General features: G+C 72.4%; 436 protein-coding genes, 10 tRNA genes, 3 rRNA genes, 1 other RNA gene, 4 pseudogenes and 1 riboswitch (2 of these 455 cut by a window edge). Of the genes and pseudogenes, 215 read left to right on the top strand and 239 right to left on the bottom strand.

The features are described from left to right. Both EV378_RS36755 and EV378_RS13885 read left to right on the top strand, forming a co-directional pair. Positions 1-2,282: the 3' portion of a family 16 glycosylhydrolase gene (locus EV378_RS36755; protein ID WP_207908662.1), read on the top strand. 295 nt of this gene lie to the left of the window's left edge; the window shows 2,282 of its 2,577 coding nt (coding positions 296-2,577); its start codon lies off the left edge, out of view; its stop codon occupies positions 2,280-2,282. Between the two features lie 154 nt (positions 2,283-2,436). Continuing rightward, positions 2,437-3,282 (top strand): glycoside hydrolase family 16 protein, encoded by an 846-nt coding sequence (locus tag EV378_RS13885; protein ID WP_132424946.1) that lies wholly within the window; start codon positions 2,437-2,439, stop codon positions 3,280-3,282. A gap of 318 nt (positions 3,283-3,600) precedes the next feature. Here the strand turns inward: EV378_RS13885 and EV378_RS13890 are convergent, their stop codons facing one another. Beyond that, positions 3,601-5,034: an NCS2 family permease gene (locus EV378_RS13890; protein ID WP_132424949.1), complete on the bottom strand. Its 1,434-nt coding sequence runs from the start codon at positions 5,032-5,034 to the stop codon at positions 3,601-3,603. Positions 5,035-5,064: 30 nt separating this feature from the next. On the opposite strand from EV378_RS13890, the gene EV378_RS13895 reads away from it, so the two are divergent. Further along, a complete protein-coding gene (locus tag EV378_RS13895; protein ID WP_243653447.1) occupies positions 5,065-5,310 on the top strand; it encodes a DUF2530 domain-containing protein in 246 nt (81 codons plus the stop codon). A 16-nt stretch (positions 5,311-5,326) separates the two neighbouring features. Then, the gene (locus tag EV378_RS13900) at positions 5,327-6,073 is read left to right on the top strand and encodes an SDR family NAD(P)-dependent oxidoreductase (protein ID WP_132424952.1); all 747 of its coding nucleotides are present in this window, start codon (positions 5,327-5,329) and stop codon (positions 6,071-6,073) included. Here EV378_RS13900 and EV378_RS13905 read toward each other — a convergent pair whose 3' ends face one another. From EV378_RS13905 to EV378_RS13915, 3 genes are all read right to left on the bottom strand, one after another. Next, a complete protein-coding gene (locus EV378_RS13905; RefSeq protein ID WP_132424955.1) occupies positions 6,074-6,289 on the bottom strand; it encodes a hypothetical protein in 216 nt (71 codons plus the stop codon). Positions 6,290-6,324: 35 nt separating this feature from the next. Continuing rightward, a complete protein-coding gene (locus EV378_RS13910) occupies positions 6,325-7,494 on the bottom strand; it encodes a L,D-transpeptidase (protein ID WP_132424958.1) in 1,170 nt (389 codons plus the stop codon). 140 nt (positions 7,495-7,634) lie between these two features. Then, entirely contained in the window at positions 7,635-8,690 is a 1,056-nt protein-coding gene (locus EV378_RS13915) for a UDP-N-acetylmuramate dehydrogenase (RefSeq protein ID WP_132424961.1), read from the bottom strand. 23 nt (positions 8,691-8,713) lie between these two features. Between EV378_RS13915 and EV378_RS13920 the strand changes: the two genes are divergently transcribed. Both EV378_RS13920 and purU read left to right on the top strand, forming a co-directional pair. Next, positions 8,714-9,211, top strand: a complete 498-nt coding sequence (locus tag EV378_RS13920) for a DUF2505 domain-containing protein (protein WP_132424964.1) — start codon at positions 8,714-8,716, stop codon at positions 9,209-9,211. 1 nt (position 9,212) lies between these two features. After that, positions 9,213-10,091 carry a formyltetrahydrofolate deformylase gene (purU, locus tag EV378_RS13925; protein ID WP_132424967.1) on the top strand — a complete coding sequence of 293 codons (879 nt, stop codon included), beginning with the start codon at positions 9,213-9,215 and terminating at the stop codon, positions 10,089-10,091. Here the strand turns inward: purU and EV378_RS13930 are convergent. Genes EV378_RS13930 through EV378_RS13945 form a run of 4 tightly spaced genes read right to left on the bottom strand, consistent with a single transcriptional unit; the run spans position 10,088 to position 13,856 of the window. Next, positions 10,088-10,750, bottom strand: coding sequence for a hypothetical protein (locus tag EV378_RS13930; RefSeq protein ID WP_132424970.1), 663 nt, complete (start codon positions 10,748-10,750; stop codon positions 10,088-10,090). The genes purU and EV378_RS13930 overlap by 4 nt on opposite strands. Positions 10,751-10,799: 49 nt before the next feature. Then, positions 10,800-11,960, bottom strand: a complete 1,161-nt coding sequence (locus tag EV378_RS36300) for a helix-turn-helix transcriptional regulator (protein ID WP_165922280.1) — start codon at positions 11,958-11,960, stop codon at positions 10,800-10,802. Between the two features lie 52 nt (positions 11,961-12,012). After that, positions 12,013-12,657 (bottom strand): response regulator, encoded by a 645-nt coding sequence (locus EV378_RS13940; RefSeq protein ID WP_132424976.1) that lies wholly within the window; start codon positions 12,655-12,657, stop codon positions 12,013-12,015. Further along, on the bottom strand, positions 12,654-13,856 hold the full coding sequence (locus EV378_RS13945) for a sensor histidine kinase (protein WP_165922281.1): 1,203 nt from the start codon (positions 13,854-13,856) through the stop codon (positions 12,654-12,656). The genes EV378_RS13940 and EV378_RS13945 overlap by 4 nt, the downstream gene beginning before the upstream one ends. A 191-nt stretch (positions 13,857-14,047) precedes the next feature. On the opposite strand from EV378_RS13945, the gene EV378_RS13950 reads away from it, so the two are divergent. Together EV378_RS13950 and EV378_RS13955 are read left to right on the top strand one after the other, a co-directional pair. Next, positions 14,048-14,878, top strand: a complete 831-nt coding sequence (locus EV378_RS13950) for a CPBP family intramembrane glutamic endopeptidase (protein WP_132424979.1) — start codon at positions 14,048-14,050, stop codon at positions 14,876-14,878. A gap of 185 nt (positions 14,879-15,063) precedes the next feature. Beyond that, positions 15,064-15,954, top strand: a complete 891-nt coding sequence (locus EV378_RS13955; protein ID WP_132424982.1) for an endonuclease domain-containing protein — start codon at positions 15,064-15,066, stop codon at positions 15,952-15,954. A 110-nt stretch (positions 15,955-16,064) separates the two neighbouring features. Here EV378_RS13955 and lon read toward each other — a convergent pair whose 3' ends face one another. The 5 genes from lon to EV378_RS13980 all read right to left on the bottom strand — a co-directional run bounded on the left by lon (position 16,065) and on the right by EV378_RS13980 (position 22,760). Further along, a complete protein-coding gene (gene lon / locus EV378_RS13960) occupies positions 16,065-18,419 on the bottom strand; it encodes an endopeptidase La (protein WP_207908663.1) in 2,355 nt (784 codons plus the stop codon). 97 nt (positions 18,420-18,516) lie between these two features. Continuing rightward, the gene (locus EV378_RS13965) at positions 18,517-19,950 is read right to left on the bottom strand and encodes a phenylacetate--CoA ligase family protein (RefSeq protein ID WP_132424986.1); all 1,434 of its coding nucleotides are present in this window, start codon (positions 19,948-19,950) and stop codon (positions 18,517-18,519) included. 43 nt (positions 19,951-19,993) lie between these two features. Further along, positions 19,994-20,803 (bottom strand): SDR family NAD(P)-dependent oxidoreductase, encoded by an 810-nt coding sequence (locus EV378_RS13970; RefSeq protein ID WP_132424989.1) that lies wholly within the window; start codon positions 20,801-20,803, stop codon positions 19,994-19,996. A 74-nt stretch (positions 20,804-20,877) separates the two neighbouring features. Beyond that, entirely contained in the window at positions 20,878-21,651 is a 774-nt protein-coding gene (locus EV378_RS13975; RefSeq protein ID WP_132424992.1) for an SDR family NAD(P)-dependent oxidoreductase, read from the bottom strand. Beyond that, positions 21,651-22,760, bottom strand: coding sequence for an LLM class flavin-dependent oxidoreductase (locus EV378_RS13980; RefSeq protein WP_132424994.1), 1,110 nt, complete (start codon positions 22,758-22,760; stop codon positions 21,651-21,653). Before EV378_RS13980 ends, EV378_RS13975 begins: the two co-directional genes overlap by 1 nt. 235 nt (positions 22,761-22,995) lie before the next feature. On the opposite strand from EV378_RS13980, the gene EV378_RS13985 reads away from it, so the two are divergent. From EV378_RS13985 to EV378_RS14005, 5 genes are read left to right on the top strand one after another with little or no spacing between them, the layout of a single operon-like run. After that, complete coding sequence (locus EV378_RS13985) at positions 22,996-23,376, top strand: Zn-ribbon domain-containing OB-fold protein (protein ID WP_132424997.1); 381 nt, start codon at positions 22,996-22,998, stop codon at positions 23,374-23,376. Further along, positions 23,373-24,512 carry a thiolase family protein gene (locus EV378_RS13990; RefSeq protein ID WP_132425000.1) on the top strand — a complete coding sequence of 380 codons (1,140 nt, stop codon included), beginning with the start codon at positions 23,373-23,375 and terminating at the stop codon, positions 24,510-24,512. Before EV378_RS13985 ends, EV378_RS13990 begins: the two co-directional genes overlap by 4 nt. Beyond that, a complete protein-coding gene (locus EV378_RS13995) occupies positions 24,509-25,759 on the top strand; it encodes a cytochrome P450 (protein ID WP_132425003.1) in 1,251 nt (416 codons plus the stop codon). Before EV378_RS13990 ends, EV378_RS13995 begins: the two co-directional genes overlap by 4 nt. Positions 25,760-25,777: 18 nt before the next feature. Beyond that, a complete protein-coding gene (locus tag EV378_RS14000) occupies positions 25,778-26,422 on the top strand; it encodes a TetR/AcrR family transcriptional regulator (protein WP_132425006.1) in 645 nt (214 codons plus the stop codon). Beyond that, positions 26,419-27,201 carry an SDR family NAD(P)-dependent oxidoreductase gene (locus EV378_RS14005; RefSeq protein ID WP_132425009.1) on the top strand — a complete coding sequence of 261 codons (783 nt, stop codon included), beginning with the start codon at positions 26,419-26,421 and terminating at the stop codon, positions 27,199-27,201. Before EV378_RS14000 ends, EV378_RS14005 begins: the two co-directional genes overlap by 4 nt. A gap of 158 nt (positions 27,202-27,359) precedes the next feature. Here the strand turns inward: EV378_RS14005 and EV378_RS14010 are convergent, their stop codons facing one another. The 7 genes from EV378_RS14010 to EV378_RS14040 all read right to left on the bottom strand — a co-directional run bounded on the left by EV378_RS14010 (position 27,360) and on the right by EV378_RS14040 (position 32,571). Beyond that, a complete protein-coding gene (locus EV378_RS14010; protein WP_165922373.1) occupies positions 27,360-27,908 on the bottom strand; it encodes a YbaK/EbsC family protein in 549 nt (182 codons plus the stop codon). Further along, complete coding sequence (locus EV378_RS14015; protein ID WP_132427881.1) at positions 27,902-28,201, bottom strand: DUF2516 family protein; 300 nt, start codon at positions 28,199-28,201, stop codon at positions 27,902-27,904. The genes EV378_RS14010 and EV378_RS14015 overlap by 7 nt, the downstream gene beginning before the upstream one ends. 134 nt (positions 28,202-28,335) lie before the next feature. Continuing rightward, positions 28,336-29,097 (bottom strand): hypothetical protein, encoded by a 762-nt coding sequence (locus tag EV378_RS14020; protein ID WP_132425015.1) that lies wholly within the window; start codon positions 29,095-29,097, stop codon positions 28,336-28,338. Between the two features lie 5 nt (positions 29,098-29,102). Then, the gene (locus EV378_RS14025; protein ID WP_132425018.1) at positions 29,103-29,549 is read right to left on the bottom strand and encodes a helix-turn-helix domain-containing protein; all 447 of its coding nucleotides are present in this window, start codon (positions 29,547-29,549) and stop codon (positions 29,103-29,105) included. Positions 29,550-29,684: 135 nt separating this feature from the next. After that, entirely contained in the window at positions 29,685-31,034 is a 1,350-nt protein-coding gene (locus EV378_RS14030) for a DUF445 domain-containing protein (protein ID WP_424511220.1), read from the bottom strand. A 285-nt stretch (positions 31,035-31,319) separates the two neighbouring features. Beyond that, the gene (locus EV378_RS14035) at positions 31,320-31,838 is read right to left on the bottom strand and encodes a hypothetical protein (RefSeq protein ID WP_132425021.1); all 519 of its coding nucleotides are present in this window, start codon (positions 31,836-31,838) and stop codon (positions 31,320-31,322) included. 529 nt (positions 31,839-32,367) lie between these two features. After that, entirely contained in the window at positions 32,368-32,571 is a 204-nt protein-coding gene (locus tag EV378_RS14040; RefSeq protein WP_132425024.1) for a cold-shock protein, read from the bottom strand. A 604-nt stretch (positions 32,572-33,175) separates the two neighbouring features. Between EV378_RS14040 and EV378_RS35340 the strand changes: the two genes are divergently transcribed. Further along, a complete protein-coding gene (locus EV378_RS35340; protein ID WP_165922282.1) occupies positions 33,176-33,982 on the top strand; it encodes a hypothetical protein in 807 nt (268 codons plus the stop codon). A gap of 111 nt (positions 33,983-34,093) precedes the next feature. Here the strand turns inward: EV378_RS35340 and mftR are convergent, their stop codons facing one another. Continuing rightward, complete coding sequence (mftR, locus tag EV378_RS14050; protein WP_132425027.1) at positions 34,094-34,717, bottom strand: mycofactocin system transcriptional regulator; 624 nt, start codon at positions 34,715-34,717, stop codon at positions 34,094-34,096. Positions 34,718-34,964: 247 nt separating this feature from the next. Between mftR and EV378_RS14055 the strand changes: the two genes are divergently transcribed. The 3 genes from EV378_RS14055 (at position 34,965) to EV378_RS14065 (ending at position 37,323) form a co-directional block, all read left to right on the top strand. Beyond that, positions 34,965-36,005 (top strand): sigma-70 family RNA polymerase sigma factor, encoded by a 1,041-nt coding sequence (locus EV378_RS14055; protein WP_132425030.1) that lies wholly within the window; start codon positions 34,965-34,967, stop codon positions 36,003-36,005. 88 nt (positions 36,006-36,093) lie between these two features. Then, positions 36,094-36,672, top strand: a complete 579-nt coding sequence (locus EV378_RS14060) for an ATP-dependent Clp protease proteolytic subunit (RefSeq protein ID WP_132425033.1) — start codon at positions 36,094-36,096, stop codon at positions 36,670-36,672. Positions 36,673-36,681: 9 nt separating this feature from the next. After that, entirely contained in the window at positions 36,682-37,323 is a 642-nt protein-coding gene (locus EV378_RS14065; protein ID WP_132425036.1) for a MerR family transcriptional regulator, read from the top strand. Between the two features lie 28 nt (positions 37,324-37,351). Here EV378_RS14065 and EV378_RS14070 read toward each other — a convergent pair whose 3' ends face one another. The 4 genes from EV378_RS14070 to EV378_RS14085 form a co-directional block, all read right to left on the bottom strand. Further along, positions 37,352-38,329: an endonuclease/exonuclease/phosphatase family protein gene (locus EV378_RS14070; RefSeq protein ID WP_132425039.1), complete on the bottom strand. Its 978-nt coding sequence runs from the start codon at positions 38,327-38,329 to the stop codon at positions 37,352-37,354. Between the two features lie 80 nt (positions 38,330-38,409). Continuing rightward, positions 38,410-38,916 (bottom strand): DinB family protein, encoded by a 507-nt coding sequence (locus EV378_RS14075; RefSeq protein ID WP_132425042.1) that lies wholly within the window; start codon positions 38,914-38,916, stop codon positions 38,410-38,412. Positions 38,917-38,921: 5 nt separating this feature from the next. Then, positions 38,922-39,143: a hypothetical protein gene (locus EV378_RS14080; RefSeq protein WP_132425045.1), complete on the bottom strand. Its 222-nt coding sequence runs from the start codon at positions 39,141-39,143 to the stop codon at positions 38,922-38,924. Next, positions 39,136-39,735, bottom strand: coding sequence for a winged helix-turn-helix domain-containing protein (locus tag EV378_RS14085; RefSeq protein WP_132425049.1), 600 nt, complete (start codon positions 39,733-39,735; stop codon positions 39,136-39,138). Before EV378_RS14085 ends, EV378_RS14080 begins: the two co-directional genes overlap by 8 nt. Before the next feature lie 422 nt (positions 39,736-40,157). Between EV378_RS14085 and EV378_RS36305 the strand changes: the two genes are divergently transcribed. Next, positions 40,158-40,406, top strand: coding sequence for a hypothetical protein (locus EV378_RS36305; RefSeq protein ID WP_132425052.1), 249 nt, complete (start codon positions 40,158-40,160; stop codon positions 40,404-40,406). A gap of 5 nt (positions 40,407-40,411) precedes the next feature. After that, entirely contained in the window at positions 40,412-40,822 is a 411-nt protein-coding gene (locus tag EV378_RS36310) for a type II toxin-antitoxin system VapC family toxin (protein ID WP_279389647.1), read from the top strand. Between the two features lie 80 nt (positions 40,823-40,902). Here the strand turns inward: EV378_RS36310 and EV378_RS14100 are convergent. From EV378_RS14100 to EV378_RS14120, 5 genes are all read right to left on the bottom strand, one after another. Then, positions 40,903-40,976: transfer RNA gene (locus EV378_RS14100), tRNA-Phe, on the bottom strand. A gap of 31 nt (positions 40,977-41,007) precedes the next feature. Beyond that, positions 41,008-41,081 (bottom strand) — tRNA-Asp (locus tag EV378_RS14105). A 23-nt stretch (positions 41,082-41,104) separates the two neighbouring features. Further along, positions 41,105-41,177: transfer RNA gene (locus EV378_RS14110), tRNA-Glu, on the bottom strand. A gap of 116 nt (positions 41,178-41,293) precedes the next feature. Next, positions 41,294-41,518 (bottom strand): hypothetical protein, encoded by a 225-nt coding sequence (locus EV378_RS14115; protein ID WP_132425058.1) that lies wholly within the window; start codon positions 41,516-41,518, stop codon positions 41,294-41,296. Between the two features lie 275 nt (positions 41,519-41,793). Further along, positions 41,794-43,035, bottom strand: coding sequence for a GDSL-type esterase/lipase family protein (locus EV378_RS14120; RefSeq protein WP_132425061.1), 1,242 nt, complete (start codon positions 43,033-43,035; stop codon positions 41,794-41,796). 218 nt (positions 43,036-43,253) lie between these two features. Between EV378_RS14120 and EV378_RS14125 the strand changes: the two genes are divergently transcribed. The 3 genes from EV378_RS14125 to EV378_RS14135 all read left to right on the top strand — a co-directional run bounded on the left by EV378_RS14125 (position 43,254) and on the right by EV378_RS14135 (position 45,804). Further along, positions 43,254-45,143: a propionyl-CoA synthetase gene (locus EV378_RS14125; protein ID WP_132425064.1), complete on the top strand. Its 1,890-nt coding sequence runs from the start codon at positions 43,254-43,256 to the stop codon at positions 45,141-45,143. Between the two features lie 105 nt (positions 45,144-45,248). Next, positions 45,249-45,527: a hypothetical protein gene (locus EV378_RS14130; protein WP_132425067.1), complete on the top strand. Its 279-nt coding sequence runs from the start codon at positions 45,249-45,251 to the stop codon at positions 45,525-45,527. 85 nt (positions 45,528-45,612) lie between these two features. Next, positions 45,613-45,804, top strand: a complete 192-nt coding sequence (locus EV378_RS14135; RefSeq protein ID WP_132425070.1) for a ferredoxin — start codon at positions 45,613-45,615, stop codon at positions 45,802-45,804. Between the two features lie 10 nt (positions 45,805-45,814). Here EV378_RS14135 and EV378_RS14140 read toward each other — a convergent pair whose 3' ends face one another. Next, a complete protein-coding gene (locus tag EV378_RS14140) occupies positions 45,815-46,252 on the bottom strand; it encodes a VOC family protein (protein WP_132425073.1) in 438 nt (145 codons plus the stop codon). Positions 46,253-46,395: 143 nt separating this feature from the next. Between EV378_RS14140 and EV378_RS14145 the strand changes: the two genes are divergently transcribed. The 4 genes from EV378_RS14145 to EV378_RS14160 all read left to right on the top strand — a co-directional run bounded on the left by EV378_RS14145 (position 46,396) and on the right by EV378_RS14160 (position 50,068). Continuing rightward, the gene (locus EV378_RS14145; RefSeq protein ID WP_243653448.1) at positions 46,396-47,622 is read left to right on the top strand and encodes an MFS transporter; all 1,227 of its coding nucleotides are present in this window, start codon (positions 46,396-46,398) and stop codon (positions 47,620-47,622) included. Positions 47,623-47,703: 81 nt separating this feature from the next. After that, on the top strand, positions 47,704-48,711 hold the full coding sequence (locus EV378_RS14150) for an ATP-binding cassette domain-containing protein (RefSeq protein ID WP_132425079.1): 1,008 nt from the start codon (positions 47,704-47,706) through the stop codon (positions 48,709-48,711). Next, complete coding sequence (locus EV378_RS14155; protein ID WP_132425082.1) at positions 48,708-49,523, top strand: ABC transporter permease; 816 nt, start codon at positions 48,708-48,710, stop codon at positions 49,521-49,523. The genes EV378_RS14150 and EV378_RS14155 overlap by 4 nt, the downstream gene beginning before the upstream one ends. A 5-nt stretch (positions 49,524-49,528) precedes the next feature. Beyond that, positions 49,529-50,068, top strand: a complete 540-nt coding sequence (locus EV378_RS14160) for a GNAT family N-acetyltransferase (RefSeq protein ID WP_243653449.1) — start codon at positions 49,529-49,531, stop codon at positions 50,066-50,068. A gap of 240 nt (positions 50,069-50,308) precedes the next feature. Here EV378_RS14160 and EV378_RS14165 read toward each other — a convergent pair whose 3' ends face one another. The 3 genes from EV378_RS14165 to EV378_RS14175 all read right to left on the bottom strand — a co-directional run bounded on the left by EV378_RS14165 (position 50,309) and on the right by EV378_RS14175 (position 53,294). After that, entirely contained in the window at positions 50,309-50,899 is a 591-nt protein-coding gene (locus EV378_RS14165) for a hypothetical protein (protein WP_132425085.1), read from the bottom strand. Positions 50,900-51,228: 329 nt separating this feature from the next. Continuing rightward, complete coding sequence (locus EV378_RS14170) at positions 51,229-52,338, bottom strand: DUF4190 domain-containing protein (RefSeq protein WP_132425088.1); 1,110 nt, start codon at positions 52,336-52,338, stop codon at positions 51,229-51,231. 143 nt (positions 52,339-52,481) lie between these two features. After that, positions 52,482-53,294: a DUF72 domain-containing protein gene (locus EV378_RS14175; protein ID WP_132425091.1), complete on the bottom strand. Its 813-nt coding sequence runs from the start codon at positions 53,292-53,294 to the stop codon at positions 52,482-52,484. A gap of 33 nt (positions 53,295-53,327) precedes the next feature. On the opposite strand from EV378_RS14175, the gene EV378_RS14180 reads away from it, so the two are divergent. The 7 genes from EV378_RS14180 to EV378_RS14210 all read left to right on the top strand — a co-directional run bounded on the left by EV378_RS14180 (position 53,328) and on the right by EV378_RS14210 (position 63,349). Continuing rightward, positions 53,328-54,017 carry an SDR family oxidoreductase gene (locus EV378_RS14180; protein WP_132425094.1) on the top strand — a complete coding sequence of 230 codons (690 nt, stop codon included), beginning with the start codon at positions 53,328-53,330 and terminating at the stop codon, positions 54,015-54,017. After that, entirely contained in the window at positions 54,010-54,831 is an 822-nt protein-coding gene (locus EV378_RS14185; protein WP_132425097.1) for a serine hydrolase domain-containing protein, read from the top strand. The genes EV378_RS14180 and EV378_RS14185 overlap by 8 nt, the downstream gene beginning before the upstream one ends. A 41-nt stretch (positions 54,832-54,872) precedes the next feature. After that, positions 54,873-55,655, top strand: coding sequence for an SAM-dependent methyltransferase (locus EV378_RS14190; RefSeq protein WP_165922283.1), 783 nt, complete (start codon positions 54,873-54,875; stop codon positions 55,653-55,655). A gap of 125 nt (positions 55,656-55,780) precedes the next feature. After that, positions 55,781-56,473 (top strand): response regulator, encoded by a 693-nt coding sequence (locus EV378_RS14195; protein WP_132425103.1) that lies wholly within the window; start codon positions 55,781-55,783, stop codon positions 56,471-56,473. Further along, positions 56,473-58,104, top strand: a complete 1,632-nt coding sequence (locus EV378_RS14200; RefSeq protein ID WP_132425106.1) for a sensor histidine kinase — start codon at positions 56,473-56,475, stop codon at positions 58,102-58,104. Before EV378_RS14195 ends, EV378_RS14200 begins: the two co-directional genes overlap by 1 nt. A 927-nt stretch (positions 58,105-59,031) precedes the next feature. After that, entirely contained in the window at positions 59,032-62,943 is a 3,912-nt protein-coding gene (hrpA, locus tag EV378_RS14205; RefSeq protein ID WP_279389648.1) for an ATP-dependent RNA helicase HrpA, read from the top strand. Positions 62,944-62,974: 31 nt separating this feature from the next. Beyond that, positions 62,975-63,349 carry a VOC family protein gene (locus tag EV378_RS14210; RefSeq protein WP_132425109.1) on the top strand — a complete coding sequence of 125 codons (375 nt, stop codon included), beginning with the start codon at positions 62,975-62,977 and terminating at the stop codon, positions 63,347-63,349. 140 nt (positions 63,350-63,489) lie between these two features. On the opposite strand, the gene EV378_RS14215 is transcribed toward EV378_RS14210, so the two are convergent. Beyond that, on the bottom strand, positions 63,490-64,395 hold the full coding sequence (locus EV378_RS14215; RefSeq protein ID WP_132425112.1) for a LysR family transcriptional regulator: 906 nt from the start codon (positions 64,393-64,395) through the stop codon (positions 63,490-63,492). Between the two features lie 74 nt (positions 64,396-64,469). Here EV378_RS14215 and EV378_RS14220 point away from each other — a divergent pair, with 74 nt between their 5' ends. The 4 genes from EV378_RS14220 (at position 64,470) to EV378_RS14235 (ending at position 68,051) form a co-directional block, all read left to right on the top strand. Next, the gene (locus EV378_RS14220) at positions 64,470-65,294 is read left to right on the top strand and encodes an SDR family NAD(P)-dependent oxidoreductase (RefSeq protein WP_132425115.1); all 825 of its coding nucleotides are present in this window, start codon (positions 64,470-64,472) and stop codon (positions 65,292-65,294) included. 26 nt (positions 65,295-65,320) lie between these two features. Then, complete coding sequence (locus EV378_RS14225) at positions 65,321-65,923, top strand: TetR/AcrR family transcriptional regulator (protein WP_243653451.1); 603 nt, start codon at positions 65,321-65,323, stop codon at positions 65,921-65,923. A gap of 39 nt (positions 65,924-65,962) precedes the next feature. Beyond that, positions 65,963-66,730 (top strand): alpha/beta fold hydrolase, encoded by a 768-nt coding sequence (locus EV378_RS14230; RefSeq protein ID WP_132425118.1) that lies wholly within the window; start codon positions 65,963-65,965, stop codon positions 66,728-66,730. A 127-nt stretch (positions 66,731-66,857) separates the two neighbouring features. After that, entirely contained in the window at positions 66,858-68,051 is a 1,194-nt protein-coding gene (locus EV378_RS14235) for an acyl-CoA dehydrogenase family protein (RefSeq protein ID WP_132425121.1), read from the top strand. Here EV378_RS14235 and EV378_RS14240 read toward each other — a convergent pair. Continuing rightward, on the bottom strand, positions 68,048-69,253 hold the full coding sequence (locus tag EV378_RS14240) for an oxygenase MpaB family protein (RefSeq protein WP_132425124.1): 1,206 nt from the start codon (positions 69,251-69,253) through the stop codon (positions 68,048-68,050). The two genes, EV378_RS14235 and EV378_RS14240, sit on opposite strands and share 4 nt — an antisense overlap. A gap of 57 nt (positions 69,254-69,310) precedes the next feature. Here EV378_RS14240 and EV378_RS14245 point away from each other — a divergent pair, with 57 nt between their 5' ends. Next, complete coding sequence (locus EV378_RS14245) at positions 69,311-69,919, top strand: TetR/AcrR family transcriptional regulator (RefSeq protein WP_207908666.1); 609 nt, start codon at positions 69,311-69,313, stop codon at positions 69,917-69,919. 169 nt (positions 69,920-70,088) lie between these two features. Here EV378_RS14245 and EV378_RS14250 read toward each other — a convergent pair whose 3' ends face one another. From EV378_RS14250 to EV378_RS35345, 5 genes are all read right to left on the bottom strand, one after another. Then, on the bottom strand, positions 70,089-70,547 hold the full coding sequence (locus EV378_RS14250) for a rhodanese-like domain-containing protein (RefSeq protein WP_243653452.1): 459 nt from the start codon (positions 70,545-70,547) through the stop codon (positions 70,089-70,091). A gap of 26 nt (positions 70,548-70,573) precedes the next feature. Further along, the gene (locus tag EV378_RS14255; protein ID WP_132425130.1) at positions 70,574-71,140 is read right to left on the bottom strand and encodes a cysteine dioxygenase; all 567 of its coding nucleotides are present in this window, start codon (positions 71,138-71,140) and stop codon (positions 70,574-70,576) included. A gap of 222 nt (positions 71,141-71,362) precedes the next feature. Next, on the bottom strand, positions 71,363-76,948 hold the full coding sequence (locus EV378_RS14260; RefSeq protein ID WP_132425133.1) for a SpoIIE family protein phosphatase: 5,586 nt from the start codon (positions 76,946-76,948) through the stop codon (positions 71,363-71,365). Positions 76,949-77,047: 99 nt separating this feature from the next. After that, positions 77,048-77,902: an alpha/beta hydrolase gene (locus tag EV378_RS14265; protein ID WP_132425136.1), complete on the bottom strand. Its 855-nt coding sequence runs from the start codon at positions 77,900-77,902 to the stop codon at positions 77,048-77,050. Continuing rightward, positions 77,899-78,930, bottom strand: a complete 1,032-nt coding sequence (locus EV378_RS35345; RefSeq protein ID WP_165922284.1) for a carboxypeptidase-like regulatory domain-containing protein — start codon at positions 78,928-78,930, stop codon at positions 77,899-77,901. Before EV378_RS35345 ends, EV378_RS14265 begins: the two co-directional genes overlap by 4 nt. A 7-nt stretch (positions 78,931-78,937) precedes the next feature. On the opposite strand from EV378_RS35345, the gene EV378_RS35350 reads away from it, so the two are divergent. The 3 genes from EV378_RS35350 to EV378_RS14285 all read left to right on the top strand — a co-directional run bounded on the left by EV378_RS35350 (position 78,938) and on the right by EV378_RS14285 (position 83,834). Further along, positions 78,938-80,914 (top strand): hypothetical protein, encoded by a 1,977-nt coding sequence (locus tag EV378_RS35350; protein WP_165922285.1) that lies wholly within the window; start codon positions 78,938-78,940, stop codon positions 80,912-80,914. Positions 80,915-81,012: 98 nt separating this feature from the next. After that, positions 81,013-83,013 (top strand): 4-alpha-glucanotransferase, encoded by a 2,001-nt coding sequence (gene malQ, locus EV378_RS14280; RefSeq protein ID WP_132425142.1) that lies wholly within the window; start codon positions 81,013-81,015, stop codon positions 83,011-83,013. Beyond that, complete coding sequence (locus EV378_RS14285; RefSeq protein WP_132425145.1) at positions 83,010-83,834, top strand: 2-keto-4-pentenoate hydratase; 825 nt, start codon at positions 83,010-83,012, stop codon at positions 83,832-83,834. The genes malQ and EV378_RS14285 overlap by 4 nt, the downstream gene beginning before the upstream one ends. Before the next feature lie 6 nt (positions 83,835-83,840). Here the strand turns inward: EV378_RS14285 and EV378_RS14290 are convergent, their stop codons facing one another. Then, positions 83,841-84,716 carry a diacylglycerol/lipid kinase family protein gene (locus tag EV378_RS14290; protein ID WP_132425148.1) on the bottom strand — a complete coding sequence of 292 codons (876 nt, stop codon included), beginning with the start codon at positions 84,714-84,716 and terminating at the stop codon, positions 83,841-83,843. Between the two features lie 162 nt (positions 84,717-84,878). On the opposite strand from EV378_RS14290, the gene EV378_RS14295 reads away from it, so the two are divergent. The 3 genes from EV378_RS14295 to EV378_RS14305 are packed head-to-tail and all read left to right on the top strand — an operon-like array spanning position 84,879 to position 87,209. Next, positions 84,879-85,679 carry an SDR family NAD(P)-dependent oxidoreductase gene (locus EV378_RS14295; RefSeq protein WP_132425151.1) on the top strand — a complete coding sequence of 267 codons (801 nt, stop codon included), beginning with the start codon at positions 84,879-84,881 and terminating at the stop codon, positions 85,677-85,679. 31 nt (positions 85,680-85,710) lie between these two features. Further along, positions 85,711-86,082, top strand: a complete 372-nt coding sequence (locus EV378_RS14300) for an RNA-binding S4 domain-containing protein (RefSeq protein ID WP_132425154.1) — start codon at positions 85,711-85,713, stop codon at positions 86,080-86,082. Positions 86,083-86,096: 14 nt separating this feature from the next. Further along, positions 86,097-87,209, top strand: coding sequence for a quinone-dependent dihydroorotate dehydrogenase (locus EV378_RS14305; RefSeq protein WP_132425157.1), 1,113 nt, complete (start codon positions 86,097-86,099; stop codon positions 87,207-87,209). A gap of 58 nt (positions 87,210-87,267) precedes the next feature. Here the strand turns inward: EV378_RS14305 and rrf are convergent. The 4 genes from rrf to EV378_RS14325 all read right to left on the bottom strand — a co-directional run bounded on the left by rrf (position 87,268) and on the right by EV378_RS14325 (position 94,216). Beyond that, a 5S ribosomal RNA gene (gene rrf, locus EV378_RS14310) occupies positions 87,268-87,384 on the bottom strand. Between the two features lie 89 nt (positions 87,385-87,473). Beyond that, a 23S ribosomal RNA gene (locus EV378_RS14315) occupies positions 87,474-90,579 on the bottom strand. A 297-nt stretch (positions 90,580-90,876) separates the two neighbouring features. Beyond that, a 16S ribosomal RNA gene (locus EV378_RS14320) occupies positions 90,877-92,395 on the bottom strand. Together the 16S, 23S and 5S rRNA genes form the textbook arrangement of a ribosomal RNA operon. 624 nt (positions 92,396-93,019) lie before the next feature. Next, on the bottom strand, positions 93,020-94,216 hold the full coding sequence (locus EV378_RS14325; RefSeq protein ID WP_132425160.1) for a TetR/AcrR family transcriptional regulator: 1,197 nt from the start codon (positions 94,214-94,216) through the stop codon (positions 93,020-93,022). 135 nt (positions 94,217-94,351) lie between these two features. Between EV378_RS14325 and EV378_RS14330 the strand changes: the two genes are divergently transcribed. The 5 genes from EV378_RS14330 to EV378_RS14350 all read left to right on the top strand — a co-directional run bounded on the left by EV378_RS14330 (position 94,352) and on the right by EV378_RS14350 (position 99,206). Continuing rightward, positions 94,352-94,558 (top strand): dodecin, encoded by a 207-nt coding sequence (locus EV378_RS14330; RefSeq protein WP_132425163.1) that lies wholly within the window; start codon positions 94,352-94,354, stop codon positions 94,556-94,558. 132 nt (positions 94,559-94,690) lie between these two features. Continuing rightward, on the top strand, positions 94,691-95,932 hold the full coding sequence (locus EV378_RS14335; RefSeq protein WP_132425166.1) for an AI-2E family transporter: 1,242 nt from the start codon (positions 94,691-94,693) through the stop codon (positions 95,930-95,932). 105 nt (positions 95,933-96,037) lie between these two features. After that, positions 96,038-97,744: a PP2C family protein-serine/threonine phosphatase gene (locus EV378_RS14340; RefSeq protein ID WP_341540426.1), complete on the top strand. Its 1,707-nt coding sequence runs from the start codon at positions 96,038-96,040 to the stop codon at positions 97,742-97,744. Beyond that, positions 97,741-98,847: a cobalamin B12-binding domain-containing protein gene (locus tag EV378_RS14345; RefSeq protein WP_132425169.1), complete on the top strand. Its 1,107-nt coding sequence runs from the start codon at positions 97,741-97,743 to the stop codon at positions 98,845-98,847. Before EV378_RS14340 ends, EV378_RS14345 begins: the two co-directional genes overlap by 4 nt. Then, positions 98,844-99,206: an STAS domain-containing protein gene (locus EV378_RS14350; protein WP_132425172.1), complete on the top strand. Its 363-nt coding sequence runs from the start codon at positions 98,844-98,846 to the stop codon at positions 99,204-99,206. The genes EV378_RS14345 and EV378_RS14350 overlap by 4 nt, the downstream gene beginning before the upstream one ends. Before the next feature lie 7 nt (positions 99,207-99,213). On the opposite strand, the gene EV378_RS14355 is transcribed toward EV378_RS14350, so the two are convergent. Both EV378_RS14355 and EV378_RS14360 read right to left on the bottom strand, forming a co-directional pair. Then, positions 99,214-100,719 (bottom strand): FGGY-family carbohydrate kinase, encoded by a 1,506-nt coding sequence (locus EV378_RS14355; RefSeq protein WP_132425175.1) that lies wholly within the window; start codon positions 100,717-100,719, stop codon positions 99,214-99,216. A gap of 41 nt (positions 100,720-100,760) precedes the next feature. Continuing rightward, on the bottom strand, positions 100,761-101,168 hold the full coding sequence (locus EV378_RS14360; protein ID WP_132427895.1) for a MarR family winged helix-turn-helix transcriptional regulator: 408 nt from the start codon (positions 101,166-101,168) through the stop codon (positions 100,761-100,763). A gap of 143 nt (positions 101,169-101,311) precedes the next feature. Here EV378_RS14360 and EV378_RS14365 point away from each other — a divergent pair, with 143 nt between their 5' ends. The 3 genes from EV378_RS14365 to EV378_RS14375 are packed head-to-tail and all read left to right on the top strand — an operon-like array spanning position 101,312 to position 103,217. Continuing rightward, a complete protein-coding gene (locus EV378_RS14365; RefSeq protein WP_132425178.1) occupies positions 101,312-102,418 on the top strand; it encodes an LLM class flavin-dependent oxidoreductase in 1,107 nt (368 codons plus the stop codon). Continuing rightward, positions 102,418-102,729 (top strand): GNAT family N-acetyltransferase, encoded by a 312-nt coding sequence (locus EV378_RS14370; RefSeq protein WP_132425181.1) that lies wholly within the window; start codon positions 102,418-102,420, stop codon positions 102,727-102,729. Before EV378_RS14365 ends, EV378_RS14370 begins: the two co-directional genes overlap by 1 nt. Beyond that, positions 102,726-103,217, top strand: coding sequence for a VOC family protein (locus EV378_RS14375; RefSeq protein WP_132425184.1), 492 nt, complete (start codon positions 102,726-102,728; stop codon positions 103,215-103,217). The genes EV378_RS14370 and EV378_RS14375 overlap by 4 nt, the downstream gene beginning before the upstream one ends. On the opposite strand, the gene EV378_RS14380 is transcribed toward EV378_RS14375, so the two are convergent. The 4 genes from EV378_RS14380 to EV378_RS14395 form a co-directional block, all read right to left on the bottom strand. Then, complete coding sequence (locus EV378_RS14380) at positions 103,214-104,179, bottom strand: beta-ketoacyl-ACP synthase III (protein WP_132425187.1); 966 nt, start codon at positions 104,177-104,179, stop codon at positions 103,214-103,216. The two genes, EV378_RS14375 and EV378_RS14380, sit on opposite strands and share 4 nt — an antisense overlap. A 46-nt stretch (positions 104,180-104,225) precedes the next feature. Continuing rightward, complete coding sequence (gene tatC, locus EV378_RS14385) at positions 104,226-105,110, bottom strand: twin-arginine translocase subunit TatC (protein ID WP_132425190.1); 885 nt, start codon at positions 105,108-105,110, stop codon at positions 104,226-104,228. Between the two features lies 1 nt (position 105,111). Then, entirely contained in the window at positions 105,112-105,375 is a 264-nt protein-coding gene (gene tatA, locus EV378_RS14390; RefSeq protein WP_132425193.1) for a Sec-independent protein translocase subunit TatA, read from the bottom strand. A gap of 153 nt (positions 105,376-105,528) precedes the next feature. Then, entirely contained in the window at positions 105,529-106,797 is a 1,269-nt protein-coding gene (locus tag EV378_RS14395; protein ID WP_132425196.1) for an aspartate aminotransferase family protein, read from the bottom strand. Between the two features lie 84 nt (positions 106,798-106,881). Here EV378_RS14395 and EV378_RS14400 point away from each other — a divergent pair, with 84 nt between their 5' ends. Then, a complete protein-coding gene (locus EV378_RS14400; RefSeq protein WP_132425199.1) occupies positions 106,882-107,793 on the top strand; it encodes a LysR family transcriptional regulator in 912 nt (303 codons plus the stop codon). On the opposite strand, the gene EV378_RS14405 is transcribed toward EV378_RS14400, so the two are convergent. Next, positions 107,786-109,027: an MFS transporter gene (locus EV378_RS14405; RefSeq protein ID WP_132425202.1), complete on the bottom strand. Its 1,242-nt coding sequence runs from the start codon at positions 109,025-109,027 to the stop codon at positions 107,786-107,788. The two genes, EV378_RS14400 and EV378_RS14405, sit on opposite strands and share 8 nt — an antisense overlap. 88 nt (positions 109,028-109,115) lie before the next feature. On the opposite strand from EV378_RS14405, the gene EV378_RS14410 reads away from it, so the two are divergent. From EV378_RS14410 to EV378_RS14425, 3 genes are all read left to right on the top strand, one after another. Then, positions 109,116-109,433: a putative quinol monooxygenase gene (locus EV378_RS14410; RefSeq protein WP_243653454.1), complete on the top strand. Its 318-nt coding sequence runs from the start codon at positions 109,116-109,118 to the stop codon at positions 109,431-109,433. 446 nt (positions 109,434-109,879) lie between these two features. After that, positions 109,880-110,449, top strand: a complete 570-nt coding sequence (locus tag EV378_RS14420; RefSeq protein WP_132425208.1) for a TetR/AcrR family transcriptional regulator — start codon at positions 109,880-109,882, stop codon at positions 110,447-110,449. A gap of 614 nt (positions 110,450-111,063) precedes the next feature. Further along, positions 111,064-111,585, top strand: coding sequence for a DinB family protein (locus EV378_RS14425; RefSeq protein ID WP_132425211.1), 522 nt, complete (start codon positions 111,064-111,066; stop codon positions 111,583-111,585). Positions 111,586-111,841: 256 nt separating this feature from the next. On the opposite strand, the gene EV378_RS14430 is transcribed toward EV378_RS14425, so the two are convergent. Beyond that, a tRNA-Lys gene (locus EV378_RS14430) sits at positions 111,842-111,917 on the bottom strand. Positions 111,918-112,264: 347 nt separating this feature from the next. Here EV378_RS14430 and EV378_RS14435 point away from each other — a divergent pair. The 7 genes from EV378_RS14435 to phoU (EV378_RS14465) all read left to right on the top strand — a co-directional run bounded on the left by EV378_RS14435 (position 112,265) and on the right by phoU (EV378_RS14465) (position 119,571). Beyond that, positions 112,265-112,843 carry a superoxide dismutase family protein gene (locus tag EV378_RS14435; protein WP_132425214.1) on the top strand — a complete coding sequence of 193 codons (579 nt, stop codon included), beginning with the start codon at positions 112,265-112,267 and terminating at the stop codon, positions 112,841-112,843. A gap of 25 nt (positions 112,844-112,868) precedes the next feature. Then, a complete protein-coding gene (gene dusB, locus EV378_RS14440) occupies positions 112,869-114,035 on the top strand; it encodes a tRNA dihydrouridine synthase DusB (protein WP_279389649.1) in 1,167 nt (388 codons plus the stop codon). 175 nt (positions 114,036-114,210) lie between these two features. Next, positions 114,211-115,056, top strand: a complete 846-nt coding sequence (locus tag EV378_RS14445; protein WP_243653455.1) for a GGDEF domain-containing protein — start codon at positions 114,211-114,213, stop codon at positions 115,054-115,056. 1,061 nt (positions 115,057-116,117) lie between these two features. Next, positions 116,118-117,764, top strand: coding sequence for an LCP family protein (locus EV378_RS14450; RefSeq protein WP_132425222.1), 1,647 nt, complete (start codon positions 116,118-116,120; stop codon positions 117,762-117,764). Between the two features lie 88 nt (positions 117,765-117,852). Beyond that, positions 117,853-118,509 (top strand): phosphate signaling complex protein PhoU, encoded by a 657-nt coding sequence (gene phoU, locus EV378_RS14455; RefSeq protein WP_132425225.1) that lies wholly within the window; start codon positions 117,853-117,855, stop codon positions 118,507-118,509. 68 nt (positions 118,510-118,577) lie between these two features. After that, complete coding sequence (locus EV378_RS14460; protein ID WP_132425228.1) at positions 118,578-118,826, top strand: dodecin family protein; 249 nt, start codon at positions 118,578-118,580, stop codon at positions 118,824-118,826. Between the two features lie 85 nt (positions 118,827-118,911). Then, positions 118,912-119,571: a phosphate signaling complex protein PhoU gene (gene phoU / locus EV378_RS14465; RefSeq protein ID WP_132425231.1), complete on the top strand. Its 660-nt coding sequence runs from the start codon at positions 118,912-118,914 to the stop codon at positions 119,569-119,571. Between the two features lie 39 nt (positions 119,572-119,610). Here the strand turns inward: phoU (EV378_RS14465) and pstB are convergent, their stop codons facing one another. From pstB to EV378_RS14495, 6 genes are all read right to left on the bottom strand, one after another. Further along, entirely contained in the window at positions 119,611-120,390 is a 780-nt protein-coding gene (pstB, locus tag EV378_RS14470; protein ID WP_132425234.1) for a phosphate ABC transporter ATP-binding protein PstB, read from the bottom strand. Between the two features lie 9 nt (positions 120,391-120,399). Next, positions 120,400-121,506, bottom strand: coding sequence for a phosphate ABC transporter permease PstA (gene pstA, locus EV378_RS14475; RefSeq protein WP_132425237.1), 1,107 nt, complete (start codon positions 121,504-121,506; stop codon positions 120,400-120,402). Position 121,507: 1 nt separating this feature from the next. Further along, positions 121,508-122,449, bottom strand: coding sequence for a phosphate ABC transporter permease subunit PstC (gene pstC / locus EV378_RS14480; protein ID WP_132425240.1), 942 nt, complete (start codon positions 122,447-122,449; stop codon positions 121,508-121,510). A gap of 131 nt (positions 122,450-122,580) precedes the next feature. After that, complete coding sequence (pstS, locus tag EV378_RS14485) at positions 122,581-123,681, bottom strand: phosphate ABC transporter substrate-binding protein PstS (RefSeq protein ID WP_132425243.1); 1,101 nt, start codon at positions 123,679-123,681, stop codon at positions 122,581-122,583. A 187-nt stretch (positions 123,682-123,868) separates the two neighbouring features. After that, positions 123,869-124,771: a mycothiol synthase gene (gene mshD / locus EV378_RS14490; RefSeq protein ID WP_132425246.1), complete on the bottom strand. Its 903-nt coding sequence runs from the start codon at positions 124,769-124,771 to the stop codon at positions 123,869-123,871. Between the two features lie 21 nt (positions 124,772-124,792). Then, positions 124,793-125,551 carry a winged helix-turn-helix transcriptional regulator gene (locus EV378_RS14495; protein ID WP_132425249.1) on the bottom strand — a complete coding sequence of 253 codons (759 nt, stop codon included), beginning with the start codon at positions 125,549-125,551 and terminating at the stop codon, positions 124,793-124,795. A 180-nt stretch (positions 125,552-125,731) separates the two neighbouring features. On the opposite strand from EV378_RS14495, the gene EV378_RS14500 reads away from it, so the two are divergent. From EV378_RS14500 to EV378_RS14535, 10 genes are all read left to right on the top strand, one after another. Beyond that, on the top strand, positions 125,732-126,538 hold the full coding sequence (locus tag EV378_RS14500; protein WP_165922287.1) for an LmeA family phospholipid-binding protein: 807 nt from the start codon (positions 125,732-125,734) through the stop codon (positions 126,536-126,538). Positions 126,539-126,543: 5 nt separating this feature from the next. After that, a complete protein-coding gene (locus EV378_RS14505; protein ID WP_132425255.1) occupies positions 126,544-126,957 on the top strand; it encodes a thioredoxin family protein in 414 nt (137 codons plus the stop codon). Between the two features lie 58 nt (positions 126,958-127,015). Continuing rightward, the gene (locus tag EV378_RS37055) at positions 127,016-127,090 is read left to right on the top strand and encodes a putative leader peptide (protein WP_424511240.1); all 75 of its coding nucleotides are present in this window, start codon (positions 127,016-127,018) and stop codon (positions 127,088-127,090) included. 51 nt (positions 127,091-127,141) lie between these two features. Further along, positions 127,142-127,603, top strand: a complete 462-nt coding sequence (locus EV378_RS14510; protein ID WP_132425258.1) for a DUF4395 domain-containing protein — start codon at positions 127,142-127,144, stop codon at positions 127,601-127,603. A 48-nt stretch (positions 127,604-127,651) separates the two neighbouring features. Further along, positions 127,652-128,488 carry a sulfurtransferase gene (locus tag EV378_RS14515; RefSeq protein WP_132425260.1) on the top strand — a complete coding sequence of 279 codons (837 nt, stop codon included), beginning with the start codon at positions 127,652-127,654 and terminating at the stop codon, positions 128,486-128,488. A 1-nt stretch (position 128,489) separates the two neighbouring features. Continuing rightward, positions 128,490-128,789: a DUF1416 domain-containing protein gene (locus tag EV378_RS14520; RefSeq protein ID WP_132425264.1), complete on the top strand. Its 300-nt coding sequence runs from the start codon at positions 128,490-128,492 to the stop codon at positions 128,787-128,789. Between the two features lie 98 nt (positions 128,790-128,887). Further along, on the top strand, positions 128,888-129,052 hold the full coding sequence (locus EV378_RS36315; RefSeq protein WP_243653456.1) for a hypothetical protein: 165 nt from the start codon (positions 128,888-128,890) through the stop codon (positions 129,050-129,052). 32 nt (positions 129,053-129,084) lie between these two features. After that, positions 129,085-129,690 (top strand): heme-binding beta-barrel domain-containing protein, encoded by a 606-nt coding sequence (locus tag EV378_RS14525; protein ID WP_424511241.1) that lies wholly within the window; start codon positions 129,085-129,087, stop codon positions 129,688-129,690. 2 nt (positions 129,691-129,692) lie between these two features. Further along, entirely contained in the window at positions 129,693-130,313 is a 621-nt protein-coding gene (locus EV378_RS14530) for a 5-oxoprolinase subunit B family protein (protein ID WP_424511221.1), read from the top strand. Next, the gene (locus EV378_RS14535) at positions 130,310-131,173 is read left to right on the top strand and encodes a 5-oxoprolinase subunit C family protein (protein WP_165922288.1); all 864 of its coding nucleotides are present in this window, start codon (positions 130,310-130,312) and stop codon (positions 131,171-131,173) included. Before EV378_RS14530 ends, EV378_RS14535 begins: the two co-directional genes overlap by 4 nt. Positions 131,174-131,356: 183 nt before the next feature. Here the strand turns inward: EV378_RS14535 and EV378_RS14540 are convergent, their stop codons facing one another. Further along, complete coding sequence (locus EV378_RS14540; RefSeq protein WP_132425270.1) at positions 131,357-133,012, bottom strand: hypothetical protein; 1,656 nt, start codon at positions 133,010-133,012, stop codon at positions 131,357-131,359. Positions 133,013-133,057: 45 nt separating this feature from the next. After that, positions 133,058-134,971 carry a hypothetical protein gene (locus tag EV378_RS14545; protein WP_132425273.1) on the bottom strand — a complete coding sequence of 638 codons (1,914 nt, stop codon included), beginning with the start codon at positions 134,969-134,971 and terminating at the stop codon, positions 133,058-133,060. A gap of 205 nt (positions 134,972-135,176) precedes the next feature. On the opposite strand from EV378_RS14545, the gene EV378_RS14550 reads away from it, so the two are divergent. The 4 genes from EV378_RS14550 (at position 135,177) to EV378_RS14565 (ending at position 138,012) form a co-directional block, all read left to right on the top strand. Continuing rightward, positions 135,177-135,635, top strand: coding sequence for a Fur family transcriptional regulator (locus EV378_RS14550; protein WP_132425276.1), 459 nt, complete (start codon positions 135,177-135,179; stop codon positions 135,633-135,635). Continuing rightward, positions 135,632-136,729 (top strand): CAF17-like 4Fe-4S cluster assembly/insertion protein YgfZ, encoded by a 1,098-nt coding sequence (ygfZ, locus tag EV378_RS14555; RefSeq protein ID WP_132425279.1) that lies wholly within the window; start codon positions 135,632-135,634, stop codon positions 136,727-136,729. The genes EV378_RS14550 and ygfZ overlap by 4 nt, the downstream gene beginning before the upstream one ends. Before the next feature lie 181 nt (positions 136,730-136,910). Then, positions 136,911-137,117, top strand: a complete 207-nt coding sequence (locus EV378_RS14560) for a DUF3073 domain-containing protein (RefSeq protein WP_132425282.1) — start codon at positions 136,911-136,913, stop codon at positions 137,115-137,117. Between the two features lie 175 nt (positions 137,118-137,292). Beyond that, complete coding sequence (locus EV378_RS14565; protein WP_132425285.1) at positions 137,293-138,012, top strand: NUDIX hydrolase; 720 nt, start codon at positions 137,293-137,295, stop codon at positions 138,010-138,012. Between the two features lie 15 nt (positions 138,013-138,027). Here EV378_RS14565 and purM read toward each other — a convergent pair whose 3' ends face one another. From purM to purS, 5 genes are all read right to left on the bottom strand, one after another. Next, positions 138,028-139,131: a phosphoribosylformylglycinamidine cyclo-ligase gene (purM, locus tag EV378_RS14570; protein ID WP_132425288.1), complete on the bottom strand. Its 1,104-nt coding sequence runs from the start codon at positions 139,129-139,131 to the stop codon at positions 138,028-138,030. Between the two features lie 67 nt (positions 139,132-139,198). Next, on the bottom strand, positions 139,199-140,791 hold the full coding sequence (gene purF / locus EV378_RS14575) for an amidophosphoribosyltransferase (RefSeq protein WP_132427903.1): 1,593 nt from the start codon (positions 140,789-140,791) through the stop codon (positions 139,199-139,201). Between the two features lie 225 nt (positions 140,792-141,016). Further along, positions 141,017-141,346 carry a sterol carrier family protein gene (locus tag EV378_RS14580; protein ID WP_132425291.1) on the bottom strand — a complete coding sequence of 110 codons (330 nt, stop codon included), beginning with the start codon at positions 141,344-141,346 and terminating at the stop codon, positions 141,017-141,019. Between the two features lie 164 nt (positions 141,347-141,510). Further along, entirely contained in the window at positions 141,511-143,802 is a 2,292-nt protein-coding gene (gene purL / locus EV378_RS14585) for a phosphoribosylformylglycinamidine synthase subunit PurL (RefSeq protein ID WP_132425293.1), read from the bottom strand. Next, positions 143,799-144,032 carry a phosphoribosylformylglycinamidine synthase subunit PurS gene (purS, locus tag EV378_RS14590; RefSeq protein WP_132425295.1) on the bottom strand — a complete coding sequence of 78 codons (234 nt, stop codon included), beginning with the start codon at positions 144,030-144,032 and terminating at the stop codon, positions 143,799-143,801. The genes purL and purS overlap by 4 nt, the downstream gene beginning before the upstream one ends. Before the next feature lie 67 nt (positions 144,033-144,099). Here purS and EV378_RS14595 point away from each other — a divergent pair, with 67 nt between their 5' ends. Both EV378_RS14595 and EV378_RS14600 read left to right on the top strand, forming a co-directional pair. Further along, positions 144,100-144,603 (top strand): pyridoxamine 5'-phosphate oxidase family protein, encoded by a 504-nt coding sequence (locus EV378_RS14595; protein WP_207908668.1) that lies wholly within the window; start codon positions 144,100-144,102, stop codon positions 144,601-144,603. Positions 144,604-144,607: 4 nt separating this feature from the next. Then, positions 144,608-145,243, top strand: coding sequence for an MBL fold metallo-hydrolase (locus EV378_RS14600; RefSeq protein ID WP_132425298.1), 636 nt, complete (start codon positions 144,608-144,610; stop codon positions 145,241-145,243). A gap of 4 nt (positions 145,244-145,247) precedes the next feature. On the opposite strand, the gene EV378_RS14605 is transcribed toward EV378_RS14600, so the two are convergent. The 6 genes from EV378_RS14605 to EV378_RS14630 form a co-directional block, all read right to left on the bottom strand. Beyond that, positions 145,248-146,018: a DUF2334 domain-containing protein gene (locus EV378_RS14605; RefSeq protein WP_165922289.1), complete on the bottom strand. Its 771-nt coding sequence runs from the start codon at positions 146,016-146,018 to the stop codon at positions 145,248-145,250. 88 nt (positions 146,019-146,106) lie between these two features. Next, entirely contained in the window at positions 146,107-146,355 is a 249-nt protein-coding gene (locus EV378_RS36320; protein WP_243653457.1) for an SDR family oxidoreductase, read from the bottom strand. A 237-nt stretch (positions 146,356-146,592) separates the two neighbouring features. Beyond that, complete coding sequence (locus EV378_RS14615) at positions 146,593-147,093, bottom strand: ribose-5-phosphate isomerase (RefSeq protein WP_132425304.1); 501 nt, start codon at positions 147,091-147,093, stop codon at positions 146,593-146,595. After that, positions 147,090-148,814 carry a dihydroxyacetone kinase family protein gene (locus EV378_RS14620; protein WP_132425307.1) on the bottom strand — a complete coding sequence of 575 codons (1,725 nt, stop codon included), beginning with the start codon at positions 148,812-148,814 and terminating at the stop codon, positions 147,090-147,092. Before EV378_RS14620 ends, EV378_RS14615 begins: the two co-directional genes overlap by 4 nt. 54 nt (positions 148,815-148,868) lie before the next feature. Further along, a complete protein-coding gene (locus tag EV378_RS14625; RefSeq protein ID WP_132425310.1) occupies positions 148,869-150,167 on the bottom strand; it encodes an MFS transporter in 1,299 nt (432 codons plus the stop codon). A gap of 11 nt (positions 150,168-150,178) precedes the next feature. Next, a complete protein-coding gene (locus EV378_RS14630) occupies positions 150,179-151,276 on the bottom strand; it encodes an alcohol dehydrogenase catalytic domain-containing protein (protein WP_279389629.1) in 1,098 nt (365 codons plus the stop codon). Positions 151,277-151,433: 157 nt separating this feature from the next. Here EV378_RS14630 and EV378_RS14635 point away from each other — a divergent pair, with 157 nt between their 5' ends. Further along, positions 151,434-152,408, top strand: coding sequence for a sugar-binding transcriptional regulator (locus tag EV378_RS14635; RefSeq protein WP_132425313.1), 975 nt, complete (start codon positions 151,434-151,436; stop codon positions 152,406-152,408). A gap of 102 nt (positions 152,409-152,510) precedes the next feature. Here the strand turns inward: EV378_RS14635 and EV378_RS14640 are convergent, their stop codons facing one another. From EV378_RS14640 to EV378_RS14650, 3 genes are read right to left on the bottom strand one after another with little or no spacing between them, the layout of a single operon-like run. Beyond that, complete coding sequence (locus EV378_RS14640) at positions 152,511-153,368, bottom strand: phosphoribosylaminoimidazolesuccinocarboxamide synthase (RefSeq protein ID WP_132425315.1); 858 nt, start codon at positions 153,366-153,368, stop codon at positions 152,511-152,513. Further along, entirely contained in the window at positions 153,365-154,783 is a 1,419-nt protein-coding gene (gene purB, locus EV378_RS14645; RefSeq protein WP_132425319.1) for an adenylosuccinate lyase, read from the bottom strand. The genes EV378_RS14640 and purB overlap by 4 nt, the downstream gene beginning before the upstream one ends. Positions 154,784-154,794: 11 nt before the next feature. After that, positions 154,795-155,367 (bottom strand): TetR/AcrR family transcriptional regulator, encoded by a 573-nt coding sequence (locus EV378_RS14650; protein ID WP_132425322.1) that lies wholly within the window; start codon positions 155,365-155,367, stop codon positions 154,795-154,797. Positions 155,368-155,482: 115 nt separating this feature from the next. Between EV378_RS14650 and EV378_RS14655 the strand changes: the two genes are divergently transcribed. Beyond that, positions 155,483-156,607: a threonine aldolase family protein gene (locus EV378_RS14655; protein WP_243653458.1), complete on the top strand. Its 1,125-nt coding sequence runs from the start codon at positions 155,483-155,485 to the stop codon at positions 156,605-156,607. On the opposite strand, the gene EV378_RS14660 is transcribed toward EV378_RS14655, so the two are convergent. The 3 genes from EV378_RS14660 to purD form a co-directional block, all read right to left on the bottom strand. Next, positions 156,608-157,738 carry a pyridoxal phosphate-dependent aminotransferase gene (locus tag EV378_RS14660; protein WP_132427909.1) on the bottom strand — a complete coding sequence of 377 codons (1,131 nt, stop codon included), beginning with the start codon at positions 157,736-157,738 and terminating at the stop codon, positions 156,608-156,610. A 186-nt stretch (positions 157,739-157,924) separates the two neighbouring features. Continuing rightward, entirely contained in the window at positions 157,925-158,137 is a 213-nt protein-coding gene (locus tag EV378_RS14665) for a hypothetical protein (protein WP_132425328.1), read from the bottom strand. A gap of 258 nt (positions 158,138-158,395) precedes the next feature. Further along, a complete protein-coding gene (gene purD / locus EV378_RS14670; RefSeq protein WP_132425331.1) occupies positions 158,396-159,658 on the bottom strand; it encodes a phosphoribosylamine--glycine ligase in 1,263 nt (420 codons plus the stop codon). A gap of 122 nt (positions 159,659-159,780) precedes the next feature. On the opposite strand from purD, the gene EV378_RS14675 reads away from it, so the two are divergent. Continuing rightward, entirely contained in the window at positions 159,781-160,887 is a 1,107-nt protein-coding gene (locus EV378_RS14675; protein ID WP_132427911.1) for a glycerophosphodiester phosphodiesterase, read from the top strand. Here the strand turns inward: EV378_RS14675 and EV378_RS14680 are convergent. The 3 genes from EV378_RS14680 to arfB all read right to left on the bottom strand — a co-directional run bounded on the left by EV378_RS14680 (position 160,874) and on the right by arfB (position 162,895). Beyond that, the gene (locus EV378_RS14680; protein WP_132425334.1) at positions 160,874-161,806 is read right to left on the bottom strand and encodes an alpha/beta fold hydrolase; all 933 of its coding nucleotides are present in this window, start codon (positions 161,804-161,806) and stop codon (positions 160,874-160,876) included. The two genes, EV378_RS14675 and EV378_RS14680, sit on opposite strands and share 14 nt — an antisense overlap. A 7-nt stretch (positions 161,807-161,813) precedes the next feature. After that, positions 161,814-162,341, bottom strand: a complete 528-nt coding sequence (locus EV378_RS14685) for a phage holin family protein (RefSeq protein ID WP_132425337.1) — start codon at positions 162,339-162,341, stop codon at positions 161,814-161,816. Between the two features lie 122 nt (positions 162,342-162,463). Continuing rightward, positions 162,464-162,895, bottom strand: a complete 432-nt coding sequence (gene arfB / locus EV378_RS14690) for an alternative ribosome rescue aminoacyl-tRNA hydrolase ArfB (protein ID WP_243653459.1) — start codon at positions 162,893-162,895, stop codon at positions 162,464-162,466. Positions 162,896-163,398: 503 nt separating this feature from the next. Between arfB and EV378_RS14695 the strand changes: the two genes are divergently transcribed. Beyond that, positions 163,399-164,154 (top strand): Fic family protein, encoded by a 756-nt coding sequence (locus EV378_RS14695; RefSeq protein WP_132425342.1) that lies wholly within the window; start codon positions 163,399-163,401, stop codon positions 164,152-164,154. Between the two features lie 342 nt (positions 164,155-164,496). On the opposite strand, the gene EV378_RS14700 is transcribed toward EV378_RS14695, so the two are convergent. After that, the gene (locus EV378_RS14700; RefSeq protein WP_132425345.1) at positions 164,497-165,324 is read right to left on the bottom strand and encodes an HAD family hydrolase; all 828 of its coding nucleotides are present in this window, start codon (positions 165,322-165,324) and stop codon (positions 164,497-164,499) included. Positions 165,325-165,736: 412 nt separating this feature from the next. Here EV378_RS14700 and ssd point away from each other — a divergent pair, with 412 nt between their 5' ends. From ssd to EV378_RS14735, 7 genes are all read left to right on the top strand, one after another. Further along, complete coding sequence (gene ssd / locus EV378_RS35860; RefSeq protein WP_243653460.1) at positions 165,737-166,888, top strand: septum site-determining protein Ssd; 1,152 nt, start codon at positions 165,737-165,739, stop codon at positions 166,886-166,888. Next, a complete protein-coding gene (locus EV378_RS35865; protein ID WP_132425347.1) occupies positions 166,885-168,045 on the top strand; it encodes a TadA family conjugal transfer-associated ATPase in 1,161 nt (386 codons plus the stop codon). The genes ssd and EV378_RS35865 overlap by 4 nt, the downstream gene beginning before the upstream one ends. Continuing rightward, positions 168,039-168,854 (top strand): type II secretion system F family protein, encoded by an 816-nt coding sequence (locus tag EV378_RS14715; RefSeq protein ID WP_132425350.1) that lies wholly within the window; start codon positions 168,039-168,041, stop codon positions 168,852-168,854. Before EV378_RS35865 ends, EV378_RS14715 begins: the two co-directional genes overlap by 7 nt. A gap of 409 nt (positions 168,855-169,263) precedes the next feature. Beyond that, positions 169,264-169,983 carry a type II secretion system F family protein gene (locus EV378_RS14720; RefSeq protein ID WP_132425353.1) on the top strand — a complete coding sequence of 240 codons (720 nt, stop codon included), beginning with the start codon at positions 169,264-169,266 and terminating at the stop codon, positions 169,981-169,983. 52 nt (positions 169,984-170,035) lie between these two features. Next, positions 170,036-170,755, top strand: coding sequence for a DUF4244 domain-containing protein (locus EV378_RS36900; RefSeq protein ID WP_132425356.1), 720 nt, complete (start codon positions 170,036-170,038; stop codon positions 170,753-170,755). Between the two features lie 16 nt (positions 170,756-170,771). Then, positions 170,772-171,233: a TadE family type IV pilus minor pilin gene (locus EV378_RS14730; protein ID WP_207908669.1), complete on the top strand. Its 462-nt coding sequence runs from the start codon at positions 170,772-170,774 to the stop codon at positions 171,231-171,233. Continuing rightward, the gene (locus tag EV378_RS14735) at positions 171,230-171,709 is read left to right on the top strand and encodes an Rv3654c family TadE-like protein (RefSeq protein ID WP_132425359.1); all 480 of its coding nucleotides are present in this window, start codon (positions 171,230-171,232) and stop codon (positions 171,707-171,709) included. The genes EV378_RS14730 and EV378_RS14735 overlap by 4 nt, the downstream gene beginning before the upstream one ends. Before the next feature lie 338 nt (positions 171,710-172,047). Here the strand turns inward: EV378_RS14735 and EV378_RS14740 are convergent, their stop codons facing one another. Beyond that, complete coding sequence (locus EV378_RS14740; protein WP_424511223.1) at positions 172,048-174,450, bottom strand: DEAD/DEAH box helicase; 2,403 nt, start codon at positions 174,448-174,450, stop codon at positions 172,048-172,050. 323 nt (positions 174,451-174,773) lie between these two features. Between EV378_RS14740 and EV378_RS14745 the strand changes: the two genes are divergently transcribed. The 5 genes from EV378_RS14745 (at position 174,774) to topA (ending at position 182,338) form a co-directional block, all read left to right on the top strand. Next, positions 174,774-177,107: a sodium-translocating pyrophosphatase gene (locus EV378_RS14745; RefSeq protein WP_132425362.1), complete on the top strand. Its 2,334-nt coding sequence runs from the start codon at positions 174,774-174,776 to the stop codon at positions 177,105-177,107. A 122-nt stretch (positions 177,108-177,229) separates the two neighbouring features. Next, complete coding sequence (locus EV378_RS14750; protein ID WP_132425365.1) at positions 177,230-177,850, top strand: hypothetical protein; 621 nt, start codon at positions 177,230-177,232, stop codon at positions 177,848-177,850. A gap of 56 nt (positions 177,851-177,906) precedes the next feature. After that, positions 177,907-178,515 carry a hypothetical protein gene (locus EV378_RS14755; protein WP_132425368.1) on the top strand — a complete coding sequence of 203 codons (609 nt, stop codon included), beginning with the start codon at positions 177,907-177,909 and terminating at the stop codon, positions 178,513-178,515. A gap of 69 nt (positions 178,516-178,584) precedes the next feature. Continuing rightward, positions 178,585-179,196, top strand: coding sequence for a hypothetical protein (locus EV378_RS14760; protein ID WP_243653622.1), 612 nt, complete (start codon positions 178,585-178,587; stop codon positions 179,194-179,196). Between the two features lie 337 nt (positions 179,197-179,533). Further along, positions 179,534-182,338 carry a type I DNA topoisomerase gene (gene topA / locus EV378_RS14765; protein ID WP_207908670.1) on the top strand — a complete coding sequence of 935 codons (2,805 nt, stop codon included), beginning with the start codon at positions 179,534-179,536 and terminating at the stop codon, positions 182,336-182,338. A 77-nt stretch (positions 182,339-182,415) separates the two neighbouring features. Here topA and EV378_RS14770 read toward each other — a convergent pair whose 3' ends face one another. Continuing rightward, positions 182,416-182,889, bottom strand: coding sequence for a GatB/YqeY domain-containing protein (locus EV378_RS14770; RefSeq protein WP_132425374.1), 474 nt, complete (start codon positions 182,887-182,889; stop codon positions 182,416-182,418). Between the two features lie 45 nt (positions 182,890-182,934). Here EV378_RS14770 and EV378_RS14775 point away from each other — a divergent pair, with 45 nt between their 5' ends. Together EV378_RS14775 and EV378_RS14780 are read left to right on the top strand one after the other, a co-directional pair. After that, the gene (locus EV378_RS14775) at positions 182,935-183,876 is read left to right on the top strand and encodes a metallophosphoesterase (RefSeq protein ID WP_132425376.1); all 942 of its coding nucleotides are present in this window, start codon (positions 182,935-182,937) and stop codon (positions 183,874-183,876) included. A gap of 33 nt (positions 183,877-183,909) precedes the next feature. Then, a tRNA-Pro gene (locus EV378_RS14780) sits at positions 183,910-183,983 on the top strand. Between the two features lie 91 nt (positions 183,984-184,074). Here EV378_RS14780 and EV378_RS14785 read toward each other — a convergent pair. From EV378_RS14785 to EV378_RS14835, 11 genes are all read right to left on the bottom strand, one after another. Then, positions 184,075-185,238 (bottom strand): site-specific integrase, encoded by a 1,164-nt coding sequence (locus EV378_RS14785; RefSeq protein WP_132425378.1) that lies wholly within the window; start codon positions 185,236-185,238, stop codon positions 184,075-184,077. Then, entirely contained in the window at positions 185,235-185,453 is a 219-nt protein-coding gene (locus EV378_RS14790; protein WP_132425381.1) for a helix-turn-helix domain-containing protein, read from the bottom strand. The genes EV378_RS14785 and EV378_RS14790 overlap by 4 nt, the downstream gene beginning before the upstream one ends. Beyond that, on the bottom strand, positions 185,450-186,835 hold the full coding sequence (locus EV378_RS14795) for a replication initiator (protein ID WP_132425384.1): 1,386 nt from the start codon (positions 186,833-186,835) through the stop codon (positions 185,450-185,452). Before EV378_RS14795 ends, EV378_RS14790 begins: the two co-directional genes overlap by 4 nt. A 14-nt stretch (positions 186,836-186,849) precedes the next feature. Then, positions 186,850-187,566, bottom strand: coding sequence for a hypothetical protein (locus EV378_RS14800; protein WP_207908671.1), 717 nt, complete (start codon positions 187,564-187,566; stop codon positions 186,850-186,852). After that, entirely contained in the window at positions 187,563-187,778 is a 216-nt protein-coding gene (locus EV378_RS14805) for a hypothetical protein (RefSeq protein ID WP_132425387.1), read from the bottom strand. Before EV378_RS14805 ends, EV378_RS14800 begins: the two co-directional genes overlap by 4 nt. Continuing rightward, positions 187,775-189,229 carry an FtsK/SpoIIIE domain-containing protein gene (locus EV378_RS14810; protein WP_243653461.1) on the bottom strand — a complete coding sequence of 485 codons (1,455 nt, stop codon included), beginning with the start codon at positions 189,227-189,229 and terminating at the stop codon, positions 187,775-187,777. The genes EV378_RS14805 and EV378_RS14810 overlap by 4 nt, the downstream gene beginning before the upstream one ends. 87 nt (positions 189,230-189,316) lie before the next feature. Next, positions 189,317-189,442: a hypothetical protein gene (locus EV378_RS14815; RefSeq protein WP_341540427.1), complete on the bottom strand. Its 126-nt coding sequence runs from the start codon at positions 189,440-189,442 to the stop codon at positions 189,317-189,319. Positions 189,443-189,505: 63 nt separating this feature from the next. After that, positions 189,506-189,832 (bottom strand): hypothetical protein, encoded by a 327-nt coding sequence (locus tag EV378_RS14820; protein ID WP_132425393.1) that lies wholly within the window; start codon positions 189,830-189,832, stop codon positions 189,506-189,508. Positions 189,833-189,835: 3 nt separating this feature from the next. Next, entirely contained in the window at positions 189,836-190,030 is a 195-nt protein-coding gene (locus EV378_RS14825) for a hypothetical protein (RefSeq protein WP_132425396.1), read from the bottom strand. Continuing rightward, positions 190,027-190,218 carry a hypothetical protein gene (locus tag EV378_RS14830; RefSeq protein WP_132425399.1) on the bottom strand — a complete coding sequence of 64 codons (192 nt, stop codon included), beginning with the start codon at positions 190,216-190,218 and terminating at the stop codon, positions 190,027-190,029. Before EV378_RS14830 ends, EV378_RS14825 begins: the two co-directional genes overlap by 4 nt. A gap of 91 nt (positions 190,219-190,309) precedes the next feature. Further along, on the bottom strand, positions 190,310-190,714 hold the full coding sequence (locus EV378_RS14835; protein WP_165922290.1) for a hypothetical protein: 405 nt from the start codon (positions 190,712-190,714) through the stop codon (positions 190,310-190,312). 146 nt (positions 190,715-190,860) lie between these two features. Here EV378_RS14835 and EV378_RS14840 point away from each other — a divergent pair, with 146 nt between their 5' ends. From EV378_RS14840 to EV378_RS14850, 3 genes are all read left to right on the top strand, one after another. Then, positions 190,861-191,643 carry a GntR family transcriptional regulator gene (locus EV378_RS14840; RefSeq protein ID WP_165922291.1) on the top strand — a complete coding sequence of 261 codons (783 nt, stop codon included), beginning with the start codon at positions 190,861-190,863 and terminating at the stop codon, positions 191,641-191,643. A gap of 2 nt (positions 191,644-191,645) precedes the next feature. Further along, positions 191,646-192,293: a 2'-5' RNA ligase family protein gene (locus tag EV378_RS14845; RefSeq protein WP_165922292.1), complete on the top strand. Its 648-nt coding sequence runs from the start codon at positions 191,646-191,648 to the stop codon at positions 192,291-192,293. Positions 192,294-192,549: 256 nt separating this feature from the next. Beyond that, a complete protein-coding gene (locus EV378_RS14850; protein ID WP_132425408.1) occupies positions 192,550-193,296 on the top strand; it encodes a DUF5131 family protein in 747 nt (248 codons plus the stop codon). On the opposite strand, the gene EV378_RS14855 is transcribed toward EV378_RS14850, so the two are convergent. Further along, positions 193,293-194,393 (bottom strand): three-Cys-motif partner protein TcmP, encoded by a 1,101-nt coding sequence (locus tag EV378_RS14855; protein ID WP_132425411.1) that lies wholly within the window; start codon positions 194,391-194,393, stop codon positions 193,293-193,295. The genes EV378_RS14850 and EV378_RS14855 overlap by 4 nt on opposite strands. 521 nt (positions 194,394-194,914) lie before the next feature. Next, positions 194,915-195,871 carry a cyclase family protein gene (locus EV378_RS14860; protein WP_243653462.1) on the bottom strand — a complete coding sequence of 319 codons (957 nt, stop codon included), beginning with the start codon at positions 195,869-195,871 and terminating at the stop codon, positions 194,915-194,917. Positions 195,872-196,007: 136 nt separating this feature from the next. Here EV378_RS14860 and EV378_RS14865 point away from each other — a divergent pair, with 136 nt between their 5' ends. After that, positions 196,008-196,295, top strand: coding sequence for a putative quinol monooxygenase (locus EV378_RS14865; RefSeq protein ID WP_132425414.1), 288 nt, complete (start codon positions 196,008-196,010; stop codon positions 196,293-196,295). Here EV378_RS14865 and EV378_RS14870 read toward each other — a convergent pair. Next, positions 196,292-196,924, bottom strand: coding sequence for a class I SAM-dependent methyltransferase (locus tag EV378_RS14870; RefSeq protein ID WP_132425417.1), 633 nt, complete (start codon positions 196,922-196,924; stop codon positions 196,292-196,294). The two genes, EV378_RS14865 and EV378_RS14870, sit on opposite strands and share 4 nt — an antisense overlap. A 208-nt stretch (positions 196,925-197,132) precedes the next feature. Here EV378_RS14870 and EV378_RS14875 point away from each other — a divergent pair, with 208 nt between their 5' ends. The 3 genes from EV378_RS14875 (at position 197,133) to EV378_RS14885 (ending at position 200,359) form a co-directional block, all read left to right on the top strand. Next, on the top strand, positions 197,133-197,981 hold the full coding sequence (locus tag EV378_RS14875; RefSeq protein WP_243653463.1) for a phosphotransferase: 849 nt from the start codon (positions 197,133-197,135) through the stop codon (positions 197,979-197,981). 9 nt (positions 197,982-197,990) lie between these two features. Further along, a complete protein-coding gene (locus EV378_RS14880; RefSeq protein ID WP_132425420.1) occupies positions 197,991-198,962 on the top strand; it encodes an NADPH:quinone oxidoreductase family protein in 972 nt (323 codons plus the stop codon). Positions 198,963-199,522: 560 nt separating this feature from the next. Beyond that, positions 199,523-200,359: an excalibur calcium-binding domain-containing protein gene (locus EV378_RS14885; RefSeq protein WP_132425423.1), complete on the top strand. Its 837-nt coding sequence runs from the start codon at positions 199,523-199,525 to the stop codon at positions 200,357-200,359. 117 nt (positions 200,360-200,476) lie between these two features. Here the strand turns inward: EV378_RS14885 and EV378_RS14890 are convergent, their stop codons facing one another. After that, positions 200,477-201,031: a class I SAM-dependent methyltransferase gene (locus tag EV378_RS14890; RefSeq protein ID WP_132425426.1), complete on the bottom strand. Its 555-nt coding sequence runs from the start codon at positions 201,029-201,031 to the stop codon at positions 200,477-200,479. Between the two features lie 54 nt (positions 201,032-201,085). Here EV378_RS14890 and EV378_RS14895 point away from each other — a divergent pair, with 54 nt between their 5' ends. Then, on the top strand, positions 201,086-201,511 hold the full coding sequence (locus EV378_RS14895) for a DUF1707 SHOCT-like domain-containing protein (protein ID WP_132425429.1): 426 nt from the start codon (positions 201,086-201,088) through the stop codon (positions 201,509-201,511). A gap of 1 nt (position 201,512) precedes the next feature. Here EV378_RS14895 and EV378_RS14900 read toward each other — a convergent pair whose 3' ends face one another. Then, positions 201,513-202,679 carry an LLM class flavin-dependent oxidoreductase gene (locus tag EV378_RS14900; protein ID WP_132425432.1) on the bottom strand — a complete coding sequence of 389 codons (1,167 nt, stop codon included), beginning with the start codon at positions 202,677-202,679 and terminating at the stop codon, positions 201,513-201,515. 157 nt (positions 202,680-202,836) lie between these two features. On the opposite strand from EV378_RS14900, the gene EV378_RS14905 reads away from it, so the two are divergent. Continuing rightward, positions 202,837-203,424 (top strand): TetR/AcrR family transcriptional regulator, encoded by a 588-nt coding sequence (locus EV378_RS14905; RefSeq protein ID WP_132425435.1) that lies wholly within the window; start codon positions 202,837-202,839, stop codon positions 203,422-203,424. Here EV378_RS14905 and EV378_RS14910 read toward each other — a convergent pair. Further along, positions 203,421-203,801 carry a hypothetical protein gene (locus tag EV378_RS14910; RefSeq protein WP_132425438.1) on the bottom strand — a complete coding sequence of 127 codons (381 nt, stop codon included), beginning with the start codon at positions 203,799-203,801 and terminating at the stop codon, positions 203,421-203,423. The genes EV378_RS14905 and EV378_RS14910 overlap by 4 nt on opposite strands. Before the next feature lie 77 nt (positions 203,802-203,878). Here EV378_RS14910 and EV378_RS14915 point away from each other — a divergent pair, with 77 nt between their 5' ends. Beyond that, positions 203,879-205,765, top strand: coding sequence for a prolyl oligopeptidase family serine peptidase (locus tag EV378_RS14915; RefSeq protein WP_132425441.1), 1,887 nt, complete (start codon positions 203,879-203,881; stop codon positions 205,763-205,765). A 21-nt stretch (positions 205,766-205,786) separates the two neighbouring features. On the opposite strand, the gene EV378_RS14920 is transcribed toward EV378_RS14915, so the two are convergent. After that, entirely contained in the window at positions 205,787-206,533 is a 747-nt protein-coding gene (locus EV378_RS14920; protein ID WP_132425445.1) for a CPBP family intramembrane glutamic endopeptidase, read from the bottom strand. Positions 206,534-206,675: 142 nt separating this feature from the next. Here EV378_RS14920 and EV378_RS14925 point away from each other — a divergent pair, with 142 nt between their 5' ends. From EV378_RS14925 to EV378_RS14935, 3 genes are read left to right on the top strand one after another with little or no spacing between them, the layout of a single operon-like run. After that, a complete protein-coding gene (locus tag EV378_RS14925; protein ID WP_132425448.1) occupies positions 206,676-207,152 on the top strand; it encodes a hypothetical protein in 477 nt (158 codons plus the stop codon). A gap of 26 nt (positions 207,153-207,178) precedes the next feature. After that, positions 207,179-208,390 (top strand): sensor histidine kinase, encoded by a 1,212-nt coding sequence (locus tag EV378_RS14930; RefSeq protein ID WP_243653464.1) that lies wholly within the window; start codon positions 207,179-207,181, stop codon positions 208,388-208,390. Further along, a complete protein-coding gene (locus EV378_RS14935; protein ID WP_132425451.1) occupies positions 208,387-208,992 on the top strand; it encodes a response regulator transcription factor in 606 nt (201 codons plus the stop codon). The genes EV378_RS14930 and EV378_RS14935 overlap by 4 nt, the downstream gene beginning before the upstream one ends. A gap of 46 nt (positions 208,993-209,038) precedes the next feature. Here the strand turns inward: EV378_RS14935 and EV378_RS14940 are convergent, their stop codons facing one another. Continuing rightward, positions 209,039-209,857, bottom strand: a complete 819-nt coding sequence (locus tag EV378_RS14940) for a TetR/AcrR family transcriptional regulator (protein ID WP_165922294.1) — start codon at positions 209,855-209,857, stop codon at positions 209,039-209,041. Positions 209,858-210,040: 183 nt separating this feature from the next. On the opposite strand from EV378_RS14940, the gene EV378_RS14945 reads away from it, so the two are divergent. Next, on the top strand, positions 210,041-210,484 hold the full coding sequence (locus tag EV378_RS14945) for a hypothetical protein (RefSeq protein ID WP_132425457.1): 444 nt from the start codon (positions 210,041-210,043) through the stop codon (positions 210,482-210,484). Here the strand turns inward: EV378_RS14945 and arsC are convergent. From arsC to EV378_RS14960, 3 genes are all read right to left on the bottom strand, one after another. Continuing rightward, on the bottom strand, positions 210,481-210,822 hold the full coding sequence (gene arsC, locus EV378_RS14950) for an arsenate reductase (glutaredoxin) (RefSeq protein WP_132425460.1): 342 nt from the start codon (positions 210,820-210,822) through the stop codon (positions 210,481-210,483). The two genes, EV378_RS14945 and arsC, sit on opposite strands and share 4 nt — an antisense overlap. 9 nt (positions 210,823-210,831) lie before the next feature. Continuing rightward, positions 210,832-212,172 (bottom strand): L-fucose:H+ symporter permease, encoded by a 1,341-nt coding sequence (fucP, locus tag EV378_RS14955; RefSeq protein ID WP_132425463.1) that lies wholly within the window; start codon positions 212,170-212,172, stop codon positions 210,832-210,834. Between the two features lie 139 nt (positions 212,173-212,311). Continuing rightward, positions 212,312-213,769 carry a catalase gene (locus tag EV378_RS14960; protein ID WP_132425466.1) on the bottom strand — a complete coding sequence of 486 codons (1,458 nt, stop codon included), beginning with the start codon at positions 213,767-213,769 and terminating at the stop codon, positions 212,312-212,314. A gap of 124 nt (positions 213,770-213,893) precedes the next feature. Between EV378_RS14960 and EV378_RS14965 the strand changes: the two genes are divergently transcribed. Both EV378_RS14965 and EV378_RS14970 read left to right on the top strand, forming a co-directional pair. Further along, the gene (locus EV378_RS14965; protein WP_165922295.1) at positions 213,894-215,096 is read left to right on the top strand and encodes an MFS transporter; all 1,203 of its coding nucleotides are present in this window, start codon (positions 213,894-213,896) and stop codon (positions 215,094-215,096) included. Positions 215,097-215,162: 66 nt separating this feature from the next. Next, entirely contained in the window at positions 215,163-216,179 is a 1,017-nt protein-coding gene (locus tag EV378_RS14970) for an endonuclease/exonuclease/phosphatase family protein (RefSeq protein WP_132425472.1), read from the top strand. Positions 216,180-216,181: 2 nt separating this feature from the next. Here EV378_RS14970 and EV378_RS37060 read toward each other — a convergent pair whose 3' ends face one another. Continuing rightward, positions 216,182-216,463, bottom strand: a complete 282-nt coding sequence (locus EV378_RS37060) for a DUF397 domain-containing protein (protein WP_424511224.1) — start codon at positions 216,461-216,463, stop codon at positions 216,182-216,184. A 15-nt stretch (positions 216,464-216,478) separates the two neighbouring features. Further along, entirely contained in the window at positions 216,479-217,402 is a 924-nt protein-coding gene (locus tag EV378_RS14980; RefSeq protein WP_279389631.1) for a helix-turn-helix domain-containing protein, read from the bottom strand. A 424-nt stretch (positions 217,403-217,826) separates the two neighbouring features. On the opposite strand from EV378_RS14980, the gene EV378_RS14985 reads away from it, so the two are divergent. Continuing rightward, the gene (locus tag EV378_RS14985) at positions 217,827-218,141 is read left to right on the top strand and encodes a hypothetical protein (RefSeq protein ID WP_132425481.1); all 315 of its coding nucleotides are present in this window, start codon (positions 217,827-217,829) and stop codon (positions 218,139-218,141) included. A gap of 29 nt (positions 218,142-218,170) precedes the next feature. On the opposite strand, the gene EV378_RS14990 is transcribed toward EV378_RS14985, so the two are convergent. The 3 genes from EV378_RS14990 to EV378_RS15000 form a co-directional block, all read right to left on the bottom strand. Continuing rightward, positions 218,171-219,253 carry an aspartate-semialdehyde dehydrogenase gene (locus EV378_RS14990; RefSeq protein WP_132425484.1) on the bottom strand — a complete coding sequence of 361 codons (1,083 nt, stop codon included), beginning with the start codon at positions 219,251-219,253 and terminating at the stop codon, positions 218,171-218,173. A gap of 1 nt (position 219,254) precedes the next feature. Further along, positions 219,255-220,520, bottom strand: a complete 1,266-nt coding sequence (locus EV378_RS14995; protein WP_132425487.1) for an aspartate kinase — start codon at positions 220,518-220,520, stop codon at positions 219,255-219,257. 164 nt (positions 220,521-220,684) lie between these two features. Continuing rightward, entirely contained in the window at positions 220,685-221,197 is a 513-nt protein-coding gene (locus EV378_RS15000) for a CGNR zinc finger domain-containing protein (RefSeq protein ID WP_132425490.1), read from the bottom strand. A gap of 26 nt (positions 221,198-221,223) precedes the next feature. Here EV378_RS15000 and EV378_RS15005 point away from each other — a divergent pair, with 26 nt between their 5' ends. Continuing rightward, positions 221,224-221,427 carry a hypothetical protein gene (locus EV378_RS15005; protein WP_132425493.1) on the top strand — a complete coding sequence of 68 codons (204 nt, stop codon included), beginning with the start codon at positions 221,224-221,226 and terminating at the stop codon, positions 221,425-221,427. A 27-nt stretch (positions 221,428-221,454) separates the two neighbouring features. Here the strand turns inward: EV378_RS15005 and EV378_RS15010 are convergent, their stop codons facing one another. Continuing rightward, complete coding sequence (locus EV378_RS15010) at positions 221,455-221,760, bottom strand: hypothetical protein (protein ID WP_243653465.1); 306 nt, start codon at positions 221,758-221,760, stop codon at positions 221,455-221,457. Between the two features lie 259 nt (positions 221,761-222,019). Between EV378_RS15010 and leuA the strand changes: the two genes are divergently transcribed. Next, the gene (gene leuA, locus EV378_RS15015; RefSeq protein WP_132425495.1) at positions 222,020-223,816 is read left to right on the top strand and encodes a 2-isopropylmalate synthase; all 1,797 of its coding nucleotides are present in this window, start codon (positions 222,020-222,022) and stop codon (positions 223,814-223,816) included. Between the two features lie 131 nt (positions 223,817-223,947). Here leuA and EV378_RS15020 read toward each other — a convergent pair whose 3' ends face one another. The 6 genes from EV378_RS15020 to EV378_RS15045 form a co-directional block, all read right to left on the bottom strand. Then, entirely contained in the window at positions 223,948-225,063 is a 1,116-nt protein-coding gene (locus tag EV378_RS15020; protein ID WP_132425498.1) for an ABC transporter ATP-binding protein, read from the bottom strand. Then, on the bottom strand, positions 225,060-226,076 hold the full coding sequence (locus tag EV378_RS15025; RefSeq protein WP_132425501.1) for an ABC transporter ATP-binding protein: 1,017 nt from the start codon (positions 226,074-226,076) through the stop codon (positions 225,060-225,062). Before EV378_RS15025 ends, EV378_RS15020 begins: the two co-directional genes overlap by 4 nt. Further along, positions 226,073-226,978, bottom strand: coding sequence for an ABC transporter permease (locus EV378_RS15030; RefSeq protein WP_132427929.1), 906 nt, complete (start codon positions 226,976-226,978; stop codon positions 226,073-226,075). Before EV378_RS15030 ends, EV378_RS15025 begins: the two co-directional genes overlap by 4 nt. 14 nt (positions 226,979-226,992) lie before the next feature. Beyond that, on the bottom strand, positions 226,993-227,997 hold the full coding sequence (locus EV378_RS15035; RefSeq protein WP_132425505.1) for an ABC transporter permease: 1,005 nt from the start codon (positions 227,995-227,997) through the stop codon (positions 226,993-226,995). Positions 227,998-228,039: 42 nt separating this feature from the next. Continuing rightward, positions 228,040-229,695, bottom strand: a complete 1,656-nt coding sequence (locus EV378_RS15040) for an ABC transporter substrate-binding protein (RefSeq protein WP_132425508.1) — start codon at positions 229,693-229,695, stop codon at positions 228,040-228,042. A gap of 79 nt (positions 229,696-229,774) precedes the next feature. Beyond that, complete coding sequence (locus EV378_RS15045) at positions 229,775-230,668, bottom strand: helix-turn-helix domain-containing protein (RefSeq protein ID WP_165922296.1); 894 nt, start codon at positions 230,666-230,668, stop codon at positions 229,775-229,777. Between the two features lie 261 nt (positions 230,669-230,929). Between EV378_RS15045 and EV378_RS15050 the strand changes: the two genes are divergently transcribed. After that, a complete protein-coding gene (locus EV378_RS15050; protein ID WP_132425514.1) occupies positions 230,930-231,130 on the top strand; it encodes a hypothetical protein in 201 nt (66 codons plus the stop codon). Positions 231,131-231,362: 232 nt separating this feature from the next. Here EV378_RS15050 and recR read toward each other — a convergent pair whose 3' ends face one another. Together recR and EV378_RS15060 are read right to left on the bottom strand one after the other, a co-directional pair. Beyond that, positions 231,363-231,980 carry a recombination mediator RecR gene (gene recR / locus EV378_RS15055; RefSeq protein ID WP_132425517.1) on the bottom strand — a complete coding sequence of 206 codons (618 nt, stop codon included), beginning with the start codon at positions 231,978-231,980 and terminating at the stop codon, positions 231,363-231,365. Position 231,981: 1 nt separating this feature from the next. Further along, the gene (locus tag EV378_RS15060) at positions 231,982-232,335 is read right to left on the bottom strand and encodes a YbaB/EbfC family nucleoid-associated protein (protein ID WP_132427931.1); all 354 of its coding nucleotides are present in this window, start codon (positions 232,333-232,335) and stop codon (positions 231,982-231,984) included. Between the two features lie 114 nt (positions 232,336-232,449). Between EV378_RS15060 and EV378_RS15065 the strand changes: the two genes are divergently transcribed. After that, positions 232,450-233,313 carry an N-acetylmuramoyl-L-alanine amidase gene (locus EV378_RS15065; protein ID WP_243653466.1) on the top strand — a complete coding sequence of 288 codons (864 nt, stop codon included), beginning with the start codon at positions 232,450-232,452 and terminating at the stop codon, positions 233,311-233,313. Between the two features lie 1,941 nt (positions 233,314-235,254). On the opposite strand, the pseudogene EV378_RS37065 reads toward EV378_RS15065, so the two are convergent. Next, positions 235,255-236,811: pseudogene (locus EV378_RS37065) on the bottom strand (DNA polymerase III subunit gamma and tau); the annotation flags it as partial. A 205-nt stretch (positions 236,812-237,016) separates the two neighbouring features. Continuing rightward, an RNA gene (ffs, locus tag EV378_RS15075) (signal recognition particle sRNA small type) lies at positions 237,017-237,111 on the bottom strand. A gap of 84 nt (positions 237,112-237,195) precedes the next feature. Here ffs and EV378_RS15080 point away from each other — a divergent pair. Continuing rightward, positions 237,196-237,280, top strand: a tRNA-Ser gene (locus EV378_RS15080). A 77-nt stretch (positions 237,281-237,357) separates the two neighbouring features. Here EV378_RS15080 and EV378_RS36335 read toward each other — a convergent pair. The 3 genes and pseudogenes from EV378_RS36335 to EV378_RS15095 all read right to left on the bottom strand — a co-directional run bounded on the left by EV378_RS36335 (position 237,358) and on the right by EV378_RS15095 (position 238,934). Then, positions 237,358-237,801, bottom strand: a complete 444-nt coding sequence (locus EV378_RS36335) for a tyrosine-type recombinase/integrase (protein WP_279389650.1) — start codon at positions 237,799-237,801, stop codon at positions 237,358-237,360. Between the two features lie 148 nt (positions 237,802-237,949). Further along, a pseudogene (locus tag EV378_RS15090) lies at positions 237,950-238,108 on the bottom strand (IS110 family transposase); the annotation flags it as partial. Positions 238,109-238,199: 91 nt separating this feature from the next. Continuing rightward, positions 238,200-238,934 (bottom strand): O-methyltransferase, encoded by a 735-nt coding sequence (locus EV378_RS15095; protein ID WP_207908672.1) that lies wholly within the window; start codon positions 238,932-238,934, stop codon positions 238,200-238,202. Positions 238,935-239,469: 535 nt separating this feature from the next. Between EV378_RS15095 and EV378_RS15100 the strand changes: the two genes are divergently transcribed. Beyond that, positions 239,470-240,066: a hypothetical protein gene (locus EV378_RS15100; RefSeq protein WP_132425523.1), complete on the top strand. Its 597-nt coding sequence runs from the start codon at positions 239,470-239,472 to the stop codon at positions 240,064-240,066. Between the two features lie 139 nt (positions 240,067-240,205). On the opposite strand, the gene EV378_RS15105 is transcribed toward EV378_RS15100, so the two are convergent. Continuing rightward, positions 240,206-241,195: an esterase/lipase family protein gene (locus EV378_RS15105; RefSeq protein ID WP_132425526.1), complete on the bottom strand. Its 990-nt coding sequence runs from the start codon at positions 241,193-241,195 to the stop codon at positions 240,206-240,208. Positions 241,196-241,462: 267 nt separating this feature from the next. Then, positions 241,463-241,528: riboswitch (guanidine-III (ykkC-III) riboswitch) on the top strand. Between the two features lie 11 nt (positions 241,529-241,539). On the opposite strand from EV378_RS15105, the gene EV378_RS15110 reads away from it, so the two are divergent. Continuing rightward, entirely contained in the window at positions 241,540-241,854 is a 315-nt protein-coding gene (locus EV378_RS15110) for an SMR family transporter (RefSeq protein WP_132425529.1), read from the top strand. A gap of 52 nt (positions 241,855-241,906) precedes the next feature. Here the strand turns inward: EV378_RS15110 and EV378_RS15115 are convergent, their stop codons facing one another. Genes EV378_RS15115 through EV378_RS15125 form a run of 3 tightly spaced genes read right to left on the bottom strand, consistent with a single transcriptional unit; the run spans position 241,907 to position 245,159 of the window. Continuing rightward, a complete protein-coding gene (locus EV378_RS15115; protein ID WP_132425532.1) occupies positions 241,907-242,284 on the bottom strand; it encodes a hypothetical protein in 378 nt (125 codons plus the stop codon). An 11-nt stretch (positions 242,285-242,295) separates the two neighbouring features. Continuing rightward, entirely contained in the window at positions 242,296-242,772 is a 477-nt protein-coding gene (locus EV378_RS15120) for a (2Fe-2S)-binding protein (protein ID WP_132425535.1), read from the bottom strand. An 11-nt stretch (positions 242,773-242,783) separates the two neighbouring features. Then, positions 242,784-245,159 carry a molybdopterin cofactor-binding domain-containing protein gene (locus EV378_RS15125; protein ID WP_132425538.1) on the bottom strand — a complete coding sequence of 792 codons (2,376 nt, stop codon included), beginning with the start codon at positions 245,157-245,159 and terminating at the stop codon, positions 242,784-242,786. A 1,051-nt stretch (positions 245,160-246,210) separates the two neighbouring features. On the opposite strand from EV378_RS15125, the gene EV378_RS15130 reads away from it, so the two are divergent. The 5 genes from EV378_RS15130 (at position 246,211) to EV378_RS15145 (ending at position 251,128) form a co-directional block, all read left to right on the top strand. Continuing rightward, entirely contained in the window at positions 246,211-246,612 is a 402-nt protein-coding gene (locus tag EV378_RS15130; protein ID WP_132425541.1) for a hypothetical protein, read from the top strand. A gap of 69 nt (positions 246,613-246,681) precedes the next feature. Then, a complete protein-coding gene (locus EV378_RS35870) occupies positions 246,682-246,978 on the top strand; it encodes a rolling circle replication-associated protein (protein ID WP_207908673.1) in 297 nt (98 codons plus the stop codon). 33 nt (positions 246,979-247,011) lie between these two features. After that, the gene (locus tag EV378_RS35875; RefSeq protein ID WP_207908674.1) at positions 247,012-247,524 is read left to right on the top strand and encodes a hypothetical protein; all 513 of its coding nucleotides are present in this window, start codon (positions 247,012-247,014) and stop codon (positions 247,522-247,524) included. 204 nt (positions 247,525-247,728) lie between these two features. Continuing rightward, positions 247,729-248,859 (top strand): type I restriction endonuclease, encoded by a 1,131-nt coding sequence (locus EV378_RS15140; protein ID WP_132425544.1) that lies wholly within the window; start codon positions 247,729-247,731, stop codon positions 248,857-248,859. 286 nt (positions 248,860-249,145) lie between these two features. Continuing rightward, positions 249,146-251,128, top strand: coding sequence for an AAA family ATPase (locus tag EV378_RS15145; RefSeq protein ID WP_165922297.1), 1,983 nt, complete (start codon positions 249,146-249,148; stop codon positions 251,126-251,128). Between the two features lie 240 nt (positions 251,129-251,368). Here the strand turns inward: EV378_RS15145 and EV378_RS37070 are convergent, their stop codons facing one another. The 5 genes from EV378_RS37070 to EV378_RS15175 form a co-directional block, all read right to left on the bottom strand. Continuing rightward, positions 251,369-251,719, bottom strand: coding sequence for an rRNA adenine N-6-methyltransferase family protein (locus EV378_RS37070; protein WP_132427937.1), 351 nt, complete (start codon positions 251,717-251,719; stop codon positions 251,369-251,371). Positions 251,720-252,130: 411 nt separating this feature from the next. Further along, positions 252,131-252,751 carry a hypothetical protein gene (locus tag EV378_RS15160; protein WP_132425550.1) on the bottom strand — a complete coding sequence of 207 codons (621 nt, stop codon included), beginning with the start codon at positions 252,749-252,751 and terminating at the stop codon, positions 252,131-252,133. A 118-nt stretch (positions 252,752-252,869) separates the two neighbouring features. After that, positions 252,870-252,959: transfer RNA gene (locus tag EV378_RS15165), tRNA-Ser, on the bottom strand. A gap of 31 nt (positions 252,960-252,990) precedes the next feature. Next, a complete protein-coding gene (locus tag EV378_RS15170; protein ID WP_132425553.1) occupies positions 252,991-253,503 on the bottom strand; it encodes a nucleoside deaminase in 513 nt (170 codons plus the stop codon). A gap of 5 nt (positions 253,504-253,508) precedes the next feature. Then, complete coding sequence (locus tag EV378_RS15175; RefSeq protein WP_243653468.1) at positions 253,509-254,024, bottom strand: tRNA adenosine deaminase-associated protein; 516 nt, start codon at positions 254,022-254,024, stop codon at positions 253,509-253,511. A gap of 79 nt (positions 254,025-254,103) precedes the next feature. Between EV378_RS15175 and EV378_RS15180 the strand changes: the two genes are divergently transcribed. The 4 genes from EV378_RS15180 (at position 254,104) to EV378_RS15195 (ending at position 258,298) form a co-directional block, all read left to right on the top strand. Then, positions 254,104-255,327, top strand: a complete 1,224-nt coding sequence (locus tag EV378_RS15180) for a M20 metallopeptidase family protein (RefSeq protein WP_132425556.1) — start codon at positions 254,104-254,106, stop codon at positions 255,325-255,327. Then, complete coding sequence (locus EV378_RS15185; protein WP_132425559.1) at positions 255,324-256,625, top strand: amidase; 1,302 nt, start codon at positions 255,324-255,326, stop codon at positions 256,623-256,625. Before EV378_RS15180 ends, EV378_RS15185 begins: the two co-directional genes overlap by 4 nt. Then, the gene (locus EV378_RS15190; RefSeq protein WP_132425562.1) at positions 256,622-257,197 is read left to right on the top strand and encodes a hypothetical protein; all 576 of its coding nucleotides are present in this window, start codon (positions 256,622-256,624) and stop codon (positions 257,195-257,197) included. Before EV378_RS15185 ends, EV378_RS15190 begins: the two co-directional genes overlap by 4 nt. A gap of 150 nt (positions 257,198-257,347) precedes the next feature. Further along, positions 257,348-258,298, top strand: coding sequence for a prephenate dehydrogenase (locus tag EV378_RS15195; protein WP_132425565.1), 951 nt, complete (start codon positions 257,348-257,350; stop codon positions 258,296-258,298). Positions 258,299-258,462: 164 nt separating this feature from the next. Here the strand turns inward: EV378_RS15195 and EV378_RS15200 are convergent, their stop codons facing one another. Together EV378_RS15200 and ligD are read right to left on the bottom strand one after the other, a co-directional pair. After that, positions 258,463-259,032, bottom strand: a complete 570-nt coding sequence (locus EV378_RS15200; RefSeq protein ID WP_132425568.1) for a putative glycolipid-binding domain-containing protein — start codon at positions 259,030-259,032, stop codon at positions 258,463-258,465. A 28-nt stretch (positions 259,033-259,060) separates the two neighbouring features. Continuing rightward, entirely contained in the window at positions 259,061-259,978 is a 918-nt protein-coding gene (ligD, locus tag EV378_RS15205; protein WP_132427941.1) for a non-homologous end-joining DNA ligase, read from the bottom strand. A 26-nt stretch (positions 259,979-260,004) separates the two neighbouring features. Here ligD and ku point away from each other — a divergent pair, with 26 nt between their 5' ends. After that, a complete protein-coding gene (gene ku, locus EV378_RS15210) occupies positions 260,005-261,039 on the top strand; it encodes a non-homologous end joining protein Ku (RefSeq protein WP_132425571.1) in 1,035 nt (344 codons plus the stop codon). A gap of 6 nt (positions 261,040-261,045) precedes the next feature. Here ku and EV378_RS15215 read toward each other — a convergent pair whose 3' ends face one another. Continuing rightward, a complete protein-coding gene (locus EV378_RS15215) occupies positions 261,046-262,113 on the bottom strand; it encodes an LCP family protein (protein WP_243653469.1) in 1,068 nt (355 codons plus the stop codon). Positions 262,114-262,485: 372 nt separating this feature from the next. Here EV378_RS15215 and EV378_RS15225 point away from each other — a divergent pair, with 372 nt between their 5' ends. The 6 genes from EV378_RS15225 to EV378_RS15250 all read left to right on the top strand — a co-directional run bounded on the left by EV378_RS15225 (position 262,486) and on the right by EV378_RS15250 (position 267,784). Further along, on the top strand, positions 262,486-263,268 hold the full coding sequence (locus EV378_RS15225; RefSeq protein WP_132425574.1) for a nucleoside phosphorylase: 783 nt from the start codon (positions 262,486-262,488) through the stop codon (positions 263,266-263,268). 30 nt (positions 263,269-263,298) lie between these two features. Beyond that, positions 263,299-264,366, top strand: coding sequence for an NAD-dependent epimerase/dehydratase family protein (locus tag EV378_RS15230; RefSeq protein WP_132425577.1), 1,068 nt, complete (start codon positions 263,299-263,301; stop codon positions 264,364-264,366). Positions 264,367-264,442: 76 nt separating this feature from the next. Continuing rightward, a complete protein-coding gene (locus EV378_RS15235; protein WP_132425580.1) occupies positions 264,443-265,090 on the top strand; it encodes a glycosyltransferase family 2 protein in 648 nt (215 codons plus the stop codon). Further along, positions 265,087-265,854, top strand: coding sequence for a TIGR04282 family arsenosugar biosynthesis glycosyltransferase (locus tag EV378_RS15240; RefSeq protein ID WP_132425583.1), 768 nt, complete (start codon positions 265,087-265,089; stop codon positions 265,852-265,854). The genes EV378_RS15235 and EV378_RS15240 overlap by 4 nt, the downstream gene beginning before the upstream one ends. Beyond that, complete coding sequence (locus EV378_RS15245; RefSeq protein ID WP_132425586.1) at positions 265,851-266,483, top strand: class I SAM-dependent methyltransferase; 633 nt, start codon at positions 265,851-265,853, stop codon at positions 266,481-266,483. The genes EV378_RS15240 and EV378_RS15245 overlap by 4 nt, the downstream gene beginning before the upstream one ends. Further along, entirely contained in the window at positions 266,480-267,784 is a 1,305-nt protein-coding gene (locus EV378_RS15250) for a molybdopterin-dependent oxidoreductase (protein ID WP_132425589.1), read from the top strand. Before EV378_RS15245 ends, EV378_RS15250 begins: the two co-directional genes overlap by 4 nt. Positions 267,785-268,211: 427 nt before the next feature. Here EV378_RS15250 and EV378_RS15260 read toward each other — a convergent pair whose 3' ends face one another. Beyond that, positions 268,212-269,645 carry a hypothetical protein gene (locus EV378_RS15260; protein WP_243653470.1) on the bottom strand — a complete coding sequence of 478 codons (1,434 nt, stop codon included), beginning with the start codon at positions 269,643-269,645 and terminating at the stop codon, positions 268,212-268,214. 103 nt (positions 269,646-269,748) lie between these two features. Between EV378_RS15260 and EV378_RS15265 the strand changes: the two genes are divergently transcribed. From EV378_RS15265 to EV378_RS15275, 3 genes are all read left to right on the top strand, one after another. Continuing rightward, on the top strand, positions 269,749-271,011 hold the full coding sequence (locus tag EV378_RS15265; RefSeq protein ID WP_132425592.1) for a geranylgeranyl reductase family protein: 1,263 nt from the start codon (positions 269,749-269,751) through the stop codon (positions 271,009-271,011). A gap of 317 nt (positions 271,012-271,328) precedes the next feature. Then, positions 271,329-272,930, top strand: coding sequence for a serine/threonine-protein kinase (locus EV378_RS15270; protein ID WP_132425595.1), 1,602 nt, complete (start codon positions 271,329-271,331; stop codon positions 272,928-272,930). Positions 272,931-272,991: 61 nt separating this feature from the next. Next, positions 272,992-274,986, top strand: a complete 1,995-nt coding sequence (locus tag EV378_RS15275; protein ID WP_165922298.1) for a cytochrome c oxidase assembly protein — start codon at positions 272,992-272,994, stop codon at positions 274,984-274,986. Here EV378_RS15275 and EV378_RS15280 read toward each other — a convergent pair whose 3' ends face one another. Continuing rightward, a complete protein-coding gene (locus EV378_RS15280) occupies positions 274,987-275,379 on the bottom strand; it encodes a DUF3052 family protein (protein WP_243653471.1) in 393 nt (130 codons plus the stop codon). Positions 275,380-275,879: 500 nt separating this feature from the next. On the opposite strand from EV378_RS15280, the gene EV378_RS15285 reads away from it, so the two are divergent. Continuing rightward, positions 275,880-276,227 (top strand): VOC family protein, encoded by a 348-nt coding sequence (locus EV378_RS15285; protein ID WP_132425604.1) that lies wholly within the window; start codon positions 275,880-275,882, stop codon positions 276,225-276,227. A gap of 197 nt (positions 276,228-276,424) precedes the next feature. Here EV378_RS15285 and EV378_RS15290 read toward each other — a convergent pair whose 3' ends face one another. Beyond that, positions 276,425-278,710 carry a heavy metal translocating P-type ATPase gene (locus EV378_RS15290; RefSeq protein ID WP_243653472.1) on the bottom strand — a complete coding sequence of 762 codons (2,286 nt, stop codon included), beginning with the start codon at positions 278,708-278,710 and terminating at the stop codon, positions 276,425-276,427. Positions 278,711-278,816: 106 nt separating this feature from the next. Here EV378_RS15290 and EV378_RS15295 point away from each other — a divergent pair, with 106 nt between their 5' ends. Both EV378_RS15295 and EV378_RS15300 read left to right on the top strand, forming a co-directional pair. Continuing rightward, positions 278,817-279,323 (top strand): MauE/DoxX family redox-associated membrane protein, encoded by a 507-nt coding sequence (locus EV378_RS15295; RefSeq protein WP_207908676.1) that lies wholly within the window; start codon positions 278,817-278,819, stop codon positions 279,321-279,323. After that, positions 279,323-279,997, top strand: coding sequence for a DsbA family protein (locus EV378_RS15300; RefSeq protein ID WP_132425610.1), 675 nt, complete (start codon positions 279,323-279,325; stop codon positions 279,995-279,997). The genes EV378_RS15295 and EV378_RS15300 overlap by 1 nt, the downstream gene beginning before the upstream one ends. An 8-nt stretch (positions 279,998-280,005) precedes the next feature. Here EV378_RS15300 and EV378_RS15305 read toward each other — a convergent pair whose 3' ends face one another. Next, a complete protein-coding gene (locus EV378_RS15305; protein WP_165922299.1) occupies positions 280,006-280,947 on the bottom strand; it encodes an EamA family transporter in 942 nt (313 codons plus the stop codon). A gap of 40 nt (positions 280,948-280,987) precedes the next feature. Here EV378_RS15305 and EV378_RS15310 point away from each other — a divergent pair, with 40 nt between their 5' ends. Next, the gene (locus EV378_RS15310) at positions 280,988-281,536 is read left to right on the top strand and encodes a CGNR zinc finger domain-containing protein (protein ID WP_132425616.1); all 549 of its coding nucleotides are present in this window, start codon (positions 280,988-280,990) and stop codon (positions 281,534-281,536) included. Between the two features lie 25 nt (positions 281,537-281,561). Here the strand turns inward: EV378_RS15310 and EV378_RS15315 are convergent, their stop codons facing one another. Further along, a complete protein-coding gene (locus EV378_RS15315) occupies positions 281,562-282,314 on the bottom strand; it encodes an alpha/beta fold hydrolase (RefSeq protein WP_132425619.1) in 753 nt (250 codons plus the stop codon). Positions 282,315-282,406: 92 nt separating this feature from the next. On the opposite strand from EV378_RS15315, the gene EV378_RS15320 reads away from it, so the two are divergent. Further along, on the top strand, positions 282,407-283,882 hold the full coding sequence (locus tag EV378_RS15320) for an aldehyde dehydrogenase (RefSeq protein ID WP_132425622.1): 1,476 nt from the start codon (positions 282,407-282,409) through the stop codon (positions 283,880-283,882). A gap of 34 nt (positions 283,883-283,916) precedes the next feature. Here the strand turns inward: EV378_RS15320 and EV378_RS15325 are convergent, their stop codons facing one another. From EV378_RS15325 to EV378_RS15335, 3 genes are read right to left on the bottom strand one after another with little or no spacing between them, the layout of a single operon-like run. Beyond that, complete coding sequence (locus EV378_RS15325; protein WP_132425625.1) at positions 283,917-284,864, bottom strand: LysR family transcriptional regulator; 948 nt, start codon at positions 284,862-284,864, stop codon at positions 283,917-283,919. A gap of 54 nt (positions 284,865-284,918) precedes the next feature. Further along, entirely contained in the window at positions 284,919-285,842 is a 924-nt protein-coding gene (locus EV378_RS15330; RefSeq protein ID WP_132425628.1) for a phosphoribulokinase, read from the bottom strand. A 12-nt stretch (positions 285,843-285,854) separates the two neighbouring features. Further along, positions 285,855-286,913 (bottom strand): class 1 fructose-bisphosphatase, encoded by a 1,059-nt coding sequence (locus EV378_RS15335; protein WP_132425631.1) that lies wholly within the window; start codon positions 286,911-286,913, stop codon positions 285,855-285,857. A 202-nt stretch (positions 286,914-287,115) separates the two neighbouring features. Between EV378_RS15335 and EV378_RS15340 the strand changes: the two genes are divergently transcribed. Continuing rightward, positions 287,116-288,114 (top strand): class I fructose-bisphosphate aldolase, encoded by a 999-nt coding sequence (locus EV378_RS15340; RefSeq protein WP_132425634.1) that lies wholly within the window; start codon positions 287,116-287,118, stop codon positions 288,112-288,114. Positions 288,115-288,159: 45 nt separating this feature from the next. On the opposite strand, the gene EV378_RS15345 is transcribed toward EV378_RS15340, so the two are convergent. Beyond that, a complete protein-coding gene (locus EV378_RS15345) occupies positions 288,160-289,365 on the bottom strand; it encodes a GAF domain-containing sensor histidine kinase (RefSeq protein ID WP_207908677.1) in 1,206 nt (401 codons plus the stop codon). Next, entirely contained in the window at positions 289,362-290,030 is a 669-nt protein-coding gene (locus EV378_RS15350; RefSeq protein WP_132425637.1) for a response regulator, read from the bottom strand. The genes EV378_RS15345 and EV378_RS15350 overlap by 4 nt, the downstream gene beginning before the upstream one ends. Positions 290,031-290,147: 117 nt before the next feature. Between EV378_RS15350 and rpe the strand changes: the two genes are divergently transcribed. Both rpe and tkt read left to right on the top strand, forming a co-directional pair. After that, on the top strand, positions 290,148-290,834 hold the full coding sequence (gene rpe, locus EV378_RS15355) for a ribulose-phosphate 3-epimerase (protein WP_132425640.1): 687 nt from the start codon (positions 290,148-290,150) through the stop codon (positions 290,832-290,834). Then, positions 290,831-292,882 carry a transketolase gene (gene tkt / locus EV378_RS15360; RefSeq protein WP_132425643.1) on the top strand — a complete coding sequence of 684 codons (2,052 nt, stop codon included), beginning with the start codon at positions 290,831-290,833 and terminating at the stop codon, positions 292,880-292,882. The genes rpe and tkt overlap by 4 nt, the downstream gene beginning before the upstream one ends. A gap of 36 nt (positions 292,883-292,918) precedes the next feature. Here tkt and EV378_RS15365 read toward each other — a convergent pair whose 3' ends face one another. Continuing rightward, a complete protein-coding gene (locus EV378_RS15365; protein WP_132425646.1) occupies positions 292,919-293,671 on the bottom strand; it encodes a hypothetical protein in 753 nt (250 codons plus the stop codon). Between the two features lie 61 nt (positions 293,672-293,732). Then, complete coding sequence (locus EV378_RS15370; RefSeq protein WP_132425649.1) at positions 293,733-293,948, bottom strand: hypothetical protein; 216 nt, start codon at positions 293,946-293,948, stop codon at positions 293,733-293,735. Between the two features lie 265 nt (positions 293,949-294,213). On the opposite strand from EV378_RS15370, the gene EV378_RS15375 reads away from it, so the two are divergent. Then, positions 294,214-295,197: a class I fructose-bisphosphate aldolase gene (locus tag EV378_RS15375; RefSeq protein WP_132425652.1), complete on the top strand. Its 984-nt coding sequence runs from the start codon at positions 294,214-294,216 to the stop codon at positions 295,195-295,197. Positions 295,198-295,220: 23 nt separating this feature from the next. On the opposite strand, the gene EV378_RS15380 is transcribed toward EV378_RS15375, so the two are convergent. The 4 genes from EV378_RS15380 to EV378_RS15395 are packed head-to-tail and all read right to left on the bottom strand — an operon-like array spanning position 295,221 to position 300,202. Next, positions 295,221-296,342 carry an XdhC family protein gene (locus EV378_RS15380; protein WP_132425655.1) on the bottom strand — a complete coding sequence of 374 codons (1,122 nt, stop codon included), beginning with the start codon at positions 296,340-296,342 and terminating at the stop codon, positions 295,221-295,223. Beyond that, entirely contained in the window at positions 296,335-297,357 is a 1,023-nt protein-coding gene (locus EV378_RS15385; protein WP_243653473.1) for an XdhC family protein, read from the bottom strand. Before EV378_RS15385 ends, EV378_RS15380 begins: the two co-directional genes overlap by 8 nt. Further along, positions 297,354-299,696, bottom strand: coding sequence for an aerobic carbon-monoxide dehydrogenase large subunit (locus EV378_RS15390; RefSeq protein WP_132427953.1), 2,343 nt, complete (start codon positions 299,694-299,696; stop codon positions 297,354-297,356). The genes EV378_RS15385 and EV378_RS15390 overlap by 4 nt, the downstream gene beginning before the upstream one ends. 35 nt (positions 299,697-299,731) lie before the next feature. Continuing rightward, positions 299,732-300,202 (bottom strand): (2Fe-2S)-binding protein, encoded by a 471-nt coding sequence (locus tag EV378_RS15395; protein WP_132427955.1) that lies wholly within the window; start codon positions 300,200-300,202, stop codon positions 299,732-299,734. A 295-nt stretch (positions 300,203-300,497) separates the two neighbouring features. On the opposite strand from EV378_RS15395, the gene EV378_RS15400 reads away from it, so the two are divergent. The 10 genes from EV378_RS15400 to EV378_RS15445 are packed head-to-tail and all read left to right on the top strand — an operon-like array spanning position 300,498 to position 306,612. Beyond that, complete coding sequence (locus EV378_RS15400) at positions 300,498-300,737, top strand: hypothetical protein (RefSeq protein ID WP_132425658.1); 240 nt, start codon at positions 300,498-300,500, stop codon at positions 300,735-300,737. Between the two features lie 5 nt (positions 300,738-300,742). Continuing rightward, a complete protein-coding gene (locus EV378_RS15405) occupies positions 300,743-301,612 on the top strand; it encodes an FAD binding domain-containing protein (protein ID WP_132425661.1) in 870 nt (289 codons plus the stop codon). Further along, positions 301,612-302,175 carry a (2Fe-2S)-binding protein gene (locus EV378_RS15410; protein ID WP_132425664.1) on the top strand — a complete coding sequence of 188 codons (564 nt, stop codon included), beginning with the start codon at positions 301,612-301,614 and terminating at the stop codon, positions 302,173-302,175. The genes EV378_RS15405 and EV378_RS15410 overlap by 1 nt, the downstream gene beginning before the upstream one ends. A 13-nt stretch (positions 302,176-302,188) precedes the next feature. After that, the gene (locus EV378_RS15415) at positions 302,189-304,573 is read left to right on the top strand and encodes an aerobic carbon-monoxide dehydrogenase large subunit (RefSeq protein ID WP_207908678.1); all 2,385 of its coding nucleotides are present in this window, start codon (positions 302,189-302,191) and stop codon (positions 304,571-304,573) included. Between the two features lie 3 nt (positions 304,574-304,576). Further along, positions 304,577-305,152 carry an SRPBCC family protein gene (locus EV378_RS15420; protein WP_132425667.1) on the top strand — a complete coding sequence of 192 codons (576 nt, stop codon included), beginning with the start codon at positions 304,577-304,579 and terminating at the stop codon, positions 305,150-305,152. 22 nt (positions 305,153-305,174) lie between these two features. Then, positions 305,175-305,426, top strand: a complete 252-nt coding sequence (locus tag EV378_RS15425) for a hypothetical protein (RefSeq protein ID WP_132425670.1) — start codon at positions 305,175-305,177, stop codon at positions 305,424-305,426. Positions 305,427-305,454: 28 nt separating this feature from the next. After that, complete coding sequence (locus EV378_RS15430) at positions 305,455-305,682, top strand: hypothetical protein (protein WP_132425673.1); 228 nt, start codon at positions 305,455-305,457, stop codon at positions 305,680-305,682. Beyond that, positions 305,679-305,957: a hypothetical protein gene (locus EV378_RS15435; RefSeq protein ID WP_243653474.1), complete on the top strand. Its 279-nt coding sequence runs from the start codon at positions 305,679-305,681 to the stop codon at positions 305,955-305,957. Before EV378_RS15430 ends, EV378_RS15435 begins: the two co-directional genes overlap by 4 nt. Before the next feature lie 2 nt (positions 305,958-305,959). Next, positions 305,960-306,259, top strand: coding sequence for a hypothetical protein (locus tag EV378_RS15440; RefSeq protein WP_132425676.1), 300 nt, complete (start codon positions 305,960-305,962; stop codon positions 306,257-306,259). Beyond that, positions 306,259-306,612, top strand: coding sequence for a hypothetical protein (locus tag EV378_RS15445; RefSeq protein ID WP_132425679.1), 354 nt, complete (start codon positions 306,259-306,261; stop codon positions 306,610-306,612). Before EV378_RS15440 ends, EV378_RS15445 begins: the two co-directional genes overlap by 1 nt. A gap of 98 nt (positions 306,613-306,710) precedes the next feature. On the opposite strand, the gene EV378_RS15450 is transcribed toward EV378_RS15445, so the two are convergent. The 5 genes from EV378_RS15450 to EV378_RS15470 are packed head-to-tail and all read right to left on the bottom strand — an operon-like array spanning position 306,711 to position 309,857. After that, positions 306,711-307,133 (bottom strand): hypothetical protein, encoded by a 423-nt coding sequence (locus EV378_RS15450; protein ID WP_132425682.1) that lies wholly within the window; start codon positions 307,131-307,133, stop codon positions 306,711-306,713. Next, positions 307,130-307,426, bottom strand: a complete 297-nt coding sequence (locus tag EV378_RS15455) for a hypothetical protein (protein WP_132425685.1) — start codon at positions 307,424-307,426, stop codon at positions 307,130-307,132. Before EV378_RS15455 ends, EV378_RS15450 begins: the two co-directional genes overlap by 4 nt. A 26-nt stretch (positions 307,427-307,452) precedes the next feature. After that, positions 307,453-308,598 carry a vWA domain-containing protein gene (locus EV378_RS15460; protein WP_243653475.1) on the bottom strand — a complete coding sequence of 382 codons (1,146 nt, stop codon included), beginning with the start codon at positions 308,596-308,598 and terminating at the stop codon, positions 307,453-307,455. Further along, positions 308,595-309,482 carry an AAA family ATPase gene (locus tag EV378_RS15465; protein WP_132425688.1) on the bottom strand — a complete coding sequence of 296 codons (888 nt, stop codon included), beginning with the start codon at positions 309,480-309,482 and terminating at the stop codon, positions 308,595-308,597. The genes EV378_RS15460 and EV378_RS15465 overlap by 4 nt, the downstream gene beginning before the upstream one ends. A 42-nt stretch (positions 309,483-309,524) precedes the next feature. Then, positions 309,525-309,857, bottom strand: a complete 333-nt coding sequence (locus EV378_RS15470) for a hypothetical protein (protein ID WP_132425691.1) — start codon at positions 309,855-309,857, stop codon at positions 309,525-309,527. 133 nt (positions 309,858-309,990) lie between these two features. On the opposite strand from EV378_RS15470, the gene EV378_RS15475 reads away from it, so the two are divergent. Beyond that, positions 309,991-310,938: a LysR family transcriptional regulator gene (locus EV378_RS15475; protein ID WP_132425696.1), complete on the top strand. Its 948-nt coding sequence runs from the start codon at positions 309,991-309,993 to the stop codon at positions 310,936-310,938. Positions 310,939-311,020: 82 nt separating this feature from the next. Beyond that, complete coding sequence (locus tag EV378_RS15480) at positions 311,021-311,890, top strand: FAD binding domain-containing protein (RefSeq protein WP_132425699.1); 870 nt, start codon at positions 311,021-311,023, stop codon at positions 311,888-311,890. 94 nt (positions 311,891-311,984) lie between these two features. On the opposite strand, the gene EV378_RS15485 is transcribed toward EV378_RS15480, so the two are convergent. The 11 genes from EV378_RS15485 to EV378_RS15535 all read right to left on the bottom strand — a co-directional run bounded on the left by EV378_RS15485 (position 311,985) and on the right by EV378_RS15535 (position 322,558). Beyond that, positions 311,985-312,335, bottom strand: coding sequence for an ankyrin repeat domain-containing protein (locus tag EV378_RS15485; RefSeq protein ID WP_132427963.1), 351 nt, complete (start codon positions 312,333-312,335; stop codon positions 311,985-311,987). A 64-nt stretch (positions 312,336-312,399) separates the two neighbouring features. Then, positions 312,400-312,966 carry a COG4315 family predicted lipoprotein gene (locus EV378_RS15490; protein ID WP_132425702.1) on the bottom strand — a complete coding sequence of 189 codons (567 nt, stop codon included), beginning with the start codon at positions 312,964-312,966 and terminating at the stop codon, positions 312,400-312,402. A gap of 11 nt (positions 312,967-312,977) precedes the next feature. Beyond that, positions 312,978-313,442 (bottom strand): Rieske (2Fe-2S) protein, encoded by a 465-nt coding sequence (locus EV378_RS15495; RefSeq protein ID WP_132425705.1) that lies wholly within the window; start codon positions 313,440-313,442, stop codon positions 312,978-312,980. Positions 313,443-313,494: 52 nt separating this feature from the next. Next, positions 313,495-314,430 (bottom strand): DUF6529 family protein, encoded by a 936-nt coding sequence (locus EV378_RS36340; protein WP_243653476.1) that lies wholly within the window; start codon positions 314,428-314,430, stop codon positions 313,495-313,497. Positions 314,431-314,458: 28 nt separating this feature from the next. Next, complete coding sequence (locus tag EV378_RS15505; RefSeq protein WP_132425709.1) at positions 314,459-315,049, bottom strand: hypothetical protein; 591 nt, start codon at positions 315,047-315,049, stop codon at positions 314,459-314,461. 41 nt (positions 315,050-315,090) lie between these two features. Further along, positions 315,091-315,987, bottom strand: a complete 897-nt coding sequence (locus EV378_RS15510; protein WP_132425712.1) for a Pecanex-like protein 1 — start codon at positions 315,985-315,987, stop codon at positions 315,091-315,093. Continuing rightward, positions 315,984-316,961: a DUF4142 domain-containing protein gene (locus tag EV378_RS15515; RefSeq protein ID WP_132425715.1), complete on the bottom strand. Its 978-nt coding sequence runs from the start codon at positions 316,959-316,961 to the stop codon at positions 315,984-315,986. Before EV378_RS15515 ends, EV378_RS15510 begins: the two co-directional genes overlap by 4 nt. A 19-nt stretch (positions 316,962-316,980) precedes the next feature. Beyond that, on the bottom strand, positions 316,981-318,348 hold the full coding sequence (locus tag EV378_RS15520; RefSeq protein WP_132425718.1) for a ferredoxin reductase family protein: 1,368 nt from the start codon (positions 318,346-318,348) through the stop codon (positions 316,981-316,983). Positions 318,349-319,154: 806 nt separating this feature from the next. Further along, the gene (trpA, locus tag EV378_RS15525) at positions 319,155-319,931 is read right to left on the bottom strand and encodes a tryptophan synthase subunit alpha (RefSeq protein WP_132425721.1); all 777 of its coding nucleotides are present in this window, start codon (positions 319,929-319,931) and stop codon (positions 319,155-319,157) included. Between the two features lie 34 nt (positions 319,932-319,965). Then, on the bottom strand, positions 319,966-321,189 hold the full coding sequence (trpB, locus tag EV378_RS15530) for a tryptophan synthase subunit beta (protein ID WP_132427967.1): 1,224 nt from the start codon (positions 321,187-321,189) through the stop codon (positions 319,966-319,968). 130 nt (positions 321,190-321,319) lie between these two features. Next, on the bottom strand, positions 321,320-322,558 hold the full coding sequence (locus tag EV378_RS15535; RefSeq protein ID WP_424511242.1) for a CynX/NimT family MFS transporter: 1,239 nt from the start codon (positions 322,556-322,558) through the stop codon (positions 321,320-321,322). 55 nt (positions 322,559-322,613) lie between these two features. Between EV378_RS15535 and EV378_RS15540 the strand changes: the two genes are divergently transcribed. Together EV378_RS15540 and mscL are read left to right on the top strand one after the other, a co-directional pair. Next, positions 322,614-323,300 (top strand): FadR/GntR family transcriptional regulator, encoded by a 687-nt coding sequence (locus EV378_RS15540; RefSeq protein ID WP_132425724.1) that lies wholly within the window; start codon positions 322,614-322,616, stop codon positions 323,298-323,300. A gap of 133 nt (positions 323,301-323,433) precedes the next feature. Further along, positions 323,434-323,829, top strand: a pseudogene (gene mscL / locus EV378_RS37075) (large conductance mechanosensitive channel protein MscL); the annotation flags it as partial. Positions 323,830-324,111: 282 nt separating this feature from the next. Here the strand turns inward: mscL and EV378_RS15550 are convergent. Both EV378_RS15550 and EV378_RS15555 read right to left on the bottom strand, forming a co-directional pair. Further along, positions 324,112-325,638, bottom strand: coding sequence for a multicopper oxidase family protein (locus tag EV378_RS15550; protein WP_243653478.1), 1,527 nt, complete (start codon positions 325,636-325,638; stop codon positions 324,112-324,114). Then, positions 325,622-326,089, bottom strand: a complete 468-nt coding sequence (locus EV378_RS15555; protein ID WP_207908680.1) for a hypothetical protein — start codon at positions 326,087-326,089, stop codon at positions 325,622-325,624. Before EV378_RS15555 ends, EV378_RS15550 begins: the two co-directional genes overlap by 17 nt. Before the next feature lie 366 nt (positions 326,090-326,455). Here EV378_RS15555 and EV378_RS15560 point away from each other — a divergent pair, with 366 nt between their 5' ends. Further along, positions 326,456-327,658, top strand: coding sequence for a macrolide family glycosyltransferase (locus EV378_RS15560; RefSeq protein ID WP_132425729.1), 1,203 nt, complete (start codon positions 326,456-326,458; stop codon positions 327,656-327,658). Positions 327,659-327,739: 81 nt separating this feature from the next. Then, the gene (locus tag EV378_RS15565; protein ID WP_132425732.1) at positions 327,740-329,158 is read left to right on the top strand and encodes an APC family permease; all 1,419 of its coding nucleotides are present in this window, start codon (positions 327,740-327,742) and stop codon (positions 329,156-329,158) included. Between the two features lie 63 nt (positions 329,159-329,221). Here EV378_RS15565 and EV378_RS15570 read toward each other — a convergent pair whose 3' ends face one another. Both EV378_RS15570 and EV378_RS15575 read right to left on the bottom strand, forming a co-directional pair. Next, positions 329,222-330,388 (bottom strand): serine hydrolase domain-containing protein, encoded by a 1,167-nt coding sequence (locus tag EV378_RS15570; protein WP_132425735.1) that lies wholly within the window; start codon positions 330,386-330,388, stop codon positions 329,222-329,224. A 178-nt stretch (positions 330,389-330,566) separates the two neighbouring features. Then, entirely contained in the window at positions 330,567-331,262 is a 696-nt protein-coding gene (locus EV378_RS15575; protein WP_132425738.1) for an alpha/beta fold hydrolase, read from the bottom strand. A 114-nt stretch (positions 331,263-331,376) separates the two neighbouring features. On the opposite strand from EV378_RS15575, the gene EV378_RS15580 reads away from it, so the two are divergent. Beyond that, positions 331,377-333,461: an alpha/beta fold hydrolase gene (locus EV378_RS15580; RefSeq protein WP_132425741.1), complete on the top strand. Its 2,085-nt coding sequence runs from the start codon at positions 331,377-331,379 to the stop codon at positions 333,459-333,461. Here the strand turns inward: EV378_RS15580 and EV378_RS15585 are convergent. The 7 genes from EV378_RS15585 to EV378_RS15615 form a co-directional block, all read right to left on the bottom strand. Further along, positions 333,439-336,681 carry an ATP-binding protein gene (locus EV378_RS15585; RefSeq protein WP_132425743.1) on the bottom strand — a complete coding sequence of 1,081 codons (3,243 nt, stop codon included), beginning with the start codon at positions 336,679-336,681 and terminating at the stop codon, positions 333,439-333,441. The two genes, EV378_RS15580 and EV378_RS15585, sit on opposite strands and share 23 nt — an antisense overlap. A gap of 98 nt (positions 336,682-336,779) precedes the next feature. Then, a complete protein-coding gene (locus EV378_RS15590; RefSeq protein ID WP_132425746.1) occupies positions 336,780-337,610 on the bottom strand; it encodes an HpcH/HpaI aldolase/citrate lyase family protein in 831 nt (276 codons plus the stop codon). Between the two features lie 25 nt (positions 337,611-337,635). Further along, a complete protein-coding gene (locus tag EV378_RS15595) occupies positions 337,636-338,199 on the bottom strand; it encodes a Uma2 family endonuclease (protein WP_132425748.1) in 564 nt (187 codons plus the stop codon). A 59-nt stretch (positions 338,200-338,258) separates the two neighbouring features. Further along, the gene (locus EV378_RS15600) at positions 338,259-338,711 is read right to left on the bottom strand and encodes a MaoC family dehydratase (RefSeq protein ID WP_132425751.1); all 453 of its coding nucleotides are present in this window, start codon (positions 338,709-338,711) and stop codon (positions 338,259-338,261) included. Then, positions 338,711-340,645, bottom strand: coding sequence for an AMP-binding protein (locus EV378_RS15605; protein ID WP_132425754.1), 1,935 nt, complete (start codon positions 340,643-340,645; stop codon positions 338,711-338,713). The genes EV378_RS15600 and EV378_RS15605 overlap by 1 nt, the downstream gene beginning before the upstream one ends. A gap of 19 nt (positions 340,646-340,664) precedes the next feature. Then, the gene (locus tag EV378_RS15610) at positions 340,665-342,206 is read right to left on the bottom strand and encodes an acyl-CoA carboxylase subunit beta (RefSeq protein ID WP_207908681.1); all 1,542 of its coding nucleotides are present in this window, start codon (positions 342,204-342,206) and stop codon (positions 340,665-340,667) included. Next, the gene (locus tag EV378_RS15615) at positions 342,203-343,354 is read right to left on the bottom strand and encodes an acyl-CoA dehydrogenase family protein (protein ID WP_132425757.1); all 1,152 of its coding nucleotides are present in this window, start codon (positions 343,352-343,354) and stop codon (positions 342,203-342,205) included. Before EV378_RS15615 ends, EV378_RS15610 begins: the two co-directional genes overlap by 4 nt. A 131-nt stretch (positions 343,355-343,485) precedes the next feature. On the opposite strand from EV378_RS15615, the gene EV378_RS15620 reads away from it, so the two are divergent. Further along, positions 343,486-344,094, top strand: a complete 609-nt coding sequence (locus EV378_RS15620) for a TetR/AcrR family transcriptional regulator (protein ID WP_132425760.1) — start codon at positions 343,486-343,488, stop codon at positions 344,092-344,094. Between the two features lie 49 nt (positions 344,095-344,143). Here the strand turns inward: EV378_RS15620 and EV378_RS15625 are convergent, their stop codons facing one another. Next, positions 344,144-345,175: a hypothetical protein gene (locus tag EV378_RS15625; RefSeq protein ID WP_132425763.1), complete on the bottom strand. Its 1,032-nt coding sequence runs from the start codon at positions 345,173-345,175 to the stop codon at positions 344,144-344,146. Positions 345,176-345,257: 82 nt separating this feature from the next. Here EV378_RS15625 and EV378_RS15630 point away from each other — a divergent pair, with 82 nt between their 5' ends. Continuing rightward, positions 345,258-346,682 carry a lipopolysaccharide biosynthesis protein gene (locus EV378_RS15630; RefSeq protein WP_132425766.1) on the top strand — a complete coding sequence of 475 codons (1,425 nt, stop codon included), beginning with the start codon at positions 345,258-345,260 and terminating at the stop codon, positions 346,680-346,682. A 1-nt stretch (position 346,683) separates the two neighbouring features. Here the strand turns inward: EV378_RS15630 and rutA are convergent, their stop codons facing one another. From rutA to EV378_RS15670, 8 genes are all read right to left on the bottom strand, one after another. Then, the gene (rutA, locus tag EV378_RS15635; protein WP_132425769.1) at positions 346,684-347,736 is read right to left on the bottom strand and encodes a pyrimidine utilization protein A; all 1,053 of its coding nucleotides are present in this window, start codon (positions 347,734-347,736) and stop codon (positions 346,684-346,686) included. A gap of 11 nt (positions 347,737-347,747) precedes the next feature. Continuing rightward, entirely contained in the window at positions 347,748-348,764 is a 1,017-nt protein-coding gene (locus EV378_RS15640) for an LLM class flavin-dependent oxidoreductase (protein ID WP_132425772.1), read from the bottom strand. Continuing rightward, positions 348,754-350,148, bottom strand: coding sequence for an MmgE/PrpD family protein (locus EV378_RS15645; protein ID WP_132425775.1), 1,395 nt, complete (start codon positions 350,146-350,148; stop codon positions 348,754-348,756). Before EV378_RS15645 ends, EV378_RS15640 begins: the two co-directional genes overlap by 11 nt. A 40-nt stretch (positions 350,149-350,188) precedes the next feature. Further along, positions 350,189-351,946 carry an amidase gene (locus tag EV378_RS15650; RefSeq protein ID WP_243653479.1) on the bottom strand — a complete coding sequence of 586 codons (1,758 nt, stop codon included), beginning with the start codon at positions 351,944-351,946 and terminating at the stop codon, positions 350,189-350,191. Further along, a complete protein-coding gene (locus EV378_RS15655) occupies positions 351,943-353,106 on the bottom strand; it encodes an acyl-CoA dehydrogenase family protein (RefSeq protein WP_132425778.1) in 1,164 nt (387 codons plus the stop codon). Before EV378_RS15655 ends, EV378_RS15650 begins: the two co-directional genes overlap by 4 nt. Then, positions 353,106-354,308, bottom strand: coding sequence for a CaiB/BaiF CoA transferase family protein (locus EV378_RS15660; protein WP_132425781.1), 1,203 nt, complete (start codon positions 354,306-354,308; stop codon positions 353,106-353,108). The genes EV378_RS15655 and EV378_RS15660 overlap by 1 nt, the downstream gene beginning before the upstream one ends. Then, a complete protein-coding gene (locus EV378_RS15665) occupies positions 354,308-354,820 on the bottom strand; it encodes a MaoC family dehydratase (protein ID WP_132425784.1) in 513 nt (170 codons plus the stop codon). Before EV378_RS15665 ends, EV378_RS15660 begins: the two co-directional genes overlap by 1 nt. A gap of 69 nt (positions 354,821-354,889) precedes the next feature. After that, on the bottom strand, positions 354,890-356,269 hold the full coding sequence (locus EV378_RS15670; protein ID WP_132425787.1) for an MFS transporter: 1,380 nt from the start codon (positions 356,267-356,269) through the stop codon (positions 354,890-354,892). Positions 356,270-356,466: 197 nt separating this feature from the next. On the opposite strand from EV378_RS15670, the gene EV378_RS15675 reads away from it, so the two are divergent. Continuing rightward, on the top strand, positions 356,467-357,288 hold the full coding sequence (locus EV378_RS15675) for a FadR/GntR family transcriptional regulator (protein WP_132425790.1): 822 nt from the start codon (positions 356,467-356,469) through the stop codon (positions 357,286-357,288). A 17-nt stretch (positions 357,289-357,305) separates the two neighbouring features. Here EV378_RS15675 and EV378_RS15680 read toward each other — a convergent pair whose 3' ends face one another. From EV378_RS15680 to EV378_RS15700, 5 genes and pseudogenes are all read right to left on the bottom strand, one after another. Continuing rightward, positions 357,306-357,938 (bottom strand): isochorismatase family protein, encoded by a 633-nt coding sequence (locus tag EV378_RS15680; protein ID WP_243653480.1) that lies wholly within the window; start codon positions 357,936-357,938, stop codon positions 357,306-357,308. A 39-nt stretch (positions 357,939-357,977) separates the two neighbouring features. After that, positions 357,978-358,334: an AMP-binding enzyme gene (locus tag EV378_RS15685; RefSeq protein WP_341540442.1), complete on the bottom strand. Its 357-nt coding sequence runs from the start codon at positions 358,332-358,334 to the stop codon at positions 357,978-357,980. Next, positions 358,276-358,692: an LLM class flavin-dependent oxidoreductase gene (locus EV378_RS36760; protein WP_279389652.1), complete on the bottom strand. Its 417-nt coding sequence runs from the start codon at positions 358,690-358,692 to the stop codon at positions 358,276-358,278. Before EV378_RS36760 ends, EV378_RS15685 begins: the two co-directional genes overlap by 59 nt. A 56-nt stretch (positions 358,693-358,748) precedes the next feature. Beyond that, a pseudogene (locus EV378_RS36765) lies at positions 358,749-358,859 on the bottom strand (LLM class F420-dependent oxidoreductase); the annotation flags it as partial. 76 nt (positions 358,860-358,935) lie between these two features. Continuing rightward, on the bottom strand, positions 358,936-359,124 hold the full coding sequence (locus EV378_RS15700) for a hypothetical protein (RefSeq protein WP_132425795.1): 189 nt from the start codon (positions 359,122-359,124) through the stop codon (positions 358,936-358,938). Positions 359,125-359,199: 75 nt separating this feature from the next. On the opposite strand from EV378_RS15700, the gene EV378_RS15705 reads away from it, so the two are divergent. After that, positions 359,200-360,255, top strand: a complete 1,056-nt coding sequence (locus EV378_RS15705) for an MBL fold metallo-hydrolase (RefSeq protein ID WP_132425798.1) — start codon at positions 359,200-359,202, stop codon at positions 360,253-360,255. Between the two features lie 5 nt (positions 360,256-360,260). On the opposite strand, the gene EV378_RS15710 is transcribed toward EV378_RS15705, so the two are convergent. Beyond that, positions 360,261-361,214: an NADP-dependent oxidoreductase gene (locus EV378_RS15710; protein ID WP_243653481.1), complete on the bottom strand. Its 954-nt coding sequence runs from the start codon at positions 361,212-361,214 to the stop codon at positions 360,261-360,263. 225 nt (positions 361,215-361,439) lie between these two features. Between EV378_RS15710 and EV378_RS15715 the strand changes: the two genes are divergently transcribed. Then, on the top strand, positions 361,440-361,886 hold the full coding sequence (locus tag EV378_RS15715) for an STAS domain-containing protein (protein ID WP_132425804.1): 447 nt from the start codon (positions 361,440-361,442) through the stop codon (positions 361,884-361,886). Between the two features lie 3 nt (positions 361,887-361,889). Here the strand turns inward: EV378_RS15715 and EV378_RS15720 are convergent, their stop codons facing one another. From EV378_RS15720 to EV378_RS15750, 7 genes are all read right to left on the bottom strand, one after another. Next, positions 361,890-363,848: a serine/threonine-protein kinase gene (locus EV378_RS15720; protein WP_132425807.1), complete on the bottom strand. Its 1,959-nt coding sequence runs from the start codon at positions 363,846-363,848 to the stop codon at positions 361,890-361,892. Positions 363,849-363,928: 80 nt separating this feature from the next. Further along, positions 363,929-364,414 carry a (2Fe-2S)-binding protein gene (locus EV378_RS15725; protein WP_132425810.1) on the bottom strand — a complete coding sequence of 162 codons (486 nt, stop codon included), beginning with the start codon at positions 364,412-364,414 and terminating at the stop codon, positions 363,929-363,931. After that, entirely contained in the window at positions 364,411-365,223 is an 813-nt protein-coding gene (locus tag EV378_RS15730) for an FAD binding domain-containing protein (RefSeq protein ID WP_132425813.1), read from the bottom strand. The genes EV378_RS15725 and EV378_RS15730 overlap by 4 nt, the downstream gene beginning before the upstream one ends. After that, positions 365,220-367,523, bottom strand: coding sequence for a xanthine dehydrogenase family protein molybdopterin-binding subunit (locus EV378_RS15735; RefSeq protein ID WP_132425816.1), 2,304 nt, complete (start codon positions 367,521-367,523; stop codon positions 365,220-365,222). Before EV378_RS15735 ends, EV378_RS15730 begins: the two co-directional genes overlap by 4 nt. Then, positions 367,520-368,290, bottom strand: a complete 771-nt coding sequence (locus EV378_RS15740; protein ID WP_132425819.1) for an SDR family NAD(P)-dependent oxidoreductase — start codon at positions 368,288-368,290, stop codon at positions 367,520-367,522. Before EV378_RS15740 ends, EV378_RS15735 begins: the two co-directional genes overlap by 4 nt. Before the next feature lie 25 nt (positions 368,291-368,315). Next, a complete protein-coding gene (locus EV378_RS15745) occupies positions 368,316-369,116 on the bottom strand; it encodes an MBL fold metallo-hydrolase (protein WP_132425822.1) in 801 nt (266 codons plus the stop codon). Between the two features lie 31 nt (positions 369,117-369,147). Continuing rightward, on the bottom strand, positions 369,148-370,707 hold the full coding sequence (locus EV378_RS15750) for a class I adenylate-forming enzyme family protein (protein WP_243653482.1): 1,560 nt from the start codon (positions 370,705-370,707) through the stop codon (positions 369,148-369,150). Positions 370,708-370,805: 98 nt separating this feature from the next. Between EV378_RS15750 and EV378_RS15755 the strand changes: the two genes are divergently transcribed. From EV378_RS15755 to EV378_RS15765, 3 genes are all read left to right on the top strand, one after another. Next, positions 370,806-371,390, top strand: coding sequence for a TetR/AcrR family transcriptional regulator (locus tag EV378_RS15755; RefSeq protein WP_243653483.1), 585 nt, complete (start codon positions 370,806-370,808; stop codon positions 371,388-371,390). Continuing rightward, positions 371,387-371,980: a TetR/AcrR family transcriptional regulator gene (locus EV378_RS15760; RefSeq protein WP_132425829.1), complete on the top strand. Its 594-nt coding sequence runs from the start codon at positions 371,387-371,389 to the stop codon at positions 371,978-371,980. Before EV378_RS15755 ends, EV378_RS15760 begins: the two co-directional genes overlap by 4 nt. A gap of 116 nt (positions 371,981-372,096) precedes the next feature. Then, complete coding sequence (locus EV378_RS15765; protein WP_132425832.1) at positions 372,097-372,300, top strand: hypothetical protein; 204 nt, start codon at positions 372,097-372,099, stop codon at positions 372,298-372,300. A gap of 4 nt (positions 372,301-372,304) precedes the next feature. Here EV378_RS15765 and deoC read toward each other — a convergent pair whose 3' ends face one another. After that, positions 372,305-373,018: a deoxyribose-phosphate aldolase gene (deoC, locus tag EV378_RS15770; RefSeq protein WP_132425835.1), complete on the bottom strand. Its 714-nt coding sequence runs from the start codon at positions 373,016-373,018 to the stop codon at positions 372,305-372,307. Positions 373,019-373,111: 93 nt separating this feature from the next. On the opposite strand from deoC, the gene EV378_RS15775 reads away from it, so the two are divergent. Beyond that, on the top strand, positions 373,112-374,041 hold the full coding sequence (locus EV378_RS15775) for a ring-cleaving dioxygenase (RefSeq protein ID WP_132425838.1): 930 nt from the start codon (positions 373,112-373,114) through the stop codon (positions 374,039-374,041). Here EV378_RS15775 and EV378_RS15780 read toward each other — a convergent pair. Then, complete coding sequence (locus tag EV378_RS15780; protein ID WP_165922300.1) at positions 373,968-374,636, bottom strand: PaaI family thioesterase; 669 nt, start codon at positions 374,634-374,636, stop codon at positions 373,968-373,970. The two genes, EV378_RS15775 and EV378_RS15780, sit on opposite strands and share 74 nt — an antisense overlap. 4 nt (positions 374,637-374,640) lie before the next feature. Then, on the bottom strand, positions 374,641-375,531 hold the full coding sequence (locus EV378_RS15785; protein WP_132425844.1) for a bile acid:sodium symporter family protein: 891 nt from the start codon (positions 375,529-375,531) through the stop codon (positions 374,641-374,643). Positions 375,532-375,820: 289 nt separating this feature from the next. Here EV378_RS15785 and EV378_RS15790 point away from each other — a divergent pair, with 289 nt between their 5' ends. After that, the gene (locus EV378_RS15790; protein WP_132425847.1) at positions 375,821-376,498 is read left to right on the top strand and encodes a hypothetical protein; all 678 of its coding nucleotides are present in this window, start codon (positions 375,821-375,823) and stop codon (positions 376,496-376,498) included. A 113-nt stretch (positions 376,499-376,611) separates the two neighbouring features. Here EV378_RS15790 and EV378_RS15795 read toward each other — a convergent pair whose 3' ends face one another. The 3 genes from EV378_RS15795 to EV378_RS15805 all read right to left on the bottom strand — a co-directional run bounded on the left by EV378_RS15795 (position 376,612) and on the right by EV378_RS15805 (position 379,799). Next, on the bottom strand, positions 376,612-377,067 hold the full coding sequence (locus tag EV378_RS15795; protein ID WP_132425850.1) for a group II truncated hemoglobin: 456 nt from the start codon (positions 377,065-377,067) through the stop codon (positions 376,612-376,614). Positions 377,068-377,137: 70 nt separating this feature from the next. Further along, a complete protein-coding gene (locus EV378_RS15800; protein ID WP_165922301.1) occupies positions 377,138-377,500 on the bottom strand; it encodes a DUF3159 domain-containing protein in 363 nt (120 codons plus the stop codon). 52 nt (positions 377,501-377,552) lie between these two features. Then, positions 377,553-379,799, bottom strand: a complete 2,247-nt coding sequence (locus EV378_RS15805; RefSeq protein ID WP_132425856.1) for a S9 family peptidase — start codon at positions 379,797-379,799, stop codon at positions 377,553-377,555. A 187-nt stretch (positions 379,800-379,986) separates the two neighbouring features. Here EV378_RS15805 and EV378_RS15810 point away from each other — a divergent pair, with 187 nt between their 5' ends. The 3 genes from EV378_RS15810 to EV378_RS15820 all read left to right on the top strand — a co-directional run bounded on the left by EV378_RS15810 (position 379,987) and on the right by EV378_RS15820 (position 383,327). Continuing rightward, a complete protein-coding gene (locus EV378_RS15810; protein ID WP_132425859.1) occupies positions 379,987-380,709 on the top strand; it encodes a MerR family transcriptional regulator in 723 nt (240 codons plus the stop codon). A 94-nt stretch (positions 380,710-380,803) separates the two neighbouring features. Then, positions 380,804-382,696, top strand: coding sequence for an alpha/beta hydrolase family protein (locus tag EV378_RS15815; RefSeq protein WP_132425862.1), 1,893 nt, complete (start codon positions 380,804-380,806; stop codon positions 382,694-382,696). A gap of 160 nt (positions 382,697-382,856) precedes the next feature. Further along, positions 382,857-383,327, top strand: coding sequence for a hypothetical protein (locus tag EV378_RS15820; protein ID WP_132425864.1), 471 nt, complete (start codon positions 382,857-382,859; stop codon positions 383,325-383,327). A gap of 147 nt (positions 383,328-383,474) precedes the next feature. On the opposite strand, the gene EV378_RS15825 is transcribed toward EV378_RS15820, so the two are convergent. After that, a complete protein-coding gene (locus tag EV378_RS15825) occupies positions 383,475-383,837 on the bottom strand; it encodes a cupin domain-containing protein (RefSeq protein WP_132425867.1) in 363 nt (120 codons plus the stop codon). A 107-nt stretch (positions 383,838-383,944) separates the two neighbouring features. Between EV378_RS15825 and EV378_RS15830 the strand changes: the two genes are divergently transcribed. Continuing rightward, a complete protein-coding gene (locus EV378_RS15830; RefSeq protein WP_207908682.1) occupies positions 383,945-385,351 on the top strand; it encodes a CoA transferase in 1,407 nt (468 codons plus the stop codon). A 62-nt stretch (positions 385,352-385,413) separates the two neighbouring features. Here EV378_RS15830 and EV378_RS15835 read toward each other — a convergent pair whose 3' ends face one another. From EV378_RS15835 to EV378_RS15870, 8 genes are all read right to left on the bottom strand, one after another. Further along, entirely contained in the window at positions 385,414-386,235 is an 822-nt protein-coding gene (locus EV378_RS15835; protein WP_132425870.1) for an ABC transporter ATP-binding protein, read from the bottom strand. Continuing rightward, positions 386,232-387,269, bottom strand: coding sequence for a FecCD family ABC transporter permease (locus EV378_RS15840; RefSeq protein WP_132425873.1), 1,038 nt, complete (start codon positions 387,267-387,269; stop codon positions 386,232-386,234). Before EV378_RS15840 ends, EV378_RS15835 begins: the two co-directional genes overlap by 4 nt. After that, positions 387,266-388,255: a FecCD family ABC transporter permease gene (locus EV378_RS15845; RefSeq protein WP_132425876.1), complete on the bottom strand. Its 990-nt coding sequence runs from the start codon at positions 388,253-388,255 to the stop codon at positions 387,266-387,268. Before EV378_RS15845 ends, EV378_RS15840 begins: the two co-directional genes overlap by 4 nt. A gap of 26 nt (positions 388,256-388,281) precedes the next feature. Beyond that, on the bottom strand, positions 388,282-389,166 hold the full coding sequence (locus EV378_RS15850) for an ABC transporter substrate-binding protein (RefSeq protein ID WP_243653484.1): 885 nt from the start codon (positions 389,164-389,166) through the stop codon (positions 388,282-388,284). Positions 389,167-389,683: 517 nt separating this feature from the next. Next, positions 389,684-389,756: transfer RNA gene (locus tag EV378_RS15855), tRNA-Arg, on the bottom strand. Between the two features lie 69 nt (positions 389,757-389,825). Then, positions 389,826-389,915: transfer RNA gene (locus EV378_RS15860), tRNA-Ser, on the bottom strand. Positions 389,916-390,066: 151 nt separating this feature from the next. After that, positions 390,067-392,049 carry an acetoacetate--CoA ligase gene (locus tag EV378_RS15865; protein WP_132425882.1) on the bottom strand — a complete coding sequence of 661 codons (1,983 nt, stop codon included), beginning with the start codon at positions 392,047-392,049 and terminating at the stop codon, positions 390,067-390,069. Positions 392,050-392,093: 44 nt separating this feature from the next. Continuing rightward, entirely contained in the window at positions 392,094-392,789 is a 696-nt protein-coding gene (locus EV378_RS15870) for a dienelactone hydrolase family protein (protein ID WP_132425885.1), read from the bottom strand. Positions 392,790-392,849: 60 nt separating this feature from the next. Here EV378_RS15870 and hisC point away from each other — a divergent pair, with 60 nt between their 5' ends. Continuing rightward, complete coding sequence (gene hisC / locus EV378_RS15875; RefSeq protein ID WP_132425888.1) at positions 392,850-393,911, top strand: histidinol-phosphate transaminase; 1,062 nt, start codon at positions 392,850-392,852, stop codon at positions 393,909-393,911. On the opposite strand, the gene EV378_RS15880 is transcribed toward hisC, so the two are convergent. Further along, on the bottom strand, positions 393,893-394,603 hold the full coding sequence (locus EV378_RS15880) for a response regulator transcription factor (protein ID WP_243653485.1): 711 nt from the start codon (positions 394,601-394,603) through the stop codon (positions 393,893-393,895). The genes hisC and EV378_RS15880 overlap by 19 nt on opposite strands. A gap of 460 nt (positions 394,604-395,063) precedes the next feature. Here EV378_RS15880 and EV378_RS15885 point away from each other — a divergent pair, with 460 nt between their 5' ends. After that, a complete protein-coding gene (locus EV378_RS15885) occupies positions 395,064-396,209 on the top strand; it encodes a glycoside hydrolase family 16 protein (RefSeq protein ID WP_165922302.1) in 1,146 nt (381 codons plus the stop codon). A 73-nt stretch (positions 396,210-396,282) separates the two neighbouring features. On the opposite strand, the gene EV378_RS15890 is transcribed toward EV378_RS15885, so the two are convergent. The 3 genes from EV378_RS15890 to mftG all read right to left on the bottom strand — a co-directional run bounded on the left by EV378_RS15890 (position 396,283) and on the right by mftG (position 400,548). Further along, entirely contained in the window at positions 396,283-398,334 is a 2,052-nt protein-coding gene (locus EV378_RS15890) for a M3 family metallopeptidase (protein ID WP_132425897.1), read from the bottom strand. Continuing rightward, positions 398,331-398,846: a GNAT family N-acetyltransferase gene (locus tag EV378_RS15895; RefSeq protein ID WP_424511225.1), complete on the bottom strand. Its 516-nt coding sequence runs from the start codon at positions 398,844-398,846 to the stop codon at positions 398,331-398,333. Before EV378_RS15895 ends, EV378_RS15890 begins: the two co-directional genes overlap by 4 nt. 232 nt (positions 398,847-399,078) lie before the next feature. Next, positions 399,079-400,548: a mycofactocin dehydrogenase MftG gene (gene mftG, locus EV378_RS15900; RefSeq protein WP_165922303.1), complete on the bottom strand. Its 1,470-nt coding sequence runs from the start codon at positions 400,546-400,548 to the stop codon at positions 399,079-399,081. An 18-nt stretch (positions 400,549-400,566) separates the two neighbouring features. Between mftG and EV378_RS15905 the strand changes: the two genes are divergently transcribed. The 3 genes from EV378_RS15905 (at position 400,567) to EV378_RS15915 (ending at position 403,666) form a co-directional block, all read left to right on the top strand. After that, complete coding sequence (locus EV378_RS15905; RefSeq protein WP_132425903.1) at positions 400,567-401,826, top strand: M18 family aminopeptidase; 1,260 nt, start codon at positions 400,567-400,569, stop codon at positions 401,824-401,826. After that, positions 401,823-402,266, top strand: coding sequence for a YdeI/OmpD-associated family protein (locus EV378_RS15910; protein ID WP_132425906.1), 444 nt, complete (start codon positions 401,823-401,825; stop codon positions 402,264-402,266). The genes EV378_RS15905 and EV378_RS15910 overlap by 4 nt, the downstream gene beginning before the upstream one ends. 77 nt (positions 402,267-402,343) lie before the next feature. Further along, positions 402,344-403,666: an MFS transporter gene (locus EV378_RS15915; protein WP_132425909.1), complete on the top strand. Its 1,323-nt coding sequence runs from the start codon at positions 402,344-402,346 to the stop codon at positions 403,664-403,666. A 1-nt stretch (position 403,667) separates the two neighbouring features. Here EV378_RS15915 and EV378_RS15920 read toward each other — a convergent pair whose 3' ends face one another. Further along, positions 403,668-404,063, bottom strand: a complete 396-nt coding sequence (locus EV378_RS15920) for a YccF domain-containing protein (protein ID WP_132425912.1) — start codon at positions 404,061-404,063, stop codon at positions 403,668-403,670. Positions 404,064-404,219: 156 nt separating this feature from the next. On the opposite strand from EV378_RS15920, the gene EV378_RS15925 reads away from it, so the two are divergent. The 4 genes from EV378_RS15925 to EV378_RS15940 all read left to right on the top strand — a co-directional run bounded on the left by EV378_RS15925 (position 404,220) and on the right by EV378_RS15940 (position 407,120). Next, the gene (locus EV378_RS15925; protein WP_132425915.1) at positions 404,220-404,795 is read left to right on the top strand and encodes a hypothetical protein; all 576 of its coding nucleotides are present in this window, start codon (positions 404,220-404,222) and stop codon (positions 404,793-404,795) included. A 42-nt stretch (positions 404,796-404,837) separates the two neighbouring features. Then, positions 404,838-405,434, top strand: coding sequence for a TetR/AcrR family transcriptional regulator (locus tag EV378_RS15930; RefSeq protein ID WP_132425918.1), 597 nt, complete (start codon positions 404,838-404,840; stop codon positions 405,432-405,434). Continuing rightward, positions 405,431-406,102: a YqeB family protein gene (locus tag EV378_RS15935; protein WP_132425921.1), complete on the top strand. Its 672-nt coding sequence runs from the start codon at positions 405,431-405,433 to the stop codon at positions 406,100-406,102. The genes EV378_RS15930 and EV378_RS15935 overlap by 4 nt, the downstream gene beginning before the upstream one ends. Before the next feature lie 100 nt (positions 406,103-406,202). Continuing rightward, on the top strand, positions 406,203-407,120 hold the full coding sequence (locus EV378_RS15940; RefSeq protein ID WP_243653486.1) for a CPBP family intramembrane glutamic endopeptidase: 918 nt from the start codon (positions 406,203-406,205) through the stop codon (positions 407,118-407,120). A 219-nt stretch (positions 407,121-407,339) separates the two neighbouring features. Here EV378_RS15940 and EV378_RS15945 read toward each other — a convergent pair whose 3' ends face one another. Beyond that, complete coding sequence (locus EV378_RS15945; protein WP_132425924.1) at positions 407,340-408,272, bottom strand: alpha/beta hydrolase; 933 nt, start codon at positions 408,270-408,272, stop codon at positions 407,340-407,342. 130 nt (positions 408,273-408,402) lie between these two features. Between EV378_RS15945 and EV378_RS15950 the strand changes: the two genes are divergently transcribed. Next, on the top strand, positions 408,403-409,914 hold the full coding sequence (locus EV378_RS15950; protein ID WP_132425927.1) for a type I restriction-modification system subunit M: 1,512 nt from the start codon (positions 408,403-408,405) through the stop codon (positions 409,912-409,914). Further along, the gene (locus EV378_RS15955; protein ID WP_132425930.1) at positions 409,877-410,305 is read left to right on the top strand and encodes a nuclear transport factor 2 family protein; all 429 of its coding nucleotides are present in this window, start codon (positions 409,877-409,879) and stop codon (positions 410,303-410,305) included. The genes EV378_RS15950 and EV378_RS15955 overlap by 38 nt, the downstream gene beginning before the upstream one ends. Before the next feature lie 869 nt (positions 410,306-411,174). Here the strand turns inward: EV378_RS15955 and EV378_RS15960 are convergent. After that, positions 411,175-411,259 (bottom strand) — tRNA-Ser (locus EV378_RS15960). Positions 411,260-411,346: 87 nt separating this feature from the next. Here EV378_RS15960 and ypfJ point away from each other — a divergent pair. Continuing rightward, a complete protein-coding gene (gene ypfJ / locus EV378_RS15965; RefSeq protein ID WP_132425933.1) occupies positions 411,347-412,294 on the top strand; it encodes a KPN_02809 family neutral zinc metallopeptidase in 948 nt (315 codons plus the stop codon). A 1-nt stretch (position 412,295) separates the two neighbouring features. On the opposite strand, the gene EV378_RS15970 is transcribed toward ypfJ, so the two are convergent. Beyond that, on the bottom strand, positions 412,296-412,889 hold the full coding sequence (locus EV378_RS15970; protein WP_132425936.1) for a TetR/AcrR family transcriptional regulator: 594 nt from the start codon (positions 412,887-412,889) through the stop codon (positions 412,296-412,298). 65 nt (positions 412,890-412,954) lie between these two features. On the opposite strand from EV378_RS15970, the gene EV378_RS15975 reads away from it, so the two are divergent. Next, a complete protein-coding gene (locus EV378_RS15975; RefSeq protein ID WP_132425939.1) occupies positions 412,955-413,851 on the top strand; it encodes an alpha/beta fold hydrolase in 897 nt (298 codons plus the stop codon). 124 nt (positions 413,852-413,975) lie between these two features. Here EV378_RS15975 and EV378_RS15980 read toward each other — a convergent pair whose 3' ends face one another. Continuing rightward, positions 413,976-414,656, bottom strand: a complete 681-nt coding sequence (locus tag EV378_RS15980; protein WP_132425942.1) for a GNAT family N-acetyltransferase — start codon at positions 414,654-414,656, stop codon at positions 413,976-413,978. Between the two features lie 56 nt (positions 414,657-414,712). On the opposite strand from EV378_RS15980, the gene EV378_RS15985 reads away from it, so the two are divergent. The 6 genes from EV378_RS15985 to EV378_RS16010 all read left to right on the top strand — a co-directional run bounded on the left by EV378_RS15985 (position 414,713) and on the right by EV378_RS16010 (position 420,514). Continuing rightward, positions 414,713-415,738 carry an NAD(P)H-quinone oxidoreductase gene (locus EV378_RS15985; RefSeq protein WP_132425945.1) on the top strand — a complete coding sequence of 342 codons (1,026 nt, stop codon included), beginning with the start codon at positions 414,713-414,715 and terminating at the stop codon, positions 415,736-415,738. A 14-nt stretch (positions 415,739-415,752) separates the two neighbouring features. Then, a complete protein-coding gene (locus EV378_RS15990) occupies positions 415,753-416,292 on the top strand; it encodes a bacterial proteasome activator family protein (RefSeq protein WP_132425948.1) in 540 nt (179 codons plus the stop codon). A 60-nt stretch (positions 416,293-416,352) separates the two neighbouring features. Then, positions 416,353-417,216, top strand: coding sequence for a galactan export ABC transporter permease subunit Wzm/RfbD (gene wzm / locus EV378_RS15995; protein WP_132425951.1), 864 nt, complete (start codon positions 416,353-416,355; stop codon positions 417,214-417,216). 4 nt (positions 417,217-417,220) lie between these two features. Beyond that, positions 417,221-417,985 carry a galactan export ABC transporter ATP-binding subunit Wzt/RfbE gene (gene wzt, locus EV378_RS16000; RefSeq protein ID WP_132425954.1) on the top strand — a complete coding sequence of 255 codons (765 nt, stop codon included), beginning with the start codon at positions 417,221-417,223 and terminating at the stop codon, positions 417,983-417,985. Continuing rightward, positions 417,982-418,896 (top strand): galactofuranosyltransferase GlfT1, encoded by a 915-nt coding sequence (glfT1, locus tag EV378_RS16005; RefSeq protein ID WP_132425957.1) that lies wholly within the window; start codon positions 417,982-417,984, stop codon positions 418,894-418,896. Before wzt ends, glfT1 begins: the two co-directional genes overlap by 4 nt. 664 nt (positions 418,897-419,560) lie before the next feature. Further along, positions 419,561-420,514 (top strand): type IV toxin-antitoxin system AbiEi family antitoxin domain-containing protein, encoded by a 954-nt coding sequence (locus EV378_RS16010; protein WP_207908684.1) that lies wholly within the window; start codon positions 419,561-419,563, stop codon positions 420,512-420,514. A 515-nt stretch (positions 420,515-421,029) separates the two neighbouring features. On the opposite strand, the gene EV378_RS16015 is transcribed toward EV378_RS16010, so the two are convergent. Continuing rightward, positions 421,030-421,482 (bottom strand): GtrA family protein, encoded by a 453-nt coding sequence (locus EV378_RS16015; RefSeq protein WP_132425960.1) that lies wholly within the window; start codon positions 421,480-421,482, stop codon positions 421,030-421,032. Between the two features lie 113 nt (positions 421,483-421,595). Here EV378_RS16015 and EV378_RS16020 point away from each other — a divergent pair, with 113 nt between their 5' ends. The 4 genes from EV378_RS16020 to EV378_RS16035 are packed head-to-tail and all read left to right on the top strand — an operon-like array spanning position 421,596 to position 424,160. Continuing rightward, positions 421,596-422,210 (top strand): hypothetical protein, encoded by a 615-nt coding sequence (locus EV378_RS16020; protein WP_132425963.1) that lies wholly within the window; start codon positions 421,596-421,598, stop codon positions 422,208-422,210. Beyond that, on the top strand, positions 422,207-422,521 hold the full coding sequence (locus tag EV378_RS16025) for a transcriptional regulator (protein ID WP_132425966.1): 315 nt from the start codon (positions 422,207-422,209) through the stop codon (positions 422,519-422,521). The genes EV378_RS16020 and EV378_RS16025 overlap by 4 nt, the downstream gene beginning before the upstream one ends. After that, positions 422,518-423,393, top strand: coding sequence for an ABC transporter ATP-binding protein (locus tag EV378_RS16030; RefSeq protein ID WP_132425969.1), 876 nt, complete (start codon positions 422,518-422,520; stop codon positions 423,391-423,393). Before EV378_RS16025 ends, EV378_RS16030 begins: the two co-directional genes overlap by 4 nt. Continuing rightward, positions 423,390-424,160 carry an ABC transporter permease gene (locus tag EV378_RS16035; RefSeq protein WP_132425972.1) on the top strand — a complete coding sequence of 257 codons (771 nt, stop codon included), beginning with the start codon at positions 423,390-423,392 and terminating at the stop codon, positions 424,158-424,160. Before EV378_RS16030 ends, EV378_RS16035 begins: the two co-directional genes overlap by 4 nt. A gap of 27 nt (positions 424,161-424,187) precedes the next feature. Here EV378_RS16035 and EV378_RS16040 read toward each other — a convergent pair whose 3' ends face one another. From EV378_RS16040 to EV378_RS16050, 3 genes are all read right to left on the bottom strand, one after another. Beyond that, positions 424,188-424,829 carry a maleylpyruvate isomerase family mycothiol-dependent enzyme gene (locus EV378_RS16040; protein WP_132425975.1) on the bottom strand — a complete coding sequence of 214 codons (642 nt, stop codon included), beginning with the start codon at positions 424,827-424,829 and terminating at the stop codon, positions 424,188-424,190. Positions 424,830-425,004: 175 nt separating this feature from the next. Further along, positions 425,005-425,607 (bottom strand): DUF1707 SHOCT-like domain-containing protein, encoded by a 603-nt coding sequence (locus EV378_RS16045; protein ID WP_243653487.1) that lies wholly within the window; start codon positions 425,605-425,607, stop codon positions 425,005-425,007. Between the two features lie 18 nt (positions 425,608-425,625). Continuing rightward, positions 425,626-427,488, bottom strand: coding sequence for a hypothetical protein (locus EV378_RS16050; protein ID WP_132425982.1), 1,863 nt, complete (start codon positions 427,486-427,488; stop codon positions 425,626-425,628). A 59-nt stretch (positions 427,489-427,547) separates the two neighbouring features. On the opposite strand from EV378_RS16050, the gene dprE1 reads away from it, so the two are divergent. Then, positions 427,548-428,924, top strand: coding sequence for a decaprenylphosphoryl-beta-D-ribose oxidase (gene dprE1 / locus EV378_RS16055; protein WP_132425984.1), 1,377 nt, complete (start codon positions 427,548-427,550; stop codon positions 428,922-428,924). 13 nt (positions 428,925-428,937) lie between these two features. After that, positions 428,938-429,693, top strand: a complete 756-nt coding sequence (gene dprE2, locus EV378_RS16060; protein ID WP_132425987.1) for a decaprenylphospho-beta-D-erythro-pentofuranosid-2-ulose 2-reductase — start codon at positions 428,938-428,940, stop codon at positions 429,691-429,693. A 4-nt stretch (positions 429,694-429,697) separates the two neighbouring features. Here dprE2 and EV378_RS16065 read toward each other — a convergent pair whose 3' ends face one another. The 3 genes from EV378_RS16065 to EV378_RS16075 all read right to left on the bottom strand — a co-directional run bounded on the left by EV378_RS16065 (position 429,698) and on the right by EV378_RS16075 (position 433,142). Then, the gene (locus tag EV378_RS16065) at positions 429,698-430,348 is read right to left on the bottom strand and encodes a nitroreductase family protein (protein ID WP_132425990.1); all 651 of its coding nucleotides are present in this window, start codon (positions 430,346-430,348) and stop codon (positions 429,698-429,700) included. An 18-nt stretch (positions 430,349-430,366) separates the two neighbouring features. Next, complete coding sequence (locus EV378_RS16070) at positions 430,367-431,029, bottom strand: hypothetical protein (RefSeq protein ID WP_132425993.1); 663 nt, start codon at positions 431,027-431,029, stop codon at positions 430,367-430,369. Between the two features lie 112 nt (positions 431,030-431,141). Then, entirely contained in the window at positions 431,142-433,142 is a 2,001-nt protein-coding gene (locus EV378_RS16075) for an acyltransferase family protein (RefSeq protein WP_132425996.1), read from the bottom strand. A gap of 194 nt (positions 433,143-433,336) precedes the next feature. Between EV378_RS16075 and EV378_RS16080 the strand changes: the two genes are divergently transcribed. Both EV378_RS16080 and EV378_RS16085 read left to right on the top strand, forming a co-directional pair. Next, complete coding sequence (locus tag EV378_RS16080) at positions 433,337-436,591, top strand: arabinosyltransferase domain-containing protein (protein WP_165922304.1); 3,255 nt, start codon at positions 433,337-433,339, stop codon at positions 436,589-436,591. A gap of 49 nt (positions 436,592-436,640) precedes the next feature. Continuing rightward, positions 436,641-438,548: a glycosyltransferase gene (locus tag EV378_RS16085; protein WP_132426002.1), complete on the top strand. Its 1,908-nt coding sequence runs from the start codon at positions 436,641-436,643 to the stop codon at positions 438,546-438,548. A gap of 12 nt (positions 438,549-438,560) precedes the next feature. Here EV378_RS16085 and EV378_RS16090 read toward each other — a convergent pair whose 3' ends face one another. Then, on the bottom strand, positions 438,561-441,632 hold the full coding sequence (locus tag EV378_RS16090; protein ID WP_132426005.1) for an arabinosyltransferase domain-containing protein: 3,072 nt from the start codon (positions 441,630-441,632) through the stop codon (positions 438,561-438,563). After that, on the bottom strand, positions 441,629-443,605 hold the full coding sequence (locus EV378_RS16095) for a glycosyltransferase (RefSeq protein WP_279389633.1): 1,977 nt from the start codon (positions 443,603-443,605) through the stop codon (positions 441,629-441,631). Before EV378_RS16095 ends, EV378_RS16090 begins: the two co-directional genes overlap by 4 nt. A gap of 193 nt (positions 443,606-443,798) precedes the next feature. Here EV378_RS16095 and EV378_RS16100 point away from each other — a divergent pair, with 193 nt between their 5' ends. The 3 genes from EV378_RS16100 to EV378_RS16105 are packed head-to-tail and all read left to right on the top strand — an operon-like array spanning position 443,799 to position 444,604. Next, positions 443,799-444,176 carry a nucleotidyltransferase domain-containing protein gene (locus EV378_RS16100; protein ID WP_132426011.1) on the top strand — a complete coding sequence of 126 codons (378 nt, stop codon included), beginning with the start codon at positions 443,799-443,801 and terminating at the stop codon, positions 444,174-444,176. Next, a complete protein-coding gene (locus tag EV378_RS35370; RefSeq protein WP_165922305.1) occupies positions 444,169-444,345 on the top strand; it encodes a hypothetical protein in 177 nt (58 codons plus the stop codon). Before EV378_RS16100 ends, EV378_RS35370 begins: the two co-directional genes overlap by 8 nt. A gap of 58 nt (positions 444,346-444,403) precedes the next feature. Further along, complete coding sequence (locus tag EV378_RS16105; protein ID WP_132426014.1) at positions 444,404-444,604, top strand: hypothetical protein; 201 nt, start codon at positions 444,404-444,406, stop codon at positions 444,602-444,604. Positions 444,605-444,610: 6 nt separating this feature from the next. Here the strand turns inward: EV378_RS16105 and EV378_RS16110 are convergent, their stop codons facing one another. After that, a complete protein-coding gene (locus EV378_RS16110; protein WP_132426016.1) occupies positions 444,611-445,447 on the bottom strand; it encodes a hypothetical protein in 837 nt (278 codons plus the stop codon). 273 nt (positions 445,448-445,720) lie between these two features. Next, the gene (locus EV378_RS16115) at positions 445,721-446,782 is read right to left on the bottom strand and encodes a LacI family DNA-binding transcriptional regulator (protein WP_207908685.1); all 1,062 of its coding nucleotides are present in this window, start codon (positions 446,780-446,782) and stop codon (positions 445,721-445,723) included. A gap of 149 nt (positions 446,783-446,931) precedes the next feature. On the opposite strand from EV378_RS16115, the gene EV378_RS16120 reads away from it, so the two are divergent. Continuing rightward, on the top strand, positions 446,932-447,171 hold the full coding sequence (locus EV378_RS16120) for a hypothetical protein (protein ID WP_132426022.1): 240 nt from the start codon (positions 446,932-446,934) through the stop codon (positions 447,169-447,171). Here EV378_RS16120 and glf read toward each other — a convergent pair. After that, a complete protein-coding gene (gene glf, locus EV378_RS16125; RefSeq protein WP_243653489.1) occupies positions 447,128-448,333 on the bottom strand; it encodes a UDP-galactopyranose mutase in 1,206 nt (401 codons plus the stop codon). The two genes, EV378_RS16120 and glf, sit on opposite strands and share 44 nt — an antisense overlap. Positions 448,334-448,475: 142 nt before the next feature. On the opposite strand from glf, the gene EV378_RS16130 reads away from it, so the two are divergent. From EV378_RS16130 to EV378_RS16145, 4 genes are all read left to right on the top strand, one after another. Next, complete coding sequence (locus EV378_RS16130; RefSeq protein ID WP_132426028.1) at positions 448,476-450,437, top strand: DUF6541 family protein; 1,962 nt, start codon at positions 448,476-448,478, stop codon at positions 450,435-450,437. A 132-nt stretch (positions 450,438-450,569) separates the two neighbouring features. Then, a complete protein-coding gene (locus EV378_RS16135; protein WP_132426031.1) occupies positions 450,570-452,720 on the top strand; it encodes a DUF6541 family protein in 2,151 nt (716 codons plus the stop codon). Between the two features lie 11 nt (positions 452,721-452,731). Then, positions 452,732-453,508, top strand: a complete 777-nt coding sequence (locus EV378_RS16140) for a class I SAM-dependent methyltransferase (protein WP_132426034.1) — start codon at positions 452,732-452,734, stop codon at positions 453,506-453,508. Further along, positions 453,505-454,590, top strand: partial view of an arabinofuranosyltransferase gene (locus EV378_RS16145; protein WP_132426037.1) — the 5' portion only. 846 nt of this gene lie beyond the right edge of the window; only the first 1,086 of its 1,932 coding nucleotides appear in the window; the start codon lies at positions 453,505-453,507; its stop codon lies beyond the right edge, outside the window. Before EV378_RS16140 ends, EV378_RS16145 begins: the two co-directional genes overlap by 4 nt.

Raw genomic sequence — 454,590 nt, forward strand, 5'->3', positions numbered from 1 at the left:
CGACTGCGACGCCCGCGCCCACCGCGGCACCCGGTGCGACGCAGGCCCCGACCGCGACGCGACCGCCGGCCGCGACACCCGCTCCGGCGGCGACACGGCCGGGCACGGACCCGGCCGCCGCGCCGCTGCCCGGAACGGCGCCGCGCAGCCGGACGGCGACCCCGCAGGTGACTCCCGACCCGACTGCCGGTGATCCGCCGGACACGGTGGCGCCACCGGCGACCGCCACGCCGCCGAGCACGGGAACGGCCGCGCCACCCGTCGTCGAACCTCCGGCCGGGCAGGCGACCGAACCACCGGCCGCCACGCCGGCGCCCAGCACCGGTACGACTCCCGCCCCGGCCACACCACGGAGCGGCACGGCACCAGCCCCGGCCGCCGGCAGCGGCGGTGTCCGGGTCCCGACCGTGCTTCCCGAGGGGACCTGGCTGGAGGGCAGCGTCGGTTCCGCGCCGGGAGTGGGGAACGGGACCGCGTCGAGCTCGGGTGGGACGGGCTCCGGCGGCACCGGGACGGGCGGCGGCAGCGGCTCCGGCGGAACGGGGTCGGGCGGCGGAACCGGCTCCGGCGGAACGGGGTCGGGCGGCGCTGGCACGAACGGAACCGGTACCGGCGGCACGGGCACCGGTCAGAACGGAACCGGAAGCGGCGGGGTCGGCCAGAACGGCTCGGGGAACCGCACCGGCGAGCCCGGCGGCGCCGGTCAGAACGGCTCGGGCGCCGCCGGTCAGAACGGCTCGGCGGGCACCGGCACAGGCGGCACCGGCTCGGGTGGCACCGGCTCGGGCGGCACCGGCTCGGGTGGCACCGGTTCCGGCGGGACAGGGCAGAACGGTGGCACGCAGAACGGAGCCCTGCCGAACGGCGCCGGCACGAACGGATCGGGCACCATTGACTTCGGCGGAACCGGCGCGGGCGGGAACGGCGGCGGCACCGCGAACCAGAACGGAGCGGGCAACGGCACCGGCGGGTCCGGCACGAACGGGACCGGCGAGAACGGTAGCCGGAACCGCGCAGGCCAGAACGGCGGCGCGGGTACCGGCGGCACCGGAACGAACTCCGGCGGCAACGGCGCAGGCGGGTCGGGCAACGACGGCGCCGGATCGGGTGGAGCGGGTTCCGGCGGCACCGGACAAAGCGGCACCGGACAAGGCGGCACCGGCACCGGGCAGAACGGCACCGGCACGGGTCAGAACGCCGGCGACGCCGACGGCACGAGCGGTACCGGCGACGGATCGGGAGGGAACCCCGACGGATCCTCGGGCACCGGTGACGGCACGTCGGGCACCGGTGACGGCAACGGCGACGGTTCGACGGGGAGCGGCACGGGATCCGGGGCAGGCTCGGGCGACGGAAGCACCAACGACGCCGGAACCGGAGACGGGATGCAGACAGCAGGCCAGGGCGTGACCGCCGCCGAGAAGCTCGGATGGGGCAACCCCGTCCGCAGCGACGACTTCACCGACGGCACGGAGGGCTGGAACATCTACGACGGCCCCGGCCACGCCGGGAACGGGCGCCGCACGCCCGATGCCGTCAGCATCCGGAACGGGATGTTGACGATCACCGGTGACTCCGACGGCAGCACGGCGGGCATGGCCTGGATGCCCGGCCAGAAGTACGGGCGGTGGGAGGGCCGGGTGAAGGCGCCCGCGTCGGACCCGTCCTACAACGCGCTGCTCCTGCTCTGGCCGGATGCCGAGAACTTCCCGGAGGGCGGGGAGGTGGACTTCATGGAGATGATGGACCACACCCGTCAGAAGACGAACCTGTTCCTGCACTACGGCGCGGACAACTCGCAGGTCAGCGGCGATGTGAACATCGACGCGACGCAGTGGCACAACTGGGCCGTGGAGTGGACGCCGCAGGGCATCACGGCCTACGTCGACGGCGAGCAGTGGTGGCACACCGACGACACGTCGATCCTCCCGCCCGGCCCCATGCACCTGTGCATCCAGCTCGACTGGTTCCCGAAGGGTGGCGACGTCCAGGAGTCGAGCATGCAGGTCGACTGGGTGAAGCAGTACGCCCTGGACGGCGACGGCGGTGCGCAGGCGTCGACGGGCGACCAGCAGTCCGGCGGCCAGCAGTCCAGCGGCCAACAGTCCAGCGGCCAGCAGTCCGGCGACGGCCAGTCCGGCCAGCAGTCCAGCGGCGGCCAGTCCAGCGGCGGCCAGTCCAGCGGCAGCCAGTCCAACGGCCGGCAACAGAACGGCGGCGGGTCCGGCGGCACCGGCGACGGAGGAGGGAACGGCGACGGAGGCGGTCAGGGATCGAGCTGATCAACCCTCTCAGCGTCGCCACAGCCGCGGATCCCTACGGTGACGCCACCGTTCGCCGCGAGCCCGAGGAGACACGTTGTCGCAGGCACCCGAAACGACGCGTTCGCCGTCGGGGCCCGATCCGGACGACGACCGTCCCCGCAGGCGGCCGATCATGACGCTGCTGACGATCCTGTGCGTCGGCGCGCTGATCGCGATCCTCGGCGTCGTCGTGACCCGCGATCCGTCGGGCGGCCAGTCCCCGCCGCCGTCGCAAGCACCCGCACCCTCGGGTGTCGGCGGCGGGACCGACGCCCCGTGGCGCCCGGACGACCGGTCGACGCTCGGCCCGGTCCGCTCGGACACCGAGGCCGCCGTGCAGAACAACTGGCCGATGATCGCCAACGACGAGTTCGACGGCACGTCGCTCGACCGCTCGAAGTGGAACCCGTACACCGGCGAGACGACCGGTGGCGTCGGTCGGCACCGCGAGGACAACATCGCGGTCCGCGACGGCCTGCTGACGATCACCAGCAAGGGCAAGACGTCCGGCGGGATGGCGTGGGCGAACGGCCAGAAGTACGGGCGCTGGGAGGTCCGCGCCAAGACGAACGTCGGCAGCGGCTACGGCGACGTCGTGCTGCTGTGGCCGGACGCCGAGGACTGGCCGGAGGGCGGCGAGATCAACTTCATGGAGATCCCCAACGGGGAGCGCAAGGAGTCGCACTTCATCGTTCACTACGGCGAGGACAACAGCCAGGTCGGCCACACGACCCAGGGCGACTTCACGCAGTGGCACAACTACGCCGTCGAGTGGGCTCCGGACCACATCGCGGGCTTCATCGACGGCCAGGAGATCTTCCGGACGACGGACACGAACGTGATCCCGCCGCGCCCGATGCACCTGGCCCTCCAGCAGGACATCGGCCCGTACGGCAACGACTGGATCCCGGCGCTCGACGAGCGCTCGCCGAAGACGCTCGACTTCCAGGTCGACTGGGTGCGCATCTACGGCATGTGAGCCTCCAGGGGAGACCGACTCGGCGGCCGGCCTCCCCTGGACACGGAGAAGGCCCCGGCCTGTGGGCCGGGGCCTTCTCTGTCCCGAACTGACGCGCCGCTCCCACCACGAAGCGACGAAACTGAGGCTAGCCTATGTTCGGCGCCCTGCCAAGGGCAGCCTTACCCAACTTCGATCGCGTACCCTCCGGGAACGACTGAGGGGCCCCGGCCGGAATCCGACCGAGGCCCCTCATCACCCGAACTGACGCGCCGCTCCCACCACGAAGCGACGAGACTGAGGTTAGCCTAACCTCAGATCATCGCGCAAGAGGAAAGATCAGGCGAACAGCGACCGGAGCGGGCCGACGGCGAAGTAGCCCACGAACGCCACCGCGACGACCCACATCAGCGGGTGCACCTGGCGCGCACGGCCGGTCGCCGCGGACAGCGCGACGTAGCTGACGAATCCCGCTCCGATGCCGTTGGCGATCGAGTACGTGAACGGCATGACCACGACGGTCAGGAACGCCGGGATCGCCGTCCGCAGCTCGGACAGGTCGATCGAGGTGATCTGCCGGAACATCAGCGCCCCGACGATCACCAGCGCGGGCGCCGCGGCCTCGACCGGGACGATCGCGTAGAGCGGCGTGAGGAACATGGCGGCCAGGAACAGCAGGCCGGTGAGCAGGTTCGCCAGGCCCGTCCTGGCGCCCTCCGCGATGCCGGCCGCGGACTCCACGAACAGCGTGTTCGACGACGCGGAGCCGACACCGCCGGCCACCGCGCCGGTGCCCTCGACGATCAGCGCCTTGCCCACGTTGGGGAGCTTGCCGTCCTTGTCGGCCAGCCCGGCCTGCTGGCCGAGACCGGTCAGCGTGCCCATCGCGTCGAAGAAGTTCGCGAGCACCAGCGTGAAGATCAGCAGGACGACGGTCAGGATGTCCAGGCGGGAGAACGCGCCGAACGACACGTCGCCGACCAGAGACAGGTCCGGCAGCCCGACGATCTGGTCCGGCAGCGTCGGGACCGACAGCGACCAGCCCTTCGGGTTCGTCCCCATCGAGGGTCCGACGTGGACGATCGCCTCGATGACGATCGCGATGACCGTGTTCACGACGACGCCGATCAGGATCGCGGCGCGCACGCCCCGGGCCACGAGCACGCCCATGATCAGCAGGCCGAGCACGAACACGAACGTCGGCCAGGACGCGATCGACCCGTCGATGCCCAGCGAGACCGGGACGGTCGTGTTGGCCGCGTCCGGCAGCCGTCGCACGAACCCGGCGTCGACGAGCCCGATCAGCGCGATGAACGCCCCGATGCCGACGGCGATCGCGACCTTGAGCTCGGGCGGCACGGCGTTGAACACGGCCGTCCGGAACCCGGTCGCGGCCAGCAGGACGATGATCACGCCGTCGATGACGACCAGGCCCATCGCCTCGGGCCAGCTCATCATCGGCGCGATCGTCACCGCGAGCAGCGTGTTGATCCCGAGGCCGGTGGCGATCGCGAACGGGTAGTTCGCGATCACTCCGAAGAGGATGGTCATCACGCCGGCGACCAGCGCCGTGACGGCCGCGACCTGTGGGATCGGCAGGATCCCGCCGACCGCGTCCACCTTGGCCGCCGGGTCGGTCGGGCTGACGCTCCCGAGGATCAGCGGGTTGAGGACGATGATGTAGGCCATCGCCATGAACGTGACCAGTCCCCCGCGCAGCTCCCGGGAGATCGTGGACCCACGCTCGGCGACCCCGAACAAGCGCTCGATCACGCGGACACACTAGGTCGTAGTCTGGCTCCCGTGACCGATCCGCCCAAGCTGTCACACAAGTTCAACGATTCCGTGCCCGTCATCACGGCGGGCACCGTGCTGTGGGTGGTCGCCGCCGTCGTCGCGGTACTCGTCACGGGGGCCTTCGGCGAGGCGTTCTGGACCTGCGTGGCCGGGATCGGCGTGGGCCTGTTCGGCGCGAGCGTGTTCACCTGGCAGCGCGCCGCCGCCCGCCGCGGCTCCCGGCTCGCTCAGTCCGGCGTGGACGACGGCTGACTCCTAGGGTGGTCGCATGACCGCCGGAGGAGACCGCCCGACCGCCGTCGTCACCGGAGCCAGCTCCGGGATCGGCGCCGCGACCGCCCGCGCGCTCGGCGCCGCAGGCTTCCACGTCGTGCTCGGCGCCCGGCGCGTGGAGCGCTGCGAGGAGATCGCCGAGGAGATCGACGGGACCGCGCTCCCGCTGGACGTGACGGACGCGGAGTCCGTGCGCGCGTTCGTCGACGCCGTGCCGTCGGCCACGACGCTCGTGAACAACGCGGGCGGCGCCAAGGGCCTCGAGAAGGTCGAGGAGGCCGACGAGGACAACTGGCGCTGGATGTGGGAGACCAACGTGATGGGCACGCTGCGCCTCACCAAGGGGTTCCTGCCGAAGCTCCGCGACTCCGGCGACGGGCACGTCATCACCGTCACCTCGATCGCGGCGCTCGAGCCCTACGACAACGGCGCCGGCTACACCGGAGCCAAGCACGCCCAGGCGATGCTGCACCGCACGCTGCGCGGCGAGCTGCTCGGACAGCCGATCCGGGTCACCGAGATCCTGCCGGGCATGGTCGAGACGGACTTCTCCCGCGTGCGTTTCGACGGCGACGAGGAGCGGGCCGCGAAGGTCTACCAGGGCATCACACCACTGACCGCCGACGACGTTGCGGACGTGATCTCGTTCGCGGCCACGCGCCCGTCGCACGTCAACCTGGACTCGATCGTGCTCAAGCCGCGCGCCCAGGCGTCCGGCAGCCGGGCGTACCGCGAGGAATAGTTACAACGTCTCCTCAGAGCGGCGCCGCTGCTCGGCGTCGTCGGCCGGCTCGTCGCCCTCCTCGGCGCCGCTGATCCGCTCCTCGGACTCGCGCAGGATCTCCTCGGCGCCCGCGCGGGCGTCGCCGTCGGTCGGGGCACCTGCCGCCTCCTCGGGCAGCGGGGTCGCCCTCGACGGGGCGCGGTCGCGGGCGACGGACTCGGGGGTCTCGGTCATGCCGGGGCCTACCCCGCGAGCCCGTCGCGCAACCACTACAGCGCCGACATGCCCTTCCACTGCTCCCACGGGATCGTCCAGTCCGAGATGTCCCCGTCGGCGGGCGAGAGCTGGACCGGTGTGCCCGTGACCTCGACCGGGTCCCCGTAGAGCGCCGTGTCGTAGTAGGCCTTCGCGTCGGCCAGCGAGAGGTTCACGCAGCCGTGCGTGACGTTCGACGAGCCCTGCGCGCTCGCCGACGCCGGGTTGGCATGGATGAACTCGCCGTTGTTGCTCATCCGCACGGCCCACTTCTCCTGCACGTCGTAGCCGTACTGTGCGCTCGTCATCCGCTTGTCGGTGAACTTCTCCGAGACGACGTGGATACCCGAGCGCGTGTTCCGGTTCGGGTCCGACGCCAGCCCGTAGCTCGCCGGGTACGACGCGGCCTGCTTGCCGTCGCGCATCACGACCATCTGGAAGGACTTCGTGTCCGCCTTGACGACCTGCGCGCGCCCGATCGTGAACGACGTGCTCAGGTTCTCCCTGCCGTAGTCCCCGCCGCCGAACGGGACGCCGAGCAGCGGCGCGTCCACGTCGACCTTCGTGCCGGACGGCCAGTACTGCTTCGGCCGCCAGTGGATCCGCGAGCCGCCGTTCTCGTCCGGCAGCCAGGCCCACGCGCCCTCGACCGGCCGCGACGTGGTCACCTTCAACGCCTTCTCCACGGCGGCCTTGTCCTGCACCGTCGTGTCGAACTGGATCTCGATCGGCGCCGCGACGCCGACCGTCCGGTCGTCCCCGATGTTCAGCGTGCCTCGGACCGTGTCCCGCGGCGCCACCGTGGACACGGTGCCCTCCACCGGGACCGGCACGTTGTCCGCGCCGGTCGCACGGCCGGACCAGGTGTAGACGGTGTCGTAGTCCAGCGGCTCGGAGGCGGTCCACGCCGTCCGGTCCGCGTTCAGCTGTCCCTCGACCGGATCACCCTGCGGGTCGCGCAGCGCGATCTGGTCCAGCGTGCCGCCGTCGGCGCGGACCGTGACCGGTGTGGCCGGACTCACGTTCGTCGCACCCGCGGTGGGTTCGTAGGTGACCGTCGCGTCGGTGGACGCCGGCGCGGACACCGCACCGTCGAGCCCCGGCCGTCCGGCCGCCACGGCCACGGCCGTGGCCACCCCCAGAACGCCGATCAGCGCGATCGCAATGATCAGCAGGCGTCGCATCCGTCTCCCCGTCGCATCGTTCGTGCTCCCCCATCCCCGGACGGTTGAGCGGGCACGAGGTTGCCCGGCAACTCGGGGGAGCGGCCCCGACCGTACGCGTCACCCCCGACAGCCGCCCGGCCTTTGCGGGAGCTGCTCCCTCAGATGGAGCAACCGACGAGGACGGGCTCCGGACGCAGGTCGACGCCGGTCCGCGCGGCGACACCGTCCCGCACCTCGCGGGCAAGGGCCAGCAGGTCCTCCGTGCGGCCGCTGCCGCGATTCGTGAGGGCGAGGACGTGCCGTGACGAGAGTCCCACCCGTCCGCCCGGCCCCGGGTGGCCTCGGTCGAAGCCGGAGGCCTGGATCAGTCCGGCCGCGGACAGCTTGAGCATGCCGTCCCCGGCGGGCCATGTCGCCAGGCCCTCGAGATCGGGCGCGTCCGCGACGGCGACGATCGGGTTCGTGAAGAACGAGCCCGCGCTCCACGTGTCGTGGTCGCCCGCGTCGAGCACCATGCCCTTGCCCCGGCGCAGCTCCAGCACGGTCTCCCGCGCGGCGCGGGCCGGGACGCGCTCCCCCGCCGCGACGTCGAGCCGCCGCGCCAGCTCGGCGTAGCGGATCGGCGCGGAGAGCCCGTCGCCGCTCAGCGCGAACCGCACCCGCAGCACGATGGCCCCGTCGACGGAGTCACGGCCCTTCAGCACGGACGTCCGGTAGCCGAGGCCGAGCTCCGCGGCCGGGACGTGCTCGCGCACCCGTCCGGCCCGGCGGTCGTAGAGGTCGACGTCCACGAGCAGGTCGGCCACCTCGACGCCGTAGGCGCCGACGTTCTGGACCGGCGTCGCACCGCTGCGCCCGGGGATGCCGGACAGGCACTCGATCCCGCCGAGCCCCTCGTCGACACAGGCCGCGACGACGTCGTCCCAATCCTCGCCGGCCTCGACGGTCACCAGCACCGACCCGTCGTCGCGCCGCCCGGTGCGCACGCCGCGGGAGGCGAGCAGCACGGCCGTGCCGGCGAACCCCTCGTCGGCGACGACGAGGTTCGAGCCGCCACCGAGCACCAGGACCGGATCACCGGCCCGGTCGGCGTCCCCGACGGCGGCCACGATCTCGTCGGCCGACGAGGCCGGGACGAGCCGGGTCGCCGGTCCGCCGAGGCGGAGCGTCGTGTGCGCGGCGAGCCGGACATCGGTGGAGGTGGGTGCGCTCACGGCCACAACGGTAGCCTCCGCTCATGCCTCGCTCGCTGGACTACCGCGCGACCTCGGAGCACCCCGCCGAACGCGTCTACACGACGATGGTGGACCGGGACGTGATCGCCAAGCGACTCGTCCAGATGGGCGGGCCGGGCGCCGAGATCCAGGAGTACGAGACCACCGGCGACGGCGGCGTCACGTACACGCTCCAGCACGGGATCGACGCGACCGACCTGCCGGACATGGTCACGAAGCTGCTGCCCGGCGGCCGCGTCGTGATCAAACGCACCGAGAACTGGGCGCCCGCGGACGGCGGGTACTCCGGGACCGGCAAGGTCTCGATCGCCGGCACCCCGGCCACCGCGAAGGCCACCATGCGTCTCGACGACGGCGGCGCGGGCAGCGAGCTCGTGATCGACGTCCAGGTGACCGTCAAGGTGCCGATCGTCGGGGCGAAGGTCGAGGAGGCGGTCGCGGAGCAGATCCGCAGCCTGCTCGCCGCGGAGACCGAGTTCACGCTCGAGCAGATCTCCTGACGTGGAGGACCGCCGCTACGTCATCACGCTGAGCTGCCCGGACCGCACCGGCGTCGTCGCACGGATCTCCGGGTTCCTGGCCGACGCCGGTGCGTGGATCACCGAGGCCGGCTACCACTCGGACGCCGACGCGAAGGTGTTCTGCACACGTCAGGTCATCGACGCGGCGTCCGTGCCGTACGGCGTCGAGGAGCTGCGGGAGCGGTTCGGCGAGGTCGCCGTCGAGCTCGGCGGGACGTACCGGATCAGCGACACCGGTCGTCGCAAGCGGGTGGTGCTGCTGGTCACCCGCGAGTCGCACTGCCTGCACGACCTGCTCGGACGTGTGTGGGCCGACGAGCTGCCGGTGGAGGTCACGAAGGTCATCGGCAACCACGACGTGCTGGAGCCGCTGGTGACGGCGCACGGTCTGCCGTTCCATCACGTCCCGTTCCCCGGCCCGCGCGACGAGGCCCGCGAGCAGGGCAAGGTGGCCGCGTTCCAGCAGGTCCGCGAGCTCGTCGACGCCGACGACCCGGACGCGATCGTGCTGGCCCGCTTCATGCAGGTCCTGCCGGCCCACCTGTGCGAGGCGTGGGCCGGCCGCGCGATCAACATCCACCACAGCTTCCTGCCGTCGTTCGCCGGCGCGCGCCCGTACCACCAGGCGCACACCCGCGGTGTGAAGCTGATCGGCGCGACCTGCCACTACGCGACGGCCGACCTGGACGCCGGGCCGATCATCGAGCAGGACGTGATCCGGGTGGACCACGGCGACACGGCCGCCGACATGGTCCGGCGCGGACGGGACATCGAGCGACTCGTGCTCGCCCGCGGCCTGCGCTGGCACCTCGAGGACCGGATCCTCGTCCAGGGCAACCGGACGGTCGTGTTCCGCTAGGAGCGCGGAGCCCTCAGCCCGAACCACCCGATGGCGCCGAGCAGTACCAGCTGCACGACGTAGTCCGGGATCACGAGCACGTCGGGCAGCGGGACCAGCTGCGTGACGAGCGCGTACGCGATCACGACGACCGGGAACCACCGTGGCGTCGTGCGCGCCAGGAACACGGCGACCAGGCCGATCACGACGCCCAGCGCTATCGCGATCTGCCCGCCCACGATCGGCGCGACGAGTCCGGCCGGGTCGGCGTTCCAGGCGTCGACGAGCGCGCGGCCCTCGGCATCGCCGAAGCGGGCCGGGTCGATCGCGTAGGCGTACGGCAGCGCCTCCGCCGTGATCGCGAGGCTGAACACGGTCCCGCCGAGCGACGTCACCACCCCGCCGACGATGCCGAGCACGCTCGCCCTGGACAGCACCACGAGGAAGATCGCGGTCGCGACGAAGGAGACCAGGTAGCCCGGCCCGCCGAGGTAGAGGTTGAGCGTCCAGTAGGCGGGGCCGAGCGCACGCAGCACGTCGTAGGACAGGCCGCCGTCGAACGGTGGCTCGGTGAGCGTGAACACGAGCCGGGCCACGAGGGCCACGACGAGGAGCCCGAAGAGGGCGACGAGTGCGGCCCGCGGTCGGGTGCTGACCGGGGCGTCGGTGGAGGCGATCATGTCCCGGACGGTGCTCCGCCAGGCGTCACGGGCACATCGGCCTCAGCGCCTATCCCGGTGTTCGCGCAGGTCCGGCGTGGTCCATCCAGATTCGGGCGGCCTGGACCCTGCGGTTCGCGTCCGGCGCGGGATGCAGCTCGAGCTTCGTGAACACCGACCGCAGATGGGCGTCGACGGTCCGTTCGGAGACCACGAGCCGCGCCGCGATGCCCGCGTTGCTCGCCCCGTCCGCGAGCAGACCGAGCACCTCGGCCTCCCGCTTCGTGAGACCGGGCACGCCGGTCGGCTCCGCCGGGCCGGGATCCGGCTCCGCAGGCGTCAGCACGACCGCGATCCGCTCCGCACCGAACCACGCCCCTCCGGCCACGACGACGGTCAGCGCGGCCACCGCGAGCGCCGCGGCCGTCGGAGCCAGCACGGCGGTCACCAGCGTCCCGACGCCTGCGACGACGAGCCCGGCCACGGCCAGCGCCACCACGCGCAGGACGGTCCGCAGCCAGCGCGCGCTCACCGCCCCGGAGGCGAGCACGGCGGCGGCCACGGAGAAGCACGCACAGGCCGACAGGGCGACGAGGAACGCCACCGACCCCTGCTCCGGGTCGACCGCCCCGGGGTTGCGGGCGACCGCGAGCAGGACGCAGAACACGACGGTCAGCGGCGCGGCCGTCGTCCCGGCCGCCGCGACGCCGAGCGCGGCGCGGGCCGGACCGGTCGACGTCCATGCCGCCCGACCGAGCCGGACCGGCAGCACGAGCAGCGCGACGAGCCCGAGCGCCGTCAGCACGTCGCCGACCGGAGCGAGCGGCAGACGCCACGCCTCGGGCGCGATCGCAGGTACCTCGGTGAACGGGTCGGCGGGCGCGGTGAGCAGGAGCGTGGACAGGGTGACGAGCCCCAGCACGCCGACCACCAGCCGGTGCTCCCACACCGCGGCACCCGGTCGTCGAACCGCCGACGAGGCCGCGACCTGCGCGAACGCCAGCGGCGGGATCCACACCGCACCCCACAGCGCGACCGCGACCGGTGCCTGGGTCGCCGCCGCCACGACGGCCGCGACCAGGTAGACGAGCAGCGCGACGGCCAGCGCCGTCCGCTGCCGACTCACCACTGCGGCGGCGGCCAGCGCGAGTGCACCGGCGGGTGCGGTGGCGAACCCACCGGCCCCTCCGGCGTGCAGGACCGCGAGCGCGGCGACGGCGAGCACAGCCACGACGGGAACGGCGAACCTCACACCGGGGACGTCGTTCCCCGCGCCCGATTCGTCACGTCAGGCCCTGTTCGTGCGCCAGGACCACGGCCTGCACGCGGTCGCGCAGCCCCAGCTTGGACAGCACCGACGAGACGTGGGTCTTCACGGTCGCCTCGCTGACGGCGATCTCCGCGGCGATCTCGGCGTTCGCCAGCCCGCGGCCGAGCAGCCGCAGCACCTCGGTCTCCCGCCCGGTCAGCCGCTGGAGCCCCGGCTCCGACGGCGGCCGATTCCGCCGCGCGATCTCGCCGACCACCCGCCGGGTCACCGACGGCGAGAGCAGCGCGTCCCCGCGGGCGGCGGCGTGCACGGCCGCGATCAGCTCGTCCGGTGGGGACGTCTTCAGCACGAACCCGCTGGCGCCCGCACCGAGCGCGCGGAACACGTAGTCGTCGCGCTCGAACGTCGTGAGGATGACGACCCGGGTGTCCGTCCCGTCGAGGGCGAGGATCCGCTCGGTGGCGGTGAGCCCGTCGGTGCCGGGCATCTGGATGTCGACCAGCGCGACGTCCGGCCGGTGCGCCCGGACCGCCTCGACGGCCTCCGCGCCGTCGGCGGCCTCGGCGACCACCTCGAGTCCCGGCTCGCTCTCCAGGATCATGCGGAAGCCGCGTCGGACCATCTCCTGGTCGTCGGCGAGCAGCAGGCGCACGGTCATCCGCGCCCCAGCACGGCGTGCACCCGGTAGCCGCCGCCGTCGCGCGGACCCACGTCGAGCCGTCCGCCGTGCATCGCCACCCGTTCCCGGATCCCGACGAGCCCGCGCCCGCCGCCGTCCGCCGCGGGCGTCCCCGCGCCGTCGTCGACGATCTCCACCTCGACCCCGTCGGGTCCGCTCCGGACGTCCACCGTGGCGCGGGCCGGACCGGCGTGCTTGAGCGTGTTCGTCAGCGCCTCCTGCACGATCCGGTAGGTGGACACGCCGAGACCGTCGTCCACGCGCGCGTCGGTGACGGTCAGCTCGACCGGTAGCCCTGCCCTGCGGACCTGCTCGACCAGCGCCGGGAGCCGGTCCAGGCCGGGCGACGGGGCGTCGGGGCCCTCGGTCGGTGCGTTCTCGCGCAGGACGCCGATCGTGCGCTGCAGCTCCGCGACGGCCCGCCGCCCGCCGTCCTGCACCTCGGCGACGGCGGTGCGCGCCTCGGCCGGGCGGTCGTCGAACAGCCGGTGCGCGACGCCCGCCTGCACGCTCATCAGCACGACGTGGTGCGCGACGACGTCGTGCAGCTCCCGCGCGATCCGCACTCTCTCCTCCAGCACCGCGCGCTGCTCGTTCGCCTCCCGCTGCACGGCGAGCTCGGCGTTGCGGTCTTCGAGCTCGGCGCGGTACTCGCGCAGCCGCCGCACGGTCACCCCGAGGGCGCCGCCGACGACGTAGGGCTGCGCGTTCAGCAGGGTCTTCACCACCGCGGCGACCGGCGTGATCAGGTCCGCGGCGACGCCGGTCGCGACCAGCAGCAGGAGCAGGACGAGCACGACCACTCCGCTCCACACGGCACGTCGCCGCCGGGCGTACGCGCCGACGCTGTACGCGGCGACGCCGAGCACGAGCAGCATCATGAACTCGTCCGGCTGGGCGGCCGCCCAGAAGAACCACACGTGCACGGCGCAGACCAGCAGCACCGTGCAGGGGAACCGGCGCCGCGCGAGGAGTGGAAGGCAGAACCCGACCGCCCACAGGACGATGAACGGCGGCGACGGCGCCCACGGCGCCGCGGACGCGACCAGGACGATCTCCGAGACGGCTCCGAGCGCCGCGAGACCGACGACGAGCAGCGCGTCGGCGGCGAGCGGCGAACGGCCCAGCGCCGTCCGCACGGATCGCGTCCGGCTCGCGACATCGGTGGTGGCGGCCATGGTCGGGCGATCGTATCCAGCCCCGGCGGGTGCCGTCGTCGGTCGCGGGACGGGGGTCCCCTCCGCCACGGGACGGAGACCGACCCCGCAGGCGCCGTCCGGCGGGTCGATGCGGATCACGACGCGCGGCCGACGACTCCGGCCCCCCGGATCGGCACCGTTGCCGTCGTCGGAGAAACCGGGAGGAACCGATGACGACACTACGGGCGCCCGAGACGACGGGTCGGGCACGACGGCTGGTCGAGGGCACGGCGTTCGTCGGCGTGTGGATCGCGCTCGGCTACCTGCTGCCGGTCGACGCGAACGTCTACCTGCTGCTGGGCATCCCGTTGACGCTGGTGTTCCAGCTCGTGGTCCGCCGCCGCCCGCTGCGCGAGCTGTGGTTGCGCGACGCGTCCCGGTTCCGGCTGGACCGGGTCGGGGTGGCGCTCGCCGTCGCGCTGGCGGTGACGCCCGCGGTGGTCCTGGTCCAGGTCGCGCGGGCCGGTGAATGGTCCTCGACGGTGTGGATGGTCGCCGCGATCGTCGGCGCCGTGCCCGCGGCATGGGCGCTGCGCGGCACCCGCTTCCTGGTGACGCTGCGCGAGGCGGTGCCGACGATCCTGGTCGGGGCCGTCGTGCTGGGGCTGGTCGCCGTCGTCCCGCTGCTGCTGATCGGGCGCCCGTTCGACCCGGTCGCGATGGCCGGGCACGCCCTGCTGTGGGCGGCGCTGTACCTGCCGGTGGTGTTCGTGCTGGAGGAGGTCGCGTTCCGCGGGGCCCTGGACGCCCACGTGCAGCACCCCGGGGAACGACGGGGCATCGCGAGCGCCGTGTACCTGTCGCTGCTGTGGGGCGCCTGGCACCTGCCGATCACCCCGGCCGGCCCGATCCCGGGCTATCTCGAGATCCAGGCACTGGTGGTCAGCCTCGTCCTGGGGATCCCGCTCACCTACGCCTGGCGACGCACCGGATCACTGGCACCGGCCGGCGTCGCACACGCGGTGTACGACGGCATCCGCAACGGCCTGACCCAGACCTGATCCCCGACTCGGCCCGCTCCGCGGAGGGGTGCGGAGCGGGCCTCCTCCCCCGTGAGATGACCGTGGTTGCTGTCCGACCGCCTGGGAAGAGCAACCACCGTCATCTCACGGGGATCGACTTTGCTGCTGCATCCAGTTCCGCCGGATCGGCCGCGGGGGCGGGTCCGTTCTCCGATGCTCACCGGGTGACCGTGCCCGGGTTCCCCACCGCGTTCCGTGGCTCCGCCGCCGTCGACGCGGGCCTGGTGACGTGGAGCGTGTTGCGCGGCCCCCGGTTCGACCGGCTGCTGCCCGACATCTACGGCGTCCACCAGGACGAGCCCCGCGACCTGGCGCTGCGCTCGCGGGCGGCGTTCCGATGGGGCGGTGATCGGGGCGTGCTGGTCGGGCACTCCGCCGCGGAGCTGCTGGGCGCGGACTGCTCGCCGTGGCGCGCCCCGGCCGAGCTCGCGGTGCCGGGCGGGGGACTTCGCTCGCGGGACGGCGTGATCGTGCGCCGCGACCGTCTGCACCCCGGAGAGATCGCCGTCGTCGGTGACGTCCGCACGACGACGCCGATGCGCACCGCGTTCGACCTCGGCTGCCGGTCCGGACTCGTCGAGGGCGTCGTGGCCGTCGACGCGCTGGCGCGGGTCCACCGGTTCCCGCCGGACCTGCTGGTCAACTTCGCGGTCCGCTACGCGCGTGCCCGCGGCGTGTACCGGTTCACGGACGTCCTGGCGTTCTGTGATCGGAAGGCCGGCTCGCCACCCGAGAGCAGGCTCCGCATGTTGCTCGTCCTCTCCGGGCTCCCGCGGCCCGTCGTACAACACCCGGTGCTCGACGACGACCGCCGCCGCGCCGTCTGGCTGGATCTCGCCTACCCGGAGCACCGCGTCGGCGTCGAGTACGACGGCGGTGAGCACCTGAAGCCCGAGCAGGTCCGGAAGGACATCGCCCGGCACACCCGGCTCGTCGCGGCCGGATGGAGGGTGTTCCGGTACACCTCGCAGGAGATCCGCAACGAGCGGGACCGGATCGTCGCGGACGTCGCCGAGGCACTGGCTCTCGACGTCGCTGCCCTCCGGTTGAGATGACGCTGGTTGCTGTCTGTCCCGTCCCGGAGAGCGATGAAGCGCATCTCACCCGGGACATACGAACGGCCCGCCCGTTCCGGGTGGAACGGGCGGGCCGTGTCGTGCGCGGGTCAGGCGGCCTGGTCGACCGCGGTGGTCACCGGCTCCAGGGCGATCTCCAGCACGTCCGCGACGTCGGCGACCGGGTGCACGGTCAGCTCGCCGCGGACGGACTCCGGCAGATCGTCGAGGTCCGGCTCGTTGCGCTTCGGGATGATCACGTCGGTCAGCCCGGCCCGGTGCGCGGCGAGCAGCTTCTGCTTCACCCCGCCGATCGGGAGGACCTTGCCCTGCAACGTGACCTCACCGGTCATGCCCACACTGGACTTGACGGGACGTCCCGACGCGAGCGACGCCAGCGCCGTCGTCATCGTGACACCCGCCGACGGGCCGTCCTTCGGGACCGCACCGGCCGGCACGTGCACGTGCAGCTTGCGCGACGCCAGGTCACCGGCCAGACCGCGGGACCGCAGGTAGGAGAGCGCGATCGAGACGGACTCGGTCATCACCTCGCCCAGCTGCCCGGTGATCTGCAGGCCAGGGTCGCCCTCCATCGAGGTGGCCTCGATGAACAGCACGTCGCCACCGGCTCCGGTGACGGCCAGACCGGTCGCCACACCGGGAACGGACGTCCGCTCCGCCGACTCCGGCGTGAACTTCGGCCGGCCCAGGTAGGTCACCAGCGCGTCCGCGTCGACGTGCACCGGACGCTCCGCGGCGCCGTCAGCGCCGTCTTCGGATGCGTCCAGCTGCACGGCCACCTTCCGCAGGACCTTCGCCAGGCCCCGCTCCAGCTGCCGCACACCGGCCTCGCGGGTGTACTCGGCCGCGATCATCGACAGCGCGACGTCGGTGAACTCGACGTCCGCGGTCTCCAGCCCGGCCTTCGCGATCTGCCGCGGCAGCAGGTGGTCACGAGCGATCGCGACCTTCTCCGCCTCGGTGTACCCGTCCAGCGACACCATCTCCATGCGGTCCGCGAGCGGGCCGGGGATCCCCGACGCGTCGTTCGCGGTGGCCAGGAACAGCACGTTGGACAGGTCCAGGTCGACCTCGAGGTAGTGGTCGCGGAACGTGTGGTTCTGCGCCGGGTCCAGGACCTCCAGCAGCGCGGCCGTGGGGTCGCCACGGAAGTCGCTGCCGACCTTGTCGATCTCGTCGAGCAGCACGACCGGGTTCATCGAGCCGGCCTCGCGGATCGCGCGGACGATCCGGCCGGGCAGCGCGCCGACGTAGGTGCGCCGGTGGCCGCGGATCTCCGCCTCGTCCCGGACACCGCCGAGCGCGACCCGGACGAACTTGCGTCCCAGCGCCCGCGCGACGGACTCACCCAGCGACGTCTTGCCGACACCGGGCGGGCCGACGAGCGACAGCACCGCACCGGAGCCACGGCCGCCGATCGACTCCAGGCCCTTCTTGCCGCGACGGGAACGGACGGCCAGGAACTCGATCAACCGCTCCTTCACGTCGTCCAGACCGGCGTGGTCGGCGTCCAGGATCCGCCGGGCCTCGACCAGGTCGTCGGTGTCGACGGTGGTCTCGGTCCACGGGATGTCCAGGATCGTGTCCAGCCAGGTCCGGATCCAGCCGCCCTCCGGGCTCTGGTCGGACGTGCGCTCGAGCTTGCCGACCTCGGCGAGGGCGGCCTTGCGGACGTGCTCCGGCAGGTCGGCGTTCTCGACCTTCGTCCGGTAGTCGTCGTCCTCGCCGTCGCCGTCGCCCTCACCGAGCTCCTTGCGGATCGCGGCGAGCTGCTGGCGCAGCAGGAACTCCCGCTGCTGCTTCTCCATACCCTCGCGGACGTCGTGGGAGATCTTCTCCGAGACCTCCTGCTCGGCGACGTGCCCCTTCGTCCACTCGATCAGCAGCTCGAGGCGGGCGGTCACGTCCGTCTCGGCCAGCAGCTGGGCCTTCTGCTCGTTCGTCAGGTACGACGCCCACCCGGCCAGGTCGGACAGCTGCGACGGGTCCGTCGTCTGCTGCACCGAGTCGATGACCTGCCAGGCGCCGCGCTGCTGCAGGATCGAGACGACGAGCGCCTTGTACTCCTTGGCCAGCTCGTGGGTGCGCCCGGTCGGCGAGGTCTCCTCGACCGGCTCGGCCTCGACCCACAGCGCCGCACCGGGCCCGGTCACGCCGGACCCGATCCGCGCCCGCCGCTCGCCGCGCACGACGGCGGCCTTCTCACCGTTGGGCATCCGCCCGACCTGCTCGAGCACGGCGACCGTGCCGATGGCGGCGTACTTGCCGTCCAGGCGCGGGACGACGAGCACGCGCCGCGAGCTCTCGGAACCCTCTGCGTCAGCGCCGGCCGCATCGACCGCCGCCTGGGTCTCCGGCGCATCGAGCCGGACCGGAACCACCATGCCGGGCAGCACCACCGAGTCGGTCAGCGGAAGCACCGGCAGCTTCAGCATCTCTGTCATGTCCGAGCCAACGCTTACACCGTTGAAGACATTCCAGTGTTCAAGTATGTCCGCTCGGAGCGAACGCACGCCCGATCGGCGCGGATCCGGCATGCCGTCACGCCCGCGGCCTCTCGTCGAGGACGCGCCGAGCCTTGAACGTGGTCTCGGGAAGCGTCCCCGGATCGACGAGGGTCACGGGGACCCGGATCTGGACGATGTGCCGCAGCGCGGCCTCGACGCGCCGGGTGAGCGCCGTCCGCCGGTCCTGCCGGTCGGGCTCGCCGAGGGCGGACAGCGCCGCGACGGTGGCGGGCGCGAGTTCGGCCTCGACCCGGAGCTCGTCCAGGGCGCCGACCTTGCTGACCCGGATCCGGAACTCGGGGCCGAGCTCGGGAACCGTGCGCAGCCCGGTCTCGATGGCGCTGGGGAAGACGTTGGCCCCGCGCACGACGAGCATGTCGTCGAGGCGCCCGAGTACCCCCTCGGGGAGACGGGGGTAGGTGCGGCCGCACGGGCAGGGGTCGGTCGCCATGTAGGTCTCGTCCCCCGGGGCGAAGCGGATCATGGGCTGGGAGTCACGCCAGAGGTGCGTGTACACCACCGCGCCGCGATCCCCGACGGGTAGGGGCACGTTCGGGTCGTCGGCGGCGACAACTTCGGTGAAGACCTCGTCGGTGATGAGATGGGTTCCGGTGCCCGCCTCGCACCCGACGCTGGTCTGGAACGGGTACATCTCGGAGGTCGAGCCGGCGTCGCTGACGATCGCCCCCCACCCCTCGGAGATGATCCTGCGGGTCCCGGCCAGGCTGCCTCCGGGCTCGCCTCCGACGAGAACCCGTCGGACGCTGCCGCCGGCCAGGTCGATCCCGAGCCGGTCGGCGACCGAGAGCAGGTGGATGCAGTACGAGGGTGTCGCGCTGAAGACGGTCGCGCCGAGACGCTCGATCAGCTCGAGGTGTCGCTCGGAGTCGGTGACGCCGAGGGGGAAGACGGTCGCGCCGAGGCGCTCGGCCCCCTGCACGACACCCCACCCGCCGAAGAACAGCCCGAACGGGAACCCGACCTGCACCAGGTCGTCGGGCCGGATGCCCGCGCACCACTGCGCCATGGCGTGCACGTCGGCGGCACGCTGCCAGTCCCTGCGGGAGACCGCGTACATCGTGGGCGTCCCCGAGGTGCCGGACGAACCGTGGATGCGGGCGAGCTGTTCGGGCGTCATCGCCGGCGTGTAGCTGCCGAACGGTGGGTGCTCGGCCTGGTCGGCGACCAGCATCTTCTTCGTGATGACCGGCACCCGGGCGGTGAAGTCCTCGAGAGACCGGACCTGGTCGGGGTGGAAGCCGTGGGCGTCGTAGTGGCGCCGGTAGAACGGGAGCTCCGCATAGGCGTACTGGAGCTGGTGCCGTACCCGTTCGAGGATGATCCGGTCCCGGTCGGCGGGGGCACGTGTCTCACGCTCCTGGTCCCAGAACCGAGGGAAGCCCCGGTCGTCGGGGGACGAGGCGCCGGCTCCCGCGGTCGTCGCCCGCGGCTCGGCATCGAGGGTCATGGTGCTGCTCACTGTCCTTCTCGCGGGCGTGTCGGGAACGGTCTCAGCCGGGTCGGGCGACGAGGCCCTGCCGCTCGGCGACGTCCCAGTAGGAGTGCAGGCCGCGCACGTGCTGCCCTCCGTCGACCGGGACGAAGTGGCCGGTGATCCGGGCCGCGGCCGGGGAGAGCAGGAACAGGGCGACGTCGGCGACGTCCTCCGGTTCCTGGTGGCGCGGCGGTGCGACGAGGGTGCGGTCGAGGAACTCCTGACCGATCTGGCCGACGGTGAAACCGGCGCCAAGGGGCGTGTTGACCGTGCCGGGGCCGATCGCGTTGACCCGGATGCCGTGGCGGCCGAGCTCGCCTGCGCTCACCTTCGTGAACTGCATGATCCCCGCCTTGGCCGCACAGTAGTGGCCCAGGCCGTCGGTGGCGGCGATGGCGTTGAGCGAGGAGATGTTGACGACCGCCCCGCCCCGTCCTGCGGCGAGGGCCCTGCGGGCGAAGGCCCTCGTGCACAGGAACGTGCCCTTGAGGCAGGTGTCGACGATGAGGTCCCAGTCCTCCTCGGTGGTGTCGACCACCAGCGACAGCGACGCCGTGCCGGCGTTGTTGACCAGGTGGTCGACCGCGCCGTAGCGGTTCTCGGCGAGGTCGAACGCGGCCTCGACGTCCGCCGCGACGGCGACCGAGCCCTCCGACCACGCCAGCCGCTCACCGCCGGCGAGCTCGTTGCCTGCCGCTTCGATGTTCGTCGGCTCGATCTCGAGCCCGACGACGTTCGCGCCGCGCTCGAGCAGGGCGGCGGAGATCGCCTTGCCGATGCCGCTGCCGGCGCCGGTGACCACTGCGGTCTGCCCGGACAGGTCCACGTTGACTCCTTCGGGTCGTACGGTGGCGGGACCGGCGCCCCGGCGGCGCCGGTCCCCCGTCGGGTCTCGGCAGGTCAGCCTGCGCTGCCCTTGGTGTTCCAGCCACCGTCGACCGGGAGGATCTCGCCGGTGCAGAAGGCGGCGTCGTCGGAGAACAGGAACGCCGCCGCGGCGGCGATGTCCTCCGGCGTGCCGAGGCGCGGGATGATGTGCGCGGCGGCGAAGTTCTCCCGCATGCTCTCCGTGATCCCGGCGAGGATCGGGGTGTCGATGGTGCCCGGGCAGATGCAGTTGACCCGGATGCCCTGCGGCCCATACTCCATCGCCGCCTGCTGGGTCAGGCTCACGACGCCGCCCTTGGCCGCGGAGTAGGCCGCGAGGTTCTCCAGTCCCTTGAGAGCCGCCATCGAACCGATGTTGACGATGCTCCCGCCGCCCGTCTCCAGCATGCGCGGGATGGCGGCCTGCATCCCCAGCCAGACCCCGCGCAGGTCGGTGTTCACGACGTGGTCCCAGCCCGTGTCGTCGAGGTCGACGACGGTGTCGGGGCCGAGCGTGTTCGTGACCCCGGCGATGTTGCCGAGCACGTCGAGCCGCCCGTGGCCGCCGATCGCCTCGTCCATCAGGCGTTTCCAGTCGCCGCGCTGGCGGGTGTCCATGACGATGTGCGACGCCTGCCCTCCCTCGGCGACGATCTGCTTCGCGGTGGAGTCGTCGTCCTGCAGGTCGCCGATGACCACGGCGGCGCCCTCGGCGGCGCACCGCAGCGCGACCGCCCGGCCGATCCCCTGCACCCCGCCGGTGACGACCGCGACCCGTCCCGTGAGCCGGGTGATGCCTCCGGTCATCAGGCGATCCCGAGCGCGACGTTCGCCATCTTCTGCCGCCGTGCCATGCGCTGGTTCGGCGTGAACTGCGGCATCACGTACCGGGCGAACAGCTCCAGCGAGCGGTTCCACCTGTCGGTCGTGACCCAGTCCCGGCAGTTGATCAGCAGCGTGCCGAAGCCGCCGGTCTCCTCCTCCAGCTCGCGCAGCTGGCGGGTGCACTCCTCGGGGCTACCGATGATCCACGGGATGTTCTCGGCCATCCACTCGAAGGTGAGCTGGTCGTCGCTCATGCTCTCGTCCTTCTTCATGAGCGCGCCGAGCCCGAGGCCCTTGAGGTAGTCGTAGGAGCGCTTGACGCCCTCGCGAATGTCACGCATCGCCTGGTCCTTGTCGTCGGCGACGTAGACCTCGCGCACGATCCGCCAGTTCTCCCGCGTCGTCGCCTCCTCGATCCCCGACCGTGCGCCGGCCTCGAGCATGGCCGCGCCCATCGCCTTGAGATCCGGGGCCAGCGTGTAGGTGCCGTTGTCGGTCGGTGCGAAGTGGACGGACAGCGGCTTCCACCCACGCTCGCCGCACCGGGCGTAGTTGTGCACACCGGTCAGACCGGCGATCGCGAACGGCGGCACGTCCTGATACGGCCCGACCTGCAGCTGCCGGTTCTCGTACTTCCAGTACACCCCCTCGTAGCTGACCGGGTCCTCGGACGTCAGCAACTGCCAGATGATCTCCAGAGCCTCGTTCGTACGCGGCGAGGCCTCGGACGGCTCGAGCCCGAACAGCGCCTTGTCGGTCGGCAGCCCACCACCACCGAAGCCGTACTCGAGACGACCGTGCGTCAGATGGTCGAGAAACGCGAGCCGCTCGGCGACCATGAACGGATCCTGGTACGGCAGGTTGACCACGCCGGTACCCAGCCGGATCCGGTGCGTCAGCGCGGACGCCTTGGCGATCATGAACTCCGGGACCGGGACGTTCTCGTAACCACCGGTGTGGTGCTCGCCGATCCAGAACTCCGCGAAGCCCAGCCGCTCGGCCTCGACGATCGCCGCGATGTCGCGGTCGTAGGACAGCGTCCAGTTCTCGATCGGCGGGTGCTCGGGCATGGTGAAAAAGCCGAACTTCATCGATCGGTCCTCCTGCGCGAATGTTCGATTGCGGCGTGGTGTCCGGGGGTGCTGTTAGCAAACTATCGTTTGCCAACGATGACGGCATCACGTTGACCTACATCACAGACGAAGTCAAGTTCCCTGACAGAAGGGCTCTGGTTGACAGGCGGTCCATCTGCATCCACATCCGCTGCGGGTTGTTACCCTACTTTGTGTTTGGTTACATGACGGCAGTCGAGACGCAGGAGCGCCCATGTCATCCCCGATCGGTGTCGATCCGCGCCCGGAGGTCCGTCGCACCGCTGATGGCGACTGGGTCGTCGTCGGACGCCGGTGCCGTGCCTGCGGCGTGACCGTGGCCTACTCCTGGCCTCGGTGCCCGGCCTGCGGCTCCGAGGTCGAGTCTGCGTTCTTCGGGCCGCCGGGGACGGTGTGGAGCAGCACCGTGGTGCGGATCGCCGTTCCCGGCCACGTCCCGCCGTACTCCTTGGCCTACGTCGACCTCGACGACGGGCCGCGCGTGCTCGCCCACGTGGCCGGCGGGAGCCGGGACGAACCGGTGTCGATCGGCGGTCGGGTGCGGCTCACCGAACCGTCCCGTGACGGTGACCTCCAGGTGGTGGTGGGCTGGTGAGCGCGCGGTCGAGCGTCGCCGTCGCCGGCGTCGGCACCTCACGTTTCGGGCGACAGCCCGAGCGCGATCTGCTGGGCCTGGCATGGGAAGCGGTGCACGAGGCGTTCGTCGACGCCGACGTGGACGGCGTCGACGCCGTCTGGGTCGGGACCGTGTTCGCGCCGGCCGGCGTCGCCCAGCGCGTACTGCGCGCCATGGGGATCACCGGCGTCCCGGTGGTGACCGTGGAGAACGCCTGCGCAAGCGGCACGACGGCCTTCGCCGAGGCGCACGAGGCCGTCCGCACCGGCCGGTACGGCCGGGTCCTCGCGCTCGGGGTGGAACAGATGAGCACGGCGTTCGCCGGCGCCATCACCCCGGAGGCCACCGACCCCGAGGGGCGCGCGGGGCTGGCGCTGCCCGCGCTGTACGCCATGAGCGCCGCCCGCTACCTGCATGTCGGCGCCGCCACGTCCGAACAGCTCGCCGCGGTCTCGGTGAAGAACCACGCGCACGCCGTGCACAACCCGCGTGCCCAGTACTCCGGGCGCTACAGCGTCGAGGAGGTCCTCGCCTCACGCATGATCGCCGACCCGCTGACGGTCCTGCAGTGCTGCCCGACCTCGGACGGCGCCGCCGCGGCGATCCTGACCCCGGCGAGCGGCAGCGCGGGAGAGGTCGTGGTGCGGGGGGTGGCGCTGCGCAGCGGAACGCCGTGGAACCAGGACTCGCCGCACGTCTGGGGTTACGACATCGTCCGCGACACCGCAGAGCTCGCCGTGACCGAAGCCGGCCTCGACGCCGTGACCGACGTCGACGTCGTCGAGGTGCACGACGCGTTCACCATCGGCGAGATCGTCACCACCGAGGCACTCGGCCTGGTGCCGCCGGGGGACGGTGGCAGGGCCGCGGCGACCGGTACCACCGCGCTCGGCGGTTCCCACCCGGTCAACCCGTCCGGTGGCCTGCTCTCCCGCGGGCACCCGCTCGGCGCGACCGGTCTCGCCCAGATCGCCGAGATCACCTGGCAGCTGCGCCGAGGGTGCGGGTCGCGACAGGTCGAGGGAGCACGCCTGGGGTTGGTGGAGACGATGGGTGGCGGCGTCTCGGTGCTCGACGGCAACGCCTGTGTCGTCACCGTCCTGGAGAGCCGATGACCGTCCCGCAGATCGACCTCGAGACCGCGGACCTGCTCAGCGACGCCGCTGTGGCCGACCCGTACCCGCTGCTCGCCGCGCTGCGCGAGCAGGACCCCGTCCACTGGAGCGCCAAGTACCGCTCCTGGTTCATCACGCGCTACGACGACGTCGCCGGCGCGCTGCGCGACGAGCGGTTCTCCTCGGACCGGATCTCCCCCTACCGCCGGGCCAAACTCGAGAACCCCGAAACCGACCCGGGTCTGCGGGCCGCCTTCGGCGTGCTCGAGGACTGGATGGTCTTCAAGGACCAACCCGACCACAAGCGGCTGCGCCGCCTGCTCAGCCGCGCCTTCACCCCCCGCGCGGTAGCCGAGATGACCCCGCGGGTCGACGAGATCGCCGAGGAGCTCCTCCGGGATGTCCGCGAGCACCACGACGGCTCCGGCACGCTCGACCTCATCGGCGACTACGCCTACCCGCTGACCGCATCGGTCATCGCGGACATGCTCGGCGTGCCCCGGGAGGACCGCGGTCGGTTCAAGGACTGGTCCGACCAGATCACCGGCCTGGTCTTCGGCGGGATGGGCGACTCCTCCCGACACGCCGTCGGCGCTCAGGGCATGGCCGAGCTCACCGCGTATCTCTCGGAGCTCATTCGCGCCCACGAACAGCATCCCGCGGACGACCTGATCTCCGCCATGATCAGCGCCAGGGACGCCGACGACGCGCTGAGCCACGACGAGGTCATCGCGACCGGCGTGCTGTTGCTGTTCGCGGGACACGAGACCACGACCAACCTGATCGGCAGCGCCCTCCTGGCGCTGATGCAGCACCCCGATCAGCGCCACGCACTCGAGGCGCGCCCGGAGCTGCTCCCCGGCGCCGTCGAGGAAGCCCTCAGGTTCGACGGTCCGGCCAAGACGGTGGCCAGGGTGATGGGCGACGACGTCGAGCTGCGCGGCCGTCGCCTGCGCCGCGGGGAACGCGTGTTCCTCAGCCCGTCGGCGGCCAACCGCGATCCCGAGGTGTTCGACGACCCGGACACCTTCGACATCGGCCGCGAGAAGTCCGCCCAGCTGGGCTTCGGCGTCGGGATGCACTACTGCCTCGGCGCCCCACTGGCCCGGCTCGAGGCGTCCGTGGCGATCCCCCGTGCCTTCCAGCGGCTCCCGGGGCTCCGAGAGACCGGCGAAAGACTGGAATGGCACCCGGTGCTGCTCTCGCGCGGCATGCGACGCTTCCCTGCCCGATTCGACGCCAGATGACCCCGATCCGGAGGCGTGATGCCCCGCCCCAGCCGCTGGCCAGAGATCCTGCACGCCGCCGGTCAGGAGTTCCGTGAACACGGCTACGAGACCGCGACCCTCGAGGGCATCGCGACACGCGTCGGGATCCTCAAGGGCAGCGTCTACAACTACGTGGGCAGCAAGGAGGACCTCCTCCTGGCCGTCGTCGAACAACCCGCCCGGGCACTGCTCGACGAGCTGGCACGCCTGCGCGCCGACTCGGACAGCAGCGTCTCGATACGGCTCCGCGAGCTGGTCCGGATGCAGGTCCGCATCTTCAGCGAGTACTACCCCGCCGCGTTCGTCTATCTCGAGCACCTGGGCCGCCTCGACCAGTCCGCCCAGTTCGCCGAGTTCCGGCAGATGGACGCCCGCTACATGGAGGCCGTCGAGGCGCTCGTGGCCGAAGGCGCAGCGTCCGGCGAGTTCTCCCTCGCCGCCGAGCCGCGCATCGTCGCCCGTGCTCTCGTGGGCATGATCGACTGGATGCAGCACTGGTTCACCCCGCACGACGAGGAGAGCGACCTGCGCCTCGCCGACCAGCTCGTCGCGCTCGCCCTCGGCGGTCTCGCCGCGGGCGGAAGCATGCGCGCGATGCTCGGGGCGCTGCCTGACCCCGCTCGTGCGGAGCCGTCCCGGTGACTGCCGCCGACGATCCGGGCGCCGCGTTGCGTCTCGACGGACGCGTCGCGGTGGTCACCGGGGCCTCGTCCGGGCTCGGGGCGCACTTCGCCAGGACACTGGCCCGCGCCGGCGCCGACGTCGCCGTGGCCGCTCGCAGGCAGGAGATGCTGGAGTCGGTCGCCGCCGGCGTTCTCGCGGAGGGGCGGCGGTGTCTCGCCGTGCCCACCGACGTCACCGACGCCGCCCAGTGCACGCGCCTGGTGGACACCGTGGTGAGCGAGCTCGGCGGCGTGGACGTGCTGGTCAACAACGCGGGCACCGGCTACGCCGCCCGCAGCGAACGCGACGAGCCCGCACGGGCGGCGCGACTCATCGAGGTCAACCTGACCGGCGCCTACCAGATGGCCGTCGCGGCCGGACGGGCCATGATCGCCGGCGGAGGCGGGGCCATCGTGAACATCTCGTCCGCGCTCGCCCTCACCGCCGCCGACATCCCGCAGGCGGCGTACTCCGCGTCCAAGGCAGGCCTGCTGGGGATGACCCGCGACCTCGCGCGCCAGTGGGCACGCCACGGCATCCGGGTCAACGCCCTCGCACCGGGCTTCTTCGACTCCGAGATGACCGCACCGCTGCTGTCCGACGAGGCGGGCCTCGCGACCGTGAACGCGCGCACGCCGCTCGGCCGCACAGGGCGCCTCGACGAGCTCGTCGGTCCGCTCCTGCTGCTCGCCTCCGACGCCGGCTCCTACATCACCGGCACCACGATGAGCGTGGACGGCGGGCTGGCCATGCACTGACCGGAGCGGGCGCGACCCGGTTGCCTCCTCGGTCAAGGCCGGTGAGGGCCTGCGGGCCGCCTACCGCGGTAGGGCGGACGGTGCGTCGCGGACAGTGCGACGTGGTGCTCGACCCGCCGGTCGGCAGCGTCCGCGCCGCCCTGACGGCGGCGTGGCGGTCAGCGCGCCAGGTCGGGAACGGTCTCGGCGTTCGGAAGTGCGGCCAGCACCGCGCCCGGGACGGCGAGCTTGCTCCCGCGGATCCCGCTGCCGACGACGAGGGCGTCCGCGGCGACGACCTCCGGCGCGAGCCAGAGCGGCCAACCCTCCGGCAGGCCGAGCGGCGTGATGCCGCCGTACTCCATGCCGGTCAGTTCGACGGCCGTGTCCATCGGCGCGAACGACGCCTTGCGCACGTCGAGCTTGCGCTTCACGACGCCGTTGACGTCGGCCCTCGTGGTGGCGAGCACGAGGCACGCGGCGTAGCGGGTCTCTCCGCTGCGCTTTCCGGCCACGACGACACAGTTCGCCGACACGTCCGGCGGCGAGCCGTACGCGTCGCAGAACGCGGCCGTGTCGGCCAGGTCCGGGTCGATCTCGGCGACCCCGATCCGCGACGCGTCGTCCCCGAGCGCGGCGATCGCCGCGGCCACCGGGGCGGCCAGCAGGTCGGGTCGGTCGGGAGCGGGAACGGCGTCGAGCGTGCCGAGGACCTTCCAGCTCACCAGCGCTGGTCACCCCGCTGGACACCGACGACGGCCGGCTTCACGTCCACGATGTAGACCAGCACGGCGACGACCGCGGCCAGCCAGAAGATGGCCCCGGACCGCATCGGGCCGCTGGTGATCAGGATCAGCAGGAGCAGCGCGACGCCGGTGATGCCGAGCCAGGCGTTCTTGGTGAGCTTGCCGGCCGCGGTGAACGCGTCGGAGCGCTGACGCAGGGCATGGATGAAGGCGTACCCGCCGACCGGGATGCCCAGGATCCAGAGCCCGGTGACGACCCAGACGTCGAGGCTCATCAGCACGTCCACCCGGCCAGACTACGACTCCGCCGGAGCACGGTCACGTCCGCCCGGCAAACCGGACACGCCCCCGGCACGACGACGGCCCCCTGAGCTGGTGCTCAGGGGGCCGTGCCGACGTGCGAGTCACCTCACTTGGAGCTGCTCCCACCGTTCGTGCTGCGACGCGCGGCCGGCTTGCGGGCCGCGGTCGTCTTGGCGGCACCGGTCTTCGGGGCCGTGCGGTTCGCGGCCTTGCGGGCGGTGCTGCGGGTCGAGCTGGCGACCTCGTCACCGGCCTCGTCGATCGCGGCGGCGGTCTCGACACCGGCATCGGCGACGGCCTCGGACGCGTCCTTGGTCACCTCGGTGACCTGCTCGGCGGCCTGGCCGGCGACCTGCTGCGCGGTGCGCGCGGCGCGCTCACCCAACGAGCGGGTCTCGCGGGTCACCGTGCCGAGCGCCTTCTCCGCGACGTCGTGCGTGGTGTCCACGAACTCGTCGACGCGGGCGTCGAACTGCTCGGTCACGGACTCGACGGTGGAGATGGCCTGCTTGACCTGCGGCTGCTTGCGGATGCGGCCCCAGGCCTTCTCGCCGCGCTTGGCGAAACCGGAGTAGACGGTCTCGGCCTGCTCGCGGATCTCGTCGACCTGCTTGCGCAGGTGCTCGGAGCTCAGGCGGGTGCGCAGCTCGCTGATCTCGTTCGGCAGCTCGGAGACGCGGGTCTGCACCTCCTCCGCGCGCTTCTCGGCGCGGGTGCGGGCGTCGGTGACGGCCTTGTTCACGCCTCCGTAGGCGTAGTCGCCGAGACCGAGCAGCGCGAGCAGCGGGGTGCGGACGACGGTCGCCTGCTCGGCGGCCTGCTCACGGGCCTTCTGGACATCAGTGCTGGTCGGAAGGTTGACGGCCATGGTGATCACTCCTCGTGGGAAACGGTGTTCTCGTCGCCCGGGAGGCCGTTCTCCCGGCGGAAGGACTCGTAGACGTCGAGCAGCACGCGTTTCTGCCGCTCGTTCAGCGTGGGGTCGGCGAGCACGGCGTCGGTGACGACGCTCGCCGGTCGCTCGTCGAGGATCCCGGCCTTGACGTACAAGGCCTCGGCGGAGATCCGCAAACCCTTCGCGATCTGCTGCAGGATCTCGGCGGACGGCTTGCGCAGTCCACGCTCGACCTGGCTGAGATAGGGATTGCTGACGCCTGCGGCCCGGGCGAGCTGGCGCATCGAGACCTGGGCGGACTCGCGCTGCGACCGGATGTAGGAGCCGATGTCGTCGACCGCCTGTCCGACGGCCTGACCGGCCTGCTCCACGACCTGCTCGACCGCGTGTGTGACGCCGTCGTCGCGCTTGTCCGTGGAACCCATCCGTGCTCACCTCCTCTTCGCTGACACCACCGAACGTACGCGGGAGTGCTAGCTCCTGCAAGCGCTCTGCTAGCGCAGCTCACGTGGGCTGTGCCACGTTTCCTACGCGGTGGTGGCGGGGAGGTTTCCGGCGCGTCAGATGATCAGTTCGGAGATCGTGTAGATGACCAGGCCGGCCAGCGCGCCGACGACGGTGCCGTTGATCCGGATCCACTGCAGGTCACGCCCGACCTGGAGCTCGATCTTCTTCGACGTTTCCTGCGCGTCCCAGCGCGCGACCGTCTCGGTGATCAGGGTGGTGATCTCGTGGCGGTAGTGCCGGACGACGTAGCCGGCCACGTCGGCGACCCACCCGTCGATCTTCCCGCGCAGCTCCGCATCGGTCTCCAGCCGCCGCCCGAGCCCGACGAGCGCGTCGCGCACCCGCAGGCGCAGCTCGTTCGACGGGTCCTCGGCCGCGTCGAGCACCATGCCCTTGACCACGGTCCACGCCCGGCCGATGAAGTGCTGCACCTCGGGGTGCTCGACGAACTGCCGCTTGACCTGCTCGGCCCGCTCGATCGTCGTCTCGTCGTGCTGCAGGTCCTGGGCGAACTCGGCGAGGTAGCGGTCGATGGCGTGGCGCAGCTGATGGTCCGGGTCGTTCTTCACGTTCCAGGCGTAGCCGCGGATCTCGGCGAACACCTTGTCCGCGACCATCTCGTCGACGAACCGCGGCGTCCACGACGGCGCCCGCTCGTGCACGACGCGCAGCACCATCTCCTGGTTGTCCGCGACCCAGTCGTACGCGCGGTCGCACACGAGGTCCACGAGGCGCTTGTGCGCGCCGTCGGCGAGCACACCCTCGAGCGCCTTGCCGAGCGGCGGCCCGATCGGGATCTCCAGCAGCTTCCGCACGGCGACCGACTCGACGAGGTTCTGCACGTCCTCGTCGCGCAGCACGGTGACGATCCCGCGCGCGGCCGCCGTGAGCTCGGCGGTGATCCGGTCGGCGTTCTCCTGCTTCGCGATCCAGCCGCCCACCGTGCGGGAGATGCCGACCCGGTCCAGCTTGTCCCGAATGACGCTCTCGGACAGGAAGTTCTCGCCGACGAAGTCGCCCAGGCTGTCGCCGATCACGTCCTTCTTGCGGGGGATGATCGCGGTGTGCGGGATCGGGATCCGCAGCGGATGCCGGAACAGCGCCGTCACGGCGAACCAGTCGGCCAGCGCGCCGACCATGCCGGCCTCCGCCGACGCACGTACGTACCCCGCCCACACCAGCCCCTGGTTGACCTCCAGGTACTTCGTGATCAGGAAGATCACCGTCGCGCCGACGAAGAAGCCGAGCGCCAGCATCTTCATCCTGCGCAGGTCACGCCGCTTGACCTCGTCGTTCGGCCCGAAGCCGCCGAGCGGGACCAGCGGCTCGGCCCTGGTGGTGGGTGCAGGAGGGCTGGACGGCCCGGACGGGGCCGGACGTTCCGGAGCGCGCGACGTGTGCACGTGTCCATAGTGCCGCGCCTCACCGACAGTTCGGCGAAGCCGGGTCCGGAGATGGTTCTGGCCGGGCCCGACGGTGGTCCGTCGGGCCCGGCCATGCCGGTGGTGCGGCCGCGCGGGGCGGATGCTCGCTGCGCGAGTTCCGCTCGACGGGGGAGAAGTGCTCCCCCGGGCGCCGCAACCGGTGCGCGGGAACCGTTCCGACCGGCCGACGGCCGGGATGCGCCGGGAGGACCCGGCGGCATGCGGGACGGGCGAACGGTCCCTCGCGCTACTGCGCCGCGGCGTCTAGCGCCGCAGGCCCGCGACGGCGTCGCCGGACCGCTGGGTACCCGGCAGTACGTCGGGGCCGGCCGCGCGCAGCCGCACGGCCTGGTTCACGGCATCGGTCACGACGGCCGCGTCCGGCACGCGGTAACCCGTGCGGGCCGGGCTGACCCGCCACTGCACCCAGCCGTCGGGCCGCTCGGTTGGCGGTGCGGGCACACCGATGCCGTCGCTGTGCAGCACGACGTCCGTGTGCAGGCTCAGCTCGGCGGGCAGCGTGTGCCCCGGCGTCATCGGGAACCACCAGGTGCCCTGCGGGGTGGCCGCGACCGGTACGACCTCCCCGTTCTCGCGCAGGATCGAACACATCCGGCGGCCCACCTCGGCCGGGACCTCGATGACGTCCAGGGTCTCGCCGGTGGCGAGCAGGATGTCGGCGCCCGGCCCGGGAACCAGTGACCAACCGTGGTCGGCGTACTCCCGTGCTGCCGCGCGCAGCTCCGCGCCGTAGACGGCTCGGTAGCTGTCCCACCAGGACATGTCGTGCCACTTCCTCTCACGTGCGCGGAGCGTTCCCGTATCCGGTCTGGTCGCTCCCTGTGAACTTCAACACCAAGGATGCGGACCTCGTGACGTTTGCGCGAGCGCCCAGCGGTGATCGAGCGACATCGCGAGACGAGCGGAGTCACCCAGATGAACGGCGAGGCGAGCGCCGGTAACCGGCGGGCGACCGGTTGCGGAGCGTGGGCGGGCGGCGACGCGGGGAGACCGCCTCGCCATGTCGCCGGTCACCGTCCGCACGGCGGGACGAGCGGTGGACAACGATCGAGATATCGACGACCGGAGGCGAGATGACGACGGCGCCGGCCACGGTCGCCGTCGTCGCGGTATTCGGCGATGTCGTCGTCCCGGCGGCCGCGGTGCGGCGTTCCCGCCACGGGATCCGCGCCGCGTTCGGCTGAGACACCGGGCCGCACCGACCCCGGACACACCGATGCCGGCGCCCTCGGGGAGGGACGCCGGCATCAGATGTCAGCTACACGAGCGGGGCGCAGGCCCCGCACGGAAGTCAGATCACGCGGACCGAGTCGGCCTGCGGTCCCTTCTGACCCTCGCTGGCGTCGAACTCGACGCGCTGGTTCTCCTCGAGGGTGCGGAAACCGTTGGCCTGGATGGCCGAGTAGTGGACGAAAACGTCCGGACCCTGGTCGTCCGTGGCGATGAAGCCGAAGCCCTTCTCGGCGTTGAACCACTTGACGGTGCCCTGCGGCATAACTTGTCTCTCCCACACATGGAACGGAATCCGGCCCACATCGCGAGGACCGGAGGCTGCGCGGACCCCCGGTGCGCGAACGTGACCGTCCGACGTCAGAAGCCCACCGTCACACTTTCCACGGACGCTTCTCGGCGATCGAGGGAAGACACGACTGCAACCGGCGCGGACGCTACCACGGTGATCGGAGTCCCCGGTCACGCCGCCGCGCGGAGTGAGCGCGCGTCCGTTCGGCGATCCCTGGAACCTCTCGAGTCACCTCCGTCCCGGCCGTCACGGCGCCGCTCACGCACCGTAGGAATTCCGGCCCTCGTCGCTCACGTCCGGTCACATCGTCCACGAACGGGTGAGCTGAGCGCCGAGTCCATGCCGATGGGTGACGACGACCCGCTCGGGGACCTCCGAGCGGGTCGCCGGCCGTCCGCCACACCGCCGCCACACCGGTCGGCCACCTGTACGGGGTCGCCCGTCCGGGACCTCCAGGCCCGTCCGCGACCGCACAGCGTCAACGTACGGAGGACCTCCCCGAAAGGGGTTCTGGTGCGAACTCCCAGGTCAGAAGCAAGCTTCCGCCGTCATCGACCCCCTCGACCTGGGAGAGACCGTGCGATCCCGAATCACCACGTCCGTCGCCCTGACCCTCATGATCGGCACGCTGGGTGTGTGCGGTGCCGGCGTGGCCGGCGCCTCCGAGCCGGCACGGATCACGCCGACCGCGGCATCCGTGCCCGCCGCGCCGACGGGCGGCCCGCTCGGCGGCATCATCGACGCACTCTTCGGCACCGACGACACCGTGCCGGCCAGCACCGTCCCGGCCGCCACCGTCCCGGCCGCGACCTACCCGGCGCCGGTCGACCCGGCGACCGGCTACCCGACCACCCCGCTCCAGCCGCAGACCGTGCCGGGACAGGCGCAGGCTCCCGCCGGCCCGGCCGCGCTCCCGGCGGCACAGGAGTCCCCCGGCGCTCCGGCACCCGCGCAGGCCGTGCCGCAGGCCGGTACGCCGGCGGCTCCCGGACAGCCGGCCACACCCGGCCAGCCCGTCGCTCCGGGACAGCCGGCCACACCCGGCCAGCCCGTCGCTCCGGGACAGCAGGCCGTGCCCGGCCAGCCGGCCGTACCCGGTCAGGCCACCGCACCGGGCCAGGCCGTTGCACCCGGCCAGCCGGCCGTCCCGGGGCAGCCCGCCGCACCGGGCCAGCCGCTCGCGCCCGGCCAGCAGGCGGTCCCCGGTCAGCCCGCCGTTCCGGGCCAGCCTGTCGTGCCCGGACAGCCTGCCGTGCCCGGACAGCCTGCCGTGCCCGGGCAGCCGGTCACCGCGGCGCAGCCGGCGGCGCCGGCTCAGCCCGTCGCGCAGGCCCGGTTCGCGACACCGGCGGCACCGGTCGCGCCGGCGGCAGCGCCGCGCTGACCCACGGCTCCGGACCACGCGCCGACCGGGGCGCGAGGCCGCCGAACGGATCCGGACCACGAGGGGCGTCGCGCCGCGGCGCCCCTCGTCCGCGTCGCGGAGGCTCCCGGATCAGCCCAGGTCCGCGCGTCCCCAGCCCCGCTCCAGCGAGGCGAACACCTCGTCGAGCAGGTCCTCGAGCACGGCCCCGTCGTCGAGCAGCCACCGCTCGTAGGCCGCGATGCAGACACCCAGGCAGGCGTGCCCGACGCTCTGCGGCACGAGAGCCGACGGCTGCTCTCCCAGCCGGAGCGCGACGTAGTCCGCGACGACCTGGCGCCACGATGCGTAGCGCAGCGTCGAATGTGCCTGCAGCGCAGGCGTGTTCAGGATCAACTGCAGCCGTCGCCGGTGCCAGGGCTGTTCCTGCCGGTCGACCCGGTTGAACTCGAGCACGGCGGCACGGATCCCGCGCAGGATCGCGATGTCCGGCGGGAGGGCCGCGAACGTCGCCCGCATACCGAGGAGCTGGTCGTCGAACGCGCCCCACGGGACGTCGTTCTTCGAGGCGTAGTAGCGGAAGAAGGTTCGACGACCGATGCCCGCCGCGTGCGCGATGTCGTCCACCGTCGTGTGGTCGAACCCCTGCTCGCTGAACAGCTCGAACGCGATGTGCTCGATCTCGAACCGGGTCGTCACCGGACGTCGACCCGACCGGCGGGCACCACCCGCCGGCCCCTGGACCGTTGTCGACATCGCCGCCGCCCGCCGTTCCGGATCCGCGATCGCCTCTGCGGCGCCGTGAACCGATGCGCCGCGTGGCGCATCCGCTACGAGCATCCCACGTCCGGGTGGCCGAAGGTCAGCAGCGCCCCGGCGACCGGTGAGCGCGTCCGAGGCGTCGATTCGACGGAAAGTCCTCCCGTTTTGTCGGTGGGTCACGGCACACTCGGCGCCAACGCCGTCGGAGGGGTCCGCGGCGAGGAGTCGCGAGGGGGAAGCCATGAGCGCGCCGACCACGAGCCCGGCCGCGTCCGGTCCGGCGGACGACCGTCCGCTCGACGCGCAGATCGAGGACTACCGCCGGGAGCTCACCGGCTACTGCTACCGGATGGTGGGCTCCGCGTTCGAGGCGGAGGACGCCGTCCAGGAGACCATGATCCGGGCGTGGAGAGGCCTGGCGAAGTTCGACGGGCGGTCGTCGCTCCGGTCCTGGCTCTACCGGATCGCCACGAACGTCTGCATCGACTCGCTGAACGGCCGCAAGCGTCGAGCCGTGCCGATGGACATCGGCGGACCGGGCGCACCGGTGGCCGAGTCGCTGCGCGAGCCGCTCCCGGACGCCGAATGGCTGGAGCCGATGCCCGACGCGCGGGTGTCCACGCCGGCGGGGGACCCGGCGGACAAGGCCGTGGCCAAGGAGTCGATCCGGCTGGCGTTCATCGCCGCGCTCCAGCACCTGCCCGCCCGCCAGCGGGCCGTTCTGATCCTGCGCGAGGTGCTGTGCTGGAAGGCCAGCGAGGTCGCCGAGCTGCTCGACACGTCGGTCGCGTCCGTGAACAGCGCCCTGCAGCGCGCCCGGGCGACGCTGTCGGACATCGGGATCGACGAGGCCACGCCGGGTGACACGCAGATGGACGCGGCACACACCGAGCTGCTGATGAAGTACATGGCGGCGTTCGAGGCGTTCGACATGGAGGCGCTCACGGCGCTGCTGCACGAGGACGTCGAGCAGAACATGCCCCCGCTGGAGCTGTGGTTCCGCGGCCGGGACGACGTGTTGGCCTGGATGCAGGGGCCCGGCAAGGAGTGCAAGGACTCGAAGGTCGTGCCGGTCGAGGTCAACGGGACGGTCGGGTTCGCGCAGTACCGCCCGTCCGGCCCGAACGGCGAGCACGAGGCGTGGGGGATCAGCGCGCTGCGGATCGAGGACGGCCGGATCACCGGTCTGAGCATCTTCCTGAACACCGAACTGTTCGCGCTGTTCGGCCTGCCGCTGAGGCTGGCCGAGGCGCCGGAGCTGTGGGAGCCGAAGCTCGCCTGAGCCGACGTGGGGTTCACCGGGGGCGAACCGGCTACGCCCCCGGTGAAACGGGCCCCGCACCGTCGCGTGCGCTCCTAGCGTCGTCCGTATGGAACTCGGACCACGTGGCGAGCGGGTCGCCGACGCGCTCGCCGACCGCCTGCTCGACCAGCGGATCGTCGTGCTCGGACAGGAGATCGACGACGACGTCGCGGACGCCGTCTGCGGGCGGCTGCTCCTGCTGGCGGCGGAGAACCGCCGGCACGACATCACGCTCTACGTCAGCTCGTCCGGCGGCTCCCCGGCTGCGGCGACGGCGATCCACGACACGATGCGGTGGGTGGAGCCCGACGTCGTGACGATCGTGCACGGTTCTGTGACCGGCGCCGGGCTGCTGGTGGCGGCCGCCGGTGCGCGGGGACGTCGCACGGCCCTGCCGCACGCCCGCTTCCATCTCACCCCGCCCCCGGGCGGCGTCGGCGTGACGTCGGACGTGCGTGGGCGGTCCGAGGAGCTCACCCGGAGTCGTCGCGAGCTGACCGAGCTGATCGCCGCGTACAGCGGGCACACCGCGGAGGAGGTCGCCGCGGACACCGAGCGGGGTCGCTGGTTCGGCGCGACGGAGGCGCTCGGGTACGGGCTTGTCGATCGCGTGGCCGGAATCGACACAACAGATTCGGATACTTAAACTATCCGAATGCGCGTCTCCGAACTGTCCCGCGCCAGCGGCATCCCGCTCCCCACCATCAAGTATTACCTGCGGGAGGGTCTGCTGCATCGCGGGGAGACGACGTCACCGAACCAGGCCCGCTACGACGAGTCGCATCTGCAGCGCCTGCGCCTGGTCCGGGCCTTGCTGGAGATCGGAGCCATGCCGGTCGCGACCGTCCGGCACGTCCTCGAGGCCGTGGACGATCCGGACCTCCCGGTGCACTGGATGCTGGGCCGGGCGACCCACCCGCTGACCGTCCCGCCCGCCGAGAAGGACGACGACCCCGCCGTCGCCGCGGCGCTCGACGAGATCGACGCGCTGGTGCAGCGCTCCGGATGGCACGTCAGCCGCGGAGCGCCCGCGCGCCGAGCCGCTGCGAGCGTGCTGGTCCGGCTGCGGGCACTGGGCCAGGACGGGTTCGCGAACAAGCTCGACGACTACGCCAGGGCCGCCGAGCAACTCGCCGAGGCCGACCTGCGCCAGCTCGCGACGCTGTCCGGCCGGGACGAGGTCGCCGAGGCCGCTCTGGTCGGCACCGTGCTGGGCGACGCACTGGTCTCCGCCCTGCGCCGGATGGCCCAGGAGAGCTTCTCCTCCACGCAGTTCCCCCAGGCGGCGGCCGAGTAGCCGCCGTCGGGGACCGGGCGAGACGCGTTCAGGCCGGTGGGAGGTGCACCGTCGTGAGCACCGCCCGGTGATCGGTCCCCGGCAGGTCGACGATCTCGAACCGGCTGGTCACCGTCCCGTCCGGCACCAGCACGTGGTCGATCTGGATACCGCACGCCCGCGGCGCCGACGACGGGTAGGTCCCGACCAGTCCCCGCCCGGTCCCGGACGCCGCGCTGCGGCAGCCGCCGAGTGCCGCGCGCAACCGGGAGTGGTCGAGCGTCGCGTTCAGGTCCCCGACGACGATCGGTGCGATCGGCGCGGAGGTCCAGCTCCGGATCAGGTCGAGCTCGCGGCACCAGGCGCGGGCGAACCGGCGCCGCATCGGCGCGGACGTGTGCACGGCGTAGAGCGGCCGCAACCCGAGCACGCCGCCGCTCGCTTCCACGTGCCGCATACGCATCCCGGTCCCGGGGCGTACGTGCAGGTCGCCGGCGGCCGGCGCGGCCAGCAGGGTCACGCCGCGGGCGTCGCGCCGGTCGATCAGGCTCGACGTCCACGACCGGTACCCGCTCTCGCCGAGCAGCGGCATCAGCTTGTCCCGGTAGTCCGCCCCGGCCTCCGGCAGGACGACCAGGTCGGGCCGCTCGCGCATCACGACGGCGGCCAGCGCCCCGGCGTCGGCGCTCCCCTTCAGCACGTTCGCCGTCATGATCGTGAGCGCCACCGTCTCCGGGTCACGCCGCGGCCTGCGAACCGCCCGCGGGGCGACCGACGCGAGCCCAGCGACGGCGACGGCTCCGACCGCGATCCCGGTCGGCCGGGTCGCGGGCCTGCCGGCGAGCAGACCCGCAGCACCCAGCGCGGCCAGCGACGTGTGCGGCCGCCATGGGACGGCGTCGACGAGCGGGACGTCGTGGTCGATCCGCAGCCGGTCCGGGAGCACGACGACCGCCGCACCGGCACCGAGCACGGCCGCGAACGCGGCCCGTGCCCAGCGGCGTCCGCTCCTGCGGTCACGGCGCATGGGTCGTCCTCCCGTCTCCCGATCCGATCTTCCAACGGCCGGGCGCGGGCGGCGGTTCCGCCGTCACCCGGCCGGGCGGTTCAGACGCCGGTGACCCCGTCGATCCGCTCCCGCACGAGGTCCGCGTGCCCGATGTGGCGGGCGTACTCGCCGATCATGTGCGCGTAGATCCACCGCAGCGTCACGTCCCCGCCGGGGAACGGGCTCGTCCGGTCCAGGTCGCGCCCGGCGCAGTTCGCCCTGGCGACGGCGACCTCCTTCTCCCAGGCGACGAGCGCGTCCGCGAACGTGACGTCGTCGCGGAGCTCGAACCCGCCGTCGTGACCCTCCGGGCTCGTCGGCTCGCCGGAGATCGACGGCACGTCCTGTCCGGTCAGCACGCGCCGGAACCAGTTGCGCTCCACCTCGGCCGCATGCTGCACGAGGCCGATCAGCGTCAGCGACGACGGCGGCACCGACGCCGTCCGGACCTGCGTCTCGTCGAGCCCGTCGCACTTGCCGATCAGCGTGGCGCGGTAGAAGTCGAGCCAGCCCGCCAGCGTGGTGTGCTCGTCGGCGTTCATCGGCGGTACGGCGCGGTCGGACATGCCGGTCAGCGTGCCACCGGACGTCCTCCCCGGATCCGGCCACCCAGGACGGCGGCGCCGTCCGGCGTCGTGACCAGACACGCGAGCTCGCGCCTCGGCCGCACGGCCCACCAGACGCGCAGGTGGAACGTGCGCAGCGGATCGCGACGGGCCCGGTGCCGGACCGCCGACCGGGCCAGTTCGGATCGCCGGGCGACGGCGACGGCGCGGAGGAAGTCGTCATGCACCGGACCCGTCCTCCTCCGCCGACCGGCGCAGCGAGGTCGACGTGATGATCCGGGCGGGCCGCGCGCCCGGCGGACGCTTCGACGCGTCCCGGGCCCGCTCGTCGAAGCGGTTGGCGAGCTCACGCAGCTCGCGCGTCAGATCGGCGAGCTCCTCGGGCGTCACGTAGGCGACGGCCTCGCTCAGCCCGGTGGCGTCGGCCCACTCCGGCGCCTCCCGGCTCCGGCGCCGGAACCAGGCCTTCAGCTGGCCGGCCAGGTCGTCCATCGCGACGTCGCTGAGCGCGACCGCCGCCATCGCGCCCTCGTCGTCGAGCCCCTCGCCACCCGCCCGCCAGCTGATGTCGTGGCTCGCCGACCGCCACGGCTTCTCCCGGCCGTTGCTCGCCGACGCCGGCTCGATGAAGCCGTACCGGGCCAGCGTGTTCAGGTGGTACGAGCAGGTCCCGACGCTCTCGCCGGTCAGCTCCGCGCAGCGCGTCGCGGTCATCGTCGGCTCGAGGTCGAACAGCTGGACGAGCTGCCACCGCAGCGGATGAGCCAACGCCCGCAACGCCGTGCTGTCGGTGATCCACGTCGGATCGGACCTCGCCATGCGACCGACGGTAAACGCACAAGAAGTCTTGAGCAAGAGTTCTTGTGCGTTTGGCCCGGCCGTGAAACGTTCTCGGTGCCGAACGGCAGCCTTCTGCTGCACCTGCCCTGCGGCGCGAACGACGTCACGCACCGCTCGCCCGACGCCGACCGGATCCGTCGGGACGTGACCGAGCTGCACGGCCGCCGCACGGACCGGCGCTCCGTGGTCCGCCGCGGTACGCCCGTCCCACGTCGAGGCGTTCACTCTGCTGCCGTGACCGTCCGCAGCATCACGGTTGCCGTCGGCCCGGTCGACCAGGACCGGACCCGCTGCGACCGGCTGCGTCCGAGTGCGTTGACGTCAGGGTTGCCGTCAAGGGTCGTCGTTCGGGACGTTCGGGGCCACAGATGCGACACTGGAGAACCAAGGAGGTGGACGCGATGAGCACGCCTTCCGCTGGCGAGCAGCACGAGTTCGTGGTCGCACCGGAGCTGGCGGAGGTTGCCGAGCGCCTGGGCCTGCCCCTGCACACCGGAGACCGAGTCCGTTTCGAGGTGATCGAAGGCGGAGCCGCGCCGTCCACACCTCGCCGTCGTCTCGGCTGGCTTGGCAGCGTCGCCACTGGCGACGGCGATCTCAGCGAGCGAGCGAAGGACGAGATCCGCGACGGCATGGGGCGCGAGTCCTGAACGAGATCGTCGTCGACGCGGGCCCGCTGATCGCCGGCTTCGACCGCAGCGACAAGTGGCACGACCGCTGCTCGGAACTGCTGACCACCCTGCCGGGTCCGCTGCTCGTCCCGAGCACCATCGTGGCCGAGGTCTGCTACATGATCGCCCGACACAGGTTCGGCGCGGACGCGGAAGCGGCGTTCCTCCGCTCCTTCACGGACGGAAGCCTCGTCATCGCCGATCTCGTCGTGTCCGACTTCGCTCGGATGGCCGACCTGGTGGAGCGCTACGCCGACTTCCCCCTCGGCGGCTCGGATGCCAGTGTGATCGCCATCGCCGAGAGGCTCTCGATCACCACGATCCTGACAACGGACCGGCGCCACTTCGCCGCCGTACGTCCGTCCCACATCGAGGCGTTCACTCTGCTGCCGTGACCGGTCCGCAGCATCACGGCTGCCGTCAACCCGGGGAGAGCGAGGCGGCGCCGAGCCGGGAATCCGCTGGTCAGAAGGTGTGGCCAGGGGCGGGGTCGAACCGCCGACCTTCCGCTTTTCAGGCGGACGCTCGTACCAACTGAGCTACCTGGCCCCGGCCCTCGGACGGAACCGAGGAGGTGGAGCGACCCAGACGGGACTCGAACCCGCGACCTTCGCCGTGACAGGGCGACGCGCTAACCAACTGCGCCACTGGGCCTTGCTGTGGAGATGTGTGGAGCGTACCCCCAACGGGATTCGAACCCGCGCTGCCGCCTTGAAAGGGCGGAGTCCTAGGCCGCTAGACGATGGGGGCTTGGACCACCCGGAGGCGATCCTTGCCCTCCAACGGCTGTCCGTTGGGAGCCAGCCAAGCATACGACAGCCGCCGGAGGCGACCGCAATGGCCCCCCGCCGCCACGTCGGTGCAGGTCAGCGCGTGACCGGCGGCGGCTGGTCCGGGTTCGACGAGATCAGCCCGAGCATGTCGAGCAGATCGCGCAGGTCCTCGGAGTCCTCCGAGTTCTTCGCCACGACGAGACGGGCGCGCTGCACCTGCTCGTCGGAGACCCGGAACGCGTCCGCCGCGCTCCGTGGAGCCGGTATGGACCCCGTCTCCTCGTCCGTGTTCCGTCTGGTGCTTCCGATGCCGCTCATGACGCCTCCCCGCCAGGTCGCCTGACGTCACATGCCCGGCACCGGAGCCCGACCGGGTCGGGCGTCGCGCTTCCGGAGCCGCACTCGTCGGTACCGCCACGTGCCGTGGCCGAGACCGAGACGTTACCTATCGGCGATGATCGTCGCACGCCCCTTCCCGGGTGACGGGCGCCGCGAATTCGATCACATTGCGCACAGGTCGCAGGTCGCCGTGGCGCGATACCCGCCTGGGGTATTCGGCGACGTTTCCGGACGGGAACGGTTGAGAGCGGTCATCAGGGTGCGAGACACGGGCTCCCGCTCAACGTCGCCGGGTCGATCGCCGCCGCCAGCGCCCGATATCCGGCGGGCGACGGGTGCAGGCCGTCGCCAGAGTCCATGTCCGGTCGCAGCCGTCCGGGATCGGCCGGATCGGCCACCGCGGCAGCGAGATCGACGACGCCGTCCGCGTGCGCGGGTCCCTGCTCGCGGATCCACGCGTTGACGGTGTCGCGCACCTGCCTGCCGGACGGCGTCCCCCGCTCCCCGACCGTCGACGGCGGGATCGTCGCCAGCAGGACGCGCAGCCCGGCGCCCCGCGCCCGGTCGGCGTACTCCTGCAGACCGGAGACGATCCGGTCGGAACCCGCGCCGTCGTCGATGTCGTTCGTGCCGGCCTCCAGCAGCACGTCCCGCGCTCCGACGGCGGTGGCCACGTCGCCCTCGAAACGCTGCTCCGGCGACGGGCCCGCGTCGTCGGTGAGCAGCCGGTTGCGGGACAGCCCGGCGTTGAGCACCGTCATCGCCCGGTCTCCGCCCGCATCGCGCAGCCGCGCGGCGAGGACGTCGGTCACCCGGTCCGCGCCGTTCGGCGTGCTGCCGACCCCGTCCACGAGCGAGTCCCCGACGACCACGACGGCCGCGACCGACCGACCCGCGTGCACCTCGACCCCGCTCAGCACCGGCCAGGACTGCAGCGTCGTCCCGAAGCCCGCACCGTCCGTGGCACCGGTGGCGTCACCGGGACCGGACAGGTACGCGGTCCGCATGGCCACCGGATGGGAGCTGATCTCCGACGGGACGTCGGTCAGGAACAGGCTCACGGCCAGATCCGTGCCGGGCATCGGGACCGGGTCGGTGAGCACGTCGGAGCCCGGCGGGATCGTGACGCCCGGCCGGCCCGCGAACCCCAGTGCGACGGGCCCTGTCACAGCGGCGCCGGCACCCACCTTCGCGACCGACGCCCGCCCGATCGTCAGCGGCCCGTCGCCGAATCGGTTGGACAGCCGCAGCCGGACCTGGTCGCCCGCGACCTCGGACCGGACGGTCATCCGCAACGTCCGGCCGGCGAGCTGGTCCCCCGGCACCGGCTGCTGGGCGGCCATCCACCCGGTCAGCCACGTCGGCCCGCAGTCCGTCGCCGCGGCAGCGGGTGCGGCACCACGGCTCCAGCCGACGGCCGCGGAGGCCAGGACGAGCGTCATCCCCACAGCGACGGCGGCCGCGACGCGCCACCGGCCGCCGGACGTCCCCTGCACGCGCACTCCGATCGCCCGGAGCCCACCCGGCCGGGGCTCACGCTCGTGTGTCGACGACCACTGTGGTCACGTTACGTCGCCGATCGACCACTCTGCGGCTACCGGTCGCTCCGGCGGGGCGGGCGGGTGGGGGTACCCGACCGTGCGGCGAGCTGCGAACTGTCGGTGGTGGGCAATAGTGTCGGAGCTCACCAGCCGAGCGCGACGAAGGAGGCGGCGTGACCACCTACGAGGAGATCTTCCGGTCGAGCGTCGAGGACCGCGAGGGGTTCTGGCTGCGGGCCGCGGGGGTCCTGGACTGGCAGGTGGCGCCCACCCGCGCGTTGGACGACGCGAACCCGCCGTTCTACCGCTGGTTCCCGGACGGCGAGCTGAACGTCGCGCACAACGCGCTGGACCGGCACGTCGACGCCGGCAACGGGGAGCGCACGGCGCTGGTCTACGACTCGCCGGTCACCGGCACGAAGCGCTCGTACACCTACGCCGAGCTGCGCGACGAGGTCGCGACGTTCGCCGGCGTGCTGCGCGACCTCGGGGTGGAGAAGGGCGACCGGGTCGTCCTCTACATGCCGATGGTCCCGGAGGCCGCGGTCGCGATGCTGGCCTGCGCGCGGCTCGGCGCGATCCACTCCGTGGTGTTCGGCGGGTTCGCCGCCAAGGAGCTCGCGGTCCGGATCGACGACGCCGCCCCCAAGGTCATGGTGTCCGCGTCCTGCGGGATCGAGGGTCAGCGGGTCATCGAGTACAAGCCGCTGCTGGACAAGGCGATCGAGCTGGCCACGCACAAGCCGGACCGCAACGTCGTGCTCCAGCGCCCGCAGGCCGAGGCGTCCATGGGAGAGAAGGACGTGGACTGGGCCGACGCCGTCGCGAACGCGACCCCGGCCGACCCGGTCACGGTCACGAGCACCGACCCGCTCTACATCCTCTACACGTCCGGCACGACCGGGAAGCCCAAGGGCGTCGTGCGTGACTCCGGCGGCTACGCGACGGCGCTGGCCTGGTCCATGCCCAACATCTACGACGTCGGCGCGGGCGAGGCCATGTTCACCGCCTCCGACGTCGGGTGGGTCGTCGGGCACTCCTACATCGTCTACGCGCCGCTGCTGGCCGGGGCGACGACCGTGCTCTACGAGGGCAAGCCGGTCGGCACGCCGGACGCGGGCCAGTTCTGGCGGGTGATCGCCGAGAACAACGTGAAGTCGATGTTCACCGCACCGACCGCGTTCCGGGCGATCAAGAAGGAGGACCCCGACGGCGAGTTCACCAGGCAGTACGACCTCTCGAACTGGCGCTACCTGTTCCTGGCCGGCGAGCGGCTGGACCCGGAGACCTACCGGTGGGCGTCCGACCTGCTGAAGATCCCGGTGATCGACCACTGGTGGCAGACCGAGACCGGATGGTCGATCGCCGCCAACCCGGCCGGCATCGAACTGCTGCCGATCAAGCCGGGATCGCCCACCCGTCCGATGCCGGGGTGGGACGTGCAGATCCTGGACGCCGACGGCAACCACTGCGGCCCGGACTCCGACGGCGCGATCGTCTGCAAGCTGCCGATGCCTCCCGGCGCGCTGCCGACACTGTGGAACGACGACGAGCGCTTCCTGTCGTCGTACATGCAGGCCTTCGACGGGTACTACCTCACCGGGGACGGCGGGCACCTCGACGCCGACGGCTACGTCTTCGTCATGGGGCGCACCGACGACGTGATCAACGTGGCCGGCCACCGCCTGTCCACCGGCGGGATGGAGGAGGTCCTTGCCTCGCACGCCGACGTCGCGGAGTGCGCCGTGATCGGCGTGGCGGACTCGATGAAGGGGCAGGTCCCGCGCGGGTTCGTGGTGCTCAAGGCCGGTATCGACGGTGCCGCCGATGGCTACGAGGAGAAGCTGCGCGGGGAGCTCGTGCAGATGGTGCGCGACCAGATCGGTGCCGTCGCGTCGTTGAAGGACGTCGCGATCGTGCAGGGCCTGCCGAAGACCCGCTCCGGCAAGATCCTCCGCAAGACCATGCGCGGGATCGCCGACGGCGACGACGAGCCGGTGCCGTCGACCATCGAGAGCGTCGACGTGCTCGACGCGCTCCGCCCGGTGCTCCGCAAGGAGTAGTACCCCGCGCGTAACACGATCGGGGGCGGCCGTCGATAGGGGTTCGACGGCTGCACCCGCTCCCCGGGCTCCCCTGCGGTCGTCGTCGGACACCGGAGGCATCCCATGGACGGGACCCGAACCGCACGGATCGTGGCACTCACGGCCGGCGTCGCACTGGTGGTGGCCCTCACGGCCGCCACGCTGCTGACGTCGGGAACGCGCGGCCTGGACGCGGGCCGGCAGGCGACCGCGTCGCTGACGGAGCGGACGCCGGTCCTGCTCCGTTCGGCCGAGCACGGGACGAGCGCGGCCGTACCGCGCACGACCCCGCCGCCGACGTTGCCCGAGCCGGCTCCCGCACCGGCCAGGACGGCTGCGGCGGCGACCGCGGAGCACCCCTGATCCTGCACCGGGTTAGGTAGACATAACCGCAGGTCAGGGCACGCTCAGTCCAGCGCGGACGCCCGCGCGGGTGCACCATGTCACCATGAAGGTGAACGTCGATTTCGACCTGTGCGAGAGCAACGCCATGTGCATGGCCGCCGCGCCCGAGGTGTTCGAGGTCCGCGACGACGACTACCTCTACATCCTCGACGAGACGCCCGCCGAGGCGCTGCGCCCCAAGGTCGAGGAGGCCGCGCGCAGCTGCCCCAAGGCCGCGATCACGATCGAGGACTGAGGTCCGGAGCTCACGTGATCTCGTAGGCCGTGCCGATCTGCTCCTGCAGCTCGGCGCGGTTCAGTTCGCGCCCGCTGGTCACGATGCTCCATCGGTGACCGGCGGGATCGAACAGCCACCCGCCGCGGTCGCCGTGCGCGTCGGTGACCGGGCGTTCGACCCGTGCCCCGAGCTCGACGGCGCGGGTGAAGACGGCGTCCACGTCGTCGACGTCGAGCACCAGGGACACCGGCGTGCCCGCACCGTCCTGCGGGGCGAGCACACCGCCCTCGGGCCACTCGTCGGCCAGGAACATCCGGCGACCGCCGATCTCCAGTTCCGCGTGCCCGATCTTCCCCGTCCCGGGTTCGGTCCACCGGGCAACCTCGGTCGCGCCGAACGCATCGACGTAGAACGCGATGGCCGCGGCGGCGTCGCGCGCCGCCAGGTACGGGATCAGATCCGTCATGGACGCACCGTAGGGCCGCCGAGCGCCCGACCGATTGAACGGATGGGAACGAACGGCGCCTCGGCGACCTCGGGGGGAGCCGCGCATCCGGGGTGACCGGATCGACGTCCGCCCGGCCCGCAAATCGGTTAGCGTTGCTCATCGTGAGCATTGCGACGGAACCGGACACGGCGACGCCGGGGGCGTTCCGGGTCGCCGCGGGAGCGGTCGCGGTGACGACCGTGTCCGTGCTGCCGGTGTTCCTCACCGGCGCGCTGTCCGTGCAGCTCACGGCCGACCTGGGGTTCGACCCGTCCGGTCTCGGGCTGGTCGTCGCGCTCTACTTCGGCGTGAGTGCGTTCTTCTCGCTGCCGGTCGGCATGGTCGTCGAGCGGTTCGGGTCGCGCGTGACCAGCCGGATCGCCGTCGTCGGTGCGGCCGTGCTGATGGCCGTGCTCGCGGTCGGTGCGCGGTCGTACGGCTCGCTCGTCGCGATCCTGCTGTGCGGCGCGTGGTGCAACGTCATGGGGCAGCTGTCGTCGAACCTCACGCTGGCGCGGTCGGTGCCGGAACGACGGATGGGGCTCTCGTTCGGCGTGAAGCAGGCCGCCATCCCGACGGCGACGTTGCTGGCCGGCGCCGCCGTCCCGGCCGTCGCGCTGACCGTCGGGTGGCGCTGGGCCTACGCGATCGGCGCGGTGCTCGCGCTGGCCGCCCTGACCGCGACGCCGCGCGGCAACGCGGCCCCCGACGGTGGACGACCGGCGCCGGGACAGCGTGCGACGGCGGCGCTCGGCGTGATCGGCGGCGCGTCCGGCCTCGCGGCGGGGACGGCGACGGCGCTGGGCATCTTCCTCGTCGCGTCCGCCGTGGACCGCGGCGTCGACCCGGGCCTGGCCGGTCTCGTGCTGACGATGGGCAGCGTGATCGGCCTCGCCATGCGGATGTTCCACGGCTGGTGGGCCGACCGCCGCGAGGAGGCGCGGCGGACGTCGCAGCGGCGCGGCGGCGGGCACATCGGTGTCGTCGCGATCAGCCTGGCGCTCGGCGCGATCGGCTTCGGGCTGCTGGCCGTACCCGGATCGTCCGCCCTGGTCGTCGGGACCGTGCTCGCGTTCGGACTCGGATGGGCCTGGCCCGGGTTGCTGCAGTTCGCCGTGGTGCGGCTCAACCCGTCGGCTCCGGCGGCTGCGACGTCGATCGTGCAGGTCGGCGTGTACGCGGGCGGCTTCGGCGGGCCGATCGTGTTCGGCTGGCTGGCCGCGCACGCGTCGTTCCCGGTCGCCTGGTCGGTCGCGGCCGTGAGCATGATCGTCTCGGCGGCTCTCATGGTCGTGGGCAGGCGGATGCTGCTGGCGCACGCGGCCCGCCACCCCGCTCCGGCGAGCTGAACCCGCTCGAAACTGTCGGTGCCCTCGGGCAGAGTGATCCTTGCCGGGTCCGCACGGGATCCGACAGCGAGGGGAGCCGGGATGGCGGACGCGATCCGCGCCACGGGGCTGGTGAAGCACTACGGGAAGGTCCGGGCGCTGGACGGGGTGGATCTGGCCGTCCCGGAGGGCACGGTGCTCGGCCTGCTCGGGCCGAACGGGGCCGGGAAGACCACCGCGGTACGGGTACTGACGACGCTCCTGGTGCCGGACGCCGGGACGGCCGAGGTCGCCGGGGTGGACGTGCTGGCCGAGCCTGCGAAGGCGCGCAGCAGGTTCGGGCTGTCCGGGCAGTACGCCGCCGTGGACGAGTACCTGTCCGGCTACGAGAACCTGGAGATGATCGGCCGCCTCTACCGGCTGGGCAGGCGGCACTCCCGGGAGCGGGCGCGCGAGCTGCTGGCCGACTTCGACCTGAGCGACGCGGCGGACCGTCCGACGAAGACGTACTCCGGCGGGATGCGACGGCGACTGGACCTGGCGGGCGCGCTGGTCGCCGATCCCCCGGTCCTGTTCCTGGACGAGCCGACCACCGGGCTGGACCCGCGCAGCCGGACCGACCTGTGGGACGTGATCAAGAAGCTGGTCTCGCGCGGGACGACGCTGCTGCTCACCACGCAGTACCTCGAGGAGGCCGACGTGCTGGCCGACGACATCATCGTCATCGACCACGGAAAGGTCATCGCGCAGGGCACGGCCGATCAGCTCAAGTCGCAGGTCGGTGGCGAGCGCCTCGAGATCACCGTCGCCGACGGCGCGGAGCTGCGGTCGGTCGCGGCCGCGCTCGGGTCGCTCGGGGTCGGCGAGCCGGTGCTCGACGATCATCGCCGCTCGCTGTCCATCCCCGTCTCGGGCGGGGTCGACGTGCTGCGGGACGCGCTGGACCGGCTGCGGGACAGCGGCACGAAGGTCGACGACGCGGGCCTGCGCCGCCCGACCCTGGACGACGTGTTCCTCACCCTCACCGGCCACCCGCCGTCCTCGGACGACGGCGCCGAGAGCACGGACGACGCAGCGGCCGAACCGGTCGGGAAGCAGGTGGCCGGATGAACGCGGCCGCGGCGGCGATCTCGGACGCGACGGTCGTCGCGAAGCGCAACCTCATCAAGATCAAGCGGGTGCCGGACCTGCTGGTCTTCACGACGCTGTCGCCGATCATGTTCGTGCTGCTGTTCGCGTTCGTGTTCGGCGGCGCGATCGACCCGAGCGGCGGCGGTGCGGGGTACCGCGAGTTCCTGATCGCCGGGATCTTCGCGCAGACCGTGGTGTTCGGGGCGACCTTCACCGGCGTCGGGCTCGCCGAGGACGTCAAGAAGGGGATCATCGACCGGTTCCGCTCGCTGCCCATGGCGCCGAGTGCGGTGCTCGTCGGGCGGACGCTGTCCGACGTCCTCTACAACGTGATCACGCTCGTGGTGATGTCGCTGACCGGCCTGATCGTCGGGTGGAGCATCAACACGTCGGTCCTCGAGGCGCTGTGGGGCTTCGTGCTCCTGCTGATCTTCGCCTACGCGATCTCCTGGTTGATGGCGCTGATCGGCATGATCGTGCCCAGCCCCGAGGTGGTGAACAACGCGTCGTTCATCGTGATCTTCCCGCTGACGTTCGTGGCGAACACGTTCGTCCCGCTGGACACGCTGCCCGGCCCGTTGCGGACGTTCGCCGAGTGGAACCCGGTCTCCGCGGTGACCCAGGCCGCGCGGGAGCTGTTCGGCAACCCCGACCCGAACCCGCTCGCCGTGCCGTCGACGGCGTGGCCGTTGCAGCACCCGCAGCTGTACACGCTGATCTGGGCCGCGGCTGTGGTGCTGGTGTTCGCGCCACTGGCGACCGCCCGGTACCGACGGGCGGCGAGCCGCTGACCGGCGTGTCCGCGCCGGCCCGGGTCGCGTTCCTGCCGGCGGACGCGGCCCGCGACGGCGCGGCGATGGCGTCGCTGGCCGAGATGGTCAACGCCGTCTACACGGTCGCCGACACCGGACTGTGGACCGAGCCGTTCCACCGGACGAACCCCGACGAGCTGGTTCGCCACACCCGCGACGGCGAGCTCGCCGTGGCCCGTGTGGACTCGCGGGTCGTCGGGTGCGTCCGCGTCCGCATGGTCGACGACGCGACCGCCGAGTTCGGTCTGCTCGCCGCGGACTCCTCGCAGCGGGGCACCGGCATCGGCCGCGAGCTCGTCCGGTTCGCCGAGCAGACCGCCCGCGCGACCGGCCGCACCGTCATGGAGCTCGAGCTGATGGCCCCGCGCGACGGCCCGCACCCGGCGAAGGACTTCCTCGCCGCCTGGTACGGGCGCCTGGGCTACCGCTTCGTGGGCCAGAACGACCTGGCGACCGTCCACCCCGGACTCGGCCCGCGCCTGGCCCGACCGTGCGACTTCCGGCGCTACCGCAAGGACCTCTGAGCAGCCGAACCCCCGGCGGCCGCCGTTCGCTCACCCGTCGCCCCCCGCACCCGGGTCAGCCGCCACCTCGCAGGGCATCACCGGACGTCGCAGGCGCTACACGGCCTGCGAGGTCGGACGAAGCCCTGCGAGGTCGGTTGATCGCCCGTGCGGAGGCCCTCCCCGGTACTCCGGGAAGGGCCTCATGGAGCTGGACCGCGTCGTGCGTGACCACCGCGGTCCGGGAGCGGTGGGGCGAGCTCAGCCGACCTGGTCGGTCCAGACCGCGCGCTCTGCGGAGAAGCCCATCGGGGCGAACTGCAGCAGGTACCGGCCGGACTCGGCCGCCGTGCGGTCGAAGCAGACCTCGCCGGTGGTCGTGCGGCCCCCGGCGAGCTGTCCGGCCGCGAGCGAGGTGTCGGTACCGAGCAGTCCGGTCGACACGGTGCGGGCGGACGGGTTCCGGAGCTTCCAGTCGTACATCGCGTCGATGCTCTCCGGCGACGAGCCGACGTTCCGGTAGGTGACCGTCGAGCACAGGGTGGGGCCGAACATCGACTCACGGGCCGTCAACGGGCTCGCGGTCATCCGGAGCTGGCCGACGGTCAGGGTGTCCCCGGCGTTGCCGTTCGTCGTGACCGGCGCCGGGGAGAGGGCCGGGCCGATCAGCAGGACCGCCACCACCAGGCCGGCGGCGGCCACGACGGAGAGGACGACCGAGCCGACACGGTTGCGCCGGGTACGCGGGGTGGGGGATGCGCTGGTGTCGTCGCCCTGCCTCTGGGCGGGGATGACCGGCATGCCGGCCGGCGCCGTCGAGGTGTTGTGAGAGGTGTTCTGCGAGGTGGTCACGACAGGTGAGTCGCGCGAGCCCGGTCCGGCGTTGTCCTCACGAGACCCGGTTCATCACAACTGACGACCGAACGGAGTAGCGCCGCCGTTCTGTCCGGCCTAGAAGCGTCACGACCTCGCACGGCGTTGCCGGTTCTCGCAGGTCGTGCACGATCTGCGGCGTCGGGTATGCCCCTGCGAGGTCGGGCGTCAGGTCGGGACGTCGGGGCCGCACAGGGTCCCGACACGCCTGAGGCCCTCCCCGGGCGTCCCCGGGAAGGGCCTCATGGAACCGGACCGCTGTTGTGCGTGACCACCGGCGCGGTCCGGAAGCGCGCGGTGAGGAGGGGTCAGCCGACCTGGTTCAGCCAGGCGCCGCGGTCGGAGGAGAAGGTCATCGCGTCGTACAGCAGCACGTACTGGCCGGAGGCTGCGTTGTTCTGGTCGAAGCACACATCACCGGATGTCGTGCCACCGGGGGCGAGCTGCCCGGCTGACAGGGCCTTGTCGCTGCCCGTGAACCCGGTCATCAGCGCGGCACCGTTCGGGTCCTGCAGCTTCCAGTCGAAGCCGCCGTTGAAGGAACCGGTGGTGGAGCCGTTGTACTTGTAGGTGACGGTCGTGCAGAGCGTCTTGCCGAGCGTCGAGTCGCCCGGCTTCAGCGCACTGGCGGTGACCTGCATGTCGCCGACGGTCAGGGTCTCACCCGGCTTGCCGATCACATCGCTCGTCGTCGCACCCGGGAACGCGCCGCCGGACTGTGTGCTGCCGGACGACGCCGGGACCGAGCCCGTGGACGGCGCCGGGGTGGTGGCGACCGCGTTGCTGAACGCCGCGACCCACACGACGCAGAGGATCAGGCCGATCGCCGAGAGCACCGTGCCGGAGATCGCCACGCCCTTGTTGTCCGCCTTGCCGGACCGGAGCCGGACGACACCGACGATGCCGAAGATCAGGCCGAGGATCGAGAGCGGCCATGCGATCATGCCGATGATCGGGATCATCGCGAACAGCACGGCGAGGATGCCGAGCACCAGCGCCGTCGTGCCCAGACCGTTGCGGGGCGGACGCGGCGGCTGCCCGCCGCCGGACGGATACTGCGGCAGCGGCGGCTCACCGGAGCGCTGGGCCGGGATGCCGGCCGCAGGCTGCTGCGGGAGACCGGCCGGGGCGCTGAAGTCCTGGCGCGCGTGCGGGCCGGACGCCGGACCGGCGTAGCCGCCGTAGCCCTGTGCCGGGCCCTGCGGGGCGTAGCTCTGCCGGTCGTGGCTCTGCGGGTGGTTGCCCTGCGGGGCGTAGCCGCCCTGCTGCGGGTACCCGGTCGACATCGACGCCTGGAACGGCTGCTGCGGACCGGCGTTCCACTGCGTCGCGGGGGCGGCGTGGCGCGGGTAGGAGTTCGGGGCGTACGGCTGGGCGGGCTGGGCCTGCGGGCCGTAGGGGTTCTGCGGAGTGGTCACGTCCGGCTTGTCGAGCGCCCGGCACGGCCCGTATCAGCGCCGGCCGCCCGCTCAACAACCTTGAGGATGAGATAACGATTTCTTCACCCGTTCGGGTAGCTGTACAGCACCGAACAGTCCCCGCTCCGCAGGGCCGTGCGGAGTCATCCCAGCCGGGCGGCGAGGGCCATCGCGTCGTTCGGGGCGTGCACCTTCACGTCGTTGTCGAAGTACGCGACGACGTCGCGGCCCTCCCCGCTCCAGCCGCGGATCTTCTCCGCCCACCGGTCCAGCGCCTCCGACGTGTAGCCCCCGGCGTACAGCTCGTCCTGCCCGTGCAGGCGGACGTAGACGAGGTCGGCCGTCGGCTCGTCGAACACCGGCCACTCCCCGGCCGAGTCGGACAGCACGAGCGCGACGCCGTGCTCACGCAGCAGCGCGGCGAACGCAGGGTCCCGGAACGACTCGTGCCGCGGCTCGATCGCGTGCCGCAGCGGCCGATCGGTGTCGGTGTCGGTCACGGCCCGGTCGTCCAGCCGTTCGTCGTGCTTCCGCGCCAGCGACGCGGCGGCGGACGTGCTGCGCGGCAGCAGGTGCAGGAACGACGAGACCCTGGCGGCGTCGAACCGCATCCGCGGCGGCAGCTGCCACAGGACCGGACCGAGCTTGGGCCCGAGCGTCAGCACGCCGGAGGCGAGGAAGTTCGCGACCGGTGTCTCGACATCGCGCAGCTGCTTCATGTGCGTGACGAAGCGCGGCCCCTTCACCGAGAACAGGAAGTCGTCCGGTGTCTCGGCGAACCAGGACCGGTAGCTGTCCGGGCGCTGCAGCGCGTAGAACGAGCCGTTGATCTCGATGCTGGACACCGACCGGGACAGGTACTCCAGCTCGCGCCGCTGCACGAGGCCCTCCGGGTAGAACGTCCCGCGCCACGGCGGGTACCGCCAGCCCGAGGTGCCGATCCGGATGTCGCCCACCGGCCCAGGATCCCCGGTGCGACGATGGCGCGCATGAGCCCTCAGAACGCCACCGTCGTCACCGGGGCCGCCGGGGCGCTCGGCCGCGCCGTCGTCGACGAGTTCCGCTCCCGTGGCGCGTACGTCGTCGCGCTCGACCGGCCCGGCGACACCCTCGACTCGCTCGCGGTCACCGGCGAGGTACAGCCGATCGCGGTCGACCTCGCCGACCGCACGGACGTCGCCACGGCGTTCGAGGCCGTCGACGCGCTGGGCATGCCGGTCGGGGCGCTCGTCGCGCTGGCAGGCGGCTACGCGGGCGGCGCACTGTCCGAGGTGGACGAGGAGGCGCTGACCGGCCTGTTCGACACGAACGTCGGGTCGCTGCTCTGGGCCGCCCAGGCCGCGGCCCCGCGGATCGCCTCGGCCGGCGGCGGCTCGATCGTCACGGTCGGTTCGCGGACCGCGGTCACCGGCGCGGCGCCGCTCGTGCACGGCACGACGAAGGCGGCCGTCGTCCGGCTCACCGAACTGCTCGCCGAGGACCTGCGCACGCAGGGGATCCGGGTCAACTCGGTGCTGCCGTCGGTGATCGACACCCCGGCCAACCGGTCCTGGATGGACGACGACATGGTCGCGCGTGCCGTCGCGCCCGCGGCGATCGCGAAGGTGATCGCGTTCCTGTGCAGCGACGACGCGGCACCGGTCAGCGGCGCCCTGGTCCCGGTGTACGGCGATGCCTGAGCTCGCCACGGCCGTCCGCCGCGTCCTGGACTGGCCGGTCGACCACGTCGCGGCCGCTGTCGTCGACGCGCACGGGACCGTCGTCGCCGACGCCGGTGACACCGACCGCGAGTTCGGGCTGGCGTCGGTCACGAAGCTGTTGTCCGCCTACGCCGTGCTGGTCGCGGTCGAGGAGGGCGCCGTCGAGTGGGACCACCCGGCGGGCCCGCCCGGCTCGACCGTGCGCCACCTCGCCGCGCACGTCTCCGGCCTCGCGTTCGACGACGACACTGTGCAGGCCGATCCGGGCACCCGGCGGATCTACTCCAACACCGGCTTCGCCGTGCTCGGCGACACCGTCGCGGAGGCCACCGGCATCGCGTTCGCCGACTACCTGCACGAGGCCGTCTGCGAGCCGCTCGGCCTGTCGTCCACCCGGCTGAAGGGCTCACCGGGCGCGGGCGCCGTGTCCACGGTCGACGACCTCGCCCGCTTCGCCGCCGAGCTGCAGTCCCCGACGCTGCTCGACCCACGCACCGTCGCCGAGGCCACCTCGGTCGCGTTCGGGGGCCTCGACGGGATCCTGCCGGGCTACGGCCGCCAGCGCCCCAACGACTGGGGACTCGGGTTCGAGATCCGCGACGGCAAGTCTCCACACTGGACCGGCGCGCAGAGCTCGGCCCGCACGTTCGGCCACTTCGGACAGTCAGGCACGTTCCTCTGGGTCGATCCGGACGCCCGCGCCGCCGCCGTCGTGCTGACCGACCGCGACTTCGGGCCGTGGGCCCATGAGGCGTGGCCGGTGTGGACGGACGGGGTCCTGGAGGCGCTCTGACCGCCACCGGGCCCGATCCGGACACGTGGGACGATCGCATGATGACCGACGACGCCGCCCCCGGCGTGGACGCGACCGTCCCCTCCCCGGCTCGCATGTACGACTACTACCTGGGCGGCAAGGACAACTTCGCGGTCGATCGCGAGGCCGCCGAGCAGGTGATCGAGGCCCATCCGCAGCAGCGGCTGCTGGCCCGCAACAACCGCGCGTTCCTCACCCGCGCCGTGCGCCACCTCGCGGACGCGGGCATCGACCAGTTCGTCGATCTCGGTGCGGGTGTCCCCACGGAGCCGGCCACACACCAGACGGCGCGGGCCATGACGCCGGGGGCGCGCGTCGTGTACGTCGACGAGGACCCGGTCGTGCTGGCGCACGCCCGCGCGTTGCTCGGCACCGACGACGGCATCGGCGTCATCGGGGCGGACGCACTGGACCCGGAGCAGGTGCTCACCGACCCCGAGCTCGCCCGCTTGATCGACTTCTCACGGCCGGTCGGGTTGCTGGCCGTCGCGCTGTTCCACTTCAACCCCGATCCCGGCCCGGAGCGGGTGATCACCGCGTTCCGCGAGCGGATGGTGCCCGGCTCGTGGCTCGTACTGTCCACCGGTAGCACCGAGGGGCTCGGCGAGTCCGAGCTGGCGGAGCTGCATCGCGGTTACTCGGGCACGCCGCGCGGCATGCACCTGCGCAGCCGGGAACAGATCGAGTCCCTGTTCGACGGGTTCGCGCTCGTCGAACCGGGCGTGGTGGACGTGTCGCAGTGGCGCGGCAACGCGGAGCAGACCCCGGTGCAGATCCTGGCGGGCGTGGGCCGGCTGCACTGAGCGCGGAGCCCGCGGAGCGCGCATCGGCACCGAGCGCGGAGCCGCTGATACACGGGCCGGCCAGCCGTTGCGCTGGTCATCCCCCGCGCGGCACGATCGTCCGGACTCGGCGAGGAGGCGATGGCATGCCGCACCGGGTGCTGGTCGTCGACGACGACGAGCGTGTCCGCACCATGGTCAGCTGGCAGCTCGAGGCCGAGGGGTTCACGGTCGCCCAGGCACCGGACGGCCGGGGCGCACTCGCCGCGATCCGTGAGGAGCGTCCCGACCTGGTGGTGCTGGACCTGTCGCTGCCGGGCGTCGGCGGCCTGGACGTGCTGCGACGGGTGCGCAACGAGGAGAAGGCGTCCGGCGGTCCGCAGCTGCCGGTCATCGTGCTCTCCGGCCGGAGCGGGGAGACCGACCGCATCGTCGGGCTGGACCTGGGCGCCGACGACTACCTGGTCAAGCCGTTCTCGCCGGGTGAGCTGGCCGCCAGGGCACGGTCGGTCCTGCGCCGCTCCGCCCCGCCTCCGGCCGCGGAACCGACGACCGTCGGCGGACTCGTCGTCGACGAACCGTCCCGCGAGGTGTCCGTGGACGGTCGCTCCGTCGACCTGACCGCCCGCGAGTTCGACCTGCTCGCCTTCCTCACCCGCCACCCCCGTCAGGTGTTCACCCGCTCCCAGCTGCTCGAACACGTCTGGGACGCGACGCCGGAGTGGTGCAGCGAGGCGACCGTGACCGAACACGTGCACCGGCTGCGAGGCAAGCTCGACCCGGCGGGCGACCGGTTCGTGCGCACGGTCCGCGGTGTCGGCTACCGCCTGGAGGCCTGATGTCCGTCGCGGGTACCGCGTTCGATCTGGACCACGCGGACAGCGTCGCCCTGCTCGACCGGCAGACCGAGATGCTCGAGCGGATCGCGGCGGGTGCCGCACTGTCGGAGATCCTCACCGGGATCGCGACGTCGCTCGAGGAGCTGGTGCCGGGGTCGCGCTGCTCGGTCCTGCTGCTGGACGCCGTGTTCGGGACCCTGCACCACGGCGCGGCGCCGTCGTTGCCGACGGCGTACTCCGCGTGCATCGACGGGATGTCGATCGGGGACAACGCGGGCTCCTGCGGCACCGCGGCCTACCTGGAGCGACCGGTCGTCGCCGAGGACATCACGACCGACCCGCGCTGGGAGGCCTATCGCGAGCTCGCGACCCCGCACGGGCTGCGGTCGTGCTGGTCGAGCCCGATCCTCAGCCGCACCGGCGTGCTCGGCACGTTCGCCGTCTACCACGACCGCACCCACCGTCCGACGCCCCGCGAGGAGCGGCTGGTGGAGCGGCTGACCCATCTGGCGTCGGTCGCGATCGACCACTCCGGGCTCTACGGCGCGCTGTCCGAGAGCGAGGAACGCTTCCGGCGCGCGTTCGAGGACAGCGCCACCGGTATGGCTCTGACCACCACTGACGGCGTCACGACCCGCGTCAACCGCGCCCTGCGCGAGCTGTTCGACCTCTCCGACGAGGAACTCATCGGACGACCGCTGGACGAGCTCCTGACCCGTGTCGCCGACACCGGCCCGGTCGGCGACGGAACCTCCTACGAGGCGAGGGCGTGGCGGCCCGACGGCGCGGAGCTGGAGCTCGCGGTCGCCGTGTCCGAGGTGCGGGGCGCCGACGGCGAGGCGGTCTACCTCAGCGTCAACGTCCTGGACCTGACCCAGCGCCGCGCCGCGCAACGCGAGCGCCTGGCCCGGCACGAGGCCGAGGTGGCCCGGTCGGCCGCCGAGGCGGCCAGCCGCGCGAAGTCCGACTTCGTCTCCGCACTCGGTCACGAACTGCGCACGCCCTTGCAGGCGATCACCGGGTTCACCGAGCTGCTCGGCACGCTGAACCTGCCCGCCGAGCGGGCCGTCGCCGCGCGCGAGCACATCGCCGGAGCGGCGCAGCACATCCTCTCGCTCGTCGACGACGTGCTGGACGTCGCCCGGATCGAGGAGGGTGCGCTGCCGCTGAGCGTCGTCGACGTCGGCACGGACGCCGCCGTCGGCGAGGTCCTCGACCTGCTGTCGCCGCTGGCGCACGGCCGGTCCGTCGAGCTCGCCCGTGGTGGTCCGCCGCTCGCCGTCCTCGCCGACGAGCGCAGGCTGCGCCAGGTTCTGATCAACCTGGTGGGCAACGGCGTCCGCTACAACCGGCCCGGCGGACGGGTGGACGTGACCTGCGCCGAAGCGGGCGACTCGGTCACCGTCACCGTCGCGGACACCGGTCGCGGGATCCACGCCGACCGTCTGAGCAGGTTGTTCGTCCCGTTCGACCGTCTCGAGGCCGACGACGAGGCCGACCCCGGCGTCGGTCTCGGGCTCCCGCTGGCCAGGGGGCTGGTCGGGGCGATGGACGGGACGCTCGAGGTGACCAGCGAGATCGGTGTGGGAACGACCGTCGTCGTGACCCTGCCTCGCTCACCTGGGGATTGACCGGTCGTTGTGATCGTCGTGGCGACGGGGTGACCCGCGCCCTGCACACTGGTCCGTCCCGGCCAGGACCGGCACGGGGCGGCGACCCCTCGGCCGCCCCGTGCCCCCTCACTCCTGCGACCGCGGATTCCTGTCGGTGCCTTTCCCTACTCTCCTTCGTGGCCGCCGATCTCCGAGTTCGTGCGATCCACCATCGCGGCTGGTCGGCGCGGTCTTCGAGTGGGCGCGGGCCGATAGTCGACGCCGGCCCGGAAGATCTCCCGGCACGTCGGGAATGATCCGCCGACCTCGCCCGTTGGAAGGACTGTCCGAGCCGGGCGATGCCGAGTCCCCGGGCCGCAATTGAAATAGCCGCCGCGGACTACCGTCCGGCTGGAGCCGCGGTGTGCCCCTCGCCGCGAGGCGACCGGCGCCCGGTTCGGACACCTAATCCGATTGCACGACAGGTGCGAACCCGGTCACGATGATCGCGGCCGGTTCGAGCAGGACCGGCGCACCAGGCACACTGAAACGACGATGTCCACATCTCCCGCCTCGACGTCCGGCGGCCGCCGGGACCACGGCGGGCGGCCCGGTTCCTCCGACTCACGTCGACCCACCGAAGACTCCCGTCGACCCACCGAAGACTCCCGTCGACCCACCGAAGACTCCCGTCGACCCACCGACGAGTCCGGTCGATCCTCCGGATCCACCCGCGGAGGACGACGCAGCACTTCTCGTCAGAACGACATCACCGAACCCGCAGGCCACGACGCCGCAGCGCAGGCCGCCCCCGACCCGGAGGGCGCCGCGCGCGGCCGCCCTGGCGGGCGGCGGCGACCGCGCCGTCGCCCGCCGCGGGGCCGCGGCGCGCAGACCGCGCCCGGCCCCGCCCCCGACGCACCGTCCGACTCCGCGGACGCCGTCCCGTCACTCGACCGCGAGGCCCTGGACGCGCTCCGACAGCGGATCGAGGAACTCGGACCCGCCGAGGGCGACCGGTTGCGCCACCGTCTGGACCGTTCCCGCGACGGGCGCGCGCAGGAGCGCGTGGCCGGTGCCGTCGCGTCCGCGGAGAACCGCATCGCCCGCCGCCGGGCCGCCCTCCCGCACATCACCTATCCCGCGACGCTGCCGGTCACCGCGCGTCGCGAGGAGATCGCCGAGGCGATCCGCGACAACCAGGTCGTGATCGTCGCCGGCGAGACCGGGTCCGGGAAGACCACCCAGCTCCCGAAGATCTGCCTGGAGCTGGGCCGCGGCGTGCACGGCATGATCGGCCACACCCAGCCGCGGCGCCTCGCCGCGCGCACGGTCGCCGCCCGGATCGCCGACGAGCTCGGCGTCGAGATCGGTGGCGCGGTCGGCTGGAAGGTGCGGTTCACCGACCAGGTGGGCGACTCCACCATGGTCAAGCTGATGACCGACGGGATCCTGCTGGCCGAGCTGGCCGGTGACAAGGACCTCGCCCAGTACGACACGCTGATCATCGACGAGGCGCACGAGCGCAGCCTCAACATCGACTTCATTCTCGGCTATCTGACGCGATTGCTGCCGCGACGTCCGGACCTCAAGGTCGTCATCACGTCGGCGACGATCGACCCGGAGCGCTTCGCTCGGCATTTCGGCTCGGAGACCGACCCGGCACCGATCGTCGAGGTCTCCGGGCGGACGTACCCGGTCGAGGTGCGCTACCGCCCGGTCGTCGACCCCGACGACCCGGACGCCGACCCGGACCGCGAGCAGACCACCGCGATCGGCGACGCCGTCGCGGAGCTGCAACGCGAGGGACCCGGCGACGTGCTCGTGTTCCTGCCCGGCGAGCGGGAGATCCGGGACACCGCGGACGAGTTGGAGCGCAGGCAGTTCCGCAACACGGAGATCCTGCCGCTGTACGCACGTCTGTCCACGGCGGAACAGCAGCGGGTCTGGCAGCCGCACGCCGGCAACCGCGTCGTGCTGGCCACGAACGTCGCCGAGACGTCGCTGACCGTGCCGGGGATCAGGTACGTCGTGGACACCGGAACGGCCCGGATCTCACGCTACTCGCGCCGGCTCAAGGTACAGCGGCTGCCGATCGAGAAGATCTCGCAGGCGTCGGCCAACCAGCGCGCAGGCCGATGTGGACGGACGAGTGACGGCATCGCCGTCCGGCTCTACGCCGAGGACGACTTCGACGCCCGCCCGGAGTTCACCGACCCCGAGATCCTGCGGACGAACCTCGCGTCGGTCGTGCTGCAGATGATCGCGCTGGACCTGGGCGAGATCGCCGAGTTCCCGTTCGTCGAGCCGCCGGACAAACGGGCCGTCGCGGACGGGCTGGACCTGCTGCACGAGCTCGGCGCGCTCCGGCCGGACCGGCGGTCGCTGACCGCCGTCGGCGAGTCGCTGTCCCGGCTGCCGGTCGACCCGCGGCTGGGGCGGATGCTCGTCGAGGCGCATCGCAACGGCTGCCTGCGCGAGGTCCTCGTGATCACCGCAGCGCTGTCCGTCCAGGACCCCCGCGAGCGCCCGGCAGAGGCGCGCGAGGCCGCGGACGCCCAGCACCGCCGGTTCTCGACGGACGGCTCGGACTTCCTCGCCTACCTGCGGCTGTGGGACCATCTCGACGAGCGCCGGGAGGCACTGTCCGGCAGCAAGTTCCGCCGCGAGCTGCGCGACCAGTACCTGCACTACCTGCGCGTGCGCGAGTGGTGGGACCTGCACGGCCAGCTCCGCCAGGCGGCGCGCTCGTCGGGCATGGACCTGAACGAGCGCAACCCCGACTGGGCCGCGCACGCCGACCGGATCCACCAGTCCGTGCTCGCCGGGCTGCTGTCCCAGGTCGGCATGGTCGATCCGCTCGCGGAGAAGAAGAAGGGCGAGAAGCAGCGCGGGCCGCGCGAGTACCTCGGCGCACGCGGCGCGAAGTTCGCGATCTGGCCCGGCTCCTCGCTGGCCAGGAAGCCGCCGCACTGGGTGATGGCCGCCGAACTCGTCGAAACGACGAGATTGTGGGCGCGCACGGTCGCGCCGGTGCAGCCGAACTGGATCGAGCCGCTCGCCGCACATCTCGTCAAGAAGACATATTCGGAACCGCACTGGTCACGCAAGCGCGCGTCCGCCGTGGCGACCGAACGCGTCACGCTGCACGGCATCCCGCTCGTCGCGGACCGGACGGTCGCGTTCGGCACGATCGACGCCGAGGTGAGCCGCGACCTGTTCCTGCGACACGCGCTCGTCGAGGGCGACTGGGACACCCGGCACCGGTTCTTCCACGCCAACCGCGAGCTGCTCGACGACGCCGAGGAGCTGGAGCACCGCGCGCGGCGGCGCGACCTCGTGGTGGACGAGGACACGCTGTTCGCGTTCTACGACGAGCGCATCCCGGCCCACGTGGTGTCCGGCAAGCACTTCGACACGTGGTGGCGCACGGAGTCCAAGCGGAACCCGGGGCTGCTGGACTACACCGAGGAGATGCTCGCGACCGAGGCCGCGCGCGGCGTGGACCGGTCCGCGTACCCGGACCACGTGTCCGCAGGCGGTCTCACGCTGCCGCTGTCCTACGCGTTCGAGCCCGGCCACCACACCGACGGGGTGACCGTCGACGTCCCGCTGGCCGCACTGCACCAGGTGGATGCAACGCCGTTCTCCTGGCAGGTGCCGGGGCTGCGCGAGGAGCTCGTCACCGCGCTGATCAAGACGCTGCCGCGGACGCTGCGCCGCAACTTCTCCCCCGCTCCGGACCACGCGCGCGCCGTGCTCGCTCGCCTGCGCTCGCGGGACGAGCCGCTTCTCGACGGGCTGGAGCGCGAGCTGGGGCGGATGCGGAACGTCGAGATCCGGCGCGAGGACTGGGAGCTGGAGCGGCTGCCCGAGCACCTGACGGTGACGTTCCGGGTGCTCGACGCGGGCGGCGCCGAGATCGCCCGCGGTACCGACCTGGAGGAGCTGCGACGCGAGCTGGCCCCGAAGGTGCGCGAGGAGCTCGCCTCGGCGGGCAGCGAGGTCGAGGCCACCGGGCTGACCGCCTGGACGATCGGCGAGCTGCCCCGCGAGCTGCCGATCCGGCGCGGGACGCACACCGTGACCGGCTTCCCCGGCCTGCTCGACCGTGGCTCCACGGTGGACGTCCGGGTGTTCGCGACGGCCGCGGAGCGGGACCCGTCGCACCACCGCGGCGCCCGGCGGCTGCTGATGCGGAACACGGCGTCGCCGGTGAAGCAGGTCCGACGTGGACTGGACAATGCCGCCCGGCTCGCCCTGTCCCGCAACCCGCACGGAACGCTGGACGACCTGCTGTCCGACTGCACGACGGCCGCGGCCGATCTCCTGATGGCCCGCGGCGGCGGGGACCCGTTCGACCGGAAGCAGTTCGACCGGCTCGCCGAGCTCCTGCGCATGCGTCTGCCGGCGACGACGCTGCAGGTGCTCGACGCGGTGCGCGGGGTACTCGAGGTCTGGCACCGCGTTCAGGCTCGGCTCGGCGAGATGCGCGGACCGGCGACCCGCGACGGCGTCGACGACGTCCGCGCGCAGCTGGACCGGCTCGTCCGACCGGGGTTCGTGACCGACGCGGGGGCGACCCGTCTCGGCGACGTCCGCCGCTACCTGCAGGCGATGGAGCTGCGCCTGGACAAGCTGCACGCCGACCCGGGCCGCGACGCGCGGTGGCGTGCGGAGGTCGCACCGGTCGAGCGGGAGTACCGGCAGCTGCTGGCCGCGCTGCCGGACGGCGTCGAACCGTCGGCGGAGCTGCACGAGATCGGCTGGATGGTCGAGGAGCTGCGGGTGTCGCTGTTCGCGCACCCGATGAAGACCCGCATGCCGGTGTCCGTGCAGCGCGTCGAGCGGGCGATCGACGAGCTCCCGGCGGCCTGAGACTGTCGGTGCCCGCCGTTACCGTCGGGGCATGCCGATCGCCAAGCTCAGCCTGACCGCGCTCGACTGCCCGGACACGCTCGCGCTCGCCCTGTTCTACAGCCGGATCACCGGCTGGCCGGTCGCCGACGACAGCCACCCCGGCTGGGCGGAGCTGGAGTCCGGCGGCGCAGGCGCGACGCTCGCGTTCCAGCTCGTCGAGGACGGCGAGTTCCGCCCGCCGGAGTGGCCGGGGCAGGAGCACCCGCAGCGCATGCACGTCGACTTCGACGTCCCGGACCTCGACGAGGGCGAACGCGCCGTGCTGGAGATCGGCGCCCGCAAGCACGACGTGCAACCGAAGCCGGACTCGTTCCGGGTGTTCCTGGACCCGATCGGCCATCCGTTCTGTCTGGTGAAGGCCTGAACCCTCACCGCAGGTCGCGGAAGAACGCGCGGACGTCGTCGACCAGGAGCTGCGGTTCCTCCTTCGCGGCGAGGTGGCCGCCGCGGTCGACCTCGGTCCAGCGGGCGATCGTGTGATGCGGACGACGACGGTCCGCGATCTCACGCCATCCGCGCCGCGTCCTCCCGGATCGCGCGGACCAGCGCGGCCGCCGCGTTCGACGGGTGCGCCGCGGTCACCGCGAGCAGGCTGCGGTCCGGTGGGCCGGCCGGGTCGCGGACCGGGAGCCAGCGCACGTCGCGCGGGACGGAGTCGGCGGCCAGACCCGGCACCAGCGTGATCCCGAGCCCGGCCGCCACCAGGCCGAACCGCGTCGCCCAGTGCCGCACCTCGTGTCCGACGTGCGGGTCGGCGAGTCCCGGCCACGGTCCGAACTGCGGCTCGCCCGCCGCACCCGTCCCGACGATCCACGTCTCGCCGGCCAGCTCGGCCACGTCGACGACGTCGGAGTCGGCCAACCGGTGGTCCCGCCCGACCGCGACACCGGACCCGCGCGGGATCCGGAGCGGTTCGGCTCGTAGCCCGTCGAGGTCCTGGTCCGGGAGCCCCTCCCCGACGGCGACGACCGCGACCTCGACCCGGCCGGCCCTCAGCCGTCGTAGCTGCAGGGGGGTCGCCGCCTCCTGCAGGTCCACGCGCAGGTCCGGGTGACGGGCACGGACGCGGGCGATCGCCCGGGGCAGCAGCACGGCGGCCGCCGTCGGGAACGCGGAGACGACGAGCCGCCCGGCGAACCGGTCCCGCACGCCCGCGACCTCCTCCAACGTGCCGTCGATCTCCCCCAGCACCCGGCCGGCCCGGCGCACGACCACCTCCCCCGCGGCCGTCGGCCGCACACCCCGCGGGAGCCGCTCGAACAGCTCCGTCCCCACCGCGGCCTCGGTGGCCGCCACCTGCCGGGACACGGCCGACTGCGTGTAGCCGAGCACCGTCGCGGCCCCGCTGAACGAGCCCTGCCTGGCGACCTCGTGCACGACCCGCAGCCCCGCGACCGTCAGCTCCGCCACGTATGCGATTCAAGCATGTCCATCGTGCGAAAGCATCGCTTGTCGCATGCGTCCGGCGCGCGCACGGTGGAGCCATGACGAACACGACCTGGTTCCTGACCGGCGCGTCCCGCGGCTTCGGTCGCCTGTGGACCGAGGCGGCGCTGCAGCGCGGCGACCGCGTCGCCGCCACCGCCCGGGATGCGAGCACGCTCGACGACCTGGTCGCGCGGTACGGCGACGCGATCCTCCCGCTGACGCTCGACGTCACGGACCGGGACGCGGTGTTCGGCGCCGTCCGCAGGGCGACCGACCACTTCGGACGCCTCGACGTCGTCGTGAACAACGCGGGCTACGGCCACTTCGGCACCGTCGAGGAGCTGACCGAGCACGAGATCCGCGACCAGATGGAGACGAACTTCTTCGGCGCGCTCTGGGTCCTGCAGGCCGCGCTGCCGGTGATGCGCGCGCAGCACAGCGGGCACCTGATCACCGTGACCAGCGAGGGCGGCGTCCGGGCGTACCCCGGGATCGCGGCGTACCACGCGTCGAAGTGGGCGGTGGAGGGTCTGACCCAGTCGCTCGCCCATGAGGTGCGCGCCCTCGGGATCCGGGTGACGAACGTGGAGCCCGGCCCGTACGAGACCGGCTGGCTGGAGGCCGGCCGGTCCAGCGAGCGGATGCCGGCCTACGACCACCTGCGCGAGCAGGGCGTCACGTTCGAGCCGGGCGATCCGGCCGCGACGGCACGGGCCCTACTCATGGTCGTCGACGCCGACGAACCGCCGCTGCGGGTGTTCTTCGGCCGCTCCTACGAGCCGGTCCGCGAGCAGTACCTCGCGCAGCTCGACGAGTGGGAGCGCTGGAACGACGTCGCCCTCGCCGCGTTCGGCGAGCAGCGCGGCACCGTCACGACCTGAGCCGGGGTCTCGGTAGCGTCGCGCTCGTGGTGACCGACCCGCCCGCCCGTCGCACCCAGGAGCAGCGACGCGCCGAGACCGAGCGCAGCGTCGTCGACGCCGCGACCGAGCTCATCGCCCGCTCCGGCTCCCGCCCGATCACCCTGGCCCAGGTGGGCGAGGCCGCCGGCTACAGCCGCGGCATCGTCCGCCACCAGTTCGGCAGCCGGGAGCGCCTGATCGAGGCGGTGCTCGACCGGGCACAGCGCATGGACCTGCCCGACTACGCCGGTGACGGCCTCGCGCAGCTCGTCGGCATCGTCGAGACCTACCTGCGGGCGGTGTCCCGCCCGACGCCGTCCACGGCCGCGTTCCTCCGGCTGTGGATGGAGGCGCTCGCCGCGGACCCGGTCGTGTCACCGCTGTTCGCCGAGCGCGACGAAGGGTTCCGCAGCCTCCTGGGCGATGCCGTCCGGCGGGGCGTGGACGACGGCACGGTCCGGGCCGAGGTCGACGCGGACGCGGCCGGAGCCGTCCTGATGGCGATCGTGCGCGGGTCGGCCCTCCAGCTGATCGCCGACCCACCCGTCGACCCGGCCGGCCTGACCTCCGAGGCCGTCCGGACCGTACGGGTCGCGTTCGGTCGATAGTTACTTGCGTGCGTGCACGCAAATATAGATAGTGGGTGTGTGCCGAACACACCCCTGGTCCTCGTCCACGGCAATCCCGAGAACGCCTCCGTGTGGAGCCCGCTGCTCGCCGAGCTCGGACGCGTCGACGCCGTCACCCTCTCCCCGCCCGGCTTCGGGGCTCCGCTGCCGGACGGTTTCGACGCGACCGTCGCCGGCTACCGCGACTGGCTGGTCGCCCGGCTCGAGCGGTTCGACGGCCCGGTCGATCTCGTCGGCCACGACTGGGGCGGCGCGCACGTCGTCGCGGTCGCGATGGCCCGGCCCGACCTGGTCCGCAGCTGGGCATCGGACGCGCTCGGCATCTTCGCCCCGGACTACGTCTGGCACGCGCGGGCGCAGGTGTGGCAGCAGGAGGGGGCCGGGGAGGAGTCCGTCGCGGCGATCTTCGGCGGCTCCCTGGAGGAACGTCTCGCCGTCGTGGACGGGCTCGGGATGACCGGTCCGGCGGCCGAACGCGTCGCCACGGGACTCGATCCGACGATGGGCCGGGCCGTCCTGTCCCTGCTGCGCTCCGCGGTGCAGCCGGTGATGGCCGACGCCGGACGCCGCCTCGCGGACGCCCGGAAACAACCGGGACTGGCGCTCGTCGCGATGCAGGACACCGGCGCGGCCAGCGGCACCGTCGAACAGCACCTGTTCGCGGCGCGCGAGGCGGGAGCCGAGATCGCCGAACTCGCCGGCGTCGGCCACTGGTGGCCGGTGACCGATCCGCGCCCGGTCGCCGCTGCGCTCGACGCGTTCTGGAGCCGTCTCGAACGGCCGTGACGCCGAGCGGACCTCAGACGAACGCGGCGATCGACCGTCTCGCGGACACGTTGATGACGCTCGTGGGGCGCGAACCCTGACGGGAATGCCAGGATCGGCTTCTTCGACGACGAGGAGCCGCTCCGCGATGACCACCCCGTACACCGAGCTCGGCGAGGCACTGGGCACCGACTTCTTCTCGGTCCGCGACCAGTTCACCGAGGAGCAGTGGCAGCGCTTCGCCGACGTGCGCAAGTTCGTCGACCACGAGGTGCTCCCGGACATCAACGGGTACTGGGAGCGCGCGGAGCTGCCGTGGCACCTGTTCCGCAGGTTGCCCGAGCTCGGCGTCGTCGGCGAGGACATCGTCGGGTACGGAGCGGCCGGGATGAGCCCGCTCGCGGTCGGGCTGGTGCACATGGAGCTGCACCGCGGCGACGGGTCGCTGGGCACGTTCCTGGGTGTCCATGCAGGACTGGCCATGCAGTCGATCGCGATGTGCGGCAGCGAGGAGCAGAAGCAGCGCTGGTTGCCGTCGATGTCCACGATGGACAAGCTGGGCGCGTTCGCGCTGACCGAGCCGGAGCACGGGTCGGACTCGATCGCGCTGGAGACGACCGCGACGCCCGACGGCGACCACTGGGTGCTGAACGGGACGAAGCGGTGGATCGGCAACGGGACCACGGCCGACCTGGTCACCGTCTGGGCGCGGAACACCGAGTCCGGCGAGGTGAACGGGTTCGTCGTGGAGACCCCGACCGAGGGCTACTCGGCGAAGGAGATCCCGGGCAAGGTCGCACTGCGGGCGCTCTGGCAGGCCGACATCACGCTCGAGAACGTCCGCGTCCCGGACGAGAACCGCCTGGTGAACGCCACGTCGTTCAAGGACTGCGCGCGCGTGCTGGCGAACACCCGCGGGATCTGCGCGTGGATGGCCCTCGGGCACGCGACCGCCGGCTACGACGCGGCCCTGCGCTACGCGAAGGAGCGGACGCAGTTCGGCAAGCCGCTGGCGTCGTTCCAGGTGGTGCAGCAGCGACTGGTGTCGATGCTGGCGGACCTGACCGGGATGCAGCTCTACTGCATGCAGATCGGACGGCTCGCGGACGCCGGGAAGCTGTCCCCGACCGTCGCGGGCCTGGCCAAGATGAACAACACCCGGACCGCGCGCAAGATCCTCTCTGAGGCGCGGGACATGCTGGGCGGCAACGGGATCCTGCTGGAGCACCACGTCGTCCGGCACTGGGCGGACATCGAGGCGATCCACACGTTCGAGGGCACCGAGACGATGCAGACGTTGATCGTCGGGCGGGACATCACCGGCGAGAGCGCGTTCACCTAGGCGAGGTCGCGCGGGCCCGGACGGGCGGCTCCGAACCGGCGGGCGAGCGCTCCACGGACCCACGCGTCGGACCGCTCCTCCAGCCACCGGCGCCCCCGTTCGCTCCGGGCGACGACGAGCGACTCCACGAGGTTGCGCGCCACCTGGGCCGGGACGACCCACGGCCACGTCACCGGCAGGCCCAGGTCGCGCATGCCGTCGGCGCGCAGGAACAGCCGCAGCAGGCTGAGCAGGCGTCGTCGTTCCCAGTCGCCTCGCAGCCGGTCCAGCCGGCCACCGGTCCGTTCCGACCGCAGGCCGTCCACCAGCGCCGTCGCCAGCCGTGCACCGGACGGCGTGACGTCGCCCTGGGCCAGCAGCACGTGGTGGTTGAACGCGTTCTGCTCGCGCTCGGTGCGGAACAGCCAGTCCTCGTCGACGCCCATCAGCCACCCGACGTACCGCCAGAGGTGCATGATCGCGCGCGACTCCGCCCGGGTGACGTGCCGGCCGAGCAGGCGGCAGCCGAGGATCGCGGTGCTGTTGAACAGCCCGAGCGTCGCGGCCAGGTCGGCCTGGTTGATCGGCAGGCCGAGTGCGGCCGTGTCCCAGTCCCGCTCGTACCGGTTCGCGACGAGCGCGTGCATCGCGCGCACGTGCAGCGTCGCCTTCCAGCCCTCGCCGCCGCGCTCCATCCCGCCCGGCCTGCTGACGGCGAACCCCCACGCCTGGGTCTCGGCGAGCCGGCGCATGGCGCCGGACCCGGTGAGCCCGCCGGTGCGCACGAGCAGCTCGGTGGGGCCGCCGTAGCGGTAGCCGCCGATCAGCGACAGCCCCAGCAGCACGTCCTCGCGGCTGCGACCCAGGCGGCGGTAGGCCCGCGCTCCGCGTTCGACGAGCTCGCGGTCGAGCCAGTCCGGCTCCGGGGTGACGGCGTCGAAGAACGCGTGCAGCGCCGCCGGGGCGTCGGCGGGCGCCACACCCGCCGCGAGCGCGTCGTTCAACGCGCGCATCGTGACCCGCTCCGGGTCGCCGGCGGACCGGCCCATCGCCTCGACCAGCCGGGCGCCCACCTCGTCGCGGCTCGTCATCCGGCGCCCGATCTCGTCGATCAACGACTCGTCGGGTGCCGTCACGCCCGCGGCCATCGCGAGCGGACGGGCGATCCGCGCGTTGCGCTCGGGTGCGGAGCGGAAGCGGGAGGGCACGATCTCTGCCACCATGTCCTCGATGCTGACACGAGCGATCACTCGCGTTCAATTCGCGTTTCCGGACGACCGGTGACCGGCCGCCGGGTTCCGCAGCAGGAGCGGTCCCGCGCGATGGTGGAACGGATCGTCGCCGCGGCCGAGGACGTCGTCGCCGAGCGCGGCTACGACGGCACCTCGACGAACCGCGTCGCCACCCGTGCCGGCGTCAGCCCCGGCTCGCTCTACCAGTACTTCCCGGACAAGGACGCGCTGATCACCGAGGTGCTGGACCGGTACGTGACGGCGCTCGAGGCTCGCATCTCGGCCGCATTCCCCGGGCGGCTCGGACCGGACCTGTCGCCCGCGTCGATCCGCGGGGTGGTGTCCGAGCTGGTGGACGCGCTGGCCGAGCGGCCCGCCCTGCTGCGGGTGCTGTCCGAGCGGCTCCCGCGCACGGCGGGCCACCGGCGGGTCGCGTTCGCGCAGCGGATCGACAACGTCACGACGACGGCGCTGCGGTTCCGTAACGGCCCTGACCCGCTGGTCCCTGTGGAAGCCGTTGCCTGGGTCGTCGTGCGCACGGTCGAGCACGTCGCGATCAGCTACGTGCTCGAGGAACCCGACCTGGAGCGGTCCATGGTCGTCGACGAGCTGTGCACGCTCGTGTCCGCCTACCTACGACTGCGGGCCGCTCCGTGACACCGGCGTGTCGGCGGGACCGGGTCGGCGTCCACGGGCCGTCGGCGCGCTCCCGCCGGAACGTCACGCTCGACCACCCCCGTGCGATCGAGTGGTGGGTTCGGACGGCGATCACCGCCGAAACGTCACAGTCGATCGCGGCACGGCCGTCGAGTGGCGGGGTCGGGCGTCAGCGCGGGTCGGCTCCACCCGGCTGCGCGGGGACGGCGTCAGGGTCGGCCGGGACCGTCGGCAGGCCGGCCGCCTGCCAGGCGAGGAACCCGCCGTCGATGTCGGTGGCCCGGTGCAGCCCGATGTCCTGCAGCGACGCGGCCGCGAGGCTGGAGGCGTAACCCTCGGTGCAGAACAGCACCCACCGCACGTCGTGGTCGATCGCCTCCGGGATCCGGGCGCCGGACGTGGGGTCGAGGCGCCACTCGATGTGGTTGCGCTCCACCCACAGTGCACCGGGGATCGTGCCGAACTTCTCCCGCTGCCACGCCGGACGGGTGTCCACCAGGTACGCGCCGTCCTCGACGAGCCCGGCCGCCTTCGTCGGGTCCGGACGGTTCAGCCGGGCGCGCGCGTCGGCCAGGACGTCGGCGATCGTGCGGCGCTGAGCTGATGATTCGCTCGCACGCTCGCTCACTGCCGACGATCCGCCCGCAGGCTCGCTCATCCGACGCCCTGTCCGGGCTCGACGAGCTCGGTGCGCAGCCTGCGCAGCCGGGTGCCGGAACCGCCGGGGGCGTTCTCGACGTCGTAGTAGGACATCGCCGACAGCGGCGGCGAGTAGGCGTGCACGCTGACCGCGGGCTCGGCCGTCGTGTTCGCGACGTCGTGCACGTGGCCGAGCGGGAACCCGGCACCCCGGCCGAGACGCAGCGTGCGGGTGCGCAGTCCGGCGTCGCCCGTCCAGCGCCGTTCGGTCAGCGCACCGGAGACGACGGTGAGCGCCCCGAGCGAGCCGGCGTGGTCGTGCAGCTCCGCGATCTGCTCGGTCGCCCAGCTGATCAGCCAGATGTCGCAGAAGCCGTCGCTGCGCAGCAGCTTGTACCAGCGCCGCTCCGGATCGACGATCACCTCGTGTTCGCCCCTGCGGACCTCGGCGGCGATCCGCCGGGTCAGATCGCGCAGGTCCTCGATGCCGTACGGCGTCGGGGCCGGTGACGCGGAACGGACGTTCCGGACGGAACGGACAGCAGAGAGCGACGAGCGCGCGGCAGCCGACGGGGCGTCCACAGTGAATTCTCCAGGTGCGTGTCGAACGAGTGAGCGGGGAGGCGGAGGAGCTGGCTCAACTCGGACAGCACTGGTCGAAACAGTAAGCGCGGCGGGCACCCCAGATCTCTCCGAGATGCGCTGCCGGTGCTTCTGCCACGAACGCCTTTCTACTACCTGCGGACCTCGCCTTCAACGGCCGTTCCGGCGAACGAGAAGTCCGCCAGGGGTGTCCGGACAGGCTCAGCTGTCGTCGGAGAGCCCGATCACGGAGTCCAACCCGGACAGCACGAGCGCACGGCGGGCCTGGCTCCCGGCCGGGGCCACCAGCGAGAGCGACGTGCCCTCGGCCCGCATCCGGCGCGCGACCTCGGACAACAGCGCGATCCCTGCGCTGCTGACGAACGCGTCCCTGCCCAGGCTCAGCGTCACCACCGGACGGCTCTGGGCCAGCTGCTCGAACAACGACGTCCGGATCGACGCCACGCCACCGAGATCCAGATCACCGACGACGGTCAGCCGCAGACCGTGCCGGTCCGGCGTCGCGCGCAGCCGGGTGCGGTCCGGCGGCGTGGACGCCTCACCGGGCTCCGCCTCCACCGGGCGCCCCGGGTCCGCCTCGCCCGCGACGAACTCGACCGGCGGTCCGGCCCCCGGCGTTCCGATCTCGACCGGGATCGACGGGAGCCGGAAGCGGACCAGCGTGCCCCCGTCCGACGGCGCGACGACGACCTCCTCGGCGAGCTCGCGGATCAGCGCGATCCCGCGTCCCCGGTAGCCGGGGTCGGCAGGCGGTGGCCGCCACGTCCCGTGGTCGGCGATCTCGACGGCGACGGCGCCGTCCGGGCGCAGCGCCAGTCCGATGTCGACGGTCGCGGTGGCGCCCGGCACCGGGCCACCCAGGTAGGCGTGCTCGATCGCGTTCGTGGTCGCCTCGCCGACCGTCAGCTGGAGGTCGCTGCGCGCGTCGGCACCCATGCCGCACGCGTCGCACCAGGCGTCGACGGTCCGCCGCAGCGGCGCCAGCCGGGTCGGGTCGGCCGCGACCTCGAGCCGCAGCGGGGCCGGCATGTAGCGCGCCACCAGGACGACCGTGTCGTCCGGGATCGCCGACCCCTCCGACATGCGGCTCAGCAGCGCGTCGGCCATGTCCCGCGGCTGGGCGGCGGACAGCTCGCCGAACGCGGTGGCCAGGCGGGCCAGGCCGTCGTCCACGACCTCGCCGCGGCGCTCGAACAGGCCGTCCGAGCAGAGCAGGACCGTCTCCCCCGGCTCCATCCGGTCCGAGTCCTCGACGAACGGCGGCCGACCGGAGATCCCGAGCGGCACCCCGCGGCCCTTGTCCAGCATCCGCACACCGCCGGGCCCGGCCAGCAGCGGCGGCGGGTGCCCCGCGCTGGCGTAGCAGATCTCGCCGGTCGCGGTGTCGATCACCGCGCACGCGACCGTGCTGGCCATGGCGCCGCTGACCCGCAGCGCGAACTGGTCGAGCTGCTCGAGCGCGCCCGCCGGGCTCTGCCCGTTCACCAGGTTCGCCGCGACGGCGCTGCGCAGCTGCCCCATCACGGCGGCCGCGGACGGACCGCGCCCGACGACGTCGCCGACGACGAGCGCGACCTTCGCGTCGTCGAGCGCCAGCACGTCGAACCAGTCGCCGCCCGCCTCGGTGCCCTGCGTGCCGGGGCGGTAGCGGGTGGCCAGGGACATCCGGTCCAGCTCGGGGAGCTTCTGCGGGAGGAGGCTGCGCTGCAACGTCTCCGCGACCTCGTGCTCGGCCGCGTGCAGCTGCGCGCGCACGATCGACTGGGCGCACTGGTTCACGAGTGTCAGCACGAAGCTGCGCTGCTCGGCGGTGAACGCGGGCTCGGACTCGAAGCGGAAGCCGAGCACGCCGATCGGGCGGGCGGCCACCATCAGCGGCACCGCGGTCTGGACCGGGTAGGGCTCGTCCTCGGGCGCCGCGGCGCTCCACAGCGGCTCCCCGGTCGCGACGGCGCGGCTCAGCGGGTGGGTGCGACCGAGCGGCCCGGTGGTGGCGGCCGGGTCGGACGGCCAGCCGTCCTCGGCGATCGGTCCGAGCACGCCGTTGTCGCCGATCGCGAGCAGCACGACGGCCTCGGCCTCCACCGACGACCGTCCGTGCTCGACGATCACCTCGGCCACCGACTCCAGGTCGGTGGCCCGCGACAGCGCCGTCGCGATCGAGCCGAGCCGCTCGGCGAGCCGCCGCGCCTCCGTCTCCACCTCGAGCATCGACGCGCGGTCGAGCGCCTGCGCGGCCAGCTCGGCGACGGCGACGGCCGCCTCGCGCTCCGGCCCGGACAGCACGCGCTCGTGCAGGAACCCGACGGCCAGCACACCGAGTGTCCGTCCACCGGCGATCAACGGCAGGTATCCGACGGTCTCCGCGCCGTCCGGCACGAGCCCGACCTGCGCGGGGAACCGCTGCGCCCAGTCCTGCGACGACGGCAGCCACAGCGGGACCCGTTCGCGCAGCACCTCCCCGAACGCGAGCGGGGCGTCCGCCCGGAGCTGCCCGGCGCGCGACCACAGCGCGTCGTCCCATCCGTGCCCGGTCAGCGCACGCAGCCACTGCCCGCGCAGCTCCCACACACCGGAGTAGTCGGCGTCCAGCAGGTCGACGATGTGGTCGGCGGCGATGGCGGCGACGTCGCCCGCCGTCGCCGCGGCCGACATCCGCGCGGTCGCCCTGTGCAGCAGCCCGAGCCGCTGCGCGGTGGCCCGCTCCTGCTCCAGCAGGCGCGCGTTGTCCACCGCGAGGCCCGCCCTGCGGCCGACCTCGGAGACCAGGTCGAGGTCGTCGGCGGTGTAGTCGTCCCCCGGCTCGCAGCGGGCGACGGTCAGCCGCGCGCCGGTCCGCCCGCGCGCGGGGAGCGGGACGACCATGGCCGACCGGATCGGGACCCGTTCCCACGCCGCCCGCTGCGCTGCGGGCAGTGCGGCGAGCGCGGCGTCGAGACGGTCGGTGCCGATCGGCTGGTGCTCGATCGGCCCGGTGTCCGGGGAGAGCGGGCCGAGCTCCCACAGCGGCGGCTCCAGCGCCGCGCGGGACGCCGCCGCGGCCAGCGGTGCCGTGCCGCCCTCGGTGCCCGCCTCGTGCACGAGCGCGATGTCCGCGAGCCCTTCGTCGACGACGGCGCGGGCCAGCTGGTCGGTCCGCCCGGTCCGGGTGATCGCGCGCTCCAGCGACTCGCCGACCTCGGAGTAGATCCGGTGCCTGCGCTGCTCGCGGTGCTGCGCGTCGATGTCCAGGCAGCCGCCGACGTAGCCGACGGCGCGGTCCGCCCCGCCGACCGGCGCGCCGCGGTCGAGCACCCAGCGGTGCCTGCCGCTGCCGTCGAGCAGCCGGTACTCGACCTCGAACGGCGCGGTCGCTCGCGTCGCCGCCGTCGTGACCGAGCGGTAGCGCTCCCGGTCGTCCGGGTGGATCCGGCGCCGCCAGTCCAGCCCCAGCTCCCCGGAGGGCTCTGTGACGCCGGTGAAGTCCAGCCAACCGCGGTTCACGAACACCCGGTGCCCGCCAGGGTCGTCGACCCAGATGAGCGCCGGTGTCGAGTCGGCCATCGCGCGGAACTGGAGCTCCGCGGCCCGTCGCACCCGGCCCAGCTGCAGGTGGTTCGCGACGCGCGCCAGCAGCTCGCGCGAGGAGAACGGCTTGACGAGATAGTCGTCGGCGCCGGCGGCAAGGCCCTCGACAGCGGCCTCCTCCCCCGCCCGCGAGGACAGCAGCACGACCGGGACGCCCGCGGTGCGGGTGTCGGTGCGCAGCGCGCGCAACAGGCCGATGCCGTCCAGACCGGGCAGGGACACGTCGGCGACGACGAGGTCCGGCGGCGCCGAGCGTGCGGCGTCCAGCGCCTCGGTCCCGCTCGTCACGACCTGCGGCGTCCACCGCTCGGACAGCAGGTGCTGCAGGTAGGAGCGCATGTCCGCGTCGTCGTCGACGACGAGCACCCGGTCCTTGTGGTCCAGGCTCAGCCCGCCGACGTCGAGCGTCCCTTCGGTGGTCGGCTCACCGCCGTTCGCGGGGCCGATGTCGAGCGACGGGGCGCCGGTGTCACGACGGGCCGGATCCGGCATCCAGCGCAGCGCCTCGGCGACGTACGGGTTCGCCAGCGACGGCACGGTGCGGGCACCGACGCCGGTGCGCACCAGGCGGTCCGACGGCAGGTGCGCGAACCCGAGCGGGACGCGGACGGTGAACGTGCTGCCGGTCCCCGGCGTGCTGGTGACGTCGACCGATCCGCCGTGGATCCGGACGAGCTGCTGCACCAGCGACAGTCCCAGCCCGCTGCCGTCCTGGGAGCGGGCCGCGGTGTCCCGGACCCGGTGGAAGCGCTGGAAGACCTGCTCGAGGCGCTCCGGCGCGATCCCGACACCGGTGTCGCTCACCTGGAGCACGGCCTGCTCTCCGGACACCGTCAGCGAGACCGACACCCCGCCGTCGTGGGTGAACTTGACGGCGTTGCTGAGCAGGTTGAGGACGATCTTCTCCCACATGTCCCGGTCGATCCAGACCGGGCGGTCGGTGGGCGGGCAGTCCACGGTCAGGGTCAGGCCGGCCCGGTCGGTGACCGGCTCGAACGCCGCGGCGAGCTCCGCCGTCGTCGTGCCCAGCTCGGTCGGCGCGAACATGCCGTCCGGGCGTCCGGAGTTCAGGCTGGACACGTCGAGCAGGCCGTTGACGAGCTTGAGCATCCGCTGCGCGTTGCGCTGGGCCAGCGCGATCTCGTGGCGCACGGCCGGGTCGGCGTGCTCGCGCAGCCGCTCGAGCGGCCCAAGCACGAGCGTCAGCGGCGTGCGGAACTCGTCGCCGAGCGACGCGTAGTAGCCGGTGCGGACCTGCTCGGTGCGGGCCTGGCCGTCCCGGACCGTCCGGTCGACCTCCTGCGCCGCGGCGACCGTCAGCGCCGTGCCGATGTGGCCGATCACCATGCGCAGGAACGCCTGCTGGTCGTCGTCCATCTGCTGCTGCGGCGCTCCGCCCAGCACGATGCCGCGGGTGACCGTGCCGTCCGGGGTGCGCAGCAGGCCGCGCACGATGTGGCGGACCGGGGCGTGGTGGCCGTCGACCGGTGTCGGGGCGGTCTCGCGGAAGATCAGCGGCTCGGCCGCCAGCTCCGGCTCGCCCGGCGTCCAGTCCGGCGGCGGGTCGGCGACCCCGACGGTGACCCGCTCGGCGTCGCCCGCCGGGTCGTAGATCACCGCGCACGGGATGTCGTCACCGGCGGGCGCCAGGACCGCGGCCAGGCGCTGGACCACGACGCCGACCGACGGCGCGTCCCTGGCGATCTCGCCCAGCGACGCGAGGAGCCGCATCCGGCGGGCCCCGACGACCTTGGCGGTCGTCTCGTTGCACATGGTGATCATCCCGAGCACCTGGCCCTCGGAGCCGCGGACCGGGGTGGCCGAGTACTGCCAGTACGTCGCCTCCTGGCGCCCGACCCGGTCCAGGACGATCGCGTCGTCCTCGCGGTAGATGCCGTGCAGCGTGCCGCGCCGGATGGCGTCCAGGTCGTCGGCGAGGTGGCTCGCGATCTCCGGCCAGCCCTCCGCCAGCGGCCGCGCGAACGACGACGGGTGCCGGTGACCGGCCGACGCGACGAACGCGTCGTTGTAGAGCAGGGTGTCCTGCGCTCCCCACCAGACGACCATCGGCTGGCGGATCTCGAGCAGGAACCGGAGCGAGTCCTCCAGCTCCCGGTCCCAGCCCTCGCGTGGCCCGAGCGGCGTGGCCGCCCAGTCGGTCCGCTCGACCAGCTCGTGCACCGACACCGTCGTCGCGTTCCCGGTCGTCTCGACCGCCACCGCCACCTCCTGGCACACCCCGCGGCCCGCAGGATATCCGCCATCCGGCCGTCGCGTCGCTCGGCGGGTGTCGATCACCGCCGGGGCGTGACCGTCGAGTCAGGCCGGCCCGGTGGCGGCCTTCCGGTGCTCGGCGAGCCACTCGCGCAGGTCCGCGAGCGGCTCGGCGCGGCCGGGCTCGTGGTAGATCTCGTGCCAGAGGCCGTCGTACCAGCGCACGGTCGTGTCCGGGGATCCGCTGGCGTCCTCGAGCGCGCGGGTCCCGGCCGGGTCGGTCAGCGCGTCGGCCGTACCGTGCTGGACCAGCAGCGGCAGGCGCAGGTCGCCGACCTTGCCGGGCAGCTCGTCCATCTGCTCGTAGATCGCGGCACCGAGCGCGAGCGTCGGCTTGCCGTGGTGCACCAGCGGGTCGGCCCGGTAGTCCGCGACGACGGCCGGGTCGCTGCTGATCTTCGAGTCGTCGATCCCGACCGGCCGGATCGTCGGCAGGACCTTCGCGACGACCGACAGCACCGGCACGACGGCCTGCGGCACGGCGTCGCTGGCCAGCGCGGGCGCGGACAGGACGAGCCCGGTCAGCGCCTTCTCGTGCACGACCGTGTAGGCCAGCGCGATCTGCCCGCCGAGGCTGTGCCCGAGCAGGAACACGGGCAGCCCGGGATGGCGTGCGACGACGGCGCTGCGGAACGTCTCGAAGTCGTCGACCAGGTCCCGGTAGCGCTTGGCGTGCACGCGGGTGCCGCCGGACCGTCCGTGCCCGCGGTGGTCGAGGCCGTACACGGCCCAGCCGTCGGGCACGAGCTCGTCGACGACGCTCTGGTAGCGCCCGGAGTGCTCCCCGATCCCGTGGCTGACCAGCAGCACCCCGGTCGGCCCGCCGTCCGGGAGCCATCCCTGCCAGAACAGGTCGACGCCGTCGACACCCGCCAGCCGGCCCTCCACGTGCCGCGTCACCCCGGGCTCCCGGCCGCGACGAGGTCCTGTTCGACGTCGGCCTCCGGTGGGACGAGCACGGTCACGTCCGTCCCGTCCCCGGCGACCAGCCGGTAGTGGCCCGCGTCCAGATCGGCGAACCGGAACGTGCCGTCGCTGCCGCTGTCCGCGCTGTCCAGCGTCTCGCCGTCCTGCTCGAGTGCGACCGTCACGCCGGGTCGGGGCGCACCGGCCGGGGAAAGGACCGCGCCGTGCACGGCGGACGACCGCGCGAGCGTGACGCCGACCCGGACCGGCTCGTCGGCGACGGAGCACGGCGTCACCCGCGTCTGGAAGCCGGACGCCGACGCGACGACGACATACTGCCCGGCCCCTGGCGCGCGCAGCCTCGCGTCGCCCGCGGCGCCGGTGCTCGCCGACCCGGCGGGGGCGCCCGATCCGTCCACCATGGACAGCGCGACGCCGGTGAGGGGGCGCGAGTCCCGGTCGGACACCTGGACGTCGACGTCCTGGGCCGGCGTGGACGGCACCGGTGCACGACGGGCGGAGGACGCGGCGCTGAACGCCACGACCTGCTCCGGCGCGGCCCCGGCGGAGGATGTGGCGGGCGGGGGTGCGACGACGGCCGCTCCGGAATCCGACGACGCGGAGGGCATCGCGTCCTCGGTCGAGGTGCTGGACGGGGTTGCCTCCACGGTCGCTGAGTCCGCGACCGGGCGATCCGTCGACGGCCGCTCCGTCGACGACGTGCCGACGGACGAACCGAACGGGGCCGACGGCGCGGGGGCCGTTTCCTCGGCGTCGACCTTCCCGGCGTCGGCCTCCCCCGCGTCGGCCTTGTCCGCGTCGGCCTTGTCCGCGTCGGCCTTGTCCGCGTCGGCCTTGTCCGCGTCGGCCTTGTCCGCGTCGGCCTTGTCCGCGTCGGCCTTGCCCGCGTCGGCCCTCCCCGCTCCCGTCGACGGCTCGTCCGAGTGCGAACGGGACGTGGCGGCACCGACCGCCGCCGCTCCGGCAGTCAGCCCGGCGACCGCCGCGACGCCGGTGACCACGGAGCCCGTGGAGCTCGACCCTCCTGCGTCCTCGCCACCGGACGAGCCGGACGAGGCCGGCTGTGACCCGGACGTCGCCGTCCGAGCCGACGCCGGCGCGGTCGGCACCGAGTCGGGCGTGGAGCCGGACGCCGGGGAGCCGGACGCGGGGCCGTCGGACGTGAACCCGCCGGGTGTCGAGGTGCCGGACGCCGAGGAGCCGGGCTCGCCAGAACCGGACCCGACCGAGGTGGACGCGGTGGACGTCGAGCCGCCGGGCGGCGCGGTCGTGTCGTCCTGTTCGGCCGACGTGCTGGTGGCGGAGGTCGACGGGGAGGGCTCCTCGGAGGGCCGAGTGTCGGAGAGCGAACTGGACGTACTCGTCGCGACCGGGCCGGTGACGGCGGCGCCGGCCGGCTCGTCCGACGCCGCCCGCTCGTCGTCCGGGGCGGGGCCGGTCGGGGCCGCGGACCGCATCACCCGTGGCGCCGGGCGGGGCGGGGGCTCGTCGTCGGTCTCGGTCGTGGTGCTCCCGGTGCGCGGGGCGGGCGACGGGCGGGGGGAGGCGGTGGTGGGCGGCTCGTCCGGATCGGTCGCGGACAGCGCAGTGGACGTGCCCTCGCCGTCCTCGGAGTCCTGCCCGGAGCGGGATCCCGCTACGGACGCCGTCGCCGCGGCGCCTGCCACGCCGGCGGCCGCCGCAGCAATTCCACTCCCCGCGGCGCGCGCGGGGCGGGGAGACGGCGAGGGCCGCGGCGCGGCCGGTGACGACGCGGGCTCGGGCTCCTCCGTCGACTCCGGCGACCGGCTGGACTGCTCGGGCACGCGGCCGACACGTCCCGCCATCCGGTCGCGCGCCTCCCGGAACTCGCGCTCGGTGTCCCCTCCGGAGCGCTTCCCGCCGGTGGACGGGACAGCGGTGACGCGTTTGACCAGGTCCGGGTCGACCGGCGACTGGGACTGCTGCCGGGGCGGGGCCGACGGGCGAGCCGTCTCGCCGGTCGCCCCGGACCGCGTGGAGCCCGGCTGCGCGGAACCGGGCGAGCCGCCTGCCGTCTCCGCTCCGGTGCTCCCCGCCGCCGTCGTCCCGGCGGCGTCGGACGTCTCTGCGTCACGCCCGGTCTGCGGCGTCGCCGATCCCGAGCCCGGACGGGGAGCCGTCGCGGGCGCAGGAGGTGTGACCTGCCGGCCGCCGACGAAACCGCGCGCCCACGGAGCGCTCACCGGTCCGGTGTCCGCGTCCGAACCGGGCCGGGACTTCGACGAGGTCGTGGCCGCAGCATCCTCGTCCGACTCACCGGACCCGGAGGACACGGAGGATCCGGAGACCGCAGTCCCCGAGGCCCCCGCCGACGACGCCGTCGCCGCGGCCGTCGCATCCGGCGTCGTATCCGGCGTCGCGTCGGTCAACGCGTCCGACGACGTGCTCGCCGCCGGGGTGCCCGCGCCCGGCCCGGTCGCGGTGACCGTGGCGTCCGTCGTGGCGTCGGTCGTCGTCGCGGAGGTGGAGTGGCGGCCCGCAGCCCCGATCCGGTCGTGCTCCGCGCGACCCGGCTCGTCCGGCGCGCCGCCGGACGGGTCCGCACCGGACGACGACTCGGCCGGGTCACTATCCCCCGAGTCCGACGGATCCACGGGACCGGCACCGGAGGTCGCGACCGGACCGGTGGCGTCGTCGTCGGAGTCAGCGGGCTCCTCGCCTGCGGCGGGCTGCGGTTCGTCGACTCCCGACCGGCGGCGGTCGACCAGCTCACCGACCGTCCGCGGCGGGCTCGCCGGGTCTCCGCCCCGCCCCCCGCGTCGTCCGCGCAGCAGGAAACCCGCGATACCGATCGCCACCAGCACCACCACCAAGAGCCCGAGCAGGGCCATCGTCGACATCCGCCAGATCCTCCCGCCGGGGCAGAGCGGACCGGTCGGGCCACGGTCGTCGCGGGGCCGTCGGCCCCGGCGCGGCACGCGGCTCCGGTCCCTGCGTCCGGCGACGAACGGTAGCACCGGGTGACCGCCCGACACGGTGACCGAACGAGGTCCGCGTGTCGACATCAGGGCTGCTCAGCACGTGTGCGCGCGGGGTGAGCACCGATCGACGAGGATCGTGCGATGACACGTGACACGGACGGAGCAACCGTCGACGACGATCTCGCGGAGATCGCCCGCGCGCACGGGGTCGCCGTGTCGTACCTCGACGGCGCGCGGCGCGAGCACCACGTGGACGCGGACGTCGTCGTCGAGGTGCTCGCCCTGCTCGGAGTGGACGCCTCGACCCCGGACTCCCGGCGGGACGCGCTGGCGGCCGCACGGCAACGGGACGCGCTGCCCGCGACGATCGGCATGCGCGCCGACCGGGCCAGGCCGATCCCCGCGGACGGCGTCCTGACCGCTGAGGACGGGACCCGGCGCGACGTGGACGGCGAGCTCCCGGCAGGTCTCGAACCCGGCCGCTACACGCTGGAGACGCCGGAGCGGACGGCGACCGTCGTCGTCGCACCGCCCGCTCTTCCGGACCCGCCGCGGACCTGGGGATGGATGCTGCAGCTCTACGCGCTGCACTCGGCGCGCTCGTGGGGGATCGGCGACCTCGGCGACCTGGCCGACCTCGTCCGCACCACGGGGCGTGAGCACGGAGCCGGAGCGGTCCTGCTCAACCCGCTGCACGCGATCACGCCGGTGCCCCCCGTACAGCCCTCGCCGTACACGCCGTCGAGCAGGCGGTTCACGACGCCGCTGGCGATCCGCGTGACCGACCTCCCCGCCTACGCGGCGGCCGACCCGTCGACGCGCGCGGAGGTGGACGCCCTTCGCCCCGAGCAGGCGGGCGATCGGATCGAGCACGACCGGGTGTGGGCCGCCAAACGCTCGGCGCTGGAGCTGTTGTGGCGCAACGAAGGCCGCCCGGAACCGCGTGATCCCGAGCCCGGACTGGAGAGATTCGCGACGTACTGCGCGCTCGCCGAGCGGTACGGCGGACGCTGGGGCCGGTGGCCGGAGGAGCTGCGCGACCCCGGATCGGACGCCGTCGCCGCCGCCCGCGCCGAGTTGGCCCCGCGCGTCGCGTTCCACGGGTGGGTCCAGGAACAGGCGGCCGCGCAGCTCGCCGACGTCCGCCGGGCCACGCGCGAGGCCGGCATGCCGGTCGGCGTCATCCACGACCTCGCCGTCGGCTGCGACCCAGAGGGCGCCGACGCCTGGGCATGGGCGGACGTGCTGGCCCTGAACGCGTCGATCGGCGCCCCGCCGGACGCCTTCAACCAGCGCGGTCAGACGTGGGGCCTGCCGCCGTGGCGCCCCGACCGGCTCGCCGAGACCGGCTACGCGGCGTTCCGGGACATGGTCCGCGCGCTGCTCGGGCACGCCGACGGGCTGCGGATCGACCACGTGATGGGTCTGTGGCGGCTGTGGTGGGTTCCCGAGGGCCGGTCGGCGGATCGCGGGACGTACGTGTCCTACGACGCCGACGCGATGCTCGCGACGCTGCTGCTGGAGGCGCACCGGGCCGGCGCGCTGATCGTCGGCGAGGACCTCGGCACGGTGCTGCCCGAGGTGCGCGAGGAGATGGACCGCTCCCACGTGTACGGCTCGACCGTGCTCTGGTTCTCCCGCGACCCCGACCCGGAGACCGGGGGCGACGACGGGCCGTTGCAGCCGCCGTCGCGCTGGCCGGAACGGTCCGTCGCGACGATCTCGACGCACGACCTGCCGACCGCGCCCGGGTTCCTGCGCGGCGAGCACGTCCGGGTCCGCGCCGAGCTCGGGCTCCTCGACGACCCGGCCGCGGAACGGGCGAAGGCCGCCGCCGAGCGGGCCGAGCTGGTGGCGCTGCTCGTCGACGAGGGCCATCTGGAATCGGTGGACGCCGACGAGGACGCGATCGTCGTCGCGATGCACGCGCTGCTGGCGTCGGCACCGTGCCGGCTGGTGCTGGCGTCGCTCTACGACGTGCTCGGCGAGACCCGGCAGCCGAACCTGCCCGGCACCGTCGACGAGTACCCGAACTGGCGGCTGCCGCTCCCCGTCGGGCTGGAGCGGGCGATGTCCGACCCGCGGGTGTCCCGGGTCGCCTCTGTGATGGCCACACGTCGACTGGCAGGATCGGCTGGATGACCGCGGCGCACCCCGTATCCGGCGATCCGGACCCCGACGCCGTCGACCTGGTCCGCGCCGACGGCACCGCGGGCACGCTGTGGCAGGCGTGGACGACGCACGAGCGTCTCGCGTCGCTGCCGGAGCTGCTGCGCCCGCGCACGCCGGCAGAGGGCTTCGCCGCCCAGCAGCGGCTGGCCGAGCGGGCCGGGCCGGCCTACGGCTGGAAGCTCGCCGCCACCGCGGCCGCCGGGCAGGCCCACATCGGCGTCGACGCACCGTTGCCGGGCCCGCTGTTCGAGCGCTTCCGCTACGCGCCCGGCGCCGTGCTGCCGTCCGACGGGCTGTACATGGCCGTCGCCGAGGCGGAGTTCGCGTTCGTGATGGGCGACGACGTCGCCGCCGGCGCGTCGGCCGGCGAGCTGCGGTCCGCCGTGGCGGCCGTGCACTGCGCGATCGAGTTCCCGGAGTCGCGCTTCGCCGACTTCGCGACGGCCGGTGGTCCCCAGCTGCTCGCCGACGCGGCCTGCGCCGGGCTGTTCGTGCTCGGTCCGGAGATCACCGGCGGGCTCGATCTGGACCTGTCCACGACGGGCACCGCATTGTGGATCAACGACGCCGAGCCCGCCACCGGCAGTGGCGGGGCCGTGCTCGGGAATCCGTGGACGGCGCTCGCGTGGCTCGCCGACACGCTTCCGGCGTTCGGGGCCGATCTCGCCGCGGGCAGCGTGGTCACGACCGGGACGACGACCGTGCCGGCGCCCATCGCGGCGGGCGACCGCGTGCGCGCGACGTTCGGTCCGGACGCCGCACTCGGTGAGATCGCGGTCTCGTTCGCCTGAGCGCCGTCAGCGGACGACGGACAGCGCTCCCGGGGCGATCCGGACGCACACGGCGGCGCCGGCCGGCACGTCGTCGATCTCGCCGTCGATCTGCACCGGCATCGGGCCGACCGAGGTGAACCGGAACTCCGCCGTCGCGGGCTGGCGCCCCAGTCCGCTGATCGCCGCCTTGACGGCCGTGAACAGCACCCGCCACTTCGGACGGTGCTCCATCAGGATCACCTCGAACCGGCCGTCGTCCGGGCGACCGTCGGACAGCTCGGCGACCTTCGCCATCTCCGGGATGTTCGCGAGCACCAGGTTGTCGATCCTCCGGCGGTTGCCGTCGGCGAACTCCAGCTCGAACGGCGTGAACCGCCAGAACGAGCGGACCGTCGTCCAGACCTCGCCCAGCGTCCCCTTGCCACCCTTCTCGATCTGCAGCGCGACGACCGGGGTCAGCCCGAACCCGATGTAGGAGTGCGCGTGGTGGACCGGGCGGTCGTCGACGTGCAGCGCGAGCAGGTCCATCGGCTCGGGACGTCCGTCCACGATGGCGTCGCGCAACGGTCGACGGGAGGTGACGCGGTCGTGGTCGTTGGCGTTGCCCGCGGGCAGGACAGCGGCCGCCGCCCCGGTCCCGGGCACGTCCATGATCCCGTTGACGACCTCGTTGTAGCCGCCGTCGCCGCTGGCGGACACGACGAGCGGGTGTCCCGGACCGGCCGCCGTCTTCCGTGCCATGTCCCGTGCGTGGCCGGCGTACTCGGTGGGGCACAGCTCGACCGGAAGATCGGGCCGCGCGGCCCGCAGCTGGTCGCGCAGCTCGTCCGCGAGGGTCGCCGCGTCACCGGTGCTGCCGGGGTTGAACACGACGATCACGGAGTCGATCGGCTCGGCCACGTGGTGAGCCTAGGCGGAATCCGCTCGATCCGGTCGAACCGGGCCGGACCGGATCGTGTCGTCCTGTCGACGATCGGCGGATCCGGCGTTCTCCGGCCACCGGTGGCCGGAGAACGCCTCGGTCCCCGATCACGCCGGGCGTGGATGCGGCACCGTGGGAGCATGGATCTCCGACTGGGTGGCAAGCGGGCCGTCGTGACCGGCGGCAGCCGCGGCATCGGGTACGCGGTGGCGGCGGTGCTCGCCGCCGAGGGTGCGGACGTGGCGATCGTCGCCCGGGACGCCTCGGCGCTCGACGAGGCCGCGGCCCGGCTGCGGGAGGGTGCCCGCGGGCGGGTCGAGACGGTCGTCGCGGACACGTCCGACGACGGGTCGGTGCGGGCCATGGCGGCCACCGTCACCGAGCGGTTCGGCGGGGTCGACGTGCTGGTCAACGCGGCCGCCCGCCCGGCGGGGTCCGGACCGCTGCCGACGCTCTCCGAGATCACCGACGACGCCGTGCGCGTCGAGCTGGAGACGAAGCTGCTCGGCTACCTGCGCTGCGCCCGCGCGCTGGCGCCGCTGATGACGCAGCAGGGATGGGGACGGATCGTCAACGTCAGCGGCCTGAACGCACGGAAGTCGTCGTCGCTGGTCGGGTCCGTGCGCAACGTCGCGGTCGCGTCGATGACGGCGGCGCTGGCCGAGGAACTGGGGCCGCAGGGCGTCAACGTCACCGTCGTGCACCCGGGCCTGACCTGGACCGAGCGGATGCCGGGCCTGATCGCCGACCGCGCCCGCGCGCAGGGCGTCTCCGAGGACCAGGCGCGTGCGGCGCTCGACGCGACGACGACGATCGGGCGGATGACGACGGCCGAGGAGGTCGCCGACGTCGTCGCGTTCCTGTGCTCGCCGCGCGGCGTCGCCGTGAACGGGGACGCGGTCGCCGCCGGTGGCGGGTCGCCGGGCGTCACGTACTACTGAGCACGACGATCCGGTGGCAGGATGGACGGCGATGGAGTCGACCCGCCTGGACCGCTGGCTGTGGTCCGTGCGCTTGGCGAAGACCCGCTCGGACGCGGCGACCGCGTGCCGCGGCGGGCACGTGCGCGTGAACGACCGGCCGGCCAAGCCCGCCACCCCTGTCCGCCCGGGCGACCGGGTCCGGGCCCGGGTCTACGACCGCACGCGCACGGTCGAGGTCACGAAGGTCATCGAGAAGCGTGTCGGGGCGCCGATCGCGCAGGAGTGCTACGTCGACCACACACCTGCCGAGCCGGCCGTCCCGGCGCCGGTGTTCGCCCGCCGGGATCGCGGCGCGGGCCGCCCGACCAAGCGCGACCGGCGTGTCCTCGACCAGCTCCGGTTGTCCCGAAACACCACCTGAACGGCACTGCGACGATGTCACCCGTGTACGACACGCTGTTCCGCCACGCCCTGCGCCGCATCCCGTCCGAGACCGCGCACCACCTCGGCGCCGGAGTGCTCCGCGGCCTCGGCGCCGCACCGCTGGCCGGACCACGGCTCGGCGCCGCGCTGGGGCCGTCCGACCCGGTGCTCCGGGTCCGGACGCTCGGGCTCGAGTTCGCCGGCCCGCTCGGCCTCGCCGCGGGGTTCGACAAGGAGGCCCGCGGCATGACGGCCGCCGGCCGGATCGGCTTCGGTGCCGTGGAGATCGGCACGGTCACCGGGCAGGCGCAGCCGGGCAACCCGAAGCCACGCCTGTTCCGGTTCCCGGACGACCGCGCGCTGGTGAACCGCATGGGGTTCAACAACGCGGGCGCCCCGGCCGTCGCGGCACGGCTGGAGCACTGGCGGGCCGACCGTCCGGCCGGGGCGCCCGTGCTCGGGGTGAACATCGGCAAGAGCAAGGTCGTGGCGGCCGACCGCGCCGTCGACGACTACCGCACGAGCGCACGGCTGCTCGGCCCGTTCGCCGACTACATGGTCGTGAACGTCAGCTCGCCGAACACGCCCGGTCTGCGCGACCTGCAGCAGGCCGACGCCCTGGAGCCGCTCCTGGTGGCCGTGCGCGAGGAGCTCGACAACCTGCCGGTCGGCAGGCGGGTCCCGCTGCTCGTCAAGATCACGGTCGATCTCGCCGACGACGACGTGGACGCCGTCGCCGATCTCGCTGCGCGCCTGGGGCTCGACGGGATCGTCGCGACGAACACGACGGTCTCCCGCGACGGGCTCGTCACGGACGCCGCCACGGTCGCCGACGCCGGCGCGGGCGGGCTGTCCGGGCGACCGCTGGCCGACCGCGCGCTCGCCGTCCTGACGCGGCTGCGAGCGCGTCTCGGCGCCGGCCCGGTCCTGATCTCCGTGGGTGGGATCGAGGACGCCCACGAGGCGTACCGCCGGATCCGTGCGGGCGCCTCCCTCGTGCAGGCGTACACGGCGTTCGTCTACGGCGGGCTGCTCTGGCCGTCACGGTTGCACCGCGAGCTCGCCGTTCTGCTCCGCGCCGACGGGCACCGCAGCGTCGACGATGCCGTCGGCACCGGAATCTGAGGGTTCGAAACGAGAAATAGCCCGTGGAACGAATCCACGGGCTATTCCCCAGGTTGAATGTCGGCGGCGACCTACTCTCCCACACCCTGTCGAGTGCAGTACCATCGGCGCAGGAAGGCTTAGCTACCGGGTTCGGAATGGGACCGGGCGTTCCCCTACCGCCATAACCACCGACAACACTATCCAATTCTTACTTTCACCCAGAACAAACCACCACACAGTGGTGGTGTGCTCAGGGTCACACAGTGGATGCGAACAACACGTTGTGGCAAGCCCTCGGCCTATTAGTACCGGTCAACTCCACCCCTCACAGGGCTTCCATCTCCGGCCTATCAACCCAGTCATCTACTGGGAGCCTTAACCACTCAAGGTGGTGGGAGACCTCATCTTGGAACGAGCTTCCCGCTTAGATGCCTTCAGCGGTTATCCCTTCCGAACATAGCCAACCAGCCGTGCCCCTGGCGGGACAACTGGCACACCAGAGGTTCGTCCGTCCCGGTCCTCTCGTACTAGGGACAGCCTTCCTCAAGTCTCCAACGCGCGCGGCGGATAGGGACCGAACTGTCTCACGACGTTCTAAACCCAGCTCGCGTACCGCTTTAATGGGCGAACAGCCCAACCCTTGGGACCTACTCCAGCCCCAGGATGCGACGAGCCGACATCGAGGTGCCAAACCATGCCGTCGATATGGACTCTTGGGCAAGATCAGCCTGTTATCCCCGGGGTACCTTTTATCCGTTGAGCGACACCCCTTCCACCAGGAGGTGCCGGATCACTAGTCCCGACTTTCGTCCCTGCTCGACCCGTCAGTCTCACAGTCAAGCTCCCTTGTGCACTTACACTCACCACCTGATTACCAACCAGGCTGAGGGAACCTTTGGGCGCCTCCGTTACCCTTTAGGAGGCAACCGCCCCAGTTAAACTACCCACCAGGCACTGTCCCTGAACCAGATCATGGCCCGAGGTTCAGACACCCAGTCCGACCAGAGTGGTATTTCAACAACGACTCCACCACCACTAGCGTGGCCGCTTCACAGTCTCCCACCTATCCTACACAAGCCGAACCGAGCACCAATACCAAGCTGTAGTAAAGGTCCCGGGGTCTTTCCGTCCTGCCGCGCGTAACGAGCATCTTTACTCGTAATGCAATTTCGCCGAGTCTGTGGTCGAGACAGCGCCCAAGTCGTTACGCCATTCGTGCAGGTCGGAACTTACCCGACAAGGAATTTCGCTACCTTAGGATGGTTATAGTTACCACCGCCGTTTACTGGCGCTTAAATTCTCCGCTTCACCCCCCGAAAGGAGTTAACAGGTCCTCTTAACGTTCCAGCACCGGGCAGGCGTCAGTCCGTATACATCGTCTTGCGACTTCGCACGGACCTGTGTTTTTAGTAAACAGTCGCTTGGGCCTGGTCTCTGCGACCACCCACCCCTAGCCCGCAAAGGGGCTTCAAGGCGAATGGCCCTCCTTCTCCCGAAGTTACGGAGGCATTTTGCCGAATTCCTTAACCACAGTTCACTCGATCGCCTCGGTATTCTCTACCTGACCACCTGTGTCGGTTTAGGGTACGGGCCGCAACAGCACTCACTAGAGGCTTTTCTCGACAGCACGGGATCACTCTACTTCGCCTCAATCGGCTACGCATCACCTCTCACCCTTCACAACGCCCGGATTTCCCTGGACGTCGGGCTACAGGCTTACACCACGACAACCACCGCGTGGCGGAGCTACCCTCCTGCGTCACCCCATCGCTTGCCTACTACCGGATCGGATCCCACGCTCCCCCACCCAGACACACCCCGAAGGGCGCTAGAGGATGGGTTCGGATGGTTAGCATCACCGGCCCCAGCATGGACGCACTATCACGAGCACGGGAATATCAACCCGTTGTCCATCGACTACGCCTGACGGCCTCGCCTTAGGTCCCGGCTCACCCTGGGCGGAACAACCTGGCCCAGGAACCCTTGGTCATACGGCGGCAGAGATTCTCACTCTGCATTCGCTACTCATGCCTGCATTCTCACTCCCACACACTCCACCCGACGATCACTCACGGGCTTCACCACATGCAGGACGCTCCCCTACCCAACACCGGACGAACCGGCATTGCCACGGCTTCGGCGGTACGCTTGAGCCCCGCTACATTGTCGGCGCAGGACCACTTGACCAGTGAGCTATTACGCACTCTTTCAAGGATGGCTGCTTCTAAGCCAACCTCCTGGTTGTCTCGGCGATCCCACATCCTTTCCCACTTAGCGCACGCTTAGGGGCCTTAGCCGGTGATCTGGGCTGTTTCCCTCTCGACCACGAAGCTTATCCCCCGCAGTCTCACTGCCGCGCTCTCACTCACCGGCATTCGGAGTTTGGCTGACTTCAGTAAGCTTGTCGGCCCCCTAGGCCATCCAGTGCTCTACCTCCGGTGAGAAACACACGACGCTGCACCTAAATGCATTTCGGGGAGAACCAGCTATCACGAAGTTTGATTGGCCTTTCACCCCTACCCACAGCTCATCCCCCAGGTTTTCAACCCTGGTGGGTTCGGGCCTCCACGACGTCTTACCGACGCTTCACCCTGGCCATGGGTAGATCACTCCGCTTCGGGTCTACACCCCGCGACTCAGCTGCAAAACAGCAACGCCCTATTCGGACTCGCTTTCGCTACGGCTACCCCACACAGGTTAACCTCGCCACGAAGCATAACTCGCAGGCTCATTCTTCAAAAGGCACGCCATCACCCCGCAAGGCTCTGACGGCTTGTAAGCACACGGTTTCAGGTACTCTTTCACTCCCCTCCCGGGGTACTTTTCACCTTTCCCTCACGGTACTCGTCCGCTATCGGTCACCAGGTAGTATTCAGGCTTGACGGGTGGTCCCGCCAGATTCACAACGAATTCCACGAGCTCGCTGCTACTCGGGAACAACGCCCATGACGTGCACAGTGTTTTCGCGTACGGGGCTCTCACCCACTACGGCCATCCATCCCAGAGATGTTCCACTAACACCACACAACACTCATCCAGCTCTCGGCAGAGAACTAACGGCGAAATCCCACAACCCCGCACCCGCAACACCTGCCGGCTTGACACGGACACGGTTTAGCCACCATCCGCTTTCGCTCGCCACTACTCACGGAATCACTATTGTTTTCTCTTCCTGTGGGTACTGAGATGTTTCACTTCCCCACGTTCCCTCCCGCACCCTATGAATTCAGATACGGGTAACGCCCCATGACGGGCGCTGGGTTACCCCATTCGGACACCCTCGGATCACAGCTCGGTTGACAACTCCCCGAGGACTATCGCGGCCTCCCACGTCCTTCATCGGCTCCTGATGCCCAGGCATCCACCATGTGCTCTTAACAACTTGACCACAACAAGATGCTCGCATCCACTATGCAACACTCAACACACCACCACACACCCCCGCACCAGAACCACCACCCACACACGCGGGCATTAGGAACCAGACGAAAGCGATGGCCGAAAGAAGACGGTGTCTTCTCAGGACCCAACAGTGTGCGAGCTCATCCATTCGGCACTATCAACTTGGTATTGCGTTCCACCCAGCCACCACCCGGACCAACCGGCCCAAACAGTGGATCAATGAAAGGAGAACCACCCCACCGAAACAGGGCGGTCTACCCTCACCACATGGTGAGCTCCTTAGAAAGGAGGTGATCCAGCCGCACCTTCCGGTACGGCTACCTTGTTACGACTTCGTCCCAATCGCCAGTCCCACCTTCGACGACTCCCTCCCACAAGGGGTTGGGCCGCCGGCTTCGGGTGTTACCAACTTTCGTGACGTGACGGGCGGTGTGTACAAGGCCCGGGAACGTATTCACCGCAGCAATGCTGATCTGCGATTACTAGCGACTCCAACTTCACGGGGTCGAGTTGCAGACCCCGATCCGAACTGAGACTCACTTTAAGGGATTCGCTCCACCTCACGGTCTCGCAGCCCTCTGTATGAGCCATTGTAGCATGTGTGAAGCCCTGGACATAAGGGGCATGATGACTTGACGTCATCCCCACCTTCCTCCGAGTTGACCCCGGCAGTCTCCCATGAGTCCCCGGCATAACCCGCTGGCAACATGGAACAAGGGTTGCGCTCGTTGCGGGACTTAACCCAACATCTCACGACACGAGCTGACGACAGCCATGCACCACCTGCACACAGGCCACAAGGGAAACGACATCTCTGCCGCAATCCTGTGCATGTCAAACCCAGGTAAGGTTCTTCGCGTTGCATCGAATTAATCCACATGCTCCGCCGCTTGTGCGGGCCCCCGTCAATTCCTTTGAGTTTTAGCCTTGCGGCCGTACTCCCCAGGCGGGGCGCTTAATGCGTTAGCTGCGGCACAGAAACCGTGGAATGGTCCCCACACCTAGCGCCCAACGTTTACGGCATGGACTACCAGGGTATCTAATCCTGTTCGCTCCCCATGCTTTCGCTCCTCAGCGTCAGTATCGGCCCAGAGACCCGCCTTCGCCACCGGTGTTCCTCCTGATATCTGCGCATTTCACCGCTACACCAGGAATTCCAGTCTCCCCTGCCGAACTCAAGTGATGCCCGTATCGACCGCACGCTCAGAGTTAAGCCCCAAGTTTTCACGGCCGACGCGACACACCGCCTACGAGCTCTTTACGCCCAATAATTCCGGACAACGCTCGCACCCTACGTGTTACCGCGGCTGCTGGCACGTAGTTGGCCGGTGCTTCTTCTCCAGGTACCGTCACAAAAGCTTCGTCCCTGGCGAAAGAGGTTTACAACCCGAAGGCCGTCATCCCCCACGCGGCGTCGCTGCGTCAGGCTTCCGCCCATTGCGCAATATTCCCCACTGCTGCCTCCCGTAGGAGTCTGGGCCGTGTCTCAGTCCCAGTGTGGCCGGTCGCCCTCTCAGGCCGGCTACCCGTCACCGCCTTGGTAGGCCATCACCCCACCAACAAGCTGATAGGCCGCGGGCCCATCCCCAGCCGAAAAACTTTCCACCACAGGACATGCATCCCATAGTCCTATCCGGTATTAGACCCAGTTTCCCAGGCTTATCCCAGAGCTGAGGGCAGGTCACCCACGTGTTACTCACCCGTTCGCCGCTCGTGTACCCCGAAAGGCCTTACCGCTCGACTTGCATGTGTTAAGCACGCCGCCAGCGTTCGTCCTGAGCCAGGATCAAACTCTCCAACAAAACCCTGACCAACAAACGCACTACCACCACAGACGGGATCCGCAGCAGCAGCACAAAACAATCTGGCACAAAAACCAAAGCGCCAAACAAAAAAGCTCGACACACTGTTGAGTTCTCAAAAGACACCCGCACACAGCCACCCACCTCACAGTGAGCCGACCGAAGCGACTACCTCAAACACCCCGAAACCCACGAGCCGAAGCTTCACCAGGTCCTACAGGATGTGGCCAGCGGGCCTGTTGACCGCCCCACCGAGGAGGCGTTCTGTCCGGCTGTCTCGCTGACGGAGAGAAAGTTACGCCCCGGTGTCCGGCAGGGTCAAACCGGGGGGTCCTTGTGCGATCTACCGGGTGTTCGCCCAGGTCAGAGACGCCCCACCCTGCGCGACGGGCCCGACGGAGGCCCCCTGAGCCCGTCGAAGCGCCATCTTCGATCTTTGTGACGCCGGACACGACCGGGACGCCGCTCCGGTGTGGCACATCGTCACCGGATCCGGGGCATATCCGGCGATCGTCCGACGCGTTGGACCCGGCGAGTGCCCTTCGCCGGACCCTGCAGCGCGTCGGGGGCGAATGCGCGTCGCGGTCCGGCGGGGGGCACTCCCCATCTCCACCGAACCGCCGCTCAGGACTCCCCGATCGACGACACCGCGTCGACGAGCGAGAGCAGGTGGGCGCGCAGATCGGCCCAGCCGACGTACCGGCGGCTGACCGCCATGAAGCTCACCAGGTCGAGGCCACCGCACACCACGAAACGGGCGGCCGGCTCGTCGAGGCCCGGACGCGCGGCGTGCAGCAGGGCCGCCATCTCGGTCGTGTAGTCGTGGTGGTCCCGCAGCACCGTCGGCATCTGGCTCTCCGGCAGGTTGCAGGCCTCCCGCACCAGCACGGCCATCGTGTCGCCGTGGTCCAGGGCGAAGTCCACGTAGGACCGCATGCCCCTGTCGAACCGGCCGGTGGCGGACTGCTCGATCCGCATGACGTGCTCGAGCGACAGCGCGAGCCAGGACGAACCACGTTGCTGCGCGACGACCAGCAGCTCCGCCTTGCTCTCGAAGTAGCTGTAGACGGTCGGCCCGGTGACCCCGGCGGCCACGGCGACGTCCTCCATGCTCACTGCGTGGAACCCGTGCCGCCGGAACAGGTGGTGCGCCGCGTTGATGATGGCCTCGCGGCGGGCGGCCCTGGCGACCGGCGCAGGCAGGTCGCCGGGTGTCGCGGGCGGTTCGGCACCGTCGGCGTCGAACCGCACCTCGGTCAGGCGCAGGAGCATCCGCTCCAGGAGCCGCCGCCGTCGGGTGTCGTTCATCCCCCTCACCCGCGAGCCGGACGGCGACGCGGTGAACACGAGCAGAGCGCGCGCGACGAGCTCGGCACCCCACGGCGGCAGGTCCGGCCGGACGGCCGCGACCCGGGCGGTGAGATCGTCGACGATCGCCGCCGCGCGGCGGGAGTGCCGGGCTCGCTCCTCCGCCGGGAGGTGCCTGGCGTCGCGGAGCAGGATCAGCCACAACGGAGCGTGCTCGATGCCGTTCCTCGCGAGACCGGCGACCGTCTCGCCCAGCACCGTGTCCGGCGGCCCGGCGCCGGCACGTGCCATCGTCTCCTCGACGATGTCGATCCCGCGTTCGATGACGGCGGCGTGCAGCGCGTCCTTGCCGGCGAAGTGCCGGTAGAGCGCCGGTCCCGTGATGCCACTGGCACCGGCGATCTGGGCCATCCGGGCACCGTGGAACCCGTTGGCGGCCAGGACTTCCGCAGCTCCGTCCAAGATGAGACGTTTTCGCCCCGGCACATCGTTCGTCTTGACGAGGTCCCCCATGTCGGCACCCTAGCCCGGCAACTGCCGGGAATTTCCGGTTCGCCCAGGTGGCTGGTGAGGTGCACCGCCGGACGGGTGCGTCCTCTGCCCGCGATCCGCGGGTTTCGGGCACCCCGGACCCGGGCATCTCACCTCATGGCCAACACCTACTCTGTGACCGAGATCGTCGGCACTTCCCCGGACGGCGTCGACGCGGCGATCCGCAGTGGCATCGACGACGCGTCGAAGACGCTCAAGAACCTGGACTGGGCTCAGGTGACCGACATCCGTCTGCACCTCGAGGACGGCGACGTCCAGCACTTCCAGGTCAGCATGAAGCTCGGGTTCAAGGTCGAGCGCTGACACGTCGTCGCGAACGGACACGCCGGGTGGTGCGTACGCCACCCGGCGTGCTCTAGCGTTCGGCGATCGGCCTGACCGACTCTCGTGCCGGGAGTGCCGCTCGTCCCGGTCGGCGGGAGGACAGGACGGCTCGTGACGGACAGCACGCACCCCGGACGCGGTGAGGACGACACACCCGACGCTCCGCCCGCGGAGCAGGGCTCCGCCGCCGGATCCGAGCTGGCCGACGGGCTGGGCGGGACAGGCAGGCAGGTCCCACCCGCACTCGCACTGGCGACCGGGCTCGCGTGGCGCGGCCTGTTGCTCGCCGCCGCCGTGGCCGTGCTGATCTGGGTCGTCGCCCAGCTCTCCCTGCTGGTCGTTCCCGTCGTCATCGCCCTGATCCTCTCCGCGCTGCTGTCGCCGGCGGCACGTCAGCTCCGGCGGATCCCGCACATGCCGCGTGGTGTCGCCACCGGGGTCGTCGTGATCGGCGGACTCGCGCTGTTCGGCGGCATCCTCTGGGCGGTCGTCGCCGCCTTCCTCGCCGGCCTGCCGGACCTGTCGACGCAGCTGGGGCAGAGCCTCGTCGCGGCGCAGGAATGGCTCGCGACCGGCCCGCTGCACCTCGACGACGCCCGCGTCGGCTCGTTCACCTCGGAGCTGGTCAACACACTGCAGCGCAACCAGACCGCACTCGCGACAAACATCGTCGGCGCACTCGGCACGGCCGGAGAGGCGGCGACCGAGATGCTCCTGACGCTGTTCGTGCTCACGTTCTTCGTCCACGACGGACCGAAGATCTGGAGGTTCGTGCTGTCCGGTGTCCCGCGCGCGGCGCGTCCGCGGACCGACGTCGCCGGGCGACGCGCGTTCGCCTCGCTGGTCGGCTACACGCGGGCGATCGTCGTCGTGGCCGCGGTGGACGCCGTGACGGCGGGCGTCGGGCTGTGGCTGATCGGTGTCCCGCTCGCCGTCCCGCTCGCCACGCTGATCTTCTTCGGCGCGTTCGTCCCCACGCTCGGCGCGATCGTCACCGGCGTCGTGGCCGTGCTGATCGCGCTGGTCACCGGTGGGTGGGTGGACGCTCTGCTGGTGGTGGCGCTGCTCGTCGCCGTCCAGAACATCGAGGGGTACATCCTCCAGCCGCTGTTGCTCGGGCGGTCGGTCAAGCTGCATCCACTCGCCGTCGTGCTCCCGATCGCGGGTGGACTGATCGTCGCGGGCATCCCGGGCGCGCTGCTGGCCGTCCCGCTCATCACGCTCGCCGACGCCGGCGTCCGGTCGGTGAACCGGCCGTCCGACAAACGGCTGGCCGACCCGTCGTCGGTGGACCCGCTCGATCCCCGCTCGGCCCGCCCCGACCAGTACCCCGGTGCCGCCGTCACCCCCTGAACGGTTTCCGGCGGGCGGAACTCGGTGTTCGGTCGGCGGTCGATGCCGTGCGACCTACAACGATCGGGTACGTCCGGCGTGGACGGACCGGCCGGGACGGGTACCGTGGCGAGACGTCCACCCGACGTCCGGCAGGAGGTGGGAGGCCGCTCCCCGGCCCACGACGTGACCGAGTCCGAGACCGTTGCGAGCACCACCGCCGTCGCCGACGTGCGCTGGCAGGCGTCGCCGTGTCCTGCACTGGTGCTGGGTGCCGACGGCACCGTGCGCGCGGTCAACGACGCCGCGGGGACGTTGTTCCCGGCCGCGCGGACGGGCGCCACGGTCTCCGACGGCCTGCCCGGGTGGCTCACCGACGGTCACGCCGGTGTCGTCGGCGGCCGTTCCGACGAGGCGCGGGGCTGGGTCGCCGACCGGAGCATCGTCGGCAGGCCGGTGCTCACCGAGGACGACTCCGTCACCTGGTGGTTCGACGACGACACGGACGTCCGCTCCGCACGCGAGGGCCTGCGCGTCGAGCAGGACCGGGCGGCGTTCCTCAGCCACGCCTCGGCCGCTCTGCTGGGCGCACTGAACCTGACGCGGTGCATGGAGGTGGCCGCCGAGCTGGCCTCGGACCGTCTCGCCGACGGCGCGCTGGTCATCACACCCGCGTCGCGCGGCCGCTACGAGACGGTCGTCTGCCGGCACGGCGAGGCCCCGCAACGCACCGTCCTGCGGATCGACCCGGACGAGGTCCCCGGCCTGGCCGAGGCGCTGCGCGGGTTCCCGCCGGTGCCGTCGCGCTGGATCGACCCGGCGCTGGCTCCCGACTGGCTGACGCCCGATGGCTTCGGCGAGGTCGGCTCGATCGTGGTGACGCCGCTACCCGGGCACGGGGTGCCCGCAGGTGCGCTGGTCCTGCTCGGCCGGGCGGCGAGCGGACCGTTCACCGAGGACGAGGAGTCCACGGCCCGCGAGTTCGCGGCCCGGACCGGGCTCGCCATGTCGTCGGCCCGGATGTTCGCCCAGCAGGCGTCGATCACCGAGACGTTGATGCGTGACCTGCTGCCGCCGAGACTGACGCACGTCGGCGGCGTCGAGTACGCGGGCGGCTACCGCGCGTCGGCCGACCACGAGCGCGTCGGCGGCGACTTCTACGACCTGCACCCTGCCGACGACGATGCGTCGGGCGCCGAGACGCTCGCCGTGCTCGGCGACGTGTGCGGCAAGGGGCTCGATGCGGCCGTCCTGACCGGCCGCATCCGCAGCGTCGTGCAGGCACTGCGTCCGCTGGCCCGCGACCACAAGCACATGCTGGGGCTTCTCAACGACGCCCTGCTGTCCTCGGACCACACCCGGTTCGTGACGCTCGTGCTCGCCTCGGTCTCGCGGCACGGCCCCGACGTGCGGCTCCGCCTGACGTGCGCGGGCCATCCGCCGCCGCTCGTCGTCCGCACGGACGGCCGCGTCGAGGAGGCGGCGACGCTCGGGACGGTCGTCGGCGCGCTCCCGACGATCGAGACGACGACGGCGGAGATGACGCTCGCACCCGGCGAGACCTGCCTGCTGTTCACCGACGGCATCACCGAGGCCCGCGGTGGCCCGCTCGGGAACGACCAGTTCGGTGAGGAGCGTCTGCAGGCCGCGCTGGCGGAGTGCGCGGGGATGCCGGCCGAAGCGGTCGTCGAACGCGTGCAGATGCTGGCCGCCCAGTGGGTGGGCCAGAGCGACCGTGACCACGACGACATGGCCGTGCTGGCGATCACGGCCCCGCGCGGACAGCATCTGACGGCCGTCGGAGGGCATGGCAGGGGTCGGTTCACGGCATGACCACCGCCACCGCCGACGGCAGCCGGTCGCTCTCGACGCGCTACGCGGACCTGCTGTGGGACGCGGTGCTGCGCAGCGACGAGTACGCGGCGGTCGACATCACCGTCGACGCGTTGCGGGACGGGCTCGACGTCGAGTCGGTGCTGCTGGACGTGATCGGCGTGGTGCAGGCCCGTGCCGGCGCCGAGTGGGCCGCCAACAGGATCAGCGTGGCGCAGGAGCACGCGGCGACGGCCATCAACGACCGCGTGATCGGGACGCTCACGCTGGCCAGGGACCGGCCGGAGGCACGCCTCGGTCGGATCACGGTGGCGTGCGTCGACGGCGAGTGGCACGCGCTGCCCGCCCGGCTGCTGGCCGAGGTGCTGACGCTGCGCGGCTTCACCGTCGACTACCTGGGCGCGCAGGTGCCCACGCCGCACCTGATCACCCACCTGCACCGGACGGGACCGGACGCCGTCGCGCTGTCCGGCATGATCGCCACCCGGCTGCCGGTCGCGCACGCGACGATCTCGGCCTGCCAGGCGGCGGGCGTTCCGGTGATCGTCGGTGGAGCCGCGTTCGGGCCGCAGGGCCGCTACGCCGAGCTGCTCGGCGCGGACGCGTGGGCTCCGGACGCGCGGTCGGCCGCCGACCGTCTCGCGACGTCCCCGCTCCCGACGCCGCAGCGACCGCACGCGCAGCCGTTCGACGACCTGCCGCACCTGAGCGACCAGGAGTACACGCTGGTCACGCGCAGCACGACCCGTCTGGTCGGCGCCGTGATGCAGGGCCTGGAGGACCGGGTCCCGGCGATGCGGGACTACACACCGATCCAGCGCGAGCACACGGCCGAGGACGTCCGGCACATCGTCGACTTCCTGGCCACCGCGCTCTACGCCGGCGACGACGAGCTGTTCCTGTCGTTCCTGCGGTGGACGGCGGGCATCCTGGAGGCGCGTGGCGTCCCGAGGAGCACGATGCCGCCCGCGCTCGAGCTGCTCACCGCGGAGCTCCGGGACTTCGACCGGGCGGCCCGGCTGCTCGGTACCGCGCTCGACGACCTGACGACCGGCGACCCGACGACCGGCGACCGCATCCATCGACCGGGAAGGCCCGCATGACCGCTCCCCGACCCCTGACCTGCTCGTGGAGCCGGACGGGCCCGGACCGGTCCTGCCTGGAACTGGACGGCGAGCTCGACTACGACGGCTCCGACGTCGTCCTCGACGAGATCATCCGTCATCTCGACGAGAATCCGCGGCTCCGGGAGCTCACGCTGGACTGCCGCCGGCTCGACTTCTGTGACTCCTACGGGCTGTCCACGCTGCTGATGATCCGCAGGCGGACGCAGTCGACGGGCGTGGTGCTGCGCCTGGCGAACCGCGGCCCCGCCCTGGACCGGTTGCTGCGCGTGACGAACACGCTGGCCCACCTGACCGACACGTCGGTGACGTCGCTGGAGAAGCAGCTCGACACCTGAGGCGTCGTCAGCTCCCGTCCTGCTGCGCCGCCGCCATCGCGTGCATGTGCTCCCGGGTGGCGGGGTAGAGCGTCCGGTACGACTCGTGGAACCGGTCGTGGAGCGCTGCCGCGTCCGGGTCCGGGCGGACGATCTCCGCCGCCCGCGTCCAGTCGGTCGACGGCGGGACGGCCCCGGTCCCGATCGCGGCCAGCAGCGCGTCCCCGTAGCTCGCCCCCACGGTGACCGCCGGCAGCTCCTGCGGCACGCCCAGCACGTCGCTCACGATCTGCGTCCACAGCCCGCCCTGCACACCGCCGCCGACCGCGATCACCCGCTCGGGCCGGCCCACGACACCGGCCATGACCTCGAGATTCTGCCGGATGCCGTGCGCGACACCCTCGTAGGCGGCGCGGAACAGGTGGCCGCGACCGTGCTCGAGCGTGAGGCCGACGACCACGCCGCGCGCGGACGCGTCGTAGATCGGTGAGCGCTCCCCTGCGAAGTAGGGCAGCACGAGCAGACCGCCGGAGCCGGGCGGGATCGCGCGTGCCTCGGAGATCAGCTCGTCGTACGGGGCGCCACCGACGAGGTCGTGCGTCCAGGTGACCAGGCTGCCGCCCGCGGACATGCCCGCGGCGAGTGTGTACGAGTCCGGCTCGACGCCGCACGTGGTCCACAGCCCGGGACTCGACGCCGCCGACGGCAGTACCTGGATCATGAACATCGTCGATCCGTACATCAGCATCAGGTCACCGGGCCTGCGCGCGCCGACGCTGAACGCCTCCGCCCACGCGTCCACCGTCCCGAACACGACCGGGGTCCCGACCGGAAGGCCGGTCGCCTCGGCCGCGTCCGGTCGCAGGTGCCCGGCGATCTCGTGCGGCCAGCCGAGCCGCGGCAGCGACAGGTCACCGAGCAGCTCGGCGATCCAGTCCCCCGCCCAGTCCCGGGCGGCCAGGTCGTAGAACGGGTCGACCTGGCTCGCGGTGTGGTGGTCGAGCACCCACTCGCCGGTCAGGCGCGCGACCACGAACGAGTGCGAGCCGAACCAGCGGGTCGCCTTCTCCCAGACCTCCGGGAGCTGCTCGCGCACCCAGGCCAGCTTCGGCCCGACGGCCTGGCTGGACAGGTCCTTGCCGCACCGCTCGAACACCGCGGCCGCGCCGAGTGCGGCGTTGATCGACGCGATCTGCTCCTCGGCGCGGAAGTCGACGCCGTAGAGGATCGCCGGGTGCAGCGGCTCGAGGTCGTCGCCGGTCATCACCAGGCACGGTCCGAGCCCGGAGACCCCGACGGCGGCCACCGTCCGGCCGTCCGCGACGTCGGCCAGCTCCCGCGCGATCGAGCAGACGGTGTCCCACCACTGCGTCGTGGCGTCCATCTCGACGAACCCCGGTTGCGGGCGTTGCACCGTGACCGGCCGCGTGGTCGTCGCGACGACGTCGCCGTCGACGGTCGTCAACGTCCCCTTGACGGACCCGGTCCCGAGGTCGATGCCGAGGAAGAGAGCTCCGGTGCTCGCGGTGTCCACGTGTTCGATCCTGGCCGATGTTGCCCCGCAAGCGAAAGCGGTCAGCGGCCGACGCGGCCCAGAACGATCTCCGTGATCCGGGCGAGCGCGTCCACCTGGCCGTCGTCCAGCCCGTCGAACACCAGCTCGCGGACGGCCTCGACGTGTGGCGGCGCGGCCTGCTCGATCACCCGCCGCCCCTGCGCGGTGAGCACGACGAACGCGCCGCGGGCGTCGTCCTCGCACTCCTCGCGCTCGACCAGGTCCCTGCGCTGCATCCGGGACAACTGGTGGGACAGACGGCTGCGCTCCCACTGCAGCGTGTCGGCGAGCTCGTGGACACGCATCCGCGCCCCGCCGTCCTGCCTGGCCCGGTCGGTCAGGGCCACCAGCACGTCGAAGTCGGCCAGCGACAGCCCGGACTCGTCCTGCAACCTGCGGTTCAGCCGGGCGTGCAGCCGGGCCTGCATGGCCAGGTAACCGCGCCATGCGCGCTGCTCCCGGTCGTCCAGCCAGCGGGTTTCGGTCACGACACCAGTCTAACGGAATAGTTGACACGTCACGCAGGTTCCGGAGTATGTTGGTGACACGTCAACTACAGGAGCGGATGGTCATGCAGTTCGGTGTCTTCACGGTCAGTGACGTCACGACCGACCCGACGAACGGGCGCACGCCGTCCGAGGCGGAGCGGATCGACTCCGTCGTCCGGATCGCCGAGAAGGCCGAGGAGGTCGGTCTCGACGTCGTCGCGCTCGGTGAGCACCACAACCCGCCGTTCGTCTCGTCGTCCCCGACGACGACGCTGGCCTACATCGCGGCCCGCACCCGCACGCTCGAGCTGTCCACGTCCACGACGCTGATCACGACGAACGACCCGGTGAAGATCGCCGAGGACTTCGCGATGCTGCAGCACCTGGCGGGCGGCCGGGTGGATCTGATGATGGGACGCGGCAACACCGGCCCGGTCTACCCGTGGTTCGGCCAGGACATCCGGCAGGGCATCCCGCTGGCGATCGAGAACTACGCGCTGCTGCGCAGGCTGTGGACCGAGGACGTCGTGGACTGGGAGGGGAGGTTCCGTGCGCCGCTGCAGGGCTTCACGTCCACGCCGCGGCCGCTCGACGGCGTCGCCCCGTTCGTCTGGCACGGGTCGATCCGCAGCCCGGAGATCGCCGAGCAGGCCGCGTTCTACGGCGACGGCTTCTTCCACAACCACATCTTCTGGCCGGCCGAGCACACGCAGCGGATGGTCGAGTTCTACCGCCGCCGCTTCGAGGCCTACGGGCACGGCGACGCCGACCAGGCGATCGTCGGACTCGGTGGGCAGGTGTTCATGCGGAAGAACTCGCAGGACGCGATCGACGAGTTCCGGCCGTACTTCGACCGGGCCCCGGTCTACGGCGGCGGTCCGTCGCTGGAGGAGTTCAGCACGCAGACACCGCTGACCGTCGGCAGCCCGCAGCAGGTGATCGACCGGACGCTCGGATTCCGTGACTATGTCGGGGACTACCAGCGCCAGCTGTTCCTGATCGACCACGCGGGCCTTCCCCTGAAGACCGTCCTGGAGCAGCTGGACATCCTGGGCGAGGAGGTCGTTCCCGTGTTGCGCAAGGAGTTCGCCGCGCTCAAGCCGGCGCACGTGCCGGAGGCGCCGACGCACGCGTCGCTCGTCGCGGCCCGTGACGCCGCCGCTGCCGCCACCGTCGAGGCGGTGGCCTGATGGCCGACGAGCCGACCGTCGTCGACACCGGCGACCGGTACGAGCTGCGGCTCGGCGACGAGGTCGCCGGGTTCGCGGAGTACCGGCGCCGCGGTGACACGACGTCGTTCACGCACACGCTCGTCGAACAGCAGTACGGCGGCCGCGGGTTCGGGTCGATCCTGATCCGCGGCGCGCTGGACGCCGAGCGTGCGGCCGGACGGGCGGTCAAGCCGTACTGCCCGTTCGTGCGCGGCTACATCGACAAGCATCCCGAGTTCGCCGACCTCGTCGCGGCCGGCTTCCATCCCGATTCCGGAGAGACGTCATGACCGACACCGACCAGCACGAAGCAGCCCGCGCCCGGATCCGCGAGGCGCATCTCACGCCGGCCGCAGAGCGTCCCGCTTCGACGGCGCGGGGCCTGCACCACACGGCGCTGGTGTCCAGCGACGTCGAGCGGACCGTGCGCTTCTACCAGGACGTGCTCGGCTTCCCGCTGACCGAGCTGATCGAGAACCGGGACTACCCCGGCTCGTCGCACTTCTTCTTCGACATCGGCAACGGGAACCTGATCGCGTTCTTCGACTTCCCCGGCCTCGACGTCGGCCCGTACGCCGAGGTGCTCGGCGGGCTGCACCACATGGCGATCAGCGTCGAGCCCGCGCGGTGGGACGAGCTCGTGCAGCGGCTGTCCGACGCCGGCGTCGAGCACGAGGTGCACTCCGGCGTCTCGGTCTACTTCCGCGACCCGGACGGCGCCCGGATCGAGCTGATCTCCGACCCGCTCGGGGAGATGTACGGCGAGGTCGTCCTCTAGAGATCCGGCCAGGTCAGCGTCGCCGCGCCCCAGGTCACGCCGCCGCCGAACGCGGCAAGGGCGATCCGCTCACCCGGCCGGAGCAGGCCGTCGTCGTGGGCCTGGGACAGGGCGAGCGGGATCGACGCGGCGGCCGTGTTGCCGACCGTGGCGACGTTGCTCAGCGCACGGTCCGCGCCGATCCCCAGCCGGGTCGCGACGGCGTCCAGGATCCGCTGGTTCGCCTGGTGCCCGACGAAGCGGTCGAGCGACTCGACCGTCCATCCGGTGCGTTCGACGACGCCGCGGGCGGTGTCGGTCATCCGGCTCACGGCCTGCCGGTAGACGGCCTGGCCCTGCATCCGTAGCGGCCCGCCGCCAGGGGCCTCGATGAGCTCGGCGAGGCTGCCGTCGCTGCCGAGCTCGACCTCGTGGACGGCGCCGGGTCGGGTCGCGTCGCCCGCCGTGAGCACGACGGCGGCGGCCCCGTCGCCGAACAGGAACGCGGTCGTCCGGTCGTCGGGGTCGACCAGCGTGCTGTACGTGTCCGCACCGACGAGCAGCACCGACTCCACCTGGCCTGCGACGACGGCGTTGCGCGCCACGGACAGCCCGTAGAGGAAGCCGGAGCAGACGGCGTCGACGTCGAACGCCGGGACGGTGCCGAGCCCGAGCCGCGCGGCGACCGTCGGCGCGGTGGACGGGCACCGGTGGTCCGGCGTGCTCGTCGCGAGCACGACGAGGTCGACGCCGTCGCGTCCTGCGGACTTGAGCGCGTGCCGTCCGGCCTCGGTCGCCAGGTCCGACGTGGCCTGCCCGGCCGCGACGACCCGCCGCTCGCTGATCCCGCTGCGCGTGCGGATCCACTCGTCCGTGGTGTCCAGGCGGGCGGCGAGGTCGTGGTTCGTCACGACGTCCGACGGGAGGCAGTGCCCGATCCCGGAGACCAACGCCGCCCGGGCACCCGTCGTCGCACTCAGCATTGCCACGACAGTACTTCGGTACCCGCCGGTAGGAGGTTCGGAAGGATCAGGGCAACTGGCTGGGGGTGGTGTCGATGTCCGACGGCGAGTCGGGGTCGAGGAACATCGCGGCCTCGCGACGGGCGCGGCGCCGGTCGGTGAACCGGGCGACCTGGATCGCGAGCTCGAACAGGGCCGTCAGCGCGAACGCCAGCGCGACCATCGAGATCGGGTCCTGCCCCGGCGTCGCGATGGCGGCGAACACGAACAGTCCGAGGATCAGCCCGCGGCGTGACCTGCGCAGCGCCTCGTAGGACACGACCCCGGCCAGGTTCAGCGCCACCACGGCCAGCGGGAGCTCGAAGCTGACCCCGAAGATGATCAGCAGGGCGATCACGAAGCCGAAGTACGACTCGCCGGTCAGCGCCGTCGTCTGGATCTCGCTGCCGATCGTCAGCAGGAAGCCGAGGCCCTGGGCGACGACCATGTAGGCGAGGATCGCGCCGGCGACGAACAGCGTGGCGGCGACCGTCGAGAACCCCAGCGCGTAGCGGCGCTCGACCGAGCGCAGGCCGGGGGTGACGAACCGCCACAGCTGGTACAGCCAGATCGGGCAGGCGAGTACGACGCCCGCCGTCGCGCCGACCTTCAGGCGCAGCATGAACTGGTCGAACGGCCCGGTGCCGAGCAGCGTGCACGACGTCGGGTCGGCGGTGATCACCGCGCGGGCCGACGCGGGCAGCTCGCAGTACGGGCCCTTGAGCAGCTCGCCGAGGCTCGGGAGACCGAACAGGGCCGTCTCGAACCAGACGTATCCGAACACCGTGGTCACGACGATCGCGACGAGCGCGATCCCCAGCCGGTTGCGCAGCTCGTAGAGATGGTGGATCAGCGTCATCTCGCCGCGCGGGTTCGACCGGCGACGCGACCGCGGCGTCCGGAGGACGGGCATCTCAGGCGGCGGGACGCTCGGCGGCCGGCGCGGTGGCCGGTGCCGCCGCCTGCGGCTGCGCGGCCTCGACCTGGGCCGGGGCCGCGGCGGTGGTGTCGGCCTGATCGGCCTTCTCCTCGTCGTCGCGCAGGCCCTTCATCTCGCCCTTGAACACGCGAGCGGACTGCCCGACGGAACGGGCCATCTGCGGCAGCTTCTTCGCACCGAACAGCAGGACGAGCACGCCGATCACGATCAGCCAGTGCGTCGGGCTCATGGCGCCCATGGGGAACTCCTCACAGCGGGGTCGGGGAGCAGGCCGTTCGCTCTCCCCTCCGTGGTCAACGACACTCCCCGCCATCGGGGTGCGACGAGCACAAGGCGATACCCCCGTGCCGAACCCGGGGCGACCACGGCCACCGGCCCGTGGCGCCCGAGCTCAGCCGGCGTCGGACAACGCCTGGTCCAGGATCTCCAGCCCGCGGTCGATCTCGGCGTCGGTCGCGGTCAGCGGTGGCGCGATGCGGAACGTGCCACCCATGCCGGGCAGCTGAACGATGTTCATGTGCAGGCCGAGCTCGGCGCACCGGCGGGTGACGGCGGCGCCGCGCTCGTCCGCGTCGTCGGCGACCAGTTCCAGCCCGACCAGCAGACCGCGGCCCCGGATGTCGCCGATCACGGGGTGCTCGCCGGCCAGCTTCTCCAGGCCGAGACGCAGCCGCTCCCCCAGCTCGGCCGCGCGCAGGTCGAGGCGGTCGCGGATCAGCACGTCCAGGACGGTGTTGCCGACGGCGGCCGGCAGCGGGTCGTTCACGTGGGTGGTGAAGAACAGGAACCCGCGGTCGTGCGACTCCTGCTCGATCTCCGCGCTGGTCAGCACGGCCGCCAGCGGGAGTCCGGCACCGAGCGTCTTGGACAGCGTGAGGATGTCCGGCACGACGCCGTCGCGCTGGAACGCGTACCAGTCGCCGGTGCGGCACAGGCCGGTCTGCGCCTCGTCGACGATCAGCAGCATGCCCCGCTCGCGGCACTTCTCCTGCAGCGCGGCGAGGTAGCCGGGCGGCAGGTCGACGACGCCGCCGGAGCTCAGGATCGGTTCGACGAGGCACGCCGCGAGGTTGCCGGTGGACTGCGCGTCGATCAGGGAGAAGCCGAGGTCGAGCTGGCGGCGCCAGTCCAGGTCGCCGTTCGCGTCGACGACGTCCGGGCGGAACCGGTCGGGCACCGGCAACGCGAAGTTGCCGGGAGCGGTGGGGCCGTACCCGGCACGCCCCGCGACGTACGTCGCGTTCGCCGCGCCCTGGGTCATGCCGTGCCAGGACCGCGCGAACGAGACGATCTCGTGGCCACCGGTGACGAGCTTCGCCATCCGCAGCGCGGCCTCGTTCGACTCCGCACCCGTCGTCAACAGCATGGCCTTGTCGAGCTGCTCCGGCAGCGTCCCGGCGAGCCGCCGCGCGAGGTCGATCACCGGGCGGCTGAGCATGCCGCTGTACAGGTGGTCGAGGCGTTCGACCTGGTCACGGACGGTCGCGACGATCTCCGGGTGCGCGTGGCCGAGGATCGCGCTCATCTGCCCTGACGTGAAGTCGAGCAGCTCGCGTCCGTCCTCGGTGACGACCGTGCATCCGGTCGCGCGGTCGGCGACGCCGGGGCTGAAGGAGCCGCGGCCGGAGTAGCGGATCAGGTGGGCGGTCTCGTCCGGCATGACGTCGACGGTAGGAACTCCTCGGCGTGCGCGTCCATCACACGTTCTCCACGTGACTGTTCGACGGAGCCGCACAATGACCGGGTGCTGAATCCCTGGCGTCTGCAGCTGCTCGGCCTGCTCGACAGCCTCGGCACGGTCCGCGCCGTGGCCGAGACGCTGCACCTGAGCCCGTCGACGGTGTCCCAGCAGCTCGGCGTGCTCGAGACCGAGACCCGCAGCCACCTGCTGGAACGCACGGGTCGACGGGTGCGGCTGACCCGGACCGGCGTCGCGCTGGCCCGTCGTGGCCGCGACATCCTCGACCGGATGGCCGAGGCGGAGGCCGAGCTGCGCGCGCTGAACGACGAGCCGATCGGCACCGTGCGGCTCGGCGCGTTCCAGAGCGCGATCCACCCGCTGGCCGTCCCGGCCGCCGCGCGGCTGGCCGACTCGCATCCGCACCTGCACGTCGAGCTCGTCGAGTCCGAGCCGCACGAGAGCGGGCAGGCGCTGCACGCGGGCGACCTGGACGTCGTCGTGACGACGACCGACTACGTGCGCTTCCCGTGGGACCGCGACCTGGAGATCGTCCCGCTCGGCGTCGACCAGGTGGTGCTCGTCCTGCCGCCGGACCATCCGCTGGCCCGACGGCGGGTCGTCGACCTGGCCGCGTGCGCGGACCAGGTGTGGGCGTGCGACCGGGCCGGCACGTACATGGCGGAGTTGCTGCAACGGCTGTGCCGCGAGTCGGGCTTCGAGCCGCGCGTGGCGTGCCGGTTCGCGAACTACCTGCTGGCGATCCGGCACGTCGAGGCCGGCCGGTCGGTGGCGCTGCTGCCCGCGCTGGCCGTCGCGCCGGGGCACAGCGTCGTCACCCGGGAGCTGACGACGCCGGTGCACCGCAACGTCGCCGTCGTCGTGCGACGGGAGACGGCGTTGCGGGCCGCGGTGGACGCCGTCGTCGAAGCACTGCTCGACCATCCGGAGATCCCGGCGCTGGCGTCACCTACCTGACGCCGACGAACTCCGGCGCCCTCTCCTCGTCGAGTGACCGGAACGCCGGGGCGAGCAGGGCGGCGACGGACGTGACGGCGACGAGCGCGGCGAGCACCATGCCGGCCGTCTCCAGACCGGCTCCCGCGGCGATCGCGGCGATCGGAGCGCTGGTCAGGGCGGGCGCGGAGAGCACGAGCGTGTTCTGGGCGCCGAGTACCCGGCCGCGCATCTCGTCCGGCGTCGCCTCCACGGTCAGGACGCCGAGCAGCGCGCCCGCCGGCCCGTTGGTGAGGCCGACGAACGCGGCGGCCCCGAGCACCACCCACGGCGACGCCATGCTTCCGACGGCGGCGAAGCCGACGAGCGTGCCGGCCATCCCGATCACGAACCAGGTCCTGCGCCGGACCCGCCCGGCCGAGACGGCGTAGAGCGCGGACCCGGCGATGCTGCCCGCGGACAGTGCGCTCAGCGTCAGCCCGGCCAGCGCGGGCAGGTCCTCCCGCGTGAAGAAGGCCGGCATCAGCGTCGTCTGCAGCGAGCTGATCACCGCCGCGAACACGGCCGTGATCAGCGTCGATCCGAGGACGATCCGGCTGCGGACCAGGAACCGCCACGAGACGGCGAGGTCGGTGACGGCCCGCTTCAACGCGTTGCCGGCCGCCGGCACCACCTTCTCGACGGCGCCCGCGCGCGGATCGAGCAGGAGCGTCGACGCGGCGGCGAGCAGGCTCAGCGACGCGGTCGCCAGCATCAGCGCGGACGTCGTCCCGAACAGCCAGACGAACAGGCCGCCGAGCCCTGGGCCGCCGAGCAGCAGGACGTTGCCGACGGTCTCCCGGGTCGCGATCATGCGGTCCAGGCGCCCTCCCCCGGCCCGGATCAGCGCCGGGAGCAGCGTTTCGTGCGCGGTCATGCCCGGTACCCGGATCACGGCGCCGACCAGCGCGAGCGCGACGAACCACGTCATGTCGAGTCCCCACAGGACGTCGACCAGCGGGAGGGTGGCGACGGAGAGCGCCGAGAGGGCGTTGGACACCACGGAGACCGTGCGCCGGTTGAACCGGTCGACCAGCAGGCCGGACACGATCCCGGTCGCGGCGGAGGCGGCCGTGGCCACCGTCGCCAGCACCCCGGCGGCCAGCACGTCGCCGGTGCGCGCGAGCACGAGCAACGGCATGACGACGCTCGAGATGCCCGCTCCGAGCAGCGACAACCCGTACGAGCTGAAGTACACGATCGCGCTGTGCCGCATGGTCCACTCCCCGTCGACGTCGTCTCGACATCCACTGGACACCCGGCCGTCGCGGCACACTCAACGGTGATCCGGGTCACGAGGCGCGATGACTTCCGGCGGCGACGCCGGTCCACCCCACATGCTGATCATTGCCGGGTACCTCGTCGTCGAACCGACAGAGCGCGACGCGTTCGTGGCCGACGGGACGACGGCGGTCTCCCTGGCGCGCAACGCGCCCGGATGCCTGGACTTCGCCATGACGGCCGACTCGCTCGACCCGGCGCGGGTGAACGTGTTCGAGCGGTGGGAGACCGAGCGGGAACTGCTCGCCTTCCGCGGCTCCGGACCCGACTCCGGCACCGCAGCGAAGATCCTCGACGCGGACGTCAAGCGCTACGTCGTCGCGTCGGTCGAGGACCCGTGACCTGCGGCAAGGACGGGGGCGCGGCGGCGAGCAGGTCGGTGCGACGGCCAGTCGGCGCGGCGTCCGCGTCACAGACGGCGCGATCCGGAGTGCGTACACCGCGCGCACTCCTCCGGCACGTAGTCGCCCGCCAGCCGTAGTCCGCCGGCACGGTCCGGGACCCAGTGCAGGAACGGACCACCGCCCGGACCGCCATGCTCATGGCCACCTGCCCCGGGACGACCACGGACGGGGACGCCGTGGCGGATCGCATGACCGGCATGGACCCCGAAGCCGAAGTCGCGCACGGCCGAGACCAGTCGGCTCAGACGTCGTCGCATCGCCACCTCCTACACTGATCTGTGAAGTTAGAGTGTGCCGAACGCTAGGTACACAGATCTGTGAAGTCAAGGGGGTCCGACGTGGTGGACGGCGATACCGGCAGCGCCGGCGGCTCGGAGCAGCACTTGACCCCTGGCGCCCAGCGGATCCTCGACGTCGCCTCCGAGCTGTTCTACTGGCGCGGGATCCACGCCGTCGGAGTGGACACCATCGCGGCCGAGTCCGGCGTCACCAAACGAACCCTCTACGACCGCTTCGGCTCCAAGGACGCGCTGGTCGTGGCCTACCTGGCTGCTCGTGACCGACGCTGGCGCGAGCTGGTCCTCGCCCGTCTCGAGGCCGTCGGCGCGGACCCGGTAGCGCAGGTCCTGGCGCCGTTCGACGTGCTGCCGGAGTTTCTGGTCCCGCACGGCCGGGGCTGCAGCTTCGTCAATGCCTTCGCCGAGCTCCCCGACCCCGACCACCCCGGCCGTCAACTCGTCGTCGCAGAGAAGACCTGGCTGCGCGACCTGTTCCGGGATCTCCTCTCCCAGGCCGGCGCCCACGATCCCGACGCCACGGCTGGCCAGTTACTCAGCCTGCACGAGGGCGCCTTCGTCAGCCACGCCATCGTCGACGAGACCGACGCGGCGACCGGTGCACGCTCCGCTGCGCACGCCCTGGTCACCCATGCACGTGCCCATCCGGGACCGTGACCCGCACCGGGCCCTCCGATCGCCCGGTCGACATCGGCGTCGACCGCGCCGGTCAGCAGCGATGAAGACGAGCGGAATCGAATCCCAGACCCCGCCTTCCAAAGGCGGGGCTTCGTCGCCGATGGCGTGTACACAGCAACCATCACCGCGCTGAACGTCCTGGTGAGAATGGTGGGCCCCCGGGGGATCGAACCCCGAACCCGCCGAGTCTGGCGCCGTGCTGACGGATGGGCACTGATATCCCGCGTGACCTGGGATTTTCCACCCGCAGAGTGGTGGACGTTCGGGGTCGATTCCGGCCCTGTCACGCCGTTTCGTGTCCCAAGAGCGTCCCACGCGGGGGCTTCTCCCCCACGCGCCCGGCCTGCTGGTGATCTCCTCGCGGCGCGGGTTCATCCCTGCCAGCCCGAGGGGTGGGGTGCAAGGTACTCAGTCCAGCCTTGCACCCCGCCCCTCGGGCTGGCTGCCGTCTCGGCGCGCCGAGAGGAGGTCACCAGCCCGCTGTTCCCTGATCCCCGAGCGGTGTCGGGTCTCGGGCAGCGCCCGGATCGTCTCCGGGGTGGACCTGTGAAACCTGGGCGCACCGCGGAGGGTGACGCTGACAAGATCGGACAATGCCGACATCACGTGTGTCTTTGTTGCGCTGGCAGTTCGATCTGACGTGGTCGCTGTTCGAGTACCACCTCGATCGTCTCAATGAAGCGGACACGCTGTGGCAGCCAGCGAAGACCTGTTGGACGGTGCACCGGTCCGAGGACGGGCATTGGCTCCCGGACTGGTCTGAGGAGGAGTTGGATCCGGTTCCGGTTCCGACCATCGCCTGGATCACGTGGCACATCGGCTGGTGGTGGTCGGTGACGATCGATCACATGCGGCAGCGCACCCCTCGCGAGCGGACGGAGGTCACGTGGCCAGGTGGCGCGGCTTCGACAGTGGAGTGGCTGCGCGATCTGAGTGCTGAGTGGGTCGATGTGCTCGACGGGTTGGTCGATGAGGATCTGGATGCCGGAGCGACGTTCCCGTGGCAAGTGGGAACGGATCTGACGGTCGGGCACACCCTGGCGTGGTTGAACACCGAGTTGGCCAAGAACGTGTCCGAGATCGGCCAGCTTCGCCTGGTGCGTGCCGCTGCGTGATCGGCTCGATGAAGAGCAGCGCCGTCCGCGTAGCGGGGGCCGGGTAGCCGGCCCCGGCGCCGCGAACGGGCCGGAGGTGTAGTGAGCGAGCGACGGGGCCGGCGTGGCCGGCCCCCGCGCCGCCGGAGGCGGCGGCTCACCGACCGTCAGACCGCCGAGGTGCTGGAAGGGCTGTTCGACCCGACGGACGAAAGTGACCCAAAAGGTGTCTTGGATCTTGGTCCGGGTATGGATCCAACGCTGTGACCAGCGAGGATGGTGGGCCCCCGGGGGATCGAACCCCGAACCCGCGGATTAAAAGTCCGCTGCTCTGCCGATTGAGCTAGAGGCCCCTCTGATCCGCAGAGCACGCCCGGCGGATCACCGGTTCGTCGTCGACCGTGGCGTCGGGCACGGAGCCCTGCTGGTCGAAGACCCACCCGGTTCGAGGCAGCACGGCGACGATGCCGACCCCCTCTCGCAACGACACCCTCCATGCTACTCACCGTTGCCGGAGGCGACCTGACAACTCGGAGAGTGTCGGTGTGCCGCGCTCGGGCCGATCGCGGCCCGTCGAGATGAGCGTCATTGCTGTCTGGTGATCGACAAGTCGCGATGAGTCGCATCTCGGCGAGAACGGACCGACGACGGTGGACCATCTGCCGTAGTGAGTTACGACGTGTAGGGCAGACTGTCCCCGATGCGCACTCTTCACCGACCCATCCGATTCGTTCTGCTCCTCGGTACGGCCGGACTCCTCGCCGCCTGCGGCTCCGACGCCGGGAGCACCTCGACCACCGGGGACGGGGCCACGCAGGTCTCGGCGACGTTCGCGTCCGGTTCCGGGCCGGCATTCACCTACGACACGGCTCGGGTGCCGGTCGGAGCGAAGGCGACGGTCGACGCGTCGTCGGGCGACGGCTCCACCACGACCACTCTCACCGTCAGCGGCCTGAACCCGAACGCGATGTACGGCGCGCACGCCCACGCGAAACCGTGCGGAGCGACCGGCGACGCGGCCGGCCCGCACTTCCAGATGCGGCAGGACCCGGTGACGCCGAGCGTCGATCCGGCGTACGCGAACCCGTCGAACGAGATCTGGTTGGACCTCACGACCGACGCGCAGGGCGCCGGGACGGCCACCAGCACCGTGCCCTGGACGTTCCCGGACGACCGGCGGGCACGGTCGGTGATCATCCACGAGATGCCGACGAAGACCGAGCCGGGGAAGGCGGGAACGGCGGGCGCACGTCCGGCCTGCGTCGACGTCGGGTTCTGACCCGGGGGACAATGGCCGCGTGACCGTGCAGGACGTGCTCCGCGACGAGCGGACCCAGACCCGCGGGCGGGTGCTGCCACCGTTGCGCATCGGGCCCTACGAGGTCGCGACCCCGGTGGTGCTCGCGCCGATGGCCGGCATCACCAACCCCGGGTTCCGACGGCTGTGCCGCGAGCAGGGCGCCGGCTTCTACGTCTGCGAGATGATCACCTCGCGCGGGCTCGTCGAGCGCAACCCGCTGACGTTCCGCATGATCGCGTTCGACGGCGACGAGCACCCGCGCTCGATGCAGCTCTACGGCGTCGACCCGGACGCCATGTTCACGGCCGCGCGGATGATCGCCGAGCAGGATCTGGCCGACCACGTCGACATGAACTTCGGCTGCCCGGTGCCGAAGGTGACCAGGAAGGGCGGCGGCGCCGCGCTGCCGTTCAAGCGCAAGCTGTTCGAGCGGATCGTGCGGGCGGCCGTCGATGGCGCCGACGGCCGCCCGGTCACCGTGAAGATGCGGATCGGGATCGACGACGACCATCACACCTACCTCGAGGCCGGCCGGATCGCGGCCGACCAGGGCGCGGTGGCCGTCGCGCTGCACGCGCGCACGGCGGCGCAGCGGTACTCCGGCACCGCGGACTGGTCGGCGATCGCGCGGCTGCGGGAGCACGTGCCGTCGAACATCCCGGTCCTGGGCAACGGCGACATCTTCTGCGCCGCGGACGCGCTGGACATGGTCGCCCGCACCGGGTGCGACGGCGTCGTGGTCGGCAGGGGCTGCCTCGGACGTCCGTGGCTGTTCGGCGACCTGGAGGCCGCGTTCGCCGGACGTCCGCTGCCGGACGCACCGAGCCTCGGACGGGTGACGACGACGCTGCGCCGCCACGCCGAGCTGCTCTGCGAGCACATGGGCCCGGACAAGGGGATCCGCGACGTCCGCAAGCACATCGCGTGGTACCTCAAGGGCTTCCCGGTCGGTCCGGACGTCCGTCGCCGCCTCGGCATGGTGTCCTCGCTGGACGAGCTGGACGAGCTCCTGTCCACACTCGACCCGGACGAGCCGTTCCCGGCCGAGGCGGACGGGCCGCGCGGCCGTCAGGGATCACCGGGCAGGGTCGTCCTGCCGGAGCACTGGCTGGACGACGCCGACGACCCCTCGGTGCCGTTCGCGGCCGAGGTGGAACACTCGGGCGGCTGAGCATCCGGACACGCGTTCGGGTGCGATCGAGCCGCTCGTCTCAAGAGTCACTTCCGCACCGCCGAACACACGGGCGACCCCGGAGGTGGTGATGACCGACGCAGCGTGGAAGGTACGGCCCGCCGTGCAGGCGGCGCCCGCGGCCTCCGAACCACCACGCCGATGGGAGATGCCGATGACCGCGCACCCCGTCGACCACGGTGACCAGTCCGGCACGGACAACGGGGGCGTCGCGGCCGGACCGCCTGCGGCACGCGCGGCTCTGCACACGGCCGCCGCCGAGCGACTTGCCGCCCACGGCGACTGGGAGCCCGCCTACCGGCACCTGCGCGAGGCCGTGCGCCTGCTGCACGGGGAGCGGTCCGGTACCCGCGAGCCGCAGGACGAGCTCGACCGTCTCCGCCGCGAGCACGCCGAGGCACACGAGCAGAGCAGGCGGGACGCCCTGACCGCCAGCTACAACCGTCGGTACCTCGACGAGCGCCTCGCCGCTCTCGTCGCGCCCGGCGGGGCGGGCGGGCTGTGCCTGGCGCTCGCCGACATCGACCACTTCAAGCAGGTCAACGACACGCACGGGCACCCGTTCGGGGACCGGGTCCTGCAGCGCATGGTCGTCGAGCTGGGCCGGGCGCTCCCGGAGGGCGCGTTCTGCGCCCGCTACGGCGGCGAGGAGTTCGCCCTGGTGCTGCCGGACCGCGATCTCGACGACGGCGTGCGGATCTGCGAGGCGGCCCGCGAGCGGATCTCCGAGCACGACTGGTCGGCGATGCATCCGGACCTGCGGCTCACGATCAGCGTCGGGATCGCGCAGGCACCGGCCACGGTGGCCGAGGTCGACGCACTCGTCGCCGACGCGGACCTGCTGCTGTACACGGCGAAGCAGGCCGGACGGAACGCCGTCGCCTACCGCAGGGCCGGCCGGGTCCGGCTGGCCGGGGCGGCCGGTGCGCGCCGATCCATTCCCCAGCCTCCCGCGCCGGGCACGCGCCCCGGAACCGCCGCACGGCTGTCCGCTCCGTAAGCTCGTCGGTAGCTCCGGCCCTGGAGACCGGAACGTCCCGTGCGTGCGCGCTCCCCCGCCCCGTGCGCGAGCCGCACGTCCCGGTACCAGCGCGGGAGGAGGCAGTGGTGCACAACGGTCCGGACGATGCACCGCGCCGGTCCCGTCGTACCCGCACCGACGACGCCCCGCCGGTGGACGGGCCCGCGGACGGCGATGCGTCGACCGGAACCGGGGACGACGTGCTCGACCGCTACGGCCTGCGTGACGTGGACACCCCGCGCGACGAGGAGCGGCCGTGGCCGCCGCGGGCCCGTCGCCGCGGTGCCCCGCAGGACGCACCGGAGTCCGGGGACCCGGGTGCGGACGGCCGCAGCCCGCGCCGACGCGGCCGGAACGGGCGGTCGGCCGCCGACCGCCCCGCCGGGACGGACCGTCCGCCGCGAGACGACCGGGACCGCGGACCGGAGCCGCCGCCCGGGACGACCCGGGATCCGGTCTCCGAGCGGACCGACGCGCTCCCGTCCGTGCCGGTGGAGCGCCCGGACGTGTCCGGGGAGCCGCCCGCGTCCGGTGCCCCCGGCCGGCGACGGGGCGCAGCCGACTCCCGCCACACCGAGGTCATGCCGGTCACCCCCCGCCGCCGGGCCCGGGAGGGCGGACCGGAACCGCAGGCCGACGAGCCGCCCACCCGTGAGCGCCCGGTCGTTCCACCGCGGGCCGCGGGGCCGCCGTCCGCGCCGCCGATGCCTGCGCCGCCGATGCCCCCGCCGCCGGACGCGACAGCCCGACCTGTGACGCCGCCGGACGGCGGGCACCGGTCGGCCGTGCAGGGAGAGGGCGGACATCGGCCGGCCGCCGCACCGGAGGCCGGGTCGCGTACCGCCGGAACACCGCGGGCAGGTGGACCACCGGTCGCAGCTCGGGATGCGACACCGCCCCCGGCACCGCCCGGGTCGCCCGTCGACGCACCGGAGGTCGACGGACGGCCGGATCCCGCGGACAGGGCGTCACGGCCCGCGACCGGTCGTGCTGCCGCGGCTCGGGAGCAGGCGCCCGACGGGCGGCGGGGCACGGCGCCCGTGTCCGCCGCCGGGCCGACGGCCGGGTCCGATGCCGGCCGTGCCCGGCCGGACGCGATCCGGTCCAGGCCCGCGGCGCCGGACGACGTCGACCACCGGGGCGGCCCCGACGACCTGGACGGCGCGGACCATCTCGACGGGCCGGACGGCGCGGACGCCGCCGCACCGACACGCGAGCGCCGCAGGTCCACCCGCCCGGCCCCCCGGCGACGTCCGGGACGCAGGACGCCGGTCGACGACGACCCGCCAGGAGAGTCCACGTCCGCGACACCGGGCGACGACGACCCGCCTCCACCCGCCGGTCCCGGTCGTCGGACGCTCCGGATCGGCGTCGCGGTGGTCGCCGTGCTCGTGTTCGTCGCGTGCGCGGCCGGCTTCACGTCCCGCCAGACCGTCGAGAACGGCATCCGGACCGTCGCCGCGCTCGACCCGCAGTCGGACGCGATCTCGTCCCGGTCGACGCAGGCGGGCGACGAGAACGTCCTGGTCCTAGGCCTGCCCGCCGACCGCGCAGGCGTGCCCGAGGCGGCCCGCGCGGACACGGCCGTGCTCGTGCACCTGCCCGCCAACGGTGCGCCCGCCGTCACGCTCGGCTTCCCGGCGAACCTCGAGGTGGCCCGGCCACCGTGCCAGCGCTGGGACGGCGCGACCGGGACCTACGGCGACACCGTGCCCGCCGAGTCGAGGACGGCGCTCAGCTCCGCATACGACGTCGGTGGGCCGAAGTGCGCCGTCGGCGTCGCACAGCAGGTGACCGGCCTGTCCGTGACCCGGTTCGTCGCGTTCGACATGAACGGCGTGAACGCGATCGTCGACTCCGTGCGCGGGGTCGGGGTGTGCACCGAGCGCCCGGTCGTCGACCGCGCGCTGGGCCCGGTGGTGACCCGGCCCGGCGAGACCGTCCTCGGCGGAACGGAGGCCGGACGGTTCGCGGCCGCGACCGGCGTCGACGACACCTCGCCGGTCGACCGGGTCCGCCGCCAGCAGCGCATCCTGTCGTCGGTCCTGGAGAACGCGCTGTCCACGACGTCGCTGCTGGCCCCCGGCGCGTCCGACCGGATCGCGAGGGCCCTGCCCGGCGCGCTGACCGTCGACGGCGCGGAGGCCGGGGACCTGCTGGTGCTGTCCCGCTCGCTGTCGCTGACGTCCGGGGACGACGCGGCCCCGCCGTTCGTCTCGGTCCCGGTCAGCGAGCTGCCGAACACCCGTGGGCACCTCGAGCTCAACCGCAGCGACTCGTCGGACCTGTTCACGGCACTGCAGAAGCACGAGCCGCTGCCGCCGGAGTTCGCCGTGCCCGCGCAGCGGGGCGGGACGCCGCTGCTCGCCCAGGGCACGGTCGTGGACGTGCGCAACGCCGCGGGCCAGACCGGGCTCGCCGACACGATGGCGACCGCACTGCGCGCGCAGGGGTACGTGATCGGCGAGGTCGGTGACGCTCCGCCGGGGCCGGACACCGTGATCCGCTTCTCGCCGGACCGCGCGGACGCGGCGGCCGTGCTGGGCGGGAGCGTCCCCGGTGCACGCCAGGAGCCCGACCCCGGTGCGACGGGGACGCTGCAGCTGGTGCTCGGAGCGTCGTTCCCCGGTGTGGCGTCGATGGGTGCACCCGCCGTCCAGACCGGCCAGACGGCGGACTGCGGCTGAGCCGGAACGGGCGTCACGACGCCCACCGTTCACGACGGGTTCACCGGGACCTGCTGCCCCTTCGACGTGCCGCGACTACCCTCGTCCCATGCGCGACGCCTACCAGGAACAACTCGACGACCTGGCGACCGGACTCGCCGGGATGTGCGACGACGTCGCCGCAGCCATGCGCAAGGCCACGCGGTCGCTGCTCGAGGCCGATCTCCAGCTCGCCGAGGAGGTCATCTCCGAGGACACCGGCATCGACGACGTCCGGGCGGCCGCCGAGCACCGCGCGTTCGGGCTGCTCGCGCTGCAGGCTCCGGTGGCGACCGACCTGCGGATCGTCGTGGCGGCGATCCACGGCGCAGGCGACATCGAGCGGATGGGCGACCTCGCGCTGCACGTCGCACAGGCCGCGCGCCGCCGCCACCCCCAGTCGGTGCTCCCGGACGAGATCAAGCCGTACTTCGCCGAGATGGGCACGGTCGGAGTCCGCCTCGCCGAGAAGGCCGGCCAGGTCATCCGCAGCCGGGACCTGGAGACCGCGGGCGAGCTCGAGTCGGACGACGATGCGATGGACGACCTCCACAAGCACATGTTCACCGTGCTGATGGACCGCAACTGGACGCACGGCGTCTCCGCCGCGGTGGACGTCGCCCTCCTGGCGCGCTTCTACGAGCGTTACGCCGATCACGCCGTCGCCGTCGCCAGGCGGATCGTGTACGTCGTGACCGGGCAGATGCCGGGACCGCTCACCGTCTGACGACGAACGGTCGCCGAGCGGTACATCGGCCACGTTTGGTGGTTGTCGCGGTGGGGCACTTCCGTGGCATGAGCACGCGGACCCACGCAGGCGACGACGTCACGACCTCGGGCGTCCGGACGCGCGGCCACGTGGCCGAGGTCGTCGGGACGTCGGACGAGAGTGTCGACGCGGCGATCGACGAGGGTGTGTCCCGTGCCGCCGGACCGCGCGAGCACGTCGAGTGGGTCGAGGTGACCGAGGTGCGCAGCAACGTTCTCGGCGGCAAGCACCGCTACTCCGTCGAACTGCGGCTCGGGCTGCGGCGGGCGGCCTGACATGCCGGCCGGCGCGCCGGGCGTTCGCCCATCGTTCACCGGCCAGGGGCGGTTCACCGCCCCGTCACCTGCCTAGGGTCACCGGGTGCGCAGGGAGACTCTCGACGACAATCTCGCCGACCTGCAGACCCTGCTCGACGAGATGGGCCCGCACGTCGACGCGGCGTTCCGGAAGGCGTCCGCGGCGCTCGTCGAGGGACGGGTGCGGATGGCCGAGCAGGTCGTCGAGAACGACCACGTGATCGACGACCTGCGGTCGCGGATCGAGAAGCTGGCCGTCGAGACGATGTCGATCCACCAGCCGGTCGTGGGTCCGCTGCGGGAGGTCGTCAGCGCCCTGCGCTGCTCGCACGTGCTGGAGCGGATGGGCGATCTGGCCGAGCACGTCGCCCGCGTGGTGGTGCGACGGGCGCCCGCTCCGGCACTGCCGCAGGCCGCGCGGCCGGTGTTCCGTGACTACGGGGTGCTGGTGGCCGCGATGGGCGACAAGGCGATGACCGTGCTGCGGACCCGCAACGTCGTGCTCGCCACCGAACTCGCGACGGACGACGAGGCCGTCGACGCGATGCACCGGCACGTGTTCGAGGTGCTGTTCGGCGACGACTGGACGGACGGCGTGCCCGCCGCCGTGGACGCCGCGCTGCTGGCCCGCTTCCACGAGCGCTACGCCGACCAGGCCGTGGACCTCGTGCGCCACGTCGTCTACGCGGTCACCGGCAGCGAGCCGGACAGCCTGCCTCTCTGAGGCCGCCCGGCCCGCCGCCGGCGGGGTGATGCGGACGGATCAGCCGAACCGGCCGGACACGTAGTCCTCGGTCTCCTTGCGCTTCGGCTGCGAGAAGATCGTCTTCGTCTCGTCCATCTCGACGAGCTTGCCGGGCTTGCCGGTGCCCTCGATGTTGAAGAAGCCGGTGAAGTCGCTGACGCGCGCGGCCTGCTGCATGTTGTGCGTGACGATGACGATCGTGTAGTCCGTCTTCAGCTCGTTGATCAGGTCCTCGATCGCGAGCGTGGAGATCGGGTCGAGCGCGGAGCACGGCTCGTCCATCAGCAGCACGTCGGGCTGCACCGCGATCGCGCGGGCGATGCAGAGACGCTGCTGCTGACCACCGGACAGGCCGGAGCCCGGCTTGTCCAGGCGGTCCTTGACCTCGTTCCAGAGGTTGGCGCCACGCAGCGAACGCTCGACCGTGTCGTCGAACTCGCTCTTGGACGCCTTCTTGTTGTTCAGCTTCATGCCCGCGATCACGTTGTCGTAGATGGACATCGTGGGGAACGGGTTCGGGCGCTGGAACACCATGCCGATCTGGCGGCGGACGCCGACCGGGTCGACGTTCGCGCCGTAGAGGTCCTGGCCGTCGAGCTCCAGGGAGCCCTCGACGTAGGCGCCGGGGATGTTCTCGTGCATGCGGTTGATCGAGCGCAGGAACGTCGACTTCCCGCAGCCGGACGGCCCGATCAGGGCCGTGACGGTCGTCGGCTGGATCTTCAGGTTGACGTCCTCGACCGCGAGGAACGAGCCGTAGTAGATGTTCAGGCTCTTGGCGTCGATGCTCTTGCCCATCAGGGGTCCTTATCGGGTCTTCGGCGCGAACAGGCGGGAGATGATGCGGGCGACGATGTTCAGCAGCATCACGATCAGCATCAGGACCAGGGCGGCGGTCCATGCTCTGTCGATCGACGGCTCCGGCGGGAAGCCCGGCGACTGGTACGACGTGTAGGCGAACACCGGCAGCGTGGCCATCCGGCTGTCGAACGGGTTGAGGTTCACCCCGGTCGTGAAGCCGACCGCGATGAGCAGCGGTGCCGTCTCACCGATGACGCGGGCGATGGCCAGCGTGATGCCGGTGGCGATACCGCCCGCGGTCGTCGGGAGGACGACCTTGACGATCGTGCGCCACTTCGGGACGCCCAGGGCGAAGGAGGCCTCGCGCAGGTCGTTCGGCACGATCTTGAGCATCTCCTCGGTGGAGCGCACCACGATCGGGATCATCAGCACGGTCAGCGCGACCGCACCGACGAACCCGAACCGGACGCCCGGCCCGAAGATCATCGCGAACAGCGCGTAGGCGAACAGACCCGCGACGATCGACGGGATGCCCGTCATGACGTCGACGAAGAACGTGATCGCCCGCGAGAGCCGGCTGTTGTTGGCGTACTCGACGAGATAGATCGCGGTCAGCACACCGACCGGGATCGCCATGATCGCGGCCAGCGCGGTGATGATCAGCGTGCCCTGGATAGCGTGCAGGGCACCGCCACCCGCGCCCACGACGCCGCGCATCGACTCGGTGAAGAACGCGACGTCGAAACGCGCGAAGCCGGCACTGACCACCGTCCACAGCACGGAGACCAGCGGGATCATCGCGAGCAGGAACGCGCTGGTCACCACGATCGTGACGACGCGGTCGGCCGCCTTGCGGCCCCCCTCGACGACGCGGGAGATCACGTAGCTGACGAGCCCGTACACGATCGCCGACAGGAAGACCCACAGACCGATGCTGAAGCCGGTGGCCGCCAGCACGGCGCCGACGACGACGAGCGAGGCACCGAGGATCGCCCAGGGCGCCCACCGGGGCAGGCTGCCCTTGCGACGGAGGACCGCGGCCGGGTCCTGCGTCTGCGGGACGCTCGCGCCGGTGGAGGTCACGGTGGGGTCGCGGTCGGTTCCGGTGGACATCTCAGTTCGCTCCGGAGAACTCGCGCCGGCGCTCGACGATGTAGCGCGCCAGCATGTTGACCAGCAGGGTGATCACGAACAGCACGAGGCCGGACGCGATCAGGACGTTGACGTCGATCCCGGACGCCTCCGGGAACTGCAGGGCGATGTTGGCCGCGATCGTCGGCGGGTTCGCGACGCCGATCAGGTTGAACGTGATCGCGCCGGACGCGGACAGGATGATCGCGACGGCCATCGTCTCGCCGAGCGCGCGACCCAGGCCGAGCATGGCGCCGGAGATGATGCCGGAGCGCCCGAACGGCAGGACGGCCAGCCGGATCATCTCCCAGCGGGTGGCGCCGAGCGCGAGCGCGGCCTCCTCGTGCAGCTTCGGCGCCTGCAGGAACACCTCGCGGGTCACCGCCGTGATGATCGGCAGGATCATCACCGCCAGCACGACACCGACCACCAGCATCGTGCGGCCGGACGGCGAGGGCGGGCCGGCGAACAGCGGGATCCAGCCCAGGTAGCTGTTGAGCCACTCGAGAAGTCCGACCGAGGCGGGCGCCAGTGTGAACGCGCCCCACAGCCCGTAGACGACCGACGGCACGGCGGCCAGCAGGTCGACCACGTAGCTCAGCGTCGCCGCCACCCGGCGCGGCGCGTAGTGGCTGATGAACAGGGCCACCGCGACCGCCAGGGGGGTCGCGATGATCAGCGCGATCAGGGCGCTGACCAGCGTTCCGAAGATGAGCGGGGCGACGTAGACGACGATGCCGCCGTCGGTCTCCGAGGCCGGGGCGACGAACGCCGGGAACGACTCGGTGAGCAGGAACGCCGCGACCCCGGCCAGTACGACGAGGATCAGGATCCCGGCGCCCTTGGCCGAGCCGGCGAAGATGCGGTCCCCGAGCTGCGTGACCGGTCTGGCGGCACGCTCGGGAGGAGCTTCTGTGGTGGTCACAGTGGTGATCCCTGAGGGAAGAGGGTGGACGGCCCGTGCGAGGAGACGAGCAGCCGGGAAGCCCGGTCGGTCACCATGGTGGCAACCGCCCGGGCCTCCTGGCTAGATGACATGAGACTCAGGCAACCCGCTCAGCCGTTGGCGGCCTTGATCCCGTCGATGACCGGCGTGATCTGCTGACGCAGCGAGTCCGGGATCGGCGCGGCACCGGCGCTCTGCGCCGCGGCCTGCTGACCCTCCTGGCTGGTGACGTACTTCAGGAACGCCTTGGTCGTGTCGGCCTGGGCGGCGTCCGGGTACTGCCCGCAGGCGAGCAGGTAGGACACCAGGACGGCCGGGTAGGCGTTGTTCGCCGTCCGGTTCAGCGTGTAGGCGAACTGCCCCGGGTCGCCGCCCTCCTTCTTCTGCGACTCCTCGAAGATCTTCGCGGCGGCGTCGGCGGTCGGGCCGACGTAGGTGTTGCCGACCTTGAGGTTCGCCTTGCCGAGCTGCGCGGCCTGGCTCGCGTCGATGTAGCCGATCGAGCCCGCGCCCTTGCTGATCGCATCCCGGACACCGGACGTGCCCTGCGCGGCCTCGCCGCCGGCGACCGGCCACTTGTCGGCGGCCTTGTCGGTCCAGACCGAGCCGGCGGCCTTGTTCAGGTAGTCGGTGAAGTTGTTCGTGGTGCCCGAGTCGTCGGCGCGGTGCACCGGGTTGATCCGGGTGGCGGGCAGCTGGGCGCCCGGGTTGTCGGCGGCGATCTTCGGGTCGTTCCACGTGGTGATCTGGCCCTTGAAGATGCCGGCGACGGTGGCCGGCGCCAGGTTGAGCTGCTGCACGCCGGGCAGGTTGTAGGCCACCGCGATCGGGGACACGTAGTCCGGGATCTCGATCAGCTGGCCGCCGCAGCGCGTCTTGGCCTTGGCGAGCTGGTCGTCCTTGATCGCCGAGTCCGAGCCGGCGAACGCGACGCCGCCGTCGACGAACTGGGTACGGCCACCGCCGGAGCCGACGGCGTCGTAGTTGACGGTGGCGCCGTTGTTGGCACCCTCGAAGGCCGCCTTCCACGCCTGCATGGCCGCCTGCTGGGACGTCGCACCGGCGCCGGAGATCGTGCCGGAGGCGCCACCGGAGCCGCCCGAGTCGCCGCCCTCGTTGGCAGCGCCACATCCGGCGACGAGCACGGCGCTCGCCGCTGCGACGCCGATCGCTGCGAGTCGCGCCCGGGTCGCGCGCCGCTTGGTGTTCACTGCTGGTTCCTCCGTGGTCGGCTCGGCCCATGAGCGGGCCGGACGGTGCGGCTCGGGGTGGCCGCTCGAGGCGGAACGCTAAGCGGGCACGGTGGACACAGCGCCCACGCAACATGAACGCAGAATGAACGGGCCCGGCAGTGTCATCGGCTTCGTCACACGGACGGCGACACCGGCTCCGGCCAGGTCACCGCGCGTAGTTGACGTCCGCGGCGTGCACGGTGAAACCGAGCCGTTCGTAGACCCGGACGGCCGGGCCGTTGTCCGCCTCCACGTAGAGCAGGACGGCTCCGAGTCCGCGATCGCGGAGATGCCGCAGACCGGCGAGCGTCAGCATCCGCCCGAGCCCCTTGCCGTGCGCGGCCGGATCGACCCCGAGCACGTAGACCTCGCCGATCGCCGGCTCGCCGTCCGTGGCGGGGTGCACCTTCGTCCAGTGGTAGCCGAGCAGGCGGCCGTCACCGTCCGTGGCGAGCAGGAACCCGGCCGCGTCGAACCAGTCCTCACCCATCCGCTCGTCGAGCTCGTGGTGCGTCCACCCGCCCTGCTCGGGATGCCAGTCGAACGCGGCGTTGTTGACGCGCAGGAACTCCTCGTCGTCGCGGCCGGCGACGAACGAACGCAGCGTGACGCCGTCCGGAAGGTGCACCTCGGGCAGCGGGTCCCCGCCCTCCAGGGGACGGCGCATCTGCCAGAGCACCCGGTCGCGCCGGTATCCCCGCCGTTCGGCCAGGTGGGCCGCGGCCGGCAGGTCGCCGTGCGCCCAGATCCGCGGGCCGCCGTCGACGTCGTCGCCGCCGACGAGCGACTCGAGCACGGCGGCCAGCTCGCCGCCGGTGCCCTTCCCGCGGGCGTCCGGGTGCACGACCATCTCGGCGTACCCGTCGTCGAGCTGGGCGTAGCCGACGACGCCGTCCGGGCCGCCGGACACGACGTGCCGGAGCCCGTCGCGCTCGTCGGTGCCGCGCAGGTTCAGCAGGAACTGCTCGGACAGCGGCGGCGTGCCGTCGGTCCTGGTCGCGTCGTCCAGCAGAGCGGAGACCTGCTCGCGGACGTCCGGGGCGAGCCGGTCCGACACCTGCGGTTGCACGAGGGCGACCTTAACCCGGCCTCAGACCGCCCCTTGTCCCACCTCGGGTCCGCGGTCGTCGGCGGCCGAGTCGCCGGCGTCGAGATCAGGGTCGGGCGGAGCGGTCATCCCGTTGCGCGACGGGCGGACGAACTTGTACCCGACGTTGCGCACGGTGCCGATCATCTGTTCGTGCTCGCCGCCGAGCTTGGCCCGCAGCCGCCGGACGTGGACGTCCACGGTGCGGGTGCCGCCGAAGAAGTCGTAGCCCCAGACCTCCTGCAGCAGCTGCGCGCGGGTGAAGACCCGGCCTGCGTGCTGCGCGAGGTACTTGAGCAGCTCGAACTCCTTGTAGGTCAGCTCGAGCAGCCGCCCGCGCAGGCGCGCGGAGTAGGTCGCCTCGTCGATCACCAGCTCGCCGAGCACGAGCGCCCCGCCGCCGGAGTTCGCCTCGTTCCCCGGACGGGAGCGCAGCAGCCGCAGGCGGGCGTCGATCTCCGCGGGGCCGGTGTCCGGCAGCAGGATCTCGTCCACGACCCACTCGCCGGACACGGCGACCAGCCCGCCCTCGTTCAGCACGGCGACGACCGGAACGTCCGTCCCGGTGCTGCCGAGCAGCCGGCACAGGCTGCGGGCCGCGACGAGATCGGTGCGCGCGTCGACGAGCACGGCGTCGTGCGGGCCGGCGTCCAGCAGCGCGGCCACCTCGGGGGCGGCCGTCCGGACACCGTGCGGGAGCAGGGCAAGTGACGGGAGCACGGACGCGGGGTCGGACACGGTGGTCAGCAGGAGCAGTTCCATGACTCCTCCTCTCGATACGTGGACGATACCCCGCCGTCATCCGCTGGTCAGCGGAGCGCGGCGCAGCTCACGCGAAAATGGTTGATCGATACTCCATATCGGTTCAGAGACGCCCGCCCGCAGGCCCTCCGAGCGGCTTCTCTACCGTTCGAGGGGTTACGGGTTCCGGCTGGAGGTCACGTGAGGCGTCTGATCGTCGCCGTCGTCGTGCTCGTCGGGCTGCTCGTCGTCGCCGACTTCTCGGCCGCGGCCGCCGCCGAGTCGACGATCTCGCGCCAGATGCGCGACCGGCTCTCGCTGCCGGAGGACCCGTCGGTCCGGGTCAACGGCGTCTCGTTCCTCGCCCAGGCCGCGACCGGCCGCTACCGGTCGGTGGACGTGTCGATGGAGCGCCTGCCCGTCGGGTCGCTGCGATCCCGCGCGGTCGAGGTGAAGATCCACGACCTGCGCGCGCCGTGGTCCGAGCTGACCGGCTCGGCCCCGGCCCCCCGGTTCCGGGCCACCGACGCCCGCAGCGTCGTCACGATCGGCTCCGGCGACGTCATGCGGATGGTGCCCCGTTCCACGCAGCTGTCGCTGGCCACGGTCGACGCGAACGACATCGACGAGATCGTGCTCGACGGCGGCGACCCGACGCTGCGCGGCCTGGATCCGCGCAACGCGGCACTGCTCACCGCGACGATGACGGTGCGCGGCGTCGAGCAGCCGGTCGAGGTGCTGACGGCGTTGCAGGTCACGAACGACGGGCTGATCCGCCTGACTCCGCGCGACGTCCGTCTGACCGGCGGCGACGACCTCACGGCTGCCGAGACCGCCGCCCTGACCAGGACGTTCTCCCTGCTCATCGACCCGGGCAAGCTGCCGTTCCGGGTGACCCCGACGACGCTGCGGGTCGACTCCGACGGCGCGCTGGAGCTCTCCGGCCAGGTCAAGGATCTGATCGTCGGCGAGGGCGACCGATCATCGTCGTCGAGCGCGCAGGGCTGAGCCGGATGAGCGTCGCGGGCGTCGCCACGGTCCTGGTCGTCGTGCTCGTCGTCGGCGTCGTGGGTGTGCTGCTGCGCCGGCGGTCCGGACGGGTGCGCACGCCGTCGGACCGCGGGGTCGACGGCTGGTCGCTCGCCGGCGTGCAACCGGGCACCGACGACCGGTTCCTGCTGCTGCAGCTGTCGTCGCCGGTCTGCGCACCGTGCCGGACGACGGCGGGGGTGCTCGCCGGCATGGCGGCGGGCGATCCCGGCATGCGGCACGTCGAGGTCGACGTCGCCGAACGGGTCGACGTCGCCCGCGCGCTCGGCGTGATGAGCACCCCGACGACGGTCGCGTTCGGCCGGGACGGCGCCGAGCTCCTGCGGGTGTCCGGCGTGCCGAGCGCCGACGAGCTGCGGAGCGCGCTGGCCGGGTGACCGAGCGCGCACCCGCCGTCGGTGCCGTTGACCGGTCATTTCGGTTACGATCGCGCCCGTGAACTGGCCGCTGACCCGACGTCGCACAGTCGATCTGTGCCGTCTGGCCGGCTGCCTGTGTCGGGCGTCCTGACCCCAGGACCTCCGCGGCGTCCTGCCGCGCCCCGACTCCAGGAGCGAGTTCATGTCCGTCACGGACCCCGGACCCGTGCGCGCCGAGCTCCGGCTCGACCCACGTGGCGTCCGGTTCTCCGCCGCGGTGACGTCGGTCGTCCTCGTGCTGGTACTGATCAGCTCGAGCGGCTGGCTCGCGGCGGCACAGGCCGTCGTGTTCGCCGTCGCCTCCGTCGCCGGTATGCGGTTCGCCCCCTACGGCGTCCTGTACCGGTTCCTCGTCGCGCCCCGGCTGGGTCCGCCCGCCGAGCGCGAGGACGCCGCCCCGGTCCGCTTCTCGCAGACCGTCGGGCTGGTCTTCACGGTCGTCGCCGCGGCCGGCTACCTGTCCGGGCTCACCGTGCTCGGACTCGTCGCCACGGCGTTCGCACTGGTGGCGGCCCTGTTGAACGCGGTCTTCGGCTTCTGCCTCGGCTGCGAGATGTACGCCCTGCTGGCCCGGCTGCGCGCGCCGCGCGCGTCCGGTGCCTGAGCAGACGACGACCCCGTACCCGCACAACCATCTGGGAGCAATCGCATCATGAGCCGAGAGGACGTCCTCGTCACCGCCGACTGGGCGGAGCAGAACCTGGACACCGACGGAATCGTCTTCCTCGAGGTCGACGAGGACACGACCGCGTACGACGGCGGGCACATCCCCGGTGCCGTCAAGGTCAACTGGACCGACGAGCTCCAGGACCCGGTCCGCCGCGACATCGTCACGAAGGAGCAGTTCGAGCAGCTGCTCGGCGCCAAGGGCGTGGGGCAGGACGACAAGGTCGTGCTCTACGGGGGCAACAACAACTGGTTCGCCGCGTACGCGTACTGGGAGTTCAAGCTCTACGGACACACGAACGTCGTCCTGCTCGACGGTGGTCGCAAGAAGTGGGAGCTCGACGGCCGCACGCTGACCACCGACGTCAAGGACCGGCCGGCGACGACGTACTCGGCGAAGGACGCCGACACGTCGATCCGCGCGTTCCGCGACGAGGTCGTCGACGCGATCGACACCAAGAACCTGGTCGACGTCCGGTCGCCCGACGAGTTCTCCGGGAAGATCCTCGCGCCCGCGCACCTGCCGCAGGAGCAGTCCCAGCGGCCGGGCCACATCCCGAGCGCGATCAACATCCCGTGGTCGAAGGCGGCCAACGAGGACGGCACGTTCAAGTCGAACGACGATCTCGCCGCCCTCTACAAGGAGGCCGGCTACGACGAGGGCCGCCCGACGATCGCGTACTGCCGCATCGGGGAGCGCTCCAGCCACACGTGGGTCGTGCTGCACGAGCTGCTGGGGCACGCCGACGTCAAGAACTACGACGGCAGCTGGACCGAGTACGGCTCGCTGATCGGCGTGCCGATCGAGCTGGGAGCGAAGTGACATGTGTGCTGCACCCGACCAGGCCGTCGAGCTTCCCGCGGGGACGGACCTGAGCAAGGAGACGGTCCTGGCCGGACGCGTCGTCTCCGGAGGTGAGCCGGTCGGCGGGGCGTTCGTCCGCCTGCTGGACTCGACCGGCGAGTTCACGGCCGAGGTCGTCTCGTCGGCGTCCGGGAACTTCCGGTTCTTCGCCGCGCCGGGGAGCTGGACCGTCCGGGCGCTGTCGCGCTCGGGCAACGGCCAGTCCGAACTGAGCCCCGAGGGTCCCGGCCTGCACCAGACCGAGATCGCGGTGGCCTGACCCGCACCCACCCCACCGAACGAGGGGGCCCTTCGGGCAACGTCATTGCTCGAAGGGCCCCCTCGTTCACTGCGGGGTGCCGACTATGCTGGCGCGCCGTGCACTGGTTCTCCACGGGTCTGCTGATCGCGCTCACGGCGGGTACCGCCGTCTGGACCGGCTACCTGGTGCGACGGCTGTTCGTGGTGGAGCCGGCCGCCTCTGCTGCGCCGGCCGCCGTCCAGGGCACGGACGACCCGAACGCAGAGGAGCCGACCGCGTGACCGATCCCGCTCCGGGCGACGGGCCGGAGGAGCTGTCCACCACGATCAGCGGCCCGAAGAACGCAGCGCCCGACTCCCCGCAACGCAACCGTCCCCAGTGGGACGACCTGCCGATCCCGGACGACACCGCCAACCTGCGGCAGGGGCCCGACCTGCACGAGCAGTGCCTGGGCCTGCTGCCGCTCGTCGGTGTCTGGCGCGGGACCGGCGAGGTCGTCTACCCGACGATCGACGGTCCGTTCCACTTCGGACAGCAGCTCACGTTCGCGCACGACGGGCGCCCGTTCCTCACCTACGAGGCGCGGTCCTGGCTGCTCGGCCAGGACGGCGAGATCATCCGCCCGGCGGCCCGCGAGACCGGGTTCTGGCGCCCCCAGGAGGACGGCTCCCTCGAGGTCTTGATCGCGCACGCCACCGGCATCATCGAGATGTACTACGGCCCCAAGGGCGACATGCGGTCGTGGGAGATCGAGACGGACGCCGTGGTGCGCACGCCGTCGGCCAAGGACGTGCAGGGGTCGAAGCGCCTCTACGGGCTCGTCAACCAGGGCGACCTGGCCTACGTCGACGAGCGGGCCATGGAGGGGCAGCCGATGCAGCCGCACCTGTCCGCGCTGCTGCACCGGGTCGTCGGCTGAGCGTGGCGCCGATCCGCCCCCGGGTCCGCGCCTGCGGCCGGTGGGCGTTGCTGCTGGAGCTGGACACGGCCGACGAGGTGGCCGCGACGGCCGCCGCGCTGCGCGACGCCGCGTTGCCGGACGTCGTCGAGCTGGTCCCGGCGGCTCGCACGGTGCTGGTCGCGGTGCGGCCGGGCGGCGACCTGGCGGCGGTCCGTTCGGCGGTCTCCACGGTCGATCCGTCGTCGTCCGGGCAGACCGCAGGAACCCTGCACACGATCCCGGTCGTCTACGACGGCGAGGACCTCGAGTTCGTGGCGTCGACGGCCGGGGTGAGCGTCGACGAGGTCGTCGCGCTGCACACCGGGGCCGAGTACACGGTGGACTTCTGCGGGTTCGCGCCCGGCTTCGGCTACCTGTCCGGGCTCCCGGAGCCACTGCGGCAGCCGCGGCTGGAGAGCTCGCGCCCGGCCGTCCCGGCCGGCTCCGTCGGCCTCGCCGACGTGTACAGCTGCGTGTACCCCCGCCGCTCCCCCGGTGGCTGGCGGCTGCTCGGACGGACCGATCTCGTGATGTTCGACGCGACGGCTGACCCGCCCGCCCGCCTGTCCCCCGGGGACCGCGTCCGGTTCGAGGCGCGGTGAACGCGCTGCACGTGCTCGCCTCCGGGCCGCAGGCGATCGTCGTGGACCACGGGCGGCCGGGCTACGCGCACCTCGGCGTGCCGCCGTCCGGGGCGCTGGACGGGCCTGCTCTGGACCTGGCGAACCGGCTGGTCGGGAACTCTCCTGGCACGGCCGGGCTGGAGCTGCTGTTCGGCGGCCTTCGCTTCCGGGCCCGCGGCACGGTCACGGTGGCGGTGACCGGTGCGCCGGCGCCCGTCCGTCGCGACGGCTCCCCCGTGGCCGCCCACGAGGCCGTCACGGTGCAGGACGGCGGCACGCTGGAGATCGGGGCGCCGGTCGGTGGGCTGCGGGTCTACCTGGGCGTGTCCGGTGGGATCGCCGTCGAACCCGCACTGGGCAGCCGCAGCACCGACCTGCTGTCCTCGCTCGGCCCCGCGCCCGTCGCCGACGACGACGTGCTGCCGCTCGGATCACCGAACGGCCCGGCTCCCGCGTCCGGGCCGGTTCCGGTCTCGGTCCCGGCGGCGGAGATCCGGGTGCGCGTGCGCCTCGGACCGCGCGACGACTGGTTCGACGACCCCTCGTGGGCCCTGACCGGTCCCACGTGGACGGTCAGCGCGACGAGCAACCGGATCGGCCTGCGCCTCGAGGGACCCGCGCCGGCCCGGCACCCGGAGCGCGGCACGGGCGAGCTGGCCAGCGAGGGGATGGTGACCGGCGCCGTGCAGGCGCCGCCGGACGGTCCGCCGGTCGTGTTCCTCGCCGACCACCCGACGACCGGCGGTTACCCGGTCATCGGAGTCGTCGAGCCCGACGACCTGCCGCTGCTCGCGCAGGCCGTGCCGGGGAGCGGGCTGCGGTTCGTGCTCGCCCGCTGAGCGGGTGCGGTTCGTGCTCGGGGGCCGAGCGGGCTGCGGCTCCACCTCGCGCTGAGCGGGCAGCCCGTGGACATCGCATCGGTGGCGGGGCTCGGCGCGGGCCGTGCTGCGGGCACCGGCCGACATCGCACCGGTGGCGGTTACCGGTGCCGGCTCACCACCATGCGTGCGATCTCGGCCGGATCAGCGGCCGCCGCTGCCCTCGCCGGACGGCCCCTGCAGGATCTCCTGGACGTCGGCGCACTCGAGCCCGGCCAGCTCCCCGATCTGCTCACCGGTGAGGCCGGACGCGTGCAGCCGGTGCACGGCCGTCGCGAGATCGGCGCGACGGCGGCGCAGCACGTCCCCGATCTGGTCGATCCGCGCGCGCGTGTCGTCGAGCTCGGTCGTGGCGCCGACGGCGGTGGCCGGATCCGTCAGCAGGACCGACAGCAGCCGGTCCCTGGCGTCGGACACGGGGACCGGGACCACATCGTCGGCGGCCAGGTCCGGCACGTCGGGGCGCCCCCTGGCCCGCTGCACGGCCCGCGCGGCCAGAGCCTGCTGGACCGCGAACGACATGGGCTCCGGCGAGCCGGCGCTGTCCGCGTCCGTCCCGGCGTCCTGGCCCGTTCCGGCGCTCGCCGCGATCCGCTCGGGCGACCATGGTGGCAGCACGGGGTCGGCCGACGCGACCGCGGCACCGGGAACATCTGCGGCGCCGTCGGGCGCGTCCGCGGCGCCGCAGGGCACGTCCGCGGCGCCGTCGTCCGGGCCGTCCTCGTCGCCGTCGACGTCCGGGACGACGTGACCGTCGGTGTGGCCGTGATCGCCACCGTCCGGACCGCCGGCGCCCAGACCGTCGGCACTCGGGTCGTTACCGTGCGGATCGCCGCCGCCCGGACCGCCGTCCTGCGGATCGCCGCCCTGCGGATCGCTGCCGCCCGGACCGCCGGCGCCCAGATCGTCGGCACTCGGATCGCTGCCGTGCGGATCGCCGCCGCCCGGACCGCCGGCGCCCAGATTGTCGGCACTCGGATCGCTGCCGTGCGGATCGCCGGCGCCCAGATCGTCGGCAGTCGGATCGCTGCCGTGCGGGTCGCTGCCGTGCGGGTCGCTGCCGTTCTGACCGCGCCACGTCGAGCCTGCCGGATCCGTCGCTCCGAGCTCGGGCGACGCGGCGAGGCCGGCCGCGGACGCTGCGGGGGCCACCGAGGCGACAGGGGCCCCGGCGGCCGCGGACTCGGTGACGTCCGCACCGGGTTCCACCCTCGCCGGGGCGGCCGCGGCGACCTCGGCACCGGTGTGACGCGGCCTCCACTGCCGGGCCGCGCGCCGGTCGCCCGGGCCGGACTCGGCCGTCGAGCCGTGCGCGTCCACGTCCGATCCGTCTTCGTCGTCGACGAGACGGTGCTGCCCCGCACGCACCGGTCGAGACGACTCCTCGGCGGCGGGCGGAGCGCCGGATCGGTCACCGGCCTCCTCGTCGACGGTGAGCGGCACGAGCGCGGGAACCAGGGCCGGTGCGGGGGTCGGAGAGCACCGCTCCGGCGGGTCGGCGTCCACGACGGCGGGCATCGGCTGCGTGTCCGCGCCCCGGGCGGCGACCGCGTCCGCGACGGTCGGTCGTCGCGGAGGCCGCGGCGGGTCGGCCTCGCCGCTCGCCGCCTCGCCCGTCCAGTCCCGGGCGCCGGGCTCCGGGGACGGCTCGGCGCGAGCGTCGTGCCGGTCTGTCGGGGCCGGGAGGCCGGACGAGCTCCGCACCCGGAGCACACCCCACAGAACGAGCCCGGCCAGCACGACCGCCACGCCCACCGCAACGGCAGGCAGGAGCGGGATCGTCGACGTGCCGAGCTGCATGAGGGCGCACCCTATGCGCCCCGTTCGGCCCTTGCGCGGAGGTCGTCAGGTGGTGCGCGACGGTGACGACGGACGCGGAGCGCCGCCCCGCTCGCGCTCCTCGCGGCCGTTGCCGTTCGAGCGCTGACCGTTGCCCTGCCCGTTCCTCGGCTGCCCCGCGGCGCCGGAGCCCGAGCCGGAACCCTGCCCCGAGCTGGGCTTATCGGCGCGATCACCGCTCGAGGAACCGCCGTCGGACGGACGGGACTGGTCGCCGCGGCGATCCCCGCCCTGGTTCTGCACGGGCCGGTTCATCGCCGTCGGCGGCTCACCCGCCTGCTCCGTGGCGGAGCCGCCGTCGTGCCGGTCCTGCCCGGAGCCCGGCGACGATCCATCCGATGAGGTGTCACCGGACCGGGTCACCGAGCCGACGGCGACCGTCCGCTCGACGTCACCACCCGAGCCCTTCCCGGCCGACGGGCCACCGCTCGGCCCTTCCGGCTTCTGCTGCGGAACGGCCGTCGTCGACGGCTCGCGCCCGGCGCCCGACGCCGGGCGGAACAGATCGGCGGGCTCCGGCTCGTCGCTCGGGCGCATGGCCGTGGTCCGCTCCGCGCGGTTGTCCTCGGCGGGCTTCCCTCCGGCCTGCTGCCCCGGCTTGCCCTGCTGCGTGGGGCCGGACGGCTTCTGCTGACCGGCGCCGCCGCCTCCGGTCGGGGCCTTCGGCGCGGCCGGGTTCGACGCGCCATGGCCCGACGACGGCTGGTTGCCCTTCGCCTGGTTCGAGGCTGCCTGGTTCGGGGCCGCCTGGTTCGGGGCCGCCTGGTTCGCGGACGGCTGACCCTGAGCGCCCTTCGGCACGCCGTTCCGGTCGTCGTGCTGACCGGCCGGCGACGGACCGGACGGTTGTCCCTGACGCCCGGCCGGCTGCGGCGCGGCCTGCCCCGGCTTCGACGGCTGACCCGCCTGCGGAGCGGACTGTCCGGCCCGGCCGGCGCCCGACTGGCCCTGCGCGGGCTGACCCTGGCCCTGCTGACCGACGCCGCCGGATGCCGCAGCCGGTCGCGGACGGTTCTCCTGGCGCGACGGCGACGGGCCCGGAGCGGGCTTCGGTGCCGGGGTCGGTCGGGGCCCGTGGGTCCCGGCCTGACCGGGCTGACTCGGCTGGCCGGACTGGCCCGCAGTGCCGAGCTGCCCCGGCTGACCGGGCTGAGCCGGCTGGCCGTCGCGAGCGGCAGCGCCTGCCTTCCCGTCACCCTGACCGGAACGGTCGCCGTGGCCGGCACGGCCGTGGGCGCTCTCCTGGTCCGGGGCACCTGCCGACGCGGCGCGCGCCACGGACGTCGGATCGGCGTCCGGGCCGGAGGCGTTCGCACGCTGGTCGGGGCGGGCCGAGTGTTGGCTGCGCAGACGGGTGACCTCGGACCGCAGCTCGTCGCGCTGGCGGGTCAGCTCGCCGATCTCGGTCTTCAGCTTCTCGCCCTGTGCGCGGGCCTGGTCGGCGTCGGAACGCGCCTTGTCGACGACCTTGGTCGCCTCGGAGCGCACGCGCTCGGCGTCGGCACGGGCGCGCTCGGTCTCCGACTTCGCGCTCGCCCTGGCCTTGGAGCGGATCTCCTCGGCCTCCTCCTCGGCCTTCTGCAGGATCGTCTGCATCCGGTCCGAGAAGTCGTTGATCGCGTCCGGGCGCTCGGGCCCGGGCCGCGGCGACGGACGCGGGGCGGGCGACGGGCCGTGCGGCGGCGCGCCGGGCCCCGGTGGACGTGGCCCCGGCGCCCCTGCGGCGAACCCACCGGGCGGCGGGACCGGCGGTGCGGGCGGCATCGGACGGCTGCGCAGCGCCTCGATGTCGGCGCGCATCCGCGCCATCACCCGCTGCACCTGGAGGACGTGCTCGTCCACCTGACGCCGGTCGTAACCGCGGAGTACGACGTCGAACCGCGGGGGACCGCCCGTCCGGTCCGCCCCGTCTGCCGTCATCGACTCCTCCTCGTACGACCAGCGTGTCCGGCCCTCGCGGACCGGCTACGCCGACCAGGGTAGCCAGCTCACCCGTCACACGGCGACATCCGAAGGTACGGCCCGGTGTGGCGGTACCACCGACACCCCGGTCGCGTGAAACAATGCACCGTTCGTCGTGCTGCTCGTTGCCAGGGTACCGCCCGGTACCGCCTACCATGCGGGTGTGGACTCCTCGCTCAAGGGCACGCTGCACCAGCGGGGCCTTCGGATGACCCCGCAACGGCAGCTCGTCCTGGACGCCGTGCGCGATCTCGGGCACGCCACACCGGAGCAGGTGTGCAGCCAGGTGCAGGCCATCGCGCCCGCCGTGAACATCACGACCGTCTACCGCACACTGGACCTGCTCGAGCAGCTCGGCGTCGTCCGGCACGCCCATCTCGGGCACGGCGCGCCGACCTACTCCGAGCACCAGCACCGGCACGTCCACCTGGTCTGTCACCGGTGTGGCCGGGTCGACGAGGCGCCCGTGGACATGATGTCGGCGATCGCCGAACGAGCCTCCGACGAGCACGGGTTCCGGCTGGACGCCACGCACGTCGCGCTGTCCGGCACGTGCGCGGACTGTCAGAGGACCGAGGACGCCGAGAGCGAGACCGACACCGCCGAGGAGGTGCGTGGATGACCCGTCCGGACCCGACCGTCACCACCGAGGAGACAACCGACCCGGACACGGCCGTCCCGGCCCACCGCGGCGACCCGTTCGCCGAGCAGCGCGCGATGGCGCGCGGGGCCGCCGTCGTCGACCGCGGGCATCGCGACGTGATCGCCGTCCCCGGCGACGACCGGCTGTCCTGGCTGCACCTGCTGCTCACCCAGCACGTCAGCGAGCTACCCGCGGACTCCGGCACCGAGGCGCTGATCCTCGACCTGAACGGCCGTGTGCTGCACCACATGTCCGTCGCGCACGTGGACGGGACCGTGTTCCTGGACACCGAGCCGGGCGACGGGGAAGCCCTCCTGGCCTACCTGGACTCGATGCGGTTCTGGTCCGCGGTCGAACCGCGCGCGGCGACCGACGAGCTCGCCGTGCTGTCGGTGGTCGGCCCGGAGACGCCGTCGGTGCTGACGGCCGCCGGGCTGCCGGTCCCGGAAGCGCCGTACGGCAGTGCCGCGGCGGCGGGCGACGGCCTCGTCCGGCGGATGCCGTGGCCGGGACGCGACGCCGCCGACGTCGTCGTCCCGCGGGCACAGAAGGACGGGTGGTGGGAGCGCCTGACCGGCGCCGGCGCACGGGCGGCCGGGACGACGGCGTTCGAGGCTCTGCGCGCCGAATCGCTGCAGCCCCGCCTGCACACCGACACCGACGAGCGGACGATCCCGCACGAGGTCGGCTGGATCGGCCCGGCCGTACACCTGCAGAAGGGCTGCTACCGGGGCCAGGAGACGGTCGCACGCGTCGCCAACCTCGGACGGCCGCCGCGGCGGATGGTCCTGCTGCACCTGGACGCGGGCGACGAGGAGCTCCCGGTCACCGGTGACCCGGTCGTGCGCGACGGACGCACGGTCGGTCGGGTCGGCACCGTCGTGCAGCACCACGAGCTCGGGCCGGTCGCACTGGCCCTGCTCAAGCGCTCGGTACCGGCCGACGCGGAACTCGTCGCGGGCGTCGAGGACCGCACGACACCGGCCGCGGTCGCCCCGTCCAGCTACGTCGAGGACGTCGGGACCCCACCGCCGGGACGCGCCGCGCAGGTCCGGGGCGGGCTGCGCGGCTGAACGGACGGTGAACGGTCCCGTCATCGCGCAGGTCGCGACGACGGACACGCCGAACGCGACCGGAGCCACGTCGCACGTCCCGCCTGCCGCAGGGTACGGTGTCACCAGGACATTGATGAGATGAATGGGGCCGCCGAGTGAATTCCCGGCCGCCCCTTCCCTGTTGTAAGGGGGACCAGCCATGGGGCGCGGACGAGCCAAGGCCAAGCAGACGAAGGTGGCCCGCGAGCTCAAGTACAGCTCCCCCACGATGGATCTCGACGCGCTGCAACGTGAGATCGGTAGTGGGACGGCGGTGACCACCGACGACGACGGCGACTACGACGAGTACAGCGACTACGCCGACAAGTACGCCGTCGACGACGACGAGGACGAGCAGCGCCGCTGAGGCCGGCCCGGCACCGGTGGCCCGGTCGCGCTGCGTCACCGTTGCCACCCGCCGGTTCCGTCTCGTACCCGGATAGGGCAAGATCACCACGCCGGTTCGGACGTTCCGTCCGTGCCGGTTCGTCGCGAACCGACGACCAGGTCAGGGTCGATCCTTCCGAGGTGTACGAGAGAGCATGCGCGGCAACCTTTTCGCCGTTGCGGTCAACCTGATCGTGCTCACGGTGCGCAGTCACCGTCTGCATGTTCTGTTGATCGAGCGGGGAGAACAGCCGTTCCTCGGCGAGTGGGCACTACCCGGCGGCTTCGTGCAGCCGGACGAGGACCTCGTGCACACGGGGACCCGCCTGCTCCGCGAGGAGACCGGCGATCCGACCGGGGACGCGGTCGTCGGGCACCTCGAGCAGCTGGGCAGCTACGCGGACCCGAGCAGGGACCCACGCGGTCGCGTGCTGAGCGTCGCCTACCTCGCACTCGTCCCGGACCTGCCGGAGCCGACACCCGGTTCGGACGCGGCGGCGTCGGCGTGGCGCCCGGTCGACGAGGTCGGGCCGCTGGCGTTCGACCACGAGCAGCTCCTGGCCGACGGCGTCGAACGGGCCCGCTCGAAGATCGAGTACACGACGCTGGCCGCGTCGTTCTGCCCGCCGGAGTTCACCGTGACCGAACTCCGGCGCGTCTACGAGGCGGTGTGGCGCAGCGAGCTGGACCCGCGCAACTTCCAGCGCAAGGTGACCTCCACCGACGGATTCCTGGTCCCGACGCCGACGCTGGTCACCGGAGGCCGCGGCCGCCCGCCACGGCTGTTCCGACGGGGGCCCGCGACGGTGCTGCACCCGCCGATGCTGCGCGAGTCGCACCGGGTGAACCGCAACGGCGACGCCCCGGAGCAGTAGCCCGGACGCGCGAGCTCAGAAGCGCGGGTGGTCCCCGCGCAGCTGCACCCGGGCCCCGACCTCGCCGGTGTCCGCGCCGCCGACGTCCGGCAGTCGCGAGACCTCGCCGAGTATCCACGACGGGACGTGCCGCGCGGTCAGCACGGCGAGCGCCCGGTCGACGTCGTCGGGCGGGATGACGGCGACCATGCCGACGCCCATGTTGAACGTCCTCTCCATCTCCGGACGGTCCACACGACCGCGTCCGGCGATGAGCTTGAACACCGGCGCCGGGGTCCACGAGCCCCTGTCGATCACGGCGGCCAGCCCGTCCGGCAGCACGCGCTCCACGTTGCGGGCCAGCCCGCCGCCGGTGACGTGCGCGAACGTCCGGACGCCGGTCTCGGCCGCGATCGCAAGGCAGTCCTTGGCGTAGATGCGGGTCGGCACCAGCATCTCCTCGCCGAGCGAGTGCTCGAACTCCTCCACGTGCCCGTCCAGCGGCAGCCGGGCGATCTCCAGCAGCACGTGCCGGGCCAGGGAGTAGCCGTTGCTGTGCAGGCCCGACGAGCCCATCGCCAGGAGCACGTCGCCCGGCCGGACGTGCTCCGGGCGCAGCATCCGCTCGCGGTCGACGATCCCGACGCCGGTGGCGGACAGGTCGTAGCCGCCGTCCTCCATCAGGCCGGGGTGCTCGGCCGTCTCGCCGCCCAACAGCGCGCACCCGGCCTGCTGGCACCCCTCCGCGATACCGCTCACGATCGCCGCGACCTGCTCCGGGACGAGCCGGCCGACCGCGATGTAGTCCTGCAGGAACAGCGGCTCCGCACCACAGACGACGAGGTCGTCGACCACCATCGCGACCAGGTCCAGCCCGATCGTGTCGTGCTTGTCCATCGCCTGAGCGACCGCGACCTTCGTGCCGACCCCGTCGGTCGACGCGGCGAGCACGGGCTCGGTGTACTTGCTCCACTTCGCCGCGAACAGGCCGGCGAATCCACCGATGCCGCCGAGCACCTCCGGCCGGGTCGCCTTCTCCGCGAACGGGCGCAGCCCCTCGACCGCGCGTTCCCCCGCGTCGATGTCGACGCCTGCTGCGGCGTAGGTCGCGCGCGGCTGGTCGGGGTCGGTGCGGGGCATGGGAAACGACTCCAGTATGTGTCGACGGATCTCGGGGGACACCCCGGGGACACCGCCGGGGCAGGGCTCAGGGCCGGGCCAGTGCCTCCGCGGCACCGTAGCCGACCGGGAGCGGTCCGGGGTCCGGGACAGGGCGGGCCGATGACGCCGTGGCCCCGGACACGGACGGCTCGGGAGTCTCGGGGACGTCCTCGAGCAGGTGCTTGCCCAGCTTCGCCTCGTCCGGCAGCGCGATCGGGTACTCGCCGTCGAAGCAGGCGCAGCACAGGCGGCTGCGCGGTTGCTCGGACGCGGCGACCATGTGGTCCACCGAGACGTACCCGAGCGTGTCCGAGCCGATCGACCGTCGCACACCCTCGGTGTCGGCACCCGCGGCGATCAGCTCGGCGCGGCTGGCGAAGTCGATCCCGTAGAAGCAGGGCCAGCGCACCGGCGGCGACGCGATCCGCACGTGGACCTCGACGGCGCCGGCCTCGCGCAGCATCCGTACGAGCGCGCGCTGCGTGTTGCCGCGCACGATCGAGTCGTCCACCACGACGAGGCGCTTGCCGCGGATCACGTTGCGCAACGGGTTGAGCTTCAGCCGGATGCCCAGCTGGCGGATCGTCTGGCTCGGCTGGATGAACGTGCGCCCGACGTAGGCGTTCTTGACCAGTCCCTGGCCGTAGGGGATGCCGGAGCCCTGCGCGTAGCCGATCGCGGCGGGCGTGCCGGACTCCGGGACCGGGATCACCAGGTCGGCCTCGACGGGGTGCTCCTCGGCGAGCCGGCGCCCGATCTCGACGCGGGTGTCGTACACCGACCGCCCGGAGATCACGGTGTCCGGACGGGCGAGGTAGACGTACTCGAACACGCAGCCCTTCGGCTCCGGGTTCGCGAACCGCATGCTGCGGATGCCGTCGGAGTCGATCGCGATCAGCTCGCCGGGCTCGACGTCGCGGACGTAGGAGGCGCCGACGATGTCCAGCGCCGCCGTCTCACTGGCCACGACCCAGCCGCGCTCCAGCCGTCCGAGCGCGAGCGGGCGGACGCCGTGCGGGTCGCGGGCCGCGTAGAGGGTGCGCTCGTCGGCGAACGCGAACGAGAACGCCCCGCGCAGCCGCGGCAGCAGCCGCATCGCGGCCTCGGCGATGCCGAGGTCGGCGGCCTCGGCCGCGAGCAGCTCGGTGACCAGGTCGGAGTCGGTGGTGGCGCGCAGTCCGGAGCGGTGGTCCCGCTGGAGCACGCCGACGGCGTCGCGGAGCTCCGCCGTGTTCACGAGATTGCCGTTGTGCCCCAGCGCGAGCCCGCTGCCGGTGGCCGTCGTGCGGAACGTGGGCTGCGCGTTCTCCCAGGTGACCGAACCGGTCGTGGAGTAGCGACAGTGCCCGATCGCCAGGTGCCCGCGCAGCGAGGACAGCGTCTGCTCGTCGAAGACCTGGCTGACCAGCCCGAGGTCCTTGAACACGACCATGCGGCGCCCGTCGGAGACCGCGATGCCCGCCGCCTCCTGACCACGGTGCTGCAGCGCGTACAGCCCGTAGTAGGTCATCTTGGCGACGTCCTCGCCGGGGGCCCACACCCCGAACACGCCGCACTCCTCGCGGGGGCCAGCGTCGAGCTCGGCGTCGTCTACGTGATCCGTGGGGTCTGCAGGGTGTTCGTTCCGGGCGGAACCCAACACGCACGCTCCTCGGCAGCGACGTCATCTCCGGCACGACGATCGTACGCCCCGGACCCCGGCAAACCCCCGGGGACGGGACCCGTGTCACGTGGTCCCCCGGCTCCGCACCGCGTGTCGCACCCCTCCTCGGCGTGCCGCACCGGTCGCAACGGGTGCGACACGCCGACCAGGGGTGCAGCGCCGGGGTCACGCGAGCCGCACCTGGCGGGGGCCGTGCGCCCGTCAGGTCAACGGCAGCAGACCCGCGACGTCGTCGGCCCGGCTCCCGGAGGCGCGCACCGCACCCGTCGCCGTCGCCTCGGCCCAGGACGTCCGGCCCAGCGCCAGCGCGAGCCACGTCCGCGCGTCGGCCTCGACGACGTTCGGCGGGGTGCCCCGGGTGTGTCGTGGCCCCTCGACGCACTGCACCGCACCGAACGGCGGCACCCGGACCTCGACGCTGCGGCCCGGTGCCCGGCGGGCCAGCTCGGCCAGCGACTCCTTGACCGCCGCCTTCCGTACCGAACGCTCCGGTTCCGGGCCGCCGTCGAGCCACGCGAGGATCTCGTCCATCTAGTGCCCCGTCAAGGAACGTCGGTGCCGAAATCGGCGGATCCAGGCGTTCGCCGGCAAGGCGCCGGCCGGGCCTCGTACCGGGCGTACTCGGCCCGGTCGGCAACGCCGCCGGCGGGCGCCTGGGCCGCCGAGTTCCGTGCCGAACGTTTCTGGACGGGGCACTAGATCGACGGGTCGCCGAACCGGGCCGGGAGCGTTCCCTCCCACGCCGTGCGCAGCTCGTCGAGCGGCAGGCCGCCGACGCCGTCGATCCGCAGCTCCGACCCTCCGGTGCGACCCAGCCGCGCGACCGGGATCCCGGCGTCCGCGGCCCGGGCCGAGAACGCGTCCGCGTCCTGCTCGGTCGCCGTGACGAGGACCCGGCCCGCGGACTCGGAGAACAACGCCACGAACGGGTCGATGTGCACGTCGGTCAGCGCCACCGTCGCCCCGGATCCCCCGACCAGCGCCGACTCGACGAGTGCCTGGGCCAGCCCGCCGTCGGACAGGTCGTGGCTCCCGGTGAGCTCCCCCGCGGTGGCGGCCGCGGCCAGCAGGGCGCCGAGGCGCCGCTCGTGGGCCAGGTCGACGGCCGGGGGCCGCCCGCCGAGATGCCCGTGGGCGACGTGCGCCCACTCGCCGCCGCCGATCTCCTCGGCCGTGCGGCCGAGCAGCAGCACGACGTCGCCGTCACCGCCCGCGAACCCGGACGGGACCGCGCGGGCGACGTCGTCGATCACGCCGAGCACGCCGACGACCGGGGTGGGCAGGATCGCGGTCGATCCGGTCTGGTTGTAGAAGCTGACGTTCCCGCCGGTCACCGGCGTGCCGAGCACGGCACAGCCGTCCGCGAGACCGCGCACGGCCTGCCCGAACTGCCACATCACGTGCGGGTCCTCCGGCGAGCCGAAGTTCAGGCAGTCGGTGACGGCCAGCGGCACGGCGCCGGAGCTCGCGACGTTGCGGTAGGCCTCGGCCAGCGCGAGCTGCGCGCCCGCGTACGGGTCCAGCGCGACGAACCGGGAGTTGCAGTCCGTCGAGACCGCGATCCCGCGGCCGGTCGTCTCGTCGACCCGGACCACGCCGGAGTCCGCGGGCTGCGCGGCGACGGTGTTGCCGCGCACGTAGCGGTCGTACTGGTCGGTGACCCAGCCGCGGTGGGCGAGGTTCGGCGACGCGGCCATCCGGACGATCTCGGCGCGCAGCTCGGACGGGGTCTCCGGGCGGGGCAGTGCGGACGGGTCGTCGGCGACGAGCCCGTCCTGGCGGACGTCGTCGCGCGCGACCGGACGTTCGTAGACCGGGCCCTCGTGGGCGACGGTGCGCGGCGGCACGTCGACGACGGTCTCACCGCCGGACGTGATCACCAGGCGGTCGCCGTCGGTCACCTCGCCGATCACCGTGGCGATCGTGTCCCACTTCGCGCAGACGGCCATGAACTTCTCGACGTCCTCGGGCCGCACGACGGCGCACATCCGCTCCTGCGACTCGCTGGAGAGGATCTCGGCCGCGGTCATCCCGGTGGCGCGCAGCGGGACCCGGTCGAGGTCGACGTGCATGCCGCCGTCGCCGGCACTGGCCAGCTCGCTCGTCGCGCAGGACAGTCCGGCGCCGCCGAGGTCCTGGATGCCGACCACCAGCCCGGAGGAGAACAGCTCCAGGCAGCACTCGATCAGGACCTTCTCGGTGAACGGGTCGCCCACCTGCACGGCCGGGAGCTTCTTGCGCCCGCTCGACTCCTCGAACGTCTCGGACGCCAGCACGGAGACACCGCCGATGCCGTCCAGCCCGGTCGTCGCACCGAAGAGAATGATCTTGTTGCCGGTGCCGGAGGCGAACGCCAGGTGCAGGTCCTCGACCTTGAGCGCCCCGACGCACAGCGCGTTGACCAGCGGGTTGCCCGAATACGACGCGTCGAAGACGACCTCGCCGCCGACGTTCGGCAGGCCCAGGCAGTTCCCGTAGCCGCCGATCCCGGCGACGATCCCGGGCAGCACCCGCCCGGTGTCCTCGGCCTCCAGCGGGCCGAAGCGCAGCGGGTCACCGACCGCGATCGGCCGCGCGCCCATCGCCATGATGTCGCGCACGATGCCGCCGACGCCGGTCGCCGCGCCCTGGTAGGGCTCCACATAGGACGGGTGGTTGTGCGACTCGACCTTGAACGTGACGGCCCATCCGTCGCCGATGCTCACGACGCCGGCGTTCTCGCCGATGCCGGCGAGCATCGTCGCCCGCATCTCCTCGGTGGTGGTCTCGCCGAAGTAGCGAAGGTGCACCTTCGACGACTTGTAGGAGCAGTGCTCGCTCCACATCACCGAGTACATCGCCAGCTCGGCGTCCGTCGGACGGCGCCCGAGGATCTCCCGGATGCGGGCGTACTCGTCCTCCTTGAGACCGAGCGCCGCGTACGGCTGGTCGACCTCCGGCGTCGCGGCCGCCCGCTCCACCGTGTCGGCTGCGGCGACGGCGGTCACAGCCGCGTCACCGTCCAGTCCTCGATCACCGGGTTCGCCAGCAGCGAGCCGGCGAGCCGGTGCAGTGTCTCGTCGTCGACGCCGTCCTCGACCTCGAGCTCGAAGTGCTTGCCCTGCCGCACGTCGGACACACCGGACACGCCGATCCTGCCCAGCGCCCGGGACACGGCCTGCCCCTGGACGTCCAGGATCTCGGGCTTGGGCATCACGTCCACCACCACTCTGGCCACGCCGCCAGCCTACGGGCGCCGATCTGCGCCCTCGACGTGACCGCGCCGACTCCGGTACGCATGCCGGGTGGGTGACGCACGGGTGGGCGAAGCCGATCTCGAGGACATGACCCAGGCCCGGCTGGACCCCGGCGATCTGGCCGAGCTCGCGGACGCGGCCCCGGAGTGCACGCTCGTGTTCGTCGACGACGACGGGTGGCCGGGCGGCGTGACCATGAGCCACCTGTTCCACGAGGGCCGGTTCTGGCTGACGTCGGTCCGCGGGCGGGCGCAGGTACGCGCCGTCGAGCGCGACGAGCGGGTCGGGCTCGTGGTGAGCAGCGCGGGCAGCCCTCTGCCGGGGCGGCGGATGGTGCGGGTCCGCGGACGGGCCGTCGTGCTCGACGACCGGGCCACCCGCGACGCGATCCTCCCGCTAATCAGCGCCCGCCTGCAGCCGTCGGACCCGGACCGGATGCTGGCCCTGCTGGACAGCCCGCGGCGGGTGCTGATCCGGGTCGACCCGGTCGCCTGCCCGCAGAGCCACGACTCGCGCCGGGTCGCGGGCGACGGCCGGGGAGGAGCACGCTGATCGCATGCAGCTCACGCACTACGGGCACTCGTGTGTCCTGCTCGACACCGGCTCGGCCCGCATCCTGATCGACCCGGGCGCGTTCTCCTCGGGGTTCGCCGGCCTGGAGGGCCTGGACGCGATCCTGGTCACCCACCAGCACTTCGACCATCTCGACCCCGAGCAGCTGACCGTCCTGCTGCGCGGCAACCCGGACGCGACGGTGTACGTCGACCACGGCACGGCGGGCGAGCTGCCGGACGGGATCGACCACCGCGTCGTCGCGCCGGGCGACAGCTTCCCGGCGGGCGGCTCCGAGGTCCGCGTCGTCGGCTACGGCAACCACGCGGTGATCCATCCGGACGTCCCGATCGTGCCGAACAACGGCTACCTGGTCGACGGCCGCGTGCTGCACCCCGGCGATGCGTACGTCCCGCACGGCCCGGAGGAGCTGGAGACGCTCCTGCTGCCGACCGGCGCGCCGTGGCTGAAGCTCTCGGAGGCCGTCGACTACCTCCGCCTGGTCGCGCCGCGCACGGTCGTGCCGATCCACGAGCAGACGCTGTCCCGGCCGCAGATGCACTACGGCATGTTCGACTCGCTCGGCCCGGCGTCCAGCACGGTGGTCGTGCCGGAGCGGGAGAAGCCGGTCGACGTCTGACCGGTCAGGCCGCGGACGCCAGCGACGGCAGCAGCCCACGGTGCACGGACGGCGACGCGCCCTCCTCGATCGCCGCGCGCACCCCGCGGAGCGCGGCGTCGACCCGGTTCTGCTTGCGAAGGTCCTTGGCCCGCAGGGCGATCCGGACGGTGCCACCCCTTCCTGCGGTGCGGGCGGCTGCCTGCTCCAGCGCGCGGGCGCGCCGGTTCTCCCCCGCCGGACGTTCCGCGGACCGCGGCCACTGGTCGGAGCTGCGGAAGGTCAGCAGGCGAGCGCGCAGCACCGGTCCGGCCGGGTCCGGCGACCGCAGGGCCGACTCGTCGGCCAGCAGCCGGAAGCCGTGCTCGCGCAGCGCGGCGAGCGTCCCGTCGGAGGCGACCCAGCGGGGCGGCGCGAAGCCGTCGGTGGTGAGCCCGATCCGGGTCAGGATCCGGCGGGCGGCCGTGACCCGCAGCGTCGCCTCGTGCTCGGGCAGCGCGCCGAACTCGGTGCGGCGCCCGATCCGCGGGACGGACTGCCAGGACCCGATCGGGTCGGCGGTGTGGTCGTAGCCGTGCAGCAGGACGTCGTCGCCCGCCCGGACGCGGCCGGCCACCCAGTGCACGAGCGGCGAGCCGGCCGCGAGGGGGCCCTCCGGACCGCGGGGCTGCAGGAGGTGGGTCACCGGCACGCCGTGCCGATCGAGCTCCCCCGCGAACGCGACGGCGCGGGCGTGGTCGGCGTCGTCGCCGTCGGTGAGGCCGGACAGGGACACGAGGAGCAGCGGACCACTCATGGGACCCATGAGGCCATACGGACGTGAACCGCTCGTGAGGCCGGGGAGTCGGTCGGGCGACGAACGGCGGCCGCGCCGGCGCCGCGGGTCAGCGCGCCGTGAAACCGCCGTCGACCCTCAGCTCCGCGTCGTTGACCATCGCGGCCTCCGGAGAGGCGAGGTAGACGACGGCCGCCGCGACCTCGGCCGGCTCGGCGAAGCGGCCCGCGGGGATCTCGGCCCGGTGCGCGTCGCCGGCCGGGTTGTCCCACGCGGTCCGTCCGAGCTCGGTGAGCACGACCGTCGGCGAGACCGCGTCGACCGTGACCCCCTGCGGCCCCCACTCGCCGGCCAGCACCCGGGTGAGGCCGTTGAGCCCGCGGCCTTCGACGCGCGGTAGGCGGCGTGCCGGTCGAGCCCGCTGCTCGCGGCCTGGGAGGCCAGGTTCACGATCCGGCCGTACCCCTGGCCGACCATCACCCGCCCGGCCGCCTTCGCCGTCAGCCACGATCCGGGCAGAGCGAGCGGGCGACCTCGGCACCGATGCCGGACGCCGCTCCGGTGACCAGGGCGACCGAACCGGTCAGGTCGAACATCAGCGGTCCGTCCCCGCGGTGCCCGCCCCGGCGAACCGGTCGTGCCCGTCGTAGCCCTCGATCGCGGCGACCTTGTCCGCGGAGGCACTCTGCGGGTCGAACCGGTAGCCCAGCCACTCGGAGGCCAGCCTGCGGGCGAGCTCGATCCCGATCACCCGCTGCCCCATGCACAGCACCTGCGCGTCGTTGGACATCACGGAGCGCTCGACGGAGAACGAGTCGTGCGCGGTGACGGCCCGGATGCCGGGCACCTTGTTCGCCGAGATCGCGACGCCGAGGCCGGTGCCGCAGACCAGCAGCGCCCGGTCCGCCTCGCCGTCGGCGACCTTGCGGGCCGCGGCGACGCCGATGTGCGGGTAGGCGGTGTGGCCGTCCTCCGCGACGCCGACGTCGATCACCTCGGCGACCCGGTCGTCGGCCTGCAGGTCGGCCTTCAGGGTTTCCTTGTAGTCGAAACCGGCGTCGTCGGCGCCCACGACGATTCGCAGCTTCCCGGTCACGCGTTCTCCTCCCCGGACGTCAGCACGGTCCCGACCGCGGTGAGGACCAGCGCCATCGACGTCGCCCCCGCGTCGGGTGTTCCCAGGCTCTTCTCGGCCAGCGGGCGTGCCCGGCCGATCCGCGGCCGCAGCTCGGCGGTCTCCCGCGCCCTGCCGGTGGCGATCCCCGCCGCCGCGGTCCAGCCTTCGGCGAGGTCAGCGCCGTCGCCGACCCGCCGCTCCAGCTCGTCGACGAACGGCAGCAGGGCGTCGAGGAGGGTCTTGTCCCCCGGCTCCGCGCCGCCGAGCAGCTGGATCGTCGCCGCGAACTCGCGCGCCCCCGCCGCGACCGTGCTCGCCGGGTAGCTGTCGGCGGTGTCGCCGAGGTGCCGCCCGAGCGACTCCAGCGCCGCGCCCCACAACACCCCGGACGTGCCGCCGGCACGCTCGGCCCAGGCCTGCCCGGCCTGCTGCAGCAGCCAGCCGCCGCCGACGTCGTCGCCGCACTCGGCGATCCGTGCGGTGGCGGCGGTGACGCCCTTGACCATGCCGCGGCCGTGGTCGCCGTCGCCCGCGACCGCGTCGATCCGGCCCAGCTCGTGCTCGTTCTCCCGGATCACCGACTCGACGGCGGCGAGCGCGGCGCGGACGGTCCCTGCCATGCGCCGCCCCGCCTCGCCGGCCACCGGTGCGGTCACGACGGCCTCGGCGTCGGCGAGCTCGTCGGCGGTCGGCTCGCGCAACGCGGCGACGGGTGCGCCCGCCTTGCGGTAGGCCGGGGTGTAGGCGTCGGCCCGCCAGAGCGCGTCGAGCTCGTCGTCGAGCCACATCAGGGTCAGCGAGCAGCCGCCCATGTCGAGGCTGGTCACGAGCTCACCCACCTCCGGCTCGACGAGCTCGCACCCGGCGTCGCGCAGACGCGGCGCGATGTGGCGCCAGAGCAGGAACAGCTCCTCGTACTTCGTGGTCCCGAGCCCGTTGAGGATCACCCCGACGTTCCGGCCGGCCCCGGCGGGCGTGTTCTTGAGCACGTCGTCGACGAGCAGCGCGGCCAGGTCCCGGGCCGGGAGCATCGGCACGTCGCGGATGCCGGGCTCGCCGTGGATGCCCAGCCCGAGACCGAGATGCCCCTCCGGCACGGAGAACAGCGGCTCCTCCTCGCCGGGCATCGTGCAGCCGGAGAACGCGACGCCGAGCGTGCGGGTCGCCGCGTTCGCCGCGTTGCCGAGCCGCTCGACCTCGTCGATGCCGAGGCCCTCTGCCGCGGCCGCGCCCATCACCTTGAACACCGTGAAGTCGCCCGCGATGCCGCGCCGCTCCTCCTCGGTGTCGGAGGAGGCGACGTCGTCGGTGACGACGACGATCCGGGTGTCGATCCCCTCGGCCCGCAGCCGCTCGGCCGCGATCCCGAAGTTGATGGTGTCGCCCGCGTAGTTGCCGAAGCTGAAGATCACGCCCCGGCCCTGGTTCGCGGCCTTGCCGACGGAGTAGGCCTGGGCCGCCGACGGCGAGGTGAAGATGTTGCCGACCACCGCACCGGTGGCGAGGCCGGGCCCGACCGTGCCGCAGAACGCCGGGTAGTGCCCGGACCCGCCGCCGATCACGACCGCGACCTGCGGCCGCTCCCCGCGGTGCGACACCACGCCGCCGTGCACCCCCCGGACACGGTCGGCGTAGAGGTCGAGGAAGCCGGCGAGCTGGTCGTCGGCGAAGTCGGCCGGGTCGTCGAAGATCCTGGTCATGTCCCCTCCTCGGGACGGGTCCGGGCGGACCGGCTCGCGGCCGCCCGTCGCGGGCTAGTGGGCGGCGGCGGCAGCGCGGAGCTGCGTCGCGTCCTCGGGGACGTTCAGGAACGAGACCATCACGAAGGCCGCCGCGTAGAGGACGACGAAGGCCCAGACGACGCCGGTGTTCCCGGTGCCGATTCCGAGCATCAGCGCGACGACGCCGGAGCCGAGGAACGCGGCGCCACCGGCGGCCGTCGTGTACATGGCCATCGCGGCACCCTTATGCTCCGGGGCGAGTGCGGGCATGATCGCGCCCATCGGGACGAACCCGGCGAGCAGGCAGCCGAACACGCAGCCTGCGACGACCGAGACCCAGAACCCCCAGGTGGAGCCGGCCGGGACGGCGTGCGGCACGTACCACCAGAGCAGCAGTCCGACGGCGGAGCCGAACACGCCGAACCACTGCACGGTGCGACGCCAGCCCCACTTGTCCCCCACGGCACCGAAGACGGCGTTGACCAGGATGTTCGTCGCGTAGACGAACACGGTCATGGTGAGCCAGCGGCTCTGCCCCCAGCCGAGATCGGTGGCGATGACCGTCGGCAGGATGATGAACATGCCGTACTGCGGCGCCGTGTTGATCAGCCGGACGAGGAAGCCCATGAGGATCTTCGGGTTGCGCGCGGTGAGCCGCAGGCCCGCCGTCATCACCTGACCGGTCGACTCGCCCGCCGGGGCCAGGCGCTTCGTCGCGTGCGGCTCGTGCACGCCGTACCGCGCGATCAGGAAGCCGGCGACGACCAGGACCGTCGAGCCGATCATGGCCGCGGTCTCGCCACCGGTCGCCCCGCCGAACGCCGGGATCATCCCCAGCGCGAACAGCGAGCCGAGCGTGGGCAGGCCACCGGTGAACATGACGTAGAACCAGCCGACCGCGACGCCGTTGCGCTCGTACGGCGTGACGACGTTGATCCAGACCAGGAACGCGAACGCGAACAGCGGGTAGCCGAAGCCGCGCAGGAAGTAGGTGGCCGCGACGAGCGGGAGGCTGCCGATCTGCAGGCTGAGCAGGAACAGCACCTCGAACACGACCCACACGACCATGCCGAGCGTCATCACCCGTCGCGGACCCCACAGGTCGGCCAGTGCGCCGGACAGATAGCTGGCGACCAGCACGGCGAGGCTGTATCCGGTGATCACCGTCGCGACGGTCGCCTCCGGCGAGCCGAGCACGGCCTCGATGTGCGGGGAGATGAAGTTGGACTCGGTCCCGTTGCCGGTCATGAAGACCAGCACGCCGAGGAAGCCCCAGCGCAGGGAGTGCGGGATGCCGATGCGGTCGAGGAAGGTCTCGTGCGGCGTCGTCATGTCCGGCCCCCTCACGCGTTCGGGAGGATCGAGACCTTGACCGACGCACCGGAGGTGTCGCCGACGAGGTCGAGGGCCTTCTGGAAGTCCGCGAGCGGCACCTGGTGGGTGCAGATGTCGGAGATCGGGAGCTTGCCGTCCTCCAACATCTTGATCGCGGCCGGCCAGCAGTGCGGGCCGAGGTGGGCGCCGCGGACGTCGAGCTCCTTGTCGTCGGAGATGATCGACCAGTCGACGGTGACCTCGGAGCCGAACACGGAGTACTCGACGTAGGTGCCGAGCTTGCGCAGCAGGTTCAGGCCCTGCGCGACGGCCGGGACGGCGCCGGAGCCCTCGAGGTAGACGTCGGCGCCGTAGCCGTCGGTCAGTTCCTTGACCCGGGCGACGGCGTCCTCGCGGCCGATGTTGATCGTCAGGTCGGCTCCGGTGCGGCGGCCCAGCTCGAGCTTGTGGTCGTCGAGGTCCAGCGCGATCAGCAGGCGTGGGTTCTTCGCCCGCGCGCCGGCGATCAGCCCGAGACCGATCGGACCGCACCCGGCGACGACCACCACGTCGTCGAAGGAGATGGTGGCCCGCTCCACGGCGTGCAGCGCGCAGGACAGGGGCTCGGCGAACGCGGCGTGCTGCGGCTCCAGGTCGGCGGAGACCGTGTGCACGCGTGCCCGGGTCGGTACCACCATGTACTGGGCCATCGCGCCGTCGAAGTTGCGGAAGCCGAACATGTCGTGCGGGCCGCACATCCAGTACTGGCCGCGCAGGCAGTAGCGGCACTGCTCGCACGGGACGATCTGCTCGCAGACGACCCGGTCACCGACCGAGACGCCGTGCAGCGCGAGACCCTCGGCGTCGCCGTCGACGACGCGCCCGACGAACTCGTGGCCGGGGGTGACACCGGTCTGGGCCCACGCCGGGCGGTTCTCGTCGCCCCAGAACTTCGCCGCGCCGTGGTAGCACTTCAGGTCGCTCGCGCAGACCCCCACGGCCTCGACCTGCATGAGCAGCTCACCGGCCCCCGGCTTCGGGACGTCCACCTCCTCCAGCCGGTAGTCCTCGGGGCCGTGCACGACCACGGCCTGCATCCGGGCGGGAATCGCTGTCTCGGCAGCCACGGCGGAACCTCCATCGGCGTCACGCTCACCTCGGCGTGAACGGATGTCCTGAGCATGCGTTCTGCTGTGAACATCCGTCAACACATCCGTTCTAATGTGAACAAACGTGCAGTACGATGGTGGGAGAGGATCCGGGGGTGGACGGAAGGAGGCGGTGATGGCGCCGCGGGACTTCACCCGCCGTGACCTGAGGCTGATGCATCGGGCGGCACGGCTGTACTATGTGGACGAACTGAACCAGGCCGCGATCGCGGAGCGTCTGACCGTCTCCCGGCCGACCGTGTCCCGGCTGCTCGCCGAGGCACGACGGGTCGGGATCGTGCGGATCTCGGTGCACGACCCGGACTCGCTCGGCACCGGCGGCGACGAGGCACTGCGGCTCGCGGAGGCGCTCGGCGTCGAGAAGGTGTGGGTCGCGCCGTTCGCCGCGACCGATCTCGGGCCTGCGCTGGCGGAACCGGTCGGCGAGGCGCTGCGCGACGCCGGCCTGCACTCCGGGGACGTGCTGCTGGTGTCGTCCGGACGGACCGTGTGGGAGCTGGGCCACGAGGCACTCCCCGCGGTGCCGGGTCTGCACATCGTGCCGACCGTCGGCGGGGTCTCCGAGCCGGAGGCGTGGCACCAGACGAACGAGATCACCCGCGCGGTCGCCGAGCGGATGCAGGGCCGCCCGAACTTCCTGTTCACGCAGGCCATGCCGTCCCCGGCGATGCGCCGCACCCTCGCAGAGGATCCGGAGTTCCAGCGGGTCACCGGGTTCTGGACCAACGCCGACGCCGCGCTGGTCGGCATCGGTGCCCCGCCCGCCGGGCGTGAGTCGATCTCGACGTCGGTCCCGCTGGACGACGAGGGACTGCGCGCCGCGGTCGGCGACGTCTGCCTGAACTTCTACCGCGCCGACGGCGGCCCGATCGACTTCCCGGGCAGCGACCGCATGGTGCGCATCGCCCCCGAGCAGCTGCGGAAGGTGCCGCGGACGATCGCCGCGGCCGCCGGGACGGAGAAGGTGCCGAGCATCGTCGTCGCCGCGCGGGCGGGTCTGTTCAACCGGCTCGTCACCGACGCCCCGACGGCCGCGGCGCTGCTCGACCGGCTCGACCCCGGCGCTCCTGGCGGGCACGCGCCGTCGTGACGGTCTGCCGCACACCTGCCGGGCGTGGCGCACCCCGCGCCGGCGTGTCGCACCCGTCGCGGACGGTGCGGCACGCCGGGCCGGGGTGCACCGGCTCCGCGGTCACCGCGCCGGGGAGATCCACTCCTGCCCGGTGATCCGGCGGTAGACCTCGGCGTAGCGGTCGTGCACGACCCGCACCACGTCGTCGGGGACCTCGGGGCCGGGGGCGGTGCGGTCCCAGTCCAGATGCGACGACCAGTCGCGCACGTACTGCTTGTCGAACGAGAACTGCGGGCGGCCGGGTTCGTACCGGTCGGCCGGCCAGAACCGCGACGAGTCGGGCGTCAGGACCTCGTCGCCGAGCACGATCTCGCCGCTCGCGTCGCGGCCGAACTCCAGCTTGGTGTCCGCGACGAGGATGCCGCCGTCCGCGGCCGACGACGCGCCGCGGCGGTAGACCTCCAGTGTCAGGGCCCGCAGCGTCTCCGCCGCGTCGCCGCCGACGAGTGCGACGACGTCGTCGAACGTCATGAACTCGTCGTGCTCGCCGACCGGTGCCTTGGTGGTCGGCGTGAAGATCGGCTCCGGGAGCTGCGAGCCGTCGACAAGGCCGTCCGGGAGCCGCACGCCGGAGACCGCCCCGTCCCGCTCGTACTCCTTGAGCCCGAGGCCCGTCAGGTAGCCGCGGGCGATGCACTCGACCGGCAGCATCTCCAGCGGGCGGCAGCGCACGGCGCGCCCGGCGAACTCGCCCGGGATCCGCTCGGTGCCGATGACATGGTTCGGCACGAGGTCCGCGGTGCGCTCGAACCAGTACAGCGACAGCGCCGTGAGGATCGCGCCCTTGTCCGGGATGGGCGTCGGCAGGATCACGTCGTAGATCGAGAGCCGGTCGGACGCGACGAGCAGCAGCTCGGCGGGGTCGCAGTCCTCGTCGAGGTACAGCTCGCGGACCTTGCCCGAGTGGATCAGCTTCACAGGATCGCTCCTGGGGCGTACTTGGCCGCGTCCTGGTTGCGGTCGGTGATCGTGGCGATCCGCTCGCACACGGCGGTGACCTGCGCGGACGCGGCGCCGGTGAACCGCATCGGGTCCTCCAGCAGGCCGTCAAGCGTGCCGGAGGGCAGGCCGAGACGGTCGTCGCCGGCCAGGCGCTGCAGCAGGTCGTTGTCGGCCTGGCCCCGCTCGCGCATGGCGAGCGCGACGCCGACGGCGTGCTCCTTGATCACCTCGTGCGCCGTCTCCCGCCCGACGCCCGCGCGCACGGCGGCCATCAGCACGGCCGTCGTCGCGAGGAACGGGAGGTAGCGGTCCAGCTCGCGGGCGATCACGGCCGGGTATGCGCCGAACTCGTCGAGCACGGTCAGCGCCGTCTCGTACAGCCCGTCGAGCGCGAAGAACGCGTCCGGCAGCGCGACCCGGCGCACCACCGAGCAGCTCACGTCGCCCTCGTTCCACTGTGCACCGGCCAGGTCGGCGGTCATCGTGGACAGTCCACGCAGGATCACCATCAGGCCGTTGATCCGCTCCGCGGAGCGGGCGTTCATCTTGTGCGGCATGGCGGACGAGCCGACCTGTCCGGGTGCGAAGCCCTCGGTGGCGAGCTCGGCGCCCGCCATCAGGCGGATCGTCGTGGCCAGCGACGACGGCGCCGCGGCCAGCTGCACGAGCGCGGTCACCACGTCGTGGTCGAGGGAGCGGGGGTAGACCTGTCCGACGCTGGTGAACACCTCCGAGAAGCCGAGGTGCTCCGCGACGCGCCGCTCCAGCCGGTCCAGCTTGTCCGCGTCACCGCCCAGCAGGTCGAGCATGTCCTGCGCGGTGCCCATCGGGCCCTTGATCCCGCGCAGCGGGTAGCGGGAGCGCAGGTCGTCGAGCCGGGCGTGCGCGACGAGCAGCTCGTCGGCGGCGCTCGCGAACCGCTTGCCCAGCGTCGTCGTCTGGGCGGCGACGTTGTGACTGCGCCCGGCCATCACCAGCTCCGCGTACTCGGCGGCGCGGCGGCCGAGGCGGGCCAGCAGCGCCACCGTGCGGTCGGCGACCAGCTCGAGCGAGAGCCGGATCTGCAGCTGCTCGACGTTCTCGGTGAGGTCGCGGCTGGTCATGCCCTTGTGCACGTGCTCGTGCCCGGCCAGCGCGTTGAACTCCTCGATGCGGGCCTTCACGTCGTGGCGGGTGACGCGCTCGCGCTCGGCGATGCTCGCGAGGTCGACCCGGTCCACGACGGCCTCGTAGTCGGCGATCGCCTGCTCCGGAACCTCGATGCCGAGATCCCGCTGGGCACGCAGGACCGCGATCCACAGCCGTCGCTCCAGCTCGATCTTGTACTCGGGCGACCAGAGGCGGACCAGCTCGGCGCTCGCGTAGCGGGCGGCCAGGACGTTGGGGATCACGTGGGAGAAGGTTACGTGCTCAGCGCGTCGGCCAGCGCGGCGCGGGCGATGGTCCGGGTGTCGGCGTCCGCCTCGATCAGTGCGGACACGACGGCGCCGTCGACGAGCGCGACGATCCGCCGCAGCGCGACCGGGTCCGGATGGTGGCCCGCGCGGGCGAGCGCCGTGGTCAGCAGCGCGTCCAGCTCGGCGCGCTGGGCGCGCATCAGCGGCGCCAGGTACGGCCGCCTGCCCGCCCCGACGAGGCGCTCGAAGTGCCGGAGCACGGCGTCCAGTCCGTCGGTGCGCGACGCGGGACCGAGCAGCATGTCCAGCACGATCTCGCGGGGGTCGTCGTCGGATCCGGCCGCGTCGAGGGTCGCCATGGCCTCGTCCAGCTCGGTGCGGCCCAGCACCTCGGCGGCGGCCGTGACGAGCTCGTCCAGCGACGCGTAGTAGTACGTCGTCGACGCCAGCGGCAACCCGGCCCGCTCCGCGACGGCGCGGTGCCGGACCGCCTCGAAACCGCCCTCGGCCAGGAGCCCCGCCGCCGCCTCGGCGAGCAGCCGTCGCCGCCGCTCCCCCTTCTCGGTCGGACGCGCCATCGCACCATCCTGCCGGGGTACGCCCGCCCGACCGCTCGTGGCCCGCTCACCGCATCCGTGACCCTTTCGTGACCCGAGTGTGTCGTCGACGACTCCGATGACGGATAGTGGTCGCGTGCGAGCGACCACACGCAACCGGAGGGCCACCCCGATCGACGAGCCGATCGACCTCCGCTCGGACACGGTCACCGCCCCGTCCGCCGCGATGCGCAAGGCCATGAGCACGGCCGAGGTCGCCGACGACGTGCTGGACCGCGACCCGACGATGCGCGAGCTCGAACGCCGCGTCGCCGGGATGCTCGGCGCCGCGGACGCGCTGTGGACGCCGACCGGGTCGATGGCCAACCTGATCGCCCTGATGAGCCACCTCGGCCGGGGCGAAGCGTTCCTCGCGCCGCAGGGCGCGCACGTCCTCGACTTCGAGCTGGGGACGGCGGCCTGGCTGGCCGGTGGGATGCCACGTCCGCTACCGCACGACGCCGGCCCGGGCAAGGTGTCGGCGACGGCCGTGCGCCGCGCCGCCGCCGTCGACGACTCGTACGCCACGCTCCGCCCGGCGCTGCTGTGCCTGGAGAACACCCACAACTCGGCGGGCGGCACGGTCGTCCCGCCGGAGGAGCACGCGTCGGTGGCCGCGGCCGCCCGCGCCGCGCGGCTGGCCGTGCACCTGGACGGTGCGCGGCTGTGGAACGCGGCGGTCGCGCTCGGCGTGCCGCCCGCGGCCTTGACGGTCGGCGCGGACACCGTGTCGGTCTGCCTGAGCAAGGGTCTCGGCGCGCCGGTCGGGTCCGTGGTGGCCGGGTCCGCGGAGTTCGTCGAGCAGGCGCGGCGGCTGCGCAAGATGCTGGGCGGCGGCGTGCGCCAGGGCGGGATCATGGCCGCGGCCGGCCTCGTCGCGCTGGACTCGATGGACCGGCTCGCCGAGGACCACGCGCTGGCCTCGACGTTGGCGGACGGCCTGCGCGAGCGGGGCTGGCGGGTGCGCGAGCCGCAGACCAACATCGTCCTCGTGGAGGTCGCCGACCTGGCCGGCACGATCGAGCACTTCGCCGAGGTGGGCGTACGGGCCGCCGGCATCGGCGGGAAGCTGCGGCTGATGACCCACCGCGACGTCACCGAGCGGCACGTCCGCACCGCGCTCGACCGGATCGGCGAGGTGGGCCCGGCCAGCACCGGTCCGGCCGGCCGGATCGGCGGCGTGGGACCGGCGGCGCCGCAGGAGCGACCCGCCGCCGGCTGATCAGCCGATCCAGCCCCGCAGCCGTCGCAACGCCTCCCGGACGTCGTCCTCGGCGCCGGCGCAGGAGAAGCGCACGAACCGGCCGCCGTCGACCGGGTCGAAGTCGGCGCCGGGCGCGACGGCGATCCCGATCTCGTCCAGCAGCCGGTAGACCAGGCCCATCGAGTCCTCACCCGGCTTCAGCAGGTGCCCGATGTCGGCGTAGACGTAGAACGCGCCGTCCGGCGGGGCGACCCTGTCGACGCCCAGCTCGCGCAGGCCCTCGACGAGCAGGTCCCGGTTGCGCCCGTAGCGCGGGACGTGACCGTCGGCCTCGGCCAGCGCCGCCTCGGTGAACGCGGCGAGCGCCGCGTGCTGCGGCAGCGCGGGCGGGCACACCGTGAAGTTGCCGGCGAGGCCCTCGACGGTGCGGCGCAGCCGCGGCGGGCAGACCAGCCACCCGAGCCGCCACCCGGTCATCGAGAAGTACTTAGAGAACGAGTTGACCAGGACCGCCTCGCGCGAGGACTCCCACGCGCACGCCGTCTGCGGGGCTCCGCCGTCACCGCCGAACGTGATGCCGTGGTAGATCTCGTCGCTGACCAGCTGCACGCCGGTGCGCTCGCACCAGGTCGCGATCCGGGCCAGCTCGTCGGGCGCGACGACGGTGCCGGTCGGGTTCGCCGGGCTGGCCAGGATCAGGCCGCGCACCGGCTCGTCGAGCGCCTCCAGCATCTCGACGGTCGGCTGGAACCGGGTCTCCGGCCCGCAGGGGAGCTCGACGACCTCGCATCCGAGCGCGGCGAGGATGTTGCGGTAGCAGGGGTAGCCGGGGCGGGCCAGCGCGACGCGGTCGCCCGCGTCGAACGCGGCGAGGAACGCGAGCAGGAAACCGCCGGACGACCCGGTCGTCACGACGACGTCCTCGCGCGCCACGTCCACGCGGTAGGTGCGGCCGTAGTGCGCGGCGATCGCGTCCCGCAGCTCGGCGTTCCCCGGGGCCACGGTGTAGCCGAGGACCTCGGTCTGCAGCGCCTCGACGGCCGCGGCGCGCACCGCCTCCGGCGCCGGGGTGGACGGCTGGCCGGCCGAGAGGTTGACCAGGTCGCCGTGCGTGCGCTGCCGTTCCGCGGCGGCGGCCCACACGTCCATCACGTGGAACGGGGCGACGGCGGCGCGGGCGGCGACGCCCAGTCTGCGCCCTTCCCGCCCCGCCGGCTCCGCCGACGTCCATCCGCCAGTGCTCTGTCCGGTCACGACCGTGAGGGTAGTTCCGGGTCGGGGGACCCCGGAGCCCCGGCGGTACGCACCGCCGGGGCCCGAGAACGTCGTGCGTGCCTACTCGGCGGCCTTCAGCCCGAGGTCGTCCAGCACCGCGCCGAGCTGGGCCTCGGTGTCCGCCACGGTCTGGTCGAGGTACTCGGCGACCGGGGTCAGCTCGGCCGCCTGGGCCGAGCCGGAGAAGGCCAGGACGGCCAGCGGAGCCGCGACGAGGCCGGCGACGACGGCCTTGCGACGGTTCCTGCGGGCCGGCTGGGGAGCGTTGGCCATGAGGTTCCTCCTGTGATCACGACACACCGGATGTGTGTCGGTGATCAGGACGATTCACTCCCGACCGGGAGCGAATCAACCGGGAACGAGTCGGTTAACAGGCTGTTTGCCTGTTTTGTACAGCACCATTCGGCGTAGTCACCGACGCCATGAGCATCAGCAGGTCAGCAACCGCTTACCTCGAGACGGCCGGAACGGGGCGGGGTGACCGACCGGTAACCCCGGCGACACACGACGCGTGCCGCGCCGTGGCGCGGCTCACCCCGACGGAATCGCGATCTCGCCGCGCTCCGCGCGCAGCCCGATGTCGGTGCGGTGGTGCGAGCCGGCCAGGTGGATCGGCGCCAGGCGGGCGTACGCCTCGGCCCGCGCCGCGGCGAGATCGGGCCCGGTGCCGACCACCGACAGGACGCGACCGCCGCTGGAGACGACGGCGCCGTCGTCGCGCCGCCGGGTGCCCGCGTGCAGGACGCCGTCGGAGTCCGCCCCGGTGATCACGTCACCGAGGTGCGGCGTCGCCGGGTACCCGTCGGCGGCGACCACCACCGCCACCGCGGATCCCGGCGCCCACTCCGGCGCAGGCTGCTCGGCGAGCGTGCCGGTCGCCGTGGCGTGCAGCAGGCGGGACAGCGGGCTGCGCAGCAGCGCGAGGACGGCCTGGGTCTCCGGGTCGCCGAACCGGCAGTTGAACTCGATCACGGCAGGGCCCTGCGAGGTGAGCGCAATCCCGGCGTAGAGCAGCCCGGAGAACGGGGCGCCGCGCCGGTCGAGCTCCTCGGCGACCGGCCGGACGACGCTCGCCACGAGCTCGTCCGCGAGATCCGGGCCGGCCCACGGCAGCGGCGCGTAGGCACCCATCCCGCCGGTGTTCGGGCCGGTGTCGTCGTCACCGACGCGCTTGAAGTCCTGCGCCGGCAGCAGCGGGACGACGGTCGTGCCGTCGACCAGGCAGAACAGCGACGCCTCCGGGCCGTCCAGGAAGGACTCCAGCAACGCCGGGTGCCCGGAGTCGAGCAGGTGCAGCGCGTGCGCCCTGGCGACCTCGAGATCGTCGGAGACGACGACGCCCTTGCCGGCCGCGAGCCCGTCGTCCTTGACGACGTAGGGCGGGGAGAACACGCCGAGCGCGGTCTCCAGGTGGGCCGGGTTGTCCACCATCACCGAGGACGCGGTCGCCACCCCGGCCGAGCTCATCACGCTCTTCGCGAACGCCTTCGAGCCCTCGATCCGGGCCGCGGCGGCACTCGGGCCGAAGCACGCGATGCCGGCCTCGCGCACCGCGTCCGCGGCGCCGTTGACCAGGGGGACCTCCGGGCCGATCACGACCAGGTCGGCCTGCCACCGACCGGCGAGAGCGACCAGCGCGTCGTTGTCGCTCACGTCGAGACCGAGCTGCTCGGCGACGGCGGCGGTCCCCGCGTTGCCCGGGGCACAGGCCAGAGCCGTCACCTCCGGGTCCTGCGCCAGCGACACCGCGATGGCGTGCTCACGCGCGCCGTTTCCGACCACCAGGACTCGCACGACCGACGAGCGTAGATCCCGGTCGTCCGGGCCGCCGCACCGGCATCTCCAGTTCACCCGCCGTCCTGTACCCGGTCGCTCTGGCGTGTCACGGTGCGTCCGTGACCCTCTCCTCCCTGCGTATCGGGCGTCGTTCGCTGCTGACCGCGACCGGCTCGGCCGCCGTCCTCGGCACGCTCGCGGCGGGTGCCGCCGTCAGCCACGGCGTCCGGCCGGTGGCCGACTCCGCGCCCGACCGGCCACTCGTCGTCGGGCACCGGGGTGCGTCCGGCTACCGCCCCGAGCACACGCTCGCCTCCTACGAGCTGGCCGCCCGGATGGGCGCGGACTACATGGAGACCGACCTGGTGTCCACGAAGGACGGCGAGCTCGTCTGCAGGCACGAGCCGGAGATCGGCGGCACGACCGACGTCGCGAAGCACCCCGAGTTCGCCTCCCGCAGGACCGCCAAGACGATCGACGGCACCCGCTACGAGGGCTGGTTCACCGACGACTTCACGCTCGCCGAGCTGCGTACGCTGCGCGCCGTCGAGCGCATCCCGCAGACGCGGCCGCACAACCGGATCTACGACGGCCGGTTTCCGATTCCGACGTTCGGCGAGCTGATCGAGCTGAAGGCGCGGCTGTCCGAGGAGCTCGGCCGCGACATCGGGATCTACCCCGAGATCAAGCACAGCACGTGGTTCACCGGGCGCGGTCTGGCGATGGAGCAGAAGGTCGTCGACGCACTCGACGCCGCGCGGCTGAACCGGCCGGGCGCGACGGTGTTCGTACAGTCGTTCGAGACCGGGAACCTGCGCGCGCTGCGGTCGTCGCTGAAGGTGCCGCTGGTCCAGCTCACGGACGCGACCGGGGCGCCGGCCGACCTCGTCGCCGCCGGGGACGAGCGGACGTGGGCGGACCTGACGACCGCCGCGGGCCTGAAGGAGATCGCGACCTACGCCGACGCCGTCGGGCCGAACAAGGACCAGGTGATCGCCCGCAACCCGGACGGCTCGCTCGGCGCGGTCACCCCGCTCGTCGCGAACGCGCACGCGGCCGGGCTGCTGGTGCACCCCTACACGTTCCGCAACGAGAACGAGTTCCTGCCGACGAACCTGCGCTCGCCCGGCACGCCGGCGGACTACGGCGACATCTTCGCCGAGTACACGGCGTTCCTCGACGCGGGCGTGGACGGTGTGTTCTCCGACAACGCGGACACGGCGCTGCTGGCCGTCACCGCGCGATGAGGAACGCTCCGATCAGCCCGGACGTCTCCTCCGGGCGCTCCTGGTGCGGGAAGTGCCCGACGCCGGGCAGCGCGTGGTGCGTGAACTCGCCCGCCGCCCGGCCGCGGCAGGCGCGCATCGTTCGGTCCAGCACGCACGGGTCGTCGGCGCCGTGCACCTGCAGCACCGGCACGTGCGTCGGCGCCGAGACGGCCTTGGCGAAGCGTGCGCCGTCCGTGCGGAACTGGGAGCGGACGGCCCACCGGTAGTACTCCAGCGAGCAGTGCGCGACGGTCGAGATCTGCATGGCGCGGCGGTTGTGCCGGGCGGCGTCGGCGAAGTCGGGCGTGCTCGTCCAGTCCGGGCCGGACCAGGCTCGCATGATCTTCTCGACGCGCGCGCCGTCGTCCCGGCGCAGGGAGCGCTCCGGGGCGCGCGGCACCTGGAAGCCCAGCATGTAGCGGCTGGCCCGGCCCTGACCGGCCGGGTCGAGCAGCAGGCGGTCGCGCATGGTCACGGGGTGCGGCGCACCGAGCGTGGTCAGCGACCGGACCAGGCGCGGGTGCAGGGCGGCGACACTCCACGCGATCGCCGCACCCCAGTCGTGCCCGACGAGGTGGGCCCGCGGCTCGCCCAGCGCCCGGATCAGGCCGGCGCAGTCACCGGCCAGCGTCCACAGGTCGTAGCCGCGCGGCGTCTTGTCCGTGTCGCCGTAGCCGCGCAGGTCCGGCGCGACGACACGGAACCCCGCGTCCCCGAGCGCCGTGATCTGGTGGCGCCAGGTCCACCAGAACTCCGGGAACCCGTGCAGCAGCACGACCAGCGGGCCGCTGCCGTACTCCGCGACGTGGATCCGGATGCCGTTGGCCGACACCGAGCGGTGCGTCCACGGGCCGGGCAGCCGGACGGTGGCCGGGTCCGGCGGGTGGCGCTCGCCCACCGAAGCGTCAGCTGCCGGCGGGCCGTCCGGTCGAGGCCCCCGCGTTCACGGTGAGCTCGCGCGGCCGGTCCTCGTCGGACTTGCCGATCTGGGAGAACACCTGCGCGGACGCCTTCAACGAGTCGACCGTCTTCTCCGGCTTGCGGATCTTGCGAACCCGCAGGTAGCCGAGGAGGCCGAACAGGCCCGCGGCCAGCAGCATGATCAGGAACGTGATGCCGAACGCCGCCCAGCGCTGCAGCCACACGGCGAGCAGCTCGGCGATGAAGAAGAAGAGGTAGAACAGGCTGAACAGGCCGATCGCGGCGGCGACCACGAAGAAGATGCTGCCCTGCACGCCCTTCTTGACCTCGGCGGTGACCTCGGCCTTGGCCAGCTCCACCTCGGCGCGCACGAGCGACGAGAGGTGCGTGGTCACGTCCTTGGCGAGCGATCCGATGGACTGCTCGCGCGGACCGGGCTCCGGGGAGAGCGGGATCGAGGGCAGGACGGGCGGGACGTCTCCGTTACCGGAGTTGCTGGTCGAGCTGGCCACCGTCTTCCCTCCAGAACCACAGGTCTGTTCGCGAGGGTCCTTCCGACGAGGACCCCGATCACTGGGGCGTCATCGTGCCATGAGGCCCCGTGCCCCGCTCGGCTGCGCCACGCCCGTTCGGGTCACTCGTCCGGCCGACCGCGCAGACGCTTGATCGCACCCCGGCGCGTCTTGGCGTCCAGTCGCCGTCGTCGTGAGCCCGCGGTCGGCCGCGTCGGGCGGCGCGGCGGAGGACCGGCGGCGGTCGCCTCGGCCAGCAGGCCGGCCAACCGCTCGCGGGCGGCCTCGCGGTTGCGCAGCTGACTGCGGTGCTCCGAGGCGACGACGGTCAGCACGCCGCCGACCAGCCGGTGCGCGAGCCGTTCCAGCGCACGCGTCCGCAGTCCCTCCGGCACGCTCGGCGAGCCGGCCAGGTCGAACGACAGCTCGACCCGCGAGTCGGTGGTGTTCACGCCCTGCCCGCCGGGACCGGAGGCGCGTGAGAAGCGCCACCGCAGCTCGGACTCCGGAACGACGACGCCGCGTCGCACCCGGATCCCGTCGCCGTCCGCCACACGGTCACCCTCCCCCACCGGCGCCTCCGACACACGCGTGTTCCCGGAGCGCCACGACATCGGCGACACGGGACGGGCGCGTCCCGGGTGCCACAGGGCCGGGTGGCGCGGGACGCCCGCCCTCGACGCACCGGGAGTCGCACGGACCGGGCGGCGCGGGACGGGTGCCCCGGCATACCGGGCACCGCACAGACCGGGTGGCGCGGGACGGGTGCCCCGGCGTACCGGGCACCGCACGGGCCGGGCGGCGCGACGCTCGCCTTCCCGGACCCCGCCCTCCACGCACGGTCGATCCGCCCGGTGATCGACGGTTGTGGCGTGGGTGGTTCGCCGAGCGACCGCTCAGCTCCTCATCCGCGGATCGACGGTTGAGGCGCCCGGGGCGCGCGGGACGGGCGCCTCGGCGTACCGGGTGCCGCACGGGTCGGCGCGCCCCGACACCCCCGTCGGCCACACGGGCCGGGCGGCGCGGCACCACGACGCCGCGGTGCGACGATTCCCGTGTGCCACCCACCGCCACCGATCCGCTGGCCCCGCTCGTCGACCTCCCCGGTGTCGCCGACGCCGTGGCGAGGGCGCGGGACGCGGTGACAGGAGTCCACAACCACCCGGTGAACCGCCGCGGCTGGCCCGCGACCTCGGCCGAGGCGGCCCTGCGGGCGGCACGCGCGTCCGCGGCGCTGGACGGGGCGCCGCTGGAACCGGTGCGCGCCGACCACGTCGAGGACCCGGTGCTCGCCGGCGCCGTCCGCGTCGCCGACGAGCGCGACCGGCTGCTCGACGTCTGGCGCACGGCCCCGATGCAGGGGCTGGCCCGGCTGCACATGCTCGCCGCGGCCGACCTCGTCCCGGTCGAGGACCACTCCCGCGTGCTCGGCCGCCCGCAGGGCGACGCCGAGGTGTCCGGGCGGCTGTCGCTCCTGGCCGGGTTCATCACCGGTGGGACGTCGGTGCCGGCACCGGTACTCGTCGCCGTTGTGCACGGAGAGTTACTGGGGTTGCAGCCGTTCGGCACCGCCAACGGCGTCGTGGCCCGTGCGGCGGCGCGGCTGACGGCGATGTCGTCCGGCCTGGACCCGCGGGGGCTCGCGGTGCCGGAGGTCGGGCACCTGCGGCGCTCCGGCGACTACCGCGCGGCGGTCGAGGGGTTCGCGTCCGGCACCCCGGACGGCCTGGCGGCATGGATCCTGCACTGCTGCGCGCAGTGGGAGGCCGGTGGCCGCGAGGGCACGTCGATCGCGGAGGCGCAGGCAGGCTGACCCGCCCCTGACACGAGTCGGGCGGCGCTCCCCTGGAGGAGCGCCGCCCAACCTGCGCGACAACCGGGATCCTGGCGTGCACTACGTGTCGTGTCGGCGGCCTCGGCGTCCGGCGTCCCGGTACGCAGGCCCACGACGACATGCCTCCCGCGGCGTGCTCGGCGTGGAAGTGCCCGGCTCTCGTGCACGGAGCCCGGACGGGGGAGACGGGTACTTCTCTGCCGTACCGCCTCTGGCCTGACCGAGGTCCGTGGGGACATTCCTAGCCGTGTGCGACGCGCGCGGCAAGGGTCCGGATCCGGTGCACCGGTTCAGGCACCGGCCGTGACCGGGGTCACCCGATCATCCGCCGCCGCGACCCGCACGCCGCAGCCGGGCGGAGTACCAGCCGGCGCCGGTGAGGACGAGTGCGGCGCAGGCACCGGCCACGCCGAGCACGGACCGTGAGCGCAGGCGCGACCGCAGCGGGACCGGATGCGCGAACGTCCGCACCGGCCAGTCGCGTTCGCGCGCGACCCGCCGGAGCTCCTTGTCCGGGTTCACGACGACCGGGTGCCCGACGGCCTCGAGCAGCGGCAGGTCGGTGATCGAGTCGGTGTACGCGTGGCAGTCGGCCAGGTCGTAGCCGTGCTCGTCGGCGAGCCGCCGGGCGGCGTTCGCCTTCTCCTCGCCGTAGCAGTAGAACTCGATCTCGCCCGCGTACCGGCCGTGCCGGATCGCCATCCGGGTCGCGACGGCCCGGTCGGCGCCGACCAGCGCCGCGATCGGTTCGACGACCTCCTGGCCGGATGCCGAGAGCACGACGACGTCCTCCCCCGCGGCGCGGTGCCGCGCGATCAGCTCGGTGGCTTCGGCGTAGACCATCGGCCGGACGATCTCGTCCAGCGTCTCGCCGACGATCGCCCGGACCTGATCGACCTCCCAGCCCTCGCACAGCGCCGTCAGACGGCGCCGCAACGACTCCATCGTCTGCGCGTCCGCACCGGACAGGACGAGCAGCAGCTGGGCGTAGGCGCCGCGGAGCATCGTCCGCCTGCTGATCAGTCCCTCGCGCCGGAACGGTCTCGAGAACGCCAGCGCACTGGACCCGGCGATGATCGTCTTGTCCAGATCGAGAAACGCGGCCGTGCGCGGCACGGGACCGGCTGCGGGGACAGGATCGGCGGGCACGGCGCCGCAGCCTGCCAGACCGGTCTTCGCAGGTCGGCAGCGCGGTCGCGGTGGCGCACGGCACTCGCGCGATCAGCCGCGACGATCGCGGTGCCCCGCTCCGACGGAGTAGCGATACTGGGCCGGTCGGAGCAGACCCGCGTCGGGGTATGGGCGTGACGGGTCAGTTACAGCTACAGTTGTCGATAGCTCGGACGCGTTCCGAGCGGTTCAGCTCGACCCCCCGGAGCTGAACCAACCGACGGCCCCCGCCAATCCCCCCTGGCGGGGGCCGTCCTGGTTCCCGGGCGCGGTTCAGGGGTCCCCCGGTCTCATCATCCCGCCGGTGGGCGACGGATTCCGGTGCTCAGGGCCGCCCCTCCGGTCGTCTGTCCACAACCCTGCGGATCCGTCCACAGGCGCCCGGTTCGTCGTGGCGGGCGGCTCCGGCGACCGCACGCTGGAGGTCGGCTCGCAACCGGCGGGCGGTGTGGAGGGGACGACGATGGACCAGCGCTGCCTGATCATGGCCGACGAGCCGGAGCTGCTGGACGCGGTGCTGCGGCTGGCCGCCGCCGCGTGCGTCGAGGTGCAGCGGGCCGCCGACCCCGCCGACGCGCGGCGGTGGTGGGCGGGCGCCCCCATGGTGCTGCTCGAGGGCGAGGCCGCCCGGCGGTGCGCCGCAGCGGGTCTGCCCCGCCGCGACGGCGTGGTGCTGGTCGCGCGGGGCGAGCCACCGGGATGGGTGTGGCAGGCCGCCGTGACGGTCGGGGCGACCGAGGTGGTCACGCTGCCGGAGGCGGAGGCCTGGCTGGTCGCGGCGCTGGCCGACTCGACCGACCGGTCCGGGTCCGGGCGGCCCGGCGCGGTCGTCGCGATCGTGGGCGCGCGCGGCGGTGCGGGCGCGTCGACGCTCGCAGCGGCGACGGCCGTGGCGGCAGCCCGCAGCGGCACCGGCACCCTGCTGGTCGACTGCGACCCGCTCGGCGGCGGGCTCGACCTGCTGCTCGGCGTCGAGCAGGAGCCCGGCCTGCGGTGGCCGGAGCTGACCGTCGCCGACGGGCGGGTGCGCGCGGGGGCGTTGCACGACGCGCTGCCCCACGCCGTCGTCGGCGGGCCGGACGGGCGCGGGCTCGCCGTGCTGTCCTGCGCCCGCTCGGCCCACGGTCCCGAACGGACGGCCGTGGCAGCCGTGCTGGAGGCCGGGCGGCGCGTCGGGGACACGGTCGTCTGCGACCTCCCCCGCTACCCGACCGAAGCGGCACTCGCCGCGCTCGGCGGCGCCGATCTCGTCGTGCTCGTGGTGCCTGCCGACGTCCGCTCGTGCGCCGCGGGTGGTCGGGTCGCACAGATCCTCGCCGAGCACACGGCGGGCGTCGAGGTGGTCGTGCGCGGTCCCTCGCCCGGAGGCATCACGGCGACCGAGGCCGCGCGGGCGGTGGGGCTGCCGCTGCTCACCGACATGCGGCCGGACGGCGGCCTCGGGCACGACACGGAGCGCGGCCGCCCGCCGGGAACGGGCCGCGGACCGCTCGGCGCCGCCGCCGTCGTCGTGCTGGACCGGCTGGCCGGGGCCCGGCCGTGAACCCGCTGGTCGAACGGGTCCGTGCCCGGCTGGCCGACGGGGGCGGCGAGACCGGACCCGCGGCCGTCGCGGCGGCCGTGCGCGCCGAGGCCGGGGGTGTCGCCTCGGATCTCGACGTGCTTGCCGCGCTCCAGACGCTGCGCCAGGAGTTCGTCGGGGCGGGTCCGCTGGACGCGTTGCTCCGCGACCCACGCACCACCGACGTGCTCGTCACCGCCCCGGACGCGGTCTGGACCGACCGCGGGCGCGGGCTCGAGCGCAGCGCCGTCACGTTCCAGGACGAGGCGGCCGTCCGGAGGCTGGCCCAGCGGCTCGCGCTGTCCGCGGGCCGTCGGCTGGACGACGCGAGCCCCTACGTCGACGGCTGGCTCGCCGACTCCGGGGTGCGCCTGCACGCCGTCCTCCCTCCGGTGTGCGCGGACGGGACGTCGATCTCACTGCGGGTGCTCCGGCCGGCGGCGCACGACCTCACGGAGCTGCGACGACGAGGAACGCTCGACGCGACCGCGGAGGCGTGGTTGCGAGCGGTCGTCGACGCGCGGCTGGCCGTTCTCGTGTCCGGGGGAACCGGGTCGGGGAAGACAACGCTCCTGAACGCACTGCTGGGCGCGGTCGACCCGGTCGAGCGGCTCGTCACCGTCGAGGACGCCGAGGAGCTGCGACCGGACCACCCGCACGTCGTGCGCCTGGTGGCCCGCCCGCCGAACATCGAGGGCGCCGGTGGGGTGCCGCTGCGTGACCTGGTGCGCCAGGCCCTGCGGATGCGGCCGGACCGGCTCGTCGTCGGCGAGGTCCGCGGAGCGGAGGTCTGCGATCTCCTGGCCGCCCTGAACACCGGTCACGACGGCGGCGCGTGCACCGTCCACGCGAACTCGGTGCGCGAGATCCCGGCCCGGATGCAGGCGCTGGCCGGGCTCGGCGGGATGGCCCCGGCGACCCTGCAGAGCCAGCTCGCGGCCGCCGTCCAGGTGGTGCTCCACATGTCCCGCGGCCGGGACGGTCGGCGCGCGCTGGACGCCGTCGGGGTCGTGCACCGCGACGCGGGCGACGGTGCCGTGCGGGTGTCCCCCGCCTGGGTCCGCGGCGAGGGCGTCGGACCGGGCCGTTCCGCCCTGGACGCGCTCGTCCGCGAGCGCGGCGTGGTGCCGTCGTGGTGACGGCGGCGGCCCTGTGCGCGCTGGCCGGGGCGGTGCTCTGCCTACCGCGTTCACCCGGGAGCGGCCGGCTGCGGCACGTCGCGCCGCTGACCGCCACGGGGCGTCGCGGTGGTGACCGGCTCCGGCGGTACGGCCCGGGCGCGCTCGCCCTCGCGTGCGGAGTTGTCGGCGCAGCGGCACTCGGTCCGGTGGGTGGCGTGATCGCCGCCGTCGGCGTGGTCGGCGTGCGGCGGGTCCGCCGACGGCTGGCCGCGGACCGGCGGACGACGTCGGCGACGACCGAACTCGCCGACGCGCTCGCCCGGATCTCCGACGAGCTGCGCTCCGGCGCGCATCCGGCCGCCGCACTGGCCGGGGTCGTGCACGACGGCCCGCTCGCCCGCCGGTTGCTCGCCCCCGCCGACGCGGCGGCACGTCTCGGGGAACCGGTGCCGGACGCCCTGCGGCGCGGCGCCCGCAGCGGCACTGCCGCCGCCGAGACGGAGCGCGTCGCCGCGGCGTGGGAGCTGGCCGACCGCTACGGCGCTCCCCTCGCCGACCTGTTGAGCGGTGTCCTGGACGACGTCCGCTGGCGCCTCGGGCACGCCTCCCGTGTCCGCGCACAACTGGCCGGGCCCCGCTCGACCGCCACGGTGCTGACCGCGCTGCCGCTGCTCGGCGTCGGTCTCGGCCAGATGATGGGGACCGACCCGCTGGCCGTACTCCGTGACGGCCTGCTGGGTCAGGGCCTCCTCCTGCTGGGGTGCGGGCTCACCGCCGCGGGGATGGCCTGGTCGGACCGGATCCTGCGCTCGGCGGTACCGACATGACACCCGTGCACGCGCGACCTTCGTCGAGATGTCACCAGTGGTTGATCCACAGACCCGGCGACGACCATGAGTGCGATCTCGACGGGACCGGCCACGCGAGGCGCGTGCGGGCTACCGATCCGAGCCACGTACTTCGCCGACACCCCGCTCGAGGGGAGCGAACTCCGGCCACGCCGCACCGGTGGCTGCCTCGCCCCGCCGTCGATCCTCACAACGCCCGTCTCAACCGGATTGGTCCCGTGGGCGATCGGCGGCCGGGCACACAGGAGTGGCTCGCGCCCGCCCCGGAACCCGCGCATGCCGGGCAACCCCGGTCGAGATGTCACCAGTGGTTGATCCACACCCGCGCGAACAACCATGAGCGCCATCTCGACCGGATCCGCCGCAGCGGCGAGCACGCGGTGTCGCCGTGAGCACCTCGGCGGCGCTCCTCGCTGCGGCCGGAGCACTCGTCGTCGCCGACGCGCGCACGGGCCCGGCACGGATCCGGGCGCTGGATCCCGATCGGTCGGCGGCCGGTGCCACCACCGTCTCGCCCGCGGTACGGATCGCGATCGTCGCGGCCGCGGCGGGCGGGCTTCTCTGGGCCGTGATCGGAGGTCTCGGTGGCGCGGTCACCGCGGTGCTGACCGCCGTCGCCGTCGCGATCGCCGCGCGGCGGTTGTCCGGCCGGTCGGTCGCACGGACCGGCGCCGGCGATCTCGCCGCCGCGTGGGACCTGCTCGCCGTCTGTCTCAGGGCGGGACTGGCCGTACCGGTCGCCGTCGAGGCGGCCGCCGCACGCCTGCCCGGCGGATCGGGCGAGGCGCTGCGCCGGACAGCCGGTCTGCTGGCACTCGGAGCCGGTGCCGATGAGGCATGGGCCGGTCCGGCCGCGCTGCCCGAGATGGCCACGTTCGGCCGGGCCGCCGCGCGCTCCGCCGCCACCGGGGCCGCGCTCGGCCGCACCGCCGCGGCGGAGGCGGTACGGCTCCGCGCCGAACTGGCCGATCTCGCCGAAGCCCGTGCCCAGCGGGCCGCAGTGCGGATCACCGCCCCACTCGGCCTCTGCTTCCTCCCCGCCTTCCTGGTCCTCGGCATCGCGCCGGTCGTGATCGGGCTCGCCGGCGAGGTGTTCTCCCGGTGGTGACCACCGGGTCCGTCCCGGGGCGATCGCCCCTCCCTGTTCGAGGAGACCTCATATGACCAGCACGTTCGACACGGCGCCCGCTGCCACGGCCGATCCGCGTACCGGAGCGCTCGGAGCGCCCGCTCCGACACCCGACCGGGCGTCGGAGACGGTGACCGCGCTCCGCACCGAGGCCGGATCGACGTTCCACGAGTCCGATCTGACGCCCGCCGGCGTCCACCCGGCAACGACCGGCCGGGGCTCGACCGATCTCGGCGCTGCAGTGCCCACCCCGACCAACCACGGCACGGCCGACCAGGACACGACCGGCCCGGGCCCGCTCGAGCCCACCGCGACCGACCCTGGCGCCGCGGTGTCCGGCACGGCCGACCAGGACACGACCGGCTTCGGCCCACGCGACACCGGCACGACCGGCCCCGGCACGGCGGCGTCCAGCGCAACCGACCCCGGCCCGGCCACGACGGTCGAGCCGGTGTCCGGCCGCGAGCGCTCCGGCACCCGACGGACGATCCGGCGGTCCCGTCGCGGCGGGCCGCAGGCCGAGTCGGCCGGGGCGCGTGGTTCCTCGGACGGCGCCGGAACGGCCACCGAGGCGCGCGGCACCGTCCGCGCCCTCCTCCGCGACGACAGCGGGATGAGCACGGTCGAATACGCGATCGGGACGGTCGCCGCCGCGGCGTTCGCGGCCATCCTCTACGCCGTCGTCAGCGGCGACACGATCCTCGGTGCCCTGACCGGCATCGTGCAGCGTGCTCTGTCCACGACGTTCTGACGCCGATCGCGGCGCCGTGACGGTGGAGGCGGCGATCGCGGTCGGGACGCTGGTCCTGGTGGCCGCGGCCGTGATCGCGGCCGTCGCCTCCGTGCTGGCGTCGATCCGGTGCGTGGACGCGGCCCGGGAACTCGCCCGGGCCGCGGCCCGTGGGGACACCGACGTCGGCCGTGCGGCGGCGGCCCGGATCGCGCCGTCGGGAGCGCGGATGGACGTGCGGATCGACGGCGACGAGGTGGTGGTGCTCGTCGCGGCCGATCCGGTCGGTCTGATCCCGATCGAGGTGACCGGGCGGGCGACCGGGCTGATGGAGCCCGGCGTGGTCCGCGCCGTCACGCCGCCGGTGCCGGACTCGCCGCCGGACGACGCTCCGGGCGGAGCGGTACCCGAGGAAGCCGATCCGGGAACGCCGTCCACATCGGCCGGTCCCGGAACCCCGGGTTCCCCGGCGACGACGGTTCCGGAGACCGGACCGTGAGCGGCCACGCGGCGGACCCCGGGCGGACCGCACGCGAGACCGGTCGTGGCGAGCGGGCGGGACCGGCTGATCCGACCGACCGCGGTTCGGCCACCGTCTGGGCGGCCGGGCTGATCGTGGTGGTGCTGCTCATCGGCACCGTCGGGATCGATCTGGTCTCGGCCGTGCGTGCCCGGCACGTCGCGGGGTCGGCCGCCGATCTGGCGGCGCTCGCGGCGGCCGGGGTGTCGTCCGATGGTGAGCAGCGGGCCTGTGCCACCGCCCGGGAGTCGGCCGAGTCCAACGGCGCCACGGTCCGTGAGTGCCGACTCGAGGGCTGGGACGCGCTGATCCGCGTCGAGGTCGAGCGCGGCTGGACGTGGGTGGGACGCGGTCCGGCGTCGGCCGCCGCCCGGGCGGGGCCCGCTCCCCCGGAACCGTCGGAACACACGGCGGACACCCGGACACCGGTCCCGCGAGAAGCGAAAGGGCGGTGAACGGTCATCGGCCCCAGGTGAACGGACGGTGCGTTTTGTGAGACCACGTCGTTCGTCCGAGCGGTGCAGTACGTGCGGATCCTCCCCGGCAATTCGGCGTCGCCGAACGCCCGATCGCCGACGACGACGTCGCGGCGTCTGGTATCGGCCCGGATTCTGCGGCCTACTGAACGGGTCGCGTCGGACGGATCGAACCGGCCCCGCGTCACGGACACGCTCCCCAGACAGCGGTGGGATCGGAGTGCCCCAGCGCCCCGTCCGGCACCACCGCACGGAGGTCGTCGCCGGTCCGTCCACCCCCCGACGGGCGGACCGGCGACGTCCCCGCTGTGTCCCTCTCAGGCGCCCAGGGCGTCCAGGACGACGTCGAGCACCCGGACCGCGCCGTCCTTGTCGAGCGGCGAGTTCCCGTTGCCGCACTTCGGCGACTGCACGCACGACGGGCATCCGGTGCTGCACTCGCAGTCCCGGACCGCCGTGCGTGTCGCGTCCAGCCAGCGCGCCAGCACCGCGTGCCCCCGCTCGGCCAGTCCCGCGCCTCCCGGGTGCCCGTCGTGCACGAACACCGTCGGGCTCCCGGTGTCCGGATGCAGCGCCGTGGACAGCCCACCGATGTCCCACCGGTCGCAGATCGCGAACAGCGGGAGCAGGCCGATCGCGGCGTGCTCGGCCGCGTGCAGCGACCCCGGCACCCGCGCCGGATCCACCCCGGCCGCGGCCAGTGCGTCGTCGTCGACCGTGTACCAGACCGAGCGGGTGTGCAGCGTCTGCACCGGCAGCTCGAGCGGCGTGCTGTCCAGCACGGTGCCGTCCGGCCCCCGCCGCCGGTACCCGACGACCTGGCTGGACACGGACACGTCGCCGAAGCAGACCTCCACCGGTCCGTAGCTCGCCTTCGACGACACCTCGAGCACCTCGACGTCGGAGACCGACTGGGACTCGGTCCGCCAGTCCGGCTCCTCGGCGTGCACGAGCGCCACTCCCGCGTCGAGGTCCAGCTCGTCGACCACGTAGCTCTCGCCGCGGTGTAGGTACACGGCACCGGAATGCACCGTCCCCGGCGCACTGCTGCCGTCCACCGTGCCGAGCATCCGCCCGGTCGACGCCTCCACGACGGCGACCTGCCCGAGCCCGGACCCGCGGATGTCCACCGACGCGGCCGGGCGCTGACCGGAGTCCGGCCAGAACCAGCCGCCGGGCCGTCGTCGCAGCACGCCGTCCTCGACGAGCGCGTCCAGCACCTCCTCCGCGGGAGCACCGCCGAACGTCGTCTCGACGTCGACGGTCGTCAGCGGCAGTTCTGCGGCGGCGCAGGCGAGCTGCGGCGCGAGCACGTACGGGTTGACCGGATCGAGCACGCAGCTCTCCACCGGCGCTCCGACGAGTGCCTGCGGATGGTGCACGAGGTAGGTGTCCAGCGGGTCGTCACGGGCGACGAGCACGACCAGCGCCTCGTCGGACTCCCGTCCGGCACGGCCGGCCTGCTGCCAGAACGACGCACGCGTCCCCGGGAACCCGGCCAGCACCACCGAGTCCAGGCCGGAGATGTCGACGCCGAGCTCCAGCGCGTTCGTCGTCGCCACCCCCAGCAGCTCGCCGGACGACAGCGCCGACTCCAGCGCGCGGCGTTCCTCGGGCAGGTAGCCGCCGCGGTAGGACTCGATCCGGTCCGCCAGCTCCGGCGCGACGCCCGCGACCTGGCGGCGTGCGCCCAGCGCGGTCAGCTCGGCCGCCCGCCGGGACCGGACGAACGCGAGCGTCCGTGCACCCTCCAGGACGAGGTCGGCGAGCATCCGGGCGGCCTCCGCCCCGGCCGCGCGCCGGACCGGGGCGCCGTTGTCCCCGGTGATCTCGGTCAGCAGCGGAGGCTCCCAGAACGCGACCGTCCTCCCGCCGTGCGGCGAGCCGTCGTCGGTCACCGCCGTGACGTCCCGCCCGGCCAGCACGGACGCGAACTCGGCGGGCCGCGCGACCGTCGCCGACGCCATCACGACGACCGGGTGCGCCCCGTACCGCGCTGCCACCCGGAGCAGCCGTCGCAGCAGCAGCGCGACGTGCGAGCCGAACACGCCGCGGTAGGTGTGGCACTCGTCGACGACGATCCACCGCAGCCGTCTCAGGAACCGCGCCCATCGCGAGTGCCACGGCAGCAGCGAACGGTGCAGCATGTCCGGGTTCGAGAACACCCAGCGCGCGTGGCGGCGGATCCAGTCGCGTTCGTCCATCGGCGTGTCCCCGTCGAACGACGCCTGCCGCACCGTCGGACCGGCCAGGCCGTCCAGAGCGCGCAGCTGGTCGGCCGCCAGCGCCTTCGTCGGAGCCAGGTAGAGCGCCGTCGCGCGCGGGTCGGAGTCCAGGCCCGCGAGCACCGGCAGCTGGTAGACCAGCGACTTCCCGGACGCCGTCCCGGTGGCGACGACGACGTCCGTGCCGGAGTGCACCAGCGACGCCCCGGACGCCTGGTGCGTCCACGGTCGCACCACGCCCCGCTCGGCGAGAGAGGTACGCAGCGGCGTCGGTACCCATTCCGGCCAGTCCACCGTGCTGCCCTCGCGCGCCGGCAGCCGGATGACGTGGCGCAGCGGGTCGAGGTCGTCGCCCGCCGGGTCCTGGCGTGGCGCCGCGCCGGTCGGGTCGTCGAGGTCGACGTCGGTCAGGGCGGACTCCGGATCGATCCCGGACCCGGCGACGACACGGCGCAGGAGGTGCAGCCCCCGACCGGATCCCGCCGACGTGTCCACGATCGACCACGCTTGCACACGTCACCGACAGTCGCGGCGCCGCGGCCGGTCCTCGACCCGGGCGACCACGATGTGGTGTCGATCACTGTGACCGGAATCGCCGCACGTTGGGCCCGGCCCGGGAGCATACGACCGAAACCACACTTCTACACTGCACGCGCCTGCCCGTCCGGTCACCGGACGGGCGCATACACACGCGTGGCAGGCATCACGCCGCGCCCAGTCGACGCCAGGGACGACGTCGTCGGAGGTCCGCCGCCCCCGCGGTGACCGCCCGTCGCCGGCCGACCTGGTGGACGAACCCAGTCAACCCAGGAGGACGGATGTCCCACACCCTCGCGGCGGGCTTCGAGCTCGGTGCGGGTGACTACGCCATCGTGGTCGTAGTCGCGGTGGTCGCCCTCGTCGCCCTGGCCGTCGGCTTTCTCCTGCGCAGGGAGGTGCTCGCGTTCGACGAGGGCACCACCTCGATGCAGGAGATCGGCCGAGCGGTCCAGGAAGGCGCGGTGGCCTACCTCAACCGCCAGTTCAAGACGCTCGGAATCTTCGCGGCCATCGTGTTCGTCGTGCTCTTCGCCCTTCCGGCGGAGGACATCGGGGAGCGCATCGGCCGGTCGATCTTCTTCCTCGTCGGTGCCGCGTTCTCCGCGATCATCGGCAACCTCGGCATGCGTCTGGCCACCCAGGCCAACATCCGCGTGGCCTCGGCCGCCCGCAAGGAGAACGGCCGCGTCATCGCGACCCGGATCGCGTTCCGCACCGGTGGCGTCGTCGGCATGTTCACCGTCGGCCTCGGCCTGCTCGGTGCGTCGGTCGTCGTGCTGGCCTACACCGGCCAGGCCCCGCGCGTGCTGGAGGGCTTCGGCTTCGGCGCGGCCCTGCTCGCCATGTTCATGCGTGTCGGCGGCGGCATCTTCACCAAGGCCGCCGACGTCGGCGCCGACCTGGTCGGCAAGGTCGAGCAGAACATCCCCGAGGACGACCCGCGCAACGCCGCGACGATCGCCGACAACGTCGGTGACAACGTCGGTGACTGCGCCGGCATGGCGGCGGACCTGTTCGAGTCCTACGCCGTCACACTCGTCGCGGCCCTGATCCTGGGCACCGCCGCGTTCGGCCTGCAGGGCCTGCTGTTCCCGCTGATCGTGCCGGCAATCGGTGTGATCACGGCGATCCTCGGCGTCTACCTGACCAAGGCGCGCCAGGGCGAGAACACGCTGATCGCGATCAACCGCAGCTTCTACCTGTCGGCCGTGTTCGCCGGCGTGCTGTCGATCGTCGCCGCGTACGTCTACCTGCCCGGCTCGTTCGCCGACCTGACCGGTCCGTCGGACGCGTCCGTCGCGTCGATCGCCGGTGACCCGCGTCTGGTCGCCTCGATCGCCGTCGTCATCGGCATCGTGCTGGCCGCGGTCATCCTGAAGCTGACCGGCTACTACACCGGCACCGAGGACGCCCCGGTCAAGGACGTCGGCAAGTCGTCGCTGACCGGTTCGGCCACGGTCATCCTGGCCGGTATCTCGGTCGGCTTCGAGTCCGCCGTCTACACCGCCGTCGTCATCGGCGCGGCCGTGTACGGCGCGTTCCTGCTGTCCGGCTCGATCGTCGTCTCGCTGTTCGCGGTCGCGCTGGCCGGTACCGGCCTGCTGACCACGGTCGGCGTCATCGTCGCGATGGACACGTTCGGCCCGGTCTCGGACAACGCGCAGGGCATCGCCGAGATGTCCGGCGACGTCGAGGGCGAGGGCGTCGAGATCCTCACCGAGCTCGACGCCGTCGGCAACACCACCAAGGCGATCACCAAGGGCATCGCGATCGCGACGGCCGTGCTCGCCGCGACGGCGCTGTTCGGCTCCTACCGCGACGCGATCAACCAGGCCCTGACGTCAGCCGGCCAGACGGCCCAGGACGCGGGCCAGTCGTTCGCCTACGAGGTGTTCAGCCCGAACACCCTGGTCGGCGTGATCCTCGGCGCCTCGGCCGTGTTCATGTTCTCCGGGCTGGCGATCAACGCGGTCAGCCGCGCCGCCGGTGTCATCGTGGGCGAGGTCCGGCGCCAGTTCGCCGAGATCCCGGGGATCATGTCCTACGGGCAGAAGAAGGACGACGGCACGCGGGAGACCACGGGTCGTCCGGAGTACCAGCGCGTCGTCGACATCTGCACCCGGGACTCGCTGCGCGAGCTGGCCACCCCCGGCCTGCTGGCGATCCTGGCCCCGATCGCGGTCGGTTTCGGCCTCGGCGTCGGCCCGCTGGCCGGCTACCTGGCCGGTGCGATCGCGGCCGGCACGCTGATGGCGATCTTCCTGGCCAACTCCGGTGGAGCCTGGGACAACGCCAAGAAGCTCGTCGAGGACGGCAACCACGGCGGCAAGGGCTCGGCGGCCCACGAGGCCACGATCATCGGTGACACCGTCGGTGACCCGTTCAAGGACACCGCAGGCCCGTCGATCAACCCGCTGATCAAGGTCATGAACCTGGTCTCGGTGCTGATCGCGCCGGCCGTCGTCGCCCTGTCCGTGGGTGACGTCTCTCCGGCGATCCGGATCGTCATCGCGGTCGTCGCGGTCCTGATCATCGCGGGCGCGATCGTCGTGTCCAAGCGGCGGTCGACCACGATCGCGGACGAGGAGCCGGCCCAGACGCCGGTCGGCTAGTCCGCACCTCGCACGCCACGACGGCCGTCCACTCCGCACGGGGTGGGCGGCCGTCGTGTGTCACCCGGTTCGGCTAGTGTCCTCTCACCCGGAGCGAGACGGATCGTCCGGTGGGAGGAGCCATGGGACGACGGTCACCGGCACGCCGGAGCGTCGCCAGCCTCGGCCTCCTGCTGGCGGTCGCGACGCTGGTGGGTTGCGGTTCGGACGTCACCGCCGACCAGTGGACCGACCGGATGTGCTCGGCGGTCCTCCCGTTCGTCCGCACGGCGACGACGCCGCCCCAGCAGGCCGCGGACCCGGGCACCACGGCCGACGGGATCAGCGACTACTTGGGACGCACCGTCTCCGCGCTGGACACGACGATGACCTCGCTGCAGGAGCTCGGCCCGGCCCCCGTCGACGACGGCGAGGCGATCGCGAACCAGCTCCGCGGCGGGCTCGACGGCATCCGGGCCGCGTTCTCGAACGCCCGCACGCAGGTCGACGCGCTGCGCGGGAAGCCGGCCGCCGACATCGAGCGCGGGCTGCCGGCGGCGCTGGCCCCGGTCGCCCGGCTCGGCGACACCACCGGACCGCTGGCGAACGTCACGCGCGACCCACAGCTCGGCGCGGCATCGCGCAACTCGGCGAACTGCCGCGACCTCGGTTCCGTGTCCCGTGCCGCACAGGGCGCCTCGGCCGGTCCGGACGCCGCTCCCGCCCCACCGGCCGCCGATACCGGACAGGCCGGAGGCAACTGACCCGGGCGGCCGTCCTACGGTCGAAACCAGCACACCGACCCCGAGGAGCCCCCGACGTGTCCCGCTTCCCCCGCCAGACCGCAGCCGCCGCGGCTCTGCTCGCCGCGCTGTTCGCAGGCGGATGTGCGACGACCATCGCCGGCACCCCGTCCGCCGACCCGGCGCCCCGGCCGACGTCCGGGCCGGGTGCCGACCCGGCGGCCTGGACGGACAAGGTCTGCGGCGCGCTCGTCACGTACTGGAAGCCGATGACGCCCGGCGCGCTCCCGAACTTCGCCGGCGACAGCACCGAGGACGCGATCAAGAAGCGCCTCAGCGACTACCTGGGTACCGTCTCGGCCGCCATCGACCAGGGCCAGCAGCAGCTTAAGGCCGCGGGCGCCTCCCCGGTCACCGGCGGCGACGACCTGGTGAAGTCCTACGCCGACGCGATGACCCGCAACGGTAAGACGGTCGCCGACGCCAAGGCCGAGGTGGACTCCGTCGACCCGGCCAATGCCCAGGCGTTCCAGCAGAAGCTCGACTCGGCCGACGCGAAGCTGAAGACGTTCGCGGCACCGCAGGGCCTGGACAAGCTCGGCAACACGCCGCGGCTGGTCAAGGCGATCGAGAAGTCGCCGAAGTGCGGCGAGTACCGGCAGATCACGCAGCCGCCCCCTCCCTGATCCACTTCCGACGGCGTGGCGGATGCGCCGCCGTCGAACAGACGTTCTATCCTGCGCGGCGTGCAGCAGATGTCGCTGTTCTCCGCGGAGGCCCGCCCGGCCGGGATGGCCGATCTCGTCGGCCTGCTCTGCGGGCCGGGGCGGATCGAGCGGTTCGGCGCCGGGGACACCGCCCGCCTGGACGTCCCGCTGCCGTGGCCGGGACGCGAGCGGGCGCTGCGCGCGCTCGCGGCGGCCCGCTCGGTGACGCTGCGCCCGGCACCGCCGGAGAACGAGGACGACGACGGGTCGCTGCGCAGCGCCTACCGTCGCGATCTCGTCGGTCTGGCACGCACGTGGACGTGCCCGGCGGGCGCGAAGCGGATCCCGCCCGGGTTCCAGCTCGACGGCGCCGTGCTGCGGCTCTGGGCGCTCGCGGCGGGCATGACCGACCTGCGCGGCGGGTACGTGCTGCTCCTGGACCCGTCGGCGCCCTGGACGCACGGACCGCTGGTCGCCGCGACGACGCGCGTCGGACTACCGCCCGCCCGCCTGGAGGCCGGGGAACACGGCGCGCCCGGCCCGGCGTTGAGGATCGGTGGGGCACGGCGGCTGGCCCGTCTGGCCGAGCTGGTCGGACCCGAACCGGTAGCGCTGCGACCGGGTGACTGGCCTCGCTGCCACGGCCGACCAGCGGCCTGACCTGCCGAAGTACGGTGGGCCGTACTGACCGTCCCGGTGGCCTGGTGGTACAACCCACCGCACGGCTGTGCGACGGTATGAGATCGTGCGTGGCGAGATCGGGTGTTCACTCACCGCAACCCCCGGTGGTGAGGACGCCCGTTAGTCCGGGCTCGCCCTGGGTGGCGGCCGTCCGACGAGGACGTCGCCGCGGGGCCGACGGAGCCCGGAAGAGATGAGGTAGGACCAGGTGGCAACGGGAACGACCAGTTCGGGCACGACGCGTGGCAAGGCGGGTGGCTCCAGGCGGACGCCGACCTCGACCGGCACCGCGTCGGGCCGTCCGACGCGACGGCTGGTGATCGTCGAGTCCCCCACCAAGGCGAAGAAGATCGCCCCCTACCTGGGGAACGACTACGTCGTCGAATCCTCGGTCGGGCACATCCGCGACCTGCCGCGCGGCGCGGCCGACGTCCCCGCCAAGTACAAGGGCGAGCCGTGGGCGCGTCTCGGCGTGGACGTGGACAACCAGTTCAGCCCGCTCTACATCGTCACGCCGGAGAAGAAGAGCACCGTCTCCGAGCTGCGCGAGGCGCTCAAGTCGGTGGACGAGCTGCTGCTCGCGACGGACCCCGACCGCGAGGGCGAGGCCATCGCCTGGCACCTGCTCGAGACGCTGAAGCCGAAGATCCCGGTGCGCCGGATGGTGTTCCACGAGATCACCGAGTCGGCGATCCGGGCGGCCGCGGAGAACACCCGCGAGCTGGACCAGGACCTCGTCGACGCGCAGGAGACGCGCCGCATCCTGGACCGCCTCTACGGCTACGAGGTCTCCCCCGTGCTGTGGAAGAAGGTCATGCCGAAGCTGTCGGCGGGCCGGGTGCAGTCGGTCGCGACGCGGCTGATCGTCGAACGCGAGTGGGCGCGGATCCGGTTCACCTCCGCCGAGTACTGGGACATCGGCGCGCAGCTGGACGCGGGCGCCGAGGCCACCCCCCGCCAGTTCGGGGCGCGGCTGACCCAGATCGACGACGACCGGGTCGCCACCGGCCGCGACTTCGACTCGGACGGCAAGCCGAAGGCTCCGACGGGCGCCAGGGCGCAGCGGACCGACGCCCGGCTGGGCGACGCCGGCAGCGGTCTGCGGATCCTCGCCGAGGCGGACGCCCGCCGGCTGGCCGAGTCGCTCCAGGACCAGGCCATGACCGTGTCGTCGGTGGAGTCGAAGCCGTACACGCGCAAGCCGTACCCGCCGTTCATGACCTCGACGCTGCAGCAGGAGGCGGGCCGCAAGCTCCGGTTCTCCTCCGAGCGGACGATGCGCAGCGCGCAGCGGCTGTACGAGAACGGCCACATCACCTACATGCGGACGGACTCGACGACGCTCTCCGACACCGCCATCCAGGCCGCCCGCGCCCAGGCTCGCGAGCTCTACGGCGACCGCTACGTCGCCGACTCGCCGCGCCAGTACACGCGCAAGGTGAAGAACGCGCAGGAGGCCCACGAGGCGATCCGGCCGGCGGGCGAGTCGTTCCGGACGCCGGGTGAGATCGCCCGCGAGGTCGACGGCGACGACTTCCGCCTCTACGAGCTGATCTGGCAGCGCACGATCGCGTCCCAGATGAACGACGCCCGCGGCACGACGGTCAGCGTCCGGATCACCGGCACGGCCGGCACCGGCGAGGCGTGCACGTTCTCCGCGTCCGGTCGGACGATCACGTTCCCCGGGTTCCTCAAGGCCTACGTGGAGTCGGTCGAGGACGAGTCCCCCGGGAACCAGGCCGACGACGCCGAGTCCCGCCTGCCGGAGCTGACGGAGGGGCAGGCGCTCACCGCCGTCGAACTGGACCCGGACGGGCACTCGACCAACCCGCCGTCGCGGTTCACCGAGCCGGCGCTGGTCAAGCAGCTCGAGGAGCTGGGGATCGGCAGGCCCTCCACCTACGCGTCGATCATCAAGACGATCCTCGACCGCGGGTACGTGTGGAAGAAGGGCGCGGCCCTGGTGCCGTCCTGGGTCGCGTTCTCCGTGGTCAACCTGCTGGAGGAGCATTTCGGCCAGCTGGTGGACTACGACTTCACCGCGGGCATGGAGGACGACCTCGACTCGATCGCCTCGGGTCACGACTCCCGGGTCGACTGGCTCAACGGCTTCTACTTCGGGGCCGGGAAGAGCGCCGAGAGCTCGGTCGCCCAGGCCGGAGGTCTCAAAAAGCTCGTCGGGGCGAACCTCGAGGAGATCGACGCCCGCACGGTCAACTCGATCACGATGTTCCCGAACGACCCGCAGTACGACAACGTCGTCGTCCGCGTCGGCCGCTACGGGCCGTACCTGGAGCGGATCGTCGACGGGGAGTCGCAGCGGGCGAACCTGAAGGACGACCTCGCTCCGGACGAGCTGACCCCGGAGATCGCCGAGCAGCTGTTCTCGGTCCCGCAGGAGGGCCGCAAGCTGGGCACCGACCCGGTGACCGGGCACGAGATCGTCGCGAAGGAGGGCCGGTTCGGTCCGTACGTGACCGAACTGCTGCCCGACCCGGAGCCTCCGGCCGATGGCACGACGAAGAAGAAGGCCCCGGCGAAGCCGAAGCCGCGCACCGGGTCGCTGCTCAAGACGATGTCGCTGGACACGATCACGCTCGATGACGCGCTGAAGCTGCTGTCGCTGCCGCGCGTCGTCGGGACCGACCCGGACTCCGGCGACGAGATCACGGCGCAGAACGGCCGCTACGGGCCGTACCTGAAGCGGGGCACCGACTCGCGCTCGCTGAGCGACGAGGAGCAGCTGTTCACCGTGACCCTCGAGCAGGCGCTGGAGATCTACAAGCAGCCCAAGCAACGGGGACGCGGCGCCGCCGCCCAGCCGCCGCTGCGCGAGCTCGGCACCGACCCGTCGACCGGCCAGAAGATGGTGATCAAGGACGGCCGCTTCGGGCCGTACGTCACCGACGGCGAGTCGAACGCCAGCCTGCGCAAGGGCGACTCCGTCGAGCAGCTGACCGACGAGCGGGCGTCCGAGCTGCTCGCCGAGCGCCGCGCCAAGGCGCCGCCGAAGAAGAAGGCCCCGGCGAAGCGCACCGCGGCCGCGAGCAAGACCGGCACCACGACGTCGAAGAAGGCTCCCGCGAAGCGCACCACGACGCGGAAGACGCCGGCGAAGTAACCCCTCTCCGCGAACGAGGGGCACCGTCGAGCAACGTCATTGCTCGAAGGTGCCCCTCGTTCGTGTGGAGGTCGGGGTCAGCCTGCGGCGAGCTGCTTCTTCACGGCGGCGGCGACCCGGCCGCCCTCGGCGCGCCCCTCTGCGGCGGCGTTGGCCTTCTTCATCACCTGGCCCATCTGCCGCTGACCGGGCTTCTCACCGGTCTCCGCCTCGACGGCCGCGACGGCGTCGCGCGCCAGCTGGTCCACCTCGTCGTCGGAGAGCTGGGTGGGGAGGTAGCGGGCCAGCACCTCGCCCTCCGCGCGCTCCCGCTCCGCCTGCTCGGCGCGGCCCGCGCCCTCGAACGCCTCCGCGGACTCGGCGCGACGCTTCGTCTCCTTCGTGATGACGGAGCGCACCTCGTCGTCGGACAGCTCCTTCGCCGACGATCCCGCGACCTCGGCGTTGCCGATCGCGGTCAGGGCCGAACGCAGGGTGGTACGGACGAGCTCGTCGCGGCTCTTCATGGCCGCCGTCAGGTCGGTCCGCAGCTGCTCCTTGAGGGTGCTCACGGCGTGCACGGTAGTGGACCGACGGCGGGACGTACGCTGGGATTCATGCCTCGCGTCTCGTCTCCCCTGCGCGTTCTCGCCGGTCTGGCCGCGGTCGGTGCCGCGACGCTGGCCTACGCGGCCGGGATCGAGCGACGGTGGTGGACGTTGCGCGAGACGGAGATCCCGGTGCTGGCGCCGGACGCGCGCCCGCTCACGATCCTGCACGTCTCGGACCTGCACCTGACGCCGAACCAGCGCAGCAAGATCCGCTGGGTGTCCGAGCTGGACCGTCTCGACCCCGATCTGGTGGTCAACACCGGCGACAACCTGGCTCACCCGGGCGCGGTCCCCGGCGTGCTGACCGCGCTGGGCCCGCTGCTGGCCCGCCCGGGGGCGTTCGTGTTCGGCAGCAACGACTACTACGGCCCCACACCGAAGAACCCGGCCCGGTACCTGACGCCGAGGAACGAGCGGCGGATCCACGGCGAGCCCCTCCCGTGGACCGACCTGAGGGCGGCGTTCCGCGAGCACGGCTGGGTCGACGCGACGCACTCCCGCCAGACGCTGACCGTCGACGGCCGCACGGTGTCCGTCGCCGGCGTCGACGACCCGCATCTGAACCTCGACCGCTACACGCAGGTCTCCGGCCACGACCCGGACGCCGATCTGCGCCTCGGCCTGACCCATTCCCCCGAGCCGCGCGTGCTGGACGGCTTCGCCGCCGACGGCTACGATCTCGTGCTCGCCGGCCATACCCACGGCGGCCAGCTGCGCCTGCCGGGCTTCGGCGCGATCGTCACGAACTGCGGCATCGACCGCTCCCGCGCCCGCGGCGCGTCCCGGTGGGGCAGCCACACGCGCCTGCACGTCTCGGCGGGTCTGGGCACGTCCCCGTACGCGCCGGTCCGCTTCGCCTGCCCTCCGGAGGCGACCCTCGTGACGCTGGTCCCGCGACCCGCGCAGCCGTCGGATACCCGCGCGCGGGCGGCGGAAGGCGTCGGGTAGAGTTCCACACGGCTCGCGGGAGACTGCGATGCTCGGGGTGTGGCGCAGCTTGGTAGCGCGCTTCGTTCGGGACGAAGAGGTCGCAGGTTCAAATCCTGTCACCCCGACAACACAAAGGCCCTGGTCAGAGACTCGGAACACCGAGTGAGACCAGGGCCTTCGTCGCGTCCGACGGCCGCCGAGTGACTATCTGCGTGACTACCCCGCCTCATCGGGAAACAGCCGGTTCATGGCCGTCGCGCCGTCGTCGATCACCGGCCGGATCTGCTTCCGGTAGATCTGCTCGGTGACGGTGCTGCCGCCGGTGTGGCCGACCAGGCGTGCGATCTGGTCGATGGTCACGCCGCTGTCCGACAGCAGGGACACGAAGCTGTGCCGCAGCTCCCGGGGCGTCCACTCGGCGGCGGGCAGCCCGGCAGCCGTCAGGACCCGGCGGAAGCCGCGCCGGACGTTGGCCGCGTCCAGCTCCGTCCCGGTCTCGGAGGCGAACACGAGGCCGTTCTCCGTCCACCGCTCACAGGCCCGCGTGCGCTGGTGCACCTGGTCGGTGAGCCGGTTCCGCAGGATCTCGATGCACCGGGCCGGGAGCGCGACCGTGCGGCGGGACCGCCGGGTCTTCGTGTCGCCGTCCGCCCGGACCGAGCGCCACACGCGCATGTGCGGCGGGACCGGCGGATCGCCGTCGAGGTCGCCCTCCAGGTCGACGTGGTCCCACGTCAGTGCACGCAGCTCCTCGGTACGGGCGCCCGTCAGCAGCCCGAGCAAGGTGTAGGCGCCGTAGGTGGTGCGGTCGTCCTGGTCGAGGAGCGCCTTGGCCTGAGCAACCGTGAGCGCCCGAGACGGCCGGCCAGGCTGCCCGGTCGGAGTGCCGCACAGGAGCACGACGTTGCGGCGCACCTTGTCCCGGGCCTGAGCCCGCTTGACCGCCCGGAGCAGGATGGACCGGAGGTCCTGCAGGGTCCGCGTGCTCAGCGTGCGCGCTTTCTCCGCCAGCCAGCGGTCGACGTCCTCGGCCGACAGCTCGCGCAGCTTGCGAGCACCCAGCGCCGGGATGACGTGCTGCTCGGCGAGGAACCGCCGCGTCGTGATCGTGTTCTCCGACCGGCCGGTGAGCCCGAACGCGAGCCAGTCCTCCACGGCCTGCCTGACCGTGTAGCCGTGCGGCTCGACCTGGTGCCCGTCCTCGGTGGCGCGAACGATCTCGCGCAGCTTGTTCTTCGCCTCGGTCTTGGTCCGCCCACTGGCCCGGCGCACGATCCGCTTTCCCGCCGGGGAGTAGCCCACCGTCACCGTCGCGATCCACCGTTGCCGCGTCTCGTCCCAGTGCAGGCCGCCGTCACCGCGGGACCGCCGGGCCGTCACGATGCCCTCCCGAACGGCTCGCGCTCGGCCTCACGCTCCAGCAGCGCCACGTACTCGGCGATCGCGGCCGCGGGGACCAGGCGGGTCCGCCCCTCTCGCACCGAGCGCAGCCGCCCCGACCGCAGCAGCTCGTAGACGACGCTTCGGCTCAGCGACAGCGCCGTCATGGCCTCGGTGACCCGGTAGAGCTTCCGATCCGTCGTCGCCGTCGTCATGTCGCCCTCCCGGCGCCGGTGGTCCGCTGTGCCCGGAACCGTTCCGAGATCCCCTGTGCGACGTCCCGTTCGGCGTCGTTGTGGTGACCGATGTGGACGACCGACCAGTCGTTGACGACCGTGATCGTCGTGAGGTCCGGGGCGATGTCGTTCGGGTCGTCGGTGTCGCGGTCGATCTCGCGCAGCGTCTCGACCAGCCGCCACACCCGCCGCTCGCCCCGGATGGCGCGGAACGTCGTCGAGTAGGCACGGGACTTGGTCAGGAAGTGCCCGCGAAACCCGAGCATGTGCGCCCACCGCCGCAGGTTCAGTCCGTCGTAAGCCTCCAGGCCGCCGAGCTGCCAGGCGGTCTCGATCATGCGCCGGTGGTGGTCACTGATGTTCAGGTGCGCGACGTGGGCGATGTCGCGGATCGGCCGATCGGTGGCCTCGGACTTGCCGGTGCCCTTGGTGGCGTACTTGGCCACATAGGCAGCGAGCGCGGCATCGGTGATCTCGCCGGTGGCCCGGTCCTCGAGCTGGTCCCGTGCGGCCGGGGTGATGGGCCGGATGTCCACCTGACGGCCCCACGCGAGCGTGAGCGCATCGCCGTCCGGTCGGGCGACGACCAGAGCTGCCGTGTCCACAGCGGCCCGGATCGCGGCGTTCAGCCCTTCCGCGTTGACACCAGTCGGCGGCGCCGTGGTCGGACCATCCGGGCCGTCGAGCCGGACTACGGCGTGGAAGTGGACCATGCCGCGCCGCTGGTACTCGGCGACCTTGGCGTAGGACAGCCGGGCGTAGTCGCGGAAGTCCCGCACCCGGACGCCGAGCATCCCGGCCAGCGCCCGCCGCAGCGCGATGACGAACCGGTTCCACAGCGCGCCCGCGTGGGCCTGCCAGAGGACCGCACCGGTGTAGTCGTAGCCGTCCGGATCGATCGGTGTGCCGAGCCGGGTGTCATGCTCTCGGTGCTTCTCCCCGCAGCCGCACGGCACGACCCTGGCCCGCGCGGAGAGTCTCCGGGAGTGCACCGGGCCGAACGAGGGTGCGGTGAGCGTGACGAAGGCCCGCGGGTGAGTCGCGACGGTCTCCGGGACGCCCTTGGTTCCGCCGGCCATTCCGGGCCGGACGAGGTGGTAGGCGTCGGAGGCGTATCGGTCCGAGCAGGCCGCGCAGACGCTCGCGCGCCGGTTGCCGCACGGGGCCAGGATGCGGCCCTCTCGTTCGGTGAGGACGGCGCCGTCGCGGTCCAGCACGCGGGACGAGCCGTCAAGGTGGATCGGTGCGGCGCATCCGCGGGTTGCGGTGACCTGGGCGCGCCAGGTCTGAAAGTCGGGAGAGCGCAGCAGCTTGGACAGGGCGGCGCCCTCGTGGTCGGTGGTGTGCAGGGTGCTGGTCATGGTGTCTCCGTGGGTCATCGGCCGAGCTGCCGGTCGCGGGCGGTGCGCGGAGGCGGGGCGTTGCCGTCGCGTTCTTCGCGCCGGTCGATCTCGATCGGGCCGGGCCGGTAGCCGTGGTGGCGGGCGAGCATCTGCGCGCCTGCGCGGTAGGAGGAGGCGCGGCCGACGACGTGCCCGAACTCGGTTTCGACGACATAGCGGCCGTTGTCGCGGAGCAGCTCGCCGCCGAACTCGCGGCAGGTGAGCAGTCCTCGCCCAGGCCGGACGACGTCGACCACGATGGGGCCGCTGGTCTGCTCCTCGTCCGGCTTCGGCGCCTGCCGAGCTCCGGGCGGCAGGGGCCGCAGGTTCGACCACCGGGTGGCCATCTCACGGCTGCGCTTCGGGACGAGAACCGAGCGGGCCGGACCGGTGTGCCCGCGGTGGGTGATCGTGTGGTTCCCGCCGAGCTCCAGTAGCCCGCCGTCGAGCAGCTGCCCGACCGTGTCGGCTTCGTAGCGAGGTACCTCGTCGACGGCACCACTGTTCGCCGGGTCGACCCGGAACACCCGGCCGGACCGCTCCACGATCCGATAGCCGGGATCCTGAGCCAGCCGCAGCACTGAGGCGACGAGTTCGACGTCCTGAGTCGCCGCGGTCGAGGCGGCGCCGCGGTCGGCGGGAACGGTGACCGGCTCACCGAAGAGGGCACCCTGCTCGACGGAGGTGGCCGGGTCCGTCTGGGTGGTCATCGCGCCCACCACCACTCGCCGCGGGCCTGCCAGGCCCACTCACGGACGAGCTGGCGGATCAGCGCCCACTCGATCAACCCGGCGCCGATGGCGGCGGTCCAGAACCAGCCGGAGCCGGTGCCGAACCACAGCCAGACGCCGCCGACGACGAGGACCAGGAGCATGGTGAACTTGAGCCAGGTACGGAGGACCCATCCGGTTGTGCTGATCACGACGCACCCCAGACCGAGCCGTTGCCGTCCTGGTCCCCATCGTTGTCGGGGTACAGGTCGATCACGTCCGCGTCCCGCGGGGTGCAGCGCGCCACCAGCTCGGCGATGTCCTCGTCGGACACGTAGGCGGCCCGGAACCGGATCGGCAGCCGGGATCCGGCGTCGATGACGAACCCGATGCCCGCGTGGCGTGCGTCGCACGGGATCTCGTCCGCGAGCGCGCCCCGCTCCCTCGCGCCGTCGCCGAGGGCCATGTCCACATGCGACGCGGCGGTGACGGCGAGGCAGATCCGCTGGGTGAACAGCTCCCGGACGTCGAGGACGTCCTTGGTGGGCTCCTGCAGGTAGCCCTGCACGGTGAACAGCGACGCCCGGCCCTGGGTCATGATCTCCGCCAACAGGCGTAGTGCTTCGCGGGTGATCTGCCGGTCGGCGTAGGCGGTGAGCATCGCCATCTCGTCGACCATCAGCATCTCCACCGGCGTCTCCACCGACGGTGTGCAGGAGCGCAGCCCGTTGTCACGCATCCACTCCTGACGTGCCTTCATGGCGTCTCGGAAGTCGGTCAGCAGCGCCAGCGCGTCCTCCGGGGTGGTGGCGTAGCGGGTGAACAGGGGTGCGCCCTGCTCGGTCTCTACGCCGCCCTTGAGGTCGATCATGTGGACCCGGACAACGCCCTCGCGGATGCATGGTCCGCAGGCGCGCAGGGTGCCCCACATGACCGAGCCCTTGCCGGAGCCGGTGTTGCCGATGACCACCCGATGCCCGCGCACGATCGAGATCACAAACGCTTCGCCGTGCTCGTTATCGCCGATCTCCAGTGCCGACAGGTCCACCTCATCCGCGCTGGCCGGGATGTCGGGTGCCGGGATGACGCGGTCGAACGGCAGCTCGCGCTCCACGACCAGGGCGACGACACCGGGCCGAGCCCGGGACACGGCGACCCGGTGCGCGATCAGCGCCTCCGCCAGGACCGGCGCGTGCTCCTGCCAGTGGGTGAGGTCCTGGCCGCGCACCATCCGCACCAACAGGGTGTCGATCGTCGGTGTGGACGAACGGACCCGCATCACCCGCGGGACGAGCGTCTCGCCGTTGTGCCGGTGCTCGCGGGTCAGACCGCAGTCGGACAGCAGGGAGGCCCAGCGGCGGCCGCGGTAGGTCGTCCAGCGCCGCCAGGTCGCCCGGACGTGCGGACCGATGTGCCGGTCGAAGGAGGCCGGGTGCCCGCGCCACCAGCCGACCACCAGCACGGCCAGGACGCTGTAGCCGGCCAGAGTGGCGACTGGGCCGACGAGCACGAGCAGGGTCACGGCCAGGGCCGGGTGGAGCAGGAACAGTGGGTGGCGCAGGAGCCAGCCCAGGGCCCGCCACTCGCGGCCGGGCGGTCGGTGGGACCGGCGCACGGGTGTGCGGGCCGGGCCGGTCATCAGGGTTGCACTACGCTTGTTCATCGCTACCAGTCCTCATCAGTTCGGGTAGCGGGGTGCCCGTGCCGGACTCCGCCAAGAATTCGCGCGGGCACCCCACCAACAGATTCGTTACTTGTTGTCCTTGCGCATGACCGGCCGGGCCGCGTCGAGCATCGTTGTCGCCGCCGCGACGTCACGGGCCAGGTTGTCGTGGGTCTTCTTGAAACTGCCGCGTCGGATCGGAATTCCACGCATCGCCTCTCGTAGCTGACGCATTGACGCGTCGAGTTCGTCGATCAGTCGGTCCGCATCCATCGCCTATCGCCTCCAGTCCTTCGCGATCAGTTCCGGCTCGAAGCGCTTGGCCTGGGCGGAGACGATCCGCAGCGACGCGCGGCACTTCTTGATTGCCGCCCGGACCTCGCTCGCGGTCGCAACGTTCCAGTGCCGCTGTCCCGCTGGACGCTGTTTGGTGTCATCGGCCGCCTTGGCCGCCTTCTCCGCATCAGCCAGGGCGTCCCCGACCCGCTGGAGCGCCGCCCAGAAGTCACCGAACCGGGCCAGCGCCCGACGGTTGGCCCGTCTGACCTGCCATCCCCGAGCCGCACGAGCCCCGGACCGGACCGCGGTTCCTGCCGTGGTCATCGCCTACACGCCCTTCCGGATCGCGACCTGAGCCAGCCGCAGCCCCTCGGCCACACCGGCCCGCCAGGCCTGCTCGGTGGGGATCACCGGGCCGTCGTGACGGGTCCAGGTCCGCCGCTCACGCTCCAGACGCCGCACCAGCCGACCCACTCCCGTGGTCATCCGCCGCCTGGTCGCCGTGTTCGTCGCCGCGCTCATGTCGTCGCCTCCGTTCCGATCAGCGCGCCCTCGTCGCCGATCTCGCCGTCTCCGAAACAGCCGGGGCATTGGCCCGAGCCGTTGCATGCCTCGCACTCGATTCCCGGCGACGGGAATTCGCCGAGGAAATCGCCGTAGCCGTCACACACGTCGCAGGCGCGGCTACCGTTGCACTCGTTGCAGATCATCGATCCACCCGCAGTTTCGGGCACAGCACGGCCCACCACACCAATCCAGCAATTTGCGAATCAGTGCGTCAGAGTCGTGCAGTGCGTCAGATCAGGCCGCGTTCTCCTCGTTCTCGGGCTTCGCGCCGCTCTTGCGCGCGGGAGCACCACCGGCCAGCTTGATGCCGGTCGCCTTGAACGCGAGGCCCGCGTTGGTCCGGCCGCCGGACTCGATCACGTAGTGGTTGATCACCGGGTCGATCAGCTCGACGCGGACGTCCTCCTCGAACCCCATCCCCGGGTCGGTCGCGAGGGTCACCTTGATCTCCTCGCCCTTCGGAGCCCGCTGCCCCGGAGCCGGACGGAGCTTCGCGAACAGCGACACCACGAACACCGCGGCGCCGTCCCGGTCGGTCACCGGGATCTCGTTGCCGTTCTCGTCCTCGCGCACCTTCGGCCCGGGCGGATCCACCACCGTGAGCTTGTACTGGCCGAGCACCACCGGAAGGTTCTGCATCTCTCCACCTCGTCAGTCATCCTGTCCTCCACTCCTCTTTAGGAGTGATGCGAAGGTAGCACGTGAGGGCAGACACCTGTCAACAGGTCCTCATGAGGACTACAGTGACCGTTTGCAGTTGTGAACGAGGCACGGGAAGGAGACTCATGACCACCGGGCTGGGTGCCCGAGCACCGAAGTACCAGCGGATCGCTGATGAGCTGCGCCGCGACATCAGCGCGGGCACATACGAGCCGGGCGGGCGCATCCCCGCGGAGACCGACCTCGTCGAGCGCTTCCACGTCAGCCTGCCAACGATCCGGCAGGCGCTCGGCGTGCTGCGCGCCGAAGGACTCATCGAGTCCCGCCACGGCCGAGGCACCTTCGTTCGCGAGAACCGCAAACTCCAGCGACGCTCGCGACATCGCTACGGCCGCGCGCGCAGCGACAAGAAGCTCCTTACCTCGCACCTCACACACGAGATCCTGAGCGCCGGGCCAGAGGCCACTCCCCCGCACATCGCCGCGGTCCTGACCGACGCGCCCGCCGAGATGATTGTCCGACGTCGGCTCCTGCGCGACAGCGACAGCGGCCGCCCCGAGGAACTCGGCGCCAGCTACGTGCCCAGCGAGATCGCCAGCGGCACGTTCCTTGAAGAGCCGACAGTCGTCCCCAAGGCACTCTTCCTGTGCGTGGAGGACCTGTCTGGCAAGCGCTACGCACACGCTCGCGACCGGTGGGAGATCCGGATGCCGTCGGCGAACGAGGCCGACCTCCTGGACCTCGCGCCCGGCGCGGCCGTGCTGCATGTCGTGCACACCGCCTACGCCGACGATGACGCCGTCCTGGAGGTCTCCGAGTCAGTGTGGCCGGCCGACCGCGTGACGATCCTCGACGAGTACGACATCAGCAGCGACCCCGACGCCTCCCCGCTCAACTCCGAGGTCTGACCGTGACCGCCGACGCCCCCCGCACCCGTAGCCATTGGTGGCCGCGTCCCGGCTGGCACCCGGGCCGTGACGTCTACACCTGGCACATCACGTTCGATGACGCCCCCGAGCTGCACCGCCTCGCCGAGCAGTATCAGACCCAGCTCCGTCCGCTCTCCGGGCTCAACCTCGTCCCGATCGAATGGCTGCACCTCACGGTCCAGGGCGTCGGGTTCGCCGACGAGGTCTCCGACGACGCGCTCCACGCCGTGACCGCGAGCGTTCAGAAGTCCGTCCGGACGCTTGGAGCGTTCCCTGCGACGTTCGACGCGCCGGTCATCTTCGACGAGGCCATCGTCTTGCCGCCGACGCCGGTCGAGCCCTTCCAAGACCTGCTCACGGCAATCCGGTCCGGCATTGCCGACGCACTCGGCCCTGACTCCGTGCAGACCGGCCCCGAGCAGGCGCGCGGCTTCCGACCACACGTGTCACTCGCCTACAGCTCCGGCGAGCACGACAGCGCTCCCTACCGGCAGGCACTCGACGCCGCCGACGCCGAACCCGCCACCGTCCAGATCAGCGCGCCCGCTCTCATCAGGCAGGAACGACTCCTCGCCCCTGAGTGGCTGTACCGTTGGACGACCGAGGCCCGCGCACCGCTCGCGGCCTGACGCTGCTCGACCCGGTCAACCGACCCATACGTCGTCTAGGACCGCGGCCCCTGCGCTCGGCGTGTTGAGACTTTCCATTCCGTATCAAGCGGCGCCTCCGGCGCCGGCGGCTGGGTTGGCTGCGGGCGCGTGCGGCCTCCGGCCGGTCACCCGCAGCCACCCAGCCCAACGTTGCGTTCTCGGCGCCATAGCGTTGTCATACTGGGGCGTGACATCTTGTCGAACATGTGTTCGCATGTACCTAGGAGGTCACCACATGGCAACTACGAGCGCGATCGAGTGGACCGAGGTGACTTGGAACCCGACGACGGGATGCGACCGAGTCTCCGCAGGCTGCGACAATTGCTACGCAATGACTTTGGCTAAACGATTGAAGGCTATGGGCCAAGCCCGATATCAGGCCGACGGTGATCCACGCACATCTGGACCCGGTTTCGATCTGACACTTCATCCTGAGTCGCTGGAAGCCCCATACCACTGGCGGAAACCAAGGATTGTTTTCGTCAACTCCATGTCTGACCTATTCCATGCCCGCGTTCCAGTGGACTACCTCCGCCAGGTCTTCAAAGTTATGTGGGACAATCCGCAACATACATTCCAGATGCTGACTAAGCGATCACTGAGGCTTCGGCGACTTTCGCCAGAATTGGACTGGCCGCCGAATCTGTGGATGGGAGTTACAGTCGAATCGGCGGAACATGTCAGCCGAATCGATGACCTTCGCCGCACAGGGGCGACCGTCCGGTTCCTATCTTGCGAGCCATTAATCGGACCTCTCCCCGGGATTAACCTGGACCAAATTGACTGGTTAATCGCTGGTGGCGAGAGTGGCGCTCACGCCCGCCCTATCGAAAAGGGATGGGTCGACGAGATTCGCGACTCCTGCTTGGACCAACAAGTCGCGTTCTTCTTCAAGCAGTGGGGCGGCCGAACACCGAAAGCGAACGGCCGACTCCTAGACGGTCGCACGTGGAACGAGATGCCGGAACTTGCAGCAGGCTAGTCGAAAGTGAGGCGCGTACCGCTCGGAAATCCCGACTTGCCGGGACGGGCTACGCTTAGAGTCCCCGCCTTCTCCATCGGAGTTAGCGCGTTCTTCCGCAGGTGCGCTTTCCTGTACGGAGTCTGAAGCGTTACCCAGCTTTCGACTTCGTCGATAGAAGTTGTCCTGCCCCCGAACTCCTGGCGCAGGCCAGCTAGCAGCGGCTCGAAGTCGGGTTCCAGCTGGAACAGGACATCCATCCCGGCCAGGCGGTCATGAAAGGCGCTCCCGCCGCCAGGGTCCGTCTTCCACATGGCATCCTTCATCAACTCGACACCTCGAATGTGTCGAGTGCCATGCATCAGGTAGTACGACAGGTGCCCGTTCTTTCCGTACATCGCGAATGATTGAACGTACGGGAATTTGCAAACGGTAGACAGCTGGCGCCTATAGAGGTCGTGAAGGAATTGCACGCGCTTTCCGGCCTCAACCTCGCGGACGCCCATGTATTCCTGCGTACCGAATAAGTCGTCCATATGCTGGGAGACCTTCGGATTTGTCGCGAATCGGTTGATGTGGTCAACCATCAGATTAACGAAGAGCTCACAACGGTCATACGCGACTAGGTCGCGCAACAGTTCGACCGGTACACCCGAGAAACCAAACGGATCAACGAACGCGAACGTTGGCGCCAGGTTCTGCTTCTCGTCTCCCTCGGTCAATGAGTCAAGAATCCTGCGGGCAGAATCCGAGAACGAGTCCCCGTAGATCTCGATGATTACGTTCTTGGGGAACGGACTGTGCTCCTGCTTCACCTGCTCGATCTGCTCTTGCAAACTCGCAAGGCGTGCCGGTTCGTTCTCGCAAAATACAAAGACGATCTGACAGTTGCTCATATTCTGCAAGTAGCCATGATCAAGCAGGGTCTTAAGCGCGATGATCGGCGATCCCTCTTCACCACCGCCGTACACACCTGGACCAGCGAAACCATCCAGGAAGACGATCCGACCGTTGTGTGAAGAAAGCACCGGGTACCACCCACCGAGGTAGCTCCGAAGGATGTCGTGCTTCGCCTTCGTGTGGGGATCGAGGGGCCAAACAGTAGAGCTGGGGGCCATCAAGATCCTTACAGGGCGGTGGAATCGGGAAATACGATTCTACCTTCCAGTACCGATCTTGTGACACCCAACACGGTCAGTCGGCGTGTCGCACGAACACGGAGCGTCCTCGCCGGACGGGCAGGGCTCCGGGATGGCCGGGGTGTGGCATCCCGACGACCTCCCGGAGGGCTACCACACGACGTCCCGGGGGCGGAGCTGGACGAAATCGGCCGGCGGTTGCATCGAGGGCCGCCCCCGGGCCGCCGCGCGGTCGGGCGTTGCCAGGTCGACGGGATGCCACACGAACACCGGGCGCGGGTGCGTGACGAACTGAGTGACGATCGAGCCGTACAGACCCGGAACCGCGCGGACATCTATGGACACTCGGATCCGCCTGACCTGCGTGTTCGAGCCGATCGGACGGTCGCCCTTGTTGCTTCGGGACGAAGAGGTCGCAGGTTCAAATCCTGTCACCCCGACAACACAAAGGCCCTGGTCACAGACTCATTCGAGAGTCGCGGACCAGGGCCTTCGTCGTGTCAGAACGTCGCGATCGGGTTGACCGGGCTGCCGGACGTCCCGGCGAAGCGGACCGGCGCCAGGGCGAGTTGGAAGTCCCACTGCCCGAGGTCGGCGGCCGTTGTCGCGCACGCTTCCAGATCGCAGTTGTCGAGCAACCAGAGACCCATCGCGACGAGACTCACGGCGTGCACCGGCATCAGCACGTCGTCGTAGCCCGACGGCTGGACGTCCTGTGGCGTGTCGGCGCCGATCAGCGCGACCTCCCGTTCGTGCAACCACGGCAGGCACGACGCGTGCCACCCGGCCTGGGCGAATCCGCCCGGCTCGGCGCTCTGGTGCCGGACACGGCCATGGCCGGTCCGCAGCAGCACCGCGTCGCCGCGTCGGACCTGCACGCCCTGGCGACGCTCGGCCTCCTCGAGATCCTCCGGGAACACTCCCTGCCCCGGTTCCAGCCACGGCACGTCGCGCACCGCGGCGACGTCCAGCAGGACACCCCGCGTGACGATCCCGTTCGCCGCCGCCGTCACGGCGGCCCACGCCGATCCCGTGGCCTCGTCGACCACCGAGTGCGATCGCCCGTTGTACGTCGTTCCGTCCCAGAACAGGTGGCAGGGCGAGTCGACGTGGGTGACGGTGTTGCCGTGGAACGTGATGCCGAGCCGCTCGGTCGAGAAGCCCCAGCGCCGGTCGTTGCGGAAGCCGGCCACCGGCATGTCCTCGGCTCCCGGCATCTCGGCGGCGCACGGGCACGACGTCGTCGAGCGCTCCATGTCGCCCGGGACGGAGACCTCCCACGCGCACGACACGCTCCGGCCGTGGCGCACGGCCCGTGCCGCCGCCAGCCGGACGTCGTCGGTGACGTGGTTCAGGGTGCCGCGCTCGTCGTCGTCACCCCACCGACCCCAGTTCGACAACGACTCGAAGTACCCGAGCACGTCGTCCTGCGTGGGCAGCGATCTCCCTGACGTCATCCCCGCACCGACTCCTCCGTCACCGCCGTCGAGACCTCGCGGACGACAGTAGCCACCGACCGTCGTCGAGCCGACGATGAGTTCGCCCGGCCCGTTCGGTCGTCCCTGGCGGAACCCGAACACGCAGGAGGCACCGATGTGGATCATCGCCGGGCACGTGACCGTCGACGAGGACCGTCGCGACGAGTACCTCGCAGCCCACCATGACCTCGTCGAACGGGCACGTCGCGCACCCGGCTGCCTCGACGTGGCGATCACGCCCGATCCGGTCGTGGCCGGCCGCATCTACAACTACGAGCGGTGGGAGACCTGGGAGGCGATCGAGGTGTGGCGGACGGTGGCTCACGCCCCGGACACCGGGATCACGATGCGCGACGTCGAGGTGACGGCGTACGAGGTGGCCCGCAGCACGCCACCGTTCTAGTCGCGCTGGGCGATCAGGTACCCCTGTGGCTGCTCGTCCCACTCCCCCGCGGGCCGGTCGGCCCGGAACACGGTCCGGAACCCGGCGTCGGTCACACGGCGCTCCACCTCCTCCTGCGAGTACCAGTAGATGTCGAACTCCACTCCGATCCGGCGACCACCTCGTCGTCGCGAGTCGTCGCCCTGCTTGTAGCCCACGACGAGGTAGCCGCCCGGCCGCACGACGCGGGTGATCTCTGCGAACGCCCGCGGGCGGTCGGACGGTGCCAGGTACATCAGCGAGTACCAGCCCAGGACGCCGTCCAGCGACGCATCCGCGAACGGGAGCCCCCGCACGTCGGCGACCGTGAACGGCACGTCGGGATGGTCCCGGCTCGCGGCACGGACCATCTCCGGCGAGAGGTCGACGCCGTGTGGCTCCAACCCGCGCGCGACCAGGTACGGGACGATCGCACCCGGCCCGCACCCGACGTCCGCGACCGAGCGGCCGACGCCGCGCACCAGCGTGCAGAACAGGTCGACGACGGCCTGCTCGACGGGCAGTTGCGCGTAGATCTCCGGGAGCTTCTCCGCGTAGAACTCGGCAATCGTGTCGTGCGCCCGGCGCAGCTCGTCGGTCGATCCGTCCACGCCGCGCACGCTAGTGCCGCATCGCGAAACGTTCGGCACCGGTCTCGGAGGCCCAGGCGCCCGCAAGCGGCGTTGCCGCCCTTGCGAAGACGCCCGGTATGAGCTGCAGGCGGCGCCTTGCCTGCGAACGCCTGGATCCGCCGATTCCGGCACCAACGTTGCGCGACACGGCACTAGACCGGACCACCGACAACCTTAGGATCGTCCGGTGCCGGGCCGGGAGCTGACCGAGCGCCAGCGGGAGCTGCTGGACGAGTGGCTGCCCGGCGCGGTGACGACGAAGGACCACAGCTGGGGACTGCTCGCCGGCACCACCGTGCTGGAACTGCTCCACGACGGCGAGCGCCACATCGTCAAGGCCGCCGCTGCCGGGGACAAGCACATCGCTCGCGAGGTGCGGGCCCACCGGCACTGGCTCACACCGTGGACGTCGCAGGATCGGGCCCCGTCGCTCGTGCACGCCGACGTCGGGGCCGGGCTCCTGGTCACCCGCCACCTCCCCGGCGACCTGATGCTCGGCCACCCGGACGAGTTCTCGCCGGAGCTGCACCGCCAGGCGGGCGCGCTGCTGGCCGCGTTCCACGGCCAGTACTCCGTCGAGGATGCGGAGTACGAGGCCCGGGCGAAGTCCAGGATCCTCTCTGCGATGGACGACCGTCCACACCGGATCGCTCCGGACACCGAGGCACGGGTGCGCGCCGAGATCGAAGCCTGGCCGACGCCCGTCGTGACCCTGGTTCCGACGCACGGCGACTGGCACCCACGGAACTGGCTTGTGGACAACGGCGAGGTGAAGGTGATCGACTTCGGCCGCGTGGAGCTGCGACCGGCCGAGACGGACCTCGTCCGCCTTGCGGCGCAGCAGTACCGGACCGTGCCTGCGCTGTGGGCCGCGTTCCTGGCCGGGTACGGCTCCGACCCGCGGACGTCCGGGGCGTGGCGCCGCAGGCGTCTGTACGAGGCGGTCGCGACGGCGACGTGGGCGCGCCTGGTCGACGACGAGCCGTTCGAGCGCCAGGGCCACAGGATGATCGCGGACGTGCTGGCGGAAGGGTAGGAAGAAGCGATGCGACGCGTGGTCTGCCGGGAGTTCGCCGAACCGCCGCGGCTCGAGGTGGTCGAAGAACCGGCACCGGATCCAGGGCCGGGCGAGGTGCTGGTCGAGGTGGACTCGGTCGCGGTCGCGTTCGTCGACGGGCTGATCGCCTCCGGGCGCTACCAGATGAAGCCGCCGCTGCCGTTCACGCCGGGCTCCGGCGTGGCCGGACGGGTCGTCGCGGTTGGCGACGGCGTCACGGAGCCGACCGTCGGAACCACCGTGACGGCGTTGCTGGCCAACGCGTTCGGCGGGTTCGCCTCGCACGTCGTCGTCCCCGCGGAGGCGACCGCGACGGTCCCGGACGGCGTCGACCCGGACATCGCGGCGAGCACGCTGGAGAACTACGGGACGCTCCTGTTCGCCGTCACCGAGCGGGTCACGATCACACCGGGCGAGTGGGTCGTCGTGCTCGGCGCGGGCGGTGGGATCGGCCTGGCCGCGATCGACGTGGCGCGGTCGCTCGGCGGCCGCGTCCTCGCCGTCGCGTCCACGGAGGACAAACGGGCCGCGGCCGTCGCCGCCGGAGCGGAGTCCGCGGTGGACTACGAGAACCTCAAGGACACGATCCGCTCGATCACCGGCGGTGGGGCCGACGTCGTGCTCGACCCGGTCGGCGGCCCGACGGCCGAGGCGGCGCTGCGGGCTCTCGGAGCCGGCGGGCGGTTCTGCGTCATCGGGTTCACTTCCGGCGAGATCCCGCGGCTGCCGGCGAACATCGTGCTGCTGCGCAACCGGACCGTCGTCGGTGTCGACTGGGGCGACTGGGCGCGGGCCGACAACGCGGGCGCCACAGCACTGGCCCGCGACGTGCTCGGCCGGATCGGGCGCGGCGAGCTGCACCCACCGGTGCCGCAGGTGATGGCACTGGACCAGGCGTCCGAGGCACTGGAACGCCTCGCCGGCCGGAACGTGACCGGGAAGATCGTCCTACGCCCCTGACGCGCGGTGTCGGGCCACCGAACGCCAGGTGGAGCGTGCGGTGCGCCGGCAGCCCGGCGCCGTCCACGCGGCGGGACACGTCGTCGTGGTGACCGACCTGGGTGACGGGCGGCGGAGTGAGCGAGCCGTCCCAACCGTCCACCCGGTACGCCGCGACGTACGACGTGGCGTGCGCGTAGGTGTAGCGCACGGCGCCCGGTGATCCGCGGAACGCGCGCGGAACCGGACAACGCGCGCGCCGGGACGCGTGCGCTCCCCGGATCACAGCGCGCTCCCCGGATCACAGCGCGCTCCCCGGATCACAGCGCGCTCCCCGGATCACAGCGCGCTCCCCGGATCACAGCGCGCTCCCCGGATCACAGCGCGCTCCCCGGATCACAGCGCGCTCCCCGGATCACAGCGCGCTCCCCGGATCACAGCGCGTTCCGCGGATCAGCGCGCGTTCGGCCGGGCCCGGCGTCGGCGCGACACCAGCAGGCCGGCCGCCCGGCGCGACGGCCGGATCATCCGTCTTGTGGATCGCCGGTAATGAGCGATCGCACAGCGTCGATGAGGCGGGCATGACGACCTCGCCGACGCAGTGGATGCCCGCCGCTCCCCAGCAGCCCGACCCCGCGGCCAACGGCCGCGCCACGGCCGGGTTCTGCCTCGCCGTCGTCGGTCTGCTCCTCGGCTTCGTCCCGGTGTTCGGCTTCCTGGTCACCGTGCCCGCCCTGCTGCTGTCCCGCGCGGGGCGGAAGGCGTTCCTGCGGGGCACGGCCCCGACCCCCGGCCTGAGCAGGTCCGGGACGATCCTGGCGTGGATCGGCACCGTGATCTGCGCCGTGATGACCGTCGTGGTGATCGCCGGATCCGGGCAGGCGCAGCCCGTCCAGCCGGCCGCGGCACCGGCCCCGCCGCCCGCCCCGGTGCTGATCAGCGTCCCGAACGTCGTGGGCATGTCCGACCTTCAGGCGCGCGACACGCTGCGCACGGCCGGCTTCACGAACGTCGTGCTCGGCCCGTCGACCGGCTCACAGCCGGGCGTCGCCGCGGGCACGGTCACCACCCAGCTGCCGAACGTCGCGGCCCTCGCCTCGGCCGGCGACCCGATCACGCTCGGGGAGGCGGCCGCTCCGCCCGCCCCCGTCGTCGTCCCGCAGGCCGCTCCGACCACGGAGGCCGCGCCGCCGACGACGCAGGCGGCGCGCCCGTTCGTCGCAGCCCCGGACACCCACGTCGACCGCCCGTACGTCCCGGCACCTCGGGCTGCCTCCGAGCCGGCGGCCGGGGGCGGCTCCGCCTACTACAAGAACTGCGCCGCGGCCCGCGCCGCCGGTGCCGCGCCGCTGCACACCGGAGACCCCGGCTACCGCGCCGGCCTCGACCGCGACGGCGACGGCATCGCCTGCGAATGAGCGACGGTGCCGGGCCGGACCCGGCCGGCAGCGCGTGATCCGGGAGAACGCGCGCGGATCCGGAGAGCGCGTGCGTCCGGGCGCGTGCGATCTCCGGATCACAGCGCGTTCCGCGGATCAGCGGGCGTCCGGAGGGGTCGGCGGGGTCGGCGCGGGCCCCGACTGGAGAGGACGGGCGGACACCCCGACGACGCCGCGGCGCACCGCCGTCGTCGACCATCCGTATCCCTGGAACCAGGACCGCACGGCCTCGATCGTCCGCCCGCTCCCCTCACCGGGCGCGGTGCCGCCGTAGAGCACGTGCAGCACGCCGACGGGTGCGAGGGCACGGCGCAGCACGGCCAGCTCCGGGCCGGGGTCGCGCGTCCAGAACAGGTTGACGTTCAGCGTGAACGCCACGTCCACCGGCGGGACGTCCAGGTCGGCCAGCTCGCCGCGACGGACGTCGAGCCTGCCGGACGCGACGTGCTCGGTGTTGCGTTCGATGGTCAACGCGACGGCGGTCTCCGAACGGTCGGCCGCGATCATCCACCCGCTGCCGGTCAGCGCCGGGCAGATCAGCGACGCCGCCGCACCGGGACCGCAGCCGATCTCCAGCACGCGGGTGTCCGGGCCGGCCGCGACCACGTCCACGGCGCCGCGCACGCGGTCCGGCACGACCCTGCCCGCCATCGGCCCTCCCGAGATCGTGGCTGCCCCGGACGGGGTCGTGCCATCATCGGGTACGTGACCGACAGGGTGCCCGCAGGCGAGATGCGTGTCTCGGACCTCGCCCGCCAGGAGATGGCAGAGCGCCTGCGCCGCGCACACGAGGAGGGTCTGATCGACCTCTCCGAGTTCGACGAGCGCGTCGGCGTCGTGTGGGGAGCCCGGACCCGCGACGAGCTCCGGAGCGTCACGGCGGACCTGCCGAAGCCCCGCCGTCAGCGCAACCACGGGATCGTGTTCGCGGACTCCGCCGGCGGCGTCGCGATGAAGGTGCTGACCACGATCTGGGCCTGCGTCGTGGCCGTCGCGCTCACGTCGTGGGGGATCATGACGCTCACCGGGCTGACCGACGACCCGTGGTGGCTCTGGGTCGCCGGCCCGCCCGGCGTGGTGCTGCTCGTGCTCTACGTGGCGGGCGCCGGACGCCCGCCACGCCGAGGCTGACTCACTTCTGCGCCTTCTCCTGCTCGTACTTCTTCGTCATGTGGTCGACGGCGTCGAGCTGGGTCTGGGCGTGCGCCTCACGGGTGTCCGACGCGCGGTCACGCGCCGCGAGCGTCGAGGCCGCCTGCCCCTGGAACTCCGGCAGCACGTACTGCGCGATGAGCTCCCACGACCGCTTCGTCGCCTCCGGGTTGGCCCACTCGTGGCCGAGCAGCAGCATCGTGCCGAAGCCCCCCGACTGGTCGACGAGCTTCTGGACCTGCTCCTTCGCGTCCTCGACCGTGCCGATCGCACCGATGCCGGCGTCCCGGATGAAGTCGATCATCTCCTTGACGTTCGACCCGTCCACGGCCATCTGCGGGAACGCCGCGACCTTCTTGAAGTAGTTGAACCAGTGCTCGATGCCGTACTCGACGTCGCGGTAGGCCTGCTCCTTGGTCTCCGCGATGTGCATCAGGCCGACCAGGCGCCAGGACCTCCGGTCCGGCTCCGGCTGCCCGTAGTGCTGCGCACGCTCCTGGACGACGCTCCAGTGGTGGGCCAGCGCGTCGAACCCGTCCTGGGTGAGCGTCGCGCCGATGGACAGCAGGCCGGTGCCGAACTGCCCGGCCAGTCGCGGGCCGGTCGGCGACGCGACGGCCGCCACGGCCAGCTCGAAGCACGGGTCGGTGTACGGGCGGAGCTGCAGCTGCGCGTCGATCAGCTTGTGCGTCCTCGTCTCGGCCGAGACGACCTCACCGCGCAGCAGTCGCGTGATGATGTCCAGGTTCTCGCCGAGCAGCTCGCGCGTGTCGGTCGGGTTCAGCCCGATCATCGACGAGTCGGTGGGCAGCGAACCCGGGCCGAGACCGAGCATCGACCGGCCGCGGGTGAGGTGGTCGAGCATCACCATCCGGTCGGCCACCCACAGCGGGTTGTGGTACGACACCGAGGTCACGCCGGTGCCGAGCTTGATGTTCTTGGTCCGCTCCGCCGCGGCGGCGATGAAGATCTCCGGCGACGCGATGATCTCGCTACCCGCCGAGTGGTGCTCTCCGATCCAGGCCTCGTCGATGCCGAGGGCATCGAGATGCTGGACGAGCTCCAGGTCCCGCTGCAGCGCAAGGGTGGGGTTCTGGCCGGGCTTGTGGAACGGCGCCAGGAAGGTGCCGAAACGCAGTCTGCTCAAGATCGCTCCTCGTCGAGTGGCTCGAGAACGTCGATACCCAGCTGAGTGGTCCCGCGCAAGGGGTTGGACCCACGTTGCAGAACGGTTCTGGCCCGGATGAACGCAGGGTGTACTCCGATCGCCGGGGCCGGACGCGATTGAGATAGGTTCCCGGATCATGGGACACCGGGAAGAGCTGCTCGAAGGGGCGGCGCAGTGCCTGTACGACAAGGGGTTCGGCCGCACCACCGCGCGTGACGTGGTCGCCGCCTCCGGCACGAACCTGGCGTCCATCGGCTACCACTTCGGTTCGAAGGACGCGCTGCTCACCGAGGCACTGCTGGCTGCGACGACGGCGTGGGGCGAGGAGCTCGACCACGCGCTGACCGCGACCGACACGTCCGCGGACCCGCAGGAGCATCTCGAGGAGACGTGGAGCCGGGTGGTCGGGCTGTTCTCCACCCAGCGACGGCTGTGGGCCACGCACGTCGAGGCGCTGGCGCAGGCCGAGCGGCTACCCGAGCTGCGGTCGTCGCTCGTCGAGGCGCAGCGCGAGGTGCGCGAGGGCCTGGCGCTGACGTTCCACACGCTGCCCGACGACCCGGAGGCCGCCGACCGTCGCGCGCACGTGCTCGGCGTCGTCTACCAGGCGCTGCTCACCGGTGTGATGGTGCAGTGGCTGCTCGACCCGGAGTCCGCGCCGAGCGGAGCGGACATCGCGGAGGGCCTGCGCGCGATCGCCGACCGCCAGGCCGCGTTCGCCTAACGGACGTCGAGCCGTCCCAGCTCGGTCCCGGACTCACCGAGGCGCACGTCCGCAGGCGTGGTGGCGACGAAGCGCATCGTGACGGTCCCGCCGGCGGTCACGTACCGGACCTGGTCGATCCCGGACACCACGACCCGCTCGGCCGTGTCGCTGCCGACGACCAGCTCCACCGTCCCGCCGCGGGGCACCATCACGACCGGCGCCGCCTGGTCGGCACCGGACCGGTGGTCGAGCCGGACCCGGGTCACGCCGTCCGCGCTCGCGGCGGGCGCGACCGTCGGCGCCTGCGGCGTGGCTCCGGAGGGCAGCGCGGCACAGGCGGGTGCCGCACCGAGGACGACGGCGGACACGCAGAACGCGAGTGCCCGTCGCACCATCCCCGCCTCCTGACCTGTGGTGGCCGTCGCACCGGGGGCACCGGCCGGATTACCCCGTATGGGGAATCATGACGGCCATGCACGCCGAGTCCCCGAGCAGCCCCGCCGAACCGTCCGAGCGGCAGGCCGACCGGCACCCGGTGGCGCCCGTCCCGGCCCGCCTGTTCACCGACGACGGGCAGGAGGCCCGCTGGCGTGCCCGGTTCTCCGCGGTGCGGATGTCGCGGCCGAACTGGGCCCGCGACGCACCGGAGCGCAACGTCTATGTCTCCAACGCCAGCGGCACGTCGGAGATCCACGTCTGGGACCGCGCGACGGACGAGTTCCGGCAGGTCACCGAACGACGCAGCGGCACCCACGCCGCCGACCTGCCCCCGGACGGGGACACCGTCTGGTGGTTCGCCGACACCGACGGCGACGAGTTCGGGCACTGGGTCAGCGAGCCGTTCGACGGCGGCGCGGCGCCGGTTCCGGCCGTCCCCGGCGTCGGCGACGGATACCCGGCCGGTCTCGACATCGGCCGCCGGTTCGTCGCGGTCGGCACGTCCACCGACGACGGCACCACGATCCAGCTGCACGACCGCACGTCCGACGAGCCCGCCCGGGTCGTCTACCGGCACGGCGAGGACGCCGGGGTGGGCGCGCTCAGCGAGGACGAGACGCTGCTGGCGATCCACCACTCCGAGCACGGCGACTCCCGCCACCCGTCGCTGCGGGTGCTCGCGACCGCCGACGGCTCGGTCGTCGGCGAGCTCTCCGACGGCCCCGGCAAGGGGCTCGCGCCGCTGGCGTTCTCGCCGGTCTCGGGCGACCAGCGGCTGCTGGTGTGTCACGAGCGACGCGGTCGCGAGGAGCTGCTCGTCTGGGACCCGGTGTCCGACACCGAGACCGAGCTGGCGATCGACCTGCCCGGCGAGCTGGTCGCCGACTTCTACCCGGACGGGTCCGCCCTGCTCGTCGCGCACGTGCACGCCGCGCGGACCCGGCTGTTCCGCTACGACCTGACCACCGGCGCGCTCGACGAGCTCCCGGCGGCGCCCGGCTGCGTCGGCTCGGCCGAGGTCCGGCCGGACGGGTCGGTGGAGTACACGGCGTCGTCGGCCGCGTCGCCGTCGACGATCCGCACGCTCGGCCCGGACGGCGTCGACCGCGTGCTCGTCGCCCCGCCCGGCGAGCGACCGCCGGGTTCCGAGCCGGTGCGCGACGTGCACGCCGACGGCCCGGGCGGGCCGGTGCACGCGCTGGTCACCGCACCCGCTGGGACGGGGCCGGGCGCGCCGGCCGTGTTCGTGCTGCACGGCGGCCCGCACGCGGCCGACGAGGACCGGTTCGACCCGGGTCGCGCGACGTGGGTCGAGGCCGGGTTCGTCGTCGTCGAGGTCAACTACCGGGGTTCGACGGGCTACGGCTCGGCCTGGCGGGACGCGATCGAGGGGCGTCCGGGGCTGACCGAGCTGGCCGACGTCGCCGCCGTGCAGGACGCGCTGATCGCCGACGGGACCGTGGCCGCGGACCGCTGCGTCGTCAACGGATGGTCCTGGGGCGGATATCTCGCCCTGCTGGCCGTCGGCACGCAGCCGTCGCGGTGGGCGGCGGCGGTCGCGGGCGTCCCCGTCGCCGACTACGTCGCGGCGTTCTCCGACGAGATGGAGCAGCTGCGCGCGTTCGACAAGGCGCTGTTCGGCGGGTCACCGGACGAGCTGCCGGACCTGTACCGGGAGGCCTCGCCGCTGACCTATGTGGACAAGGTGACGGTGCCGGTGCTCGTGCTCGCCGGCGAGAACGACCCGCGCTGCCCGATCCGTCAGATCGACAACTACCTCGACGCGCTCGCCGCCCGCGGTGACCTGCACTACGAGGTCAGCCGCTTCGACGCGGGCCACGGCTCGCTCGTGGTGAGCGACCAGCTGAACCTGGTGGCCACCGAGGTCGACTTCGCGCGGCGGGCGCTCGGCGCGGGCTGAGACCCGCGCGACCGCGGCTGCTCACCCGGCGAGCGCCGGAACCAGCGGCAGCACGACGAACGCGAGCACGTTGCTCAGGACGTTCAGGGTCACGTGCGCCGCGACGCCCGGCCACACCGACCCGCTGCGGCGGCGCAGCTCTCCGGCCACGAGACCGACGACGACGGCGACCAGAACGGTGCTCGGGGCCACGTGCACCACGGCGAAGACAGCCGTGCTGCCGACGACGCCGACGACGGCCCCGTAGCGCAGCAACGCGGTGGTCAGCACACCGCGGAACAGTAGTTCCTCCCCGATCGGGGTCAGGACGCCCAGGAACAGGATGGACAGCACGACGGTCGCGACCCCCGTCGTGGCCGAGGGCTGCCACACCTGCTGCGCGTTGCCAGCGTCGCCGCTGAGCGCGACGTAGGCCGAGATCAGCGGGAACTTGCAGGCGAACGCCAGCAGCCCGCCCGCGACGCCGGTCAGCACCCAGCGTCCGCTGGTACGGCGCACCCCGAACGCCGCCCACGACCGGATCCGCACCACGGCGGCGACAGCGAACCCGCCACCGGCGGCGACGGCCGACAGCGCGGTGAGGAGCAACCCGAAGGCCTCCGCACCGACGGTCGCCGACGTGGCCACCAGCACCGACCCGATGGTGATCACGCCGAGCACGGCGAACCCGACCGCGATCTCGGTCCAGCCGGGCCGGGGTCGCGCCCGTCCCTGCAGCATCGGTGTGGCGGTGGCCGGTCGAGCGTCGTCGGCGGGTGCTGGGGGCATCGGAACTCTCCCGGAGGGTCGTCGTGGGTGGGCCGGGTCGAGCCTCGGTCGCGTTCCGGACGTCCGGGTCCGCCGTCCGTCACGCCGCTCCCGTGACAGATCTCAGGGGTCCGTCGCCGCGGACCGTGCTGCAGTCGTCGTCGTGATCGATGTGAACAGCACCGGACGACGGCCGGACCGGTACGCGCTGCACCGCGGGCGGCACCTGCTCGGGACCGTGACGCTGGGGGCGCGGACGTCCGGAGGTGCGGTCGAGGTGGACGGTGTCGCCTACGAGGTCCGTGCCGGTACCGCCCGCGGCGCCTACGACCTGGTGGCCGCCGACGGGTCCGTGGCGGCCGCGGCGGAACGGGTGCACCGCAGGACCTGGTCGCTGCGGACCGCGGACGGCACCCGGTGGTTCCGACGCGACCGGCTCGGCGGCGCGGAGTCGCTCACCGGCGCCGACGGCCGCGCGCTCGGTCGCGTCACCCGCTCCCGCCTGCGGGGCGCAGCGGTCGACCTGCCCGGGCTGGACCTCCCGGTACAGGCGTTCGCCCTCACCCTGGTGCTGATGCGCCGTCGGCGGCGCAGGCGGGTCGCCACCAGGACCACGGCGGTCTCGGTGATCGGCCGGTGACGAGCGGCCGGTCTAGAGTGGCCGCCGTGCCGCTGTGGGAGCCCGGTGACTTCTCGGCCAGCCGGTGGCCGCAATGGGAGTCCTGGAAGGACGCCTCCCCGACCGGCCGTGGCGTCACCCGGGACCGGGTGGTCCGCCTGGCCGTGACCGGCGTCGCCCTGGCCGGACTGGCGCCACGCATGGTCGAGAGCGCCTCCGGGGATCGCGACCCGGTCGTCGTCGCCGTCCTGCTCGCCGCGGGCGTCGGCTACGGGGCGGGCTGCGTGTTGGCCGCCTGGTCCGGACCGTTTCGCCCGCACCGTGAGCGGGCGCTGCTCGTCGCCGCGCTGGTCGTGCTCGCGGTCCTGCCTGCGCTGGTACTGGGGTCCCCCTCCCATCTCACCGACAGCACGTTCGCCATCGCCGCCGCGTTCATGCTGTTGCCGCTGCGGTACTCGGCGGCGATCGGGGCCGCGCTGGTTTCCTGGCAGGTCGGCTGGATGTGGGTGACCGGTCGCTTCGACCCGGTCGCCGTGGCGACACTGGTCGGGGTCGGCACGATCCTGTGCACGGTGTTCGCACTGCTGTTCACGATCGGCCACCTGCGGGCCGCCCGCGAGCAGGTGCGCCGCATGGCCGTGTCCGGTGAACGGGAGCGCGTCGCGAGGGACCTGCACGACGTGCTCGGGCACAGTCTCTCGACGATGACGGTCAAGGCCGGCCTGGCGCGCCGGCTGCTCGAGTCGGCGGGCGACGTACCGGCGGCCGTCGACGAGATCCGTGCGGTCGAGGACCTGTCCCGGCAGGCGCTGTCCGACATCCGGGCCACGGTCTCGGACTACCGCACCGTCACGCTGGCCACCGAGATCGCCGGGGCGCGGGTGGCGCTGACGGCCTCCGGCATCCGAGCGGATCTGCCGGTGGCCGTCGACGACATCGACGCCGGGCTGAGGGTGGTGTTCGGCTACGTCGTGCGCGAGGCGGTCACCAACGTCATCCGGCACTCCGGGGCCACGAACTGCACCGTCCGGCTCGACCACGACCGGGTGACGATCACCGACGACGGCGGCGGTGACGGCGCCGCGGAGCCGGGGCGAGGGAACGGCCTGTCCGGCCTGGCCGAACGCCTCGCCGCGGTCTCGGGCACCGTGGAGCACGGGCGGCTGCCCGGAGGAGGGTTCCGGGTGACCGCGCACGTGCCGTCACCACCGACGGCGGGGCTGCGCCGCGGCGCAGCGGACTCCGAGCCCGTCCCGTGATCCGGGTCCTGATCGCCGACGACCAGGCGCTCGTGCGCGGCGCCATGGCCTCGCTGCTGCGGCTGGAGCGCGACATCACGGTGGTCGCCGAGGTGGGATCGGGGACCGAGGTGGTGGAGGCCGCCGAGCGGACCGCACCCGAGGTCGCGCTGCTCGACGTGCAGATGCCCGGATCCGACGGCCTCACCGTGGCCGCCGAGCTGCATCGACGGCTGCCGGCCTGCCGTGTGGTCATCTGCACCACGTTCGCCAGGCCCGGCTACCTGGCGCGGGCGATGGCCGCGGGCGCGGCCGGGTTCGTCGTCAAGGACTCCCCGCCGGAAGCCCTCGTGGACGCCGTCCGCCGGGTGCACGGAGGGCTCCGCGTGGTCGACCCTGCGCTGGCCGCCGAGTCCCTGACGACCGGCTCCAACCCGCTCACCGAGCGTGAACGCGACGTGCTGCGCGCGGCCGCCGACGGCGGAACGGTCGTCGACATCGCCCGCTCGGTGCACCTGTCGCAGGGAACCGTGCGCAACCATCTGTCGGCGGCGATGGCCAAGACCGGTGCGCGGACCAGGGCGGAGGCGAGCAGGCTGGCCGAGGAGAACGGCTGGCTGTGAGCGGGTGCCGGTGTCGGGCGCCCGGAGCGGGACGTCCGGAACCCGGTCACGGACCGGGCTCGGGCCCGACCGGGTTCCCGCCGGTCGCCAGCACCGCCCGCACGCGGCCGGCGCGCTCGTCGTCCCACTCGACGTCCGGGTCGTCCTCCAGCGCGGCCAGGACGAGATCGGCGACGCCGAGCGCGGCGAGCGTCCACTCGGCGTCGGGCCCGCCCACCCCGGCCGTGATCCGACGGTCGGCGAGCTCGGGCTGGGCGAGCGACTTCACGACCATCCCGCGCATGAGCGCGTTCGCCAGGTGCGCGAGCGCGTCCCAGCCCGCGTCCCGGCGGGCGGGGCGCATCGCGAGCAGACGGCCGACGGCCTCGTGGTTGCGCGAGATCCGGCTGGTCAGCGTGCGCTCGGACCCGGCCAGCGCCTCGCCCACCCGGTCCCGCAGCTCGCCGCCCGGCATCCCGATGAACGTGACGGTCAGCGCGAGGTAGGTCCGCCACTGCCGGGAGCCGACGATGTGCCGGAAGTCCTGCTCGGCCGTCTCCCGGACGATCTCGGCGAGTGTCCGGCGCCTGCCCTCCGGCGTGCCCAGGTCGTCGAACCGCTCGTCGAGGACGCGCCGGATCGTCATACCTGCCTGCGACGATCCGGTGTCGGCGATCGGTGCCTGGCCGCGGGAGAGCTCGAGCAGCAGGTCGCCGAGGAACTCGCCCTTCGACGGCCACTTCCGGTAGACCGCGCTGCGCGAGACGCCCGCCTCACGGATCACGTCCTCGAGGCGGATGTGGTCCAGGCTGACCGTCAGGCCCGCCTCCGCGACGGCGTCGGCGGCCGTCTCGAGCATCCGCCGCTCCGTCTCGGCGTCGGACATCCTGCGACGACGGGGCCTGCCGGGACCGTCGGCGAACAGGCCGCCCGCGTTGGTCGGGGACGAACCCCGAGGAACACCAGGGTCCGCGTCGCCGCATCCGTGTTGCATCGCGCGCCTTCTAACAGACATAGTGTTTCAAGTTTCAGACATCGTGTCTGAACGTCCCCATCATAGGAGAACGACATGTCCACGACTATCGAGACCCGTCGCTCCGCCGCGACGACCACGCTGTGGGCGGGGCTGGGCGCCAGCCTGGTGAGCGCCGCCGCGGTGCTGGTCGACCAGGCGACCGTCGGGTCGATCCACGCACGGCTCGCCGAGGTCTACGCCGGCTACGACGTCCCGTGGCAGGACTCCGAGTCGTTCCTGGTCACGTGGCTGCTGGCGGTGGGCCTGCTCGGCACCGTCGGCTGGCTCGCGACGCTGCGGGGTGCGACAAGGGGACGGCGCTGGACCGCCCCGACGGCGACGGTCCTGTTCCTGCTCGGGCTCGGCGCCGCGGGGTTCGACATGGTCGCCGCCGAGTACGGCCGCACGCTGTTCCCGACCTGGATCACGGCGCTGGGCCTGCTGCCGGTCGTGGTCGGCGCCGTCGCGACGGTGTTGCTGTGGCGGGAGCGACGCTAGGACAGCAGCCCCAGCACCTGCTCCGGCGGGCGTCCGAGAGCGGCGCGGCCGCCGTCGCACACGATCGGGCGCTCGACCAGGACCGGGTTCGCGGCCAGCGCGTCGAGCAGGGTGTCCCGGTCGGCGCCCTTCAGACCCAGCTCGCGGAACCGGGCCTCGCCGGTGCGAGTGATCGCCAGCGGGTCGTCCGTGCCGAGCGCGGCGAGCACGGCCTCCAGCTCGGCACGGGTCGGCGGGTCGTCCAGGTAGCGACGCACGGTCGGCTCGACCCCGTTCGACTGCAGCAGCGCGAGCGTCGCGCGGCTCTTCGAGCAGCGCGGGTTGTGCCAGATCTCCACCCGGGCAGCCTAGGACTGCGATGCGGACTCGGTGGTGCGCGCGTCCTCGACGCCCTGTCGCAGGTTGCTGCGGAAGTACAGCAGGATGCCCAGGAAGCACGCGGCCGAGACGACGAACGACATCTGCAGCGATCCGAGCAGGTCCGACACACCTCCCTGGATCACCGGCACGACGGCACCTCCGACGATCGCCATCACGAGGATCGCCCCGCCGGTCTCCTGGTAGCGCTTGTCGTCGATCGTGTCGAGCGTCTGGCCGAAGATGGTCGGCCAGCCCGGCCCCATCAGCAGGTTCGACGCGACGACCAGCCAGATCGCGGGCCCGGACGGGCCGAACGCGGCGACGAGCAGCAGCACCGCCCCGATGCCGCAGTAGGCGATCAGCACCCGCGCGGCGGAGAACCGTGCGATCAGGACGTTCGCCACGAACTTGCCACCGAGGAAGCAGCAGAACCCGACGATCATGTAGTTCGTCGCCTCGCGCTCGTTCATCCCCGGGTAGAGGTCCAGCGCGAGCCGGATCGTGAACGACCACACGGCGGTCTGCATCCCGACGTAGAGGAACTGGGCGACGATCCCCTTGCGGTACTGCCGGTTGCGGCCGAGGTGGCGCAACGTCTCGGCCAGCCCCGCCTGAGGCGTCGCACCGTCCTCGGCGGGCTTGGCGGACGGGTACCGCGTCACGAGGAACAGCACCAGCAGGCAGACGAGCACGACCAGGATGTACTTGTACGGCAGCAGCGTGTTCTGCAGCAGGTCCTGGCCGAGCGCGAGCTTCGCCTCCGGGGTCGGCGCCGCGTCCATCTGGGCCTGGATCGAGTCCCCGGTGCCGAAGATCAGGTACTTGCCGAGCACGACCCCGGCCAGGTTGCCGATCGGGGTGAACGTCTGCGAGATGTTCAGCCGCAGCGTCGCCGACGACCGTGGGCCGAGCATCGACGAGTAGGTGTTCGCGCTCGTCTCCAGGAAGCTCAGGCCGATCGCGATGGCGAAGATGCAGAACAGGAACATCCCGTACGTCGCGAGCGTGCTGGCCGGGAAGAACAGCCCGCACCCGACGATGTACACGGACAGCCCGATCAACACGCCGACCTTGTAGGACGTCCGTCGGATGATCCGCGACGCGGGGATGGCGATCAGGAAGTAGCCGCCGTAGAACGCCGACTGGACGAACGCCGTCGCCGCGTCGGACAGCGTGAAGACGTGCTTGAACTGCGTGATGAGGATGTCGTTGAGCCCGGCGGCCGCGCCCCACATCGGGAACAGCAGCGACAGCAGCACGAACTGGAAGTACGGGATCCGGTCGAGATAGCCGGAGTCCAGTTGCCGTGCCGGGTTCCTGATCAGCATCCCGCACGCTCCCCCGGGGTGACGACGTTGTCGTCGCGCAACGTAACCCGGGAACGAGACCCGCGTCACGGCCCGGTACGACGACGGCCCCGGCACCGGCGGATCGTCCGCCGGCACCGGGGCCGTTCGTGACCGGTGGTCAGGAACCGCTTCGGACGGCCTGCTCGATCCGGTCGCCGAGGTCCTTGTCGACGTTGCGCCAGTACTCGAACGCACGCTGCAGGATCGGCTCGGACACGCCGTCGAGCAGGTGGCCGGACACGTTGTTCACGAACCGCTCGCGGGCCGCGTCGTCCCATACGTCGCGCACCATCGTCGTGGCCTGGCCGAAGTCGTCGTCCTCGGGGCGCAGGGCGTAGGCCGAGCGCACCATGTCGCCGTCGGCGTGCCAGAGCGCCTCCGCGACGCGCGACGGGTCGGCCTGCGGCCCGCCGTAGGAGTTCGGGGCGTAGATCGGATCACGGGTGTTCGTGATCCGCATGTTCCCGTCCTTCTGGTAGTTGTTCACCTCTGCGTTCTGCACGGAGTTGACCGGGATCTGCTTGTAGTTGACCCCGAGCCGGGCGCGGTGCGCGTCGGCGTAGGAGAACCCGCGGGCCAGCAGCATCTTGTCCGGGGACAGGCCGGTGCCGGGGACCAGGTTGTTCGGCTCGAACGCCGCCTGCTCCATCTCCGCGTGGTAGTCCTCGACGTTCCGGTCCAGCGTCAGCTTCCCGACCTTCTGCAGCGGGTAGTCGTCGTGCGGCCAGACCTTCGTCAGGTCGAACGGGTTGAACCGGTAGGTCTTCGCGTCGGAGAACGGCATGACCTGCACGTGGAGGGTCCAGGACGGGAAGTCGCCGGCCTCGATCGTGTTGTACAGGTCGGCCTGGTGGTAGTCCGGGTCGGAACCGGCCAGCGTGTCCGCCTCCTCCTGGGTCAGGCACTCGACGCCCTGGTCGGTCTTGAAGTGGTACTTGACCCAGAACATCTCGCCGTCGGCGTTGATCCAGCTGTAGGTGTGGCTGGAGTAGCCGTTCATGTGCCGCCAGGTCTTCGGGATGCCCCGGTCGCCCATCAGCCAGGTGACCTGGTGCGCCGACTCGGGCGACAGCGTCCAGAAGTCCCACTGCATGTCGTGGTCGCGCAGGTTGTTCGCGACCCGCCGCTTCTGGCTGCGGATGAAGTGCTGGAACTTCATCGGGTCCCGGACGAAGAACACCGGGGTGTTGTTCCCGACCATGTCCCAGTTGCCCTCGGTCGTCCACAGCTTCAACGAGAAGCCGCGCGGGTCGCGCCAGGTGTCGGGGCTGCCCCGCTCGCCGGCGACCGTGGAGAACCGGATGACGCCGCGCGTCTCGACGCCCGGCTGCAGGAACGCCGCCTTCGTGTAGCGGCTGACGTCCTCGGTGGTCTCGAACTTCAGAAACGCGCCGCCGCCCTTGGCGTGCGGCTGGCGCTCCGGGATGCGCTCCCGGTTGAAGTTCGCCATCTGCTCGATCAGGTAGTGATCGTTGAGCAGGAGCGGACCGTCCGGGCCGATGGTCAGCGAGTGCTCGTCGCTGGCGATCGGGCTGCCGGAGTCGGTCGTGGTCGGCTTGGACTGCGACGTCGTCACTGCCGCGCCTCCTCGTGAGAACTCGTGGTGGGTACCCGCGTGTACCCGCTCGACGGCAGGGAATGCGTGGTGACGTCCACGATCTCCGTCGCGGGAGTCGACCGCCGTGGGTGACGATGCGACCGTGACGACGACCGGCCGGGCTCCCGCGGAATCCGGGCTCGCCGCGTACCGGGACGTGTTGCGACTGCCCGGCGTCGGCGCGGTGACCGCGCTGTCGTTCGGCGCCCGGATCCCGGCCACGGCCGTCGGCGTCACGGTCACGCTGCACGTCGTGCTCACGCTCGGGCACGGGTTCGCCGCCGCGGGGCTGGTCGCGGCCGCGATCACGACCGGCATGGCCGTCGGCGCACCGGTGCTGGGGATCGTGGTCGACCGGTTCGGGCTGCGTCCCGCCGTCCTGGTCAGCCTCGTCGTGAGCGGCGTGTTCTGGACGGTCGCGCCGCTGCTGAGCTACACGTGGTTGCTGGTCGCGGCTCTCGCGGGCGGTGTGTTCGCGCTCCCGGTGTTCTCCCTGACCCGCCAGATACTGGCCGCCGCCGTGCCGGAGGGTCGTCGCAGGCCCGCGTTCGCGCTGGACTCGATGTCGGTCGAGATGTCCTACATGACCGGGCCCGCGCTGGGTTCGCTGCTGACGCTGGTGCTCGGCAGCACCGTCACGATGCGGTCGATCGGCGCCGGGTTCGTGCTGGTCGCCGTCGCACTCCTGGTGCTCGACCCGCCCGTGTCGGCGGCCCGGTCGGGACCCCGCCCGCCTCGTCCACCGGTCCGCGAGTGGCTGCGCGCACCGCTGGTCGGGGCGCTGCTCGCGGTCGCCGCCGCGATCGTCGCGATCATGGGCACCGAACTCGCGTTCATCGCCGCGCTGACCCGCGGCGGCGAGGCCTGGGCGATCGCCGTGGTCAACGCCGTGTGGTGCGTCGCGTCGCTCGTCGGCGGTTTCCTCTACGGCGCGGCGCGGCGCGACGTCCGGTTGCCGGCCCTCCTGGCGGCGCTCGGCGTGGCGACGCTGCCGGCCGCGCTCGGCGGCCCGTGGTGGACGTTCGCCCTGCTCCTGATCGCCGCGGGCCTGTGCACCGCTCCGACGCTGGCCGCGGGCAGCAACGCGGTGGCCGACCTGGCATCCGACCGGGTGCGTGGGGTCGTCGCCGGGCTGCAGGGGTCCGCGACGACGGCCGGCATGGCGATCGCGACGCCGCTGTCCGGTGTGCTCGTCGACGCCGCGTCACCGGCCGTCGCGATCGTCGTGTGTGGCGCCGTGGCTCTCGTCGTCGCCGGCGTGTCGGCTGTCCTGATGCGCAGCGCACAGGGGTCGACCGTTCCCTGAGAAGATCCACAGACGGCTGGCGCAAGCTCCGGTCGGGAGCCGGGTTCGCGGGCAGACTGGAGTGCGATGAGCGCTCCTCCCCGGCCCGACGCGGACGCCCGCCAGAACCACCCCGCCCGACGGCGGGGCGGGCCGCTGCGCTGGCTGGCCGCGCTGCTGCTCACCGCGCTCGCCGCGATCGCCGTGGTGCCCGACCTGCTGTTCGGGATGGACCGGTTCGCGCCGTTCGTGCAGCTGAACGCGTTCCGGCCGATGGCACTCGCCGCGCTGGTCGTCGTCGTGGTCGTGTTCGCGCTGGTCACCGTGTTCCGACGACGGGTGTGGCCGATCACCGCCGGTCTCGCGCTGGTGGCGGTGGCCGGAGCGTCGATGGTCCTGCCCCGCGCGGTCGCGGACCCTCCGACGGCCGTCGGCGCACCGCTGACCGTGCTCTCCCTGAACGTCTACGAGGGCAACGCCGACGTCGACTCGCTGGCCGCACTCATCCGCTCGGAGCAGCCGGACGTCGTCGCGATCCCGGAGTCGGGGCAGCGCTTCCGTTCCGAGCTCGACCCGCTGATCGCACCACTCGGGTACCGCAGCGAGGCGTCGACGGCCTCGAACCGTCCCGACGTCGGCGGCGTCACGCTGGCCTGGTCGGACCGGCTCGGGGATCTCCGGATCCGGGTCGGCCAGTCCCGACCCTTCCCGTACATCGAGGCGACCGGCGGTGGGCTCGGCGACCTGCGGTTCGCGGCCTACCACTCGGTCGCCCCGACCCGCGGCGCGACCGACGAATGGCGCGACGACCTGGAACTGCTGCGCCAGTGGTGCTCCGGCCCCACGCCCGCGGTCGTGGCCGGCGACTTCAACGCGACGCTGGACCACTCCGTCCTGCGCGACGCGACCGCGGGGTGCGACGACGCCGCGTCCCGCACCGGAGAGGGCCTGACCGGCACCTGGCCGAACTGGGCCCCGCGGTGGCTCGGCCCGCAGATCGACCACGTGTTCTCGACGAACGGCACCGACGCCGAGTCGTTCCGCGTCATCGACGTCCCTGGCACCGACCACCGCGCGATCCTGACGACGCTGCGGCGTCCCTGACGTCAGGTCCCGGTTGCCGCCAGGCCCTTGAGACCCGCGACGAACGTCGACCAGGCAGGCCGGGAACAGGACAACACGACCCCGGGGTCACGACTGTTCCGGAAACGGATCTCGATATCCGGGAACGCGACGGCGACGCAGCCACCACCGCCGGAGTACGTACTCGTCCGGAACGGCGGGTGGTCGAGTGGGCGATCGTCGGCCACCGGCGCCGGCCTCCCTAGAGTCGGAACACCCGGGAGTGTATATCGCCAATCCCGCGAGTGAACACGACGCGACGCCACGCCACGCTCACTCCATCAGACCAGCTGCTTGGTGATCTCCTCGACCCGATCGTGAGCCTGCTCCCTCTCGAGGGAAGCTGCGGAGATCGTCTCGAACTGCCGGGCGTAGCCCGACACGTCGTCGCCGCTGGTGAGATACCGCGCTCCGGATCGCTGCTCGAGGTATACAACGTCGCCGTCAGCCGAATCCGCTGTGGTGATCACCGTGAACGGGCCACCAATGGCGGCGGGCAACGTGAGTGTCGATGGAGCGAGGCGCACGGTGATGTGGGGCGACCCGTTGTGGATCTCGCCCTCGATCGTCTGGAGCTGCCCGCGGAGGGTCTCGGCACCACCGAATGCACGAATGAGAGCGTTCTCGCTCAGCACGAGGTCGATCTGAAGGTCTCGCCGTCGGCGTAGGCGGCGGCCTCGCTCCAGACGGAGCTCGAGCAAGCGCGCCCGCTGGCGCTCGGTATGGTCGGGAAAGTAGGCGGCGATGACATTCATCGCGTACTGCTCAGTCTGCAGAACGCCCGGCACGAGGTCGGGCTCGTAAGACACGATGCGTGACGCGTCGTCCTCGTAACTCATCAGCGTCTCGACATGATCGCCTGTCATGTCGCTTGCCAGCACGTCGCGAAACGGGCTGAACCAGTCCTTCTGTCGTCCGGTCTTGAGCAAGGAGAGAACGTCGTCCCGAAAGATCTCGGCATCCCGGACGCCCATGCCCCGGTAGATGTCCAACATCTTTTCGACGTCGACAGCACGAGCGGGGGAAGTGCCCTTCTCGAGTCGGCTCATCGTTGCCTGCGATCTTTCGATCTGGCCACCGACATCGACAAGTGTCAAACCGGCCTTCTCGCGCATCTGACGTAGCTCTTGCCCCAAGCGACGCCGAGCCGCAGCCGGGCTCAGTTGATCAGCGCCGCTATTTTCGCTTGGCGCCGATCCACTCACAAGACAGCTCCTGCCGCTCAACGGGGCGGGCCGCCGCCGAGCGCGCAGCGACGGGCCGAATATTCAGTGGGGAGCGTTGTAGCGTTTGATCAGCTCGTAAGTCGACCTGTGACGACCCGGCGACCTAACAAGTATGTGAGAGAGCCTTCCTATGCGACGAACGGTTGACCCTGCGCCTGACGCCCGCCTCACAGTCTTGGCAAGTCAGTGGCCGTGTCAATCGAATGGACGCCAGCCGATCGAGATGGAGACCGACGATCACCGGCGGCGAGGCTGTCAGTGCAGCGTTCCAGTCTAGGCCGTGAGACGGCCCGAGCGACAGGTCGCGGCCGGGTGAAGTCTCACGCGCTCTTCCACTCTGAATATTCACGGCGAATGATGTATGATTTCCTCCTCATCGGCTCACCTCGGACAGGTGATCACCATGATGTTGGGCATCGCGCTCGTCGGTACCGCCCTGCTCGTCGGGCTGGCCGTCCTGATCGGACGCATCGAACGCGTCTCCACCGAGACGGCGTTCCTACAGGTCGCCGCAGGTCGGCGGGAGAACGGCGAGGAACGCCGTCGCCTGATGGATCGCGAACTCGACCTCGAAAACTGGGAACGGGAGCTGCACGAGCAGCAGGAGCGGCTCGGGCGACTCGAACAGCGACTCCGGAAGCTGGAGCAGCGCCCTGCTCGGCCACCGTCCGGAGACACCACCTGTGACCTCGAGGACGACGACGGGGCGGCGCCGTAGCCGGCACCGCCCCGGTCTGTCCGGGCCGGTCAGCCTGCGGCGGCCACCGTCTCGGCCACCTCGTAGGTGTTCAGCGCGGCTCCCTTGCGCAGGTTGTCACCGCACACGAACAGTTCGAGCGTGTTCGGGAAGTCCAGCGCCTGACGGATGCGGCCGACCACGGTCGGCTCCCCGCCGACGGTGTCGGCCGGCGTCGGCCACTCACCTGCGGCCGGGTCGTCCTTGACGACGATCGTCGGCTGCTCGCCGAGCACCTTGCGGGCCGCGTCCACCGACACGTCGCGGCCGAACGTCGCGTGGATCGACAGCGCGTGCGTGGTCACGACGGGCACACGCACGCACGTCGCCGAGACCTTGAGCTCCGGGATCCCGAGGATCTTGCGGGACTCGTTGCGCACCTTGAGCTCCTCGGAGGCCCAGCCGTCCTCCTTGAGCGAGCCGGCCCACGGCACGACGTTCAGCGCCAGCGGCGCGGGGAACGGCGAACCGGCCTCGGACCCGACGGCGACGCCCGCGTCGGCGAGCACCGTCGCGATGTCGCCGGAGACGATGCCGACGCGCCTGCCGGCCAGCGCCGCGATCTCCGCGTAGAGCTGGTCGATGCCGGGCTGCCCGGCGCCGGACGCGGCCTGGTAGGAGGCCACGACGAGCGACTGCAGGTCGAACTCGCGGTGCAGCGCGCCCATCGCCGCCATCATCGACAGCGTCGTGCAGTTCGGGTTCGCGATGATCCCCTTGGGACGGTCGGTCACCTTGTCGGCGTTGACCTCCGGCACCACGAGCGGGACATCCGGGTCCATCCGGAACGCGCCGGAGTTGTCCACGGCCACGGCGCCACGCTCCGCCGCGATCGGCGCCCACTCGGCACTGACCTCGTCCGGCACGTCGAACATGGCGACGTCGACGCCGTCGAAGACCTCGGGCTTGAGCTCGAGGACCGTCACGTCCTCGCCGCGGACACGCAGGACCTTGCCCGCCGAGCGCGCGGACGCGATCAGCCGGATCTCGCCCCACGGGACGGACTCGCGGGAGTCGATGATGTCGATCATGGTCGTGCCGACCGCTCCGGTCGCGCCGACCAGGGCCAGCACCGGCCCGTCGGAGAGAGCCATGTCAGCGCCCCGTTCCCGCGGCGACCACCGCGTCGTCCTCGGCGCCCAGCTCGAACGCGTCGTGCAGGGCCTTGACCGCGTCGTCGAGCTGCTCGGAGCGGCAGATCACCGAGATCCGGATCTCCGAGGTGTTCATGATCTCGATGTTGATCCCGGCGTCGGAGAGCGCCTCGCAGAACTTCGCCGTGACGCCCGGGTGGTTGCGCATCCCGGCGCCGACGAGCGAGACCTTGCCGATGTCGTTGTCGTACACCAGCTCGCCGTAGCCGATCTCGGCCTTGGCGCCCTCCAGCGCAGCGACGGCCTTGTCGCCGTCGCTGCGAGGCAGGCTGAACGTGATGTCGGTCTTGCCGTCCGACTCGCGCGAGATGTTCTGCAGCACCATGTCGATGTTGATCTCGGCGTCGGCGACCGTGCGGAAGATCTTCGCGGCCATGCCGGGGGTGTCCGGCACACCGGTGATGGTGATCTTGCCCTCGGACCGGTCGTGCGCCACGCCGGTGATGATCGGGTTCTCCAACGGAATCTCCTCGATCGAGCCGGAGACCAGCGTGCCCGGCTTGTCGTTGTAGGAACTGCGCACGCGCAGGGGGACGCCGTAGCGCCGGGCGTACTCGACGGCGCGCAGGTGCAGCACCTTCGCGCCGGACGCGGCCAGCTCGAGCATCTCCTCGTAGGTGACCGTCTCCAGGTGGGTCGCCCTGGACACGATCCGCGGGTCGGCGGTGAACACGCCGTCGACGTCGGAGTAGATCTCGCAGACGTCGGCCCCGAGCGCCGCGGCCAGCGCGACGGCCGTCGTGTCCGACCCGCCGCGGCCGAGCGTCGTGATGTCCTTCGAGTCCTCGCTCATGCCCTGGAACCCGGCGACGAGCACGATGTGCCCCTCGTTCAGCGCGTCGCGGAGGCGGTACGGGTTCACCTGGGTGATGCGCGCGTCACCGTGCCGGGAGGTCGTGAGCATCCCGGCCTGCGAGCCGGTGAACGAGCGCGCCTCCGCACCGAGAGCCGAGATCGCCATCGCGACCAGCGCGTTCGAGATGCGCTCGCCGGCCGTGAGGAGCATGTCCATCTCACGGGCGGGGGGCTTCGGGGAGACCTGCTCGGCGAGGTCGGTGAGCTCGTCGGTCGTGTCGCCCATGGCGGACACGACGACGACCACGTCGTGGCCCTCCTTGCGGGTCCGGACGATGCGCTCGGCGACCTTCTTGATGCGGTCCGCGCTCTCGACCGATGATCCGCCGTACTTCTGCACGACGAGGGCCACGCCGGCCTCCTGTACTGCGCCCTCATGGGGGCGCGCCATACCTCGGGGCTATCCACCGCCCGACGGTGGCCGGACGGCGCTGGATCGAGGAGCCAGGTTACCGGCGGCGGGTAGCGGTTTCAGGATGCGAAGGGCATCAATGACCGACACCACACCGTGGTGGGTCAGGTCCGGGCGCGGTGCCGTCGCACTCCGGCGCGGTTCGCGCACCGGACCGAGCACCAGCGACGACGGCCGGTGCGCGAGACGTCCGCGAAGATCCGCCCGCACTCCGGCACCGCACAGCGACCGAGCCGGTCCATACCGCGTCCGGCCAGGTGCATCGCGGTCCCGGTCGCGATCAGTGCGTGCAGCACGCCGGCCAGCGGCAGGCCGTCGTCGCGGTGGTGCAGGTGCCAGTGACCGTCGTGGTCGGTCAACCGCGGGTGCGACGTGCCGGTGGCCAGCAGCGCGTTGAGCCGCGCGGCCCGCTCGGGCCCCGGCTCGGCGTCGACGACGGCCGTCCAGTCCGCCAGCAGCCCGCGCACCCGCTCCAGGTCGCTCGGGCCGGCCGTCCACTCGCGCGCCAGCCCCGCGTCGACGCAGCGGCGGACGAGCTCGTCGACCGAGTCCGGCACGTCGTTCGCGAGGTCGGCGGCCAGGCACACCGGATCGTGCCCGTAAGGGTTGATGTGCACTAGACCATTACAGCACGGTGGACGGCATGCGCGATCCGCTTCCGCACGACTGGCAGGCCGTCTCCCGGCATCCGACGAGCGAGGGCGAGGTGCGCTACGAGCGGTGCCGCTGCGGCGCGCACCGGATCCGGACGGTCGTCCACGGCGACCCGCAGGACCTCGCGCACCCCGTCGACCGGCGGCAACGAGCTCGCGCACTGACCACGCGCGTGTCGAAGGCCCGCACGTGACGTGCGGGCCTTCGTCGTGACCCTGGATCAGGAGATGCGGCGCACCAGGCGCACGACGATCGTCGTGACGGCCAGCCAGATGATCGCGGCGACGCCGTAGTTCATCGTCACGGAGATCTTCGGGTTCGCCGGGGTGAACAGGTTGCCCAGACCCAGGTTGAGCGCCGCGGCCCACTCGGCGAAGAAACCGGTGAGGCCGTTCGCCGGGTTCGCGTCCAGCAGCGTCAGGACGATGTGCAGCACGAGGATCAGGACGATCACGATCCCGATCACGTTCAGCACCGTCGCCAGCAGGCCGGCGCCGCGCCGCGCCGTCGTTCCCACGGTGGACATACGACCTCCCCGATCCGACGCGGCAATCGTGGCACGATGACCGCCTACTGGACAGTAACGAACGGCGTCCTCCGAAGATGTGAGATCACTTCGTTGTGATGTGGCCCGGGCGGTTGCCCACAGCAGGGGGTTCGGGGTTACGGTTGCCCCATGGCGCGCCTGCTCCTTCGCCGCCGCGGCGGGGTCTGAACCGACCGGCCCCTCGTCGCGGGGTCTGACGTGCCCGCCGGTCATCGGCACCCATTCAGGAGCACCTCCCGTGACGACGTCACCCGACGCCTACACCGCCAGTCCGACGAGCCGCGTCCGTACCCCGGACCTGCCGGCCCCGGAGTCCCAGGCCCCCTGGAACAACCAGCGCGGCTCGCACATGCCGTTCCACCGGTACATGCCGTTCCACCAGGAGGTCGAGCCGGTATCCCTGCCGGACCGCACCTGGCCCGACACGCGGATCACTGTCGCGCCCCAGTGGTGCGCGGTCGACCTGCGCGACGGCAACCAGGCCCTGATCGACCCGATGAGCCCGCAGCGCAAGCGCCGCATGTTCGACCTGCTGGTACGCATGGGCTACAAGCAGATCGAGGTCGGCTTCCCGGCCGCCAGCCAGACCGACTTCGACTTCGTCCGCGAGATCATCAACGACGGTGCGATCCCGGACGACGTGCAGATCCAGGTGCTGACGCAGGCGCGCACCGAGCTGATCGAGCGCACGTTCGAGGCCTGTGAGGGCGCCCCGAACGCGATCGTGCATCTCTACAACTCGACGTCGGTGCTCCAGCGCCGCGTCGTGTTCCGCTCCGACCGGGCAGGCATCCAGAAGATCGCCACCGACGGCGCGGAGGACGTGGCCCGCTTCTCCGAGAAGTACCCGGACACCGACTGGACGTTCCAGTACTCGCCGGAGTCCTACACGGGCACCGAGCTGCAGTACGCCGTCGAGGTCTGCAACGCGGTCAGCGCCGTCTGGCAGCCCACGCCGGAGCACCCGATGATCGTCAACCTGCCGGCGACGGTGGAGATGGCGACGCCGAACGTCTACGCCGACTCCATCGAGTGGATGCACCGCAACCTGGAGCGCCGGGGCGGGATCGTGCTGTCGCTGCACCCGCACAACGACCGCGGGACCGGCGTCGCGGCGGCCGAGCTCGGCTACCAGGCCGGCGCCGACCGCATCGAGGGCTGCCTGTTCGGCAACGGCGAGCGCACCGGCAACGTCGACCTGGTGACGCTGGGGATGAACCTGTTCACCCAGGGGATCGACCCCCAGATCGACTTCTCGGACATCGACGAGATCCGCCGCACCGTCGAGTACTGCAACCAGCTGCCGGTGCACGAGCGCCACCCCTGGGGCGGCGACCTCGTCTACACCGCGTTCTCCGGCTCCCACCAGGACGCGATCAACAAGGGCTTCGAGGCGATGCGCGCCGACGCCGCCGAGGCCGGCCACCCGGTGGACGACCACCCGTGGGAGGTCCCGTACCTGCCGGTCGACCCGCGCGACATCGGCCGGACCTACGAGGCCGTCATCCGTGTCAACTCGCAGTCCGGCAAGGGCGGCATCGCCTACATCATGAAGGCGGAGCACCAGCTCGAGCTGCCCCGCCGGCTGCAGATCGAGTTCTCGCACGTCATCCAGGCCTACACGGACACGGAGGGCGGTGAGGTCGAGCCCAAGGCGATGCGCGACGCGTTCGACGTCGAGTACCTCGGCCGGGAGACCCCCCTCAAGCTGATCCGCCACCGGATCTCCAGCGACGGCGAGGGCAACGACGAGATCGTCGCGACCGTCCGCGTCGAGTCCGACCTGCACGAGATCACCGGCAGCGGCAACGGCCCGATCGCCGCGTTCGTCGACGCGCTGGCCGGCATCGGCTTCGACGTCCGCGTGCTCGACTACCACGAGCACGCCATGGGCGGCGGGGACGACGCGCGCGCCGCGGCCTATGTGGAGTGTGCCGTCGAGGACCGGGTGTTCTGGGGCGTCGGGATCGACAGCTCGATCACGAGCGCGAGCCTCAAGGCCGTCGTGAGCGCGATCAACCGCGCCATGCGCTGACCGTCTCCCGCGCCGGGCCTCTCCGCCCGCCGCCTCCCCCTTCCGAACGAACGGCACCTTCGAGCAATGTGATTGCTCGAGGGTGCCGTTCGTTCGCCGGGGGAGGGTCGGTCGGTCGGGGCGAGCAGGACTCAGCGGCCGAGGAACTCGGTGATCGACGCGGTCGGGGTCTCGACGTCGACGTCGGCGTGCGGGCCGGTGTCCGACTCGTCGACCGTGACCTCGTGCGGTGTGATCCGGCCGTCGCGGATCGCCTCGGCGTGGTGGCAGGCGACCAGGTGCCCCTCGACGGCACCGTCCGGCACGCGCGGCTCCGGGCGCTCCGTGGAGCACCGGTCCTCCTGGCGCCACGGGCAGCGGGTGTGGAACCGGCATCCGGACGGCGGCGCCGCGGGCGACGGCAGGTCCCCGGTCAGCAGGATCCGCTCCCGGTCGTCCTCGACCTCGGGGTCCGGCACCGGCACCGCGGACAGCAGCGCGCGTGTGTACGGGTGCAACGGGTCGTCGTAGAGCGCGCGGGCGGGCGCCTCCTCGACGATCCCGCCGAGGTACATCACGCCGACCCGGTCGGACACGTGCCGCACCACCGCGAGGTCGTGCGCGATCACCACGTACGTCAGGCCGAGCTCGCGCTGCAGCCGGGACAGCAGGTTCAGCACCTGCGCCTGCACGCTGACGTCCAATGCGGACACCGGCTCGTCGGCGACGATCAGGTCCGGCTCGACGCAGAGCGCCCGCGCGATCCCGATCCGCTGCCGCTGCCCGCCGGAGAACTCGTGCGGGTACCGGCGCAGCGCCGACGCCGGCAGCCCGACGGCGTCCATCAGCTCGGTGAGCCGGGCCCGGTCCCCGTCGGCGCCGGTGGACAGCCCGTGCGCCCGCATCCCTTCGGTCAGCAGCGACCCGACGGACTGCCGGGGGTCCAAGCTGGACAGCGGATCCTGGAACACCATCTGGAACCGCCTGCGCATGCGGCGCAACGGCTCCCCCGACAGACCGGCGACGTCCTCGCCGTCGAACCGCACCGTGCCGCGCGTGACGTCGGTCAGCCGCAGCACCGCCCGGCCCAATGTGGACTTCCCGCAGCCGGACTCGCCGACGAGCCCGTAGGTCTCCCCGCGCCGCACGGACAGCGAGACGCCGTCCACGGCGCGGACGTGCCCGACCGTCCGCCGGAACACCACGCCGCTGGTGATCGGGAAGTGCACAGCGAGGTCGTCGACATCGAGGAGTGGTGGTTCGCTCATGCCGACACCGCCGGAACCGGGTTGTGGCAGCGCAGCATCCGCGACGCCGCCGTCTCGACCGGCGGGGTGGTGCCGGTGCACGCCTCGATCGCACGGTCGCAGCGCGGCGCGAACGCGCACGCCCCGTCCCACGGCAGGTTGTCCGACACCGACCCGGCGATCGCCGGCAGCTCCTCGCCCGGGTCGGAGTCCAGCCGCGGGATCGAGCCGATCAGCCCGTGCGTGTACGGATGGCGCGGGGTGGCGAACAGGCGGTGCCGCTCGGCCCGCTCGACGATCCGTCCCGCGTAGACGACGTTCACCCGGTCACAGAGCCCGGCCACGACGCCGAGGTCGTGCGTGATCATCATCAGCGCCGTCCCGGTCTCGGCGACGACGTCGCGCAGCAGTTCCAGGATCTGCGCCTGGATCGTCACGTCCAGTGCCGTCGTCGGCTCGTCGGCGATCAGCAGCCGCGGGCCGCAGGCCAGTGCGATCGCGATCAGCGCGCGCTGGCGCATCCCGCCGGAGAGCTGGTGCGGGTAGGACTTCACGCGCCGGGCCGGGTCCGGGATGCCGACCCGTTCGAGCAGCGTGACCGCCTCGGAGGCGGCCGCCTTCTTGTCCATCCCGCGGTGGCGGCGCAGCGCTTCCGTGATCTGCACCTCGATCGTGACGACCGGGTTCAGCGACGACAGCGGGTCCTGGAACACCATCCCGAGGTCCCGTCCGCGACGGCTGCGCAGCGCGTCCGGGCCGAGCGTGAGCAGGTCGGTGTCGTCGAACCACACCTCGCCACCGACGTGCGCGTTCCGCCCCGGCAGCAGACCCATGATCGCCAGGGAGGTCACCGACTTTCCGCACCCGGACTCGCCGACCAGACCGACGATCTCGCCCGGCTCCACGTCGAACGTCACGCCGTCGACGGCCACGGTGTCCGGCTCGCCGCGCCTGCGGAAGCGCACGGACAGGTCGCGCACGGACAGCAGCGGGGACTCCGCGGAGCGCGGGCGGCGTGGGGTGTGATGACTCATCGTCGCCCCTTCGGGTCGAGCGCCTCGCGCAGGGACTCGCCGAACAGCGTGAACCCCAGCGCGACGACGATGATCGCGACGGCCGGGTAGACCGCCAGCGCGGGCCGGACATCCAGGTAGGGCTGCGCGTTGGCGAGCATCAGCCCCCACTCCGCGCGGGCCGGGTCGGCGTCGCCGAGACCGAGGAAGGACAGCGCGGCCGCGTCCAGGATCGCCGTGGCCAGCGTCAACGTGGCCTGCACGATCACCGGTCCGATGGCGTTCGGCAGCATGTGCCGCAACACGATCGCCCGTCGCTTCACGCCGAGCGCGGTTGCGGCGAGCACGTGGTCGGACTCGCGCTGGGCGAGCATCGAGCCGCGCAGGAGGCGGGCGAAGATCGGCACGTTGACCAGAGCCACCGCGATGATCACGGTGGTCTGGCTCGGCCGCGCCGCCAGCGCCGCCACCGAGATCGCCAGCAGCAGCGACGGGATGGACAGCAGCACGTCGGTCACGCGCATCAGGGCGGTGTCCACCCAGCCGCCGACCGATCCGGCGACGGCGCCGATCAGCACGCCCACCACCAGACCGAACAGCGTCGCCAGCACGCCGACCAGCAGTGTCTGACGGGACGCCAGGATCATCCGGGAGAACTCGTCGCGGCCGTTCTGGTCGCTGCCGAACGGGAAGCCCTCCTGCGGGCCGGGGATCGAGCCGGGACGCAGCCGGTCGAGCAGCTCCGGGAACGCGTCGCCCGGCGGGTGCGGCGCGATCAGCGGCGCGAACACCGACACGAGCACGAACACCGCGATGATCGCCGCGCCGACCATCGCGATCGGGTTGCGCCGCAGCCGCAGCCACGCGTCCGCGGTCAGGCTGCGCCCGGCCGTCTCGTCGATCCGGTTGCGGCGGCGCTCCATCCAGGTCGTCGCCGTCACCGCAGCCTCACCCTCGGGTCGATGACCGCATAGGACAGATCGACGATCAGGTTGACGATCACGTAGACCAGCGCGCCGAGCAGCACGATCGCCTGCAGCCGGGGATAGTCGCGTCTCTCGATGCCCTCGGCGATCAGCGTGCCGATACCTCCCCAGTTGAACACCTTCTCGGTGAGCACGGCGCCGGCCAGCAGCAGACCGGTCTGCAGGCCGATCGTCGTGGACACCGGCAGCAGCGCGTTGCGCAGCACGTGCCGCCCGCGGACCGTGCCCGGCGCGAGGCCCTTGGCGTTGGCGGTGCGCACGAAGTCCGACTCCAGCACGTCCAGCACGGACGCGCGGGTGATCCGGACGATCACCGCCAGCGGGATCGTCGCCAGCGCGATCGCCGGCAGCACGAGGTGGACGACCGCGTCCCAGCTGGCGTCGAACTCCCTGGTGAGGACGCCATCCAGGATCGCGAACCCGGTGACCTGCGTGGCGTCGATGTCCACCGAGGTCCTGCCGGACGGCGGGAACCAGCCGAGGTCGACGGCGAACAGCTGCTTGAGCACGTAGCCGAGGAAGAACACGGGGACCGCGACGCCGACGAGCGTGCCGAGGATCGTGACGTTGTCCCACGGCCGTCCCCGGTAGCGCGCGGCCAGGTACCCGAGCGGGATCCCGGCCAGCACCGCGATCAGCAGCGCGGCCACCGCCAGCTCGATCGTCGCCGGAAGCGCCCGCCCGATCTCGACGAGCACCGGGTCGCCGCTGACCAGCGACGCCCCGAAGTCACCGGTGACCGCCCGGCCCAGGTAGCGCAGGTACTGGATCGGGATCGGCTGGTCCAGCCCGAGCGTCCGGTTCAGCGCGGCGATCGACTCGGGGGTCGCCTTGTCCCCCAGCAGCGCGCCGGCCGGCCCGCCCGGCAGCGACCGCAGCCAGGCGAACAGCAGCACGGACAGGATCAGCAGCGTCGGGATCAGCTGCAGCAACCTGCGCACGACGAATCGCAGCATCGTTCTCCCTCGACTCCCCCGATGTCGACGGCGCCCCCGCCGTCAGCTCTTGCTGACGGTCACGAACCTCTCGTCGGTCAGCGGGGACGGGATCACGCCCTGCACGTTCGACTTCACGACGATCGCCGGTCCGGTCGTCAGGATCGGGACGGCCGGCAGGTACTTCGCCATGATGTCGCGGTTGGCCTGCTGGTAGGCGGCGGCGTGCCCGGCCGGGTCCGGCAGCGAGTCGGCCTTCTGCAGCTCGGCGTACATCGCCGGGTCCTCCTGGCCGAACTCCGCCTTGGGCCGCCCGAAGAACGTGCCGACGAAGTTGCCCGCGTCGTTGTAGTCGCCGGTCCAGCCGAGCAGGTGCAGGTCCTGCTTGCCGGCCTTCTGCACGTCGTCCTTGTAGCCGCCGTTCCACGGCCGGGCCACCGGGTTGACCTTGATCCCGGCCTCGGCGAGGTTCGCCGACATCGCCGAGAACAGGTCGGCCGGGTTCGGCATGTACGGCCGCGTGACCTCGGTCGGGTAGTAGAAGTTCAGCGTCAGGTTCTGCTGGCCCGCCGCGGCGAGGAGCTGCTTCGCCTTGTTCACGTCGTGCGGGTACGCGACGACGTCCGGTGCGTACCCGGCGACGGTGTCCGGCATGAACTGCGTCGCGACCTGCGTGCCCTCCGGCATCTTCGTCTTCACGAGCGAGTCGCGGTCGATCGCGTAGGCGATCGCCTGGCGCACACGGAGATCCCTCAACGCCGGGTTGTTCTTCGTGTTGATGCCGACGTAGAGCACGCTGAACGGCTTGCGGATCAGGACCTGGTCGCCCTGGTCCTTGAGCGTCCCGTAGTCGGCGGGCGACGGGTAGTCGTAGCCGTCGATCGTGCCGGCGGCGAGCTCCTGCTTGCGCGCGTTCTCGTCCGGGATGACCTTGAAGATCAGCTTGTCGACCTTGGCCTTCTCGCCCCAGTACTGGTCGTTGCGCGCCAGCGTGATCACGCCGTTGGCCTTGTCGTAGCTCTCGAACTTGAACGGCCCGGTGCCGGTCGGGTGCTCGTTGGCGTAGGCGGGGTAGGTGAACGAGTCACCGCTCTGGGTCACCGCGTCCGCGTCGTACTGCTTGAGCGCGGTCGGGCTGGAGATCGACAGCGAGGTCAGCCCGAACGCCGCAGGGAACGCGCCCTTGAACTTGTTCAGCGTCAGCACCGCGGTGTTCGCGTCCTTGGCCTGGCAGGACTTGTAGACCGGCGTCCCGGACGCGTCGCCCTCGTTGCGCGTGAAGCCCTCGAAGACGTCGCCGTAGTAGATCATCTGGCTCTGCGCGGCAGCGCCCTTCATGTTCACCCAGCGGTCGAAGTTCGCGCAGACCGCGGCCGCGTCGAAGTCCGTGCCGTCGTGGAACTTCACGCCCTGGCGGAGGTTGAACGTCCACACCTTGCCGTCCGGTGTGGACGACCACTTCTCGGCCAGGCCCGGTTCCAGCTCGGTCGAGCCCTGCTTGTAGGTGATCAGCGTGTCGTACATCTGACGCGCCGGGCGGAAGCTCTCGCCGTCGTCGTTGAAGATCGGGTCGAAGTTCTTCGGCGCACCCGCGGCACCGAACACGAACGTGCCGCCGCCCTCGCCCCCGGAACCTCGCTCGGACGTCGCGCAGGCCGTCAGGGAGACGGCCAGGACGCTCGCGGCGAGGGTGGCGAACAGGCGTCGTTGCACGCTCATGGGCACCTCGGGTGTGGTGGGATCGGCCGTTGGTCCGACGACGGTAACCGCGTCCGTTACCGGCCGGTAGATGCTGATGTCACGGTTTCGGAACGACGGACCCCGCGTGACGTTCGCGGTACATCCGCAGCATGTCCAGCGAGCGCTCGGTGTCCAGAGCACCCGCACGGACCTCGTCGGCGAGCCCGCGGAACACGGCGACCTCGGCCGGGTCCTCGAGATAACTGCTGCCGGTGTGGCTCTCCACGAACACCACGTCGGACCCGAGCTCGTCGGGGATGTCCAGGATCGCGAACTGCCCGTCGTGCGCCCGGAACGTGCCCGCCTCGAACGGCAGGACCTGCAGCGACACGTTCGGGCGTCCGGCGAGCTCGAGCAGGTGGTCCAGCTGCTCGGTCATCACGCCCGGGGGTCCCACGACCCGACGCAGGGCCGCCTCGTCGACGATCTGCACGAGCCCCAGCGGATCGGCGCGGCTCAACGCCTGCTTGCGGTGCACGACCATCTCGACCAGCCGCTCGATCTCCCACGGCTGGTGGCGCGGCAGGCGCTGCTCGAGGATCGCCCACGAGTAGCCGCGGGTCTGGGCGAGACCGTGCAGCACGGAGACGTCGAACGTCGTGACGGCGTCGGCGTCGGTCTCCAGCGCCGCGTACCGGGCCGGGTTGTCCAGCACGTACCGCTCGGTGGACAGCCCGTCGACGTAGCTCTCCCACCAGCCGGCCGAACGGCTCTCCTGCACGAGCCTGCGCAGCATCGCGATCTCGAGATCGGCCCGCACGTCGTAGAGCGACATCAGCACCTCGACGTCGCGCGCCTGCGGGATGCCCTTGCCGTTCTCCAGTCGGCTGACCTTCGACGTGGAGCACTTCAGACGGCTCGCGGCCTCCTCCAGTCGCATGCCGGCGTTGCCGCGCAGCCTGCGCAGTTCGGCGCCCAGACGGCGGCGCGCACCCGTCGGTTCCTGCTCCACGACTCCCGTCCCGACGTTGGTCTCTTCGTGTATACACATGCAATGCCACCGGCTGTGCAATTGCACAGGAGCCCGGCGTGCGCGATGCTACTCGTAACCGGATCGCTCCGGAGGTGGCTCGGGCCACGTGTCGGAACCGGTTCGGACGACGACCGCACACGACCGAGGAGAGCCGATGAACCACAGCACCGAATCCGATCGCACACCCCGGGTCCACCGCGCGGGGAAGACCCGCCGTGCGGTACGAGGGAGGAGGTCCCCATGATCTTCCTGATCGGCATCGTCGTCGTCGGACTCGCCGTCCTGGGCATCGCCGCCGTCGTGATCGGCGTCGTCGACTCCGCACAGTCGGCCGCGTGGCGCCGGATCGCCGCCGAGCGGAGGGCCACGTGGGAGCGGCGCCAGCAGTTGCTCGGGCACCGCCGGAACGTGGACGCCTGGGCCGACGAGGACACGGACTGACGCACGGAGAGGAGCGGCGCGACGACGGGGGGTTGTCGCGCCCGGAGAGGAAACCGGCCGGTCCCGTGCTCGCGGGGCCGGCCGTTCATCGTTCGCAGGGCCGATCGGTGGTGATCTTTATCGGGCATTCGCCGCATCGCCGCCGAACGCCGGGCCACCTCCGAGCCTCGCAGGTACGCGCTGCGGCGCCCCCGCCACGTCGACTCGTGGTCCGACGAGGACGACTGACCCGCTAGAGAGCCCGACGACCGGCCAGCGCGCGTCCGAGCGTCATCTCGTCGGCGAACTCGAGGTCCCCGCCCATCGGCAGACCGGACGCGAGCCGGGTGACCGAGAGCCCGGGAAAGTCCTTCAGCAGGCGGACCAGGTAGGTCGCCGTCGCCTCGCCCTCGGTGTTCGGGTCGGTCGCGATGATGACCTCGGAGATCTCCTTCTCGTCGTCGGCCGGACCGGTGCCGCCGAGACGGGCGAGGAGCTCGCGGATGCGCAGCGTGTCCGGGCCGACGCCGGCCAGCGGATCCAGCGCCCCGCCGAGCACGTGGTAGCGCCCCTTGAACTCCCGGGTCCGCTCGACGGCGAGCACGTCCTTCGGCTCCTCGACGACGCAGACGAGCGTCGGGTCCCGCCGCGCATCCGCGCAGTAGCGACAGCGCTGCTCGGCCGCGACGTTGCCGCACACGTCGCAGAACTTCACGCCCTGCTTGACGGTCTGCAGGACGTCCTGCAGGCGTGTGATGTCCGCAGGGTCCGCCGCGAGCAGGTGGAACGCGATTCGCTGTGCGCTCTTCGGGCCGACGCCGGGAAGGTGGCCCAGCTCGTCGATCAGGTCCTGGACCGGCCCCTCGAACACGTCAGCCCTCGATCGTGCCCGGCCCTCCCAGGCCCAGGCCGCCCATGTCCAGGCCGCTCGCGAGCGGCCCCATCTTCTCCTGCTGCAGGTTCTGCGCGGCCCGCACGGCGTCCTGCAGAGCACCCGCGACGAGGTCCTGCAGCGTCTCGACGTCGTCCGGGTCCACGACCTTCGGGTCGATCTTCACCGAACGCGGCTCCAGCTGGGCCGTGACGGTGACCTCCACCAGACCGTTGCCGGCCTGGCCCGTCACCTCGGCCGTGGCCAGCTCGGCCTGGGCCTGCTGCAGCTGTTCCTGCATCTTCTGCGCCTGCTGCAGGATCATCTGCATGTCGGGCTGACCTGGTTGCACCAGCGGTCTCCTCGCACCTCGACGTTCTCCCCGGCCGCGCGTCGCGCGCGGAAATCCCTCCGACGCGCCCGGCGATCCGGTGCCGGTCGCCAGGGTAGCCGTGCCAGGGTGTCGCTCGTGCCGCCCCGCCGTCCCTCCCGCCCCGCGGGCACCGCCCGCCGCCGTCCGCTGATCCGCACCGCCGGGACGGTGCTGGCCGGGGCGCTGCTCTGCGCGGCCTGCGCCGGTGCCGCACAGGCGCCGACGCGCCCCGCCCCGGTCGCGTCCACCGCGGCGTCGACGGTCGCCGTACCGACATCCGCACCGGCCTCCGTGCCCCGGCCGCCGGCGTCCCCCGGTCCGGTCGTATTGCTCGACCCGGGGCACAACGGCGGCAACGCCTCCGACACCTCCGCGATCAACCGCCAGGTCCCCGACGGCCGTGGCGGGAAGAAGGCCTGCAACACCACCGGCACGTCCACCGACGCCGGCTACGCGGAGCACGCGTTCACCTGGGACCTGGCCCAGCGTGTGAAGGCGCAGCTCGAGGCGGCCGGGTTCCGGGTTGCCCTGACCCGCCCGGACGACAAGGGCGTCGGACCGTGCGTCGACGAGCGCGGTGCGGCCGGAGCTCGCGCGGGCGCGGCCGCGGCCGTGTCGCTGCACGCCGACGGCGCCGCCGCCTCCGGCCGGGGGTTCCACGTGGCCTATTCGTCACCGCCGCTCAACGCCGCCCAGTCCGGACCGGCCCGGACGCTGGCGACCTCGCTGCGCGACGCGATGCAGGCCGGCAACTTCGCTCCGGCCAACTACATCGGCAAGGACGGACTCGACGGCCGCGACGACCTGACCGGCCTGAACGCCGCGACCGTCCCGACCGCCCTGGTCGAGTGCGCGAACATGCGCAACGCGGCGGAGGCTGGCCTGGTCTCGTCACCGGAGGGTCGCGACCGCTACGCCCGAGCGATCACCGCCGGAATCCGGGCGTTCCTGCACCGCTGAGCGGCCCAGCCGCTCGTTGCGTCACACCACCCCGGACGAACGTGTCATCCGTCCGGATCATCGGCACCGGCACCGCACCCGTGCCGTCCGATCGGGCTGGGCCCCGTCGGCGCCGCTCGACGTGAACGTGACGGTCGTGGGGCGCCGCCCGGAGGACGCTCACGTTCACGCCGAGCCGTACTGGCCTCAGCCGCGGTCGATCGTCCGTGCGCCGAGCTCGTTGCTGAGCAACTCCATCGCGGCGACCTCGGGGTCACGGCGCGTCCCGCCGCTCGCCGAGTCGGCGGCCGCCTCGGCCATCATCGACTCCTCGTCGTCGACCTCGGGGGGTGCGTCGTCCGGCGGCGGCTCCGGCGGCAGCGGCTCACCGTTGTCCGGGGCGGACCGGGTGCTTCCGCGCCCGCCCGGTGCGCCGCCACCGCGGGCCCGGTCGGGTGCGTCCTGCCGGCCGGACGACTCCTGGCGGGCCGGCGGGCCCTCGCCCGACCCGCCGGAGCCCTGGTTCGAGTCCTGAGTGGACCGACGGGTCGGTGGCTGGCGCGGACGGCTCTCCTGACGTGTGTTCGCGGGCCGGGCCGCCGCCGGGCCGTCGCCCTGGTCGCAACGCACGGTCCAGCGGACGCCGAGCACGGCGTGCAGCGCGTCCGCGATGACATCGGTGTTGCGCGGCTCGGACAACCGCCGGGCCAGCGGCGGCGATCCGATCGACAGGACGAGCGTGTCCCCGTCCACGGCCCGAACCGTCGCGTTGACGAGAAGCGCCTCGGTGCTGCGGCTGCGCTGGCGGGCGGCCGAGAGGATCTCCGACCAGACCCGGCGGACCGCCGCCGCGTCCAACGAGGACGGGGCGGGCGCGGGACGTGCCGACTCCGGCGGCGCTGAGTCCGGCGGAGCCCCGTCCCGCGGCGGTCGGGGTGCCTGAGTGCTCGCCGGCGGCGCTGAGTCCGGGGGCGCCCCGTCCCGCGGCGGTCGAGGCGCCTGCGTAGTCGCCGCCGGCGCCTCACGGACGGCCGGCCCGGCCGCTTCGCCGCCGGCTGACGCGATCGAAGCGTCGGGGCTCGCCGACCCGGCCGACCGTCCAGGACCTGCCGATCCGGACGTCGGCGCCAGGTCACCCGAACCTGCCGCGTCACCGGCTGGTGTCGGCTCGCCGGACTGTCCCGCCGCGGCGGCGGCGCCCGGGCTCGCCGACTCGGCCGAGCTCGCGCTGCCCGCGGATTCGGCACGTTCGCCGCGACCAGCCGACCCGGCCGTTCCCTCGCGATCCGGCGAACCCGCTGGTTCGACGCGGTCGGCCGAACCCTCGCGACCCCCCGACGGCGCCACGCCGTCGCGGTCGACCGAGCCGGCCGGCCCGTCGCGATCCAGCGAACCCGCTGGTCCGACGCGGCCCACCGAACCCTCGCGACCCCCCGACGGCGCCGCGCCGTCGCGGTCGGCCGAGCCGGCCGGCCCGTCGCGATCCGCCGGTCCGGCCGATCCCGCGCCGCCCGCTGAGCCCGTCTCGTCCTCCGCGGACGGACCGGCCGCGTCACCACGACCGTCCGCTCCGGTCGCGTCCCCGCGCTCCGCCGCTCCCGTCGCGCCCCCACGCTCCGCCGCTCCCGTCGCGCCCCCACGCTCCGCCGCTCCCGTCGCGCCCCCACGCTCCGCCGCTCCCGTCGCGCCCCCACGCTCCGCCGCTCCCGTCGCGCCCCCACGCTCCGCCGCTCCCGTCGCGCCCCCACGCTCCGCCGCTCCCGTCGCGCCCCCGCGCTCCGCCGCTCCCGTCGACGTCTCGCGGTCCGGCGCGCCGTCGCCTGCCGGGGCCGTCTGCGCGGCCGGGGCCTGCCCTGCGGACGACGCCGGGTCGGAGCCGCCGCCGGAGACTGCCGGGTCGCCGGCCCTCGCGGACTCGGGCGCCTCACCGCCGGATCCCGCCGGACCAGCGGACTCCGTGCGTGACGGCGTCGATCCACCGGCGGAGTCGGCGCTCGACCCATCGGCCGAACGTTCCGACCGGGCGGAGCCGGCGTCGTCGTCCCGCGCGGCGAGCCGATCCGACACCGCCTGGCCGGGCGGCTGCGGAGGCGACGGGGCGGCCGTGGTCCCGACGGGGTCGGAGGCGGGTTCCCGCGTCGGCGACGGAGCGGTCGAGCGGGTGGCCGCCTGGCCGGCGTCCGACGAGCGATCATCCGACGAGCCGCGGCCGGACGGTGTGTCCGGGGCCGGCCGTTCCCTGGACTCGGCGTTCGACGACGCTGCGGAGCTCCGCGCGGCCGGCTCGGCAGCCCCCCGCTGTGAGGCACGGACGAACTGCGGGCGTCCCCCGCCGTCGTCGACCGGGGAGTCGGGCGCGATCGCATTGCGCCGCTCGATCCGCTCCAGGCGTTCCAGGAGTCCGGCGTCCGACGTCGTCGCGGCCGGGAGCAGCATCCGCGCGCAGAGGAGTTCGAGGAGGAGACGCGGCGCCGTCGCACCACGCATCTCGATCAGTCCGTTGTGGACGATCTCGCCGTAGCGGGCGAGCGTCGCGGCGCCGAGCCGGGCCGCCTGGTCGGTCATCCGGTCCAGCTCGTCGGCGGCGCCGTCCACCAGCCCTCGGCTGGCCGCCTCCGGGACCGCCTGTACGAGCATCAGGTCCCGGATGCGCTGCAGGAGATCGGCGGCGAACCGGCGCGGGTCGTGCCCGGCCTCGACGAGGCGGTCCACCGCCTGGTAGACGGCGGCGCCGTCGGCCGCGGCAAGGGCGTCGACCGTGTCGTCGATCAGGGCCGCGTCGGTGACGCCGAGAAGCGCGACGGCACGCTCGTACGTCACGCCCTCCGGCCCGGCGCCAGCGAGCAGCTGGTCGAGCACGGACAGCGTGTCCCGCGCCGAGCCACCCCCCGCGCGGATCACCAGCGGGTACACCGGCGGCGCGACGGTCACGCCCTCCTCGTCGCAGATCCGCTCCAGCAGCGAGCGCATGGTGCCCGGCGGGATCAGGCGGAAGGGGTAGTGGTGCGTGCGCGACCGGATCGTCGGCAGCACCTTGTCCGGCTCGGTGGTCGCGAACACGAACACGAGATGGTCCGGCGGCTCTTCGACGATCTTGAGCAGGGCGTTGAAGCCCTGCGTGGTGACCATGTGGGCCTCATCGACGATGAACACGCGGTACCGCGAATCCGCCGGCGCGTAGAACGCCCGGTCCCGCAGCTCGCGCGCGTCCTCCACACCGCCGTGCGAGGCCGCGTCGAGCTCGACGACGTCGATCGATCCGGGGCCCTCCGGCGCGAGCGCGATGCACGAGTCGCACTCACCGCACGGGTCGGGCGTCGGGCCCTGCACGCAGTTCAACGACCGCGCCAGGATCCGCGCCGACGACGTCTTCCCGCAGCCGCGCGGGCCGGAGAACAGGTAGGCGTGGTTGATCCGGCCCGCGGTCAGTGCCGTGGCCAGTGGGTCGGTGACGTGCTCCTGCCCCACGACCTCGGCGAGCTTGGCCGGGCGGTACTTGCGGTACAGAGCCAGTGCCACGCGTCCGAGGCTACCGAGCACCACCGACGGAAACGGGGCCGGGACGAGTAACCAGTTCCATGACGTGAGGGGACCCTGCGGTCCGGCACTACGACATGAGGGGGCCCCGCGCCCTCCGGCACCAGAGCGCCCGCCGACCCCACCCAGGACATGAGGGGACCCCGCGCCCTCCGACATCAGAGCGCCCGCTGACCCCACCCAGGACATGAGGGGACCCCGCGCACCCGCCAGAGCCCGCTGACCCTTGCTGCCTTCCGGCCCTGGGGGAGTTCGCAGGATGGACGCCGCACGGGGTCCACGGACAGTGTAACCACGCGTCGGCGTCCGGTCGCGGACCGAGGGGCCGGTCCGGATCGCACGGATCCGGCAGGTAGCCTTGTCGACGGAGGATTCGCCTAGTGGCCTAGGGCGCACGCTTGGAAAGCGTGTTGGGGGCAACCCCTCACGGGTTCAAATCCCGTATCCTCCGCCGCTGTACGCAGCACGAACGCCGCGCCAGTCCCCTCGGGGTCGGCGCGGCGTTGTCGTTCAGTCTCAGTTCCAGTCTCATTTGCCGTCCGGCGAGCCCCAGATCAGGCCGCCCACGCGCTGGGCAACGTCGTTGCGTACGACGCCGGTGATGTGCTGGTACTGCGCAGCCATCGCCGTCGTCGACCAGCCCATCAGACCCATGACGGCGCGCTCCGGGACGCCGAGGATCAGGAGCACGGTGGCGGCCGTGTGCCGGGCGTCGTGCAGTCGGCCGTCCCGGACCTTGGCGTCGGCCAGCAGGCGCTTCCAGTAGTGGTAGTCCGTGTTCGGGTTGACCGGCTCGCCGGTCTCGGTGGTGAACACGTAGCCCGAGTCCCGCCAGAGGTGCCCCGCCGTCTCCCGCTCCCGGTCCTGCTCTTCCCGGTGGGACTTCAACAGCTCGACCAGTTCGTTCGGGAGCCCGACCGCACGACGGCCCGCGCGGGACTTCGCGTCATCGGTCTCGGGACGGTCCGCGATGCGCTGCGGGCAGTAGCCGGCCTTCTTGCCGCACGAGCCACCGCACCCGTGCCGGTACTTCGGCCGCACCCTGGCCCGCCGGCCCGAACAACCGCTCCGACCAGGCACGATGCCTTCGCATCGAGGAGATACCGCCCTGCGCTCTGGACAGGACGTCGGTGCGGCGGCGGGCCAGGCAGATCAGGGCGGCGTCGTGGCGTTTGCCGGCGGCGCGTTTGCGGTCGTAGTAGGCGCCGCAGGCGGGGTCGGCCAGGGCGGCGATTGCGGACAGGAACAGCGCGGTGAGGCCGTCGAGCCGACGACTACCCTTGCGGTCCCGGAAGGCGAGGGTGCGCCCGTCGAGCACCGATACGCTCCCCGCCGGGTCGCCACGCGGAGAGACATCGACGCACACTCGGTCAGTTCTCGGTCTTCTTCAACGAGATCTCCAGGCCACCCTGCCCCGGGACGGTGACTGACCGGAAAGGTCCCTTCGGGTCGCGTACGTAGGCCAGGTAGTCGGCGTACTGGCGGCGGCCGCTGACCACGTTGTCGCACACCACCAGAGCCCCGGCCCGTAGCTTCGGTGTCACGAGCTTCAACGCCGGTAGGGCCATGGGGATCCAGACGTCGACCAGCATGAAGTCGACCGGGCGGTCGAGATCGATCAGCGTCTCGCGCAGGTCCCCTTCGCGCACATCGACCCAGTCGTCGAGCCCGGCTCGTTGCAGGTTGGCCCGCGCGGCGGCGACCTTGCCCGGTTCGTGCTCGGTCCCCACGACGAGGCCAGCACCGAGCTGCTCGCCGTCCGCGCTTTCGGTTACGGCGTCGCGCACTGCCGAGGCCAGGTAGATGGTGGACAACCCGTAGGAGGTGCCTGCCTCCACCACGCGCCGAGCGCCGATCGACCGGCACAGCAAGTAGCACAGGGCCGCCTTCTGGGGCTCCAGCGCGACCAGCTTGTCGGCCAGCCAAGCCTTGCCCTCCGGAGACTGGGTCGTGTCCCAGCCACCCGTGCGCAGCCTCGTCCTCACCGCCCGCAACAGCATCGGCACCGCAGCAGGCAACATCTGCCCTCGGCTACGCCGATACAGCTCGTCGACGACAAGTCGCGCCTTGTCGTCCAACACCGACCCAGCCGTCTTCCCCGTCACCGACGATCCTCCATCTCCCAACCCCTACTGAGGCTACCCTTACTATCGGCATTCCACGACGCGCCTCCCAGCTCTGCCCCGGGATTCCGATGCTCTGGGCTCTGCCCACACCCGACATCGCTCGGAGGCCAAGGAGGGGCTGGCCTCCTCACGGCGCGCCGAGACGGCTACCGGAACCCGCGCCGCGAGGAGACCAGCACGAGGGCACCCGTGACGTGGAAGAACCACCCCGAGTGGATCGCTACGGAGTCTCAGTTCCGGTCTCATCTGCCGTCCGACGAGCCCCAGATCGGGCCGCCCCACGCTGGGCGACGTCACCGCGTACGACGCCGAGGATCAGGAGCACCGTCGCTGCTGTGTGCCGGCATCGCGCAGCGACCGCCCCGGACCTCACAGGTGATGGCGCGCAGCAACAGGACAGGAGGCCCATCGCCCCGCAGCGCCCGTGGATCGAGCCGTCGGTCATGTCGAGGTCGACCTCGGTGAGCCCGTCGGACATCGACGTCGTGACACCCTGCCGGCGGAGGTGACGCGAGTGCTCGACCCGCACTGGGTGTTCGTCGCCGCCGCGCTCGGCCTGATCGGCAGCGTCCGCTACGCGGTCGCGACGCTCGTGGGCTCCGCACGGCCGAACCTCGTGACGTTCTCGCTCTGGGCCGCGGCACCGCTGATCGGGTTCTTCGCCCAGCTCGACGCCGGCGTCGGGCTACCGGCCGTCCAGACGCTCGTGGCCGGGGTCGGGCCGTCGTTCGTCGTCGTGTCCGGAATGGTCAGCAGGCACGGACGGGCCCGGATCGGAGTCTTCGACGTGGCGTGCGCGGCTGTCGCGGTGCTGGCCCTCGGTGTGTGGCTGGGGCTCGGGCAGGCGCCGCTCGCCGTGTTCGTCGCGGTCGCCGCCGACGCGATCGCCGCGCTCCCGACGATCCGCAAGGCGTGGCGGGACCCGGGCTCGGAGAACGTGCTGTTCTACGTCCTCATCGGAGCCGGTGCGACGGTCACCCTCCTGACGATCACCACATGGGAGCCGTCGACCTGGGCGTTCGCGCTCTACATCCTCGTCCTGTGTGTACTGATCATCGTCCTGGTCGTGACGCGCCGGTACGCGCGACGGCCCCGTGACCGGCGACACTGAGGACACGGCCGGACCGCGGCCGCCCGAACAGCTCGACGGCGACGGCATCACGGTGCGCGTACTCCGCGGGTCCGACCGATCGCTCGAGCAGGAGCTGTCGGGGGACCCGGACAGTCCTGGCCCGGTCGCTTCCGTCCGATCAGGACGCGTAGTCCGGCAGCTCCGGCTCCGCGGTCACCCGCGGGTAGGTGGCGAGCTGGTCGGCGACCGTGACGCCGAGCTGCGCGAAGTCGGTCGGGAACGTCAGCGGGTCCACTCCGGGCGCCAGCAGCTGCCCGCACACCGCGCGGTCGATCCGGGACGGGTCGGCGGGCCCGTCGTGGTCCAGCGCGTCGATCACCAGCGCGTACGCGACGGGGTCGCTCGTGCCGGTCGTGATGTGGTCGGCGGGATGGGCCGGGCAGATCGACTGCAGTGACACGTTCGCGACGTTGTCCCCGCCGTCGCGCAGCGGCGAGCTGGGCGGCGGGGCCGCGTCCGGCAGCACGGGGGGCTGCGGGAGGTTCGGGAAGACCACCTCGTCGAGCTCGGTGTAGGCCACCGTGTAGTCGACGGCGTCGTAGGTCTCGCCGCCGTCGTTCAGAGCCGCGACGAACTGCGAGTCCGCGGCCTGCTGGGCGATCGCCGGTGCGCAGCCGGGCAGGCAGACCGGGTCCGCGACGAGCGTCCCGTGGTTCGACGGTGCCAGCCCGATCACGTCGTCCACGTCCGGACGCGTGCCCGGCCAGAACTTCAGTGCCCAGCGGGTGATCATCCCGCCCTGGCTGTGCCCGACGACGTCGATCGGCCTCCCGGCGTCCTCGGACATCGTGCGGATCGCGTTCACGACGTACTCGGCGGCCGTCGGGATGTCGCCCATCCCGTGCCCGGGGAGGTTCACGGTGCAGAACGGCCGGTGCTGGGCGTCGAACGCACGCGCGTAGTTCCAGGAGAACTCCTGTGGGTCGAGCGTGGTGCCCGGGATCAGCAGGACCGGTGCGTGCGGGGAGCCGGCCAGGTCGCCGTGGCAGCTCAGGCTCTGCGCCAGATCCTGCTCGGGTACCTGCAGCTCCGGGCCCTCGTCGGAGGCCCACGCCGTCGCCATCGAGCCGCCGAGCCCGAGCGCCACCGCCACGGTGAGCGCCGCCATCCGTGACACGGTGCGCATCCGTCCCCCCTCCGTCGCCGGCTTCCTCGTGATCAACGAGCCGGGCGCCGGACCGGATACGACGATCGGCCCGCGGCCATGATCCGCAGAAAGCGCGCCTGTCCGGAGTGCGCGCGCGCCCGGACACGCGCTTTCTCCGGAACAGCGCGCGTTGTCCGCGCAGGCGCGCGTCCGTGACCGCTCGCGGATGGTCGCGGTGGGCTCGGCCACCACTGCTTCACCGGCTTCCCGGCATCGTCCACACTGGAGACGGACCGCCCACCGGCGGACCCCCGGACGAGACGCGCCGTACCCGGAACGCCAAGACGACGCACCGGAGGTGCGCCGTGGCATGGATCTGTCTCGTCGTCAGTGGACTGTTCGAGACCGTGTGGGCCGCAGCCCTGTCGCAGAGCAGGGGCTTCGGCAGGCTCGTCCCGTCGGTCGTGTTCCTCGTCGCGCTGGTGCTCAGCATGGGTGGGCTCGCGTTCGCCCTGCGCGAGCTGCCGGTCGGGACCGCGTACGCCGTCTGGGTCGGCATCGGAGCGGTCGGTACCGCCGTGTACGGGATGGTCGCGCTCGGCGAGGCCGCGTCCGTCGGGCGGCTGCTGTGCCTGGTCGCGATCGTCGCGGGCGTCGCAGGCCTCAAGATCCTGACCTGAGACGCCGAGCGGGCCGGTCGGAGTCCCGACCGGCCCGCCGCCGGGGAGCGGTCTACTCGAACGGGCCGTTCTTCAGCAGCCCGCCGGTCGGACCCTCGACCAACCGCGGGTCCGGCTGCGGGAGCTTGGTCTCGGTGCCGCCGATCTCGTCCGGCCGGTTGGTCGGTGAGAACGTGTCCAGCGCGTCGAGGAAGCCGGCGTTCGCCGTGTCGGCCGTGCCGAGCACGGCCTGGACCGGCTGCAGCGCGCCCTGCGTCGACGGGTAGCCGTCACTGTTCTCACGGACGCTGTCGTAGCCGTAGCCCTGGGTGCTACCGCCCTGCGGGGCGTCGTCGCCCTCGTCCGCCGAGGCGGTCCCGGCCGCGGCGATCGGCAGGACCACGCCGGCCAGACCCAGCGAGGCCGCGAGGATGCGCTTGCGTGCGTTCATGTCCGTCGTCCTCACATGTCGTCCGCGCCGGCCTTAATGGCCTCGCGAATCCGGTTGTAGGTGCCGCACCGGCAGATGTTGCGGATCTCCTCGATCGCCGCGTCGTCGACGTCGCGGCCCTCGGCGTTGCACTGGTTGACCTTGGCGACCGCGGCCATGATCTGGCCGGGCTGGCAGTAGCCGCACTGGGCGACGTCGTGGTCGATCCACGCCTGCTGCATCGGGTGCAGGTCCTGGCCGGACGTCGCCGCGAGGCCCTCGATCGTGGTGATCTCGTCCTCCGGCCTGACGTCGCCGACCGGCACCGAGCAGGGGTTGAATGCCTTGCCGTTGTAGTGGCTGGTGCACGCCTTGCAGACGTTGATCCCGCACCCGTACTTCGGGCCGGTGACGCCCAGGACGTCGCGGATCACCCAGAGCAGGCGGACGTCGTCCTCGATGTCGACGGAGACCTGCTGGCCGTTCAACGTGAACGTGTGCTGTCCCATGTGAGGTCTCCTCAGCCGTACGTGGTCTCGAGGCCGTTGGTGGGCGACGGCGGGATCGGCGGGATCGTCGGATACGGCTCGAACGGGAGCGGTTCCTTGTGGTTCAGCGGGAAGTACGTCGGCACCGTTCCGGTCGCCCTGGCGTAGGCGCAGGCGATCGCGCCGCACGTGGCGGCGATGCCGAACTCACCGGCGCCACCCGGTTCCGGCGCCTCCGAGTTCTCGACGACGACGACGTTCAGCTCGATCGGCGTGTTCCACTGCCGGGTGTAGAAGTAGTTGTCCCAGCTCGCCTCGACGAAGTGGCCGTCGTCCAGGTGCAGGCTCGACGTCAGCGTCATGGCCAGCGCGTCGTTGATCCCGCCCATCATCTGGGCCTCTAGACCACGCGGGTTGATCACCAGCCCGACGTCGACCACGTAGGTGACCTTGGTGACGCGCGGACCGGTGCGCGCCTGGCGGATCTGCCGGTTCACCGTCTCCGGACGGCAGTCCAGCTCGACGATCGCCACCGCGACGCCCTTGTACTCGACGTGCATGCCGATGCCCTGGGCCGTCCCCGGCTCCATCGACTTGCCCCAGTCGCCTTCCTTGGCGGCCGTGTCCAGCGCGTTGCGCCAGCGGTCGAGCTTCGTGAACTCGGCACGGAACTCGTACGGGTCCTTGCCGAGCTTGTTCGCGATCTGGTCGACCATCAGCTCGCGCGCCGTCGCCGTGTCCGGCGAGTAGATGTTGCGCATCGAGGTCGTGTTGAACCGCATGTCGACCTCGTTGAGCAGGCTGGTCGACACGCCGAAGTGGTACGGCGTCACCTGGGTCGTGACGTAGATGCTCTGCGAGATCGAGAGGTTGCCGAGCGGCGCCTTCTGGGCCGCGGCCGTGATCGGCTCGGACAGGCCGGGGTTCAGCTCGGCGGACACGCTGGTGTGCCGCTGCTCGAAGCTGAGCACGGCGTCCTTGCTGACCTCGGCCCGGATCCGCGACGTGGCCAGCGGGTGCACGCGGCCGTAGCGCGCGTCGTCGGCGCGGGTCCACATCAGCTTGACCGGCTTGCCCATGGCCTGGGAGATCTGGGATGCCTCGAGGGCCGCGTCGAAGAACAGCTTGCGACCGAACGATCCGCCGCCCTCCAGCACGTGGAACGTGACGGCGTTCTGCGCCATGCCGAGCTTCTTCGCGATCTCGGCCTGCGCCGCGATCGGGCTCTTGGCGGGCGACCAGATCTCGGCCGAGCCGTCCCGCACGTCCGCGATCGCGCAGCTCGGTTCCAGCGAGGCGTTGCTGCGGAAGTAGAACGTGAACTCGCCCTCGAGCGTCTCGCCGACGCCGGACGGTACGGCCAGCGGCAGCTCGCCGCCCTTCACCTTGGCCAGCACCGAGTCGTCGTTCTCGCCCTCGACGGTGCCACCGTCCCAGTCGATGCTCAGCGCGTTGACGGCGTCGATGCACTGGCCGTAGGTCCTGGCGCGCACCGCGACCCCGAACGGCACCTCGGCGACGTCGGTCACGCCCGGCATGCCCCGGACCTCGTCGATGTTGTTCACGCCCTGCGGACCCGAGTTCAGGTTCGGGCCCCGGCAGACGACCGTCGGCAACGCGTCCGGGATCGGCATGTCGGTCGTGAACTTCTTCTCGCCGGTGACCATGGCCCGGGCGTCCATCTTGGTCCGCGGCTTGCCGATGATCGTGAACTTCTCGCGCTCCTTGAGCACGACGTCCGCGACCTGCGTGACCGGCGCGGCGGCCTTCTCGGTCAGCTCCCCGAACGGCAGTTCCTCGCCGTTCAGCCCGGTGATCAGCCCCTGCCGGCTGGACAGGACGTTGCGGTCCTGGCGGAGCTCGGCGGCGGCGGCATCCAGCAGGCGGCCCCTGGCGAGCGCCGCGGCCACCCGGATCGGCGTGTAGGTGGAGAACGTGGTGCTCGAGCCGCCGGTCAGCTGGTTGAACACCAGTTCCGGCCGGGCGTCGGCGAGCGTGACGCGCACCTGGTCCGGGTCCAGGTCCATCTCCTCCGCGATGATCATCGCGGTGGACGTCAGGATGCCCTGGCCGTTCTCCGATCGCGGGATCGCGAACGAGACCGTGTTGTCCTTGTTGACCTCGACGGTGACCAGGTTCGCGGTCGGGCGAGCGGAGTCGCGGATGACGTCCAGGAGGTCGTAGAGCTCCGCAGGGAGCGGGGCCGACGGGATCGCGGCCGCCGACGCGTTCGGCGTGCCGACCGACCCGAACACGGCCTGGCGGCCGATCTCGGCCGCGACGACGAGCGTGGGAGCGGCGACCACGTACCCGAGGAAGCGCCGCCGGCTGAGATTGGTGCGCCCGAAGCCGGCCTTCGTGCCGTCGGGGATCGGGCGCTCAGTGGTGGATGCACGGAAGGCGGGCATCGTTGTCCTCTCCGAACTACCGGGCGGCTCGTGGCGTGGGGAGCGCGAGCCGACCGGTGACTGCCGGAGCGACCCATGGCCGGGGAGCGGAGCCGTCCGGAACTGCTTGCGGGCCAACGAGGCCCCCACCTGGGCGGATACGCGATAACCGGACAACGGGTCGTTTTTCGGAGGTGCGACGAGAACGGCAGGCGTTCGAGCTGAACAGCGCAAATGAGGGCACCCTCATCAGCTCATGCGGTCGATGTGCCGGATCGGCTCCGCAGATGCGGATCGATCACCAAGCCACTCCACTCACCCGAACGGGTGTATAGCGATACGGGCGGGCAGACTCGTTACGCCGCTGGGACGAACGCGCTCGCGGGACCTGGCCCGACCGGACGGGCGACCTGCGACCGACCGAGAGCGGCTCGGCCCGAACGGGAGCATCGGCACCGTCGCCCGGCGACCTCCGCACCCGAGGACGGGGCGGTCGTCGCCGTGCGGCAGAGGCCGGAGTGCGGAGAAACAGCGACGGCCGGGCCCTGTGGACCCGGCCGTTCGACCTGGCGGTGGCGGTGGGATTTGAACCCACGGAGGGCGTGAACCCTCACGCGCTTTCGAGGGGTGGACGGGATCATCCGAGCGGCACCGTCGGCGTTCCGACCTGCGGCGGGAGTTCGGGCACCGACGGCCGCGGACGATCACGGCTACCCCTGAATGAGACTAGAACTGAGACTGACGGAGATCATCGGCAGAGCGCGTCTGACCACCGTGGACGGCACGGAATGACGTCGCACTGCACCACGTCCCGGGTGGCCTCGTGACGGCCGCACAGATCGGCACGGTGGACATCCCTTCTGCCGGTGGCGCCGACACGGACCGGCGGCATCGGCCGGCTGGCCCGGGCCGACCTGGGCGCGCCGGAGGCTGGCGCACAGGGCAGGCCCATGGGCCCGCCGGCCGATGCCAACGGGACCGGGGCGCCGCCGACCGGCGGCCAAGGGCTTGTCCCATCTGCCATATCTGTCCGCCCCCTCGACGAGCACACAGTCGCGGACGTCGGTGAACTGTGGCGACCGAACTTCCGACGCCGGGCCTGGTGGAGGCAGCGGCGGACCTCCTGCCGTCGATCTCCGACCCGTCCGGTACGGGCTCGGTCATCAGCGAGGGGCCGCGGTGGGAGATCGTCGTCAGCCCCGGTGTGATCCGCGTCCGGACCCGCGACCACGCCCGTGCTGAACGCACGTATGAACGTCAGCTCAGGCACCACCTGGCGGACGTCGACATCGCGGCGGCGTACCTCGCGAATGGGAAGGAGGTGCCAGAGCCGCTCCCGACCCGCGGGACCATCTACGCCTGGAGCGCAAAGTCCCGAGCGCGGCTGGTCGCTCGGTTGTCCGACCTGGATTACACCCGTCTCTACGGCCGGTACCGGATCTGTTCCGAGTGCACCACGGAGCACTCCGATTAGCTCGACCACTGCCCGTCGTGCCTCTCCCCCACGGCTCGCGTCGTAGATCGAACGGGCCGACTCCCGGCGATGCTGACGCTGACGTACCCGGGCGACTGGGTGATCGTCGCTCCGAACGCCGAGACGGTGAAGCGGCATTTCGCTGTACTGGCCAAGCGCTACGAACGCGCCTGGGGCGAGCCGCTGATCGGGCCGTGGAAGCTGGAGTTCCAGCGCCGGGGCGCCCCGCACTTCCACATCTCGACCACTCCCCCGATGGGCTTCGTGAGCATCACGGACCCGCAGACGAAGAAGCCACGCCGTGCAGACTTCCGCACCTGGCTCTCTCTGACCTGGGCCGAGATCGTCCAGCACCCCGACCCTTAACAGCGACGCCGCCACCGACTTGCCGGCACCGGGGTGGACTACGCCGAGGGAATCAAGCTCACCGACCCGAGGCGGATGGCGATCTACTTCGCCAAGTACGGCACGAGCGGCGGGAAGGAGTACCAGCACCAGGTCCCGCGCGAGTGGTGCACAACCGTCCTGGTCTGCGACGGCTGCGGCAGCGAGTACGACGACCGCGACGAATGTCCCGATTGCGGGTCGGTCGAGGCCGAGCTCGTCGAGCACGGGACCGGGCCAGGCCGGTTCTGGGGCTACCGCGGCCTTGCTCCCGTCCTGGCGATCCGCCAGGTCAGCCCTGATATCGGCGTCCAAGCCGGTCGACTCCTCCGGCGTTGGTATCGGGCGAAGCGGCTCACCAAGACGGTCATCGTCGAACGTGTGGAGCGGTCGACGGGTCGGATCTACACGCGGCAGACCCGGACCCGAAAGCAGCTGTTCAAGCACAGTCGTGGGTTCGCGACGGTGAACGACGGACCAGCGTTCGCCGCACACCTCGCGCGCAATCTCTCGCCGACCACGTCCTAGCGACCGCCTCGGTGGCGCCACCACTGGAACCGCTGGAGGCTCCCTCCGAAGGTCCGAGTGGCAAGTCGCCTGCTCACGCGACGTCAACACATAGCTACACAAATGTGATGAGGCACCGGCATCCGGCGTAACGCCGCGTCGCTCGTCGGCCGATGCCTGTACGACAGTCGAACGCAAACGACGACGCCCGACGGAGGCAAAGACTTGAGCATCAGCGACCGCGTCTACGAGCTGGCCAGCAAGGTCCGCCAGCAGAAGGACGCCATCGAGACCGAGGAGGCCACGAAGAACGCGTTCGTCATGCCGTTCATCGGCACGGTCCTGGGCTACGACGTCTTCAACCCCTCCGAGGTTATCCCGGAGTTCACGGCCGATGTCGGCGTCAAGCGCGGCGAGAAGATCGACTACGCGCTGGTGCACGGCGGCCAAGTCCAGATCCTCGTCGAAGCCAAGAAGGTCACTGATCCGCTGCGGATCGAGCACTCGTCCCAGCTGTTCCGGTACTTCTCCGTCACCAACGCGCGCGTTGCCGTCCTGACCAACGGCGAGACCTACGAGTTCTACACAGACCTCGACGCGCCCAACAAGATGGACGACAAGCCGTTCCTGGTCCTGGACCTGGGCGCGGTCGACTCCACTCTGCTGCCCGAGCTGGCGAAGCTCACCAAGGAGTCCTTCGACCTCGACTCCGTCCTCAACGCTGCCGGCGAACTGAAGTACATCGGACAGATCAAGCGCATCCTCGCCGCCGAGTTCAAGAACCCGAGCACCGAGTGGGTCCGTTACTTCGCCTCGCGCGTGTATGACAAGAACATCACCCCCAAGGTCCGTGAGCAGTTCGAGGCCCTGGTGCCGAAGGCCGCGACGCTGTTCCTCAACGAACAGGTCAACGACCGTCTCAAGACCGCTCTGGGAGACGGGGCCGCTCAGATAGAGAGCACTCCCGTCAGCGAGCGAGTTGCGGCGAGCGGCCCACAGGTCGCCCCGGCGGGCACCGACCTCGAAGAGGCCACGGAGTCGCAGACGAAGCTGGTCGTGACCACCGACGAGGAGGTCGAAGGCTTCCAGATCGTCCGCGCCATCGTCTGCAGCGAGGTCAACGTCGACCGAGTCGCCGGACGCGACACCCAGACCTACTTCGGCGTCCTGCTCGACGACAACAATCGCAAGCCCATCGCCCGGCTGTGGTTCAACCGCGGCAAGAAGTACCTCGGCGTCTTCGACGAGAACAAGAACGAGAAGCGGCTCCCGATCGAGGCTCCGCAGGACATCTACAACCACGCCGACGTGCTGCGGAAGACAGTCGCGGCCTACCTCGCACGCGAGGGCGCGTAAGGCTGCTGGTGCATTACCCGCCGTTGAAGGGGCAGTGATCCACGGGCCGACCGTCATGTACCTGCGCCCGGTGTTCGTGTGGCATCCCGTCGACCTGGGAAACGCCCCAACCGCTCGGCGGCCCGGGGGCGGCCCTCGACGCAACCGCCGGCCGAACTCGTCCAGCTCCGCCCCCGGGACGGCGTGTGGTAGCCCTCGGGGAGGTCGTCGGGATGCCACACCCCGGCCATCCCGGAGACAGCCCGCCCGGCGAGGGCAAACTACATCTCGGAGGTTCCTCTTGTACGTGAGCTCCCTACACGTAAAGCATTTCCGGCACCTACGTGATATTTCCATCGGTCCATTTGCTGAGCCGACCCAACAGTCCGACGTGTTAGCTTTTGCCGGGCCTAATGGTGGAGGTAAGAGCTCACTCCTTGAGCTAGTTAGCTTCGCGCTCGCCAATCCATGGGGGCACCAATGGGCAGCATCGCGAACCTTTGGGGAATATTCGTTCGAAATTGCATTCCGCATCACTGATGAGGAACTGCAGTTGATTAAGCAGAGTGGCAATGCTCATATCTCGGACCGAGTCCTAGAAGCACTCGAGGCTGGTCGTGAAATTTTCGTTGGGCACAACTTTCCCGATGGCGAATATTCGAAGGAGATGGACTTCTACAACGAAGTCTTCTCGGTCGTAACTAGTATTCTACGGCATCAGGCCCAGCGCAACATGGGATTCTTCCTACGCGCGGATCGGAATTACCCGAACAGGGGATTTGCTCGCGAGAACATCTTCAACTTCAAGCAGCTTCGACAGAAGACACACCTTTGGTCGTTCGCATTTAATTTGCCGGATGCGCAATATGCGGACATGTATGACTACCTTGTACAGCAACGCTGGCACCATATGCGTGATCTAGGGGCATACTATTACAAAGAGGAGCGAATTGGAGATCCGCCCGCTGATCCGCTGATTCCGTATGACGAGCTTCTTCAGAGACTATTCCCCGGATACAAGTTCGGGGACCTTGAGGAAGAGATCCCGACCAACCTGTACGTCGAGCTGCCGACCGGAGACGTAGTCCCATTTAACGACTTGAGCGGCGGAGAGAAGGAAGTATTCTTCGTCCTGTCATTCTTCCTTCGACGCAATGTCTCGAACGCCATAATTCTTGTCGACGAGCCAGAGTTGCACCTTCATCCCGAACTAGCACGCAAGCTCGTCCAGCAAATGAAAAGGATCCGACCAGGAAATCAGGTCTGGTTAGCCACTCACAACCCCGAGGTAATCGATGAAGCTGGCCGCGACAGGACCTTCTACGTGTCGCGCAAAGAGTCGGCCGATGGCTCACTAATCGGCGGGGTACAGTTAGGCACCAATGAAGGTGAGGCCGAGAAGAACCTGAGAAGTCTCTTTGGCTACTCAGGATACATTGGAGTGGCTCGCCGCCTGGTCTTCTTGGAAGGCCAAGACTCAAGCGCCGACCGCAAGCTCCTAACGGCCCTCTTCCCAGAGGCCGGATCAGAAATAAAATTCATACCAGCTGGCGGTGTCGATACTCTATACCGAATCAACTCTGCAACCCTGTCCATTCTCGAGGCGGAATTCGGTGTGGTCAGATACTATCTGATTCGCGACCATGACTACCTGGACGACAACTTCATAACCGCATACCACAGTCGCGCCGCAGGCAGGATTCGAGTCCTAAAGCGGTACCACATCGAGAACTACCTGTTAGACGACGAAGCAATCTCCCACGTTCTGGCAGACACGTACAACAAGACGATCACGCCGGCCCAAGTGAGACAATCACTAAATGCGTGCGCACGAGCGATGTCTGGCGAAGTTGCGACACAAATGACAGCATTTCGCCTCAACCTTGCGCTGCAGCCCCAAGATTTCTCACAGGGAAAGTTCATGAGTGGAACGTCTCTAGTTGACTCCGCAGGCCTGATGGATCCGAGCGTTCTCGCCACCATCAGTGGGCGTTTTGATACGACTGCCCAAACTGTTCGAAATCACGTTTCGTCGACTCTAGAGCCGGTGAACGTTTCTCAGATAGTGACAGACTGTGCGTCATCGGTTGCGGGGGCAGTCAACGATGACTCATGGCGTTCGCTGTTCCCAGGGCGCGCTCTGCTTGAAGCATTCTGCAAACGTGAGGCGATCGGAGAGCCGATTGTGCTACAGAACTGTGTAATTAAGGCTCTTGGATCCGGCATTGGACGAATAGACGCAGAGCTTGGCGATATCGTCCGAACCATCCAATCAGATGGAGAGTTATAGCTACTTCCAGTTAGAGCGGTCCTCGCCCAATCGGCCTAAGGACGGTAGGGTGTTCGATCAAACAAGTGCTGTGTGTTCGAGCTGGGCGCTGCATCGAGAGCTGAGCCGCTGGATATCGAGCAGTGCTAGTTCGGACGACGGTGAACCGAGATAAGATACGAGATACCGGGTTGAGACGGAGTGAAGTCATCACCCTGAATCGTCGTTAGGACCGAGGATTCTAAATGCTCACTCACGTGCTCAAACATTTCGGCAGAACCAACCCCGACTACGGCGACTCGGAAGTTGAGACTTGGGAGCAGGACTATGAGGTCTTGCGCGACGGCGCCAGGTAGATTCCCAATGATCACGTCGGCGTGTAGCTGGGTGTGTCGGAGAAAGTGCGATGCCGTCGACGTTAAGGACTGACGCGTAACTAGGCGCGTTCCTGCGCAATATTGAGATTAGCCGCTCGTCCAACTCAACTAATGTGAGACTGGCGCACCATGGGATCCTACGAGCGACCGTTCCCGCGCCAGCACCGATCTCGATGACCGTGTCAGTATCACGGATATCCGCAGCATCAAAGATAAAACTGAAGCTTGGCGGGATTCGTCAGGAAGTACTGATCTTTGGCCGGCCGGAGAGCGCAGCGAGGTCATGCTCCAGCACGGTGCGATCATACCGGCTCGAGATCGTCAGCCATGCTGTCGTTTAGATCCACCGCTCTCGCAAGCAGGTCAGCCGGGATGCGGCGGCCCTGACTTCTGAGATCGGCGACGGTCGACGAGATCAGTACCCGGTGCGTCCAGACGCGACTTGGATCGCGAGCGGTGACAGCTCCGCGAGGCGTGATGTTGCTCCTGGGCGTGCCTGAGCGTGCCGTGATGGGGCTCATGGGTTGGTCGAACAGCGCGATGGCCGCCCGCTACCAACGCATCACTGGAGCTGTTCAGCGCGATGTGGCTTCGCGTGTCGGTTCCCTGCTATTCGGAGAGGAATGACAGCATCATGCCGGATTCCCTAGTCACTCCCAGGACCACGGCCGCCACGCCTCGTCTTCATATGCCCCTCGATCTTCTTCAGGGTGCCCGCGATCTCCTTGATCTTCGCGTCTGGCGCTCCGGAGGAAGTAGCGATCGTCATGTCGTGGAACAACTGGGTGTCGAGATGGAAGACGTCCCGATAGCTACGTCCCGACGTGTCCTCGTAGACCAGTCGGACGGTGACCTGATCGGGCAGGGGCTCGAAATTGACGAAAATTCCATCGGGCCCGGGCCGACCGGAGTAGTAGATGTTCTCCAGCTCCATGCCGGGCGTCAGTGTCGCGATCTTGCGCGAGTAGCGCCGCTTCAAGAACGGCGTAACGCTCTGGCTCGCGATCTCCGGCGAGGGGTCGGGCAGCAGGGGCTGGAAAGTCACCCAGACGTTCTTCGCGATCGATGGTCCGTAGTTCTTGACGACGAGCTTCAGCGAGCCTTGGACGTACGGCACGATCCTGAGTTCGGCCGCCAGCATGGGCCGGCTTCGTGCGGTGCTATCCCGACGTGCCTGCCGAAGCGTCCGAACACCACTGAACGCAGCAACGACGCCCGCTCCCGCCGCGACGCAAGCCGCTCCGGCCGCGATCGACGCCGGGTCCACGAGTGGGGCCTCCTGTGCTCCGACGCGGCTCTGAGCGCCACGTCTGAGACTAGAACTGGGACTAAGACGGCGACGCCGGGCGCTCCCTCGGCGGGAGGCCCGGCGTTTCCGCTGGATATGGCGGTGGCGGTGGGATTTGAACCCACGGAGGGCGTGAACCCTCACGCGCTTTCGAGGCGCGCTCCTTCGGCCGCTCGGACACGCCACCGCCGACAAGGCTAACGGACGGGGTACCCGCTTCACGGCCCGGGGGGCGCCCCGCGGTGTCCGTGCTCGTTCCGCACGCGCTCCTCTCGGTGATCAGCGAAGAACGACTCCATCAGCGCGGCCGCCTCCGGCGCGCACACCCCGCCGACGACCTCCGGACGATGCGTGAGTCGCCGGTCGCGCAGCACGTCCCACAGCGAGCCGGCCGCTCCGGTCTTCGGTTCCCACGCGCCGAACACGACGCGCGCGACCCGTGCCAGGCCGATCGCGCCGGCGCACATCGTGCAGGGTTCGACGGTCACGGCGAGTGTCGAGCCCTCCAGGCGCCACTCCCCCGCCGCGGCGGCCGCCGCGCGCAGCGCGAGCACCTCGGCGTGCGCGGTCGGGTCGCCGAGCGCCTCACGAGCGTTGCACGCCACGGCGAGCTCCGTGCCGTCCGCGGCGAGCACGACGGCGCCGATCGGCACGTCCCCGGTGCGCGTCGCATCGCGGGCGACGTCCAGGGCGCGCCGGACGGCGGCCTCGTCGGCCGGTGTCGGGAGCACTGCCGTCAGCGGCCGACGGCCTCGTCGAGCGGATCGGCGAACCCGAGACGGCGGGCGATCGTGTCCAGCTGCTCGTCCGGCCAGAGCTCGAGGTCCCCGACGAGGATCTCCAGCTCGTCGGCCGCCATGCCGAAGTCGGACAGGATCCCCATGTCGCCTTCCGGCCATGGGTCGTCCAGCGCGTCGTCGTCCGGGGGCAGCTCGACCCGCAGCAGGTCCAGCACGTCCGCCGCCACGTCGTAGTCCAGCGCGGCCACCGCGTCGGAGATCAGCAGCCGGACGCCGCCGGGCGCGGGGCGCAGCAGGACGAAGAACTCGTCGTCGACGTCCAGCAGCCCGATCACGGCACCGGGTGATCGCAGCCCGCGCAGCGCCGTGATGGCCGCGTCCAGGTCGACGAGTGCCTCCGGATCCATCCGGACACAGCGCCACCTTCCCTCCTCCCGGATCGCGGCGACCGCGAATCCGGGCAGGGCGGCGTCACGCGTATCCCGCGCGGCCTCGACGCTCTGCGTTGGCACGTGCTCCACGGTACGCACACGGGGCAGTGTGGTCCACGCCACAACCGGGTATTGCCGGTCACACTGCACCATCGTCGCCATGGCGATCTCCGAAGCGGCCCTCGACGCCGTCCCCGGCGACCTCCTGACGCGCGCGCGGGCACTCCAACCGGCCACCGTCCGGCTCCGCCGTGCGCTGCACCGCCGTCCGGAGGTCGGGATGGACCTGCCGCGCACCCAGGACCAGATCGTGCGCGCGTTGTCCGACCTCCCGGTCACGCTCCACCGGGGACGGTCCTGCAGCTCGGTCGTCGGCGTGCTGGAGGGCGACCGGCCCGGCCCGACGGTGCTGCTGCGCGGCGACATGGACGCGCTCCCGCTGACCGAGGACACCGGGCTCGCGTTCCGGTCCGAGGTGGACGGCGCCATGCACGCCTGCGGGCACGACACGCACGTCGCGATGCTGGCCTCCGCCGCGCGGCTGCTCGCCGAGGACCGCGAGCAGCTGGCCGGGCGCGTGCTGCTGATGTTCCAGCCGGGCGAGGAGGGGTTCCACGGAGCCAGGGCGATGCTCGACGACGGCCTGCTCGAGACGGAGGCGGGCGTCCCGGAAGCGGCGTTCGCGCTGCACGTCAGCGCCACCACCCCGTCCGGAGAGCTGCACCACCGGCCAGGGCCGATGATGGCCGCGGCCGACGTCCTGCGCGTCCGCGTGACCGGGCGGGGCGGGCACGCGTCGGCCCCGCAGAACGCGCTCGACCCGGTCCCGGCCGCGGCGGCGATGGTCGGTGCGCTGCAGACGGCCGTGACCCGGCGGGTGGCCCCGCACGACCAGGCCGTCCTGACCGTCTCGCGCATCACCGCGGGCACCACCGACAACGTGATCCCGGAGACGGCGGAGCTCGAGGGCACGATGCGAACGCTGTCCGAGCCGGTACGGGCGTTGCTGCGCACCGAGATCACGCGGGTCTGCGAGCACACCGCGCTCGCACACGGCTGCACGGCCGAGGTCACGATCGTCCCGGGCTACCCCGTCACCGTGAACGACGACGGCGCGTCGGCCGACCTGGCCCGCGTCGGTGCCCGGGTGCTCGGGGCCGCGCGGTGCGTGGACATGCCGAGCCCGCTGATGGGGGCCGAGGACTTCGCCTACGTGCTCGGCCGGGTCCCCGGCGCGCTCGCGTTCGTCGGGGCGCGCCCGGACGGCCTCGACCCGGACACGGCGCCGCCGAACCACTCCAACCGCGTCGTGTTCGACGAGTCCGCGATGGCGTCCGGAGTCGCGGTGCACGTCGGGATCGCGCGTGCGGTGCTGGCGCGATGATCTCCCTGACCTCGCTGGTGCACGACCTGCGCGCCAAGCGGATCACGCCGGTCGAGCACGTCGAGGACGTGCTGGAGCGTCTGGCGGGCGACCGGTGCAACGCCGTGATCGAGCTGGACGCGGACCGGGCGCTGCGCCGCGCGGCCGAGCTGACGGCGGCACCGGAGCCGGTCGGCCCGCTGCACGGCGTCGCCGTCGGGATCAAGGACCTGATCGACGTCGCCGGCCTGCCGACCCGCTGCGGCTCGGCGATCCTGCGCGACGCCCCACCCGCAGGAGTGGACGCGCCGGTCGTCGCCCGGCTGCGGGCGGCGGGCGCCGTGATCGTCGGCAAGCTGCACACGCACGAGTTCGCCTACGGACCGATCGGCGACACGGCGGCGACCGGGCCGGCCCACAACCCGCACGACCTCACCCGGATCACCGGCGGCTCGTCGTCCGGGTCCGCGGCGGCCGTCGCGGCCGGGCACCTGGCGTTGGCGATCGGCACGGACACCGGGGCGAGCGTCCGCACCCCGGCCGCGCTCTGCGGGGTCGTCGGGTTCAAGCCGCGACGGGGTGTTCTCCCCGGAGAGGGCGTGTTCCCGCTGGCCGAGTCGTTCGACACGGTCGGGCTGCTGGCCGCGGACGCCGCGTCGGTCTCCTACGCATGGGACGCGGTACGAGGGCGCGCACCGGGCGGGTGGCGCCCGGCCGGTACGGGTCTGCACGGGCTGCGGGTCGGACTCCCGGACGATCCGTACTGGACCGCAGCGGATCCGGTGCTCGCGGACGCCGCCGGCGCGGCCGCCCGCGACCTGGAACGGGCCGGCGCCGAGATCGTCGCGGTGTCCACACCGGACGTCGCGGAGCTGGCGGCGACGTACCCGGTGATCGCCGGGGCGGAGGCCTACGCGACACACCGGGAGTGGTTCACGACCCGGCGCGACGAGTACCAGCAGGCCACCGGGCAGCGCCTGGCCGAGCAGGCCGACGCCCCCGCGCACCGCTACGTGGACGCGCAGCGCACCCGTCGTCGGCTCGGCGACCGCATGATCGCCCACGTCGGGGCGACCGCCGACCTGTTGCTCACCCCCACGACGCGCCTGCGCGCCACACCGATCGGTGTGTCCGAGGTGGACGGTCTCGGTGTCCGTCCCGCGATGCTGGGGCTGACCAGCCCGTTCAACGTGACCGACCGGCCCGCCGTGTCGGTCCCGGTCCCGGTTCCCGGGCTGCCGGCGGGCGTCCAGCTGGCCGGGATCACGGTCGGCGAGGACGCGGTGCTGGCCGCGGCGGCCGCCGTCGGAACGTCGTGATCCTGCCGACGGACGTTGCCCGCGGCGTCGCCGAGGGCCGGGTCACGCACGTGTTCCGCCGCTGGAAGCAAGCCCGTGTGCGGGCCGGGAGCACCGTGGTCACGGCGGCGGGCGTCGTCGAGATCACCGGCGTGGCGCAGGTGGAGACGATCACCGACGACGACGCGCGCGGTGCCGGGGCGTCCGATGCGGACGCCGTGCGGACGGCGTTCCGGGGCACCGACGAGGACCCGGTGTTCCGGATCGACCTGCGCTTCGTCGGCGCCGACCCGCGGGACGCGCTGAGCGCGACGCTCGATCCGTCCGAGGTGGACACGATCACCGCGAAGCTGGACCGCCTGGACCGGGCCGGCTCGCACGGCGCGTGGACGCGCACGACGCTGGAGGCCGTCGTCGCACATCCCGGGCTGCGGGCGGCCGACCTGGCCGCGCTGCTCGGCCGCGACCGGGACCCGTTCAAGCTCGACGTCCGCAAGCTGAAGAACCTGGGGCTGACGCACAGCCTTGAGGTCGGCTACCGGATCTCCCCGCGCGGCGCGGCGTACCTGGCCGCGACGGACCGGCGCCGTTGACGCCCGGCAGGTGAGCGGTGGTCTCGATCAGGACGCCGGAGCTGTCCGATCACGCTCCGACCGCTCTCCCGTCCTGGTCGACGGCGGTCCGGCTCCGGTGATCATGCGCTGCCGGTGGGTGACGAACCGGTCCGCTCTACCCTCGACGCCATGCGAGCGGTGTGCGTACTCGGGACCGGGCTGATCGGCGGGTCCCTGCTGCGGGCCGCGGCCCGCGCGGGCCGGACGGCGTGGGGCACGGCGGCGTCGGACACCACGGCGGCGGCCGCCGTCGCCGACGGGTTCGACGTCACGACCGACACCGACACGGCCCTGCGCCGCGCCGCGGATGCGGACGCCCTGGTGGTGATCGCGGTGCCGCTGACCGCGCTGGAGGGCACGCTCGCCCGGATCGACGCCGTCGCGCCGCAGTGTCGGCTGACCGATGCGATCAGCGTCAAGGTCGCCGTGGCCGACGCCGTCGCGGAACTCGCCCCGCAGGCCCGCTACGTCGGCGGGCACCCGATGGCGGGCACGGCCGAGTCCGGCTGGGCCGCGGGCGGTCCGGACCTGTTCGACGGCGCCGCCTGGGTGGTCACCGCCGACGACGGCCTGGATCTCGACGTCTGGCGCGACGTCGCGGAGCTCGCCTGGGAGTGCGGCTCCCGGGTGGTCCCGGCGGCCGCCGACGAGCACGACATGGCCGTCGCCCGGATCTCGCACCTCCCGCACCTGCTCGCCGCCGTGCTCGCCTCCGTCGGCGCCGGCGAGCAGGGCGACGACCTGGCGCTCTCGCTCGCGGCCGGATCGTTCGCGGACGGCACCCGGGTCGCCGGGACGCGCCCGGAGCTGGTGCTCGCGATGTGCGAGGGGAACCGTTCCGCGCTGCTGGCCGCCGTCGACGACGCGCTGGGCCGCCTCGGCGCGATGCGCGGCGCGCTGGCGTCCACCGGTGGATTGTCCGCCACCGTGCAGGGCGGCTACCAGGGCCGTCAGCGGTGGGCCGCGACCCGCGACCCGCTCGCCCTCGGCGTCGCGCTGGACGGCGACCCGGACGTGGTACTGGCCGAGCTGCGCGAGCTCGGGCGGCGCGGGGACGTGCTGGAGCCCTGGAAGGCCTGAGCTGGTGCCGTGTCGCGGAACGTTGGTGCCGGAATCGGCGGATCCAGGCGTTCGCAGGCAAGGCGCCGCCCGCAGCTCATACCGGGCGTCTTCGCAAGGGCGGCAACGCCGTCTGCGGGCGCCTGGGCCTCCGAGTTCGGTGCTGAACGTTCTGCGGCGCGGCACTAGACCCGGAGCGCGATGCCCGGGTAGTCGACGACCATCCCGTCGGGGTCGACGGTGATCTCGGCGGCGAAGTCGCCCGCGGAGAACCCGACGACGGCCGGCTCGGAGAGCGAGACGGTGCGGTAGGTCTGCTCGGTGACCTCGACGGTCAGCTCCGGCAGTGCGAGGAACACCATCGGCACGGTGTGCTCGGAGGACTCCCGGTGCAGGTCGAGCCTGCGGATCGGCAGCGCGTTGAAGACCGGGCTGAACGCGAGGTCGACGTCGAGCGCATCGCCGGCGTCGATCCGGGAGGCACCGGAACCCTCGTCGGCGAGCCAGACGCCGTCCTCGTTGCGGGTGATCGTGAGCTGCCGCTCGCGGTCCTCCCCCGCCGCGTCCACGACGAGCCGCTCCAGCGCGCCGGACGTGCCGACGACCAGGCGGTAGGAGGCGGTGAACACGCCGTTGTCGGTGGTGCGCACCATGCGGCCGACCGCGCGCATCCCGCCGCCGCCGAGCACGACGCGAGCCGCCTCCAGACCGGGTCCGGCCGGGTCGTCCGAGCGCCAGGTGGTCATCGTCGCCATGCGACCAGCCTGTCATGTGCCCCCGTGCTCACCCGTCCCGGACGACCTCGCCGGGGTCGACGTCGTCGCGCACGCCGCGGAACACCGGGGCCCGCAGCCGGTCCCCCGCCGTCCATCCGGTGTGCGCGATCTCGACGACCGTCTCCGGCACGCACCAGCGCGCCCCCGCCGCGTCGACACGCGGGACGACCTGCGCGAACGGCGACTCCGCCGACGACAGCGGGGCCAGGCGCTCGGCGAGCACCTGCTGCACGGCGTCCCCGGCCAGGCCGGAACCGGCACGTCCGGCGAACACGAGGTCGTCGCCGTCGTAGACACCGAGCAGGAGCGCTCCGATCCGGTTGCCGGACGTGCGCTCCGGGCGCCAGCCGCCGACCACACAGCTCTGCGACTGCCGGTGCGTGATCTTCACCCAGGACGGGCTGCGCCTGCCCGGCCGGTACGGGCCGTCCTCCCGCTTCGCGACGACGCCCTCCATCCCGCGCCGGCCCGTCACGTCGAGCAGCGCGGCGCCGTCCGGATAGAGCGGGGAGAACGCGACCGGGTCCAGCCCGGAGACGTCGAGACGTTCCAGCGTGGCCCGTCGCTCGGACAGCGGCCGGTCGAGCAGCTCGACGCCGTAGAGGCGCAGGACGTCGAACACCATGTACGTCACGGGGCGCGCGGCGGCGACGGCGGGCGTGACTGCCGTGTGCATCCGGTGCGCCAGCGCCGCGAAGCTGGGGACGCCACCCTCGAGCAGCACGACCTCGCCGTCGAGCAGCACGTCCGGCGCCAGGTCGGCCAGACCGGCCAGCTCGGGGAAGTTCGCCGTGACGTCGCGCCCGGTGCGGGTGGACAGCCGCAGACGGCCGTCGGCGACGTCGGCCAGCACGCGCATGCCGTCCCACTTGACCTCGAACACCCATCCCGGACCGGTCGGGAGGTCTCCGGGACTGGCGAGCATGGGCAACACGCCGTCATGCTGTCACCATGCGTGCAATCTGGAGCGGCGCCGTGTCGTTCGGGCTGGTCAGTGTCCCGATCAAGGTGTACTCCGCGACGACGAACCACGACGTGCGGTTCCACCAGGTGCACGGCGCCGACGGCGGCCGGATCCGGTACCGCCGGACGTGCGAGGTCTGTGACGAGGTCGTCGAGTACGCCGACATCGTCAAGGGCTACGACACGCCGGAGGGCGAGCTGATCACGCTCGACGACAACGACCTCAACTCGCTGCCGGTCTCCACCGGCCACGAGATCGACGTCATCGAGTTCGTGCCGTCGGACCAGATCGACCCGTTGCTGTTCGACAAGAGCTACTACCTCGAGCCGGAGACGAAGGCCGCCAAGCCCTACGCGCTGCTGCGCGAGGCGCTGAACGAGACCGACCGGATGGCCGTCGTCAAGGTCGCGCTGCGCCAGCGCGAGACGATCGCGCTGTTGCGGGTGCGCGGCAAGGCGATCGTTCTGCAGACGATGCTCTGGCCGGACGAGGTCCGCGAGCCCGACTTCGACATCCTGGAGACCGACGTCGAGCTGCGCCCGCAGGAGCTGCAGATGGCGTCGTCGCTGGTCGAGAGCATGGGTGCGGACTTCAACGCGGACGACTTCCACGACGACTACCGGGACGCCGTCGTCGAGCTCATCGAGTCCAAGAAGGAGCACGGCGACGCCCGCCCGGCCCCGGCCGCGGACAAGCGCGACGACGGAGCCGACTCGATGAGCGACCTGCTCTCCGCGCTGCAGGCCAGCGTGGACGCAGCACGGTCGTCCGGCGGGAGCAAGGGGAGGTCGAGCGGCTCGTCGTCCTCGAGCTCGTCGGGCAAGTCCTCGGATTCCGGCTCCGAGGACAGCGGTTCGAGCAGTGGTTCGAGCAGTGGTTCGAGCAGTGGTTCGAGCACCCGCAAGCGCAGCACGAGCACGAGCCGCTCGACGTCGAAGAAGACCGGGAGCGACGACAAGGCCACCGGCACCGATGGCGCGAAGACCACGACCCGCAAGCGGTCGACCCGCAAGACCGCCTGAGGGCTCCTACGGCCCGAAGTCGCTCTTCGACGGCGCCTCGTCCTTGGCGAGCGCACCCCACAGGCCTGCGGCACGGGTCTTGTCCCACCGCAGCGTCGAGCCGGCCCCTGCACCCGCGACCGGGACGGTGGTCTGCACGCCGTCCCCACCGGAGACGCCCTTCATCGCGAACGCCAGACCGGCCAGGTTCCAGATGTGGTCACCGGAGTCGACGGTGATCGTGCCGGTCAGCGAGTTCGCGAGCGGGACCATCCGGAACGGGTTGATCAGCGTGAGCGGGCTGGTCGCCTTCTGCAGCAGCGCGGACAGGAACTCGCGCTGGCGCTTGACCCGGTCGAAGTCCGAGCCGGGGGTTGCCCTGGTCCGCACGTAGCCGAGCGCGGTCTGCCCGTCGAGGTCCTGGCAGCCGGCCTGGACGTCCAGCCCCGCCTTCGGGTCCTTGATCGCCTCCGGGATGCACATGTTCACACCGCCGACGGCGTCGACCGCCCCGACGAAACCGCCGAACCCGACCTCGACGTAGTGGTCGATCTTCAGCCCGGTGGCGTTCTGCACGGTCTCGACGAGCAGCTGCGGGCCGCCGAACGCGTACGCCGCGTTGATCTTGTTGCTGCCCTTGCCCGGGATCGGGACGTACGAGTCGCGCGGGATCGAGACGAGCACGTCCCCGGAGCTGCCGCTGTGCAGCAACATGATCGTGTCGGTCCGCTGGCCCGCGGCGTCCCCGGTGGCCAGCCTCTCCTCGTCCTCGGCGGACAGGCCGTCGCGGCTGTCCGATCCGACGATCAGGTAGTTGGTGCCGTCCGAGCTGTTCTCGGTGTCGGCCAGCGCGTCCACCCGGGTCAGGTTGGCGTCCAGGTACACGCCGAATCCGACGACCGCCACCAGCAGGACGATCAGGATCGCCTTCCACCGGCCGCGCAGGAAGCGCAGGTTCAGGCTCGGACGCCGGAACTCCGGCATCCGCGTGACGCGCCCGTCGCGGGGCGCCTGCGACGCCGGGTGCGCCGGGGGTCCGTCCGGCCCGCGCGGCGGAGCCTGCCGCGTGTAGCCGCCATCCCGCGGCGGCGGCATGCCGCCTGCGGACCGCCCGGGCGGCGGCCTGCGCAGCGGGCCGCCACCGGGCCGGGGCGCTGGCGGTGGGAGCGGACCGCGCCGAGGGGGCGACGGCGGCGGAGCCGGAGGAGGCGGGGGCTGACGCGGCGGTCCGGCCGGAGGCGGTCCCGGACGCCGGGGAGGCTGGTTCGCCCAGCCGGGTCCGCGACCGCGCGGTGGGGGTGGCACGTGGCGCCTCCTGTCCCGGCCGGTCGGTGGCGCGGGGTCGGCGATGGCCGTCGCACCTGGTTCTCTGCACCCGACCATAGCGGGACGAAACGCGTCGGCGTCGGACGACGCCGATCCCCCGGCGGTCCGCGACGCGCGACGACCGGAGGATGATCGGCGGTGATGAACCCGGACGTGACACCCCCGCTGCTCGACCGGATCGACCTCGACGCACCGGGCGTGATCGAGCCCGCGGCGATCGTCCCGCGCATCGACGACATGCCGGACGCGGCGGTGATGTGCTGGTTCCCCGAGGTCGTCGACCGGATCGGGGCCACCGCGCAGGCGATCACGACGCTGCGCTCCGAGCTGGGCCGCACGCCGGTCTGGGAGGCGACGGCGCCGGACGGGTACCGGGTCGCCGTGCTGCAGCCGGGTATCGGCGCGCCGCTGGCCGCGATGTTCCTCGAGGAGCTGGTCGCGATGGGCGTGCGCGCGGTCGTCGGTGTCGGCGGGGCCGGCGCGCTGCTGCCGGAGCTGACGCTCGGGCACGCCGTCGTGCTCGGGAGCGCGCTGCGCGACGAGGGCACGTCGCTGCACTACCTCCCGCCGGGACGGGTCCTGGACGCCGACCCGGTCGGGGTCGACGTGCTGTCCTCGACGCTGGAGGCCGAGGGCGTGCCGTACGTGGTCGGCCGCTGCTGGACCACCGACGCCGTGTTCCGGGAGACCCAGGAGCGGGTCGCCCTGCGGCGTGGCGAGGGCTGCGCCGTCGTCGACATGGAGGCGTCCGCGGCGATCGCGGTCGCCCGCTACCGCGGCGTGCACTACGCGCAGCTGTTGCTCGCGGCGGACTCGCTCGCCGGCCCCGAGTGGCAGCACCGCGGCTGGACGACCGCCCGCGAGGCCCGGCAGGGCCTGTTCACGCTGGCGTTGACCGCGGCGGAGGCCCTCGCCCGTCGGTGACGCGATGATCGCGGTCTACCCTCCGCGACCATGCGTGTCCTCATCACCGGCGGGGCCGGCTTCATCGGGTCGCACGTCGCCGACCGGCTGACCTCCGACGGCCACGAGGTCCTGCTGCTCGACGCGCTGCTCCCGGCCGCGCACGGCGGTGACGGCCCGCCGGAGTGGGTGTCCGGGCACGAGCTGGTGCACGGCGACGTGCGCGACGCCGACCTGCTCCGACGGCTGCTGCCCGGCGTCGACGCCGTGTGCCACCAGGCCGCGATGGTCGGGCACGGCGTCGACCCGTCGGACGGCCCGGACTTCGCCGCGAACAACGACCTGGGCACGGCCGTGCTGCTCGCCGCGATGCACGAGACCGGACGTTCGCGGCTCGTGCTCGCCGGGTCGATGGTCGTCTACGGCGAGGGCCGCTACGACTGCGCGGAACACGGTGTCGTCCGTCCCGGGCCGCGCGCGTTCGCCGACATCGACGCCGGACGCTACGAGCCGACCTGCCCGTCGTGCGGGCGCGAGCTGACCTCGGGGTTGGTTCCGGAGTCGGCCCCGCCGGACCCGCGCAGCACCTACGCCGCGACGAAGCTCGCGCAGGAGCACCTGGCCGGCGCGTGGGCCCGGCAGACCGGCGGCACGGTCTGGTCGCTGCGCTACCACAACGTCTACGGCGCCCGGATGCCGCAGAACACCCCGTACGCGGGCGTCGCGTCGATCTTCCGGTCCGCGCTCGAGCGCGGCGAGGCACCCCGGGTGATGGAGGACGGACTCCAGCGCCGCGACTTCGTGCACGTCTCCGACGTCGCGGCGGCCAACGCGGCAGCGCTCGTCGCGGAGCCCGCGGACAACGGGTTCGGGGCGGCGAACGTCTGCTCCGGAGAGCCGCACACGATCCTGGACCTGGCCACCGAGCTGGCCGTCGCGACGGACGGGCCGGACCCCGAGGTGGTCGGCGGTGCCCGTCCGGGTGACGTCCGGCATGTGGTCGCCGACCCCGGATACGCCCGGCGTGCGCTGGGGTTCCGGGCCGCGACGTCGTTCGCCGACGGGGTCGCCGCGTTTGCGACCGCCCCACTCCGCTCCCCCGCACGGGTGAAAGCCTGAACCGGGTGCCGCTCGTTGGACGAACAACCCCTCGTCCTGACGAGCGGCACCGCACCGAGAGGCCCCTGATCGCGCCGTGCTCCCCGAGATCGTGCTCCCGTGCCTCGACGAGGCCGAGGCGCTCCCCGCAGTACTGAACAGGCTGCCCGAGGGCTGGCCGGTGCTCGTCGTGGACAACGGGTCGACCGACGACACTGCCGCAGTGGCCCGTGCGCACGGTGCCCGCGTGGTCGTCGAACCGAAGCGGGGCTACGGCGCCGCCGTCCACACCGGGCTGGTCAACGCGACCGCCGAGTACGTCGCGTTCCTCGACGGCGACGGCTCACTCGACCCTGGCGTGCTGCCCGGGATGGCCCGGAAGGTCGTCTCCGGCGACGTGGACATCGCGGTCGGACGCAGGCTCCCGGACAGCGCGGGCGTCTGGCCGTGGCACGCCCGCGCGGCGAACGCGGTGATCGCCGCGATGCTGCGCGGCCGCGGCGTCCCGGTGCACGACATCGCGCCGATCCGGGTGTGCCGCCGCCAGGCGCTGCTCGATCTCGCGATCGAGGACCGCGCGTTCGGCTACCCCCTGGAACTGCTGATCAAGGCGGGTGCCGCGGGCTGGCGCTTCGACGAGATCCCGGTCGCCTACGCCCGCCGTGCCGGCGGGAGGTCCAAGGTCTCCGGCTCCGTGAAGGGGACCGTGCGGGCCGCCCGTGACATGGCCGGGTTGCTGCGATGAGCGAGCGTGCGAGCGGATCATCGCTGCAGCGCCCGCGCGAGGCGCCTGCGCGGCGCCGGCGAGGTCGTGCCACGGGCGGCTGCACCGCCGTCGTGATCGTGCTCGCCAAGGCTCCGGTCCCCGGCCGGGTGAAGACCCGTCTCTGCCCACCGGCCACACCGGAACAGTCCGCCAGGGTGGCGTCCGCGGCGCTGCTCGACTCGCTGGACGCCGCACGCGCGGTACCGGGGGCACGGACCGTCGTCGCGTTCGCCGGTGACCTGTCCGCCGCCGTCGGGGAGCCTGAGCTGCGGGCCGCACTGACCGGCTGCGACGTCGTCGAACAGCGGGGGGACGGGCTCGGCGAGCGGATCGCCGCCGCGCACGCGGACACCGCCGCGCTGCACCCGGGGCTGCCCACCGTGCAGATCGGCATGGACACGCCGCAGGTCACGACGGCGCTGCTGACCGGGTGCCTGGATGCACTGTCCACGTCGGACTCGCTGCTGGGTCACGCGACGGACGGCGGATGGTGGGTGCTCGGCCTGAACGACCCGCGCCGGGCGTCCGTGCTGGCCGACGTGCCGATGTCCCGCACCGACACCGGAGACCTCACCCGGCAAGCGCTCGAGGCGTCCGGTCTGCGGGTCGCCGCCGTCGGAGAACTGACCGATGTGGACACGGCCGACGAGGCCGTCCTGGTCGCCGACGAGGCGCCGGACGGCCGGTTCGCCGCGGTCGTCGCGGAGCTGGGCGGCGTGTTCCGGGCGGGGACCCCGGCATGACCGGCACGATGGCGTCCTGGCGCGCGTTCGACGGCGCGCTGGCGGGCGGCTCGTCGCGGCTGCTGTTCTGCGACGGGTCGGAGATCGACCTGGACGTGCTGCGCTGGGGCGCGGCCGCGGCGGGCGACGACGCGTGGCTGGTCGACCGCTGCGCGGGCCCGACCGTCGACCTCGGCTGCGGTCCCGGACGTCTGGCCACCGCTCTCGCCGACCGCGGGGTGCCGGTGCTCGGGGTGGACGAGTCCGGTGTCGCGGCGATGCACTGCCACCGGCGGCGGGTCACGATGCTCTGCCAGGACCTGTTCGCGCCGCTTCCGACCGAGGGCGGCTGGTCGCACGTGCTGCTGGCCGACGGCAACATCGGCATCGGCGGCGAGCCCGCCCGGCTGCTGGAACGGGCGGCCCGCCTGATCGGGCCCGGCGGCACGGTGCTCGTCGAGGCGGACACCCGCGCCGATCTGATCTGGCAGGGCGAGGTCCGGGTGGCCAGCGGCGGCCTCGTCGGGGACCCGCTGCCGTGGGCCGTGGTCGGCGTCGACGTGCTGGCCGGTCTGGCCGCGGCCGTCGGGCTGGTCACGACCGGCCGGCATGCCGGTGCTCGCGCGTTCCTGGAGCTGACCAGGCCATGACCGCGGGGCCCGGGACCCGCCGCACGCCGTTCCGCTGGCGCAGCCCGATCCGGGGGCCGTGGCTGACGTCGATGTTCGCCCTGCCGCTGCTCGTGGGGCTGCCCGTCGTGATCGTCACCGGGCTGCTCGACTGGATGGCGTACGGGCCGCAGTTCGGCCAGTCGATCCCGTCCGACGTGGGACTCCTGCGGCTCCCGTTCTTCGAGTGGCCTGCCGACCCGCCGTGGCTGTTCCGGCTGACCGAGGGCCTGCACATCGGGCTCGGGATGATCCTCGTCCCGGTCGTGCTGGCCAAGCTCTGGTCGGTGATCCCGAAGCTGTTCACCGGCCCGCCGCGCGGCCCGGTGAAGGCGCTGGAGCGGCTCTCGCTCGTGCTGCTCGTCGGCGGGATCCTGTTCGAGATCGTCACCGGCCTGCTGAACGTCCAGTACGACTACGTCTTCGGGTTCAGCTTCTACCAGGCGCACTTCGTCGGTGCGTGGGTGTTCGTCGGCGCGTTCGCGGTGCACGTGATCCTCAAGTTCCCGACGCTCGTGCGGAGCCTCGGGTCCCGGTCGCTCGCGAAGGAGCTGCGGACACCGCTGTCCCGGACCGAGCCGGAACCGCCGGACGAGCACGGGCTCGTCGCACCCGACCCGGACCCCCCGACGATGACCCGACGAGGGGCGATCGGGCTGGTTGCCGGCGGTGCGCTGTTCGTCGCGGCGATCACGGCCGGGCAGACGCTCGGCGGCTGGCTGCGCCCGGCCGCGCTGCTGCTGCCACGGGGGCGGACGACGGCGGCGGACGGCTCGTCGCGCACGCCCGGCTTCCCGCCGGACGCCGTGCCGGGGCCGGAGAACGACTTCCCGGTGAACCGCACGTTCGTCGCGTCCGGGATCGCGCCGGCGGCGATCGGTCCGATGTGGGCGGTCACGCTGACCGGCGGGGACGGGGAGGTCCGGCTGGACTACGACCAGCTGAACGCGCTGCCGCAGCACACGGCCGAGCTGCCGATCGCGTGCGTCGAGGGCTGGTCGACGGTGCAGACGTGGTCCGGCGTCCGGCTGCGCGACCTGGCGGGGATGGCCGGTGTTCCGGAGCCCGCGTCGGCCGTCGTGCAGTCGGTGGAGGTCGGTCCGTTCGCCCGCGCCCAGCTGACGTCGTCGCAGGTCCTGGCGCCGGACTCGTTGCTGGCGGTGCGAGTCAACGGGAAGGCGTTGTCCCGTGACCACGGCTACCCGGCGCGCGTGATCGTCCCGGCGCTGCCGGGGGTGCACAACACGAAGTGGGTCGTGGGGATCGAGTTCCGCCGTGTCTAGCCGCGCCGCGTGGGCGGTGGCCCGGCTCGTGCTGCTCCTCGGCTGCTTCGCGCTCGCCGCCTACGCCGTCGACCTGCTGCTGCTCGGCGACCCGTCGCTGTTCTGGGTGGCGGTCTGGTTCGCCGGGGCGCTGTTCCTGCACGACCTGGTGCTGTTCCCGCTCTACGCCGGTGGCGACCGGATCCTCACGCTCGTGCTGCGGGCGCTGCCGAGCACCCGGGTCCCGTTGGTCAACCACATCCGGATCCCGGTGCTCGGGGCAGGCCTGTCGCTGCTGATGTTCCTGCCCGGGATCGTCCGCCAGGGCACCGCGACGAGCCTCGCCGCGGCCGGCCTCGACCAGGAGCCCTACCGGGAGCGGTGGGTGTGGCTCACCGTGGCGCTGTTCGCCGTGTCGGCCGTGGTCTGGGGGATCCGGACGCTGGTCTCACCAGGGCATGACGAGCAGGCTGTTGACGGCGATCGCGAGGACGGCCTGGACGGCCAGCCATCCGCGGACCTGCCGGCGGGGAATCATCCCGCACGCGAGGACGATCCAGACGCCGAACGGTAGCCAGATCCGTTCCACCTCGGCCTTGCTCATCCCGGACGCGTCGGCCAGCAGGACCGCGACGACGGCGGCCGCGACCAGCAGCGTCGCCCCGACCGGGACGGCGCGGGGGTGCATCGCCAGCCGCCGCAGCCCGGCGAGCACGGCGGGACCGAGCGCGAACAGCACGGCGGCCAGGTTGGCGTAGACGAAGTACTCGTAGGGCCGGTCCTGCGCGATGCTCGCCGCGTAGATGATCTGGACCTTCTCGAACCCGTCGAGCCACCAGAACCCGGCCGCCGTGAACGCCCCGACGACCAGCGCGCCCCCGGCGAGAGCGGGCAGGAGCACCCGCCAGCGACGTGTCACCGCGACCACGACCAGCGGGAACAGCCCGGCCAGGACGAGCCCGTATGACAGGTACAGCGAGAACACGAGCACCATCCCGCCACCGACCGCACAGGCGAGCGCGCGGGTCCCGTACCGGGTCGCGGCCAGCGCGACCAGCGCGACGCCCCAGGCCACGACGCCGGCGAACATGCCGTCCGCCGACACCCCGATCCACACCGCGCCCGGGAACAGCACGGCGAACGGCAGCGCGCGACGGGCCAGGTCCTCGCCGAGGTTCGTTCCGCCTGCGCTTCTCTCACCAGCGCCGAGCGCGCGCAGCGTGACCGCCGTCGCCGCGGCGGCGGACGCCCCGATCAGGATCACGAACAGCCCGGCGGGACCGCCGCCGGACAACCCGATCCGGTCCAGCACCACGAAGACGCCGAACGCGCCCGGCGGGTGGGCTCCGACGTGCGTCGTCCAGAAGAACGTCTGGTCCGGGTCCTGTCCCTTCGTGAGGATGTGGTCGGAGAAGATCGACAGCATCTGCCCGAGACCCGTCACCCGGGGCAGGTCGGACAGGTACTCCTGGCCCTCCTCGAGTCGGACGACGATCCCGTTCTGCCAGCCGTCGATCAGCGCCAGCGAGACGATCCACGCGAACGACGCCGCCCACGCCGCGAGCACCAGGCGCGACCAGCGCATCCGCGCCGCGAGCGTCGGGCCGTACGCGACGACCGCGACCGCGACGATCGGCGCCAGGACCGTGCCCGGCCCGACGTGCGGGATCCACCACGCCAGCAGCGGCGGGAAGAACACGAAGATGTTCTCGCCGCGGTCCAGCCGCGCCCAGCCCTCGAACGCGGCGACCAGCACGAGCGCGACGCCGGCGGCGACGATCAGCAGGTCGGGGATCGACGGGCGGCGGCCCTCCTCCCCGTCCCGTCTCTGCGGCTCGACGGCCTCGACGGCCTCGACGGCCTCGACGGGGGTGTTCGCCACGGTCGCGACGCTAGCGCCACGCCACGATCCGGCGATCTTGCGGTCCATGCCCTGGTGATCGGTGGCACACGCGCGGCGGTTCGACGGTTGACACACTGGAGGGATGAGCGGATCCACTCCTGCGACGACCGACGTGCTCGTCGTCGGGGCGGGCCCTGCCGGGTCCGCCGCCGCGGCGTGGGCGGCACGGCACGGGCTGGACGTGGTGCTCGCCGACGCGGCCGTCTTCCCCCGTGACAAGACCTGCGGTGACGGGCTCACCCCGCGCGCCATCGCCGAGCTGCAACACCTCGGTCTCGGTGAGTGGGTGCGGTCCCGCGGCACGAACCACGGCCTGCGCGCACACGGCTTCGGGCAGGTGCTGGAGCTGCGCTGGCCGGGTGGGTCGCTCCCGGCGAACGGCGGGGCCGTGGCCCGTGCCGAGCTGGACGACCGAATCCGTCGCACCGCACTGGAGGCGGGCGCCGTGCCGATGGAGTCGGCGAAGGCCGTCGACGTCGTGCGGGTCGGCGACCGCGTCGAGGAGGTGGTGTTCGACGACGGCCGGTCCGTCCGGTGCAGGCGCCTGGTCGTCGCCGACGGCGCCCGGTCCACGCTCGGGCGGGTGCTCGGTCGCGAGTGGCACAAGGAGACCGCCTACGGCGTCGCGGCCCGCGGGTACGTGGGTTCCGCGCACAGCGACGACCCGTGGATCAGCTCGCACCTGGAGCTGCGCGGCGAGGACGACGAGGTGCTGGCCGGCTACGGCTGGCTGTTCCCGCTGAACGACGGCTCGATCAACATCGGGGTCGGCACGCTGGCCACCGACAAGCGCCCCGCGTCGGTGCGGCTGCGCAGCCTGATCGAGCTCTACACCGACCAGCGCCGCGACGAGTGGAAGCTCGACGGGCCGGTGCGCGCCGTGAAGTCCGCGCTGCTGCCGATGGGCGGCGCCGTGTCCGGTGTCGCGGGCGCGAACTGGGCGCTGATCGGCGACGCGGCGGGCTGTGTGAACCCGCTGAACGGCGAGGGCATCGACTACGGCCTGGAGACCGGACGGCTGGTGGCCGAGCTGATGGCCGGCGAGCGGGACCTGTCGACGGCGTGGCCCGCGACCCTGCGCGGGCACTACGGCCAGGCGTTCTCGATCGCCCGCCGTCTGGCCGGGCTGCTGACGATCCCCCGCCTGCTGCCGCTGGCCGGGCCGGTCGGGATGCGTTCCCGGGCGCTGATGACCGTCGCGCTGCGGGTGATGGGCAACCTCGTCACCGACGCCGACCGGGACCTGACCGCGCGTGCGTGGCGGGCCGCAGGTCGTCTGTCGCTGCGCCTGGACGAGCGGCCGCCGTTCCCGGCCGCCGATCTGCGACGGGTGCCGGTCGGCTGACGCCCGGTCCGCCCGTCGGTCTCGCCGGTCACGGCGTCGGTGCCCCGATCCCCACCGGACACCTCGGCCCGCGGGGGCGCGGCCTCCTCGCCTCGGAACCCGGCTCGATGCGCGGGATCGGGAGGGCGGACGACGTCGCGACCGTCGTCGACGTGCTCGTTCCACCCACCCTGCCGGCCACCGTCCCCCGTGCCGGGCACGCGAGCACGGACACGCCGACCGGGTGACGCCCGAGAGGTCCGATCCGGACGCTTCGCCGGTACCGTCGTCGCGATCCGGCGACGTCGTCGGGCGCCGACCAGGACCCGGGAGGGCCAGTGCCACGTGGTGACGACCCGGACCGCACGCGCCGCGGCGACACGTGGCAGACGGGCAACCATCGCCGCCCGCCGCAGCGTGGCGACGGCGATCCGGCCACCCGCCGCCACGGACGACCGGACGACCCGGACGCCACCCGCCACGCCGGTCCCCCGGACCCCGGCGCGACCCGGCGCGTCGGACCCGGTGACCCCGGCGCGACCCGCCGGGTCGGACCCGGCGACCCGGACGCCACCCGCCGCGTCGACGATCCCGGCGCACCGACCCGCTGGACCGGCGCGGGCGCCGACCCGGGCGTGACCCGGCGCGTCGATCCCGGCGACGGCCCGACACGCAACCTCGGCGGTCCGGTACGGGCCCCGCAGCCGTCGGCGACCCGGATGCTGCCGCAGCCGGTGGGCGGGCCGGAGCTGCTCGGCGGGCGGTATCGCCTGGAGGGCCTCATCGGGCAGGGCGGCATGGCCGACGTGCACCGGGCGACCGACACCCGGCTGAACCGCCCGGTCGCGGTGAAGATCTTCGGACCGGGCAACGACCCGACCGCCGACCAGCGCTTCAGCCAGGAGGCGCAGGTGATGGCGAACCTGCACCATCCGGGCCTGGTCGGCGTGCACGACTTCGCCGTCGAGCCGCATCGGGCCTACCTCGTGATGGAGCTCGTCGACGGGCCGACGCTGCGCCAGGTGATCGAGAGCGAGCAGCTCCCGCCGGACGAGATCCGCCGGATCGGGCTCGACGTCGCGCAGACCCTCGACTACGTGCACGGCCAGGGCGTCACGCACCGCGACGTGAAGCCGTCGAACATCCTGCTGGGGGCGGACGGGCGCGCGAAGCTGGCCGACTTCGGTGTCGCGTCGCTGCTCGGCGCCGACGGGCACACGGCGGCGGGCGAGATCGTCGGCACCCCCGCGTACCTGGCGCCGGAGCAGATTCGCGGCGGGGAGGTGGGCCCACCCGCCGACGTGTACGCGCTCGGGCTGGTGCTGCTGGAGTGCTGGACCGGACGCCAGGAGTACCAGGGCGAGGGGATCGAGGGTGCCGCGGAGCGGCTGAACCGCTCCCCCGTCGTGCCACGGGACACCCCCGAGCCGCTGCGCGAGGCGATCACCGAGATGACCCGGACCGATCCGCGCGGGCGCCCGAGCGCCCGCGACGCGGCGGGCATCCTGTCCGAGTCCGCCCCGCCGCCCACCGCACCGCCGCCGCCCGCCGACGTCGAGCGGGACGAGCCGCGCGACCCGGGCAGCTCCGGCACCGGACGGTGGATCGCGATCGGCGCGTTCGTGATCGCGCTGCTGGTGCTCGTGATCGGGCTGCTGCTGTGGAACAACCGCGACTCGGACACACCGGCGGCACCGCAGACGACGACGTCCGAGTCCCGCACCACCACCGAGGCCCCGACCAGCGGGAACCAGGGACCGGGCTTCTCGATCCCGAGCATCCCGACACAGCTCCCGTCCGGCATCCCGACGCAGCTGCCCAGCCTGCCGTCGGGCATCCCGACCCAGATCCCGAGCATCCCGACGTCGTTGCCGAACATCCCGGACGACGCCAGCGGGTTCTGGAAGGACATCCAGGACTGGTGGAACAACCTGTTCTAGGGCGCATGTCATGTCCCACCCGGACGAGCGCGTGCGCGGGCTCGTCGGGGACGATGACGGGGTGAGCAGTACGACGGCCGACGCACCGGCGACCTCCGGGACCGCCCGCGACCATCGCGGGACGGCGCTGGCCGCGGCGACGGTGGTCGGTGTCGCGGTGTGCGCGGCGGTCGCGACCGTGCTCGTGCTCGCCGACGTCGGCGTGTACGCACGCAGCGGCCTCCCGACCCCGCCGAGCGACGTCCGGGTGCTCGGCCCGGTCCTGCGTGTCGTCGCCGGCCTGTCCGCCGCGCTGACCGCTGGCTCCCTGCTGTACGCGGCGTTCCTCGCGCCGGCCCGCTCGTCGGGGACCGTGGGACCCGACGGCTACCGCGCGCTGCGCCGTACCGCCGTGTCGGCGGGCGTCGCCGGCGTGGCCGCGCTGCTGGCCGCCTGGACGACAACCGCCGACATGACCGGGTCCCCGTTCTCCCGGCCGGGCGTGAACGGCCCGATCGGCTGGCTGGGCGCCGCGGCCACGCTCGAGGAACCGATGGGCTGGCTGCTCGGCGGGCTGCTGATGCTCGTCGTCGCGGCCGGATGTGCCTGGTTCCTGAGCTGGCGAGCGGCCGGCGTGCTCGGCGTGCTGACGCTCGTCGCGGCCGTCCTGCCCGCTGCGGTCAGCCCGGCCGCGACCGGCGCCGGGCACGACTGGAGCAGCGACGGCAGCATCCTGCGGACCGTCGGCGGCCTGGTCTGGCTGGGGACGGTGGCGGCGCTGACCGCCCAGCGCCTGCACGGCGGCGAGGTCACGACGACGACGCTGCGCCGCGTCCGCGGGCTGCTGCTCGCCTCCGGCGTGGTGTTCCTGGTCGGTGAGCTGCTGTTCCAGATCGTGGTCGTCGGGCCGGGCTCGCTGACCGGCACGCCGTACGGGCGGCTGCTGCTGGCCGAGATCCCGCTCGTCGTCCTGCTCGGGATCGGGACGGCCCTGCTGGTACGGCGCGGGTCGACCCGGCCGGGCCTCCCGGTCGCGCTGGTGGCCGGCGGCGCGCTCGTCGCGACGCTGCTCGTGGCGCAGGGCCACTCGGTGCCGCCGCGATTCTTGGTCCGGGCGGACAGCTCGTACGAGACGCTGATCGGCTGGAACATCGAGCGCCCGTTCGGAGCGGTTGCCGCGCTCGTCGACTGGCGGTTCAACGTGCTGTTCGGCACCGGCGCGATCCTGGCCGCCGCGCTCTACCTGTACGGCGTCCGCAGGCTCGCCGCGCGCGGCATCGCGTGGGCACCTGGCCGGACGGCGGCCTGGCTCGCCGGGTGCGCCGTCGTGCTGCTGGCGACGTCGTCGGGCCTCGGCTTCTACGCTCCGGCGATGTTCAGCGTCCACATGATCAGCCACATGGCGCTGAACATGCTGGGGCCGATCCTGCTGTGCATGGGCGGTCCCGTGACGCTGGCGCTGCGCGTGCTGCCCGCCGCCGGCCGCAACCAGCCGCCCGGACCGCGCGAATGGCTGCTCGCGGCCGTCCACTCCGGACCGGCGAAGGTGCTGACGAACCCGGGTGTCGCCGCGGTGCTGTTCGTCGGATCGTTCTACGTCCTGTACTTCACGCCGCTGTTCGGCGAGGCGCTGCGCTTCCACTGGGCGCACCAGCTGATGTACCTGCACTTCCTCGCCGTCGGGTACCTGTTCTTCTGGCCGCTGATCGGCGTCGACACGGCCCCGAACCGGCTCCCCCACCTCGGCCGGCTGGCCGTGCTGCTCGCGACGATGCCGTTCCACGCGTTCTTCGGGATCGCCGTGATGAGCTCGGACACCGTCATCGGCCAGAACTTCTACCGCGACGTCGGGCTGCCGTGGGTCTCCAGCCTGCTCGCCGACCAGTCGGTCGGCGGCGGAATCGCCTGGGCCACCGGTGAGCTGCCCATGCTGCTGGTGGTGATCGCGCTGATCGTGCAGTGGTCGCGCGAGGACACCCGGGCCGCGGTGCGCTCCGACCGCCAGGCCGATCGCGACGGCGACGCCGACCTGAAGGCCTACAACGAGATGCTGGCCCAGCTGCGCTCCGGGCGCTGACTACCGGTTCTCCTTGCGCCACACCAGCTTGAGGCCGGACCAGTCGGTGTCGACGGCGGCGACCTTGACGTCGACGAGGCCCCGGACGAGTGCGGCCTCGCGGATCGCGTTCTCGTCGACCTCGCTGCGGTGGCCCGCCGCCTTCCGTGGCCAGAGCACCCAGACCATGCCGGCCGGGGCGATCCGCCTGCCCCAGCCGCCGATGCCGCCGTCGAGCGTGGCGAGGTCCCGGACGAACGCGAGAATCACGTCGGCCGCGTCGTCCCCGTCCACGTTCTCGACGGCGGGCGGTGCCTCGAGCGGCCATCCTTCCGGCGCTCCGACGACGGCCAGCCGCGTGCCGTCCTTCAGCCCGAGCTTGCGGGACTGCGGAGTCGCGGAGTATCCGGCCACGCGGGGCATTCTGGCCCCAGCCGGACGTACCGGTCGAGACCATCGCCGAGCAGGGCCATGATCAGCGGTCCGGGAGCAGAGCGGCCGCCACGCGCACGATCCGCTCCGCAATCAGCGATCATGCCGGCCCGGCCCACTCCGAACTCGATTGCACGGTGATCCGGAGAACACGTGGTGATCCGGAGAACGCACGCACCCGGACGCGTGCAAACACCGGAACCGCGCGCGAACACCGGACAGGTGGCCGGGGCGGCACCGGTGATCGGGACCGACCCGTACGGGCGACCCACTCGGAGGCCCCGGCCGCGCCGTGGCTCGACGACCGGAACGTACCGCTCGATCCCCCGGCCGAATCGAGAGGAACGTTCCGGCGATTCGATCAACGACAACGTGCCACCCGATCCGGAACGTCGATCGAGTGGCACGTTCCGGCGGACACCGCCCTGTCCCGGCGAACGCTCCTGCGGCATCCTGTGCCACCCGTCGAACCAGGAGCGCTCATGATCAACGGAATGCACGCGATCCTCTACAGCCCGGACGCCGATGCCGACCGCGCGTTGCTCGCCGACATCCTGCGCAGCAACACCGTCGACGCGGGCGGAGGATGGCTGATCTTCGCGCTGCCCCCGGCCGAGATCGCCGTGCACCCGACGGACGGTGCGCTGGCCCAGGAGCTGTACCTCATGTGCGACGACATCGAGGGCACCGTCGCGACCCTGGCCGAGCGCGGCGTGACGTTCGAGGGCGGCATCAGCGACCAGGGCTGGGGTCTGCTGACGACGATCCGCCTACCGGGTGGCGGGACGCTGGGCCTCTACGAACCGCGCCATCCCGTCGCCGCGGGGTGACCGGCGCGGTAGCCCGATCCGTTGTCACGTTCCGGCGGTCGCGACAGCCAGAACATGACGCTCGATCGCGGCGCGGAGTCGGTGGGCACGCCGCGGTGGCCGGCGGCGCAACAACGTGACGCTCGACCCGTCGAACGAGCTCGTCGACCTCGGCGACCCGGGGTGCCGCTGATCGGGCTGGCGGCGGGTCGCCGGGCTCAGGCGTCGAACTGCTCCGACGCGCCCGGAGCGTCCGGCACGGCCCTGCGCAGCCGCAGGCTGTTCGTCACCACCAGCAACGACGACACGGCCATGGCCGCGCCGGCGAGCAGGGGGTTCAGCAGCCCGGCCGCCGCCACCGGGACGGCGACGGCGTTGTAGCCGAACGCCCACCAGAGGTTGCCGCGCACCGTGCGCAGCGTGGCCCTCGCCAGCTCGACGGTGTTCGGCAGCACGCGCAGGTCGTCCCGCACGAGCACGACGTCGGCCGCCTCCAGCGCGACGTCGGTCCCGGACCCGACCGCGATCCCGAGATCGGCCGTGGCGAGCGCGGCGGCGTCGTTCACCCCGTCCCCGACCATCGCCACCGTCGCGCCCCCGGACTGCAGCCCCCGCACGAAGTCGACCTTCTCGTCGGGCAGCACGCCGGCACGGACCTGCTCGATCCCGACGGCCGCGGCGACCGACCGGGCGGCCGCCTCGCCGTCGCCGGTGAGCAGCACCGGGCGCAGACCCGTCGCGAGCAGCTCGGCGACGGCAGGCGCCGCCGACGGCTTCACCGGGTCGGCCAGCGCGATCACGCCCGCCACCGTCCCGTCCACGACGACCGCGACCGTGCTGTGCCCCGTCGCGTCCCACACCCCGACCCGCTCGGCCGACGCGCCGAGGTCCCCGGCCAGCGACGGTCGCCCGACCGTCACCTCCCGACCGTCGACCACACCGCGGGCGCCCAGGCCCGGCAGCGCGCGGAACCCCGTCACCTCCGGCACGGCCACCAGCGCGTTCGCGGCGTGCTCCCGGATCGCGGCGGCGATCGCGTGCTCGGACCCGGACTCGACGGCCGCGGCCATCGCCAGCAGCTCGTCGGCCTCGACGCCGTCGGCGCAGGTGAGATCGACGACCGTCATCCGGCCCTCGGTCAGCGTGCCGGTCTTGTCCAGCAGGACCGTGTCCACCGCGCGCGTCGTCTCCAGCGCCCGGTAGCCCTTCACGAAGATGCCGAGCTCTGCGCCGCGGCCGGTGGCCACCATCAGCGCCGTCGGTGTCGCGAGCCCGAGCGCGCACGGGCAGGCGATGATCAGCACCGCCACGGCGGGCGCGAACGAGCCCGCCCAGCCGGCACCGCCGATCATCCAGCCGACGAACGTCAGCAGCGCGACGCCGAGCACGATCGGTACGAACACCGACGACACCCGGTCCACCAGCCGTTGGACCGACGACTTCTCGGTCTGCGCCCGTTCGACGGCGGCCAGCATCCGCCCGAGCCGCGTCTGCGCGCCGACCGTCTCGGCCCGCACGACCAGCCGTCCACCGGTCGGGATCGTCCCGGCCGTGACCGCGTCACCGGCGCCGACCTCCACCGGCGCCGGCTCGCCGGTCATCGCGCTCGTGTCCACGGCGGCCGCGCCGTCGACCACCGCGCCGTCGGCGGCGATCCGCTCCCCCGGCCGCACCACGAACCGGTCCCCGACCCGCAGCCTCCCCACCGGGACCCGGGTCTCGGCACCGGACGCGTCCAGCACCGCCACGTCGTCCGTGCGCAGGGCGGCGAGCGAGCGCATGACGGCTCCCGCCGTGCGCCGTGCGCGGGCCTCGAAGTACCGGCCGGCCAGCACGAACGTCGTCACGCCTGCCGCCACCTCGAGGTAGAGCGGGCCCGCCGGGTGCAGCACCGCCTGCCAGCCCCCGACGGCGGGCGCCCCGTCGGTGAACGCGAGCGCGCCGAGCGACCACCCGGATGCCGCGATCACGCCCAGCGAGACGAGCGTGTCCATCGACGTGGTGCCGTGCCGCAGGTTCCGCGCGGCCGCGACGTGGAACGGCCACGCCGCCCACACCACGACCGGCAACGCGAGCGCGGCGACGACGGCCTGCCAGTACGGGAACCGCAGCGACGGGACCAGCGACATCGCCAGCGACAGGTCAGCGAGCGGGACGAACAGCACCAGCGCGACGGCCATGCGGCGGCGCAACGACCGGAGCGCCGCGTCGTCCCGCGCGGCCGTGTCGGCCGCGTCATCGGCCGCAGGTTCCGGGACCACCTCGGACGCGCCGTAGCCCGCCTTCTCGACGGTCTCCACGAGCGTCGCGACCGTCGTCGACTCCGGCGCCTCGACCAGTGCGCGTTCGGTGGCCAGGTTGACCACGGCGCGGACCCCGTCCAGCTTGCCGAGCTTGCGCTCGACCCGCCCGACGCACGCCGCGCACGTCATCCCCTCCACGTGCAGCTGGACGACGCGCGCGGCCGGCACCGCCGTCGTCGCACCGCCTCGCTCGTCCGTCACACCCCGATGGTTCCGCACCACACCGACAGTTTCACGCCCGGCCCCGGTGACCTGCGGAACACCGACCGCCGGGAACCCGAACGGCGTCCCGTGCGACCGTTGCATCGTGAACACCTGCGTCGGGACCGAGTCGCGGGCCGCGGTCGCCGTGCCGTGGCTCGTGCTCGGCGGCCGCCTCGTGCTCGGCGGCACGTGGATCGTGGCCGGTGCGCTGAAGGTGACCGACCTGGACGCGTCCGTGCGCGCCGTGCGCGCCTACCGGATCCTGCCGGAGATCGCGGCACAGCTGCTCGGGGCCGGGCTGCCGTTCATCGAGATCGTGCTCGGCGTGCTGCTGGTGGTCGGCCTCGGCGTCCGCGTCGCCGGCATCGCGTCCGTGCTGCTCATGGGCGCGTTCGTGATCGGCATCGCGTCGGCGTGGACGCGCGGTCTGCAGATCGACTGCGGCTGCTTCGGCTCCGGCGGCGCACTGGCGGCAGGTGTGTCCCCGACCTACGGGACCGAGCTCGCGCGCGACGTCGGGCTGACCGTCGTCGCGGTACTGGTGGCCGGGTGGCCGAGCGGGCGCCTCGCGCTCGACGACCGGCTCGGCGCAGTGGAGGAGAAGGACTGATGGCAGGCGGATCGAAGAAGAACCCGGTCACCGCACGCTCCGGCCCGTCGCGGGGGACGGTGATCGGGATCGTCGCCGTGGTGCTGTTCGCCGCGATCGTCGGCGTCGGCGTGTACTGGGCCCAGCGCCCGGCCGACGTCGTCACCCCGGCGAACTCGACCGCCACCGGCACCACCGTCGGCAACCCGTCCGCGTCGAAGAAGATCGACGTCTACCAGGACTTCCAGTGCCCGGTCTGCAAGCAGTTCGAGCAGCAGAGCGGCGCGACGATCGACCAGATCGTCGCCTCCGGGCAGGCCGAGGTGGTCTACCACCCGGTCGCGATCCTGGACCGGTACTCGCCGGACCGGTACTCGAGCCGCGCCTCCGCGGCGTCCGGCTGCGCCGCCGACGCCGGCGTCTTCGCGCAGTACCTGAAGCTGCTCTACGAGAACCAGCCCGGGGAGAACCAGCCGGGCCTCACCGACGCCACGCTCATCCAGCTCGGCGAGCAGGCCGGTGGCGGGCCAGGCTTCGCCCAGTGCGTGCAGAGCGGGAAGTACGCGCCGTGGACGGCCGAGGTGACCGACCAGGCGTCGAAGGACGGGATCCAGGGCACACCGACCGTGAAGGTCGACGGTCAGGAGATCCAGGACCCGACGCCGGACGCGATCAGGGCGGCCGTCGCCGGGTAGGTCGGATGTCAGGCGCCGACCGGCTCCGCCGTGGTGGCCGTCCGCAGCTCGGCGCGCCGGATCAGCACGATTCCGGCGAGGATCAACAACCCGCCGAACAGCTGCGCGAGCGTGGGGATCTGGTCCACCAGCAACCACGCGGCGAGGACGCCGAACAGCACCTCGGACAGCCCCACGAACGACGCCACGCGCGTCTCGAGCCGGCGGATGCCGATCACCCCGGTCAGGTACGCGACGACCGTCGCGATCACGACCATCTGCGCCGCCACCAGTAGCCAGTGCATCGACACACCGCCGAGGACCGCCGTCCGCGCCCCGACGTGCAGGGGCGTCAGACCGAGCAGACCGGTGGCCGTCAGCAGTACCGCGGCGACGATCGTCCCGCCGGAGATCAGGAGCATCGGCGGGACACCGCCGTCGCCGTCGCTCCCGGCCGGGAGGCTGAAGTAGACACACACGCACACCGCAGCCGCGAGCCCCCACAGCACGCCGACGAGGTCGACCCGGCCGGCACCGAACACGTCGACGACGAACATCAGCCCGACGATCGCCACGGCGCAGCCGAGCACCGTCACCGTCCGAGGTGGACGGCGCGTGCGGAACCAGGTCCAGCCCACCAGCAGCACCGGCGCGAGGAACTCCAGCAGCAGGGCCACCCCGACGTCCAGGTGCTGCAGCGCGTAGAAGAAGCACAGCTGCGCCCCGGCGACCGCGAACACGCCGTAGGTCGCGATCGTCCGGAGCGACGCACCCGTCGGACGGTGACGCAGACCGAGTACGACGGCCACCGGCAACAGGATCAGGGCCGCGCCGCCGATGCGGACGAGCGTCGTCGCGCCCGTCGACCACCCCGCCGTCATGAGCGAGTCACCCAGCGGGCCGGAGAAGCCGAACGCCGCCGCGGAGACCAGCGCCCACGGGAGCCCGCGTGTCAGTACCGTCGTGTTCATACACTCGTGACAGTAGGAACGCAGGTTGTCAGGAGTCAACATGAAATTCGCTCATGACACGGAGGTCGCGCTCACGGCCATGGCCGCGCTGGTCAACACCGAGGCCGAGGACCCGGACCCGGTGACCGACCGCGCCCTGTTCGACGACTGGCTGGTCGAGTTCCCGTACACCGGCGTCCGGCTGGGCACGGACGAGGAGCTGGCGTCGGTCCGTGCGGTCCGTGCGCGCCTGCGTGGCCTGTGGGAGGCACCGGACCGGGACGCCACCGTCGCACTCGTCAACGAGCTGCTCGGCGAGGCGGGTGCCCAGCCGTACCTGACCCGCCACGACGGGTGGGACTGGCACCTGCACGTCACGCCGCCGGACGCGCCGCTCGCGCAGCGGGTGGGCGCCGAGGCCGCGATGGCCGTCGTGGACCTGGTGCGCTCCGACGATCTCGAACGGCTGCGCCGGTGTGCGGGCGACGACTGCGACGCGGTCCTGGTCGACCTGTCCCGCAACCGCTCCCGTCGCTTCTGCGACACCGGCAACTGCGCCAACCGCGCGCACGTCGCGGCCTACCGCGCGCGGCGGGCCACCGAAGGATGATCGGCGTTCCGGCGCGGACCGGTGATCAGGCCCCTACCGAGTCCCAATGTGCGGCCAGCAGCGCGTTCACCTCGCCCGGCTTCTCCGCGTTGAGCAGGTGCGCCGCGCCGGGGACCTCCTCGTAGCGGGCGCCGGGGACCCCGTCGGCGATCTCCTGCAGCGACGACGGCGGCGTCGCCGGATCGTCGGCCCCGGCGACCGCCAGGGTGGGCACGGAGACCGACCCGAGCTCGGCACGGACGTCGTGCGTCCCGATCGCGAGACAGCAGGCTGCGTAGCCCTCGTCGGACGTCGCGCGCAGCATGTCCAGCAGGCGCTCGGCGCCCGCCGGATCGCGGCGCACGTAGTCCTCGACGAACCAGGTGCCGGTCCGGGAGGCGACCATCGCCTCGGTGCCCTTCTCGCGGACCGTCGCGGCGCGCTCCGGCCACTGGTCCGGGTTCGGGAAGCGGGCGGCGGTCGCGAGCACGGCCAGGCTCAGCACCCGGTCCGAGTGCACGCCCAGCCACTGCCCGATCGCGCCGCCCATCGAGACGCCCGCGTAGTGGAACGGCCCGTCCACGAGGTCCAGCACGGCGGCGCCGAGGTCGGCGATCGTGATGTCACCGTCCGGGTCCGGTGAGCCGCCGTGCCCCGGCAGGTCGAACCGGAGGATCCGGAAGCGGTCGGCGAACGCCGCGACCTGCGCGTCGAACAGGTGCACGTCGGTGCCCAGTGACGGGCCGAGGACGAGCGTGGGGGCGCTCTCGTCGCCGTCGGTCCGGTGGTGCAGTCGCATCGAGACTCCGCGGGGTCGACTCGCCAGGGATGGCCCCGGCCACGTCGAGATCCTAGGGTCCGAACGGGAGTGAGAGTCGTCGAGGAGGACGCATGGCCGAGCTGGAGACGTTCCGGAACCTGATCGGCGGCAAGTACGTCGACGCGGCCTCTGGCGCGACGTTCGAGACGCAGAACCCGTACACCGGTCAGCCGTGGGCGACGCTGCCGGACAGCGGGCCGGAGGACGTCGACGCCGCCGTCGCCGCCGCGCGCGCCGCCCTGGACGGCGAGTGGGGCGCGACGACCGGGTTCGCCCGCGCGGCGATGCTGCGGCGTCTCGGCGAGCTCGTCGGCGAGAACGCGGAGAAGCTGGCCCGCCAGGAGGTCAACGACTCGGGCAAGCTGTACCGCGAGATGATCGGCCAGCTCAACGGGCTGGGTGGCTGGTACCAGTACTTCGCCGGGCTGGCCGACAAGATCGAGGGGCGGCAGATCCCGTCGCCGAACCCGAACTACCTCGTCTACACGCGACGCGAGCCGGTCGGTGTCGTCGCGGCGATCACGCCGTGGAACTCGCCGCTGCTGCTGATGACGTGGAAGCTCGCCCCCGCCCTCGCCGCGGGCTGCACGATCGTGATCAAGCCCAGCGAGCACGCCCCGGCGTCGACGCTCGGGTTCGCGACGCTGATCGAACAGGCCGGCTTCCCGCCGGGCACCGTGAACGTGCTGACGACGAACTCTCGGGACACGGCCGCGCACCTGGCCGGGCACCCCGGCGTCGACAAGGTCGCGTTCACCGGCTCGACGGCCACCGGCCGGGCCGTCGCGAAGGCCGCGATGGACAACATCAACAAGGTGACCCTCGAGCTGGGCGGCAAGTCCCCGCAGGTCGTGTTCCCGGACGCCGATCTGGAGGCGGCCGCCAACGGCGTGATCGCCGGCGTGTTCGCCGCGACCGGACAGACGTGCATGGCCGGGTCCCGGCTGATCGTGCACGCGGACGTGCACGACGAGCTCGTCCGCCTGATCGGCGAGCGCGCCGACCAGATCAAGCTCGGCGACCCGAACGCCGAGGAGACCGAGATGGGCCCGGTCGCGAACGCGCCGCAGTACGAGAAGGTGCTCGGCTATCTCGACGCCGCGAAGGCCGACGGCAACACGCTCGCCTACGGCGGAGCGGCGGAGTCGACCCTCGGCGGCTACTTCGTGAGGCCGACCGTGATCACCGGTGTGACGCCGGAGTCGACGGTGTTCCGCGAGGAGGTGTTCGGTCCGGTCCTGGCCGCGCTCACGTTCACCGACGAGGACGAGGCGATCAAGCTCGCGAACGACACGCCGTACGGCCTGGCGGGCGCCGTCTGGACGAAGGACGTGCACCGGGCGCACCGGGTCGCGGCGAAGATCCGGGCGGGCAGCGTGTGGATCAACGCCTACCGGGTCGTGGCGCCGAGCGTGCCGTTCGGCGGGTTCGGGAAGTCCGGGCTGGGCCGCGAGAACGGCGTGCACGCCGTCGACGAGTACCTCGAGGAGAAGTCGGTCTGGGTGGAACTCACCGGCGGCACACGGGACCCGTTCACGCTGGGCTGACGGACCGTCCCCGAGGACACGCCGGCATCGCGCTTCAGCTCCAGATCGTCACGTAGACCGGAGGGCGGAAGCGCGACGGTGGCACGCCGGAGCCCGGTGAACGCAGCAGCTTCATCGCCTCCGGCGTGGACAGGAAGTGCCGCGTCGACCCCGCGGCGACCGAGCGGCGGTCCACCGGCAGCGTCGTCACGTGCCAGACGACGTCCATCGGCGTGCCGGGTAGCTCGACGGCGACGAGCTCCCGTCGCCGGATCCGGTGCACGGCGAGGTGGGCCAGTGCGGGCGCGACACCCGCGCCGCCCGCCGCCGCGTCCCACGCGGCGGTCTGGTTCGGGAACACCGACAGCCGCGACTCCGGCACGCCGAGCCCGCGCAGCAGGCGGCTGACGTCGCTGCCCGGGTCCGTCGCGCCCGAGTCGACGAGCCACGGCCACTGCGTCGGCGGCCCGCGGAACCGGGTGCACGGCGCCGCGAGCACGACGAGCCGGCAACGGAAGACCGGCTCGCTCAGCAGGCCCATCGCCTTCGATCCGGACAGGTCCGGCCCGAACGCGACGTCGGCGAGCCGCTGCGAGACCAGGGCGGGCATCTCCGCGGTGGCCGCGACCCCGGCGGACACCTCGATCGTGCCCGACGAGCGGGCGGCGATCGCGTCGGCGAGCGGGCCGGCCAGGAACTCCACGACGGAGTGCGGCGCGACCAGCCGCAGCGGCTCCGGCGCACCCGAGGCCGAGCGGACGGCGGCCTCCGCCTCGGCGCCAAGGGCGACCATCTGCGACGCGATCGTCAGCAGACGGTTGCCGCCCGGCGTCATGGCCATCCCGTTGCCACTGCGGGTCAGCAACGGGTCACCGAGGGACCGCCGCAGCGCCGCGATGGCCTGGGACACGGCCGGTTCGCTGACCGACAGCGCGTCGGCGGCCGCCTTGACCGACCCGAGCCGGGCGACCAGGACGAACGCGGACAGCTGTGTCAACGTCACCCGAGACAGTGTGGACCCGCACCGGACCGCACCGCACTCCCCGGCCCCTTCCGCTCACGGCGAGGTCGACCGGTCCGGCTGCCGGGCGCCGAAGGCCCCCGCGGTCAGCTCCACGCGACGCCGCTCCATCAGCCGGGCGATGATCGGGGTGAGGATCAGCTGCATGGACAGGTCGGTCTTCCCGCCGGGGCACACGATGGTGTTGGGCCGCGACATGAACGAGCCGTGCAGCATCGACAGCAGGTACGGGAAGTCGATCCCGTGCGGGTCGCGGAACCGGATGACCAGCATCGACTCGTCGGCGGTCGGGATCGTCCTGGCGATGAACGGGTTGGACGTGTCCACGACCGGCACGCGTTGGAAGTTGATGTCCGTGCGGGAGAACTGCGGGCACATGTGGTGCACGTAGTCGGTCATCCGGCGCAGGATCGTCTCGGTCACCGCCTCCGCGGTGTACCCGCGCGCCGTCCGGTCCCGGTTCAGCTTCTGCACCCACTCCAGGTTGATCACGGGCACGACGCCGATACGGAGGTCGGCGTGCTTCGCGACGTCGACCGTGTCGGTGACGGCGGCCCCGTGCAGGCCCTCGTAGAAGAGCACGTCGCTGTCCGGCGGGATCGCCTCCCACGGCGTGAACGTCCCGGCGGGCCGCCCCGCCTCGGCCGCCTCGATCTCGTCGTGGAGGTAGCGGCGACGGTAGCCGCCCCCGGTCTCCCCGTAGCTGAGGAACAGCTTCTCGAGCTCCTCGAGCAGGTTGGCCTCCGGGCCGAAGTGGCTGAACGTGTGGTCGCCTCCGGCGTGCGCCTCGGCGATGGCCGCACGCATGCCGGCCCGGTCGTGGCGGTGGAAGCTGTCCCCCTCGACGAAGACGGCCCGGACGCCCTCCCGTCGGAAGATCTGCTCGAACGTGCGCATCACGGACGTGGTGCCTGCCCCCGAGGAGCCGGTGACCGAGATGACGGGATGTCGGCGCGACATGGGTCTCCTCGGTCAGACCGCGGCCTGGCGGAACAGCCCGCGCTCGCCGTACAGGTGGAATCGGGACGGGCCGTCGTTGTGGCGCTGGTGGTACTGCTCGATCCGCAGGACGTCGTGACGGGAGCCGATGACCAGCGGCACCCGCTGGTGGACGTCCCGGGGCTCGACGTCGAGGATGCGCCCGCGCCCCGTGGTCGCCGCGCCGCCCGCCTGCTCGAACAGGAACGCCATCGGCGCCGCCTCGTAGAGCAGTCGCAGCTTGGCGGGACGGTCCGGGTTCCGTCCGTCCCACGGGTTCAGGTAGACGCCACCCCGGGTGAGGATCCGGTGGCTGTCGGCGACCAGCGCCGCAGTCCAGCGCATGGTGAAGTCGCGGTGCAGCGGTCCCGAGCGACCGGCGTGGCACTCGTCGACCCAGCGACGGACCGCAGGCTCCCAGAACCGCCGGTTGGCCGTGTTGACCGAGAACTCGGGGGCGTCCTCGGGGACGCGCAGGCCCGTGCCGGTGAGGTGGAACGTCCCGGTGCCCGGGTCGAGGGTGAACGCGTGGACACCGTCGCCGACGGTCAGGACCAGCTGGGTGGACGGGCCGTACAGGACGTAGCCGGCGCAGAGCTGCTCGGTCCCCGGCCGCAGAAAGTCGGCGTCGTCGCCGGTGAGCCCGTCCGGCGGGGCGGGGAGGATCGAGAAGATCGTGCCGAGCGGTCCGTCGACCTCGACGTTCGACGACCCGTCGAGGGGATCGACCATCAGCAGGTGCCGGGCATCGGCACCGCTCGTGAACATGTGCGGGCGTTCGGCCTCCTCGGACACCAGTCCGGCGAGACGCCCCTCCCAGTCCGCCCGCACGAAGCACTCGTGCGCGAGCAGGTCGAGGCCCTTCTGAACCTCACCGTGCGTGTTGGTCTGGGCGGTCGGGGTGGCGAGGCCCGTCAACGGGCCGGTGGCGAGGTGCGCCGCGATCGTCGCGCACACCCGGGCGATCTCCGGCACCAGCCGGACCAGGGGCGCGGTACGACCGCGGCACCGCCCGGCGAGGAACGTCTCGAGTGATGGTTGCGCTGCATGCATGGGGCTCTCGTCCTCACGTCCGGCTCGACCAGTGGCACCGAGCCTGTTCGGCGGCGGGCCGGCGGCCATCCCCCGCCCAGGGGGGTCTGCGGGGGACCCCGCGGCGATCTCCCCCGCCCGCTCCCCGAGCCGGGTGACGCCCGGGACCGGCCGCGTTCCTAGCGTCGCCCCCGACCGATCACGTGAGAGACGGGAGAGCGCGATGGAGTCGTGCAGGAAGATCGCGGCCCGGATGGTGGCGCCCGGCAAGGGAGTCCTCGCCGCGGACGAGAGCATCGGCACGATGTCGGCGCGGCTGGAGGCGGCGGGGGTGGCGGCCGGCGCGGAGAACCGCCGGGCCTACCGGGAGCTGCTCGCGCGCACGCCCGGGCTGGCCGACAGCGCCTCGGGAGTGATCCTCTGCGAGGAGACGCTGAACCAGGCGTTCGCCGACGGCACCCCGTTCCCGCAGGCGTTGCACGCCGCGGGGGTCCTGCCCGGCATCAAGGTCGACACCGGCGCCCGGCCGTGCCCCGGCCTTCCGGGGGAGACGGTGACCGAGGGCCTCGACGGGTTGCCCGGCCGGCTGGCCGGCTACGTCGAGGCCGGTGCGGCGTTCGCGAAGTGGCGGGCGGTGTTCACGGTCTCCGACACCCTGCCGACCGCCGGTGCGGTGCGGGTGAACACGATCGCGCTCGCCCGGTACGCGGCCGCCTGCCATGAGGCGGGTCTCGTACCGATCGTGGAGCCCGAGGTGCTGATGGACGGCGCGCACCCGATCGAGCGCTGCGGCCAGGTGACCGCGGCGGTGCACGGCGAGCTGCGCAGGGATCTGGAGCTGCTGGGCGTGGACCTGGCGGGGATCGTGCTCAAGCCGAACATGGTCGTCGAGGGCCGCGACCACCACGAGCGCTCCACGCCGGAGGAGGTGGCCGAGGCGACCGCCGCCGTGCTGCGGGGATGGCCCCGCGAGCTGGCCGGGGTCGCGTTCCTGTCCGGCGGTCAGCCGCCGGAGCGGGCCACCGCCAACCTCGAGGCCCTGCAACGCCACAGCACGCCGTTCCCGTTGACGTTCTCGTTCGGCCGGGCGCTGGTCGACCCCGCTCTGGCCGCCTGGCGGGGCGACGCAGAGCGGGTCGTCGACGGGCAGGCCGCGCTGGCCGAGCGGCTCGCGGCGAACGCCACCGCCGTGCGCCGACGCGGTGAGCTGCAGACGGCCTGACGGCCCGGTGCGCGGGCGGCGGAGCGGATCCGCCCGCGGCCCCGGTCACCGCTCCCGGATCGGGACCGTGACGGTGACCGTGGTGCCCGACCCGGGAGTCGAGCGGATCCGCAACCGCCCGCCGACCAGCTCGGCTCGTTCGGCCATCGAGCGCAGCCCGTACCCGCCGCCGTCCGGTGCGGGTCCGGCCGCCGCCGCGGTGTCGAACCCGACCCCGTCGTCGGACACCTCCAGCTCGGCCTCGTCCCCGTCGGCCTCGAAGCGGACCGTGGCTCCCGACGCCCTGGAATGCTTGACCACGTTCTGCAGGCACTCCTGCGCGATGCGGTAGAGCGCCACCTCGAGGTGCTCGGCGAGCCGCCGGTCGGCCACCCACGACTCGATCTGCAACGGCACGATGGACCGCGCGAGGCTGGCCAGAGCGCCGGACAGACCCAGGTCGTCCAGGATCGGCGGGCGCAGACCGCCGATCGCGGCACGGGCCTCGTCGAGCGCGAGGCTCAGCAGGCCGCGGGCGTGCTCGAGCTGCGTGACCACCCCGTCCGTGCCGACCGCGTTCGACGCGGCGTCGAGGTGGTAGGACAGGCTGATCAGCCTCTGCGAGATGCCGTCGTGGATGTCGGCGGCCATCCGTCGGCGCTCGGCCTCCTGGGTCGCGACGACCTGCTCCACGAAGCGCTCGTGGCCGCGTTCCCGACCGACCAGCCGCCGGTGCAGCCGGGCCTGGTGCAGCGCGCCCGCGACCAGCCGTCCGATGCCGCACAGCAGCTCGACGTCCCGGTCGCTGAACTCGCGGCGCGCGACGCTGTGCACGTTCAGCACGCCGACCAGGTCGCCGGGATCGAGCTCCATCGGGATCGACGCCATCGAGGTGAAGTCCGCCCCGCGCAGTGCCGGGATCGGGACGTAGCGCCCGTCCCGCTCCTTGTGCTCGGCGATGACGACCGGCCGCCGGTTGCGGGCCACCCAGCCGGAGATCCCGGTGCCGACCGGCAGCCGGACCCGCCCGACCTGCTCGTCGAACGGTGGGGTGGCGCCGGCCAGCGTCAGCGACTGGTCGCCGTCGTCGAGGACGTGGACGAAGCACACGTCGGTCGCGGTGGTGTCGGTGATGATCCGCGAGACCTCGCCCGCCAACGCCTCGACGTCCGGCCCGGCCGTGGTGAGCCGGATGACGTCGAGCAGCAGGGCGACCTCGCGGCCCGGAGCGATCAGACCTCCGACCGGGTCGAGCCGTGGGCCGCCGCTCACCGGAAGATCCCCTCGCGGAGGGCGGTCGCGACCGCGCTGGTCCGATCGCCGACGTCCAGCTTGCGGTAGATCGCGCGCAGGTGGCTCTTGACGGTCTCGTCGCTGATCACCAGGCGTCCGGCGATCGCCCGGTTGGACAGCCCGTCGACCATGAACGAGAGGATCTCGCTCTCCCGCTGGGTGAGGCCGTGCCGGCTGCCCGGCCAGAACTCGTCGCTCTGCATGCGGGCCGCGGTGTCGACGGCGCGCGCCGCCATGTCGGGGTCGATCACCGTCGTCCCGCCGTGCGCGCTCTCGATCTGGCGTACCAGGTCGTTCCCGCCGATGTTCTTGAGCAGGTAGCCGGACGCGCCGGCGCGCAGCGCCTGGAACAGGTACTGCTCGTCGTCGTAGACCGACAGGAGCACGAACCGCCGACCGGGGTCGCGCTCGAGCACCCTCCGGCACAGGTCGAGCCCGCTGGTGCCGCGCATCCGCACGTCGCAGAGCACGACGTCCGGCGCGAGGCCCGTGATGATCTCCACGGCGCCGTCGGTGCCGATGCAGTGCCCGACCACCCGGACACGGGTGCGGAACGCCGACAGCATGGCCTTCAGACCCTCGACGACCATCTCCTGGTCGTCGATCAGGACGACTCGGACGGGACGGGGATCCGGGCTCGCCATGGCTGGATCGTAGGTCCGGCGATTCGGCTTGTGGATCCCCCGCGCACCCCCCGATGTGGGGGACGAGGCCGCCGCGCGCCGTTCCTAGGGTCGGCGCCCGGAGACGAAGGGTGCGTGATGACGGACAGTCGGACACCACAGATCGTGGCGTCGGTCCTCCCGGCCGACTTCGGCGATCTCGGCAACGAGGTCACCCGGATCGAGCAGGCCGGTGTCGACCGGATCCAGTGGGACATCATGGACGGGCGGTTCGTCCCGAACATGACGTTCGGGCCGGACGTGGTGTCGGCGTGCCGGGGCCGGGTCGGGCTCGGGTTCGAGGCCCACCTCATGGTCGAGGATCCCGACCGGCTGCTCCCGCGGTGGGTCGAGGCCGGATGCGAGACCGTGATCGTCCACGCCGAGGCGTCCACCCACCTGCACCGGACCCTCGCCCGGATCCGCGAGCTGGGGGCACGGGCCGGGGTGGCGCTGAACCCGGCGACGCCCGTCGAGGCGGTCGAGCACGTGCTCGACGTGACCGACCTGCTGCTGGTGATGACGGTCGATCCGGGATTCGGCGGGCAGGCCTACCTGCCGGTCACCGAACCCAAGATCGCCCGGTCCCGAGCCTTGATCGACCGGACCGGCGCGGACGTGGAGCTGGAGGTGGACGGCGGGATCACGGTCGGCACCATCGGCGGTGCGGCGCGTGCAGGCGCCCGCACGTTCTGCGCCGGGTCCGCTCTGCTCCACGGACCGGAGTCGATGGCCCGGCGGACGTCGGCCCTGCGCGCCGCCGCGACGGTGGAGGCGGCGGCGTGACCCTCACCGGACGGGAGGGCGCCGTCGGGTCCCCTGCCGGGCTCCGCCCGCTCGGGGAGGTCGACGAGCTCGCCGCGGCGACACTGCGGTTCCTCGCCGTGGACGCGATCGAGGAGGCCGGGAGCGGGCACCCCGGCCTGCCGCTCGGCGCGGCGCTGCCGGCGTGGGTCCTGTGGTCGCGGCACCTGCGGCACGACCCGGCCGACGCCGGCTGGCCGGACCGGGACCGCTTCGTCCTGTCCGCGGGACACGGCTCCGCGCTGCTCTACGCGCTGCTGCACCTGACCGGGCACGACCTCGACGTGGCGGACCTGCGCCGGTTCCGCAGGCTCGGCTCCCGCACCCCGGGCCACCCCGAGTACGGGGTCACCCCCGGTGTCGAGACCACCACCGGCCCGCTGGGCCAGGGCATGGCCACCGCCGTCGGGATGGCGCTGGCCGAGCGCATGCTGGCCCAGCGGTGCAACACACCGGAACACCCGGTCGTCGACCACCGCACGTGGGCTCTGGTCGGCGACGGCTGCCTGATGGAGGGGATCAGTCACGAGGCGGCGTCGCTGGCGGGCATGCTCCGGCTCGACCGGCTGACCGTCGTCTTCGACGACAACGACGTCACCATCGACGGGCCGGCCCGGCGCAGTTGCACCGACGACGTCGAGATGCGGTTCCGGTCGTACGGCTGGCACACGGTGCGCGTCGAGGACGGCACCGACGCCGGGGAGCTGGACCGGGCCTACGCGGCCGCGCGGGCGGAGACCGACCGGCCCACGTTCGTCGCGGTCCGGACCACGATCGGGCTGGGCGCACCGGGTGTGGAGGGCACGCCGTCCGCGCACGGCAGCCCCATCGGGGCCGAGGCCGCGGCGGCGATGCGGGACCGCGCGGGATGGCCCGCCTCCCCGTTCCACGTGCCGGATGCGGTGCGCGGAGCGGTCCGGGAGCGGCAGGAGGCGTGGGCCACCTCCCGTCGGGTGTGGGACGTCGTGCACGACGCGTGGCGCTCGGCGCACCCGGAGCGGGCGGCGTCGTTCCCGCTGCGCGGGACCCCGGTCGCGACCGACCTGACCGAGCTGCGTCGGCTGGCCGATCGCGTCGGTCCCGACGACCGGACGGCCACCCGCCGGGCCTCGGCGAGAGCGCTGCGCGCACTGGCCGATGCCTGCCCCGGCCTGGTGGGCGGGTCCGCGGACCTGGCCGCGTCGACCGGGGCGACGCTGGACGGCGACGACGTGGGGCCGGGCTCGTTCGCCGGCCGCACCGTCCCGTTCGGGGTCCGGGAGCACGGGATGGCAGCCGCGCTCAACGGTCTCGCACTGCACGGCGGCCTGCGCCCGTTCGGCAGCACGTTCCTGGTGTTCTCCGACTACCTGCGGCCCGCCCTGCGGCTGTCCGCGCTGATGGGCCTTCCGGTGACGTACGTGTTCACCCACGACTCGGTCCACGTCGGCGAGGACGGGCCGACCCACCAGCCGGTGGAGCACCTCGAATCGCTCCGGTCGATACCGGGCCTGACCGTGCTGCGGCCGGCCGACACCGCCGAGACGGCACTGGCCTGGGAGCTCGCGGCGACCGCCACCGACCGGCCGACGGTGCTCGTGCTGAGCAGGCAGGACCTGCCGGAGTTCGGGACCCGGGGCCTGGATCAGGCGCGGGAGCACGGTTTCCGCACGGTCGGCCCCGATCCCGTGCGGCCGGACGTCGTGCTCGCCGCCAGCGGGTCCGAGGTCGGACTGGTCTGCAAGGCGGGCGAGCTGCTGCGCGCCCGCGGGGCGGCGGTGCGGGTGCTGTCCGTTCCGTGGCGGGAGCGCTTCGAACACGCGTGGCGCACCGGGACCGTCCCGGCACCGGACGCGCCGGTCGTGTGGGTGGAGGCGGGGATCCGCACCGGGTGGCGGGCGCTCGCGCGGCCCGCGGACGCGGTGCTCGGGATCGACGGGTTCGGGCACAGCGGAGGCGGCGTGGACGTCGCCGTCCACATGGGTCTCTCGGTCCGGGAGGTGGCTGCGGCGGCGTTCCGCGCGATCGGTCGCGGCGCCGCCGGTCGCTGATCTACCGACGCCGGTGCTCCGGGTGTCGGCCGTCCGTCATCGCGACGCGAGGACCAGCGTCCGGACCAGCTGCGCTGCGCGCTCGGCGAGCTCGGCGTCCGGCGCCGACCACCCGGTGCCGTCTCCGATCGCGAACCCCCAGCGCCTGCCCGGTGCCCCGACCCGGGCCGCGAACAACCTGCCGGCGAGATCGTGCGGACGGTCGGCGGCCGTCAGGGCCACCGCGGTGCCCGCCTCGAGACCCGCGTCGCCCAGCGCCGCCGAGGTGGCCAGCGCCACGTCGTCGGCCGAGGCGACGGCGTGCGCACCCCGGCCGGGCGCGACCGGGGGCACGACGAGCGTCACGTCGGCCGGATCGACCCCCCTGCGGTCGAGGGCGTCGAGCAGCAGTGCCACCGCGTCCCGCAGCCGCGACCGGGCGTCCTCGAGCGAGGCGCGCTCCGGCACTCCGGGCCGCAGCTGCAGCACCACGGGGAGCCCCGCGTCCCGGCAGCCCGCGGCGAAGCACGCGGCCAGCCGGGCACCGGTGGCGCGACCGGGCATCCCGCCGTCGAGGTCCGCCGTCCACCCCGCGATCCGAGCGCCACGCGCGGCCGCGCGGGCCGGCAGCCGCCCGAGGAGGCCGGTCGCGTCGTCCACCCCGGCCGGGACGGCGGAGGCGTCGAGGAGACCGCCGACGGCCGGAGCCCGCTCCGGGCCCGACGCACGTGCCCGCTGCCCGAGTACGACGGCGAGGTCCGCGGGCGGCACCAGCACGCCGCTGAGCTGCCGCAGCAGGGCGGGCGACACCGGGGACGGTGCGGCGTGGCGGAGCAGCAGGCCCCGGCCCCGGTCGAGGATCCCCGCGTCCTCAACCCTGCCCCGTGGCGTCTCCTGCCCGGTAGTCGCGGTCGACCAGCTGGTAGCCGTGCCGGTCGAGGAAGCGCCGTCGACGGCGGCGCCAGTAGCGGCCGCGCCCGATCCGTGCCATCGCCTCGGCGTACTCCACGTAGTCGGCCTCGTCCTGGTCGTCGGTGAATCGGGTGCGCGCACGCTCGACCTCCTCGGCCGACATGAACGCCGTCACGCCCGGCCGCCTGGACGCGCCGGCCTCCGGTGGATCCGTGGGGTCATGTCGTCCTCCTCGCCGGTGATGCCACCAGAGGCGTCCACGCCGGACGCCCCCGAGCTGGGGGAGGCCGGGGGTGAGATGTGGTCCCGATCACGATCGGATCACCCTCGAACTCACGCACCCGGGGGAGCCACCCGGACGGCCCGTCGCCCTAGCGTCCGGTCGACGGCCCGGAGACGCCGGTCGACGGCGGAGGCGGGCAGGAGCCGAGGAGGAGCCGATGGACGCGATCGCCCGGGACACCCTGCGCGCCACCGCGAGCGCGCTCGTCGACCATCCGCGGGGGATCGTCGCGCTCGACGCGCCCTCTGACCGGCCGGAGGGCCCCGACCACGACTTCCTGCAGCTGGTCGCGACGACGCCCGACCTCGACGACCACCTCAACGGCCTCGTCCTCCCCGCCGACGCCCTGCCGCGTCACACGGACGACGGGCGGTCGTTCCCGCGGCTGCTGGACGCTCGCGGGCTCCTCCCGGGCGTGCGGGCGGACACCGGAAGCGCCTCGCTGCCCGGTTCCCCGGGCGAGGTCGTCACCGCCGGGACGGACGGCCTCGCCGAGAGGCTGGCCGGGTACGAACGGGCCGGGATCCGGTTCGTCGCGTGCCGCTCCCGGACGGCCGTCGGGAACGACGTCCCGACGGCGTGGGCACTGCGGTCGAACGCGAACGTGCTCGCGCGCTACGCCAGGGCGGCGCAGGACGCCGGAGTCGTGCCGCTGCTGCACGTCGGCATGGTCCGGGAGGGCCGTCACACGGCAGAGCAGGGTGCCGCGGCGCTGGCGACGGCCCTCACCCGCCTCCTGGTCGAGCTCGACGACGCGCGGGTGGACCTCCGCGCCGTCGTCCTCAGCCCGGCGACCGCGTTGCCGGGGCTGCACTCGCCGCAGCGGATCGGCCCTGGCGACGTCGCCCGCCTGACGCTCGAGGTACTCCGGCTGGTGCTCCCGCCGGAGCTCCCGGGCGTCGCCGTGCACGGGCCGGCTCCGGATCGGGACACCGCCGTCGCCGTCCTGGCCGGGCTCCAGGACCCGACGGCGCCGTGGCCCGTGACGTTCTGCTTCGGGCGGAGCCTGACCGGTCCCGCCGTGCGGGCATGGCGCGGGCGTACCTGGCTCGCCCACCGCGCACAGGTGGAGATCGCCAGGGGCGTCGAGCGGGCCTGCACCGTCCTGCGGCCGTCGAGGCCGCCCCTGCGCATCGCCTGAGCGGGCGCGACGAGTACGTCCGGTCAGGCCGAACCGGCGTGGATGGGTCCGTCGCGCTCGGCGAGTCGGACGCCGGCACCGCCCCAGTGGTGGGCGATCAGTTCGGCGGCGATCGAGACCGCCGTCTCCTCCGGGGTACGGGCACCGAGGTCGAGCCCGATCGGCGACGACATCTTCGCGAGCTCGGTGTCGGTGACGCCCTGCTCCTTGAGCCGGGCCAGCCGGTCGTCGTGGGTGCGCCGCGACCCCATCGCCCCGATGTAGCCGACCTCCGGCAGCCGCAACGCGACCTCGAGCAACGGCACGTCGAACTTCGGATCATGGGTGAGCACACACAGCGCGGTGCGCCCGTCGATCCGTCCCGCGTCCGCCTCGGCCTGCAGGTAGCGGTGCGGCCACTCCACGACGACCTCGTTCGCGCCCGGGAACCGGGTGGCCGTCGCGAACACCGGACGCGCATCGCACACCGTCACCCGGAACCCCAGGAACGAGCCCATCTTGGCCACGGCCGCGGCGAAGTCGATCGCCCCGAACACGATCATCCGCGGCGGCGGCGCGAACGACTCCACGAACACGGTCAGGCCCTCCCCGCGGCGCTCGCCGTTGACGCCGTAGGTCAGCAGGGAGTTCCGGCCGGCGTCGAGCAGGCCGCGGGCGTCGTCGCGGACCGCGTCGTCGATGCGGTCCGAGCCGAACCCGCCCTCGGTGCGGTCCGGCCACACCACCAAACGCCTACCCAGGCGCTCCGCGGGGCCGGTGACGATGGTCGCGACGGCGACCGGGTCCTCGTCGCGGACCGCGTCGGCGATCCGGCCGAACTGCTCGTAGGTCTGCGGGGTGACCTTCTCCACGAACACGTCCAGGATCCCGCCGCAGGTCAGGCCGATCGAGAACGCGTCGTCGTCGGAGACGCCGTAGCGCTGCAGCACCGGGCGGTCCTCGGCCAACACCTGCTCACCCAGCTCGTAGACCGCGCCCTCCACACAGCCGCCGGACACACTGCCCACCGCCTCACCACCGGGCCCGACCAGCATCGACGCGCCCGCCTGGCGCGGCGAGGACCGCCACGTACCGACCACGGTGGCCAGCGCGACCGGCTGGTCGTTCTTCCACCAACCCTCGAGCCGGTCGATCACGTCACGCATGGCAGTGCCCGTCCGACGGGCCGGCCTCGACGAACCGGGCCGGGTCGTCCAGGAAGGCCTTCCTGCAGCCGGTCGCGCAGAACCAGACGGTCCGACCATCGTGCTCGACGGACAGGCTGCTCGGCACCGTCGCCACCGACATCCCGCAGACCGGGTCCGTCGCGACCCCGTCCGCCGCACCGGACGCGGAGCCGTCCACCACCGGTGCGCCGCGGTCCGTGTCCGGAGCGGTCGCGGGGCCCGCCGCATCGGCCGCCTGCACGGTGGAGCGACCCTCGAGCGTGGTGAGACGTTCGAGGAGCTCGGCGAAGACCGACAGCGCGATCTCCGGAGCGGTCCGCGCGCCGATGTCCATCCCGGCCGGGCTGGAGAGGCGGGCCAGCTGCCCGTCGGTGACCCCGAGGTCTCTCAGCTCCTGGCGCACGCCCGCCGCCCGCCGGGGGCTGGCCACCAGCGCGACGTAGGGCACGTCCGCGTCCAGCGCAGCCCGCAGGACGCCTGCCTCGTCCCGGCCGTGCGAGGCGACCACGACCGCTGCGGCCTCCGGGGAGATCACGTCCCCCGGGTCGGTACTCGAGCGGACGTCGTAGTCGAGGCTCCGCCCGACCCGCACCAGCGCACGCGCGATCGGAGCCTCGCCGAACACCGTCACCATCGTCGGGGGGACCATCGACTCCAGGAAGATCTCGAGCGTGCCGCCGGACAGGCACGGGTTGCCGACCGTGCGCAGCCCCTCGACCGGCTGCTCGCCGGCACCCGCGTCCGGGGTGATCCGCAGCAGCTCCGAGCCACCCGCCGCGAGCAGACGCAGGCTCTCCAGGCGGACGGTCGACTCCGCGCACGACCCGCCGACGAATCCGTCGATGGTGCCGTCCGAGAGCACCAGCGCGCAGTCGCCAGGCTTGGCGCTGGTCGGCCGCTCCGCGCGGACGACGGTCGCCAGGACGAACGGCGTCCGGTCGGCCCGCAGATCGGTGACGCGCGCCAGCAGCTCGCCGCGGCCCGTGGTGATCACTGGATCGCCCGGTCGGTCCGCAGCGGCGTCCCCTGGAGGGCGCACCACACCTGGGCCGGGGTCAGCGGCATGTCAGCGTGCCGGACCCCGATCGCGTTCAGCACGGCGTTGACCACGGCAGCGGGCGAGCCGACCGTGGCCGACTCGCCGACGCCCTTGGCGCCGATCGGATGATGAGGTGAAGGTGTCACGGTCTCTCCCAGCTCCCACGACGGACACTCCATCGAGGTCGGCAACAGGTAGTCCATGAACGACGCGGCCAGGTGGTTGCCGGCGTCGTCGAAGGTCACGAGCTCCATCAGGGCCATCCCGATCCCGTCCGCCAGTCCCCCGTGGATCTGCCCCTCGACGATCGTGGGGTTGATCCGCACACCGCAGTCGTCGACCGCGACGAAGCGGCGCACGTCCACCGTCCCGATCGCGGGATCGACGTCCACGACGCAGACGTAGGCGCCGCACGGGTAGGTGAGGTTCGGCGGGTTGTACACGCACGAGGCGTCCAGATGTCCCTCGACGCCGTCGGGCAGGTCGAGGTCGGAGTGCGCGGCGGCGGCGATCTCGCGCAGCGACACGCCCGAGGTCGGCACGCCACGCACCTGCCAGCGTCCGGGTACCCACTCCAGGTCGTCCGCGGCCACCTCGAGCATCGCGGCGGCGACCAGCCGCGCCCGGTCGCGCACCTTGCGCGCCGCCATCACCGTCGCCGCCCCGGACACGGGCGTGGACCGGGACCCGTAGGTGCCCATCCCGAACGGGGTGCGGTCGGTGTCGCCCTGCACGACCACGATCTCGTCGTACGGGATGCCCAGCTCGTGGGCGACGATCTGGGCGAACGTCGTCTCGTGCCCCTGGCCCTGGCTCATGCAGGACACGGCGAGCTGTGCCCCGCCGGACGGATGGACGCGCAGATCGGCACCGTCGGCCATGCCGAGGCCCATGATGTCCATCATCCGGCGCGGGCCCGCCCCGACGGCCTCGGTGAAGAAGCTGATCCCGACCCCGGTGAGGGTGCCCTGCCCGGTGCGCTCGTACGCGGCCCGCGACTCCACCTGCTCACGGCGCAGCTGCTCGTACCCGGCCATGTCGAGGGCCAGGCGCAGCGTCGCCGGGTAGTCCCCCGAGTCGTACTCCCAGCCGGTCGGGGTGGCGTGCGGGAACTGGTCGGGACGCAGCAGGTTCGCCATGCGCAGCGCCGCGGGATCCAGCCCCAGGTCGTGGGCGAGAACGTCGACGAGACGCTCCACGAGGTAGGACGCCTCGGTGATCCGGAACGAGCAGGCGTAGGCCACGCCGCCGGGTGCCTTGTTCGTGTACACGCCGGTGACCCGGCAGTGCGCCGCCTCCAGGTCGTACGATCCGGTGAACACGCCGAAGAACCCGGCAGGGAACCGGGAGGGCTGCGAGGTGGCGTTGAACGCGCCGTGGTCGGCCAGGACCGTCACCCGGACGCCCCGGATCCGGCCGTCCCGCGTGGACGCGATCTCTCCGGCCATGTGGAAGTCGCGGGCGAACGAGGTCGCCATCAGGTTCTCCGAGCGGTCCTCGACCCACTTCACGGGAGCGCCGGTGACCATCGACCCGACCAGCGCGCACAGGTAACCCGGGTACATCGCGACCTTGTTCCCGAACCCCCCTCCGATGTCCGGGGCGATCACCCGGATCCGGGACTCGGCAATCCCCGTGATGCGCGAGTAGAGCACCCGGTGGGTGTGCGGGGCCTGCGCGGTGCAGTGCACGGTGACGCGCCCGTCGAGCGGGTCCAGGTGCGCCACCACCCCGCAGGTCTCCAGGGGGGCGGGGTGCACCCTGGGGTAGATCAGCTCGCAGCGCGAGACGTGATCGGCGGCGGCGAACACCGCGTCGGTGGCGGCCTCGTCGCCGCTCTCCCAGTCGAACACGTGGTTGTCCGTGCGGCCGGGCATCTCGTCACGGATCACGGGGGTGTCCGGGTCGAGGGCCGTGCGGGCGTCGGTGACCACGGGAAGGTCCTCGTACTCCACCTCGATCAGGGCGAGCGCGTCGCGGGCCGCGTAGCGGTCCTCGGCGACCACGAACGCGACCTCCTGCCCCTGGTAGCGGACCTTGTCGGTGGCCAGTACCGCGGCGACGTCGTGGGACGGGGTGGGGATCCAGGCCATGCCGCGCGCCTCGAGGTCGGCGCCGGTCAGCACGGCGCGCACCTTCGGGTGCGACTCGGCGGCGCTGGTGTCCACGGACACGATCCGCGCGTGGGCGTGCGGGCTGCGCAGCACGGCGCCGTGCAGCATCCCGGGCAGCACGATGTCGTCGACGAACCGCCCGCGGCCGCGGACCAGCCGGGCGTCCTCGCGGCGGGGCATCCGCCCCAGCCCGGCCGGGTTCGGCGCGACCGCGGTCACGACGCCTCCCGCTCCGTCTCGGCCGCGTGGCGGATCGCCCGGACGATGTTCGCGTAACCGGTGCAGCGGCACACCTGGCCGCTGATCGCCTCCCGCACGTCGGTCTCGGTCGGGTCCGGGTTGCGGTCGAGCAGCCAGCGGGCGGTCATCAGGATGCCGGGGGTGCAGAACCCGCACTGCAGCCCGTGACACTCGACGAACGAGCGCTGCACCTGGTCCAGCCCGGAACGCGACTCCAGCCCCTCGACGGTGCGGACCCGGTGCCCGTCGGCCATCACGGCGAGGACCGTGCAGGACTTCACCGGGACGTCGTCCAGCCACACCGTGCAGGCCCCGCAGTTGGACGTGTCGCACCCCCAGTGCGTGCCGGTCAGCCGCAGCTCGTCGCGCAGAAGGTGCACCAGCAGGAGCCGGGGCTCGACGTCGACGAGATGGTCGGCGCCGTTGACGTCGACCCGGATCAGCATGGCCACGCACCGTCCTCGCCGTCGATGACCCGGTCCACGCACGCGCATCGGCTCGCCCACTCCGGGTGTGACGGGGCGCACCGGAGCGCAATGGTGTCCCCACACGCGGTCTCCGGGCAAACGTCCTTAAGTGATTGCTTATGGTCCGCGTGTGTTCGGGGCCACAGGCGTGCACAGTGGCGCGATCATCCGAACCCACGCGCGCAATCCCCGGAGGTTCCCGGGGAGGCGACCGCCGGAAGGACTGCCAACGATGGCGACCGAACCTGACAGTCGTACAGGCCGCAACCCCCGCATGGCCGAACTGTTCGGCGAGCCCGATCCTTCTCCGACTCCCGGCGCGAGCCCGACGATCTTCGACTTCCCGGGCATGGTCGGGTTCATGAAGGTCGCGGGCCAGCCGGTGGCCGGGCCGTGGCCGCCGCACCAGCAGCCCAGGCCCGACCCCGAGGACGAGGCCGGACCCGTGGCCATCGTCGAACCCACCCCCGGTGCCGGTCGCGGCGCCCACAGGCTCCCCGCAGACGAGGAGTAGCACGCATGTACCCGCCACGTTTCCGTTACGAGGCCCCCCGAAGCCTTGACGACGCCCTGTCCCTTCTCGCCGAGAACGACGAGGCCAAGATCCTGGCCGGCGGGCAGAGCCTGGTCCCGCTGCTCAAGCTGCGGTTCGCCCAGCCCGAGATGCTGATCGACATCAACAACATCCCCGACCTGGCGTTCCACCGGGAGGACGCGGACGGCGTCCTGCACGTCGGCGCCCTGTGCCGGCACGTGGACCTGGAGCGCTCCACGGTCCTGCCCGGCAGGCACCCCACCCTGGCCGCGTGCGCGCCGCTGGTCGCCGACCCGATCGTGCGCAGCCGCGGGACCCTCGTGGGCTCGCTGTGCCACTCCGACCCGCAGGGCGACTGGGCGGCGGCGATGATCGCACTGGGCGGCGAGGTCGTCGCGCGCAGCAGGCGCGGGGAGCGCCGGATCCCGGTGGAGAGCTTCTCCGTCGGCCCGTTCCAGAACTCCCTGGAGCACGACGAGATCGCGGTCGGCGCGCGGGTCCCGGCCCCCCGCGACGTCCGGCACGGGGCGTTCCTCAAGCTCGAGCGCCGGATCGGGGACTTCGCCACCGCCGGGCTCGCGGTCGCGCTGGAGATCGCCGGGGACGGCCGGGTCACCCGGGCCGGGATCGCGCTCACCGGCGTCGGCGCCACGACGCTGAACGCCACCGACGCCGCCGAGGCGCTGGTGGGCGGCCGGCTGGAGCCGGTGACCGTCGAGCGGGCCGCCGAGCTCGCCGCCGGGATCGCCCAGCCCAAGAGCGACCACCGGGGCAGCTCCGACTTCAAGCGCCACGTCATCGCGTCGTTCACCCGCCGGGCGCTGTCCGGCTTCACGGCGGCGGTGGCCGCCTGATGAGTATCCCGATGTCGAAGGAGGACGGCGTGGAACTGCGCCGGGTCACGGTCTCCGTGAACGGGGAGTCGAGGACGGTCGAGGTCGAGCCGCGGCTGCTGCTGGCACACCTGCTGCGGCAGGGTCTCGGGTTGACCGGCACGCACATCGGATGCGACACGACCAACTGCGGTGCGTGCACCGTGCTCTACGACGGCGAGCCGGTGAAGTCGTGCACGATGCTGGCCGTCCAGGCCGAGGGCCACGAGGTCACGACCGTCGAGGGACTGGGCACGCCGAGTGAGCTGGACCCCGTGCAGGAGGGGTTCAAGGAGGAGCACGCGCTGCAGTGCGGCTTCTGCACCCCCGGGATGATGTTGGCCTCGAAGGCGCTGGTCAGCCGCAACGCGAACCCGTCGGAGGAGGACGTTCGCTGGGCGCTGGGCGGCAACCTCTGCCGGTGCACCGGCTACCAGAACATCGTCAAGGCCGTGTTGTGGGCGGCCGAGAAGCAGCGGGCCGTGGACGGTGCGGCCGAGGCCGATCCGACCGTGACCGCACCACGTTCCGACGCGACGCTCTGAGAGGAGCGACCCCGTGACCCAGACACTGGACGAAGTCAAGATCGGTGGGCTCGGCTCGAGCCGCAAGCGGGCCGAGGACAACCGGTTCATCCGCGGCCGCGGCACCTACGTCGACGACGTGGTGATGCCCGGCATGCTGCACATGGAGATCCTGCGCAGCCCGCTGGCGCACGCCCGGATCACCTCCATCGACACCTCCGCGGCATGGGCGATCCCGGGCGTGCGACTGGTGCTGACCGGTGAGATGGCCGCACAGCGCAACCTCGCGTGGATGCCGACGCTGTCCTACGACACCCAGGCGGTGCTGGCCACCGACAAGGTGCGCTTCCAGGGGCAGGAGGTGGCCTGCGTCATCGCGGACGACCCCTACATCGCCCGCGACGGCATCGAGGCGATCGTCGTCGAGTACGAGTCGCTGCCCCCGATCGTCAACCCGAAGCAGGCCATGGCGCCGGACGCCCCGGTCATCCGGGACGACAAGGCGGGCCAGACCGACAACCGGTCCTACCGGTGGGACGTCGGCGACAAGACCGCGACCGACAAGGCGTTCGCCGAGGCGGACGTGGTGTCCACGATCTCGATGCACTACCCGCGCAGCCACCCGTCGCCGCTGGAGCCGTGCGGATCGGTGGCCGACTACGACCTCGGCACCGGGAAGCTGACGCTGTACTGCACCTCGCAGGCCCCGCACATCGTCCGCTCCGCGGTGGCGCTGATCGCCGAGCTGCCCGAGCACCTGATCCGGGTGATCTCGCCCGACCTGGGCGGTGGCTTCGGGAACAAGGTGCCGGTCTACCCCGGCTACGTGTGCTCGATCCTGGGCTCGATCCTGACCGGGAAGCCGGTCAAGTGGGTGGAGGACCGGTCGTCCAATCTGATCTCGACCGGGTTCGGCCGGGACATGTACCTGGACGGCGAGATCGCGCTGCGTCGCGACGGCAAGATGCTCGGGGTCCGGATGCACGTGACCACCGACCAGGGCGCGTTCTTCGCCGACGCCCAGCCCACCAAGTTCAAGGTCGGCCTGCTGCACTCGGCGTTCGCCTGCTACGACGTCCCGTCGGGGCACATCACCGCGGAGGGCGCGTACACCAACAAGGCGCCCGGCGGGGTCGCCTACCGGTGCTCGTTCCGGGTCACCGAGGCGATGTTCTTCCAGGAACGGATGGTGCAGGCCGCGGCCGACGACCTGGGCATGGACCAGGCCGAGTTCCGCCGGGTCAACCTGCTGCCGGACGACGCGTTCCCGGCCAGGACGCCGTTCGGCTTCCTGGTCGACTCGGGCCAGTACGGCAAGTGTCTCAAGGTCGGCCTGGACGCCATCGGCTACCAGGACTTCCTCGTGGAGCAGGCGGAGGCACGCAAGCGCGGGCGGCTGCTGGGCATCGGCATCTCGACGATGACCGAGCCGCTCGGCGCCGGGAACAGCCGCGAGTACGACATCCTCGGCATCAAGATGTTCGACTCCGCCGAGCTCCGGGTGCACCCGAGCGGCAAGGCGATCCTGCGGACCGGGGCACGGTCGCAGGGTCAGGGGCACGAGACCACCTGGGCGCAGATCGTCGCGCACGAGCTGGGCCTGCCCGCCGACGACGTGCTCGTCGAGGAGGGCGACACCGACACCGCCCCGTACGGCATGGGCACCTACGCCTCGCGGTCCACGCCGGTGGCCGGCGCCGCGGTGTCCATGGTCTCCCGCAAGATCCGGGCCAAGGCGCGCAAGCTCGCCGCGCACCTGCTCGAGGTGTCCGAAGAGGACGTCGAGTGGGAGCTCGGCAGGTTCTACGTGCGCGGCGCGCAGGACCGCGGCGTGAGCATCCAGGAGTGCGCGGCCGCCGCGTACGCCAACATGCCCGACGGCATGGAGCCCGGCCTGGAGGGCAACGCGTACTACGACCCGCCGAACCTGACCTGGCCGTTCGCCTGCTACATCGCCATGGTCGAGGTGGACCCGGAGACCGGCGTGTGGGACGTGCTGCGCTTCGTGGCCGTCGACGACTGCGGTGTGCGCATCAACCCGATGATCGTCGAGGGCCAGATCATGGGCGGTCTGACCGAGGCGTACGCGATGGCCAGCATGCAGTTCCAGACCTACGACGCCGAGGGCAACATCGTGGGCTCGAACTTCATGGACTACCTGCTGCCCAGCGCCTGGGAGACCCCCGGGTTCGAGCTGCACGAGGTCGTCACCCCCTGCCCCCACCACCCGATCGGCGCCAAGGGCGTCGGCGAGTGCGCGACCGTCGGCGGCCCGGCGGCGTTCGTGAACGCGGTGATCGACGCGGTCCGGCACACGGGGGTCCGCAACATCGACATGCCGGTGTTGCCGGACCGGGTCTGGGAAGCGCTGCGGACCGGCCACGACTACTCCGGCGCGCCGCCGGTCAAGGGGGACTGACCCGTGCTGATCGAGATCGACTTTTCGGTCGGCGCCCCGATCGACAAGGTCTGGGCTGAGCTCCAGGACCTCCCGGGCCTGGTTCCCTGCCTGCCGGGAGCCGAGCTCACCCAGGACTTCGGCGGCGACCGCTACGAGGGCAAGGTGGTGCAACGTCTCGGCCCGGTGACCATGCGGTTCACCGGTGTCGCCGAGCTCGTGGACTCCAACGAGGCCACACACACGCTGGTGCTGCACGCGGCGGGCTCTGAGGACAAGGGCAAGGGCAACGCCGACATGACGATGACCATGCGGCTGAGCAGCGTCGGCGGCAAGACCAAGGTCGACGTCTCGATGGACCTGCAGATCTCCGGTGCGGCGGCGCAGTTCGGTCGCGGCATGATCGCCGACGTCTCCGGCGTGCTGATGCGCAGCTTCGCCGACTGCGTCGAGGCGAAGATCAACAGCGGCGGTGCGGGCGGAACCGGCACGATCGTGCGGGCCAAGCAGGCCAGTGCGCTGAGCATCGGTGTCTCCGCCGCCGTGATGGCTCTCAAGCGCGTCCTGCGCCGGTTCTTCGGCCCGAGCACGCGGCCCTGACGTCACGAGGAGGACGACACACATGACTCTCTGGTGGATCGGTAACGCGGTCCTGCTCCTGGTGGTGTTCCCGGTGGTCGTGGCGCTGCTCAACCGCGTACTCGCCGCGGTCGAGCGGATCCGCTGGGCGGCCGACGACATCCTGGCCGACGGCGTGCGGCTGTCCGGGCGCCTCGAACCCGTCCCGCAACTGCTCGCCACGACCGACGCGACGGTGAAGCAGGTGACGGTGGGCGCCACCCGCTACGCCGGCAGCGTCGCCAAGCTGCTGTGAGCTCCCCCGAACGAGGAAGGAACGTGCCATGCCCGCTGCTGCTTGGGCGACGCTGATCATCGCGGCGCTCATCATCGCCGTGACAGGACTCGGGCTTCTCCGGGTCATCCTGCACCTGCGCCACGTCAGCAAGACGCTGGCCACCCTGACCGGAGGTGTGCAGGCGATCGCCGCGTCGACGGCGACCGTCCCCGACGTGGTGCCGTCGGTGAACGCCAACCTCAAGCCGGTCCGCGACTTCTGCGAGTCGGTGTGAGTACCGCGGCACTGGCCCAGGCCGGCGGGGCGGACCTGACCGGCTGGTACGTGGGCTTCGCGATCGGGATCGTGGTGGTACTGGTCGTCGTGGCCCTCGTGGTCCCGATCCTGGTGCTCGCGTTCCGGATCGGGAAGCAGGCACCGGGGATCAACGCCGCGCTGAGTGACGCCGAACGGCACACCCGCCCGCTGGCCGACCTCGCCGTGACCATCGACCACGCCGACGTGATCACGGCCGGGCTGCGCCGCGGCCGGCAACGACTGGGAGGGTGAGCATGGCTCCGGAGGAGATCACGGCCTGGTGGGTCGCCGTCATCGCGGGTTTCGTCGTCGTCGTCGCGGTCGCCGCGCTGCTCAGCCTGCTCGTGTGGTTCGTGAAGATCATCGATCGGCGGGTCGCCGAGATCCGCGACACGCTGTCGACGATCACCGGGAACACGCGGTCCACGCAGCTGATCCCGCAGACCGGTGACGCGGTGGACCGGGTGCTGGCCGAGGGGCTGCAGCACCACCTGTTCCTGGGACGCGTACCGCTGGACCGATCGGCGGTCGCGGTGAACGGAGGTGGTCGGTGATGACCCTGCTGATCGTCCTGTCGGTCCTCGCGGTCGTCGCGCTGATCGCCGGGCTGGCGTTCTACCTGTTCTGGGTCGGCACCCTGCTGACCCGGGTGGCCACCAACCTGGAGGAGTGCTCCGAATCCGTGCGACGGATCGACTCCGACGCGGAGGCGATCCAGCCCGGCCTCGAGCACATCAACCGCTCCGGCGGCACCGTCGCCGGCGCGCTACCACTGCTCTACGGCTTCGCCGAGAACATCGTGGGCAGCGTGACCCCTGCGCCGCCGCGGCCCTCCGTGGCCGTCCCGGCATCGGGCCGCCGCCGCTCCCGACTCGCCGAAGCCGTGGGCTACCGGCCCAGCGGCTGATCGGTCGCACCCCCTCCGACCGCATCACCGCCGGGTGAGCGGCGCCGGCCCCGGATCCCCGGGGCCGGCGCCGCTGCCGCGTACGGAGGACGTGCCGGTCAGTTGCCGTGCGGCGGCAGCGGGGCGGTGCTCGGTGCGTCGGAGTAGGCGCCGATCCACTCGTCCCGCCATGACGCGTCGAACCGCTCGTCGTTGCAGTGCGGCTCGTACATCCCGACGAGCTCCTCGGCGATCATCCTCCGGTGCCCGGGCCCCCCACCGGGCACCTCCAAGGTCGCGATGTGCAGGTTCCACTTGGAACCGGCCCGCTTGACCCAGCAGGGACTGCTCCGGTGCCGGAACGGGAGCCCCTCGGTCGCGAGGTCGTCGCAGTACCCGACGTAGATCACCGCGAACCGGTCGCGATCCGGGTCGGGCTTGTAGAGGATGGCGTAGACCGCCGGCGCGGCGGGCGGGGTCCAGCCACCGAGCAACCGGGGGCCGGAGAACGCGTATCCGGCCAGCGACCCGAGGCGGATCACGGCACGACGTCCGGATCGGCGTCCGCCTCTTCGCTGATCGCGTCCACCCGCACGATCGGGAAGCCGGGCAGGCCGGCCTCCTCCACCACCTCGGCGAACACCACCCGACCGCGCCCGACCGCCTCCGGCTCGGTGTCCGCGTCGACCACGATCTGCGCCCCGTAGCCCGGGGTGCCGATGCCGCTGGCCACCCCCTGGTGCACGGCGACGGCATCGGCCAGCCGCAGCACCTCGTCGTGGGTGATCGTCCGGTCACCCTCGGCATGCACGCTCACGCTCCAGCGCACGCTCACCCCTCGTTCCTCGTGCCGATCCCGGCTCAGCGCAGCGTCGGCAGCAGTCCGGCCAGCCGTTCCAGGCTGTCCAGATCGTGACCGGACAGCACCACGTCCACGTGTGGTTCCGCCACCATCATGCCCACCGGCTGCGGTTCCCGCCGCCCGTGCCCGCCGGCGTGCGGGCTGACCCAGACGACCCGGTGGCAGAGCCGGGACAGGCGCTGCATCGCCGACTCCAGCACGTCGGGCGACCCCCGGTCGTGCCCGTCCGAGCAGATGACCACGACCGCACCGCGGGCGGCCCCGCGCCGGCCGTGGCGCCGGACGAACTCGTCCAGCGAGTCCCCGATCCGCGTGCCGCCCTCCCAGTCGACCACCCGCTCCGCGGCCCGCCGCAACGCGTCGTCCGGGCGCCGGGTGCGCAACGGGTCGGACAGGTGCGTGAGGCGGGTGCCGAAGCAGTACACCTCCACCCGGAACAGCGAGCGGGAGGCCCGCTGGGTGGTGTGCGCGAACTGCAGCAGCGCGCGCGAGTAGTCGGCCATCGAGCCCGAGATGTCCAGGATCAGCACGAGCGGCCGCATCCGCATCCGGCGCCGTCGCCAGGCGAGCTCCACCGGCACGCCGTGCGAGCGCAGGCTCCGACGCAACGTCGCCCGCATGTGCGGCACGGGACCGGACCGCGCCGGGCGGGTCCGGCGGGTCCGCCGTCGCGGCGGGGACAGCCGGATCGTGGCCATGATCCGGCGCAGTGCGGCGAGCTCGTCGTCGGAGCACGCGGCGAAGGACCGGGAGCGCAGCAGATCCACATTGGACGCGACCAGCCCGAGCCTGCCCGCCTCGTCCTCCTCCTCGTCGTCGCCGGGCTCGGCGGCGGGGATCTCCACGGCCGACTCGGTGGCCGACTCGGTGGTCGCGTTCACCCGCACCAGCTCTTCCACCGGGTTCTGCGCGTCCAGGAAGAACTCCGTGAACACGCGGTGGTAGAGGTCGATGTCCTCGCGGCGGCTGACGAGCGACACCCGCCCTGCCCAGTACAGGTCGACGAGGTCGGCCGGATCCAGCGTGCCGGCTGCGGCGCTGAAGGCCAGCACGTCGCCGGACCCGATCGTCATGCCCTCACCGCGCAACCGCCGGGCGAACCGCGCCAGGATCCGGACCAGGTCGGTTCCCGGGTCGGCGGTCACGTCGGGGCGGTGAGATCGTCGAGACGGGACCGGACGAACTCCTCGTCGTCGTGGTCCTTCACCACGGTGCCGAGCGTGAGCCCTGCCGCGTCCGGGTCGAGATCCTCACCGAGGAAGTTCAGCGTCCGGGCCCAGTCGATGCTCTCCGCCACACCGGGCGGCTTGGCCAGGTCCATCTCGCGCAGCCGGTTCACGGCGGTCACGACCTTGCGCGCCAGCGCCTCCGGGACACCCGGCTCGCGGACGGTGACGATCTCGACCTCGCGCTCGACCGGCGGGTAGTCCAGCCAGTGGTACAGGCACCGCCGCTTGAGCGCGTCGTGCAGCTCCCGGGTGCGGTTCGAGGTGAGCAGCACCAGCGGCGGGTCGTCGCTCCGGATCGTCCCCACCTCGGGGATGGTCACCTGGAACTCGGCGAGCAGCTCCAGCAGGAAGGCCTCGAACTCGTCGTCGGCCCGGTCCACCTCGTCGATCAGCAGCACCGCGCGGGAGCCGGCCCGCACGGCCGACAGGAGCGGTCGCTCGACCAGGAAATCGGGCCCGAACAGGGCGGACACGACACGGTCCGGGGCCTCCGCCTCGCGGCGGGTGTCCTGCTCGGACATCGCCCGGATGTAGAGCATCTGCCGGGCGTAGTCCCACTCGTAGATGGCCTGGCCGGTGTCGATCCCCTCGTAGCACTGCAGCCGGATGAGCGTGCGGTCGAGCACCGAGGACAGGGTCTTGGCCAGCTCGGTCTTGCCGACCCCGACCTCGCCCTCGAGCAGGATCGGGCGGTTCAACGAGAGCGCGACGTGCACGGCCGTGGCCAGGCCCCGGTCGGCCAGGTAGCCGCCGTCTCGCAACCGCTGCGTCAGGTCGGCGACCGAGGTCGGCGCCGTCATGCCGCGGGCCCCGTCGTCGGGCGCGACGCGGGGCGCCCGGGATCAGTCATGCCGACGGTGGTCGAGTCCGCCGGACTCGGTCATCGCGCCGACGCTCACACTGTTCGGGTGCAGCTTGCCCTCGTTGCGGAGCTGTTCCCGCCACGCGGCCCGCATGTCGGTGTCGACGGGGGTGTTCGTGCCGTCCTCCCCCGCGGGCTCGTCGTGGGCCATCGCGCCGAACCCGATCGTTCGCATGTTCCGGCACACCTTGGTGCGGCTGCCGCGCAGCTGTTCCTCGACCTGCTCGCTGCTCTGCGCGTTCGCCGACCAGATCTCGCGGAGCACGCCGAGACCCTGGCCGTCACCGGCGTCGCCGCCGTCGTCGGATGCCATCTCCGCTCCTCCCTTTCCCGCCCTTGGGACGACAGCACATGGTCCCGCAGCCCCGCCGGGCACACCACCGGTAGATAACCGATCACTTAGGTTTCGATGTACCCATATCTCCCGGCACGCGAGACTGATCGACATGACGTTGACGCAGCTGTCCGCGTTCGTCCTGGTGGCGCGTCTGGGATCGGTCAAGGCGGCCGCGGACGCGCTCTCGGTCAGCGAGCCCGCCGTCTCGCAGGCGATCGCGGCGCTGCGCAAGTATCTCGGTGACCCGCTGCTCACCCGCGGCGGCAGCGGCATGGTGATGACCCCCGGCGGGCAACGCCTCCTCACGATCGCTGCGCAGGTGGTGGCTCTCGGCGCGGAGGCCGAGACGGCGGTCCGCTCGGCGAACGGCGCCCCGGAGCCGCTACGCCTGGTGGCGACGAGCTCGGCGGTCGAGTTCGTGCTCGGCCCGCTCGCGGAGGCGTTCGGCGCGCGGTCCTCGGGGCGCATCGAGGTGTCCACGGGAGTCGCCGCCACCTCCGAGATGTCGGCGCTGGTCTCCCAGCGTCTGGCCGACGTCGCGCTCGGCCCGGACCTGTCCGGCGACCGCGGTATGGGTCTGGTCAGCGAACCGATCTTCCGGGCCCAGATGGTGGTCCTCGGAGCGCCGGGGACCCGCCTGCGCGGTGCTCCGGTGGACTGGTCGTGGCTCGTGGACTCCGAGGCGACCGACCCGGGTACCGACGTCGCCCGCCTGCTGCGCGCGCTCGGGATACCGGAGTCGCGGCTGCGGGTGTTCCCCAACCAGACCGCGGCCTGGGACGCCGCCGCGGGCGGCGCCGGTGTCACGCCCGCGCTGGCGCACCTGGCCGTGCACCGGACGCGACGACGTGAGCTCGCCGTCGTCGACGTCCCGGGAACGCCCAAGGAGGTGGTCTGGCACGCCACCACCCTCACGCTGGACCGGCGGTCGGCCGCGGCCGGCTCGATGCGGCACTTCCTCAGCACGCCGGAGGCGATGAAGCTGCTCCGCTCGCCCGGTTCCGGCGTCCCGCCCTCCCGGTTCCGTCCACCGATCTACGTGACGATCTGGAACTGAGGCCGGCAGAGCCCGGAGGTCTTGCCGGACACCGCGACCGGGGAACACCATGGGGCTCCGCCGCGACGAGGGAGGAGGTGCCGTGCAGGTCCCCGCCCACTTCGAGTACCAGCGGGCCACCGACGTCGAGCACGCCGTCGCGCTGCTCACGCGCCACGGGCCGGAGTGCCGGTTGGTGGCCGGCGGGCACAGCCTGATCCCGATGATGAAGCTCCGGCTCGCCCAGCCGGAGATGCTCGTCGACATCAACGAGCTGACCGAGCTCGCCGGGATCGAGGTGCGGGACTCCGAGCTCCGGATCGGCGCGCTGACCCGGCACACGGAGCTGCTCGAGTCGCCGCTGGTCGCCGAGCACGTCCCGATGCTCGTGGACGCGGAGCGGGTGATCGCCGACCCGGTCGTGCGCAACCGGGGAACGGTCGGCGGCTCGCTCTGCCAGGCCGACCCGTCCGAGGACCTGTCCGGCGCGTTCACGGCGCTCCGCGCGACGGCCGTGATCCGCGGCGGGTCCGGCGAGCGCACGGTGCCGGTGCGTGAGTTCTTCGACGGGCCGTACCGCACCGCCGTCGGAGCGGCCGAGGTCCTGGTCGAGCTGCGGGTGCCGCTACCCCCCGGGACGGGCAGCGCCTACCTGAAGGTCAACCGACGCGCCGGGGACTGGGCCGTCGCCGCCGCGGGCGCCGTCGTCCGGCTCCGGGCCGGGACGATCGTCGACGCCGGACTGGGCCTGACCGCCGTCGGGGCACCGCAGTTCACCGCGCCGGACGCGGAGCGGTACCTCCACGGACGTGCCGCGGACCCGGCGGCGTTCGCGGAGGCCGGCCGGATCGCCGCCACCACGTGCCGGCCGGTGGCCGACCAGCGGGGGCCGGTCGAGTACAAGCGGCACCTGGTGAGCGAGCTCGTCGCCCGGGCGCTCGACCGTGCCACCGCCCGCGCCGCGCAGAGGTGAGAGCGACCGGGGCGACCGTGGACAGCAGCAGGCACGACGTGAGGTGGCAGGTCGCCCGCACGGGTCCGGCGCCGTGGTCGGGCACCGGGTGTGGTCACGCCCGCCGCCGGAGCAGGTCCGCCATGGCGTCCAGGCCGAAGAAGCGGACCGTCTCGCGCGCGGAGGGGCTGCCCTGCGACGGGTCGGCGCCGGCGTCGAGGAGCGCGCCGACGGACTCGGCGGACTGCGCGAACGTGGCCGCGGCCAGCGCGGTCTGGCCGCGGTCGTTCGTCCGGGCCGGGTCGGCGCCGCGTTCCAGCAGCGCCGCGACCGTGTCCGCGTGCCGGTGGTACGCGGCCAGGATGAGGAACGTGTCGCCCTTCGGGTCGGTCAGGTTCACCGGCACGCCGGCGTCGACGTAGGCGGCCAGCTCCCGGGTCGCCCCCTCGCGGGCGAGGTCGAACATCCGGTGCGCGAGATCGACGGCGTCCTGGTCCGGTTCCACGGCCTCCACCGTAGGTCCCGTCCGGTCACGTCACCGGCTGACCGCTCGGGTTCACGATGTACCAGCCCTGCGCGGCGAACTGCTTCGGGTCGGGTTGCTGCACGGCCTCGCCCGCGTGCCGGTAGAGCGGCGCGCCGCCGAGCGTCAGCTGCGTCCCGCCGTCGGCGCGCTTCAGCATCCCGACCGCCGCCTGCTGGACCCCGAGCAGGTCGGGCGTCTCGCCGGGCTGGACGGTGACCGGCTGCCACTGCGCCACGCAGGGTCCCTCGCAGGACGAGCGGGACGGAGCCGTCCCGTCGGCCTTCGAGCGGTAGAGCGGGTTGCCGTCCCCGTCGGTGACCATGACCGTGCCACCCGCCTTCTGGGTCGCCCAGAGCGCGAGGCCGTCGCCGCCGTGCCCGGACATGTCCATGCCCTCCATGCCGGCCATCTCGCTGTCCGACATGGACTGCCCGTCGGCCATGGTGTGCGAGCCCGTGTGGCTCTCGGCAGCCGTCGGGGCCGGTGCCGGGGTGCCGCCGCAGCCGGCGAGCGCGGCCAGCAGCGCGGCTCCGGCGATCGCGGTACCGACGGTGCGGTGAACGCGTGTCACTGTTCTCCTCCTCAGGCCAGGACGATCCGGTCGCCCTGGACCGAGACCTGCCGGGGGCCCAGCGCGGTGGTGGCGGGGCCGGTGGTCGGGGCGCCGTCGGCGACGGCGAACTTGCTGCCGTGGCACGGGCACGAGATCGACCCGTCGACCACCTCGTTGACCTTGCAGCCCGCGTGCGGGCAGGTCGCGTCGAACGCGGCGAACGTCCCCTGCGTCGGCTGGGTGACGACGACGCCCTGGTCGGCGAACACCGTCCCGCCGCCGACCGGGATGTCGGCGACGGCGGCGATCCCGGCGGGCGCGGCCTGCTGCGGGGCGGGTGCGGCGGACTGCGGGGACTGCGCAGGGGCGGGGGACGACGGTGCCGCGCTCTGCGTCCCGTACGTCGCGCAGCCCGCGGCGCAGGTCGCACAGAGCGCACCCCCCGCAGCCAGCAGCGACCGGCGGGTCAGGGCGATGGTGTCGGTGGTGGTCACGTCGGAGGGACTCCTCCAGGGTCGGGTGGAACGGTCGGCCTGCGTCACGGCGTCAGAACGTCAGGCCCTTCGTGCCGAAGAACCAGAGCGCCGAGGTGAGCCAGATGCCGGCGAGCACGGCCAGGAGCAGCCCACCGCTGACGGCGATCACCCATCCCGGCACGCCGCGCCGTCGCAGCAGCAGCATCTTCGTCACGAACGCGCCGTAGAACAGGCAGCCGAGCAGCGAGTGCACGAGCGTCCGCGGCGTCGCGCCGGACCAGCCCATGGCGATCAGGCACTGCACCGCCACCGGCACCGTGACCAGCACGGCGATCCGGCCGGACCACCGGTGCACCATCGCGGTCCGCGCGCCCGGCCCCGAGCCGATGCGCCCGCGCATCACCATCGCCGTCCACAGCTGGACGAGCGCGAACACCAACGCCAGCGTGGCCAGCCAGGTCTTCACCGCTCCCGCGCTGGAGAACCCGGCGATGTTCACCGCGACACCGGTGGCGTCGCTCGTGCGGGCCCACACCCCGATCCCGACCGCGACCAGCGACCCGACGGCCACCGGGACGGCGACGGTCATGAACCGCAGCCCGCCGCCGTCGCGCTCCAGCTCGTCCGGGGTGCGGACGAGCGTGTCCGCGTGCGGCGGCCGCTCCGGCTGCGGGCGTCGGGCGCGCCGCGGCCGCTCCTGCGCCGCGGCCCGGCGCCGGGGGCGACGACCCGCGGGACGGTCGACGGCCGTGTCCCGCGCGTAGGCGTCGCCGCCGTGGCGGGTGTACGGGTCGTCGACGTGGAACGCGTCCGGGTAGCGCTCCTCGGCGCGCCACTCGTCGCGCGGCCCGTCGGCGAGCCGGTCGCCGGGGTACGCCGCCGGGTGTCGCGGGTCCGGGACGTACGCCGGGTCCCACGGGTCGTGGACCGGGCGGTCGGTCCGCTGGCGCGGGATACCCGGCTCCACATCGGACGGAACCGGAGGGATCCCGTGCGGGTCGGTCACGCGGCTGTCGGTCCGTGATCGAGGCATCTCAGTACCCCCCACTGCTGTACGACGACTCCGGTGCCGGCTGCTCGGCGGGCGCCTGTTGCTGCGGCTGGGCCGGCGCGGCGGGCGCGGACGGCGCGGGGGCCGACCCGGCGGCGGGCGCGGCGTCCTTGCTCACCGCGGCGGCGAACGGCCAGCTCTTGCCCTTCGCCGTGGCCGTGCCGAACACCGCCTTGCCGTCCGAGGTCGCATCGACCGATGCGCCGTCGTCGCCGCTGAGCTGCATCTTCCCGTCGGCGACGGTGCCCTTCACCCAGCTCTCGATGCCCTTGTCCCTGCTGCAGATGTAGGCCTTGGCCTGGTCGCCGTCGACGGTGACCTGGACGGTGACCTCGTCACCGGCCGTGCGGCCGTCGTAACGGGCCGGTGCCGCGGCGGGCGCCGCCGGAGCCGCGGGGGCGGCCGGTGCGGGGGCAGCCGCGCCGGGGCCGTACGCGCTCTGGCTCGCCGACAGGGCGGCCGTCGGCTGCTCCACATCGGACGGTCCAGAGGTCAGGACGACGTTCGTCGCGACCACCGCGGCGCCGGTGGCGGCGACCGCGAGCAGTGTCGCCAGTGGTCCTCGGATCGGCATGGGTCCTCCCGGGGGATGCCGGTGTCACGTGGTGGTGCGGGTCAGCCGACCTTGACGCGGACGGAGTCGAACGCGGGCGTCTGGTCGGCGCGCTGCATCATCGGGATGCGGTGCGAGCCGTCACCGGCCCACGACGAGCACTGCAGGTCGCCCGCCTGCTGCACACCCGGCACGTCGATCGTGACCTTGTCCGGGGTGGCGGAACCGCTGCCGTCCTCGGTGGCGAGGAAGAACTCGGGCTTCGGTGCGGCATCCGGCGCCTCGTCGGCGTTCGGCAGGACCCGACACGCCGTGTGGAAGTGGCCTCGTTGCAGGCCCTGGCCGTTGAGCAGCGAGGACTCCTTGTAGTAGCCGCCCTTCGCGGCGGCCAGGAACCGGTCGCGGATGAGGTTGCGGGTGCTGACGGTCAGCTGGAAGCCCTGCCCCGGCGAGACCTGGGTCGGAGCGCTCGTGATGAGCAGCGACGGGTTCTTGTCCTGCGTGCCGACCTCGCCGAACGCCGTGCTGACGCACCGGTTGCCGTTCTGGAACCCGTCGTGCGGCTGCAGCGTGCTGCCGGAACAGTCGGTGGCGAGGACGCCGAGCCCGTTGGGGTCGTCGTTCTTCTCGTCCTTGCCGTCCTGACCCGAGCCGTTCTGACCCTGGCCGTCCTGCTTCTGGTCGCCGCCGTTCTGGCCGTCCTGGTTCTGGTCGCCCTGGCCCTGCTGGTCCTTGGTGCTTTCCGAGCCGTCCCCGCTGTTGCCGGACTGCCCGTCGCTCCCATCGCCCGAGCCGTCCTGGTCCTGGTCGTCGCCGGGGTTCTGCGACGACGACGCGGCCGGGTTGTCGATCTTGTCGGCGGCGGTCGCCACGCCGTAGGCGGCGGGGCCGACCAGCAGCAGGGCGCCGGAGACGACGGTGGCGACGACGATCCGTCGGCGCTGTGTGTGTCGGGTCATCGGGAGCTCCTCGGGGTGTGGCGGGTGTGGCGTCGACGGACGCCGGTGATGACGGGTGGGTCGGCCTCGTCCGGCGGGACCAGGCGTTGGGGGCCGGTGACCGGGACGGTGTTGAGCTCGTCCCACGGGTCCGGTGGTCCGATCGGAAGACCGTGCCGCACAACGGGTTGCGGTGGTTCCTCCCGGCCCCCGCGCGGCAACGGGATCAACTCCCGCGCCGCCCGCAGGCGCGCGCCGAGCGGGACCGGTTCGGGATCGGTGCGGCTGCGCCGCCGCAGGGTCGTCAGCAGGCCGACGGTCGCCAGCAGCGCGCCGAGAACGACGATGCCCGGTACGACCAGGCTCGACATCGGGCGCGGCGGCGTGGCCGGTGCCGGGTCGGGGGGTGCTGGAAGGGCCGCGTAGTCGACGAGCCCGGTGCTCTCGAGGTAGTCGATGTGCCGCGAGACGAACTGGTCGCCGGTCGTCGCGAACTGACGCATGAGGTCGTTGCGGGTTCCTGCCCGCACCTGGGCGATCAGCGGGAGGATCTGGCCGTGGGCGGCCCGGACGATCTGGACGAACGCCTTGTCGTAGTCGGTGCCGCCGCGGCCGGACAGGTCGTTCATCCACCCGAGCTGCTGGTCGTTCGGCCGGCTCGGGAGCAGGACACCCAGCTGGTCGGCGACCGTGCGGACCTGGTTGTCCAGGTCAGCGTGCTCGGTCGCGAGGTGCCGCCCGACCTCCTTGACGGCGGGCGAGCTGGCGCGCTGCTCGGCCTGCTGCCCGGTCGGTGCCTCCCAGAGACCGGCCAGCCGGACCCTCTGCAACAGGTCGCGGTCGGCCGGGCCGAGCGGTCCCCAACGCGTCTCCGTCCAGCCCGTGTCCGCCGCGGGCGCGACGGCGCTCCAGGACTGGGCGAGCACGAGGACACCCACACCGAGCAGGGCGGCGAGGATCGTCCAGCGCAACGAAGCCGGAATCCGGCGGGACATACGAGTGGTACCTCTCGGCTCAGAGGGGCGCGAACTGCTCGGTGTGCACCCGGTCGTTCGGGACGCCGAGGGCCGCGAGCGTGTTCAGGACGTCGGTGACCAGGGATGGCCGGCCGCAGATGAAGTAGTCGAGGCGTGTCCCGGGCGTGTTGAGATCGGTCAGGACGGCGGCCAGCAGTGCCGTGTCGATCGGTCCGGTGGCGCCGTCCCAGTCCAGCTCCGGCCGTCGCAGAACCTCGGTGACCTCCAGGTCCAACCGGGTCCGCAGCTGGGAGAGCTCGGCGCGGAACAGCAGGTCGGCGCGGTCGCGGGCGTGCACCACGAGCCGGTACGGGCGCGGGTCGCCGCGGTCGGCCGCGGTGCGCAGCATGCTCATCATCGGCGTGATCCCGACGCCACCGGCGATCAGCACGTACCCGGCGCTGGGCACGGCGTCCGTCGTGAACGAGCCGTACGGACCGTCCACCCAGACCGTCGATCCGCGGGGCAGGCGGCGGAGGCGGTCGGCGAAGTCCCCGGTGTGCCGGAGCGTGAACTCGACGCGCCCCGCCTCGTGCGCGCTGGACGCGATCGTGAACGGGTGCTCCTCGACGGAGTACCGCTCCAGGCGCAGCCACGCGAACTGGCCGGGCCGGAACCAGGCACTGGCGTGCCTGCTTCGTCCGGCGAGAACGAGTGTGCTGACGGTCGCGCTCTCGCGACGCACGGCCCGGACGACCATCCGCCCCTCGTGCTCGAACACCCCCCGCAGGCCCCAGCGCAACACCAGCACGGCCGTCAGCAGCAGGCCGAGCACGGCCAGCACCGGGCCCATCAGCGGGTCGGCCACCATGTTGCCCAGCCAGAGCACGTGCAGCGCCGCCCCACCGACGACGGCGGCGGCCAGCACCAGGTGCACCCACCGCCAGATCTCGTGCGGCTGCGACGAGCGATGCCGCCGCAGCGCGAGCAGGAGCAGCACACCGAGCGCGACCGAGCCGAACACGGCCGCCTGGGCCCGCGCCGGTGCGATCAGCGGCAGCAGCAGACCGATGCGCGACGGGTCGGCGGCGATCACGCAGGCCAGGTGCAGTGCGACGGCGGCACCGGTCACGACGCCCAGCTGGCGGTGCAGGTCGAGCAGCGTCTCCAGGCCGAGCGCCCGGCTCAGGCCGCGCACCCGCGACGGCAGCGTCGCCGTCACGACCAGCGCGGACAGCGCGACCAGGCCGGTGACCTCGGACAGCTCGTGCCACACCGGCTGCGGCCCTGACGTGACCGCCCACAGCAGCGCCGGGCCGGCCAGCAGGAACACCAGTACCGCCGCCCAGATCCGTCGGGCACGGCGGTGGGACTCCCACGCGTCGGCGTCGCGCTGCCGGTCCCGGCCGGGGACCGGCGCGGTCACCTGCGGTCCAGCCGCGGCCGTCCGGGGAACGAGGGGCCGGGAGCGCGCCGGTGGGCGCGTCCGGGCAGGATGGAACGAGCGTGGGTCATCGGTTCACTTCCGCTTCGGGGAGCACACCGGGGCGCGGGGGTTCGGCCCGGTGCCGACCGCACCGCGGGATCGTTGGGGGAGCGACCGCGGCGCGACGGGGACGACGATAGGAAGCCATCCGGCACCGGGGTTGCGTCTCTGAACACCGTGACCGCCGTCCGCGTCGCGCAGCGCGACGAGCGGGACGGCGTTCGTCTGTTCGGCTCAGCAGTGGCGTCCGGACAGCGCGCGCACTCTCAGAAACCGGTCCATAACGGACCGCTCGCACGCCGGACGGCGCACCCGCCGAGGTGGCCGGGACGTCCGGCACGGTCGGCGCGGGGACCCGACCGGCTGCCCGGCCCGGCGACGCGCATCCGCCGAGCGGGAGCGACCGTGTACCTCCCAGGGGACGCTCCGACCCCGCATGCCGCGCCAGGCCTGCGGGGCCGCCCGAGCGCCTGCGAGGACCGATGCGACGCCGATCGACGCTCCGCGGGCCGGGCCGCGTGGTCACCGGTTCGGCGCGGATCGGCGCCGCCCATGGCACGGATGCTCGCCAGAGCGCCGATCACGGCCGGCACCCGCCGACATGATCACCGGTTCTGGGCGGATCGACGTCGTCAGCGGCGCGGATCCGGGCCGGACCGGCGATCATCGCCGGTCCGGCGGTCATCGCCGGTCCGGCGGTCATCGCCGGTCCGGCGGTCGGACGGTGGTGGGAGAGGCCGCGCAGGTCAGCCGCCGCGGACGCCTGCGGCGAGTTCCTTCGCCAGCGCGCCGACGGCGTCCACGCCGCCGTCGGCCAGTGCCTGCACGAACGCGGTGCCGACGATCACGCCGTCGGCGTAGCGCGCGATGTCGGCCGCCTGCTGCGCGGTCCGGACGCCCAGGCCGACGCACAGCGGGATGTCGGTGACCGCACGGCAGCGGGCGACCAGGTCCTCGGCCTCCGCGCCGACCGACCGCACGCCGGTGACGCCCATCAGCGAGGCGACGTAGAGGAACCCGCGGCTGAAGCCGGCCGTCGACGCGAGCCGCTGCGGCGTCGACGTCTGGGCGACGAGGAACACGCGGTCCAGGTCGTGCTTGTCGGACGCCGCGAGCCACTCGCCTGCCTCGTCCGGGAGCAGGTCGGGCGTGATCAGGCCGGACCCGCCCGCCTCGGCGAGGTCGCCGGCGAACCGCTCGACGCCGTATCGGTCGATCAGGTTCCAGTACGTCATGACGAGGGCGGGGGCTCCGGCCTCGGCCACGCCGCGCACGGCGACGAAACAGTCGGTCGTGCGGGCACCTCCGTCCAGTGCGGCCTGCGTGGCGCGCTGGATCACCGGGCCGTCCATCAGCGGGTCGGAGTACGGCAGCCCGATCTCGACGACGTCCACCCCGGACTCGACCATCGCCCGCATCGCGGAGACCGACGTGTCGACGTCCGGAAAGCCCACCGGCAGGTAGCCGATCAGCGCGGCCCTGCCCTCGGCGCGGGTGGCGGCCAGCCGCTCCGCGGTACTCATTCCGCCTCCGCGGGAAGAAGAACGTCGGCGGCGCTCATCGGACCGTCTCGTCGGTGTGCGCGGCGCCGTCGTCGTCGACGAGGTCGAAGTACGTCGCGGCGGTGTCCACGTCCTTGTCGCCGCGGCCGGACAGGTTCACCAGGATCACGCCGTCCGGGCCGAGGCGCTCGGCCTCGCGCAGGGCCCCGGCCAGCGCGTGCGCGCTCTCGATCGCCGGGATGATCCCCTCGGTGCGGCACAGCAGCCGGAACGCCTGCATCGCCTCGTCGTCGGTGACCGACTCGTAGCGCGCGCGGCCGAGCTCGTGCAGCCACGAGTGCTCCGGCCCGACGCCCGGGTAGTCCAGTCCCGCGGAGATCGAGTGGCTCTCCCGGGTCTGCCCGTCGGCGTCCTGCAGGATGAAGCTGCGCGACCCGTGCAGCACGCCGACGTCCCCGCCGCCGATCGACGACGCGTGCCGCTCGGTCGTCACGCCCTCTCCCCCGGCCTCGCAGCCGACGAGCTCGACGCCCGCGTCGTCGAGGAACGCGTGGAAGATCCCCATCGCGTTCGACCCGCCGCCGACGCACGCGCACACCAGGTCCGGCAGCCGCCCGACCGTGTCCAGCATCTGCTGACGGGCCTCCACGCCGATGATCCGCTGGAAGTCGCGGACCATGGCCGGGAACGGGTGCGGGCCCGCGACGGAGCCGATCAGGTAGTGGGTGTCCGCGACATTGGTGACCCAGTCGCGCATGGCCTCGTTCATCGCGTCCTTGAGCGTCCGGGAGCCGGAGGCGACCGGACGCACCTCGGCGCCGAGCAGCCGCATCCGCGCGACGTTCAGGGCTTGGCGCTCGGTGTCCACCTCGCCCATGTAGACGACGCAGTCGAGCCCGAGCAGCGCCGCCGCCGTCGCGGACGCGACGCCGTGCTGTCCCGCCCCGGTCTCGGCGATCACCCGGGTCTTGCCCATCCGCTGCGTGAGCAGCGCCTGACCCAGCACGTTATTGATCTTGTGCGAGCCGGTGTGGTTCAGGTCCTCGCGCTTGAGGAAGACCCGCGCGCCGCCCGCGTGCGCGGCGAACCGCGGCGCCTCGGTGAGCAGGCTGGGGCGGCCGGAGTACGTGCGGTGCAGCTCGGCCAGCCGGCCGGTGAACTCCTCGTCGGCCATAGCGTCCCGGAACGCGGCGTCGAGCTCGTCGAGCGCCGCGACGAGCGCCTCCGGCACGAAACGCCCGCCGAAACGGCCGAAGTAGGGACCGGTCGCATCGACCAGTCGCGCCGCGCCCCCTGCCGGGGGAAGGGCGGTGTCGGTCACGGGCTTCTCCTCCGGGCCGTGCGTGGGTACCGATCGACGGTAGCACCGGCGCAACACCCGATTTCCCGTGGTCAGGCCACGTGCACGCTCACACGAAGCGCGGTCGTCCGGCGATCCACCCGAGCACCATCTCGGCCACGACGACGGCGCCCAGCAGCGCCAGCGACGCGGCCCAGCCGCCGGTCACACCATGCAGGACGCCGAACAGGAACGGGCCGGACGCACCCACCAGGTAGCCGACGCCCTGCGCCATCGCGGACAGGTCGGTCGTCTCCGACGACACGCGCGTGCGCAGCGTGATCACGCCGAGCCCGAGCGGGAACACGGCCATCCCGACGCCCAGCAGGACCGTCCAGACCCACGGCAGCCACGGCGTCGCGACCGGGGCGAACGCGAGCCCGGCGATCGACAGCAGCGAACAGCAGGCCAGCGCCACGATCCAGCCGGACTGGGAACGCCGGTTCAGCGCGATCGGCGGCACGACGAAGCTCAGCGGGATACCGATCAGGTTGATCAGCGCGAGCATCAGCCCGGCGTCGGTGCGGGTGACGCCCTGGCTGACGAACAGCTCGGACAGCCACCCCATCGCCGTGTAGGCGACGCACGCCTGCAGGCCGAAGAACGCCGTGATCGCCCAGGCCAGAGGGCTACGGAAGATCGACCGGGCACGGACGGGTGCGGCCGACGCCTGCCCGCCCGACCGCCCGTGGCGGGCACCGAACAGCCACACGACCAGCGCGGCCGCGGAGAGCGCCGCCCACGCCCCGACGGCGCCGCGCCACCCGCCGAGCAGCGACTCCAGCGGCGGGGTGAACGCCGCTCCGATGCCACCGCCCGCGGCGAGCGCTGCGGTGTAGACACCCGTGACGCGTCCGACGGCGTGCGGGAACGACTCCTTGACCACGACCGGGATCAGCACGTTGCCGATCGCGATGCCGCTCGCGGCGACGAACGTGCCACCGAGCACGACCCACGGCCCGTCGACGACCCGCAGGACGGACCCGACGGTGAGCACGGAGAGCGCGATCGCGACCGCCCTTGCCATCCCGTACCGGCGCCCGAGCAGCGGAGCGGCGATCGCGGCGAGGCCGAAACAGATCGTCGGGACGGCCGTGAGCAGGCTCGCCCACGCCGAGCCGGCACCGAGATCGTCGCGGACCTCGCCGAGCACCGAGGCCATGCTCGTGACGGCCGGACGGAGGTTCGACGCCGCGAGCGCGACGCCGACGATCAGCAGTGGGGTACCGATCAGGGCGGCCCGCCGGTCGGCCCACTCGGCCGCCCCGGTTCCGACCAGTTCTTCCGCTCGTGTCTCCCGGTCCGCGATCGTCACGTTCGGGTATTCTGCCAAACATAGGATGTTCGGATGAGAGGATGAGCTGGTGCCTCTGGTCACAACGCGCCGTGGCGGCCTCGTCGGTCAGGTGATCGAGCAGCTGCGGGACGCGATCTCGTCCGGCGAGTGGCCGGTCGGCCACCGCATCCCGCCCGAGGCGGAGCTGTCGGCGACGTTAGAGGTCGGACGGAACACGGTGCGCGAGGCCGTCCGCGCGCTGGCGCACAGCGGCCTGCTCGAGGTCCGCCAGGGCGACGGCACCTACGTCCGCGCGACCAGCGAGCTCTCCGGCGCGCTGCGCACGCTGTGCGGGCGCGAGCTGCGCGACGTGCTGGAGGTCCGTCGCACGCTGGAGGTCGAGGCGGCCCGGATGGCCGCCGCCCGGCGCACCGACGACGACCTCGCCGCCCTGCGCGAGGCCGAGGCCGAACGGGACGCCGCCGTCGCCGCCGTGGCGGACGGAGGTGCGGAGACGATCGAGCGGGCCGCCCGCGCGGACACCGACTTCCACATGGCCGTCGTCCGCTGCTCCGGCAACGCGCTGCTCGCGGAGCTGTACCGCGGTGTGGTCGAGACGGTCGCGGGCAGCGTCGCGACGACGATGCCGGACACCGTCGGGACCGACCGGGACGTCTCGCACGGCGGCCTGGTCGACGCCATCGCGGAGCGCGACGTCGAGCGCGCGGCCCGCGAGGCGGGCGAGTTCCTGGAGCGCCTGATCGAGAGGTCCTGACGCCTGGTCGGCCGGAGGGCGGGACGGACACGACGGCGGTCGGCCCGGCTCACCCCGGGGGGTGACCGGTGCCCGGACCGCGGTGTCTATGGTCGTTCGGCGGACCGCCCGACCCCTCGTGCGAGGAGCGAGCATGCTCAAGGGCTTCAAGGACTTCCTGCTCCGCGGCAACGTCGTGGATCTCGCCGTCGCGGTCGTGATCGGTGCCGCGTTCACGGCCGTGGTGACGTCGTTCACCAAGTCGTTCCTCGAGCCGTTGCTGCGGCTGTTCTCCGGCGGGGAGAACGCCATCCCGCCCGGGACGATCCCGCTCACCGACGAGGTGCAGCTCGACTACGCGAGCTTCCTGAACGCGATCATCACGTTCCTCATCACGGCCGCGGTGATCTACTTCCTGGTCGTCTTCCCGATGAAGTGGCTGCAGGAGCGTCGCCGCCGCGGCGAGGAGGACGGTCCGGCCGAGTCGACCGACGTCGAGCTGCTCACCCAGATCCGCGATCTGCTGCTCGCGCAGGAAGAGCGTGCCGAGCGGCTCGACGCGCTGAACGTGGGCGCGGGCACCGCAGGGGTCGGCGGCCCGAGTGCCTCCGGACGGACGGCCCACCTGCCCCCGCAACCGTCGAACGGCTACGAGCCCTACCCCGACTCGCCATACCCGGAGCACACGCGGCAGTACGAGCCGGCGCCGCGCCAGGACCCGGCGACACGGCAGCACGCGACGCGGCCACAGCCCCGCCCGGCCGGCGTGGCGGTGGACGGCGTGCGGCCGCCTCCCCGCAGGCGTCGCCACGCCGACCCGCGGAACTGACGGCTACTCCGGGTCGTTCCCGGCGTCGCCCCCGACGCGGTACGGCGTACTGACGCCGGTGTACATCAGGTGCGCGACCAGGCCCTCCGCCGCGTGCTTCAGGTTGTGGCAGTGGTCCATCCAGATGCCGGGGTTGTCCGCGACGAACGCCACGTCGTAGGTGGCGCCGTCGGCCACGTCGAGCGTGTCCACCCACCACGGGCTGCCGGTGGCCGCGACGCCGTCCCTCGCGAGGACGACGGCGTGGTGCCCGTGCAGGTGCATCGGGTGGACCTCGCCGCTGGTGTTCGCGATCCGTACCCGGACGACGTCGCCCTCGGAGACGACGAACATCGGGACGTCCGGCCACATCTTCCCGTTGACCGTCCACCACACGCCCGGCTGACCGTCGACGAATCCGGGCCACCGGCCGACCGTGTAGTCGAAGTTCCGGGTGGCCCTCGCGGGGTCGAAGCCGAGCGGGGAGGGCGTGCCGTAGCTCAGCGGATCCAGCGTGACGGCCGGTTTCGCCGAGTGCGGGGGCGGAGCGCCCGTCGCGCCGACGATCAGTGCGGCGTCACCGCCCATCTCCACGCGCGCACCGGACCCGTCGGCCGGGACGTCGACATCGAGGTCGGCCCGTCCGCCCGCGGTCACGGTCACGGCCTGCCCGGACACCGTGGCGGGACCGTGCACGTCGGTGCCGTCGATCGCGACGAGCCGGAACGCCGCCCCGGTCACCCACGTCGACATCGGCCCGTTGTCGGTGTTCACCACCCGCACCCGCATCCGCGACCCGGGGGCCGCCGCGACCGCTGTGTCGCCGGTGCGGCCGTCGACCGTGCGGTTGCTGCCGTAGTGGTGCACCAGCGCCGTCGTCTCCGGCTCCGCGGGTGCCCCGCGCGGCGCGACGACCAGCCCGCCGAACAGTCCACCTTGGACCTGCGGGTTCGCCACCTGGTGCGAGTGGTACCAGTACGTGCCGGCGTCCTTCGCGACGAAGCGGTACGTGAACTCCCCGCCCGGCCGGACCGCGTCCTGCGTCACGCCGGCCACGCCGTCGTCGGCGTTCGGCACGTCCATGCCGTGCCAGTGCAGCGTCACGCCGTCCGGGACGGACTCGTTCACGAGCCGCACCTGCACCGTCTGGCCCTGCACCACACGGAGCTCCGGTCCCGGCGACTCCCCGTTCAGGGTGAAGCCGTCGACCTGCTCACCGGTGGGCAGCCGGAAGACCTGCTTGCGGGCGACGAGCGTGACCGCGACGGCGGCGGGCGCGGTGGACGTGTCGCGCAGCTCGTCCACGCTCCGCGTCATGCCCGGCATCGAATGGCCCATGTGCGGGTCGCCGGGCCCGCCGCCGAGGTCCGGCGTGCCCATGTCCATCACCGAGTAGGTGGACGGCATCGTGCTGTCCCACCACAGCCAGGCGATCGGGGCCAGCACCGCGACCGTGGCGAGCAGGGCGAGCAGACGCCGGACCCGGCGCGGGCGCACCGGGTCCGGAGAGGTCAGCGGGGGTGGTGTTCCCGGTTCAGCCGACGTCAGCACGTTCGGACACACCGACCTTGCCCGCACCGACCGCGCCCACCGACAGGCGGGCGGCGATCACCGCGACGACGAACAGGACCAGCGCGTTCGCGCCGTGCAGGATGCCGAGGAACGGCAGGCCGTCGCCGAACACGCCGAGCAGGATCTGCAGCACGACGACGCCGACGACGATCCCGGCCCACTTCGCCGCGCCGCGCACGCCCGTGAAGAACGAGACGACGAGCAGGATCAGGGCCAGCAACGGGACGATCATCTCGCCGTTGATCCCGTGCAGCGCGAAACCGCCGGAGCCGGCGAAGTCGCTCGACTCGTTCTCCATCGCGGCCTTGTCCAGCACGCCGCCACCCTGGATCCAGGCGCCGAGCCCGAACAGCGCGTAGGCGATCGCGGCGGCCTGGATCACGACCTCGGCGGCGATCAGGTAGGCGACGACGCGGTACGCGGTACGCATGGCTTCCTCCGGGCAGGTGACGGGCGTCACTCGTGCGTGACGCAACGCAGTGAACGCCCGTGAGACCTCCTTGCCCATACCGAAAGACGATGAAATCCCCGTCCGCGCAGGACCGGGAGAACCCATGTCGTCAAAACAGATGAACTAGTGCCCACACCACGCCGCGAGAGCGCACACTTCTGACGTGCCCGATCACGGGCCACGAACTCCCGGTACGCCGGATCTGGACCCCCCCACTGGGTCCGGCGTGCCGGGGACCACTCCCCTGTGACCGAGCTCTCGGTCCACTTCGTCCCGGTTCGCCCCGGCCGCCTCCGCGCGCGCGTGCCAGGCTCGTCGGTGATCGTTTCCGACCCGGGCGGGGGCATGGGCACACACTTCGCGTTCGTCAGCATGCCGGCGGCGGGGCACGTGACGCCCACGCTGCCGCTGGTCACCGAGCTCGTCCGCCGCGGTCACCGAGTCAGTTACGCGACCGGCGACGACATGCTCGACACCGTCCGCGCGGCGGGCGCGGAACCGGTACCCGCACCGTTCCGCATGCCGGACGTCCCGCCTCCGGCGCCGGGCGCACCCGCCTCCGACGAGCCCCGTGCGCCGCGCATCGACGCGTTCGCCGAGTCCGTCGAGCAGACGTTCCCGGTCCTGACCGAGCGCTTCGCCGCTGACCCGCCCGCGGCCGTATGCGGGGACGCGATGAGCCCGGTCACGTCCCTTGTCGCGCAACGGCTCCATCTCCCGTTCGTCTCGCTGAACCCGTCGTTCGCCAGCAACGAGCACTTCTCCCTGCGCCGCGACGTGATGGCCAGGTCACCGAAGGCGTCGGTCTTCGAGACGGCGTTCCGGTCGGTCGGCGAGCGGATCGCCGCGTTCGCCTCGACCGAGGGCCTGAGGTTCGATGCGACCGAGGGGTTCAGCTGCCCCGGCGATCTCAACCTGGTGTTCATCCCCCGCGAGTTCCAGCCGGCCGGCGACACGTTCGACGGGTCGTTCGTGTTCTGCGGGCCGAGCGTGGCCGGTCGCACCGGAGCGGACGACGCGTGGCGACCGCGGGACCCGGACACGCCGGTCCTGCTGGTCTCGCTCGGCACCGTCTTCAACGACCGCCCGGAGTTCTTCCGGACGTGTGCCGAGGCGTTCGCCGACGACGACCGGCAGGTCGTGATGGCGATCGGCGACCGGACCGACCCGGACGACCTCGGCCCGTTGCCGGACAACGTCGAGGCGCACCCGCACGTGCCGCAGGTGCAGGTGCTCGCCCACGCCGCCGGGTTCGTCACGCACAACGGCATGAACTCCACCATGGAGGCCCTCTACCTGGGCGTTCCGCAGATCGGCGTGCCGCAGATGCCGGAGCAGGAGGCCAACGCGCGGCGGATCGAGGAGATCGGCTGCGGGCGGCGGCTCGACCCGCTCACGGTGGACGCGGCGTCGCTGCGCTCGACCGTGGACGCCGTCGTCGGCGACGTCGCCGTCCGGAACGCCGTCGGCGCGATGAGCACCCGCCTGCGCGCCTCGAACGGAGCCGTGACCGGCGCCGACGCCCTGGAGGCCCTCGTCGCGGCGTGACCGCTCCGTGCTCGACAGCACCGCATGGGACCAGCACTCTGTACCGGTCGTTTCGTACCGATCCGGGGGGAGCTGGGGCAGATGGCCGAATCACCGACGACGGCGGCGGGGACCGAGGAGGAGCAGCCGGCCCTCAAGCGGGTGCTGGGCCCGGGCCTGCTGCTGTTGTTCGTCGTCGGGGACATCCTCGGCACCGGGATCTACGCGCTCGTGGGCAACATCGCCGAGGAGGTCGGCGGCGCGGCGTGGTTGCCGCTGCTGATCGCGTTCGCGGTCGCGATGATCACCGCGTTCTCCTACCTGGAGCTGGTCACCAAGTACCCCCAGGCCGCGGGCGCCGCGCTCTACACGCACAAGGCGTTCGGCATCCACTTCCTGACGTTCATGGTCACGTTCGTGGTGATGAGCTCCGGCATCACGTCGGCGTCGACGGCGTCGCGTGCGTTCGCGGCGAACCTCGACGAGGGCTTCGGCCTCGACCTCCCGGCAGGCGGCATCATGCTGATCGCGCTCGGGTTCATGGCGGTCGTCGCCGCGGTCAACTTCCGCGGCGTCGGCGAGAGCGTCAAGGTCAACGTGGTGCTCACGATGGTCGAGCTGTCCGGGCTGCTGCTGGTGATCCTGGTCGGGCTGTTCGCCATCACCGGCGACACCGCGGACTGGTCGCGGGTCCTGATCTTCTCCAACGGCGAGGGCAAGAGCACGTTCCTCGCCGTGTCGGCCGCGACCGCGCTGGCGTTCTTCGCCATGGTCGGCTTCGAGGACTCGGTGAACATGGCCGAGGAGTGCCGTGAGCCGCGCCGGATCTTCCCGAAGGTCATGCTCACCGGTCTGTCGATCACCGGTGTGATCTACGTGCTGGTGTCGGTGTTCGCGGTCGCACTGGTTCCGGTCGGCGTGCTGGCCGAGAGCGAGACCCCGCTCGTCGAGGTCGTGCGGGCCGGAGCCCCCGGGATCCCGGCGGACGCGATCCTGCCGTTCATCTCGATGTTCGCCGTCGCGAACACGGCGCTGATCAACATGCTGATGGCCTCGCGCCTGCTCTACGGCATGGCGAACCAGGCGGTGCTGCCCAAGCAGCTGGGCCGGGTGCACCCGTTCCGGCGCACGCCGTGGGTGGCGATCATCTTCACGACGCTGATCTCGTTCGCTCTGATCACCTACGTCTCGCTCGGACAGGACACCGACGTCGTCCCGGCGCTCGGTGGCACGACGTCGCTGTTGCTGCTGGCCGTGTTCACCGTGGTGAACATCGCGGTGCTGGTGCTGCGCAAGGACCGCGTCGACGCCGACCACTTCCGCGCACCGACGGTCCTGCCGGTGATCGGCACGGTCGTCTCCGCCTACCTCGTCCTGCCGTTCTCCGGCCGGGACGCGATCGAGTACGAGCTGGCGGGAGCGCTCGTCGTGCTCGGGTTCGTCCTGTGGGGCATCACGATCCTGCTGAACCGCCGTCTCGGGGTGAAGCAGGCGACGCTGGATCCGTCCAAGTTGGACTGAGTCACCGGGCCCCGGCCGGCACGGTCGTGTGGACGTCCGTGCCGCCCGGGTGACCCGGCCGGGTCAGAGGGCGCGCGCCAGGTCCTCGAACCGGTCGAACAGGTCCAGGACGACCGGGTCGGCGAACGGCAGGATCTGGGTGACGATCAACCCGCACTCGTCGGCGTCCCAGTCCACCCAGTAGTAGGAGTTGCACAGCCCGGCCCAGAACAGGCTCCCGGCCGACCGCCCCGCCGGTGTCCGCTCGACGTTGAGCATGCCGAGCAGGCTCCACTTCTTCGTGGTGCCCGGCAGGAAGTCGACGTCGTAGGAGCTGGCCGGGTCGACGGTCGGGATCCGCCCGACCGTGAGATCACCGATCTGGTTGCGCCGGGCCATGTCGACGGTCTCCGGCGCGAGGATCCGCGCGCCGTCCAGCTCGCCTCGGCGCAGCAGCATCCGCAGGAAGCGCAGGTAGTCCGACGGCGAGCCGTACATCCCGCCGCCGCCCATCTGGAACTCCGGCTCCTGCGGGATCTCGAACTCGATCGCGACCAGCCCGTCCGGCGTGCGCGCGCTCATCCCGGCCAGCCGCGTGCGGTGCTCGGCGGAGAGCGTGAACGTCGTGTCCCGCATGCCGAGCGGGTCGAGGACGTTGTCCCGCAGGTAATCCCCGATCGACCGGCCGGACACCTCCTCCACGGCCTTCGCGGCCCAGTCGATGTTCATCCCGTACTGCCACGCCGTGCCCGGGTCGAACGTCAGTGGCGTGGCGAGCGTGGCATCGCGGCACTCGATGATGTTCGGGATCCCGTTCTCGCCCTGGTAGCGCAGCACGTCCGCGTTCCAGAAGTGGTAGCCGTACCCGGCGGTGTGCGACAGCAGGTGCCGCAGCGTCATCGGCGTGCGGGCCTGCCGGATCCGCGGCGTGCCGTCGTCGTCGAAGCCCTCGAGGACCTGGGGGGCGGCGAGCTGCGGCAACAGCTCGCCCATCGGCGCGTCCAGATCCAGCTCGCCGCGCTCGACGCACTGCAGTGCCGCGACGGCGACGATCGCCTTCGTCGTCGACGCGAGCCAGGTGACGGTGTCCGGGGTGAACGGCTCGGAACCGGTGCGGCTGCCGAACGCACCGGTGTAGGTGGTCCCCGCCGCGTTGCCCGCCATCGCGGCGACGCCGGGTACGCGCCCGTCGGCCACCGCCGCGGACAGGAGCGACTGGATCTGTTCGGCCGAGCCGACGGTCGCGGTCATGACGCCTCCACGCTGAGGTCCGGGATGTCGGGGCGACGCTAACCGTGTGGATGTGATCCAGGCCATACGGCGGGCGGAGGTTGGGCCGACCGCCCCGGACCCCTACGGCGCTCAGGCCATTCCGGCGTACCGGCGGCCCGGACGAGCCGGGCCGCCGCGTCGTCGCTCGTCCACGGCGTCAGGCGAGCCGCGCCAGGAGCGAGGCCAGACCCTCCGGATCGGCGAGCATCGGGGAGTGCGACGACCGAGGGATGCGCTGCACGTCGTCCGCGCGGGCGGCCATCGCCTCCTGCGCCTCCGGCGGGATCGCGTTGTCCCGCCCGAGCACGACGTAGGTCACCGGGTGCGCGCGCTCGGGCGCCGTGCCGGCCACCCCCATCGCGGAGGCCGACGACAGCAGGAACCCCGCGTGAAACGCGGCGAACCGCGCCGGGTCGACGTCCGCGGCGAGCGTCTCGCGTGCCACGTCGATGTCGTCGGTGACGCGCACGGCGGCTCCGTCGGCGACCGGGACGATCCAGCCGGACGGCGGTAGCTCCCCGCCGATCAGGTCCAGCAGCGACTGTCCCCCGGCCGGCCAGAACGCGCTGAGGTAGACCCTCCTGACGATCGCGGGGTGATCGGCGACCTCGGTGATCACCATGCCGCCGTAGGAATGTCCGACCAGGACGACCGGTCCGTCCACGGTGTCCAGCATCGCCCGCACGGCGGTCGCGTCGGCGTACAGGTCGCCGAGCTCGGCCGGGTCGGTCCCGGTGCTCGGCAGGTCCGCGACGAGCACCCGGTGGCCCTCCTTCTCCAGCAGGGCCGCCGTCTCGGCCCAGTAGGTGCCGTCGACGAACCCGCCGTGCACCAGCACGTAGGTGGTGGTCATGTCGTCCTCCTCGGTGTCGGGGCGGAAGCGTCGCCGGGGTCGTTGCGGCGGCATTGCCACGCGGCTGCAACGTCGCGCGCGACCCTGACGACCCCACCGGCGAGGAGGTCCGTCATGCGCGCTCGGTACCCGGACGTCGAGGCCACCCTGGAGCGGGACGGGGTGACGATCCGCTACGAGGTCCACGGCACCGGCGGGCCCGCGCTGCTGCTGCCGTCGTCGATGCCACTGGTGCAGGCCCGGCAGTGGAAGGCGCAGGTCCCGTTCCTGGCCCGGTGCTTCCGGGTGATCGTGGTGGACAGCAGGGGCAACGGGGGCAGCGGACGTCCGCGCGGGCCGGAGTCGTACACGATGGACCAGCTGGTCGCCGACCTCGTCGCCGTCCTGGACGCGACGGGCACGGCGCGGGCCGTCGCCGTCGGACTCTCCGCGGGCGGGCGCCAGGTGCTGGAGCTCGCCGCGGCGCACCCGGACCGGGTCGCCGGAGTGGTGGCGATCGCCCCGACGATGATCTTCGACGTGCCGGGCTACGACGACGTCCGCGACTCCTACGAGGGCGAGCAGAAGATCAACCGGCACTACATCGCGAAGGAGTACGCCGACTTCGCGGCGTTCTTCCTCGGCGCCTGCTACTCCGACCCGCACTCGATCAAGCCGTGGGAGGACGCGGTCTCCTGGGCCGCAGGCACCACGCCGGAGGTACTGATCGACTTCTTCGACGGGCTCGGCCGCCCGACGATCGACGAGGCGCGGGAGACCTGCTCACGCGTCCGCTGCCCGGTACTCGTGCTGCACGGCGACGACGACCTCATGGTGCCGGTATCGCTGGGCGAGCAGGTCGCCGAGTGGACCGGGGGCACGTTCGTCCGGCTCCGCGGCGCGGGCCACGTCCCGACCGGTCGCGACCCGGTCCGGACCAACCTGCTGATCCGCGACTTCGCGGACACCGTGACCGGGCGGGTCCGCGCACCCCGGTCCTGGACGCCCGCCCGGAACCGGCCCCGGCGGGCGTTGTTCCTCTCCTCGCCGATCGGGCTCGGGCACGCCCGGCGCGACCTCGCGATCGCCGACGAGCTGCGCGCGCTGCGCCCGGACGTCGAGATCGAGTGGCTCGCACAGCACCCGGTCACCGAGGTGCTCGCCGCGCGTGGTGAGCGGATCCACCCGGCGTCGCGGTGGCTGGCCAGCGAGTCCGGGCACGTCGAGTCCGAGTGCGGCGAGCACGACCTCAACGTGTTCGAGGCGGTCCGCTCGATGGACGAGATCCTCGTGGCGAACTTCCACGTCCTCGACGAGATCGCCCGGACCGAGCACCACGACCTCTTGGTCGGCGACGAGGCATGGGACCTCGACCACCACCTGCACGAGAACCCCGAGCTGAAGCGCAGCGCGTACGCGTGGTTGACCGACTTCGTCGGCGTCCTGCCGATGCCGGACGCGCCCGACCGGGAGGCCGGGCTGACGGCCGACCAGAACGCCCAGATGATCGAGCAGGTCGAGCGGTACCCGCGGCTGCGCGACGCCGCGCTGTTCGTCGGTGACCTCGACGACGTCGTGCCGGACGCGTTCGGCCCCGGCCTCCCGTCCATCCGCGACTGGACGGCGGACCACTACGCGTTCCCCGGCTACGTCACCGGCTTCACCCCGATCGCCGACGCCGACCGGGCGGGCATCCGCGAGGAGCTGGGGTGGGCGGACGGCGAACCGGTCTGCCTCCTCACGGCCGGCGGGACGGGTGTCGGCCTGCCCCTGCTGCGACGCGTGCTGGAGGCGGTGCCGCTGGCCGCGCGCCGGGTGGACGGGCTGCGCACCGTCGTCGTCACCGGTCCGCGGATCGACCCGGCCACGCTGCCGCCGACGCCCGGAGTCGAGGTGCACGGGTGGGTGCCGGACCTGTACCGGCGCCTGGCGGCCTGCGATCTCGGGATCACGCACGGCGGGCTGACCACCACGATGGAGCTCACCGCGAACCGGCGACCGTTCCTCTACGTACCGCTGCGCAGGCACTTCGAGCAGAACCTGCACGTTCCGCACCGGCTCGCGCGCCACCGGGCCGGACGCCGGATGGACTGGGACGGGCTGGATCCGGACGTGCTGGCCGACGCGATCGCGTCGGAGATCGGCAGGGAGGTCGACCACGCGCCGGTCGATCCCGGGGGCGCCGCGCGCGTCGCGGTCAGGCTGGCCGAGCTGCTGTAGTGCCCGCCGCCGTCGCGAGCGACGGCATGTCGTGGTGTTCGGCGAGCGCCCGCGCGTGGTCGCGACGGTCCACCGCCGCGGCGTGCTCGCCGAGGTCGGACAGGGCGCGCGCCTGCTCGAGCGCTCCCGCCGCCTGCCAGGGGACCCAGCGCAGCCGTTCGGCAGGCTCCAGCAGACTGCGCAGCACGACCAGGGCGCGCCGCGCCTCGCCCCTGTTCCGCCACGCCCGCGCGACCGACAGGTAGGCGTCGCCGCCGGCGAGCCACGCCGAGCCCTCCGGCGCGCGGATACCGGAGAGCAGCGCGTCCGCCTCGTCCAGCGCGTCGTCGTCCCCGGTCAGCTCGGCCAGCGGCGCGACGCAGCGCAGCAGGTAGGCCTCGGCGCCACCGCGACGGGCGGCCGCGCAGCCCTCGACGAGCAGTGCGGCCGCCTCGTCGGGCTCCCCGGTCTCGATCAGGGTCGTCGCCAGGAGCGCGTTCGCCACCGGCAGCCACCAGTCGTGCGGCGCCGCCCGGGCCGCGGCGACCGCACTCCGTCCCCGGTCGACGGCGTCGGTGTGCCGGCCGCGCAGCCGGTCCAGCCATCCGCGGTGCGCGGCCAGCCAGGGATCCATCGACCGGATGCCGCTCCGCTCCCGGATCCGGATCGCCGCGTCGATCCGGCCCGCCGCCGTGTCCCAGTCGGCCGCGGCCACGGCCGGGATCGCCCCCTCGAACGCGGCCCAGCACCGGAACTCGAGCCACTCCAGACGGTCCAGGATCGGCACCAGCTCGTCGAGCACCGGCGCGAGCAGGCCGGTCTCGCCGAGGTAGGCGTGGGCCGTCTTCAGGCCGTCGAGCCCGTACGCGAGTGCCTCGTCGCTCCCGGCCGCACGGCCCGCGGCGACGGCGAGCCGCGCGAACCGCAACGCCGCCGGGAAGTCCAGCCGGTTGGCCGCCAGCACCGCGCGGCCGCCGTGGAGCTCGGCCTGCGCGCCAGGGTCGTCGAGCTCCTCGGCGATCCGGGAACCCGCCTCGAACCGGCGGACGAGCTCGTCGATCGGCAGCGCGGTGCACAGCTGGCCCGCGAACCGCCGCACGACGGCGACCTCCATCCGCCGCTCGCCGGAGGCCCGGAACGACGCCCCCGCCACCCGCAGGTCGTCGACGGCGCCCGGGTAGCGCGCCAGCACCTCGCGGACCCACGACCGGGCGAGATGGACCCGGCCGGCCAGCGCGGGATCGTTCACGCCCGCGACGGCGAGGACGGCCCGGTCCAGCAGCGATGCGGCGTCCGCGGTCGCGCACCGCCACGCGGCCCGTTCCCCCGCCGCCAGCCACGCGCTCGCGGCGCGGTGCAGGTCGCCGAGCGCCTCGGCGTGGCGGGCGAGGGACTCGGGACGGTCGGCCAGCAGCTCCACCGCGCGGCGGTGGTGTGCGATCCGGGTCGGCTCCGGCGTCGACGTGTAGAGCGCCTCGTGCAGCAGGTCGTTCGTGAACTCGTACCCGGCGCCCGCCGGGACCAGCATCCGGGCCGCGGCCGCGTGCTCGCAGAGGCGGATCGCCTCCGGTCGCGGGAGGTCGAGCAGTGCGGCGACCAGATCGGGTTCGACGGCGGCGCCGAGCACCGCTCCCGCGCGCAGCACCCGCTGCGCGTCGTCGTCGACATGGCGCAGCCGGCTCGCGACCGCACCCTGCAGCGACTCCGGGACGCCCGCCTCGCCCGCGGCCAGCGCGCGCAGCGACTCGACGACGAACAGCGTGTGTCCTCCGGTCCGCCGCAGGACGTCCTCGGCGTGCTGCGGGACGCCGGCCCTCGCCGCCAGCAGGCTCACCGCGGAGGCGGCCAGGACGGCGACGTCGACCCGGCCCGCGACCTCGCCCAGCGTGGCCAGCACGTCGGCACCCTCCTCGGAGCGGACAGTGGCCAGGACCAGCAGCCGCGCCGACGACGCCCTCCGCAGCACGTAGTGCAGGAGCTCGACGGTCGCGACGCCGGCATTGTGCAGGTCGTCGATCATCAGCAGCACCGGCTGCTCCGCGGCCAGCGACAGCAGCAACGACCGCACCGCGTCGTAGGCCCGCCTACGCCCGGCCTCCGGATCGGCGAGGTCCGCCGCCGGCTCCCCGAGCACGGCGGCGGCCTCCGGGACCAGCGCGGCGAGGGCGCCCGCACCCGTCCCGGCCAGCCGGCGAGCCCGGTCCGCGGGCAGCGACCGCAGCAGCGGGTCCAGCGCGTCGAGCACCGGCTGGAGGAACAACGACCGCTCGGCGTCGTAGCACCGGGCGCGCAGCACCCGCCCAGCCGTCTGCTCCGCGAGCCGGGCCACCGCCTCGGCGAGCGTCGTCTTGCCGATGCCCGCCTCCCCGGCCAGCAGTGCGGCGCCCGCCCGGCCGCGTGTCGCGGCCGACCACATCTCCGTCAGCTCGGCGATCTCGCCGTCGCGCCCCGGCGGGACCGGACGCCGCACCGGTTCCGACGAGGGCGGCGCCGCCCGGGCGGGTGTGTGCCGCAGGATCGCCAGGTAGAGCGCGTGCGTCCGCTCGTCCGGATCGACGCCCAGCGACTCGGCCAGCGCCGATCGCAGCCGCGCGTACACCGCCAGCGCCCTGTCCTGCTCCCCCGCGGAACGGTGCGCTGCCATCAGCAGGCGGTGGGCCCGCTCGTCCAGCGGGTCGGCATCGGCCGCCGCGCGAGCCGCCGCCACACCGGACGCGTGGTCCCCCACCGCCGGACCGGCCTCGGCGACGAGATGGCGGAGGTCCCGCAGCACCTCGGCCGCCTCCGCCCGGAGCGCCTCGACCCAGACGGCGTCCGGCTCGCCGGTCAGCGCCCGGCCCCCGTCGAGCAGGGCGACGCCACGGTCCGCAGCCGCGAGCGCGAGCGCGGGCGCCCCGGCACGCAGGTGCCGTCCGGAGTCGGTGGCGAGCGCCCGCGCCTCGACGACGTCGACCCGCACGGCGGGCGGCCCACCGATCCGGTACCCGGCCCGGCCGCCGGTCACGACCTCCGGTCCGAGCGCCGACCGCAGGCGGCTGACCAGCGTCGCGATGTTGTCCGACGGGCTGGCGGGCGGCCGGTCGGGCCAGAGGTCCTCGACCAGGTCACCGGCGACGACCGAGCCGCTCGCCGCCGCGAGCCGGGCCAGCAGCAGCCGGGCCTTGCGCCCGGGGATCGCGACCTCGGTCCCGCCGCGGGTCACGGCCATGGCGCCGCACAGCCGGATGAGGATCCCGTCCACGGGGCCCTCCCGTCAGCGTGACCCCCACGACAACGTGCGGAACAGGCTAGACCCACCCAGACGGACCTGACCAGGACTCGCGGTACGGACCGGACGTCTCAGACGGACTCGCCGGCGCGCGCGAGCACGGTGCGGGCCATCGTCAGGTGGACGGCGTCGACCATCTCGCCGTTCACCAGCCCGACGCCGGACTCCCCCGCCGTCAGGATCTCGCGGGCGTGCGCGACCTCGTCGTCGGTCGGGGTGAACACCTCGTGCGCGACCTCGACCTGGATCGGGTGCAGGCACACCTTGCCGCGGAAGCCCAGGTCCAGCGCCTGCCGGGCGTCCGTACGGAACGCGTCGGCGTCCTTGACGGCCGTGACGACCTGGTCCAGCGACGTGACGCCGTGCAGCGCCGCGAACAGCGCGACCCGGCTGCGCGCGTAGAGCACCTCCGTCCCGCCGGTGGTGCGCCGCCCGCCGATCGACGCGGCGAAGTCCTCCGCTCCGAAGTAGACACCGTCCGGCCCGGCGGCCAGCAGCTCCCTGGCGTCGGCGATGCCGCGCACGCTCTCCAGTCCGACGACGACGCGCGCGTCGCCTCCGAGAGCCCCGCGCAGGTCGGCGAGCTGGTCGGGCGCCTCGTACATCGGGAGCACCGCGCCGTCGACGTGCCCGCCGGCGAGCAGACCCACCACGGTCCGGACGTCCTCGTCGTGCCACGGGGTGCCGGGCGCGTTGATCCGCAGCAGCACCGTTCCCGCGCCCGGCCGCTCGGCCGTCAGGGTCTCGGCCGCCGTCACCCGAGCGGAGTCCTTGTCGCCGGGCGCGACGGCGTCCTCCAGGTCGAGCACGACGACGTCCGGCCGGCTCCGCCCCACCTTGGCCACCATGTCGGGGCGGGTGGCGGGGACGAACAGCAGGCTGCGCGCGACGAGTGCGGTCATGCCCCGATCTTCTCCGATGGGACGGTCAGCGGCGGGTGAGGGCGGCGACATCGATGTGGACGGGATGCCCGGTCACGTCAAGGTCGACGCTGCCGGTGGCCTCGGCGACGAGCTCGTAGTCACCGTCGACCAGGAGGTACGCCGTGAGCGTTATTGGATCGTCGAGGTCGACGATCCAATACTGCGGGATCCCGGCGTCGGCGTACTCGGAGAACTTCGTCACCCGATCCACGCGGCGGGATCCCTCGGAGAGGATCTCCACGGCCAGCTGAACGTCCGCGGCCGGGTACCGGTGCGGGTTGCCGTCCACCAACGCTGTCGGCACGACGACGACGTCCGGGACACGGATCGTCAGCGGCTGCTCGGTCAGCAGAACCTCGACCTCGTGCACCGCGCTGAACGTGGTCGGCACCCCGGCTTCCACATCGTTCGCCAGGTAACGCTCGGCTCTCTGGTGCAGGCCGTAGGGCTGCGCCGCGATCACCAGGATCCCTTCCATCACCTCGAGCCGGAGATCCTCGGCCTCGCGCAGGGCATCCCATTCCTCGATCGTGATCTGGTGTCGCGGCCACGACAGGGCTTCCGTCATCGCGTGCCTCCCTTCCGTCCCTGAGATGGTGGCACGGGGCACCGACACTTCCGGGGACGTCAGGCCGGGCGCTTGTGCATCAACCCCGTGCGCCGGACCGTGCAGACCAGCTCGTCGCGCTGGTTGTAGGCGTGGTGGGAGAACACGGCGATCCCGGCGTCCGGGCGGCTCTTCGACTCGCGCACCTCGATCACCTCGGTCTGGACCCGGACGGTGTCCCCGTGGAAGACCGGCTTCGGGAACGTCGCCCCGTCCAGGCCCAGCTGCGCGACGATCGTGCCCAGCGTCAGCTCCGGCACCGACAGGCCGACCACCAGCGCCAGCGTGAACATCGAGTTCACGAGCGGCTTCCCGAACTCGGAGCGCGACGCGTAGTCGTGGTCCAGGTGCAACGGCGCCGGGTTCATCGTCATCGTCGTGAACAGGACGTTGTCCGTCTCGGTCACGGTCCGGCGGGTCGCGTGCTCGACGGTCGTCCCGACCTCGAGCTGCTCGAACCACAGGCCTGCCATCAGGCTCCCTTCACGACGGCGGTGACCGCGTCCAGGGCGGCCGGGTCCTCCATGGCGGACGTGTCGCCGCTCGGCTCCCCGTGCACGACGACGTCGCGCAGCAGCCGCCGCATCGTCTTGCCGGTGCGCGTCTTGGGCATCGCCGACGTCACGTGGATCGCCGCCAGCCGCGCGTACCCGCCGATCTCCGCCGTCACCCGGGTGTCCACCTCGGACCGGACGGCCGTCTCGTCGGCGCCGCCGGCCAGCGTCACGAACGCGATCGGGACGGTGCCCTTCGTCGCGTCCGGCACGCCGACAACGGCCGCCTCGACGACGCCCGGGTGCGCGGTCACCACAGCCTCGATCTCCATCGTCGAGATCCGGTGCGCCGCAACGTTGATCACGTCGTCGGCGCGGCCGAGCACCCAGAGGTGACCGTCGTGGTCGAGCACGGCCTCGTCGTTCGTCGCGTACTTGCCGGGATAGCGGGAGAAATAGGTCTCGATGTAGCGGGCGTGGTCGTCCCACACGGTGCGCGCCAGCGTCGGGAACGCCGCGGTGAGCACGAGGTGCCCCTTCACCCCTGGCGGGACCGGCTTGCCGTCCTCGTCGAGGATCTCGAACGCGTGCCCGGGGACCGGCGTGCCGACCGACCCGGCCTTGAGGTCCTCGGCGCCGTACACCGGGTAGGTCCAGGTGGAGCCGGTCTCGGTCTGGCCGTAGGCGTTCACCACCGGCACGTCGAAGGTCTCGGTGGCCCAGGCGAAGGTGTCGCCGTCCAGCGGCTCGCCCTGCGCGGTGATCAGCTTGAGCCCCAACGGGTGCGCGGCCGCCAGGTCGTCGCCGAACTTGCGCAGCATGCGGATCAGGGTCGGTGCACAGAGGACCTTCGTGACCGCGTGCTTCTCGCAGATCTCGTAGAACCTCGCCGTGGTCGGGGTGTCCAGCGCGCCCTCGAAGCAGCAGATCGTCATGCCGCCTGCCAGCCCGCCGACGACGGCCTGGATCGGGAACGTCAGCCACCCGACGTCCGCGGCGACCCAGTACACGTCTCCCGGCTCGTAGCCCACCTGCCACTGCGCGTTCGCCCAGGTCCCGAGCAGGAACCCGCCGACGGAGTGCACGACGCCCTTGGGCCGCGACTCGGTGCCGGACGTGAAGATCAGGAACGACGGCTCGTTCGGGTCCAGCGGCACGGCGTCGATCCCGGCCGCGCCGGACTCGCACACGTCGGCGTAGCGGTGCTCGCCGTCCTGCAGCGGCACGTCGTTCCCGGTCCGGTCGACCACCACGACGGCCTCGACGGACGGTGTGCGCGAACGCGCCCCGCGGAGCGTGGACAGCAGCTCGATCGGCTTGCCGCGCCGGTAGATCGCGTCCGCGACGACGACCACCTTCGCCCGCGCGGCCTCGATCCGGGACGCGACGGCGTCCTCGCCGAAGCCGGAGAACAGCACGGTGTAGATCGCGCCGATCCGGTTGCAGGCGTGGATCGCGGTGAACGCCTCGACGAGGTTCGGCATGTAGATCGCGACGACGTCGCCCTTCGCCACGCCGAGCCCGGCCAGACCCGCGGCCAGACGGTTCACCTCGACGGCGAGGTCGGCGTAGGTCAGCGTGCGCGTGTCACCCGGCTCGCCCTCCCACACGACGGCGGCGCGCTCGGCCGTGCGCGGGTTCTCCGCCCAGCGGTCCACGCAGTTGTCCGCGACGTTGATCTTCCCGCCCTCGAAGAACCGGAAGTCGTCGATCTCGCCGGAGCGCACCGACGTCCACGGCTGCGACCAGCGCATCTGCTGCGCGACCCATTCCCAGTACCGGTCCGGGTGGTCGAACGCGCGGGCCGCGGCGAGCGCCTCGACGCGCTCCGGGACCTTCCACTCCGTCCGCAATGGACTCAGAGGAGCGTCGAGCAGTGCGGAGAGGCTGTCGTCCGTGTTGCCTTCGGACATCGGTGTCCTCCTCGGGGGTTCAGACGGGGCTGATCGGATGGTGCCGACGACCGGGGTCACGGGTCCAGCGGTCGGCGTCGCGGATCCGGGCGACGAGCTCGGAGCGGAGGTCGGAGAACTCGACGACGGCGTCGACGACGAGGTCGGACCCCATCCGCAGCAGGTTGATGTCGGCCTGCTGCTCGACCGTGCGGGCGGCGACGAACGCGGCGCGCTCCTCCTCGTCGGAGATCGCGGCGATCTTGTTGGCATACACCGCGTTCACCGACGCCTGCGGGCCCATCGGGCCGATCGTCGCGGTGGGGAGCGCGAGCGTGGCGCGCGGCTCGAAGCCGGGCGCGCACATCGCGTAGAAGCCCGCCGCGTACGCCTTGCGGAGCACGACGGTGAACTTCGGGACCTCGGCCGACGCCATCGCGGTGATCATCTTGGCGCCGTGCCGGATGATCCCCTGCCGCTCCACGCCGACGCCGACCATGAAGCCCGGCACGTCCTGCAGGAACAGCAGCGGGACGTTGAACGCGTCGCAGAGGGAGACGAAGCGGGTCGCCTTGTCCGCGGAGTCGACGAAGATCGCTCCACTGCGGACCTTCGGCTGGTTGGCCACGATCCCGACCACGCGCCCGTCGAGCCGGGCCAGCCCGGTGACCATCTCCTCCGCCCAGCGCGCCTTGATCTCGAAGAACGATCCGCCGTCGACGAACCGGTCGATCACGTCCCGGACCTCGTAGGACGCGTTCGGGTCCTCCGGGATCAGACCCTCCCAGTCCTCGCGCTCGGGCAGCCGCGGCGGCGCCCACGCCGGGGGCGAGCGGAAGTCGTCGGGCAGGTAGGACAGCAGCAGGCGGGCGGCCGCGACGGCCTCCCAGTCCTCGTCGAACACCTCGTCGCCGCATCCGGAGACGGTGGCGTGCATCATCGCGCCGCCCATCTCCTCCAACGTGGTCTTCTCGCCGGTCGTCTTCTCCGCGACGCGCGGGCTGGCGAGGTACATCGAGGCGTTGCCGTCGACCATGCCGACCCAGTCGCAGAACGCGGGCATGTACGCGCCGCCCGCCGCGCTCGGCCCGTGCAGGCAGCAGATCTGCGGGACCCGCCCGGACAGCTTGACCTGCAGGTTGAAGATCGCGGAGGCGCCGCGGCGGCCGGGGAAGAAGCCCATCTGGTCGGTGAGCCGTCCGCCGGCGGAGTCCACCAGGTAGACGACCGGCAGCAGGTCGCGGTCCGCCCGCTCCAGTATGCGGATCTGCTTCTCACACGTCAGCTCGCCCCACGAGCCGGCCTTGACCGTGAAGTCGTGGGCGATCACGGCGACCGGGCGGCCCTCGACGCGCCCGACCCCGGTGATCACGCCGTCGGCGGGCAGCCCCTGGTCGATCGCCGAGGCCAGCAGCCCGTCCTCGACGAACGTGCCCGGGTCGAACAGCACGGCCAGCCGGTCGCGGACCGGCATCTTGTCCGGCCAGCGCGACGGGTCGCCGCCCGCACGGGCGCGGTCAGCGGCGGCGCTGACGTCGGCCGCGGTCGGCGGGCCCTTCAGCTCCGTGGGTGCCTCGCTCACGGGGTCATCCCCTTGGTCATGATCTCGAGCTGGATCTCGTCGGTGCCGCCACCGATGCGCAGCACGCGGACGTCGCGGTAGTGCCGGGCGACGGCGGACTCGTCCAGGAACCCGGCGCCGCCGAAGAGCTGCACCGCGTCGTCGGCGACCCGGTTGGCCATGACCGCCGACAGGTACTTGGCCCGAGCGACCGACCGCGACGCCTCCGGGTGACCGGTGTCGAGGCGCACCGCGGCCTGGTAGGTGACCAGGCGGGCGGCCTCCAGCTCGATCTCCATCGTCGCCGTCCGGTGCCGGATGGTCTGCAGCGCGGACAGCGGCGCGCCGAACGCCTCCCGCTCCGCCACGTAGCGCCGGGACAGCTCCAGGCACTCGGCAGCGTGCCCGATCCCCATGCCGGCCAGCGCGATCCGTTCCAGCTCGAAGCCGTCCATGATCTGGTAGAAGCCGCGGCCCTCGGCGCCGACGACGTCGTCCCGGGACACCTCGACACCGTCCAGGACGACCTCGCGGGTGTCCGACGAGTGCCAGCCCATCTTCTTCAGCGGCGTCGAGAACGACAGGCCGGGCGTGTCCGCCGATACCGCGAACAGCGTGATACCCCGGTGGCCGGGCTCTCCGGTGCGGGCCCCGACGACGATCACGTCGGCCAGCCCGGCGTTCGTGATGAACATCTTGCGGCCGTCGAGCACCCAGCCGTCGTCGGAGGTCCGGGCGCGGCTGGTGATGCCCGCGACGTCGGATCCGGTACCGGGCTCGGTCACGGCGATCGCGGCGACCGCCTCACCGGACGCGATGGCGGCGAGCCAGCGCTGCTTCTGCGCGTCGCTGCCGTAGCGGACCAGGTGGGTGCCGGCCATGTACGCGCTGACCAGCGGGCTGATCGCGATCCCGCCGCTGGCGCGGGCCAGTTCCTCGGAGAGCAGCGCGACGGCGAGGCTGTCGCCCTCGCTGCCACCGAACTCGTCCGGTGTGCACAGCCCGAGGATGCCCGCGTCGCCGAACTGCTTCCACAGCTCGGCCGGGAACGTGCCGGACGACTCGGCGTCGTCGACGAGCGGGCGCACCTGCTTGTCCACGAATGCGCGGCAGGTCGCGGCGAAGTCCGCGTGTGCCTCGTCGAGCTCCCACGACGATCCGTCGCTCATGGCCTCTCCCTCGTTGGACTCCCGACCGACCGGGCGGTCGGCTACAGTCAATCGAGCGGGTCGTGACCGTGTCAACCGTCCGGTCGGCACGGCTACGGTTGATCCGGCCCTGACCGGACGAGGAGGCGTGGATGACCGTGTCCGAGCGCGATGCCGCGCCGTCGCGCGCCGACCAGCAACGTCATCGGATGCTCACGGTCTCGGCGGAGATCTTCAGCCGTCGTGGGTTCCGGGCCACGTCGATGAACGAGATCGCGGCGGCGGTGGGTCTGTCCAAGCCGACGCTCTACCACTACTTCTCCTCCAAGGAGGAGATGCTCGTCCGCCTGTACTCGGACGTGCTGGACGAGAGCCTGGGCCTGGCCCGCGAGGTCGTCGACACCGCGGCGACGCCGCTGGACGCCGTCCGGGAGCTGATCAGCTCCCGGGTCGCGTACACGTGCCGCAACCAGGACCTGCTCAAGGTCTGCTTCGAGGAGGAGCACGAGCTGCCCGCCGAGCTGGCCGAGCAGCTGCTGCGCCGTCGTCGCGCCTACGAGGACGTGTTCCTCACCGCGCTCGAACGCCACCTGGGCGCGAACCCGTCGGTGGATCTGGGCATGCCGCCGAAGGTCTGGGTGAACATGTGCCTGGGCGCCGCGAACTGGACGTACAAGTGGTACCGCCCGTCCGGGCCGGACTCGCCCGAACAGCTCGGAGAGCGCATCGCCGCAGGTCTGACGGCCGGCATCAGGGCATGAGCGCGGTCGGACCCCGCGTACGCGACGAGGGACGGTCCGGGTCGCCCGGTCAGTTCCGCTCGCACGCGTAGGTCGACGGCACCTCCGGCCCGTGGTCGACGACCGCGAAGTCGTCGACGGTCAGCCCGGCGAACGACCGCGCGTCGATCCCGAGGTCGGCCCACTTCGCCGTCGCGTTCCGGTCGGCGGCGAACGTCAGAGCGATCTCGCCGCCGTCGGACAGGTACATGCCGTAGGTCTGCAGCGTCCGCAGCACGACCTGCTGGGCCGGGTTGTACGACGACAGGTCGAGGTCCGGGCGCAGCCGGAAGTGCACCCCGTACGGCGGCGCGTCCGGGTCGGCGTTCTCCGGGCCGCCCGCGTGTGTGGCGGGCGGGACGTAGACGCCCGCCTTCATCCGGTCGTTGGGCAGGACGAACCGGAGCGCGTGGTCGATCCGGCCGGACGCCACCTCGTCGGCGGTCGGGGTCAGCGCGGCGATCGGGAATCCGGCCGCGTCGGCGCTCGTGCACTGCGGTCCGCGCAGCAGGTCGTCGTAGGTGCGGTCGAGATCCCAGACGAAGAACCCCTTGGCGGTGATCCGCTCGCCGTCGCCGGTGCCCTGGTAGATCTCGTACAGCCGCCGCTGACCGGGGTCGGCGACCAGCAGGTGGCAGTCCTCGTTCGCCGCATCGCAGGTCAGGTCGTCGGAGCCCTCGAGGTGCGCGCCGCCGGGCACCGGGATCTCGGCGGGCACCGGGTCGCAGTCCGGGCCGCCGTCGCAGTAGTTCTCCGCCCCGACGACCGTCTGCCGCGGCGTCGCCGGGTCCGCCGTCAGGACCGGCATCGCGAAGTCGACCTGGAACACGTTCCCGTTCCCCCAGCCGCCCGACGCGTTCAGCGCGGCCAGTACGGCGGCGCTGCGGTCCGAGGCGGGCGCTCCGGACACGTCCACGGTCCACGGCTGTGATCCGGCGAACAGTCCGGCACCCGCGGCGGGTGCCCCGGTCGACGGAGCCGCGGGCGCGGGTGCCGGGCCGCCGCACGCCGCGAGGGCGACGACGGACAGACCGGACACCGCCGCCCAGATCGTTCTCCGCACGATGATCGTGCTCGGCCGGGCCCCCGGCGGCGTTACCGGACCGGGTGACGGCCCGCCGTTGCCATGTGCAATCTTCGTGGTCGTGGCCGACCCCGCACCCACCCCGTCCGGCACGGACGTCGGGCCCCTCACCACGCCCGACCAGGACGTGGTGCCCCCGGAGGTCGCCGGACCGCCGTCCCGGCACGCCAAGGGACTCGCCGCGTGGACCGCCCCGGTGCACCGCGACGGGCTCGCCCTCGTGCTCTCCTCCGGCCTGTCGTCGGCCGTCGGGCTCGGGTACTGGGTGCTCGTGGCCCGGCTGTTCTCGCCGACCGAGGCGGGCATCAACTCGGCGGCGCTGGCGACGCTGAACATGCTCGGTGGCATCGCGCACCTGAACATGCAGAACGCGTTGCTGCGGTTCGTCCCGGTCGCGGGCCCCCGGTCGACGCGGCTGGTGACGCTCGGCTACACCGCCGCCGTCATCTCCGCCGCGATCATCGGCACCGTCTTCGCCCTCGGGGCGCCGTGGTGGGCACCGGAGATGGTGGGCGTCGCCGGCCTGGGCGCCCTGGTCGTGTTCTTCGCCGTCGGCACGCCACTGATGGCGATGTTCGACGTCCAGGACAACCTGCTGACCGGGCTGCGCAAGGCGATGATCGTGCCCGTCGAGAACCTCGTGTTCTCGCTGCTCAAGGTCGGCCTGCTGGTCGTCGCGGCGGTCGTCGCGATCCCCGGTGGGATCAGCCTGTCCTGGATCGTCGCAACGGCCCTCGCGGTCGTCGCCGTCAATGCCTGGGTGTTCGGCAGGGTCCTGCCGAAGCACTCGGCGACGACGAAGCAGACCGAGGACGTCACGGTCGGCGCGATCGCGCGGTTCGCCGGGACGGACTACGCCGGGTCGATCTTCTGGCAGGCCGCGATCTACGGTCTGCCGCTGCTCATCCTCGCCCGGCTCGACGCACCGGAGGCGGCGACCTACCAGATCGTCTGGACCATGACGATGGCGATCTACCTGGTGGCGACGGGCATGACCCAGTCGATGGTGGCGCACGCGGCGACCGATCCGGCGAGCGCCGACGAGGCCCGCCGCGCCACGACGAAGCGCGTGCTGATCCTGACCGTCCCTGCGGTCGCCGTGCTCACGCTCGGCGCGCACCCGATCCTCGCCATCTTCGGCGAGCACTACTCGGCGACCGGTACCGGCGCGCTCGTGTTCGCCGCGCTGTCCGCGCTGCCGAACGTCGTGACGGCCTCCGCGCTGGCCGCGGCCCGGGTGCAGCGGCGGATGCGGGTGCTGCTCGGCGTGCCGGCCTCGATCGCGGTCATCGTGATCGGGATGTCGTGGATCGTGGCGCCGTTCTGGGGCCTGACCGGGATCGGCGTGTCCTGGCTGGTCGGGCAGTCGGTGGTGGCGGCGGCGCTGCTGGTCCACGGCAGGCTCCGGCACGGGAACGCCCTCGCGGCGGCGCCGACCCGCACCGCCCCGGTCGACGCCGAGACGGTGCGGATCGAGCGGCCCTGACCTACCCGAGCAGCGGCTTCACGCGCGTGCCGAAGTCGTGCACGCCCTGCTCGAAGTCGTCGAACGTGAACATCATTCCCTTGACGCCGGGCATCGTCGCGACCTGGTCGATCTGGCGCGCGACCGTCTCGTAGGACCCGACGAGCGTGGCCATGTTGAAGTTGACCGCACCCTCCGGCAGGTTGATCGTCCGCGCGGTGCCCGCGCTGTCCGCGGACTCGTCCTTGCCGCCCTCGTCGGCCATGTAGCCGAGCGCGCCGGCGTCCGCACCCGCCTGGTAGGAGTCCCACTTCGCGCGGGCCTCCTCGTCGGTCTCGGCCATGATCGCCATGAACAGCGGCAGCGACCCGACGTCGCGGCCGGTGCTCTGGGCGGCCGCCGCCAGCCGGGACGTCGACTCCCGGTAGACCTCCGGGTCGTTCACGCCGGGCGAGAGGATGAAGTTGTAGTCGCCGAGCTCGGCGACCATGCGCATCCCGCGGTCGGACTGGCCGGCGCACACGATGTCCACGTGGCCGGTCGGCTGCGGGGAGAGCACGCAGTCGTCCATCGTGAAGTACTGCCCCTTGAGGTCGGAGCGGCCCTTCTCGAAGAGGTCACGCAGGATCTGCACGTACTCCGTGGAGTACTCGTAGCGGTAGCCGAAGTAGTCGTCGCCGGGCCACAGGCCCATCTGCTCGTACTCACCCTTCGCCCACCCGGAGACGATGTTGATCCCGAACCGGCCGGGTGCGATCTGGTCGATCGTGGTGGCCATCCGGGCGACCAGCGCGGGCGGCAGCGTCAGCACGGCCGTCGACGCGTAGAGCTTGATCCGGTCGGTGACCGCGGCCAGGCCCGCCATCAGCGTGAACGACTCCAGCGCGTGGTCCCAGAACTCGACCTTCCCGCCGAACCCGCGCAGCTTGACCATGGACAGCGCGAACGCGAATCCCTGGCGCTCGGCCTCCTGCACCACGTTCTTGTTCAGCTCCCAGGTCCCCATGTACTGAGGGGAGTTCTCCGAGATCAACCAGCCGTTGTTGGCGATGGGGATGAAGACACCGAAGTCCACTGGGCTTCCTCTCAGCTCGTGCGCAGTACGGGGGCGATTTCACGGGCGATCAGGTCGAGCGAGGCGAGCGCGTCGTGTACCGGCATCCCCGCCCACTCGGTGCGCAGGACGAAGTGGTTCACGCCGAGCTCGTCACGCCACGGCAGAAGTGCCGCAAGGCAGTCCTCGGGGGATCCGACCACGAACCGGTCCTCGGCGAGCTCGTCGTAACCGGTACGGAACGACTCGTTTCCGGGCAGGACACGGTCCTGCCCCCAGTCGGCGTAGACGGCGTACTTCCCGGCCAGGTGCGGGCGGGCGAGCTCGACCGCCCGCTCCCGCGTCGGCGCGCAGTACACCTCCCGCATCAGCGGCAGCTCGCGCAGCGGTCCCCGGCCCGCGGCGGCGCGCTCGGCGTGGAACAGGTCGAGCTGACGGCGGATCGTCGACGTCGTGGCGTGCGGGCTGATCATCCACGTGTCGGCGAGGCGCGCGGCACGACGGACCGCCGCGTCCGCGTGGGCCGCCATCCAGACCGGCGGCTGCGCGATCGGGCGCATCTCGGCCTGGACGCCGTCCAGGCGGGTCCACGGCAGGTCGGCGTGCACCTTCTCGCCGCGCCACAGCTCCTGCACGATCCGCAGGTTCTCGGTGAAGCGGCGGAGCTTCTCCTCCGGCGGGATGCCGAACGCGGCGTACTCGACCTCGCGGTAGCCCAGACCGATCCCGAACACCGACCGGCCGCGGCAGATCACGTCGAGGCTCGCGTACGCCTCGGCGGTGTCGACCGGGTTGTGCAGCGCGAGCAGGTGGATGCCGGTGCCGACGGTCATGTCCCCGGCCTCGGCGGCGACCCGGGCCAGCCACGGCAACGGCTGGATGTGCGCGTAGGTCTCGGAGAGGTGGTGCTGGCCGCCGAACACGGAGTCCAGACCGCCGTCACGCGCGGCCCTGACCAGCGAGAGCTGCTCGTCCAGCATCGCCAGCGGGTCGGTGCCCGCTGGCCGTTGGTGGGTCAGGAACAGCCCGACCCGCACGTCATCCGGCACGACAGGCCTCCGCGAAGTGCGATGCCGGCCGGTCGTCCCCGAGCGCGAGCACGGCGTCGCGGACACGGGCCGCGGTGGCGTCGTCGGCGACCCGGCCGATCGTGCCGCGGAACTTCTCCTCGATCTCCGCGTTCGTCAGCGGACGCTCCTCGTGGCCGCGGTTGACCTGCTCGCGGTGGGTGAGCACGCGCCCGTCGGACAGCTCGAACTCGACAGCACCGGAGTAGGCGGCCGGGAACGCGCTGTCCGGGTCCTCGCGCACGGTCACCTTCTGCGCCAGCGCCCTGATCTCCTCGTCGGCCAGCGCGTCGTCCTCCAGCTCGGCCAGCGTGAACCGGCCGCGCACGAGCGACGCCGCGACCGTGAAGGGCAGGCTGAACTTGGCGTCGTACTCGTCGCGCGGGGCCCACTTCGCCTCCGGCGGCTCGCTGACGACCTTCCCCGGCACCGGGTGGATCGCCGCCCGCACCGCGACCACATCGGACGGACGGATGCCGTGCTCGGCGCGCAGGGCGAGCGTCGCGTCGGCGAACGCGTGGTTGAAGTGGCAGATCGGGTAGGGCTTGACGGCCGTGCGCATCAGCTCCCACGTCGTGCCCAGGTCCGCGGCGACGGCCTCCGGGTGCGTCTCGCGCCCGGACAGGTGCGACGCGTAGAGCCCGAACCGTCCTTCGTAGACGGCAGGCGGCCCGCTCCAGCCGGCCTTCGCGAAGCTCGCCGCCGTCAGGCCGGACATCGCCGCCCAGCCCGGGTGCAGCCGCTTCGTCCACGAGCCGTCCTCGAGGAACTCCAGCAGCCCGGCCGACATCGAGCCGACGACGCCCTGGGCCGCGGCGATGCCGTGCGCGTCCAGCCCGGTGATCTTCCCGGCGGCCGCGGCGGAACCGAACGCACCGGCGACGGCCGTCGGGTGGAAGCCGACGTCGTGGAAGCCGCCCGCGCCGCCGATCCCGACGCGCGCCGACACCTCGACACCGAGCACGTACGCGAGCAGCAGGTCGGCCGTGCTCGCGCCGGCCGCGACGGCGGCGGACAGCGCGGCGGGCAGCGCGGCGGCGCTCACGTGCGTGACGGCCGGGATGTGCGTGTCGTCGAAGTCCATCCCGTGGATCAGCACACCGTTCAGCACGGCGGCGTCGCGCGGGCTGAGCCGGTCGGGCATGCCGAGCACCGGGTGCTGCCCGCCGCCGAACGCGGACAGCGCCTCCAGGGCGACGGCCGGGAACGCGTACCCGGTCGACGCCCATGCGAGCCCGACGGCGTCGAGCACCAGGTGGCGGGCGCGTTCGAGGACGTCGGCGGGCACGTCGCCGATCTCGGTGCGGGCCACGAACTCGCCCACCTGGCCGGCCAGGGACGTGCGCGTCGGGCTCTCGATCGTCACGGGTCCTCCTCGACAGTGATGCGGAACATACGTCAGACGTTTAGCGACCGGTAGGGGCGCAGGTGATCTGCTCGGCCACCGGCGGCATCCGTCGGTGATGGGTGGTGCGCTGCTGGAACCAGGCGGCGACGGCGAGCGCCACGCCCTCCCGGTGCGGCGGCACGATCAGCTGCGCCGACGTGGGGCACCCGTCCGGCGCGATGCCGGTCGGGACGGCGAGCCCCGGCGCGCCGGTGAGGTTGCCGAGCATCGTGGAGCGCGACTGCGCGGCGTACAGCGGGTACTCGACACCGTCGACGTCCACCGTGCAGTCCGGCAGGCGAGGCGCCGTGGCAGGCGTCGTCGGTACGACGGCGAGGTCGGCACCCCGGAACAGAGCGTCCAGTTCGGACTGCAGCTCGGCGCGGAACTGCATCGCGCGCAACAGGTCCGCCGCCGGCGTCGTGATGCCCTGGCTGATCCGCCGGACGGTCACCGGGTCGTAGTCGCCCCAGTGCTCGGCGTCGTGGCGATGCAGCGACGCGGCCTCGGCGAACACGAGCTGGTAGCCGATCGGCAACGCGGCCGCGGCCGACGGGATCTCCCCCGGCACGACCGTCGCACCACCGCGTTCCAGCTCGGCGACCAGCTCCGCGACGCCATCGGCCACCGCGGAGTCGCAGAGTCCGGTCAGGTACCCGCCGGGCACGGCCACCCGCAGGCCGGTGAGGTCGGAGGGCACGCCGGGCGGCGCGAACGGCGGGAGCTCGCCGATCCGCACGTCGCGGGAGTCCGGGCCGCGCACGAGCGACAGCAACAGCGCGACGTCGCGGGCACTGCGGGCGATCGGCCCGACCGTCTCGGTCGTCCAGGACAGCGGTTCGACGCCGGTGCGCGGGATCGTCCCGGCCGTCGGCTTCAGCCCGGTCAGCCCGGACCACGCGGACGGCAGCCGGACCGACCCGCCGACGTCGGTACCGATGCCGAACGGCACGACCCGCGCCGCGACGGCGGCCGCCGTTCCGCTGGACGACCCGCCCGCCCAGCGCTCCGGGTCCCACGCGTTCCGGCAGGCGCCGAACCGGCGCGGGTGCGGGCCGCCGACGGCGAACTCGGTGGTCGCGTCCTTGGCGATCGGGATCGCACCGGCCGCCTCCAGGCGTGCGACGACCGTCGCGGACTCCGTGGCGGGCCGGTCACCGCGACGGAACGACGCGCACGTGGTCGGCACGCCGGCCACGTCGATCACGTCCTTGACCGTGAACGGCACGCCCTCCAGCGGGCGGGCCGAGCCGTCGGCCCAGCGTCGGTCGGACTCGGCCGCTCGTTCGCGGGCGAGGTCGGCCAGCACCGTGATCGTGCAGTTGAGGATCTCGTGCGCGGCGGCGAGCCGGGCCAGCGCGGTGTCGACCACATCGGACGGTCGAGCTGATCCGGCACGGTAGGCGGCGAGCAGATCGGTCGCGCCCAGCTCGTGGGGTGGCCGGTCCGCGGTGGCTCGCCCGTGATCCTCGTGACCTTCCCGGCGCCCGTCGCTCGCACGACCTTCCGGAACGTCCGTGCCGGACGGGGCGGCCTGGCGACCGTCGAGGGCGGTCACGCCGTTCCACGAACCGGGCCTCCCGGCCCACGCACGTGTCCACAGATCACCGCGGGCCGGATCGGCGCCCGCCGGATCCACCGGGCGGGCACGCAGCGCGGCGGCCGCCTCCTCCGCGCCGACGACGGCTGCGTGCATGTCGGCGACCTGCGCATCGTCGAGCGTGAATCCGAGCCGTGCGGCCTGCGCGGCCAGCACGGCCGGGTCCGGGACGCTCACCCGATGCTCGCCGTGCCGCCGAGCAGCGCCTTCGCGACGACGCCGCGCAGCACGTCGTTCGTGCCCTCGCCGATCGACATCAGCGGCGCGTCCCGGTACAGCCGCTCGACCTCGAACTCCGTCGAGTACCCGTAGCCGCCGTGGATGCGCATCGCGTCGGTCGCGCAGTCCAGCGCCGCCTCCGAGGCGAAGATCTTCGCCATCCCGGACTCGGTGTCCATCCGCACGCCGTCGTCCATGCGGGACGCCGCCCAGTACGTCATCAGCCGCGCGGCCTGCAGCTTCACCGCGATCTCGGCCAGGCGCAGCTGGACGGCCTGGAACTCGCCGATCGCCTGCCCGAACGCCGTGCGGTCACGCGCGTAGGACAACGCCTCGTCGTAGGCCCGCTGGGCGATCCCGACGCTGCGGGCGGCGATGTTGATCCGCCCGGTCTCCAATGAGGACAGTGCCTGCTGCAGGCCCCTGCCCTCGACACCGCCGAGCAGCTGGGACTCCGGCACCCGCACACCGTCGAGCACGACCTCGCACGACTCGGTGCCCTTGTAGCCGAGCTTGCCGATGTCCTGGGTGACCGTGAAGCCGGGTGTGTCCGCCGGGACCAGCAGGATGCTCATCCCCTTGTGCGCAGGCTCGGCCTTCGGATCCGTCTTCACCAGCACCGGCAGCGGGTCGGCGTAGCGCGCGTTGGTGATCCACATCTTGGTGCCGTCGACGACGTAGTCGTCCCCGTCGCGACGGGCCGTGGTGCGGATGCCCTGCAGGTCGGTGCCCGCTCCCGGCTCGGTCAGCGCGATCCCGGTCCGGCGTTCCCCGCTCGCCAGCGCAGGCAGGTAGCGCTGCTTCTGCTCGTCCGTGCCGTGCCGTGCGAGCATCCAGCAGCTCACCGAGTGGCTGCCGAGGATGCCGGCGATGCCCATCCAACCCCGCGAGATCTCCTCGAACGTCAGCGCGAACGAGACGGTGTCCGCGGCCAGCCCGCCGTACTCCTCCGGCACGGCGAGGCCGAACAGCCCGAGCCGCTTCATCCCCTCGACGATCTCCGTCGGGTAGCGGCCGGAGTGTTCCCACTCCTTCGCGACCGGCACGATCTCCTTGTCGACGAACGCGCGCAGCGTGTCCCGGTACATCTTCTGCTCGTCGGACAGCTGGAAGTCCATCACTTCTCCCCGAGTGCGCCGGTCGCGCGCAGGGCGGCGATCCGGTCGTCGTCGTAGCCGAGGTCGCGCAGGACCTCGTCGGTGTGCTCGCCCATCCCCGGTGCGGGCCGGGTGGGGGCGCGGTCGTCGCCGGGCGGGCCGACGCGCACGGGCGAGCGCAGGCTCCGCACCTCGCCGAACTCGTCGTGCGGCACGGACGCGATCAGGTCCCGCGCGACGGTGTGCGGGTCGGTCAGCGCGCCGTCCACCTCGTTGATCGGCGCGCACGGGATCGACGCGGCGTAGAGCGGGTCCAGCCACTCGGCGACCGTGCGTTCCTTGAAGATCCCCTCCAGGATCGGCAGGAGCGCGTCCCGGTTCCGGTCGCGGTCGGCGAACGTCGCGAACCGCTCCTCCTCCAGCTCGGGGCGGCCGACGTGCGCGACCAGGCGATGCCAGAACTTCTCCTTCGGGCAGGCCACGATCAGCCAGCCGTCGGCGGCCTCGAACGCCTGGAACGGGATCAACGACGGGTGCGCCGAGTGCCGCGTGCGTGCCGGCTCGTAGCCGGCCGTCATGTGCCAGGTGGCCGGGTAGGTCAGCAGGCTGACGGCCGTGTCGTACAGACTGACGTCGCAGTCGGTGCCGACGCCGTCGCGCCGCGCCGCGTGCACGGCGCCGAGCAGCGACAGTGCCGCCGCGTACCCGCCGGAGTAGTCCACGAGGGACAGCCCCGTCTTCTGCGGCGGCCCGCCCGGCTCCCCGGTCAGCGACATCCAGCCGGCCAGCGCCTGCAGCACGTAGTCGTAGCCGGGCTCGCGCGAGCGCGGGCCGGTCATGCCGAACCCGGTCAGCGAGCAGCAGACGATCCGCGGGTTGATCTCGCGGAGGTCCGTGTACCGGATGCCGAGCTTCTCCGGGACGTCGCCGCGCAGGTTCGAGTAGACGGCGTCCGCGTCGCGCACGAGGTCGTGGAACACCTCGCGCCCCTCGGGATGCCGGATGTCCAGCGTGATCGAGCGCTTGTCCCGGTTGAACGACTGGAAGAACAGCGAGTCCCCGTCCGCCGCGTACGGCGGAACGCTGCGGCCGACGTCGCCGCCGACCGTCGGGTCCTCGATCTTGAGGATCTGCGCGCCGAGCTCGGCCAGGTGCATCGTGCCGAACGGGCCGGCGCCGTACTGCTCCAGCGAGACGATCCGGATGTCCTCGAGCGGCCGCATCAGTCCACCGTCAGCGGCGTCGCGGCCTGCGGGAACAGGTTCTCCACCGCGCCCTGCCTGTGCACGTAGAACGCCCGCTTGAACGACAGCACCTCGACGGCGTCCTGGTTCAGCGTCCGCGTCTTGATCGACACGATGCCCGCCGTCGGCCGGGACCCGGACTCCCGCTTGCCGGTCACGATCGACTCGGACCAGATCGTGTCCCCGACGAACACCGGCGCGGTCAGGCGCAGCTCGTCCACACCGAGGTTCGCGAACGCGTTCTGGGACGTGTCGGTGACCGACTGGCCCATCGCGATCGCGATCGTCAGCGGCGAGACGACGAGCATCCGGCCGAACTCCGACGCCTCGCCGACCTGCGCGTTGAAGTGCGCCTGGTTCGTGTTCATGGTCAGCAGCGTGAACCAGGTGTTGTCCGCCTCGGAGATCGTTCGCCCGAGCGGGTGCTGGTAGACGTCACCGATCTCGAAGTCCTCGAAGAACCGTCCCTGCCAGCCCGTGCGGACCGTCATCCCGCGTCACTCTCCCTCGTTCGTCTCGTTCGCGACGCTAAACGTCTGACATTTCCGCGTCAACGGACGTCACCCGCGCTCGATGTCCTCCAGGCGCCGGTTCGTCGTGCGCTCGGCGAACAGGCGCATGACGAGCCCGAGCAGCAGCGCCGCGATCGCCAGGTAGACGTAGACCGCGACGACACCCGCGCCCGAGTAGATCGCCGCGACCAGGAACCCGCCGAGAACGCCGGCCAGCCGCCCGGACCCGTTGGCCACGCCGGACCCGAGTCCCCGCAGGTGCAGCGGGAACACCTCGGCGATGTAGGTGTAGAGCACGGCGACGCCGGTCTGCATCAGCATCGCGGCCAGGAACCCGAACACGGCGATCGCGACCGGGTTCTCCACCATGCCGAACACCAGCAGGAACACGGCGACCGCGATCTGCACGACGAACAGCACCGAGCGGCGCTCGAACCGGTCCGCGACCGGCATCGCGAGCAGCGCGCCGGGCACCGCGGCGATCGCCAGGATCGACGAGAACGTCAGGCTCTCCGCCGTCGTGTACCCGCGCTCGACCAGCAGCGTCGGGACCCACGAGCTGAACCCGTAGAACGAGAGGATCAGGAACACGCAGGCGCCGGACGCGACGAGCGTGCGCCGCCCGGTGGCGCCGCGCAGCAGCTCGGACAGGTTGCCCCGCTCGACCGGCTTCTCGCGCACCGGCGCCGGCAGCGGCTGCCCGGTGATCCGTACGGCGTCGGCCTCCATGCGTTCGACGAGTGCGACGTGCCGTGGGTCGGACGCGCGGTCGTGCGCGGCGCACCAGCGCACGGACTCCGGCAGCACGCGCATCGCGATGACGGCGCCGACGATCCCGAGGCCGCCGACGACGAAGATCCAGCGCCACGCGTCGGGGCCCAGCGGCACGACGGCGCGGGCCACCCACGCCGCGATCGGCACGCCGGCCAGGCCGATCGCGAGCAGCAGCGCCTGGTAGCGGCCGCGCAGGGCGCGCGGGAACATCTCGCTCACCCAGACCAGCAGGATGCCGGTCGTCGCCTGCAGGCCGAAGCCGGTGAGCACCCGCAGCGCACCGAGCGTCCAGCCCTCCGGCGCGAGCGCGCTGAGCAGCGAGAACGCCGAGTACCAGAACACGGCGGCGATCAGGATCGGCCGTCGTCCGAACCGGTCGGCGAGCCGCCCGCCGACGATCGCGCCGGCGAACATGCCCACGAATCCGGCCGAGGTGATCGCGCCGACGGCGCCGATCGACAGCCCCCACTCGGCCCGCAGGGCCGGTGCGGCATACGCGAACGTGTTCAGGTCGACGAGGTCGAACACGAACAGGAAACCGAGCAGCCCGAGCCAGCGCCGGTGCACCGACGTGATCACCGGGATGCGGTCCAGTCGGGCGGCCAGGTCCGGTCCGGTCGTCTGGGTACCGGGCGGCGGGACGGTCGCGGACATGCCTCTGCGCTCCTCACCGAGCAGCAAGTGCTCCCCCATGTGCCGCCGGCGGCAGTGTCGGCGGTCACTCGACCGTAAATGTCTGATGATTCATCGGCAAGGGCGGCAACCCTTCCGGAATACGGCGGATCCAGACGTCCGACATTTGACGGGATGCGGGTACGCTGCCGAGGCCCACGACCACGCGGAGTGCGTACATGACGTCCAGCCAGGACTCCGGCACGACCGGCACCGCCGGTTCCGGCGAGCCCGTCACCCCGGACCCCATCGCCGGAGAACCCTCCGCGCCGGTCGCCCGGCTCCGGGTCCAGCGCGTGCGGCCCGCCTACCGCCAGGTGGCCGACGACCTGCGCGGGCAGATCATGCGCGGCGCCGTGGGCGCGGGCGAGCGGCTACCCAGCGAGACGGAGCTCGGGAGCGCGTTCGGGGTCAGCCGCAGCACGGTCCGTGAGGCGTTGCGGGTACTGGCCAGCCAGCACCTGATCGAGACGCGGCGCGGGGTGCGCGGCGGGTCGTTCGTCGCCGCACCGGACCCGGCGCGGATCGTCGAGGACATCGGCGGCGCGCTCGGCGTCCTCGTCACGACGCCGCACCTGCGCATGGAGGACCTGCTCGAAGCGCGGCTGCTGCTCGAACCGGCCGCCGCCCGGCTCGCCGCCCAGCGTGCGGACGACGAGACCGTCGAGGCCGTCCGGTCCGCGGCGCTCGCTCCGGAGGACCCGGACGACCCGAGCGGTTTCGTGCCGCACCTGGACTTCCACACCACCGTGCTGATGGCCACCGGGAACACGATGTTCACGATGATGGGCCAGCCGGTGCACGACGTGCTGCGCACCCGGCTCGACCGCGACCGCGTCGCGCGCGAGGAGTGGGCGGCCGTCGACGAGTGCCACCGGGACATCGCCGAGCACATCGCGGCCGGCGCGGACACCGCGGCCGAGGAGGCCATGCGCGAGCACCTGCTCGCGCTGCGCGAGCTGTACCGCAGGGCCGGACGCTTCGGCGACAGCGAGGCCTGAGGGGCCGACCCCAGGGGTCAGGCCGTACCGGAGAGCGCCCTGCGCGCGTCGTCGACCGCGACGACGTCGGCGTACTTCGCGTCCAGGTCGGCGAGGTTCGCGTCGTGCAGCGCGGTCGTCCGGTCCGCGCACGCGTCGCCGACGACCATGGGCCGCAGCCCGTGTGCGATCGCGTCGGTCGCGCTGGCCCGCACACACCCGGACGTCGAGACGCCGCAGACGACGAGCGTGTCCACACCGGACACGGCGAGCGTCGCGGCCAGCGAGGTGCCGGAGAACGCGGACGCGTACTGCTTGGCCACCACCGGCTCGCCGGGCGCCGGCTTCAACGGCGCCGCGATCTCGCCCCAGCCGCCCGGCGCGTCCTCGGCGAACGCGGCCAGCGCGGGCACCTTGCGCACGAACAGGCCGCCGTCGGCCAGCCCGGACGTGTAGCGCACGACCGTCCACACGACCGGCGCCCCGCCGTCGCGCGCGGCGTCCACCAGCGACACGCAGTTCTCGAGGGCGGGACCGGGCGCCGGCAGCGCGAACGGGCCGTCGGGTTCGGTGTAGGCGCGCACCATGTCGATCACGACGAGGGCCGGGCGCTCACCCCAGCCGAGCCGGTGTGCGAACGACGTGCCGTGCGGGTTCGGTGCGGCGCTCACGCACGCGATCCTGCCCTCCGGTTCGCGCAGGCGCACCACCTACTCGCGCAGGGCCCGGCGCATGATCTTGCCGGTCGTGGTCCGCGGCAGGTCGTCCACGAACACGATCTCCCGGGGCACCTCGTGCGCGGCGAGCCGTTCCCGGACGTGTATGCGCAGCGCGTCGGCCAGCGCGTCCCGGTCGGCGGGCGCGTCCTCGCGCGCCACGACGAACGCCTTCGGCACCTCGCCGCGGCGCTCGTCGGGCACGCCGATCACGGCCGCCATCGCGACCGCGGGGTGGCTTCCGAGGCACTCCTCGATCTCACCCGGGCCGATCCGGAAGCCAGCGAGTTGATCACGTCGTCCTTGCGGGAGTGGACCAGACGTAGCCGTCCGCGTCCTGGGTGGCGAGATCGCCGGTGAGCAGCCAGTCGCCGAGGAACTTCTCCGCCGTCGCCTCCGGCCGGCCCCAGTACTCGAGCATCGTGCACGTGTGGTGGCGGTCCTGCGCGAGCTCGCCGACCTGGTCGATCACCGGCGTGCCGTCGTCGTCGAGCACGACGACCGTGGTGCCGGGCAGCCCGCGCCCGAGCACCCCGGCGTCGCGCAGCATCCGCTGCCGGACGCCCACCACCGGCCACTCGGCGCCGGTGACGTGCTCCGACAACCGCTCCCCGGAGCCGACGCCGAGCACGAACCGCCCGTCGGACAGCAGCGCCGTCGTCGCCGCGGCCTGGGCGATGATCGCCGGGTGGTACCGGACGGTCGGCACGTCACGCCGGTGGCGAGCTCGATCCGTTCGGTCTTCGCGGCGATGGCCGCCAGGATCGACCAGGCGAACCCGGAATGACCGTGACTCTCCAACCACGGGTGGTAGTGGTCGGAGATCTCGACGAAGTCGAATCCGGCCTGCTCGGCCCGGACGGCCTGGCGGACCATCTCCTGCGGGGAGAACGCTTCGGCGAACAGCTTGTAACCGATCTGCACGGGGACGGGCTACCCGCAGGAGCCGGCGTCAGTCGTCGCCGCGGTCGCCCTTCGGCCGGGTGTCCTCCCCGACGAGCGGCGGCTCGTCCGGAAGCAGTCCCGGCTCGGTGGCGGGTGCGTCTGCACTCCCGTCCGGAACCTGCCGTTCGACCGGGTTCTGCTCGTTCTCGAACTCGTCGCTGGTCGGGTCGGGTGCCTTGTTCGGATCCTTCGTCATGTGCCGGTGCTTCCCGGCAGGTGATCGGGAATGCGACCTGTCTCACACTGAGACCGCTCCGCTAGCGTGCGACCCGTGTGCGTGGAGACGGCGGACGCCGGAGAGGTCGCGCTGGCCGCGCCCCGCCCGTTGTCCGGTGAGGTGGTCGACCCGATCGCGCTGGAGCCGGTCGACTCGCTGGAGATCACGGTCCTGACTGACAACTCCTACGACGCACTGCTCGCCGACTCCGCGGTGGCCACCCGGGCGCGGCTCGGAGCGGCCCCGCGGGTGGAGGCGGGTCAGTTCACCGACGGTCTCGGCCTGACCGGTCTGCTGGCCGAGCACGGGTTCGCCGCCGTCGTGCGCGTGACGCGCGGCGGCCGTACGCACACGTTGTTGTTCGACACCGGGATCTCGCCGGACGGCATGGCGCTCAACGGCCGGCGGCTCGGTGTCGACCCGACGGACTTCGCAGCCGTCGTGCTGTCGCATGGGCACGGCGACCACACCGGCGGGTTCCCCGGGCTCGACCGCTGGCTCGGGCGGACGTCGATGCCGCTCGTGCTGCACCCGGCCGCCTGGTCGCCGCGGCGGCTCGTCCCGCCCGGCGCTCCGCCGTTCGCGATGCCGGTGCTGTCCCGACGCTCGCTCGCCGACGGCGGGTTCGAGATCGTCGAACGCCGCGAGCCGTCCCTGTTGCTCGACGGGTGCGTGCTGGTCACCGGCGAGGTGGACCGCACGACGGAGTTCGAGACCGGGATGCCGCGCCACGAGGCCCTGGTCGACGGCGTGTGGCGGCCGGACCCGTGGATCGTCGACGACCAGGCGCTCGTCGTGCGCGTCCGGGACCGCGGGCTGGTCGTCCTGACCGGGTGCGGGCACGCCGGCGCGGTGAACATCGTCCGGCACGCGTTGCGCCTGACCGGCGAGGACCGACTGCACGCGCTGATCGGCGGGCTGCACCTCACCGGCCCCGGGTTCGAGACGATCATCGAGCCGACCGCGCGGGCGCTGTCCGAGCTGGCACCGGACGTCGTCGTACCCGCGCACTGCACGGGATGGAAGGCGCAGATGCGGCTGGCTGCCGACCTGCCGGAGGCGTTCACCCCCGGCGCGGCCGGCAGCCGGTACCGCTTCGCCGCGGCCTGAGCCCGTCAGTCCTGCGGGTGCAGGACGATCTTGCCGCGGGTGTGGCCCTGCTCCAGCTCGGCGTACGCGTCGCGGACCTGGTCGAGCGGGTAGGTGGACACGATCGGGAGTTCGAGGTCGCCGTCGCCCGCGAGCCCGGCCAGGAACGCGACGTTCTCGGCGCTCGCCGCGGTCGACGTGCCGTCCCCGCGGACACCGTGCTTCTGGACGGCGCCGTAGTCGGCGATCGTGTTGATCCGGTCGGCCGGGACGCCGAGCTCGATCGCCAGGTCGACGTAACCGCCGCCGACGACGTCGACCCAGGCGTGCACCTTGTCCGGGACGGCCTCGCGGATCCGGGACAGCGTCTCTGCGCCGTCCGTACCGTAGGCCACCGGCGTCACGCCGAGCGTGCGGAGCCAGTCCTGGTTCCGCGCGGAGGCGACGGCGATCACCTCGACGCCCTTGCGCCGCAACAACTGCGCGGCGATGATCCCGACGCCTCCGGTCGCGCCGGACAGGACGACCGTCTCGCCTGTCTGCGGGTCGACGGACTCCACCGACGCGACGGCGGCCATGCCTGCGACGTAGAGCGAGCCTGCGACGTCCCAGTCCAGACCAGCGGGCTTCGCGACGACCTGCGCCGCCGGTACCGCGACGTGCGTCGCGTGCGCGGCGCGCCCGTCGGACCAGCCGACGACCTGGTCCCCGACGTCGACGCCGGTCACGTCGCTCCCGACGGCCGTCACGACGCCGGCCAGGTCGCTGCCCTCACCGGACGGGAACGTCGCCGGGAAGACCTCGGCCAGCGCGCCGTTCCGGATCTTGGCCTCACCGATGTTGATCGAGGTCGCACGTACCTCGACGACCACGCCGTCCGGTGCGGGTTCCGGCACCGGGATCTCGGTCACGTACAGCACGTCTCGGTCCCCGTACCCGTCGAAACGAACGGCGCGTGCGGTGGTGCTCTGTGTGGTCACAGTGCGTCCTTCCGGTCGAGCTCGGGTCCTCGCGGCCCGGGCGCTCCCCGCGTGCAATGCCTGCGGCCACGCCGGCATGCCCACCGGCGGAGTGATCCGGGCCACTCCGGTCGGGTCACGGCACCGTCTCGACCCCTGTACAACCCGGACCTGGTCGGTACCGTGGAGGCATCCGAACCGACCTGCGGCGTCCCGCCGTGACCAGCCCGGCCACCGTCGCCGCCGGTGGCCCGGGTCGAGCTGTCCGGGGTGGGCGGCATGGCCGGTGAGCAGCTGACCGGCGCCTCCCGGTTCGCGACCACGTGGCCGGAGCCGCCGTCGCAGGTCCAGCTGAACGTCCGGTCGATCCGCGCCGGCGTCGAGGTGCTCGAAGTGCACGGCGACATCGACCTCACCGAGGCGGGAGCCATCACGGAGCGCACGCACGAGCTGCTGTGCGGCCCGGCCCGGATGGTCGTGCTGGATCTCTCCGGCGTCCGGTTCATGGGGTCGCACGGCCTGACGACCGTCGTCCGGGCCCACCGCACCGCGAGCGAGCAGAACACCGAGCTGCGCGGGGTGACCGGCGTGTCGAACCGCGCCGTGATCCGGCCGGTGACGATGACCGGCCTGGACCGCCTCATCGTCTGGTTCCCGAGCGTCGACGAGGCGACGGCCGCCGAGGCCGTCTGAGGCTCAGGCTCCTGCGCGGTTCTCCGCCGCCGTGGCCAGGTTGCGCGCCGTCGTGCACAGGGCCGTCGCGTCGCCCCCACCCTTGAACGCGGCCACCTGCAGCAGCTCGGAGCGCTCGGTCGGCGACGGTGCGGCCCGGTGCACGACGGTGACCTGGCACCCGCCGGTGGCCGGCTGCTGGAACGCCTCGCGGCCGGAGACGGTGATCGCGTCGCCGTAGCCGGTCGGGTCGGCGTCACCGCCGTTCAGGGACACCATCACGTTCGCGTCGGCGTCACCCGCCGGCCGCCATGTGCAGTTCCAGGCGCCGAAACCGGGGAAACGGCCGGGGCCGGCGCCGACGACCGGCACCACCTCCGCGGTCTGCAGCAGCGAGCACGCGTCGGTGCGCACGAGCGAGAACCGGGCGTTGCGCTGCGCGTCGTACGGCACGCCGGACCCGGCCAGCCGCGTCACCACGGACACGGTGGCCGTCTCGGCGACGTCACAGAGCGGCGGCGGCGAGGCCGCCGACGACTGCACACGCACCAGCAGGCTCGTCCCGTCGGTGAGCACGACACGACGGGTGCACTCGGGCGTGGCGTACTCGTCGTCGGTCCGGGAGCCGCGGCGCACGCCGATGTCGCCGATCTGCTGGAGGGATCCGTCCGGGTCGGTCGTGTCCGCGTTCGAGAACTGCACGTCCAGGTAGGCGTAGCGGTCGGTGCCGCTGTTCAGCCGGAGGCCACAGCCCTGCGGCATGGTCGCGCTGTCCAGCTCGACGTCGCCGAAGCGCCGCATCGAGCCGGGATCGATCAGGCGGCAGGCGTCCACCAGCCGGGGGTCCCCGCTGATCGTGATCGGGCCGACGGTCACCGGCAGTGCCGGTGCCGCAGCAGCCGGCGCGGCCGCGGGCGCCGGGGCGGCCGTGCCGGACAGGCGTGCCCCGGCGAACCCGGCGCCCGCGACGAGCGCGGCCACCGCGACGGCGGCCAGGATCCACCGGCCGTACCGGCGTCGCTGCGCCGGTGGTGGTCCTGGCACCGGCGTCGGCACACCCGAACCCCACGCCGTCGGGCCGCCATGGCCGTGGGCCGGATACGGCCCGCCGGGGTGCCCGCCGCCCGGGACGCCGTGCACCGGGACCGTCGCCGGGCTCGGCGTGGGGCCCTGCACCGGGTCCTGGAGCAGCCGGACGACGGTGGCGGCGAACGGCCGCTGCGCCGGGTCCGGAGCGAGCATCTGCTGCAGCACCGGCGTGAGCGCACCGGCCCGGACCGGAGGCGGGACCGGGTCGTGGGCGACCCGTTGGATCAGCGCCCGGGGGTTCGTGGCGTGCCCGAACGGCGGCTGACCCTCCACGGCCGCGTACAGCGTCGCGCCGAGCGAGAACACGTCCGCCGCGGCCGTCGAGTCGTCGCCGCGGGCCACCTCGGGCGCCATGAACGCTGGCGTGCCGGACAGCAGGCCGGTCGCGGTCAGCGCGGGATCGCCCTCGGCGTGCGAGATGCCGAAGTCGGTCAGCTTCGCGGCGCCGTCCGCGGCGGCGATCAGGACGTTGCCGGGCTTCACGTCGCGGTGGGTGATCCCGCGGGCGTGCGCGGCCGCCAGCGCGCGGGCGACCGCGGCACCGACCCCTGCCGCGACCGCGGGCTCGATCCGCTCGCCGCCCTCGAGGACCTGTGCGAGGCTGCGCGACGGCAGGTACTCCAGCACGAGCCAGACGTCGCCGTCGCGCTCGCGCACGTCGTAGATCGCGACGACGTCCGGCTCCCGCCGCAGCTGGGCGGCGTTGCGCGCCTCGCGCAGCGTGCGACGACGGTTCGCCTCCGCGTCCGCGGGCGCCCCGGAGAACCCGACGTGCTTGAGCGCGACGGTCTGGTCCAGTGCCTCGTCGTGCGCCTCCCAGACCGTGCCCATGCCGCCGGCCGCGATCCACCGGACGATCCGGTAGCGCCCGAACAGCTGGTCCCCCGGTCCCACGGCCCACCCTTCGCGACGGCACACGCCCCCCGCGTGCGCGACACCATCGTGCTGTCTTCGCGCCGGGAGCCCTCCCGGGTTCAGGAGTCCGTGATCGGACCGTTGTCCGTCGCTCGCGCCGCGGCCTCGACCGCGTCGACGATCCCCTGGTAGCCGGTGCAGCGGCAGATGTTGGCGGACATCTCGGCCCGGATCGTCGGCCGGTCCGCGTCCGGCCGGGTCTCCAGCAGGTGGGCGGCGGTCATCAGCATCCCCGGTGTGCAGAAGCCGCACTGCAGGCCGTGATGGGTGACGAACGCCTCCTGCAACGGGTGCAGCGTGCCGTCGTCGGCGGCAAGGCCCTCCACCGTGGTGACCGACGTGCCGTCGCACTGGACGGCGAACATCAGGCAGGAGCGGGCCGGCGCGCCGTCGACCAGGACCGTGCACGCGCCGCACACGCCGTGCTCGCAGCCCAGGTGCGTGCCGGTGAGACCGAGGTCCTCCCGGAGCGCGTCGGCCAGCGTGCGACGGGGTTCGACGTCCAGGCCGACCTTCTCGCCGTTGACCTCGATCTCGACGTTCACGCCCTCTCCTCGCTGTGCTTGAGCGCCCGTCGCACCATCTCGACCGCCATCGCCCGCCGGAACTCCGCCGACCCGTGCAGGTCGGACGTCGGCGTCACCCCGTCGGCGACGGCGTCCGCCGCGTCCGCCGACGACCCGCCGTCGTCGAGCACCCGTTCCGCGGCCCGGATGCGCTGCGGCACACCGGAGACGCCGCCCAGCACCACCCGCCACCCGTCCGTCATCCGCGCGACGACGGCCGTGACCAGCGCGAAGTCCCCGTGCCGTCGGGCCAGCTCGGCGAACCCCCACCGCCGCGGCGTCGGGAACCGCGCGCCGGTGATCATCTCGTCGTCGGCGAGCGAGGTCATGAGCGGACCGTCGAACAGGTCCGCGGCGGTGACGGTGCGGACGCCATCGGGCCCGGCGACGGTGACCGTCGCGTCCAGCGCCACCGCGACGGCCGGGAGCTCCGCCGACGGGTCGGCGTGCGCCAGGCTGCCGCCCAGCGTCCCGCGGGTGCGGATGGCCGTGTGTCCGATCCAGTCCGCCGCCTCGGCCAGCAGCGGGTGCTCGTCCTGCGCGGCGAGGTGCGCGTGCCGGACGAGCGCGCCGACCTCGACCGCGTCCCCGTCGACCTCCACGGACACCATGCCCGGCACCCGGTTCACGTCCACCAGCACCGACGGGCGGGCCATCCGCAGCGCGAGCACCGGGACCAGGCTCTGCCCGCCGGCGAGGATCTTCCCGTCGCCGTCTGCCCCGCGCAGCGTCGTGACGACCTCCTCGACACTGCCGGCGAGGACGTACTCGAACGGGGCGGCCTTCATCGGCGCACCCCCGTCGTCGCCGCCCAGACGGCAGCGGGCGTGATCGGGAGCGTGTCCATCTCCACGCCGACCGCGTCCAGCACGGCACCGGCCAGCACGGCGTTCGGGCCGAGCGTGCCGCCCTCGCCGACGCCCCGGACACCCAACGGGTTGGCCGCGGGCCGCGACACGTGCCCGATCGTCAGTTCCGGGATCTCGGCGCTCGTCGGCATCAGGTAGTCCAGCAGCGTGCCGGTGGAGAGGTTGCCGTCGTCGTCGTACACGAGGTGCTCGTACAGCGCTCCCCCGATGCCCTGGGCGATGGAGCCGGCGATCTGGCCGTCGACGATCTGCGGGTGCATCGCCCGCCCGGCGTCCTCCACGCACACCCAGTCCAGGATCCGGATCTCGCCCGTCGCGCGGTCCACCTCGATCGCGGCGAGCTGGGCGCCCGCGGCGAACGCGCCGCGCACCGGGTCGTAGAACCTCGTCGCGTCCAGGCCGGGCTCGATCCCCTCCGGCAGCCGGTTCGACTCCAGGTACGCGACGCGGGCGACCTCGGCGACCGAGATCTTCGGCTCCGCCTCCCCGACGACGTAGACCTGCCCCGCCTCGACCCGCAGGTCGTCCACGGAGGCCTCGAGCAGCCCCGCGGCGAGCTCGAGCATCTTGTCCCGCACCGCGAGCGCGGTGGTGTGCGCGGCGCCGCCACCGATCACGGCCTGCCGCGAGGAGAACGCGCCGAACCCCCACAGCGACTGGTCGGTGTCGCCGAGCCGGACCTCGACGTCGTCGTAGCCGATGCCGAGTGCGTCCGCGACGATCTGCGCGACCGTCGTCTCCAGTCCCTGGCCCTGCGACGTCACGCCGGAGAACACGGTGGCCCGGCCGTCCGGGTTGATCCGCACGGTGCAGGCGTCGTGACCGGTGCGGAACGGCATCCGCGGTCCGGCGCTGGCCGCGCGGCCGAGCCCGGTCAGCTCGTTGTAGAGCGCGACGCCGACGCCGATCGGGTTCTCGCCGGTGTCCCGGCGGCGCTGCTGCTCCTTGCGGACGGCGTCGTAGTCGATCTTGTCCATCGCCTGGTCCAGGCACTCGGCGTAGTGACCGGAGTCGTCGACGAGCTTCGACGGCATCCGGTACGGGATGTCGTCGGGCAGGATCACGTTGCGGCGCCGGATGCCGATCGGGTCCAGGCCCAGCTCGCGGGCGGCCGTGTCGAACATCGCCTCCATCGCGAACACGCTCGACGGCCGCGCGACGCCGCGGTATGGCCCGGACGGCGACGTGTTCGTCGCGACCCCGCGGACCGTGCAGCGGTAGTGCTCCAGCTTGTACGGGCCGGTCAGCAGTCCGCCCGCCATCAGTGGCTCGATCCCGGCCGTCCACGGGTAGACGGAGTAGGCGCCGACGTTGCAGGTCACGTCCGCGTCGACGGCGAGCAGCGCGCCCTCGGCGTCGAACGCGGCCCGCATCCGGTAGCGGTGGTCGCGGGCGTGCGTCGCCGCCAGCAGGTGCTCCGCCCTGTCCTCCGTCCACTTGAGAGGGACACGGGGCATGGCGCGCGCCATCAGGCACAGCGCGACGTCCTCCGGGTACAGCACTGCCTTCACCCCGAACCCGCCGCCGACGTCCGGGGCGATCACCCGGACGTCGCCCTCCGGCAGACCCATCAGTTCGGCGATCATGTTGCGCACCAGGTGCGGGACCTGCGTGCCGGACCAGAACGTGAGGCGACCGTCGTCGAAGACGGCGACGCCCGCGCGGCACTCCATCGGGTTCCCGGCGTGCCGGTTCGTGATCAGCTCGCGGTCGACGACGGTGTGCGCGGTCTCGAACACGGCATCCACGTCGCCCGCGGTGAACGTGCGCTGGAGCAGCACGTTGTCCGGCGCGGCGGCGTGCACCGGTTCGTCCGCGTCGTCCCACGCGCAGACCGTCACCGGCAGCGGCTCGTAGTCGACCTGGACGAGGTCGGCTCCGTCCTCGGCGCGGTACCGGTCGGCGGCGACGACGGCGGCCACCGGCTCCCCGGCGAAGCGCACCTTGTCGTGCGCCAGCACCGGCTGGTCGGTCTCGACATAGCCGGGCAGCGCGGACTGCGCGCGCAGCACGGTGTCCGCGAAGTCGGCGCCGGTGAACACCCGGTACCCGGCCGCGTCCGACGTGTCGACGGACGTGATCGTCGCGTGCGCGAACGGGCTGCGCAGGAACGCGACGTGCCGCATCCGGGGCAGCTCGACGTCGGTGACGAACCGGCCGTTCCCGGTGACGAGCCGGTGGTCCTCCTTGCGCCGGACGTTGGTCCCGAGAGACGTCATGGCATCGCGTACCCACCGTTGACGGACACGACCTGCCCCGTCGTCCACGACGACAGCGGCGAGGCCAGCAGCAGCACCATCGGCGTGATGTCGTCCGGGTGGCCGAAGCGCCGGAGCGGGTACATCGCCAGCACCTTCTTCATGCGTTCGTCCTCTGCGTCCCCGCCCGCGTGCGCGTCGAAGTTGTCCGTGCGCACCAGCGCGAGCGACACCGCGTTCGACCGGATCCCGTGGCGGGCGAGCTCCTTGGCCAGCGAGCGGGTGAGGCCGACGGTCGTGGACCGCGCCGTCGCGGTGACCAGCAGCCCGGACTCGCCGACCCGGCCGGAGTCACCCATCAGGTTCACGATCGACCCGCCATCGCCGCGCTCGGCCATCCGCGTCGCGACGGCGTGCGTGAGCTGCAGCGTCCCGGTGACCGTGACGTCGATCTGCGGGGCCCAGTCGTCCGGTGTGGACTCGAGGAACCTCTGCTTGCGGGTCACCGCCGAGTTGTTCACGAGCACGCCGATCGGGCCGAGCTCGGACTCGGTGCGCCCGACGATCGACGCGACGTCGGCGGCGTCGCGCGTGTCGCCGCCGACGGCGATCGCGCGGACGCCGAACTCGGCCGCCTCCGCGGCGGCCTTCTCCGCGCCCTCGCCGGACGCGTGGTGGTGGAACGCGACGTTCGCGCCCTCGGCCGCGAACGCCAGGCCGATCGCCCGGCCGAGCCCCTGCCCGGCACCGGTGACCAGCACCGTCGTGCCCGCCAGCTGCAGATCCATGCGTTCTCCTCGCAGTGACACTCAACTACAGGGACACGAACCGGCGCGAGCCGGACGTGGTGACGACCCGGCCGAACGCCAGGTCCGGGAAGTGCGCGCCGACGACGAGGTCGTCTGCGTCCGCGACCTCGTCGGCGAGCAGGTTGCGCGCGACGCTCGCGGCGGCCGGGTCGACGTCGAAGACCGCCTCCCAGTCGCGCTCGGCGAGCTCGACGACGGAGTGGACGACGTCCCCGAGCAGCAGTGCCCGCTCCCCGGCGTCGGACACGACGTAGACGGTCGACCCGGGGGTGTGCCCCGGGGTGTGCCGCGTGGACAGTCCGGGTGCGACGGCGTGGTCGTCGGTGAACGTCTCCAGCCGGCTCTCCAGCGGGGAGAGCTTGCGGACCGCGCCCGCGTCGGCGTCGTCGGCCTCCACGAAGTGCGCCCAGTCGTCGGCGTGCACCCGGTAGGTCGCGTTCGTGAAGACGACCTCGCCCTTGCGGGTGGCCCAGCCGACGTGGTCGAAGTGCAGGTGGGTGAACACGACGTCGGTGACGTCGGCGGCCTGCACGCCGAGCGCCGCCAACGCGTCCGGGAACCCGCCGCCGCGGTACTTGCCGTTGTCGATCGCGCCGACACCGACGTCGACCAGCACGACCCGGTCGCCCGTGCGCACCAGGAACCCGCCGAGCGGCAGGTGCAGCCGGCCCTCGTCGTCGAGCTCGTCGGCGTGGCAGGACCACGCCTCGGACGGCGCCATGCCGGGCCGGGTCAGGACGTCCGTGGCCGTCTCGCGGCCCAGGCCGTCGCGCACGGGCAGGATCTCGATCGAGCCGATCCGCATCCGCAGCACCTCCTCGTAAAACTAATGAGCGTTAGCATACCTGCTCGCGGAGCCGGAAGCGCAGGATCTTCCCGGACCCGGTCCGCGGGATCGTGTCGACCTCGACCAGCCGGGCAGGGACCTTGAACGCGGACAGCCTGCGGCGCGCGCCGTCGAGCACCGCGTCGTGGTCGACGGGCACCCCGCCACGCGCCACGACGAACGCCACCGGCACCTCGCCGAGGTGCTCGTGCGGCACGCCGACGACGGCCGCGTCGGCCACCACGCCGTCGGCGAGCAGCGCGTCCTCCACCTCCGCCGGGTAGATGTTCTCGCCGCCGCGGATGATCAGCTCTTTCGTCCGGCCGGAGATCCGCAGGTAGCCGTGTTCGTCACGGCGGGCGAGGTCGCCGGTGCGGTACCAGCCGTCGACGATCGCGGCGGCCGTCGCGTCCGGGAGCCGGTGGTAGCCGGGCGTCACGTTCGGGCCCTGCACCCAGATCTCGCCCTCGTCACCCGGGAGCACGTCGGCGCCGGTCGCGGGGTCGACGAGGCGCACGGTCAGGCCGGGGACCGGGAGCCCGCACGAGCCCATGACCCGGCTGCCGGTCGGCCAGTTCATCGTGACCATGGTCGAGGTCTCGGTGATCCCGTAGCCGTCCAGCAGCGGGACGCCGAACGCGGCCTCGAACCGCTCGTTCACCGCGGCCGGAAGGATCGCCCCGGCGGAGATGCACAGCCGCAGCGCAGGGGCCGTCAGCTCGGACCGCCGCCCGACGAGGTAGCTGAACATCGTCGGCACGCCGGGAAACACGGTCGGCGCGCCCTCCGGGCCGCCCGCCAGGCGTTCCGCCACGTCGTCGACGGAGAACCGGGCCAGGATCCGGCCGGTCGCGCCGACCGCGGCCACCCCGAGCACGCACAGCACCAGCGCGTAGGAGTGGAACAGCGGCAGGGGGCTGAGCAGCACGTCGTCCGGACCGAGACCGACGATCGGCGCCCAGCAGGCCGCCACCACCCAGAAGCATCCGCGCTGGGTGAGGTACACGCCCTTGGGGCGGCCGGTGGTCCCGGACGTGTAGAGCATCCACGCCGTGTCGTCGAGGCCGAGGTCGTCGCGCGGCGCGGGGGCCGGCGTGTCGAGCATCGCCGCGTAGTCGTGTTCCGCGCCGTCCGCGCCGCCGACCGCGATGACCTCCCTCGCCGTGCGCGTGGACAGGAGCTCGCGGACGACCGGCAGGTGCGCCGCGTCGGTGACCACGACCCGGGCCTCGCTGTCGTCCAGGACGTGCGCGACCTCGTCGATCGCCGACGCCGGGTTGACGCAGACCGCGACCGCCCCGGCACGCGGAACGGCCAGGTAGGACTCGGCCACCTCGACGCGGTTGTCCAGGTAGAGCAGCACCCGCTCGCCCCGGCCGAGACCGAGACGCTGCAGGTGCCCGGCGAGCCGCGCCGTCGTCGCGGCCAGCTCGGCGTAGGTCACGCTCCGGACGTCGTCGGCGAACGCGACCCGGTCACCGCGCGCGGCGGCGTGCCCGGCCAGCAGCTCGTGGACCGGACGGACGTACTCCGTACGCAGCACAGCCGCCTCCTTCGCGTCGTCGCGCACGTGACTAACGCTCGTTCGTCAGGTTCCGGACGTTAGCGGGTCGGCGCACCGCGGTCGACCCGTACAGGCGTTAGGCTGACGCCATGGGGTGTGACTCCGTGGCACCCCGACCGGGGGTCAACCGGGACGCGGTACTGGACACCGCTCTGACCCTGTTCGCCCAGCGTGGCTACCACGGCACCCCGCTCTCGGACATCGCCGACGCGCTCGGGATCCGCACGCCGAGCCTCTACAACCACATGGGCTCCAAACAGGACCTGCTGGCCACGATCCTGCTCCGCACGATGGACGACGTGCTGGCCGACTTCCGGGACGCGGTCGCCGGGCGGACCTCGCCCGCCGACCGGCTGCGCGCCGCGACCCGTGTCTACGCGCTGCGGCACGCCACGCACCGGCGGGAGGCACTCGTCGTGAACCGGGACGCGGCGAGCGTCGAGGACCCGGAGCGCGGCGAGGTCCGTGACCGGCGCCGGGAGCACGAGCGGGCGGTGCGCGCCGTCATCGCCGACGGGGTGCGCACCGGCGAGTTCGCGGCGGGCAACCCGGCGCTGGCGTCGTTCGCGATCCTCGAGATGAGCGTGAGCATCGCCCGCTGGTTCTCCGACGACGGACCGCGGACCGCGGAGCAGGTGGCCGACGAGCACGCCGAGTACGCGCTGCGGATCGTGCGGTACCGGCCGTGACCCGCCAGGCGCTCACCGCCGAGACGGTGCTGGACGCGGCACTGACCCGGTTCGCCGCACGTGGCTACCACGGCACGGCGCTCTCCGAGATCGCCGCCGCGCTCGACGTCCGCACACCCAGCCTCTACAACCACATGCGGTCCAAGCACGACCTGCTGCTCACGATCGTCGAGCGGACCGTGCACGGCGTGCTCGACGACTTCCACGCCGCCGTCGACGGGCGCACCGACCCGCTGGAGCGCCTGCACCACGCGGTGCTGGTCTACGCGCACCGACACGCGACCCACCGTCGCGAGGCGCTGGTGGTCAACCGGGACACGTCGAGCCTCGAGGAGCCGCACCGGACGACGATGCAGGACCTCCGGCGCGAGCACGAGCACGCGCTGCGCGCCATCATCACCGACGGCGTGCGACAGGGACGGTTCGACGTCGGGTCGCCCGCGCTGGCGTCGTTCGCGATCCGGGAGATGTGCGTCAGCACCGCCCGCTGGTTCTCCGACGACGGACCGCTCACCGCCGAACAGGTGGCGCGCGAGTACACCGAGTTCGCACTGACGATCGTCGGCGTCGGGCGGTACGCGTCGTCCTGAGAACGGCCCGGCGCATCATTGTCTTCATCGGGGTTACCCCCTAGAGTTCGGTCAGACGAACTTCTTCGTGAAGCCCCGGACAAGTTCGATCGAAGATCACGACGAAAGGGGTGCCGATGTTTCGAGCGTCGGCTCCGCCGCGCCCGTCGGAGACGCACCTGAGCGTCGCCGCAGGCGGGCTGATGGTGCTGCTCGCGATGGCCGTGATCGCCACCGCCTCCGCGGGTGCCTCGGCGCCGGTCGTCGTCGTGCTGGCGCTGGCCGCGCTGTGCGTGCGCCCGGCCGCGGTGCTGTACCACCGCCGCCGCCTGCAGCGCTGAGTCCCTAGTACGACGTGGCGTCCACGCGCGCCGCTGCGCTGTCCCCCGCCTCGCGCGCCATCGCGTCGTCCAGGATCGTCGCCGTCCCGCTCGTCCCGAACCGGGTGACGCCCGCGGCGAGGTAGGTCAGCACGGTGTCCAGATCGCGGATCCCGCCGGACGCCTTGACCTGCACCGACTCGCCGACCGACCGTCGCATCAGCGCGACGTGGTGCTCGGTCGCCCCACCGCCCGCGAACCCGGTGGACGTCTTCACGAACGACGCCCCGGCCCGCTCGACCGCGCGGCAGCCCGCGACCACCTCGTCGTCGGAGAGGAAGACGGTCTCCAGGATCACCTTCACGACCCGCCCGCCCGCGACATCGACGACGGCCCGGATGTCGGCCTCGACCTCGTCGACCATGCCGCTGCGCAGCCGGCCGATGTTCAGCACCATGTCCAGCTCGGCGGCGCCGTCGTGGATCGCCTGGTCCGACTCGGCCCGCTTGGCCCCGGTGCTCGTCGTGCCGTGCGGGAAGCCGATCACCGTCCCGACCGCGACGCCGGTGCCCTCCAGCCGTCCGACCGCGTACGCGACGTCGGACGGCCGGACGCACACGCTGAAGATCCGGTAGCGGGCGGCGGTGTCCAGCTGCGCGTCGACCTCGGCGCGCGTCAGCTCGGGCTTGAGGATCGCGTGGTCGATCATGCCGGCGATGTCGGATGCGCTCGGGTGCACGCCGTCCCACGCTACCGGCAGGCGAAAGAAGTGGTTGCATCGTCAACCTGACAGGTACCGTCCGCAGCCGGACGACGACAGAGCGGAGTACCGATGAGCGACATCGCCCCGCACGGCCTGCACCACGTCACCGCCATCGCCGCGGACCCGCAGCGCAACGCCGACTTCTACACGCGCGTGCTCGGCCTGCGGCTGGTGAAGCGCACGGTCAACTTCGACGCGCCGCACGTCTACCACCTGTACTACGGCGACGCGTCCGGCAACCCGTCGTCGCTGCTCACGTTCTTCCCGTGGCCGGACGTCGAGGCCGGGTGCCAGGGTGCGGGCCTCATGACCTCGACCGCGTTCGGCGTCCCGCCGGAGTCGCTCGGGTGGTGGCAGAAGCGGCTCGACGGCCTGGGGGTGGACGCCGACCCGCCGCGGGAGGCCGACGGCGAGGAGGTCCTCACGCTGCGCGACCCGGACGGCCTGGTCGTCGACCTGGTCGCCGCGCCGGGCGACCAGCGCTCCGGGTGGGACGGCACCGCGGACGTCCCTGCCGAGCACGCCGTCCGCGGGCTGCACGCGATCACGCTGTCCGAGAGCGCGTCCGAGCCCACCGCGGAGATGCTGACGTCGCTGCTGAACATGAGGCCCTCCCCCGACGGGACCCGCTTCACCATGCCGGGTCACGACGGCGTCGCCGTCGACGTGCGCGGTGGTGTGCGCGAGCCGGGCCGCCAGGCCGGCGGGACCGTCCACCACGTCGCGTTCCGCGCGCCCGACCGTGCGACGCAGGAGCGCTGGCGCGACCAGCTCGTCACGAACGGGCTGGAGGTCACCGAGATCCTGGACCGGCAGTACTTCACGTCGATCTACTTCCGGGAACCGGGCGGCGTGCTGTTCGAGATCGCGACGGACGGGCCGGGCTTCGCCGTCGACGAGCCGCTCCTGGAACTGGGCCGCTCGCTCAGGCTCCCGCCGTGGCTGGAGCCGGACCGGGCCCGGATCGAGGCGAACCTCCCGCCCCTGCACGTCGACTGACGCGGATCCTCGCCGAGATGCGGACGAGCGGGCCCTCGACGATCGAGAGGCACCGCTGAACCGCATCTCGGCAGAACCGGCGCGACCCGGTCGTCTCGACCGGCCGATCCCGCGCGAGATGCGCGTGGTGGTTCCGCAGAGATCGACAAGTCACCATGAGGCGCATCTCGCGCGGGGGGATCAGGACGGCGGGACGCTGAACACGCCGGTGCAGGACGCGACGGAGCGGGGCGTCGGTGGTGGTGATCTCGCACCGGGCGAAGGCGAGGCGCGAGCCGACCCGGGTCAGTGTCGTGCGCGCCTCCAGCCAGTCCCCGACACGCGCGGCGCCGGTGAAGTGCACGGTCAGGCTGGCCGTGACCATGGCGAGCGTCTCGCCGTACGCGGCGATCGCGCCGTAGCCCAGCGCGACGTCGGCAAGCGTCGTCAGCACTCCACCGTGGACGCCACCGCGGCTGTTGGCGTGCTTCTCCTCGGCACGCAGGCCGTAGACCGGGGCCCGCGGGTCGGAGTCGTCCACGTGCAGCGGCCCGACCAGGTCGAGGAACCCGCTGCGACGGTCGACGGGCCGGAATCCGGGCGGCGGTGAGCTCACACGCTCACGATGGCACGGTGTCGCCCGCCGACAAGGGCGCCGGCGCGAGGCGGCGCAGCAGCACCCCGGCACCGACGGCGAGCGGGAACATCAGCACGCCGTACACCGCGGCCGGGACGGCGAGGCGCTCGTCGCCGAGCACGCTGAGCGCGATGGTGATCGCGATCGTGCTGTTGTGGATGCCGACCTCGAACGCCGATGCGACGGACTGGGCGTGCCCGACCCGCAGCAGGCGCGGCAGCAGGTAGCCGGCAGCGAGGCTGATCAGGCAGAACACGACGGTCACGACGCCGACCTCGACGACGTAGTCGACGAAGTCCTCCTCGGCCAGGATCGCCCCGACGATCACGGCGGCCAGGACGACGGCGGACAGGATCCGCACCGGGCGGTCCGCGCGGTCGGCGAACGACGGCCGGACGCGCCGGATCAGCATGCCGATCGCGACCGGGACCAGCACCACGGCGAACACCTGGGCGGACTTGGCGAGGTCGAGACCGAGCGTGCCGCCGTCGACGACCGGCCGGAACCACGCCAGCGACAGGTTCACGACCAGCGGCAGCGTGACGACGGCCAGGATCGAGTTGACCGCGGTCAGCGTGATGTTGAGGGCGACGTCGCCGCGGAACAGGTGGCTGAACAGGTTCGCCGTGGTCCCGCCGGGCGATGCGGCGAGCAGCATCATGCCGACCGCGAGCAGCGGGTCGAGCCCGGCGAGGATCACCAGGCCGAAGCACACGAGCGGCAGCAGGGCGAGCTGGGTGACCAGGGCCGCGGCGACGGCACGCGGACGGCGGGCCACGCGTGCGAAGTCCGCGACGGTCAGGGACAGCCCGAGCCCGAGCATCACGATCGCCAACGCGATCGGGAGCCCGACCGTCACCAGCACCTCGCTCATCGGTGCTCCCTCCCCACGGCGGTGTGCGGGCGACGACCGTACCGCCCACAGGACGCTCGCCGGGAGTTTCCGGACCAAGGCGACGAGAGGCGCGCGAGGCGTGTCGTGAGGCGGAGGCGTTGCTCGTCCGGACCCGACGTGGCGCCGCCCGTCCCGCCGCAAGCGCCACCCGGCCCGTCGAAGCCACCGTTCGCCGCCTGCCGATCTGGCGGCGTGTTCGCCCGATCGTCGTGGGGCACATCAGGGCACGCTGCGCGGGATCGCCTCGCGCAGAGCGAGCAGAGGGGTCATGGACATCTCGCGACGCACCGCGACCACGCGCCCGACCATCGGGACGTCGGGCAGGCATGCTCTGGGAGCGGCGGTCGGTGCGGTCGGTTTCGTCGTGGCGCTCTGGCTGCTGGCAGGCGCGTTCGACGTGACGTCACCGGATCCCGGCCCGGCGACGGCGCTCCCCGCCCTGCTGACGCTCGGTGGCGGGGCGGCGCTGGGCGCCGTGCTGCTGGCCGGGCGCCGGATCTCGCCCGCCGCACCGCTGACGTCCGGACTGCTGTGGGCCGTCGGGGCACTCCTGACCCTCAACGAGCCGGATCTGTCGTCCGCCTCGATCCTGCCCGCCGTGGGCTACCAGCTCGGCCTGGCCATGGCGGCGATGATGTTGCTCGGCACGCTCGCCGTCCAGCCGACCCGGCCACGACCGCAGTCCCGGCCGCAGCCGTTGATGACGACCCTCGACGGGGACACCGACTGGAACCTGCCCGCCGTCCGCCCCGTCGTCGCGCCACGGGAGGTGCCGCGACGTCGGCCGGACGGGGGCGGCCCCCGGCATCGGGCAGCCCCCGGCGCTCCGCGCGTGCCCACCCTGGCGACCCGGCGCGCCGCTCCGGACCCGCGCCGGATGCCGCCGCGGCGAGCGGGTGCGATACGGCCCGCCGGGCCGATGACCCCGCGCCGGCAATGGGGCTGATCGTCCCCGCTACTCGGGCGGCTGCCGCACGGCCGGGCGCAGTCCCTCGCCCGTGACCGGACGCATCGTCCTCCACGGCCGGGGTCGTGGCACGCGGGTCGTGGAACATGCCGTCAGGCTGACGGCCCCTCGTCGCCCGCCCACGTCCAGCGTGGGACCTCGCGCAGCGGGTGCAGCTCGTCGTCGGTCGTGGCGTGCGAGTTCTGCATCGCCACATGCGATCCGAACTCGACGTGCTCCCGGACGGCCTCGCGGAACGGTGCGTCGTCCGGCATGCCGACGGCGTCCATGGCCGCCATGTAGAGCTCGACGAACCGCTGCCGCTGCTGCTCGGTGATCCGCAGTCCACGGTGGACCGCGATCAGGTGGGCGAACCCGAGCTCGCGGCTGAACGTGTCCGGACCACCGAAGCTCTCCGCGGTGAACGCGGTCAGGTGGTCGACGTGTTCGGGCTTGCCCGACCCGAACAGCGGCTGCAGCAGCGGGTCGGCCAGCACGCTGCTGTAGAACGTGTCCTCCAGGCGGTGCAGCGCCCGTTCCCCGCCCGCATGCTCGAACAACGTGGGCATCGGCCCGCCCCTCGTCGACGCATCCTCGATGCAACACTGTAATCAGCTCGAGCGGCCAGCACCAGACGCATCATCGGCGGCGGGACGACACCGTTCCGGTCACCGCGACGGCGACGACCAGCGCCACCCAGATCCCGCCCGGTAGGACGCCCGTCGCCGCCCCGGTCCAGACGACGACCCCCGCGACGACCGCCACTCCGGCCACGCCGCCGAGCGCGGCCGTCAGCGACTCCCCGCGCAGCAGCCGGAACCCGGTGAGCGCCAGGGCCGTGGCGAGCGAGACGACGACCGTCGTCGACAGCGAGAAGAACGCGTCGGCCGCGAGGAACACGAGCACCGGGACCGTCGAGTACATGCTTCCCAGTGGCCCGCCCATCCGGTCGAGCACGGTCGTCCGCTGCGGTGCGGCATGTCGAACGGCATCCTCGGCCATGGTCATCTCGTCCCCCTGAACGACTGGTGCGGTGGCCCGGCCCCGCGGTGACTCATGTGGACGGCAGCGGCAGCGGCGCCAGCCGGTGAGCGGGCGGCTCCGTGCCGTGCAGGTGCCGCACGAAGTAGTCCCACGTCCGACGGAACACGTAGTGCATCTTCCCGAGCAACGCGTGCTCGGCACCGGGGACGATGAGCATGTCGACGTCCTTGTCGGCGTCGATCAGCGCGTCGACCAGGCGCAGCGAGTGCATCGGCAGCACGTTGTCGTCCAGCTCGCCGTGGATCAGGAGCAGCTTGCCCCGCAGGTTCTCGGCCAGCGCCGGGTTCGACAGGGCCCGGCGGGCGTCGTCGTCGAGCTCGCCGCCGTGGAACCACTCCGCCCACATCGGCACGTAGACACCGACGTCGTGGTTTCCGGCCACGGCGACGCCGACGGAGTAGAAGTCGGCGTGCGCGAGCATCGCCCGGCCGGTGGCGAACCCGCCGCCGGAGTGCCCGGTGATCCCGACCCGTCCGGTGTCCAGCCACGGGTGTCGGTGGCCGAGCTCACGGATCGCGGTCACGTGGTCGTCGAGCGAGCCTGCGTCGTCGAGCGCACCGTAGGACTGGTCGTGGAACGCCTTGCTGCGCCCGGCCGTTCCCCGCCCGTCCACGGCGACGACGGCGAACCCCAACGCCGCCAACGCCTCCGGCTCGCCCTGGTGCGGCACGTCGAACGATGCTCCTGCGCGGTGGACCTGCGGGCCCGGGTAGATGTGGTCGATCACCGGGTAGCGGCGGTCCGGGTCGAAACCGTGCGGCCGCCACAGCAGCCCGTAGATCGGGGTCTTCCCGTCGGCGGCCGTGACGCGGAACCGCTCCGGCGGCGTCCAACCGAGCGCCTCGAGCTCGGCCGTGTCCGGCGACTCGAGCTCGACGAGCACCTGGCCGTCCCCACCGAGCACGGCCGAGCGGGGCGGCGTGCTCGGCGACGACGCGCGGTCGACGAGGTAGCCGCCCTCGCGCGGGCTGATCGCGTCGTGGTCGAGGGCGTCGTCGGTGAGGCGGGTGAAGCCGGTGCCGTCGAGGTCGACGCGGCAGATCTGACGGGCGTACGGGTCGTCGTCGACGAGACCGCTCGCGAGGAACCACACCTGCCTGCGGTCCTGGTCGACCCACAGCACGGAGCGCACCAGCCACTGCCCGCCGGTGACGCGGGTGATCTGCGCGCCGTCATCGGCGTAGAGGTAGAGGTGACCCCATCCGTCGCGCTGCGACCACCAGAGCACCTCGCCGGTGTCCAGCACGTGCACCATGGCCGTCTCGCCGAGCTGCGGCGTCGGGTCGACGCGGGTCTCGCCGGTCTCGGTGACGAGCGTCGTCGTGTCGCCGGTGGACGGGTCGAGGCGCCGCAGCTCGAGCGTGCGGGCGTCCCGTGACTGGTGCAGGTAGTGGACCTGATCGCCCTTCTCGCCGGACCACCAGCGGTAGGTCATCGCGGTCGGGTGCAGGACGATCTCGGGCTCACCCTGCTGGTGGGTGACGCCGCGGTTCGCGACGTCGAGGACGGCCCACGACAGCGTCGCCTGGTGCTCGTCGCCGGGCATCGGGTAGCGGGACCGGTGCTCCACCGGAGGCCCTCCGCCCGCGGGCGCCGACTCCACGAGCACCTGCTCGGGCAGCTCGCGCTCGTCGATCCGGTGGGCGATCAGCCGGGTCGAGTCCGGCGACCACGCCGCCACCAGCGGGGAGTCGATCCCGAACGTGCGGAACAGGATCCGCATGCCGAGCGCGTCGGTCAGGCCGCCGTAGCCGAACGACGGCTCGGCGTCGTCGGTCAGGGCGATCTCCTCGCCGTCGCCGAGAGACCGGATCCAGACGTTCCCGTCGCGTCGGAACGCGGACCACGCCCGGTCCGGGGAGACGATCTCTCCCGGCTTCGGGGTGTCGTCGTCGACCTCGGCGCACTCGCCCGTGCGGTCCGACCACTCCCAGCGCGACCCGAACGCGGAGAACCGCACCACGTCGTCGCGGCCCGGGACCTCGAGATCCGGCGACGTGACCGGGAGATCGTCCGCCTCGACGGCCTTCCCGGACGCCTCGGACAGCGCCGCGGCGAGGCGCTCGTGGTCGAACGCGTCGCGGCGGGTCCCCTCGGCCGGGTCGACCACGACGAAGCGGGTCCCGACCTGGTACCAGAAGCGCGCGCCGTCGGCGATCCACTGCGGGGTCAGCGTGCTCCCCGGCACGCGTCGGGCACGGTAGGGCGCGAGCATCTTCTCCGCGCGGGCGTAGTCCGCGGTCTCGAGTCGGGTCATCGTCTCGTCCTCTCGTGGGCGTCGACATCCACGGGACACCCGGCCGTCGCGGCACACTCAAGCCCGGTCCGGCGTGATCCAGGACACCCGCCGGTCAGGCTTGACCCTGCCGCGACGGCACGGTGTCGACTCGGGCGAGCGCCGGTGCGTCCGCACCGGTGGACACCCGCCGATCGAGGTGACCGTCGTGGCCTGGAGTACCCGTGAGATCGCCGAGCTGGCCGGCACGAGCCTGCGGGCCGTGCGGCACTACCACGAGGTCGGGCTCCTCCCCGAGCCCGAGCGGCGGGCCAACGGGTACAAGCAGTACGGCGTCGCGCATCTCGTGCGGCTGATGCGCATCAAGCGGCTCACCGATCTCGGCTTCTCGCTGACGCAGATCTCGACGATGGGCGAGGCCTCCGACCATCCGGAGGAGGCGCTGCGCACGCTGGACGCCGAGCTGGCGGCGACGATCGAGCGCCTGAAGCGCGCCCGCGTCGAGCTCGGGCTGATCCTGGAGCAGGCAGCACCGACCGACCTGCCGCTCGACTTCGCCCCGGTCGTCGACACGTTCTCCGACGCCGACCGCTCGTTCGTCGTCGTGCTGTCGCGCGTGCTCGGGCCGGAGGGCATGAAGGCCTACTCGGCGCTGCTGCAGGACCCGATGGAGGACCCGGCGACCCGGGAGTTCGACGACCTGCCCGCCGACGCCCCCGCCGACGTCCGCCGGGACCTCGCCGAGCGGCTGGCCCCGTTCGTCCGCACCCTCCGCAGTGGACACCCGGGGATCGTCGACTCCCACGTGGACGCACCGAGAGGGAGGCGGCACGCGGAGACGACGGTGGCCACGGCCCTCGTCGACCTCTACAACCCGGCCCAGCTCGACGTGATGGTGCGGATCGACGCCCTGCTCGCCGCGTCGGCGTGACGGGGGTCACGCTCGTCCGGCGTTGAGTGTGCCGCAACGGCATCCCGTGTCCTGGTGTCACGCAGCCACTGACGAGAGAACGAGAGGAACCGTCATGACCGACCTCATCGCCGTCGAGGACCTGTTCGGCACGCCCGAGTTCGCCGGGGCGACGATCTCGCCGGACGGCACCCGGATCGCCTACCTCGCGCCGTGGAAGAACCGGCTCAACGTCTGGGTGCAGGTCATCGCCGCGTCCGGCACCCCGGTCGGCGAGCCGCGGTGCGTGACGGCCGACGAGACCCGCAGCGTCACGCGGTTCGAGTGGACGCACGACCCCCGCTGGCTCCTCTACACCCAGGACGACGGCGGCGACGAGAACGACCACCTGTACCGCGTCGACCTCGACGACCCGGACGCCTCCGTCGTCGACCTGACGCCCTACCCGGGCGCCCGCGTGCTCACCCACGAGCAGCCGAACGGCCGTCCGGGGACCGTCCTGCTGCAGATCAACCACCGCAAGCTCGACGAGATCGACCTGGCCGAGATCGACATCGCCACCGGCGAGGAGACCGTGCTCGCCGAGAGCCCCGGCGAGGTCCTGCACTGGATGCTGACCCCCGCGGGCGAGCCGTACGCGATGACCGCGGGCGACGACGGATCCGTCGTGCTGTCGCGCTGGAACGACGGCGACCCCGAGCCGGTCACCGTGTTCAGCGGCGACGACCACCCGCTGAGCGTCTACCCGGTCGAGATCACGGCCGACGGGACGGGCGTGTGGGTCGGGTCGTTCACCGGGTCCGACCGGATGCGGCTCGCCCGGATCGATCTCGCCACCGGCGAGGAGACCGATGTGGACAGCCACCCGGAGCTGGACCTCGACGGCATGCGCCGCGCCGTCGCCCAGGTCGGGTCGCCGCTGATCCGCAGCCGCCGGACCGGCGAGCTGCTCGCCGCCCGGTATCTCGGCGAGCGACAGGTGATCCGGCCGCTGAGCCCGGACTTCGCCCTGGTGCTGGAGGAGATCGAGGCGCTCTCCGACGGCGACCTGGGCCTGCTGACCTCGGACGACGACGGCATGCGGTGGGTCGCGACGTTCGTGCACGACCGCGAGCCCGGCGTCACCTGGTTCTACGACCACGCGACCGGCGAGTCCCGGCTGCTGTCCCGCTCGGCGTACCCGCACCTGGATCCGTCGGTGCTGGCACCGATGACGCCGGTGACGATCCCGGCCCGTGACGGGCGTGCGCTGCCGTCGTTCCTGACGTTGCCCGTGGACGCCTCGCAGGACCTCCCGCTGCTGCTGATCGTCCACGGTGGACCGTGGTACCGCGACGCGTGGGGCTTCGACCCGCAGGCCCAGCTGTTCGCCAACCGCGGCTACGCCGTGCTCCAGGTCAACTTCCGCGGCTCGGTCGGCTACGGCCGGGACCACATGCGGGCCGCGATCGGCGAGTTCGCCGGCGCGATGCACGACGACCTGATCGACGCCGTGGACTGGGCCGTGGAGCAGGGCTACGCGGACCCCGACCGGGTCGGGATCATGGGCGGGTCCTACGGCGGGTACGCCGCGCTGGTCGGCGTGACGTTCACGCCGGACAGGTTCGCCGCGGCCGTCGACTACGTCGGGGTCTCGGACCTGGCGGAGTTCATGCGGACCGTTCCCGCGTTCGCCCGCAAGCACCTGACGAACAACTGGCACCGCTACGTCGGGGACCCGGACACGCCGGACGGCGCCGCCGAGGCGCGGGAGCGGTCACCGATCCACCGCGTCGACGAGATCCGCACACCGCTGCTCGTCGCCCAGGGGGCGAACGACGTCCGCGTGGTGCAGGCGCAGTCGGACACGATCGTCGCGGCGCTGCGGGACCGGGGCGTCGACGTCGAGTACCTGCTCAAGGACGACGAGGGGCACGGGTTCCTCAATCCGGAGAACCAGATCGACCTCTACCGAGCGGCCGAGCGCTTCCTCGCCCGGCACCTGGGCGGGCGCCTCGACGAGGGATGAGTCATCAGTTCCGATGAACGGCCGTTCAGCGCACTAATACTGCTCCGTTCGTCGCGATGAACGGGGTGAACCGGGTCGTATCGGGCGGCCCGCTCACCCGGGAGCAGCGATGGCATCGCACCGCCGAGAGCGTTCCGCCGGACGCATCGTCCTTCGAAGCGTGGTGGCCGCGACGCTGGCCGCCGCACTCGCGTCGGCGGGTGCGCTGTCGCTCGCCGAGGCGGCGCCGACGGTGTCGTCGGCGACTCCGACGGCAACGGTCACGGCCGGCCCGACGGTGGCCGACCTCCTCCCGGCACCGGCCGCCCCGGATCTCGACATCCCGGACGTGCCGCTGCCGGAAGAGACCGCCGAGCCCTCCGCGTCCTCGTCGGGCCACTGCGACGACCCGGCGTGGTGGAACGCCCGGCAGGTGGGCGACCCCGGCGACTACGTCGCCGCGTGCGGCTCGTGGCCGTCGTGGATCGACCCGCCGGTCGACGGGTCCGGCGCAGCGCCGTACACCGGCCCGACCGAGGGTCGTGCCTGGTCGCCGGAGTACGGCTACTACGAGGGCCGCACCGACGGCCCGAAGAACAGCCAGGGCGAGCCGTGCATGCAGGGCCGCGACAACAACGACCCGAACTGCTGACTCCACGCTGGACCGGGTGACCGCCATCCCGCCCGGCATCTCCTCCGCCGTCGACCGCCACCCCGATGTCGCGGTACCGGAAGCGGAGGTTGATGGCGACCGAATCCGGCAGTGGCAGGAGACCGTCGGCGAACTACGTGCCCGGGGTCAGGTGTAGTAGTCGTTGCCCCGGGAGAACTCGACGAAGATGCACGGCTCGTCGCCGACGCACCACGCGTCGTGGCCCGGGGGCAGCATCATGACGTCGCCGGCCCGGAAGATCCCCTGGGTACCGTCCTGCATGCGGACACCCAGCGCGCCGTTGACGACGACGGCGACGTGCGGCAGCTCGCACAGCTCGGTCCCGGCGTCCGGCTTGAGGTCCTTGGACCACAACGACCCGGGCTCGAACGTCACCTCGGTGACCGCAGCGCCGTCCATCTCGGCGGTCCGCTTCGAGATCTGACCGTGCACGTCGCTCGGGATGTCCGCGAACGACCTCCGTTGCATCGCCGTGTTGTAGGTCGGCACGATGGCTCCCGTCGGTGGAGTGCGTGGTGTACGTCACCACCACAGCACATCCGGATGGATCTCCGAAGCCCTCGGGCCGGATCGTTTCGCCGCGTAGCGTCGCCCTCGTGGCGGCACATCGATGGGACGGCGCTCTGACCTCCTTGTGGACGGATCTGGACGGCCCGGACGACGCGACCGACGTGGCGTGGTCCGGACCGGACGGGCTGTTGCCCTCCCCGTACCCGGTCGGTGACCTGGCGATGGGCGCCGTCGGGGCCGCGGCGCGAGCGGCGTGCGAGCTGGCCGCGGCCCGCGGCGTGGACGCCGGGACTCCCACTGTGGACGGCCGCCGAGTCGCCGCGTCGTTCCGCGGTGACCAGCTGATGCGGGTCGACGGTGCGGCGTCCCCGTCGTTCGCGCCGCTGTCCGGTTTCTGGGCGACGCGCGACGGCTGGGTCCGCACGCACGCGAACTACCCGCACCACCGGGCCCGGCTGCTGGACGCGCTCGGACTACCCGGGGCCGACACCGGACCCGACCAGCTCGCGGCGACACTCCGGGAGCGGACCGCCGAGGACGTCGAGACGACCGTGACCGATGCGGGCGGGATCGCGACCGCCGTCCGCTCCGAGGATGCGTGGGACGCGCATCCGCAGGGCCGGGCCGTCGCCGCCGCACCGCTGATCCGGCGTTCCACGCGGGACGGCGGTCCCGGCGGGCCCGCTCCGATCGCCGACGCGACCGCCGTCCGGCCCGCACGCGGGCTGCGCGTCCTGGACCTCACGCGGGTGCTCGCCGGCCCCGTCGCGACCCGCACGCTCGCTCTGCTCGGCGCCGACGTGCTGCGCATCGACCCGCCCGGCACGGCCGAGATCGAGTCGCAGCACCTGGACACCGGCCCCGGCAAGCGATCGGCGACGCTGGACCTGCGCACCCCGGCCGGACGGTCCACACTGGATGACCTGCTCGCCGGCGCGCACGTGCTCGTGACCGCGTACCGGCCGGGCTCGCTCGGCGCCTTCGGGCTGGACCCCGACGAGCTCGCCGTCCACCGGCCGGACCTCGTCGTCGCCACGCTCGACGCCTGGGGCGACGACGGCCCGTTCGCCGCGCGTCGCGGGTTCGACAGCATCGTCCAGGCGGCGAGCGGGATCGCGCTGCGTACGGTGCGCGACGACGGCCGGCCCGGCGCTCTGCCCGCGCAGGCGCTCGACCACGCCACCGGCTACCTGACCGCGGCGTCCGTCCTGCTCGGACTCGCCGACCGGTTCCGGCTCGGCACGGGTACGACGGCCCGGCTCGCCCTGGCCCGCACCGCACACCGGCTGCGCGCCATGCCGGCGGTGGACACCGCCGTCGACGACGACCCGACGACCGCGCTGGAACCGGCGCTCACCGAGATCGCCTGCGCCGCGGGACGGCTGCGCCTGCCCCGGCCCGCGTTCCGCCTCGCACGGGGCCCGGACACCTGGGAACGGCCGCCCACCCGGTGGGGCAGCGACGTCCCGGCCTGGGGCCCGCGGTCGGGGTGAACCCGAGGAGCGGGACGGGCCGGCACAGGCGGGAGGACCGCCGGGCCCGGGGTACCGTTCGATCAGGATCCGGAGTCCGTACGCCGGGGAGCGCCCGGGCGGGGAAGCACCAGCGGCGTGCCGGTGAGGGGGTCCGGCGTCACGAGCGCGTCGACCCCGAACACCGACGAGACCAGCTCCTCGGAGACGACCGCGGCCGGCTCGCCCTCGGCCACGATCCGGCCGCCGCGCATCGCGATCAGGTGGTCGGCGTAGCGGGCGGCGAGCTCGAGGTCGTGCTGCACCATCACGATCGTCCTGCCCTGCTCGGTGTTGATCACGCGCAGCAGGTCGAGCACGTCCAGCTGGTGGGCGAGATCGAGGAACGTCGTCGGTTCGTCGAGCAGCATCGTTCCCGGCCCCTGGGCGAGCACGAGCGCGATCCAGGCCCGCTGCCGCTGACCACCGGACAGCTCGGCCACCGGCCGCTCGGCCAGCCCGGCGAGTCCGGTCGCCTCCAGCGCGGCCGACACCGCGGCCTCGTCCTCGCCCGACCACTGCCGGAACCAGCGCTGGTAGGGGTGCCGGCCACGGCCGACGAGGTCGGCGACGGTGATCCCGTCGGGGACGCTGGGCTGCTGTGGGAGCACACCGAGTCGGCGGGCCAGCTCGGTGGCCGGCAGTCGGGTGATCTGCGTGCCGCCCAGCAGGACCCGGCCGGACGCCGGGCGCAGGAGCCCCGCGAGGCCGCGTAACAGGGTGGACTTCCCGCAGCCGTTCGGGCCGACGATCGCCGTGACCCGGGCCTCGGGGACCGTGACGGACTGGTCGTCGACCACGATCTGCCCGGTCCTGTACCCGATGGTCAGGCGCTCCCCGGACAGCTCCTCCCCGGTGGACGTCATCCGCTCACTCCGATCCGGTTGCCGCGCACGAGCAGGGCGATGAGCACGGGCGCCCCGACGACGGCGGTGACGACCCCGACCGGCAGCTCGCGCGGCGCGAAGGCCGTGCGGGCGGCGAGGTCGGCCACGACGACGACGAAGGCCCCGATCCCGGACGAGGCCAGCAGCCCGGGGGTGCGTTCGGCGAGTACCCGCCGCACGATCTGCGGAGCGACGAGCGCGACGAAACCGACCGGCCCGGCCGACGCCGTGGCGAGCGCGGAGAGCCCCACCGCGGATCCCAGCAGCACGGCCCTGGCCCGTCTGACACGGGGATCCAGGGACCGGGCGAGGTCGTCGCCCAACTCGAGGACCTGGAGCCGCCGGACCAGGGCGAGGACGGCGGGCAGCAGCACGCAGAGCCCCGCGGCGACCGGCACGACGTCCGACCACGAGCGGCCGGACAGGCTTCCGACCAGCCACACCGCCGCCGCGTAGGCGGCGTTGACGTCGGCGCGGCTGAGCAGGAACGTGGCGGCGGAGTTCAGCATCGCCGCGACGCCGATGCCGACCAGGACCAGCCGGTAGCCGGAGAAGCCACCCCGCCAGGCGACCGTGTACACGGCCAGCGCGGCAACCGCGGCCCCGGCGAGCGCACCACCGGTCACCCACGCCGCCGACGCGCCCAGACCGATGATCATCAGGATGGCACCGGCCGAGGCCCCGGCGTTGATGCCGATCACGTCCGGGCTGACCAGCGGGTTGCGGGCGAGCCGCTGCAGCACCCCGCCGGCCACGCCGAACGCGGCCCCGACCAGGACGCCGATCAGTGCCCGCGGCAGCCGGTGGGTGACGACGATGTCGTAGGTGATCAGGGTTCCGTCGCCGGCGAGCGTGCTGACCACCGTCGACAACGGCAGTGGGTACTCGCCTATCGTGATCGCCACCAGTCCGGTCGCCATGGCCGTCGCCCAGGACACGACCCCGAGCACCAGTCCGCGCACGCTGACCCGAGTCGACAGCGGGCCACGGCGCAGCACCAGGGTCGCCGTCACAGCGCGGCCACCTTCCTGGTCCGGACCAGGTGCAGGAACACCGGTCCACCGACCAGCGCCGCCGTGACTCCGATGTGGACCTCCTCGGGCGCGATCACCACCCGGCCCGCGACGTCGGCGAGGAGGACCAGGCCCGCCGCGAGCAGACCCGACAGGGGCAGGACCCACCGGTGCGCCGTGCCGGCCAGAGCACGTGCGGCGTGCGGCGCGACGAGTCCGACGAAGACCACGGGCCCGGCCAGCGCGGTCGCCGTGCCGGCCAGGACGACGACGGCGACGAGCCCCGCGCCGCGGGTCAGGCCGGGCCGGGCGCCGAGACTGCGTGCGGCGTCCTGCCCGAGCGCGACCACGTCGAGGCGGCGGACCAGCACCACCGCGACCAGGACCCCGACGGCGGCGAACGGGACCGCCTGTCCCACCGTCTGCAGGTCGGAGCGCGCGAGCGAGCCGATGATCCAGTACCGGTAGCGGGCGAACAGATCGCGGTCCAGCAGGACGACGGCCGACGTGACGGCCGTGAGCAGAGCGGAGACCGCCGCTCCGGCCAGCGCGAGCTTCACCGGAGTGACACCGTCCCGCCCGGACCCGCCGATCGCGTACACGGCCAGCGCCGCCACCGCCCCGCCGACGAACCCGAACCACACGTACCCGGCGAGCGAGCCGACGCCCGCGGTCATGACCGCGATCATCGACGCAGCCGCGCCGGAGTTCACCCCGAGCGTGTCCGGTCCCCCGAGGGGGTTGCGGGTGACGCCCTGGGCGACGGTCCCGGCCAGCCCCAGGCACGTCCCGGCGATCAGGCCGCACAGCGTGCGCGGCAGCCGGACGTGCCGGACGACGAAGTCGGCCTGGCCGCCGGAGAACCGGAGAAGTCCGTCGGAGAGCTCTGCCCAGGACAGCGGCCGGGCTCCGACCTTCATCGACAGCACCGTCCCGGCAGCGACCAGCACGACCGCACCGGACAGCACCCAGGCGGGTGCGGTCATCGGTCGCGGTGCGTTCGGTGCGACGGTCACCCGGGATGGACCAGACCGGCGACCTTCTCGGCCGCGTAGGGGGCCCGCAGGCTGGCGGCCCGGTCGGCGAACAGGAAGGGGAACACCTTCTTCTGCGCGATCGCCTTACCGCCCGCGAGAGCCGGGTCGGTCAGGATCTGCTGCACGTCGGCCTTCCCGTCCTGGTCGATCGTGGCGGGATCGCAGCAGGTCGAGGTCAGGATGACGTCCGGGTTGCGGGCGATCAGCTCCTCCTTCGACACCGCGACGTGCCGCTTGTCGGTCAGGTCGCCGAAGGCGTTCTGCGCGCCCGCCATCTCCAGGATCCGGCTGCCGAAGTCGATCCCCGACGCGACCCGGTAGCTGCCGTCGTCGTCGTTGAGCAGGATCGCCACCCGCGGCTTCGGCCGACCCGCGACACGCTCCTGTACCGCGGCCACCCGCGCCTTCAGGTCACCGACCAGCGCTTCCGACCGCTCGACGGCGCCCAGCAACCGACCGAGCGAGAGCAGGTCGGCGTAGATCGTCTCCATCGACACCTGCGCCGGGTCGATCGCCTCGTCGGACAGACCGTCCGCGGACGGGCACAGCGGCGCGTTGACCCACGTCCGCACCCCCACCGAAGCGAGGTCCGCCCGGGTGCTGATCGACTCGTCGCCGGTGGTGGCGAACACGTTGTTGTAGCCCGCCAGCACGAAGTCCGGGTTCGCGGCGAGCAACGCCTCGCGCTGCGGGAGGTCCTTGACGTACGGGACTCCCGACTGGGCGTCGGCGAACTCGGGCAGGACCGGCGCGTCGAGCCACGCGGTGCCGACGAGCCGGTCGCTCACGCCGAGCGCGTGCAGGGTCTCGATCGCCGGCTGATAGAGCGCGTAGATCCGCTCGGGCGGTGACGGGGCCATCACCTCGATCCCGCAGTTGACCTCTCTGACGGCAGTCGCACCGTCCGGGACTGCTGCGGGGGCGGGCGGTCCGCCACAGGCCGAGAGGACGAGTGCGGCGGCACACGCCAAGGCCGCCGGAATCAGGCGCCGGACAGCGGACCGGATGGGCATCGGAGCTCCTCCAACAGCTTCTCATCTGAGAAGCTGTTCATATGTGATCCGCTCCGGTTTCGCTACTACGGCGACGTGTCCGGAATATCACTTTCATGAGGATGCGTCCGACGTCGGTGCGATCGCGGCGGCCCGCCGGCGACCGGACTCCTGCCGGTCCGCGAGGCAGGCCGGGCACCGGCGAGTGCACCGATCGCCCGCACGGGCACACCCACGGTCGAGGAGGAGCGGTTCCAGAAGCTCGTCGACGTCTCCTGACGGCACGATCCCGTCTCGCCGCCGCCGGGCCAGCGCGCATGCGGCAGACGACGCGGGCCGGACGGCCATGCTGAGCGCATCGCGTCGATCGAGCCTGGCCGGTGAGCGCGCCCGAAGGGATTCGAACCCCTAACCTTCTGATCCGTAGTCAGATGCTCTATCCGTTGAGCTACGGGCGCAGTGTGTATCCAGTTCCGTGTGTTCAGTTGTTCCGTCGCCGCAGACCCCGGGAGGTCTCCGCTCCGGTGCGGAGGCTCCGGGATTTGAACCCGGGATGGGGGGTAACCCCAAACCGCATTAGCAGTGCGGCGCCATAGACCAGACTAGGCGAAGCCTCCCCGGCGCCTCACGGCCCCAGCAGCAACGAGAGTACACACCGGCCGCAACCGGGTTGGACCCGGGGCCGCCGCACCCCGTCCCGGCGTGCCGCACCCGTTGCGCGGGATGCGGCACGCCGATCAGGGGTGCGGCACGGAGCGACGGGGTGCGTCAACGCCCGGCCAGGTGCAGGAACGGGGTCAGCGAGTCCGGGTTCTGCAGCGCACCGGAGCTGACGGCCTTGTCCGGGTCGGTGCCGGCCAGGATCTTCTTCACCGGCACCTCGCACTTCTTGCCGTTCAGCGTGCGCGGGATCGCGTCGACCACCTCGAACCGGTCCGGCACGTGGCGCGGGGACAGCTCCTTCCGGAGCTCCGTGCGCAGGGCCGGCTCGACCTCCTCGAGCGTCGCGCCGGGCGCGAGAACCAGGAAGCACAACAGCGCGCCCTCCTCGCGGGCGCCGAGCGCGGTCGTGTCGATCACCAGGGAGTCCGCGACGCCGTCGAACGCCTCGACGACCGCGTAGAAGTCCGCGGTGCCCATCCGGACACCGCCGCGGTTGAGCGTGGAGTCGGACCGGCCGTAGATCACGTAGGAGTTGCGCGGGGTGCGGCGGACCCAGTCGCCGTGCCGCCAGCGGCCGGGGAAGTCCTCGTAGTACGACTCGCGCAGGCGGCTGCCGTCCGGGTCGTTCCAGAACATCACCGGCATCGACGGCATCGGCGTCGTCACGACGAGCTCGCCGACGTCGTCGAGCAGATCAGTGCCGTCCTCGGCCAGCGAGCGGACGTCGGCGCCCAGCGCGGCACAGGACAGCTCACCGAGCCACACTGGGACGATCGGCGACGAGCCGACGAACGTCGCGCACACGTCGGTGCCGCCGGAGACCGAGCAGATCTGGATGTGCGAGCCGGCCGCCTCCCCCACCCAGCGGAAGCCCTCCGCGGACAGTGGCGCGCCCGTCGAACCGAGGGCTTCCATCGCCGAGAGGTCGTGCTCCGCGCCGGGGCGCAGGCCGGCCTTCAGGCAGGACTGGATATAGGGCGCCGAGACGCCGAACAGCTTCACCTTGTGCCGGGCCGCGAGCGCCCACAGCGCACCGAGGTCCGGGTGTCCCGGGCTGCCGTCGAACATCACGATCGTCGCCCCGACGAGAAGGCCGCCGACCAGGTAGTTCCACATCATCCAGCCGGTCGTGGTGAACCAGAAGAACCGGTCACCCGGGCCGAGGTCCTGCTGCAGCCGCAGCGCCTTCAGGTGTTCGACGACGATGCCGCCGTGCCCGTGCACGATGCCCTTCGGCAGTCCGGTGGTCCCGGACGAGTACAGCACCCAGAGCGGGTGGTCGAACGGGACCGGCGTGAACTCCAGCGGCGCGGACTCCGCCGTGAACTCGTCCCACGGCGTCGTGTCCGCGGCGGTGGCCGACGGGTCCAGGTACGGGATCAGCACGGTCTGGCGCAGCGTCGGCATCTGGCCCTGCAGCGTGGCCAGGTTCTGGCGGATGTCGTAGGCCTTGCCGCCGTAGCGGTAGCCGTCGACGGCGACGAGCACGGCCGGTTCGATCTGGGCGAAGCGGTCGTGCACCGCGCGGGCGCCGAAGTCCGGTGAGCAGGACGACCAGATCGCGCCAAGGCTCGACGCGGCCAGGAACGCGACGAGCGTCTCGACGCAGTTCGGGGCCAGCGCCACCACCCGGTCGCCGAAACCGACGCCCGCCCGGACCAGCCCGGCGCGGGCGCGGGCGACCTGGTCGCGCAGCTCGGCGTGGAAGACCGTGCGCTCCAGTCCGTCCTCGCGCACGAACTCGACGGCGACGTCGTCGTCGCGGCGGCCGGGACCGGGGGTGAGCACGTGCTCGGCGTAGTTCAGCGTCGACCCGGGGAACCACTCGGCGCCGGGCATCTCACGGGAGCCCAGCGTCGCCGTCGGGGCGTCGTGGAACAGCACGCCGGAGTACTCGGCCACGGCCGACCAGAACCCGTCGAGATCGCGGACGGACCACCCGTGCACGGACGCCCAGTCGGTCCCGTCGACGTCGATCCCCCGGTTCTCGCGGGCCCACGCGCCGAACTTCGCGATCTGGGTGTCCGGCACGGCGGCCGGGTCCGGCCGCCACAGCACCTCGGGAGCATCGGTCTCGATCGACGTCATGCGCCCACCTTCGCCGACGGAGGCGCCGGGGTGCCACCCCTCCCCTAACGGAGGTGGCTGTCGAACCAGCTGAGAACGCGGTTCCAGGCGTCGGCCGCCGAGTCGGGGTCGTCGTCGAAGCGGTAGCCCCGCGACGGGTAGACGACGACGTTCGTCGCGGTCTCCGACTTAGCGGCCGCCTCCCGGAGGCGTTCGACGGCGCTGCTGTCGGCGGACTCGGAGTAGACGCCGAGCCAGGGGCAGGTCAGCTCCGGCGCGGCGTCGACGAGGGCCGGGACGCTCGGCGACGGCGACTTCTCGATGCCCTCGCCCGCGACCGTGACGGCCGCGCCGAACGACCGCTTGGCCGCCACCAGCAGCGCGACCGTCCCGCCGAGGTCGAACCCGAGCACACCCATCCGGTCGGACGGGATCTCGTGGTCGGCGAGCCAGCCGAACGCCGTGTCGCAGTCGTCCATGATGTGCTCGGAGTCGAGGCGCCCGACCTGGTCGGCGACCTCGTCGTCGGTCGACCGCTCGGTCAGCTCGGCCGCGACCTCGCGGTGGTACAGGTGCGGCGCCACGGCCAGCCAGCCGTCCCCCGCGAGACCCGAGACCAGCCCGCGGACGGCGTCGGTGACGCCGCGCGCCTCGTGCAGCACGACGACCCCGCCCCGGGTCGTGCCCTGGGGTTCCGCGACCGTGAGCCGCAGCTCGCTCCCGTCGGTCAGAGGGACCGACTCGGTCCGGATCTCACTCATGTACCGACCCTCCCAGAGTGGCCGGACCCGGGGCGACCCCTGACGACTACCGTGACGGACATGACGCTGATCCGCCCCGATCTGGACACCCTGCCGGCCTACGTGCCCGGCCGATCCGTTCCCGGGTTGATCAAGCTGGCCAGCAACGAGGTCGCCGAGCCGCCCGCGGCGCCGGTGCTGGAGGCGATCGCGCGGGCCGCGGCGGGCGGCAACCGGTACCCCGATCTCGGTGTCGTCGAGCTGACGGCGCGGATCGCGGAATTCCACGACGTGGCGCCGGAGCGGGTCGCCGTCGGGTGCGGTTCGGTCACGCTGTGCCAGCAGCTGGTCCAGATCAGCTGCCTCGGCCCCGGCGACGAGGTGATGTTCGCCTGGCGCTCGTTCGAGGCCTACCCGATCGTCACGCAGATCGGCGGCGCCGACGTCCGCACGGTGCCGCTCGACGGGGAGTTCCGGCACGATCTCGACGCGATGGCCGCCGCCGTCACCGACCGGACCCGCCTGATCTTCGTCTGCAGCCCCAACAACCCGACCGGCCCTGCCGTGCACCGCGCGGAGTTCGAGCGGTTCCTCGAGACCGTCGGACCGGACGTCGTCGTCGCGCTCGACGAGGCGTACGCCGAGTTCGTCACCGACCCGGAGGCCGTGACCGGACGCCCCCTGCTGGACGCGCATCCGAACCTCGTCGTGCTCCGGACGTTCTCCAAGGCCTATCGGCTGGCCGGACTGCGGGTCGGCTACGCGCTGACCTCGCCGGACGTCGCGACGGCGCTGCGCAAGGTCTGCCCGCCGTTCAGCGTCAGCTCGGTCGCCCAGGCCGGCGCGATCGCCGCGCTGGAGAACCGGGACGCGATCCTGGCCGACCTGCGCCCGATCCTGGCCGAGCGCGACCGGGTCCGGACGGCGCTGGTCGGGGACGGGTTCACCGTGCCGGAGTCGCAGTCGAACTTCCTGTGGCTCCCGCTCGGCGACCGCAGCGCGGAGTTCGCGGCGCACTGCGCGGACCAGAAGGTCGTCGTGCGGCCGTTCCAGCCGGACGGCGTGCGGGTGACCGTCAGCAGTCCCGAGGAGAACGACACGCTGCTGGCCGCGGCGTCGTCGTATCAGCCTTCCAGCAGGTAGCCGGCGCCGCGGACGGTCCGGATCCGCTCCGGGCCGATCTTGCGGCGCAGGTAGGAGATGTAGACCTGCACGAGGTTCGCCGAGACCGGCTCCGCCCATGCCCGGCCACCGAGCTCGGCGTGCGACACGACCTCACCCGGACGGTCGAGCAGCGCGAGCAGGAGCGAGTACTCGGTCGGTGACAGGGCGACCAGCCGGCCGTCGACGGTGACCTCGCCGACGTCGTCGCGCACCGAGACGCCGCCGTGGCTCTGGACCACCGGCGCCACGAGACCGGTCGTGGCGCTCAGCCGCAGGCGGACGCGGCAGGCCAGCTCGTCGACGGTGAACGGGCGGAACAGGAAGTCGTCGCGGTCGCCGCGCAGCAGGCCGAGCGTCCCGGCCCGTCGTTCACGGGAGGTGATCGCGACGACGGCGGCGTGCGGCGACTCGGACAGCACGGCCCCGAGCAGCACGAGCGGGTCGGGACCGGGCAGTTCCATGTCGAGGACGACGAGCGCGGTCGGCGCCCGGCGGATGCGGTCGAGCAGCTCGATGCCGTCGGTGATCGCCTGGACGTCCACCCCGTCCGGCCCGAACTCCTGGCGCAGGCCGCGTCGGACGGAGACGGTCGTGGCGGAATGGGGCAGGCCGAGGAGCACGGCGGGCAGCCGTGTACGCGAGCGGGGCGCTGGGACGAAGACGTCGGTCACCAACGACACCCCGGGGGAGCAACGGGGATCATCACCGCCACTGTCGCGCGACCAGGGGTCCCCGACAATCGGCCAGCGGTGGCATCGCGAACGGGATCGCTGCACGGACGGCCGAACCTGAGAGAGCAGTTAGGCCGTTCGGCCTATGCAGGAGTCGGTTGTGTTGTGGAAGGTCCCTTGGGCGCTTGCGCGCTACCTGTCGGCGCCACGAGGCAACCCCCTTCTCAGTCTGGGTGGTGACCGACGGTCACGGTTCCTAGAGTCCCGGTCCATGCGACGGAAGAGTTCCGCTGCGGATGATCAGCTCGACCCCCGGGAGCTGATCGCAAGGATCACCGCGGAACACACCTCCCCCTCCGCTCGCACCGCGACAACGGGTCGGCACGCGGTCCCCGCCGCGTACGGCTCAGGCACGACGGTGCTCGCCGAGGCTCCCCCCGAGGGTGACCTTACGACGGCTGTGTCCGGAACCGGCTCCCACCGGCTCCCGGACGACCCGATCGACGCCGAGGACGTCTCCGTACCCGCGGGTCGTACGGGACGCCGTCGTGCGCCCGACGCGGACTCGTCCGTCGTCGAGATCGACCGCGAGTCGACCCGACGCCGGTCCCGGGTGCGCAAGCTCGCGCCGCTCGGCATCGGTGGCGCGGCCGTGCTCGCGGCGGCGCTGGTGTTCACGCTGCTCCAGCCCGGCGCGCAGGACCCGGACCTGGCCAACGCGTTGCTCAACGACTCGTCGCGGCGCTCGGTCGCCGACGGCAACGCGATCCCGGGCGCCCCGACGGACGGCGGTGCCCGCCTGTCCGACGTCACCCAGGGCGCGACGAACCAGATGGACGCCGCGAAGGCGGCAGCCGAGAAGCAGCGGCGCGAGGCCGCAGCGGCCGCCGCGAACTCCTCGGGTTCGTCGGGCTCGTCCCACTCGTCCGGCGGCTCCCGCAAGGCGGCTCCCGCCGCCGGTGCCGCACAGGTGGCGGGCGACGGCACGACGGCGGGCCGCGCGCTCGGCTGGGCCGCGGCGGGCGGCGACGAGTTCACCGGCGGCGGCCTCGGTTCGGGCTGGACCGCCTACGACGGCGCCGGTCACGACGGCCAGGGCCGCCGGACCCCGAGCGCGGTCTCGGTGGAGAACGGCAACCTCGTGATCCGCGGTGACTCGCAGGGCAACACCGGCGGCATCGCGTGGGGCCAGGATCAGCAGTACGGCAAGTGGGAGATGCGCGCGAAGTTCCCGAAGGGCGACAAGCAGTACCACCCGGTACTGCTGCTCTGGCCGCAGAGCGGCGACGGGACGAACGGCGAGGTCGACTTCTCGGAGACGAACAGCGCCGCCGACGACACGTCGTTCTTCCTGCACTACGGCGGCGGCGCGCAGAAGACGGAGAAGAAGGCGCTCGACATCGCGCAGTGGCACAACTACGCCGTGGAGATCACGCCGAACGGCGTGCGCGGCTACATCGACGGTGTCCAGTGGTTCTCCTCGACCGACCCGGGAACGTTCCCGTCCGGCCCGGTCCACCCCACCATCCAGCTCGACTACTTCCCGGACGGCGGCTCCCCGCAGCCCTCCGAGATGCAGGTGGCGTGGATGCGGCAGTACAACTAGCACCGACGTCGGGGTCGCGCGGTCCCGCCTCGCCCGGAGCTCCCCACCGGACGAAGCGGGACCGCCGCGCGTCTCAGGCGGCGAGACCCCGGCGGCGCAGCAGGTGCTCGATCCGCGGGTCGGTGCCGCGGAAGGTCCGGTAGGCCTCCATCGGGTCGACCGCGCCGCCCTTGGACAGCAGCTCCCGGCGGAACCGGTCGCCACGCTCACGCAGCGGGTCGGTCTGCTCGCCGAACCAGGCGACCGTGTCCGCGTCGAGCACCTCGGCCCAGATGTAGGAGTAGTAGGCGGCCGAGTAACCACCGGCGAACACGTGGTTGAAGTACGTCGTGCGGTAGCGCGGCGGCACGAGCGGGTGCGCGACGCCGGCCCGCTCCAGCGCGGCGGTCTCGAACGCGAGCACCTCGTCGTCGGTCTGCGGGGCCTCGTCCGGCGCGATCGTGTGCCACGCCTGGTCCAGCAGCGACGCCGCGAGGTACTCCGTCGTCGCCTGCCCCTCGCCGTAGCCGCGCGCGGCCAGTGCCGCCGTGAGCAGCTCGGACGGCATCGGCTCGCCGGTCTCGTGGTGGCGCGCGAACGACGCCAGGATCTCCGGGTCCTCCAGCCACATCTCGTTGACCTGACTGGGGAACTCGACGAAGTCGCGCGGCACCGACGTACCGGAGAACGTCGGGTACGCGACGGCCGAGAACAGCCCGTGCAGCGCGTGCCCGAACTCGTGGAACAGCGTGCGGACCTCGTCCAGCGTGAGCAGCGCGGGCTCGCCGGGCGCGGGCTTGACCAGGTTGGCCGTGTTCATCACGACGGGCCGCTGCCCGAGCAGCGACGACTGTGAGACCAGGCTGTTCATCCACGCGCCGCCGCGCTTCGTGGCCCGCGCCCAGAGGTCGGCGCCGAACAGGCCGAGCACCGTCCCGTCGGCCTCGGCGACCTCCCAGTACCGGACGTCCGGGTGGTAGGCGGGCAGGTCGATGCGCTCGGTGAACTCCAGCCCGTAGAGGCGACCGGCGGCCCGGAACACGCCGTCGTGGATCACCCGCTCCAGCTCGAGATACGGCCGGAGCAGTGCGCCGTCCACAGCGAACCGCTCCCGCCGGACGCGCTCGGCGTAGAACGCGTGGTCCCACGGCCGCAGCGGCTCGTCCCCGAGGTCGGCGCGGGCGATCTCGGCCAGCTCGGCGGCCTCGGTGTCGGCGTTGGCGACGGCGGCCGGGACCAGGTCGGCGAGCATCCGGCCGGCGGCCTCCGCGGTGCCGGCCGTCGCGTCGTCGATGACGTACGACGCGTGGTCCGGGTAGCCGAGAAGGCGCGCCCGCTCGGCCCGGAGCGCGACGAGCCGTCGGACGATCCCGCGGGTGTCGTGCGGACCGGGGTGGCTGCCGCGAGCGGTCGACGCGCGGAACACCTCCTCGCGCAGCGACCGGTCGGTGAGCGACGCGAGCACCGGCTGCTCGGTCGGCAGGATCAGCGTGATCAGGTATCCGTCGTCGTACCCGCGGTCCTTCGCGGCACCGGCCGCGGCCGAGATCGCATCGGCGGACAGGCCGTCCAGGCGGGCCGGGTCGGTGACGTGCACGGCGGACGCGTTCGCGCCGGCCAGCAACCGCGAACCGAACTCGGTGGACAGTGTGGACAGCTCGGAGTTCAACGCGCGCAGCCGTTCCTGCTCGGCCGGCCCGAGCCGGGCCCCGGCGCGCACGGCATCACGGTGGTGACGCTCCAGCAGGCGCAGCGACTCCGGGTCGAGATCGAGCTCGTCACGCCGCTCGTGCAGCGCGTCCAGGCGGGCGAACAGGCCGGGGTCCAGACCGATCGCGTCCCGGTGCGCGGCCAGCTTCGGCGCGACCTCGGCCTCGATCTCCTGGATCCGCGGCGACGTGTGCGCTCCGACCCGGGTGAAGAACACCCGCGCGACCCGGTCCAGCGTGCGACCGGACCGCTCCAGCGCGACGACGGTGTTCTCGAACGTCGCCTCCCCGGACGAGACGATCCCCTCGACCTCGACGAGCTGCTCGGCCATGCCCGCCTCGAACGCGGGCAGGAAGTGCTCCTCGGAGATCGCGGTGAAGTCGGGAACCTCGAACGGGAGCGTGCTCGGGGCGAGGAACGGGTTGGCCTCGGTCATGGCGCCAAGGTAGCTCCCGGCACCGACGGTCTCCGCATGCATCCGCGCGGCCAGCGGTCCAGGCCGTGCGCGCGCTCGGCCTCCCGGACGGCGCGCAGCTCCGGGCCGATCTCGTCGTCGTCCGACCACCGGAAGCCGAGGCGCTCGTAGTACGGCCCGTTCCACGCGACGTCGCGGAACGTGGTCAGGGTGAGGTCGCCGTATCGGGACGCCGCGTGCTCGACCAACGCGGCCCCGATCCGTCGTCCGGCGAACGCGGGGTCGACGGACACCTGCTCCACGTGTCCCTCCCCGTCGACGACGGCGGCGAGCAGGTACCCGGCGACCGTCCCGTCGACCTCGGCGACCCAGGCCCTGTCGTCGTCGACGAACTTCTGGATATGCGCTGCGGGCAACGGCTCGTCGTCGGCGACCAGGTCCATCCCGAGCGGGCGGAACATCTCGCCCGCCGCACGCTCGATCGCCCGCATGCGCTCGACGTCGTCGCGACGGGCGGGGCGGATCGGCGGCACGCGCGCCAGCATGATCCCCGGTCGTGGAGCGGGACAGTCGATTTCCGAACGTCCGGCTCCGCAACAGCCGATCAACCCATGATCGGCGGTTGTGGGGCCGGGCGGTCGCCCCACGAACGCTGCGCTCCGCAACGCCTGATCATCGTCCCGGGGCGACGCCGCCACCGAACGGTGATCGGCGGTCGTGGAGCGAAGGAGTCGATGCGCGAACGGACGGCTCCTCGAACGGGGATCACGCGGACCGGATCAGGTCCGCCGCCCGCTCCCCCAGCATGATCGCCGTCGCGGCCGGGCCACGACGTGGGACGGACGGGAGCACCGACGTGTCCGCGACGCGCAGGCCGGAGATCCCGTGCACACGCAGGTCGGCGTCCACGACGGCGTCCGGCCCGGTCCCCATGGCCGCGCTGCCGGACAGGTGCACCGACGTGGTGAGCGCGTCGCGGATCCAGCCGTCGAGGCGGACGTCGTTGCCGAGTACCGATCCGTCCGGACCGCCCCGCTCCCATCCGGCCACGCGGACGATCTCGGCGGCCTCCCGCACGGCGGCGCGCATCCGGCGCCGGTCGGACTCGGTGCGCAGGTACTTGTAGTCCAGCCGCGGCGGGTCGGCCGGGTCCGGCGAGGTGATCGCGAGCATGCCTCGGCTGTCCGGGCGCTGCACCGCGCACATCAGGTGGGCGGGTCCGCCGTCGGAGAACGGACGGGCGAACAGCAGGATCTCCAGGTCACCCGCCGGATCGGCGCCCGAGTCGAGGTGCAGGGCGGCCTGACCGGCGACGGCGTCCGGGTGCAGGTCGCCGACCTCGGCGTGGAACGGCAGGAAGACGCTGGGATGGTCCGACCAGCTCCGTCCGACGCCGGGTAGCTCGTGGTGGACCCGCACCCCCGCCGTGCGGAGCGTGTCCTCCGGCCCGATCCCGGAACGCATCAGCAGCGCGGGCGACCCGACCGCACCGGCCGCGAGCACCACCTCGTCGGCGAGGATCACGTCGTCGCCGGCCCGGACACCGATCACGCGGTCGCCGCCGAGCTCCAGCGCGTCCACCGGCCGCCCGCCGCGGACCGTGAGCGTGTCCCGGGGAACGGCCGTCCCCCACGGCGGCGGGAGGTAGGCGGTCGCGGCGCTGACGCGGTGGCCGTCGACCGCGTTCGTCGGGACCGGCCCCGCACCCGGTGGCCCGCCGGCGTTCTTGTCCGGCTCCGCGCGGTGCCCGAGCTTCTCGCAGGCGGCCAGGAACGGCTCCGTCATGGGCGCGAGCAGGCGTCCGGCCGGCCGCGACACGCGCAACGGGCCGTGGTCGCCGTGCCGGGGGCCGCCGACGTCGAGATCGGTCTCGCTGCGCCGGTAGTACCCCAGGACGTCGTCGTAGGACCAGCTGGCGACGGCCCAGCCGTCGAAGTCGGCGGGGACGGCACGGACGAAGTAGCCGCCGTTGATCGCGCCGGAGCCGCCGAGGATCTTCCCCCGCGGCACGACCGACTCCCGGTCGCGGCAGAGCGTGGCGCGGTAGGCCCAGTTCAGGACGTGTTCCGGGGCGGTCGCCGCGAGCGAGGCGATCGGCAGCGAGTCCGCGGGCACGACGACGTCGCCCGCCTCCAGCAGGGCCACCCGCACCCCGCGCTCGGACAGCCGCCCGGCCAGCGTGCAGCCCGCCGAGCCCGCCCCGACGACCACCACGTCGAACGTCGGACCGCCCATTCCTGGAAGGATGCCAGCGTGTCGATCGTCCAGCAGCAGGCACGCGATCTCGCCACATTCGTGACAGCGAGCCCGTCGCCGTACCACGCGGTCGCCGAGGCCGTCCGCCGCCTGTCCGCGGCCGGGTTCACCGAGCAGGCCGAGGACGCCCCGTGGGACACCACGCCCGGCGGGCGCTACCTCGTCCGCGACGGCACGGTCCTCGCCTGGCGACAGAGCTCGTCGCCCGCCCCGTTGCGGATCTTCGCGGCGCACACGGACTCCCCGGGTTTCAAGGTCAAGCCGCACCCGGACACCGGACGGGCCGGCTGGCGCCAGGCGGGCGTCGAGGTCTACGGCGGCGCGCTGTGGAACTCCTGGCTGGACCGCGATCTCGGGCTCGCCGGGCGCCTCGCGCTCTACGACGGCACGGTCGTTCCGGTCCGTGTCGACCGCCCGCTGCTGCGCATCCCGCAGCTCGCGATCCACCTCGACCGCAGCGTCAACCAGGGCCTCACGCTGGACGCGCAGCGCCACCTGCTCCCGATCTGGGGCCTCGGCGACACGGCCGACGGCGACCTGCTCGCGTTCGTCTCCGGGATCGCCGGGGTGGACGCCGGCGAGGTCGCCGCGCACGACCTGTTCGTGCACGACCTCACCCCGCCCGCCACGCTCGGCCGCGACGACGAGCTGCTCGCCGCCGCACGCCTGGACAACCTGGCGTCGGTGCACGCCGGCATCACGGCCGTGATCGAGGCGGCCGGACGCGACCTCGGAACGACTCCGGTGTTCGTCGGGTTCGACCACGAGGAGATCGGCAGCGGCACCGCCACCGGTGCCGCCGGGCCGCTGCTGGAGACCGTGCTGACCCAGCTCGCGGGCGGTTTCGACGCCCGGCGCCCGGTGTTCGCGCGGTCACGCTGCCTGTCGGTGGACGTCACGCACGCCGCGCACCCGAACTACCTGGAGCGCCACGACCCCGACCACCTCGGCGTGCCGAACGGCGGGCCGTCGCTCAAGGTCAACGCCGTCCAGCGGTACGCGACCGACGCCCCGGGCGCGGCCGCGTGGCAGCGCGCGTGCCGGGTCACCGGGACGCCGACGCAGGTGTTCGTCTCGAACAACACCGTCCCGTGCGGCACGACCGTCGGCCCGATCATGGCGACCCGGCTGGGGATCCGGACCGTCGACGTCGGGATCCCGGTGCTGTCCATGCACTCCGCGCGCGAACTGTGCGGGGTGGACGATCCCGGTCATCTCGCGACGGCCGCGACCGAGTTCCTGGGAGACCCGCGATGAGGTTCACGACGACGGTCGAGCTGGGTGGGAAGACGGCGACCGGTTTCGCCGTGCCGGACGAGGTCGTCACCGCGCTCGGCTCCGGCAAGCGCCCTGCGGTCGCGGTGACCGTCGGCGGGCACACCTACCGGACGACGGTCTCGTCGATGGGCGGGCGGTACATGGTGCCGCTGTCGGCGGAGAACCGCAGCGCCGCGGGCGTCGCGGCGGGCGACGAGGTGGACGTCGACGTCGAGCTGGACACGGCACCGCGCGAGGTGGTCGTCCCGGACGACCTGGCGGCCGCGCTGGACGCGGCCCCGGGAGCTCGCGCCGCCTACGACGGGCTGTCGTTCACCCGCCGCAAGGAGTACGCCCGGCTCGTCGACGACGCCAAGACCGACGCGACCCGGCAGCGCCGGATCGCCAAGGCCGTCGAGGAGCTCCGCAAGGACACATGACGGTCACGGTGTGTTGACTCGGACATCCCCATCGATGCATGGTGAAACGCTTTGTGCGACACCAAAGGGGGATGTCGATGGCCGCGGTGGACACCGTGCGTGTGGAGCGATCACAACGTCGGAAGGCGGTCTTCGCCTCGACGGTCGGCACGACGATCGAGTGGTACGACTTCTTCCTGTACAACACGGCCGCCGCGCTGGTCTTCCCCAAGCTGTTCTTCCCGGGCGGGGACGAGTTCGCCGGCATCCTGCTGGCGTTCGGCACCCAGTTCGTCGGGTTCGCCGCCCGGCCGATCGGCGCGGCCGTCTTCGGGCACTACGGCGACCGGATCGGACGCAAGGCGACGCTCGTCGTCACGCTGTTGATGATGGGGATCGGCACCGCCCTGATCGGGATGTTGCCGAGCTATGCGGCCATCGGGATCGCCGCGCCGCTGCTGCTCACCGTGCTGCGGATCGTGCAGGGTGTCGCGGTCGGCGGCGAGTGGGGCGGCTCGGTGCTGCTCGCCATGGAGTGGGGGTCGCCGAAGCGCCGCGGCTTCTTCGCGAGCTGGCCGCAGCTGGGCGTACCGCTCGGTCTGCTGCTGTCCACAGCGCTCGTGTCGATCCTGTCCGCGACGACCGGTGACGCGTTCCTGCAGTGGGGCTGGCGCATCCCGTTCCTGGCCAGCCTGATCCTCGTGGCGATCGGCCTGTACGTGCGGCTGCGGGTGCTGGAGAGCCCCGAGTTCGCCGCCGTGCGCGAACGACAGGGTGTGGCGCGCAACCCGTTCGCCCAGGCCTGGAAGGGCCAGTGGCGGGAGATCCTGACGTCGGCGTTCGTGCGGATGGCCGAGCAGGCGCCGTTCTACATCTTCATCACGTTCGTGCTCACCTACGGCACGAAGCAGCTCGAGCTGCCGCGCAGCCAGCTGCTCAACGCGACCCTCGTCGCGTCCGCCGTGGGGCTGATCAGCGTGCCGCTGTTCGGCTGGCTGTCCGACCTGATCGGCCGACGCCTGATGTACGCCATCGGCGTCGTGTGCACGGCGCTGTTCGCGTTCCCGTACTTCGGCCTGCTGGACACGAAGGTCGCCGGCTTCGTGCTGCTCGCGATCGTCGTGTCGCTGATCTTCCACGACATGCAGTACGGGCCGCAGGCCGCGCTGATCGCGGAGAGCTTCGGCACGAACATCCGCTACTCCGGCGCCGGCATCGGCTACCAGCTCGCGTCGGTGATCGCGGGCGGACCGGCGCCGTTGCTCGCCGCGTACATCCTGGACGCGACCGGGTCCAGCACGCTGATCAGCGTCTACATCGTGGGCTGTTGCGTCGTGTCCCTGATCGCGCTCGCGTTCATGCCGCGGGTCGCGCCGGAGGCGGCGGACAAGTCCGTCGACGCCGCCGTCCGGCACGGCTGAGCTACACGCGCGACGGCAGGTAGCGGTCCGAGTCGACGATCTCGGACCCGAGAGGCAGCAGCGAGACCGGGATCAGCTTGAAGTTCGCGAGTCCCAGCGGGATACCGATGATCGTCAGGCACTGCGCGATCCCGGTGACGATGTGGCCGAGCGCGAGCCACCAGCCGAACAGCAGGATCCACAGCACGTTGCCGACCGCCGACGCGACCCCGGCCGTCGGGCGCTGGACGACGTCGCGTCCGAACGGCCACAGCGCGTACGCGGCCATCCGGAACGCGGCGATGCCGAACGGGATCGTCACGATCAGCAGGCAGGCGACGAGTCCGGCGAACGCGTAGCCGAGCGCCAGCCACAGGCCGCCGAACACGAGCCAGATGAGGTTGAGCAGTAGGCGCATGGCTCCAGGCTCCTCCCGGTCATGGCGGCCGGCCTCGGGGTTCACCCGGATTTCGTACGACGCGTCTCAGAGTGATCACTCCGAGGCCTTCCGGCCCGTCACGGCGCGGACCATGATGGACTCCCGCCCGTTCGCCGATGCCGCCGAGGAGCCGGGATGATTCGAGACGCCGAGCTGTTCGTGATGGCCGAGGACGTGCTCGTCGAGGTGATCGGACGGGTTCGGGGCGAGGACCGCACGATCGAGATGCGGCCGCTCGCCGACCGGGACGGCGACGTCGCGGAGTCCATCCGGCGCCGCCTGGCCCGTCACGTCCGCGACGACCTGCAGATCCCGGACCTGCTGGCCGGTCGCGAGCCGGAGGACCCCGGATCGATCCACGAGGTGCTCGGCGACGACACCGCCGGGGCCGCCCGCGCGGCCGCGGAGAAGGCGACGGTCGCGGCCCGTGACGCCGACGAGTCCGTAGCCGACCTGCTGCGACGCCTCACGATCGAGCGCGCGCTGCTGTCGCACGAGATCGCGATGCACCTGGGCTCCCGGGCCTGCCCGCTCACCGAGGAGCTCGCCCGCGGCCTCTGCGAGCTCACCGAACCGGAGCCCGAGCACGCCCGCTGGGTATCGGAAGGCCTGTTCCGCGCGCCGCTGACCCCGTTCCCGGACGACGTCTCGTGGCGCGACCGGTGGCTGATGGTCACCGGGCGGGACCCGCACCCGTTCGTACCGCACTAATTAACTGAGCGGTCAGTCAGAGAATCCGGTACGGTCGTCCCCATGGCGAGGACGACCGATCCGGAACGCACGCGCGCCCGCCGCGCGGCGATCCGGGACGCGGCCGCCGTGCTGTTCGCGACGAAGGGTTTCGACACGACGACGGCCGCGGACATCGCCCGCGCCGCCGGGATCAGCGCCGGCAGTGTCTTCTACTGGTTCCCGGACAAGGCCGCCGTGTTCCGCGAGATCTTCGTCCAGGACCTGGCCGACTCGCACGCGATCGTGGCGCGGCACGCGGACGTCGCCGACCCGCTGGAGGCCGTCCTCGGGATGGTCGACGAGCTCGGCGCACCGGCGCGTGACCCGTACGCCGGCAACCTCGTCGTCGAACTGATCCGGCGCCTCGGTCACGACGAGGAGCTGGCCGCGATCGTCACCGAGTCCACCGCCGTCGTCCACACCGGACTGACCGCGCTCGTGCGCCGCGGCCGCGACGACGGAGTGGTCGCCGCCGACCTGGATCCGGCGGAGGCCGCGGGCTGGGTCCAGACCATCGTGGACGGTGCGTTCCTGAGCGCCGACCCGTCCCGCGACCCGGTGCCGATGCTGCGCCGGATCGTCACCGCGTTCCTGACATCGGGGGGAGACACGAGATGACCACCGTTCGCATGTCCGAGGCATGGCCCTGGATGTTCCGTCTCGCCGGACCGGTCGTCGGAGCCGGGGTCGGCGCCGTCGTCGCGCCCGTCGTGCGCTGGCTGCTGGAGCGCTTCGACGCCGCACCCGGCCCGCTGCGGATCCTGGCCTCGCTGCCGACCGTCTGGGCCGTCGTCGTCTGCGCGGTGCTCGGGCTGGCCGGCGGCATCTGGCTGGCGGCGGTGGCGCGCAAGGAGGGCCTGGCCGTCACGGTCGACGCGGCGGCGGTGACGCTCGACAAGGACGGCGACGCCGTCCGCCTACCGCGTGACCAGGTCGCCTGCGCACGCCGGGACGGGCGCGACCTCGTCCTGCTCGACCGCGACGACACCGAACTCGCCCGCCGGGACGCATCGGACCTGTCCTGGCCGCGTCTCCGTGCGGCGTTCGGGCAGCACGGCTACCGCTGGGACGCGTCGTCGGCGCGAGACGACCGGTTCCGCCGATGGGTCGACGGCGACCCCGATCTCGGCACCGACGAGCACGAACTGCTGCGCACACGCGCCAGGGCGTTGTCCGACGACCGACGCGGCACCGCCGCCGAGCTGCGCGACCGCCTGCAGAAACGCGGCGTCGTCGTCCGGGACCGGGCGTCGTCGCAGGAGATCAGGCGCGCCGTGGCCGGATAACTGACAGCCTGTCGCGAACCTCCGTCCCAGCGGTCGACAACGAGCCGGGCGATCGCCACACTTCCGCCGACGTGGTGGGCGGCAGCGGGGGGATGACGTCGTGCTGGAGGACGGGGAACGCACGCGGGGAACGGTCCGGACGATCGGCGGGGACCTCACCGGCGGGATGGACGCGGCCCGGCGGCCGACCGGCCCGATCATCGCGATCCTGATCGTGCTGGCGGCGGTCGCGATCGGACAGGTCGTGATCGGGGTGCCGCTGTACCTCGTCCTGTTCGGGATCGGGCAGCCGAACCAGGGCGGGCTCGGCTACCAGCTGTACGCGACGCTCGTCCTGTTCTCGGCGACCACGCTGGCGCTCTACCTGTGGATCCGGTTCAAGGAACGGCGGCCGTTCGAGACGGTCGGCTTCCGCTCCCGGCCGTCCCGGATCTGGCTCGGCGCGGCGGCCGGGCTCGTGATGTTCGCGGTGATCGTCCTGGTCGGCGTCGTGTCCGGCCAGATGACCGTCGCACTCCGGCCGGTGACGGCCGGGCTGGTGGGCGGCGTGCTCATCGCGCTCGCCGGGTTCGTCGTCCAGGGGTCGACGGAGGAGATCCTCACGCGGGGGTACCTCCTCCAGGCCGCCGCACGACGGTGGGGCCTGGTCGCCGGGGTCGCGCTGCAGGCCGCGGTGTTCGCGCTGCTGCACGGCATCAACCCGGGCACGAGCGTGCTCGCGCTGGTGAACCTGGTTCTGGTCGCGCTGTTCCTGGCCGGGTGGGCCCTGCTCGAAGGCGGCCTGTGGGGCGTGTGCGCGTGGCACGCGGTATGGAACTGGACGCAGGGCAACGTCTGGGGCCTGCTCGTGTCCGGTCAGCCGATCGAGACGTCGTTGCTGTCCACCCGATCGGTCCCGGACGCGTCGGACCTGGTCACGGGCGGTGGGTTCGGGCCGGAGGGCGGTCTCGTGACGACGGCCGTCCTGGTCGTGGGCCTCGCCGTCGTCGCGCTGCTGTGGCGGCGGCACGCGGGCTGATCGTCGGACCGACACCCGGCTCCTCCACGGCCGCAGCACGGCCGGCGCGGGAGCACACCGCCTCCGGAACGCGCCGGCCGGTCGGGGTACGTCGGGCCCTTGACCGCGACCGCACGCTTCCCCACCGGCCACCAGGACGGGGCGGCCGGTCCGACGACGGTCGGCGCGAGTCCGACCACGCCCGGCCGTGATCACACGGCCGGGCGCCGGAGCAGCAGGTCAGGCGAAGGCGGCTCGCAGCTTCCCCGCGGCGGAGTCGTAGGACCCGCGGGTGTGGCCGATCGCGCCCATCATCCACCAGAAGCCGTGGATCATCCCCGGGTTCTCCTGGTAGTCGACGGGGACGCCGGCAGCCTCGAGCGCCTCGGCGTAGGCCTTGCCCTCGTCGCGCAGTGGGTCGTACCCACAGGTGATCACGGTCGCCGGCGGGAGGCCGGACAGGTCCGCCGCGCGCAGTGGTGAGGCCTGCGGGTTCTCCCGGTCGGACGGCGAGTTGAGGTAGTGGTCGTAGAACCAGTCCATCGCGGACTTGGTCAGCAGGTAGCCGTCGCCGTTCTCGACGCGCGACGCGTACTCGCCGCCCGCGTCGACGGCCGGGTAGATCAGGAGCTGGTAGGCGATCGCCGGGCCGCCCCGTTCCTTGGCCATCTGGGAGACGACGGCGGCGAGGTTCCCGCCCGCGCTGTCGCCCGCGACGGCGAGCTTGCTCGCGTCGATGCCGAGCTCAGCGGCGTTGTCCGCCACCCACTTCGTCGCGGCGTAGCAGTCGTTGGGCGCCGCCGGGAACTTGTGCTCCGGGCCCTTGCGGTAGCCGACGGACACCACGGTCGCGCCGACCGCGTTGGCCAGCGACCGGCACGGCTTGTCCGCGACCTCGATGTCGCCGATCACCCAGCCGCCGCCGTGGATGTAGACGATGGCCGGCTGCGGGCCGTCGGTCCCGGTGTCCGGCCGGTAGACCCGGACCGGGATGTCCCCCAGCGGGCCCGGCACCTGCCGGTCCGAGACGGTGGCCGGTTCCGGCTCGCCCTGGAGGTCGATGAACGCGAGAGCGGCCTCCCTCGCCTCCGACACCTCCATCTCGGAGAAGTCCTTCAACCCCTGGGCCGCCATGGCCTCCAGGAGTCCCTGCGCATGCGCGTCGAGCGTCATTGCTCCCTGATCCCCTCGCGGTGATGTCCGTTTGGTTCCCCCGAGCTAACGAACACCGCACGTGTGATGCGCGTCAATACTCAAAGTGATGCGAGAGCCGGACGCGAATGTGGTCGGTTAGGTTCGGGAGATGCCCAACAACGAGTTCGGGGACTTCCAGACGCCCCTCGAGCTCGCGACGCGCATCGCCACGTTGCTGGACGCGGCCGGGTACTCGCGCGTCCTGGAGCCGACGTGTGGTCGAGGCACGTTCCTGTCGGCCGTCGCGGCACCCGATCAGGACCGGATCGGGGTCGAGGTGCAACCGTCGCACGCCGCTGCCGCCGCGACGTTCGGAACGATCCTGCAACGCAACGTCTTCACGCTCTCGTTGGGGACGGACCTGCCCTGGACGTCCGACGGGCCACTGCTCGTCGTCGGGAACCCGCCGTGGGTGACCAGCGCCGATCTGAGCCGCTTCGGCTCCGCGAACGTCCCGGTGAAGACGAACGACCGCGGACTCCGCGGCCTCGAGGCGCGGACCGGCAGCGCCAACTTCGACGTCGCCGAGTACATCTGGATCAAGCTGATCCGCGAGCTCGCGCCGCAGGAGCCGACGATCGCGTTGCTGTGCAAGACGCAGGTGGCGCGGAACGTGCTCGCCCACTGCGCCGAGCTCGACCTGCCGGTGTCGGGGGGCCGGCTGTACCCGGTCGACTCGATGCGCTGGTTCGGCGCGAACGTCGATGCGGGCCTGTTCGTGCTCGACGTGCGACCGGGCGCTGCTTCCTACACGTGCGCCGTGTACGAGTCTCTCGGGTCGGGGCCGACCGGGCGGCGCTTCGGGATGGTCGACGGTCGTCTCGTGGCCGACGTCGACGGTTATGCCGCGACGCGGGCCGCGGACGGCCGGTGCCCGTTCGTCTGGCGTCAGGGGATCAAACACGATGCGACGCAGGTGATGGAGCTGGTCTCCGTGTCCGGCGCACCGCACACGAAGGCCGGCGACCCCGTCGACGTCGAGGAAGAGTTCCTCTTCCCGCTGGTGAAGAGCACCGACCTGTTCCGGGGTCGGACCGCCTCCGCCGCGAAGTGGATGGTGGTGCCGCAGCGGTCGCTGTCCTCGCCCGTCTCCTTCTCGCTCGCCCCGAAGCTGTGGACGTATCTCTCCACGCACGCGTCGGTGCTCGACGGGCGGAAGTCGTCGATCTACCGGAAGCGTCCACGGTTCTGCGTCTTCGGCGTCGGGGACTACTCCTTCGCGCCGTACAAGGTCGCGATCTCCGGGATGCACAAGACGCCGCAGTTCCGCCTCGTCTCGCCCCTGGATGGCCGGCCGGTCGTGTTCGACGACACCTGCTACTTCCTGTCGTTCGACGATCTCGCCACGGCCTCCGTGGTCTGCGCGATCCTGCGATCGTCCCCGGCCCGGACGCTGATCGAGTCGCTCGTGTTCTGGGACAGCAAGCGACCGGTCACGAAGAAGCTGTTGCAGCGCATCGACATCCTCGTCCTGGCCGGCCTGCTCGACCGCGACCGGCTTCTCGACGACGCCGCCGCCCTCGGTTCCTGCGCCCGCTCCGACCTCTCCCGAGCACTGCTCACCCTGGCAGGAGGACGCGACCATGCCGGATCGACTCAGCCATCTCCGACCGGCGGGTGAGGTGCTCGACCGATACCGCGCCGCCGCCGTCGCGCAGTCGGTGGACGACATGGCACGGCTCTACGCGGTGGACGCCGTGCACGAGTTCCCGTTCTCGCGACCCGGTCTGCCCACCGTGCTGTCCGGCCGGGACACGATCATGGAGTTCGTCGCGGGTGGGTGGCGGAACGGTCCGCTCGAGTACGCGCGGTACGAGACCGTCGTGGCGTACGCGACCGACGACCCGTCGACGATCGTCGTGCAGCAGAACGCCCACGGCACGAGCTCGGCGACCGGGGACTTCGTCCTCCCGAACCTGATGATCGTGACCGTCCGGGACGGCGAGATCACGCACCTTCGCGACTTCGTCGACGTCCTCGCTGCACTCGACGCCATCGGCGCCGGGCCCTGACCGCGCGCACATTCCCTGCTCGCCCCGGGGCGAGCTCCGCGCGGCCTCCCGGCCACTCGAACACCGCCTGCGCGGGGGCCACGAGGATCATGACGCCCGGCAGGTACCGGCCCTGCGTTCGTGGGATCGGGCCGATGCTCGACAGCGCGATCCAGGTGCGACCGGCGGCTGGCCCGGAATCCGCTGGACGCTCGTCGGGACCGGAACCGGTGCGGGACTCGGCGGAACGGGCTGCGCACCACCAACCGTGCACCCGGCGAGCACCAGAAGCCACCCCGCCTGACGATGCCGAGGCGATGGCGCATGCGCCGGCTCAGCCGGTCGTCACAGCGAACGTGTCATCGGTCTGCCCGTGGCACTCCGTGAGCTTTCCGCGATAGGCACCGTCACGGGCATTCGTGACGACAGCCGCAGTAGCGAGGTCCGCAGGCGCCGCGCCGAGAATCAACCGTGGCGCGGGAGTCCCTGGACCACCCGGGACCGGTGCTGCGGTGAAGCACGACGCAACGACCGTCCAGTCCGCCTGAGCCTGCCCGCCTGGCGGCGTGCTCGTGAGCAACGGTGCGACGTTGTAGGTCGTGACCCCGGCATCCGGAGAGATCTTCGTGGGCGGGGCATAACCGACAGCGCGGTAGGCGTCCCCCAGTGGCTTCCCGATGAACGACGACGCGCTGAGCGTCGTCTTCGGCGGAGGATCGTCGGAACCACTGCAGCCCGCAGCCACGACGAGGAAGGCGCCGATGGTGGTTACGCAGACCACGGCCCGTCGAGCGAACACCGTGCCCCCTCCGATGCGTTGAGGCACGACCGTACCCAGCGGCGCGACCTGAGGACCGAGGTTTCACAGAAGTTGGTCTGACCATGGATTGCGGAAGCGGGGGGATTCGAACCCCCGGCACCTTTCGGTGCGCTCGCTTTCAAGGCGAGTGCATTCGGCCGCTCTGCCACGCTTCCGCAGAGGAGGGTAACGGTCGAGCCAGGTCGTCCTCCACGGCGTGATCCGGATGTGGTGGGATCTGGACGATCCCGGGAGGCCACGCCATGCGGTTCGACGAGAACGCCGATCTCGACACGTCCGGTGTGGACGATCTGCGCGGTTCCGGCGGCGGAGGCGGCGGGCTCGGCGGCGGCATCGGCGGTCGCGTCGCGATGGGTGGCGGCGGGCTCGGTGTCGTCGGCATCGTCATCTACCTGCTGCTGTCCACGTTCGCGGGCGGCAATCTGGGCGGGATCGACGCGGGCGGCGGTTTCGGAGGGCTCGACGGGCTCTCGGCCGGCCAGACGGCGGACTCCGGACAGCTCGCGCAGAACTGCCGCACCGGGGCGTCGGCGAACTCGTCGACGGACTGCGAGGTCGTCGCCGTTCTGAACTCGCTGGACAGCTACTGGGCGAGCCAGTTCCGGCAGGGCCAGTTCCAGCGGCCGCGGACGAACTTCTTCGACGGCCAGGTGAGCACCAGCGGCTGTGGCGGCGCCACGTCGGCGACCGGGCCGTTCTACTGCCCGGCCGACTCCGAGATCTACATCGACCTGTCGTTCTTCCAGGAACTGACGTCCCGGTTCGGGACCCAGGGCGGGCCGTTCGCGCAGGCCTACGTGATCGCGCACGAGTACGGCCACCACATCCAGAACCTGACCGGAGCGAACCGCAGGGCGGGCAACGACACCGGCCCGACGTCGGGCTCGGTCCGCCTCGAGCTGCAGGCGGACTGCTATGCCGGCGTCTGGGCCAACCACGCGACGACGACACCCGGCTCGTCCGGCCGCCCGCTGATCACCGACATCAACGAGGCCGACATCGACGCGGCGCTGGACACCGCGTCGAAGATCGGCGACGACTACATCCAGACGAACCTGGGCAACGGACGGGTCGACGAGTCGTCGTTCTCGCACGGCAGTTCCGCGCAGCGCGAGCGCTGGTTCACCACCGGGATCCAGAGCGGCGACCCGGCCAGGTGCGACACGTTCTCCGCCCGCGACCTGGGCTGATCTACGCCGAGATCCTCGCGAGCTCGCGGTCGACGACGGCCAGCGCGGACTCCGGGGTGTGCTCGCCGAGGAGCAGGGACTCGGTCAGGCCTCTGGCAAGCAGGAACAACGTCGACGCCTCGTGCTCCGGATCGACGCCGGCTGCCAGCTCGCCCTTCTCCCGCGCGCCGACCAGCTTCTGCGTCAGGCCCTCGACGGCCATGCGGTTGCTCGCCCGGTAGCTCTCGCGCATCTCCGGGTCGCCGACGGCGCGGACCAGGAACGCCGACCCGACCAGGGCGTCCGTCCGTCCTTCGTCGTCCAGCGGCAGGATCCCGACGAGCATCGCCCGGACCAGCGTGAGCGGTGACGCCCGGTCCGCTTCTGCCAGGTACGTGCCGATCCGCTCGTCGACGCGGAGGTACAGCAGCGTCGCGGTGAACGCCAACAGCTCGTCGCGCGAGGCGAAGTAGTGCTGGACCCGGCCCTTGGACACGCCCGCCTCGTCGGCGACGCGACTCAGGCTGACCGCTTCCAGCCCCTCACGTGCGGCGATCCGCCACAGCGCCTCGGCGATCTCACCCCGCCGCTGGCCGTGGTCGACCACTCTCGGCATTTTCACAGTCCGATCGGATTGTAAAGCTGATACAGTCCGATCGTATCGACAACGGGAGAGGCGACATGCGGGTCGGACACTTCACCAGTCACGCCGGACGAAGCGAGTTCCAGCGCCGCTACGCGGAGGCGATGGCGCTGTCCCCGGAACCGGACGTGCTCACGGACGTGAACACACCGTTCGGGACGGTGCGGACGTTCCGGTTCGGGCCGCCGTCGGACGCCCCGTTCGTGGTCGTGCCGGGGATGGGGGCACCGGCGTCGCTGTGGACGGCGACCATCGCCGGGCTGGCCGCGCACCGCACCGTGTACGCGCTCGACACGCTCGGCGGGGCGGGCGCCAGCATGCAACGGGTCCCGATCCGGACGACCGCGGACCAGGTTCACTGGCTGCGGGCGTTCCTCGATGCGGGCGACCTGCCGTCGGTCCACCTCGTCGGATCGTCGCTGGGCGCCTGGCACGCGCTGTTGCTCGCCGCGCGGGCGCCGGCGGGGGTCGCGTCGCTGGCCATGGTGGAGCCGACGCACACGCTGACGCGGATGCCGCCGTCCGTGGTGTTCGCATCGTGGGGTGCGACGGCGTCCGGGCCGGAGTGGTTGCGGCGCAGGTTCCTGACGCTGACGGGCGGACAGCCGGGAGCCGACGACCCGATCAGCCGGGTCGTGGCGACCGGGATGCGGACGTTCTCCCCGGCGCTCCCGGCGCCGTCCTACCCGAGCGACGACGATCTCCGCGCCGTGCGCGTGCCGACGCTCGTCCTGCTGGGCGGTCGCAGCACGGTGCACGACGCGTCGAGGGCGCGTGCCCGCGCCGAGCGTCTGCTCCCGGACGTCCGCGTCGAGGTGTGGCCGGACGCGACGCACGCCCTGCCCTTCACGCACACCGGAGCGGTGGTCGAGCAGCTGGTCGCGCACGCCGACGCCGTCGATGCGGCACGGACGTCGGACCTGTCGGCCGGCTGATCGACGGTTGCGTCCTGATCGTGGCGGGATATGGCACCGATCGGGACCCGATCGTCGATCATGAGCTGGGAGGCCCATCGCGGTCCCGGTCGGGCGGGTCCCGTCGCGACGTCGATCGGGCCGCTCAGGCGGGTGGGTCGGCCGCCAGGAGCCCGGCGAGTTCCGGGGTGTAGCCGGTCACGTCGAGCTCCCACTCCGGTCGCACGAAGTCCTCGGGCCGCAGGAGAAGGCGGCGCACGGTCACGGGCTCGCCGCGAGGTGCGACGAGTGCCGTCCCGTCGTCGGAATACCCGAGGCGACGCGACACACGGGCCGACGCGCCGTCGTCGCCGAGGTGGGCGGAACGCGCCGTGACCGCACCGAGCACGTCGAACGCGAACGTCAGCACGGCCGCGCGCATCTCGGTGCCGAGCCCGCGGCCCTGGTACTCCCGGCCCAGGTAGGAGCCCGTCTCGACCTCGCGCAGGACCCCGAAGCGCTCGGCGGTCATCGACTGCACGCCGGCCACGCACCCGTCGAACCACACGAGGAAGTGCAGTGACCAGAGCTCCGGAGAGACCACCGCCCGCTGGGACCAGAAATGCTGGAGCATGCCGCGGCCGACGTAGCGCGGGTCGGCGTCGCTCCAGGCGACCTGGAACGGCATCGCCTCGGCCGGGTGGACGCCGCGGTGGACGAGCCGGACGAGCTCGAGCAGGCCCGCATCGTCGTCGGGGAGCAGCGACAGACGCGGCGTGCGCAGCGACAGTCCCCACTGCGGCCACGGGTCGGGGACCGGGTCGATCGGGGCCGGGTGCCACGTCATGCCCGACGAGGCTGCCGGATCGCCGTGGGGGACGGCGACCCAATACCGTCGCGGCCATGTACGCGATCACGCTGTCCGAGTTCGGCGGTCCGGAGAACATGAGCTGGGCCGAGGTCGACGATCCGCAGCCGGGGCCGGGCGAGGTCGCGATCGACGTCGTCGCATCCGCCGTGAACCGCGCCGATCTGCTCCAGCGGCAGGGGAACTACCCGGTCCCGCCCGGCGCGTCGGAGATCCTGGGCCTGGAGTGCTCGGGGCGGATCAGCGCGCTCGGTGACGGCGTCGCCGAGCGGAGCGCAGGCGCCATCGGACAGAGTGACGGCTGGTCGGTCGGCGATCCGGTGTGCGCGCTGCTGGCGGGCGGTGGGTACGCGCAGAAGGTCGTGGTGCCCGCCGTGCAGGTACTGCCGGTGCCGGACGGCGTCTCGCTGGAGGACGCGGGCGGGCTGCCCGAGGTGGCGTGCACGGTCTGGTCGAACGTGTTCCAGGTCGGCGGGCTGCGCGAGGGGCAGACGTTCCTGGTCCAGGGCGGGTCCAGCGGCATCGGCACGCACGCGATCCAGGTCGCCAAGGCGCGGGGTGCACGCGTCGCCGCCACGGCCGGGAACCCGGACCGTCTGCAGACCTGCCGTGACCTGGGCGCCGACATCGCGATCGACTACCACGACGACGTCGCCGACGAGCTGGGGAAGGCCACCGAGGGCCACGGTGCCGACGTCATCCTCGACAACATGGGGGCGAAGGGCCTGGACAACAACCTGTCCGCGCTCGCGTCCGACGGCCGCCTGATGATCATCGGCATGCAGGGCGGCGTGAAGGGCGAGTTCAACATCGGCAAGCTGCTCGGCAAGCGCGGCGGAGTGTTCGCGATGGGCCTGCGTGGACGGCCGGTCGAGGGGCCGGGCTCGAAGGCCGAGGTCGTCTCCGGCGTGCGCGAGAACGTGTGGCCGCTGGTCTCGTCCGGGAAGGTCCGGCCGGTCGTGTTCGACCGGTTCTCGATGGCCGACGCGGCCGATGCGCACCGGCGTCTCGACGAGGGCGGCGTCGTCGGCAAGCTGCTGCTCCTCAACCCCGACGCCTGAGGAAGAATGGACCCATGAGCGAGGAGCAGGGCAGCGAGGACCAGGTCATGGTCGTCGGAGCGGACGGTCGCCCGGTCGGCATGGCCAAGGTGCCGTCCGGCGAGGACGGCGAGGACCAAGGGCCGGCCAGCATGGTCGAGCAGCCGGCCAAGGTCATGCGGATCGGCACCATGATCAAGCAGCTGCTGGAGGAGGTCCGGGCCGCGCCGCTGGACGAGGCGTCCCGCGAGCGGCTCAAGGAGATCCACGAGAACTCCATCAAGGAGCTGGAGGACGGTCTGGCGCCGGAGCTGCGCGAGGAGCTGGAGCGCCTGTCCCTTCCGTTCACCGCGGACAGCACGCCGTCCGAGGGTGAGCTGCGGATCGCGCAGGCCCAGCTCGTCGGCTGGCTGGAGGGGCTGTTCCACGGGATCCAGACGGCGCTGTTCGCGCAGCAGATGGCCGCGCGCGCCCAGCTCGAACAGATGCGCAAGGGCCTGCCGCCGGGCATGGCCGGACAGATGGAGCAGGGCATGCCGGAGGGCATGGGGCGCGGGACCGGTCAGTACCTCTGACCGAGCGCCACACCCTCCTCCCTCGTCGGTCCGCGAACACGCCGTGAGTACCCTCGTCGGGTGGCCGTGACCGTGAGCGAGACGGGTGACACCGTGTCCCCGTCCCAGGTGTCCGGCCCGCGCAGCTGGCGACGGGCCTTCGCCGACATCGCGCAGGGCTGGCGTCAACGCTCCCTGTGGGGCTACCTGGGCTGGCAGGACATCAAGCAGCGCTACCGGCGGTCCGTGCTCGGCCCGCTGTGGATCTCCATCAGCATGGGCGTGATCGCGCTCGGGCTGGGGATCCTCTACTCGGCGTTGTTCCATGTGCCGCTGGCCCAGTTCCTGCCGCACGTCGCCGTCGGGCTGCTGATCTGGAACTTCGTGTCCGGCTGCATCCTCGAGGGCAGCGAGGTCTTCATCGCGAACGAGGGACTGATCAAGTTCCTGCCCGCGCCGTTGACCCTGCACGTCTACCGCCTGGTGTGGCGGCAGACGCTGTTCTTCCTGCACAACCTCGTCGTGTGGGCCGTTCTGATGATCGTGTTCCCGCGGCCGTTGGGCTGGGAGATCCTGCTTGCGGTCCCGGCGTTCGCCCTGTTGATGATCAACGGCGGGTGGGTCGCGATCCTGTCCGGCATCCTCGCGACGCGATTCCGGGACATCCCGCCGATCATCGCCAGCGTCACGCAGCTGGTCTTCTACCTGACGCCGATCGTGTGGCAGGTCGATATGCTGTCGAACAACGAGGCCGCGCAGGAGCGGGCGCACCTGGTCGAGCTGAACCCGGTGTTCCACTTCGTCGAGATCGTCCGCCAACCGCTGATCGGGGACCCGATCGTCGGGCGCTACTGGATCGTCGTCGGCGCGATCACGGTGGTCGGCTGGGCCGTCGCGCTCGTCTGCCTGCGCAACTACCGCTCCCGCGTCGCCTACTGGGTGTGACAACGTGACCGATCCCGCCATCCGGCTCAACGACGCCTGCGTCGACTTCCCGATCTTCGACGCGAAGACCCGCTCGTTGAAGAAATCCGTGCTCGGCCGCGCCGGTGGCCGCATCGGCACGGAGTCCAAGGTGCCGATCATCGAGGCGCTGCGCGACATCACGCTGTCCCTGAACCGGGGCGACCGCGTCGCACTCGTCGGCCACAACGGCGCCGGCAAGTCCACGCTGCTGCGACTGATGGCCGGCATCTACGAGCCGACGCGCGGCAAGGCCGCCGTGCGCGGCAAGGTCGCCCCGATCTTCGACCTCGCCGTCGGGATGGACCCGGAGATCTCCGGGATGGAGAACATCATCATCCGCGGCCTGTTCCTGGGCATGACCAAGAAGCAGATGGAAGCCCGGATCGACGACATCGCCGAGTTCACCGAGCTCGGCGACTACCTCGAGATGCCGCTGCGGGCGTACTCGACGGGCATGCGGGTGCGGCTCGCGCTCGGTGTCGTGACCAGCATCGACCCGGAGATCCTTCTGCTCGACGAGGGCATCGGCGCCGTCGACGCCGAGTTCCTGGCCAAGGCCCGTGGGCGGCTCAACGAGCTCGTCTCGCGCTCCGGGATCCTCGTGTTCGCCTCGCACTCCGACGAGTTCCTGGCCGACCTCTGCGACACCGCGCTCTGGATGGAGCACGGCCAGATCCGGGAGTTCGGGCCGCTGCACGACGTGCTGGACGGGTACAAGGGCCGCCGCGACACGGGCGGAGCGGCGTGACTCCTCTCCCCCCGGGCTCCGTCGTCGGGGTGATCGTCACGCGGCACCGTGCCGACCTGCTGGTCGACTCGCTGACCGCGATGGCGAAGCAGACGCACCCGATCGCGCACCTCGTCGTCGTCGACAACGGGCCGGACCAGCCCGCACGCGACGCGGTCGAGGCCTGTGACCTGCCGACCACGTGGCTGCCGTCGTGGCACAACCTCGGCGGCGCGGGCGGTTTCGCGCTGGGCATGCTGCACGCGCTGGCACTCGGTGCGGACTGGGTGTTCCTCGGCGACGACGACGGGCACGCCGGTGACGAGACCGCGCTCGCGACGCTCATGGATCTGGCCGTCCGCCGCGACCTCGCGGCCGTCTCCCCGGTGGTGGCGGACAAGTCGGACCCGGACCGGTTGGCGTTCCCGCTGCGCCGTGGACTGACCTGGCACCGGACCCGGACCGCGCTCCTCGCGGGCGACGGTGACCCGGAGCTCCTGCCCGGGATCGCGTCGTTCTTCAACGGGGCGCTGTTCCGTGCGTCCACGTTGGACGTGATCGGCGTGCCGGACCTGCGCCTGTTCGTCCGCGGCGACGAGGTGGAGATCCACCGTCGGATGGTGCGCTCAGGCCTGCCGTTCGGAACCGCCCTGCGGGCCACCTACCTGCACCCCTACGGATCCGACGAGTTCAAGCCCATGCTCGGCGGGCGCCTGCACGCGCAGGACCCGGGCGACTCGGTGAAGCGGTACTACACCTACCGCAACCGCGGGTACCTGATGTCCCAACCGGGTATGCGCAGGATCGGGCTGCTGGAGATCCCCAGGTTCGCCTGGTACTTCCTGGTGACGCGACGGGACCCCCGAGCCTTCCGCGACTGGCTGAGACTCCTGAACCAGGGCCGAGCAGAACGCTTCCACCGGGCCCCGTAGCTCGGGTCGCCGCACACCTCCGCCGCATGCCGCACCCCGTGGCCCGGCGCCGCACCCCGCTGCCCGCTGCCTGTCCCCCGCTGCCCGCTGCCACACCCCACCGCCGCTGCCGCACCCCTGGCCCCGCGCCGCACCCCGTAGCCCCGCGCCGCACCCCACCGCCCGCTGCCGCACCCCGTCACTTGGTGCCGCACCCCGCGTCGGCGTGCCGCACCGGTTGCAGCGGGTGCGACACGCCGGGCGGGGGTGCGGCACGTGGTCAGCCGAGTCGCTTCCGGAGCCGGGCGACCATCTCGCCGCTGCAGCACCCCGTCGCCCACTGCCGCACCCCGCCAATCGGCGCCGCACCCCGCGTCGGCGTGCCGCACCGGTTGCAGCGGGTGCGACACGCCGGGCGGGGGTGCGGCACGTGGTCAGCCGAGTCACTTCCGGAGCCGGGCGACCACCTCGCCGCTGCCGCATCCGGTCGGCCGCTGCCGCACCCCGCCAATCGGCGCCGCATCCCGCCAATCGGCGCCGCACCCCGCGTCGGCGTGTCGCACCGGTTGCGACGGATGCGGCACGCCGGGAAGGGGTGCGACAGCTCCGTCCACAACCCGATCCGGCTGTCCACAGTTCGGCGGAAAGCGGGTCCGCCCACCGGTCGGCGAGAGACCGTAGGAGCGTGGAACCTCTAGTGACGATCGCACCGGACGCCGACGGCCTGCTCCGCCGGTCGGCACTGCGGGCCGCCGGTTACGGCGACGCGGAGATCGACCGGATGCGCCGCGTCGGTGTGCTGGTCGGCGTGCGGCGCGGGGTCTACCGGAGGGCGGACTCGGCAGACCCGTCGTCCGTGGAGGAGCACGAGCTCCGCAGCCGGGCAGCAGCGCCGGAGCTGTCCGTCGAAGCCGTGTACGGCCATGCCACGGCCGCGGTCCTGCTCGGGCTACCGCTGTGGCGGACACCGCTCCGCCGGCTGCACGTGATCCGTGACCGCTCCGGTGGCGGGCGACGACGACCCAGCGTGCACGTCCACGTCGCTCCCCTTCCTCCGGAGGACATCGTCGAGATCGACGGGATGCGGCTGACCTCGCCGGCGCGGACCGTCGCCGACCTGGCCCGGACCCTGCCCGTCGAGCAGGCACTCGTCGTGGCGGACGGGGCACTGCACCGGGCCGTCCGCAACGAGCGCCTGGACGAGAGCGATCCCGGCGCGACGACGGCGAGCGCCGTGACGGCCTGTCTCGACCGGTTCGCCGGCCGGCGCGGAACCGCCGCGGCGATCCGCCTCGTCGAGTTCGCGGACCGCGCCAGCGAGAGCCCGGGTGAGACACGGAGCCGCTTCCGGATACACGTCGCGGGATTGCCGTCGCCGGTCACCCAGTGGCGCATCCCGGGCACCCGTTACCGGGGCGACTTCGGGTGGCCCGAGCTCGGTGTCGTCGGCGAGTTCGACGGCCTGGTGAAGTACGGCCGGGGACGCTCCGCCGTCGACGAGGACATGGCCGAGGTCGTCTGGCGGGAGAAGCAGCGCGAGGACCGGATCCGGGAGACCGGGCTGACCGTCGTCCGGTGGACGTGGCAGGAGATCGGCAGCGGCGAGATGGTCGCCCGGCTCTGGAAGCGACTCGGCTGACCACGTGCCGCACCCCCGCCCGGCGTGTCGCACCCGCTGCAACCGGTGCGGCACGCCGAGGACAGGTGCGGCGCCAGGTGACGGGGTGCGGCAGGGGCCGACGGAGTGCGGCAGCGGCGAGATGGTCACCCGGCTCCGGAAGCGACTCGGCTGACCACATGTCGCACCCCCGCCCGGCGTGTCGCACCCGCCGCAACCGGTGCGACACGCCGAGGACAGGTGCGGCACCAAGTAACGGGGTGCGGCAGCGGGCCGACCGGATGCGGCAGCGGCGCGATGGTCGCCCGGCTCCGGAAGCGACTCGGCTGACCACGTGCCGCACCCCCGCCCGGCGTGTCGCACCCGCTGCAACCGGTGCGGCACGCCGAGGACAGGTGCGGCACCAAGTGACGGGGTGCGGCGCGGGGCCAGGGGGTGCTGCAGCGGCCGACGGAGTGCGGCAACGGCCGACGGGGCGCGGCAGCGGGTGACGGGGTGCGGCGCCGGGGCACCGGGTGCGGCGGGCGGCGGAGGCGTCAGCGGGCGCGGAAGACGACGGTGCGGAGCATCACGAAGTTGATCACCGTCGCGGTGCCCTGGGCGATCACCCAGGCGACCGACTCGGCCAGTGTGCCGGGGGGAAGGGGGATCAGGGCGAGGGCCAGGGAGTTCACGCCCACGTTGACGGCGAACGTGGTGCCGTACAACGCAACGAAGGCGGCGAAGCGGCCCTTGCCGCCCGTGTCGGAGCCGGTGAACGTGTACCGCTTGTTGAGCAGGTAGGCGGTCGTCGTGCCGAGGATGAAGCTGATCCCCTTCGACACCGGCACGTAGAGCCCGAGGTTCAGCAGCAGGTGGTAGACGCTGAAGTCGATCACCGCGGCCAGCACGCCGATGACGACGAAGCTGCCGATCTGCCGGAACAGACCGTTCCGCGGAGCGGGGCTCGTGGCCGTGGGGTCGACCCGCAAGGGCCCGGAGGCGGTCACCCGTCGAGGGTAGCGCCGGACCGGGGACGTCCCGGGGCTGGCCCGCTCCTCTGGACTCGCCAACGAGTTTGCGCTACAAAGTAGCTGTCAACGCAGACGACTTGGGGGACGAGATGGACGAGCGGACGATCGACGACGGCGCGCCGGTGTCGGCCGCCGACGCGCTGGCGATCATCGAGCGCGAGCAGGCACGGACGGAGCCGGACATCGGGCCGTTCTTCCTGCTATGGGGGGCGCTGTGGCTGGTCATCGGCCTGGGATGGTTCGCGGCGGGACAGGGCGTCGTCGACCCGCGGGCGGCGGGGATCGCCACGCTCGTCGCGGTCGTGGTCGGCAGCGTGGCCAGCACGCTGCTCGGCCGGCGGATCGGGCGCGGGGTGTCCGGGCCGTCGTCGCGGCAGGGTCTGATGTACGGGCTGTGCTGGCTGGTCGCGCTCGTCGCGACGGGGGCGATCGTCGGTGGGATGGCCCGGTTCGGCGACCCGGTCAGCTCGACGATCGCGCCGGCGCTGTTCGTGTTCGTCGTCGGCGTGATGTACACGGCGGGCGGGGTGTTCTGGCGGAGCACGCTGGACTTCGGCCTCGGCGTCGTCGTCCAGGTGATCGCGGTGCTGGCGGTGTTCGTCGACGCGCCGTGGAACTCGCTGCTCGTCGGCGTGCTGGGGGGCGGCGCGCTGATCGTGGTCGGTGCGTACCGGTCGATCCGCTACCGGCGGGCGAACCGGTGACCGCCGCGGAGCTCGACCCGGTCATCCACGCGCAGGCACGGCTGCGGGTCACCGCCAGCCTGGCCACGCTCGGCGAGGGGGACCGGATGACGTTCCCGCGGCTGCAGGAGCTGCTCGGGATGACCGCGGGGAACCTGTCGACGCACCTGCGCAAGCTCGAGGACGCCGGGTACGTCGCGATCACCAAGACCCACCAGCGGCGCACGCCGGTGACCTACGTGGAGCTGACGCGCGTCGGCCGGAGGGCGTTCGAGGACTACACGGCGACGCTGCGCTCGCTGCTCGACCCGACCGCGGAGGTGCCGCGATGATGCCGGTGCGGTTGTCCGGGGTGACCCGGAGCTACGGGGACACCGTCGCGCTGGACGGTGTGGACCTGGACGTCGTCGAGGGGTCGACGACCGGGTTGCTCGGCCCGAACGGCGCGGGCAAGTCCACGCTGATCGGTCTCGTCGCCGGCCTGCGCCGGGCGGACGCGGGCACGATCGAGCTGTTCGGTGGCGATCCGCGGGTGGCGGCGAACCGGGTGGCGCTCGGCATGACGCCGCAGGAGACCGGGCTGCCGGACGCGCTGCGCGTCGGCGAGGTGGCGCGGTTCGTCGCAGGCCACTTCCCGGACCCGATGCCGTCGGGTGAGCTGCTGGAGCGGTTCGGTCTGTCCGGGCTGGAGCGCAAGCAGACCGGGAGTCTGTCCGGCGGGCAGAAGCGGCGGCTCGCGGTGGCGCTGGCGTTCGCCGGGCGGCCGCGGCTCGTGCTGCTCGACGAGCCGACGACCGGCCTGGACGTCGACGGTCGCCGCGCGCTCTGGGAGGGCGTGCGCGCGTTCCACGCCGACGGCGGCACGGTGCTTCTGACCACGCACTACCTGGAGGAGATCGAGAGTCTGGCCCAGCGGGTCGTCGTGCTGGCGAACGGGCGCGTGGTGGCCGACGGGAGCGTCGACGACGTCCGCGGGCTCGTGAAGCGCAGCCGCGTCACGCTGACCGCTCCCGTCCTGCCGGAGCTCGACGGCGTGATCCACACCGAGCGCGACGGCGTCGCCTGGGAGCTGCACACCGCCGACGCCGACGCGCTCGTGCGCGAGCTGGTCACCCGGAACGTCGCGTTCAGCGACCTCCAGGTCCGCCGCGCCTCGCTGGAAGAGGCGTTCCTGACCATCACGTCCGCAGGGATGTCCCGATGACCACCGCGACGCTGCCGGTCGGCACCGGCGCCACCGTGCTGGCCCACTACCGCTACCTGCTGCTCGAACAGCTCCGGATCCCGATCGCGGTGCTGTCCTCGGCCACGTTCCCGGCGCTGTCGCTGCTGTTCTTCGTGGTGCCGTTCGACACAGGGGCCGATCCCGCAGCGTCGGCGACGGCCGTCGCGCAGCTCTGTGTGTTCGGTGTCCTGACCGGGTTCCTGTTCACGTTCGGCATCGGCGTCGCCGACGACCGGGAGAAGCCGTGGGACCCGTACCTGCGCACACTCCCGGCACCGGCCACGGCGCGGATCGCCGGTCGACTGCTCGTCGGACTGACGTTCGGGGTGGTCTCGATCATCCCGGTGCTGGCCGTCGGGGCGTTGTTCACGTCGGCGAGCGCACCGGTCGGCACGATCCTGCTCGGCGTGGTGGCCGTGCTGGTGGCCGGGATCCCGTTCCTGTTCGCCGGGCTGGCGATCGGCTACTCGCTGCCGACGAAGGCCGCCGTCCCGGTCACCCAGCTGATCTTCCTGCCGATCGCGTTCGGCGGAGGCCTGCTGCTCCCGCCGGATCTGTTCCCGGGCTGGCTGCAGGTCGTGTCGTCGCTGCTGCCCTCGCGCGGAGCCCGTGACCTGGTGGTGTGGACGGTGTCCGGCGCGACGCCGTCGACCCTGGCCGTCGTGATGTTCGTGGTGTGGACGGTCGTCCTCGGCGGCCTCGCGGTGTGGGCGTACCGGCGCGACGAGGGCCGCCGCTACCGGTGATCGCGCCCCACACCGGGCGCGCGGCGGTCAGGCGATCCGCGACCGCAGGGTCTCGACGCCGGGGCCGGTCAGGTCGTCGAGGTACGACGACCGGCCGGCCATCGCCATGACCAGCGCGAGCGTCGTGCCCCGCACGAGGGGACCGTCACCCGTCGCGAACTCCTCGTCGGTCGCCTCCACCCGCAGGCCCTCGATCGCGGACCTGCTGGCGACGGTGAAGTTCCGGCTCGCGAAGAAGCGGGCCACCTCGGTCGTCGCCTCGGCGGACGGGGTGCGCTGCAGCCCGAGGGGCCTGCGGATGTCCTGGCCGTGCACGACGATCTCGCCGAGCCACGCGCCGGTGTCGCCCGTCGGGCCGGTGGTGCTCGTCTCGATCGCACGGAAGCGCTCGAGCGTCACCGACGGCGTCGCGCCGCGGTGCTCGGCGAGGCGGCGGTCGTTGTGCACGCCGTCGTCGAACCGGGCGCCGATCATGCTGCGGAGCCAGCGCCACCGCTCGATGCTCGCCGCCGCCGTCAGGTGCGCGACGACCTCCTCCACGCTCCACCGCCCACACAGCGACGGCGCGGCCCACTGCTCGGGCGTCAGCCCGGCGAGGTCCTCGGCGAGGGCGGCGCGCTCGGCGTGGACGAATGCCCAGTGGGCCTCACGGGACGGGGCGGTGGGCATGGCGGCTCCTCGGGCTCGGTGACTACCCGGTTCGACCGCGCGGCCGAGCGGAAGTCATCGGTGATCGGCGGTCGGGCGTGGATCGGCGCCGTGGGTGGCGCCGATCGCCACCGAACGGGCGATCACCGGTGGAGACGGGCGGGGCGGCGCGAGGCTCAGCGGCGCGGAACCGGGTTCAGAAGTGCCGGCCGGCGAACACGAACCTCCGGCGCACCGTCACCGACCCCATGCTGGAGCGGCCGTAGATCCGGAAGTGCGGGTGCCCGTGACTCGGCCGGGACCCGACCTTGCTGCGCACCGAACCCATCGAGGTCTCCATGCCGTCGACGTCGGCGGTGGCGTCGTCGGGCACGAGGAGCTTCGCCGAGCCGGCACCGAGTTGCAGCTCCACCTCGATCACCGGGTGGCGCAGCGTCGTGTCGCAGAAGTCGAGGTGCACGGAGCCCATGGAGCTCTGCACCCGCAGTCGCGCCGGGACGTCCCAGTCACCGGTGCGCTTCAGCGCGTGCATCCCGGCCCGCAGCACGGTCGGTGGGCCGACCGGGGTGGACAGCACGTTCGCCGACAGGTTCAGCGGGTCGCCGGGCAGGTCGGACAGCACCGGGACGAGGTCGCTGCCGAAGCGGGCGGCGTAGACGATCGCGAGCCGCTCCTCGAGTTCCTCGACCGTGATCCGGCCCTCGGACATCGCGTGCTGCAACCGTTCCGCGGCGCGCTCGCGATCGGCGTGCGAGATCCTGACGTCACGCCGGTCGGGGGCAGGGGGCTGCGGCTCCATCACGGAGCAGGGTAATCCTCACCCCGGGCCGAGGCGGAACAGCCAGACCCCTCCGTCGAACCTGCCGGGGTCGCCGGTCACTCGGCGGGACCAGTCGAGCACCGCCGGGTCGGTGGCCGGGTCCTGCGGAACGACCGCGACGACCGTGACGCCGACCGCCCGCAGGTCGCCCGCCGCGGCGGCGGTGTAGCGGTCGCTCGGTTGGTTCTTGCCGTCGGCGACCCACTGAGCGCCGATCTGGTAGCGGTTCCACGCCGACTCGATGACCACGTCGTCCTCGGGGTCGGACGCGATGTAGTAGCCACCGGGCGTCCGGAACGCCATGCCGGACGCGACCTGCCAGCGCAGGCCCTGCGCGCCGTCGTCCCATGCCGCGGTCGTGCGCGGGTAGAGCTCGAGTACGTCGTCCGGGGAGAACGCCGTTCCGGGCGCGGCGAACAGGGCCGGAACGGGGGCGGGCTGCACCTCCTGGGCGTCGGCCGGGATCCAGGACAGCAGCGCGAACCCGGTCAGCGCGACGGCACCGATCCGCGCCGCACCGGACGGCGCGACCGTCGGCAGATGATCGATCCACATCGCGACGACGACGGCGACGCACATCCCGACGACGACCTGGATCCGCACCGGCTCGATCTCGGACAGCAGCGGGACGTGCCGCATCACCGTCCACGGCAACGTGATCCCGGCAGCCGCGCCGAGGAACGTGACGCCGGTGCCGAGCGAGCAGAACCACGCGAGCGCACCGACGGTGGCGACCACCCGGAGGACCGTGGACCGGACGACCAGCACCGCGACGACCACCAGCGCCAGCATCGCGATCCCGACGTAGCCGCCCTGCTCGCCGACGTGCCCGGCCAGCTCGTCGGCGAGCCCGTCCGGGGCCGGGCGGATCGCCGTCATCCGGGTCGGGACGAGCAGGTTGGCCAGGTCGGCGCCGGTCGCGTCGATGTTGCGGATCGATCCGCGCGGGCGCACCGGACCGGCCAGGATCAGGTACAGCGGGTAGGCGCCGACGACGGCGAAGACCCCGACACAGGCGGCGGCCGCGCGAGCCAGCCCCGGCAGCGCCGGGCGTACCCGGCGCGGGAACCGCAGCGCGAGCACGACGGCGGTCATCACGAGGAACACGACGCCGATGGCCAGCATCTGCGTGTACAGAACCAGCTGCGCCACGAGCACGAGCCCGGTGACCGCGCCGAGGAGCCACGGTCGTCGAACAGGAGCGGCTCGTTTCACCCGCCCCGCCGGCTCCGCATGCTCCGCCGGCTGCCATCCCCCGAACAGGTGGTGCGCGAGCAGCAGCAGGACCGGTGGCAGCAGCGACCACGTCAGGTTCAGGTGCCCGGCCACGGCGTGCGCCATGTGGAACGGCGCGAACGCGTACAACGCCCCGCCGATCCCCCGCGCGACCCAGCCCCGCACGTACGGCCGGAGCGCGAACACGAGCGCCACACCGGACGCGACCGGGCCGAGCACGACGCCCACGTTGTAGGCGACGACCGCCCCCGCCGTCAGCGTGACCGGCGAGAGCAGCACACCGAGCAGCGGCACGCTCGTGTTCCACAGCGCGTTCAGGCCGTACGGGTAGTGCATGTAGTCGGTGACCAGCGGGTTCTCGCCGTGCAGCACCGACCACGGCACCCAGTTCAGCCACCACGAGAACATGTCGGCGTCGGCCGTGACGCGTCCGATCAGGACGGTCGAGGGCGAGCCGAGCGCGCGGTGCTGCAGCGCCAGCGAGAACAGCAGATAGGCCAGAGCCAGGAGCAGCGGCGGGACCCACCGCCGTCGCGGACGCACGACGGGCAGCGCCGCCGTCGTCGCCTCGACCGTCTCCCGGGCGTGCCGGGGACGGCGTCGTTCCCCCGTCACACCCAGCACGGGGCCAGCATCCCACGCGGCGCGTGGGCCCGGAGGCGCTCTCGGTAGCCTGGCCCGCGATGTCCAGTCCCCAGGAAGCGCGTCGCACCGAGTCCCTCTCCGGATGGGGACGGACCGCGCCGACCATCGCCGAGGTCGTCACCCCCCGCGACGGCCATGAGGTCGCCGACGCCGTGACCCGGGCCGGGCACCGCGGCGTGATCGCACGCGGCCTCGGCCGCTCCTACGGCGACCCGGCGCAGAACGCGGGCGGGCTCGTCCTGGACATGACCGGGCTGGACCGGGTGCACCACATCGACCAGGACACGTGCGTCGTCGACGTCGACGCCGGCGTCAGTCTCGATGCGCTGATGCGGGTCGCGCTGCCGCACGGCATGTGGGTGCCGGTGCTGCCGGGCACCCGCCAGGTGACGGTCGGCGGCGCGATCGGCGCCGACGTGCACGGCAAGAACCACCACACCAAGGGCAGCTTCGGCAACCACGTGGTCGCGATGGACCTGGTGACGGCGGACGGGTCGGTGCGCACGCTGACACCGGAGGGGCCGGAGTCGGAGCTGTTCTGGGCGACCGTCGGTGGCATGGGCCTGACCGGCGTGATCGTCCGGGCGAAGGTGCGGCTGCACCGGACCGAGTCGGCCTACTTCGTCGTGGACACCGACCGGACCGACGACCTGGACGGCCTGCTCGAGCTGCTCACCGACGGCAGCGACGACACCTACGGCTACTCGGCGGCCTGGTTCGACACGACGTCGACCGGCGCGAACCTCGGCCGGAGCGTGCTCACTCGCGGGTCGCTCGCGACCGTCGACCAGCTCCCGGACAAGCTCAAGCACGACCCGTTGAAGTTCGACGCACCGCAGCTGCTCACGTTCCCGGACGTGTTCCCGAACGGGCTGGCCAACCGGCTGTCGATGCGCGCGTTCAGCGAGCTGTGGTTCCACAAGGCCCCGAAGCGCCAGCGGGACGCCGTGCAGAACATCACGGCCTTCTACCACGTGCTTGACGCGTTCGGCGAGTGGAACCGGATCTACGGACCGAACGGCTTCCTGCAGTACCAGTTCGTCATCCCGATGGGCTCCGAACAGGCACTGCGGAAGATCCTCGAGAAGATCGCCGCGGCGCCGTTCAAGTCCGGGCTGAACGTGTTCAAGCGTTTCGGCGAGGGCAACGCCGCGCCGCTGTCGTTCCCGTTCGCCGGATGGACGATCACCGTCGACTACCCGATCGTCGCGGGCCTGTCCCGCTTCTGCACCGAGCTCGACGAGCTGGTGCTCGCCGCCGGTGGGCGGCTGTACCTGGCCAAGGAGTCGCGGACCAGCCCGTCGACGTTCGCCGCCGGCTACCCGCGGCTCGACGAGTGGCGCAAGGTCCGCTCCGCCGTCGACCCCGATGGGCGCTTCGCCTCCGACATGTCCCGCCGCCTCGAACTGATCTAGGAGTTCCCAGAAGATGATCGACGCCGTCGGAAACCCGCAGAGCATCCTGCTGCTGGGCGGCACGTCCGAGATCGGGCTGGCGAGCGTGCGCGCGTTCGCGGCGGACCGCGCGATGCGGGTCGTGCTGGCCGCGCGTCCCGGCCCCCGCCTGGACGCCGCGCGCACCGAGCTGGAGGGCCTCGGCTGCGCCGTCGAGACGCTCGAGTTCGACGCGCACGCCGTCGACACGCACGCCGACGTGATCCGCAAGGCGTTCGCGGGCGGTGACATCGACGTCGCGATCGTCGCGTTCGGACTGCTCGGGGACAACGAGCGCGGCTGGACCGAGGTGGATCATGCCGTCGAGCTCGCCCAGGTCAACTACACGGCGACGGTCTCGACGGGTGTGGCGCTGGCCGAGCGGTTCCGCGAGCAGGGTCACGGCTCGCTCGTCGCGATCTCGTCGGTGGCCGGTGAGCGGGCGCGGCGGTCGAACTTCGTCTACGGCTCGACGAAGGCCGGGATGGACGCGTTCTACACCGGGCTGACCGAGGCGCTGCGGCCGTCCGGGATCACCGTGACGATCGTGCGCCCCGGTTTCGTGCACACGAAGATGACCGAGGGCATGGACGCCGCACCGCTGGCCACGACGCCCCAGGCCGTGGCCGGGATCGTCGTGGACGCGGTGCGGAACCGGAAGGAGCTGGTCTGGGCACCGGCGCCGATGCGCTTCGTGATGAGCGCCCTGCGCCACGTGCCCCGCCCGATCTTCCGCAAGCTGCCGATCTAGGCCCTCACCAGCCGTCGACGTGCAGGACCTCGTCGAGCGGCTGGCGCGGGGCAGGCTTGAACGTGTCGCCGGTGTAGTACGCGACGGGCAGCAGAACGCCCTGGCGCACGTCGTCCGGGATGCCGAGCAGCTGCGAGATCTCCTTCTCGTACTTGAGGTGCAGCGTCGTCCAGGCGCTGCCCAGCCCGCGGGCGCGCAGGGCCAGCTGCAGGCTCCACGCTGCGGGCAGCAGCGAGCCCCACAGCCCGGCCTGGTTGGCCGCGGGCAGGTCGGCGGACGCCGTCAGGGCGCCGATCACGAGCACCGGCACGTCGCCCATGCGCTCGGCGAGGTACTCGGCGCTGGATGCGACTCGGCCCTGCGTGGCCTGCCGGTCCGCGTCACCGGACGCGTGGTTCGTCGCGTACTGCGGTGAGTTGCGGTAGCCGTTGAAGGAGTCCGCGTAGTAGTCGCCGATCTGCTTGCGCTTGTCCGGATCGGTCACGACGATCCAGTGCCAGCCCTGCTGGTTGGAACCGCTGGGCGCCTGCAGCGCGACCTCGAGGGCATCACGAAGGACGTCCATCGGGACCGGCTTGTCGAAGTCGAGCCGCTTGCGCACGGAGCGGGTGGTGGACAGCAGCTGGTCGGGGTCAAGGGGAAGCAGATCGGTCATGCCCCGATCCTCACCCCGTCAGCCCGGTCGGCGCACCACGAACACGGCCGACTCGCCGGACCCGGGCGCGAGCGTCAGGCGTCCGGCGGAGCGTTGCGCGGCAGCCGGAGCGGCACGCGGGTCCAACCCGACCGGGACCCGGCCGTACGGGCCGCGGGACAGCCCGTCGCTGCCCTCCCGGACGATCGCGAACCCGGCGTCGACGAGCAGCTCCCGGATCCGCGCGTGCCCGCGCGGGACGGGCGGGGTCGGCCAGCGCGGTCCGAGCAGCTCGCGGGCACGCCCGTCCGCGTCCGCCGCGACGACGAGTGCGCGCCCGCCCGGCTCCAGCGCGCGCCACCAGCCGCCGGGGCCGACGTCGGAGTCCAGCGCGTCGTCCGGGAGCCGGTCCAGGACGACGACGGCCGTCAGGGCGCGGACCGGCCCCGGCAACAACCCGATGTCGACGACGACCGGGCACCCCGGCGCACCGGCGCGCAGCTCCGCGGCCTCCTCCTCGGTGGCGGCCAGCCCGGACGCGGACCCGTAGCGGGCGAGCCCGGCCAGCAGCGCGCCGTCCGTGCCGCCGACGTCGAGGTAGGGACCGCGGCCGAGCTCGTGGCGGGCCAGCCGCACGTACCAGCCGACGGCGACGGCGTCCGGGGCCTGCGGGGCAGGGAGCGGGTCGGTCAGGGGGCTCATCGCACCGTTCGGCAGGGGACGGGGGTGGCCGGACCGCGTCGTGTGCCGCGCGGTCCGGCCACCCATCCTGCCGCCAGCGCCCCGGCGGCCGCGCTGCCGGGGCACTCCGGTCTCAGGCGTGTCGCGGGGGCAGGCCGTGGGCCGGCCGGCGCCTGCCGCGGACGGCCGCCGCCGCGGCGGCCACGATCGGTGTCGCCGCACTGCCGTGGGCGCGGTGCCTGCTGCGGCTGCGACCACAGCGTTCGACACCGGACCGGCTTCCGCCGGAGCGTCCGGCGCGGGGCTCCGGCACGTCCGCGTCCTCGACGGCCGCTCCGTCCCCGTAGCCCCGGTCGCCTACCCGATCCCGCCGGGCGGGGTCGCCGACGGCCTGGCCGCCGGTCCAGCCGTCGTCCGCCCGGTCGTCGCCGTACCGGTCGTCGGGCGGTCCGTCGTCGACCGGCCCGGCCTGGGCCGGGGGCTCACCGGTGCCCTGGCGCGACGGGCCCGCCGGGGCCGACGTCCGCGCCGCGTCCCGGATCTGCTCCGAGCGGTCGCTCGCGTACTCCTCCGGCGCGGGCGCCCACGACCGCAGCCGCGCGGCCGCCATCAGGTTCCCGGCCAGGCGGTCGCCGTGACGGTCGTCGCCGTGTCCGGCGGCGCGGGCCATGTCCCGGGCGTCGTGCAGGCGGACCAGGGCGGGCACCGGGTCGGCGGGACCGGCCTGGCGCGGCAGCGGCGACGGCAGGACGACGCGGTCCGTCTCCTCCACAGGGGACGACGGCCGGGGCCGGGCCACCCGCAGCGTCGGCGGGTCGAGTCGCGCGCGGTCGGTGTCGACCGGTCCGGCGCCCTCGGGGACGACCGCGTCCGTCGGGACGGCCGGTCCGGGCACGACGGCGGCCGGGGTACGCCGCCGGGCGCCCGGCAGGTCGCGCATCCACCCCCGCGCCGGCTGCTCGACGAACGTGTAGAGCAGGTGCGCCACCGGCACCGTCGCGACGAGCACGACGAGCGCGACGACGTGCGCGGACAGCGTGCCCGGTGCCAGCAGGCCGTCGAACCGATCCCCCGTCCCGTTCCGAAGAGCCAGCCAGAACATCTCGAACATCGGGATGTGCACCAGGTAGAGCGCGTAGGAGATGCGTCCGCCGTGCACCATCGGCCGCGAGCCCAGCCACCGCGCGGGGCCCCGCTCGGTCAGCGCCAGCGCGCCGACCAGCACCGGGAACAGGACGACGACGAGACCCAGCAGCCCGCCGCCCGCGGCATCGCCGGCGAGCAGCCCGCCGACGATTCCCAGCAGGGCGACCCACGCGGTCGTCGGAGCGATCCGCCGGGCCCGCGCCGATCCGGTCAGGCGCCGCACGGCCAGCAGCGTCAGCACGCCCGCCGAGAAGCCGCAGAGCACCCGCACCAGCCAGCTGAACGGGTAGTACGGGCTGCCGACGACGAGGTACGCCGCGGCCATCGGCGCCATCGCCAGCAGGGCACCGAACCCGAGCACGACGACCGGCAGCCGTCGCAGGCGGAAGAAGACGAGCGCCGTCAGCGGGAACAGCAGGTAGGCCAGCCACTCCGCGCTGATCGACCACGTCGGCCCCACCCAGGACGCCCCGTCCAGGAACGGCCGGTCCCACATCTGGACCAGCAGGAGCTGCCGCAACCACTGGCCCCAGGACAGGTCCGGCTGAACGGCCTGGAACGCGATGTCGCCGCCGGAGCCGTACGTCGCGCGGATCAGCAGCCAGACACCGAACAGGTGGAACACGAGGAGGTAGGCGGGCCACATCCGCCCGGCGCGCGCCCACACGAAGCGACCGGCCGACCGCAGCCGCAGCCGCGGACCCATCCGGTCCAGGTACGTGTGCGCGATCACGAAACCGCTCAGCACGAAGAACAGGTCCACCCCGAGCGAACCCTGGGTGACCAACGGCCCGAGCACGGCGCTCACATCGGTGACGCCGGGAAGGGCGGTGAAGTGGAAGTGGAACGCCACCACCCACAGCGCCGCGACGATCCGCAGGCCGGTCAACGCCCGCAGCTCACCGCCGGGCGCGCGGCCCGGCCGTCCTGCGGTGTCCGGGTCCGACGCGGTGGGGCCGGTGACGAGGGGCTTCACATCGGGGGCCAACGAGGTGTCCGCGCCACCGTCACCGGTGACACCCGAACAAGGCCCGAATGTCGCAGCTCGTCACGCTGCGTGTCGACCGTCGGGCGAATACGGACTTGACACCCCGGCCGGGCGAAGCCGACGAACGGATCGCGGAAGCCTGCGGCGGTGGGGCACTTCCCGGTCGGCCGATCGCGCTGTCTAGCCTCGACCGGGTGCTGACCACCGACCAGGTGGCCGAGAGACGGCCGGACACACCCGTGTCCCCGGTCCGTGGCCCACGCCCCGCCGACCGGTGGCTGGCCGCCGGTCTCGGTCTGCTCGCCGCAGTTCTCGCGCTCGCCGTGCCGTTCCTGCCGGTCGACCAGAAGACGGCCGAGGTCAACTGGCCGTCCGCGCAGACCGGCACCGCACCCGTCGACGCACCACTGGTCACGTTGCGGCCGGAGACCATGGACGCGACGTTCGGGTGCGCCGGGATCCGCAGCCTCGACGCCCGCACCGACGGGCCGGCGACCGTGTTCTCGACGGTTCCCCAGGCGTCGCCGATCGGGGCGGCCGTGGCGATGCGCGTCAGCGTCGACAACGGGACGCTGTCGGTCGACAACCGGGGCATCCAGGTCGCGTCCCGGTCGCTCCCGGCGGGCGACTGCTCGCTGGCCATCACCTCCGACGCCGCGCGGACGGCGGCGACGCTCGGCGGTCAGGAGCTGTTCGGGCTCGACGGCGACAACCGGCCGCAGGTCACCGGCGTGTACTCCTCGCTGGACCAGGCACGTGACCCGGTCGCCGGCACATCGGTTCGCTTCGACGCGGACAACCGCTACGACAGCGTGTCCAGCACGCTGAAGGTCGTCGCGTCGGTCCTGGCCGTGCTGGCGCTGGCCGGCAGCCTGTGGTTCCTGCGCAGGCTCGACGACCGCGACGCCCGTCGCGTGCTGCACAACCGCAGGCGGCTGTCCCGCGCGCTGCAGGGACGCGACATCGTCCGCGACTCACTCGTCGTCGTCGTGCTCGCGGTCTGGGCCGTGATCGGCTCGATGACCTCCGACGACGGCTACATCCTCGCGATCTCCCGTGGCGCCGACTCGTCGGGCTACATCGGCAACTACTACCGGTGGTTCAACGCGCCGGAGGCCCCGTTCGGCTGGTTCTACCAGCTGTACTCGCTCTGGAGCGGGGTCTCCGAGTCCGTGCTGTGGCTACGGCTACCGGCACTCGCGATGGGCATCGCGTCCTGGTTCCTGATCAGCCGTGCACTGCTCCCCCGGCTCGGCACCCGGGTGCGACGCAGCCGGTCGGCCGGCTGGGCCGCGGCGGGCGTGTTCCTGTGCTTCTGGATGCCGTTCGACAACGGCCTGCGCCCCGAGACCCCGGTCATGATCGCGGCACTGCTGTCGTTCGTGATGCTGGAGCGCGCGATCGCGATCCGTCGGCTGACGCCGGTCGCGTGGGCGCTGATCGCCGCCGCGTTCGCCGTCGCGGCGACGCCGACCGGCCTGATCGCGCTGGCGCCGTTCCTGGCCGCCGCCCGCCCGCTGCTGCGCCTGCTCACCGAGCGCGCGCGCCGGACCGGGTGGCTGTCCACGTTCGGCCCGCTCCTGGCCGCCGGGCTGATCGTGCTGGTGGCGATCTTCGGTGACCAGACGTGGGCGACGATCGCCGAGGCGACCCGCGTCCGGACCGACATCGGCCCGAACCTGTACTGGTACCAGGAGCTGGTCCGCTACCAGGCACTGTTCGCCCAGAACCAGGACGGCTCGCTGCAACGCCGCTTCCCGGTGCTGCTGCTCTGGCTGTGCACCGCGGTGGCGGGCATGGTGCTGCTGCGGCGCGGCCGGATCCCCGGCGCCGCACTCGGCTTCTCCCGGCGCCTGATCGGGAGCACCGTCCTCTCGTTCGCCGTCCTCGCGCTGACGCCGACGAAGTGGACCCACCACTTCGGTGCGTTCGCCGCGCTCGGGGCGGGCATGGCCGCACTCGCGGCGCTGGCGACGAGCACCGGGGTGCTGCGCTCGCGGCGCAACCAGGCCTTGTTCCTGTCCGCCGTGCTCGCGATGACCGCTCTGGCGTTCGTCGGACCCAACTCGTGGTGGTACGTCTCCAACTGGGGTGTGCCCTGGTTCGACAAACCACCCTCGATCGCCGGGTACTCGGCGACCGAGCTGCTCCTGATACTCGCCGGTCTGTCGCTGGTGGTCGGCGTCGTCGAACACCTGCGCACACCGGACATCCCCCGCCCGGTGCTGACCACCGAGGACAGGCCCCGCAAGCGCAGGCGGCGGGGACTGTCCCAGGCCCAGGCCGTCCGGCTCGGGTCCGCACCGATCGCCGTCGTATGCGCGCTGATGGTGCTGTTCGAGGTGGCGTCGCTGGCCAAGGGCATGGAGAAGCAGATCGGCAGCTACTCCCTCGGCGCCGACCTGATCTCGGACCCGACGATGTCGCAGTGCGGCCTCGCCGGGCGGCTGCAGGTCGAGACCGACCCGCAGGCGGGTGTGCTGCAGTCGATCCCGGCAGGCTCGAACCCGGACGACGCGCCGCAGGCGACGGGCTTCTCGGCGTCCGGTCTCCCGCCGTCCGGTCCCGGGTCGCTGCGCGACACCGACGGCACCGGCGACCGCTCCCCGAGCATCAGCGGCACCGGCCCGCAGGGCGGCCCGATCATGGGCAGCTACAGCAGCGCGCCGAACGCCGTCGGCGAGTACCGGTCCGGCTGGTACCGCCTGCCTGCCGCGGCCCGGTCCGGGTCCGCGCCGCTCGTGCTCGGGATCGCCGGTGTGGTCGGCGAGGGGAACGAGCTGACGCTGCAGTTCTCGCGGTCCACACCGGACGGCGGCGAGCAGATCGTCGACGAGATCGAGCCGGGTGGCACCAGCGGCACCGTGGCGACGGTGGCGGACCTCGAGGGCGACTCGGCGGGGACCCGGGCCTGGCGCGACGTCCGGCTCGACCTGGCCGGTCGTCCCGCCGCGGACGCCGACCGGGTCCGCGTCATCGCCACCGACGGCGGCACTCCGCCGAACACGTGGATCGCCGTGGCCCAGCCGCGGGTCCCGATCCTGACGCCGCTGACGCAGCTCGTCGGCAACCGACCGGGCTACATCGACTGGCCCGCGGCGTTCACCAGCCCGTGCCTGCGCCGCTACGACACGAACGCGGGCATCGCCGAGGTCCCCGCCTACCGCGTGCTGGCCGACCCGCAGCAGCGCGGGCCGGGCGACGGGCAGGGTTCGGTGAGTGCGGGCGGCACGCTGTCCTGGATGGACCAGATCGCCACCCAGCGGTACGTCCCGACCTACCTTCCGGGAGCATGGGACTTCGACTGGGGCCAGTTCCGGCTGGTCGAGCCGTACACGGCGGGCGTCGTGCCGCCGGACGTCACGACCGGGAGCCGCACGATGTGGGGCTGGCAGCAGGTCAGGACGATCGGCCCGCCGCCGCCGGAACCGCCCGTGCTGCCAGGCTGACCCCATCGCCGCCAGAACACCGCCGGACGACCCGAGAGGGCCTGCCCCCATGCTTCGCGCCGCAGAGAACGACGCACCGACCGAGGAGCCGGAGGTGAGCGCGCCCGCAGACGACGGGGCGGGCCGCCTTCTCGTCCAGCGGGGGCCGTTCACCGGCCCGTCGGACCTGGTGCCGGAGGACCTCTACGCCGAGGTACTGCGCGGCACCGCCCGCCGGGAGCGCACCGGGATCCGGCTGACGCCCGGCACGCTCGTCACGACGAACACGTACTGGGGTCGGCTGCACGCGACGTACTGGCAGCGCTGGACGGCCGTGCGCGAGGTGCGGGTGGATCTGCACGCCGCCGGCACCGGCCGCGTGCGGCTGATGGCGTCGGACACGAACAAGGTGCCGCGGACCGTCGCCGTCGCGAACGTCGACGGCTCCGGCGAGGTCGTGCTGACCGGCGCGATCGACCGCTTCCTCGACGGTGGCGGCATGTGGCTGGAGATGGTCACCGACGTCGGCGAGCTGACCGTCTCCGACGTCCGGTGGAGCGTTCCTCGGCAGGCCGCGGACAGGCCGACGTCGATGACGATCTGCACGTTCAACCGGGTCGAGGACTGTCTGAACACGCTGCAGGCGCTCGGCGACGACCCGGAGGCGCTGGAGCGGCTGGAGATCGTGCGGGTCGTCGACCAGGGCACCGACCCGCTGGAGAGCCGCGACCGGTTCACCGAGGTCATGGCCGGGCTCGGGGCGAAGCTGCGCTACCAGCGCCAGCCGAACCTCGGCGGCGCGGGCGGGTTCACCCGTGGCCTGTTCGAGGCCACCGCCGGGGCACCGGAGTCCGACCACGACGTCCTCCTGATGGACGACGACGTACTGCTCGAGCCGGAGATCGTCGTCCGCCTGACCGGGTTCGCGGCGTGCACGACGCACCCCACGATCGTCGGCGGCCAGATGCTCAACCTGCTGCACCCCGACCACGTGCACATCACGGCGGAGTACGCGCTGCCGGAGAAGATGAAGGTCGGCATCCCGGTCCCCGGCGCGATGCGCGAGGCGCACCTGCTCGGCCGCGACGAGCGCCTGCTCCCGATGGTGCAGGACCGGCGCGTGGACACCGAGTACAACGGCTGGTGGTCCTGCCTGATCCCGGCCGCGATCGTGCGCGCGGTCGGGTACCCGCTGCCGCTGTTCTTCCAGTGGGACGACGTCGAGTTCGGCTACCGGGCCCGCGAGCACGGCTTCCCGACGGTGTCGCTGCCCGGCGCAGGGGTCTGGCACGCGGACTTCGGCTGGAAGGACTGGGACGAGTGGCACCGCTACTTCAACCAGCGCAACGGCCTGATCACCGCGGCCCTGCGCACCGGGTTCGACCGGCGCGTCGTGACCGGCACGGTGATCGAGCTGCTGGCGCAGTACCTGGTGGCGATGCAGTACGGGCTGGCCGCGACGCTGCTGCAGGCCGTCGAGGACTTCCTGGACGGCCCGTCCGTGCTCGACGACGGATCGGCGCACGCCGCCGCGGAGATCCGCCGGATCCGCGCCGAGTACCCGGAGACGAAGGCCGTCCCGATCGACGAGCTCGGGCTGGACTTCCGCGAGACGCAGGTGCACCTGGCTCCGCCCGGGAAGCCGTCGAAGATGGTCCGGACCTGGGGCAAGCGGCTGCTGCTGCAGGCCACCGGGCGGGTGCCGTTCCGGACCGGCATGGTCCCGGCCGGCGAGGCGCACTGGTGGTTCGTGTCGCTGTTCGAGCGCGCGATCGTGACCGACATGGCCGAGACCGGCGTCCGGGTGCGCACCCGCGACCGCGATCGCCAGCAGGAGCTCGTCCGGCGTGCGACGGGCACGGTGCGTCGGTTGTGGACCGACGGCGGTGCCGTCGCGCAGCAGTGGCGTGACGCAGCCCCGCGCCTGACCGCCCGCGAGAACTGGGCCCGCCTCTACGGGCTCACCGAGGAGCGCTGAGCAGCCCGGGCGTCAACCCAGGAAGTCGCGGCCCGTGTAGTCCTTCCCGGCGAGCGTGGGCAGGCGGGTCCAGCCCCAGCGTTCGACGGTGCCGACGTCGAGGTCGTAGAGGCCGGCCGGATGGTCGGTCACGACGCGCTCGACGTGGCCCCATGCGAACATCGCACGTCCGCCCGGCGGATCGAGCGCCGACGGGATCTCCACGTAGCGGGCCGAGCGGTCGATCCCGGCCAGGGTGCCGCCGTTGGCGGTGAACGTGGAGTTGTCCTCGGTCGCGCCCTCCAGGTCGTCGCCGGTGCGCAACCGGAACGCGGGGACCTGCGCGATGCCGTCGGCGATCGTGATCTGGTTCGCGCACGGCCAGAGCGCGGCGGAGGCCTGGTCGGCGAACACCGGGCTGTCACCGATCACCTCGGACGCCGGGCGGGGCGCCGCCAGGTAGGGCGCCGCGACGCCGAACCAGCTGTCGGAGTCCGCCAGCCGGTCGGACGCGACGAGCCGCACCGCGGTCACCGGGCCGGGCAGGTCGACGCCGGACAGCTCGGCCGTCAGGTCCGTCCAGTCGGCCTTCTTCTCACCGGGCAGGCCGAGCTCGGTCCGCGCCGTCGCCGTCGGGGCCCCGACGGGTCCGGTACCGAACTCGAGCGCGATCGACTGCCCGGAACGCAGGTCGCCGGTGGCCGGGACGATCAGGGAGCGGTCGTCGCCCCCGGCGGGCAGCGGGTACCAGCCCGACGTGACGGCGCCGGTGCCGGAGCCGCCGGGCACGTCGTCGTGCCAGACCTGCGCCGTCGGCACGGCGGGTGGTGCGCTGCGCTGCGGCGGGATCCCGGGCCGCAGGTCACCGGAGAGCGTCTCCGGCCCGGCGGGCGGGCCGAGCGCGGGGTCGGTCGGCGAGAGGACACCGACGGCGTCGGCGAGCCCGCAGCCGCGCCCGGCGAACGTCGCCAGGTTCATCGACGCCACCGACGCGCCGGGCGCCTGCGCCACGGGCGCGACGGCGAACACCAGCGCCAGCAGCACGACTCCGCCGGACAGCGCCGTGCCGAGGACCGCGCGGTCCGGGGTCAACCCGGAGGGCCTGCCCGCGCGGCGCCTGCGGTAGATCCACCAGACGGCCACCAGCGCGACCGCGATCCACGGCACCGGGCTGCGCAACGTCAGCGGTCCGAGGTGTGGCGCCATCGAGTCGGTGTTGATCGGCGCTCCGAGCACCGAGTGGTTGCCGAACGGCTGCCCCCAGTCCCCGAACGGGCGCCAGAGGTTCGGTCCGGCGTAGGAGACGGCGGCCGCGACCCCGACGGCGGCCGTCGCGACGGCCAGCACCCGCGCCGGCACCCGTCGTGGCACCGGGGTACGGACGAGTGCCAGCGCCAGCAGCAGCGTCGCCGGCGCGGCGACCGCGCCGAAGTGGTTCACCCACTTCGTCGGCGACACGGCGACCGCGACGAGCGAGAGCGCGCCCAGCGTCAGCGCCCAGCCGAGTGCGCGCCCGAGGGGACCGCCCGTGCCGCGCCGGCGTCCGAGCCGCACCAGGCCGGCGACGAGCACGGCGAGCAGCAGCAGGACCGGCAGCCGCTTGCCCCAGGCGCCGCGGTCGTCGGGCTCGAGAAGGTTCGCGTAGTGGACGATCTCGGAGAACCAGGAGTACTGGAAGTAGTACCAGCGGTGCACGGCGACCGATTCGCGCACGTCGCCGAGCGTCGCGTCGGAGAACCCGAGCGGCACCACGATGCTCGCCGCACCGACGGCGGCCGCGACCATCGCGAGCCGCCCGGTCCAGGACGCGGCGCGCAGCCGCGACCAGACGAGCGGCACGGCGAACAGCAGCGGGACGGCCGCGACGAGCGCGGTCGGAGCCGTCGTCACCCCGACGCTGGCCACCGCCACGGCGGCGGCCAGCGGACCCAGCGACCGCCGGTGCAGCGCGAGCGCGACGAGCAGCATCACACCGGCCGTCGCGACCGTGCCCGCCGGCTCGGGGCGCAGCGTGATGCCGTAGGCCATGAACCAGAGCAGGTGCGCCGCGGCGAGCGCCCAGACGACGCCTGGCCGCCGGCCGATCCGTCCGGTGAGGACGCACAGCAGCGCCCGGAGCAGCGCGTACGTGCCGATCCCGTACAGCACCGGGAGCACCCGCAGCCACAGCAGGCCCCAGCCGGGCACGCCGATCGCCTCGCCGATCGAGCCCCAGAACTGCATCAGGTACTGGCTGGTGGAGAACGGGTTCTCGGTGACGTCGAACTGGTAGATGTAGTTGCCGACGTAGCCCGCCGCGTCCGCGTTGCGCGCCATCAGCGCGTACCACGAGTCGTCGATGTTGACCGGTCCGAGCACGGCCCACGCCGCGGACGCGACGACGACCACGGCGTCGGCCGGTGAGAACCGCGGCCGGGTCACCGGGCGGGCGGTCTCCCGCCACGTCCGCCAGGCCACGACCAGCAGTGCCGCGAGCGCCAGCAGGTGCGCCACCAGCAGGACGGTCTTCGACGTCGACGGCGACGACTCGTACCGCGCGTCGGTGTGCAGCTGCACCCGCAGGCCGGTGGCCGCGTTCCCGGTCGCGGCCGTCGCGAGCTCGGCGACCTGCGGCGGGTCCAGGCCCGGACGCTCGGCGATCGGGGCGCCGTCGCGCAGCAGCGTGGTGCCGGACGCGTCCGCCGTCAGCCGGTAGGAGCAGGCGCTGTCACCGACCGGCCCGCTGTAGAGCTGCTGGCCGGACGACGTGACGGTGAGCCGGCCATCCGCCGTCGACACCAACAGGCCAGGGCCCTCCGCGGCGTTCACCGACGCCGGGATCGTGCGCAGGACGTCGCCCTGGACCGCCCGCGCCGTGTCGCACGGGACGTCGGCGGTCAGCTGGAGCGGGCGGTACGGCGACAGCGGCACGACCGTCGAGGCCGGGGCCTGCCCGGCCGCGGGCCAGGTCACGACCGGGTCCTTCGCCTGGACCGGCGCCAGCACGGCGAGCAGCCCGAGCAGCGAGGTGAGCACGCCGAGCACCAGCACGGCCGTCCACCTCGGACGGGCCGGCGGAGCCTCCCGGTCGGATCCGACCGGCGGCGCCGCCGTCGCGGTGCTCACTCGAAGACGTGCTTCCAGCCGTCCCGGCTCGTCAGCGTCGGAAGGGCTTTCCGGTAGCGCTCGCGCAGGCCGGCCCAGCCCGCGTCCACCTCGCGGTGCAGCCGCAGCGACTCGGTGACCATCCGCTTGAACATCGCCGGGTCACGGCGCCGGAACGTGACGCCCCGACCGTCCGGGGTGGACACCGTCGCGGAGTCCAGACCGGCCAGCACGAACCACTGGGCGTTGCGCCACGGCACGTTGCGCTGCGGGCGCTCGCGCAGCTCCGGGTTCGGCGTCCTGAGGTTACGGAGCACGCCGCGCGCCAGTCCCAGGCCCGCCTTCAGACGGCCGACCGGCGGCTCCGGGAACAGCTGGGCGCCCAGCGCGTCGAGATCCGCGAGCGGGACGTCGGTCGCCGAGTCCAGCGGGCGGCCGTCGTCGTACTCGGCACGGACGGCACGGATCTCCGGCAGCGCCGTCGGCAGCTTCGGGAACAGCGCCTCCGGCCCGGCCAGGAAGTCGGTGAACGCCTTGATCTGCAGCGCGACCGCCGAGTACTCCATCAGCATCAGGTGCCGCAGCGTCCGCTTGAACGTCTCCCGCAGGATCGCCTTCGGGTCGTCAGGGCCGTGCAGCGCGGCGGCGACCAGGCGGTTGCGGTAGTGGAAGTACGCCTGCCAGTCCGACGAGTCGTCCTTCTCGATGAACGACATGTGCCAGATCGCGATGCCCGGCACGGTGGCCGTGCGATAGCCGCGCGAGCGGGCCCGCAGGCCGTACTCCGCGTCGTCCCACTTGATGAACAGCGGCAGCGGAAGGCCCAGGTCCGCGGCGACGGCCTTCGGGATCAGGCACATCCACCAGGCGTTGTAGTCGACGTCGACCCGCCGGTGCAGCCACGGCGACTGGCGCAGCGGCTGCTCGGCCATGTCGTGGTGGTTCTCGGTCCTGGGGGCGCTGCGCCACATGAACTGGTTGCGGTCGACGACCTCGCCCATCGTGGACAGCTGCGAGCGCGCCTGCAGCGACAGCATCTGGCCGCCGACCAGCATCGGCTGGCGGGAGAACCGGGAGAACGCGACGGCACGCAGCACCGAGTCCGGCTCGAGCAGGATGTCGTCGTCCATGTAGAGGATCTGCTCGCAGTCGATCCCCTGCGACCCGCCGGTCCCGTGCAGGACCTCGTACATGATCCGCGCGTAGCCGCCGGACCCGCCGAGGTTCGGCTGGTCGACGATCCTCAGGCGGTCGCCGAGGACGGCGGCGGCCTGCTCGTAGCCGGCCTCGTCGCGGACCTTCTGCGTGCCCTGGTCCGGCAGCACGACGGCGACGACGGTGTCCAACACCTCGGGGTCCTCGCCGATCGCGGTCAGCGTGGCGACGCAGTCGGCCGGCCGGTTGAACGTCGGCATCCCGATCGCGACGGCCGCACGGCCGGGCGCCTCGACCGGCGCGTGCCAGCCGCCGCCGTGCAGCGTCAGCTCGCCCTCGTCGGTGGTGAGGTCGAACCAGAACCAGCCGCCGTCCTCGAACGGGCGCAGGTCCAGGTCCATCTCGACGAGCCGCCGTCCGGAGACGAGCTCGCCGCCGACGTAGATCTGCGAGCCGTCGGCCTTCGTCCGATAGACGTCGACCCGGCCGGCCCCCTCGACGTCGAGCCTCAGCGTGATGCCGGTCAGCGTGGACCACGCGCGCCAGTAGCCGGCCGCGAACCCGTTGAAGTAGGAGCCGAACGAGACCTCGGTCTGCGCGGGCACGACGGCCGTCGTCCGCGACGTGACCCGGGTCCTCCGCCCGCCCGTCGACGAGACGGTCAGCGTGATCGCGCGGCTCGTCTCGTCCGGCAGCGGCTCGACCGGCGACAGCGTGGCCCCGGAGCGCTCGTCGAGGTAGAGCGCGCGGACCGCGGTCGGGTCCGCCGGACGGGGCATGATCACCCGCTGCAGCAACGTCGGCCCGCTCGTCACGGAGCGGGCGTTCGTGTCGGGCACGTGACCTCGCTGATGGGTGGGGGCTGTCGTCATCCGGGGCGGCCTCGGTCCTCACGGTCGGGCGGCGTACGTGCGCGCGGGGGCGTGCAACGGCGGCCCCGAGGGTAGCCGCGGTGGCGGTCGTCACCGGGAGGCGGGCGGCGTGCCGCGCGACCGGCGTCCGTCCGGAGGACACGGGTGCCACACTTGCCCGATGAGTGCCGCGGTCGAGCTGCCTGCGGGCACGGTCGACGCCCTGCGTGCGGCCGGTGCCCGGTTCGCCCTGCTGCACGGCAGCCGCGCGACCGGAACCGCCCGCCCGGACTCCGACGTCGACGTCGCGGCCTGGTGGGCAGCCGATCCGCCCGCGTCGTTCGAGGTGGATCTTCCGATCGGCGTGGACCTGCTCGTGCTGAACCACGCCCCGCTGGAGCTGGCAGGCCCGGTCGCCCAGAACGGGATCCTCGTGTTCGACGACGATCCGCCCGCCCGCGTGCGCTGGGTCGCGACCCTGCGCAAGATCTACGCCGACGAGCTGCCCCGGATGCGCCGCGCGCATCGGGAGTTCCTGGAGAGCGTCCGTCGTGGTTGACGGCGACCGGGCCGCTCGTCTGCTCCGGTCGATCACCGACGACCTCGCCGTCCTGCGCGCCGAGGCAACGACCGGGCCGCAGCGTCGGGCGGCGGACCCGCTCGACGATCCGTCGGACCTGGCCGACTTCGTCGCGGCCGTCGCTGGGTGGGTGCCGGACCAGGCGTGACGGTTCCGCTCGCGGCGTCGAGCAGGCACCCTCGGGTGAGCCCACCGGGGAGGGTCACGTGGCCGGGAACACGGACGACGAGCTCGGCGACGCCGTGGACGACGCGCTGACCGACGAGGTCAAGCGCCAGAAGGCGCGGTTCGTGCAGGCGTTCCTCGGCGCCGACCGCTTCGAGGGCGTCGGGCGCGCCGAGGGCGAGGCCGAGGACCGGCTGCGACACGAGCTAGGGCTCGACCGGCCGGAGGATCCCGACGGCTGACCGCCGTCAGGCGCCGCAGTCCTGGTCGGAGACGCCGTCGCCGCAGAACGTCGTCGCCGCGTCACCACGCCCGATCGTCACCACCCCGGGTCGCGGGGAGGCGATCGGGAGGGTGCTGCCGGTCGGCACCTCGGGCTCGTCGTTGCTGGTCAGGACGCGGGCGTTCGATCCGGACACCTGCAGGGTGACCCTCGCGACCTGCTCCGGCCCGCGGTACTCGCACGGCACGCCGGGCGTGTCCGGAGGGCACTCGTCGTAGGTGCGGAACGTGTACGTGCCGCGGCCGGACGCGTCGATCGCCAGCGAGCGTCCGTGCCCGAGGTAGGTGCCGGCCGGGATCGCGGCACCGGACGACGCGGGGCGCGGCTTCTGCCCGACGCCGACGAACGCGAGCTTCCCGTCGCCGGTGATGCCGAGGCCGTGGTCGCCGTCGGAGTAGAGGTAGGCGATCTCCGGACGCGGCTGCGGCGGGTTGCGCAGCGCGGTGACCAGGCGGGCCCGGTGGGTCGGGTCGTCCAGGCGGCTCGCCGTCCGTGCCCATCCGGCGGCGCCGGGCGACGGTTCGTACAGGTCGCGCACCGACGCGGTCGTGCCGGAACGCAGCGCGGCGTCGATCCGCCGCACCCCGTCGGCGACCGCCGGTGGCACGGCCGCGCCGTTCGTGTCCGTCAGTGCGGGGCCGCCCGCCTCGGCGGCTGAGGTGGTGGCGGTGGCGGTGCCTACGGCGGCGTTCGGTTCCGCCGTCGGGCTCGGCGGCGGAGCGGTCGCCGGGATCCCGGTCGAGCAACCGGCCAGCGCCCCCGCGGCGACCAGCAGAGCCGCCACCACCCGCATTCGGATCACCCGCCGACCCTAGGGCGCGCGGAACCGCACCGTCTCCGCTCGTCCACAGTTCTGGGGACGACGAGATCGCAGCCATGGCGGTCGACGGCATGATCGAACAGCCGTGTGTGCGATCTCGACCGTGTCAGCGGATCCGCGATCCGCAGGCCGGGTTCTCCGGGCGCAGCAGCGCGAGGCCGTCGAGGTCCTCGTAGGGCAGCGGCGCCTCGACCCGGTACACGCCTGGCTCGGCGAGCCGTCGCACCAGACGGCGGGTGGCGGCCGAGACCCGGCTCAGGGCGTCCGGGGGCGCGGGCCGGTCGAGGACCGCACGACGAGCTCGGTCGGCAGTTCGACCGGCTCCGACCGCGTCCCGCCCTGGCGCAGCAGCATCGTCGCGGCCCGTCGGCCCTTCTCCAGGTGCGGCTGCCGCACCGTGGTCAGCGCGGGCCGGGCGAGGGCTGCGGACGGGATGTCGTCGAAACCGACCACCGACAGGTCGCCGGGGACGTCCAGGCCCAGTTCGGCGGCCGCGTCGAGGGTCCCGGCCGCCATCTCGTCGCTCATCGCGAGGATCGCGGTCGGCCGGGGACGGCGGGCGAGCAGCGCGGCGGCGGACCGCCGGCCGGCGTCCCGGCCGTAGGGAGCACGCTCCTCGACGGCCATCGCCTCCCACTGCAGACCCGCCGCCTCGACGGCATCGCGGTAACCGGCGAACCGCTCCCGCACGCCGTGGTAGCGCGCCACCGCCTGGCGCTCCGGCGACGGCGCACCCTCCCAGCCGCTGTCGTCCAGGGGCATCGGCACGACGCCGATACGGGTGTGGCCGAGGTCGAGGACGTGCCGCGCCGCTGCACGCGCGCCGGCCCGGTCGTCGATCCCGACGTGACCGGCCCCGTCGTGCGGCGGCCCGTCGACGATGACGAACGGCAGCCTGCGTTCTCGGATCGTCGCGAGCGCGCCCTCGTCGGGCAGATCGCAGTAGCAGACGATGCCGTCCACCAGCGCGACCCGCGCCGTCGGGCTCGTCGGGCCGGGGATGAGCACGAGCGCCAGGTCCGCCTGCTCGCACACCTGGCTGACGCCCTGCAGGAACAGCACGGCGGCCGGGTCGCTGAACCCGAACGACATCGGGGTGTCGTAGATGACGCCCAGCGCGGCGATCCGGCCGCGGGCGAGCGTCGCGGCGACCGGGTCCGGACCTGCGTAGCCCAGCTCCCGCGCGGCGCGGAGCACCCGGTCGCGCAGCTGCGTGCTCAACCGCTCCGGGTGGTTGTAGGCGTTCGACACCGTCGCCCGCGAGACGCCGACGGCGTCGGCGATCGTCGCCAGCGTCACCCGGCCGCTCCCGTCCACCACGTCAGTGTCCCGCGCGTCCGGGCGACGGCGGTGGTGCGGTCGAGTGAACCGGTTCAATCACTGCGGCGCCGATGGCGGTAAAGCTCTTGGCAGACATCCTTTGAACCGGTTTAGTGATCGCCATGCTCCTACAGTGGTGGCGCCGGATGACCGAGCGGACGACCCCGCACACGCCGGACAGGGCGCCCGCGATCAGGGCACGGCTCGCGGCGCTCGAGCTGGAGCGGCTCGAGCTGCTGGCCGACGAGCGCGTGCCGGGACGCAAGCACCGGCTGGACGCGATCGCGGGCGCGTCCGAGGACCTGCGGACGGAGCTGGCCCGGCTGGAGCCGGACGACCCGGTCAGTCCTCCGACTCCGTGCCGGACAGCGGCCGGTTCTCCGTGAAGTACGGGACGAGGCGGTTCTCGAACATGGTCAGGGCCGAGCCGATCGCCATGTGCATGTCCAGGTACTTGTAGGTGCCGAGCCGGCCGCCGAACACCACGTTCCGGTTCACGGTCTCCTTGCGCGCCAGCTCGCGGTAGCGCTCCAGCTTGGCCCGGTTCTCCGGAGTGTTGACCGGGTAGTACGGCTCGTCGCCGGACTCGGCGAACCGGGAGTACTCGCGGACGATGACGGTCTTGTCCTTCGGGTAGTCCCGCTCCGGGTGCATGTGCCGGAACTCGAGGATCCGGGTGTACGGGACGTCGGCGTCGTTGTAGTTGACCACCGAGGTGCCCTGGAAGTCGCCGGTGTCGTGGCGGACCTCCATCTCGAAGTCCAGCGTCCGCCAGCCGAGCTCGCCCTCGGAGTGTCCGAAGTAGAGGTCCAGCGGTCCGGTGTAGACGACCGGGGTGCCGGCCGGGATCTCGCCGCGGACGGCGAAGAAGTCGGTGTCGAGCCGGATGTCGATGTTCGGGTGGTCGGCCATCCGCTCCAGCCACGCGGCGTAGCCGTCGACCGGGAGACCTTCGTAGGTGTCGTTGAAGTACCGGTTGTCGAACGTGTACCGGACCGGGAGCCGGGTGATGATCGACGCGTCCAGGTTCTTCGGGTCGGTCTGCCACTGCTTGGCGTTGTAGCCCTTGATGAACGCCTCGTAGAGCGGGCGCCCGATCAGCGAGATCGCCTTCTCCTCGAGGTTCGTCGCGTCCTTCGTGTCCACCTCGGACGCCTGCTCGGCGATCAGCGCCCGGGCCTCGTCCGGGGAGTGCGAGCGCCCGAAGAACTGGTTGATCAGCGCCAGGTTCATCGGGAACGCGTAGACCTGGTCACCGACCTTCGCGAACACCCGGTGCTGGTAGCCGGTGAACGCGGTGAACCGGTTGACGTAGTCCCACACCCGCTTGTTCGACGTGTGGAACAGGTGCGCGCCGTAGCGGTGGATCTCGATGCCGGTCTCCGGCTCGGCCTCGGAGTACGCGTTGCCACCGATGTGGCTTCGCCGCTCCAGCACCAGGACCTTCTTGCCGAGCTCCGCGGCGCACCGCTCGGCCACGGTCAGCCCGAAGAACCCGGAGCCGACGACGACGAGGTCGGGGTGGGCGGGAGAAGACTCAGCAGGCACGGCCCGAGGGTAGAGCGCACCCCGTGGGGAGCCGCCGCCCGGGTCACGGTCGCGCATCAGGGGGTCGGTAATCTGGGCTCGCACCGGCCGTGTCCCGTGCACCCGGTTCTCCACGATCCGCGACACCTCCAGGAGGCGGCCGATGAGCTGGCCGGCCGCCGTCGAGGTCCTCCTGCTCGCCGCCGCGTGGCTGCTGCTTCCCGGTCTCGCCGTCGGACTCGCCGCCGGGCTGCGCGGGCTCGTCGCGTGGGGTGCGGCGCCGGTGCTGTCGGTCGGTCTGATCTCCGGCTCCGCGCTCGCGGGCGGGATGCTCGGCGTGCGCTGGGGCGCTCCGGTACCGATCGCGGCGACCGTGCTCGTCGCGGCCGCCGCGCTCGGCGTGCGCCGCTACCGCTCGTCCCCGGCGCGCGAGGGCGACGGCCGGTGGACGGTCCCCGCCGCGGTCGCCGGGTCGCTCGGCGCGGCCGGGATCGGGCTGATGACGGCCGTGCGCGGGATGGGCAGGCCGGACGCGGTCTCGCAGACGTTCGACGCGAGCTTCCACTACAACGCGGTGGCCCGGATCCTGGCCACCGGCGACGCGTCCGCGACGACGCTCGGCGGGCTGGTCAACTCGCCGTCGCCCTATCCGGCCGGATGGCACGCGACGGTCTCGCTGATCGCCCCGCACGCCGGCGCCACCGGGATCGTCACGGCGTCGAACATGACGGCACTGGCCGTGGCCATCGTGGCCTGGCCGGCGTCGCAGCTGCTGCTGGTCCGCCTGCTCGTCGGCCGCTCGGCGAGCGCCGCCCTGGCCACCCCGCTGCTCGCCGTCGGGTTCGGAGCGTTCCCGTGGGCGCTGGTCACCTACGGCGCGCTGTGGCCGAACCTGCTCGGCGTCGCGCTGATGCCGGCCGCCGTCGGTGCCGTGCTCGTGCTGGCCGGGCTCGTGCACCGCGGGCCATTGCGACGACGGCACGGGCTCGTGCTCGCCGTCGTCGCCGTGCCGTCGGTCGCGTTCGGGCACCCGAACGCCGTGTTCGGGCTCGCCGTGATCGCGGCGTGGCCGCTGCTGTGGGGCCTGGCCGGGGACGTCGTCCGCCGCCTGCGCGACCGGCGCTGGTTCACCGTCGTGCTGCTCGTCGCCGTCGCGTCGACGACGCTGTACACGACGTACTGGGTGATGGTGGTGTGGCCGGGCCTGGACGGGATCCGCGGCTACGAATGGACCCCGATCGAGACGTGGCGCTCCGGCGCGCTGTCCGTGCTGACCAGCTCCCCGAACGGCGGGACGGCGGCGTGGGCGATCTCCCTGCTCGTCGTCGCCGGGGCGGTCGCGTCGCTGCGCAGGTCCCGGACGAGTTGGCTCGTGCCGGCATGGGCCACCACCGGCGCGCTGTACGTCGTCGCGGCCGTCACGGCGTCGTCGCCGTGGACCGGGGTCTGGTACAACGACTCGCCCCGCCTGGCCGCGATGGTCCCTGTGGTGGCGGTGCCGCTCGCCGCGATCGGGACGCTGGCCGTGGCCGGGGTCGTCCGCCGCGCGGTGGCCCTGCTCCCCCGCCCGTCCGGACGCGTCGCGGTCGGGCCGCGCCCGGTCGTCGTCGCGACGGCCGCGATGCTGGCCCTGCTGGTGACGTCCGGCGGGATGTACCGCGACACGCACGCCGCGAACCTGGCCGACATCTACCAGTACCCGGCCGAGACGCTGCTGCGCCCTGGCCAGGAGGACTTCCTCATCCACGCGGGGGACCTGCTGCCGCCGGACGCCGTCGTCGCCCAGAACCCGTGGACCGGCAACGCCCTGCTGTGGTCGCTCACCGGCCGTCAGGTGCTGTTCCCGCACCTCACCGGCGTGTGGTCGCCCGAGCAGCGGATGATCGCGGAGCGGCTGCGCGACGCGGCGTCCGATCCGGCGGTCTGCACGGCCGTGCATGCGACCGGCGTGGGCTACGCGCTGACCGGACCGCTCACGCTGTGGTCATGGGACCCGCTGGCGCGGACGTTCCCCGGCCTGGACGACCTGCAGGGTGCCCCCGGGTTCGAGCTGATGGCCGACGACGGCGAGACCCGGCTCTACCGCATCACCGCCTGCGACCCGCACCAGGTCACCGAGTCCTGACCGGCCCGCCGCCCGGGGTCCGGCCCGGCCGACGTACGCGTCGGTATGCTCGCCGGGTCCGTCCGCGGCCCGGTCCGGCCGCACGACTCACCCGTCCGGGGCACGGCGCCGGAGAAGGAGGCGGCCCGCGCCATGTCCTGGCTCTCCGCGGCCCCGGCCGTGGCGCTCGCCGCGTTCTGGTCGGTCGCGCCGGGGCTGCTCGCCGCGTACGCCTGGGGTCTGCGCGGGCTGGTCGCCTGGGGCTCGGCCCCACTGTTGTCGGTCGGCGTCGTGTCGATCACCGGGGTGGTCGCCGCCGCGCTCGGGGTCGGGTGGGCGTGGTGGGTCCCGGTGGCGGCCGCCGTGCTGGTGGCGGTCGTGGGGATCGGCGTCCGGGTGGGGAGCGACATGCTCCTGCCGAAGTACCGCACCCGCCCGGAACGCCCGTTGGCCGCCGGGCGGCGGCTGCTGCGGACGACCTGGTCCCGGCTGCGGACGCCGAAGGGCCGGTTCGCGCGGCTCCCGGAGGTGGTCGACGCGGCCCCGACCGAGGCCGTCCCGGTCACCCCGTGGAAGAACGCCGCCGGCCGGGAGGGCCCGGACGGCCGGTGGGCCGGGATCGCGGCGCTGGCCGGCATCGCGATCGCGGTGGCGCTCGGCTGGCTGACCGCCGTGAACGGGATGGGGCCGGCGGACGCGCTGTCCCAGACCTACGACGCCGTCTTCCACTACAGCGCCGTCGCGCACATCGTCGGCAGCGGGGACGCGTCGTCGCTGACCCTCGGCACGTTGACCAACCCGTCGACGCCGACGGCGTTCTATCCCGGCGCGTGGCACGACATGGTGTCGCTCGCGGTGCTCTCCACCGGGACCCCCGTGATCCCCGCGACGAACGCGACCGCGCTGGCCGTCGCCGTCGTCACCTGGCCGCTCGGCTGCCTGCTCCTGGCCCGCCAGGTGCTCGGACGGTCGGCGGCCGTCGCGTTCGTGACGCCCGTGCTGGCCGTCGGGTTCACGGCGTTCCCGTGGAACCTCATGACGTTCGGCGTCCTGTGGCCGAACCTGCTCGGCGTCGCGCTGCTGCCCGGTGCGCTGGCCGCGGCCGTGACGCTGATGGGGCTGGCCAGGAACTCGACGCTGACCCGTCCCGGCGCGGCCGGGCTGCTCGTCGTCGCCCTGCCCACGCTGACGCTCGCCCACCCGAACTCCGTGTTCAGCCTCGCCGTGCTCGCGCTGTTCCCGGTGCTCTGGGGCCTGGCCGCGCTGTTCCGGGAACGGCTGATGACGGCGCGCTTCTGGCAGCCGCTGGCCGGGCTCGTCGTCGTCGCCGGGCTGGTGTGGTTCGTGTACTGGCTGATGACAGCCTCCTCGCTGACCGACGGCGTGCGGACGTTCGACTGGCCGGCGTTCCAGACCGCGGGCCAGTCGATCTGGGGCGTGCTCACGAACTCGACGAACGACCGTCCGGAGATCTGGACGGTCTCGGTGCTCGTGGTCGTCGGCATCGTCGTCGCGCTGCGCAGGGCTTCGACGTCCTGGATGGCCCCGGCGCACCTCGCCTCCGGGTTCCTGTACCTGCAGGCGGCGTCCCAGGAGGGCGCGTTCACCGAGGCCGTCACCGGGGCCTGGTACAACGACTCGCACCGGCTGGCCGCGATGGTGCCGGTCACCGGCGTCCCGCTCGCCGTGATCGGCCTGCTCGGCATCGCCGGGCTCGTCCGCCGTGCGCTGCTCGCCGCCGGCACGTCCGGCGTGCGGTTCCGGCGCGGGCTGCCGGCCGCGACGGTCGGTGTGGCGGTGCTGCTCGTCGTCGCGATCTCCGGCGGGATGAGCGGGCAGGTGCACGCCGTCCTGCTCGCGAGCCCCTACCGGCTCGCGACCGACGTGCTGCTCGAACCGGGACAGCGGGAGTTCCTGGAACGGGTCGGGCAGGAGATCCCGCCGGACGCCGTCGTCGCGGACAACCCGTACGCGGGCAACGCGCTGCTCTACCCGCTCACCGGGCGGGAGGTGCTGTTCCCGCACCTGAGCGGCAACTGGACGCCGGACATGGTCACGATCGCGGCGAGGCTGCGGTACGCGGCGACCGATCCGGAGGTCTGCGACGCCGTCGCGGCCACCCGCGTCGACTACGCGATCTCCGGGCCGGTCAGCTTCTGGGCGTGGGACGGGCGGTCGACCCACTACCCCGGCCTGGACGGGCTGGACGGTTTCCCCGGGTTCGAGCCGGTCGACACCGACGGCCGCAACACGCTGTACCGGGTCACCGCCTGCGACACGATCCCGATCACCACCAACCCGTGAAGGAGGACCGGGTGGACGCCCCCGACGACCGAGCAGCACTGCCCGAGTACGAGCGGACGACGCTGCGGATGGTCGAGCGCCGCCGCCTCGCGGCCGGGTTCGCGAAACAGATCGCGATCACCACGGAACCGTTCCTGGACAAGCCGTTCGCCGAGTGCCGGGTCGTCGACGTCGGCTGCGGCTACGGCTACACGGCGCTCTCGCTGGCCGGCATGTGCCGCGAGGTCGTGGGCATCGAGCCGAACGGGGCGCTCGCCGAGGAGGCGACCCGGCTCGCCGCCGAGGAGGCGCCGAACTTCACGTTCCGGACGCAGTCGATCACCGACTTCGGCGACGGCTCGGATCGGGATGCCTTCGACGTCGCCGTGCTGGACAACGTCCTGGAACACCTCCCCGACCAGCCGGCGGCCCTCGAGCGGCTGTCGAACTGCCTGCGCCCCGGCGGCGTCGCCTACATCCTGGTGCCGAACCGGTTCTGGCCGATCGAGGCGCACTACGCGCTGCCGTTCCTGTCCTGGATGCCGGTGCCGCTGGCCAACCGCTACCTGCGCCTGACCGGTCGCGGCCACGACTACACCGACGCCAGCTACGCGCCCGGCTACCTGCGGATGCGCCGGCTGCTGGCCGACCGCCCGGAGCTCGACGCGACGTTCACCGTGCCGGGCGACGTGTCGCTCGCCGAGGGCGGCGGCTCGGCGCTGTACTCGTACGGCGTGGCCGCCCTGCGCCGGTTCCCGGCCCTGTGGGCGATCTCCAAGGCGTTCCTGGTGGTGGCCCGCAAGCGATGACGGGCTCCGCGACGCACCCGCGCGTCCGTTCCCCGATCCCGGCCGGGCAGCGGCGCCGTCCGGCCGCGGCGCTGTCCTGGCTGGAGCCGGTCGCGGCCGTCGTCGTCGCGGTGCTGGTCAGCGCCGTGGCGCAGCTCGTCGTGTCCCGGCTGCCGATCCCGGCGGGCACGAACGTCGGTCTCGCGCTGACGTCGAGCTCCGGGCTGCTCGTCGCGCTCGTGCTCGCCGCGTCCGGGATGCTCGCCCGCCGCCCCGCACTGGCCGCGCCGCTCGCGTGGGCCGGGCTGTCCGCGCTGGCCACGCTGCCGGTCGCGCTGCTGCTGTCCGGTACCCGGCACTACATCTTCGGCATCTCCGGCGACCAGGCGTTCCGGGTCGAGTTCCTGACCCGGTTCGCCGACTCCGCGCGCCTGGCCGACGTCGCCTACGCGGACCTGCCGCCGTACTACCCGGCCGGCTGGTTCTGGGTCGGCGGACGGCTGGCGAGCCTGTTCGGCGTCGAGGCGTGGGCGTTCTACAAGCCGTTCGCACTCACCTCGATGGCCGTGACCGCCGTGCTGGCCTACCTGCTGTGGACGCGCGTCACGAGCCGGACCCGCGCGCTGGGGGCTGCGGTCGCGACCGTGCTGGCCGGGGTGGCGACCACGGCGGCGTACACGCCGTACTCCTGGCTGACGGCGGCGCTCGTGGCACCCGCTGCCGTGCTGGGCGTGCGGCTCGTGGACGCCGCGTGCGACGGGCGGCGCCCGCCGGTGGGCTCCGCGGTGGCGGTCGGGCTGGTGCTCGGCGTCGCCGCCGTGACGCACACCCAGATCGCCGCGTTCGGCGTGTTCGTGCTCGGCGTGGCCGGTCTCGGTGGGCTCGTCCGGTCCCGCGGGCGCGCGCTGGTCCGGCTGGTGATCGCGGCCGGGATCGTCGCGATCGCGGCGGTACCGCTGGTGCTCGTGTTCTGGACGCCGTACTGGCTGGCCCGGCTCGGCGGCGCGTCCGGTTCGGACGCGGCGCAACGCTTCCTGCCGGAGAGCGGCGCGCAGTTCCCGCTGCCGATGTTCTCCGCGACGCCGCTCGGCGTGCTCGCACTG

This window comes from Pseudonocardia endophytica, from assembly GCF_004339565.1.
GTDB classification, from domain to species: Bacteria; Actinomycetota; Actinomycetes; order Mycobacteriales; family Pseudonocardiaceae; genus Pseudonocardia; species Pseudonocardia endophytica.

Excerpts from the sequence above, each read along its gene's own strand:
- EV378_RS15485 (WP_132427963.1), bottom strand. The coding sequence starts at position 312,335 with ATGTTCGACCTCGCCCGCGAGGGGGCGACCCGGGAGCTGGCCGCCTAC.
- EV378_RS14380 (WP_132425187.1), bottom strand. The coding sequence starts at position 104,179 with ATGCTGAGTGCGACGACGGGTGCCCGGGCGGCGTTGGTCTCCGGGATC.
- EV378_RS15910 (WP_132425906.1), top strand. The coding sequence starts at position 401,823 with ATGAGGTTCACGACGACGGTCGAGCTGGGTGGGAAGACGGCGACCGGT.
- EV378_RS14580 (WP_132425291.1), bottom strand. The coding sequence starts at position 141,346 with ATGGACGAGATCCTCGCGTGGCTCGACGGCGGCCCGGAACCGGAGCGT.
- EV378_RS14945 (WP_132425457.1), top strand. The coding sequence starts at position 210,041 with ATGTCCACGACTATCGAGACCCGTCGCTCCGCCGCGACGACCACGCTG.
- EV378_RS14565 (WP_132425285.1), top strand. The coding sequence starts at position 137,293 with ATGCGCGGCAACCTTTTCGCCGTTGCGGTCAACCTGATCGTGCTCACG.
- EV378_RS14040 (WP_132425024.1), bottom strand. The coding sequence starts at position 32,571 with ATGCCGCAGGGCACCGTCAAGTGGTTCAACGCCGAGAAGGGCTTCGGC.
- EV378_RS15440 (WP_132425676.1), top strand. The coding sequence starts at position 305,960 with ATGGCTCCGGAGGAGATCACGGCCTGGTGGGTCGCCGTCATCGCGGGT.
- EV378_RS14810 (WP_243653461.1), bottom strand. The coding sequence starts at position 189,229 with ATGAACAAGCGTAGTGCAACCCTGATGACCGGCCCGGCCCGCACACCC.
- EV378_RS16120 (WP_132426022.1), top strand. The coding sequence starts at position 446,932 with ATGACCGAGCGGACGACCCCGCACACGCCGGACAGGGCGCCCGCGATC.
- EV378_RS14495 (WP_132425249.1), bottom strand. The coding sequence starts at position 125,551 with ATGGAACTGCTCCTGCTGACCACCGTGTCCGACCCCGCGTCCGTGCTC.
- EV378_RS14065 (WP_132425036.1), top strand. The coding sequence starts at position 36,682 with ATGCGCGTCTCCGAACTGTCCCGCGCCAGCGGCATCCCGCTCCCCACC.
- EV378_RS15745 (WP_132425822.1), bottom strand. The coding sequence starts at position 369,116 with ATGCGGATCGGCTCGATCGAGATCCTGCCCGTGCGCGACGGCCTGGGC.
- EV378_RS14665 (WP_132425328.1), bottom strand. The coding sequence starts at position 158,137 with ATGGCCAACGCTCCCCAGCCGGCCCGCAGGAACCGTCGCAAGGCCGTC.
- EV378_RS15785 (WP_132425844.1), bottom strand. The coding sequence starts at position 375,531 with ATGAGCGAGGTGCTGGTGACGGTCGGGCTCCCGATCGCGTTGGCGATC.
- EV378_RS15765 (WP_132425832.1), top strand. The coding sequence starts at position 372,097 with ATGTTTCGAGCGTCGGCTCCGCCGCGCCCGTCGGAGACGCACCTGAGC.
- EV378_RS14135 (WP_132425070.1), top strand. The coding sequence starts at position 45,613 with ATGAAGGTGAACGTCGATTTCGACCTGTGCGAGAGCAACGCCATGTGC.
- EV378_RS15795 (WP_132425850.1), bottom strand. The coding sequence starts at position 377,067 with ATGCCCACGTTGTTCGAGCATGCGGGCGGGGAACGGGCGCTGCACCGC.
- EV378_RS15425 (WP_132425670.1), top strand. The coding sequence starts at position 305,175 with ATGACTCTCTGGTGGATCGGTAACGCGGTCCTGCTCCTGGTGGTGTTC.
- EV378_RS15035 (WP_132425505.1), bottom strand. The coding sequence starts at position 227,997 with ATGCTGCGATTCGTCGTGCGCAGGTTGCTGCAGCTGATCCCGACGCTG.
- EV378_RS15655 (WP_132425778.1), bottom strand. The coding sequence starts at position 353,106 with ATGGACTTCCAGCTGTCCGACGAGCAGAAGATGTACCGGGACACGCTG.
- EV378_RS14070 (WP_132425039.1), bottom strand. The coding sequence starts at position 38,329 with ATGCGCCGTGACCGCAGGAGCGGACGCCGCTGGGCACGGGCCGCGTTC.
- EV378_RS14180 (WP_132425094.1), top strand. The coding sequence starts at position 53,328 with ATGAGCCCTCAGAACGCCACCGTCGTCACCGGGGCCGCCGGGGCGCTC.
- EV378_RS15565 (WP_132425732.1), top strand. The coding sequence starts at position 327,740 with ATGGCCGAATCACCGACGACGGCGGCGGGGACCGAGGAGGAGCAGCCG.
- EV378_RS14760 (WP_243653622.1), top strand. The coding sequence starts at position 178,585 with ATGTCGCTGTTCTCCGCGGAGGCCCGCCCGGCCGGGATGGCCGATCTC.
- EV378_RS14395 (WP_132425196.1), bottom strand. The coding sequence starts at position 106,797 with ATGCCGGACGAGACCGCCCACCTGATCCGCTACTCCGGCCGCGGCTCC.
- EV378_RS14745 (WP_132425362.1), top strand. The coding sequence starts at position 174,774 with ATGTCCCACACCCTCGCGGCGGGCTTCGAGCTCGGTGCGGGTGACTAC.
- EV378_RS13885 (WP_132424946.1), top strand. The coding sequence starts at position 2,437 with ATGACGCTGCTGACGATCCTGTGCGTCGGCGCGCTGATCGCGATCCTC.
- ligD (WP_132427941.1), bottom strand. The coding sequence starts at position 259,978 with ATGCTCGCCAGTCCCGGAGACCTCCCGACCGGTCCGGGATGGGTGTTC.
- EV378_RS14460 (WP_132425228.1), top strand. The coding sequence starts at position 118,578 with ATGAGCACGCGGACCCACGCAGGCGACGACGTCACGACCTCGGGCGTC.
- EV378_RS16130 (WP_132426028.1), top strand. The coding sequence starts at position 448,476 with ATGAGCTGGCCGGCCGCCGTCGAGGTCCTCCTGCTCGCCGCCGCGTGG.
- EV378_RS15240 (WP_132425583.1), top strand. The coding sequence starts at position 265,087 with ATGAGCGAGCGTGCGAGCGGATCATCGCTGCAGCGCCCGCGCGAGGCG.
- EV378_RS15025 (WP_132425501.1), bottom strand. The coding sequence starts at position 226,076 with ATGAGTCATCACACCCCACGCCGCCCGCGCTCCGCGGAGTCCCCGCTG.
- EV378_RS14905 (WP_132425435.1), top strand. The coding sequence starts at position 202,837 with ATGGGACACCGGGAAGAGCTGCTCGAAGGGGCGGCGCAGTGCCTGTAC.
- EV378_RS14325 (WP_132425160.1), bottom strand. The coding sequence starts at position 94,216 with ATGGGGGACCTCGTCAAGACGAACGATGTGCCGGGGCGAAAACGTCTC.
- EV378_RS14850 (WP_132425408.1), top strand. The coding sequence starts at position 192,550 with ATGGCAACTACGAGCGCGATCGAGTGGACCGAGGTGACTTGGAACCCG.
- EV378_RS13920 (WP_132424964.1), top strand. The coding sequence starts at position 8,714 with ATGCCTCGCTCGCTGGACTACCGCGCGACCTCGGAGCACCCCGCCGAA.
- EV378_RS14220 (WP_132425115.1), top strand. The coding sequence starts at position 64,470 with ATGACGAACACGACCTGGTTCCTGACCGGCGCGTCCCGCGGCTTCGGT.
- dprE2 (WP_132425987.1), top strand. The coding sequence starts at position 428,938 with ATGATCGACGCCGTCGGAAACCCGCAGAGCATCCTGCTGCTGGGCGGC.
- EV378_RS15665 (WP_132425784.1), bottom strand. The coding sequence starts at position 354,820 with ATGACGGTCCGCACGGGCTGGCAGGGACGGTTCTTCGAGGACTTCGAG.
- EV378_RS14190 (WP_165922283.1), top strand. The coding sequence starts at position 54,873 with ATGACCGACGACGCCGCCCCCGGCGTGGACGCGACCGTCCCCTCCCCG.
- EV378_RS15865 (WP_132425882.1), bottom strand. The coding sequence starts at position 392,049 with ATGACGTCGATCGAGACCGATGCTCCCGAGGTGCTGTGGCGGCCGGAC.
- EV378_RS15320 (WP_132425622.1), top strand. The coding sequence starts at position 282,407 with ATGGCCGAGCTGGAGACGTTCCGGAACCTGATCGGCGGCAAGTACGTC.
- EV378_RS15670 (WP_132425787.1), bottom strand. The coding sequence starts at position 356,269 with ATGTCCGCGACCGTCCCGCCGCCCGGTACCCAGACGACCGGACCGGAC.
- EV378_RS14885 (WP_132425423.1), top strand. The coding sequence starts at position 199,523 with ATGACGACCTCGCCGACGCAGTGGATGCCCGCCGCTCCCCAGCAGCCC.
- EV378_RS16020 (WP_132425963.1), top strand. The coding sequence starts at position 421,596 with ATGGACGAGCGGACGATCGACGACGGCGCGCCGGTGTCGGCCGCCGAC.
- EV378_RS15975 (WP_132425939.1), top strand. The coding sequence starts at position 412,955 with ATGCGGGTCGGACACTTCACCAGTCACGCCGGACGAAGCGAGTTCCAG.
- EV378_RS15215 (WP_243653469.1), bottom strand. The coding sequence starts at position 262,113 with ATGCCGCCGCCGCGGGATGGCGGCTACACGCGGCAGGCTCCGCCGCGC.
- EV378_RS14800 (WP_207908671.1), bottom strand. The coding sequence starts at position 187,566 with ATGACCACCCAGACGGACCCGGCCACCTCCGTCGAGCAGGGTGCCCTC.
- pstA (WP_132425237.1), bottom strand. The coding sequence starts at position 121,506 with ATGTCCACCGGAACCGACCGCGACCCCACCGTGACCTCCACCGGCGCG.
- EV378_RS15515 (WP_132425715.1), bottom strand. The coding sequence starts at position 316,961 with ATGTCCCGCCGGATTCCGGCTTCGTTGCGCTGGACGATCCTCGCCGCC.
- EV378_RS15265 (WP_132425592.1), top strand. The coding sequence starts at position 269,749 with ATGAGCGGATCCACTCCTGCGACGACCGACGTGCTCGTCGTCGGGGCG.
- EV378_RS15605 (WP_132425754.1), bottom strand. The coding sequence starts at position 340,645 with ATGTCCGAAGGCAACACGGACGACAGCCTCTCCGCACTGCTCGACGCT.
- EV378_RS16135 (WP_132426031.1), top strand. The coding sequence starts at position 450,570 with ATGTCCTGGCTCTCCGCGGCCCCGGCCGTGGCGCTCGCCGCGTTCTGG.
- EV378_RS15790 (WP_132425847.1), top strand. The coding sequence starts at position 375,821 with ATGGACATCTCGCGACGCACCGCGACCACGCGCCCGACCATCGGGACG.
- EV378_RS15805 (WP_132425856.1), bottom strand. The coding sequence starts at position 379,799 with ATGACCCGACTCGAGACCGCGGACTACGCCCGCGCGGAGAAGATGCTC.
- malQ (WP_132425142.1), top strand. The coding sequence starts at position 81,013 with ATGACACGTGACACGGACGGAGCAACCGTCGACGACGATCTCGCGGAG.
- EV378_RS15390 (WP_132427953.1), bottom strand. The coding sequence starts at position 299,696 with ATGCCCCGCCGCGAGGACGCCCGGCTGGTCCGCGGCCGCGGGCGGTTC.
- EV378_RS14910 (WP_132425438.1), bottom strand. The coding sequence starts at position 203,801 with ATGGTGCGACGGGCACTCGCGTTCTGCGTGTCCGCCGTCGTCCTCGGT.
- EV378_RS14600 (WP_132425298.1), top strand. The coding sequence starts at position 144,608 with ATGCAGCTCACGCACTACGGGCACTCGTGTGTCCTGCTCGACACCGGC.
- EV378_RS15570 (WP_132425735.1), bottom strand. The coding sequence starts at position 330,388 with ATGACCGCGACCGTCGGCTCGGCCGAACAGATCCAGTCGCTCCTGTCC.
- EV378_RS15700 (WP_132425795.1), bottom strand. The coding sequence starts at position 359,124 with ATGACGAAGGATCCGAACAAGGCACCCGACCCGACCAGCGACGAGTTC.
- EV378_RS15800 (WP_165922301.1), bottom strand. The coding sequence starts at position 377,500 with ATGGCCGAGGATGCCGTTCGACATGCCGCACCGCAGCGGACGACCGTG.
- EV378_RS14295 (WP_132425151.1), top strand. The coding sequence starts at position 84,879 with ATGGATCTCCGACTGGGTGGCAAGCGGGCCGTCGTGACCGGCGGCAGC.
- EV378_RS15030 (WP_132427929.1), bottom strand. The coding sequence starts at position 226,978 with ATGGAGCGCCGCCGCAACCGGATCGACGAGACGGCCGGGCGCAGCCTG.
- EV378_RS14445 (WP_243653455.1), top strand. The coding sequence starts at position 114,211 with ATGACCGCGCACCCCGTCGACCACGGTGACCAGTCCGGCACGGACAAC.
- fucP (WP_132425463.1), bottom strand. The coding sequence starts at position 212,172 with ATGCTGATCAGGAACCCGGCACGGCAACTGGACTCCGGCTATCTCGAC.
- EV378_RS14150 (WP_132425079.1), top strand. The coding sequence starts at position 47,704 with ATGGCGGACGCGATCCGCGCCACGGGGCTGGTGAAGCACTACGGGAAG.
- EV378_RS13900 (WP_132424952.1), top strand. The coding sequence starts at position 5,327 with ATGACCGCCGGAGGAGACCGCCCGACCGCCGTCGTCACCGGAGCCAGC.
- EV378_RS15870 (WP_132425885.1), bottom strand. The coding sequence starts at position 392,789 with ATGAGTGAGATCCGGACCGAGTCGGTCCCTCTGACCGACGGGAGCGAG.
- EV378_RS36305 (WP_132425052.1), top strand. The coding sequence starts at position 40,158 with ATGAGCACGCCTTCCGCTGGCGAGCAGCACGAGTTCGTGGTCGCACCG.
- EV378_RS14990 (WP_132425484.1), bottom strand. The coding sequence starts at position 219,253 with ATGGCTCTCTCCGACGGGCCGGTGCTGGCCCTGGTCGGCGCGACCGGA.
- EV378_RS14085 (WP_132425049.1), bottom strand. The coding sequence starts at position 39,735 with ATGGCGAGGTCCGATCCGACGTGGATCACCGACAGCACGGCGTTGCGG.
- EV378_RS14130 (WP_132425067.1), top strand. The coding sequence starts at position 45,249 with ATGGACGGGACCCGAACCGCACGGATCGTGGCACTCACGGCCGGCGTC.
- EV378_RS36900 (WP_132425356.1), top strand. The coding sequence starts at position 170,036 with ATGACCAGCACGTTCGACACGGCGCCCGCTGCCACGGCCGATCCGCGT.
- EV378_RS15180 (WP_132425556.1), top strand. The coding sequence starts at position 254,104 with ATGGCGATCTCCGAAGCGGCCCTCGACGCCGTCCCCGGCGACCTCCTG.
- EV378_RS14920 (WP_132425445.1), bottom strand. The coding sequence starts at position 206,533 with ATGCCCCCAGCACCCGCCGACGACGCTCGACCGGCCACCGCCACACCG.
- EV378_RS14625 (WP_132425310.1), bottom strand. The coding sequence starts at position 150,167 with ATGACGACGCCGCACGAGACCTTCCTCGACCGCATCGGCATCCCGCAC.
- EV378_RS15590 (WP_132425746.1), bottom strand. The coding sequence starts at position 337,610 with ATGACCGCACTCGTCGCGCGCAGCCTGCTGTTCGTCCCCGCCACCCGC.
- EV378_RS14375 (WP_132425184.1), top strand. The coding sequence starts at position 102,726 with ATGACCGACACCGACCAGCACGAAGCAGCCCGCGCCCGGATCCGCGAG.
- EV378_RS14155 (WP_132425082.1), top strand. The coding sequence starts at position 48,708 with ATGAACGCGGCCGCGGCGGCGATCTCGGACGCGACGGTCGTCGCGAAG.
- EV378_RS14330 (WP_132425163.1), top strand. The coding sequence starts at position 94,352 with ATGGCCAACACCTACTCTGTGACCGAGATCGTCGGCACTTCCCCGGAC.
- EV378_RS15835 (WP_132425870.1), bottom strand. The coding sequence starts at position 386,235 with ATGACGTCCACCGGGGAGGAGCTGTCCGGGGAGCGCCTGACCATCGGG.
- EV378_RS15410 (WP_132425664.1), top strand. The coding sequence starts at position 301,612 with ATGAGTATCCCGATGTCGAAGGAGGACGGCGTGGAACTGCGCCGGGTC.
- EV378_RS14750 (WP_132425365.1), top strand. The coding sequence starts at position 177,230 with ATGGGACGACGGTCACCGGCACGCCGGAGCGTCGCCAGCCTCGGCCTC.
- EV378_RS14185 (WP_132425097.1), top strand. The coding sequence starts at position 54,010 with ATGCCTGAGCTCGCCACGGCCGTCCGCCGCGTCCTGGACTGGCCGGTC.
- EV378_RS15850 (WP_243653484.1), bottom strand. The coding sequence starts at position 389,166 with ATGGCCCCGTCACCGCCCGAGCGGATCTACGCGCTCTATCAGCCGGCG.
- EV378_RS15125 (WP_132425538.1), bottom strand. The coding sequence starts at position 245,159 with ATGCCCGCCTTCCGTGCATCCACCACTGAGCGCCCGATCCCCGACGGC.
- EV378_RS15620 (WP_132425760.1), top strand. The coding sequence starts at position 343,486 with ATGACCGTGTCCGAGCGCGATGCCGCGCCGTCGCGCGCCGACCAGCAA.
- EV378_RS14860 (WP_243653462.1), bottom strand. The coding sequence starts at position 195,871 with ATGACGTCAGGGAGATCGCTGCCCACGCAGGACGACGTGCTCGGGTAC.
- EV378_RS14790 (WP_132425381.1), bottom strand. The coding sequence starts at position 185,453 with ATGACGACGGCGACGACGGATCGGAAGCTCTACCGGGTCACCGAGGCC.
- EV378_RS15395 (WP_132427955.1), bottom strand. The coding sequence starts at position 300,202 with ATGCTGATCCGGGTCGACGTCAACGGCGCCGACCATCTCGTCGACGTC.
- EV378_RS15475 (WP_132425696.1), top strand. The coding sequence starts at position 309,991 with ATGACGTTGACGCAGCTGTCCGCGTTCGTCCTGGTGGCGCGTCTGGGA.
- EV378_RS14015 (WP_132427881.1), bottom strand. The coding sequence starts at position 28,201 with ATGAGCCTCGACGTCTGGGTCGTCACCGGGCTCTGGATCCTGGGCATC.
- EV378_RS15980 (WP_132425942.1), bottom strand. The coding sequence starts at position 414,656 with ATGACGTGGCACCCGGCCCCGATCGACCCGGTCCCCGACCCGTGGCCG.
- EV378_RS15250 (WP_132425589.1), top strand. The coding sequence starts at position 266,480 with ATGACCGCGGGGCCCGGGACCCGCCGCACGCCGTTCCGCTGGCGCAGC.
- pstB (WP_132425234.1), bottom strand. The coding sequence starts at position 120,390 with ATGGGCAAGAGCATCGACGCCAAGAGCCTGAACATCTACTACGGCTCG.
- EV378_RS13975 (WP_132424992.1), bottom strand. The coding sequence starts at position 21,651 with ATGACCGGAGGCATCACCCGGCTCACGGGACGGGTCGCGGTCGTCACC.
- EV378_RS14210 (WP_132425109.1), top strand. The coding sequence starts at position 62,975 with ATGCCGATCGCCAAGCTCAGCCTGACCGCGCTCGACTGCCCGGACACG.
- purM (WP_132425288.1), bottom strand. The coding sequence starts at position 139,131 with ATGCCCCGCACCGACCCCGACCAGCCGCGCGCGACCTACGCCGCAGCA.
- EV378_RS15985 (WP_132425945.1), top strand. The coding sequence starts at position 414,713 with ATGTACGCGATCACGCTGTCCGAGTTCGGCGGTCCGGAGAACATGAGC.
- EV378_RS14840 (WP_165922291.1), top strand. The coding sequence starts at position 190,861 with ATGACCACCGGGCTGGGTGCCCGAGCACCGAAGTACCAGCGGATCGCT.
- EV378_RS15735 (WP_132425816.1), bottom strand. The coding sequence starts at position 367,523 with ATGACGTCTCTCGGGACCAACGTCCGGCGCAAGGAGGACCACCGGCTC.
- EV378_RS14985 (WP_132425481.1), top strand. The coding sequence starts at position 217,827 with ATGATGTTGGGCATCGCGCTCGTCGGTACCGCCCTGCTCGTCGGGCTG.
- EV378_RS14890 (WP_132425426.1), bottom strand. The coding sequence starts at position 201,031 with ATGGCGGGCAGGGTCGTGCCGGACCGCGTGCGCGGCGCCGTGGACGTG.
- mftG (WP_165922303.1), bottom strand. The coding sequence starts at position 400,548 with ATGGGCGGTCCGACGTTCGACGTGGTGGTCGTCGGGGCGGGCTCGGCG.
- EV378_RS15350 (WP_132425637.1), bottom strand. The coding sequence starts at position 290,030 with ATGGCGAGCCCGGATCCCCGTCCCGTCCGAGTCGTCCTGATCGACGAC.
- EV378_RS16065 (WP_132425990.1), bottom strand. The coding sequence starts at position 430,348 with ATGACCGATCTGCTTCCCCTTGACCCCGACCAGCTGCTGTCCACCACC.
- EV378_RS15185 (WP_132425559.1), top strand. The coding sequence starts at position 255,324 with ATGATCTCCCTGACCTCGCTGGTGCACGACCTGCGCGCCAAGCGGATC.
- EV378_RS14855 (WP_132425411.1), bottom strand. The coding sequence starts at position 194,393 with ATGGCCCCCAGCTCTACTGTTTGGCCCCTCGATCCCCACACGAAGGCG.
- EV378_RS16045 (WP_243653487.1), bottom strand. The coding sequence starts at position 425,607 with ATGGAGCCGCAGCCCCCTGCCCCCGACCGGCGTGACGTCAGGATCTCG.
- hisC (WP_132425888.1), top strand. The coding sequence starts at position 392,850 with ATGACGCTGATCCGCCCCGATCTGGACACCCTGCCGGCCTACGTGCCC.
- phoU (WP_132425225.1), top strand. The coding sequence starts at position 117,853 with ATGCGCGACGCCTACCAGGAACAACTCGACGACCTGGCGACCGGACTC.
- EV378_RS15575 (WP_132425738.1), bottom strand. The coding sequence starts at position 331,262 with ATGACCACCACCTACGTGCTGGTGCACGGCGGGTTCGTCGACGGCACC.
- EV378_RS15005 (WP_132425493.1), top strand. The coding sequence starts at position 221,224 with ATGCGCGATCCGCTTCCGCACGACTGGCAGGCCGTCTCCCGGCATCCG.
- EV378_RS15930 (WP_132425918.1), top strand. The coding sequence starts at position 404,838 with ATGGCGAGGACGACCGATCCGGAACGCACGCGCGCCCGCCGCGCGGCG.
- EV378_RS14915 (WP_132425441.1), top strand. The coding sequence starts at position 203,879 with ATGCACGCCGAGTCCCCGAGCAGCCCCGCCGAACCGTCCGAGCGGCAG.
- EV378_RS14775 (WP_132425376.1), top strand. The coding sequence starts at position 182,935 with ATGCCTCGCGTCTCGTCTCCCCTGCGCGTTCTCGCCGGTCTGGCCGCG.
- EV378_RS15775 (WP_132425838.1), top strand. The coding sequence starts at position 373,112 with ATGAGCGACATCGCCCCGCACGGCCTGCACCACGTCACCGCCATCGCC.
- EV378_RS14865 (WP_132425414.1), top strand. The coding sequence starts at position 196,008 with ATGTGGATCATCGCCGGGCACGTGACCGTCGACGAGGACCGTCGCGAC.
- EV378_RS14815 (WP_341540427.1), bottom strand. The coding sequence starts at position 189,442 with ATGCGTGGAATTCCGATCCGACGCGGCAGTTTCAAGAAGACCCACGAC.
- EV378_RS14970 (WP_132425472.1), top strand. The coding sequence starts at position 215,163 with ATGAGCGCTCCTCCCCGGCCCGACGCGGACGCCCGCCAGAACCACCCC.
- mftR (WP_132425027.1), bottom strand. The coding sequence starts at position 34,717 with ATGTCGACAACGGTCCAGGGGCCGGCGGGTGGTGCCCGCCGGTCGGGT.
- EV378_RS14235 (WP_132425121.1), top strand. The coding sequence starts at position 66,858 with ATGACCACCCCGTACACCGAGCTCGGCGAGGCACTGGGCACCGACTTC.
- EV378_RS14650 (WP_132425322.1), bottom strand. The coding sequence starts at position 155,367 with ATGGCGCGTCCGACCGAGAAGGGGGAGCGGCGGCGACGGCTGCTCGCC.
- EV378_RS14520 (WP_132425264.1), top strand. The coding sequence starts at position 128,490 with ATGTGTGCTGCACCCGACCAGGCCGTCGAGCTTCCCGCGGGGACGGAC.
- EV378_RS15730 (WP_132425813.1), bottom strand. The coding sequence starts at position 365,223 with ATGAAGGCCGCCCCGTTCGAGTACGTCCTCGCCGGCAGTGTCGAGGAG.
- EV378_RS15925 (WP_132425915.1), top strand. The coding sequence starts at position 404,220 with ATGATTCGAGACGCCGAGCTGTTCGTGATGGCCGAGGACGTGCTCGTC.
- ygfZ (WP_132425279.1), top strand. The coding sequence starts at position 135,632 with ATGACCCGTCCGGACCCGACCGTCACCACCGAGGAGACAACCGACCCG.
- EV378_RS15935 (WP_132425921.1), top strand. The coding sequence starts at position 405,431 with ATGACCACCGTTCGCATGTCCGAGGCATGGCCCTGGATGTTCCGTCTC.
- EV378_RS16070 (WP_132425993.1), bottom strand. The coding sequence starts at position 431,029 with ATGAGCCCCCTGACCGACCCGCTCCCTGCCCCGCAGGCCCCGGACGCC.
- EV378_RS14880 (WP_132425420.1), top strand. The coding sequence starts at position 197,991 with ATGCGACGCGTGGTCTGCCGGGAGTTCGCCGAACCGCCGCGGCTCGAG.
- EV378_RS15405 (WP_132425661.1), top strand. The coding sequence starts at position 300,743 with ATGTACCCGCCACGTTTCCGTTACGAGGCCCCCCGAAGCCTTGACGAC.
- ku (WP_132425571.1), top strand. The coding sequence starts at position 260,005 with ATGCGTGCAATCTGGAGCGGCGCCGTGTCGTTCGGGCTGGTCAGTGTC.
- EV378_RS15915 (WP_132425909.1), top strand. The coding sequence starts at position 402,344 with ATGGCCGCGGTGGACACCGTGCGTGTGGAGCGATCACAACGTCGGAAG.
- EV378_RS15845 (WP_132425876.1), bottom strand. The coding sequence starts at position 388,255 with ATGACCGCACCCGCCTGGGTGCTGTCCGGTGCGGTCGTGCTGGTCGCT.
- EV378_RS15445 (WP_132425679.1), top strand. The coding sequence starts at position 306,259 with ATGACCCTGCTGATCGTCCTGTCGGTCCTCGCGGTCGTCGCGCTGATC.
- EV378_RS15400 (WP_132425658.1), top strand. The coding sequence starts at position 300,498 with ATGGCCGAACTGTTCGGCGAGCCCGATCCTTCTCCGACTCCCGGCGCG.
- EV378_RS14285 (WP_132425145.1), top strand. The coding sequence starts at position 83,010 with ATGACCGCGGCGCACCCCGTATCCGGCGATCCGGACCCCGACGCCGTC.
- EV378_RS15920 (WP_132425912.1), bottom strand. The coding sequence starts at position 404,063 with ATGCGCCTACTGCTCAACCTCATCTGGCTCGTGTTCGGCGGCCTGTGG.
- EV378_RS14795 (WP_132425384.1), bottom strand. The coding sequence starts at position 186,835 with ATGACCAGCACCCTGCACACCACCGACCACGAGGGCGCCGCCCTGTCC.
- EV378_RS13945 (WP_165922281.1), bottom strand. The coding sequence starts at position 13,856 with ATGGCCGCCACCACCGATGTCGCGAGCCGGACGCGATCCGTGCGGACG.
- EV378_RS15380 (WP_132425655.1), bottom strand. The coding sequence starts at position 296,342 with ATGCGTGACGTGATCGACCGGCTCGAGGGTTGGTGGAAGAACGACCAG.
- EV378_RS15600 (WP_132425751.1), bottom strand. The coding sequence starts at position 338,711 with ATGGCAGGCCTGTGGTTCGAGCAGCTCGAGGTCGGGACGACCGTCGAG.
- EV378_RS15375 (WP_132425652.1), top strand. The coding sequence starts at position 294,214 with ATGGACGCGATCGCCCGGGACACCCTGCGCGCCACCGCGAGCGCGCTC.
- EV378_RS14825 (WP_132425396.1), bottom strand. The coding sequence starts at position 190,030 with ATGAGCGCGGCGACGAACACGGCGACCAGGCGGCGGATGACCACGGGA.
- lon (WP_207908663.1), bottom strand. The coding sequence starts at position 18,419 with ATGACAGAGATGCTGAAGCTGCCGGTGCTTCCGCTGACCGACTCGGTG.
- EV378_RS14020 (WP_132425015.1), bottom strand. The coding sequence starts at position 29,097 with ATGGCCGTCAACCTTCCGACCAGCACTGATGTCCAGAAGGCCCGTGAG.
- EV378_RS15510 (WP_132425712.1), bottom strand. The coding sequence starts at position 315,987 with ATGACCCGACACACACAGCGCCGACGGATCGTCGTCGCCACCGTCGTC.
- EV378_RS13910 (WP_132424958.1), bottom strand. The coding sequence starts at position 7,494 with ATGCGACGCCTGCTGATCATTGCGATCGCGCTGATCGGCGTTCTGGGG.
- EV378_RS14820 (WP_132425393.1), bottom strand. The coding sequence starts at position 189,832 with ATGACCACGGCAGGAACCGCGGTCCGGTCCGGGGCTCGTGCGGCTCGG.
- EV378_RS14140 (WP_132425073.1), bottom strand. The coding sequence starts at position 46,252 with ATGACGGATCTGATCCCGTACCTGGCGGCGCGCGACGCCGCCGCGGCC.
- EV378_RS13980 (WP_132424994.1), bottom strand. The coding sequence starts at position 22,760 with ATGAAGTTCGGCTTTTTCACCATGCCCGAGCACCCGCCGATCGAGAAC.
- EV378_RS16085 (WP_132426002.1), top strand. The coding sequence starts at position 436,641 with ATGCTTCGCGCCGCAGAGAACGACGCACCGACCGAGGAGCCGGAGGTG.
- EV378_RS14035 (WP_132425021.1), bottom strand. The coding sequence starts at position 31,838 with ATGTCCTGGTGGGACAGCTACCGAGCCGTCTACGGCGCGGAGCTGCGC.
- EV378_RS16035 (WP_132425972.1), top strand. The coding sequence starts at position 423,390 with ATGACCACCGCGACGCTGCCGGTCGGCACCGGCGCCACCGTGCTGGCC.
- EV378_RS13965 (WP_132424986.1), bottom strand. The coding sequence starts at position 19,950 with ATGACCCTCGATGCCGAGCCGCGGGCGACGACCGCGGGAGCCGGCGCC.
- EV378_RS14425 (WP_132425211.1), top strand. The coding sequence starts at position 111,064 with ATGCCGACATCACGTGTGTCTTTGTTGCGCTGGCAGTTCGATCTGACG.
- EV378_RS15470 (WP_132425691.1), bottom strand. The coding sequence starts at position 309,857 with ATGGCATCCGACGACGGCGGCGACGCCGGTGACGGCCAGGGTCTCGGC.
- rpe (WP_132425640.1), top strand. The coding sequence starts at position 290,148 with ATGACGGACAGTCGGACACCACAGATCGTGGCGTCGGTCCTCCCGGCC.
- EV378_RS14075 (WP_132425042.1), bottom strand. The coding sequence starts at position 38,916 with ATGTCCGACCGCGCCGTACCGCCGATGAACGCCGACGAGCACACCACG.
- EV378_RS15050 (WP_132425514.1), top strand. The coding sequence starts at position 230,930 with ATGATCTTCCTGATCGGCATCGTCGTCGTCGGACTCGCCGTCCTGGGC.
- EV378_RS13930 (WP_132424970.1), bottom strand. The coding sequence starts at position 10,750 with ATGATCGCCTCCACCGACGCCCCGGTCAGCACCCGACCGCGGGCCGCA.
- EV378_RS15225 (WP_132425574.1), top strand. The coding sequence starts at position 262,486 with ATGAACCCGGACGTGACACCCCCGCTGCTCGACCGGATCGACCTCGAC.
- EV378_RS15285 (WP_132425604.1), top strand. The coding sequence starts at position 275,880 with ATGATCAACGGAATGCACGCGATCCTCTACAGCCCGGACGCCGATGCC.
- EV378_RS14305 (WP_132425157.1), top strand. The coding sequence starts at position 86,097 with ATGTCACCCGTGTACGACACGCTGTTCCGCCACGCCCTGCGCCGCATC.
- EV378_RS15555 (WP_207908680.1), bottom strand. The coding sequence starts at position 326,089 with ATGCGTACCGCGTACCGCGTCGTCGCCTACCTGATCGCCGCCGAGGTC.
- EV378_RS14370 (WP_132425181.1), top strand. The coding sequence starts at position 102,418 with ATGGCCGACGAGCCGACCGTCGTCGACACCGGCGACCGGTACGAGCTG.
- EV378_RS15970 (WP_132425936.1), bottom strand. The coding sequence starts at position 412,889 with ATGCCGAGAGTGGTCGACCACGGCCAGCGGCGGGGTGAGATCGCCGAG.
- EV378_RS13950 (WP_132424979.1), top strand. The coding sequence starts at position 14,048 with ATGACGACACTACGGGCGCCCGAGACGACGGGTCGGGCACGACGGCTG.
- EV378_RS15335 (WP_132425631.1), bottom strand. The coding sequence starts at position 286,913 with ATGCATGCAGCGCAACCATCACTCGAGACGTTCCTCGCCGGGCGGTGC.
- EV378_RS15430 (WP_132425673.1), top strand. The coding sequence starts at position 305,455 with ATGCCCGCTGCTGCTTGGGCGACGCTGATCATCGCGGCGCTCATCATC.
- EV378_RS15230 (WP_132425577.1), top strand. The coding sequence starts at position 263,299 with ATGCGTGTCCTCATCACCGGCGGGGCCGGCTTCATCGGGTCGCACGTC.
- EV378_RS13995 (WP_132425003.1), top strand. The coding sequence starts at position 24,509 with ATGACCGTCCCGCAGATCGACCTCGAGACCGCGGACCTGCTCAGCGAC.
- EV378_RS14025 (WP_132425018.1), bottom strand. The coding sequence starts at position 29,549 with ATGGGTTCCACGGACAAGCGCGACGACGGCGTCACACACGCGGTCGAG.
- EV378_RS15675 (WP_132425790.1), top strand. The coding sequence starts at position 356,467 with ATGACGTCCAGCCAGGACTCCGGCACGACCGGCACCGCCGGTTCCGGC.
- EV378_RS15315 (WP_132425619.1), bottom strand. The coding sequence starts at position 282,314 with ATGCGACTGCACCACCGGACCGACGGCGACGAGAGCGCCCCCACGCTC.
- EV378_RS14560 (WP_132425282.1), top strand. The coding sequence starts at position 136,911 with ATGGGGCGCGGACGAGCCAAGGCCAAGCAGACGAAGGTGGCCCGCGAG.
- EV378_RS14365 (WP_132425178.1), top strand. The coding sequence starts at position 101,312 with ATGCAGTTCGGTGTCTTCACGGTCAGTGACGTCACGACCGACCCGACG.
- EV378_RS14300 (WP_132425154.1), top strand. The coding sequence starts at position 85,711 with ATGGAGTCGACCCGCCTGGACCGCTGGCTGTGGTCCGTGCGCTTGGCG.
- tatA (WP_132425193.1), bottom strand. The coding sequence starts at position 105,375 with ATGGGCGCCATGAGCCCGACGCACTGGCTGATCGTGATCGGCGTGCTC.
- EV378_RS15115 (WP_132425532.1), bottom strand. The coding sequence starts at position 242,284 with ATGAACGCACGCAAGCGCATCCTCGCGGCCTCGCTGGGTCTGGCCGGC.
- EV378_RS15990 (WP_132425948.1), top strand. The coding sequence starts at position 415,753 with ATGAGCGAGGAGCAGGGCAGCGAGGACCAGGTCATGGTCGTCGGAGCG.
- EV378_RS15945 (WP_132425924.1), bottom strand. The coding sequence starts at position 408,272 with ATGACGCTCGACGCGCATGCGCAGGGACTCCTGGAGGCCATGGCGGCC.
- EV378_RS15815 (WP_132425862.1), top strand. The coding sequence starts at position 380,804 with ATGACCGACCTCATCGCCGTCGAGGACCTGTTCGGCACGCCCGAGTTC.
- EV378_RS15120 (WP_132425535.1), bottom strand. The coding sequence starts at position 242,772 with ATGGGACAGCACACGTTCACGTTGAACGGCCAGCAGGTCTCCGTCGAC.
- EV378_RS15105 (WP_132425526.1), bottom strand. The coding sequence starts at position 241,195 with ATGGCGGCGCTCACCGTGGCGGTGGCGCTCGGGCTCGGCGGCTCGATG.
- EV378_RS16040 (WP_132425975.1), bottom strand. The coding sequence starts at position 424,829 with ATGCCCACCGCCCCGTCCCGTGAGGCCCACTGGGCATTCGTCCACGCC.
- EV378_RS14435 (WP_132425214.1), top strand. The coding sequence starts at position 112,265 with ATGCGCACTCTTCACCGACCCATCCGATTCGTTCTGCTCCTCGGTACG.
- ypfJ (WP_132425933.1), top strand. The coding sequence starts at position 411,347 with ATGCGGTTCGACGAGAACGCCGATCTCGACACGTCCGGTGTGGACGAT.
- dprE1 (WP_132425984.1), top strand. The coding sequence starts at position 427,548 with ATGTCCAGTCCCCAGGAAGCGCGTCGCACCGAGTCCCTCTCCGGATGG.
- EV378_RS15595 (WP_132425748.1), bottom strand. The coding sequence starts at position 338,199 with ATGACGGAAGCCCTGTCGTGGCCGCGACACCAGATCACGATCGAGGAA.
- EV378_RS14510 (WP_132425258.1), top strand. The coding sequence starts at position 127,142 with ATGTCCGTCACGGACCCCGGACCCGTGCGCGCCGAGCTCCGGCTCGAC.
- EV378_RS15505 (WP_132425709.1), bottom strand. The coding sequence starts at position 315,049 with ATGCCGATCCGAGGACCACTGGCGACACTGCTCGCGGTCGCCGCCACC.
- EV378_RS14350 (WP_132425172.1), top strand. The coding sequence starts at position 98,844 with ATGACCGCTCCCCGACCCCTGACCTGCTCGTGGAGCCGGACGGGCCCG.
- EV378_RS14000 (WP_132425006.1), top strand. The coding sequence starts at position 25,778 with ATGCCCCGCCCCAGCCGCTGGCCAGAGATCCTGCACGCCGCCGGTCAG.
- EV378_RS15310 (WP_132425616.1), top strand. The coding sequence starts at position 280,988 with ATGAAATTCGCTCATGACACGGAGGTCGCGCTCACGGCCATGGCCGCG.
- EV378_RS15195 (WP_132425565.1), top strand. The coding sequence starts at position 257,348 with ATGCGAGCGGTGTGCGTACTCGGGACCGGGCTGATCGGCGGGTCCCTG.
- EV378_RS14240 (WP_132425124.1), bottom strand. The coding sequence starts at position 69,253 with ATGGTGGCAGAGATCGTGCCCTCCCGCTTCCGCTCCGCACCCGAGCGC.
- EV378_RS14540 (WP_132425270.1), bottom strand. The coding sequence starts at position 133,012 with ATGCAGCTCGGCACGTCGACGATCCCGCTCCTGCCTGCCGTTGCGGTG.
- EV378_RS15300 (WP_132425610.1), top strand. The coding sequence starts at position 279,323 with ATGGCAGGCGGATCGAAGAAGAACCCGGTCACCGCACGCTCCGGCCCG.
- EV378_RS14055 (WP_132425030.1), top strand. The coding sequence starts at position 34,965 with ATGAGCGCGCCGACCACGAGCCCGGCCGCGTCCGGTCCGGCGGACGAC.
- EV378_RS15950 (WP_132425927.1), top strand. The coding sequence starts at position 408,403 with ATGCCCAACAACGAGTTCGGGGACTTCCAGACGCCCCTCGAGCTCGCG.
- EV378_RS14620 (WP_132425307.1), bottom strand. The coding sequence starts at position 148,814 with ATGACCAGGATCTTCGACGACCCGGCCGACTTCGCCGACGACCAGCTC.
- EV378_RS14660 (WP_132427909.1), bottom strand. The coding sequence starts at position 157,738 with ATGGACGTGTGGGCCGCCGCCGCGGAACGGCAGCGCACGCACGGCGAC.
- EV378_RS15040 (WP_132425508.1), bottom strand. The coding sequence starts at position 229,695 with ATGAGCGTGCAACGACGCCTGTTCGCCACCCTCGCCGCGAGCGTCCTG.
- EV378_RS15245 (WP_132425586.1), top strand. The coding sequence starts at position 265,851 with ATGACCGGCACGATGGCGTCCTGGCGCGCGTTCGACGGCGCGCTGGCG.
- EV378_RS14505 (WP_132425255.1), top strand. The coding sequence starts at position 126,544 with ATGAGCGTCGCGGGCGTCGCCACGGTCCTGGTCGTCGTGCTCGTCGTC.
- EV378_RS14115 (WP_132425058.1), bottom strand. The coding sequence starts at position 41,518 with ATGAGCGGCATCGGAAGCACCAGACGGAACACGGACGAGGAGACGGGG.
- EV378_RS14360 (WP_132427895.1), bottom strand. The coding sequence starts at position 101,168 with ATGCAGGCCCGGCTGCACGCCCGGCTGAACCGCAGGTTGCAGGACGAG.
- EV378_RS14060 (WP_132425033.1), top strand. The coding sequence starts at position 36,094 with ATGGAACTCGGACCACGTGGCGAGCGGGTCGCCGACGCGCTCGCCGAC.
- EV378_RS13905 (WP_132424955.1), bottom strand. The coding sequence starts at position 6,289 with ATGACCGAGACCCCCGAGTCCGTCGCCCGCGACCGCGCCCCGTCGAGG.
- EV378_RS14405 (WP_132425202.1), bottom strand. The coding sequence starts at position 109,027 with ATGCGGCACAGCGCGATCGTGTACTTCAGCTCGTACGGGTTGTCGCTG.
- EV378_RS35870 (WP_207908673.1), top strand. The coding sequence starts at position 246,682 with ATGCTGACGCTGACGTACCCGGGCGACTGGGTGATCGTCGCTCCGAAC.
- EV378_RS15010 (WP_243653465.1), bottom strand. The coding sequence starts at position 221,760 with ATGTCCACCGTGGGAACGACGGCGCGGCGCGGCGCCGGCCTGCTGGCG.
- EV378_RS15305 (WP_165922299.1), bottom strand. The coding sequence starts at position 280,947 with ATGAACACGACGGTACTGACACGCGGGCTCCCGTGGGCGCTGGTCTCC.
- EV378_RS15560 (WP_132425729.1), top strand. The coding sequence starts at position 326,456 with ATGGGCACACACTTCGCGTTCGTCAGCATGCCGGCGGCGGGGCACGTG.
- EV378_RS15020 (WP_132425498.1), bottom strand. The coding sequence starts at position 225,063 with ATGAGCGAACCACCACTCCTCGATGTCGACGACCTCGCTGTGCACTTC.
- EV378_RS14515 (WP_132425260.1), top strand. The coding sequence starts at position 127,652 with ATGAGCCGAGAGGACGTCCTCGTCACCGCCGACTGGGCGGAGCAGAAC.
- EV378_RS16100 (WP_132426011.1), top strand. The coding sequence starts at position 443,799 with ATGAGTGCCGCGGTCGAGCTGCCTGCGGGCACGGTCGACGCCCTGCGT.
- EV378_RS15615 (WP_132425757.1), bottom strand. The coding sequence starts at position 343,354 with ATGAGCGACGGATCGTCGTGGGAGCTCGACGAGGCACACGCGGACTTC.
- EV378_RS13985 (WP_132424997.1), top strand. The coding sequence starts at position 22,996 with ATGTCATCCCCGATCGGTGTCGATCCGCGCCCGGAGGTCCGTCGCACC.
- EV378_RS15890 (WP_132425897.1), bottom strand. The coding sequence starts at position 398,334 with ATGACCGAGGCCAACCCGTTCCTCGCCCCGAGCACGCTCCCGTTCGAG.
- EV378_RS15200 (WP_132425568.1), bottom strand. The coding sequence starts at position 259,032 with ATGGCGACGATGACCACCTGGCGCTCGGACGACCCGGCCGGACCCGGT.
- EV378_RS15580 (WP_132425741.1), top strand. The coding sequence starts at position 331,377 with ATGCGCGCTCGGTACCCGGACGTCGAGGCCACCCTGGAGCGGGACGGG.
- EV378_RS15340 (WP_132425634.1), top strand. The coding sequence starts at position 287,116 with ATGGAGTCGTGCAGGAAGATCGCGGCCCGGATGGTGGCGCCCGGCAAG.
- EV378_RS15330 (WP_132425628.1), bottom strand. The coding sequence starts at position 285,842 with ATGTCGCGCCGACATCCCGTCATCTCGGTCACCGGCTCCTCGGGGGCA.
- EV378_RS13940 (WP_132424976.1), bottom strand. The coding sequence starts at position 12,657 with ATGACCGTGCGCCTGCTGCTCGCCGACGACCAGGAGATGGTCCGACGC.
- EV378_RS15955 (WP_132425930.1), top strand. The coding sequence starts at position 409,877 with ATGCCGGATCGACTCAGCCATCTCCGACCGGCGGGTGAGGTGCTCGAC.
- EV378_RS16030 (WP_132425969.1), top strand. The coding sequence starts at position 422,518 with ATGATGCCGGTGCGGTTGTCCGGGGTGACCCGGAGCTACGGGGACACC.
- trpA (WP_132425721.1), bottom strand. The coding sequence starts at position 319,931 with ATGAGTACCGCGGAGCGGCTGGCCGCCACCCGCGCCGAGGGCAGGGCC.
- EV378_RS14410 (WP_243653454.1), top strand. The coding sequence starts at position 109,116 with ATGACTTCCGGCGGCGACGCCGGTCCACCCCACATGCTGATCATTGCC.
- EV378_RS14835 (WP_165922290.1), bottom strand. The coding sequence starts at position 190,714 with ATGCAGAACCTTCCGGTGGTGCTCGGCCAGTACAAGCTCACGGTGGTG.
- tatC (WP_132425190.1), bottom strand. The coding sequence starts at position 105,110 with ATGCCCGTCCTCCGGACGCCGCGGTCGCGTCGCCGGTCGAACCCGCGC.
- EV378_RS14940 (WP_165922294.1), bottom strand. The coding sequence starts at position 209,857 with ATGTCCGACGCCGAGACGGAGCGGCGGATGCTCGAGACGGCCGCCGAC.
- EV378_RS14545 (WP_132425273.1), bottom strand. The coding sequence starts at position 134,971 with ATGACGGCAGACGGGGCGGACCGGACGGGCGGTCCCCCGCGGTTCGAC.
- EV378_RS14200 (WP_132425106.1), top strand. The coding sequence starts at position 56,473 with ATGTCCGTCGCGGGTACCGCGTTCGATCTGGACCACGCGGACAGCGTC.
- EV378_RS14345 (WP_132425169.1), top strand. The coding sequence starts at position 97,741 with ATGACCACCGCCACCGCCGACGGCAGCCGGTCGCTCTCGACGCGCTAC.
- EV378_RS15660 (WP_132425781.1), bottom strand. The coding sequence starts at position 354,308 with ATGCGGCCGCTCGAGGACATCCGGATCGTCTCGCTGGAGCAGTACGGC.
- EV378_RS14830 (WP_132425399.1), bottom strand. The coding sequence starts at position 190,218 with ATGATCTGCAACGAGTGCAACGGTAGCCGCGCCTGCGACGTGTGTGAC.
- EV378_RS15740 (WP_132425819.1), bottom strand. The coding sequence starts at position 368,290 with ATGGATCTGCAGCTGGCGGGCACGACGGTGCTGGTCACCGGTGCCGGG.
- EV378_RS14605 (WP_165922289.1), bottom strand. The coding sequence starts at position 146,018 with ATGAGTGGTCCGCTGCTCCTCGTGTCCCTGTCCGGCCTCACCGACGGC.
- EV378_RS14195 (WP_132425103.1), top strand. The coding sequence starts at position 55,781 with ATGCCGCACCGGGTGCTGGTCGTCGACGACGACGAGCGTGTCCGCACC.
- EV378_RS15465 (WP_132425688.1), bottom strand. The coding sequence starts at position 309,482 with ATGACGGCGCCGACCTCGGTCGCCGACCTGACGCAGCGGTTGCGAGAC.
- EV378_RS14635 (WP_132425313.1), top strand. The coding sequence starts at position 151,434 with ATGGCGCCGCGGGACTTCACCCGCCGTGACCTGAGGCTGATGCATCGG.